Here is a 461,373-nt window from a genome sequence, read left to right as displayed (position 1 = left end):
AGGCCGTCCGCAGGTGCTCTACCGGCTGACGCCGGCTCCCTGAAGGCCCGGCCACGGCAGCCGGGTCGCGATCCGTGACGGAGGGAAGGCCCGTGGCGGCGTCGCCACGGGCCTCCCGTCCGTCACCGGGTCACGCGCGTCGCGTGGTGCCGCCCCGCCGTACGGACGCATCCGTGGCGGGCGGGCGTCCGGTCAGGACGGGTGGCGGGCGGTCCACTCGCGGAATGAGGCGGCGCAGCTCAGTTCGTCTTTGCGAACACGCTGCCGTCACCGAAGGAAACGATTCCGCCGTGGAAGGTGTTCGGGACCTGGAAGACGACCTCTCCGCTCGCGCTCTGGCCGGCACCGAGTGTGACGCTCGGCATCGACTTCGCGCCGGTGATGAACTCGGAGTCGTAAACGGAGCCGTCCGTGCCAGCAAGCGCGAGGTCGTAGGCGACAGATCCCGCTTCGACTCCCGCGGTCGTGGCCGTGACGTGCACGATCAGGAGCACGTACTTCATCCCGGCGTCCGGCTGCTCGAACTGGTTGGACGACGTGAAGTTGTCGTTGTAGCCGTCGACCCACTGCGTGTAGTCGGCGGACGACCCGTCGAGGCGGTTCGTGCTCGTCATCTCGAACTTGGTTCCGGCCGGAGCGGGGTTGGCGGCGCTCGAACCGTCATCGGCTGCCGGCGTCAAGAGGACGGTGGTACCCGGCTTTACGCTCGCTCCGGCGTCGGGTGCCTGTGAAGCGACCGTGTCGGCAGCTTCGCCGCCCCCACCGACGTTGAAACCAGCGGCCTTGAGCAGGTCGGTTGCCTCGTCGAAGGTCTTCCCGACGACGTCAGGCACCTCCACTGGCGCAACTTCCGCGACCTCGGCGGCCTCGGTCGCGGAGGTCAACGAAGCCGCCGTCTCGCTGGCAGCACCGAGCGACGCCACCCCGTAGATGGTCCCGAAGAGGAGGGAGACGACAACAGCAGCACCGCCCAGGATGACGCCAGCCAACGACTTCTGCAGGCGGTGACGCAGTGTGACGAGGCCGAAGACCAGGGCCAGAACCCCGAGGATGAACCCGAAGTGGAGCAGAACCGGGATGAAGGCGATGGCGAGGCCGATGATCCCGAGCACCAGGGACGCGGTTGCGAGCGGGACGGTCCGATTTCTCGGGTCTCCGGATTGCGGTGCGAAGGGCGGTTGCGGCGTACCCGGGGCGTACGGTGCGGACATTGGAGACTCCTGAATGAGTGATGGTCAGGATGACCGTAGCCGCTGCACTCCTGGTTCGGTAGTTCGCTCGGTCGCCAGGAACCGTCGGCGCGGTTCCCGGCTCGGAGACAGACGTCACCTCGGTCAGGACGGGTGGCGGGCGGTCCACTCGCGGAACGGGGCCGTCGGGTCGTCGACCCGGCCCTGCTCGCTCGGCAGGGCGCGCTCCGTGACGGGCTTCGCGTACTCGTCGTAGAAGGTGGCGAGCGTCATCAGGCGGTTGCCGTCCTCGTAGTGCTCGCCCTCCTGCTCCCGCGTCGCGGCGAAGACCACGCGGTCCGGCTGGGCGTAGTACAGCGCGCCGAGGCACATCGGGCACGGGTACGCGGTGACGAACACCTCGTGGCCGGTGAGGTCGGTGATGCCCTGCTCGGCGGCGGCGCGGATCGCGCGGATCTCGGCGTGCGCGGTCGGGTCGCCGGTCTGGGCGACGTGGTTGACGGCTTCGACCACGACCTCGCCGTCGCGGACGATCAGGCAGGCGAAGGGCTTGCCACCGTCGTGGACGTTGTCGAGGGCGCGAGAGACCGCGAGGGCGGTGAGTTCGTCGTCGTGCATGCCGGCCACGGTGCTCTCGGCCAGTGCTCGTCGGGTGTGCGTCCGGGGGACGGGGACGAGCGGATCGCGGTGCTGGTCAGCCGAGCCAGGACGGGTCGGCGAAGAGCGCCTCGACCTCGGTGACGAAGCGCGAGGCGTGGAAGCCGTCCACCGCCGCGTGGTTGATCCGGAGCGCCATCGGCATGCGGGTGCGTCCGTCCACCTGTCGGTAGCGCCCGAGCGTGATCACGGGCGCCAGGTGGTCCTCGGCGCCCGTCAGGTGCAGCGCGAAGCCGGTGAACGACGTGCGGGGGAGCGTCGAGACGTCGAAGAGGTCGGTGCGACCGGTGCCCTGCGGGAACATGCGGTGGTCGTCGCGGTACCGCTCGGTCGTGGCGACCACGGCGTCGTGGAACGCCCGTGCGTCGGGGTCGTACTCGGTGACGAGCACCGAGAAGGTCTCGGTGTCGCGGTGGAAGACGGTGAAGGTCGGGTGCACCACGTCCCACACCGCGGGCCGGCCCTCCTCGGTGAGCTGCATCCGGAACTCGTCGTGCCGGTTCACGACCGTCGCGAGCACCCAGATCTGGGACGGGTACGTCTTCGCGCCGGCGGCCCGGGCGGCGTCGACGAAGGCGGTGACGTCGACCTCCACGGTCATCTCCCACGCACAGGGCTCCCGCCGGTAGTGCGCGAAGTGCTCGGCGCGGGGCCACTGGTCGAGGTCGATCGGTCGGAGTCGGTCCACCCGGCCAGTCTCGTCCCCCGGACTCCCGACGCGCGTGCACCGGACGGCGGTTCAGTGGTGCATGCCCTCGACGCCGTTCTCACCAGCGCTCGCGACGTTCTTCCGCGGGCTCGCCGCGCACAACGAGAAGTCGTGGTTCGAGGAGCACCGCGACGACTGGGAACGGCACGTGCAGGAGCCGATGGAGGCGCTCCTGCACGAGGCCGAGCGCCGCTACGGTGCCGGACGGGTGCTCCGGCAGCACCGCGACCTGCGCTTCACGCCGGACGAGCGGCCCTACCGCGAGGACACCGGTCTCACCGCGGGCGGCACGTACCTCAGTGCCGGAGCGGACGGGTTGCAGGTCGGCGGTGGACTCTACGAACCGTCCCGCGCACAGCTGCGGGCAGCGCGCACCACCATCGACGAGCACCCGCAGGCCGCGGCCGCGCTGCAGCGTGAGCTCGACGAACTGACCGATGCCGGGTACGAGCTGGCCGGACCGCCGCTGAAGACCGCCCCGCGCGGGTACGACGTGGACCACCCGCGGATCGACCTGCTCCGGATGCAGCACTACGCGGCGCTCGTGCACCTGCCGCTGGAGAGCTCCCTCGACGACATCACCGCGGCGTGGGACCGCGTGCAGCCGCTGGTCCGGTGGACGGTGAAGTGGGCACGGGCGGACGACCCGGAGGCTTCGGACGACCCGGCGCCGCCCGTGCCGGGAGCCCGGTCGATCGACGAGCGCGCCTGACCGCCTGATCGCCCGTCCGTCGGCTGCTCCCTAGGCTCGGGGCATGCCGACGCTCGACCGTTCCCCTGCCCTCGTCGCCACCGGGTTCCTCGCGATCCCCGTCGCCCAGGCGCTCGTCGCACTGCCGAGCGACCTGCTGTCGACGATCCAGGCGGCGCCGATCGACCCGGCCCTTGCCGACACCGCAGCCTTCTCCGAGGCGTACGGCTACCCGCTCGAGGGCGGCGCGAACTGCATCGTCGTCGTGGGGAAGCGCGGCGACGAGGTCCGCCACGCGGCGTGCGTGGTGCTCGCGTCGACGAAGCTCGACGTGAACCGGGTCGTGAAGAAGCTGCTGGACGTCCGCAAGGCGAGCTTCGCGCCGATGGACCAGGCGGTCGAGCTGACCGGCATGGAGTACGGCGGGATCACCCCGATCGGGTTGCCAGCGGACTGGCCGGTGTACGTCGATGCCCGCGTGCTCGGTGCTCCGGAGGTCGTCGTGGGTGCCGGGCTCCGCGGGGCGAAGGTGTTCCTGCCCGGGCGGACCCTGGCGGCGCTGCCGAACGTCACCGTGGTCGAGGGGCTGGCCGTCGAGGGGCCCTCCGTCGAGGATCCGGCCACCGGAGCCGCCGACCTCGGCTGAGCCCCGTCAGCGGGCGGCGGCCAGGGTCTTCGTGATCCGCTGCAGCGAGACCGTCTCGGCGGTGCCGAGCTCCTGGGCGAACAGGCTCAGGCGGAACTCCTCGAGCATCCACCGTGCGTGCACGAGCTCGGGATGCGCACCGACCGACGGCGGGAACACGCCACCGGCGTCGGTGTAGCGGTCGGTGGCGACCGTGACCTCACGCATCCACGTGGCGTCACGTCCGGGGTTCTGCAGGAGCTTCTGCACGCGGGCCTCGACACCCCGCAGGTACACCCGGATCCGCCGGAGCCGGTCGAGCCCGGCGACGGCGACGAAGCCCGGGAAGACCAGGCGCTCCACCTGCTGGCGCATGTCGGTGAGCGCCGGCAGGAGCGCCATCGAGTTCGCCTGCTTCATCGCCTTGTCGGCCGCCCGCTGCGCGGTGAGCACGGCGGCGACCTCGGACACGGCGGTGAACATCGTGTCGACGACGGTGGCGGACACGGCATCGCGGACCGCCTCGAAGTCGGCCTTCGTGAAGACCAGGCCGTCGGGGTGGGTGCGTCGGATGCCCGCGTCCACGACGGCGGCCAGCACGTCGTCGAACAGCGCCGCGGTCGACGCGTACGGGCTCGCGGCCAGCGCGAGCTTCTCCTGCGCCGTGAGGTGCGACTGCACGTACGACACCGGCGAGGGCACGGCGTGCATGACGAGCCGACGGACGCCGGCGGGCATGCGCACAGCGCGGTCACCGGGCGTCGCCAGGAGGCGGACACCGACCGTCGCCTTCGGACCGTCGCCCTCCTCGACCAGCGACGGGTAGGCACGGATCACGCCACCGGCCTGCTTCGTGTCGAGGACCTGCGGCAGGTCGTCGGACGGCCAGGCGGTGAGGCCGGAGCGTTCCACCTGCGTGCCGGAGGAGGCCCCGGCGACGCGCGCCGCGCCTCCCGGCCGGGCCGCTGCCCTCGCCGTCGCGGAGGCGACGCTCTGCTGCGTCCGGTCCTTCAGCTTCGTCTGGAGGGCCGCGAGGTCCTTGCCGGACTCGACCCGACGGCCGCGCTCGTCGACGACCGCCCAGGTGGGCAGCAGGTGCGCCGGCACCCGGGACAGGTCGAAGTCGGCCTCGGTCACCGGCACGTACGTCATCCGTTGGATCGCCGCGGCGAGGGTCGCGCGGAAGGACTCCGTCGGCTCGGTCGGAGCGTCGTCGGGCAGTTCGGCGACGATCTTCTCGGCCCAGTCGGCAGCGGGGACGACGTTCTTCCGGATCTGCTTCGGCAGCGACTTGATGAGTGCGGTGACGAGTTCCTTCCGCAGGCCACGGACCTGCCAGTCGAAGCCCTCCTCGCGCATGCGGGGGAGCAGCGCGAGCGGCACCTGCACGCTGACGCCGTCGTCCTGCGCGCCCGGCTCGAAGCGGTACTTGATCGCCAGGCGCTGGTCACCGGAACGCCACTGCGTCGGGTACTCCTGCTCGTCCTGGGCGGCCTCGGCGGCGTCCTCGTCGAGCAGGTCCTGCCGCCGCATCGTGAGCAGGTCCGGCTGCTCGCGACGGGTCGTCCGCCACCACCCCTCGAAGTCGCGGGTGGTGGCGACGTCCGCAGGGATCCGTGCGTCGTAGAACTCGTACACACGCTCGTCGTCGAACAGGATGTCGCGACGGCGGGTGCGCTCCTCGAGCTGCTCGAGCTCGCGACGGAGCTTCCGGTTCGCGCGGTCGAAGGCCTGCTGCGCGTCCCACTCGCCCTCGACCAGGGCGTGGCGGATGAACAGCTCGCGCGAGTGCTCAGGGTCGACGCGCCCGTACTGCACGCGGCGACGCTGCACGATCGGGACACCGAACAGCGTCACGCGCTCGTACGCGACGACCGCACCCTGCTTCTTCTCCCAGTGCGGCTCGCCGTAGGTGCGCTTGAGCAGGTCACCGGCGAGCGGCTCGACCCACGCGGGGTCGATCCGGCCGACGGTCCGGGCGAACAGCCGACTCGTCTCGACGAGCTCGGCGGCCATCACGGCGTCGGGCTGCTTCTTCGCCAGGACGCTGCCCGGGAACACCACGAACCGGACGTTGCGCGCGCCGAGGTAGTCGCGCTTCTCCTTGTCCCGCAGCCCGATCTGGCTGAGGAGCCCGGCGAGCAGCGAACGGTGCACCGCGTCGCCGTCCTCGGAGCGCGACTGGCCCACCCGCACGTCGACCTGCTTCGCGGCGCGGGACAGCTGCCGGTACAGGTCCTGCCACTCGCGGATCCGCAAGTAGTTGAGGAACTCGGCCTTGCACAGGCGGCGGAACGCGCTCGACGACAGCTCCTCCTGCTTGTCCTCGATGTGGTTCCAGAGGTTGAGCAGGGTGAGGAAGTCGCTCGTCGGATCGGCGAACCGGGCGTGCAGCTGGTCGGCGTGGGCACGCTTCTCGAGCGGTCGTTCACGTGGGTCCTGGATGCTCAGGGCGCTGACGATCGCGATGACCTCGCGCCCGACGCCCTGGCGGCCGGCCTCGAGCACCATCCGGCCGAGCCGCGGGTCGATCGGCAACCGGGTGAGCTGTCGGCCCGACCTGGTGATCCGGCCGTCGCGGTCGACCGCGCGGAGCTCCCGCAGCAGGTCGAGGCCGTCCTTGACGCCCCGGGAGTCCGGCGGCTGCAGGAACGGGAAGCGTTCGATGTCGCCGAAGCCGAGGGAGATCATCTGCAGGATGACCGCCGCGAGGTTCGTGCGGAGGATCTCGGGGTCGGTGAACTCCGGACGGCGCGTGAAGTCGTCCTCGGAGTAGAGCCGGACCGCGATCCCCGCGCTGGTGCGACCCGCGCGTCCGGAGCGCTGGTTCGCGCTCGCCTGGCTGATCGCCTCGATCGGCAGCCGCTGCACCTTCGCCCGCGGGGAGTACCGGGAGATGCGGGCGGTGCCGGTGTCGATCACGTACTTGATGCCCGGCACCGTCAGGGAGGTCTCCGCCACGTTCGTGGCGAGGACGACGCGGCGACGGACACCCGGGGTGGTCCGGCGCTCGAACACGCGGTGCTGGTCGGCGGCGGAGAGTCGGCCGTAGAGCGGCAGGACCTCGGTGCCCGGGTAGCGCTTGCCCTCGATCGCCTCCTGCGCGTCGCGGATCTCGTTCTCGCCCGACAGGAACACGAGGACGTCGCCCGGGTCCTCGCGCGCGAGTTCGTCGAGCGCGTCGGTGATGCCCTGGAGCACGTCGCGGTCGTCCGCGCTCCCACCGCGGCCACCGCTGTCGTCGGTCCGCGGGTCGGTGTCGTCGCCCTCGTCCGCACCGGTGTCACCGTCCGCCGCGTCGTCGGCGACGAGCGGCCGGTAGCGGACCTCGACCGGGTACGTCCGGCCGGACACCTCGATGATCGGAGCGCCGCCGAAGTGCTGCGAGAACGATTCTGGGTCGATCGTCGCACTCGTGATGATGACCTTGAGGTCGGGGCGCCGGGGGAGCAGCCGCTTCAGGTACCCGAGCAGGAAGTCGATCGTCAGCGAGCGCTCGTGGGCCTCGTCGATGATGATCGTGTCGTAGCGCTCCAGGTCACGGTCGAAGTGGATCTCGTTGAGGAGGATCCCGTCGGTCATGAGCTTGATCCGGGTGTTCCCGCTCACCTTATCGGTGAACCGCACCTGGTAGCCGACCAGGTCGCCCAGCTCGCTGCCGAGTTCCTCGGACACGCGCTCGGCGATGGTGCGGGCGGCGATCCGGCGGGGCTGGGTGTGCCCGATCGACTCGCGGCCGAGCTCCAGGCAGATCTTCGGCAGCTGCGTCGTCTTGCCCGAGCCCGTGGCGCCGGCGACGATGACGACCTGGTGGTCACGGATCGCGGCGGCGATGTCGTCCCGCCGCTGCGACACCGGCAGTTCGGGCGGGTACGTGATGACGGGCGTGGCAGACATGAGCATTCCAGGATAGCGGTCCGTGCGGCGGCTGTCGTCAGCGGAGCTGCTCGGCGAGCGCGGCGTCGCTCCGGGCCGGCAACGCACAGACGTGGTCGTGGCAGACGTAGGCGGCTGGTGCTGCGCTGTCCCGCCCGGCGAACAGCGAGAACCCGGCGGCGGCCCACGCCCGTGCCTGGTCCGGGGTCACGGTCGCGACCACGGTGCCCGGCCGGCGGGCGGCGAGGCCGGTCCACCGCATCGGGTCGTCGCGGCCGGACACGACGACGACCTCACGCGAGGGACGCTGCAGGGCGAGCGCGACCCCGAGGGCGTCGGCGTGGCCGAGCGGCCGCTCGGTACCGGTGCGTGCACGGTCGGCGACGAGCCGCGTCGCGGCGTCCCGGAGTGCCCGGTCACCGGTGAGTGCGGCCAGTGTCGCCGCGGTCGCCGCCAGTGCGACGGTGCCGGACCGCAGTGCCGTCTGCGGCTGCTCACCCGTCGTCGTTCCGGCTGCCCGCAGGACCGGATCAGCCTCGAAGCGACCGGCGAGGCCGTCGTCGACGAGCGCGCGTGCCGTCTCGGCGTACCGGACCTCGCCGCTGAGCAGCGCGAGTTCGAGCAGCCCCTCGGCGAGCAGTCCGACGTCCTCGATCGTGGGAGGCGCCGCGGACGTGCCGTGGTCGGTGCTCGACCGGACCACCACGTGCCCGTCGCGCGCGTGGGCGGCCAGGACCGCGTCGGCGGCACCCTGCGCGAGGGCGGTGCACTCGTCGTCACCGCTCCGGGCCGCAGCACGCGCGAGCCCGCGGATCGCGAGGCCGTTCCACCCCGTCAGCACCTGGTCGTCGAGGGGCGGTGCGTCGAACCGCCCGCGCTCGTCGAGTGGCAGCCGGTACCAGTCGCCCTCGACGCGTCGCCCGTCGATGGTCGACTCGCTGTCCTGCGCCGCGACGAAGGCGCCGTCGGGCCGTCGCAGCGTGTCGCGCAGGAAGTCGGCGATGCCCCGTGCCTGCTCGGCCCCGGCGATCGCGAGCAGCCCCGCGTTGTCGTAGAGCATCCGTTCGTAGTGCGGCACGCTCCAGTCGCGCTTGGTCGCGTACCGGAACACGCCGCCGTCGGCGTCCGTCAGCTCGGACGTCCGGATCGCCCGGAGGCTCCGCTCGAGCAACCCGCGTGCGGCGGCGTCACCGTCGGCCGCGACGTCGGAGAGGAACTCGAGGAGCGGCGCGCTCGGGAACTTCGGTGCACCGCCGAAGCCGCCGTACGTGGTGTCCTCCGCCGAGACGAGCTGCGCGGTCACGGAGCGGATCGCGTCGACGGACGGGAGGCGCGGCGTGTCTGCGTCGGACCGCTCGCCACCCTGGGCGGTGGCGTCGGCCTGCGCCCCCTGCGCGATCGCCGCGGCGATCGCGCTCGCGTTCGCGTCCACCTCGTGCCGCCGCTCGGTCCAGGCATCGAGCACCGCCGTGAGGACCTGGCGGAACGACCCGACCTGGCCGACCGGGGTCGGCGGGTAGTAGGTCCCCGCGAAGAACACCCGCCCCTCGGGCGTCGCGAACGCGGTCAGCGGCCACCCGAGCTGCTGCGTGAAGGCGCTCGCGGAGGCCATGAGGCTGGCGTCCACGTCGGGCCGCTCTTCTCGGTCGACCTTGACGGCGACGAAGTCGCGACGGAGCAGCTCGCCGATCTCGGGGTCGGAGAAGCTCTCGCGCGCCATCACGTGACACCAGTGGCACGTGGCGTACCCGACCGAGACGAGCACCGGGACGTCGCGCTCCCGTGCCTCGGCGAACGCGTCGGGTCCCCACTCGCGCCAGTCCACCGGGTTGTCGGCGTGCAGACGGAGGTACGGGCTGACGGCGGTCCCGAGCCGGTTGTCGTTCATGCGTCCAGCCTGCCCCGCGGGCGCTGGACGGTGCTGACGATCCGGTGACCGGTGGACAGGTCGTGCTCGTCCACAGGCGCAGGCGGGGAGTCCGGGACACCGTGCCCGGGCCGGCGGTCAGCCGGGCAGCCAGCCCGTGAGCGACGCGAGCCGTCGCGCGATCTCGAGCGGGGACCTGCCGTCGGTGTCCACCCGGGCGACCGTGTCCGCGACGGCCGAGTCGAGCCTCCCGGCCGTCGCCGTGCTGTGGGCGACCTGCGCATGCGGGACCGTGCCGCCCGCCCGCCGGGCCAGACGACCTGCGGTGGTGGCGTCGGAGGCGCGGAGCAGGACCGCGGTGACGAGCGGGTCGTCGCCCATCGCGGCGGCGAGCCGCTCGTGCTCGAGCACGGACACGGTGTTCGTGAAGACGAGCCGGTGGTGCCCGAGCTCGCGGTACGCCGCCCACATCGCGCGCAGGTTCCGCTCGGCGAGCCGGACGGCGGGGTGCGCCACGTGCGGAGCCGGGTGCGCGAGGTCCAGGAGGTCACCCTCGATGACCGCGTGCGGGACGTCGGCAGCCACCAGCAGGTCGTGGAGCGCCTCGGCCGCGGTCGACTTGCCGACGCCCGAACGCCCGCCGACGAACAGGACCTCCGAGCGGGGCACCGGCTCAGCCCCTGCCGAGCGAGAGCAGCACGAGGGCGGCGTCCTCCGGGCCGTAGTCGAACATCCGCTCCCAGAACGGGTCCTCCGCCCAGGGGACGTCGCCGCCGGCCGGCACGGCGTGCGCGGTCTCGAGCAGCCAGTCCACCTCGGGCCGCACCGCCTCGGCGTACCGCGGGGGCTGCCAGCCGAGCGCCCGTGCCGCCGTCGTGTCGAGGACGAACGGCGACGGCGAGCTCCACGGGGTCGTCCCGACGAAGGCGGGGGCGTCCTCGTCGAGCAGGACCTCGTCGAAGCGGTGGTCGACGAGCCCGGCCACGGTCCGCACGATCTCCAGCACGTCGGGCGCGGTCTCGTCGGCCACGTTGAGGATCCGGCGGTCCGGAGCGTCGGCGACGAGGCGCACGAGTGACGCGATCCCACTCGCCGCCGTCGTGTGGTCGACGCCCCGTCCGTGGTCCGCGAGCAGGATCCGCTCCCGGCCGTCGAGCGCGCGACGCACCACGAACCACTCCCGGGGGCGGCCGATCCCGACGCCGTACACCTTCGAGGGGCGCAGCACGGTGACGGGAGCGCCGTGGTCGAGCAGGACCTGTTCGGCGGCGACCTTCGCGGCGCCGTAGCCCTCGCGCGAGGTCGGGTCGCCGTCGCCCGCGACGACGGTCGGCTGGAGCTCCGTGACCGCGCCGCCGAACACCGGCCGTCCGACCGAGTTCGCGTGCCGCCCTCGGTCGTCGACGTAGACCGCCTTCGAGGAAACGAACACCGTCGAGCCGACGTCGTCGAGGAACGGTCGCAGCTGCAGGGCGTCGTCGCGGGTCGCGCCCACGGTGTCGACGAGCAGGTCGGCGCCGGGGCGCAGGAGTTCGCGGAGCACGCTCGTGTCGCGGCGGTCACCGGCCACGAAGGAGGCGCCGGCTGCCGTCAGTGCATCGGCTGCGGGACCGCCGTGTCGTGCCACGACGTCGATCTGCCAGTCGTCGCCACCGCGGCCGGAGACGTCGAGGAGGTCTCGGACCACCGCCGACCCGATCCCGCCGGTACCGCCGAGGACGACCGCGCGTCTGGTGCTCATGCGCCAACGCTAGTGCCGCGGGGACGGCCCGGCCGCCCGGCCAGCCCGGCCAGCCCGGCCAGCCCGGTCAGCCCGGTCAGCCCGGTCGGCCCGGCCAGCGCGGCCAGCGCGGCCGACGTTGTGGCGTCAGGACGCGAGCAGCTCCGGCTCGAGGCGCCACCACTCGGCGAGCGAGCCGTCGTAGACCTTCACCTGGTCGTGCCCGAGCACCGTCAGGGCGAGCGCGTCGACGCAGGCCGCGCTGCCGACGCCGCAGTACGTCACGATCTCGTCGGCGTCGAGCACCGGCGCGAACACCTCGGCGAGTGCCGGGCCGCGGCGGAGGGTGTTGGTGTCGGGGTCGACCACGTCGTCCGTGGTGATCGCCGTGCTGCCGGGGACCACGCCGGGGTGGTCGGATCCCAGCGCCGACGGGGGAGCCGCCAGGACGACCGCCGCGGGCTCCTCACCGCGGACGGCACGCAGGACACGGTCGTGGTCGGCCCACACGGGACGTTCCTCGCCGGCCAGGAACGGCTCGGCGGACGGCGACGGGGTGCTGCCACGGAGCGGTCCGACGCGGACGGGTCGTCCCTCGTCCCGCCACTTGGTGAACCCACCGTCGAGCACCGCGACGTCGTCGAAGCCGAACGCGCGGAAGATCCACCAGAGCCGTGCCGCCCACTCACCGACGCTGTCGTCGTAGACCACCACGGTCGAGCCGTTGGTCACGCCCAGTCCACTCGCGGCGGACTCGAAACGCTCCGCTGTCGGGCGGGTGAAGGGCACGTCCGCGTCGGGCGTCGAGAAGTCGTCGACCAGGTCGGCGTGCCGGGCGCCCGGTACGTGCCCGTGCTGCTCGTACGCGTCGCGGGCGGCCTGCCAGTGCATCGCCGTGCCGACCCCGGTGGTGTGCACCGAGGCATCGAGGACGACGAGATCGTCGGCACCGATGTGGTCGGCGAGCCACTGCGTCGACACGAGCGGCGAGGTCAGGACGGGGGCCATGGCGCTCAGGGTAACCGGGGCCACTGATGTGCCGCAGGAGGACCGACACAGTGCGCAACGCCGCCGTCCCGACCACGGGGTGTGCCGAATCCGTGCGCACCGGAACGGCCGGGGTCGGTCGTTCCTTCGGCCAGCCCCGGGGACGCGACATCCCACGCGTCGATCGACGCGTGGGATGTCGCAGAGCGGGGGCAGAGCAGGGCAGGGCGGACCGGGGGCGGACCGGGCGCGGAGCGGAGCGGCTCGGGGAGCGGGGCGGCTAGTGCGCCGCTGCCGGGATGCTGCCCGTGGTCGCGGACGCCGCGCGCTCGAGCTTCGCGAGTCGCACCGACTGCCGGTTGATGAGCAGCCCGCCTGCGAGGGCGACGAGCACGAGCACCCCGGCCGAGATGCCGAAGGCGACGTGGTACCCGTCGATCACCGCCTGGGCCTGCTGCAGCTTCGTCGGTGCTGCCGAGAGGCCCGACAGGCTGTCCTTCACGACGTCGGCGAAGATCGTCGAGAGCAGGGCAGTGCCGATCGAGCCGCCGATCTGCTGCATCGTGTTGACCGTCGCCGAGGCCACGCCGGCGTCCGCCCGTGCGACACCGGTCGTCGCGGTGTTCATCGCGGACGAGAAGATCGTGCCCATGCCGAGACCGATGACGATCAGCGCCGGCAGGACGGTGCCCGCGTAGGTGCTGTCGACGTCGGTGCGGAGCAGCAGCAGGAGCCCGGTCGCCGCGACGAGACCGCCCGCGAAGATCAGGACCTTCGGGCCGACGCGGGGGAGCAGCCGCCCGCCGATCTGCGTCGCCGACACCATTATCGACAGCGGCATCGGCAGGAACGCCAGACCGGTCTGCAGCGAACTGAAGCCGAGGGTCTGCTCGAGGTAGTACGTCAGGAACAGGAAGATGCCGAACATGCCGATCGCCACGAGGCCGATCGCGATGAAGGCACCGCCGCGGTCGCGGTCGAGGACGACGCGCAGCGGCAGGAGCGGGTGCGCGACGCGGGTCTCGATGACCACGAACGCGGCGACGAGCAGGACGCCCGCGGCGAGCATGACGATGGTGAGCGGGGCGTCCCAACCGTTCGACTCGGCGTTCGAGAAGCCGTAGACGATGCCGACCAGGCCCGCGGTGATCGTCAGCACACCGGCCACGTCGATGCGCGGACGCTCGACCTTCGGCGGCTTCGCCATGAACACGAGCGCACCGATGACCCCGAGGACCGCGAACACGACGTTCACGTAGAGGCACCAGCGCCAGGACGCGTACTCGGTGAGCACGCCGCCGAGCAGCAGGCCGATCGCCGCACCCGAGCCGGCGATGGACCCGAAGATGCCGAACGCCCGGCCGCGTTCCTTCGGATCGCGGAAGGTCGTGGTGAGCATGCCGAGCGCCGAGGGGGCGAGCAGGGCACCGAAGACGCCCTGCAGTGCGCGGGCGGCGACGAGCAGGCCGAACGAGTCGGCGAGACCACCGAGCACCGAGGCCAGGGCGAACCCGACCAGGCCGACGATGAAGGTGGTCTTCCGGCCGAACAGGTCACCGAGGCGACCGCCGAGCAGGAGCAGGGAGCCGAACGCGAGCGAGTACGCGGTGACGATCCACTGCCGCTGGTCGGTGCCGAAGCCGAGATCGGCCTGCGCCGAGGGGAGGGCGATGTTCACGATGGTCGCGTCGAGCACGACCATGAGCTGGGCGAGGGCGATGACCGCCAGTGCGATCCAGCGGTGGTTCGGCCTGTCGGAGCCGGAGCCGGAGCCGGTCGTGGTGCCGGCAGCACGGCCGGTCGTCGTCGGTGCCGACCCGGTCGGGGTCGGCACGGTCTGTTCTGCCGTCACGGCAGCCTCCTTCGGAGAAGGGTGGAGGTGGCGGAGCACGCGCCGTCGAGCGCTTCGCGAGGAGGTGGAACCGGATGTGGTGCATCCGTTTGTGTCGAGTGTAGACCGAAACGGAGCCACCGCATCCGTTTGTTCCCAGAATCGTCAACTACCGTCGACGTCGTGAGCACCACCGACACCGCGCACGACCTCGAGCGCCCCCTGCGCGCCGACGCCGCGCGCAACCGCGAGCTGATCCTGCAGACCGCGCGCCGGTGCTTCGCCGAGCGGGGCCTGTCGGTCACGTTGAACGACATCGCGCACGAGGCCGGGGTCGGCGTCGGCACCGTCTACCGCCGGTTCGCCGACAAGGACGCCCTGATCGAGGCGTTGCTCGCCACCAAGTTCGAGGCGATGAACGCCGCCGCCGCCCGAGCCGCGCAGGAGACCGATCCGCGCGAGGCCCTCCGCGTCTACCTGACGGGCGTGTTCGAGTTCCGCGCGCGCGACCGTGCCCTGGCGGACGCCATCGTCCGCGCGGGGAAGGCGCGGCCGTCGATCGTGCACGAGCGGGACCGGCTCGAGCGCCAGGTCGCGACCATCATCGAGCGAGCGGCGGCGTCCGGGGTGGTGCGGGCCGGGTTCAGCTACGCCGACCTGCCGATGCTCACGACGATGGTCGGCGCCGTCGCGGACGCCACACGCGCCCACGACCCCGACGCCTGGCGCCGCTACGCCGAGGTCGTGCTCGAGGGCGTGCTGCCCGGCGGCACCACCGACCCCATGGTCGGTGCCCCGCTCGACCGCACCGCCATCGAGCGCGCCCTGCACGGCCAGCCCTGACGTTCGCCTGACGCGGTATGCGCCGGGCGGGAGGCTCGTGGCGGCCGGGCACCGCGCCTCCGTGCCGACAGCGGGTCGGCAGTCACCGGCGTCCCGCGCGGTCACGTCCCCAGGGCCGGACCGCTCCAGCCAGCTCGGCAGCACCGCTCCAGCCAGCTCGGCAGCACCGCTACAGCCAGCTCGGCAGCACCGCTACAGCCAGCTCGGCAACCAGTAGTGCGACCGGACGAAGTCCCACGGCATCTGCAAGCCGGTCCACATCGGGTACCAGTACGCCGACGCGAGCACGACGACACCGAGGTACACGCCGACCCAGACCAACGCCCGGGTCCGCCGCGGCCGCGGGTCGGTCCGGGACCCGGCGACGAGTCCGATCGCGGCAGCCAGGGCCATGACGAGGAACGGCTCGAACGCCACCGTGTAGAACTGGAACACCGTGCGGTCGGTGTACAGCAGCCAGGGCAGGTACCCGCCCGCGACACCGATGAGCACGAAGCCGTACTCCCACCGGCGCCGCAGCACGAAGAGCACGAGCAGCGCGACCGCCGCGATCACCGAGGCGTACCAGACGAACGGGTTCGCGATGCCGGTGATCGCCTCGCCGCAGCGGTCCGCCCAGCAGCCGTCCTGGCCGCGGTTCGTCCCGACGTAGTACATCGACGTGGGGCGCTGCATGACGAGCCACAGCAGCGGGTTCGCCTGGTACGAGTGCGGGGTGTGCAGGCCGATGTTGAAGCCGTAGATCTCCGACTGGTAGTGCCACCAGTTCTGGAACGGGTCCGGCACCCACGCGAGCAGTCCCGTCCACCGCTCGCCGCCGGAGGCGATCCAGTTCCGGTCCCACCCACCGGAGGTCCGGAACCACCCCGTCCACGACGCCAGGTAGGTCACGGCAGCGACCGGCACGGTGAGCAGGAACGTCACCGGCGCCTGCTGCAGGAAGGCGCTCGAGGACCAGAACGTCACGCCGGCCCGGCGGCGCATCACCATGTCGCTCAGCACGGAGTACAGGGCGAAGAACGCCAGGAAGTACAGGCCGGACCACTTCGTCGCGGACGCCAGACCGAGGGCGACGCCCATCGCGACGAGCCACGGCCGCCAGACCAGCACCGGCCCCCAGAGCGTGTCGCCGCCGCCGTCCGCCCGGCGTCGGACCCAGTCGTCGAGCCGCCGCTGTGTCCACCGCCGGTCGAGCAGCAGCGCACCCGCGCCGAGCACGACGAAGAAGGTCAGGATGCCGTCGAGCAGCGTCACGCGCGACAGCACGATCGCCTGGCCGTCGATCGCGAGCAGGAAGCCTGCGAGCGTCCCGATCGCGGTCGAGCGGAACAGCGAGCGGGCGATGACCGCGGTCAGGAACACGGTCGCGGTGCCGAGCACGGCGACCGTGAACCGCCACCCGAACGAGCTGTCGGCGCCGAACAGCAGCATCCCGAGGCCGATCAGGTACTTCCCGAGCGGCGGGTGCGCGATGAACTCCGCCGCCCTCGAGTACAGGTCGGTCTCGCCGTCCGCGAAGCGCTGGTCGGTCGTCGGGGCGCCGTCGTCGGAGGAGTTCGCCGGCCAGGTGCCCTCGTAGCCGAGGTGCACGATCGACCAGCCGTCCTTGACGTAGTACGTCTCGTCGAACACGAGCGAGTGCGGGTGTCCGAGTCCCACCAGACGGAGCACGGCCGCCAGCAGCGTCACCGCGATCGGACCCGTCCAGCGCCACACGGCGACCCGCCGCGACGTCGAGAGGACCCGACCCCACCAGTCGTCGAGGCGGGAGCCGGCCGGTCCGTCGACGAGGGCGGTGCGGTCGTCGGTCAGCTCGCTGGTCATCGCCTGCATCCTACGGATCGCCGCCACGGCGGACCTGGCACCAGAATGGGGAGGTGATCGTCCTCGCAGCAACGCCCATCGGCAACCTCGGCGACGCGTCTCGTCGTCTCGTCGAGACCCTCTCGAACGCGAGCGTGGTGGCCGCCGAGGACACCCGGACCGCGATCCACCTGATGCGTGCGCTCGGCATCGAGAACCGCCCGCGCCTGATCGCCCTCCACGAGCACAACGAGCGCGCGAAGGCCGCCGAGGTGGTCGAGCTCGCCCGCGACGAGGACGTGGTGGTCCTCACCGACGCGGGCATGCCCGCGATCAGCGACCCGGGCTTCCCCCTCGTGGAGGCCGCGGCGGCCGCCGGGGTGACCGTCACCGCCCTGCCCGGGCCGTCCGCGGTGCTCATGGCGCTCGCCGTGTCGGGCCTGCCGACCGACCGGTTCAGCTTCGAGGGCTTCCCGACCCGCAAGGCGGGGGAGCGCCGTCGTCTCTTCGCGTCCCTGGCCGGTGAGCAGCGGACGATGGTGTTCTTCGAGTCACCGCACCGGCTCCCCGACACGCTCGCCGACATGGCCGCGGGCTTCGGGGACGACCGCCGCGCGGTCGTGTGCCGCGAGCTCACGAAGCTGCACGAGGAGGTCCGCCGCGACTCGCTCGCCGCGCTCGCCGCCTGGGCAGCCGACGGGGTGCGTGGTGAGATCTGCGTGGTCGTCGAGGGCTCGACCGGCGCGCTCGACGTGACGAGCATCGAGGACGGTGTGCGGCTCGTGCTCGAGCGGGTCGCCGCCGGGTCGCGCATGAAGGAGGCCGCCGCGGCGGTCGCGGACGCGACCGGCCTGTCGAAGCGCGACCTGTACGAGGGCGCGCTCGCCGCGCGGTAGGGCCGACCACCGTCGGTCTGGAGGCGCGGGGCGGGCCCGCCACCCGCCTCCCGTCCGGTTCTCCACAGGCGGCGCGCGGGGCGCGTCACGCGGCTCCGGCCCGCCCGTAGGATGGTCCGCATGTCCGACGGGTCCTCGTTCAGCATCACCACGCCGATCTTCTACGTGAACGACGTGCCCCACATCGGGCACGCCTACACCGAGGTCGCCGCGGACTTCATGGCACGGTGGCACCGGCAGCGGGGCGACGACGCCTGGCTGCTCACCGGGACCGACGAGCACGGCCAGAAGATCCTCCGGACCGCCAGCGCGAACGACGTGTCCCCGAAGGAGTGGGCTGACCGGCTCGTCACCGACGCGTGGAAGCCCCTGCTCGACACGGTCGACGTTGCGAACGACGACTTCATCCGCACGACCGACGAACGGCACGAGCGCGGCGTGACCGCGTTCCTGCAGAAGCTGTACGACGACGGCTACATCTACGCCGGCGAGTTCGAGGGCTTCTACTGCGTCGGGTGCGAGGAGTACAAGCAGCCGAGCGACCTCGTGCCCGGCACCGGTCCCTACGAGGGCCAGCAGGTCTGCGCGATCCACTCGATCCCCGTCGAGGTCCTCGCCGAGCGCAACTACTTCTTCCGCATGAGTGACTTCGAGCAGCGCCTGCTCGACCTGTACGAGTCGAACCCGCAGTTCATCCAGCCCGAGAGCGTCCGCAACGAGATCGTCTCCTTCGTGAAGCAGGGCCTGCGCGACCTGTCGATCTCGCGCTCGAGCTTCGACTGGGGCATCACGATCCCCTGGGACCACGACCACGTGCTCTACGTGTGGTTCGACGCCCTGCTGAACTACGTCACCGCCCTCGGCTACGGGTCGGACGACGACGAGGCGTTCCAGCGCCTCTGGCCGAGCGTGCACATCGTGGGCAAGGACATCGCCCGCTTCCACGCGGTGATCTGGCCCGCGATGCTCATGGCGGCGGGTCTCCCGGTGCCGGAGCGCGTGTTCGGTCACGGCTGGCTGCTCGTCGGCGGCGAGAAGATGTCGAAGTCGAAGCTCACCGGCATCGCGCCGTCGGAGATCACCGACACCTTCGGCTCGGATGCCTTCCGCTACTACTTCCTCCGCGCGATCACCTTCGGGCAGGACGGCAACTTCAGCTGGGAGGACATCTCCGCCCGGTACTCGGCCGACCTCGCGAACGGCTTCGGCAACCTCGCCTCGCGTCTCGTCGCGATGCTGCAGAAGTACTTCGACGGTGCCGTGCCGTCGCGCGGCGAGCTGACCCCGTCGGACGAGGCGATCGACACGCTCGCGGTGTCCGTCACCGAGCGTGCCGACGCCGCGGTCGAGGGCTTCGCGCCGCACGAGGCGATCGCCGCCGTGTGGGAGCTCGTCGACGCCCTGAACGGGTACATCACCGAGCAGGAGCCCTGGGCGCTGGCGAAGGACGAGTCGGCGCGCGAGCGTCTCGGCACCGTCCTGGCGACGGCCCTCCGCGGCCTCGGCACCGTGAACGTCCTCGTGTCTCCGGTGATGCCGAAGGCGACGGAGAAGCTCTGGGCGTCGATCGGTGCCGGCGGATCGGTGACCGAGCAGCGCGTCGACCGCGCCTACGAGTGGCAGGGCGCCGCAACCGTCGTGCCGCTCGGGTCCGGCCTGTTCCCGCGCATCGAGCAGCAGCCCGAGCAGGGCGCAGCGTGACCGACGCGGCGGACGGCTCGCACGTGCGGGCGCGTGGCGAGGGGGCGTCCGGCGGCTCGAAGCGCGACCTGAGCTACCCACCGCTGCCGCAGGCGCTCGTGGTGCCGGTGTACGACAACCACACGCACATGGAGATCGCCGACGGCGTCGGCGAGGGCGGCGACGGTCCGCTCGACTACCGCGAGCACCTCGACCGTGCGTCGAGCGTCGGGGTCCGCGGCGTCGTGCAGGTCGGCACCGACCTGGCGACGTCGGAGTGGTCGGCGCAGATCGCCGCGCGTGAGCCCCGCGTGCTCGCCGCCGTCGCGCTGCACCCGAACGAGGCGCCCGTGCTCGACGAGCAGGGGCTGCTCGACGAGCACCTCGCCGGCATCGAGCGGCTCGCGGCGCTGCCCCGCGTCCGGGCGATCGGCGAGACCGGTCTCGACTTCTTCCGCACCGGCGAGGACGGCCGCGCGGCACAGGTCCGCTCGTTCGAGGAGCACATCCGCATCGCGAAGGAGCACGACCTCGCGCTGACGATCCACGACCGTGACGCGCACGAGGCCGTGGTCGAGGTGCTCGACCGCGTGGGCGCTCCCGAGAAGACCGTCTTCCACTGCTTCTCCGGCGGTCCCGACCTCGCCCGGCTCTGCGCCGAGCGCGGCTGGTACATGTCCTTCGCCGGCACCGTCACGTTCAAGAACGCCCAGTCGCTCCGAGACGCCCTGCAGGTCGCGCCGCGGCACCTGGTCATGATCGAGACGGACGCCCCGTTCCTCACGCCGACGCCGTACCGCGGCCGGCCGAACGCGCCGTACCTGATCCCGCTCACGCTCCGGTCGATGGCCGAGACCCTCGGTACCGACCCGTCGATGCTCGCGGCGCAGATCGCCTCGACGACCGAGCTCGTCTACGGTGCGTGGGACGCCGAGCCCGTCACGGTGGACCAGTAGTCGTGGGCGCACTGCTCGGCCCGGCGGAGATCCGGGACCTCGCCGCCAAGCTCGACGTCACCCCGACGAAGAAGCTCGGCCAGAACTTCGTGCACGACGCCAACACCGTGCGCCGCATCGTCTCGGCAGGCCGGGTCACGCCGGACTCCCGCGTGCTCGAGATCGGACCGGGGCTGGGCTCCCTGACACTCGGGCTGACCGAGACCGGCGCGTCCGTCACCGCGGTGGAGATCGACGGTCGGCTCGCAGCCCAGCTGCCCGCGACCGTCGCGGCGATGCAGCCGGACGCGCGCCTGCGGGTCGTGCACCAGGACGCGCTCGCGGTGACCGCGGACGAACTGCCCGAGGCCCCGACGCACGTCGTGGCGAACCTGCCGTACAACGTCTCCGTCCCCGTGCTGCTGCACCTGCTCGCGACCTTCCCGACCATCGAGCGGGTGCTCGTCATGGTGCAGGCCGAGGTCGGTCACCGCATCGCCGCCGGGCCGGGCAGCAAGGTCTACGGGGCGCCGAGCGTCAAGGCCGCCTGGTACGGGTCCTGGTCGACCGCCGGGCAGATCAGCCGCCAGGTCTTCTGGCCGGTGCCGAACGTCGACAGCGTGCTCGTCGGCTTCGACCGTCGTGAGCGCCCGGGGGACGAGACGCTGCGCGCGCAGGTCTTCGAGCTCGTCGACGGGGCGTTCCAGCAGCGCCGGAAGATGCTCCGGCAGAGCCTGTCCGGGGTCCTGGGTTCCAGCGCCCGTGCGTCGGAGCTGCTGACCGCGGCCGGTCTCGACCCGACCGCTCGGGGTGAGGCGCTGTCGCCGGACGACTTCGTGCGCCTCGGACGGACGGTCCTCGCCGCCGCCTGACGGCAGGCGGTCGTGTCACTGCTCCGGCCCGGTGGTCGTCGTGTCGGCGACGGAGCCCTAGGCTGACCGCGTGCACGCTCCGACCTCCCGTCTCGCCCTGGCGATCACGCTCTTCTTCCTCGCGGGCGGTGCACTCGTCGTGGTCGTCGCCGTCGTCGCCCTCGTCCGTGACGCCGGCGACGATGCTGCCTGGGCAGCCGCCCTGTTCGGAGCAGGCCTGGCGGCGTGGGGACTCTGGTTCAACCAGCTCGCGGACGAGGACGAGGACGGGGCGTCCACCGGGGCCGAGCCGCGGGCTGCGAGGAGCTCCATCGGCACCCTGGCGATGGTCGCCGTCCTGGCCGGGGGTGCCTTCTGGGTGCTCCGTGGGCCGCTGGACAGGACGCTGGCCGAGTCGCTCCTCGTCACCGCCATCGTGCTGGGGCTCTGGGCGTTGAACCGGGGTCTCGACGCGCGGATCCGGCGTCGGCGCGCCGCCGGCGAGGTCGACTGACGGAGCAGCGTGCTCCGGCCGGCACCGGTGCCCGCCCCGGCCCCGACCCCGACCCCGACCCCGGCCTGACGGTCGACGTGCACACGCCTCCTCGCCCGGGGCTGATCCGCCCGTGGTGCGTGGCTCAGTGACCGCGGCCGGCCATCGCCTCGAGGATCTGCTGGTGCGTCCCGTCGCGCTCGGCCCAGCGCAGCGGCTGGACGTCCTGCACGAGGATCTCCGGCGCGGCACCGGAGTCGAGCAGACCCATCACCTCGTCCGTGAAGGCGTCGAGGGGCATCCCGCCGAAGTCGGCGCCACCCATCAGGTCCGTCTGCACGGCCGGCGGGGCGAGCTCCAGCACCGCCACCGAGCTGCCGACGAGCTGCTGCCGGAGCGCCTGCGTGTACGAGTGCACCGCGGCCTTCGTGGCGCTGTAGGTCGGGGTCGCGGTCAGCGGGACGAAGGCCAGACCGGACGACACCGTGATCAGCGTCGCCGCCGGCCGGGAGAGCAGGTGCGGCAGGAAGGCGTCGATGAGCCGGATCGTCCCGACCAGGTTGGTCTGGACGGTCGCGAGTGCGTCGTCGATGTGTCCGGGGTCGCGCAGGTCCTCGTTGCGCATGATGCCCGACATCGTGACGACGGTGTCGAGCTCCGGCCAGCGGGTCGTCACGTCCGCTGCCGCGCTCGCGATGGAGTCCGCGTCGGCGACGTCGATCGCGACGGTACCGAAGCCGTGCTCGGCGGCGAGGGCGTCCAGGCGGTCCTGGCGGCGGCCGCCGATGACGACGGTGCTGCCGGCGGCCTGCAGGCGCTGCGCGAGGGCGAGCCCGAGGCCCGAGGTCGCGCCGGAGATGAAGACGGTGCTGTTCGTGGTGTCCATGCCGACCACGATGCTCCTGCGCGCGGGGCTCCTCCAGGGCGCGGGCATCGGGGGACCGGCGGTCCCTGGCTCCGCTCCGGCCGAGACGGGACGATGGGGGGCATGGACCGCCCCGCGCTCGCCGACTTCCTGCGCCGCCGCCGCGAGCTGCTGCGCCCCGAGGACGTCGGCCTCGGCAGCGGTCCCCGTCGGCGGACCCCCGGACTCCGTCGCGAGGAGGTCGCCGCACTCGCCGGGATGAGCGTCGACTACTACACGCGGCTCGAGCAGCAGCGGGGCCCGCAGCCGTCGGAGCAGATGGTCGCGGCGATCGCCCGGGCCCTCCGGTGCAGCCTCGACGAACGCGACCACCTGTTCCACCTCGCCGGGCACACGGCGCCGGTCCGGATGCACCGCGCGGACCACGTGGACCCCGCGATCCTGCGCGTGCTCGACCGGCTCGAGGACACCCCGGCGATCGTCGTGAGCCACCTCGGCGAGACGCTCGTCGAGAACCGGCTCGCTCGGGCACTGCTCGGCGGATCCGTCGACCTGCCGGGCAACGAGCGCTACCAGGCGTGGCGCTGGTTCGTCTCGGGGACGGAGCAGGCGAAGTACGCGCCCGAACAGCACGAACGGCTCGGTCGGGTCGTGGTCGCGTCGCTCCGCGCGGCCGTCGGGCTCGCGGGGCCGAGCGACCGTCGGGCGACGGAGCTCGTCGCCGAACTGCAGCGCCGCAGCCCGCAGTTCCGGGAGCTCTGGGAACGCCACGAGGTCGCGACCCGCTGGTCGGACGACAAGACCATCGTGCAGCCCGAGCTCGGCCGGATCACCGTCGACTGCCAGGTGCTCCACACGGACGACCAGGCGCAGGCGCTCCTGTTGTTCACCTCGCCCGCGGGGAGCGAGGACGCGCAGAAGCTCGAGCTCCTCGGCGTCGTCGGCACGCAGCAGTTCGGCGCCGACCGCGTCGCGCGCTGATCCTCAGTCCGCCGACGCACCCCGTGCCCGCAGGGCCTCGACGACGGCTTCGGGGTCGTTGCACCGGAACCGCAGCGACCGCGCCCCGCGGATCGCGACCTGCACGCCGGGTCCGCCGTCGAGCAGCACCGCCGTGCCGCCGGGGACGAGCCGGATGCCGAGCCCGCCGGAGTTGCCGCCCGTCATGTGCACGACCTCGGCCGACGTGATCTGCTCGGGAGCGACGCGCCGCCGGTACCACCAGGGGCGGACACGGACCTCGAGCACCTCGTCGACCCGCACCGTCATCCGCATGGTCATCATCCCGATGCCGAGCGCGACCGTGACGGCGAGGGTGACCACCAGCACGCCGACGTCCGACGCCGACGGCGGCTGGTCCTGCCACCCCGCCGGCACCGCGAGCACGAGCGTCGCGATCCCGACGGCGGTCGCGATCACGGCCCACCCCACGACGGTCATCACACGGCCTGGACGGACGGTCTCCTCGTACGCGGGGTAGGACATGCGTTCCACCCTCGCACACCCGGCGCTCCGGCACGAGGTGACCCCGCCGCGATGGCACGAGGCGACCGCGCGCGGACGCACGCCGCAATCCCGCGTCACACACCTGGCACCCCCAGGGGGAGCGTGCCTAGGGTGGCCCGGTGACAACTCCGCGCGTGTACGTCATCCACGAGAACCCCGAGTGGTTCCCGCCGTTCGCCGCTGCCTTCGCGGCAGAAGGGGTGCCGGTCGAGGAACTCCTGCTCACCGACGGCGGTGCCCTGGGCAGCATCGACCTGACCGCCGAGCCGGCTCCGGGCGTCTACTGGTCGCGGATGTCCGCGTCGAGCCACACCCGCGGCAACGAGCACAGCAAGGAGTACGCCCGCGCGCTGCTCGGCTGGCTCGAGCGCTCCGGTGCGACGGTCGTGAACGGCAGCCACGTGCTGGAGCTCGAGGTGTCGAAGGTCGCCCAGCACGGGCTCCTCCGGGACGCCGGCTTCGACGTGCCCCGCACGACCGCGGTCTTCGGGTCGGCCGCCCTGCAGGACGCCGCGCGGACCTTCACGGACGGGCAGGACGTCCCGTTCATCACGAAGCACAACCAGGGCGGCAAGGGCCTCGGCGTCCGCCGTTTCGACACCCTCGCCGAGTTCGACGCGTACGTCGACAGCCCCGAGTTCGAGGCCCCCGTCGACGGCATCACGCTGCTCCAGGAGCTCCTGACCGCCCGCGAGCCGTTCATCACCCGAGCCGAGTTCGTCGGCGGCGAGTTCGTCTACGCGGTCCGTGTCGACACGAGCGCCGGCAGCTTCGAGCTCTGCCCGGCCGACGCGTGCGAGGTGCCCCAGGCCATCGCCGGCGCCGTCTGCGACGTGCCCGGCGCCGAGACGACCGGCACCGGGGCACCGGCCGCCTTCAGCATCCGTGACGAGGTCACGGCCCACCACCCGCTCGTGCAGCAGCTCCGGACGTTCCTCGCCGACCAGCGCATCCAGGTCGCGGGTGTCGAGTTCATGGAGACCACGGACGGCCGCACGGTCGTCTACGACGTGAACACGAACACGAACTACAACCCCGCCGTCGAGGCGGTCGCGCCGGTCTCCGGTCCGCGCGCGATCGCGCGCTTCACCGGCGCGCTCCTCGAGCAGGCGTACGCCACGTCGGCGACCACGGCCTGAGACGACACCACCCACCGGCCTGGAGGCTCGTGGCGGGCCCGCCCCGCGCCTCCCGGCCGTCACGACACACCTGAGGAACCACTCGTGCGATTCGGATACTGGACCCCGCTCTTCGGCGGCTGGCTGCGCAACGTCGAGGACGAGGACATGCCCGTCACCTTCGACTACGTGAAGCGGCTGGCGCAGCGTGCCGAGCGGATCGGCTTCGACCTGACGCTCGTGCCGGAGCTCAACCTCAACGACATCAAGGGGACGGCCGCGCCGAGCCTCGAGGCGTGGGCGCTCGCGGCCGCGCTGGCCGCGACGACCGAGCGGCTCGAGATCATGGCCGCGATGCGTCCGGGCTACCACCTGCCGGCGGTGACGGCGAAGCAGGCCGCGACCATCGACGAGATCTCCTGTGGTCGCTTCACGTTCAACGTCGTGAGCGCCTGGTGGGCGGAGGAAGCCCGCCAGTACGGTGGCATCTTCTCCGAGCACGACGACCGGTACGCGCGGACCGAGGAGTTCGTCGCGATCCTCAAGGGCCTCTGGGCCGAGACGCCGTTCTCGTTCACGGGCGAGTACTACGAGGTGCAGAACACGCACCTCGAGCCGAAGCCGCGGGTCACCCCGCGCATCTACGCCGGCGGCGAGAGCGAGGCGGGCAAGAGCTCGATCACCCGCTTCGCCGACGCGTACCTGACACACGGCGGCACCGTCGACGAGCTCCGCACGAAGATCGACGAGATGAAGCGTCGCCGCGAGGACGCTGGCGCCGCGCCGTTCGAGGCGTTCGGCATGGCCGCGTACGTGATCGTCCGCGAGACCGAGGAGGAGGCGCAGGCCGAGCTCGCCCGCATCACCGACGTCCGCCACGGGAAGGCGTACGAGTCGTACCAGGACTTCATCTCGAAGTCGCAGCTCGAGCACGTCCCGTCGCTCGAGGACTACTCGGTGTCGAACCGCGGTCTGCGCCCCGGGTTCGTCGGTACGCCGCAGCAGGTCGCCGACCGGATCCGCGAGTTCGAGGACGCCGGGGTCGACACGCTCCTGCTGCAGTTCTCGCCGCAGGCCGAGGAGATGGAGCGCTTCGGCGAGCAGGTCATCCCGCTCGTCCGCGCCGCCGTCCCCGCCGAGCCGGTCGCCTGATGGCGGCCGAGGACGACTGGGCGTTCGACACGCGGCAGATCCGGGCCGGCTTCACGGCCGACCCGGGCTTCGGAGCGAACGTGCCCCCGATCGCGCAGAGCGCGGCCTTCGTGTACCCCTCGGGCGAGGACGCGGCGGCACGGTTCATGCTCGACGCACCTGGACACACCTACACACGCGTCAACAACCCGTCGGCGGCGGCCCTGGAGCGACGCGTCGCGGACCTCGAGGGCGGGGTCGGAGCACTGGCGCTGGCGTCCGGTCAGGCGGCGACCTCGCTGGCGGTGCTCGGCGTCGCGCGGGCGGGCGCCCACGTCGTCTCGTCGGCGTCGCTCTACGGTGCGACCTACACGCTCTTCCACTCGACGCTGAGCGACCTCGGCATCACGTTCACCTTCGTGCAGGACCCGACGGACCTCGACGAGTGGCGCGCCGCGGTCCGTCCGGAGACGCGGGCGTTCTTCGGCGAGAGCATCCCGAACCCGCGTGGCGACGTGCTCGACTTCGCGGGGGTCGCCGGTGTCGCGCACGACGCCGGGGTACCGCTCATCGTCGACAACACCATCGCGACGCCGTACCTCGTGCGACCGATCGAGCACGGCGCGGACATCGTCGTGCACTCGGCGACGAAGTACCTCGCCGGCCACGGCAGCGCCGTCGCCGGGATCATCGTCGACGGCGGGAACTTCGACTGGGCGGCGCAGGCGGAGAAGTACCCGCAGCTCACGACGGTCGAGCAGTCCGGGTTCGCCGGGACGGCCTTCGCCGAGAAGTTCGGCCGCCGCGCGTTCATCCAGCGCACCCGGTCGAAGCTGTCCGCCGACCTCGGCCCCGCGATCGCCCCGTTCAACGCCTTCCTCGTCCTGCAGGGCATCCAGACGCTGTCGCTGCGCATGGACCGGCACGTGGCGAACGCGGCCGCGGTCGCCTCGTGGTTGGACGGACACGCGCAGGTCGAGCACGTGCACTACGCCGGGCTGCCCTCGTCGCCGTGGCACCACCTGCAGCAGCGCTACGTGCCGAAGGGGCCGTCGGCCGTGCTGGCGTTCGACCTCGCCGGTGGGGTCGCTGCCGGTCGCCGGTTCGTCGCCGCGCTCGAGCTCTTCGACCACGTGTCGAACCTGGGCGACGTCCGGTCGCTCGTCGTGCACCCCGCGTCGACGACCCACGTGCAGATGACCCCGCAGCAACGCGCGGCCGCCGGCGTCGGGGAGGGCATGATCCGCCTGTCGATCGGTCTGGAGCACGTGGACGACATCCTGGCCGACCTGGCTCGCGGGTTCGCGGCGGCGGGGACCTCGGCGTAGTCCGCGGCCCGGCGCGGGGAGGATAGGTTGGACGCATGACCTCGCTGGCCGCACCGACCCGCGTGCGGGTGCGCGCTCCCGGCAAGATCAACGTGTTCCTGTCCGTCGGCGCGCTGCAGGACGACGGCTACCACGACGTGGCGACCGCGTACCAGGCGGTGTCGCTGTACGAGGACGTCACCGCGGAAGCGGCCGACGACTTCTCCGTGCGCTTCACGGGACCGATCGACACCAGTGCGGTCCCGACCGACGACTCGAACCTGGCGATCCGCGCCGCGCGTCTCGTGGCCGAGGCCGCCGGGCACCGGGGCGGCGTCCGGCTCACCATCGACAAGCAGGTCCCCGTCGCCGGCGGGATGGGCGGGGGATCGGCCGACGCCGCGGCGACCCTGCTCGCGTGCGACACCCTCTGGGGCACCGCCCTCGGGCGGGACGAGCTGCTGCGGCTCGCGGCCCGACTCGGCGCGGACGTCCCGTTCGCCTTCGCCGGCGGCACCGCCGTGGGGACGGGTCGCGGTGACGAGCTGAGCCCGGCGCTCGCCAAGGGGGAGTTCCACTGGGTCCTCGCGCTCAGCGAGGACGGTCTCTCCACCCCTGCTGTCTACCGGGCGCTCGACGAGCACCGGGAGCGCTACCGGGCCGACATCCGCCCGGCTCCCACGACCCCCGTCGTCGAGGCGAACGTGCTCCAGGCGCTCCGTGCCGGCGACGCGGACCTGCTCGCGGACTGCCTGCACAACGACCTGCAAGCACCCGCGATGCGGCTGCAGCCGGGGCTCGCGGCGACGATCGAGGTGGGGGAGAAGGCCGGCGCGCTCGCGGGCATCGTCTCGGGGAGCGGCCCGACGGTCGCGTTCCTGGTCGCCGACCGCGATGCTGCGCTCGAGGTGCAGGTCGAGCTCAGCGCCTCCGGGCTCGTCGCGCTCCGGGCGACCGGCCCGGTGCACGGTGCCCGCGTCGTGCACTGACCACCGGACCCGCGGTGCCGACTGACCACCGGACCTACGGTGCCGTCGGGGCTCAGTCGCGGACGAACTCCGTGATGACGACCCGACCGGTCCGCCACTTCTGCTCGACGTGGAAGCCGTGCTCGGCGAGCACCTCGGTCGTCTCCGGCTGGATGTTGCGGGCCTTCGGGGTGCCGCCGACGAACCACACGGTGTCGATGTCACCGAGGCGTGCCGGGATCGTCGACGCCAGGTCGCCGTTCTCGTTCCAGAGCACGCCCGTCTCGGCGCCGTTCTTCCGGATGCCCAGGTCGGTCATCCCGGTGAACGCCCAGGGGTAGGAGACGCGGATGATCTCCGCGGTGGACGTCGGGTGCCCGTAGACGCTGCCGAAGACGACGCCCTCGTTGGCGCCGGTGTTCGCCCCACGCTCGGCGGCGATGATCGACGCGGCGTTCGCCCAGGTCGACTCCTGCTTCGACCGGGGCGTCTTGACGTCGATCGCGCTCGGGACACTGATGACGAGGAAGACCGCGAGCAGCGCGGCGATCAGGGCCTTCCGCCGCAGGGCGGTGATCGCGAGCGCGATGAGGAGCGCGACGAACGGCATGCTCAGCGATGCGTACTTGGGGGAGTAGAGGTGCTTGCCGAGTGCCGTCGCGGCGAGCAGTGCCCCGGTCGGCAGCAGTGCCAGCGGCAGGGCGATCCGGACCGCCTGTGCCCGGAGGAGCGCGCGGACGGTGGGGACGCGGCGGTGCGCGGCGACCAGGGACACGACGACACCGATGACGAGGAGCGTCCACGCGACCGCGGCGTACGAGTCGATCCCGCCGAACCACGAGGTGGCGAACACCTGGCGCGGGGTGCGCTGCGTGATGCCCGAGATCCACGCGACCTGCTTGGACTGCTCCGTGACCTCGAGCACGAGCGGCGACGCGAGGAGCGCGGCAGCTGCGGCGGCGACGACCCAGCGGACGAGGACGACACGGCCCACGAGCGGGTCACCGGCGTCCGACCGCCGGGTCCACGTACGCGACCGGCGCTCGGCCAGCCACGTCCAGGCCAGGGCCGCCGCGTGTGCGACCACGGCGAGCGCGAGGTACACGTTGAAGCAGACGGCCAGGAGCGCGAGCAGCCCGTAGGCGACCCACCAGCGGATGCTCGACGCCCTCGTCGCCCCGGACCGGGTGCGTCGGACGGCCGTGATGCCGACGAGCGTCAGTGCGACGGCCAGGGTCGTGACGGTCGCGTAGGGGCGGCCCTCGGACCCGGCCCACTGCACGCGGGGGATCGCGAGGAACACGAGACCGGCGACGATGCCGAGCCGACGACCACCCAGGCGGCGTCCGAGTGCGACGACGAGCCCGGCGGTGACGCCGATGGCGAGTGCGCTCGGGAAGCGGAGGGTGAACGGCGTGTACCCCACGAGCCAGAACCAGGCGTGGATGAGTGCGTAGTACAGGCCGTGCACGGCGTCCACGTTGTGGAGTTCGGCCCAGAGCTGCGGCCAGCTGCGCGTGGCGCTGGTGACCGTCGCGGCCTCGTCGTACCAGAGCGAGGGGACCCAGGCGAAGAGCGCGCCCGTGACGACGCCGAGCGCACCCACGGTGAGTTCGGGGGTCCGGACTGCTGCGACACGCAGGGCCGTGGACGCGGACCGCAGGCGGGTACGGACCGGCGCGACCCCGGCGGAGGCGGGGACGTGGATGGTGCCGGTCTGTGGTGCAGTCACGCCCGCGACGGTAGCGCGCACGGCTGGGCGCGTGCCCCGTACCGCTGTCCCCTCCGTGAGAGTTCGCCATGCCGTAGGGTCACGGACACCATGACGACACTCCGCATCCGAGACGCCGCGCGGTACCTGGGCGTCAGCGACGACACCGTCCGGCGCCTGGTCGACGCCGGCACGCTGCCCCGTTCCGAGGACCCGTCCGGCCGCACGGTGGTCGAGGGGCGGGACCTCGCCGCGTACGTCCGCGGTCGTGACGCCGGGCTCGACGACCCGTCCGGTGTCCGCAGCTCGGCGCGGAACCGCTTCGTCGGCATCGTCACCGACCTGGTCGTCGAGGGGGTGGTCGCCCAGGTGGAGCTGCAGGCCGGCCCGAACCGAGTGGTGTCCCTGATGACCGCCGAGGCCGTCCGCGACCTCGGGCTCGAGGTCGGTTCCGTCGCGGTCGCGTCCGTCAAGGCCACGATGGTCACCGTCGAGGTGCCGGAGCAGCCGGAGCGCGCACGGTGACCACGCCCGACCCCGCCACGCCCGACCCCGCCGTGTCCGACCCAGCCACGCCCGACCCCGCAGCGCTCGCCGCCCGGCGGCGGAGCACCTCGCGCACGGCCGCGCTCGACGGTGCCGGGCAGGTGGCGCTCGACGCGCTCGCCGGCGCCCGGGTCCTCGTCGTCGGAGCGGGCGGGCTCGGCGCACCCGTCCTGACGTACCTGGCTGGCTCCGGGCTCGGCCGGATCACGATCGTCGACCACGACACGGTGGACACGTCGAACCTGGCGCGACAGACGCTGTTCGCTGCCGCCGACGTGGGGCGCTCGAAGGCGGCGTGCGCAGCCGACCGGGTGCGCGGCGTCGACGCCGTCGTCGAGGTCGTCGCCCTGACCGAGCGCTTCCGCCCCGAGCACGTCGCCGACCACGACGTGGTGGTCGACGCGGCGGACAGCGTCGAGGTCACCCGTGCCGTCTCCGACGCGTGCGCCGCGGCGGGCGTGCCCTTCGTCTGGGGCACCGCGCTCGGCTACGACGGACAGGTCTCGGTCTTCCACGACGCCGCCGCCGACCCGGTCGACTTCCACGACCTCCACCCCGAGGCGCTGCCGGACGAGGGCTCCTGCGCCGCGGACGGCGTGCTGCCCGCCCTGTGCGGCGCGGTGGGCGCGGTGATGGCGGCGCAGGTCACCGCCCTGGTCGCCGGGCTCGGCGAGCCGCTGCTCGGCCGGGTGCTCACGGTGGACGCCCGTCGGTGGCGCTGGACCGAGAGCGTCCTGCGTCGCGGCCCGGGATCGGTCCGTCCCGCGCCGTCGGCGGTCGCGGAGCCGCCGCGGATCGCCCCCGCCGAGCTGGCACGACGACTCGGTGACGACGGTGCGGCCGACGTCGCCGGCGACCGGATCGTCCTCGTCGACGTCCGGACCGAGGCGGAGCGCGCGACCGGGGTGATCCCGGGCTCGCGGACCCCGGACGACCTCGGCGGCTCCGGGGCGGTCGGCGAACTGGTCGTCGTGTGCGCGTCCGGGAAGCGCGCCACCGCCTGGGCACGACAGGCCATCGCGGACCGTCCGGCGGGGGCGTCGTCCGTCACGGTCCTCGACGGCGGGATCACCGCATGGGGTCAGGAGGGCCACCCGATCACCTCCTGACCGCAGGTGCGGCTAGGATCGCCCCGTGAAGACGCTCCTGCGAACCTCTGCCGCGATCGCGCTCGTGGTCGTCGTCGGGACGAGCCTCGCCGCGTGCACGGCCCGGCCCGCCTCCGGCGGCGCAACGGGGAGCAGGGCGACGGGCACCTCGGCGAGCGGCACCGCCACGGGCAGCACGGGCCCGACCGGGTCGATCACGGTCTTCGCGGCCGCCTCGCTCCAGCGCACCTTCACGGAGCTCGGGGAGCAGTACGAGCAGCAGCACCCGGGGACCACGGTCACGTTCTCGTTCGCCGGTTCGAGCGACCTCGTCTCGCAGATCCGCAACGGCGCCCCCGCCGACGTGTTCGCCTCCGCCGACGAGGCGACCATGGCGAAGCTCGCGACGACCGACCTGGCGACGGGGTGGCCCCGCGACTTCGCGACGAACACCCTCGAGATCGCCGTCGCGCCCGGGAACCCCGAGCGCGTCGCGGACCTCCGCGACCTCACCGCGTCCGACCTGCAGGTCGTCACCTGCGCCGCCCCCGTGCCGTGCGGTGCGGCGACGGCGGAGGTCGAGCGGGCCGCGGGCGTCGAGCTCCGACCGGTGAGCGAGGAGCAGTCGGTCACCGACGTCCTCGGCAAGGTCGAGTCCGGGCAGGCCGACGCCGGGCTCGTCTACGTCACCGACGTCGAGGGCTCCGGGGGGAAGGTCGAGGGCGTCAAGTTCGCGGAGTCGTCGGAGGCCGTGAACACGTACCCGATCGGTGTCCTCACGGAGTCCGCGAACCCGGAGACCGCCGCGTCGTTCGCCGCGTTCGTCCGCTCCGACGCCGGACGCAAGGTGCTCACGGACGCCGGCTTCGGCGCACCCTGACGACGACCGCGATGCACCGGACGACCAGGACGATGACGAGCAGGCCGCCCCAGCGCCACCAGCGGACCCCCGTGCCGTGGTGGCTCCCGGTCCCCGCGGTCCTCGGCGGACTGTTCGTCGTCGTGCCCGTGGCCGCGATGGTCGGTCGCGTCGACTGGTCGTCGTTCGTCGCCCTGGTCACGGCACCCGCGTCGACCACCGCGCTCGGGCTGAGCCTCGGCACCGCGGCCGCCGCCACCGGGGTCGCGTTCGTCCTCGGCTACCCGCTGGCGGTGCTGTTCGCCCGCTCGACCTCCCGCTGGGTCGGGGTCCTCCGTGCGCTCGTCCTCCTGCCGCTCGTGCTCCCGCCCGTGGTCGGCGGTCTCGCCCTGCTCGCTGCCTTCGGGCGGCTCGGCGTGCTCGGCGCGTACCTCGACGAGCACGGGCTCCGGATCGCCTTCACCACGACGGCGGTCGTGACGGCGCAGGTCTTCGTGTCGATGCCGTTCCTGGTGTCGTCGATCGAGGGCTCGCTCCGCACCGGCGGCGGTCGCGCCGAACGGGTCGCCGCCACGCTCGGCGCCGGACCGACCCGGACGTTCCTCACCGTCACGACGCCGCGCGTGCTCCCGGGCATCACCTCCGGCCTGGTGCTCTGCGGGGCGCGGGCGCTCGGCGAGTTCGGCGCCACCCTCACCTTCGCCGGCAGCCTGCAGGGGGTCACCCGGACGCTCCCGCTCGAGGTCTACCTGCAGCGCGAGATCGACCCGGACACCGCCGTCGCGCTCGCGCTCGTCCTCGTCGTGGTCGCCCTCGTCGTGATCGGGACGACGACGGTGCGCACCCGCCCGGTGACGACGTGACGGGCGGTGGAGCGGGGCTCGTCGCGCACGTGCTCGTGCCCGAGCGGGACGTCGACGTGCGCCTGACCATCGGCCCCGACGAGTGCGTCGCGCTGGTCGGGCCGAACGGCGCCGGCAAGTCGACCGTCGTCGAGGCCCTCGCCGGCCTCCTCCGCACGCGCGACGGCAGCGTCGTGCTCGCGGGCCGCGACCTGACGTCCGTGCCGACGCACCGCCGCCGGGTCGGCCTGGTCGCACAGCGCCCGGACCTCTTCGCCCACCGCACGGTCGTCGGCAACGTCGCGTTCGGTCCGCGTGCCACCGGGGCCGGCCGCCGGGAGGCACGGCACCGCGCCGCCAGGGCCCTCGCCGCCGTCGGTGCGTCGGGTCTCGCCGACCGGTCACCGACCACGCTGTCCGGCGGGCAGGCGCAGCGTGTCGCGGTCGCCCGTGCCCTCGCGACGGAGCCCGCGCTGCTGCTGCTCGACGAGCCGACCACGGCGCTCGACGTCGACGCCCGCACCGAGGTCCGCGCGGCCCTGCGCGCCGCCCTGCGCGGACGCCCGACCCTCCTCGTCACGCACGACCCGCTCGAGGCCGTCACGCTCGCCGACCGCGTCGTCGTGCTGCAGGACGGCCGCGTCGTCGAGGAGGGGCGCACCGAGGCCGTCCTCCGGCAACCGCGCACGCCGTTCTCGGCGTCCTTCTCCGGACTGGTGCTCGTCCCCGGGACGGCCACACCGACCGGGATCGCGCTCGACGGCGGCGGTGAGCTGGCGTCCGCGACGCACACCGTGCCTCCCGGCCGACCCGCGGTCGCGGCCCTGCACCCGACCGCGGCGCGCGTGCGCCGTGACGGGCCGGGGCTGGCACGGACGGTGACCGCGGTGGAACCGCGTGACGGGCTGGTGCGGGTGCACGCGGGTGACCTGGTGGCCGACGTGACCGTCGCGTCGGCCGCGGCCCTCGGTCTGGAGCCGGGCGTGGCCGTGCGGGTCGCTGTCGACCCGGACGAGGTCAGCGTCGCCGCGCCCGCGTGACGGTGGCCTAGCCGCCGGCGAACGGGGGCATCACGTCGACGTTCGCGACGCCGTCGAGCGACGTCGAGCGGTCGCGCGTCGTGACCCCGTCGACGAGGTACGAGCACCGCTCCTGCAACGCCGTCCACCGGTCCGGATCTGCCGCCGTGACACCTCGCAGTGCCGCATCGAGCGTCGTCGCGGCCACCGTGGTCTCGTCCTGGCCGACGGCCGCGCGGGCCGCGGCGAAGAACCGCATCGTCGTCACCGGTCAGCCTCCGATCGCACTCATGCCGCGGGACGGGTGCACGATCCCGTCCGCGTCGTCGCCGTGGTCCCGCGGCTTCGCCCACATCGCGCGTCGCCAGGTGTCGAGCAGGACGTCGTCGTCGGCGCCGGCGCGCAGGGGGCCGAGCAGGTCGACCTCGTCGTCCGAGAACAGGCAGGAGCGCACGTGTCCCTCGGCGGTCAGGCGCGTGCGGGTGCAGTCGGCGCAGAACGACTCGGTGATGCTCGCGATCACACCGACGGTGCCGAGCGCTTCGCCGTCGAGCGTCGACACGCGGTACCGCTCGGCGGGGGCGCCGTCACGCGGCGCCTCGTCGGGCTCGAGGCGGTAGTGCTCGCCGAGCAGGGCGCGGGTCTCCTCCGCCGTGACCATGGTGGCGCCGTCCCAGGCGTGCCCGGGGTCGAGCGGCATCTGCTCGATGAAGCGCAGCTCGTGCCCGCGCTCGAGGCACCAGGCGAGCAGGTCGACGGCGAGGTGGTCGTTCACCCCGCGGAGCAGCACGGCGTTGACCTTGACCCCGAGGCCTGCGTCCGCCGCGGCGGCGATGCCCTCGAGCACGCGGTCGAGGAACGGGCGCCGGGTGACCTCGGCGAAGACGTCCGGGTCGACGGTGTCGAGCGAGACGTTGACGCGGCGCAGTCCGGCGTCCGCCAGGGCCTGCGCGCGGTTCGCCAGGCCGATCGCGTTCGTGGTGATCGACAGTTCGACGTCGTGGGCCGAGCACCGACGGACGATGTCGACGAGGTCGGCGCGCAGGAGCGGCTCACCACCGGTGAAGCGGACCTTGCGCACGCCGAGGGTGCCGGCGGCGAGGCCGACCAGACGGTCGATCTCCGCCGCCGTCATGAGTGCGTCCGACGGGATCACGGGCAGCCCCTCCGCCGGCATGCAGTACGTGCAACGGAGGTTGCAGCGCTCGGTGAGCGAGACCCGCAGGTCGACGGAGCGCCGGGCGAACCGGTCGACGAGCCCGGGGTCGTCGACGGGTCGAGGAGGGATGGCCGGCGACTCGCTGCGCACCCGGCGCAGCAGGCCGGTCGAGGGCAGGATCCGCGCCGTCATCCCCGTGATGCTACCCCGCGTCGATGCGGTCGCGGGTGCGGGGGTCCACGGACCGCCACCAACGGGGGTCGAGTCGTCGTCCCCAGCGCACCCAGTCCTCGCGCCGGGTGCGGACGAGCGTGACGACCACGATCACGAGCACCGCGGCGAGGAGCCACCACCGGAACGCGGGCGCCGAGGGCCAGACCCCGCGCAGGGCGATGGCGAGGTTCAGGGCCATCCACTCCCACCGACCCGAGAGGACCACGAAGGGGATGAGGAGCAGCGCGTACCAGGGGTACCGCGGGGTCACGGCGAGGAAGGTCACACCGATCATGAACACCTCGGCGGACCACGGCCGTGCGGGGTCCGCGAGGCGCCAGGACACCACGGCGGCCAGGAGCACCACGAGCCCGACGACGATCGTCGCCGCATCGCCCTCGATCACGGACGAGACCAGGGCGAACCGGGAGCCGTCCTCGTAGCCCTCCTCGGACAGGTAGCCGGGCAGGTACCCGAGGACCTTCACGCCGGTCGTGAGCACGTAGGGCACGTAGAGCAGCGCGAACGTGGCGATGCCGACGGGGACCGCCCACCAGTACCGCCACCGGCCGAGCAGGGGCGGGTAGACGATCGCCGGGATGAGCTTGGTGGCCGTCGCCGCACCGAGGGCGATCCCGCCCCAGATCGGCCGACCGAAGGCGACGAGCACGACGCCCGCCGTGGCGAGGGCGGCACCGACGACGTCGACGTGCGAGTTCGTGACCGCCTCGGACGCGACGAGCGGCGACCAGGCCCACAGCGCGGCCCACCAGGTCGGGCGGCCGACGCGACGGAGCACCGCGACCAGACCGATCGTGACGCCGAGGGAGACGAGGAGTCCCGCGACCTGGAACGGCATGTACTGCGCGGTCGCGGGCACGAAGGCGCGCACACCGGCGAACCACAGCTGCGCCATCGGCGGGTAGATCGTGGTCACGTCCGGCCGGTTGATGGCGACGCAGTGCCCGTCGGCCCCGTCGCCGAGCCCGCGCATCCGCGGCTCGAGCGGCTTGCAGGTGCCGTCGATCTTGTCCGGGAACAGCCAGTCCGGGCGCAGGTCGGCCAGCGCGTTCGACTGCGGCGTGTGGGCGTACGGTGAAATGCCGGCGTGTTGCACGATGCCGTCCCAGGCGTACCGGGCAGAGTCGGTACTGGTGTTCGGCGGGCCGACGAGCGCCGCGATGCCGACCACGACCGCCCCACCGAGGACGATCCGGGTCGTCCACTCGCGGGGCACGAACCGCACGGCGACCACTGCTCCCGCGAAGACCGCCCAAGCGATGAGCGTCCAGGCAACGAATGGTGCACGATGACCGGCACGGAGGAACCCCAGATGCGTGATGCCGAAGGCGATGACACCCGCCAGCGCCAGCACGCCGACGACGGACAGGACGGTCGACACGACCGCGGTCGTCGGGACGGAGGCGGCGCGCGGTCGTCTGCTCATGGTTCCCCGAGGCTACCGATCGTGCGCCGGGTCCTGCTGGATGCACGCGCGACCATGGCGTCCCCGAACCGCAACGCCCGCTCGGCCGTCGTCTGGGGTCGCCTGCTCGGCATCGCGTTCGTCGTCTGCTTCGGGACCGGCGTCTACAGCCACCTGCTGCAGGACCCCCTGCCGTGGATGCGCTTCCCGACCCGGCCGACGCAGCTCTACCAGTTCACGCAGGGCCTGCACATCACCGCGGGCATCGCGATCATCCCGCTGCTGCTCGCCAAGCTGAACGTCGTCATGCCCGCGCTGGCCCAGGTCCCGCCGGTGCGCGGGGTCCTGCACCTGCTCGAGCGGCTGTCGATCGCGGTGCTCGTGTCGGCGTCGATCGTGCAGGTCGGCACCGGCCTGCTGAACACGTACCAGTGGTACCCGTGGCCGTTCCCGTTCCGCCAGGTCCACTACGCCATGTCGTACCTGATCATCGGTTCGCTCGTCGTGCACATCGCGTCGAAGCTGCCCGTGATCGTGCGCTACTGGCGGGCGCGGGACGCCTACGACGCCGAGGGTCGGTTCGTCGCGGACCCGACGGTGGGCAGCGAGCTGCTGCCGGACGGCCGGGAGGCCCGCCCCGCCGTGGGTGGACGCCCCGCGGCCGAGCAGACGGCCGGGGCTTACCCCCGTGGCCTGACCGGCCGCCTGCTGCGGTGGGTGGACGGCGCGGCTGCGCCGGCTGCGCCGGCGGGCGCTGCCGAGACTCGCCCTGGCGGACAGGTTCGCGGTCTCGGGACCGCGAACACGTCCGCGGAGCCGAGTCTCGGGGACGGTGCCGGCGGGGCGGAGGCGGGTCGCGCCTCCCGGCCGGAGCATGACGACGCGCTCCCCGGACCCCGTCAGCGGATCGCCCGCCGCGGGTTCGTGGCGGGTGTGACGGCGGCGACCGTCGGCGTCGTCGCGCTCACCGCGGGACAGTCGAACCGGCTCCTCGAACCGCTCAACGTCTTCGGTGCCCGCCAGCGGTACATCGGCCCGGACGACCTTCCCGTCAACCGCACCGCTCGCGCCGCCGGCGTGCTGGCGACCGCGACCGCGGCGGACTGGACGCTGACCGTCGTCGGTCCGGACGTCACGCGGACGTTCTCCCGCGCCGAGCTCGTCGCGCTCGGCACCGCCACCGCGGACCTGCCGATCTCGTGCGTCGAGGGGTGGAGCCAGGTGGCGTCGTGGCGGGGTGTCCGGATGCGGGACCTGCTCGCCTCCGTGCAGGCCGACCCGGTGTCGGCGCTGCGGATCACGAGCCTCGAGAAGAGCGGCGGGTACCGGGTCACCGAGATGGGCCCGGAGTACGCGTCCGACCCGACGACGCTCCTCGCGCTCGAGGTGAACGGGAAGACGCTCGACCTGGACCACGGGTTCCCCGCCCGGGTCATCGCGCCGGGACGACCCGGCGTGCTGCAGACGAAGTGGATCGGGAAGATCGAGGTGATCCGATGAGGGCCGCGAGGATCGTGCTCGTCGTCGTGGGCGTGCTCGTGATGGCGTTCGGTGCGTACGTGCTCGTCACGACCGTCCGACCGAACCGCATCTGGGGCCTGGCGACGTGGCTGCTCGGCGCGGTCGTGCTGCACGACGTCGTGCTGTCGCCGTTCGTGGTCGGAGCGGGACTCCTGCTCCGTCGGACCGGCAGGACGCTCGGCGCCGGGGTGCTCGTCGTCGTGCAGACCGCGGTGGTGCTCGGGAGCGTGCTCGCCCTGGTGGTGCTCCCGGAGATCGCCGCGAAGCAGCACGGACAGAAGAACCCGACCGTGCTGCCGTTCGACTACACCACGCGGTTGCTCGTCGTCGAGGGGCTGCTGCTCGCGGTCGTCGTGGTGGCACTCGTGGTGGGCGTCGTCCGTGCCCGACGATCCCCGCGACCACTGGTTGCATCGACAACCAATGGCTAGCATGAGTGCATGACGGACGAGACGCCCTGGCTCACGCGCGACCAGCTCCGCGCGTGGATGAAGCTGGTCGCCGTCATGGAACTCCTCCCGGCCGCGCTCGACCAGCAGCTCCAGCGGGACGCCGATCTGACCCACTTCGACTACATGGTCGTCGCGATGCTGTCGGAGACCGAGTCGCGCACGCTCCGGATGTCGGCGCTCGCCGCGGCGACGAACGCGTCCCTGCCGCGCCTGTCGCACGTGGTGTCGCGGCTCGAGAAGCGCGGGCTCGTCACCCGGTGCCCCTCGGTCGACGACCGCCGAGCCACCGACGTCCGACTGACCGACGACGGGTTCGCGGCCATCGTCGCGGCGGCGCCCGACCACGTCCGGACCGCCCGACGCTTCGTCATCGACGCGCTGAGCGACGAGCAGGTCCGGCAGCTCGACGGCATCACGCGGGCGCTGCTCGGGCGGCTCGACCCCGAGGGGCGGTTCGCGGCGCTGACCTACCCGCGGTCCGACGGCGAGGTGCTGTGCGAGGAGCGTCTGACGGGTGCGTCGCCTGCGGCACCGGCGGGCGTGCTCTTCCGGGACGCGACTGCGGACGACACCGGGCTGCTCCGGCACGCGACGCTCGCGGCGATGAACTGGAAGGCCCCGTCCTCCGTGGACGCCGACCTCGACCGCCCCGAGTTCGCGCACTACTTCGTCGGTTTCGACCCCGCCCGCGACCACGGCGTCGTGGCGGTGGACGGCGAGGGACCGGTCGGGGTGGCGTGGGCGCGGTTCCTGCCGGCGGACGACCCCGGGTACGGGTTCGTGGCCGAGGACGTCCCGGAACTCACGATGGCCGTCGAGGCGCGCGGGCGGGGTCGGGGGATCGGCACGGCGCTGCTCGCGCGGTTGCTCGACGCCGGCCGGGCCGCGGGCTGGCCGGGTGTCAGCCTGAGCGTCGAGGACGGCAACACCGGGGCGCGGATCGCGTACGAGCGGGCCGGGTTCCGGACGGTCGGGCGGAACGGGGACTCGGACACGATGCTCGTCCGGTCCTGACGTCCGGGCCGGCGCCCTGGTCGGCCTGGTCGGTTCGGTCGGCCTGGTCGGTTCGGTCGGTCTGGTCGGTCTGCTCGCGTCGCGGGTGACTGGTACACCAGTAGGATCTGGCGCATGACCGACCGTGCCACGCCGTCCGACACGTACTCCTACCTCGGACCCGCCGGCACGTTCACCGAGGCGGCACTCAAGCTCGTCGAGGCCGCCGCCGGCAAGCCCTGGCGCAGCGTGAACAACGTCGGCGAGGCGCTCGACGACGTCGTGACGGGACGGTCGGTCGGAGCGGTGATCGCGATCGAGAACAGCGTCGACGGCGGCGTCAGCGCCACGCAGGACGCCCTGGCGCGGATCCCCGGCGTGCGGATCGTGGGCGAGTACCTCGTGCCCGTCGACTTCGTGCTCGTGGCCCGGCACGGCACCGCCCTGTCGGACGTGCGGACCGTGAACGCGCACCCGGTCGCGTACGCGCAGACGCACCGCTGGCTCGAGACCAACCTGCGCGGCCACGGCCACATCCCGGCGTCGTCGAACGTCGCCGCCGCGACCGCGCTGCTCGACGAGCACCCCGTCGCGGACGCCGCCGTGGCCCCGCCGGGGATCACCGACCACCACGACCTGGCGGTGCTCGCGTCGTCCATCGGCGACAACGCCTCGGCGGTCACCCGCTTCGTGCTCGTGTCACGCACGCTCGCGATCCCGGAGCGCACGGGAGCGGACAAGACGAGCGTCATCGTCGAGCTGCCGAGCGAGCACCCCGGCGCCCTGGTCGACATGCTCGAGCAGTTCGCGACGCGGGGCATCAACATGGGGCTGCTGTCCTCGCGGCCGATCGGCGACGAGCTCGGGCGCTACCGGTTCGTGATCGACCTCGACGGACACGTGCACGACGAGCGGGTGGCCGACGCCCTGCTCGGCCTGCGCCGGTTCAGCCCCCGCGTGACGTTCCTCGGGTCGTACCCGCGCGCCGACGGCTTCCGCCCGGAGGTCTCCGCGCGCTACTCGGACGAGGCGTTCGTCGAGGCGCGGGACTGGCTCCGCGCGATCGTCTCCGGCGAGCCCGAGGTCGAGCCCGAGGCCGGCTGAGCCCGAGCCCGAGCCTGGCGGAGACCCGGCGGAGCGGCTGGTCCGGCAGTGGCGCGACGTGCCGCCGAACAACCGGAGGCACGTCGCACCACGCTCTTCGGTGGTTCGACGTGCCTCCGGTTGTGCGGGCCGCTCTCCGTCCCAGCAGGCGCACTCCCGCCGGAAGGGGGCCCGCGTCAGCTGTGGGCGTTCTCGACCCGGCGCGTGTTGCGGGTCTGGTCCTGCGGTCCGGCGACGCGCACCCGCAGCCCACCGGTGTCGATGCGCGCCTTGAACGCCACGACCTCGCCGACCGGGTCGCCGTCGATCTCGAACTCGTCCGGACGCTCGAGCCGCGCCACGAACTCCTGACCGCGGATGTAGCGCAGCGGTCGTTCGTCGCGGGCCGCGGTGGCGATGCGCTTGCCGACCTGGGTCTGCCCGATCTTCGAGCGGCGGAACGAGCGCAGGATCGCGTTCTCCCAGAACACCCGGGCGCCGATCCGGACCCACCCGAAGAACCCGCGGGGCCGCATCACGACGATGTCGAACACACCGTCGTCGATCTCGGCGTCCGGCAGGAGCGTCGCGCCGGCCTGCAGCATCCCGCAGTTCCCGACGATGAGCGAGTGCGCGCGCACGGACTGGTTGCCCTCGCCGTCGAGCCGGTACCGGAACTCGAAGGCGTCGGCGTCGCGGAGCGACCGGAAGAGCGAGTCGACGTAGGCGAGCCAGCCGACCTTCTTCTTCAGGTCGTCGTTCGTGTTGGCGAGCATCCGGGCGTCGAGCCCGAGCCCGGCCATGACGACGAAGCCGAACTGCTCGCGCTCACCGCCCTCGCGCTCGACCTCGAGCTCACCGAAGTCGATCGGGCGGTCCTCGCCGCGGAAGATCGTCCGGACGCTCGCACCGAGGTCGTCGATCGGCGCCGGGATGTTCCGGGCGAGCAGGTTGCCGGTGCCGCTCGGCAGCAGGGCGAGCACGGCGTCGGACCCGTGCACGATCTCGGCCACGGCACGGACGGTGCCGTCACCGCCGGCCGCTGCGACGACGTCGGCTCCGGCGTCGAGCGCGGCCTTCGCCATGCCGCCGCCCGGGTCCTCCTCCGAGGTCTCGAACCAGAGGGTCTCGGCCCAGCCGGCCTCCTGCTCGTGCTCCGCGACGGTGCGCTGCAGGGTCTCGAGGTCCACCTTCACCGGGTTGTAGACGACCGCGGCCGTCTTCTGCTCGGTGGGGAGGGCGTCCTGGCCCGCGGGCGCGGTCTCCGATGGTGTCGACATGCTGCCGACGTTACCGACGGACGCCTGCGAGCGACCGGCCGGGTCGGCGCGCGACCGCCCGGGTCGGCGACCCGACCGGCCGTACCGGCGCACGACCGCGCGCGTCGCCGACCGGCCCGTCCGGGTCGGCGCGACCGCCCGCGTCGGCGACCCGCCCGCGTCGGCGACCCGCCCGTCCGGCTCAGCGCCGGTCGTGCAGCGTGACCGGGTAGCCGTCCGGGTCCGCGAAGGTGAACGTCCGACCGAACGGGCCGTCGAACGGCGGGGTCACGATCGTGTGCCCGTCGGCGACGAGCGCGTCGTGGATCGCCTGGACGTCGGTCGCGTGGAACCACAGTGCGACGCCGAGCGCGGGCTGCCCGGCGGACAGGTCCGTCCCGGGTACGAGGTCGCGGAGCGCGAACGCGATCGGCTCGGTCTGGAAGACCACGGCGTGCGGCGGGCCGGCGGGGGAGCGGACGAGTCCGAGGTACCGCTCGTAGAACGCCTGCGAGGCGTCGAGGTCGCGGACCTGCAGCGAGGTGAAGTCGATCCCGGTGGCGGGCATGGTGTGCTCCTTCGTCTGTGTCAGATGCCTGACACGAGCAGTATGTGTCAGACTTCTGACATGCGTCAAGCGCGGATCGACCTCGACAGCTCGGTCGGCTACGTCCTGAAGGAGGCCGCCAGTGCCCTGCGTGCCGCCATGGAGGACGCCCTCCGTCCCCTCGGCATGACGGTCACGCACTACTCGTGCCTCGAACTGCTCGCCCAGCGCCCCGGCATGTCGAACTCCGACCTCGCGCGCGGCACCTTCGTCACCCGGCAGTCGATGAACACGCTCCTGCAGCAGCTCGAGCGCGACGGCATCGTCACCCGGCCGGCCACCCCGACCACGGGCAAGGTGCTCCCCACCACGCTCACCGCAGCCGGACGACGACAGCGCGAGGCGGCGAGTGCGGCGGTCCGGCAGGTCGAGCTCCGGATGACCCGGGACCTCGACGAGGCGGGCCGCGCAGCGGCCTTCCGCCTGCTGCGCGGGATGGTCGCCGCCCTGCGTGACGTCCCGTCGGGTGCCGCGACCGACTGACGGACGGGAGGCCCGTGGCGGGGCCGCCACGGGCCTCCCGTCCGGCGGTCACACGCTCCCTCTAGGATGATCCGGTGATCGATCTGCAGCTCCTGCGCGACAACCCTGACCTCATCAAGGCCTCGCAGGAGGCGCGCGGCGCCTCCGTCTCCGTCGTCGACGACGCGGTGTCCGCCGACACCGCCCGCCGCGCTGCGATCACGTCGTTCGAGGCGCTGCGCGCCGAGCAGAACGCGTTCGGCAAGACCGTCGCGAAGGCCCCGAAGGACGAGAAGCCCGCGCTCGTGCAGCAGGCGCAGGCGCTCGCCGCACGCGTGAAGGAGGCCCAGGCCGAGGTCACCGCAGCCGAGGAGACCTTCGACCGTGTGGTCGGTACGATCCCGAACGTCGTGCTGCCGGACGTGCCGAAGGGCGGCGAGGACGACTTCGTCACGCTGCGCACCGTCGGCACGAAGCCCGAGTTCGCCTTCGAGCCGAAGGACCACGCCGACCTCGGCGAGCACCTCGGCATCATCGACATCCCGCGCGGCGTGAAGGTCTCCGGATCGCGCTTCTACTTCCTCCGCGGCCTGGGCGCCCGGCTCGAGATCGCTCTCATGCACCTCGGGCTCGACCGCGCCGTGGAGCACGGGTTCGAGCCGCTCATCACGCCGACGCTCGTGCGTCCGGAGACGATGGCGGGCACCGGGTTCCTCGGCGAGCACGCGGCCGAGGTCTACCGGCTCGAGGCCGACGACCTCTACCTGACCGGCACGAGCGAGGTCGCCCTCGCCGGGTTCCACGCCGACGAGATCCTGTCGTTCCCGGAGTCGGGCGACCCGATCCGCTACGCCGGCTGGTCGACCTGCTACCGGCGCGAGGCCGGGTCCGCGGGCAAGGACAACCGGGGCATCCTCCGCGTGCACCAGTTCAACAAGCTCGAGATGTTCTCGTACGTGCTCCCGGAGCAGGCCGAGGCGGAGCACCAGCGCCTGGTCGCGATGCAGGAGTCGATGATGCAGGACCTCGGCCTGCACTACCGCGTGATCGACGTCGCCGGCGGTGACCTCGGCACGAGCGCCGCACGCAAGTACGACATCGAGGCGTGGGTCCCGACGCAGGGCACCTTCCGCGAGCTCACGTCGACCTCGAACTGCACGACGTTCCAGGCCCGTCGCCTCGACACCCGCTACCGCACGTCGACCGGGAAGACGGCGCCGGTCGCCACGCTGAACGGCACGCTCGCGACCACCCGCTGGATCGTCGCGATCCTCGAGACCCACCAGCAGGCCGACGGGTCGGTGGTCGTGCCCGAGGTGCTGCGGCCGTACCTGGGCGGCGTCGAGGTCATCGAGCCCCGATGAGCGCGCACGAGCGGTTCGTCGACGGGTCGGCGCAGGGCGGCGGCTCCGGCGCCGGTGCGTCCGGCTCGGGCTCGGTCGCTGCCGGCGGCGCTGTCGCTGGTGCCACCGGTGGTGCTGCCGGTGGTGCTGCCACTTCTCCGCGGACGAAGCGCTGGCTCGTCGCGCTCGACGTGGACGGCACGACGATGCGCGAGGACGGTGTCATCACGGACACGGTGATCGACGCCGTCCGCGACGCCGAGGCCGCCGGGCACGAGGTCATGCTCTCCACCGGACGCAGCGAGGGCATGACGATCCCGCTGCTCGAACGCCTGGGGCTCCGGTCGAAGTACGTCGTGTGCGCCAACGGTGCGCTGACCCTCGCCCGTCAGGACGACGGGTCCTACCGCCGGGTCCACGTCGAGCGGTTCGACCCGACCGAGGTCCTGCAGGTCATCCACGGTGCGCTCGCGAACGCGGCGTTCGGCGTCGAGGACGAGACCGGCCACTTCCTGCTCTCCGGCAACTTCCCGGACGACACGATGACCGTCGCCGGCGAGCACGTGCCGTTCGAGCAGTTGCTCGGGACCGAGGCCACCCGCGTCGTCGTCATCTCGCCGGGACACGACACCGAGGACTTCCTGCAGGTCGTCGAGCGCATGGGGCTGCAGAAGGTGTCGTACTCGGTCGGCTGGACGTCCTGGCTCGACATCGCTCCCGAGGGCGTGACGAAGGCCACCGCGATGGAGCGCGTCCGCGAGTGGCTCGACATCCCACGCTCCCGCGTCATGGCGGCGGGTGACGGGCGGAACGACATCGACATGCTGCGCTGGGCGTCGACCTCGGGCCGCGGAGTCGTCATGGGGCAGGCCCCGGACGACGTCGTCGACGCGGGCAACGAGCTGACCGGCGGGGTCACCGACGACGGGCTCGCCGCGGCACTCGACGCGCTGCCGCGCTGACGGACGGCAGGTTCGCTAGACTGCCCGGGACGCGATCACGTCTCGCCACGTGGTCGCGTCACGGAGGGTTGTCCGAGCGGCCGATGGAGCCTGTCTTGAAAACAGGTGGGCAGCAATGTCTCGTGGGTTCGAATCCCACACCCTCCGCACATGAGCACCGGGACCCGCCTCCGACTGATCGAGCTGTCCGATGCAGCCGAGCTCGCCGCGATCGTCCGCGCGAGCGCCGATCACCTGCGACCGTTCGAGCCGACGCGGCCGGACAGCTACTTCACCGAGGCCGGGCAGCGCGCGACCATCGGTGTCCTGCTCGCCGCCGCGCAGAACGGCTCGGTGCCCTTCGTGATCGTGGGAGATGACGACGAGTTGCTCGGACGGATCACCCTGAGCGGTGTGACCCGTGGCGCCCTGCAGTCGTGTGCGCTCGGGTACTGGATCCGTGCCGACCGAACGCGGCAGGGGCACGCGACCCGTGCGGTCGGGCTCGCGGTGGACCACGCGTTCCGGGAGCTCGGGCTGCACCGGGTCCAGGCAGAGACCCTCCCGGAGAACACCGGCTCGCAGCGGGCGCTCGAGCGGAACGGCTTCGAGCGGTACGGGTTCGCGCCGAAGTACATCCGGATCGCCGGCGAGTGGCGCGACCACGTCATGTTCCAGGTGCTCGCGCCGGACGCCTGACGCGCGGACGCCCGAGCCGAACGCGCGCGGTGCCCGCTGCCCGCTGCTCGCTGCTCGCTGCCCGCTGCCCGCTGCCCGCTGCCCGCTGCCCGCTGCACAACGCGGAGCACCTCGCGCCGTGGAACGACGTGGCGCGACGTGCTCCCCGTTGTGCGCGGGCGTGTCGAACCACGACCCCGACGTCGAGCCAGTGCGCGGTCGTCAGGGGGTGTACGGGGCGTCCGGCCACGGCACGACGAGCGCACCGCCGGTGAGTGCGAGCGAGCACGCGAGCCCGACCCCGGAGCCGATCACGAGCCCGAGGACCGCGAACCGCGCCGCCGACGCCCCGCCGTGGCGAGCGAGGCGCGCCACCATCAGCAGCAGGAGGAACCCCACCACGTGGCCGACGACGAGTCCGACGAGTCCGAGGGGGATGCCGGGGTTCGCTCCCAATCGGTCGGGGGTCGCGCCGCGGGTGGCCTCCTCCGATGCCAGGAACAGCCACAGCCACGAGCAGGCCCCGCCGAGGACGCCGAGCCCCACGGTCGCCCAGTAGAGCGCGACCCAGCCCGGTCGCGTCCACCCCGACCGTTCGTCCGTACCGACCGTCGCCCCCGCTGTCATCGGGGCAGCCTAGCGCGCCGCCTCGCGCCGCACGCTGCACGCTGCACGCCGCACGCCTCGCGCTGCACGCTGCACAACGGGGAGCACGTCGCGCCGTGGAACGACGTGGCGCGACGTGCTCCCGGTTGTGCGCGCGCACGTCGAACCACGATCCCGCCGTCGAACCACGATCCCGCCGTCGAACCACGATCCCGCCGTCGAACCACGATCCCGACGTCGAACCAGCCCGGGCAGCTGGTTCGATGTCGGGAACGTGGTTCGACACGGAGGCGCCCCACGCCCGCCGATCAGCGCTCAGGGGCGGGCGCCGAGCGCGGCGAGTTCCGCACGGGTGCGGGCACCGTGCTTCCGGAGCAGGTTCGCCACGTGGTACTTGACCGTGTTCGGACTGATCCCGAGCCCCTCGGCGATCTCCCGGTTCCCGACGCCGGTCACCACGAGCCGCAGCACGTCGCGCTCCCGCTCGGTCAGGTCGGTGTCCTCCGGCAGGTCGGCCGCGCCCGGCGCCGGGTCGAGGGGGAGCGAGATGTCCAGGGTCGAGCCCCAGCCCGGCGTGGAGTCGACGTGCATCGTGCCGTCGAGGGCGACGACCCGCTCGGCGATCGGGCGCACGGCATCGTCGTGGGTGTCGAGTGTGCCGGCTCCGTCGTCCCGGAGCTGCATGAGCAGGTTGCGCCCGTCGCAGTCCCACTGGATCCGGACGCGTCGGGCGACCCCGCCGTCGACCAGGGCGAGCACGGCCGTGCGGACGATCGCTCGTGCGCTGTGCGCGACGTCCCCGGGCAGGGCCCTGCCGGTCGTCGGCGGCTCGACGAACTGCACGTCGAGGTCACCGAACCGGACCAGCGGGCGGAGGTCGGCCCGCAGCCGTGAGAAGGCCCCGGTGACGGGTTCGAGCAGGGTGCTCCGCTGCCGGTCGGTCACGGTCCGGAGCTCGACGAGTGCGGCCGAGGCGATCTCGACGGCCTCGGCACGGGCGGCGGCGTCGGACAGGCGGTTCGCGCGCAGGGCGGCGAGCACCGACTCGAGGGTCAACGCGTGACGGTCGGCCTGCTCCGCCACCGTCCGGGCGTGCTCCGACGCCGCGATCCGGCTGGCTGGTGCGTCCGGTTCCGTCTCCACGAGGACCGAACGTACCCGTCCCACCCGGACGGACGGTCCCACCCGATCGGGTGGGTGGACCGCCTGCCCGGGCAGCGGCGCGATCGACCCCGCGCGAGGAGCATCGGAGTCATGGCCACCACGACGACCGCCGACGCCCTCGGAGTGATCGGCGACGAGCTCCAGGAGCTGATCGCGACCGTCCGCCGCGCCGACCAGGCACCGTTCGCGCGTGCCCTCGACCTGCTCGCCGACGCCGAGCGTGTCTTCGTGCACGGCGCCGGACGGTCCGGACTCGCGCTCCGGATGACCGCCATGCGCCTCATGCACCTCGGGCTCGACGTGCACGTCGTCGGCGAGGTCACGACGCCCGCGATCCGGCGGGGCGACCTGCTGCTCGTCGCGAGCGGCTCGGGCACCACCGGCGGCATCGTGCAGGCAGCACGCACCGCGACCGAGGTCGGGGCGCAGGTGCTCGCCGTCAGCACGACGGACGACTCCCCGCTGTCCGAGGTCGCCGACACCACGCTCGTCCTGCCCGCAGCCACGAAGACGGACCGCTCCGGCACGGCCTCGGCGCAGTACGCGGGCGGCCTGTTCGAGCAGGGCGTCGCGCTCCTCGGGGACGCCCTGTTCCACGCGCTCTGGCAGCGCAGCGGGCACTCCGCCGACGACCTGTGGCCGCGGCACGCGAACCTCGAGTGAAGCGACCGTGACGCCGCCGATGCGACCCGAGCGCGCCACCGAGACCCCCACGAACCACCACCGGAAGGACACCACCATGCAGCTCCAGTTCGCCATGGACACCCTGACCACCGAGGCCGCCCTCGACCTCGCCGGCAAGGCCGCGCCGTACGTCGACGTCATCGAGCTCGGCACGCCGCTGATCAAGAGCGCCGGCCTCTCCGCGATCACCGCGATCAAGGAGGCGCACCCGGACAAGGTCGTCTTCGCCGACCTCAAGACGATGGACGCCGGCGAGCTCGAGGCCGACATCGCCTTCACGGCCGGTGCCGACCTCGTCACCGTGCTCGGCGTCGCGGGTGACTCCACCATCGCCGGTGCCGTGAAGGCCGCGAAGGCGCACGGCAAGGGCATCGTCGTCGACCTGATCGGCGTGCCCGACAAGGCCGCCCGCGCGAAGGAGGTCGTCGCGCTCGGTGCCGAGTTCGTCGAGATGCACGCCGGCCTCGACGAGCAGGCCGAGGAGGGCTTCACCTTCGAGACGCTGCTGCGCGACGGCGAGGCCTCGGGCGTCCCGTTCTCGGTCGCCGGCGGCATCACCACCGACACGATCGAGGCCGTGCAGGCCTCGGGCGCCCGCATCGCGGTCGCCGGCAGCGCGATCTACAGCGCCGACGACGTGGCCGCCGCCGCGTCCGCGCTCCGCGACGCGATCTCGGAGCCCGCCTCCGCCTGATCCGGACCACCTGACGGACGGGAGGCCCGTGGCGACACCGCCACGGGCCTCCCGTCCGTCACCGGGCGCGGCGACGGAACGTCGTGACCAGTGCGTCGACCAGCAGGAACCCGAGCAGGGTGACCCCGACGACGGGCAGCAGCAGCGCGAGGCCGACGGCGGCGACGACGACCGCGGCGATGCCCCACCACGGAGCCCTGGCCAGCGCACCCGCGGCGGGCGCGCGACCCGCACGCGCGCCGGTGGGACGCCGCTGCCACCACATGAGGTAGCCGAACACGACCATCGCCGCGATCCCGAGCGCCGCGAGCAGCAGCACGACCTGGTTCGCCAGGCCGAACAGCGCGCCCATGTGCGTGTTGATGCCGAGCTTGGCGGCCTTCGCCATGAGCGGGTAGTCGGCCCAGGTGACCCGCGACACCGCCGTCATCGTGCCCGGGTCCACCGCGACCGCGTTCATCGCGACCGGCCAGCTGAGCTTGATCTCCTCGACGGTCCACGCCGTGTCGGCGGCCGCCGGCGGACGGATCCGGACCTCGGCCGCGCGGACACCGGAGTCGCGGGCGACCGCGAGCACCTCGTCGAACTGCTCGGGCGTCGTCGTCGGGGAGCCCATCGGCATCGAGCCACCGCCGTGGTGCCCGGCGTGCTCCCCGCCCGACGTCGCCGACGAGCCGTCGAGTGCGGTGTCGACCGTCGGCGCCTGCCAGCTGAGCGTCGAGCGGAGCGCGCTGACGTTGTCGCCCGCGAAGTGCGACCAGGTGATGCCGGTGGCCGACAGGAAGAGCGCGCCGAGGAGCACCCACGCGCCCGTCGCGGCGTGCCAGGAGAACGTCCTCCGGTACCCGGTCGCACGGTTGTCCGGCAGCACGAGGTCGCGCTTCCGCCGTGCGCGCCGGATGCGGAACGCCCAGAGGCCGATGCCGGCGAGCGACACGATGCCGAGCCACGACGCCGCGGTCTCGCTGTAGAGCCGCCCGACGTCGCCGAGGAACAGGCTGCGGTGCACGGTGCTGATCCAGGTGCGGAAGGGGAGCGACCCCGACGTGCCGTACACCGGCAGGTCCCCGCGCACCGCGGCGTCGCCCGGGTCGACGAACACCGCACGGGTCTGGGACTCGAGCAGGCCCTCCTCCGTGAACATCACGCGCGTGGTGGTGCCGGGCGTGGGGGCCGGGCGGACCTCGGCGACGGTGTCGTCCGGGTGGTGGCGGGCCACGTAGCGCTCGGCGGCCGCGACCTGGTCGGCGAGGGGGAGCGCAGGCGCGGACGACGGCGCCGTGAGCTCCTGCCGGTACACGCCCTGCTCGACGGTCGGTGCGACGGCGTACACGGCGCCGGAGAGCGCCGCCACCAGGACGAACGGGCCGACGAAGAGCCCGGCGGTGAAGTGCAGGCGGAGGAGGAGTTGGGCGAACCAGCCGCGGGACGGAGGCGGGGCGGTGACGGGCATCGGAGCGCAGGGTCCTGTCGGGCTGTCGGGCTGAGGTGCGGCACCGTGCCGCACGAGCGCTCACTCTACAAGACGTAGAACGTCAGCGTCGCACGTCACAGCCGCAGCTCGCCCCGAGCACGAGTTCCGCCGGCACCAGGTCGAGGTGGTGGTCGTCGGGGTCTTCCCGCGCGAGCACCCGGTCGACCGCGGCCGCGGCCATCGCCTCGACGGGTTGCCGGACGACGGTGAGCTGGGGGTTCGTGTAGTCGGCCTCCGCCACGCCGTCGAACGAGACCACGGCGACGTCGTCCGGGGAGCGGAGCCCGAGCTCGTACAGGGCGCGCAGGAGTCCGACGGCCTGCAGGTCGGAGCTGACGAAGACGGCGCGTGGTCCGGTGCCGCCGCCGAACATCCGGAGGCCCGCTTCGTACCCGCCGGCGCGGTCGAACGAGCAGCGCACGATCGGTCCGTCCGGCAGCCCGGCCGCGCGCAGGGCCTGCATCCACCCCTGCTCGCGGAGCTCCATCGACCCGGTGTGCCCCATGACGAGCCCGATCTCCCGGTAGCCGTGGTCGACGAGGTGCTGCGTGCCCTCGCGGGCGCCGCGCAGGGCGTCGACGCCGATGCTCGCGTACTCGGGTACCTCGAAGAAGGTGTTGAGCAGCACCATCGGGATGCCGGGGTCGGTCGTCGACGACAGGTCGGGGTGCGTCATGATGCTCGTCACGATGATCCCGTCGACCTGCCGGGCGGACAGCGTGCGGAGCCGCTCCCGCTCCTGCTGGGCGTCCCCGTCGCTGTTCGCGATGAGGAGGTCGTACCCCCGGGCCGCCGCGGCGTGCGTGACGGCCACCGCGAGCTCCGACCAGAACGGGTTGTCGAGCTCGGGCACGATCAGGCCGAGCATCTTCGAGGAGCCGGTGCGGAGTGCCTGGGCGCTCGCGTTCGGGCGGTAGCCGAGCACCCGGATGGCCTCGCGGACCCGCGCTGCCGTCTCCGCGGCGACCGGGCGCGGTCCGTCGTGCACGACGTAGCTGACGACCGACGTGCTCACCCCTGCGTACCGGGCGACGTCCGCACGGGTGACCGCCCTCGGGTTGGTCGGCACGGTCACGGGATCACCTTCGTCGGTCGGTCCGTCGGCCGCTCGGGCCGACGGGAGCGGCCCGGCGCCGTCACGGGACGGGGCCGGGCCGCACTGGTCGCACGGGATGCCCGCGCGGACTCCTCGACGTCGTCGGGTGACGGTCGTCGTCGGGCGCCGTCCGACGTCGGGTGACGACCGTGGTCGGGCGCCGTCCGTCGCCGAGCGGCGGGCTACTCGCTCGCGATCCTAGACGAGACGGTGCTGGTGGCGGGCTCGGGTGCGTCGCCGTGGTCGGGGACGGGCAGCCGCACGCCGCCCTGCAGGGCCGACCGGTGCGCGACGATGCCGGGCAGCGTGTACCGGGCGGCGACCCAGGCGTTCACCGGGGGGAGCGTCCCGTCGACGACCGCGCGGACGAAGTCGTCGACCAGGAAGTGGTGGCTGCCCTCGTGCCCGGTCGGCACCCCGTCGAACTCGGCGGGCAGGCGGTCGACGTCGTGCACGGGGGCGTAGCCGGACACGAACGCGTCCCGGAGGGCCGGGTCGACGTCGGCGAGACGCGGGTCGTCGAGCTCCATCGTCGGGCGGGTGTCGATCTGGTCGCTGACGTCGTGCACGGCCTCCTTGTCCTGCCACACGCTGACCGTCGCGAGCTGCTCGAAGCTGGCCTCGGTGCCGAAGTACCGGAAGCGGGACTCGCGGAGGTGCGACGGGTAGCCGACCCGTCGCATCTCGTTGATCCGGACGACACCGCCGTTGTCGAGCTCGAACAGGGCGGTCGCGTTCGAGAAGTCGTTGTCGAACTGGCTGACCTCCTTGTCGAAGACGCCGTCGTCGCGGTCGTCCTTGACGCCGATGCAGCTGACGCTGACCGCGTGTCCGGGGATCGCGCCGAGGACGCCACCGACCGAGTGCGTCGGGTAGAGCATGGGCGGGTAGCTCGCAGTGCGCTTCCACTGCTCGCCGCCGCTGTACTGGTAGGCGGCGTAGAAGCCGAGGTCCATGTCGTGGACGTAGTCGCCCTCGGCGTAGAACACCCGGCCGAAGGCGCCCTCGGCCACCTGCTTCCGCGCAAAGACCGTCGCCGGGTTGTAGTGGCTCGTCTCGCCCATCATGTAGGTGAGCCCCGTCTCGCGGACGGCTTCGATGATCGCGGCGATCTCGTCCTCGGTGACCGCCATCGGCACGGCGGAGTACACGTGCTTGCCGGCCCGGAGGGCGCGGACGACGAGCGGACCGTGCGTCCACCGCTGGGTGAAGATCGCGACGGCGTCGACGTCCGAGGCGAGCACGGCGTCGAAGTCCTCGAGCGTGCCGTCGAGGTGCTGGGCGGCGACGAGGTCCTCGGCGCGGCCCTCGACCACGTCGGTGACGAACACCCGGTCGACGTCCGGGTGGATCTTGAAGAGCTTGGCGAACTGGGGCGCGAACTGGCCGGCTCCGACCATTCCGATGCTGATCATCAGTGACCTTCCGAGGTGGGGGACGTGTCGCCGAGCAGGTCGCTCCGTCGCGATCGCCGCCAAGCATTGCACGGCGGTCTACACGTGACAACCCCTTGGAGCGCGCCACAAATCGGTCCTTGTGAGGCCGAGTCCCCACGTGTAGATTCCCCGCCACGGACTGCCGACGTCAGTCCGCCGCAGACGAAGGAGTCGCGATGGCAACCGAGAGCCCCTTGTCGTCACCCCTGGTGACGGCACCACCACGGACCGCGCGGAGTGCCGACACGGCACGTGCCCGGACCACCACACCACGCCGGCGACGACGGAACGACCTGTGGCTCGCGCTCGTGTTCATCGCCCCCGCGTCGGTCGGGTTCGCGGTGTTCCTGCTCTGGCCGACGATCCGGGGCATCTGGCTCAGCTTCACCACGTACAACCTGCTCACCCCGCCGGTGTTCACGGGCCTGCAGAACTACGAGCGCCTGGTGCAGGACTCGATCTTCTGGAACTCGATGCTCGTCACCGTCGAGTACGTCGTGCTGAACATCGGCTTCCAGACGGTCCTGGCGCTCTTCATCGCCGTCATGATGCACCGGCTCACGCAGTCGACCTTCGTCCGGGGCATCGTGCTCGCGCCCTACCTGGTGTCGAACGTCGTCGCGGCACTCATCTGGCTCTGGATCCTCGACACGCAGCTCGGCATCGGCAACGAGGTCCTGTCGGCGATCGGTGTCGGACGCATCCCGTTCCTGCAGAGCGACGTCTGGGGCATCCCCACGATCGCCTTCATCAACGTCTGGCGGAACGTCGGTTACACCGCACTGCTCATCTTCGCGGGCCTGCAGGCGCTGCCGGAGAGCGTCTACGAGGCCGGCCGCATCGACGGTGCGAGCGAGTGGAAGATGTTCTGGCGGATCACGGTCCCGCTGCTGCGCCCGATCCTGTCACTGGTGCTCATCATCACGATCATCGGCTCGTTCCAGGTGTTCGACACGGTCGCGATCACCACCCAGGGCGGCCCCGCCAACGCCACGAACGTCGTGCAGAACTACATCTACAACCTGGCCTTCGGCCGGTTCCAGTTCGGGTACGCGTCCGCCGTCTCGGTGGCACTCCTCGTCGTCCTGAGCATCATCACGATCGTCCAGTACCGACTCTCGCGCTCCGGCGAGAGCGACCTGGACTGACGGCCACCGAAGCAACCGGAAGCGAGTCGACGATGACCAGCACCCTGCCCCCGGTGGTCGAACCCACCACCACGCGCGCCCTCACCACCCGCGGCGCGAAGCCCCCGCGTCCGAAGCCGTCCGTCGGACGGGTCCTCGCCTGGACCGCGATGATCGCCGTGATCGTCGTGACCCTGTTCCCCTTCTACTGGATCCTCCGGACCGCGCTGTCGTCGAACGGCGCGATCTCCGCCGACCCCACCTCACTGCTGCCGACCGGCTTCAGCATGGGCGGGTTCGAGCGGGTGTTCGGCCTGCAGTCCACCGAGGAGGCCCTGGCGCAGGGCGGCTCCGGCGCGGCGATCAACTTCTGGCAGTACCTGCTCAACTCGGTCGTCACCGCGACGATGATCACGGTCGGGCAGGTGTTCTTCTCCGCCGGAGCCGCCTACGCCTTCGCCCGCCTGCGCTGGCCGGGACGCGACCGGGTGTTCGGGGTGTTCCTCGCCGGGCTCATGGTCCCCACGATCTTCACGCTCCTGCCGAACTTCACCCTGATCAAGTCGCTCGGCCTGGTCGACACCCTGCTCGGGATCGCCCTGCCCTCGATGCTGATGACCCCGTTCGCGGTGTTCTTCCTCCGGCAGTTCTTCCTCGGCATCTCCCGCGAGGTCGAGGAGGCCGCACTCATCGACGGCGCCGGGAAGGTCCGCGTGTTCTTCCGGCTCGTCCTGCCGATGGCATCGGCGCCGATCGCGACGCTGGCGGTCCTCACCTACATCACGGCGTGGAACGACTACTTCTGGCCGCTCATGGTGTCGTACACGGACAGCTCCCGCGTCCTCACGGTCGCGCTCGGGGTGTTCAAGTCGCAGACGCCGCAGTCCGGCACCGACTGGGCGGGCCTCATGGCGGCGACCCTCGTCGCCGCGCTCCCGATGATCGTGCTGTTCGGCGTCTTCGCCAAGCGCATCGTCAACTCCATCGGCTTCTCCGGGATCAAGTAGGGAACCCCGCACATGACGCACTCCATCTCCCGACGCGCACTGTTCGCGGGCGGTGCCTCGGCCCTGGCGCTCGGCGCCCTCGCCGCCTGCTCGTCCCCGAGCACGCCGGACCCCCGCAGCGGCGCGACCGGCACCGTGTCCTACTGGCTGTGGGACGCGAACCAGCTCCCGGCGTACCAGGCCGTCGCGAAGGCCTTCGAGCGTGAGAACCCCGACATCCGGATCCGCATCACCCAGCTCGGGTGGAGCGACTACTGGACGAAGCTCACCGCCGGGTTCATCGCCGGTACCGCGCCCGACGTGTTCACCGACCACCTGTCGAAGTTCCCGCAGTTCGCCGACCTCGACGTGCTCCACCGGCTCGACGAGCTCGAGGCGACGAGTGCGATCCGCGACGACGACTACCAGTCCGGCCTCGCGCAGCTCTGGAAGGGGCGCGACGGGCACCGCTACGGGTCGCCGAAGGACTGGGACACGGTCGCGATGTTCTACGACCGGAACGTGATCGCGAAGGCCGGCTACTCGACCGAGGACCTCGCCGCGCTCGAGTGGAACCCGGACGACGGTGGGACCTTCGAACGGGCGGTCGCGCACCTGACCATCGACGGCAAGGGGCGCCGCGGGGACGAGCCCGGCTTCGACAGGTCCGACGTGGCGGTCTACGGCATCAGCGCCAACGGCAGCGGTGGCGACGGGTTCGGGCAGACGCAGTGGTCGCCGTTCACCGGCTCGATCGACTGGTCCTACACGAACCGGAACCCGTGGGGGAACGCGTTCCGCTACGACGACCCCGCGTTCCAGAAGACGATCTCCTGGTACTTCGGGCTCGCCGAGAAGGGCTACATGCCGAAGTACGGAGTGTTCTCCACGACGACCGGTCCGGACGTGCAGCTCGGGTCGAAGAAGGTCGCGCTCTCGTTCAACGGGTCGTGGATGATCGGCGCCTACGCCGACCTGCAGGGCGTCGACGTCGCCATCGCCCCGACACCGAAGGGGCCGATCGGGCACCGCGCGTCGATGTTCAACGGCCTGGGTGACTCGATCACGAAGCAGGCACGGAACCCGGAGGCCGCGGCGAAGTGGGTCGCGTTCCTCGGCAGTGCCGCCGCGCAGGAGATCGTCGGCCGCGCGGGCATCGTCTTCCCCGCCCGCCGATCGGGCACGGACACCGCGGTCGCCGCCTTCCGGGAGCGCGGGCTCGACGTCTCCGCGTTCACCGAGCAGGTGGCGGACGGCACGACGTTCCTGTTCCCCGTCACCCGGAACCCCGCCGACGTCCAGGCGCTCGTGCAGCCGGCGTTCGACGGCATCTACGCGAACGGCAAGCCCGTGTCGACGCTCACCGGCGTGAACGAGCAGGTCAACACGCTCCTCGCGCTGACCTGAGCCCCGCTGGATCGAGCACGGCCACCCCCACCGGTCGTCCGCACACCGCACCCGACTGCGGTGTGCGGACGACCGCATTGACCCTCCACCGGAGCAGCACACAGACTGGCGCCGATGACGCAACTCACCTCCCTCGTGTACATGTCCGTCGCCGTCGACGAGATGACCGACGACCACCTGGTCGCCATGCTCCGTGAAGCCCGCCTGCGCAACGAGGCGCTCGGTGTTTCCGGACTCCTGCTCGCCAAGGGCGGCCGCTTCATGCAGGTGCTCGAGGGTCCCTCCTGGAGCGTCGAGGACCGCTTCGCCGCGATCGAGCGCGACACCCGCCACGAGGGCGTGAAGTCGCTCTCCCGCGAGGACATCGACACCCGCCGCTTCGACGGCTGGTCGATGGCGTTCGGCAACCCGTCGGACCTCGAGGTCCGCGACGAGCCCGGCTTCAACACCTTCCTCACCGAGCGCTCCGGCCTGCCGGCCGAGCTGGCCGGCTCGCCGGCCGACTGGCTGCTCCGCTGGTTCCGCGGACGCGACCTGCAGGACGTACCCGAGGAGCGCATGACCCTGGCCCGCCACGCCGCGTGACGACCTGACGGGACCCCCTCGGACTGGAGGCACGGTGCGGGCCCGCACCGTGCCTCCAGTTCGAGACACTGGTCACGTGGGGAAACGTGAGCAGATCTTGGTGGCCGCGGCGGAGGAGTTCGACCGGGTCGGCTTCGCCGCCACGTCGATCGCCGCCGTCGCGCGCCGCGCCGACGTGGCGCAGGGCACGCTGCACTTCCACTTCCCGACGAAGCTCGCGCTCGCCCTCGGCGTGATCGACGAGCAGAACGCGCGGACCTTCGCGGAGGTGAGCCACGACGCCGCGTCGCCGACGGCCGCCCTGATCGGGGCGTCGAAGCAGATCGCGGACCTGCTCCGCACCGACCCGATCGTGCGTGCCGGCATCCGGCTCTCGCTCGAACGCGGCGAGTTCTCCGGAGCGACGTCGTCGTTCTACGAGCAGTGGATCGGCGGCATCGTGGACGTGTTCTGCGTCGCGATCGGCAGCGGTGAGCTCGAGACCGACCTCACCCCGGAGGAGCTCGGCGGTTCGGTCGTGCCGTACTTCACCGGGGTGCAGCTGGTCGCCGAGGTGCGGAGCGGTCGCGCGGACCTCGACCCCGCGGTCGCGGTGATGTGGCGGGTGCTCCTGCAGGCGACGGCCGCGCCGGCGCACCGGGCACGTCTGCTCGGGGTGGTCGCCGACACCTTCCGCGCGGCAGGCTGACCTCGTGGACCGTCGACGGGCGGAGGTCCGCGTCAGCGGTCGGTGAGCTCCCGGTCGCGGAACCACTTGAGCAGCCACGCGGCGCTCGTGCCGTCGAACTCCGGCGCGAAGTCCATCGTGCCGGACAGGAACGGGCTGAAGCCGTCCTCGGTCGCCACGTCGGACTCGTCGAGCGACCGGTAGGCCATCGACCAGCCGTCGAACCGCCGGCGCTCGATGTCCTCGCGGATCAGCGACTTCACCCCGTCGTGCCGAGGATCGCGCGCGATGGCGCCGAAGCGGTCGTCGACGCTCCACGCCGGGCCCTCGAGCAGCTGCATGAACCGGCCGCCCTTCGCCACGAGCAGACCGGAGACCCCGAGTGCCTCGTTCCGGAGCCGTGACTCGCGCAGGAGCTCGGCGAGCGCGTCGTCGTCGAAGGGCACGGCCGAGCGGCTCATGTAGACGATGGAGACGAGCACCGCACCATCTTCGTGCATGGTGCGGCGCACGCCGACCACTGTCCGCGTGCCGCACGGACCCCCCGATGGGTCCCGGGGGTCACCGGAGGACACCCGCAGAGCGGGCCGCGGACACGGCCGCTGTCCGCGAGCTCACACCGAGCTTCGAGAACACGTGCACGAGGTGCGACTTGACCGTCGCCTCGCTGATGTGGAGTGCGCGGGCGACCTCACCGTTCGACGCCCCGTCCGCGACCAGTCGGAGCACCTCGATCTCGCGGGCGGAGAGGCTCACGCGCGGAGCCCGCATCCGCGCCATCAGCCGTCCGGCGATCGCCGGGGCGAGGGCGCTCTGCCCGGAGGCCGCGGCACGGACCGCCGCCACGAGCTCGTCCGGTGGGGCGTCCTTGAGCAGGTACCCGCTCGCCCCGGCCTCGACCGCGCCGAGGATGTCACCGTCCGAGTCGTAGTTCGTCAGGACGAGCACGTACGGTGCCGCCTCGAGTGCGCGGATCGACCGGGTGGCGTCGGCGCCGGTGGTGTCCTGGCCGAACTGCAGGTCCATGAGCACCAGCTCCGGGGCCAGCTCCTCGGCGAGGGCGGTCGCGGCGTCCGGAGTGGCTGCCTCGCCGACGACCTCGATGCCCTCCTCACCGTCGAGGAGCGCACGGAGACCGGCCCGGACGACGGGGTGGTCGTCGGCGATGACGATGCGGATCACGGGACCTCCAGGACGGCCGTGACCGTGGTGCCGCGGCCCGGTGCGCTGTCGACGTCGAGTCGTCCGCCGAACTGCTCTACGCGCTCGGCCATCGCGCGGAGGCCGAAGGAGTCGGACGCGGCGACGTCGTCGCCGGAGGTGACCGGGTCGAAGCCGACGCCGTCGTCGACGACCGTCAGCCGTGCCTCCCGACCGTCGACCGTGACCGTGACGTCGACCTGCGACGGCGCGGCGTGCTGCACCGCGTTCGCCACGGCGCCCTGCGCGATGCGGAGCAGCGCGGTCTCCACGTCCATCGGCAGCCCGTCGTCCGACACCGCGACCGACACCGCCAGTCCGTCCCGCGTCCACTGCTGGTCCGCGAGCCGACGGAGTGCTGCACCGAGGCCCTGGTCCAGCGTCGGCGGCGCGAGCTCGCGGATGAAGCGACGCGTGTCGGCGAGGCCGTCGGCCGCGGTCTCCCGGGCCAGACGGATGTGCTCGGTGCCGGGGCGGTCGCCGTCGGCGCGCTCGGCTGCGTGCAGGAGCATCTGGATGCTCGACAGCCCCTGCGCGACCGTGTCGTGGATCTCCCGCGCCAGTCGCGCACGCTCCGCGAGGACCCCCTGTTCCCGCTCGGTCGCCGCGAGTCGGTCCCGAGTGGCGATCAGTTCTGCCAGCAGTGCTTCGCGCTCGACGGCCTCCCGGGCGAGTGCGCGGTAGCCGAGCCCGATGAGCAGCGCCACCCCGGCGCCGACGAGCGGTCCGACGACCCCGCCGAGCGTGAAGCCCCCGTGCACTCCGAGCGCGACGACGGCCACGAGCGTCGCGACGACGACCGCCGTGGGACCGACGATCCGGGGCAGCACGTGCAGGTAGAGGAAGAAGAGCGGGAAGACCAGGTAGGCGGCTTCGGGGACGAGCACCATGAGCGCGACCCACACGACGGAGAGCCCGCCGACCCAGAGCGGGCCCGCGACCGCCCGGCGACCCGGGGCGCCGCGTGCCACCACCGCCCCGAGCAGGTACACGACTGCGAAGGCACCTGCCAGGACGCCGGCGAGGGGTGCCGTGGCGCCGCCCTCGACCACGATCCGGACGACGACGAGCGCGAGGAGCGCGGCGGACAGCACGTGCAGGCCGGTGCGGAGACCGACGAAGACGGGGGTGAGCGTGCCGTGGACCATGTCACCGGCCAGCGTACGGACGGCCCGGGCCCGCTGGATCAACCAGAAGTTCGATCGTGGGACCGTCCGTGCCGGCGATGACCGCTCGCCGTCGGCACACGACGCTGGTTCTGGAGGTCACGGAGGGTCCGTGACCGGGAAGGAACGGCCGTGTTCGTCGCCTGGCGCGATCTCCGGTTCGCTCGTGGACGCTTCGTGCTCATCGGTGCCGTCGTGGCGCTCATCACCCTCCTGGTCGGGTTCCTGGCGGGACTGACGGGCGGGTTGGCGTCGCAGAACGTCTCCGCTGTCCTCGACCTGCCCGGCGACCGGCTGGTGCTGCAACAGCCGTCCGCGGGGCAGCCGTCCTTCGCCACGTCCGCGATCGGACGGGAGGCACGACACGGCTGGCGGACGGCGGCCGGCGTCGACGACGTGGTGCCGGTGGGCATCGTCCAGGGACGCGCCAGCGCTGCTCCCGCGACGTCGGGTGCCGGTGCGTCCGCGGTCGGCGTCGCCCTGTTCGGGCTGCCGCGGGGCGGCGACGGTGTCGTGGCTGCGCTGGCGCCCGCGCAGGACGACTCGGTCGGCCTGTCGGCGGCGGCGGCGGAGCAGCTCGGCGTCGTGGTGGGCGACCGCATCTCGGTCTCCGGGACCGACCACCGCGTCGCGTCCGTCGGCGGGGACGCCTGGTACAGCCACACCCCGGTCGTCGTGATGACCCCCGGTGCGTGGGCCGCTGCCGACCGCCGGCTCGGCGGCGAGGGCGCACCGACGGTGCTCGCCGTGTCCGGTTCGCCGGACTGGGGAGCCGTCGCCGCGACCACGCACACGTCCGCCACCACACCGCTCGGATCGCTGACGGCGCTCGAGACCTTCCGGTCCGAGGTCGGGTCGCTCGGTCTCATGATCGCGATGCTGTTCGGCGTCTCCGCGCTGGTCGTCGGCGCCTTCTTCACCGTCTGGACCATGCAACGCGCCGGTGACGTCGCCGTGCTCAAGGCGCTCGGAGCGAGCACCGGGTCGCTCGTCCGCGACGCACTCGGTCAGGCGCTCGTGGTCCTCGTGGCGGGCATCGGCACCGGGACGGCGCTCGTCGCGGTGCTCGGTGCGCTCGCCGGGGGCACGCTGCCGTTCCTCCTCAGCCCCCTCACCACCCTGGTACCGGGTGTCGCGATGGCCGTGCTCGGTCTCGCGGGCGCCGCGGTCGCCCTCCGCACCGTCACCGCAGCCGACCCCCTCACCGCACTCGGGAGCAACCGATGATCACCCTCGACGACGTCACCCTCACCTTCCCCGACGGCGACCGTCGCGTCACCGCGGTCGACCACGTCTCCCTCGCCGCTCCGGCCGGCAGCGTCACCGGCATCACCGGCCCCTCCGGGTCCGGCAAGTCGTCGTTGCTCGCCGTCGCCGCGTCGCTCGTCCGCCCCGACTCCGGTCGGGTGCTCGTCGGCAGCGGATCGACGGCGGTCGACGCCGCGTCGCTGTCCCGCGACGCAGCGTCGGACCTCCGCCGGGACCGCATCGGGATCGTGTTCCAGCAGTCGAACCTGCTGCCGTCGCTGACCGCGCGCGAACAGCTGCTCGTGATGGGACACCTCGGCGCCCACGATCGTCGGGTCCCCGGCGCCCGGGTCGACGACCTGCTCGACGCGGTCGGGCTCTCGGGTCACGGCGATGCACGACCGGCGCAGCTCTCCGGGGGACAACGGCAGCGCGTCGCGATCGCCCGGGCGCTCGTGCACGACCCCGAGGTGCTGCTCGTCGACGAACCCACGAGTGCGCTCGACCAGGAGCGGGGCGGTGCCGTGATGGAGCTGATCGCCCGTCTGACGCACGAGCGCGGGACGGCGACCCTGCTCGTCACGCACGACCTCGTGCACCGGGACGCGTTGGACGACCTGGTGACCGTCGTCGACGGGCGGATCGTGACCGCGCCGGAGGGCGTGGCCGCCGCGGCCTAGGATCGACCGCATGGCGACCGTCCTCCTCGTCCGGCACGGACGCACCACCGCGAACGCGACCGGGGTCCTGGCGGGTCGCACCGCCGGGGTGGCACTCGACCGCGTCGGCCGCGAGCAGGCCGACCGGGCCGCCGAGCGCATCGCGCCGATCCCGCTCGTCGCGCTCGTCACGAGCCCGCTCGAGCGCTGCCGGCAGACCGCACGCGCCCTGCTCGCCCGCCAGCAGGGCAGCCCCGACGTGCGGGTCGAACGGGCGATCACCGAGGCCGACTACGGCGACTGGCAGGGCCGGAAGCTCGCGGACCTCGCGAAGGAACCACTGTGGCGCACGGTGCAGGCGAACCCCAGCGCCGTGGTGTTCCCCGGCGGCGAGTCCATGCAGACGATGCAGTCCCGTGCGGTCGCCGCGATCCGACGGATCGACGCCGAGGTCGAGGCGCAGCACGGCCCGACGGCGGTGTGGGTCGCCGTGAGCCACGGCGACATCGTGAAGTCCGTCCTCGCCGACGCGCTCGGCATGCACCTCGACCTGTTCCAACGCATCGCGGTCGGTCCGGCGTCCGTCTCGGTCGTCCGCTACGGGGAACACCGGCCCGAGGTCGTCGCCACCAACACCGACTCCGGCGACCTGTCGTGGCTCGCCGCGGCACCGGCCCCCTCGGGCGACGCCGCGGTCGGCGGCGGAGCAGGACACGACGGGACCGGCGGCGGAGGCGGAGCGGACGGGACCGGCGGCGGAGCAGGACACGACGGGACCGGCTCGGCGGACGGGGCGGTCGGCAGCAGTGAGCCGGGGACCGCTCGACCCTGAACGGACGGAGCCGCACGCTCCTACAATCGGGTCATGCCCACCATCGTGCACGGCTTCGACTGGCCGGAACGTCTCGTCGTCGGGACGGTCGGCCGCCCGGGTGAACGCGCCTTCTACCTGCAGGCACGCGACGGCAAGCGGGTGACCAGCGTCGCGCTCGAGAAGGAGCAGTCCGCGGTGCTCGCGGACAAGGTCGCCGAGCTCCTCGACGAGGTCGCGACCGTCGAGGACAACCGCTTCAGCGTCCCGCCGGCTGCACCGTCCGAGCTCCGGGACGCCGCGCCGCTCGACCAGCCGGTGGAGCCCGAGTTCCGCGCGGGTGCCCTGAGCCTGGGGTTCGACCCGGCGACGGCGCAGGTGGTCATCGAGGCGTACCCGATCGAGGACGAGCTCGAGATCGTCACCGAGACGGACGAGGACGGCGACGAGGTCGAGGCCGTCGTCGAGATGCCCGAGCCCGCCGAGGTCTTCCAGGTGAAGATCCCCGTCGGCAGCGCCCGGGCCTTCGTCGAACGCACGCGCGAGGTCGTCGCTGCCGGTCGGCGCCCCGGCGACGCATGAGCGACGACGCACCCCGGTACGACGGCCCGCTGACGATCCGGGCGCGCATCCGCGAGGCGTCGAACGCCACCTTCCTCGCCGACCTCGACGGCGAGTCCGTCGTGTACAAGCCCGTCGAGGGGGAGCGTCCGCTGTGGGACTTCCCGGACGGCACGCTCGCCGGCCGGGAGGTCGCGGCACACCTGGTCTCCGAGGCCTTCGGGTGGGGCATCGTGCCGCCCACCTGGCTCGGCGACGGCCCGTTCGGCCCCGGCATGGTCCAGCGCTGGCAGGACGTCGACCCGGAGCAGGACCCCGTCGACCTGGTGCCGACCGAGGAGGCCGACGCCGAGGGCACCCCGTGGTTGCCCGTGCTCGAGGCCATCGACGAGCACGACCAGCCCGTCACGCTCGTGCACGAGGACACCGCGGCACTCCGCCGGATGGCGGTGTTCGACGTGGTGGTGAACAACGCCGACCGCAAGGGCGGGCACGTGCTCGCCATGCCGGACGGGCACCGTTACGGCGTCGACCACGGCCTGACCTTCCACGTGGACCACAAGCTCCGCACGGTCCTCTGGGGCTGGATCGGGGAGCCGCTCGACCCCGACGAGCTCGAGGGGCTCGACCGGGTGTCCGAGGCGCTCCGCGGGGACCTGGGCGTCGCGCTCGCCGAGCACCTGACCCGCGGGGAGATCGACAACCTGCGGGCCCGGTGCGCCGCGCTGCGCGCGGTCGGGATGTTCCCGCCGCCGCCCGGACACGGACCCGCCGTCCCCTGGCCCCTCTTCTGACGGACGGGAGGCGCGGTGCCAGCCGGCACCGGGGCCCACGCCGGCCGGTTCCCGGCAGACGCGCCAGCGGCTGCCGGGCCGTGCCCGGTGGGGAGCCTCCCGTCCGTCGGCTGGCCCCGGTCAGCCTGCCCGGTCGTCGCCGAACAGGGACGCGCCTCCGCGACGGGAACCGAGGTACGACCCGACCACGGCGACACCGAGGTCGTCGTTCTCGGGCGCGACGACCGAGCCGTCCACCCGTCGGGCCATGGCATCGATGAACCGCGCCAGCCCGGGGTCGTCACCGAGCCGGAAGAACGTCGTCTGCGCCCCGAGCCGGCCGGCGTTCTCGAGCTCGCGGACCGTCAGCGCGATCGTCACGGGATCGGGCGGGTAGCCGAACCACACCTGGCCGTTCGGTTCGAGGTGCGACGTCGGCTCGCCGTCGGTCACGACCAGGAGCACGGGCTGCGCCGTCGGGTGCTTCCGGAAGTGCCGGTTGGCCAGCAGCAGTGCGTGGTGCAGGTTCGTGCCCTTGTCCCACTGGGCGTCGAGGCCGACGAGTCGTTCGACGTCCATGACCTCCGCCTCGCGCCCGAAGGCGATGAGCTGCAGGTCGTCGCCGCGGAACCTCATGCTGACGAGGGTGTGCAGCGCGAGGGCCGTCCGCTTCATCGGGACCCAGCGGTCCTCCATCGCCATCGAGAACGACGTGTCGACGAGGAGCGCCACGCACGCCTGGGTCCGCGCCTCGGTCTCCTGCACCTCGACGTCGTCGATCGTCAGGCGGACACCCGGTCCGGTGCGTCCGTCCGCCGCGGTCCGGACCAGGGCGTTCGTGATCGACCGGGGGAGGTCCCACGGCTCGGTGTCCCCGAACGCCCACGGTCGGGTCGCCCCGGAGGGCTCGCCCGACGCCCCGGCGCGACGGAGGTCACGCGCGCCCTGGCGCCCCGACATCCGCTCGGCCACGTCCCTGAGCAGGCTCTTGCCGAGCTGCCGCATCGCCTTCGGGGTCAGCCGGAGGTGTCCGTCCGTGCCGCGCTGCACCGCGCCCGCGTTCCGCAGGGCCTGCTCCAACCGCTGCAGGGTCCTGGCGTCGACGGTGGCCTCGTCGCCCAGCTGACGCTGCAGGGCGTCGAGGTCGAGGTCGGCGAGGTCGGACCCGGGCGCGGACTGCGCCAGCTGCTCGGCCAGGGCGTCGAGGTCGGCGATGTCCTGGAAGACCCCGGTCCCGTCGCCGAGTCCGAGGCCCTGCTCGCCGTCCATCCGCTCGGAGCTGCCCCAGTCCTCGCCGGGGCGGAGCGCGCGGAGGGTGTCGTCGAGCTGCCCGAGCTGACCCATCAGGTCCGGTGAGCCGAACGCCTGCTGCGCGAGCGCGTCGAGCTCGTCGCGCTGCTCCTGCGTCATCGAGTTCCGCATCCGCTGCGCGGCCGCGGCTCGTGCGGCGAGGTCGTCGAGCAGCTCCTCGACGTTCTGCGGGCGGGACGGGAAGTACTGCCCGTGCTGCGCCGTGAACGCGTCGAACTGCTCCTGCGTGTCCGTGCCTCGGCGGTGGTCGTCGAGCAGCTGGTTGAGGTCGCGCATCATCGCGGACACGGCTGCGCGGTCCTCGTCGCTCGCGTTCTCGAGCGCCTGCTTCATGCCGGCGAAGCGCTGGTCGAGCACCTCGCGCCCGAGCAGGTCCTTGATCTCGTCGTACTTCTGCCGGGCCGTCGGACTCGTCCAGTCGTAGCCGTTCAGCTCCTGCACGGCGCTCGCGGGCGACGGCGGCAGGCTGTCGAGCTGCAGCTCGGCCAGGGCGCGGTCGCCGTCGTCGAGGTCGACGTTCCGGGCGAGTTCACCGCGCTCGGCGAGCAGGGCCTGGTCCAGGAGCTCCTTGACCTGCTGCAGGGTGCCGTCGAGGTTGTTCCGGCTGGTGAGCTCGCGCCGACGTTCGGCGACCCGACGCATGAGGTCGTCGAGCCCGCGCTGGGTCTGGCCGCCGCGCCGGAGGAACTCGCGGAGGGCGCGCTCGGGGGAGGTGCCGCCCATGACGTCCTCGCCGATGGCGTCGAGCGCCTCGGCCAGGTCGACCGGGGGAGCGAGGGGATCCGGTCCGCCCTCGTACTTCCCGTAGCGGGCGTCGCGGGTCAGGCGGCGGTTCTGCCGGCTAGCCATAGACGGCCTCGCCGCCCCCCGACTCCTTGCTGATGCGCCGGGCGAGGAAGAGCCCCTCGAGCGCGAGCTCGATCGCGCCGGCCCGCTCGCCGTCGTCGGTCGCCCCGAGTCGCTCGCACACCTGGTCGTAGACGTCCGACTCGCCGATCGACGGGAGCCCTTCGAGGAAGGCCCGGGCGCTGACCTGCTCGCCCGTCGTCACCATCGTGCCGCCGTCGAGTGCCTCGACGAGGACGCCGAAGTCGATCCCGCGGAACCGCGAGCGGACGGTCTCGGCGGTGGCGGTGCGGAGCAGGTGCTCGAGGACCTCGTCGGCGCGGTCCTCCTCCCCGTTCTCGAACTCGATCTTGCCGCCGAGGACGTCGACCGCGGTCTCGAGGTCGATCGGCCGCGCGACCGGGTGCTCCTCGCCCTGCCGCGCGGCGCGGTGCACGGCGGCGGCGGAGATCGTCTCGGCGCCGGCGATGGCGAAGCGGGCGCTGACGCCGCTCCGCTGGTCGACGGCGCTGGACTGGCGCAGGGCACGTGTGAACCGGGCGAGGATCTCGACCAGGGCGTCGGGGACCTCGGCGGTGAGCTGGGCTTCCTGCCGGATGACGGCGACCTCGTCGGCGAGCTCGATGGGGTAGTGCGTCCGGATCTCGGCGCCGAAGCGGTCCTTCAGCGGCGTGATGATGCGGCCGCGGTTCGTGTAGTCCTCGGGGTTGGCGCTGGCGACGACGAGCACGTCGAGGGGGAGGCGCAGCACGTAGCCGCGGATCTGCACGTCGCGCTCCTCCATCACGTTGAGCATCGCGACCTGGATGCGCTCCGCGAGGTCGGGGAGCTCGTTGATCGCGACGATGCCGCGGTGCCCGCGGGGGATCAGACCGAAGTGGATGGTCTCGGGGTCGCCGAGACTGCGGCCCTCGGCCACCTTCATCGGGTCGACGTCACCGATCAGGTCCGCCACGCTGGTGTCGGGGGTCGCGAGCTTCTCGACGTAGCGCTCGTCGCGGTGCACCCACGAGATCGGCAGGGCGTCGCCGAGCTCCTCGACGCGGCGGGTGCTCGCGGTGGTGATCGGCTCGAACGGGTGCTCGCCGAGCTCGGACCCGGTGATCACCGGGGTCCACTCGTCGAGCAGCCCCTGCAGCGTGCGGAGCAGGCGGGTCTTGCCCTGCCCGCGCTCGCCGAGCAGCACGACGTCGTGTCCGGCGATGAGCGCACGCTCGAGCTGGGGGATGACGGTCGTCTCGAACCCGTGCAGGCCGGGCCAGGGGTCGCGGCCCTCGCGCAGGGCCTGGAGGAGGTTGTCGCGGATCTCGGCGCGGACCGACTTCTGGACGTGCCCAGCAGCGCGGAGCTCGCCGACCGTGTGGATGTCAGGTCGGGTCACGGTCCGCACGCTACGCCCGCGCACCGACATGCGGACGGGAGGCGCGTCTCGGCGCTCGGCTCCGGAAGACACAACCTCGGCGACACCTCGCAGCGCTGTACCGCTGCGAGGACCCGCCGACGTTGCGTCTTGCGGGAGCAGAGTGGCGGGAGCGTCAGCCGAACAGGCGGCGCGACGCGATCTCCGCACCCTCGACGAGTGCTCGGAGCTTCGCCCACGCGACGTCTGAGGCCACGAACTCGTAGCTCGCGAAGGTCGCCAGGCCGCAGTCGGTCCCGGCGACGATGCGGGTGGGGTCGCCGACGGCCTCGGCGGCCTCGACGATCCGGTTCGCCACGAGCTGCGGGTGCTCCAGGTAGTTGGTCGTGACGTCGATGACGCCCGGCACGAGCACCGCGTCGTCGGGGAGCGGCAGGTCGCGGAAGGCCGGGAACTCGTGCGCGTGCCGCGGGTTGCCGAACGGGATGCTGAAGGACCCGACCTCGGCGCGGTACAGGTGGGGGAGCAGCACGTCGACCGGGACGTCGTCCTGGTGCGGGCCCTGCCAGTTGCCGTAGCAGACGTGCAGCCGCGTCTGCTCCTTCGGGATGTTCCGCAACGCGTGGTTGAGCGCGTCGACGTGCAGGTCCACGGCGGCCAGGAACTCGTCGAGCGACGCGTCGCCGAAGTGGATGACGCGCTCCATGGCGAGGTCCGGGGCGTCGAGCTGCAGGACGTGCCCGCGGGCGACGATCTCCTCGTACTCGACGCGGAGCTGCTCGGCCAGCGCGAACACGTACTCCCGGTGGTCGCGGTAGTGCGGGTTCTCGTCGTCGAGCAGCAGGGTCGTGGCGACGATGCCCGGCGTCGCGGCGGAGATGAAGGTGCCGGCCGGGGTGCGGCCGGCGGCGGCGTTCCGGGCGAGCTCGCGTTCGAAGCCGTCGAGGTCCTCGCGGATGCCGGCGCGCTCCTGGTCGTACTCGAGCAGCCCCTGGGCGAGCGGGGTGTCCCACACCCGGGCGAACTCTGCGCCCTCGTCGATCTGCCGGGCCTGGAACGCCGCGTACTCCGGGAACTTCACGCTGTCGAGCGTCGGCTTGCGGTGACCGGAGCCCCCGAACCCCGACAGCCGATCGCGGATGTAGGTCGAGAAGCCGACGCGCGGGACCTCGCCGTCGTTGACGACGTCGAGGCCCGCGTCGAGCTGCGCGTCGACGGTGCGCGCGAGCACGGCGGCGATCTCCTCGCGGAGTGCCTGTTCGTCGTGGGGCTTCCCCTGGTCGCGGGCCACCAGGAGCGCGGTCAGCTCGGGCGATCGGGGGAGCGAGCCGGTGTGCGTGGTCAGGATGCGGTCGATCGAGTTCTGGGTGGGCACGTCGTCACGCTACCGACGCGGGCTGCGGCCGCGTGCGGTCGTGACGTCGCGCGTCACCGCGATCCGACGCGGACGGGAGGCACGGTGTGGGCCCGCCCCGCGCCTCCCGTCCGCCTCGCACGAGTTCCTGAATCTGTGAGGACGTAAAGCTGCGCTGGTACTGGGAACCAGCCTGGAATCTCCGGAGTACGGTCCGCTCTCGTGAGCAGCACGACGAACGGGGCGATCAAGAGCCTGGTCCCCGCCAGGATGGACAGACTGCCGTGGACGCGCTTCCACTGGAGCGTGGTGGTGGGTCTGGGGGTGTCCTGGATCCTCGACGGCCTCGAGATCCAGATCGTCTCGAACGCCGGCTTCCAGGCCGACCTCGACCTGTCGACGCAGCAGGTCACCCTGCTCGGCACCATCTACCTGGTGGGACAGGTCGTCGGGGCCCTGGTCTTCGGACGGATGTCCGACCGGCTCGGCCGCCGCAAGCTCTTCATCCTGACGCTCGCGATCTACCTCATCGGTTCGGGCATCGCCGGACTCGCCCAGGACTTCTGGTTCCTGGCGGCGTTCCGCTTCGTGGCGGGCCTCGGCATCGGCGGTGAGTACGCGGCGATCAACTCGGCGATCGACGAACTCATCCCGTCGAAGTACCGCGGCCACGTCGACATCGCCATCAACGGCACGTACTGGGGCGGTGCGGCGCTCGGCGCCTTCGCCAACATCTACCTGCTCGACACGTCGATCTTCGCCGAGAACATCGGGTGGCGCATCGGGTTCTTCCTCGGCCCGGTGCTCGGCATCGCGATCATCTTCCTGCGGCGGCACATCCCGGAGAGCCCGCGGTGGCTGATGACCCACGGACGCGAGGAGGAGGCCGAGCGCACGGTCTCCGAGATCGAGGCCTCCGTCGAGAAGTCCACCGGACACCGGCTGCCGGACGTCGACGAGTCGAAGGCCATGACCGTCACGCCGCTGGACAAGGTCGGGTTCCTGACGATCGCCAAGGTGCTGCTCAAGCAGTACCCGACCCGCACCCTGGTGGGCGCGACCATGATGATCACCCAGGCGTTCCTCTACAACGCGATCTTCTTCACCTACGCCCTGGTGCTCACGAACTTCTTCGGGCTGAAGACCGCCGAGACGGCCGTGTACTTCTTCCCGTTCGCGATCGGCAACCTGCTGGGGCCGATCGTGCTCGGCCGGTTCTTCGACACCTGGGGTCGTCGGCAGATGATCTTCCTGACCTACCTGGTGTCGGGTCTGGTGCTCGCCACCTCGGCGTTCCTGTTCCGAGCCGACGCCATCAGCGCCACCGTGCAGGTCGTGTTCTGGTGCGTCTCGTTCTTCTTCGCCTCGGCCGGTGCCTCGAGCGCCTACCTGACCGTGAGCGAGATCTTCCCGCTCGAGCTGCGGTCGCAGGCGATCTCGTACTTCTTCGCCCTCGCGCAGATCTTCGGTGCGGTCGCCCCGGCGATCTACGGTGCGTTCATCGGGGACGGGTCGTCACGTGAACCGCTCTTCTGGGGGTACCTGCTCGGGTCGGCGGTGATGATCGCCGGCGGGATCGTGGCGTTGGTGTTCGGGGTCGACGCGGCGCGCAAGGGTCTGGAGGACATCACCCAACCCTTGTCCGTCCTCACCGACGCGTCCAAGAAGTAGGATTTCGTATACGTGATGTTTAGCGCCGAGACCCTCTCGCTGGGAGGGTCTCGGCATGGCACTCCTCCACATCCCGACCCCGACCGGATCGTTCCCCTGGTCGCCCGCCCCCGGAGCACCGGGTGGTCGTCGTGCGTGACCCTGGGGCGATGGATCGGTCATCGTCCTCGGGGAACGACCGGGTCCCCGACCCGAACGGCATCCGCCGCAGCCTGCTGCGTGACGCCGTCTTCCTCAAGCTGCTCGAGAACGTCCTGCGCGGGGTCTACCGGCGAGGGCAACGGCTCCGGCTCGACGACATCGCCCGGGACATGCAGGTCTCGCGCACACCCGTCCGCGAAGCCCTCGTCCCGCTCGAGGCGCTGCGGCTCGTCAGCGTGCAGCGGTACGTCGGCGTCGTCGTCGCCCACTGGTCCGTCGGCCAGATGGTCGAGCGACTCCGGGTCGCCCGGGCGATGATCGCCGATCCCGCTCCCGGCTGCCAGGGGGCGGATGAGCAGTTCGACGCGCTCGTGCTCAGGTCCTGCCTGACCGAGGCCGGGGCGCTCGTCGAGCTCGGTGCCTGGTACCTCCGTCGGCGCGGTGCGATCGTCAGTGCCGACTGGCTCACGGCGCAGCGGGCCGTGCTCGACACCTTCTTCACGGACGACGTCGCCGTGGCGAACGGCATCGACGCCGTCGTCGGGCGGCGTGCTCGCGTGCAGCAGGTCGAACGGGCGGCTGCTGCGGCGGAGCGTGGACAGCTCGACGAGTGCGCCGCAGCGCTCGTGGGGTTGGCGGAGGACCTCATCGCGTTGCCCGACCGGTTCCGCTCCGCCGCGTGAGGCACGGTGGGGGCAGCGCCCACCGGAGAGCACCCAGAGCGGGGGCGCGGACCGGGTCCGCGCCCCCTGGTCGTCCCCGTCCGGGCCGCCGCGGTCGGGTGCGTCGGGCTCGGCAGAAGGGGGGGACGACGTCTGGTGCTGTGTCGCGGCGACGGGGGAGGTGATGCCCCCGGAACGTGATGTCCGCGTCCCGACGATGCTAGGCGTCGGGGTACGAGCGGACAAGCCCCACCTGTCCCCACTTCAGGGGACCCGGCGACCGACCCGAGGTGATCGTGTCGTGGCGGGAGGTCGAGAGGACGCTCGTCCTCCTGTATGGTGGGTCACGCGCTCGTGAGAGCGCACGGAGACGTCGCATAGTCCGGCCGAGTGCACCACCCTGCTAAGGTGGAGTCCCCTTTGAGGGGACCGAGGGTTCAAATCCCTCCGTCTCCGCAGTCGACGAAACCCCCGCCACCGGCGGGGGTTTCGTCGTTCCGGCAGGGTGCGCGCGGGAACACGACGGTGCGGCCGTGCTCGACGGTCGGGAGGCACGGGCCGGCCCGTCACGGGTGCCCTGGCCCCGCCCACTACCGTTGCCCCGTGCTCCGCTCATCCGCCCTCGCCGTCGCGCTCGTCGTGATCGTCACCACGGTCGCCGGCTGCGCCGACGCGTCCGCTGCCCGCGGCGTCGCCGTCGAGGCGTACGTCGAGCCGGGAGCCCCGACGGCGGTCGCCCGGGTACGAGCCGCCACCGAGCGGGCGGACACGATCGGCATCGACGGTGTCACGCTCTCCGCGGACGGCACGGGCCTCGCGCCGTTGCCCGACGGCGTCGACCGTCTGGCCCTCGCCGCGGCCCGCCAGGGCGCGCGACCGGAGCTCCTCGTCAGCAACTACTCCGAGACGCTCGGTGACTTCTCGCCGGAGACCGCCTCGGCGCTGCTGGCCGACCCGGTCGCCCGCGCACAGGTGGCTCGGGACCTGGCGGCCCTGGCGCACGACCACCACTGCACGGGCGTGCAGATCGACCTCGAATCACTGCGCGACCGCGACCGCGCGGGTCTCGTCGCCTTCGCAGCCGCGCTCGAGGACGCGGTGCACGACGAGCTCGGTGCCGACGCCCCGGTGTCGATGGCCGTGATGGCGTCCACCTCGGCCGCGGGCTTCCGGGACACCGGGTACGACCTCCGTCGTCTGGCGGAGCACGTCGACCGCTTCGTGCTGATGACCTACGACCAGCACGGCCCGTGGAGCGGACCGGGCACGATCGGTGCCCTGCCGTGGGCGCAGCGCGTCGTCGAGGTGGCCGAGCACGAGGGACTGCCGGCCGACCGCACCGACCTCGGCGTCGCCGGGTACGGGTACCGCTGGGGTGGACCGGACGCCGGGCAGGTGTCGCCGGCGCGGGCCCGTGCGCTGGCCGGCGGTGCCGCACGCTGGTCGGACCGCACGGGGGAGTGGTCGGCGACCCTCCGCGACGGACACGAGCTGCACTGGTCGGACGCCCGCTCCTACCGGGCACGTGTCGCGCTGGCGCAGCGACTCGGGCTGCACGGCGTCGCGCTCTGGTCGCTGACGACCGAGGCCCTGCCGCGCTGACGCCCGCACCGACCGGACCGTGACCAGGAGGCGGACGGGAGGCGCGTGGCGGCCCCGCACCGCGCCTCCCGTCCGTCGCGGGGCACGGCCCGTGTGTGCCTTCCGGATGATCGGTGACGCATCCTCCGGTGCCTGTCACCGCGCCGTTGTAGCATGCACGACACCTGTCCCGAGACGAGGAGGCCTGCGTGCCGGACCAGACCGACCAAGCCTTCCCGATCGAGCACGTGCGAGCGGTGGGCGACGACGTCGTCGCAGCCGTCTCCACCGTGGTGGACGGCAAGGTCGACGCCATCCGCACGGCCTTCACCGTGATGCTCGCCGAGGGGCACCTGCTCGTCGAGGACGTCCCCGGCGTCGGCAAGACCGTGCTCGCGAAGGCGCTCGGTGCCTCGGTCGGCGGGACGGTGAACCGCATCCAGTTCACCTCGGACATGCTGCCGTCCGACGTCACCGGTGTGAACATCTACGACCAGTCGTCGGGCACGTTCCGGTTCTCGCCGGGTCCGGTGTTCGCGAACGTCGTCATCGGTGACGAGATCAACCGCACGAGCCCGAAGACCCAGTCGGCCCTGCTCGAGGCGATGGCCGAGGCGCAGGTGACCGTCGACGGCGTGACCCGGCCGCTGGAGTCGCCGTTCATGATCGTCGCGACCCAGAACCCGATCGACATGGAGGGCACGTACCCGCTGCCCGAGGCCCAGCGCGACCGGTTCATGGCCCGCATCGCGATGGGGTACCCCAGCGCGGACGCCGAGCGCCAGATGCTCGCGGCGCGCGGGACCCGCGACCCGCTGTCCGCGCTCCGACCGATCGTCGACGTGCAGACGCTGCGGGCGATCGTGCACGCCGTGCGCGGGGTGCACCTTGCCCACGACGTCGAGGCCTACATCGTCGCGATCGTCCGTGCCACCCGCACGCACCCGGACCTCGTGCTGGGCGCGAGCCCTCGCGCCACCCTGCACCTGGCGCAGGCCGCTCGTGCCCACGCCGCGCTGCTCGGTCGCCCGTTCGTCACCCCCGACGACGTCGCCCACCTCGCACCGGTGATCCTGTCCCACCGTCTCGTCCCGGTCGCCCGCGGGCTCGGCGGGGCCGCCGAGGACACCGCGCGCGACGTGGTCGTCCGGATCGTGTCCGACACCGCCGTGCCGTTCGCCTCGGCCGCCGTCCGCTCCTGATGCCCGACGGCAGCGGGCCCTCGACGTCCGCGCTGCGCGCGGGCGCGGTGCGGTCGTGGGTGCTCCGCACCGGGCGACGCGGCGCGGCCATGCTCCGCCGGACCCCGTTCCCGCGGCCGACGGCCAGGGGGTGGACGGTGCTCGGGTCGGGGATCGCCCTCGTCGGCGGTGGTCTCGTCGCCACGACGAGCATCGCCGTCTCCGCCGGGCTCCTGCTGCTCGTGCTGCTCGTGCTCGGGATCGTCATGGCACTCGTCGTCGCGGCGCCGCTGCGTGCGACCCGGTCGACCGCCCGCTCGGTCGTGCAGGTCGGTGAGGTCCACCGCGAGCGGATCACCCTGCGGGGGACGTCGCTGCCGATCGGGCCGCGGACGACCCTGCTGGTGCGGGAGCAGCTCGAGGACGCCCTCGCGAGCGTGTCCGACGCGCAGACCTACGCCCTGGTCGGCCCGAACGAGCCCCCGGCGGTGCTCGACGTCGAGGCCCTCGCGATGCACCGGGGCCGCACGCTGGTCGGCCCCGTGACCATCCGCGTCGAGGACCCCTTCGGCCTGCTGCGCATCGACCGGCCGGTCGTCCCCGCCGAGGAGGTCGTGATCGTCCCCGCATCCACCACCCTCGGTGCCATCGACACCGGAGCGCTCGCGGGTGCCGTCTCGGCGGACGAGGGCCGTGTGGGTCAGGGCGGTTCCGCCGACGACAGCGAGCTCCGGCCGTACCGGCAGGGCGACCCGATCCGCCGCGTGCACTGGGCACAGAGCGCCCGACGCGGCGAACTCCACGTCCGCCAGACCACGCAGGCGCAGCCGCCGGAGGCCGTCATCGCCATCGACCTCCGCCGAGAGTCCTACCAGGCGCTCGGCCGCGACGACCTCGCGGAACTGAGCGACCTCGGTGGCGACGCCGCGTTCGAGCACGCCGTCGTCGTCGCCGCGAGCGTCGCCCGTGCCCTCAGCGCGCGGACGTCGCGCGTGGTGCTCGTGAGCGACGACGGCCCGGGCGCGGGACGGCACACCGGCGACGTCGGCAGCCTGACGGACCTGCTCGTCGGACTCGCCGACGTCCGGGTCCGTTCGGACGCCCGCCCGGTCACCGAGGTCCTGTCCGACGTGCACGGTCGCGACGTCCACGGCATGACCGCCGTCGTCACCGGCCGGTGCACCGCCGAGCAGGCCGCCGAACTCGTTGCCGCGACGAGCGGCTCCAGTCGCGGCATCCTCGCGACCATCGTCCCGCCCGACCCCGTGGTGCGCGGCATCCTCGACCGTGCCGGTTGGCGGACCCTGGTCGTGCCCGTCGCGGGCGCGCAGGCGCACGGGAGCACCCGGTGAGCGGGACCTCGACGGCCGACCGCGTCAGGACGCCCACGCGCAGCGGCCGCCCCGAGCGTCCGGCCGAACGCGACGACGCCCCGGGACCGTGGGTCGTCGCCCTGGCACCGCTGCCGGTCCTCATCGCGGCGCTCGCGATGCGTCCGCTCGTGCAGGGCACCGCCTGGTGGCTGTCCGGCGTCGTCTTCACGGCGGTGCTCGTCGCCGTCGTCCTCGCCGTCCGCCGTCGCGCTCCGGGCGTGCGCTTCATCGCCCTCGTCGCCACGCTGGTGGTCGGGTCGTGCGTCGCCGCGGTCGTCAACGACGTCCACCCCCTCGGCTGGCTCGACCGCGAGGGAGCCCTCGGCGAGGCGCTCGCCGCGATCCGGCTCAACCCCGCGCCGCTGCCGCAGAGCGACGCGATCCGCTTGATCGTCACCGTCGCGATCGCCTGGGTGGCCGGGGTGACCCTGTTCCTCGCCGCGATCGCGCCGACCGTCGCGCTCGCGGCCGTGCCCGCGCTGGTCGTGCTCATCGTCCCCGGTGTCGTCACGGGCGAGCCCGCCTCGCCGGTGCTCGTCGTCCTGGTGGGGGCGGCGTTCCTCGGGCTCCTCTGGCTGTCCGTCCGACCGGTGCAACGGGCGTTCCCGGCCGCCGTGGTGGGCGCGATCGGGCTCGTCGTCGCCGTGGGGCTCCCGGTGCTCGTCCCGATCAACGCCAGCTGGCTGTCCGGCGTGACGGGCGCGCTGCAGGCCCCGATCCAGCCCGGTCGTCCCGGCACGCTGCTCGAGCTCGGCCGCGACCTCCGCCAGCCGAACGAGCTCGAGGTGTTCCGCTACCGCACCGCCGACGGGCAGCCGGAGTACCTCAAGCTCGCCGACCTCGACGAGTTCGGCACCGGCGACTGGGTGCCGACCGTGACCGACGCCAGCACCGCGGAGACCGCGGACCAGCAGCAGTGGGCGGTCGGGATCAACCCCCGTCTGGCGAGCCGCGGCGACCTGACCGTGCGGATCACCGGGCTGTCGAGCAACTACCTGCCCGTGCCCGGCGGCGCGGTGTCGCTCGAGTCGCAGTCGACGAACCTCGACCTGTCGCAGTGGCGCTGGATGGGGGACTCGAGCACGGTCCGGTCGACCGGTCCCGTGACCCAGCGCGGTTCGACCTACCAGGTCTTCGGCGCCTCGACCTGGTCGGGGGAGTACCTCGACGCGATCGCCGCGAGCGGGATCCTCGGGCGCACCGACGGCCGCGGGTTCACGGCGCCGAGCGAGACGCAGCTCCGCACCGACCTGGCACTGCCCGAGGACCTGCCACGTGACATCCGGGCGGCGGCCCAGCGGGTGGCCGGCGGGCTGCCGAACGACTACGCCCGGGCGCGTGCCCTGGAGCAGTGGTTCCGCAGCGACCTCTTCACCTACTCCGAGACGGCCCCCGTCGAGCAGGGCTACGACGGCGACAGCATGGACGTGATCGACACGTTCCTGCGCGTGCGCCAGGGGTACTGCGTGCACTTCGCGTCGTCGATGGCCGTGATGGCGCGGACGCTCGGGATCCCGTCGCGCATCGCGGTCGGGTACCGGGCGAGCAGCGACCAGACGGAGGACGGCGAGTACACCGTCTCGAACCGACAGCTGCACTCGTGGCCCGAGCTGTACATCCGTGGCGCCGGTTGGGTGTCGTTCGAGCCGACCCCGAGCTCCGACGCCGCAGCGCAGGCGGGGACCGAGTCGTCGGCGACGCCGGCTCCGGCCCCGTCGGAGACGCCGCTGCCGGCGCCGGGGGAGACCGCTCCCGCCGAGGCCTCGCCCACCCCGACACCCTCCGCCTCGACCGGAGCGGGCGCGGCGGCCACGACGGGCGGCGGCGCCGGACCCGGTGCCGCCGGCCTGGTGGTCGGACTGCTGCTCCTGCTGGCGGTGCTCGTCGCACCCAGGGCCGTCCGTGTGGTGCGTCGGCGCCGACGGCTCGCCGCGGTGCAGGCGGGACGCTCGCCCGCACTGCAGGCCTGGCGCGAGGTGCTCGACGACGTCGCCGACCACGGGTACGCACCGGGGCTCGCGCCGCCGGGTGACGCCGCCGCAGCAGCGCGGACGGCGCGTGCGGTGCGCGGTCGGCTCGTCGGGACCGTCCCCGCGAGCGTGCTCCCGCACCTGACGAGCATCGTCGATGCGGTCGACCTGGAGCGCTTCGCCGCGGACGGTGCGGCGGGCGTGGACACTGCAGCACTCCGGCGGGCCGTCCTGGAGGCTCGTGTCGCCCTCGACGCGTCCGTCCCGCGGGCGCGCGTGGTCCGGGCGCGGCTGTTCCCGCCGAGCCTGCTGCCCTCGTCCGCGTGGTCCCACGAGGGCCGGCAGCGCCGGCGCACGGCCTAGCCGCCGCGCGGCGGCTACGCGCCGGCCGTGCCGGGCCGGGCGTGGTGTGGCGTGCTCGCGCACAACGGCGAGCACGTCGCGCCGCGGAATCGCGTGGCGCGACGTGCTTTCGGTTGTGCTCGCGCACAACGGGGAACACGTCGCGCCGCGGAATCGCGTGGCGCGACGTGCTTCCGGTTGTGCGGACGGCCGCGGCGGGACACGGCCGCGGCCGCCGCGGCCGCCGCGGCCGTGCCGGCCGTGCCGGCCGTGCCGGCCGTGCCGGCCGTGCCGGCCGTGCCGGCCGTGCCGGCCGTGCCGGCCGTGCCGGCCGTGCCGGCCCGGGCCTGGTGCGGCCGCGCCGGGCCGGGCGTGGTGTGGCGTGCTCGCGCACAACGGCGAGCACGTCGCGCCGCGGAATCGCGTGGCGCGACGTGCTTCCGGTTGTGCGGACGGCTGCTCGCGCCCCGCCGCGCCGGGCGCATGCGCCCTGCCGCGCCGGCGCGCAGGCGGCGGCGCCGCGGCCGCGGCCGCGTCAGCGCCGCGGGCGCACGACCGCGTCGACCAGGCTCGCGATGACGTCGCCGGGGTTCACCCCGGGCAGGGCGGGACCGTCGAACACGATCCCGGTGTTCGCGCCGATGAGCAGCGTGGCGAAGTCCTCGAGCGGCATGCCCGGCTCGACCTCGGGGTGCGCCCCGAACCACGACCGGACCAGGTCGAGCACGCCGTCCTGCAGCTCGCGCCGCTGCCGGACGAACTCGGGCATGAACTCCGGGTCGCGGAGTGCGTAGCCCCGGAGCTCCGAGACGAGGGCGAACTGCCGACCCTGGTCGTACCGCCCGAACGCCGCCCGGACGACCTCGGCGATGCTCGTGGCGGCGACGTCCTCGTGGACGACCTCCTGGAGCGCGGCGAGGATCCGGTTCGTCGATCGCTGCATGACCTGGGCGACGAGGTCCTGCTTCGACGTGAAGTTCGAGTAGACGGCGCCCTTGCTGAAGCCGGCGCGAGCGGCCACGTCGTCGAGCCGGGCGCCGTGCACGCCGGACTCGGCGAAGACGTCGGCTCCGGCGACGAGCAGTCGTTCGCGCACCTCGGCGCGGGGTGTCCGGGGGTTGGGGGAGGAAGCGTCGTCGCGCATGGGTCCTGGTCCGTGATCGTCGTCGTGGACGGTGGTGCGCCGTCCTGTCGATCCCCGCGCGTCGGTGGCGCACGGGCCGTGCCGCACCCGGTCCGGTGCGACCCTCGGAGACCTGCCGCGCCGCGCGTCGTGATCACGCGCGGCACCAGCGAAGCCCCCGGCCCCGTCGCTCAGTGGACCGCCACGTTCGGGTCGTGTCGGTGCGTCGAGGACGGTGGTCACCGGGTCGGTACCCGGCGGGAGCGATCGTACCGCGGCAGGCCGCTGCAGCGACGGGGTCGTGCGTCGTCCGGACGGTGCACCACCGGCGTGCCCGGGCACCGACCGGAGCCCGTGCCGAGGCGCTGACCGAGGCACCGACCGAGGCACCGGCCGGGGCGCTGACGGGGCGCTGACGGGGAGCCGACCGTGGCTCGTCAGACGCCGTCGGGCGTGTCCCGGTCGCTGCGGACGGCCCCGTCGCCGGTTCGGCGTCCGGGTCGACGGAGCAGCCGGATCGCGTCGGGGCGCAGCCGTCGCCCGCGCTGCAGCAGTGCGCCGAGCGTCGACTTCGGCTGCCACTCGCGACCGTTCGGCAGCCCCCAGCCGCGCTTGACGGCCCCGTACCGGAGCCCGAGCGACAGCACGATCGCGGCGATGATGCCGATCGACGGCGATCCGAGGTACGAGGCGACCACCATCACCGCGGACGCGGCGACGGCCACGGTGGCGTAGAGCGCGTTCCCGCCGAACACCGCGGGCACGCGACGGAGCAGCAGGTCGCGCATCGCCCCGCCGCCGACCGCGGTGATGGTGCCCATGATGATCGCGGCGGGCCAGCCGAGACCGGCGTCGAAGGTCCGCTGGACCCCGACCACGGACCAGAAGCCGATGACGGCGGCGTCCAGCACGGTGAACAGTCGGTCCCAGGTGAGCTCCGAGAACGACACGAAGAACGCGACCAGTGCGCCGGCGATCGCCACGGGCAGGTAGAGCGGGTCGACGAGCGCGACGGGCGGCCCGTTCTGCAGCAGGGTGTCGCGGAGCATGCCGCCGCCGAGGCCGGAGACGAAGCCGACGACGAGGAAGCCGAACAGGTCGAAGTCCATCGTGCGTGCGAGCGAGCCGCCCAGCAGTGCCGAGGCGAACACGCCGGCGAGGTCGAGCACGTTGGTGACCGACGCCAGGGCCTCCGGGGTCAGCACGTTCATGAGAACAATCAAACCCCACGTCGCCGGAGTGGCGGGCCGAACGCTGGTTAGGTTAGCCTCACCTTCGCCATGATCGCCACCCTCGTCATCGGCCTCCGCGAAGGCCTCGAAGCGACGCTCATCGTCGGCATCATCGCCGCGTTCCTCCGTCGCAACCGCGCGCCCCTCGCCCCGATGTGGGCCGGCGTCGGGCTCGCCGTCGCGCTGAGCATCGCCGTCGGCTTCGGTCTGCAGCTCGTCGAGCAGGCACTGCCCCAGGCCCAGCAGGAGGGCATGGAGACGGTCATCGGAGCCGTCGCCGTGGTCTTCGTCACCGGGATGATCGTCTGGATGCGCACGAACGCGCGCACGCTGTCGCGGGACCTGCAGGCCAGTGCGTCGGCGGCGCTCGGACGGGGGACCGCCTGGGCGCTGGTGGGCATGGCGTTCCTCGCGGTCCTCAAGGAAGGGTTCGAGACCTCGGTCTTCCTCCTCGCGACCTTCCAGGCGTCGTCGGACACCGGCACGGCAGCCGTCGGTGCCGTCATCGGCATCGCGGTCGCGGTGGCGGTCGGGTACGGCATCTACACCGGCGGGGTCCGCCTCGACCTCGGCCGGTTCTTCACCGGTACCGGCGTCTTCCTCGTCTTCGTCGCCGGCGGCCTCGTGCTCACCGCACTGCGGCACGCGCACGAGGCCGGGTGGCTCGTCATCGGCCAGCAGCGCACGGTCGACCTCAGGTGGCTCGCCCCCAACGGGTCGCTCCGCGGCGCCCTCGTCACCGGCGTCCTCGGGATCCCCGCCGATCCGCGCATGATCGAGGTGCTCGGCTGGTTCCTCTACGTCGTGCCCGTCCTCGCCGTCGCGGTCTGGCCGCGCCGCTGGCGTCCGTCGCCGGCCCGCGTCCCGGTGGTCCGCGCGGCGGTCGCCGCCGGGCTCGCGGCCACGGCCGTCGTCCTCGCCCTGGTCGTCCCGAGCACGGACGTCGACCTGCCGCGCACGACGGCGGTCACCGGTGACGCACGGTCCGTCACGGCGGACGTCGACGGTCCGGCAGCAGTCCTGCGCGTCTCCGGCACCGGCCGGGAGGCACGACGCACCCTCCCCGCGTCGGCCCACCGCCGCGTGACCCGCTCCGGCGTCGCCGCCGACCGCTGGCAGGTCACCGAGGACGTCCCGGTCGCCGGCCGCCCCACCTCGCTGACGCTCGACGACCTCGTCGGCCTCTTCGGCCGGGTCCCCGTCGGCATCTCGCCGAGCACGGACCCCGGGCCGTTCACGGCCCGCTGGTCCGTCCGCGAGACCGTCACCCTGACCACCGTCGGTGGGGGTGTCCTGGACGCGACCCGCTCGGAACGCGACGTGCTCACACTGCGCGGTGGGGGCCTCCCGGCCGCCCGGACCACCACGCTGGAACGCACGGTGTGGGCGGTGCCGACCGACCGCGTCGACCGCGCGGCCGCGGACCTGGCCGCGGCGCACACCCGCGCTGCCGAGCTGCGGCTCTGGAGCACCTGGCTGCCGATCGCGCTCGCCGTCGCCGCCGCCGCACAGGCGTTGCTCGCCCTCCGCGACCGTCGGCGCGCCGTCGCCCCACCGACCACCACCCCCGGAACCGACCCGTCGCGCGGACCGCCCGCCGACGTCCCTGCAAGGAGCCTCGACCATGCCGTTCGGTAGGACCGCCCGCCCCCGCGCCGCCCACCCCCTGGCCGCCCGCCCCCTGATCGTCCTCGGTGCTCTCGGCACCGTCACCGCCCTCGCCCTGACCGGCTGCTCGACGGGGTCGCCCGCCGACGACAGCTCGAGCAGCACCGGGAAGCTCTCGCGTGTCACCATCACCCTGACGAACGACGGCTCCGACGCCTGCGCCGTGTCGACCACGAAGGTCCCCGCGGGCCCCGTCACGTTCACGGTGCACAACGAGTCGTCCACCGCCATCACCGAGGTGGAGCTCCTGCAGGACCAGCGCATCCTCGGCGAGAAGGAGAACCTCGCCCCGGGGCTCGACGCCGTCCGCTTCACCGCCACGCTGAGCGGTGGGGAGTACCAGGTCTACTGCCCGGGTGCCGAGCACGAGCTCACCGACCTCACCGTCACCGGAAAGGCCGCGTCGACCGCGAACAGCAGCGCGGCCACCCTGCTCGCCGACGGCGCGAAGGGCTACGCGACCTACGTCGACGGCCAGGTCACCGACATGGTGGCGGCCGTGCAGCAGCTGCAGCACGACGTGGACGCCGGTGACCTCGACGCGGCGAAGCGCGACTACGCGGCGGCCCGTCCGTTCTACGAGCACGTCGAGAGCGACGTCGACGGTTTCGTCAAGAAGGGCTTCTCGGCCACCGACAACGCCGGCAACCTCGACTACCTGATCGACATGCGCGCGTCGAACCTCGACGACGCCGTCGGCTGGAGCGGCTTCCACGCCGTCGAGAAGGACCTGTTCCAGGCCGGCGCCATCACCGCGTCGACGAAGGAGACCGCGGCCGCACTGACCGCCGACGTCGAGCTCCTCGCGAAGCGCGTGCCGTCGATCGAGTACAAGCCCGAGGACCTGGCGAACGGCGCGGCCGGGCTGCTCGAGGAGGTCCAGTCGAACAAGATCACGGGCGAGGAGGAGGCGTACAGCCACATCGACCTCGTCGACCTCGCCGCGAACGTCGAGGGTGCCCGACAGGCCTTCGCGTACCTCAAGCCCGGCCTGACGAAGGTCGACCCGGCGCTGACGAAGCAGATCGCCACGCAGTTCGACACGACGAACACACTGATGGACGGCTTCCGCGACGCGGACTCGCTCGGCGGCTTCGCCACGTGGGACGACGCCGCGAAGGCGAAGGACGCCAACCGCATCTCGCAGCAGGTCCAGGCGCTGCAGGACCCGCTCTCGCGTCTGGCCGAGAAGGTCGCGACGGCGTGAACGACTCCCGGTTCTCCCGCCGCGGGCTGATCGGTGCCGGGCTCGCGGCCGCCGGTGCGGGCGTGGGCGCCGTCGCGGGTGTCGCCGGGTCGGCCGCCGCCACCGGGGTCGACCCCTTCACCGCGGCCGCGAACGGCGACGAGTCCGTCGACCTGTCGCAGTCGGTCCCGTTCTACGCGACCGCCGCCCGGCAGCCGCAGGGCGGGATCCGCACGACGCCGCAGCGGCACTGCGTCTTCATGGTGTTCGACCTGACGGCGTCCACCGCGACCGAGCTCCAGGTCCTGCTCGCCCGCTGGTCGGCCGCGATCGCGCAGCTGCAGGCCGGCCGGACGATCGGCAGCGTCGAACCCGTCCACGGCGACGGTGTGGGAGCGGACACGGGCGAGGCGCTCGACCTCGGCCCGGCGTCACTGACCGTCACCGTCGGGCTCGGGCCCGGCGTCTTCGACGAGCGCTTCGGCCTCGCCGCGAAGCGTCCGGCGCACCTGGCCGCGATCCCGCCGCTGCCGAGCGACGACCTGGACGCGCAGCTGACCGGCGGCGACCTGTCGCTGCAGGCCTGCGCCGACGACCCGCAGGTGGCGTACCACGCGGTCCGCGACCTGGCCCGGATGGCTCGCGGCACCGCGACCGTGCGGTGGACCGTGATCGGGTTCGGCCGCGCCTCGGCCGGTCCGACGCAGTCGACGCCGCGCAACCTGATGGGGTTCAAGGACGGGACGCGGAACGTCACGACGGACGACGAGTACGACCGGTTCGTGTGGCTCGGCCGCGGAGCCGACTGGATGGCCGGTGGCACGTACCAGGTGGTGCGGAAGATCCGCATGAACCTGGAGACCTGGGACGCCGACGTCGTCTCCGACCAGCAGCGGGTGTTCGGCCGGACGAAGGTCGAGGGCGCGCCGCTCTCCGGCGGGTCGGAGCACACGACGCCGGACTTCCACGCCCGGGCGCCGCACGGCACCGACGCGGACGGCGGGACCGCGATCGACCCGCGCTCCCACGTCGCCCTCGCGGCGCACGAGAACAACGGCGGCGTGAAGATCCTGCGCCGCGGGTACAACTACACCGACGGGCTGAACCAGTACGGGCAGCTCGACGCCGGCCTGCTCTTCGCGGCGTACGTGAACGACCCGGAGCACGTCACGCGGCTGCAGCGGAAGCTCGGTGCGTCCGACCGCCTGAACGAGTACGTGTCGCACATCGGGTCCGGGGTGTTCGCCGTGCCGCCGGCACCCCGCAAGGGCTCGTACATCGGGGAGCAGCTCTTCCACTGACCCCGGCGGGAGTCGAGGTGGGTGCCCTCCGTCGTTTCCCTGGAGACGGAGAGCACCCGCGCCGCGGAGTCCGGCGGACGGAACCACCGCCCGCCCCCTGGGGGGACGACCCGGCGCGACGCATCGCGATGCGACAGGGGGAGCGTACCTCGCGGGACTGCCCCTGAGCAGTCCCGTTCTGGGATCGGACAGCGGAACGGGCCGCCCCACCAGGTGGGACGGCCCGTCGCGTTGTCGGCCGGGAGGCGCGGTGTCAGTCCGTCAGGACCGGCCCGTCCTCGACGGCGCGCTTCCGGCGTGCGAGCACCAGCGCCACGGCGCCGGCGAGCAGCAGGACGCCGGCGGCGATGCCCGGGAACACCAGGTCGGCGCCGGTGAACGCCAGGTCGCCGCGAGCGGCGTCCGGTCGGTCGGCGTCCACGACACCGGTGCCCGCGCCGTCGGCACCGCCCGCGCTGCCGTCGCCGTCGGTGTCGCCGCTGCCCGGCTGGCCGGGACCGGGGGTACCCGGGTCGGTCGGCTCGCCGGTGCCCGGCTCCGGCTCGACGGCCGTCTCGACCGGGACCGTCACGGCGAGGGTCACGGTCTGCCCGTTCGGCAGGGTGAGGACGAGCGGCTGGTCGGTCGTCGCGGTCGGGGCGGCGGCGCGGGCAGCAGCGGTCGGAACGGCCGTCGGCTCCGTGTCCGCGGCAGGCGTGCCCGGCACGGTGAACGCGAGGGTCGCGCGACCCTGCTCGTCGGTGGTGTCGACGACCGTCGTGTCGACCTCGGCGGACGCGAGCTCCTGGCCACCGGCGCTGACCGAGACGGTGCCGCCCTGGTCGGCCGCGTTGCTGAAGGTCAGGGACGACAGGTCGATGCGGACGTCGTCGCCGGGGCCGAAGCCGCCGGCAGGTGCCTCGGAGACCCGGACGCCGACGGCCCGCTGGTCCTCCTGGACCGCGACGGTCGGGTGTGCTCGGAAGTACTGGACCTGCGCCTCGAGGTCGACCGTGCCGCTGTCCTGCTTCGCGGCGGCGTCCTTGAAGGCGGCGAAGTTGTCTCCGCCGGTCGCGAGGAACGAGTTCACCGTGACCTTGTAGGTGCGGTCGGACGCGATCGGGTCACCGTCGAGGGTCATGCCCGTGATGCGCTCGCCGGCCGTGGCCAGCGGGTCGTAGGTGTAGCTGAAGCCCTCGGAGACGCCGAGCTTGAGGAAGGGGCGGCTCGCGGTCGACGGCTGCCACTGCTGCTCGAGCGCCCGCCGGATCTGGTCGCCGGTCAGGTCGAGCACGACGAGCGTGTTCGCGAAGGGCTGGACGACCGCCGCTTCCTTGTACGTCACCGCGCCGGAGGCGATGTCCGCGCGGAGACCGCCCGGGTTCATGAAGGCGATCTGCGAGCCCTGGCGCTGCGTCTGGTCACGCTGCACCTCGGCGACGAAGTTGCCGAGGGTGGACTCGCCGCCGCGGTTCTCCGACCCGTTCGACTGCACGGCGCGCTGGAGGTCGCGGTCCACCGTGCCCAGCTCGACGGCGCCGAGGCGGTCGGCTTCCTGCACGGCGGCGTCGACCGTGGTCTGCACGGCGGGGTCGGGCGTGTACGTGCCGTCGACCAGGCGCAGGTTCTCGGGCGTCGCCGCGGTCACCGTGTCGTCCGCGGCGACCGTGAGCTCGACGTGACCGAGGTTGAAGCCGTACGAGCCGGTCTGGATCACGGGGCGGGCGACGGTACCGCCGGTCGGGACGACCGAGTAGGCGTACGTCTGGTGCGTGTGGGCGGACAGGATCGCCGAGACCTTCGGCGTGACGCCGTGGACCGCGCGCGCGAAGTCGGAGTCGTCGCCGGGCGCGACCTCGGCGGGGGACTCGGCGCCGTCGTGCACGAGGAGGACGAGCACGTCGGCCTCGTCGTTCGCCGTGTCACCGTCGGTGAGCTGCGCCGCGACCTTGTTCACCTCGGTCGTGATGTCGCCCATCTCCAGTCCGGCGATGCCGTCCGGAGCGACGAGTCCCTGGCCGACGAGGTCGACCGTCGCGCCGATGAACCCGACGCGCTTGCCGCTGATCTCCTGGATCGAGTACGGCTGGAACGCGGGTTCGCCCGTGGCCGAGTCGAGGATGTTCGCGGAGACGTAGTCCCACTGCGCCGCGCGGACGCCCTCGCCCTGGCCGCCGATCACGCGGTCGCGCAGGTCGTCCTGGCCCTTGTCGAGCTCGTGGTTGCCGATGGCGCTGACCGACAGGTCCATCTGGTTGAGGACGTCGATGGTGGGCTGGTCGTCCTGGATGAAGGACTCGAACGTCGAGCCGCCGATGTTGTCGCCGGAGCTGACGAAGGCGGACGTCGAGGGATCGGCACCCCGGAGCTGCTCGAGTGCACCGGCGAGGGTCGCGGCACCGGCGGCGTCGCCGTCCCGCGGGGCCGGAGCACCGGCGGAGTCCTTCGAGATCGACTGCGCGATGCGGCCGTGGAAGTCGTTGACGTTGTAGAGGTCGATCGTGGTGTCGCCCTCGGCGGCGAGGGCGGCGGACGGGACGGTCAGGGCGGTGAGGACGCCGGCGGCGACCAGGGCGGAGGCCCCGGCCAGGCGCCGGCGACGCGGGGGAGTGTGAGCGTTCATCACCGCAAGAACCTATGAACTCCCACAGCCGACGCGCCAGGGGTTGCCGCAACACGTCACGTGGTGTTCACACCACGGGGGACGTTCCTCCCGTTCGGGGGACAACCACGGCGGGATCGGCGTCAGTCCCGGCCCAGCGCGCCCTTCACCCGCTCGACGGCCTCGGCGGCCATGGCCTTCGCCGAGTCCTTGATGACGCCGATCTCCGCCGGGTCGCCCTTGAGCAGGCTCTTCGCGGTGTTCACCGCGTACTCGGCGGTGATGTGCGGCGGCAGCGGCGGCACGTTGCGGCTGACGTAGGCGTCGATGAGCGTGACCCCGGGGTTGGCGAACGCCCGCTCCACGGCTGCCTCGACCTCGTCGTCACCGTGCACCGCGATGCCCTCGAAGCCGAGCAGCCGGGCGTACCCGGCGTAGTCCATCGACTCGACGTCCTGCGACCCGGACCACATCGGGTTGCCGTCCTCGGTCCGCATCTCCCACGACACCTGGCCGAGGTCGTCGTTGTGCATGACCACGATCACGAGCTGCTGGTTCGGCCACTGGGCCATGTACTTCTTCACCGTGATGAGCTCGTTCATGCCGAGCATCTGGAAGGCTCCGTCGCCGATGGTGCACACCGCCGGGGCGTCCGGGAAGGCGAACTTCGCCGTGACGGCGTAGGGCATCGCCGCGAGCATCGTCGCGAGCCGTCCGGACATGTCGCCGTGCATACCGCGGCGCAGCCGGATGTGGTGGCCGTACCAGTCGGCGGTGGTCCCGGCGTCGCAGGTGACCGTGACGCCCTCGGGCAGGCGCTCGTTCACGGCGCGGATGACGCGTCGTGGGTTGACGCCGTCGTCGTACGCGACCTCGGCCTGGCGGTGCATCTCCGCCTCCCACTCACGCATCTCGCCGGCGAGCTTGTCCTGCCACGCGGTGTCCTGCTTGTCGCGCAGCAGCGGCATGACCGCCTGCAGCGTCGCACCGACGTCGCCCCACAGGTTGAGCTCGGTCGGGTACCGCAGGCCCATCTGCTCGGGCTTGATGTCGACCTGCACGCCGCGGGCCTGACCGGAGGCGGGCAGGTACTCGCCGTAGGGGTAGTTCGAGCCGAGGAGCACGATCGTGTCGCACTCCTTGATCTGGGTCAGGCTCGGGCGCGAGCCGAGGAGCCCGACCTGCTGCGTGTGGTACGGCACGTCGGAGGGCACGACGTCCTTGCCGCGCAGGGCGGTGATGATGCCGGCGCCGGTCTTCTCTGCGGCCTCGAGCACCAGGTCCGTGGCACCACGGGCGCCGGCTCCGACGAGGAACGTCACGCGCTCCCCGGCGTTCAGGATCTCGGCGAAGCGGGCGATCTGGTCCTGCGGCGGCACGATCCGGGTCGACGGGGCGACGTCGCTCGACCGGGACACCCAGTGCTCGGCGGCCGGGGCCTCGTACGCCATCGCCTGCACGTCGTGGGGGAGCACGACGACCGCCGGCTGCTTCCGGAGCATCGCCGTCCGGAACGCCGTGTCGACCACGACGCCGACCGCGTCCGGCGTGGCGACGGTCTCCACGTAGCAGGCGACGTCGGCGAACACGCGCTCGAGGTTCGACTCCTGCTGCGTGAACGACCCGATCGACGCCAGGCCCTGCTGCCCGACGATCGCGACGACCGGCTGGTTGTCCATCTGCGCGTCGTACAGCCCGTTGAGCAGGTGGAACGCGCCGGGGCTCGAGGTCGCGACGCAGACCCCGACCTCGCCGGTGAACTTGGCGTGCGCGGTCGCCATCAGCGCGGCGATCTCCTCGTGCGTCGGGCGGACGTACTCGAGCTCGCGCTCGCTGCCGTCGGCCTTGCCGAGCGCCCCGTCGAACGCACCGATCCCGTCCCCGGGGTAGCCGAAGACGCGCGAGACGCCCCATGCCTTGATGCGGTCGATGACGAAGTCGCTCACGGTCGTGCTCATGCACCCACCGTGCTCGGCGGTTCCTGTACACGCTCAGGTCGCCCGGGGGACGTCAGGCGACGGGACGCCACGTCCCGTCGGCCGCGCTGGCGACGACGGCCTCGATGACCGACGCCGCACGAGCACCGTCGGCGAACGTGGGGAGCCCCTCGGGCCACGCCGAACGGTCGCCCTCCGCCCGGACCGCCGCGTAGGTGTCGGCGACGAACGCCGCGAAGGCGTCGAGGTACCCCTGCGGGTGCCCGGCCGGCACGACCGCCAGCCGACGCTGGTCGGGGAACCCGAGCGAGGGGTCGCGCACCACGATCTGGGCGCCGCGCTCGTTGCCGAACCACGCCGCCTCGGGCTGCTCCTGGTCGAAGGCCGCCGACCCGAGGGTGCCGTCGACCTCGAACCACAGCCGGTTCTTCCGCCCGGCCGCGACCTGCGAGACGACGACGTTGCCGATGCGCCCGGTGCCGGTGCGGAAGGTCGCGACGGCCGTGTCCTCCGTGGTGACCTCGGCCCGCTGCCCGGCGTCCGCCACCGGGTCGGGGTCCGGCGAGCCGGAGAACGACGGCCCGGAGGCAGCCGGACGGGTCGGGTAGACGATGTCGGTCGCGGCGCTCACCGCGGCGAACGGGTCGCCGGTCACGAACTCGACCAGGTCGCACCAGTGCGAGCCGATGTCCGCGAAGGCCCGGGACACCCCGCCGGCACCGGCGTCCACCCGCCAGCTCGAGGCGTCCTCGTCGAGCATCCAGTCCTGCAGGTAGTGGCCGTGCACGGCGAGCAATCGGCCGAGCTCACCGGCGGCGATGCGGGCACGGATCTCCCGGACGACCGGGTGGTACCGGTAGACGAACGGCACGGTCGCGACGACGCCGGCCTCGTCGGCTGCGGCGACCAGCTCGGCGGCCTGCTCGGCGCTGATCGCGAGCGGCTTCTCGCACACGACGTTGATCCCGGCGCGGACGACCGCGAGCGACTGCGGGTGGTGCTGGTCGTTCGGCGTGCAGACGTGGACGACGTCGGGGGCGTCGGCGATCACCTCGTCGAGCGAGGCGTAGCCGCGGGGCACGTCGAGCTGTGCGGCGACCTGCTCCGACCGTGCCGGCGTCCGGCCGAGCACCCCGACGACCTCGGCGCCCGCGGCCCGTGCCGCACGGGCGTGCACCCCCGCGATCATCCCGGTGCCGACCACGGCGACGCGGATGCGTCGCCCTCCGTACCCACTGCTCATGGTGCTCCCTCGCGCCGGACTCGCCCCACCGTACCGACGCAACCCGGCCACGAGCCGGAACGCGTGAGTACGGTCGGGGGCATGTCGAGCCTCCAGACCAGCCTGCTCATCCTCGGAGCCAGCGGTGACCTGTCCAAGCGACTGCTGCTGCCCGGTCTCGCCACCCTCCTCGAGGTCAAGGACGACTGGGACGTCCAGCTCGTCGGGGCCGGCGTGGAGGACATCTCGGACGACGACTGGAAGGAGCAGGTGCGCACGTCCTTCGAGAACGCGCAGGCGTCGAAGAACGAGGAGGACGAGGGCGCGCACGACGGCGGCGAGAAGCTCAGCCGGCGGCTCGTCGAGGTCATCGAGGCCTCGACCTACCGCAAGGCCGACGTCACCGACGCCGACGACCTGGGGGCCCTGCTCGACGCGTGCCACCACGACCCGGCGATCTACTTCGCGCTGCCGCCGGCCGTGACCGAGAAGAGCTGCGCCGTCCTCAAGGACCTCGACCTGCCCGGTGGTACGCGGCTCGCGCTCGAGAAGCCGTTCGGCACCGACGCCGAGAGCGCCGAGCACCTCAACGACCTGCTGCACTCGTTCCTGCCCGAGGAGCGCATCCACCGCGTCGACCACTTCCTCGGCCGCTCCACGGTCCTCAACCTGCTCGGGCTGCGCTTCGCGAACCGCATCATCGAGCCGCTGCTGTCGTCGGCGCACGTCGACCGCGTCGACATCGTCTACGACGAGACCCTCGGGCTGGAGGGCCGCGCGCGCTACTACGACAAGGCCGGTGCCCTGGTCGACATGATCCAGAGCCACCTGCTGCAGGTGATGGCCGTCGTCGCGATGGAGGCCCCTGCATCCATCGACGCCGACGACCTCCGCACGCAGAAGGAGCTCGTCCTCCGCGCCGTCCGGCCGTGGGGCGAGGACGTCGTCGCCGCGGGCAAGCGTGCGCGCTACACCGCCGGGACGATCGGCGACCGTGAGCTGCCGTCCTACGTCGACGAGGACGGCGTCGACCCGTCGCTCGGCACCGAGACCCTCGCGCAGCTCACCCTCGAGGTCGCGAACTGGCGCTGGGCCGGCGTCCCCTTCACGCTGCGGTCCGGCAAGGCGCTGGAGCAGCAGCGTCGCGAGATCGTCATCACCTTCAAGGACTCGCCGCACGTGCCGAACGGGCTGAGCGGCGCCGAGCGACCGGACAAGCTGCGGATCTGGATCGCCCCGGACGAGATGCAGCTCGAGCTCAACGTCAACGGTCCCGGCGATCCGTACACGATCGACCACACGGCGCTGTCCGTGAACTTCAACCCCGGTCGGCTCAGCGCCTACGGCGAGGTCCTGGCCGGCGTGCTCGAGGGCGACGCGACGCTGTCGGTGCGCGGTGACAGCGCGGTGCAGGGGTGGAAGGTGGTCGAGCCGTTCCTGCGTGCGTGGCGCGACGGGAAGGCGCCGCTCGACGAGTACGCGGCCGGGTCGGCCGGTCCCGACAGCTGGGACAACATCGACTGCTGACGTCGCGTCGGCGGGAGGCGCGGTGCCGGACGGGAGGCGCGTGGCGGGGCCGCCACGCGCCTCCCGTCCGTCTGCCGGTCGCGCGGCGTAGCGTCCGGTGACGTGAAGACCACCGACGACGTCCTGTCCACCGTCCCCGTCCCCGCCGGCTCCGACGTCCGCGTCGAGCCCGTCCGCTACGACCACGAGGGCACCGCGCTCCTCGGTGTGCTGGCGAAGGACCACGCCGTGTCGGGGCCCCGCCCCGCCGTCCTCGTGATCCACGACTGGCACGGCGTCAACGAGCACGTCGAGGCCCGGGTGACGATGCTCGCCCGTCTCGGCTACGTCGCCTTCGGTGCGGACGTCTACGGCGAGGGCGTCCGTCCCGGCGACGACACCGCCGGCGAGGTCGCGGGCTCGTTCTACCAGGACCTGCCGCTGTTCCGCGCCCGGCTGACCGCGGGGCTCGACCGGCTGCGCGAGGACCCCGACGTCGACCACTCCCGCATCGTCGTGATGGGGTACTGCTTCGGCGGCTCCGGCGCGATCGAACTCGCGCGCACCGGTGCGGACCTCGCCGGCGCAGTGTCCTTCCACGGTGGCCTGATCGTGCACGAGCCCTCGGACGCGTCCGCGATCCGGGCGAAGCTCCTCGTGCTCACCGGGGGAGCGGACCCGATGGTGCCGGACACGACGGTCGCCGAGTGGCAGGACGAGATGCGCGCGGTGCCGTCGGTCGACTGGCAGGTCACCACCTACGCCGGCGCGATGCACGCGTTCGCGGTGCCGGGCACCGATGCGCCGGACCACGGGGCGCAGTACCAGGAGCGCGCCGACCGCCGCTCGTGGCAGGCGTTGCAGGTGTTCCTCGCCGAGGTGTTCGACGAGGAGCCGACCGTGGTCTGAACGGCGCGACACGCCGAGGGCTCGGTGCGGCGCGGCTCGATTGGCGTTCCGCGCCGCACCTGTTGTAGAGTCTTCCACGGCCGCAAGGCCAGCATCGGTCGCAAGACCGGATGCGCTCGTAGCTCAATGGATAGAGCATCTGACTACGGATCAGAAGGTTGGGGGTTCGAGTCCCTTCGAGCGCACATCTGAGAAGGCCCCGTCGCACTGCGACGGGGCCTTCGTCGTTCCCGGGCCTTCGTCGTTCCCGGGCCTTCGTCGTTCCCGGGCCCATGTCGTTCCCGGGGTCCTGTCGTTCCCGGGCCTCCGTCGTGTTCGGGGTTCGACGCCGGACAGCGCCACCCGACGCTCCCAGGGACGACGCTGTGCAGAGTGCACCGGTTCACCTGCCGGTAACGACATCGTGCACGTGTACCCGCTCCCGTCACGTCACTACGGTTGCCGCAACCCGGTCGCCCCGACCGGCTCCCCGTCCCCCAGGAGCACCCGATGGCCAGTGCAGCGTCAGCACCACCAGCCCCGTCCGTCGTCGTCGACGACCACTCCCTGTCCCGCGTCCCCGCCTCCGCCCGCTACGGCTGGTTCCAGGTCGCGGTGCAGCGGTTCGGCCAGATCTCCGCCCTGTCCCAGTTCCTGCTCGGTGCCACGCTCGGCTTCGGCATGGGCTTCTGGGAGGCGTTCTGGGCGATCACCCTCGGTGCCGTGATCCTGGAGATCGTGTCGGTCTTCGTCGGCATCATCGGCATGCGCGAGGGCCTCAACACCTCCGTGATCGCGCGGTGGACCGGGTTCGGCAAGGCCGGCTCCGCACTGGTGGGCCTGGCGATCGGCCTGAGCCTGATCGGGTGGTTCGGCATCCAGTCCGGCGTCTCCGCCGCCGGGCTCGTCGCGATCCTGCCGGTCCTGCCGGCGTGGGCGTGGTCACTCGTGTTCGGCCTGCTCGTCACCGCGATCGTGCTCCGCGGCTTCCACTCCATGCAGTGGCTCGCCAACATCACGGTGCCGCTGTTCCTGGTCCTGGTGGGCTGGGCGGTCGTCGTCGAGCTGAGCCAGCACTCGATCGCCGAGCTCGCCGCGAAGGCCCCGGCCGGCCCGGAGCTGAGCTTCGTCGCGGGCACCACCCTCGTCGCCGGAGGCTTCATCGTCGGCGCGGTCATCACGCCCGACATGACGCGCTTCAACCGCTCGGTCGGCGACGTCGTCAAGCAGACCGCGCTCGGCGTCACGCTGGGGGAGTACGTCATCGGGCTCGCGGGCGTCCTGCTCGCCCACGCCGTCGGGTCGTCCGACATCACCCGCGTCATCACGTCGAGCGTCGGCTGGGTCGGCATCCTCGTGATCCTGCTCGGCACGTTCAAGATCAACGACTGGAACATCTACAGCTCGAGCCTCGGCGTCACGAACTTCATCCACGTGGTGTTCGGCAGGAAGGTGAACCGTGGTGTCGTCACCCTCGTGCTCGGCATCGTCGGGTCGGTGCTGGCCGCCGTCGGGTTCCTCGACGCCTTCACCCCCTTCCTCATCGTGCTCGGTGTCGTGTTCCCGCCGATCGCGGGGATCATGATCGCCGAGTACTTCGTCGTGCAGCGCTGGCGCCGTGAACTCAGCGAGAGCGAGGGCCTGCCGGCCACGAGCCCGACGTGGGTCCCCGCGACACTCGTCATCTGGGCGGTCGCGGCACTGGTCGGCTACTTCGTCGCGATCGGCATCCCGTCGATCAACTCCGTCGTCATCGCCTTCGTGCTCTACGTGATCGCCGGCAAGGCCGGATGGGTCCGCGGGGTCGGCGTGAGCCGCACCGAGGACGCGCCGGCAGCGGTCGGCGACGGCACGACGAGCGACGCCGCGACGGCGGCACCCGCGCCGGCACCGGCGCCCTGAAGCCGGCGGTCGGCGCCCCCTGCCGACCGCCACCTCGTCGCCGGCCGTGCCGTGGCCCCCTGACCCGGACACGGCACGGTCGGCCCGACACTCCGTCAGCACCACCACCACGACAGCACCGCCGTCGTCAGCACCACCACCGGCACCACCACAGCACCACGACAGCACCACGACAGCACCACCACCGGCACTCCGTCAGCACCACGACAGCACCACCCCGAAGGGAACCCCATGCGCATCGGCATCGACGTCGGCGGCACGAACACGGACGCCGTCCTGATGGACGGCAGCACGGTCGCCGCGGCCGTGAAGCGGTCGACGACCCAGGACGTCACGTCCGGTATCGTCGCCGCCCTGGCCGGCCTGCGCGAGCAGCGCGACTTCACCTCGGCGGACATCGACGGCGTGATGATCGGTACGACGCACTTCATCAACGCGCTCGTCGAGGCCCGGGGGCTCGCCCCGACCGCGGCCGTCCGTCTCGGCCTGCCGGCGACCGCGTCCCTGCCGCCCTTCACCGACTGGCCCGCACACCTCGTCGGCGCCGTGCAGGGACGGGCGTTCCTGGCGCACGGCGGCCACGAGTTCGACGGCCGGGTCATCTCCGAGCTGGACCCGGACGAGCTGAAGCGGCACGCCGAGGCCATCGGTGCCGCCGGGATCCGCTCGATCGCGATCTCGTCGGTGTTCTCCCCGATCAACGACGAGTTCGAGCAGCGGGCGCAGGCGATCATGGCCGCCGAGCTCGGACCGGACGTCGCGTTCTCGCTGTCGAGCGAGATCGGACGCATCGGGCTGCTCGAGCGCGAGAACGCCACCATCATCAACGCGGCGCTCCGCGAGCTCGCCGACCGCATCGTCGACGGTCTGTCCGGCTCCGTCGCCGGCAGCGGGATCGACGCGCCCCTGTTCCTCAGCCAGAACGACGGCACGCTCATGGACGTCGAGTACGCCCGGCGCTACCCGGTCGCGACGTTCGCCTCGGGCCCGACGAACTCGATGCGCGGCGCCGCGGTGCTCTCCGGCTTCGACACCTGCGCGGTCGTCGACGTCGGCGGCACCACGAGCGACGTCGGCGTGCTGACCGGTGGCTTCCCGCGCGAGGCCACCGGTGAGGTCGCGGTCGCGGGCATCCGCACGAACTTCCGGATGCCCGACGTGCTGTCGATCGGCATCGGGGGCGGCTCCCGCATCCGCGAGGACGGCGCCCTGGTCGGCCCGGACTCGGTCGGCTACCGGCTCACCCAGGAGGGCCTGGTCTTCGGCGGCGACACCCTCACCGCGACCGATGTGGCCGTCCGCGGTGGCCGTGGCGCCATCGGGGACGTCTCCCGTGTCGCCGGGGTGCCGGCCGAGGTCGCCGAACGGGCCCTCGCGGTGATCGCCGAGCGCGTCGCGGACGTCGTGGAGCGCATGCGCACCTCGTCGGACCCGCTGCCCGTGGTCGCCGTGGGCGGCGGGTCCGTCCTGCTGCCCGACACCCTGCCCGGGCTCGGCACGGTGCACCGGCCGGAGCACCACTCGGTCGCCAACGCGATCGGCGCCGCCATCGCGCAGGTGTCCGGCGAGGTCGACAAGGTCTACGCGATCAGCGACGGCAGGCGTTCCGCCGTGGTCGACGAGGCCCGCCAGGAGGCCGTCGACCGCGCCGTCGCCGCCGGAGCCGATCCGTCCAGTGTCGCGATCGTCGACTTCGACGAGGTCCCGATCCCGTACCTGCCCGGCAACGCCACGCGCATCCGCGCCAAGGCCGTCGGCGACCTCGCACTCGGGGCGCTGGTCCGATGACGACGACGGCGACGGCACCCGGCGTGGACACGCGTCCGTCGGCGACCACCGTCCGTCCCCTCACCGAGATCGGCGAGGACTGCTCCGCGCTCGCCCGCGGCGCCGCCGTCCTCGGTACCGGCGGTGGTGGAGACCCCTACATCGGCCGACTGCTGGCCGAGGCCGCGGTCCGCGAGCACGGCCCCGTGCCGGTCGTGCAGGTCGAGGACCTGCCCGACGACGCCGTCGTGCTCAACGTCGCGATGATCGGCGCACCGACCGTCATGGTCGAGAAGCTGCCGTCCGGCGCGCAGTTCGCCGAGGCGATCCGCAGCCTGGCCACCCACCTCGGCGTCACCCCGACGCACGTCGCGTGCATCGAGGTCGGCGGCGTCAACTCGACCAGCCCGATCGTCGCCGCCGCCGAACTCGGCCTGCCGCTCGTCGACGGCGACGGCATGGGCCGCGCCTTCCCCGAGGTGCAGATGGTCCTGCCGACCCTGTCGGGGATCAGCGCCACGCCGATGGCACTCGCCGACGAGAAGGGCAACACCGCCGTCTTCGACACCGTCGACAACCGCTGGGCGGAACGGCTCGCCCGCACCGCGACGGTCGAGATGGGGTGCTCCGCGATCACCGCGCAGTACGCGATGTCCGGCGCCGAGCTCAAGCAGTCGTACGTCCGCGGCAGCCTCTCGCTCAGCGTCGCGATCGGCGAGGCACTCGTCGCCGCCCGCACCGCGAACGAGGACCCCGTGGACGCTGTCGCCGCGGTGCTCGGTGGGACCGCCGTGTTCGAGGGCAAGGTCGCCGACGTGGAGCGGAAGACCGTCACCGGCTTCGCCCGCGGGACCGCCCGCATCGCCGGCTCCGGCAGCGACACCGGCCTGGAGGCCGTGCTCCGGTTCCAGAACGAGCACCTGCTGGTCGAGGTGGCCGGGTCGGTCCGCACCACCACCCCCGACCTGATCGTCACCCTGGACGCCGAGACCGGTGAACCGATCACCACCGAGGGGCTGCGCTTCGGCGCTCGCGTCCGGATCGTCACCGCACCGGCCGATCCGCGCTGGCACACCCCGGCGGGCCTCGCGCTCGCCGGACCCCGGTACTTCGGCTACGACACCCCGGCGGTCCGCCACGACGGCACCGTCAGCGAGGGAGAACACGCATGAGCTGGACCATCGACGTCGACGACCTGCCCGACCTCGCGCGCGGCGCCGCACTGCTCGGCACCGGGGGCGGGGGCGACCCGCTCATCGGCATGCTGCTCGTCAAGGCGGCCATCGAGGAGCACGGACCGGTGACGGTCCTCGACCCGTCCGAGGTGCCGGACGACGCCCTCGTCATCCCCACCGCGCAGATGGGCGCCCCGACCGTGGTGCTCGAGCGGCTGCCCGCCGGCCCGGAGCCGCTCGGTGCCCTCCGCCGACTCGAGGCGCACCTCGGCCGGACCGCCACCGCCACGATGCCGATCGAGTGCGGCGGCATCAACTCGATGATCCCGCTGCTCGTCGGCGCGACCGGCGGCCTGCCCGTCGTCGACGCGGACGGCATGGGGCGCGCGTTCCCGGAGCTGCAGATGGAGACCTTCTCGGTGTACGGGGTGCCCGGGTCCCCGCTGGCGATCAGCGACGAGAACGGCCACGGCGTCGTCATCGACACCGGGCACGACAACCGGCAGATGGAGTGGCTCGCCCGCGGCGTCACGATCCGCCTCGGCGGGGTGGCGTACATCGCCGAGTACGCGATGAGCGGCCGCCAGGTCCGGGAGACCGCCGTCCCGCGGACACTCTCGCTCGCGCTGGCGGTCGGTCGGGCGATCCGACGGGCACGCGAGGAGCACCGCGACCCCGTCGAGGGGCTCGCCGAGGCGTTCGGGCAGACGATCTACACGCACCTGCGCGAGCTGTTCGACGGCAAGGTCGTCGACGTCGAGCGCCGGACGGTCGACGGGTTCGCGAAGGGCCGGGCCGTCGTCCAGGGCGCCGACGGGTCGGAGCTCGAGATCGCCTTCCAGAACGAGAACCTCGTCGCCCGACGGGACGGCCGCCTCGTCGCGGTGGTGCCGGACCTGATCTGCGTGCTCGACGCCGAGACGGCGGAACCGATCACCACGGAGCGCCTGCGCTACGGCCAGCGCGTCCGGGTGATCGGGGTGTCGACGCCCGACCTCATGCGCACACCGGAGGCCCTCGCGGTGTTCGGGCCGTCGTGCTTCGGCCTGGACGACGACTTCGTCCCGGTCGAGCAGCTGCACGATCCCGCGCCGGTGGGGGCGCGCTGAGCGGCGCCGATGCGCGAGGATCGCAGGTGTGCACCAGGGCGAGCAGCGTGACGGGGTCGTGACGGGCCTCCGGGCCGACGACGTCGACGACTTCGCACGCGGCACCGCGCTCCTCGGGTGCGGCGGTGGCGGCCAGGTGGACCACATGGCCCACGCCCTGCGGCGGGCGCTCGGCGACGCCCGGGTGCCGGTCGTGCCGGTCGGCGGCGGTGTCCGCGCGGTGATGGCGGTGGGGCTCGTCGGGTCGACCACCGTGCTCGAGGAGAAGACGCCGAGCGGGCGGGAGCTGCCCGACGCGCTCGCCGCGGTGGAACGCTGGACCGGCCGTCGGGCGGACGCCGTCGTCGCAGCGCAGATCGGCGGCGTCACCGGACCGGCCGCGGCGCTCACGGCGCACGCGGTCGGCCTGCCGCTCGTCGACGCCGACCTGGTCGGTCGGGCGACCCCACGCATCGACCAGCTCTCCCTGTTCGTCGGGTCGTCGCCCTCGGTCACCGCCGCTGCGGTGACGTCCAGCGGCCTGCGGATCGTGGTGGACTCGTCGGACCCACGGGACCTCGAGACGGTCTGGCGCGAGGCGGTCTCGCACAGCGGCGGGTGGGCGGCGTTCGCGGTCGGCCCCGTCGACGCCGAGGTGCTCGCCGGACGCTGCATCACGGGCAGTGTCGACCGGGCACTGCGCACCGGACGCGTCGCTGCGGCCGCGGCCGGCGTCGAGGACCTCGTGGTCGGGCTCGACGGCGCTCGTGCCGTCGCCCGCGGCCGCGTGCTCGACGTGCAGCGCGGCGGGGACGCGGTCGCGTTCGTGCACGGGTCGATGGCGATCCGCGACGCGGCCACCGGCGCCGTCGTCCGGGTCGAGGCGGGCAGCGAGTGGGTGCACTGCCTGGTGGACGGTGAACCGGTCGCGAGCACCCCGAGCTGCATCGTCGTCGTCGACGCCAGGTCCCTGCGGCCCGTCAGCACCGAGCGAGCCCGGGTCGGGGACGAGCTCGCGGTGCTCGTGCTGCCCGGTGCGCCGTGGTGGTGGGCGTCGCCGGAGCGCACGGCACGCGTGGCGCCCCGCGCGTTCGGGATCGACGCCGACGCCGTGCCGGAGGCCGCAGCGTGATCCCCGTCTCGGACTTCCTGCCCCTGCTGCCCGAGGGCACGACGTTGCTCGTCGGACCGGCGACGGGCACGGTCACCACCGTGCGCGGACTCGTCGGCCTGCCCGAGCATGTCGGTCGGCAGCTCGGGACGGACGACTCCGCGGTCGTCCTGCTCACCCCGGTCGAGCGCTTCGACGCCCGGTTCGACGTGCTGCTCCGCCGGGCGGCGACCGCCGGCGTCGCGGTGCTCGTCGTCGGGCTCGCCGACGGGGCACCGCTGCCCGGCGCCGGGACCGCCGCGCTCGCCGATCGACTCGGCGTCGCGGTGGTCGTGACCCCGGACCCGTGGGCCGCCTCCGTGCGGGTGCACGAGCTCATCGGGTCCGGGGACGCTCCCGCTGCCCGTGCCGCCGTCGTCGCGGCGCGCGTCGGACTCGACGCCGGACCCGCCCTGGACGAACTGTTCACCCGGCTCGAGCACGAGCTCGGACACGCGATCCGGTTCCTCGACGCGTCGGGACGTCCCCTGCGTGGTGCGGGGGTCGCGCCGGCGACCGCGGCACTGCTCGCGCGCACGGTCGGGACGAGCGAGCCGGTCTGGGCGACCGACGACCGGGAGACGGTCGTGGCCGTGCCCGTCCCGACCGGCATCGGACCGCGGGCCTGGCTCGCGGTCGGCACCACCACGCCCGTGCGTGCCGAGCGGGTCGTGCTCGCGACCGCACTGCGGGTCGCGGCGGTCGCGGCCGGACACCGGCTCGTGCTCACCCGGCTCGACGACGAGCGCGACGCCCGGTACCGGATGGCGATGCTCGACGACCTCCGGACCGCCGACGGGGCACCGGCGCCGCCCCTGGTGCAGCGGACCATCGCCGCCGGCTGGGAGCTCGACGCCTGGCACGTCGGCGTCCGGCTCGTCGCGCGGGAGCCGGTCGACGCGGTGGCCCTGCGACGCGAGGTCGAGACGGCGTTCGACGCGCACGGGCTCGACGTGGTGGTGGTCGAGCAGACCGACGGGTGGGCACTCTGGTGCTCGTCGTCCGACGAACCCGACCGTGCCGCGGTCGCCGCGCTCGCCGCCTCGGTGCGCGCCGCCCAGAACGCCCTGCGCTCCGCGGTCGACACGAACGCCGGCGTGGGCAGCGTGCACGCCGGTCCGGCGGGGCTCGTGCGGACGCTCGGCGAAGCGGGTGACGCCGTCCGGCTCGCCGCCGCGCGACCGGAGTCGGGCTTCTTCGTGCACGTCGACCGGCTCGGCCTCGCGCAGCTGCTGCTCGCGTGGACGCAGACCGACACGTTCCTGCCGGCGGCGGAGCAGCTCCTCGCGCCCCTGGAGCGCGGGGGCGGGGCGCTCCGCTCGACCCTGGCGGCGTACCTCGACGCGGAGTCCTCGGTGGCGGAGACGGCCGCGGTGCTCGGGGTGCACCGCAACACCGTGGCCGATCGCATCGACCGGGTGCAGCGGCTGCTCGGCGTGGACCTCGGCGACCCGGAGACCCGGCTCGCGCTGCACCTGGCGACGCGGGCGCTCGGCGGGGCGTAGCGCGGGGGCGACCGTGCGTCGTGCAGCGGATCGGTCGCCGCGTCGCGCGTTCCGGCGTCCCCGGGCTGTACGCGCCGCACGGCGTTCGGCACGATGGGTGCATGAGGACCCGCACCGTCGCGGCCACGGCCGTCGTGGTCGTCCTCGTCGCGCTCACCGGGTGCACGAAGCAGCAGACCTCCTTCGACGGGGTCGCGCGCGCGGCGTGCGAGACGAGGGTCGGGCCGGCGATCGTCGCCTGGTGGCGTGACCAGTACGGGACGACCCCGTGGAAGGTCGTCGACACCCGGTCGACGGGCGTCGAGCAGCGATCGTCCGGTCCGAGCGGGGTGACGGTGGCAGCCGTCACCGGGGAGTCGTCCGTGCGGCGCGAGGAGCACGGGACGGCGACGGAACCGGTCGAGTGGTCGTGCTCCGCGCAGACCACGGCCGACGATCCGTCGACGGTGTCGGCGACGATCCGGGAGATCACGCTCGGCTGAGCCCCACGGCCGATCGGTCGCACGTGCGCCGCTACGGACGCTCGGTGTCGTCGAGCGCGCCACCGGTGAGCGCCGACAGGCGCTCCAGCCCTGCCTCGGCGACGAGCTGGCGGGCGAGGGGGCGGGCGCGGTCCACCGCCTCGCGCACGTCGACCTTCGTGACGTCGCCGTTGGCGAGGCTCAGCTCGCCGTCGACCCAGACGTCGCGGACCTCACGGCTGCCCGCGACGAAGACGACCGCCTGGTAGGGGTCGTGCACGTTCGCCAGCGTGGGGGAGTCGCCGTCGAACACCACCAGGTCAGCGCGCTTGCCGGGCTCGAGCGACCCGATCTCCTGCTCCATCCGCAGGGCCCGGGCGCCGCCGATCGTGCCCATCTCGAGGGCTTCGCGTGCACTCATCGCGGTTGCCTGCAGGTCGCGGACGCGGGCGAGCAGGGCCGCGGTCTTCATCGCCTGCAGGAAGTCCTGCGAGTCGTTCGACGCCGGACCGTCGACCCCGATCCCGACAGGGACGCCGAGCGCTCGCAGTTCGGCGACCGGCGCGATGCCGCTCGCCAGGATGCCGTTCGCGACGGGGTTGTGCGCGACCCCGACGCCGTGCGTGGCGTAGCGCTCGCGGTCCTCGCGGTCGACCCAGACGCTGTGCGCGGCGATCACCGGGACCTGGAACATGCCCGTCGCCTCGGCGTGGCCGATCGCCGTCCGACCGGTGCGCTGCCGGGCGGCGGTGACCTCCTCGCGCACCTCGTGGAAGTGCACGTGCACCCCGTGGCCGCCCGCGACCGCGTAGTCGACGTGCTCCTGCCAGGTGTCGTCGGTGTACCGGCCGATCGACGAGACGCCCACGCGGAAGGTGCTGTAGCGGCTGGCGTCGGCGGCCTCGCGCAGGGCCTCGAACTCGTCGAGGATCGGGGTCGCGCCGAAGTCGCGGTCGACGTCGCCGGAGCCGAACGACACGACACCGCGGAGCCCGAGGTCCTCGAGTGCCTGCACGACACCCGGGGTCGCCGGCTCGTCGGGCACCGGGTCGGCGCAGAACATGTCGTTCGCGGTCGTCACACCGCTCCGGAGGAGCTGGATGCCCTGGAGCACCGTGCCGGCGTACGCCTTCTCGCGGGTCATCACCCGATTGACGCGGCCGATCAGTGCGGTGAGCCACTCCCACAGCGTGTACTGCGAGCCGATGCCCGTGATGAGCCCCTCGCTGAAGTGGCCGTGTGTGTTCACGAAGCCCGGGGTCACGATGTCGTACGCGCCGCCGCGGACGGGTGCGTCGGGATGCGCAGCGGACAGCTCGGCGAAGGTGCCGACGGCGGCGATGCGGTCCCCGTCGAGCAGGACGGCGCCGTCGCGGATCGCTGCGGGTGTGGAGGAGCCGTCCGGTGCGGCGGTGAGCACCCAGCCGGCGCGGATCAGGGTCTGCGTCATGGGGCGAACCTAGGGTGCCCGTGTTTCGCCGGTGTCACCGCGGAGTTTCCCCTCGGCGCCCGGAGGCGCAGTCGGAACCCGGAGTCGTCGTCGCCCGGTCGCGGCGGTGACGAGCGGTCGGTGCCGGTCGGTCCTCGTGCACTGGACCGCTCTGTGTGCGCTCGAATCGTCATACCGTTCAAGGCGCGTGGGAGCCCGTGCCCTTCGGGCTCCTCTCGCCCGGACGCTCGCGGCGCCGAGCGGGACGGCCGTGTCGAACCACGGATGCGACGTCGAACCACGGATGCGACGTCGAACCACGGATGCGAGGTCGAACCAGGCGCCGCCCCTGGTGCCGTCCCGGGAGCGTCGTTCGACGGGCACGACGCGCGCGCGTCAGGGGACCCGCGCGGGGACGCGGTGGATCGGGCCGGACCCGCCGGTCAGCGCCCCTCCCGAGGAGCCCGTCCGCACGGCGACGACCTCGGCCATGATCGCGACGGCCGTCTCGGCCGGGGTCCGCGCGCCGATGTCGAGACCGATCGGGGAGCGGAGCCGATCGAGGTCCGGCGTGCCGAGCGCGTGCAGTTCCGCGAGCCGCCGCTCGTGGGTCGATCGGGAGCCCATCGCGCCGACGTACCCGGCTCCGCGGCGGAGCGCCTGGTCGATCACCTCGGCGTCGAACCGGTCGTCGTGTGCGAGCACCACGACGGCGGTCGTCCGGTCCACGGGCAACCCCTCGAGCACGCGCGTCGGCCAGCCCACGATCCGCTCGTCCGCGGCCGGGAAGCGCTCGTCCGTCAGGAACACCGACCGCGGGTCGACCACGGTCACGGCGTAGCCGAGCACCGCGGCGGCGTTCGTCACGGCGACGGCGGTCTCGACGGCGCCGACGACGACGCAGCGGGGGCGGTGGTCACTGCGCTCGACGAAGACCCGGTCGCGGCACCCGTCCGGAGCGGTGACGACCACCCCGAGCGTCCCCGGCTCCAGCGAGACGGCGAGCGAGGTCGGCAGACCGGCCGCGGCGTCACGGAGCGCGCTCACGAGCAGGGCGTCGTCGGACGTGACCCGGTGGACGAGCACCTCCACGCGACCACCGCACCGCAGCGCGGGGGCCCACACGGCGTCGGGGTCGTCGTCGAAGCCGAACCGCTCGAACACCGCCTCGCCGGTCTCGAGCACCTGCTCGGCGGTGAGGAACAGCGAGCCCTCGACGCAGCCTCCGGAGATGGTGCCGACGACCTGTCCGCCCGGCAGCACCGCCATCGAGGTCCCGACGCCGCTCGGCGCGCTGCCGGTCATCGAGACCGCCGTCGCGACGACGACCGGTGCACCCGTGTCGAGGACGGCCAGGAGGCGCGGTGCCAGTTCGAACATCACGCACCTCCGGCGTCGGTCGCGTCGCCCTGCAGCAGTGCCCAGACACGGTCGCGCGTCATCGGGAGGCGGTACGGACGCACGCCGATCGCGTCGCGGACGGCGTTCGCCACCGCCGGGGCGACGGGGTTGTACGGGGCCTCGCTCATCGACTTCGCCCCGAGCGGTCCGAGCGGGTCGTGCGTGTCGGCGAAGCGGACCTCGGTGCGGGGCACGTCGGAGATCTTCGGCACCCGGTACGACCGGAAGGCGTCGGTGGTCACGCGACCGGTGTCGTCGAGCACGACCTCCTCGTACAGGGTCGATCCCATCGCCTGTGCTGCGCCGCCCTCGACCTGTCCGCGCAGCTGCTCGGGGTTCAGGACGGTCCCGGCATCGACGGCCTGCACGCTGTGGAGCACCCGGACCTCGCCGGTCGGTCGGTGCACCGCGACACGGGCACCGTGCACCGTGAACGCGAGCGACCGCGGGGTGCCGTCGTGGCTGCCGTGTGCGACCAGCGGTCCCTCGGCGAGGAGCTCGGCGTGTCCGACGACCTCGTCACCGACGCGGACGCCGCCGGGCAGGACCTCGACGGCGGGGCCGAGCGGCCCGGAGGCGGCACGGGGTGTGCGCGCGGCGACGATCCGGAGCGCGCGGGCGGTCAGCTGCTCGCGGAGGTCCTCGGCCGCCGCGAACAGCGCCTTGCCCGCCACGACCACCCCGGCGGAGCCGAACGCACCGGTGTCGTACTGCGCGGCGTCGGTGTCGGACTGGTGCACGTCGACCCGGTCCGGCGTGGTGCCGAGGGCGGTCGCGACGAGCTGGGTGTGCACGGTCGTCGTGCCGTTGCCGAACTCCGCCGTGCCGACCCCGATCCGGTAGCGGCCGTCCGTGGTGGCCTCGACGGTCGCGTGCGCGTGGTGCCCACGGGGCGGCATCGTCGCGATGGCGGCCAGCGCGATGCCGGTGCCGTACGCCCAGTCCCCGGAGCCGTCCGCCGTGGGCGGGTCGAGCGGTGGACCGTCCATCGCCGGGACCTCGGGCAGCGGCGCGCGCAGCGCGTCCTCCACCAGGTCGAGGCACTGGTCGAGGCCGTAGCTGCCCTCCCAGCGCAGGTCGTCCTCCTCGTCGGGATCGGTCACGACGAGGGGGTCGCCCGGCACGACGACGTTGCGCCGCCGGAGCTCGAACGGGTCGAGGTCGAGCCGACGCGCGAGCTCGTCCATCGCCGACTCGATCGCGAACACCACCTGGCCCAGGCCGTACCCGCGGAACGCCCCCGACGGCAGGTTGTTCGTGTAGACGGACTCGGCGTCGACCCGCTTCGCTGGGCAGCGGTAGACGGCGACCGACTCGCTGACCGAGTGGAACATGACGCCGACGCCGTGGTTCCCGTAGGCGCCCGTGTCCATCACCTGGTCGACGTGCATCGCGGTCAGGCGGCCGGACGCGTCCGCACCGAGCCGGACACGCACCCGCATCGGGTGCCGCGTGGGCGCGATCGTGAACTCGTCCCGGCGGCTGAACTCGTACTGCACGCTCCGACCCGTGCGCAGCACGGCGAGGGTGACGAGGTCCTCGGTGAGCATCTCCTGCTTCCCGCCGAACCCACCGCCGACGCGCTTGGCGACCACCCGCACACGCGACGGGTCGAGGCCGAAGACGTGCGCGATCTCGTCGCGGACCAGGAACGGGACCTGCGTGGCGGTCCGCAGCACGAGCCTCCCGTCCCGGTCCAGCGAACCGCGGGTCGCGTGCGTCTCGAGCGCCGCGTGGGAGACACGACCGGTGCTCCAGGTGCCGTCGACCGACGCGACGGCGGACGCCAGCGCGGCCTCGACGTCGCCGGTCTCGCCGTGCAGAGCCGCGACCACGTTGCGGCCGGGGTCGGCGATGCGGTGCTCGGCGGTCGTCTTGTCGCCGTGCAGCAGGGGAGCGCCCGGGCCGCGCGCGGCGTCGACGTCGTGCACGCTCGGCAGCAGCTCGTACTCGACCCGAAGCACGGCGCACGCCTGCTCCGCGATCCGGACGCTGTCGGCGACGACGGCCGCCACGCGCTGCCCACGGAACCGCAGCACCCGGTCGAACACGCGGGTGTCGTCGGGGTCGTCGAGCCGCGAGTCGTGCCGCCCGGTCGAGAAGAGCACGCCGGGGTCGTCGTGGTGGGTGAGCACGAGGTGCACACCGGGCAGGGCCTCGGCCGCGCTCGCGTCGATCGACACGACGCGGGCGTGCGGGTGGGGGCTGCCGAGGACCGCCACGTGCAGGAGCGCCTCGGTGGGGCGGACGTCGAGCGTGTACTCCTCGCCCCCGGTCACGATCCGCATCGCCGCCGGGGCCGCGACGGACGTGCCGACGGCGGCCCCGGCACCCGGGCACGCCGTGTTGCGCACGCCGTCGAGGGCGTCCTCGATCGCGCGGTACCCCGTGCACCGGCAGAGGTTGCCCTTGAGCGCCCGGTGTCGGTCGGCGAGCTGGTCGTCGTCGAGGGCGGACGCGGTGACGACGTACCCGGCGGTGCAGAACCCGCACTGGAACCCGGGGGCCTCGGCGAACGCCCGCTGCACGGGGTGGGGCTGCTCCGGCGTGCCGAGGCCCGCGGCCGTCGTCACCACGCGACCCTCGAGCCGGTGCGCCGGTGTGATGCAGGAGTGCACGGGCACCCCGTCGAGCAGGACCGAGCAGGCACCGCAGTCGCCGGCGTCACAGCCCTTCTTGACGCTGGTGACCCCGTGCTCGCGGAGCAGGGTGCGGAGGACCTGGCCCGGCTGCGGGGCGGCGTCCAGGGTCGTCCCGTCGACCTCGAACCTCATCGGGCGTCCCCCTCCGCAGCAGCGAGACCCGAGCCGCCGGCCTCGGCGACGAGTTCGGCGGCGAAGCGGCGGGACACCGCCCGACGCCAGTCGGGGGAGCCGTGCGGGTCGTCGTACCAGTCGTCGTGGGCGGCGAGCACCGTGTCGACCTCGGCCGCCGTGGGCACCGCGTCCCACCGCAGCACGACCGGTCGCCGGGTCCCGCCGGTGACGACGAGGACGAAGCCGTCGGCGTCCCAGCGCGCGGTCACGAGCGCGCCGGTCCGACCGTGGGGGCTGAGCGACACACGGCGGTACCCGGTGGTGCTCCTGAGCGCCGACTCCGGCACGTCGAACGCGCGGACCACCTCGCCGGACGCCAGTGCCGTGGCGCGGACCCCGGTGACGAGGTCGGCGACGGGCAGGCGGCGGTCCCCGCCGTCCGGCGTCCAGACGACCGCCGTCGCGTCCAGGGTCACCAGCAACGCCGTGATCGCTCCCGCGGGCAGCGCGGTCGCCACGTTCCCGCCGACCGTCGCCGCGTTCCACACCTTGAACGACGCGAGCAGGGCGTTCGCGCACCGCTCGACGAGGGGCCACGCACGCCACCCCGGCTCGGGGTCGAGCCGCAGCAGCGTCGCGATGGTGCACGTCGCACCGAGCCGCAGACCCTCCGGCGTGTGCTCGGCGTCCGGCCAGCCCAGGCCGGTCAGGTCGACGAGGCCGGTGGTTCCCGGTTGCTCCTCGGAGTACAGCCAGGTGCCGCCGGCGAGCGGCTGCTCACCGGGTGCGAGCGCGAGGTCGTCGCGGTGCGACGGTGTCCGCAGGGTGCGGACGGTGACGAGGTCCATGCAGGGGTCCGATCGGGGTGGCGGGACGGGTGACGACGGTGTCGCCCGGTCGTCGGCCGTGCGCGATCATCCCGCGGTTCCACGCCGAGGACGCTCGGGGTGCGGTGCTGCGCGCCACGGTGCCTCCTCGGTCGGATCGGTTCGTGGCGGCAACGCTAGGGAACGGGTGTTTCGGCACCGTTACGGGGGAACGACGGCCGCGTCACGACCGGGCCGGCTCGGCGGACGGAGCTCGTGACCTGATCGACGCACCACCGAAACACGCGGCTGTCATCGTCGCCGCATGGACACCACCGCCACCGCAGCCCCCGTCAGCACGTCCGTCCGCCTCGGTGCGAACCAGTACGGCAAGGCCGAGGTCCGCCTCGTCCGGGTCACCCGCGACACCGACCGCCACGAGATCGAGGACCTGACGGTCACGACCCAGCTGCGCGGTGCGGCGCTCGCCGAGTCCTACACCGAGGGCGACAACGCGAAGGTCGTCGCGACGGACACGCAGAAGAACACCGTCTACGCGTTCGCGAAGGAGCACGGTGTGGGCGCCCCGGAGGAGTTCCTCCTCCGCCTCGGCCGGCACTTCGCGACGGCGTTCGACTGGTACGACGGGTCGACGCTGTCCGCCGAGCAGCACGCCTGGGAGCGGATCGCGGTCGACGGTCGGGCGCACGACCACGCGTTCGTCCGGTCCGGCCGCGGCACCCGCACCGCCGTGGTGCAGGTCGACGGCGACGACGTCCACGTGCTCGCCGGCGTGACCGACCTGACGGTCCTGAAGTCGACGGGCAGCGAGTTCCACGGCTTCCCGCGTGACGCGTACACGACGCTCGCCGAGACCGACGACCGGATCCTCGCGACGTCGGTCACCGCGCGGTGGCGCTACACACCCGAGGCGGTCGCCGACGGCATCGACTACGACGGGGTGTGGACCGGCGTGCTCGACCGGATGCTCGCGACCTTCGCGGACCTGCACTCGCTCGCCCTGCAGCAGACCCTGTTCGCGATGGGGCGCGCGGCGATCGAGTCGTTCCCCGAGATCGCCGAAGTGCGCTTCTCGATGCCGAACAAGCACCACTTCCTGGTCGACCTGTCCCCGTTCGGGCTCGAGAACCCGGGCGAGGTGTTCTTCGCCGCCGACCGTCCCTACGGACTCATCTCGGGCACGGTCGTGCGTGACGGGGTCGAGGACGCCCCGGCAGCCTGGACGTCCGTCCCGGCGTTCGTCTGAGCGGCGGCCCGCGCGTGCCGCGACCGGACGACCCGCTGCCGGTCGCCCCGCACGTCCCGCTGCCGGTCGACCCGCACGGCCCGCTGCCGGTGACCGGGGTCCTGCTCGCCGCCGGTGCCGGGACGCGCATGGGCATGCCGAAGGCGCTGGTGCGGACGACGGACGGGACGCCGTGGCTCGGGTCCGTGAGCCGGGCACTGCTCGACGGCGGCTGCGCCTCGGTGGTCGTGGTCCTCGGCGCCGCGGCCGGGGACGCCCGAGTGCTCGTGCCGGACCTGCCGTCCGTCCGCACGGTGGTCGCCGAGCACTGGGCCGAGGGACCCGGTGCGTCGCTCGCGGCGGGGCTGCAGGTGCTCGACGACGGGGTCGTCGCGTGCGTCGCGCTCGTCGACCTGCCGACGATGCCACCGACGGTCGTGCGCCGCGTCATCGGGGCGTCTGCGGGTGCGGACGTCCTGCGGCGTGCCGCGTTCGACGGCCGACCGGGTCACCCGGTGCTGGTCGGTCCGGCGCACCGCGGGGCGCTCGTCGCGGCGGTCACGGCCGACCCGGGGGACCGGGTCGCCGGTGCCTGGCTCCGGCGGGCGGGGGTCTCCGCGGTCGACTGCGCGGACCTGTGGGACGGCGAGGACCAGGACCGCCCGACGCCCGGACCGCCCGTCGACCAGACCGCTGACGGCTCAGTCGCCCCAGTCGCCGAGTGCGAACCGGTACGACTGGTAGGTCGCGTCCACGATCCCGATGCCGAGCACCACCCAGAAGACCCACCGTGAGCGACGACGGCCGGCCAGCGTGGAGGCCACGAGCACCATGAGCGGGAACTGCACCGAGCTCTCGCGGGCCATCGAGGTCCACGCGTAGCTCGTCCCCATGGACACCACCATGAGGCCCGTGTACACCAGCTCGGGCCACCACCGCTTCGCGATGAGGAAGCCGACCGCGACCAGGTAGACCGCGACCATGACGATGTCCGACCACTCCTGGAACTGCCCCGACCCGGTCGTCCCGGTCGCGATCCGGAGCGTCGTGCGGAACGTCTCCCACGGCCACTGCGTCTCGCGGTGCCACCCGAGCTTCTGGACGAGGAACCAGTGCGTCGGGTTTCCGGTCTGGTGCCAGAGCCAGGCGAGGTAGTAGCCCAGGCCGAGCGACCCCACCGCACCGAAGGCGGCGGCTCGCCACAGGCGCGACCAGAACGGCCGGATCCGCGGGCCGAGCAGCTGCGCGACGACCAGGGCCGCCACGAGGTAGACCGTCTCCACACGGATCAGTCCCGCCGGGATGCAGAGCAGCGCCCCGGTGAGCCAGCGGCCGCGCTGGACGAGCAGCCAGGCGGCGATCGCGAAGGCCAGGTAGGGCGACCCGGCGTACGGCGCGACCATGAAGTGGGCGTAGGGCCCCGCGACCAGGAGCGCGACGGCGCCGGCCGCGACGCGCGCGTCGAAGCGGTCGCGGACGACCTTCCACAGCAGCACCGCGGCGACGGCGGCGGAGAGGCCGGTCACGAGCCACATGGCCGCGGCGACCTGGGTCGGGTTCGGGGTGACGGTGAAGAACACACCCTCGGCGACGAAGCGGGAGAGGAAGGGGTACCCGGGCAGGAACGCCTCGTCGAACGGCACGACGCCGAAGGTCGGGTAGCCGGCCAGGGCGACGTGCAGGTAGTTCTCCGCGTCCCAGTGGTTCAGGACGGTCGGCAGCGTCCGCAGGCCGAGCTGTCCCGGTCGCTCGACGAGCCAGGCGACGAGGGCGGCTCCCTCGAGCAGCACCCGGGCCGCCGCCCAGATCGCCAGCGCCGCGAGCGTCCCGCGAAGCGCCCGTCGACCGCGGTCGTGCAGCGCTCCGGAGGGGTCGTGCGTCGACTCGCCGACGAGGTGGTCGGGGCGGTCGAGGGGCGTCGGCGGCGCGGTCGCGGTGCTCACCGGAAGATCCTAGGTGGGCCGGGAGCCTCCGACCCGGCACCGGTGCGACACGGATGACGGACGGACGGACGGACGGGAGGCGCGGTGCCAGCCGGCACCGCGCCTCCCGTCCGTCCCTGGTCGCGTCGACTACGCGACGGGCTCGCGCACCTGGTCGAGCGTCGGGTAGTCGGTGTAGCCCTCGGCGCTCGCACCGTAGAAGAGCTCGGGACGCGGCTCGTTGAGCGGCGCGTCCTGCTCCCAGCGCTCGGCGAGGTCCGGGTTCGCGATGGCGGCCCGGCCCACCGCGACGGCGTCGGCGAGGTCACCGTCGAGCAGCGTGATCGCCTCGTCGCGGGTGGTCATCGAGGAGAAGCCCGAGTTCGCGATGAACGGGGCACCTGCGGTGCGGCGCACGTGCTGCACGAGCTCGCTGGCCGGCTCGGCGTGCAGGACGTCCACGAAGGCCAGCCCGAGCGGCGCGAGGCCCTCGGCGACGGCGGTGTAGGTCGCACGGACGTCGGCGTCGTCCTCCTCGAGCACGCCCTGGATGTTGTGCTGCGGCGACAGACGGATGCCCACGCGGTCGGCGCCGACGGCCTCCGCGATCGCCGTGGAGACCTCGACGGCGAAGCGCGCCCGGTTCTCGGGGGACCCGCCGTACTCGTCGGTGCGGGTGTTCGACACGGGGGAGAGGAACTCGTGCACGAGGTACCCGTTCGCACCGTGCACCTCGACGCCGTCGAGCCCGGCCGCGATCGCGTTGCGAGCGGCGCGGACGAAGCCCTGGACGGCCTCGCGGACCTCGTCGGTGGTGAGCTCGTGCGGCACGGGCATGTCGGCCTTCGAGCCGTCGGCCAGGTGCGTCTGCCCCGGAGCGGCGATCGCCGAGGGGCCCACGATGCGCGGGGTCTGCGAGATGTCGGTGTGCGAGACGCGACCGCCGTGCATGAGCTGCATGACGATCGTGCCGCCGCGCTCGTGCACGGCGTCCGTCACGCGGCGCCACCCGGCGACCTGCTCGTCGGTCTCGATGCCGGGCTGCCCGGGGTAGGAGCGGCCCTCCTGCACGGGCCAGGTGCCCTCGGTGATGATCATGCCGAGGCCGGCGCGCTGCGCGTAGTGCTCGACGAGGAGGTCGTTGGGGATGCCCTGCTCACCGGCGCGCGTCCGGGTGAGGGGTGCCATGACGATGCGGTTGCGGAGGTGGAGTGCGCCGAGGTCGGCGGCTTCGAAGAGCTTCACGTGTCCGTTCAACCACGTGTTGCGCGGGGCAATTCCCCCGGCACGGCGGATCCTCAGCGACCGGGGCACACCAGCGTGCTCGAGCGGAACTGGCCCTCGGGGCGGATCACGGTGTGCTGCGAGAGTGGCTGGTGGCAGATCGGGCAGGGGCGGTCGACGGTACGGTCGTCGACGCCCTCGACGCGTCCGGCACCGATCTGCGACGGACCCATCTTCTCGATGAGCGTGCGGTTCCAGCGGTCGTACCAGCTGCCGAAGCGACCCATGGTCCGTCCTTTCGTTCGTACACGAATCATTCTGCCACGAAGTACCTGCTCAGTCGAGTGCGTCGACGCGTCCGAGCAGCTCCGTCAGGTCGTCCTTCAGTCGCTCGAGCCGGTCGAGCGGCCAGCCGAGCCGGTCGGCCACCGCGACCGGGACGGTGCTCGCCCGCTCGCGGAGTGCCCGACCGGCGGTGGTGAGCGACACCTCGAGCTGGCGTTCGTCGGCCGCGCTGCGCTGGCGTCGGACGTAGCCGGATGCCTCGAGGCGCTTGAGCAGTGGGCTCAGCGTGGCGGAGTCGAGGCGGAGCTCCGCGGCGATCTCGCGCACCGATCGCGGGTCGTGCTCCCACAGGGCGAGCATGACGAGGTACTGCGGGTGCGTCAGGCCCAGCGGGTCGAGCAGGTCGCGGTACAGGCCGATGACGCTGCGGCTCGTGGCGGCCAGGGCGAAGCAGAGCTGCCGGTCGAGGGCGAGAGGGTCGACGTCGGTCGCGGTCATGCCTCCACGGTACTTCGTCCACGAACGGATCGGGCGCCCGGTGCTGCGGTCGTGCGCGTTCCACTGTGCCGTGCCGTGCCGTGCCGTGCCCGTGCCCGTGCCCGTGCCCGTGGCCGTGCCCGTTCCTTCCCATGACACCCGCGATGGGAGGCGGGAACGGGCGTACCTGGCCCTTCGGGACGACCAGGTACGCACGTTTCCACCCGATACGCCCGTTTCCACCGGGTACGCCCGGCCCCATCGGGTACGCCCGGGTACGCCCGGCACGCCCGTTTGCACCGGGTACGCCCGACCCCACCCGGTACGCCCGGGTCCGCCCGGTACGCCCGTTTCCACCCGGTACGCCCGGGTACGCCCGGCACGCGCGATCGCGCGCGGCACACGGACGGGAGGCCCGGTGCCGGTCTCGTGGACCGGCACCGGGCCTCCCGGCGGTGCAGTGGGGCTGGCGCCCCCGCGGACGCTCGACGCCTAGGCGCGGTGCGTCGGCGTGTGCCCCTCGTGCGGGTTCGCATCGGGCTCCACGTCGGCGGCGTGCGACCCGCGGTGTGCTCCGGCTCCGGCCCCGGCGGTGGCACCGGCGACGGCGGGCTCGGCGCCGTGGCCGCGGTCGTCACCGGGGTGCGAGCGCTCGAGCTTGGCGCCCTCGACGTCGACGTCCGGCAGGATCCGGTCGAGCCACTTCGGGATCCACCAGGCGCTCTTCCCGAGCAGGTGCATGACCGCCGGGATGAGCAGCATCCGGACGACGAAGGCGTCGACCAGCACGCCGAACGCCAGGCCGAAGCCGATCGGCTTGATGGTCGAGGACTCCGAGAAGATGAAGCCCGCGAACACCGAGATCATGATGATCGCAGCTGCCGTGACGACCGCGCGACCGGCGTGCAGACCGCGTTGCACCGCGACCTTGGCCGAGGCGCCGTGCGCGTACGCCTCACGCATGCCGGACACCAGGAAGAGCTGGTAGTCCATCGCGAGCCCGAACAGGATGCCGATCTCGATGATGGGCAGGAAGCTCAGGATCGGCGCAGGGTCGTGCACGCCGAACACGGAGCCCAGCCAGCCGAACTGGTAGATGGCCGTCAGACCACCGAAGGACGCGAGCACGGACAGGATGAACCCGGCCGTCGCGGTGATCGGCACGAGGAACGACCGGAACACGACGATGAGGATGATCAGCGACAGGCCGACGACCACGACGAGGTAGAGCGGCAGCACGTTCGCGAGCTTCTCCGACACGTCGATGTTCGCGCTGGCGTTGCCCGCGACCCCGAGCGTCACCGTGCCGTCGTCGGTCTGCACGGTCTGCTCGCGCAGGTCCTTGACCAGGGTCTCGGTCGAGACGCTGTCCGGGCCGCCCGCGGGCTTGACCTGGAAGGCGATGATGTCGCGGTCGGACGACGCGCCGATCGGCAGGACGGCCTCGACGTCGTCGTTCTTCGCGAGCGCCTGGCCGATGGTGACCTCGGTCGCGGTGACGTCGTCCTTCGCGATCGCCTCCGGCAGGTCGGCCACGACGAGCAGCGGACCGTTCTGGCCGGCGCCGAACTCGTCCTCGAGCGCCTTGTACGCCTTGTACTGCGACGAGTCGGTGGCCTCGGAGGCACCGGTCGGCAGGCCGAGGCGCATCTGCGTGGCGGGGAGGGCGATCGTGCCGAGCACCGCGACGCCGGCGACGAGCGTGACGACCGCGCGCCAGGTCGACATCGGCTTGTTCGGCACCCGGACGGACCCGGTGTGCCCGATCTGCTGCCGCTCCTTCTTCCGGAGGATGCGCATGCCGAGCAGGGACAGCAGCGCCGGGGTGAACGACGTCGCGATGAGGATCGCGAACAGCACGGCGACGGCGCCGACGGTGCCCATCAGGCCGAGGAACGGGATCCCGGTGATGTTGAGCGCGAGCAGGGCCACGATGACGGTCGTGCCCGCGAAGACCACCGCGTTGCCGGAGGTGCCGTTGGCGAGACCGATGGACTCGTGGACGCCCATGCCGGCCTTCAGCTGCGTCCGGTGTCGGTTGAGGATGAACAGCGAGTAGTCGATGCCGACCGCCAGGCCGAGCATCACCCCCAGCACCGGCGTGACCGAGATGAACTCGACCAGGCTCGAGAACGAGAGCGACGCGAGGGTGGCGACGCCGACGCCGAGCACGGCGGACAGCAGCGGGATGGCGGCGCCGATGACCGTGCGGAGCATCAGGAAGAGCACGAGCGCGGCGATGATGACACCGACGATCTCGCCGGGGCCGAGGATCGACGGGACACCCTGCGCGATGTCGTTCGAGACGTACACCTCGAGGCCGTCGATCTTCGCGCTCTCGGCCCGGTCGGAGATCTCCTGCTTGGTCTCCTGCGGCACCTCGAAGGTCGACTTCGTGAACTGCACGGTGCCGATCGAGGCAGCGCCGTTCGACGACACGAAGCGGATGTCCTTCGACAGGTCGAGCAGGTCGGACCCCTGCTCCAGCTCGCGCTCGTTGTCCTCGAGCTTCTTCGTGTTGTCGTCGATCTCCTGCTGGGCGTCGGCGATCTGCTGCTCGCCCGCGGTGATCTGCTGCTGCTGGGCGTCGATCTGCGCCTGGGCCTGCTCGAGCTGCTGCTGACCGGCCTGCGCGGCCGCACTGTTCGCGGCGGCGGCCCCGGCGGCCTGGGCCTGCGCCTCGGCCTGGGCCTTCTGCTGGTCGAGCTGCGCCTGCGCCTGCTCGATCTGCTGCTTGCCCGACTCCAGCTGGTCCTTCTGCTGGTCGAGCTGGGCCTGGCCGTCCTCGATCTGCTTGCGACCGTCCTCGATCTGCTGGCGCCCGTCGACGATCTTCTGCCGCTGCTCGTCGAGCTGGTCCTGCGTGGTGAAGCCGTCACGGACCTCCTTCACCCCGTCGAGGTCGGCGATCCCGTCCAGGAAGTCCTTGACGTCGGCCTGCTGCGTCGCGGTGAACGCCTTGCCGTCGGTCGTCTCGAAGACCAGCGTGCCGTTGCCACCGTTCGCCGACGGGAACTTGTCCGCCAGCTCGTCCTGCACCTGGCTCGTCTTGGTGTTCGGGATCGTGATGGACGAGGAGATCGTGCCCGCGAACAGGCTGTAGGTGAGCCCCGCGATGCCCATGATGACGATCCAGGCGATGATCACCAGCCAGTGGCGTCGTGCGGAGAACCGTCCGAGACGGTAGAGGAGACCGGCCATGCGGTTGCCCCGTCCTTTCGTGTCAGGTGCTGTGGTGGTGCGGGGTGCGCCGGTGGACCCCGGGGGGAGTGGTCAGGAGGCCGGCATGTAGCCGGAGCGGACGCTGTGCACGAGTCTGCTCAGCAGGGCGTCCCAGGCGGTCAGTGACGCCGGGGTGAGCTCGGGGCCGTCGTTGGTGAGCCAGTGGTCGGCGATGACGACGATCCCGCTCATGAGCGAGTCGACGAGCAGCGCGGTGTCGAGCGGGTCGGCACCCGGGTGTCGCCGGGCGACCTCGTCGCGCAGCCGGTCGGTGACCCGCGAGAACGCGGTCTGGGTGAGGACCGCGGCCTTCGGGTCCTCCTTCCCCGGTTCACCGATGATCCGGTACATCCCGGAGATCGCCGGCGCCAGGTCGGCCCCGCGTGCGGCCGACTCGAGCTCCTCGAACATCGACGCGCGGCTGCCGTCGCCGATCGGGGTCCGGGCCATGTCGGCCAGGAACCGGTCGATGATCACCGAGAGCTCCTGCTCGCAGACCGCGAGCAGGACCTCGTCGAGCGACGCGAAGTGGTTGAAGACGGTCCGTCGCGCGATGTCGGCACGCGACGCCAGGTCGTCGACGCCGAAACCGCGTCCGCCGCGTTCGTCGACCAGGTCCCGCGCTGCCTGCAGGATCGCGGCACGGTGCTTCGCCTTGAGCGCGGCACGACGGTCGGTGGTGGTCACGTGTGCCAACACTAGGTGCATCGATGCACTCGGTGCACCTTCTCCGAGCGCTCCCTCAGGTTCGTCCCCCGGGCACCGAGGGTCGCGGGTCGATCCGGGTGCGTCGGAGCAGAACACCGGTTCCGCACACCGGTTCCGGCTGCCAGACTGGGGGCTCGCGACCGCCGTACGAAGGAGTACCCATGACCGTCCGCCTGAGCCCGGAGACCCTGGACCGGATCGCCGCGAGCGGCGTCGCCGTGCCGAGCTACGACCGCGACGGGATCACCCCGGGGATCGTGCACTTCGGCGTCGGCGGCTTCCACCGTGCGCACCAGGCGATGGTGGTGGACCGGCTCCTGCAGCAGGGCGAGGCCCGCGAGTACGGCATCTGCGGTGTCGGTGTGCTCGAGCAGGACCGTCGCATGGCCGCCGCGATGGCGGAGCAGGGCGGCCTCTACACGCTCGTGCTCAAGCACCCGGACGGCACGCGGGAGTCGCGGGTCGTGGGCAGCATCGTCGAGTACCTGCTCGCGGTGGACGACCCGGACGCGGTCGTCGAGAAGATGGCGCACCCGGACACCAGGATCGTCAGCCTGACCATCACCGAGGGCGGCTACAACTTCGACCACGTCACGGGGGAGTTCGTCGCGGACGAACCGGGTGTCGCAGCGGACCTCCGCGGGGACGCCCCGCCGCGGACGGTCTTCGGCCTCGTGGTCGAGGCGCTCCGGCGTCGTCGCGACCGGGGTCTCGAGCCGTTCACGGTGATGTCGTGCGACAACATCCAGGGCAACGGACACGTCGCTCGGCAGATGTTCACCGCCTACGCCCGCCTGCAGGACCCGGCCTTCGCGGCGTGGATGGGCGAGCACGTGTCGTTCCCGAACTCGATGGTCGACCGGATCACCCCGGTCACGACCGACGAGGACCGGGCCTGGGTCCGTGACGAGCTCGGCATCGAGGACGCCTGGCCGGTCGTCGCCGAGCCGTTCTTCCAGTGGGTGCTCGAGGACGACCACCCCGCAGGCCGCCCCCGGTACGAGGACGCCGACGTGCAGCTCGTCGACGACGTCGAGCCGTACGAGCTGATGAAGCTCCGGCTCCTCAACGCCAGCCACCAGGGGCTCTGCTACTTCGGGTACCTGTCCGGGTACCGCTACGCCCACGAGGCCACGCAGGACGAGGCGATCGCGACCTTCCTCCGCCGCTACATGGCCGAGGAGGCGACCCCGACGCTCCACGCGGTCCCCGGGATCGACCTCGACGACTACACGGCGACGCTCATCGAGCGCTTCCGGAACCCCGAGGTCCGCGACACCCTCGCCCGGCTCTGCGCCGAGTCGAGCGACCGCATCCCGAAGTGGCTGCTCCCGGTGGTCCGCGAGAACCTCGCATCCGGAGGTCCCGTCGCGCTCTCGGCCGGCATCGTCGCCTCGTGGGCGCGCTACGCGGAGGGCACCGACGAGGACGGGCAGCCGATCCAGGTCGTGGACCGCCTCGCCGACCGGCTGACGGCGGCCGCGCGGCGGCAGGACGAGGACCGGCTCGCCTTCCTGCAGGACCGCCAGGTGTTCGGCGACCTGGTCGACGACGACCGGTTCGTCGCGGCGTACCGCGACGCGCTCGACGGGCTCCTGCAGGACGGCGCACACGCGACGGTCACGCGACTGTCGCGCTCCTGACACGTCGCCCGCCGGACGGGAGGCGCGTGCGGACCCCGACCACGCGTGTCGGGTCCGCCACCACCGGACGGGAGGCGCGTGGTGGCACCGCCACGTGCCTCCCGTCCGACCGTGGCCGCGTGGCTCGCACGGCGGGACGCGACGTGCAGGTGGATCGCGGGCGGGGTCGGCATGCTCGTCCGCGTGCGGACGACGAGGACGACCCTGGCCACGATCGCGGCGGTGGCCGCGCTGACGCTCGCCGGGTGCAGCGGCAGTGGTGGTGGCGACCGCTCGGGCACGGCGGGCGGTGCTCCGACGGCGACCACGAGGCCGGTACCGGTACCGTCACCGACCGCGACCGCGGACGCGGCGACGTCCCGCGCGTTCGCCGCGCTCGAGGAGCGGGACGACGCCCGGATCGGTGTCGTCGCGATCGACACGGCGGACGGCAGCAGCGTCGGGTACCGGGCCGACGAACGGTTCGCCTTCGCCTCGACGAACAAGGCGTTCATCGCCGCGGCGGTCCTCGACGCGTCGAGCGGCGAGGACCTCGACGAGGTCGTGCACTACGGACGGGGCGACCTGCTCGAGTACGCACCCGTCACGCGCCGGTACGTCGACGAGGGCATGACGCTCCGGGCGCTCGTCGACGCGGCGGTGCGCGAGAGCGACAACACGGCTGCGAACCTGCTCGTGGAGCGGCTCGGCGGGGTGGGCGGGGTGTCGCGGTGGCTGCGGGGGATCGGGGACGACGTGACCCGGGTGGACCGCGTCGAGCCCGACCTCAACACGGCGGTCCCGGGCGACCAGCGGGACACGACGACCCCGGCGCAGTCGGCGAGCGACCTGCGGGCGGTGCTCGTCGGCGACGCGCTCGACGCCGGGGACCGCGAGCTGCTGCGGTCGTCGATGGCGGGGACGACCACCGGTGACGGCACGATCCGGGCGGGCGTCCCCGGGGGCTGGTCGGTCGCGGACAAGACCGGGACCGCCTCGTACGGGGTGCGCAACGACATCGCCGTCGTCCGGCCGCCGGGCCGGGACCCCGTCGTGCTCGTCGTGTTCACGGCGCACGAGCGGGCGGACGCGGAGCCGTCCGACGCCCTGGTGGCCGCGGCGACCCGACTGGCGGTGCAGCGGATCGTCTGACGGGCACCCGCAGGGCGTTGCTCAGCGCGGGAGCGTCGTGGCCCAGCGCCCGAGCACGTCCCACACCTGGTCGCGGACCTCGGGCGCGGAGAGCACCACGTCGTGCAGGGCCCCGTGCAGGCGCCGGACGGTCACCTCGGCGCCGAGCGACAGGGCCCGGTGCGCGACCACGTCCACGTTGAGCGCGACGTCGGCGCGCGTCATCGCGTCGTCCCACCGCGGCTGCAGCATGCTCTTGTCGCTGAGCATCACGAGGGTCGGCACCGCGATGCCGAGCCCCTGCGCGACCCGTTCCTGCCCGGCGAACACCGCGGCGAGCCACCCGGGGTGCAGGGCGAAGCCCCGTTCGGGCCGCCAGCGCTGGTCGTAGGTCCACGACCCCTCGCCCGTGGCGGACACCGTCCGCGTCGCGAAGCCCGGGTCGACCGCGGGCATCGGCGCGAGCGGGTTCCGCTTCGCTCCGAGCTTGATCACCGGCGTGACGATCGCCCGGCCGAGTGCACTCGCCTGGAACTCGAGCCACGGGCTGTTCAGCACGAGGCCGTCGACGAGGTCGGGGTGCCGCGCGGCCCAGAGCGCCAGGGTCAGCCCGCCGGTGGAGTGCCCCATCGGGACGAGTCGTCGGCGCGGACCGCCGTGGTGCTCGGCGGCGATCGCGTCGAGGGCGGCACCGATGTCCTCGTCGTACACGGCCAGGTCGTCGACGAACCCGGGCGTCTGGTGTGGGCGGAGGCTCCGGCCGTACTTCCGCAGGTCGAGGGCGTGGAAGCGCGCTCCGAGCCGCTCGAGGTGCTCCGCCAGCTCCACCTGGAAGAAGTAGTCGGACCAGCCGTGCACGTACAGCACGTCCACGCCGTGCAGGGGGCCGCGGGCGTGCAGCAGCAGGTCGTTCGGTGACCGCCGGCGCCGCACCAGGGTCGCGACGACCGGTCCCTCACCGTCCTCGCCGAGCGGGAGCTCGAGGCGCTCGAAGGAGGCCCCCAGCACGTCCTCGTGCCACCGTCCGGTCCCCATCCCCCGAGCGTACCGACGAGCACACGGTCACGACGCGGTCACGGTCGGGTCACGGGACGGTGACGGCGGGAGCCCCTGCGGTAACGATCCGTACCGACTCGGTCCTTTCCCAGCGGTCGTGCCGGTTCTGCCCGGGGAACCCCGGGCAGACGTCCGAACAGCGTTGGGAGGGTCACCCGACGCCTCCGGACGACGGGGGCGGGACGACGAGGGGGACACATGACGATGCGACGTGCGACCGGGGCAGCCCTGGGCTTCGTCGGCGGCAGCGTGCTGGCGGGGCTGCTGGTCGGGGTCGGGGTGACACCGGTGCTCGCGGTGGCCGGCGTGGGGACGACCTCGGCGATCGACCTGTTCGACTCGATGCCGGAGTACATCGAGATCGGTGACCTGCCCGAGCGCAACGAGATCTGGGCGTACCAGGGCGGACAGCCCGTGCACCTGGTCGACGTGTGGGACCAGAACCGCCAGGAGCTGTCGCTCGACCAGATCAGCGACACCCTCGAGCACGCCGCGATCGACGGCGAGGACAAGCGCTTCCGCGAGACGGGCGGCGTCGACCCGACGAGCCTGGTGCGGTCGGTCGCGAGCGTCATCGCCTCCGGCGGGCAGGGCGGGTCCGGTGGCTCGACCATCACGATGCAGCTCGTGCGGAACATCAAGATCCAGCAGGCGAGCGAACTGCCGACCGCCGAGGAGCGCGAGGCCGGCTACCGCGACGCGACGAAGAAGAGCCCGGAGCGCAAGCTCGCCGAGGTGAAGCTGGCGATCGGACTCGCGAAGGAGTACTCGAAGGACGAGATCCTCGCCGCCTACTTGAACATCGCGTACTTCGGCGACCAGACCTACGGTGTGCAGGCAGCCGCGCAGCGGTACTACGGCAAGGACGCCTCCGACCTGACCCCGGCCGAGGCCGCGTCGCTGATCGCCATCGTGCAGTGGCCCGAGCGCCGCGACCTGTCGACGCCCGAGCACCACGCCGACAACCAGGCGCGGCGGGACGTCATCCTCCGCTCGATGCACGAGCAGGGGCACCTGAGCGACGCGGACCTCGCGACCGCGCTCGCGTCCCGTCCCGCCGACTACGTCCGCCTCACGGCGCCGCAGCAGGGGTGCGAGTCGGCGGTGCGCGGCGCGGAGTTCTTCTGCGCGTACGCCGAACAGGTGGCGAAGGAGCTGCCGCAGCTCGGCGCCGACCCCGGTGCCCGCGCCGCCGCGTGGCGCACGGGCGGGTACCGGGTGCAGACCACCCTCGACCTCGACCTCAACACCCAGCAGAAGGACCTGCTCGCCCTGCACGACCCGGCGACCGAGAGCCGGCTCGCCCTCGGTGCGACGCTCGACACCGTCGAGGCGGGCACCGGTCGCGTGCTGACGATGGCGCAGAACAAGGACTTCGACCGGTCGGCCGACGCACCGGCGACGGCGACCTCGCTCAACTACGCCACCGACGAGTCGAACGGCGGCTCGAAGGGGTTCCAGGTCGGCTCGACCTACAAGATGTTCACGCTGCTGCAGTGGCTCGAGTCCGGCCGGAGCCCCGACACGGTGGTGGACGGGACGCGGAAGGCTCGCGCCACGTGGACGCAGTGCGGGCAGCGGGTCACGCTGGACACCCCGTACGACCCGAAGAACGACTCGCCGGGGCAGACCGGGCCGTACTCGGTCCGCGCGGCGACGGCCCAGTCGGTGAACGCGGCCTACGCGGACATGGCGTCGCAGCTCGATCTCTGCGACATCCGCGACACCGCCGCGCGACTGGGTGTCCACCCGGCGACGGGTGGGGAGCTACCGGCGAACCCGGCGGCGATCCTCGGGACGACGAGCATCGCCCCGCTGACGATGGCGGCCGCCTACGCCGGGATCGCGAACGGCGGCGTGTACTGCGCCCCGGTCGTCGTCGACCAGGTCACCGGGCCGGACGGGACGGCCCTCGGTGGGCAGCCGCGGTCCTGCACGCAGGCGGTGTCGGCGTCGGTCGCGGCCGAGGCGTTCGCGGTGATGCAGGGTGCGTTCCGCGGCGGCACGGCGTCGGGTGGGCAGACCCTCGACGGGGCGACGCTGTTCGGCAAGACGGGCACGACCGACGCGGCGGACCAGATCTGGCTCGTCGGCGGGACCTCGCGGGCGGTGACCGCGTACTGGCAGGGCAACACCGACGGCGGGAAGACGAACCTGCGGTACGTGGGGAGCGGCCAGGGCGGCACCTACGCCGGGTCCCGGGCGGACGTGTGGCGGCAGGCACAGACGGCGGTGAACGCGGCGCTGCCCGCCGGCTGATCGTCCGCTGCGGAGCGACCCCGTGACGGACGGGAGGCGCGGTGCCAGCCGGCACCGCGCCTCCCGTCCGCACGTGGGTCGCTACGAGACCTTCTTGCTGTCCTCGAGCCAGCCCGCGAGCTTCGTCATGTAGTCGGCCTGCGACGCGTAGTCGAGCGCCGGGAAGGTCCAGCTGTGGACCTGGCCCGCCTCGAGCGCGGCGTTGTCGGCGAAGGTCGGCTGCTTCTCGAGGTCCGCGACCTGGTAGCCCTGCTGCGACAGCAGGAGCACGTCACCGGTGATCTGCCCCGCGTTCTCCCACGAGTAGACGCCCCAGTAGAAGCCCTTCGGCTTCGGGTCCACGAAGTCGACACCGAACGACGAGTACATCTGCAGGCTCGGTTCGTCGGTCGGGCGGGTGACGTACGCGCCGGAGCCGTCGGCGAACATCGACACGACGGAGACGTCGCTCGACTTCGCGGCCTGCTCGAGCTCGTCCTCGGCCGCGTCGAAGCGGTCCTCGGCGGCCTGGACCTTCGCCTCGGGGGCACCGAGCGACTCGGCCAGGTCGGCGATGGTCTCGATGACGTCCTCGCCCTTGCCGCCCCACTTCACCTGGACGACGGGTGCGATCGCCTCGACCTGCTGCTGCTGCTCCTTGTCCTTGAAGCCGTAGCCGGGCTGGGTCGTGTCGAGCGTGCCCTGCTCGTCCTTCGGGTACACCGACGTGACGACGAGGTCGGGCTTCAGGGCCGCGAGCTCCTCGAGGTCGATGTCGCCGTACGCCTCGCCGAGCTGGGTGATGCCGTCGGTGTCGAGGTCGGTGAACCGCTTGTCCTTCGCCATCGTCAGCTGGCCGAAGGTGCCGACCGGGCGCAGCCCGTACTCGATGAACGAGATGGCGACGTCGTTGAGGACGACGACGCGCTTCGGGGTGCTGTCGGTCTTCACGGTCGTGCCGGTGGCGTCCTCGTACGACCAGGGACCGGAGGCGGCCGTGCCCGTGCCCGCGGTGTCGCCGGAGCCGGCTTCGTCGTTCGCACCGGAGCAGCCGGTGAGGAGGAGGGCCGAGACGGCCACGGAGGTCACGAGGGCGGCGCGCAGGGAGCCGCGGCGGGGGATCTTCACGTTAGGAGAGCCTAACCTAACTCTGAGAGACCCGCCAGCATCGGACGAGAACACGGACCCGGATCGGCGGCGGTCAGGCGCGTGGAGCCTCGTGCTCGTCCGCCCCGTGCTCGTCCGCTTCGTGCTCGTCTGCTTCGGGCACGATCATCGGCGCGCCGGTGACCGGGTCCGGCACGACGCGGGCGTGCAGCCCGAAGGCGGTCTCCAGCACGGCGGGTGTCAGGACGTCCTGCGGCGTGCCGTCGGCGACGACACCGCCGTCGTGCAGCACGACGAGCCGGTCCGAGTACCGCGCCGCGAGCGTCAGGTCGTGCAGCACCATCACGACGGTCGACCCCTGCTCGCGGTTCAGGCGCCGCACGAGCCGGAGCACGTCGAGCTGGTGCGCGAGGTCGAGGTACGTCGTCGGTTCGTCGAGCAGCAGGGTCTCCGCCTGCTGCGCCACCACGAGGGCGATCCAGGCGCGCTGCCGCTGGCCGCCGGACAGGCTCGCGACGTCGCGGTGCGCGACGTCGGTCAGCCCGGTCGCCGCGATGGCCTGCTCGGCGACGTCGGCGTCGTCGGCCGTCCACGGCTTCGCCCACGACTGGTGCGGGTTCCGTCCGCGCATCACGAGGTCGAGGACACTCGTGCCGGCGGGAGCCAGCGGCGTCTGCGGCAGGATCGCGAGCCGCCGGGCGACGGCGCGGTTCGGCTCCCGGCGGATGGGGGAGCCGTCCAGCAGCACCTCGCCCGACTGTGGCTTCAGCACGCGGCCGAACGCCTTGAGGAGCGTCGACTTCCCGCACCCGTTCGCGCCGAGGAACGTCGTCACCGTCCCGCGCTCGATCCGCAGGTCCAGGTCGCGGAGGACGGGGTCGCGGTCGTAGCCGACGGACAGTCCGCGGGCCTCGAGGACGGGGGGCACGGTGCCGGTCGAGGCGCCGCCCGCGCTCCGGTCGGTGGTCGCGTCCGGTGCGCCCGCGGTCCTGCCGTCGGTCGTGGTGGCGGTCATCGGGACATCTCCTTGCGGTGGCGGACGAGGAGCCAGATCAGGTACGGGGCCCCGACGACGGTGGTCACGATGCCGACGGGCACCTGCCACGGGAAGGCGGAGCGCGCGAGCAGGTCGGCGCCGAGGACGAGGACCGTCCCGAGCGCCCCCGCGAGCAGCAGTGGCGGACGGTTCGTCCCGGCCAGCCGCAGGGCCACCTGGGGGACGACGAACGCGACGAAGCCGATCGGTCCGGCGGCGGCGACGGCGGCGGCGGTGAGGACGACCGCCAGGGCGAGGACGAGCAGCCGGTGGCGCTGCACGCCGAGTCCGACGCCGGTCGCGACCTCGTCACCGAGCTGCCCGATGCCGAGCGCGGCGCTGGTGGCGAGGGCGATCGGGACGCAGACCGCTGCGACGAGCAGGAGCGGCCAGACCGTCGTCCACGAGGTGCTCGACAGGCTGCCGACGAGCCACTGCGACGCCGCCGTGGCGACGGTGATCTTCGCGCGGACGAGCAGGTAGCTGGTCACGGCGTCGAGCGTCGCGCTCACCCCGATGCCGACGAGCACCAACCGGTAGCTCTGCACGCCGCCCCGCCAGCCGAGGCCGTACACGGCGGCCGCGGCGACGAGTGCGCCGATCGTCGCCGCCACCGGGATGCCGCCGCTCAGGACGACCGCCGACACCGAGTAGGTGCCACCACCGAGCACGATCGCGGCGACCGCGCCGACGCTCGCTCCCGAGGTCACGCCGATGATGTCCGGCGTGCCGAGCGGGTTCCGGGTCACCGTCTGGGTCAGCGCGCCGGCCGTCCCGAGCACCAGGCCGACCAGGGCGCCGGTGAGCACGCGGGGGAGCCGGAGCGTGGTGACGATGAAGCCCTCGGGGCCGTCCTCGGCGCCGAGCAGTGCGCGGACGACGGTGCCCGGCGCGATGAACGTGCTGCCGACCGCGACGCCGAGCACCACCAGGGCCAGGGCGACGGCGAGCGAACCGACCGTCCAGCCGAGCACCCGCGGACGCCAGGCGAGTCCGACCGGGCCGATCCGGACACCACGGCGACCGGCGGGCGGACGGCCCGTGCCGGACGGTACCGCGCGCTCGGCCTCGAGCCGTCCGTCCGTGGCGGCGCTCACAGGGACACCAGCGATCGGCGACGGGCGACGGCGACGAAGACTGGACCGCCGAGCACGGCGAGCACGATGCCGACCTCGACCTCGGAGAACCCGCCGACCAGTCGGCCCACCACGTCGGCGACGAGCACGAGTGCAGCGCCGACGAGTGCCGACACGGGGAGCGTCCAGCGGTGCCCCGTCCCGACCAGGGCGCGGGCGACGTGCGGCACCGTGAGGCCGACGAAGCCGATCGGTCCGGCGGCGGCGGTGGCACCGGCCGCCAGGAGCGTGATGCCGCCGAGCCCGACGAGCCGGGCGACGAGCACGTTCTCGCCGAGGCCCTTCGCCAGCTCGGCGCCGAGCCCCAGGGCGTCGAGGGCGCGGGTGTTCCAGACCGCGAGCACGGCGCCGACGAGCAGGAACGGTGCCGCGGCCACGAGCACGTCGAGCTGCCGGGAGGCGAGCGACCCGACCACCCACAGGCGGTAGGCGTCGAGGGAGTCCTGGTCGGTCAGGACGATGAACGACGTGATCGCCCCGAGCAGGGCGGAGACGGCGGCCCCGGCCAGGGCGAGGGGCACGGGGCTCGCGGTGCCGCTGCCGGCGACGGTCACCGAGAACACGACGACGCTCGCGACGACGGCCCCGACGAGGGCGAACCAGACGGTGGCCCCGGTGCTCGTCACCCCGAAGACGTACACGCCGAGCACGACCGCGAGCCCGGCGCCGGAGGAGACGCCGAACAGCCCGGGGTCGGCGAGCGGGTTCCGGGTGTGGCCCTGCATGAGGAGCCCGGCGATGCCGAGCGCTGCGCCGACGGCGGCCCCGATCAGGGTGCGCGGGATGCGGGAACCCCAGACGACGGCCTCGGCGGTGCTCGACCCGCTGCGCGTCAGCCCCGCGAGCACCTGGTCGACGCCGAGCCGGTTGCTCCCGAGGAGCATGCTCGCGACCGCGGCGACGACGAGCGCGACGACCAGGGCCACGACCACCAGCAGCCGACGACGGACGGCCCGGCGGTGCACGCCGTCGGCACGCGGCGGGGCCTCGCTCCGGGCAGCCCGGTCGGGCGTCAGGACGGTTTCGGGGGATGGCACGCAGGCCAGCTTAGGGTAGCCTTCCCTTCATGGCGAAGATCCCGCGGCTCATGCCCGAGGCACCCCGGCTCTTCCGTGCTCGGGTGCTCCGCTCCGTCCGGCACACCCCGTCGGTGCAGCGGGTCACCGTGACGGGCGACGACCTGCACGAGTTCCCGTTCCTCGGCTTCGACCACTGGTTCCGCCTGTTCGTGCCGCGCCCCGACCAGGACGCCTTCCGGATGCCCGACCTGGACGGTCGCCGCTGGTGGCCGTCGTTCCTCGCCATCCCCGAGGACGTCCGTCCCCACTGCGCGAACTACACGGTCGCGGCCTTCCGTCCCGAGGTCGGCGAGCTCGACGTCGACTTCGTCGTGCACTGCGACGCCGACGGCGAGCCCGAGGGCCGCGCGGCGATCTGGGCCTGCGGTGCCCGTCCCGGCGACGAGCTCGCGATGCTCGACCAGGGCTGCATCTTCGACTGCCCGGATGACGCCGGCGAGGTCGTCGTCGCCGCCGAGGAGACCGGCCTGCCCGCCGTCGTCGGCATCGCGGCGTCGCTGCCGCGCGACGCCGTCGGCCGCATCATCCAGGAGGTCCCGACCGCCGCCGACGTCCGCGTGCTCGACGCCCCGGTCGGTGTCACGGTGACGTGGATCGTCCGGGCGGACACCGAGCACGACGTCCCCGGACGCGCGGCGCTCGCCGAACTGCAGCGGTACGTGCCCGCCGACGACCGTGGGTACGCCTTCGTGGTCGGGGAGTCGCGGCTCGCGACCGAGGGCCGGCGACACCTGCACCGTGCCGGTCTGCCGAAGACCCGGATCACCTTCTCCGGGTTCTGGAAGCACGACGCGCGCCAGGTCGTCCCCGCCTGACCGTCCCCGCGTAGCGTGCGGGCATGAGCAGTCGACTGAGCGAACTCGTGCTGAACTGCCGCGACCCCGAGGCGTTGTCGCGCTTCTGGTGCGCGGTCCTGGACTACGTCGAACTCGGGAAGGACGACGACGGCATCGAGATCGGGCCCGCATCGGGCTTCGGCGGCGCGACCCCGACGATCATCCTCAACCGGGTCGAGCACGCGCCGACCCAGACCCTGCGGCTCCACCTCGACCTCTCGCCGGTCGATCGCGACCAGGAGGCCGAACTCGAGCGGCTGCTCGCGCTCGGTGCCCGACCCGCAGACGTCGGACAGACCGGCGAGGAGTCCTGGCACGTGCTGCAGGACCCCGAGGGGAACGAGTTCTGCCTGCTGCGGACGCGGCTCGACCCGCTCTGACCTGCTCTCGCGCCGCCCGTTCCTTCCCAAGACAGGCGCGATGCAATGCGATCTCGGGCGTACCTGGTCGTTCAGGAGCACCAGGCACGCCCGCTTCGACCAGGGACGCCCGCTTCGACCAGGCACGCCCGCGTCCACCAGGGACGCACGGTCCGACCACGCGCACGACGGACGGGAGGCACGGTGCCAGCTGGCACCGTGCCTCCCGTCCGTCGACGCGGAGCGTCTAGCCCTTGAGGCCCGAGCCCGTCACGCCCTCCACGATCTGCCGCTGGAAGACCAGGTAGAGGATGATCAGCGGCAGTGCCGCCAGGATCGCGCCGGCCTGGATGTCGGCGTAGCGCTGCCCGAAGCTGCCCTGCACCGTGGCGAGCCCGACCGGGATCGTCATGAGGTCCGGGTTGGACAGGACGAACAGCGGCAGGAGCAGGTTGTTCCACACCCCGACGAAGGTCAGGATCGCGACCGCGGCGATCACCGGACGGGACAGCGGCATGATCACCGACCAGTAGATCTTCCACATGCCCGCACCGTCGATGCGCGCCGCCTCCTCGAGCTCCTTCGGGATGCCGTCGAAGAACTGCTTGAAGATGAAGACCGCGATCACGGCCGGCACCTGCGGGAAGATCACCGACCAGTACGTGTTGAGCAGGTTGACCGCGTTGAGCTCCTGGAAGATCGGGATGATCAGGACCTGCGTCGGGATCATGATGCCCAGGATGATGAGCAGGAACGCGACGTTCCGGCCGCGGAACGCCAGACGGGACAGCGCGAAGGCCGCCATCGAGGCGAACAGCACCGTCAGTGCCGTGGTGACGAGGCTCGTCACGCCGCTGGCGAGGTACCAGTTCCAGATGTCGCCGGACCGGAACAGCGACGCGTAGGAGTGCAGCGTCGGGTTCCAGTTCGACAGGATCGCGTTCGCGCCCAGGGCCGCGACCCCGTTGTCGGACAGTGACGTCTTCAGGGCGAACAGGCTCGGGATGAGCCAGATGATCGCGAACACCGTCAGGATGATCGCGGCGGCGGTGTTGAAGCCCTTGCCGGAGACGCCGATCTTCGCCGCGTTGGCGGGAGCGGCTGCCGAGACGCCGGAGCGCAGCTTCCGCGGACGCGACGTGGTGATGCTCTCGGTGGCGGTCATGTCAGGCCCCGATCTCTCGCTTGGCGGCAGCGCGCTCGACGAGCTGCCGGATGACCGCGATCGCGACGATCACGATGAACAGGAGCACCGACGCGGCGGACGCGGCGCCGAGACGGTTGTCGGTGAAGCCGACGCCGGTGATGAGCTGCAGCGAGACCTGGGTCGAGATGCCCGGGCCGCCGTTCGTCATCAGGTACACCTGGTCGAAGATCTTCAGGCTCGCGATGATCTGCAGCAGGATGACCAGCGTCGTCGTGCGGCCGAGCAGCGGCAGCGTGATCGACTTGATCTGCTGCCAGCTGGACGCACCGTCGACCGCGGCGGCCTCGTACAGCTCGCGGGGGATCTCCTGCAGGCCGGCCAGGTACAGCACGAAGTTGAAGCCGAGGGTCCACCACACGGTGGCGATCGCGACGCCGATCATGGCCGTGTTCGGGCTCGCGAGCACACCCGCACCCGGGGTCAGGCCGATCGCCTGCTGGATCGAGGCGAAGAGGCCCGTCGCCGGGGTGAAGATGAACACCCAGATGAGCGAGATCGTCGCCGACGGCAGGATGAACGGCAGGAAGAACGCCAGGCGGAAGAACCACTGCCCGCGGTTCATCCGGTTCGTCAGCACGGCGAAGACGAAGGCCAGGATCACCAGCGGCGGCGTCGTGTAGAGCGTGAACTGCAGGGTGTGCCAGAGCGACGACCAGAAGTCGGCGCGACCGAGCATCTCGGCGTAGTTCGCGAAGCCCGCGAAGCTGCCGAGCCCGGTGCGGACGGTCGAGGTGTTGAAGAAGCTCGTGACGATCATCCAGACCGTCGGACCGAGCAGGAAGGCCAGGTAGAACAGGCCGAAGGGCGCGAGGAAGAGCCAGCCGGTGCGGCCCTGTCCCCGGTTGGTGGAGTTCACGCGGGGGCGCGTGCCACGGGTGACCGCGGCGGCGTCCGTGGGTCGGGTGAGAACTGGTGCAGCGGTCACGTCATCGTGCCTTTCGCGCGGTGTTCACGTCGGTCGTCGGGGAGGCGTGCCCGGTCACAGCGGGCTCGGGGTGTTGAGGTAGGTGGCGAGCTGGTCCTTGATGGCCGCGAGCGCCTGGGCGGGCGAGCTGCTGCCCTGCTGCACCAGTGCGAGCTGGGCGCCGACGGTGTTCTCGAAGGTCGAGCCCGATCCGCCGTACCAGGCGGGGTCGTCGAAGACGGCGGACTCGGCTGCCGAGGCGTAGTTGGACTGCGGCTTGAGGTCCTTGAACGCGGTGCTGTCGAACGTGGGCATGTACGCGGGGACGTGCCCGCCCTCGGCCCAGGTCAGGCTCTGCTCGAGCATCTGCTTGATGAAGAGCATGTGCGCCTTGCGCTGCTCGGGCGTCCGGTCCTTCCGCGGCAGGATGAACGTGTGCGAGTCGGCCTGCGTCGCCGGCTTGTCGAACAGCTGCGGGACGGGGACCATGCCGAACTTCAGCCCCTTGATGGACTGCGCGGTGCTGATCTCCCACTCGCCCTGCATGAAGAAGCCCGCCTTGCCGGTGAACATCAGCGTCTGGGCGGTGGCGTAGTCGAGCCCCTTGTTCAGCCAGCCCTCCTTCACCCACTTCTGGGTCATGTCGGTGACCTTCGTGTACGCGTCCTCGTTGACGGTGAGCTTCGCGCCCCCGTCGCTGATGAACGGCGTCGCGCCGTCGATCTGGTTGTACATCGACCAGAAGAAGCGCCACGGGGTCGCGACCTCGCTGACGTTCGCGACGTTGAGCGCGGTGCCGCCGGTGACCTTCGCGACGGCGGCCAGCGCGGCCTCGAAGTTCTCGAGCCCGTTGAGGTCCTTCAGGTTGCCGTCGGAGTCGATGAGCCCGGCCTCCTGGCACACGTCAACGTTGTAGAAGAGCACGAAGGGGTGCGTGTCGAGCGGCACGCAGATGTTCTTGCCGTCGGTCTTCTGCGCGGTCCAGGCCTTCTGGTTGAAGTCGCTGGCGCTCAGGCCGACGCTCGCCAGGTCGTCCTCGGTGATCGGGTCGAGCAGCCCGCCGTCCCAGAGCGGCTTCGCACGGGTCAGGTGGGCGATCGCGACGTCCGGCGGCTTGTTCCCGACGGTGGCCAGTGTGACCTTCGAGTAGTACGGGTTGCCCCAGGCGAACGTCGTCGCCTGCAGCGAGGACGGCCCGCCGTGCTGCTTCGCGTAGCCGGCCTCCATCGTCTGCATACGGACACCGTCGCCACCGCCGAAGAGGTTCCAGAAGACGAGGGTCTCGGGGTTCAGCGGGGCACCGGCGACGCCGGCGGCGAGCGGGCTCGAGCACGCGGCGAGGGGGAGGACCGCGGCGCCGGCGGCTGCACCGGCGAGCAGGGTCCTGCGGGTGAAGGCACCGCCGCGGGACTGCGGGGTGGGTACGGCTGGTCGGATCGGCATGGCATCACTCCATCGGGACGGGCCGAGCGGAGCGGTCGTTGCTCCGTGAGCGCTCACAGTAGCGGCAGGTCCGGGGGTGCGCCACCCCTTTCGTGAAGGTCACGACCGGGGCGCGTCCCCGCTTCCCCATCCGCCCGGAACCCGCTAGCGTTCATGGGGACGTGAGCGCTCACTTTCGTTCCGGGCCGATCACGTCGCACCACGAGCCCCCACGCTGATCAAAGGAGATCCATGCCTCGCACACACCTCGTCCTCGACGCCGCGTTCACCGTGGGGCCGGTGCGCCGTCGCCTGTTCGGTGGGTTCGTCGAGCACCTCGGGCGCCACGTCTACGACGGCATCCACGAGCCGGCACACGAGACCGCCGACGAGCACGGCTTCCGCAAGGACGTCATCGACCTCGTCAAGGAGCTGAACGTCTCCGCGATCCGCTACCCCGGTGGCAACTTCGTCTCCGGCTACAAGTGGGAGGACGGCGTCGGGCCCGTCGAGCAGCGCCCCCGTCGCCTCGACCTCGCCTGGCACTCGACCGAGACCAACGAGGTCGGCCTGCACGAGTTCCAGCACTGGCTCGACGCGGTCGACTCCGAGCTCATGCTCGCCGTGAACCTCGGCACCCGCGGCACGCAGGAGGCCATCGAGCTCCTCGAGTACGCGAACATCGACGCCGGCACCGCGCTCAGCGAGTACCGCCGCTCGAACGGCCGCCAGGAGCCCTTCGCCATCAAGATGTGGTGCCTCGGCAACGAGATGGACGGCCCGTGGCAGCTCGGCCACAAGAACGCCGAGGACTACGGCAAGCTCGCCGCCATGACCGCGAAGGCCATGCGACAGATCCAGCCCGACCTCGAGCTGGTCGCCTGCGGTTCGTCCGGCGCCTCGATGCCGACGTTCGGCGAGTGGGAGCGCACGGTCCTCGAGCACACCTACGACGACGTCGACTACATCTCGGCGCACGCCTACTACGAGGAGGACGGCGACATGTCGACGTTCCTCGCCTCGGGCGTCAACATGGACCACTTCATCGACACCGTCACCACCGCGGCGGACCACGTCAAGGCGCACAAGAAGTCGGACAAGCGCATCGACATCTCGTTCGACGAGTGGAACGTCTGGTCGATCAGCAAGTGGAACGAGCAGCAGAAGACCTTCGAGCTGCAGGACTGGCCGGTCGCGCCGCGCCTGCTCGAGGACGTCTACACCGTCGCGGACGCCGTCGTCGTCGGTGGGCTCCTCATCTCGCTGCTCCGGCACGCCGACCGCGTCGCGTCGGCGAGCCTCGCGCAGCTCGTCAACGTCATCGGCCCGATCATGACCGAGCCCGGCGGCCCGGCCTGGCGCCAGACGACGTTCTTCCCGTTCTCGCTCACCTCGAAGCTCGCGAACGGCACGTCGCTGCAGGTCAAGGCCTCGGGTGACACGGTCGACGGCGGCAAGTACGGCGAGGTCCCCGTGGTCGACTCCGCCGCGACGGTCGAGGACGGCAGGGCAGCGGTCTTCCTGGTGAACCGTCACCAGACCGAGTCGACGACCGTCACGATCGACCTGGCCGGCATCGGCGCCGACGGTGACGTCCGCGCGGAGGGCATCTGGGACGACGACGTGCACGCCGTCAACGACCTCGAGGGCCGCGAGCGCGTCGGACTCCGCACGAACGAGACCGTCCGTCGCGACGGCGACACGATCACGATCGAGCTGCCCCCTGTCTCCTGGACCGCGCTGTCGATCGGCTGACCCGACCGCCGACCACGGTCGGCGCACGAACGCCTCGGCGAGCGCTCCGGTGAGCGTCGAGTGAGCACGGAGGGCACCGGCCCGCGCGAGCGGACCGGTGCCCTTCGCTCGTGCCGGAGCATGCCGGAGCGGGCCGGAGCGGGCCGGAGCCTGCCGGCGCGGGCCGGACGGGAGGCGCGGTGCGGTACCGCCACGGACCTCCCGACCCGGGACGTGCCGGACGTCAGGCGCGGTGCGGTCCGGCCGTGAGCCTCCCGTCCGCCGCTCGGTCAGTCCGCGGACGGCCGCATGTCGTAGGTGACCCACGGGGTCGCCGCGGCGACGCGGTCGTAGACCGCCCGCGCGGTCGCGTTGTCCTCGGCGGTGATCCAGCGGACGACGCTCGCGCCCTCGGCAGCGGCGGTGGCCGCCGCCTCGTGCAGCAGTGCCGTCGCGACGCCGCACCCCCTGGCGTCGGGAGCCGTGAACAGGTCGTCGAGGTACAGGCCGGTCGTCGCCGACGACGGGCGGGCGAACCGTCGGAGGTCGGCGAACCCGAGCAGGTGGCCGTCGGCGTCCTCGGCGACCAGGCCGGTCAGCCCGTGTGCACCCGTCGACACCCACTGCCAGGTGGTCCGGACGGCCTCGGTGTCCTCCGGCAGCCGGTAGAACGCGCGGTAGCCGGCGTACAGGGCCTGCCACGCAGCGGCGTCCGTCGACCGCACCGGACGGATGCGCACGACCGCGGCGCGCGCTCGGGACCGGATGTCCGTGATCACGGCGGTCTTCGCGTCGGCGTAGGCGTTCGTGTCGTCCCACGACTGCTCCATCAGCGCACGCTTGGTGTCCTCGTACCGCTGCCGGTCGGTGTCGTCGCGGCGGAGCTGGTCGCGGAGCAGCAGGTAGTCGTCGAGCTCGGCAGCGCCGTGCTCGTACACGTGCACGTGCGCGTCGCGCTCGGGCGTGCGGACGAGGCGGTGCCCGGGCTCGCGTACCCGGAGCCCGTAGCCGGCGCCGAGCAGTGGGGTGAGGTACGCGGCCTCGTCGGTGACGTCCGGCACGGCGACCGCGACGTCGACGATCGGCTTCGCGGCGAGTCCCGGCACGGACGTCGAGCCGATGTGCTCGATCGTGACGTGCTGGCCGTCCAGGGCGTGGGCGATCCGTGCACGGTGCTCCTCGTAGCGGGCGGACCAGGCGGGATCGTGGTCCCGGAGCCCGACGGTCAGCGGTTCGGGGCCGCCGACGATGTCCACCTCGGTGACGTCGGGGTGCGCGTGCGCACCGGTGCGGATCCAGTGGTGGAGCAGGGTGTGCCCGTCCGGGTCGACCACGCTGCGCTCGTACCGGCCGCCGGCGTGCTCGATGACCCGGCGGGACGCGGGGTTCGTCGCGTCGCACGTCAGCATGACCTCGGGCAGCCCGCGCTCGGCAGCCGCGCGGACGACCTCGGCGAGCGCCGCGGACGCCAGGCCCCGGCCCCGGGCGGAGGGCCGGACGCCGTACCCGACGTGCCCGCCGTACGAGCGGAGGAAGTCGTTGAGCTCGTGCCGCAGCGCGATGCTGCCGAGGTACTCGTCACCCTGGACCATCCAGCGGTAGGTGCACGTCACGTGGTCGGGGCTGGCCGGGGTCGTCTCCTCGGCCAGGAGCTGGTCGACCCAGCGCTCGAAGCCCGCTCGGTCCTGCAGCGCCGCGGCGTCCCGGATCCCGGCGCCGTCCTGGTGGGCACCGTCCCACTCCTGCAGGGCGCGGCGGAAGGACGGGTAGTACTCGGGGGAGGGGGCGACGAGTTCCATCCCGAGATCCTAGGGGTGCTCACGTCCGGCGTGCGCAACGGCAGGCCTGCTCGCGTCAGGCCTGCTCGCGTCAGCGGTAGCGGTAGAACCCCTCACCCGACTCGACGCCGTACTTGCCCTGGTCCAGGTACTCCGACTGCAGGTACGCGGCCCAGGCCTGCGCGCCGGGCTCGGGGGACGCGCTCGCGACCGCGTGCGCGGTGCGGAGCCCGATGACGTCGTACATGCGGAACGGCCCGACCGGGCTGCCGGTCCCGATCTGCCAGGTGGTGTCGATCGTGGCGGGGTCGGCCACCCCGCGGAGCACCAGGCCCGCGGCGGCGTCGAGGAGCGGCACGAGCAGGGAGTTGAGCACGTAGCCCGGCTGCTCCTTGTGCAGGCGGATCGGGACCATGCCGATCTCCTCGGCGAACGTCGCGACGCGCTCGAACACCTCGGGGTCGGTCTGCTCGGTTCCCATCACCTCGGCGGTGTTCTGCCGCCAGACGTGGTTGGCGAAGTGCAGCGCGAGGAAGCGGTCCGGGCGGCCGGTCGCGTCCGCGATCGCGCTCGGCAGCAGGGTCGACGAGTTCGTCGCGAAGACGGTCTCCGCCGACGCCACCTCGGCGAGCCGGCCGTAGACCTCGCGCTTGGTCTCGAGTCGCTCGGGGACCGCCTCGACGACGAGCTCGGCCCCACCGACGGCCCGGGCGAGGTCGGTGTCGAAGGTGATCCGCGCGACGGCGGCGTCGGCGTCCGGTCGGGCGTCCTGCCCGACGTCGCCGAGGTACTGCTCGACGATGCCCGCGAGTCGCTCACGACCGGCGGCGACCGCGTCCTCGCTGATGTCGTACACGACGACGGGGATGCCGTGTCGGGCGGTCTGCAGGGCGATCTGGGTGCCGAGGACGCCGGCGCCGAGCACGGTGACGGAGCTGAAGGTGGTCATGCTGCCCAGTGTGCTCCCGACCCGTGGGAGTGCGCGGGCGAGCGCCTGACCCGACGCGGGCGCCTAGGCCCGCGGCGGCGGTGCCGTGCTCGCCCGTTCGACCAGGCGCACCGGCACGAGGTCGGTCGACGTGCGGACGGGGGTGCCCTCGATCTGCGCCAGCAGCGTCGCGACCGCCCGCCGCCCGACCTCGTCGAAGGACTGGTGCACGGTGGTCAACGGCGGCCAGAACGACTCCGACTCGGGGAAGTCGTCGAAGCCGACCACGCTGAGGCTCTCCGGCACCGACCGACCGGCCTCGTGCGCCGCCCGGAGGACCCCGAGCGCGGTCTGGTCGTTCACCGCGAAGACGGCGGTGATCTCGGGCCGCGCCGCGATCTCCTGCCCGGCGCGGTGCCCGTCGGCCGTCGACCACCCTGCGGGGAGGACCCGGGGGACCCTGCGGCCCGCGTGCTCGAGCGTCTCGCGCCACGCGACGAGGCGGCGTTCCGCGGAGTACGAGGCGGTGGGTCCGGCGACGTGCCAGACGGTCTCGTGCCCGAGGTCGAGCAGGTGCTGCGTGGCGAGCCGTGCGCCCTCGGCCTGGTCGATGTCGATGGAGGGCCGGTCGGTCGTGCCCGCGGAGTCGACGACCACGAGCGGGACACCGCTCGGCAGCACGACCTCGGCGGTGTCGATGATGTGCGACTCGATGACGATCACGACGCCGTCGACCGCCTGCTCGTGCAGCCGGGAGAGCGCGGTGCGGACGCCCTCGCCGGTGCGCGACGCCATGGGCAGCAGGGTGATGGTGAAGTCCGCGGCGGCCGCAGCGGCCGAGATGGCCTCGAGCGTGCGCATGTTGCCGAACGACGCGAGCGTGAACATGATCACGCCGATGGTCCGGAAGCGCCCGGACCGCAGCGCACGCGCCGCACGGTTCGGCCGGTAGCCGAGGTCGTCCATGGCGCGCTGGACCCGGTCCCGGGTGTCCGGGCTGACGTTGTCGAAGCCACGGGCGACGCGCGACACGGTCTGCATCGAGACGCCGGCGGCGTCGGCCACGGCGGCCAGCGACGGCGCACGGCGCGGTGCGGTCAGATCGGTCGACAACGCTGTTCCCTCCGTTCGACTTCCCCGAACGCTAGTGCATGTTGACGTTGCCATGCTACGGTGACGTTGTTCGATGTTGACGTCAACATCGACGTCCTCCGGATCCGTGCCAGCGCAGGCAGGGCACGACCCGTGGGCGCCGTCAGGTGCCCGGTCCGGAACCCGAACGCAGCAGACAAGGGAGTCACATGAGCACGCTCGCAGCGCGCCCGGCCGAGGCGGCACCGCCGGCGCGGCCGACCGCTCGCCGCCCGAAGGTCCGGGGGCGGTACACCGGCTGGCTGTTCGTCGGCCCCTTCGTCGTCGTCCTCGTGGCGATGCTCATCGTGCCGATCGGCTACGCGCTCTGGCTCAGCCTGTTCCGCGACCAGCTCATCGGCGGCAACCAGTTCGTGTGGTTCGCCAACTACGTGCAGCTGTTCCAGGACGCCCAGTTCTGGGAGGGCCTCGGTCGCGTGGCACTCTTCCTGGTCGTGCAGGTCCCGATCATGCTCGGCCTCGCGCTCGTGGCGGCCCTCGCGCTCGACAGCGCACGGCTCTGGGGCACCGGGTTCTTCCGCATCGCCGTGTTCCTGCCGTACGCCGTGCCCGGCGTGGTCGCCGCCCTCATCTGGGGCTTCATCTACGGCAACCAGTTCGGCCTCACGGGCGCCGCGAACAGCGCGCTCGGCATCGACCTGCTCCAGCCGTTCAGCCCGACCTGGGTCCTCACGTCGATCGGCAACGTGGTCACGTGGGAGTTCCTCGGCTACAACATGCTGATCTTCTACGCCGCCCTGCGCGTCGTGCCCGGTGAGCTCTACGAGGCTGCCGAGCTCGACGGCGCCGGCCCGCTGCGCACCGTCTTCTCGATCAAGCTGCCCGCCCTGCGCGGCCCGATGGTCATCGCGACGATCTTCTCGATCATCGGCAGCTTCCAGCTCTTCAACGAGCCGAACCTGCTGAAGACGCTCGCGCCGAACGTCATCGGCAGCGCCTTCACCCCGAACATGTACGCCTACTCGCTGTCCTTCAGCGGCCAGCAGTTCAACTACTCCGCCACCGTCGCCATCGTCATGGGTGTCATCACCGCCGTGATCGCCTACGTCGTCCAGGTCCGCGGAACCCGCCAGGAGAACCGATGAGCACCCTGCAGCAGCCCGCCGCCGGCGCGACCAGCCCGGCCACGGTCACCGAGGCGACCACCACCCAGCGCGACCCGGGGGACCGGGCGACCCGCGCCTCCCGGTCGCGCCGCGCCGGCAAGCCGGTCGACGGACGCAAGGTGAAGCGCTCCGGTCTCCTGACCGCCGTGATGGTCGTCTTCGTCGTCTACTCGTTCGCACCGCTGTTCTATCTGCTGGTGAACAGCACCAAGACCCAGGCGTCCCTGCTGTCGACGTTCGGCCTGTGGTTCGGCGGCGACTTCAACCTCTGGCAGAACATCGTCGACACCCTGACCTACAACGACGGCATCTTCCTGCAGTGGCTCGGCAACACGCTGCTGTACGTGGTCGTCGGTGCCGGTGGCGCGACCCTGCTCGCCACGGTCGCCGGCTACGGCATGGCGAAGTTCCAGTTCCCCGGCCGTCGCGCGGTCTTCGCCGTCGTCCTCGGGGCGATCGCCGTCCCGGGCACCGCCCTCGCCGTCCCGACCTTCCTGCTCTTCTCGCAGTTCGGCCTGACGAACACCCCCTGGGCGATCATCCTGCCGTCGCTCATCAGCCCGTTCGGCATGTACCTCATCTGGACCTACGCGATCGACGCGATCCCGACCGAGCTCATCGAGGCCGCCCGCATGGACGGCGCCGGCGAGTTCCGGATCTTCTTCACCATCGCGCTGAAGCTCCTCACGCCCGGTGTCGTCACCGTCCTGCTCTTCGCAGTCGTCGCCACCTGGAACAACTACTTCCTGCCGCTCATCATGCTGAGCGACCCGAAGTGGTACCCGCTCACGGTCGGCCTCAACCAGTGGAACGCCCAGGCCACCGGCTCCGGCGCGCAGCCGATCTACAACCTCGTCGTCACCGGATCGCTCCTCACGATCATCCCGATCGTGGTCGCGTTCCTCTTCCTCCAGCGCTTCTGGCAGTCCGGCCTCGCGGCCGGGTCCGTCAAGGCCTGACCCACCGGACGGGAGGCGCGCCGGCAGCCCGCCACGCGCCTCCCGACCGGGACACAGCAGCACCACCCCAGCCCCAGATCACGAAGAAGTGGAAGGCAACCCATGAACAAGCGTCTCCGGCGCGGGCTCAGCGCCCTCGCCATCGGCGTCACCGCCGCCATCGCGATGACCGCCTGCGCCTCCGGCAGCTCCGCCGGCGGCTCGGCGGACGACATCGACAAGGCTCTCAAGGACGGCGGCACGCTGACCTACTGGTCCTGGACCCCCTCGGCCAAGGACCAGGTCGCCGCGTTCGAGAAGCAGTACCCGAAGGTCAAGGTCAAGCTGGTCAACGCCGGCACCGGTGCCGACCAGTACACCAAGCTGCAGAACACGATCAAGGCCGGCTCGGGTGCTCCCGACGTCGCGCAGGTCGAGTACTACGCGCTGCCGCAGTTCGCCCTGTCCGACTCGCTCGTCGACCTGTCGTCGTACGGCTTCGGCGACCTCGAGAGCAAGTTCTCGAAGGGCACCTGGAGCAACGTCGCCATGGACGGCAAGGTCTACGGCCTGCCCCAGGACTCCGGCCCCATGGCGCTGTTCTACAACAAGAAGGTCTTCGACGAGTACGGCATCGAGGTGCCGAAGACGTGGGACGAGTACATCGCCGCGGGCAAGAAGCTGCACGAGGCGGACTCGTCGAAGTACATCGCGGCGGACTCCGGCGACGCCGGCTTCACCACGAGCATGATCGCCCAGGCCGGTGGCACCCCGTTCACGACCGACGGCGACAAGATCACCATCGACCTGCACGACGCCGGCACGCAGAAGTGGGCGAAGACCTGGGACCAGCTCGTCGAGCAGGGCCTGCTGTCGAAGACCACCGGCTGGACCGACGACTGGTACAAGCAGCTCGGCAACGGCCAGATCGCCACGATGGTGACCGGCGCCTGGATGCCCGGCAACCTGATGGCCAGCGTGCCGGACGCAAAGGGTGACTGGCGCGTCGCCCCGATGCCGACCTACGGTGGCGTCCAGGCCCAGACCGCCAGCAACGGCGGCAGCTCGCAGGTCGTCATGAAGCAGTCGAAGAACCCGGCCCTCGCCGCCGGCTTCCTGAAGTGGCTGAACTCGTCGGAGGAGTCCACGAAGGTCTTCATGCAGTCCGGCGGCTTCCCGTCGACGACCGCTGACCTGAACTCGAGCTCGTTCCTGGACGAGAAGCCGGAGTACTTCGGTGGCCAGGAGATCAACAAGGTCCTCGTCGACGCCTCGAAGTCCTCGGCGAACGACTTCACCTACCTGCCGTACCAGGTCTACGCGAACAGCGTCTACGCCGACACCGTCGGGCAGTCCTACCAGAACGGCACCTCGCTCGAGGGCGGTCTGGAGGCCTGGCAGAAGGCACTCGTGAAGTACGGCAAGGACCAGGGCTTCACGGTCGAGAGCAAGTAACACCCGCGTTCCCCACACCCCGGGGCCGTGCGGACACCACGTCCGCACGGCCCCGTCGTACGAGAGAGACACACCATGCGCTTCGCCATCGGCGACTCCGACTTCCTGCTCGACGGCGAGCCGCACCGGGTCCTGTCCGGCGCGATCCACTACTTCCGCGTGCACCCGGACCTCTGGCAGGACCGGATCCGCAAGGCGAAGCTGATGGGCCTCAACACCATCGAGACCTACGTCGCCTGGAACGCCCACGCGCCGCGTCCCGGTGTGTTCGACCTGACCGGCGGCCTCGACCTGGGCCGGTTCCTCGACCTGGTCGCCGCCGAGGGCATGCACGCCATCGTCCGTCCCGGGCCCTACATCTGCGCCGAGTGGTCGAACGGCGGCCTGCCCTACTGGCTCTTCGCCGACGGCACCGTCGGCGTCCGCCGGAACGAGCCGGGCTTCCTCGCCGCCGTGCAGGAGTACCTCGAGCACCTCGCGCCGGTGCTCGTTCCGCGCCAGATCGACCAGGGCGGCCCGATCGTGCTCGTGCAGGTCGAGAACGAGTACGGCGCCTACGGCTCGGACGCGTCCTACCTGCGGGCGCTCGAGGAGATGCACCGGGCCATCGGTCTGACCGTCCCGTTCACGAGCGTCGACCAGCCGATGGACTCGATGCTCGAGGACGGCTCGTTGCCCTCGCTGCACAAGACCGGCTCCTTCGGGTCCCGCTCCACGGAGCGTCTCGCGCGCCTCCGCCAGGCGCAGCCGACCGGCCCGCTCATGTGCTCGGAGTTCTGGGACGGCTGGTTCGACAGCTGGGGCGAGCACCACCACACCACCCCGGCGTCCGCGTCGGCGTCGGACCTCGACGACCTGCTCGCCGCCGGCGGCTCCGTCAACATCTACATGTTCCACGGCGGCTCGAACTTCGGCTTCACCAACGGCGCGAACGACAAGGGCGTGTACCGGCCGATCGCGACGTCGTACGACTACGACGCCCCGCTCGACGAGGCCGGTCGCCCGACGGCGAAGTTCCACGCGTTCCGCGCGGTCATCGAGCGCTACGCACCCGTCCCGCCGCTGCCCGAGTCGATGCGGGAGGGTGGGTCGGGTCGCCTTGAATCGTATGATCGTTCGAGCGGCCGGGAGGCGCGGGTCACCCCCGCCACGGACCTCGCGGTCCGCCTGGACCGCGTCGCGTCGCTCCGCTCCCTGCTGCCCACGCTCACCGACTGGTCGACGCACGACGAGCCGCCGACCTTCGACGCCCTCGGCGCCGCGAGCGGCTTCGTGCTGTACCGCACCGAGGTCGACCTGCCGGACGGCGGCGTCCTGACCGTCGGCACCGAGGTCCGCGACCGTGCGGTCGTCTCGGTGGACGGGGTCGTCGTCGGCGTCCTCGAGCGCGAGCACCACGACCGGGCGATCGCGCTCCCGCCGGTCACCGGCACGCTCGAGCTCCTCGTCGAGGACCAGGGGCGCGTCGACTACGGCCCCCGCATCGGCGAGCCGAAGGGCCTGATCGGCGGCGTGGCCGTCGACGGTGTGCCGCTCGCCCGGTGGTCGGCGTCACCGCTCGCGCTCGACCCGATCGCACCGGCGGCCGTCGACCAGCTCGCGGCGCTGGTACCCACCGACGGTGACGTGCTGGCCGGGCCCGTGCTCGCCGCCGGGTCGTTCGACCTGACGTCCACCGAGGACCGCTACCTGTCGCTCGACGGCTTCCGCAAGGGTGTCGCCTGGGTGAACGGGTTCTGCCTCGGGCGGTACTGGTCGCGCGGGCCGCAGCAGACGCTGGCCGTGCCGGGGCCGGTGCTCCGTGCCGGTCGGAACGAGGTCGTCGTGCTCGAGCTGCACGCCTCGGCGTCCCGCACGGTCTGCATGCTGCTCGAGCCCGACCTGGGACACACCGAGGCGTAGCGGGCAGGGTCAGGCGTCGAGGGCGTCGAGGGCGTCGAGGGCGTCGAGGGCGTCGAGGGCGGCCAGGGCGCGCTCGGCGTCGGCGATCCGGTCGGCTTCGGGTCGCGTCCACCACTCGGGGCCGCGCTCGCCGAGCCCGTGCTTCGCCAGGCCGTTCCGGTGCCGGGCGGCGGCGAGGGCGTCCTCGTCGCCGGCGCGCTTCGCCTGCTGCACGGCGTTGCGCCCGCGGCCGAGGTGCGAGCGCAGTGCCGCGGTGACCTCCTCGGGCAACGCGGGGTCGGTGCGACGCCACCGGCGGCCGTCCACGACGAAGAAGTGGTCGTCGGGCTCGGCGGTCATGCTCCCGAGTCTGCACCGTCGGTGGTCGGCGGTAGACAGGTGCCGATGACGGAACCACGCGTGCGACCCATGCTCGACGTCAAGCGGATCTACGCCGAGGACGCCGCCCTCGAGCTCCCGCGCGGGCAGGAGGTCCTCGGGCGCTGGCCGGACGCCGAGATCGTGCCGGTCGCCTCGCACTGGAACATCCCCGAGGTCCACGGCGACGAGCGCAACGTGCAGCGCTGGGTGCGGATCAAGACCGAGGCGCTCGTGCTCGGCGTGAAGAAGTCGCTCGTCACCCGGCCGAACGGGCGCTCCGCCGACTTCATCGCCCCGTCGACGGCGAACGGGTGCGCGATGGCGTGCGCCTACTGCTACGTGCCGCGGCGCAAGGGGTACTCGAACCCGGTGACGGTGTTCGCGAACATCGAGCAGATCACGAAGCACGTGGCGCGCAACATCGCGAAGCAGGGGCCGAAGACCGAGCCGAACCAGTGCGACCCGGACGCGTGGGTCTACGACATCGGCGAGAACAGCGACTGCTCGGTCGACGCGCTGATCAGCGACAACGTGCGCGACCTCTGCGACCTCTTCCGGATGACGCCCACCGCGAAGGCGTCCTTCGCGACGAAGTACGTCAACCGCGAGCTGCTCGACTGGGACCCGATGGGCCGCACGCGCATCCGGTTCTCGCTCATGCCGCACGAGACCGCGAAAGTCACCGACATCCGCACGAGCCCGATCGCCGAGCGGATCGCCGCGGTCAACGACTTCGTGGACGCCGGGTACGAGGTGCACCTCAACTTCTCGCCCGTGATCCTGACGCCGACGTGGGAGTCGGACTGGGCCGAGCTGCTGCGCCAGGTCGACGACGTGCTGTCTCCCGCGGCCAAGGCGCAGCTCGCGGCCGAGGTGATCTTCCTGACGCACAACCAGCCCCTGCACGAGGTCAACCTCGGCTGGCACCCGAAGGCCGAGGACCTGCTCTGGCGTCCCGACCTGCAGGAGCAGAAGGTGTCGCAGAACGGTGCGGTCAACGTGCGCTACCGGTCGGGCATGAAGGGGCAGCTCGTCGAGCGGTTCCGTGAGCTGGTGGCGGAACACCTGCCGTCCTGCCGCATCCGGTACGCCTTCTAGGCACCTCGCCCCGGAACGACGAACGCCCGCACCGCTCGAGCGGTACGGGCGTCAGAGCGCGAGGCTCACTTGCCGTCGAACGCGTCCTTGGCCTTCTCCTTGTCGAGGCGACCCTCGCCCATGACCTGGTCCTTCTGGCCCTGGTGCGTGAGCTCGGCGTCGTCGGTCTTGTGGCCGACGGCCTCCTCGACCTTGCCGGCGACCTTCTGGGTGACGTCCTTGGCCTTGTCTCCGAGCGACATGGTGTCTTCCTTCCTCCGGGAACCGCCGAGGGCTCCCGGCGTCTGTGGAACCGAGACAACCAGGGCGTCGGCGCCGACTCGCGGCCCGGTCGGAGGTTCGTGTACCCCGACCGGGTCGGCCGGGGTACGCCTACGGGACGAGCCGCTCGGCGCGGTAGCGGTCGAACAGGTCGGTGAAGGCCCGCTCGGTCCGGCGGAAGGCGGTGAAGCCCGCCTCGCGGCTCTTGCCCATGTCGGTCACGACCTCCATCGCCCGGCCGAGGTCGGCGTCGGTGTGCCACCACGAGGCCAGCCGGGTGATGTCCGACTCGACCAGTCCGTACCGCTCGGCGATGCCGGCCCACGCGCCCTCGTGCGGAGCCATCTGTTCCTCGAGCGGCCGAGGACGGTCCTGGTAGCCGACGACCCGAGCCGGGTCGACGCCGAGGTGTGCGGCGAGACGCGGCCACATCCACCGCCACCGGAACACGTCACCGTTCACGACGTTGAACGGCTCGTCCGCACCCTCGGGGCTGGTGGCTGCCCAGACCATGTGCTCGGCGAGGATGCCGGCGTCGGTCATGTCGGTCAGCCCGTTCCACTGCGCCTCGCTGCCCGGGAACACGAAGTCCAGGCCGAGCTCCTTCGCGAGGGTGGCCTGCACGGCGATGGTCAGGCCCATGTTCATGGCGTTGCCGACGGCGTACCCGATGACGGTGTGCGAGCGGTGCACCGACCACGTGAATCCCTGGCGCTCGGCTGCGGCGAAGAGCTCGTCCTCCTGCGCGTAGTAGAAGTTCGGGGTGTCGAGCCGCGGCTCCTCCTCGTGGAAGGGCGTGTCCGGCATCTCGCCCGCCGCGTACGCCTCGAACGGGCCGAGGTAGTGCTTCAGCCCGGTCACCAGGGCGACGTGGGCGAGCGGCGCGTGGGACAGCGCGGCGAGCAGGTCGCGGACCATGCCGCCGTTCACGCGGATGTTCTCGGCCTCGGTCTCCTGGCGCTGCCACGCGGTGAAGAACACGTGCGTGGGCCGCTCGTCGGCGAGGGCCGCCGTCAGCGAGTCCGGGTCGCGGAGGTCGGCGGCGACGGTCCGGACACCGTCGCGCGCGAGCGGGCGGCGGGACAGTGCGGTCACGTCCCACCCGAGACCGAGCAGGTGGTCGACGAGGGCGGAGCCGGTGATGCCGCTGGCACCCACGACGAGGGCTTCGGGGCGGGCGGGGGTCGGTTCTGTGGTGGTCGTCATCGTCGGGTGCAACGCGCGCCGACGACAGGTGTTCCCTACCGGGGGCGTCGGATCCGGATCGGACCCTTCGCCGTGGACGGGTCGACCACGCTGCCGTGCTGGGTGATCTCGACCTCACCCCGTGCGACCATGCGACGTGCTGCCCGTCGGGCGGGCTCCATCAGGGGTCGCCAGTCGTCGGGCTCGAGGGACCGCGCGACCTCGGACGGGCAGATGCTCGACGTCCGTGCACGGGCGGCGAGCAGCTCGTCGATCCGCTGCTCCAGGGCACGGTCGGTGGCGTCGACGCCGTGCTTCCGGCACGCAGCCGAGCACCACTTCGCGTCGGGGGAGGCGGACGACGGCATCCGCCGACCGCACGACGCGCAGGTCCGTTCCGCGTGCGCCTCCTGCGATGCCGAGGCGTCCGCAGCGGTCCTGATCGCTCGTCCCATGCGCACCATCCTGGTCCTGCGGTCCGACACGACCCACAGCACAGGCTCGGCTGGCACGATCGGACCGGTGGAGCCCGAACCGAACGACCCCCGCCCGCACGGACCCGCCTGGGTCGAACACGCGATGTGGTGGCACGTCTACCCGCTCGGCGCGGTCGGCGCCGAGGTCCGTCCGACGACGCCCGTCGACGACCGTCCGGTCGAGCACCGGCTCCAGCGGCTCGTGCCCTGGCTCGACCACGTCGTCGCCCTCGGGCTGAACGGCCTGCTGCTCGGGCCGGTCTTCGCGAGCTCGACGCACGGGTACGACACCGTCGACCACTTCCGGGTCGACCCCCGACTCGGCGACGAGGCCGACCTCGTCGCGCTGGTCGGGGCCGCCCACGAGCGCGGTGTCCGGGTCGTGCTCGACGGCGTGTTCAACCACGTCGGGCGCGAGCACCCCGCCTTCCGTGCGCTCGAGGAACAGGGCCCGGACGCCCCGACCGCGGAGCTCTTCGCGGTCGAACGGTCCGGTTGGCAGGCAGGGGATCCCGTGCCCGTCCGCGACTTCGAGGGGCACGACATCCTCGTCGCGCTCGACCACGAGGGCCGAGCCGCCGAGGACCTGGTGGTCGAGGTGATGACCTACTGGCTCGCCCGCGGGGTCGACGGTTGGCGGCTCGACGCCGCGTACGCCGTGCCGCCGTCGTTCTGGGCACGGGTGCTGCCGCGGGTGCGCGAGCAGTACCCCGACGCCTGGTTCAGCGGCGAGGTCATCCACGGTGACGCAGCTGCGATCGTCGCTGCGTCGACGATGGACTCCACCACGCAGTACGAGCTGTGGCAGGCGGTCTGGCACGGGATCGCCGACCGGAACTGCTTCGAGCTGGCACACGCCGTGGAGCGGCACGACGCCCTGCTCGCGACGTTCGTCCCCACCACGTTCGTCGGCAACCACGACGTGACGCGGATCGCGAGCGCGGTGGGGGAGCGGTTCGCCGGGCACGCCGCCGCGGTGCTGTTCACCGTGGCCGGCACCCCCGTGGTCTACGCGGGGGACGAGTACGGCTGGACCGGGGTCAAGGAGGAACGCGAGGGTGGCGACGACGCCGTCCGTCCGGAGCTGCCCGCGATGCCGCCCGAGCCGGACGACCTGACCCACGCGCACGAGGCCCTCGTCGCCCTGCGTCGGCGGAACCCCTGGCTGCACCGGGCGCACACCGACGTCGTCCACCTGACCAACACGGCCGTGGTCCTGCGCACCGCGACGGCCGACGCCGCGGTGGTGACCGCCCTGAACCTGGCCGACGACCCGGTGGAGGTGCCCGCGGCCGACGCGACACGGGTCGAGGCGGGCGGGGGCGACCTGCGGGACGGCACCCTGCGCCTCCCGGCCGCCGCCTGGGCCGTCCTGACCGCCTGACGCTTCCGCGTACAGAACGAGGCTCGGGCCGGCGGACGGTTCCGCGGTCCCACGACCACGGAACTGTCCGCCGACCCGAGCCTCGGCGAAGGGGGATCGACCGCTACTTGCGGGCGGACGCCGCCCGGCGCTTGTTGAACACGTCGAACGCGACGGCGGCGAGCAGCACCAGGCCCTTGATGAGGGACTGGAACTCGGTGCCGACACCGAGGATCGACATGCCGTTGTTCAGGATGCCGATGATGAGACCACCGACGATCGCACCCGGCACCGTGCCGATGCCGCCGGTGACGGCGGCGCCACCGATGAACACGGCCGCGATGGCGTCGAGCTCGAAGCCGTTGCCGGCACCCGGGGCGGCCAGGTTGAGCTGGCCCGTGAAGACCACGCCCGCCAGGGCCGCGATGACGCCCATGTTCACGAAGAGCAGGAACGTGACGCGCTTGGTCTTGACGCCGGACAGCTGCGCGGCGAGGGCGTTGCCACCGATCGCGTACACGTGGCGACCGAACACCGAGCTGCGCATGACGACCGAGTAGACGACCACGAGCAGACCGAGGACGACGAGCACGATCGGGGTGCCGTTGTAGCTGGCGAGGAGCAGCGCCACGTAGATCACGAGCGCGGCGCCGAAGGCCGTCTTCACGATGAACCAGGCGAACGGCTCGCTCTCGAGCTGGTACTTGCGACGCGTGATGCGGCCCCGGAAGGCCGAGATCACCATGACGGCGGCGGCCGCGATGCCGAGGATCATCGTGAGCGGCTCGTAGCCCGTGGTGCCGAACGACGGCAGGAAGCCGGAGCCGAGCGAGCGGAAGCCCTCCGGGAAGGGCGAGATCTGCTGGTTCTGCAGCACGATCTGGGTGGCGCCGCGGAACGCGAGCATGCCGGCGAGCGTCACGATGAACGCCGGGATGCCGAAGTACGCGATCCAGAAGCCCTGCCAGGCACCGACGAGGGCGCCGACGACCAGGCAGAGGAGCGCCGCGACCGGCCAGGGGAGGCCCCACTGGGTGATCATGACGCCCGCCATCGCACCGCTGAAGGCGACGACCGACCCGACGGACAGGTCGATGTGGCCGGCGATGATCACCATGACCATGCCGATCGCCAGGATCAGGATGTAGCTGTTCTGGACGATGATGTTCGAGACGTTGATCGGGGCCAGCGTGATGCCGTTCGTCGCCACCTGGAAGAAGATGACGATGACGATCAGCGCGATGAACAGGCCGATCTGTCGGAGCTGCCCGGTGAGGTAGCCGGCGGCGGACTTAAGCGCGTTCATTGACTGGGGTCTCCCGTTCCTGGGTCATGTACTGCATGAGGACCTCTGGCGTGGCCTCGGAGCGGGGCACGTCAGCGGTGATCGTGCCCTCGGAGAGTGTGTAGATGCGGTCGCAGATGCCGAGCAGCTCGGGCAGCTCGGACGAGATCACGATGACGCCCTTGCCCTGGTCGGCCAGGTCGTTGATGAGCGTGTAGATCTCGTACTTCGCGCCGACGTCGATGCCGCGGGTCGGTTCGTCGAGGATGAGCACGTCCGGGTCGGCGTACATCCACTTCGACAGGACGACCTTCTGCTGGTTGCCGCCGGAGAGCTTGCCCGTCACGGCGTCGACGTTCGGCGCCTTGATGTTCATGCTCTTCAGGAAGCCGCCGGCGACGGTGGTCTCCTTCGAGGCGTTCACGAAACCCCAGTCGGCGAGCTTGCCCAGTGCCGAGCCGGAGATGTTCCGCTTGATGTCATCGATGAGGTTGAGGCCGTACCGCTTGCGGTCCTCGGTGGCGTAGGCGATGCCGTTGTCGATCGCCCGGGTCACCGTGTTCGTCTTGATCGGCACCCCGCGCTTGTAGACGGTGCCGGAGATGCCGGTGCCGTACGAGTGCCCGAAGACGCTCATCGCGAGCTCGGTGCGGCCGGCGCCCATGAGGCCGGCGATGCCGACGACCTCGCCCGCGCGGACGTTCAGGTTCACCTGGTGGATGATCTCGCGGGAGCCGTCGAGCGGGTGGTGGACGGTCCAGTCCTCGATGCGCAGGAGCTCCTCGCCGATCTTCGGCTCGCGCTCCGGGTAGCGGCTGGACAGGTCGCGACCGACCATGCCGCGGATGATCCGGTCCTCGGAGACGTCGTCGGCGTGCATGTCGAGCGTCTCGATGGTCTTGCCGTCGCGGATGATCGTGACCTTGTCCGCGATCGCCTTGATCTCGTTGAGCTTGTGGCTGATGATGATCGCCGTCATGCCCTCGGCCTGCAGCGAGCGGATGAGCTCGAGCAGGTGCTCCGAGTCGTCGTCGTTCAGCGCGGCGGTCGGCTCGTCGAGGATGAGGAGCCGGACCTCCTTCGAGAGCGCCTTCGCGATCTCGACGAGCTGCTGCTTGCCGACACCGATGTCCGTGACCTTGGTGACCGGGTTGTCCCTGAGTCCGACGCGCTTGAGCAGCGCCGCCGCCTCGAGGTTCGTCTGGTTCCAGTCGATGAGCCCGCCCTTGACGCGCTCGTTGCCGAGGAAGATGTTCTCGGCGATCGACAGGAACGGGCTGAGGGCGAGCTCCTGGTGGATGATCACCACGCCCGCCTTCTCGGAGCCGTTGATGTCACCGAACTGCACCGGCTTGCCGTCGAGCAGGATCTCGCCGTCGAAGGAGCCGTGCGGGTAGACGCCCGACAGCACCTTCATCAGGGTCGACTTGCCGGCGCCGTTCTCGCCGCAGATCGCGTGGACCTGACCGCGCTCGACCTCGATCGAGACGCCCTGGAGCGCCTTCACACCGGGGAAGGTCTTGGTGATGTCCCGCATCTCGAGGATGGTGTCCGCCATGTGGACCGCCTTTCCGTCGTCCGCGCCTGGGCGCGGGTGGAGACGGACTGGAGGCGCGGTGCGGGGGTGCACCGCGCCTCCAGTCCTGTGGATGGTTGCGTCCTACTTGAGGTCGGCTTCGGTGTAGTACCCGCTGTCGACGAGGACCTCCTTGTAGTTGGCCTTCGTCACCACCGTGGGCTGGAACAGGTAGGTCGGGACGACCTTGACCTTGTTGTCGTAGCTCTTGGTGTCGTTGACCTCGGGGGTCTTGCCGGAGAGCAGGTCCTCGGCCATCGTCACGGACTGCTTCGCGAGCTTGCGGGTGTCCTTGTAGATGGTGGAGTACTGCTGACCCGCGATGATCGACTTGACCGAGGCGGCCTCGGCGTCCTGGCCGGTCACGATCGGCAGCGGACGGTCACCCGAGCCGTAGCCGGCGCCCTGCAGGGCCGAGATGATGCCGATCGACATGCCGTCGTAGGGCGAGAGCACGCCGTCGAGCTTCGTGCCGCCGGAGTACGTCGACGCGACGAGGTTCTGCATGCGGGCCTTGGCGGTCGCCGGGTCCCACTGCTGCGTGGCGGCCTGCGAGAGCTGGTCCTGGCCGGAGCCGATCTTCAGCGTGCCGTCCTCGAGGTACGGCTTGAGGGTGTCCATCGCGCCGTTGAAGAAGAACCCGGCGTTGTTGTCGTCGAGCGAGCCGGCGAAGACCTCGATGTTGAAGGGGCCCTTCTTGCCGGTCTTCTCGCCCTTGTCGTCCAGCACGCCGAGCCCCGTGAGGAGCGAGGTGGCCTGGTCGACGCCGACCTTGTAGTTGTCGAACGACACGTAGTAGTCGACGTTCTTGTTGCCGGTGAGCAGGCGGTCGTACGAGATGACCTTGATGCCGGCCTTGGCGGCGGCGTCGAGCTGGTCGGAGAGTGCACCACCGTCGATCGACGCGATGATCAGGACCTTCGCGCCCTTGGTGATCATGTTGCTGACCTGCTGGGCCTGCTGCTGGACCTTGTTGTCGCCGTACTCGAGGTCGACCTTGTAGCCGGCCTTCTCGAGGTCGCTCTTGACGGCGTTGCCGTCCTTGATCCACCGCTCGGAGACCTTGGTCGGCATCGCGACGCCGACGAGGGCGCCCTTGTTGCCGTCCGCGGTGTCGCCGCCGCCCTCGGTGGACGCACGGCCGCCGGCCGAGCATGCTGCCAGGGAGAACGCGATGCCGAGGGCCGCGACCCCCGCGATGATCCTGCGCTTCATCATCGAAGTACCTCTGTTCCTCTCGCGTCGTCCTCGACGCGCTCGGGTGCTGGGGCTGCTGTGCCCCGTGGGATGTGCTCGTGTGAGCGCTCACATACTGAGGGTTCCGTACCGGGGTGTCAACTCGTCGTGACCGTTCCGAGATGTTGTTGCGCCGAGCGGACCGGACGCTACGCTCGGCCACGTGACGACAACGACCGCGCTCGGGGGTCCCGGCGGCAGACGCCGGAAGGCCCCGACGATCTTCGACGTCGCCGAGCGCGCCGGGGTCTCCCACCAGACCGTCTCCCGCGTGATCAACGGCGATCCGACCGTCCGCGACGCCTACCGGTCGCAGGTCACCGACGCCGTCGCCGAGCTCGGCTACCGTCCGCGTGCCGCCGCCCGCGCCCTCGCCGGCGGACGCAGTCGCGCGCTCGGCATCATCACCGCGGGCGACGCGCTGTACGGACCGTCGAGCACCGCGGTGGGCTTCGAGCGGGCCGCGCGCTCGGCCGGGTACCACGTGCTGCTCTCGACGCTGCCGGACGACCCGCGCCCCGTGGACCTGTCCGGGGCGCTCACCACGCTGCTCGCGCAGGACGTCGCCGCGATCGTGCTGGTCGCTGCCGACAACCGCGTGCTCGACGCGCTCGCGTCGCTGACGATCCCGGTCACCGTGCCGGTCGTCGTCGCGAACGCCGTGCAGCGCGACGCCGTCCGGACCCCGGCGGCACGCAGTGTCGCCGCCGTCGCGATCGACCAGGCCGCGGGCACCACGCTCGTGATGGAGCACCTGTTCGCCCGAGGGCACCGCCGCGTCGTGCACATCGCCGGACCCGCGGTGTCCCAGGAGTCCGAGGTCCGCCGGGAGACCTACGGGCGGATCATGCGCGACGCCGGACTCGAACCGGTCGTGCTCGACGGCGACTGGACCCCGGCGAGCGGCTTCGCGGCGGCGCGGACGATCGACGTGCACGCGGTCGACGCGGTCTTCGCCGGCAACGACCAGATGGCGCTCGGGGTGCTGCACGCCTTCGCCGACGAGGGACTCCGCGTGCCGGACGACATCGCCGTGGTGGGGTTCGACGACATCCCCGAGGCCGCGCACTTCACCCCGCCGCTCACCACCGTGCGCCAGGACTTCATGGCGATGGGGCAGCGGGTGCTCGAGGCGGTCCGGGCCGTCGTCGAGGGGGAGCCCCTCGACGAGACGCTGCTGCTGCCCGAGCTCGTGGTGCGGCGCTCCGCCTGAGCGGCGGCGCCGGTCGTCCCGGTCGCACGACGTGCCGCCAGCGGTCGTCCCGGTCGCACGACGTGCCGTCCGTCGCGCGGACGGACGGCACGTCGTGCGACCTGGGCGGTGCCGCGCTCAGTGGGCGAGCGGCAGCCAGACGCGCATCGGTGCGGGGCCGCGGTTCGCCCAGGCGTAGTACGGCACGGCGGTCGCGGTGACGGCCTGGAGGCCGGTGGTCGCGTCGGCGGGACCGGCCGTGGTCGCGGAGCCGGCCGCGTCGGTGACGGGGGTCGCCCCGGCGGGACCGGCCGCGGTCGCGGAGCCGGCCGCTTCGGTCACGGGGGTGGCGTCGGCGGGGTGCGTCGCGCCTCCCGTCCGCTCCAGCCGTCGGTACGGCCACGCCGCCTGCTCGTGCCGCGCCGGAGCGTGCCCGGCGACGCGCAGCGTGACGACGCCGTCGAGCAGGTCGTCGCGGCGCTCCTCGGTTACCGGCGCGCTCGCGTCGACCGTCAGGTCGTCGACCGTGAAGCCCTGCTGGTCCGCCTGCTCGACGGCGTAGACGAGCGGCCCGCGCTCGATCGCCACCTGGCCCCGTGCCGCGTCGATGCGGGGATCCGCCACGTAGCGGTGCGGCGTCGTGTCGAAGGCGAGCTCGACGGTGTCACCGGCCGTCCACGCGCGCTCGACCACGTGCAGGGTGCCGGGCTCCGGGGTCGCGGTGCCGTCGGGGGTGGTCACGGTGGTGGTGTCCGACCACGCCGGGATGCGGAGTCCGAGCGCCAGGGGGCCGTCCTCGGTCACCGTGACGACCACGCGGCCGTCGTGCGGGTAGCCGGTCGCGACGCGGACGGGGCCGAGGTCGGCGTCCGCGTACTGGTGGACCTGCAGGCCGCCGTCGGTCGCCGTCGCCAGGTACCCGTCGAGGCTCGCGAACGTGCGCATGATGTTCGGCGGGCAGCAGGCGCAGTCGAACCAGCCGCGACGTCCGTGGGCGGGGGAGCGGTTCTCGTCCTGGTGCGCGCCGTCGCGGTGCTGCAGCGGGTTGACGTAGAAGTACTCGGTGCCGGCGAGGCTCACGCCGGGCAGGAACGCGTTGTAGAGCAGGCGCTCGATCGCATCGGCGTACACGGGCTTCCCCGTCGCGAGCAGCAGCCGCCACGCCCACTGGATGCCGCCGATGGCCGCGCACGTCTCGGCGTAGCCGCGGTCCGTCGGGAGCTCGTACGGGTCGCCGAACGCCTCCCAGTCCCAGCGGGCGCCGAGGCCGCCGGTGATGAACGCCTTCGTGGCCGTCATGTCCGCGAACTGGCGCTCGCTCGCCGTGAGGAGCTCGGTGTCGCCGGTCTCGATCGCGACGTCCACGGCACCGGCGGCCAGGTAGACGGCGCGGACGGCGTGGCCCTCGACGGTGGTGGCCTCGCGGACGGGGACCCGGTCGGAGAAGTACGTCGGCTCGCCGCCGGCGCGCTCGATGATGCCGCGCCCGCGGGCGTCGACGAACCAGTGCGCCAGGTCGAGGTAGGCGCGGGTGCCGGTCTCGCGGTACAGCTCGACGAGCCCCATCTCGACGACGGGGTGGCCGTCGACGTCCTGGGTGCGGTCGTCACCCGGGCCGAACGTCCGGACGAGGTGGTCGGCGTTCCGCACGGCCACCTCGAGCAGGCCGGTGTCACCCGTGGCGCGGTGCTGCGCGACCGCGGCCTGGTACAGGTGCCCGGCGCAGTACATCTCGTGGCTCCACTTCAGGTCGACGTACCGCTCGCCCCCGCCCCGGACCTGCTGCACCGAGTCGAGGTAGCCGTCCTCCGCCTGCGCCCTGGCGTAGAGCGCTGTCACCTCGCGCTGCAGCTCGAGCAGGTCGTCGGCCGGGGCCCGGCCGTACTCCCACGCAACGGCCTCGAGCCACTTCGTCACGTCGGAGTCCATGAAGATCGGCCCGACCGCCTCGCCCTGCTCGTCGCCCGCGGCGATGCGCAGGTTCCGGAAGTTCCCTGCGTCGCGGAGGCGCTCGTACCCGCTGCGGACGGCGTCGCGACCGTTGCGGTCCTGGCGCAGTGCCCAGAAGCCCCCGGTGATGCGCGCAGCGCCGGCGGGGAGCGGACGGGACACCAGGTGTGCACCCGCGGTCGGGAGGACCGGGGTCGCGGTCCGCGCCCCGCGTCCCGTCGCGGGGGTGGCCGTCGGGGTTCCGGTCGTGGTGGTCATGGCGCCTCCTTGCGTCTGACTGGCGGCCGTCCGTGCGGAAAGCGCTTTCCGGGACGACCGTACGACAGGTGGTGCGGCAGCACAAGAGCGCAGTCGCCTAGGATCGGCGCGGGCTCGGTCGGCCGGGCCCCTGCCGGAAAGGACGTTGCCGTGGCCACGGACCGCAGAGCCCGACTCGCTCGCATCAGCGACGTCGCAGCGCTCGCCGGGGTGTCCATCGGGACGGCGTCGAAGGCGCTGAACGACACCGGGCAGCTGCGCGACGAGACCCGGGCGCGGGTCAAGGACGCGGCGGAGAAGCTCGGGTTCGTCGGCGACGCACGTGCCCGTGCGCTGTCCTCCGGTCGGACGTGGACGGTCGGCATGGTGACGACCGACTCGTTCGGACGGTTCACGATGCCGGTGCTGCTCGGGGCCGAGGACGCCCTGTCCGCCGGCGAGGTGATGGTCCTGGTCGCCGACACCCGCGACGACCACGTGCGCGAGGCCCACTACCTCCGGTCGCTCGTCGCCCGCGGCGTCGACGGCATCATCGTCACCGGCCGCTCCGCCGATGCCCGGCCGCCGATCGAGGTGCCGGTCCCGGTGCCCGTCGTCTACGCGCTGACCCCGTCCACCGACCCCACGGACGTCTCGATCACGCTCGACGACCCCGCCGGCGCTGCTGCTGCAGCGGCGCACCTGGTCGGACTCGGGCGGCATCGGGTCGCCGTCGTCACGGGCCCGCAGGACGCACGGTCGGCGGTCGACCGGGCGCGCGGGGCTGCCCCGGTGCTCGGCGACCGGATGGTGGGCGCTCCGATGCACGGGGAGTGGTCCGAGCGCTGGGGGCGGCAGGCCGTCGACCTGCTCGACCGGGAGCCGTCCGCGGTGGATGCGGTGCTGTGCGGGAACGACCAGATCGCCCGTGGCGTGTGCGACCGACTGCGGGAGACCGGGCGGTCGGTGCCGGGGGACGTCGCCGTGACCGGGTACGACGACTGGGACGTGGTGGCGCTCGCGTCGCGGCCCCCGCTGACCACCGTCGACATGCGGCTCGACGAGCTCGGTCGCATCGCGGGCCGGGCGCTGCTCGAGCTCGTGGCCGGAGGGAGTCCGGTCTCGACGGCCGTCACCCCGTCGCTCGTCGTCCGCGAGAGCACCCTCGGCGCGTAGTCCGGCGGCAGGCGCGCGCGGTCGCCGGGCGGCGGGCGGGGGTGCCCGGCTGCGCGAGCGGGCACGACCTGCCGCGGGGTTGCCGCCGAGCGGGCACGACCTGCCGCGGGGTTGCCGCCGAGCGGGCGAGATGTGTCGGCGAGGGGGGCCAAGGGTGACAGATCGTGCCCGCTCGGTGGGGCTCGGCACGGCTCGGTGGGGCTCGGTACGGCTCGGTGGAGAGAGCAGCCTCGCTGCGCGAGCGGGCACGACCTGCCGCGGGGGTGCCGCCGAGCGGGCGAGTTGTGTCGGCGCGGGATGCCGAGCGTGACAGATCGTGCCCGTTCGGTGGGGCTCGGTGGGGCTCGGCACGGCTCGGTGGGGCTCGGTACGGCTCGGTGGAGAGAGCAGCCTGGCTGCGCGAGCGGGTACGACCTGCCGCGGGCGTTCCGCCGAGTGGGTGGGATGTGTCGGCGAGGGATGTCGAGCGTGACGGATCGTGCCCGCTCGGCGCTGGGAGCAGCGGGGGGAGCGGGCGGGAGCGGGCGGGAGCCCGGCGCGCGCGAGCAGGGCGGCGCGCCGACGCGTTGCAGGCGTGAGCGCTCACGTGCCAGGATGTGAGCGCTCACGCAGGACGACGAGGTCTCGGGAGGACACATGAGCGACGACCGCCGGCAGCAGGTCGAGGACGGCCGCACGACACTCGGCATCGAGCTCGGCTCCACCCGGATCAAGGCCGTGCTCGTCGACGAGCAGCTCCGACCGATCGCGAGCGGCTCCCACGAGTGGGAGAACGAGTACGTCGACGGGCGGTGGACCTACCCGCTGGTCGCCGTCGAGACCGGTGTCCGCGCGGCCTACGCCGACCTGGTCGCCGACGTCGAGCGGCAGTTCGGCGTCCGCCCGACGGCCTTCCGCGCGGCGGGCGTCTCGGCGATGATGCACGGCTACCTGGCGTTCGACGAGGACGGCGAGCTCCTCGTCCCGTTCCGCACCTGGCGCAACACCTCGACCGGCCCGGCCGCCGAGCAGCTGAGCGCCGCGCTCGACTTCAACGTCCCGCAGCGCTGGTCGGTCGCGCACCTGTACCAGGCCGTGCTCGACGACGAGTCGCACGTCGCCCAGCTGGCCGGCGTCACGACGCTCGCCGGGTACGTGCACCGCATGCTCACGGGCCGCGACGTCCTCGGCGTCGGCGACGCGAGCGGCATGTTCCCGATCGAGTCCGGCCCGGTCGAGAGCGCCCCGGGGGAGCCCGGTCGCCGCGACTACGACGCGTCGATGCTCGCCGCCACGCAGGACCTGCTCGGCGACCGCGTCCCGGACCTCCGCGCCCTGCTCCCCGAGGTGCTCGTCGCGGGTGAGGACGCGGGTGCGCTCACCCGCGAGGGAGCCACGTGGCTCGACCCCACCGGCACGCTGCAGCCCGGCGTCTCGTTCTGCCCGCCCGAGGGCGACGCCGGCACGGGCATGGTGGCCACGAACGCCGTCGCCCCGCGCACCGGCAACGTCAGCGTCGGCACGAGCATCTTCGCGATGGTCGTGCTCGAGCGGGCGCTCCGGACCCCGCACGAGGAGCTCGACGTCGTCACGACCCCGGCCGGTGACGCGGTCGCGATGGTGCACTGCAACAACGGTGCGAGCGAGATCGCCGCCTGGGCCCGTGTCTTCGGCCGGTTCGCCGAGGCCACGAGCGAACGGACCGGCAGCGCGTCGGTCCCCGTCGACGACGTCTACGCCACCCTGCTGGCCGAGGCCGCCGACGCGGACCCGGACGCCGGCGGGCTGCTCTCCTTCAACTACCTGGCCGGCGAGCCGGTCACGCACGTCGAGGACGGCCGACCGCTGCTGCTGCGCACCCCCGGTGCCCGCTTCACGCTCGGCAACCTCGTCCGCTCCGAGGTGCACGGTGCCTTCGCGACCCTCGCGATCGGCATGGACGTCCTGCACGGCGAGGAGGTCGCCGTCGACCGGATGACCGCGCACGGCGGCCTCTTCCGCACGCCGGGTGCCCCGCAGCGCCTGCTCGCCGCAGCGCTCCGCGTGCCGGTCGCCCTCGAGGAGACCGCGGGCGAGGGTGGCGCCTGGGGCATCGCGGTGCTCGCGGCGTACCTGGAGCACACCGACCGCCCGCTGGAGGACTTCCTCGCCGACACGGTGTTCCGCGGCGACGCGGTCCACGTCGCCGAGCCCGAGGACCGCGACGTCGCGGGCTTCCAGGACTACCTGGCCCGCTACCGCACGGCCCTCCCCGTGCAGGACGTCGCCGCCGCGGCGACCCGCACCAGCGTGGCGAGCGACCAGGCCGGACCGACGGACCAGGCCGCACCGACGGACCAGGCCGCACCGACGGGGCAGCCCGCACCGACCGACCAGGGCGAGCCGACCGACGTGGTCGAGGCGCGCCTCCAGACCGAGAAGGAGTCAGCCGCATGACCGGACCGATCACGGACGAGACGAGGGCGGCCGTCGCCGCGGCGCGGGAGCGCGTCGCGTCCCTGCACGGCGAGCTCGTCCGCTACGGCCTCGTCATCTGGACGGGCGGCAACGTCTCCGAGCGCGTGCCGGGCACCGACCTGTTCGTCATCAAGCCGAGCGGGGTCTCCAGCGACGACCTCACCCCGGAGAACCAGGTGGTCTGCACCCTCGACGGGCTGCCCGCCGACGGGTGGGGCAACGCGCACGGCCCGTCGTCCGACACCGCCGCGCACGCCTTCGTCTACCGGAACATGCCCGAGGTGGGCGGCGTCGTGCACACCCACTCGACGTACGCCACGGCATGGGCCGCCCGCGCCGAGGAGATCCCCTGTGTGATCACCGCGATGGCGGACGAGTTCGGCGGTCCGATCCCGGTCGGCCCGTTCGCGATCATCGGCGACGACTCCATCGGCCGCGGCATCGTCGACACCCTCGCCGGTCACCGGAGCCGCGCCGTGCTCATGCAGAACCACGGCGTCTTCACGATCGGCAAGGACGCGAAGGACGCCGTGAAGGCGGCGGTGATGTGCGAGGACGTCGCGCGCACCGTGCACATCGCGAAGCAGGGCGGGGAGCTCGTGCCGATCGCCCCCGACGACATCGATCGACTCTTCGATCGCTACCAGAACGTCTACGGACAGAACCCCGAAGGAGCCATGCGATGACGCAGGTGAACCCCCAGGCCACCCTCGACAGCTACGAGGTCTGGTTCCTCACCGGGTCGCAGGGCCTGTACGGCGAGGAGACCCTGCGCCAGGTCGAGGAGCAGAGCAAGGCCGTGCACGCGGAGCTCGCGGGTGCACTGCCCGTGAAGCTCGTGTGGAAGCCGGTGCTCAAGGACGCCGACGGCATCCGTCGCGCGCTCATCGAGGCGAGCGCCGACGACAAGGTCATCGGTGTGACGACGTGGATGCACACGTTCAGCCCGGCCAAGATGTGGATCGGTGGCCTGCAGGCGCTCACGAAGCCGCTGCTGCACCTGCACACCCAGGCGAACGTCGCGCTGCCGTGGGGCGACATCGACTTCGACTTCATGAACCTCAACCAGGCCGCGCACGGCGACCGCGAGTTCGGCTACGCGCTGGCCCGCCTCGGCGTCCGGCACGCGACCGCCGTCGGGCACGTGTCCGACCCGCGCGTGGTCTCGCGGGTGGAGAACTGGACGCGCGCCGCGGCCGGTGCGGCGGCCGTCCGCGAGCTGAAGCTGACGCGCTTCGGCGACAACATGCGCTACGTCGCCGTCACCGAGGGCGACAAGACCGAGGCGGAGATCGAGCTCGGCGTGCAGGTGAACACCTGGGCCGTGAACGAGCTGGCCGCAGCGGTGGCCGAGGCCGAGGCGGACACGGCAGCGATCGACGAGCTCGTCGCCGTCTACGAGCGCGACTACGACGTCGACGCGTCGCTGCGGCGCGACGGCGGTGACCGTCACCAGGCGCTCCGCGACGGCGCCGCGATCGAGCTCGGCCTCCGTGCACTCCTGGAGCAGAACGGCTCCGCTGCGTTCACGACGAACTTCGAGGACCTCGGCACGCTCAAGCAGCTGCCCGGCCTCGCGGTGCAGCGGCTCATGGCCGACGGCTACGGCTTCGGCGCCGAGGGCGACTGGAAGACCGCCGTCCTCGTCCGCGCGATGAACGTCGCCGGTGCGGGCCTGCCCGGCGGTGCCTCCCTCATGGAGGACTACACGTACGACCTCACCCCGGGTGCCGAGAAGATCCTCGGCGCGCACATGCTCGAGGTCTCGCCGACGCTCACCACCGCGACGCCGACGCTCGAGATCCACCCGCTCGGCATCGGTGGCAAGGACGACCCGGTGCGCCTGGTCTTCACCGCGGACGCGGGCGAAGCCGTCGTGGTCGCCCTGTCCGACACGCGCGACGGCTTCCGCCTCACCGCGAACGTCGTCGACGTCGTCCCGCCGACCGAGTCGCTGCCGAACCTGCCGGTCGGCCGTGCCGTCTGGGAGCCGCGTCCGTCGTTCCCGGTCGCCGCGGAGGCCTGGCTCACCGCCGGCGCCGCGCACCACACCGTCATGACGACGGCCGTCGGCCTGCAGGTCGTCGAGGACCTCGCGACCATGGTCGGCACCGAGTTCCTGGTCATCGACGAGCACACCACGGCTCGCGGGTTCCGCGACGAGCTCCGCCTGCAGCAGGCGTGGCACCGTCTCGACCGCGGGTTCTAGGACCGTGACCGTGGCCACGACGACGCGCACCAACTGGGCGGGGAACGTCACCTACCGCGCCTCCGCGCTCGAGCGCCCCACCTCGGTGGCGGCGCTCCGGCAGCTCGTCGCGGCCACGCCGCGCCTGACGGCGCTCGGCTCGACGCACTCGTTCAACGAGATCGCCGACACCGACGCCGTCCAGGTCACGCTCGCCGGCCTCCCGCCGGTGCTCGAGGTCGACGCCGACCGGCGCGTGGTGCGGGTCGCCGCCGGCATGACGCACGCACAGGTGGCGGCCGGCCTGGAGGCTCGTGGCTGGGCCCTCGCGAACCTCGCCTCCCTGCCGCACATCTCGGTCGCCGGCGCGGTCGCCACCGGCACGCACGGCTCCGGCGTCCGCAACCCGTCGCTCGCGCAGGCGGTGGTCGGGCTCGAGGTCGTCCGGGCCTCCGGCGACGTCGTCCGGGTCGACGCGTCGTCGCCGGACGGCGCCCTCGACGCGCACCGGGTGGCACTCGGTGCGCTCGGCGTCGTCACCGCGGTCGAGCTCGCGATCGAGCCGACGTTCCAGGTGGCCACGACCGTGCACCTCGACCTGCCGTGGGACGCCGTCCTCGAGCACTTCGACCGGGTGGTGTCGGACGCGTACTCGGTGTCCTTGTTCACCTCGTTCGACGACCGCGGTGCCCGACAGGTCTGGACGAAGCACCGCGTCGACGAACCTGCACCGTCGGTCGACCTCGTCGCGCTCGGTGCCCGTCGGGCGGGCGGGCCCGTGCACCCGGGGGAGAACGACGCCGCGAGCGTCACCGAGCAGGGCGGGGTCCCCGGGCCGTGGGCCGAGCGGTTGCCGCACTTCCGATCGACCTTCGAGCCGTCCACCGGTGCCGAGATCCAGGCGGAGTACCTGGTCCCCGCAGAGCACGCCGTCGCCGCGCTCGATGCGCTGCGCCCGCTCGAGCCGCTCTTCGCGCCGCTGCTCATCGCGGCCGAGGTCCGGACGATCGCCGCCGACACGGCATGGCTGGCGCCCTCGTCGGGACGGCAGTCGGTCGGGCTGCACTTCACCTTCCGACGGGACGCCGAGGCCGTGGCTGCCGCGGTCGAGCGGATCGAGGAGGTCCTCGCGCCCTTCGATCCCCGCCCGCACTGGGGGAAGGTCTCCGCCGCGAGCGTCGAACGCCTGCGCGAGGCGTACCCGCGCCTCGACGACTTCGCGGCGCTCGCGCGGGACCTCGACCCGACCGGGCGGTTCCGCAACGCGTTCCTGGCGCGCCTGCTGTCCTGACGCGCCTGCCGTCCTGACGCGCCTGCCGTCCTGACCGACGGGGTGCCCCTCGCCGCTGGTGGCGGCGAGGGGCACCCGCATCCTCAGCCCTTGCGGAGCAGGTCGACCAGCAGTCTGGTGGTGTTCACGAGCAAGCTCGCGATCCCCAGCCAGAGCGCGTGACGCCTGTTCCGGCCGTCGTCGTCTCGCGACATCGAGGACCTCCTGGTGTCGTCGCCGGCGGACACGAAGAGCTTCGAGCCAGGGATGCGAAGCCGAGCGGGCTCGGCTACCATCGGTCCGAGCGCTGAGCTCGGGGATGGGTTTGCATCCCTGGCTTTCCACTCGGAAGGCGAACTGAGGCCCGGATCTGTTCCTGCAGATCCGGGCCTCGCACGTCCACCTGGCCGCGCTCCGGCGGGTGCACGGCCGAGGACACCCTCCCGAACCGTCCGGTGATGTACCACCGGATCGGGGTCGCTCGCACCGCGCGCCGCAGTCTGCGCGCCGACCGCTCCGTCGCTCCCAGCGCTCTCGGACCTGATCGGCGGGTGGCGCACTGCTCGGTCGCTGAGTGCTCACATGTGTGATCACAAAGGTTGGGGCATGGCGAACCTCAACCGGATCCTCGGCATGGCCTCGAAGGTCATCGACAAGCAGATGCAGAAGCAGCGCGCGCAGGGGAACGCCGCAGCCGGCCACCAGCAGAACCCGCACGGCACCGGGGGCGGGACCGACTGGCGTGACATCGTCCGGACTGCTGCGGACAAGCTGACAGGCGACGACCGGTCGCGACAGCAGCAGCCGGGACAGCAGCAGCCGGGACAGCAGCAGTACGGGCAGCCGCAGCAGCAGTACGGTCGGACCGAGCAGCACCCGGAGCAGCCGCAGGCGCACGGCGGGCACGCCGACGCCGACAAGATCGCCCTGGCGAAGTACGACTACCTGCTGCGGACGGCGAGCCCGGACCAGATCGAGCAGGTGCACCACGACGCCTTCGCGCGGCTCACCCCGGCGCAGCGGCAGCAGGTTCGGGACCGGCTGAACTCGGAGCTCCCGCCGCACGAGCACCTGCGGGACGACTCGTCCGGCGGCATGGCACGGGCGATGACCCGCGGCGAGATGTCCCGACCCGGGCTCATCCGCCGCGTGCTCGGCGGCTCCGGGCGACCGGGCAGCGGCAGGGGTGGTGCCTTCGCCGGCGGTGCTGCCGTCGGTGCCGGTGCGGTGGCGCTCGGTGGTCTCGCGGTGGCGGTCGCCGGAGGAGCGGTGGTGAGCGCAGCGGCGGCACCCGTGCTGGCCGGCGCGGCCGACCTCGGTGTCGACTTCGAGGGCATCGCCTCGGGCATGGGTGACCTCGGTCTCGCGGACCTGGGCGGCGGCGTCGAGGGCTTCGCGGCCGAGGGCGAGCAGTTCCTGGGCGGACTGGGCGAGCAGGCGTCCGGCCTCGGCGAGCAGGCATCCGGCCTGGGCGAGCAGGCGTCGAACCTCGGCAACGACTTCTTCGGTGGGCTGTTCGATCGCTGACACGCCCGCCGGCGACGCGCTCACTCCCGTCGGACGAGCGCGTCGCCGACGGTGCTGCGGTAGTAGAGCACCGCGCGGCCGTACCGCGTCCGGTTGAGCAGCCCGCCCCGTTCCATCACCCGCAGGTGCTGGTTGACGGCCGAGGTGGAGACGCCGAACCGCATCGCGAGGTCGGTCGACGACGCAGGCTCGCCGAGCGCGTCGAGGAGCGCGGCCCGCGTGCCCCCGAGCAGGTCGCGGACGGCGCCGGCGTCGGGGTGCGACGCGGTCGACCACATCGCGCCCTGCCCCCGCGCCGGGTACATGACGGTCGGGGGCATGTCGTCGTCGATCGGCGTCGACGCGCGGACGACGAACACCGACGGGACGAGCGTCAGTCCCTCGCCCTGCACCGGGCGGTCGCGCGCGATCGGGCTGCTCAACCGGACGTCGACGTGTCGGCCGTCGAAGCGCACCGACTCGGACAGCCCACCGAGCACCGCACCGACGCCCTCGTGCGCGGCGATCCGGCCGCGGTGCGTCACGTCGGCCTGCAGCACGCGGCGCATCCGCGGCCAGTACGGTGCGAAGCAGAGCTCCCACGTCGTGGCGAGCGCCCGGACGAGCCGGTCGACGACGTCCTCGTGACGCCCGACGAACACGTCCGGCACGGTGGCGTGCACCCGCTCGAGGTCGGTCCGGAGCCGGGAGGGGGAGATCCGGCCGAGGGCACGGAGCTCGTCGTCGAACGACCCCAGCGGGGACTCCGGACGGGGGTTGACGAAGTCCGCGACCCACCGGCGCTCGTCGACCAGGCCGGCGAGGACGGGGCGGTCGAGGACGGGCAGCACGCCGGCGATGCGCTCGAGCCACGGCCGCTGCAAGGGGTACCGCTCCGGTGCTCGGAAGGCGCGCAGCCCGAGGCCGAGCTCCGACAGCGGCGAGATGCCGAACCGCACCGCCGAGACGTCGGAGGGCTCGAGTCGGTAGCGGATCATGAAGCCTGACGCTACATCTGTTCAGGTCGGCACCGCGCTGCTGCGAGAACAGGACCGTGAGCACCACGGCGCAACCGGTCCCGATCCGCACCCTGGTCCGACAGGACCCGACGCTCCGACGCCTGCTCACGGTCACGTTGGTGGACACCCTCGGGCGCGGTGCCTTCTTCACGCTCACCTCGCTGTACCTCATCACGATCGTCGGGCTCCCGGCCGTCGCGGTCGGTCTCGGCCTCACGGTCGCCGGCGCGGTCGGCGTCGCCGCGTCGCTCGTGTTCGGGCACCTCGCGGACCGGTTCAGCGCGCGACGGATGCTCGTGTGGCTGCACCTGGTGCAGGGGCTCGCGCTCATCAGCTACGTGCTCGTCCACGACCTGCCGACGCTCGTCGCGACGGCGTCCGTCGTGACCCTCGCGCAGCAGGGCGGCAGCGCCGTCCGGAGCGCTGCGGTCGGCCGGGCGTTCCCGGGCACCGAGCGGGTCCGCGTCCGGGCGACCATGCGCACGGTCACGAACGTCGGCATCGGCGTGGGCACCGCGCTCGCCGCGGTCCCGCTCGCGATCGGCACCGGCGAGGCCTACCGCGTGACGATGGCGCTCTCCGGCGCGCTGTTCCTGGCGTCGGCGGTCCTCGTCGCGGGTCTGTCGGCGGCGCGCGTCGACGCGGCTCCCGCGGACCGCACGGACACCGGCACGATCGTGCGCCGGGAACCCGCCGGCCGGAGCCCTTACCGCGACGTGCGCTTCCTCGCCGTCACCGCCCTGACGGGACTGTTCGGCATGCAGTTCGGCCTGTTCGAGGTCGGGGTGCCGATCTGGATCGTGCAGCACACCGTCGCCCCGGACGTGCTCGTCTCGCCGCTGCTGCTCGTGAACACCGTGATCGTCGTCCTGCTGCAGGTCCGGCTGAGCCGCGGGACGGACACCGTCGCGGGAGCGGCCCGGGTGATGCGGCACGCGGGGTGGGTCATGGCGGTGGCGTGCGGCCTGTGGGCCGCCGCCGGGTGGGTCCGCGGGGACGACTGGGTGCCGGCTGCGACTGCGACCGCCGTGCTCGTCCTCGCGGCCGTCGCGCACTCGCTCGCGGAGATCACGTCGAGTGCGGCGGGGTGGGCGCTGAGCTTCGAGCTCGCACCGGCGGACCGGATCGGTGCGTACCAGGGCGTGTACGGCGCCGGGTACGCGGTCGCTGCGATGATCGCGCCCACCGTGGTGACCCTCACCGCCGTCGACCTCGGGACCGCCGGCTGGGCGATCCTCGCCGTCGTGTTCCTCGGTTCGGCGCTCGGGGTCGGAGCGATCGCCGGACGCGCCGCGAGGACGACGGCCACGGCCTGACGGGGCCGCGCCGCGCCTCCCGACCGGTGTCCGTCGTCGCCGTCCGTCGCGCGTGACCGGACGCCCTGTGCGCCGCGGGAATACGCTCGAGCCGCAGGCGTTGTGCTGTTGCGTCGTGCAATGTTGCGTTGCATGTCGTCCGGACCACGCGAGCGTTCGGGTCCGCGCACCGACCGGTGCCACCATGGACCGCCCGGCCACCCGAACCGGGACGGACACCCCGTCCACCACGACGACGCGGGCCGCAGCAGACCGGACCCCCGGTCGGCGGCGCTCGACACCCCCACCCCCCCACGAGGAGCAGCACACCATGCACCGCCCCAAGCGCTTGACGATCACCGCGGCCGTCGCCGCCGCCGCAGCCCTCGTGCTGACCGGCTGCTCGGGTGGCGGCGCGTCGGACGACGCGTCCACCGGCACGAGCAAGGGCGGCACGCTCGACATCCTCACCGCGCAGACCGCGCTGCACTGGGACCCGGCGACGAGCCAGAGCCTCGGCATCACCTCGATGGGCCTGGTCGCCCGCCGCCTGACCACGTGGGACGTCCAGCCCGGGAAGACCGCGAAGGTCGTCCCCGACCTGGCGACCACCACGGGTGAGTCGAGCAACGGCGGCAGGACCTGGACCTACACGCTCAAGGACGGCCTGAAGTTCGAGGACGGCACGCCGATCACCACGAAGGACATCAAGTGGGGGATCGAGCGGTCCTTCGCGCCGAACCTCACCGGCGGCCTGAGCTACCACAAGTCCCTGCTGGTCGGCGGCTCCGACTACCAGGGCCCGTTCGAGGGGAAGACGCTCGACAGCATCGAGACCCCCGACGACAAGACCATCGTCTTCACGCTCGACGCCCCGTACGGCGACTGGCCGTGGCTCGCGTCGATGCCGGCGTTCGCGCCCGTGCCCGAGGGCGAGGGCAAGGACACCGGCGCGTACGACGCGAAGCCCGTGTCGAGCGGCCCGTACCAGATCGAGTCGAACACGCAGGGCTCGCAGGTGACGCTCGTCCGGAACAAGGAGTGGAGCGCGAAGACCGACGCGATCCGCACGGCCGGTCCGTCGAAGATCGTCTTCAAGGAGAGCCAGGACGCGTCGACCACGACGCAGAGCCTGATCGCCGACAACGGTGACGCGAAGAACGCGTTCGGTGCGCAGTTCCTCGGTGCCGCCGAGCTCAACCAGGTGCGCGCCAACCCCGCTGCGCAGGACCGCCTCGCGACGAGCAAGGCCGGCCCGATCACCTACATGGCGATCAACACGCAGCGCGGGGCGCTCAAGGACCTGAAGGTCCGCCAGGCGCTGCAGTACGCCGTCGACCGCAAGTCGTTCCGCATCGCTGCCGGCGGCGCGCTCGCCGGCGAGTACGCGTCGACGCTCGTGACGCCGGGCATCGCCGGACGCCAGGACTACGACCTGTACGAGACCGGCGCGACGGGCGACGTCGACAAGGCGAAGGCGCTGCTGCAGGACGCCGGTGCCGAGGACCTGAAGCTCACGCTGGTGACGCAGAACGACCCGACCTACCTGTCCCAGGCGCAGGCCCTGCAGGCGGGGCTGAAGCGCGCCGGCATCACGGTCACGCTCAAGCCGCTCGACTACGACTCGTTCACCCAGGCGACGACGAACGGCACCGACTTCGACCTCTCGCTGTCGAGCTGGCAGCCGGACTTCCCGAGCGCGAACGCCAACATCCAGCCGCTCTACGACTCGTCGGAGATCGGTGGGGGCGGGTACAACGTCTCGAAGTACAGCAACCCCGAGGTCGACGCCCTCATCGCGAAGGCGACCGGCACGGTCGACCAGTCCGAGGCGCAGGAGCTGTGGGCGCAGGCGGACCGGCGGATCATGGAGGACGCCCCCGTCGTCCCGCTGATCTACGCGAAGCAGTCCTTCCTGGCCGGGTCGAACGTCGAGAACTTCCGCATCGCGGACTTCCCGGCCTACCCGAACTACCTCAAGGTCTCGCTCTCGCAGTGAGTGCACCGCTGCTCGAGGTCGAGGGGCTCCGCGTCGCGTTCGGCGACGCGGAGCCCGTCGTCCGTGACGTCTCCTTCACCCTGACGCCCGGCCGGGTGCTCGCGCTCGTCGGCGAGTCCGGTTCGGGCAAGTCCGTCAGCGCGATGAGCGTGCTCGGACTCCTGCCACCCTCCGCCCGTGTGTCGGGCAGCGCCCGGTTCCGCGGGACCGAGCTCATCGGCGCCTCCGTGGACGAGCTGCGCGCCGTCCGTGGTGCGGGCATCGGGGTCGTGTTCCAGGAACCGATGAACTCGTTCACCCCCGTGCTGGCGATCGGCACGCAGATCGCCGAGGCCGTGCGGGCGCACCCGACCGACCTGGACCGAGCGGGCGTCTCCGCCCGCGTCGACGAGCTGCTCCGGGCTGCCGGGCTGCCGGACCCGGCCCGGATCCGGAAGGCCTACCCGCACGAGCTGTCCGGCGGGCAGCTCCAGCGGGCGATGATCGCGATGGCGCTCGCGGGAGACCCCGTCGCGTTGTTCGCCGACGAGCCGACGACCGCACTCGACGTGACGGTCCAGGCCGGGATCCTCGACCTGCTGCGTCGGCTCGGTCGCGAACGCGACCTCGCCGTCCTGCTCATCACCCACGACATGGGTGTGGTCGCGGACGTCGCCGACGAGGTGCTGGTGATGCGCCGCGGTGACCCCGTCGAGCACGGAGCGGTCGCCGACGTCTTCGCGCACCCGGAGGCCGACTACACGCGCGAGCTCCTCGCCGCGGTCCCCGCCCTGGAGGCACACCCCGCGTCCGCACCGTCGGCCGCGGCCGGATCGGGGGCCGGGTCTCGTGCCTCCCGGCCATCACCCGCGGTCGCGCGCCTGCGCGACGTCGCCGTGCGCTACGCACGCCGCGGCGACCCCACGGTGCGCGGGATCGACCTCGAACTCACGGCCGGCCGGACGCTCGGCCTGGTGGGGGAGTCGGGGTCCGGCAAGTCGACCATCGGCCGCGCGCTCGCCGGACTCGTCCCCGTCGTGGACGGCTCGGTCGAGGTCGACGGCAACGACCTGCGCACCGCACGCGGGAAGCGCCTGCGCGAGCTCCGCAGCCGCGTGGGCATCGTCTTCCAGGACCCGGCGTCGTCGCTGAACCCGCGACAGACCATCGGCTGGAGCATCGCCGAACCGCTGCTCGTGCACGGCGAGGGCACACCGGCCTCGCGCGCCGACCGCGCCCGCGAGCTCCTGTCCGCGGTGCAGCTCGACCCGTCGTGGACCGAACGGTTCCCGCACCAGCTGTCGGGCGGCCAGCGGCAGCGCGTCGCCGTCGCCCGGGCACTGGCGCTCCGACCGGCCCTGGTGATCGCCGACGAGCCGACCAGCGCCCTCGACGTCACCGTGCAGGCCGCCGTGCTCGACCTGCTCGCAGACCTGCAGGACGAGTTCGGCTTCGGCATGCTGCTCATCAGCCACGACCTGGCCGTCGTGCGCCAGCTCGCCGACGACGTCGTCGTGCTGCACGACGGCCGCATCGTCGAGCGCGGCGCGACCTCCGCCGTGCTCGACCACCCGCAGCAGGACTACACGCGCATGCTGCTCGCGGCGGCCCCGGTCGCCGATCCCGCGCGACAGGCCGCCCGCCGCGAGGCCTGGCGGGCCTGGGAAGGAGTGGTCTCGTGACCGCGAACGTCGTCGACCGGCCCGTCTCCGCCTCGGCCGGTCGGACCACCGGGTTCCGCGCCGTGGTGCGCCGGGTCCGTCAGGACCGCTGGGCCGTGGCCGCCGCGATCGTCATCGCGGTGTTCGTCGTCGTGGCGATCGCCGCACCGCTCATCGCCGCCGCCACCGGGCGGAACCCGTACAGCTACGACGTCGACGCACTGAACGACTTCGGGGCTCCCCGCGGTGCTGCCGGCGGCGTGAGCGGCGAGCACTGGTTCGGCGTCGAGCCGCTGACCGGGCGGGACCTGTTCGCCATCGTGACCTACGGCGCACGGACCTCGCTCGGCATCGGGCTCGCCGCGACCGCGATGTCGATCGTGATCGGGGTGCTCGTCGGTGTCACCACCGGGTTCCTCGGCGGCTGGTACGACCGGGTGCTCTCGCGCGTGGTCGACGTGATCTTCGGGTTCCCGTCCCTGGTCTTCATGATCGCGCTCACCGCGGTCGTGCCGACCTCGTTCCCGAAGCCGCTGCTCGTCGTGCTCGTGATCGGGTTCTTCGGGTGGCCCTCCGTCGCCCGCGTCGTGCGCGGGCAGACGCTCTCGCTCGTGAGCCGGAACTACGTCGTCGCCTCGACCGCGATGGGTGCGGGGCGCTGGCACGTCACCCGCAAGCAGCTCCTGCCGAACCTCGCCGCGACGATCACCGTCTACGCGACCATCTCGATCCCGTCGATGATCGGCGCCGAGGCCGCGCTGTCCTTCCTGGCCGTCGGGGTCAACCCGCCGACGCCGTCGTGGGGCCGCAGCATCGGCGACGCGATCGGCTGGGTGCAGACCGATCCGATGTACCTCGTCTTCCCCGGAGCCGCACTGTTCCTCATCACCCTGGCCTTCAACGTGCTCGGTGACGCCCTGCGCGACGCCCTCGACCCGCGCGGGGGCGACCGATGAGCACCGTCCGCTTCCTGGCCGTCCGGATCCTCGGCGCCGTCGTCGTGCTGTTCGTCGTCGCGGCGATCACCTACGCGCTGTTCATGCTGCTGCCCACGAACCCGGCCCGGGCGATCTGCGACAAGCCGTGCACGCCCGAGCGGCTCGCTGACGTGCAGGCGTTCCTCGGCACCGACAAGCCGTGGTTCGCGCAGTTCGGGGCGTACCTCGCCGGCATCTTCGCCGGCCGCACCTTCGGTTCCGGAGCCTCCACGATCACGTGCGCGGCACCGTGCTTCGGGTACTCGTTCCAGCTGCACGACAGCGTCACGAACCTCATCGCGTCGCGCCTGCCCGTGACCGCGTCGATCGCCGTCGGGGCGGCCGTGCTGTGGCTCGTCGCCGGTGTGGCGGGCGGCACGGTGTCCGCGCTCAAGCGGGGGACGCTGGCCGACCGCGCCGTCATGACGGTCGCCGTCGCCGGGGTGTCCTCGCCCGCGTACCTGATCGGGCTGCTCGCGATCCTGCTGTTCGGGTTCACCCTCGGCTGGCTGCCCACGAGCGGGTACGTGCCGTTCGTCGAGGACCCGGTCGGGTGGGTGACGCACCTGGTGCTGCCGTGGTGCGTGCTCGCCTTCATCAGCGCGGCCATCTACGCGCGGCTGACCCGCGGCGAGATGCTCGAGTCGATGTCGCAGGACTTCGTCCGGACCGCGCGTGCGAAGGGCCTGCGGGAGCGGCAGGTCGTCGTGCGGCACGGACTCCGGACCGCGATCCTGCCCGTGGTGACGCTGTTCGGGCTCGACCTCGGGTCGCTGCTCGGCGGCGCGGTCATCACCGAGAAGGTGTTCTCGATGCAGGGCCTCGGAGCGCTGCTCATCGACGCGGTGCACACCCTCGACCTGCAGGTGGTCGTCGGCTTCACGGTGTTCTCGGCGCTGCTCATCGTCACCGCGAACGTGATCGTGGACGTCGTCTACGCGTTCGTCGACCCACGGGTGCGTCGCCGGGCGTAGGTGCCGGTCCCCGCTCGGCCGGCAGCCCGGGCCCGCGACGCGCAACGTCGGCTCGCCATGTGTCGGCGCGCTTGGTGGTGCGGCGTGCTGCTGCACAACCGGAAGCACCTCGCGCCATGGGGTTCCGTGGCGCGAGGTGCTTCCGGTTGGTCGTGGTGCAGCGGGCGGCGCGCCCGGCGCACGCCTAGAAGTACGTGATCCCGTGCGGCGTGCGGGCCGGCGTGAGCATCGCCCGGAGCAGCGCGGGCGCCGTCGGGTCCGCCGCACGCACGAGTCCGGCCGCGGCGAGGGTGACCGGGGACACCGAGCCGATGAGCACCGCGCCGAGGTCAGCCACGTCGAGCCGCAGGTCGGCCTCGCCGTCGGCGCCGTCGGACAGGCGCGTCACCGTGCCCTGCCCGTCGGTGACGTCGAGCCGGTAGGTGCCCGACGCGAACCCCATCGCGTCGGAGACGGCGAGCGTCACCGAACCGTCGACCGCGTACGGCCGGCTGCTGAGCACCGCCGGCACGTCGAGCACCCGGAGCCAGACGTGGTCCTCCTCGTGCTCGACGTCGTAGGCGCGGTTGTCGCCGAGGGCCGCGACGATCGGGTCGTCGAGCCGCGAGCGGCTGTACTGCACCACGTCGTTCAGGTCGATCGAGAGCAGGAACTCCCAGAGCGACAGGTACGCGGCATCGTTCGCGTAGACCAGGTCGACGATCTCGAGGACGGTGTCGCCCTTGCCCTCCTTCACGCGCCAGGTCACGTAGCCGTCGACCTCGTCGGAGTCGTCGGGGCGGTGCACCGCGGCGCGGACGTCCTTCGCGGGCTGGCCCTCGCCGTCGCGGAGCCCGAACACGATCGGCCACGTGCCGGCGTTCCGGACCATCGAGCCCGGGGTGCGTGCGTCGAACCGGTCGAACACGGCGCGCCCGGTGCCCTCGGCGAGCCACTCCGGCGTGACGACCGCGACGGTGCCGGTGGTCGGCGCGAGCAGCGGCAGTGCCCGCTCGCGGCGGACGGTCACCGCCCGCTCACGGATCGCGCAGCCGAAGCCGAAGCGGCGGTAGATGGTGCCCTCGGACGCGGTGAGGGACGCGACGGCGTAGCCCTCGGCGACGCCGCGCTCGAGCGCGTGCGTCATCATGCGGCGGAGGATCCCGCGCCGACGCTCGGTCGGCCGGACCGTCACGGCCGAGATCGCCTGCGTGTCGATCGCGGCGCCCTCGGCCCACGTCAGGCGCTTGCGGAACCAGGTGAAGGTCCCGGCCGGCCACGTCTCGTCGACCGAGCCCGGGAACGGGTCGCGCAGGTACACGCCGAGGAACGTCTCCTGGTCCTCCAGGAAGTGCGACGCCATCCGCGCGGCACCCTCGGCGTCGGGGTGGGCTTCGTGGAACCCGAACCCGACGGCGCGCATCCACGCCTCGGTCTCCGGCGTCGGCGCCCCCTCGGCGTCGGTCGTCGGCGCGAACTCGCGCAGGTCGTAGCGGTCGTCGAATGCGTCGTTGCTGGCCACGAGCCGACCCTACCGGTGCGCTCCACGCGGGCGCCTCCCTCGCGCGGTGGAGCAGCAACCGTCGGGTGGGCGGTGGCGCCCCGACCGTTCCTGCCCACCGACGCAACCGGGCGACCGGGTGGCGGACGGGAGGCACGTGGCGCCGCCGCCACGTGCCTCCCGTCCGCCCCTGGGCACCTGGTACCGCGGGGCCGGTCAGGGCGTGCCGCGCCGCGCCTCCTGGTCCACCACCTCGTCGAGGTCCGCCAGCTTCCGCATCTGCTGCAGCGGCCGCGCCATCCGGTTGTTCTCCCGCAGCGCGGGCTCGGTGCGCGACAGGAACGCCCAGTAGCCGGCGGTGAAGGGACACGCGTCCTCGCCGAGCCGCTTCGTCGGGTCGTAGCGGCAGCCGCCGCAGTGGTCCGACATCCGGTCGATGTAGCGGCCACCGGAGGCGTACGGCTTCGTCGCGACCATCCCGCCGTCCGCGTGCTGCGACATCCCGATGATGTTCGCGGGCATCACCCAGTCGGTGCCGTCGACGAACACGTCGGTGAACCACTCCGTCAGGTGGACCGGGTCGTAGCCCCGCTGCAGGGCCCAGTTGCCGAGCACCATGAGCCGTTGGATGTGGTGCAGCCAGCCGTGGTCGTGCAGACCCTCCATCGCGGTGGACAGGCAGACCGCGTCGATCTCGGACGCGTCGAGCTCCTGCCACCAGCGGGGGAGCCGCTCGTGTGCGCCGAGGGCGTTCTCCTCGGCGCCGTAGTCGTCGCCGAACCACCAGTAGAGGTGCCAGACGTAGTCGCGCCAGCCCGCGACCTGGCGGACGAAGCCCTCGACGCTCGCGAGCGGGGCGTCGTGGTCGCGGTGCGCGGTGAGGGCTGCCTCGACGACCTCGAACGGGTCGAGCACGCCGAGGTTCATCGGCACGCTGAGCAGCGAGTGCGCCATGGTCCAGTCGTTCGTCAGCGTGGCGTCCTCGAACGGCCCGAAGTCCCCGAGCCGGACCTGCACGAAGTCGTCGAGGGCCTGCCGGGCCTCGTCGGCGGTCACGGCGAAGCGGCGGGTGTCGTCCCTGCCGACGAAGCGGACGAGGCCGTCGTGTTCCCAGCGGTCGAGGTCGTGGCGGACCTCGTCGTCGATCTCGTCCTCGGTCGGCCACCACGGATCGGGCAGCCCGAGCGTGGTCGCTCCCCTGGGCGGTGGTTCCCGGTTCTGGTCGTCCAGGCTGAACCTCCCGCCGATCGGCTCGTCCGAGTGCATGAGCCAGCCCTCGCGGCGGCGGACCCGCTCGTAGTGGGTCTCCATCCGGAAGCGGCCGGTGCGCTCGGCGGCCCACTCGGCGAACTCGGCCTCGTCGGTGATGAAGCCGCGGCTCGGCAGGATCTCGGTGCCACGGCCCCAGTGCCGGACCTGCGCGCGCAGGGTGCGGGAGGGCGGGTCGACCACGTCGAGGTCGTCCCGGCCGACCAGGGCGTCCTTGAGACCCTCGACCTGCACGTGCTCGGCCCGGTCGCCGAGCTCCCGCACCCGGTGGCGGAGGGCGCTCAACCAGAGGTGTGCCTTCGCCCGGTGCATCGGTCGGGCGGTGAAGAACTCGCGCGCCTCGACCACCAGCGCGGGGCCGCCGTCGTCGAACAGCGGTCCGTACTGCCCCGGGAGGACGAGCCGGGTGCGGTCGGTGCTGCCGGCGTCGGTGCTGCCGTGGTCGGGTGCCATGCCCGGACGCTACCGGCGGCGTGTGACGCCCGGCTGACGGCGCGTGTGCCCCGACGTCGGCGTCGGCGGCCGGGGCTGGCCCGGCGGCCGCGTTCCGGTCGCACGACGTGCCGCTCGTGTTCGGCGGGCGCGGCACGTCGTGCGACCGGAACGGCCGCCGACGGCCCGTCGTGCGACCGGAACGTCCGCCGACGGCACGCCGTGCGACCGAGGGCCGCCGACGACCGGTGTCGTCGACGGCCCCGTCGCGGCCGGCCGGCCCGGTCAGTTGTACGACGCGAGCCGGTTCGGCGCCGTGTTGCCCGCCGGCGTCGGTACCGCCCCACCGACCCCGTTGATGACGCTCGAGATCGTGCCCGTGTCACCGAGCGACACCGTCACGAGCCCGTGCGCCCGGATCCCCGCGCCCGTCGGCGTCTCGAACGCCCGGTCTGCGTGCACGGAGGGGTTCGTGTTGAAGAAGCAGTAGACACCACCGCCCCAGATCTCGTGGTTCGACACCCCCGACGCGACCTTGTACGCCGCGTACCCGGCTCCGGTCGGGCTCTGCCACGAGGCGTTGTCCGGCACGTCGTACGGCATCTCGTTCTGGAAGAAGATCGTCCGACCCCGGTTGCCGTTCCACAGCACCTCGTACCGCTGGTAGTGCTCGACGAACAACCCGGTCGCCAGGACGTCGTCCCCGTTCACCTCGACACCCGTGGCGCCGGTGTTGACGTTCCACCCAGTGGCCGCTCCGCCGTGGTCGGCCCGCCACGCCCAGATGTGGTCGACCAGCGTGTCGTCCGCGTTGACCTGCAGCGTCGTCGACGCCTTGCCCTGGATGCTCGACCCGACGCGGAAGAACACGTCCTGGATGCTCTGCGGGTTCGACGCGTGGTCGACGTGCGAGCCGCCGGTGCCGAGTCGGACGAGCTGCGCGCTGTTCGTCGTCCCCGCGTCGACCACGAGGTTCGAGACGTTCACACCCGAGACGTCCGAGCTGGTGAGGACCGCGTTGCCCTTCGTCGGCACGAGCGTCGGGAAGCCGATGCCCGTGACGACGGTGTCCGGACGCGTGACGTTCAGCGCGGCGTCCAGCTGGTACGTGCCCGGGGTGAAGAACAGGTTCAGCCCCTGCGCCAGCGCGCTGTTGATCGTCGTCGCGCTGTCACCGGGGTGTGCGACGTAGAAGTTCCGCATCGGGATGTCGGTCCCCGGCGTGTTCGGCCACGTCACCCCGGTGGAGTTCGTCCGCAGCGACGGCACGAACACGTGGTAGTTGTTCGACGAGTCGATGTACAGGTACGGCTTCTCACGCGTCACCGGCGTGGTCGACAGCGTGGTCCAGCTCTTCGAGAAGTCGTTCGCGGGAGCGCCCTGCACCCCCGAGAACACCATGTTCCAGTTCCCGCCCTGCCAGCTGCCGAGCGAGGAGTTCCGGGTGTACCACTGCTGCTGGGACCCGCTGGTGACGGTGCCGTCGACCTTCGAGTCGGCGATGTACCCACCGGACGAGTAGCCCTGACCGCCGTCCTGGTTCGACGGTCCCATCGTCAGGTTCCCCTTGACGTGGACCCGCCGCATCGGTGCGGCCTGCGACACCGCCCAGCGGTCGGTGCCGCCCTCGGGGACGACCGACAGGTTCTCCGCCGACCGCCAGAAGTTCTGCGTCGCGTTCTTCTCGTCACCGGCGTTCCACCCGGAGTCGACGTTGATCGCACCGGTGATCGTGACGTCGTCCGGGTTCTTGCCGAGGCCGGCCACGGACGTGTAGAAGCCGAGGTTCGCCCAGAGCCGACCGTAGCTGCCCGGCTTGAAGAGGAAGGCGTACCGCTGCGAGCCGAACTGCGCCCCGCTGCTGCGGAGCTGCGAGTCGAACGCCGCGTCCACGTCGGCCTGGATGGTCGAGGTCGTTGTCGACGGGCTGTAGACCTTGACGTTGCTGCCGAGGTCCGGGGTGTCGCTGGTCGGCACGGCTGCCTGTGCCTGCACGGCCGGCGCCAGGGCGCCGACCAGTCCGACCGCCGTGATCGTCGCGAGGAGCGTGCTCATCCGTCGTTGCATGATGCTCGATTCATCGTCGGACGGCCCCGTTGCCGCCCGCAACAGACGGTAGACCCGCCCGGACGCCGCGGCAGTCGGTGCTGCGGCGGACAAGTGCGTACCCCGTTCGGGGGTCGGACTGGAGGCCCGGATCGCCCCCGCCCCGCCACCCCCGTCCCGGCGCTCGGTACGCTCCGAGCATGTGGCCGACCGAGCAGGACTGGCGTGCGTCCGTCCCGCGTCTGCTCGCCCGCGCGGTCGAGCGCTGGGACCTGCGCCCCGGCGAGCCGTACGCGGGCGGCAGCGTCTCGCACGTCGTCCGAGTGCGGCTGCCCGACGGCGGCGATGCCGTCCTCAAGCTGTCCCTGCCGCACCGCGAGGCCGAGCACGAGGCAGCAGCGCTCGGGTGGTGGGACGGCGCCGGGGCGGTCCGCCTGCTCGCCGTGGACCCGGACGACCCCTTCGTGCTGCTGCTCGAGCGCTGCGAGCCCGGCACCCGCCTCGTGCAGCGTGACGACGTGCCGGCCGAGGAGCGCCTGCGCACCGCGGGTGGTCTGCTCACGCGGCTCTGGGCGACCGGGATCCCGGACGACCACCCGTTCGAGTCCGTCGCCGACGTCGCCGCGGAGTGGGCGGCGCTCGCCGAAGCCCGGATGCTCGAGCTCGCGCCACCCTTCGACCCCGGACTCGTGCGCCGCGGCACCGACCTGCTCCGCACCCTGCCCCGCGACGCCCCACGGTCGGTGGTCGTGCACGGGGACGCGAACCCCGGCAACGTGCTCGCGGCGGTCCGGGAGCCGTGGCTCGTCATCGACCCGAAGCCGATGGTCGGCGATCCGGCCTACGACCTGAGCCCGGTGCTCGTGCAGGTCGGCGACCCCTTCCGCACGGGCGACCCCCTGCGCGCCGTCCGGCACCGGGTCGCCGTGCTGTCGGACACGACCGGCCAGTCCCCGGACCGCATCGCCGCCTGGTGCACCGCGCGGCTGGTCGAGTCCGCCCTCTGGTCGGTGAGCAGGGGAGCGCTCGGCGACGGTGTCGACGCGATGGCCCGTGCTGCGGTGGTCGACGGGCTCGGCGCCTGACCACCGCGGGGTTCACCTCCGCGGGAGCCCGGCGACGTAGGCCGTGAGCACCGCGTTCGGATCGACGGCGGCGACCGCGCCGACCCGGTAGAGCAGCAGGGCGTCGACGATCCCGACGAGGTCCCGTGCGGAGCCGTCCGGGTCCACGACGCCGATGCCGTCGAGCAGGGTCCGTGCCGCTCGGACGAGGTCGTCACGCGCCGGGTCGGCGCCGGTCAGGGGAGCACGCAGTCCGGGGTCGTCGCGCAGTTCGACGAGGAGCGCGAGCCGGGCGGCCTGTGCATCGCCGCGAGCAGCGAGTGCGTCGAGGAACCCGGTGGCGACCGCGACGACCGAGGCGTCGTCCGGGTCCTCCGGCAGCTGGAGTCCGGCGACGTCGGACGCCAGCTGCTCGGTGATCCGCGCCGCCACCAGCGCGAGCAGTGCGTGCCGGGTCGACGCGTAGTACGTCGTCGACCCGGGCGGGACCCCTGCCTCGGTGTCGACGCCGCGGTGGGTGAGCGACCGCGCGCCGCCGCGCGCCACGAGGCGGACCGCCGCGTCGGCGAGGTCGTCGCGTCGTCCCAATGGCTTCCCCTCTCGGCCAGGACATCGTACTGTTCTCTACATCTGTAGAGGATCGATCGGGAGGGTGTCGTGCGCGCAGTCGTCGTCGGCGGGGGAACATCGGGTCGAGCGATCGGAGCGGCGATCGCCGCGCGGGGCTGGGCGGTGCAGGTGTCGTCGCGGCGGACGGGGTTCGACGTCCTGCGCGACGACGTCGCGGCTGTGCTCCGGGGTGCCGACGTGGTGGTCGAGGCCACCGGTCGCTTCACGACGAGCCGCCGACGAGCCACCGACTTCTTCGTCCGGTCGACCACCGCGGTCGGTTCGGCTGCCGCAGCGGTCGGGGCGCGGCACGTCCTGCTCTCGGTCCTCGGGTGCGAGCGTCCGGAGGTGCAGGGGTACGGCTACTTCGCCGGCAAGGCAGCGCAGGAACGGGCCGCCGCGACGACCGGTGCCGAACTGTCGGTGGTGCGCTCGACGCAGTGGCACGAGTTCGCGGAGCAGAACGCCGAGCGTTTCGGTGTCGGTCGCGTCGCGCTGGTCCCGGCGATGACGATCGCTCCCGTGGCGCTGACCGCGGTGGCCGCCGTCGTGGCGGAGGTCGTCTCGGGTGAGCGCAGGGAGCGACGCGTCGAGGTCGCCGGGCCGCGGCGGACGACACTGCTGGCGATGACGGAGTCGCTGCCCGCTCCCGGCATCCGTGCGCTGCCGCTCCGCATCCCCGGTCGGCTGGGGCGCGCGTTCCGCGACGGTGCGCTCCTGCCGGACGTGGGTACGGAGGTGGTCGGACCGTCCTTCGACGAGTGGCTCACCGCGCGGTCGCGCCACTGATGCCGGTCGGCCGGTCGGCCGGGGCGTCGCGCTCGCGGCAGGCCGACCGGCACGACGGCGTCCGCTCAGCGCGTGCCGGCGACGACGGCGTCGAGTGCGTCGTCCGCAGACCTCGGCTCGCGGCCGAGCAGCGTCCGGAGCGTCGGGTCCGTCCCCGCGAACCACCCTCCGGCCGCTGCCTCGTACATGCCGAGCAGGAACCGGACCATGCGTTCGTCCTGCCCCGCCGCGACGGCGCCGCCGACCCACTGTTCCGCGTCGACGAGCCGGAAGCCGACGTCGCGACCGACGCGCTCGGCCAGCCGGTCCGTGAGCTCCCCGAAGGTCGGTGCCGCGGTCGCGGTGACGGTCACCGGTCCCTCGGCCGGCGTCTCCTGCAGCAGCAGGGCGGCGGCCGCCTCGGCTGCGTCCTCACGGGCGGTCCAGGACACCGGTCCGTCTGCCGGCAGGGCGACCGTCCCCGTCTCCGGCCACGGCCCCAGCAGCCACTGCAGGCTGTGGGCGTAGAAGCCGTTCCGGAGCGAGGTCCACCGGAGGCCCGACTCGGCGAGCAGGTCCTCGGTGGCGGCGTGGTGCTGTGCCGGCACGAACGGGGACGCCGCTCCCGCGCCCTGGTGGCTCGTGTAGAAGACGTGTCCGACGCCGGCGCTCGCCGCGGCCTGCACGGCGTTCCGGTGCTGCCGGACGGTGTCCCCTCCCGGGTCGTTCGACGAGACGAGCAGCAGGCGGTCCGAGCCGGCGAAGGCCTCGACCAGGCCCGCCGGGTCGTCGTAGTCGCCGTGACGCACCGTCACGCCGCGCTCGGCGAACCGCGCGGTGCGTGCGGGGTCCCGTGTCACCACCGTGAGCCGGGATGCCGGGAGGTGGTCGAGGAGGTGGTCGGCGGTGGCGCCGTTGAGTGCGCCGGTCGCTCCGGTGATCGTGATCATGGTGGCCTCGTTCGTGTTAGCGGTGGAAACACGAGAACCGTAGCGCTGGTTTTCGGTGGAAGCAAGCACCTGTTAGCGTTGATCCGTGACCAGTACCGCACCGGCGATCGACTCCCGTCGCGACGTCCGCGAGCGCATCGTGGTCGGCGCTGCGGAGCTCCTCCACGACGGCGGTGTCGACGCGGTGACGACGCGAGCGGTCGCCGCACGGGCAGGAGTGCAGGCGCCCACGATCTACCGGCTCTTCGGGGACAAGGACGGACTGCTCGACGCGGTCGCCGAGCACGTCATGACGGTGTTCAGCGCCGAGAAGGCCGCGATGGTCGACGCCGCCGGAGCGGACGGGACGGACCCGGTCGAGGCGCTCCGCGCGGGATGGGACGCGACCATCGCCTTCGGGCTCGCCAACCCCGACCTGTTCGTCATCATGAGCGACCCGCGTCGCGGGCGAGGGTCACCCGCCGTGGCGGCCGGGCTGCGTGTGCTCGAGGAACGGTTGCGACGGGTCGCGGTGGCCGGACGTCTCCTCGTCGGGGCGTCGGAGGCGGTCCGGCTGGTGCACGCGGCCGGTACCGGTGCCGTGCTCGCGATCCTGGGGGAACCGGAGGGCCGACGCGACCCTGCCCTGGCCGAGACGGTCTGGGCCGCGGTCGAGGCGCAGGTCGTCGTCCCCGAGCGCGACGTCGTCGCCGGTCCCGACCGGGCGCTCCGCACCGCGGCGTCGACCCTGCGCGCCGGCGTCGAGGAACTCGACCGACTGACGGCAGCCGAGCGCGCTGTCCTGGCGGAGTGGCTCGACCGCGTGGCGGCGGGGCGTCGGGAGTCCGACTCCGGAGGAGCCTGACCCTCCGACCCGCGTCGGACGCAGCTCAGTCGGTCGCGCCGATCGGCGGGTCCACGAGCAGCGCGACCCGGTCCCGCAGGTAGTCCTCGAGCGGCACGGCGGTCCCGGAGGTGGGGGACCAGCGGACGACCGGTTCGCCGTCGACCACGGCGAGCACACCGTCGGCCCCGACGAGCGAGTCGTCGAGCGGGATCGGCACCGCGCCGTGGTTGACCGTGTCGCCCGCGGCGAAGTGCCCCTTCGCCGCGGCCGCCCGGTAGGCGCGGCGCACCTCGGCGGAGACCGAGACGAACTGCTGGCGTCCGGGGTCGGTCACGCGGGTGATCTGCCCGGTCGCCCAGACCCCGCCGGCGGTCTCGGAGGACGATCCGAGCAGCAGGGCTCCGACGCGCCAGACCCGGCCGAGCGAGCGGATCGTCGGCTCCCGACGGATCCCGAGGACCGCGCGGGGCTCGACGTACTCGCCGAGGGCCTCGTCGCGGACGCCGGCTGCCCGCAGGCGCGCGGCCGCGTGGTCGAGCAGGGTCTGCGCTCGCCGCACCGCGTCCTCCACGAGCCCGTCCGTCACGCTGCCCGAGCCTAGACCGGCACGTCACACGGGGTCGCGCGGCCGGAGGAATGCGCCCGCTGCCCGTACGGTTGCACGGTCTCGGAACGAGGAGGGCCCATGGGCATCGTGCGGTGGTTGTTCGACGCGCAGCTCGTCATCGGCGACCAGACCGTGCTCTGGCGCGAGGTGATCGGCAACGTGTTCGGGCTGCTCAGTGCGCTCGGCGGGATGCGTCGCAGGGTCTGGGCGTGGCCGGTGGGGATCCTCGGGAACGCCCTGCTCTTCACGGTGTTCATGGGTGCGCTCTTCGACACTCCGAACCCGGTGAACCTGCTCGGCCAGGCCGGCCGACAGGTCATGTTCATCGTCGTCAGCGTCTACGGGTGGTACCGGTGGACGCACCGCGCGGACGAGGCGACGACCGTCGTCGAGCCGCGGTGGGCCTCCTGGTCGACCCGGGGGCTGCTGGTGCTGGCGCTGGTGGGCGGCACCGCCGTCCTGACACCCGTGTTCCGGGCCCTCGGCTCGTACGAGCCGGTCTGGAGCGACGCCTGGATCTTCGTCGGGTCCGTGCTGGCGACGTACGGCATGGCGAAGGGCTGGGTCGAGTTCTGGCTGATCTGGGTCGCGGTCGACCTGGTCGGGGTGCCGCTGCTCTTCTCGGCCGGCTACTACGCGTCCGGGCTGATGTACGTCTTCTACGGCGCCTTCACCCTGACCGGGTTCTTCGTCTGGGTACAGCAGGGGCGCAAGCCGTCGGCGGCGCCGGTGACGGTGGGCTGACGCGCTCGACAGGTGTTGCCTGACCCCCGCACTGGGTGGAGACACGCCGGGGCCGGGTGCGGTGGACTGTCGGGATGGCAGACATGCACGGCGGGTCCGTCGAGGGCGACGCGTCGCTGGCCGAGCGGATCGTGCGCGGGGCGATCCGGGCCTACCGGCTGCACCCGTTCCACGAGGTCGACGCCGGTACGGTCGCCGAGACCTGCGGCGTGGACCGCACGGTCGTCGACCGGCTCTTCCCGACCTGGGACGGACTGCTCCTGGTGGTCTACGACCGCTGGCTGCAGCTCCGCGGATCCCGCCGGTCGTCGGTGCCGCGGTGCACGCTCGAGCACGTGCGGATGACCCTGGCCGAGGACGTCGCCGACCCCGGTCTCGTCCGGGTGCTCGCGGGCGTCGTGACCCTCGCCGCGTCCGAACGGGACTTCGCCGGCTTCTTCCGCAAGCGCTTCGAGGAGTACGTCGAGGAGCTCACCGTCGGGCTGCAGCGCGACGTCGACGCCGGTCTGGAGACCATCGGCATCCCCGCCCACCAGGCCGCGACGCAGTTGCTCGCGGTCTACGAGGGACTCCAGCTGCAGATGCTCGTCCGGCCGTACCTCGACGTCCTGGTCGAGTACGACCGTGCCGTGCACACGCTCCGGCACGGCTGGCGTGAGCCCGAAGCCGTGGCCTGGGACGTGGACGAGGCGCTCGTCCGCGGCTGACCCACGAGCGGTGCCGCCGTCGACACCCGTCGGCCCGTCGACGACCCGCGTCCGTCGGACCGCGTCAGCGTGCCCGGGCTCGGCCCCGGCGCCAGCCGGCGATCTGCCGCACCGTGACCTTCGACCCGTACTGCGCCACCGAGTGGCGGAACAGGTACTCGGCGAACCAGAGCAGCACCGCGGCCACGGCGAACACCTCGACGATGCAGACGACGGACTCGACGACGGACAGCGATCCGACGGCGTTCCGGACCATGGCGGTGATCGGCGTGAAGGTGGGGAAGTACGTGAAGAACGCCGCCACCGGCGACGACGGCGTCGTCATCACGAAGAACGCCGCGTAGAGCGGGATGATCAGGGCGAAGATCGCGGCGGACTGCAGCGTCGAGGCGTCCTTGATCGAGGGCACCGCAGCGCCGACGGCGACGAAGAGCCCGCAGGCGAGCAGCACCCCGCCGACGAGCAGCAGCGCACCGACGACCATCCGCCACGGGTCCACCGTCAGGCCGCCGAGCCGCGACGCGACGAGGGGCAGTGCGACCAGGGCGACCGCGAGCCCCGGCAGCACGACGACCCCGACCTGCACGAGCCCGACGAGCAACATGGCGAGGACCTTGCCCCGGATCAGGTCACCGGCCGTCACCGCGGTCAGGATCATCTCGGAGATGCGGTTCTCCTTCTCCTCGACGACCACCGTCACCATGCGGGTCGCGAGCAGGATCACGATGCCGAAGAACGCGAGGGCGTAGAGCAGCGGCGGGACGATCGACAGCCAGCCCGGTGCGACGCGGCCGTCGGCGTACGTGGTCAGGTCGGTCGACGGCGGGGCGCGGAGGAGCGCGACGGCCTCGTCGTCACCGACCGAGGCCGCGACGCTGCGTTCCAGCACCCGCTCGGCGAGCGAGGAGTAGCCACCGTTCTCGAACAGTCCGCGGTCGGCGGCATCCAGCCGGATCGCCTGCGCCGACGGCTTCTCCGGGTACTCGACGAAGAGCTCGAGCGTGCCCGCCCGGACGGCCGCGCGGTCGGCGGCCGGGTCGTCGGACGGCGACCCGCCCCACTCGGCCGCGACCCGCGCCGACACCAGGCCCGAGTGGTCGACGTACCGGAACGAGGTCTTCGCCGCCGAGGCGCTCGACGAGATCGAGTCGGAGCCGGCCGCCTGTCCGACGCCGACGAGCACCGAGACCAGGACGACGACGATCGGGAGCGCGAGGGTGCCGATCCAGAACGCGGGCTTCTTGACGGCGCGGACGAACTCGAAGCGCACGACCGTCCCGAGCCGACTCACGCCGCCGCCCCGCTCGCGGTGGTGTGCTGCGTCGACGCCCGGCCGGCCGGGGCCTGGTCGGCCCCGGCGTCGTGGCCGTAGACCTGGACGAAGATCTCGTCGAGCGGGATGCGGCGCATCTCGAACGCGGTCACGTGCACACCTGCGCCGACGAGCGCGGCGAGGATGTCCGACCCGTCCACCGCGGCTGCCTCGGTGGGCACCAGGTGGGCGACGTGACCCTCGTGCCGGGCGAGGCGGTACAGGGGAGAACGGGGGACCGTGCCGGTGAGCTGCACCCGGGCGACGGCGCCGCCGAAGGCGTCCTGCACGTCGGGGATGCTGCCGTACGCGGCTGCCCGGCCGTCCTTGAGCAGCAGGATGCGGTCGCAGAGGCGCTCGACCTCGTCCATGTGGTGCGTGACGAGGACCACGGTCGCGCCGTCCGCCTTCCGCTCGTCGACCAGGTCGAGGAGCAGCCGACGGTTGACCGGGTCGAGCCCCTTCGTCGGTTCGTCGAGGATGAGCAGGCGCGGTCGGTCCATGATCGTGATGCCGAGCTGCACCTTCTGCTGCTGCCCGCCGGACAGCTTGTCGACACGGAGCTTCGCGCGGTCGGCGAGCCCGACGCGCTCGAGGTACTCGGTGCTCCACGCCGCGGCCTCGGTGCGGCGGAGGCCCCGCAGCGTGCCGAAGTAGGTCATGACGTCGAGCACGGACTCCTTGCGGTACAGCCCGCGCTCCTCGGGCAGGTACCCGATGCCGCCGGTCGCGGGTCGGTACGGTGCGCCGTCGACGAGCAGGGTGCCGGAGGTCGGCGTCGTGATGCCGAGCAGCGCCCGGATCGTGGTGGTCTTGCCCGATCCGTTGCTGCCGAGCAGCCCGAAGGTCTCGCCGGGGGCCACGTCGAACGACAGCCCGTCGACGACGTCCCGGTCCCCGAAGCGCATGACGAGGTCCCGCACGCTGATGCTCGCGCCGCTCATGCTGCCGACCCTACCGGCGGCCGCCGCGAGTTCCGCCGCCCGTTCCTTCCCATCGCACGTGCGGTGGGAAGCGAGAACGGGCGTACCTGGTCGAACGGTTCGACCCGGTACGCCCGTTCCCACCTGGTACGCCCGGTCCTGCCCGACGGGCGACGACCGAGGTGACCACACGACGGACGGGAGGCGCGGTGCCTGCCTGCACCGCGCCTCCCGTCCGCCACCGGGTTCCGTCAGGAACGCAACCAGGCGGTCCCCACACCCGACAGTGCGCCGTCTGCCACCGGCGCGGAGGCGAGCAGTAGCTCGCCGGCGGGGAGTGCGTACGGCTCGTCGCCGAACACCGTCACGCTCGTCCAGCCGTTCGGCCGGCGGAACGCGAGCACGTCGTCGCGACCGGTCTCGAGCCACTCGAGGTGCTCCTCGGACTGCAGCTGGCCGCGCAGGCCCAGGGCCTTCCGGTACAGGTTCAGCGTCGAGTCGGGGTCGGCGTCTTCCGCCTCGACCGAGACCTGCGCGAACCACGCCGGCTGCGGCAGGTGCGAGCCGCCGTCGCCGAACCCGAACGACGAACCCTGCCGCGTCCACGGGATCGGCACGCGGCAGCCGTCACGGCCCACGTCGACGCCCGGGTTCCGGAAGAACGCCGGGTCCTGGCGCTCGGCGTCGGGGATGTCGCCGACCTCGTGCAGGCCGAGTTCCTCGCCCTGGTACAGGTACGCGGAGCCGGGCAGTGCGAGCTCGAGGAGCGTCGCCGCCTGGGCCCGACGGAGTCCGAGCGATCGGTCGAGCGCCGCCTGGTCACCGCCCGCGAGCAGCCACGCGGACCCCTGCTTCTGCTCGTCGCCGTTGCGGGCGGGCAGTGCGTAGCGGGTGGCGTGCCGGACGACGTCGTGGTTCGAGAACACCCACGTCGTCGACGAGCCGGACTGCTCGGCGAGCCCGAGGTTGAACTCGATGATCGTGCGGAACTGCTGTGCGTCGAAGTCCGCCTCGAGCAGGTCGAAGTTGAACGCCTGCCCGAGTCCCTCGGCGCTGGCGTACCGGGCACGGCGGTCGGCTGCGACCCAGGCCTCGGCGACGGCGGTCCGTGCCGGGGGGTACTCGTCGAACACCGTGCGCCACTCGGCGTAGATCTCGTGCACGTCGTCGCGGTCCCACAGGATGTGCGAGCCGTCCTTCGGGGCGGCGAGCACCTCGGCCCACGTGGGCAGCTCGCCTGCGGGCAGGTCCTTCGCCAGGCCGTGCGCCACGTCGATGCGGAAGCCGTCGACCCCGCGGTCCGACCAGAAGCGCAGCGTGTGCAGGAAGTCGTCGCGCACCTCGCGGTTCGCCCAGTTCAGGTCGGGCTGCTCCGTCGCGAAGTTGTGCAGGTACCACTGGCCGTCGCCCACGGCGGTCCACGCCGGGCCGCCGAAGATCGACACCCAGTCGGCCGGCGCCTCGGACCCGTCGGGACCGGTGCCGTCGCGGAAGACGTAGCGGTCCCGGGCCGGGCTGCCCTTCGGCGACGCCAGTGCCTCGCGGAACCACGCGTGCCGGTCGCTCGTGTGGTTCGGCACGATGTCGACGATGACCCGGATGCCGGCGCCGTGCAAAGCCTCGACCATGTCGTCGAAGTCGGCGAGGGTGCCCAGACGCGGGTCGACGTCGCGGTAGTCGTCGACGTCGTAGCCGCCGTCGGCCAGCGCCGACGGGTAGAACGGGCTGAGCCAGACGGCCTCGATGCCGAGGGAGGACAGGTACGGCACCCGCGAGGTCACCCCGCGGAGGTCGCCGATGCCGTCGCCGTCCGCGTCGGCGAACGAGCGGGGGTACACCTGGTAGACGCTCGCCTGGCGCCACCAGGTCTCGGCGTCGGTGGCGGCTGCGGGCTGGACGAGCGTGTCGGTCACGTCGGGCCTTTCGTTGTTCGTGCGGGTGGTGGTCGTGGTCGTTGCGGCTGCGTTCGTGTCCGCGGTCGCGGACGGCGACGTCGGCGTCACTTGATCGCGCCCTGGGTCACGCCGGCCATCACCCATCGCTGGGTGACGAGGTAGACGATGATCGCCGGGGCCATCGCCATCAGGTACGAGGCGAACGACACGTTGTAGTTGTTGCTGAACTGCGTCTGGAACATCTGCTGCAGCACCGGCAGGGTCTGCAGCGCCGGGTCCGAGGTGATCAGCGACGGCATCACGAAGTCGTTCCAGGACGCCAGGAACGCGAAGATGCCGACGGTGGCGCTCATCGGCGCGAGGAGCGGGAACACCAGTCGCCAGAACACCTGCCCCGTGCTCGCACCGTCGATGCGGGCACTCTCCTCCAGCTCGGCCGGGATCGAGCGCAGGAACGCGGTGAACAGCAGCACGCTGAACGACAGCTGGAACATGACGTGCAGGATCGCGACGCCGAACGGGTTGTCCAGCCCGGCGAGGCCCGTGAGCTTCACCTGCGACAGTGCGAGCACCGGGAACGGCAGGAACATCGCGGCGAGCAGGTAGAAGAACGACCAGCGGAAGAAGCGGCGCTCCCAGTTCCGGGCGATGGCGTACGCCGTGAACGACGCGAGCAGGATCGTCCCGACGACGGTGATCGCCGCGATGAGCACCGAGACGCCGAACGCCCGCGGGAAGTCCGTGAGCTCCCAGGCCTGCACGAAGCCGTCGACGCTGAACGGCGCCGGCAGCGAGAACGCGTTGCCGTCCACGGCCTGCGTCGTGGTCTTGAACGCCATCGTCACGGTGACGTAGAGCGGGACGAGGACGGACAGGGTGCACAGCGCGAGGACGATCGTGACCGGCCAGTTGAACCGTTCACCGCGGCGTCCGGCGGTGCGGTCGGCGTCGACCGACCGGATGCTGCCGGTCGCCGTCGTGCCCGGACGGAGGGGTGCTTGCATGGTCATCAGAGCGCTGCCTTCCCGCGGGTCGCCCGCAGCTGGATCACGGCGATGACGACGGCGATCACGAAGAAGATCGTCGCGTTCGCCATCTGGTACGCGTAGTCGCCGCCGCTGAAGCCCTTGAAGATCGACATCGCGACCGTCGTGGTCGAGGTGCCCGGGCCGCCGTCGGTCAGGCCGACGACGATGTCGTACGAGTTCAGGAAGTTCTTGAACCCGATCACGAGGTTGATGAGGATGTAGCCCGCCGTCAGGGGTGCGGTGATCGAGACCAGCTGCCGCCAGGCGCTGGCACCGTCGAGCGCCGCGGCCTCGTACACCTCGCCGGGGATCGACAGGACGCCGGCGATGTAGATGAGGAGCGTCGACGGGATCGCCTGCCAGGCGGTCACGACGACGATCGCGACCCACGCCAGGTCGGGGTTCGCCAGGATGCTCTGCTCGAGCGGGGCGATGCCGAGCGTGGTCGCGAGCGCCGGCAGGCTGTTCGCGAAGAGGAACGAGAACACGTAGGCGATGACGATGCCGGAGATCACCATCGGCAGGACGAAGACGCCGCGGAGCGCGATCTTGCCGCGGATCTTCGACGTCAGCGCGATCGCGAGCAGGAACGCCACGGCGTTCACCAGGAGCACGGTGACGAGCGAGAACCCGATGGTGAACAGGTACGCCTGCAGGATCGCGGGGTCGGAGAACACCGCGACGTAGTTCGTCAGGCCGGTGAACCGGAACTCGCCGAAGCCGACGGAGTTCGTGAAGCTCAGCACGATGCCCATCGCTGCGGGGAGCGTGATGGCGAGGGTGAAGAGCACGAGCGTGGGGACGAGGAACAGGAGGAAGAGCGGATCGACGCGCTTGGCGCGTCCGCGGACGCCGGCCTGGAGGCGCGGTGCGGCTCCGCCCCGGCGGCGGCGGTCCGCCGTCGTGATCGATTCGGTGGTCGTGGTGGCCAAGGTCGTCTCCTTACGCGGCCGACCGGAGCGCGAGCCGCGCCCAGTCGCCGTCGAGGGTGCGGAGTTGCGGGTCGGGCGCACCGCCGAAGGCGATGGACTGCAGGTAGTTCGCCACCGGGATCTCGGCGGGGATGAGCTGCGAGGCGCCGAGGTAGAACGCGGCCTGGTCGTACGAGTCCTGCATGCCGCGGAGCGCGGGGTTCGAGACCGGAGGGGAGTCCTTCCGCACACCGAAGCCGTTGTTGTCGGCGTTGTACCGGTCGCTGATCTCCGGGCTCATCAGGAAGGACAGGAACTCGCGGGCGGCCTCCTGCTTCCGTGAGGCCTCGGGGATCCAGAGCCCGAGGTCGACGTTGACGCGCACCTTGTTGTCGGCGGGGTCGTCGGTCGCCGGGAACGGGAAGGTGCCGAGGTCCATGTCGGGGTTCGTCTTCGCGATCTCGCCGAGCGCCCAGGGGCCCTGCAGGTACATCGCCGCCTTCCCCTGCGCGAACGCGAGGTTGCCGTCGCCGTAGCCCCGGCTGGCGGCGCCCTGCTGGTGCCACTGCAGCAGGTCCACCATGCGGCCGACGGGAGCGGCGAAGTCCTTCTCGAACGACACCGCCGACCCCCTGCCGACCGAGGTGCCCTCGCGGTCGAGCGCCGCGAAGGTCGACGGCACGTCGAGCATGCCGCCCACCGAGTAGTCGAACATGCCCTGGGCGATCGTCCAGTTGTCCTTGTACGTGCCGTACATCGGGGTGATCCCGGCCTTCACGAGACGCTCGCACACGTCGGTGAACGCGCTCCAGGTCGTCGGCACCTCGAGACCCTGCTGCGCGAACAGCTGCTTGTCGTAGATCACCGACGCGGCGGTCACCGAGTAGGGCAGGACGCTCGTCCGGCCCGGGTAGTCGGCGGTCTGGCGCATCAGGGGCCAGAGGTCGGGGTTGATCGTGTCCTTCTCGGGCAGGTCGGACAGGTCGGTCAGGGCCCCGTGCTCGACGAACGACACCATCGCGTAGTTGTAGTTCAGGCACCCGAGGTCCGGCGGTCGGTTCCGGACGAAGTTCGCGGACATGTTCGACGTCGAGTCGCGGACCACGCGGATCGTCGACTGGCTGTCGTGGAACTTCGCGATGACGTCGTCGAAGTACCCGATGACCTCGGGCTTCGACACGTAGAAGGTGATCGTCTCGGGTCGGCTGCTCGATCCTCCGAGCGGGGCGCACCCGGCGAGTGCCAGGCCCGCGCCGATGCCGCCCGCACCGAGCAGGAACCCGCGGCGGGTGACCCCGGCCGTGCTCCTGGTGGTGGCGTGTGCTTGCACGTCGTCTCCGTCCGTCCGGACCCGGCGTCCCTGCCGTTCCGACTCGCGTGCCGGCGTCGGTGTCGGCTCGCGCGACTAAATGTACCCAGAAAATCTAATCGCGCAAGCAAGTCGCGTCGCGGTAGGGTCGGCGCATGCCACAACGCCGTGTGACCCCCCGCGCGACCAGCGCCGAGACGGTCCTGGCGTACGCCCTCGAGCCGTCGTCCGGTGCCTTCACGGCGACCGAGGCGATCGACGCCACGGGGCTGACCCGCTCGACCGTCCTCGCCGCGTGCGCGGAGCTCGTCCGGCTCGGTTGGCTCCGCGACCTCGACGACGCCCGCACGGCAGGGGAGTACCGGAAGGGCCGGCCCGCCCGGCGCTGGGAACTCGTCGCGGACGCCGGGGTCGTCGTCGGCGTCGACGCGGGGCAGCACCGCGTCACCGCGCTCGTCGCCGACCTGCGCGGCGCCGTCCTCGCCCGCACCGAGGGGGCGCTCGGCGAATTCGGGCTCGAGGTGCCCGTCCGGCTCAGTGTGACGACCGACACCGTCGCGGCGGCACTCACCGCGGCCGACGTGGACGCCGCCCGCGTGCTCGTGACGGTCGTCGGCATCCCGGCTCCGGTCGACGCGCTCGGTGCGTCACCCCGCGACGGCGGCTTCTGGGACAGCATGAACCCGGGCTTCTCGGACGTCGTGCCCCACGGTGTCGTCGTGGTCGAGAACGACGCGAACGCCGCCGCGCTGGCCGAACGGCCCTCCTCGGGGGACGCCTCGTTCGCGGCGCTGCTCTCGGGCGAGCGGTTCGGCGCCGGCCTGGTCGTCGACGGCGTGCTGCTCCGCGGTGCCCGGGGCGGTGCCGGTGAGCTCCGGGTGCTCGACCTGGTCGACGGGGTGGCCTCGTCGAACGGCATCGGGCGCACCGCCCGCGAGCTCGTCCGCGCGGCGCGGGCCGACGGGCGCATCGGTCCGGCCTCCCTGCTCGGCGGCGTCGAGGAGCCGGGCGCCGAGGCGGTGTTCGCCGCCGCCGCGCTGCTCGACCCGGTGGCGCTCGAGGTCGTCGACCGCCTGGGGGACCGCCTCGCCCGGGTCTGCGTCCTGCTCGCGAGCCTGCTCGACATCGACCGCGTGGTGGTCGCCGGTGCGATCGCCGACGCCGCCGCTCCCGTGATCGAGCGGGCGCGCGAGCACCTGGCTGTCTGGGAGTACGACCCGACGCCCGAGGTCGTGCCGTCGCGGCTCGGCGGCGACGTCGTGGTCCTCGGCGCCGTCGCGCGTGCGCTCGACCTCGTGCACGCCGACCCGCTGGCCTTCCCGCTGCCCGCCGAGACCCCCGCCGTCGCGACCTGACCGCCGATCCGCTCCCACCGAGCCCTTCCCGACCGGACGTACGAGTCGTACGATCGGTACATGTACAACCTGCCCGCGAGTGAAGCACGCCAGCGATGGTCCGACCTCATCGACCATGCGCACCGCGAACCGGTCGCCATCACGGTCCGCGGCCGCGAGCAGGTCGTCGTGCTCGAGGCGGAACTGGCTCGCCGGGCACTGCAGGCGCTCGAGGACGCGATGGACCGGGCCGCTGTCGATCGCGCTCGGCGGGAACTCGCGGAGGACCCGGAGACGCTGCCCCTCGAGCAGGTCGCCCGCGAGCTGGGCATCACGCTTGGGTGAAGCCTCGCCCGTCGAGTACCGGGTCGAGCTGACCAAGCGTGCCGCGAAGGCGCTGACGAAGCTCGACCGGGTCGTGCAGCGGCGGTTGCTCGCCGCCCTGGTCCTGCTCCGCACGACGCCGCGTCCGCCAGGGTCGACCGCGCTGGTCGGCCGGCCGGGCGAGTTCCGGGTCCGTGTGGGCGACCACCGGATCGTCTACGAGATCGTCGACGATCGTCTGGTGGTCCTCGTGCTGGTCATCGGCCACCGCCGTGACGTGTACCGCTGAACCCGACCGACCGACCGACCGCCGACCCCCCTGGGCCGATCAGTGACACCGCGGCTCGGTCCGCGGCAGACTGGGCCCGTGACGATCCGACCCGTCCTCGTTCCCACGGTCCTCGGTTTGCTCGCGGTGTTGTGCACCGGGTGCGTCGCCGTCGGTCCGGAGGAGGGTGTCCTCACCCTGACGGGCAGCGACGCGGCCCCGCTCCCGGTGTGCAACGGCGCAGCACCCGTCTCGGTCTCCGCCCTGGCGTCCGACGACCCGCCAGCGTGCGAGCCGACCGGTCAGGTGCTCGTCTTCCCCGACGGAGGCCAGCTGTAGTTGCCGGGGGGATCGCTCGGCACCGGTTCGCAGGCTGCCGCGTCGGGCGTCCGGTACGCGTACAGCGGTGTCGGGCGGTTCGGCGTCGTCGCGGCGCAGGCCGGTCCTGGTTGCGTCGATGTCCAGGAGTGGGGGACCCCGGACGCGTTGCGTCGGGTCCACGACGCCTTCGGCTCGCGCTGGATGTGCGACTGACCGGGCGCGGGACGCGAGCGCCCGGCGGCCGCTCGCGGCCCCTCAGCGGAGGAGCGCCGCCAGGACCTCGGCGGCACGGGCGGCCTGCTCGGCGCTGACGTCGAGGTGCGTCACGAGCCGGACGTGCCTCGGGCCGAGCTGCATCACCCGCACGTCCCGCTCGGCGGCCGCGGCCACGAAGGCTGCCGGATCGGTCACCTCGGCGAAGACGATGTTCGTGTCGACGGTCGCGGGGTCGACGTCGAGCGCGGACGCGAGCACCCGGGCGTTGGTGTGGTCCTCGGCGAGACGGTCGACGTGGTGCCGGAGCGCGTACCGGCCCGCCGCGGCCAGGAAGCCCGTCTGCCGCATGCCCCCGCCGTAGCGCTTCCGCCAGGTGCGGGCCGCGGCGACGTGCTCCCGGGAGCCGACGAGCACCGAGCCGACCGGCGCGCCGAGCCCCTTCGACAGGCAGACCGACACGGTGTCGAACCCCGCGGCGAGGTCGCGCAGCGCGATCCCCGACGCGACGTGGGCGTTCCACAACCGGGCACCGTCGAGGTGCACCGCGATGCCGTGCTCCCGCGCGAACGCCTGCACGGCGTGCACCTCGTCGACGGGCTGCACGGTCCCGCCACCGAAGTTGTGCGTGTTCTCGATCGCGATCGCCGTCGTGGACACGCTGTAGGCGCCGGCGTTCGGCTCAGCCACCTCCGCGACCGCCGCCGCGACGAGGCGTCCGCGCTCCGAGGGCCACGTGCGCGTCGTGATGCCGGAGAACACCGCCGCGGCACCGAGTTCGGCGCGGACGACGTGGGCCCGGACGTCCGCCAGGAGTTCCTCGCCCGGCGCGACGTGCAGCCGCAGCCCGAGCTGGTTCGCCATCGAGCCGGTCGGGGTGAAGAGCCCGGCTTCGTGGCCGAGCAGGTCGGCGACCTCGCGCTCGAGGGCGTTCGTCTCCGGGTCCTCGCCGAAGACGTCGTCACCGACCTCGGCGTCGGCCATCGCTCGGCGCATCGCAGGCGTCGGGCGGGTCACGGTGTCGGAGCGCAGGTCGATCGGAGCGTCGGTCACCGGGCAACGCTAACCCGCCGTCCGGTCCGTCGATCACCAGGCAACACCGACCCGCCGTCCAGTCCGTCGATCACCGGCGTCGCTACGGTGAGGCCCATGCAGCCGCCAGCAGCCGGGACCCTCCGCATCCTCCACCTCTCCGACACGCACCTGACCGGTGACGGTGCCCTGCACCAGGGGTCGGTCGACACGACGGCGGCGTTGGACGCGGTGCTCGCGCACGTCGACGGGGTCCCGGGCGTCGGCCTGGTCGTGGTCTCGGGGGACGTGTCCGAGGACGGGAGTCCCGCGTCCTACCGCACCGCTCGCGAGCGGATCGGCGCCTGGGCGCAGCGGCACGGCGCCGCACTCGTCCTGGTCCCCGGCAACCACGACCTCCGCGAGGGCTTCCGCCAGGTCCTCGCGAACGGCCACGTCCTCGGGGAGGGCGGCACGCCGCTCGCGCACACGATGGAGTACGTCCCGCCGTCCGTGCCGGTCTCCGGGCAGTCGGTCGTCGCCGGCTTCCGCGTGGTGACGGTCGACACGAGCGTCCCCGGTGCCGGCTACGGCGCGCTCAGCGACACCGCGCTCGAGCGACTCCGCGCGGCGCTCACCGGCGAGCCCGTCCCGCACGGCACGGTCGTCGTGCTCCACCACCCGCCGGTGCCCTCGCCGACCTTGCTGCACGAGGCCCTCCGCCTGCAGGACCCCGAGGACCTCGCCGAGCTCCTCGACGGCTCGGACGTCCGGGTGGTGCTCGGCGGGCACCAGCACCACCACAGCGCCGGGTCGCTCGCCGGCGTCCCGGTGCTCGTCGCGCCCGGGGTCGCGAACGACACGGACGTCGTCGGACCGTACGCCGAGGAGTCCGCCCACGTCGCCCACGGCGCACTGGTCGTCGACGTCGCCACCGACGGCTCCGTCTGGTCGACACCGGTCCGCGTCCCCGACCCGGACCGCGACGTGCTCGCCTTCGCGCTCGACGCCGAGACGGTGGCACGGATCGCGGAGCAGGCGGGGCCCGCCGCGCGCTGACGGCGCCTGGTACCCCTCGCTCACGGACACCGTTCCGGCGTCGCGAGTACACCGGAGCCATGCCCACGGAAGGAGTCCCCCATGCGCATCGGTAGTGCAGTGCAGTACGACCGGTACGGCGGGTTCGACGTCGTCGACCTCGTCCCGCAGGAACGTCCCGAGCCCGGACCCGGCGACGTCGTCGTCGAGGTCGTCGCCGCCGGCCTGAACCACGTCGAGCGGTTCCTCCGCGAGGGGAAGCTGCGCGACCACATCGACCTCGAGTTCCCTGCCCACCAGGGCGTCGACTTCGCCGGCATCGTCCGGGCCCGCGGCGCCGAGGTCCGTGACCTCAAGGTCGGCGACGAGGTGATGGGCCACGCGCCCGAGGGCGGTGCCCACGCCACCTGGATCCGCGTGCCCCGCGGTGCGGTCGTGAAGAAGCCCGAGCACGTCGGGTGGGAGGTCGCCGGCGGCCTCTACCTGGCCGGCGCCACCGCCGCGACGATCGTCCGCGGACTCCGTCTCGGGCCCGACGACACCGTCGTGATCTCCGCCGCTGCCGGCGGTGTCGGGCACATCGAGTGCCAGCTGGCGCACGATGCCGGCGCGACCGTCATCGCCCTCGGCAGCCCGCGGAACCACGACTACCTGCGGCAGATCGGTACGCTGCCGGTCGCGTACGGCGAAGGCGAGGAGGACCGCATCCGGCAGATGGCGGCCGGCCGGCCGATCACCGCGTTCATCGACAACCACGGCGGTGGCGGTGCAGCGGACCTCGCATCGCGGCTCGGCGTGCCGTCGGAGCGGCTGGTGACCTCCGAGCACCGCCGCGACGTCGAGATCCGGTTCCTGCGGGCACCGGCCGACGACGAGGAGGCCCGTGACCTGCTCACCCTGCTCGGCAAGGCCGTGCAGGACCGCCGCGTGCAGGTGCTCATCTCGGGCTTCTACCCGTTCGAGTACATCGTCGACGCCTACGAGGACCTGGCCGAGATGCGCTCCCGCGGCAAGGTCGTGATCGGCATGCAGACGGTGGAGACCGGTGCGCGACTCGACTGGTACCGCTCGGAGAAGGCGCGTGACCTGCGCGACCGCTACGCCGATGCACGAGGCGCGGACACCGAGACGATGGCCGGCGGGTCGGCGAGCCCGGAGGCCTGAACCACACGCGCGACGATCGGGCCCGGTCTCCGGCAGGAGGCCGGGCCCGATGCGTGCGCGGGAGAGCGTGCGTCGGCTAGCTGAGGACGTCCTTCGTCGCGAACCGTCCGTACGCCAGCGCCCCGAACACGGCCACCCAGCCGAGCTGCAGCAGCGCGTTCGCCCCGAAGGAGTCGAACGCGATCGGGTCGCGGAGCAGGTCGCCGAAGCCGAGCCACAGGTGCGAGAACAGGAACGGGTGCAGCCAGTCGAGCTGCGGGAGCTGGTCGAGCACCTGCGACACCCCGGCGAGCACGACCGTCGCGGCCATCGCCCCGACCGGCACCGTCGTCAGCGTCGAGGCGAAGAGCCCGATCGCGGCCAGCCCGAGCATCGACAGGGCCACGTACAGCGCGAGGAGCAGTGCGCGGCCGGCGTACGACCAGCCGCCGACCTGCGTCCCCGACAGCAGGGTCACCGGGCCGATCGGGAAGAGCAGTGCGCCGATCGCCGCGCCGACGAGCACGACGAGGAGCGTCGCGGCCAGGCAGAACGCGACCGTGGCGGCGTACTTGACCAGGATGAACCGCAGGCGGCCGGTCGGGGCCACCAGCAGGTAGCGGATCGTGCCGTGCGACGCCTCGCCCGCGACCGTGTCCCCCGACACGACCCCCACGGTCAGGGGCAGGAACAGCGGGATCGACACGGTGAGCGCGGTGAACGCGACGAAGAGGCCGTTGTTCGTGATGTCCCCGAGGAACGCGGGACCACCGGAGTCACCGTCGGTGGTCAGGCGCACCGCGATCGCGATGAGCACCGGGACCAGGGCGAGGGCACCGAGCATCGCCCAGGTCCGGCGGCGCCGGAACAGCAGCGCGAGCTCCGACCCGAGCAGGGCGAAGGGGCGGACGGGACGGCGGACGGGCTCAGGCTGCGACATCGAACCCCTCTCCGGTGAGCGCGACGAACAGGTCCTCGAGGGTGCCGCCGCCCACCGCGACGCCCCGGACCCGGACGTCGGCACGGACGAGGTCGGCCGTGACGGTCTCGGGCAGGACGTCGTCGGGCAGGTCGGCGACCAGGACGTCCGCACCGGTGTCCCGACGCGGGGAGAGCCCCAACCGCACGAGCACCGCCGAGGCCTCGCCCACGTCGGGGGTCCGGACGGTCAGGGTCCGTCCGCCCGTCGCCCGGAGCTCGTCGAGGGACCCCTGCGCCACGAGGCGCCCGCTCCGCATCACCGCGGCGTGCGTGCAGACCTGCTCGATCTCGGCGAGCAGGTGGCTCGACACGAAGACCGTGGTGCCGTCGTCGGCCAGCGAGCGGATGAGGTTGCGGACCTCGCGGGTCCCCTGCGGGTCGAGGCCGTTCGTCGGCTCGTCGAGCACGAGGAGGTCACGCGGCGCGAGCAGTGCGCCCGCCAGGCCGAGGCGTTGCTTCATGCCGAGCGAGTAGGCGTGTGCCTTCTTGTCGGCGGCGTGGCCGAGCCCGACGCGGTCGAGCGCCGTCGCGACACGGTCGTGGCGGGTGCGCGGGTCGGAGGTCGGGTCCGCCGCGTCGAACCGCTGCAGGTTCGCCCGACCGGACAGGTACGGGTAGGCGGCCGGACCCTCGACCAGCGCGCCGACGCGGGGGAGGACCTCCTGCAACGCGCCCGGTACCGCACGACCGAGCACCTCGATCGTGCCGCTCGTCGCCGCCGACAGGCCGAGGAGCATCCGGATGGTGGTGGTCTTGCCGGAGCCGTTGGGTCCGAGGAACCCGAAGACCGATCCGCGCGGGACGGCCAGGTCGATGCCGTCCACGGCGCGCTGCCGGCGGAACACCTTGACGAGCGACTGCGTCCGGATCGCGAGGTCGGGAACGGACCGGCCGGGCTCCGTCGCTGCCCGGTCCGGCTGCGGGGCTGTCGTCACTTGGCGGCGGTGACCAGCGCGGACACCGGGACGGCGCCGGCGAACACCCGGCCGTCGTCCGCCAGGTAGACCGACACGAGCGACGTCTGCAGTGCGCGGCCGCCGTCGACGGGCTTCGTCACCTGGTCGAGGAGCGCCGAGGCGTCGGAGTCCCGACCCGGTCCGGCGGTGTCGCCGGCGGGCAGCTCCACGACGCTGTCCCACCCGGAGCCGGTCACCGTCGGTCCGACGCCGCTCCGGTCGTCGCCGTGCGCCCGACCGCCCTGCCCGTGCCGGTGGGCGTCCGAGAGGTCCTTCGTCGTGACCTCGGCGCCGGACGGCGGGGTGAAGTCGAACAGTCGAGCGTCGGGCGCGCCGTAGTCGAGGCTCGTGAACCCGACCTGGAACGCCGGGTCCTGCTGCCCGGCTGCGGTCACGGTGACGCGCAGGGGCAGCCCGGTCTGCTGGTCGACGGCGAGCCGGACCGAACCGACCAGGGTGTCGTCGGACCTCGGCGTCAGGGTGACCTGCCATGCGTCGTGTCCGGCGACGCGGACCGTCGTCGGGTCGGACACCCGGGTGCTCGGGGTGATCGCGTCGACCGCACGCTCGGCCGCCTGCGCCGGCGTGGTCGCGCCGGCGGTGGGGGCGTCGGCGTCCGCGGGGAGCGTCAGGTGCACCGCAGTGCGCTCCTTCGAGTCCCAGGTCCACACGTCGGACCCGTTCCGGACCACGTCCTGTTCCGCGAGCTGCTGGGTCAGCTGGAAGCGCTGTTCGTCCTCGCCACCGACGTACACCCGCGCGGTGTGCGCGGCGGTGAGCAGTCCGAGCACGTCGGACGCGTCGCCCTCGAGCGAGGAGCCGCCGCTGCCCGAGGGGAGCTCCGGCAGCCCGAGGTCGCTCGTCTGCGCGAGCGTGCCGGAGTACTGGGCGTCCCGGGACCCCGCGATGCTCGCGAGGACCTCGGCCGCGGTGGGGTCCGAGCCCGCCACCGGTTCGGCAGCGGCGTTCGCGATCACCGGCGCGGCGATGACGCCGGCGACGACGACCGGCGCGATCGCGGCGGGCAGCCAGGCTGACTTCTGCATCGTGTCCCCTTCGGTGGAGCGGTGGGTCGCGAGCACCGTACGTCGGGCTGCCGACAGTCGGCTGGGCGTCCGCGGCTGTCGTCCCGGTGCCCGGCACTCGTAGGATCGGTCCGCCCGGCGACGGGACGACACGGCGGCGAAGGAGACGGCATGCGCGCGGTCCTCGGACTGGACATCGGTACCTCGAGCACGAAGGCGCTGCTGGCCGGGTTCGACGGCAGGGTGCTCGCCGAGGGCTGCCGGGAGCACAGCGTCGACCGCCCCGTCGAGGGGCGGGTCGAGATGGACGGCGACGCCTGGTGGGCCGAGTTCGTGGACCTGACGACCGAGCTGCTCGCGCGGGTCCCGCACGCGCGGGTCGAGGCGGTCGGGGTCAGCGGCATCGGTCCGTGCGTCCTGCTGTCGGACCAGGACGGACGGCCGCTGCGGCCCGCGATCCTCTACGGGGTCGACACCCGCACGGCGGACATGCTCGACGAGGTCGCGGCGGAGCTCGGCGGTGACGACGCCGTCCGTGCCCGGTGCGGCAGCGGGCTCAGCACACAGGCCGCCGGGGTGAAGCTCGCGTGGCTCGCCCGGAACGAACCCGACACGTGGCGTCGTGCCGGACGGTTCACGATGCCCTCGTCGCGGATCGTCGAGCAGCTCACCGGCGAGTACGTCCTCGACCACCACTCGGCCAGCCAGACGACCCCGCTGTACGACGTCCACGCCGAGCGCTGGATCGACGACTGGTGCGCGCGGCTCGCGCCCGGTCTGCGGATGCCGCGGCTGCTCTGGCCCGGCGAGCGGGCCGGTGACGTGACGGCCGCCGCGGCCGCAGCCACGGGCCTCCCGGCCGGGATCCCGGTGATCGCGGGGACCATCGACGCGTGGGCCGAGGGGGTCAGCTCCGGCGTCCCCGCGCCGGGGCGGGTGTTCCTGCAGTACGGCTCGACGATGTTCCTCATCGCGCCCACCGACCGACCGACGTCGGTCCCGGGTCTGTGGACCACGGTCGGGACCCGCCCTGGGCAGCCCTGCGTCGCGGGGGGCACCGCGACCTCCGGCGCCGTCACCGACTGGCTCCGGCGGCTCGTCGACGGCGACCGTGCAGCACTCCTCGCCGAGGCGCGGGCCGCCGGTCCGGGCGCCGGGGGACTGCTCGTCCTGCCCTACTTCGCCGGGGAGCGGACCCCGATCGCGGACCCGGACGCCCGCGGAGTGGTCGCCGGGCTGACGGTCCGGCACACGCGTGGTGACCTCTACCGCGCGACGCTCGAGGGGACGGCCTACGCGGTCCGCCACAACCTCGAGGTGCTGGGCGGGGCCGGCATCGACGTGCACGAACTCGTCGGCGCCGGCGGCGGGGTGCTCGGACGACTGTGGCCGGAGATCGTGTCGGACGTCACGGGGCTCCCGCAGACCATCCCGTCCGTCACCACGGGGGCGTGCTTCGGCACGGCGTACCTGGCCGCGCTGCTCGTCGACGGCGCGGACCGCGTCGACATCCGCGCCTGGAACCCGCCGGCGGTCGTCATCGAACCGGATCCGGTGGCCTCCGAGCGGTACGACCTCGGGTACCGGGACTACCGGGAGCTCTACGAGGCGACCGTGCCGGTCGTGCACCGGTTGGCGCGCCGCCAGCGCGACGACGGGACCGCCACCGCACCAGCCGGTCCGGCGGGTGCGCTGGCGGTCCCGAGGGGGCGACCGGCGTCAGGTCACGCGGTGGCGGTGACCCCGGCGTCGGTGCCGGCTGCGCCTCCGGCGTCGGTGCCGGCTGCGCCTCCGGCGTCGGTGCCGGCTGCGCCTCCGGCGTCGGTGCCGACGGGCGCTGAGCCGTCGTAGCCGCAGATCGCGGCGACCTTCTCCGCGCTCGCGCTCGACGGGTCGAACGTGTACCCGAGCCACTCCTTCGCCATCCGCCGGGCGACCTCGATGCCGACGACCCGCTGGCCCATGCAGAGCACCTGGGCGTCGTTCGACAGCACCGACCGCTCGACGCTGAACGAGTCGTGCGCCGTGACGGCCCGGATGCCGGGGACCTTGTTCGCGCTGATCGCGACGCCGAGCCCGGTGCCGCAGACCAGGATCGCCCGGTCGGCCTCGCCGTCCGCGATCATCCGGGCGGCGTCGACGGCGACGTGCGGGTACGCCGTGTGGCCGTCCGCGTCCACGCCCACGTCGACCACGCTGGCCACGCGGTCGTCGGCCTCGAGGTCCCGCTTGATGACCTCCTTGTAGTCGAAGCCCGCGTCGTCCGAGCCCACCACCAGTCGTAGCGTCATGCGTCCACTCCTTCGCGTCGTGCGCGGTCGGCGAGCACCTCGCCGATCCGTGTGAGGACCATCCCCATCGAGGTGGCGCCCGCATCGGGCGTCCCCACGCTCTTCTCGGCCAGGGGTCGGGCCCGCCCGACCTTCGGCCGCAGGTCCGCCGTGGCCTCCGCCTGCTCGACGGCGACCCGCGCTGCCGTCCGCCAGGCCGCCGGCAGGTCGGCGCCGTCGTCGACCGAGGACCGCAGCTGGTCGACGAAGGGCAGCAGTGCATCGAGCAGCGTCTTGTCGCCGCGGGCCGCGCCGCCCAGGTGGACGATCGAGTCCGCGAACGCCTGCGCGGCAGCCACGACGTCGGCCGGACCGTACGTCTCCCGGTCGTCGCCGAGGGCACGACCGAAGGCCTCGAGGGCCGCGCCCCAGAGCACACCGGACGTCCCGCCGGCGGACGCCGCCCAGGCGTCACCCGCCCGACCGAGCACGAAGGCGACACCCGCGGCCGGGTCGGTCTGCTCGACGGACCGGCGAGCCGCCGAGACACCCTTGACCATGCCGCGCCCGTGGTCGCCGTCGCCGGCGACCGCGTCGATGCGCCCGAGGGTCTCCTCGTGCTCGCGGAGCAGCGCGTCCATCGCCACCACGGCTGCGCGGGCGGTCTCGGCTGCCCGCCGGGAGGCCTCGGTCGCGTCCGGCACGACGGTCGCCTCCGCCTCGGCCTCGGCCACCGCGTCAGCCGGCACGAGCGCCGCGACCGGAGCGGCGACCTTGCGGTACGCCGGCGTGTAGGCGTCCGCGCGCCAGTACTGTTCGAGCTCGTCGTCGAGGAACTGCAGCGTGAGCGAGCAGCCGCCCATGTCGAGGCTGGTGACGAGCTCGCCGACCTCGGGCTCGACGACCTCGAGCCCGGCGTCCTCGAGGAGCGGCAGCACGCGGCCCCAGAGCAGGAAGAGCTCCTCGTACTTGGTGTCGCCCAGGCCGTTGAGGATCGGTGCGACCCGCGGCCCGGCGCCCTCGGGGCGTTCTGCGACCAGCCGCTCGACGAGCAGTGCGGCGAGCTCCCGCGCGGGCAGCACCGGGACGTCCTGGATGCCCGGCTCACCATGGATGCCGAGGCCGAGGCCGAGGTGTCCGTCCGGGACGGAGAAGAGCGGTTCGGTGGCGCCGGGCATGGTGCAGCCCGAGAACGCGACGCCGATCGTCCTGGTGGCGGCGTTCGCCGCGGTGCCGACGCGCTCCACCTCGTCCAGGTCGAGTCCCGCCGCCGCGGCGGCACCCATCGCCTTGAACACCGAGAAGTCGCCGGCGATGCCCCGCCGCTGCGCGACCTCGTCGGCGCTCGCGACGTCGTCGGTGACCACGACGATGCGCGTGTCGATGCCCTCGGCGCGCAGGCGCTCGGCGGCGAGGCCGAAGTTCATCGTGTCACCGGCGTAGTTGCCGAACGACAGCACGACGCCGCGGCCCTGGTCGGCGGCCTTGGCCACCGAGTACACCTGGGCCGCGGACGGCGAGGTGAAGACGTTGCCGACGACGGCGCCGGTGGCGAAGCCGGGGCCGACGACGCCGCAGAACGCGGGGTAGTGCCCGGATCCGCCGCCGACCACGACGGCGACCTGCCGGTCGGCGCCCTCGGTCGGGAGGGCGACCACCCCGCCGTGCACGCCGCGTACCCGGTCGGCGTACAGGGCGAGCCAGCCGGCCAGCTGGTCGTCGGCGAAGTCCTCGGGGTCGTCGTGGATCGTGGTCATGGAGTGCGTTCCTGTCGTGCGGTGGACCGGGGTCCGGTGGATGGGGTCAGGATCGGGTCGGACGACCGGGTGCGTCGGTCGGGACGGAGGGGACGGGTCGGGGGGCCGGGCGGCGGTGGGACGGCCACCGCCGCCCGGGGTCGGCTCGGCGGGCCTCAGCGGGTGCCGCGGTGCGGGCGTCCCTGGGGCACGTCGAGGAAGTGGATCATCACGAAGGCGCAGGCGTAGAGGCCGACGAAGGTCCAGGTCACCGCCTGGCCGCCGCCGCCTAGCGCGAAGACCGCGGCGACGACGCCGGTGCCGAGGAACGCCGCGCCACCGGCAGCGGTGGTGTACATCGCCATCGCGGCACCCTTGTGCTCCGGGGCGAGCGCGGGCATGATCGCGCCCATCGGGACGAAGCCGGCGAGCAGGCAGCCGAACACGCAGCCGGCGACGACCGAGAGCACGTAGCCCCAGTCGGAGCCCGCGGGCACGAGCTGCGGCACGTACCACCAGGCGACGAGCCCGGTCGCCGAGCCCACGATGCCGAACCACTTCACCGTGCGCTGCCAACCGATCCGGTCGCCGACCCATCCGAACAGGGCGTTGACCAGGATGTTCGTCGCGTAGACGCAGACGGTCATGAGCAGCCAGCGGCTCTGGCCCCACCCGCGGTCGTTCGCGATGATCGCGGGCAGCACGACGAACATGCCGAACTCGGGCGCGGTGTTGATGAGGCGGACGAGGAAGCCCATCAGGATCTTCGGCCGGGTGGCGGTGAGGCGGATCCCGCTCGTCATCACGCGCCAGGCGCTCTCACCGGCGGGTGCGATCCGCGTGAAGCCGTTGGGCAGGCGGACGCCGAACAGCATGATCAGGAAGCCCACGACCACGAGGCCGATCGATGCGACCATCGCGCCCGCCTCGCCGACCGTGCCGCCGCCGAACACCGGGATCGCCCCGATGGCGAACAGCGAGCCGAGGGTCGGCAGCCCACCGGTGAAGGCGACGTAGAACCAGCCGACGGCCGAGCCGTTGCGCTCCACCGGCGTCGTGATGTTCACCCACACCAGGAAGGCGAACGCGAACAGCGGGTAGCCGAAGCCGCGCAGGGCGTACGCGACGGCGGCGAACGGCACGCTCTGCACCTCCAGGGCCAGCAGGAACAGCACCTCGAAGACGACCCAGACGGCGAAGCCGAGGATCATCACCCGGCGCGGACCGACCAGGTCGGACAGGGCGCCGGAGACGTAGCTGCCGATCAGGGCGGCGAGGCTGTAGAACGTCACGATCGTCGCCACGGTGGCCTCGGGGCTGCCGAGCACCGCGACCATGTGCGGGGTGATGAAGTTCGACTCGACGCCGTTGCCGGTCATGAAGACCAGCACGGCGACGAAGCCGAGGGCGAGCGGACGGGGGATCCCCATCCGGTCCAGCCGGCCCTCGGACCGGCCGGCGGTGGGCGTGGAGGCGGTGGTGCGCGCGGTCGTCGTCGACATCGCGGGGGCTCCTCGGGTGTCAGGCCCGCGCGACGGACGTGGTCGGCGCGGACGTGGTCGGTGCGGACAGCGACGGGATGATGGACACCTTGACGGACGCACCGGCGGAGTCGCCGACCAGGTCCAGTGCCTGCTGGAAGTCCTCGAGCGGGAACTGGTGCGTGCAGATCTCGTCCATCGGCAGCATGCCGGACTCGAGCAGCTTGATCGCCGCCGGCCAGGTGTGCGGACCGAGGTGTGCCCCGCGGACGTCGAGCTCCTTGTCGTCGGAGATGATCGACCAGTCGACGGATACGGCGTCCTTGAAGACCGAGTACTCGACGAACGTGCCGAGCTTGCGGAGCAGGTTCAGGCCCTGCGGTACCGCGGACGGGTGGCCGGTGGCCTCGATGTAGACGTCGGCACCGTAGCCGTCGGTGAGCTCCTTCACCCGGGCGACGGCGTCCTCGTGTGCGATGTTGATCGTCAGGTCGGCGCCGACCTTGCGGGCGAGCGCGAGCTTCTCGTCGACGACGTCGAGCGCGATGATCCGCAGCGGGTTCTTCTGGCGGGCGCCGGCGATCGCGGAGAGACCGATCGGACCGGCGCCGGCGATGACGACCGTGTCGCCGAACCGGATGTCGCCGCGCTCGACGGCGTGGAAGGCGCAGGAGAGGGGCTCCGCGAAGGCGGCGACCTGGCCCGGCAGCGCGCGGTCCACCGGGTGCGTCAGGGCCCCGCTCGGCACGAGCACGTACTCGGCCATCGCGCCGTCGAAGCCCTTGAAGCCGAACATGTCGTGGACGTTGCACATCCAGTAGGCGCCCTCGAGGCAGTAGCGGCACTCCCAGCACGGCACGATCTGCTCGCAGGCGATGCGGTCGCCGAGTGCCACACCGCGCTTCGCGAGCGCGTCGTCGGCGCCGGCGACGATCGTCCCGACGAACTCGTGGCCGGGGATCCGGTCGGCTTCCGCCCATGCCGGGCGGTTCTCGTCGCCCCAGAACTTCGCCGCGCCGTGGTAGCACTTCAGGTCGCTCGCGCAGATGCCGACGGCGTCGGTGCGGAGCAGGAGCTCACCCGGTCCGGGCTGCGGGACCGGACGGTCCTCGAGTCGGTAATCGCCCGGACCGTGGACCACCACGGCACGCATCGTGGTCGGGATCTCGCGGTGCGCGTCGCCCTGCGCCGGGGTCTCGGTCGTCGTCGTCGACATGAGCTGGTCCTCCGTTGGTCAGCCGGGCGGTGTGCCCGTTCCGATGGTTCGGCGACGACTGTACACGGTCGGGAACAGATGTCCAGAACACAATTTCTGCTATCGTTCCGACACCACGACCGCGCATCGCAAGGGAGCGACCATGACCACCGCCACCGAGACCGACCTCGCCGCCGCACTCCGACCGGGCCCCGACTCCGTCGACCTGACGAACGACCTGACGGGCCGCACGGCGGTCGTCACGGGTGGGGCGTCCGGCATCGGCAACGCGATCGCCCACGCGTTCGCGTCGCGCGGGGCCCGGGTCGCGATCGTCGACGTCCGGACGGACGCCTCGGCCGCTGCAGCCGCCGGGCTGCCCGACGTCCCCACCGGTGCGCACCTCGGGCTCGCCTGCGACGTCACGGACGACGCCTCCGTCTCGGCGACGGTCCAGCAGGTCGTCGACGCCGCCGGGTCGATCGAGGTGCTCGTGAACTGCGCCGGCATCGTCGCGCTCGACGCAGCGGAGGACCTGGACGGCGGCGCGTGGGCGCGCACGCTCGACGTCAACCTGACCGGGACCTTCCGGCTGGCGCAGGCGGTCGGGCGGCACATGCTCGCGGCGGGCAGCGGTCGGATCGTGAACATCGCATCGCAGGCGGCACACGTCGGCCTCGACCGGCACGCGGCGTACTGCGCGTCGAAGGCCGGCGTCCTCGGGCTGACCCGGGTGCTCGCACTCGAGTGGGGCGGACGCGGGGTCACGGTCAACACCGTCTCGCCGACCGTCGTGCTCACCGACCTCGGCCGGGCGGCCTGGGCGAACGAGGCGGGGCTCCGCCACCAGGACGAGATCCCGACCGGTCGCTTCGCCACCCCCGCCGAGATCGCCGCCGCGGTGCTGTTCCTGGCGAGCGACGGTGCCGCGATGGTGAACGGCGCCGACCTGCGCGTGGACGGCGGGTTCACGATCCGGTGACCCCCGGTCGGACTACGATCCGAGTGTCCGACCGATCCGAAGGGTCCGCAGCATGTCCTCCGAGAGCACCACCGGCGCCGAGGGGGCCCGGGCCCGCTTCCCGCTCGACACCGTGTACCAGGCGGCGCGGATGTACTACCTCGAGGACGCCACCCAGGTCGAGATCGCGTCGCGCCTGGGGGTCTCCCGTCCCACGGTCAGCCGTCTCGTCGCCGAGGCCCGCCGCGCCGGACTCGTCCGGATCGACGTCGTGGACCCCTTCCAGGACGAGACCGTCGCACTGGCCGAGCGCCTGCAGGTCGTGCTCGGACTCCGAGCCGTGCACCTGGCCGCCGTGACGCACCAGGCGACGCTCGGCGCCGACCTGGCCGCCCCCATCGCGACCGCGGTCGAGGGCATGGGGCTCACGCCCGGCGACGCCGTGCTGATGTCCTCCGGTCGCACCGTGTACGACGTCGCACACGCCGGGATGCCGCCGCTGGCCGGGGTCCAGATCGTCCCGACGGTGGGCGGCCAGGCGGACCCGATGCCCTGGTTCCAGACGAACGAGATCACGCGGACCGCTGCCGAGCACTCCGGTGCGATCCCGGCGTTCCTCTTCGCGCAGGCCCTGCCGTCCGCCGCGATGCGCGCCACCCTCGACGAGGACCCCGCCTTCCAGCACGTGGTCGGGCTGTGGGGGCGGGCCAAGGGTGCGATCCTCGGCGTCGGCGCACCGACCCCGACCCGCGACGCGCTGGCACGGGGGATCCCGGTCGAGGACGCCGTGTTCGACCAGGCCGCCGGTGACGTCTGCCTCAACTTCTTCGCCGCGGACGGCTCGCCGATCGAGTTCCCCGGCAGCGAGCGCATGGTCCGGACCTCGCGCGACGTCCTGGCCGGCGTCCCGCACGCGGTCGGTGTGGCCGTGGGGGCGGCGAAGGTGCCGAGCATCGTCGGCGCGGTCCGCGCCGGCATGGTCAACGAGCTGGTGACCGACGCCGCGACCGCGCGCGCCCTGCTCGACGCGCTCGCCTGACCCGGCCGCGCACAGCGGCACCCTCGGCCGCGTCGCCCGTGCGCGTGCCGCCCGCCGTCGGGACGGCACCGTCGACGGACGGGAGGCGCGGTGCGGGCCGGTGCCGCGCCTCCCGTCCGTCCCGTGTCCCGACCGTCAGTCGGTCGTGCGGGCGGTCCTGCGGACGTCCCACAGGTGGTGCACCGGGTCGTGCGCGTAGTAGGTCGCGAGGGTCGCGACCGTGAAGACGCTGCCGTCCGACCGCCGGCCCGTCCGCCCGAGGGCGTCGTCCGGTACCGCGGCGAACGCGGCCGCGGCGTCGCGAGCCGCCTCGGTCAGGTCGCGGGAGACGACCGCCGGGTCCTGCTCGCCGTACCGCTCCTCGACGGCGGTGGCGTCCTGGTCCCAGTTCGCGAAGGCCGGGCCGTCCTCGGAGAGCACGAGGCGGAGGCGTTCGGTCATCTTCCGGTGGACGTCGCGGACGTGTGCGCCGTACTCGAGCGGCGACCACGTGTGGTCGTCCGGGCGCTGCCGGACGTCCGGACGGGCGAGCTGCTCCGGCCAGGCCGCCGTGTTCTCCGTGATCACGGCAGGGACGTCGCGGAAGGCGAGGGCTGCGCCGTCGAAGCCGCACTCGGGGCACGCCGCGCCGATCACCCAGGTCCAGTTCTTCGTGTCCGGTCGGATCGCCATGGGGCAGACGTTACCGGCTCGTGACCTCGCGCCCCATCGGCACGGGCATGCGGATCGGGCGGGACCCCCGTCCGGGTGACACGCCGTTCCCTGTGAATCCCGTGGCAGTGCCCGGCCCCGTGCTCCCTAGCGTTGCTGGCTGTCCCGGGCCGGTACCGACCGGCCCGCCCCACCACGAGGAGATCGCGAATGGGTTCCGACCCCAGCAGTACCAGCACCCGACTACCCCGACGTCTGCGCGTCAGTGACGTCACGGTGGTCGACCGGAGCATGATGCGCCGGGCCGTCAGCGGCATGGTCGTCGGCAACACGATGGAGTGGTACGACGTCGGGGTCTACGGCTACCTGGCGGTCACGATGGGCCGGGTGTTCCTGCCCACGGCCGAACCGTCGGTGCAGATCCTGTTCAGTCTCGGGGTGTTCGCGGCGACCTACGTCGCGCGGCCCCTCGGCGGGATCGTGTTCGGGCGGCTGGGGGACCGGCTCGGACGTCAGAAGGTGCTCGCCACGACGCTGATCCTGATGGCGTCGTCGACCTTCCTCATCGGGGTCCTGCCGGCGTGGTCGACCATCGGTGCGGTCGCTCCGGTGGTGCTCGTCGTGCTGAAGCTCGCGCAGGGGTTCTCGACCGGTGGTGAGTACGCCGGGGCCACCACGTTCGTGACCGAGTACGCCCCGGACCGTCGGCGCGGCTTCTTCGCGAGCATCCTCGACTTCGGCAGCTACATGGGCTTCGCGCTCGGTGCGACCGTGGTGACCGTGCTGCAGGTGACGCTGGGCGAGGAGACGATGACCGCCTGGGGCTGGCGCCTGCCGTTCCTGCTCGCCGGCGTGATCGGCGTCGTCGCGATCTGGTTCCGCCTGCGCATCGAGGAGTCGCCGGTGTTCCAGGCGACCCAGGCCGCGCAGGAGGCCGCCGCGTCGGACCGCGAGGCCGCAGCGGGCGGCCGACCGGCGAACGTGCTCGTCATGGTGCGCGACCACTGGCGCCCCATCGTCATCGCGATCATGCTCGTCGGCGCATCGAACACGGTCGGCTACGCGCTGACCTCGTACATGCCGACGTACCTCACCGACTCGCTCGGCTACTCCGCGATCGACGGCACGCTGCTCACCATCCCCGTGCTCGTGCTGCTCGCCGTGATGCTGCCGGTCGCCGGACGGCTGTCCGACCGGATCGGTCGCCGCACCGTGATGTGGATCGGCGCCGGGACGACCGTCGTGCTCGCCGTCCCCGCCTTCCTGCTCATCGGGCACGGCGCGCAGTGGTCGACCCTCGCCGGGCTCGGGCTGCTGGCGCTGATGACCGCGCTGTGGGTGTCGAACCAGGCAGCGTCGCTGCCGGCGCTCTTCCCGACGTCGACGCGGTACGGCGGCATGGGCTTCGCCTACAACATCGCCATCGCGGTGTTCGGCGGGACGACGCCGCTCATCGTGCAGGCGCTCCTGACGGCCACGGGGGACCAGCTGGCGCCCGCGTACTTCCTCGTCGCGATGAGCGTCGTCGGAGCGGTCGGTGTGTTCTGCATGCGGGAGTCGTCGCAGCGCCCGTTGCCGGGGTCGATGCCCGCGGTGGAGTCCGAGGACGAGGCCCGCGAGCTCGTGCTCACGCAGGACACGAACCCGAACCTCGACCTGGGGGACCTGCCGTTCGCGGCGCAGGACCGGGCGGAAGCAGCCGCCGAGCGCTGACGGTGTGCGGCTGACCGGCGCCGGGTGACCGGGGCCCGGGGCGGCGCGCGGCGCCCGACGCGCGGTTCCAGGTGCCAGGTTCGCGACGTTGCACGTGTCGATCGACGCGTGCAACGTCGCGGTTCGCGCGTCACCCGCGTCTCCGGGCGTTCCCACGTCCCTGGCGAGCAGTGCCCCGCCGTCGGTGCCGCCGCCGGTGCCCGCGCCGGCGGCCGTCCGCGGTGCTCAGTCGTGCCGGTGCTCGTGCGACGGGTCGAGCGCCGGCCACACCGGGAACGGGTCCGGCCACCGACGCCACACGTCGGGCCCGGCGAGCAGTTCCGCCGGGGTGAGGAGCGCACCGTCCAGCGCGCGTTCGACGGCGTGCACGTCGAGGCGCTCGCCGACGAACCAGATCGCCTGACCGACCGGTGCGTCCTCGTCCCACGACGGGTTCGCGGTCGGGTCGAGCGCCAGCATCGCGCCGAAGCTCGACCACGAGCCGACGTGGTCCGGCCGGGACGCCAGTCGGAAGAAGCCCTTCGAGCGCAGCACCCGGCCGTTCGCCCCCGCCGCGAGGTCGTCGGCGATGACGTCGGCGAGCCGCCCCGGGTGGAACGGCAGGGGCTCCCGGTACCGCACGGTCACCAGGTCGTCCCGCGGACCGCGCCCGGTGTCGGTCCGGCCGGAGTCGGACGACAGGGCGCGCATCCACCCGGCCCCCGAGGCCAGCAGCCGTGCTGCGCCGCCGTTGGACGCCGGCAGGTCGAGGGCGCTGCGCACGGCGGGCGCGGCGACGATCACCGCGTGCGGTGCCATGCGGTGGAGGAGGGACACGAGGGCGCGACGTCGTCGCCCGGACAGCGGCTCGACCCGGTCGAGCGCGATCACCGTGGCGTACTCGACGACGGAGACCACCCGCTCGGCCGCGACGAAGGCGTCGTCCACGTCGGACCAGAGCAGGTGGGCCACGTCGTCCGCGCGGAGCACGGCGACCACGTGGCGCAGGATCCGGTCGTCCCCGGTCTCCGAGCGCGCGGCGTTCGCGAGCATCATGCCGACCGCGCGGACGTCGACCTCGGGCGCCAGCGTCACGACGAGGTCGTGGTCGGCGTCGGGTCCGCACACGCGGTCGAGCTGGTCGCGCCGCGCGGCGATGCCCCGGGCCGCGGCGAGGGCGTTGCCGGCGACGTGCATGCGGTGGCCGCTGCTGATCCTGCCGGCGACACGGACGGCGTCGGCATCGTGCAGGGCGGTGACGAGGGTGGTTGCTGCGGGGCGCATGTCGAGTACCCTACATGACAACCGTTCTCAACAAGGAGCCGGTGCAGGAAGGAGACCCCCGTGAAGGTCCGCAACTCGCTCAAGGCGCTCAAGAAGATCCCCGGCTCGCAGATCGTGCGTCGCCGCGGTCGCGTGTACGTCATCAACAAGCGCGACCCACGCTGGAAGGCCCGCCAGGGGTAGGTCACCGGCCGTCCGTAGGGTGGGGTCATGCGACTCCTGCTCATCCGGCACGGCCAGACCCCCGCGAACGTGAACGGTGTCCTCGACGCCGAGGTGCCCGGGCCCGGGCTCACCGAGCTCGGGCAGCAGCAGGCGGACGCGCTGCCCGCGGCCCTGGCCGACCGCGGGATCGAGCGGCTCTTCGTCTCGTCCATGGTCCGGACGCAGCACACCGCCGCGCCCCTCGCTGCGGCGCTCGGGCTCGAACCCGTCGTGCTGCCGGGGCTCCGTGAGATCGAGGCGGGCGACCTGCAGGGCAAGCACGACCGGACCTCGGTGCAGCTCTACATCTCGACCGTGCACGGCTGGTCGGCGGGGGACCGCGCGGGCCGGATGCCCGGTGCCGAGAGCGGCGATGACTTCTTCGCGCGCTACGACGACGCCGTGCGGCAGATCCTCGCGACCGGGGTCGAGGTCGCGGCTGCGTTCAGCCACGGCGCGGCGATCCGCACCTGGGCCAGCGCGGTCGCGCAGAACACCCCGGACGAGTTCGGCACGAAGCGGCACCTCGAGAACACCGGGATCGTCGAGGTCGAGGGGTCCTTCGAGGACGGCTGGCGCCTGGTCGACTGGGAGGGCGAGCCAGTCGGTGGCGAGGACCTCATCGACCGGACGGCGCAGGACCCCACCGGCGACGCGTTCTGACGGCCGAGCCGCGCCCGAGACGCCGGCGTCGACTCGAGACGCCCGCAGTCGAGCGAGACGCCGCCCGATCCGGCGGCGTCTCGGCGGGACGGCGGCGTCTGGTGATCCGAGCGGTGCGCGGGTGCGTGACCACGCGACGGACGGGAGGCGCGGTGCCAGCCGGCACCGCGCCTCCCGTCCGTCTGCGCTCGCGTGGACTACGCGGGCTGCGCCGTCGTGTGCAGCGGCACGATCACGCCGTGCGACTCGCGCAGGACGTCGAGCGTGCGCTGGACCTCGTCCGCGCGCTCCTCGGTGTCCCAGCCCAGGGTGTCGGCGAGCACGTCCGCCAGCTCGTCGAGCAGGTCGATGGTGACGCCGCCGACGAAGGCGAGGTTCGTGCGTCGGAGCACCACGTCGACCAGGTGGACCGCCTGCTCGTGCTGCGCGAAGTACGCGACCTCGGCCCGCGTGAGCGACGGGTCGGACTCGAGGGGCACGACCGGGCCGTCGGTGAGGACGTCCACGACCTCGGCCGCACGGGTGCCGTAGCGCTCGAGCAGCCCCTCGACGACGGACTCGTCGAGGCCGTCACGGTGCGACTTGATCCACAGCGCCCGCTGCGCGTCGGTCGTCGGGAAGTCCTTGCCACCGCCGATCGCCATGCCGGTCGTGTCGACCTTCCGGGCGGTGCCGAGCTTCGTGGTGACGTCGCTCGACAGGTGCGCGGCCAGGGCGCGGAACGTGGTCCACTTGCCACCGACCAGGCTCAGCACCGTGGTGTCGGGGAGGCCGGCGATCGGAGTGTCGACGATCCGGTAGTCGCGGGACACGAAGCCGGGGGCGGTGTCCTCGTGGCGGGGGAGCGGGCGGATGCCCGAGTAGCTGTAGACGATGTGGTCGCGGGTGACCTCGATCTGCGGGAAGACGTGCTTCACCAGGCCGAAGAAGTAGTCGATCTCCTCCTCCGTCGTGGTCACCGGCTTCGACGGGTCCGCGTCGATGTCCGTCGTCCCGATGAGCACCCGGCCCTTGAGCGGGTAGATGAGGACGATGCGGCCGTCGTTGTTCTCGAAGAACAGCTCGCGGCCCTTGGTCGCCTCGAGCAGCTCGTCGTTCTTGACGACGATGTGGGAACCCTTCGTCCCGCCCATGAACTTCGTCTCGCCGCCGAAGGCCTGGTTCGTCAGGTCGGTCCAGGGGCCGGACGCGTTCACGACGACGTCGGCGGTGAACACGAAGTCCTCGCCGGTCTCCAGATCACGCAGGACGACGCCACCGTCACGGGTGCCGGCTGCCTCGACGTAGTTGACGGCGCGGGCGGTCGCGGCGCTGCCGGTGCCCTGCGCGGCGGCGAGGCCGTCCTTGAGCACGTCGAGCGCCAGGCGCTCCGGCTCGTGCACCGAGGCGTCGTAGTAGGTGCCCGTGTACTTGAGGTCCTTGTTGAGTGCCGGCATGTCGGCCAGCGCGGCCTTCTTGGTGAGGAAGCGGTGCTTCGGCACCGAGCCGCCGTCACGCGAGAAGGAGTCGTAGATCGTCATGCCGATCTTGATGAGCGCGGCACCGCGCTCCTTGGTCGAGCGCTGCTTGTGGGTGAGCATGCGCAGCGGAGCGTTCATGATGCCGGAGAACGTCGAGAAGATCGGCATCGTGGTCTGCAGCGGCTTCACGTAGTGCGGCGCGATGCGGATCAGGCCGTTGCGCTCCTGCACGCTCTCGCGCACGAGACGGAACTCGCCGTTCTCGAGGTACCGGATGCCACCGTGGATCATGTGGCTCGACGCGGCCGAGGCCCCGCCGGCGTAGTCGCCGCGCTCGACGAGCACGACGTCGACCCCCTGCAGGGCGAGGTCGCGGAAGGTGGCGATGCCGTTGATGCCGCCACCGACGATGAGGACCTGTGCGTTCGGGCGCTCGGTGAGCGCGCTGACCGTCTTCCGGGGCTGCGTCTTCTTCGACATGGTGCGTCGCTTCCTTGGTCGGTTCCGTGGGACTCCTCCGATGGTGCGCCTGTGTGGGAGGGCGGGCAACTTGCGTGCACGAACGTGCAGCACACGTGTCGACCGGGTCGGCGGGGCGGCTCGCGACGCCGCTGCGGGTGCGGGGGCGACGGCCGGGAGGCGCGACAGGGGTTGCAGAGGCCCTGCACGTCCGTGCATGCTCGGTTCCGTGAGTGACGCAGCGCAGCCGATGCGAACGCAGCAGGCGCTGCGCGCCGCGCACCTGTACTACCTGCAGGACCTGACGATGGACGCCATCGCCGACGAGCTGGGGACCTCGCGCTCGTCGGTGTCGCGCCTCCTGAAGTACGCCAGGGACACCGGGCTGGTGGACATCCAGATCCGCTCGCCCCTCGACCAGGCCGCCGCGCTCAGTCGCAACATCCGCGCGCGGTTCGGCGTTCACGCGCACGTCGTGCCGGTGCCGGACCACACGAGCGACGTGGACCGGCTGGAGCGGGTGGCGCTGTCCGCGGCGCGCATCCTGACGCAGTACGTCGAGTCGAACATGGTGATCGGCATCTCGTGGGGATCGACCGTCAGCGCGGTGAGCCGCTACCTGGTGCCGAAGACGACGCACGGGTCCACCGTGGTGCAGATCAACGGCGCCGCGAACACCCGCACCACGGGCATCGTCTACGCGTCGGAGATCCTGCGCCGGTTCGGCGAGGCGTACGGCGCGTTCGTGCAGCAGTTCCCGGTGCCGGCGTTCTTCGACGACCCGGCGACGAAGGAGGCGCTGTTCCGCGAGCGCTCGATCCGCCGCGTCCTCGACCTGCACGAGCGGATGGACCTCGTCGTGTTCGGCGTCGGTGCCCCGCAGGCGCCGGTGCCGTCGCACGTGTACTCGGGCGGGTACCTCGACCCGTCCGACCGCGACGAGCTCACCGAGGCCGGCGTCGTCGGGGACGTCTCGACCGTGTTCTACCGCGCCGACGGCTCGTGGAAGGACATCGGCGTGAACACCCGGGCCGGTGCGCCGGACCTCGACACGATCAAGCGGGCGCCGCGTCGGGTCTGCGTGGTGGCCGGGCGCTCGAAGGCGGCGTCGCTCAAGGGTGCGCTCGCGGCCGGGCTGGTCACCGACCTCATCCTGGACGAGAGCGTCGGGCAGGCGATCCTGCAGCCCTGACCGCTCCGCTTGGGTCAGGTGCCGACCTACTTTGTCGGTGGTGCCCCGTAGGTTCTGGTCCATGGTGCCTTCTCACGAGAACCCCGATCGGGTGGAGTCCGACGGCGCCGTCCCGGCGGCACCTGCGACCGCGACGGACGGCCGCTCCTTCCGCCGCATCGCCGGCACCGACGTGGATGAAGCCCTGTCGTTCTTCACCGGCGACTACGACTTCCGGGCGCCCCGGGTCCGACGGACCCGACAGCGCCCACAGTGGGACTTCGCGGGGGTGAGCGACGGGCTGCTGTCCCTGCGGACGGCCCGGTTCCTCGTCGACCTCCGGACCGAGAGCGTCGTGGACGACCAGGTCCTCGTCGCGTGGTTGCGGTCCGGGTCCAGTACCCTCACCTTCGGCGGCCGGAGCATCGACCTCGAGCCCGGCGTGCCCGTGGTCCTGCCCGATGCGTACGAACTGCACCACCGCGACATCGGGCTGAACCTGGTGCAGCTCGACAAGGCGCACGTCAGGTCGCTCGTGGGCGATGCCGACTTCACGTTCGACGCGATGCACCGTCCGACCGCCGACGGCGTGCGCACCTGGCAGTCGGTCGTGCGCGCGCACTCGTCGACCTGGTTGCACAGCGACAACGACCTCAGCCCGGCGGCACGGCGCAGCATCGTCGACGCCTTCGTGACCGCGGCGGTCGACGCCTTCCCGCACCGCGAGCGCTGGCAGTCGACGGTCACCGGCAACGGTCCGGAGCACGCCCGACTGCGGCTGGCGCTCGAGTACGTGCACGCCCACGCGCGGGACGCCATCGGGACCGCCGAGATCGCTGCGGCGGCCGGGCTCAGTCCGCGTGGGCTCCAGCAGTCGCTCCGGCGGCACCTCGACCAGACGCCGGGTGACCTGCTGCGCAGCGTGCGGCTCGACGGCGCCCGGGGGGACCTGCTCCGCGGTGACCGCGACGACACCAGCGTGGCGGACATCGCTCGCGCCTGGGGGTTCGGGCACCTCGGCCGGTTCTCGGCGACCTACCGCGCCCGCTTCGGCGAGCTGCCGAGCGAGTCGCTCCGCGCGCACTGACCACCCGGGGCGTGCGCGGGCCGAGCCGAATCTCGTGCGACCGTATCGGTGGAGACCGTGCAGATGTTCGGCGGAAACCCATCCGAGACGAACTCCGGCGCATCGTGGAAGTGTCCTGCACCGCCCACGAAGGAGTCCGTGATGCTGATCGGCGTCCCCACCGAAGTCAAGAACAACGAGTACCGCGTCGCGGCCACGCCGGCGGGTGTGGGTGAGCTCGCGCTGCACGGTCACCGCGTGCTCGTGCAGGCCGGTGCCGGAGCCGGATCGTCCTTCTCGGACGACGAGTACCGGGCTGCGGGAGCCACCGTCGTCGGCACGGCCGCCGAGGTCTGGGAGCAGGCGGAGCTCGTCCTCAAGGTGAAGGAGCCCGTCGCCTCCGAGTACCCGTCGATCCGTCCGGGACAGGTGCTCTTCACCTACCTGCACCTGGCTGCCGACCGGCCGCTCACCGACGCGCTCGTCGCCTCTGGTGCGACCGCGATCGCCTACGAGACCGTGCAGCTGCCGGACCGGTCGCTGCCGCTGCTCTCGCCGATGTCCGAGATCGCCGGGCGACTCTCCGTGCAGGTCGGCGCCGACCAGCTCATGCGCACGAAGGGCGGCCGCGGGCTGCTCCTCGGCGGGGTCCCCGGGACGCCGCGCGGCCGGGTCGTCGTCATCGGCGGCGGGGTCGCGGGGGAGCACGCCGCGACCATGGCCCTCGGGCTCGGCGCCGAGGTCACGGTGTTCGACATCAGCCTGCCGCGGCTGCGTGCGCTCGACGCCCGGTTCGACGGTCGGATCACGACGCTGCGGTCGTCGTCGCACGCGATCGCCGATGCGCTGCGCGAGGCGGACCTCGTCGTGGGGTCGGTGCTCATCCCCGGTGCCTCGGCGCCCAAGCTCGTGACCGACGCCATGGTCGCGGACATGCGGCAGGGGTCGGTGCTCGTCGACATCGCGATCGACCAGGGCGGCTGCTTCGAGGGCTCGCGGCCGACCACGCACGACGACCCGACCTTCCGTGTGCACGACGCCGTCTACTACTGCGTCGCGAACATGCCGGGTGCCGTCCCGCGCACCAGCACGATCTCGTTGACGAACGCGACGCTGCCCTACGCCCTCGCGATCGCCGACCAGGGGTGGGAGCGGGCCACCGAGGTCGACCCGGCCCTCGCGAAGGGTGTGAACGTGCACGCCGGCCAGGTCGTGAACGAGGCCGTCGCGGCCGCGCACGGCCTGGCGGCCGCCGCGCGCTGACGCGCCGGCGCGAGGCAGCGAGACTCGGCCTGGCGGACACTTTCGCGGCTGGAACGCCACGAAAGTGTCCGCCCAGCCGAGTCTCGCGGCTGCGCCGCGCGGGCGCGCGGGCGCCGCGGCTACGCCGCGCGGGCCGCGGCCGCGGCGCCGGCCGCGGCGCGCGCCCCGCGCGAGCGCGCGGCCCAGCCGACCCGGGCGCGCACCACGAGGGTGACGACGACCGCAACGGCGATCGCCACGACGGCCGTGACCGCCGTCGGCACGGACACGAGCGGCCCGTCGAGCCGCCCGACCGCGACCCACGCGAGACCCCAGGACAGCGCCGCGGTCGGTGCGAGTCGTCCGCCGCCCCAGATCGCCAGGAGCACCCCGACGAGCCCGGCGACCGCGGCGACGAGCACGCCCCAGGCGTCCTGCCCGAGTCCGAAGCCCCGGAAGCCCGCGGCCGTCAGCACCGCTGCGGTGTTGGCCGCGGTCGCGACGCAGACCCACCCGAGGTAGAGCCCGAACGTCCCGTCGGTCACGATCGCCTCGACGGCACCCGAGGGACGCGTCCGCCGCAGCACCGCGAACGCCCAGACCAGGACGCCGAGCAGCGCGACGATGATCGGCTCGCTCGCCCACAGGAACCCGAACTGCACGGACAGGATCCACGCCGCGTTGAGCAGCAGCGACAGCACCGCGGGGACGAACAGGCGCTCGTGGCGCTCGTCGTCGGCGGTGCGGAAGAACTGCCGCACCGTGTAGGCGATCAACCCGACGTAGACGACGCTCCAGATCGAGAACGCGGGGCCGGCCGGTGCGATCGCGGTCGACGACGCCGAGAGTGCACCGCCGGCCGCTTCGGCGATGGGGGTCCCGCCCGCTGCGCCCGAGCCGACGAAGGCGCCGACCACTGCCACCACAGCGCTCACGGCGACCGCGATGCGCTTCCAGATCTTCTTCATGTCCGCTCCGTTCGTCAGCATGCTGATGACCCGTACGGTAGGCCCGTGCCGTCGCGTCGGACGCAGCCGACGTCCAGGTGGCCGGGGGACGGGCCGACGGGCGGTGCGTACGGTGGCATCGTGACCGTCGAGCTCAACACCGTCTACGTCGACCGCATCGCCCCGATCGCCTGCCCGTCGCTCGACGACACCTTCCGGATGATCGGCGAGCAGGGCGCCAGCGCGTGCATCGTGCTGCACCGCCCCGACGCCGAGGAGCTCGGGGACGTCGCGGTCGCCCTCGGGCTGCACGAGCTCGCGGTCGAGGACGCCGCCGAGGGGCACCAGCGCCCGAAGCTCGAACGCTACGGCTCGACGCTCTTCACGGTGCTGAAGCCGGCGGTCTACCACGACGGCCCGGAGGAGGTGGAGTTCGGCGAGGTGCATGCCTTCGTCGGGCAGGACTTCTTCCTGGCGGTCGTCCCGGCGGACCCACGTGGCGCGCAAGCCGTCCCGCACGCGCTCCGACGGCTCAGCGGCAAACCGGCCCTCGTGACGGCGGGACCGCAGGCGCAGCTCTGGGCGCTCATGGACTCGATCGTCGACGGCTACGCGCCGGTGATCGACGGCCTGGAGGAGGACATCAACCAGATCGAGGACCAGCTGTTCTCCGGGGTGGCGGGGGTGTCGAGGCGCATCTACGAGCTGTTCGGCGAGGTCGTCGACTTCCAACGCGCGGCCCGTCCGCTCATCGGCATCATCGAGAACCTGCACCGCGGCGCGGAGAAGTACCACCTGCCGGTGGAGCTGCAGCGCCGCTTCCGCGACGTCCTGGACCACGTCATCCGCACGGTCGAGCGACTCGACACCTTCCGACAGCTGCTGCAGAACGCGCTGACGGTCGACTCGACCCTCGCCGCGCAGAAGCAGAACGACGACACGAAGCGCATCTCGGGCTGGGCGGCGATCCTGTTCGCGCCGACGCTCATCGCGGCGATCTACGGGATGAACTTCACGCACATGCCCGAACTGTCGTGGACGTGGGGGTACCCGCTGTCGATCGTCGCGATGATCGCCTTCGCCGCGATCCTGTTCGTCGTCTTCAAGGTGAAGCGCTGGTTCTGACGACCCACCGTCCCGGACGGCCCGGCCCCGCCGGTTCCGCGGACCCTCGCGCGTCGTGTTGCGCAGCACGCGCCGCGCCAGCCAGGCTCGTCGTGCCCACGACGCACAGGCGTCGACGACGCCGACCGGAGCAACGATGCCCACCACCACGAACGACCTCGTCCACCTGACCGCCGGTGGGGTGTCCGTCGTGCTCGACTGCCGCGACGGCGCGCTGCCCGCCGTCGTGCACTGGGGCGCTGCCCTCGGGCCGCTCGCCCTCGACGAGCTCGTCGCCCTCGCGGACGCCGACGTGGCCCCGGTCGCGAACAACGAGGCCGACGTGCCCGTCCGCCTCGCACTGCTGCCGGAGCCCCACCGCGGGTGGACCGGTCGCCCCGGGCTCTCCGGCCACCGTGGTGGTCGCGACTGGTCACCGGCCTTCACCGTCACGGCGATCGACGTCGACGACACCCACGTGACCGCCGAGGCCGAGGACACCACCGCGGGCCTCGCCGTCCGCGTGACGCTCGAGCTGCTCGTGTCCGGCCTGGTGCGCGCCCGCGCCGCCGTCACGAACACCGCCGTCGGCACCTACACGGTGGACGACCTGACCGTGGCGCTGCCCGTGCCCTCCCGCGCCCGCGAGGTCCTCGACTTCGCCGGCCGCTGGGGCAAGGAGCGCACCCCGCAGCGTCGCGAGCTCGTCGTCGGCACGCACGAGCGCGACAGCCGCAAGGGTCGCACCGGAGCGGACGCCGCGACCGTGCTCAGCGTGGGGGAGCCCGGGTTCGGGTTCGCCCGCGGTGAGGTCTGGGGCGTGCACACCGCGTGGAGCGGGAACCACCGTCACTTCGCCGAGCGGCTCGCGACCGGGCGCCAGGTGGCCGGTGGTGGCGAGCTCGTGCTCCCCGGCGAGGTCCGCTTGGACACCGGCGAGACCTACGAGGGCCCCTGGGTGTACGGCGCGTGGGGTGACGGCCTCGACGACCAGGCCCGCCGGTTCCACCACTGGCTCCGCAGCCGCCCGCAGCACCCGTCGACCCCGCGGCCGGTGACGATCAACGTCTGGGAGGCGGTCTACTTCGACCACGACCTCGCCCGCCTCACCGACCTCGCCGAGCGGGCCGCCCGGCTCGGCGTCGAGCGGTACGTGCTCGACGACGGCTGGTTCCGCGGTCGCCGTGACGACCACGCCGGTCTCGGTGACTGGTACGTCGACGAGGACGTCTGGCCGGACGGCCTCGGTCCGATCGTCGACCGTGTCCGTGCCCTCGGCATGGAGTTCGGGCTGTGGTTCGAGCCCGAGATGGTGAACGAGGACAGCGACCTCGCCCGGGCGCACCCGGAGTGGATCATGCAGGCGGACGGCCGGTTGCCCGTCCGCTCGCGCGACCAGCAGGTGCTCAACCTCGCGATCCCGGACGCGTACGCGTACGTGCTCGAGCGGATGACCGCGATCATCGGCGAGTACGGCGTCGACTACGTCAAGTGGGACCACAACCGCGACCTGGTCGAGGCCGGGCACCCGGGCGGCGGGGCAGCCGTGCACGAGCAGACCCTCGCCACCTACCGCCTGATGGCGACGCTCAAGGAACGCTTCCCGGGGCTCGAGATCGAGTCGTGCTCGTCCGGCGGTGCGCGTGTCGACCTCGCGGTGATCGAGCACACCGACCGCGTGTGGGTGTCCGACGACATCGACCCCTTCGAGCGTCAGCAGATGCACCGCTGGACGCAGCAGCTGCTGCCGCCGGAGCTCCTCGGCGCGCACGTCGCCAGCGGGGTGAACCACACGACGGGCCGCTTCCACGACGTGTCCTTCCGTGCGGGCACCGCGCTGATCGGGCACTTCGGCATCGAGTGGGACCTCGCGCAGGCCACCGCGGACGAGGAGCGCACCCTCGCGTCGTGGATCGCGCTGCACAAGGAGTGGCGCGCACTCCTGCACGGCGGCCTGCTCGTCCGCGTCGACGAGGTCGACCCCACGCGCCTGGTCTACGGCGTGGTCGCCGAGGACCGCCGCCAGGCCGTGTTCTTCGTCGCGAGCACGGGCCGGTCCGAGGTGTCGGGCATCGGGCGCGTGGTCCTCCGTGACCTCGACCCGGACACGCGGTACCGCGTCGACCCGGTCCTGGTCGGCGAGGACCACGAGGTCCGGGCGCCCGACTGGTGGGCCGGCGACCGCGTCTTCAGCGGCCGCGTGCTCGAGCAGGTCGGCCTCCAGCCCCCGCTCCTGCCGGCCGACCAGGTGGTCCCCTTCCGCGTGACGGCCGTCTGACCGCGACGCGACCAGCAGCCGGACGGGAGGCCCGTGGCGGCCCCGCCACGGGCCTCCCGTCCGTCCACGGGTGCCGTCGGCCGTCCGTGGGCCGGTCCCGATCGCCGCTAGGCTTCCGGTCATGCCGCAGACCGGGAACGCGACACGCACGACCACGCCGGTCTGGGCCCTCAAGCTCGCCGTGATCACCGGGCTCGTCGGCATCGCCGGCGGCGTCGCGGGCATCTCGGTGTGGCTCGCCCTGCAGGCCATCCAGTTCGTCGCCTTCGGGTACCCGTTCGGCGGGCACCGCGAGGCGGCCGATGCGCCCTCCGGGCTCAACCGCTTCCTCGCGCTCGCCGCGGCCGGCGTGCTCACGGGCGTCGCGTGGTGGGCGCTCCGGCGGTGGGCGAAGCCCGTGGTGTCGGTGACCGGCGCGGTCGACGGCAAGCGGATGCCGGCGCTCGCCACGGTCGCGAACGCCGCGGTGCAGATCCTGGCCGTCGGGCTCGGCGCCTCCATCGGCAAGGAGGTCGCGCCCCGCGAGATCGGTGCCTGGCTGTCCCAGCTCGTCACCGCTCGTGCCGGCCTGACGGGGCGCGAGACGCGCATCCTCGTCGCCTGCGGTGCTGCTGCCGGCCTGGCGGCGGTGTACGACGTGCCGCTCGGAGGCGCGCTCTTCGCGGTCGAGGTGCTGCTCGGTGAACTCACGTTCGCGACCGCACTGCCGGCCTTCGCGACGAGTGCGATCGCCGCGTTCACCGCACGGCTCGTGATCCCGGACGAGGTGCTCTACGACGTGCCCGCGATGCACCTGTCGCCGTCGCTGCTGGTCTGGGCGGTCGTCGTCGGGCCGCTGCTCGGGTTCGCGGGCGTCGGCTTCGTGAAGCTCACGAACCGGCTGCAGGGCATGGCGCCGAAGGGGTGGCACCTGCTCGTCGTGCTGCCCGTCGTCTTCGCGATGGTCGGGCTCATCGCCGTGCCGTTCCCGGAGATCCTCGGCAACGGGCGCGCGCTCGGCCTCGTCGCGATGAACGCCACGACCGAGGCGCCGACGTTCGCCGGGCTGTCGCCGATCGTGTTCCTGCTCCTCCTCGGCATCATCCGCACGATCACGACCTCGGCGACCATCGGAGCCGGTGCGGTCGGTGGCACGCTGACGCCCTCGATCGCCATCGGCTCCGCGGTGGGCGCCGCGCTCGGCGGCCTGTGGGTGCTGCTCTGGCCCGCTGACGGGTCGAGCCTGGCGGCGTTCGCGTTCGTCGGAGCGGCGGCCTTGCTGGCGACCACGATGCGGGCGCCGTTCACCGCGCTCGTGCTCGTCGTCGAGTTCACGCAGGAGGGCACGGACATCCTCATCCCGTCGCTCCTGGCGATCACGGGCTCGGTCGCGGTCTCCTACCTGCTCGCGCGGCGACGCAGCGCGCAGATGGTCTGAGCCGTCCGTCCGGACCGGGTCGGGCCGGCCGCGACACCGGACAGGCGCCGGAGCCGCGACACCGGGCCGGCACACCCGGACAGGCGCCGGGGCCGCGCCTACCATCGGCGGCAGGTCGGGGCGACGGGCCCCGCACGAGGTGAGGAGCCGTCCATGGCGGGGTTCGACGACATCACGAAGAAGGCACAGGAGCTCCTGAAGGACGGCAAGGTCCAGGACGCCCTGAAGAGCGAGAAGGCCGAGGACGTCAGCGACAAGGTCCTGGGCGGTGTGGCCGACGCGGTGAAGAAGGCCACGGGCGGCAAGTACGACGACAAGATCGACGCCGCACGCGAGCAGGCCGACAAGCGCATCGGCAACGAGTAGCGGCCGGCCTGCCTGCGTCCCGCCGCCGTTCCGGCTCCTTGTCCGCTGCAGGCGATTGGACGCACGGGGCGGGACCGACCACGATTGACCGCGTGACCGTGCTCGCCCCGAACCAGCCGCTGACCGAGTCCGAGGTCGCCGCGATCAAGCGGGACTTCCCGATCCTCCAGCAGGAGGTGAACGGGCAGCCGCTCGCGTACCTCGACTCCGGCGCGACGGCCGAGCGGCCGCGGCAGGTGCTCGACGCCGAGCGACGGTTCCTGGAGCACGACAACGCGGCCGTCCACCGCGGTGCGCACACGCTCGCGGCCCTGAGCACCGACGCCTACGAGGACGCACGGGCCACGGTCGCCGGCTTCGTCGGGGCGTCGTCGCCGTCCGAGGTCGTCTGGACGGCGAACGCCACCGACGCGCTGAACCTCGTGGCGTACGGCATCGCCAACGCCAGCCGCGGACGCGGGGGAGCGGCGGCGGAGCGCTTCCGCATCGGTCCCGGCGACGAGGTCCTGGTCACCGAGGCCGAGCACCACGCGAACCTCGTGCCGTGGCAGGAGCTCGCCGCGCTCACCGGTGCGACCCTGCGCTGGGTCCCGGTGGCCGACGACGGCACCTGGACCGCCGAGGACGCGGTCTCCCGGATCACCGAGCACACGAGGATCGTGGCGTTCGCGCACGTCTCGAACGTCACCGGCATGGTCGCGCCCGTCGCCGCGGTGGTGGCAGCGGCCCGCGCGCACGGCGCCCTCGTCGTCCTCGACGCGTGCCAGTCCGCGCCGCACCGGCCCCTCGACGTGCAGGAGCTCGGCGTCGACTTCGCCGCGTTCTCCGGGCACAAGATGCTCGGGCCGAACGGCATCGGCGTCCTGTGGGGTCGCGGGGAACTCCTCGACGCCCTGCCGCCGTTCCGCACCGGTGGATCGATGATCACGACCGTGACGATGGAGTCGTCGGAGTACATGCCGGCGCCCGAGCGCTTCGAGGCCGGGACGCAGCCGGTGTCCCAGGCCGTCGCACTCGCCGAGGCGGTCCGCTACCTGCAGGCCATCGGCATGGAACGCGTCCGCGCCCACGAGGAGCACCTCGCCCGCCGGATGCTCGACGGTCTGGCGGCGGTGCCGGGCATCCGCGTCGTCGGCCCGCCCGCCGGGGTGCCGCGCTCCGGACTCGTGTCCTTCGACGTCGACGGGGTGCACGCCCACGACGTCTCGCAGTACCTCGACGCGCAGGGCATCGCGGTCCGGTCCGGGCACCACTGTGCCCAGCCGCTGCACCGTCGGCTCGGACTCGTCGCGACCAGCCGGGCGAGCACCTACGTGTACACGACCGAGCAGGACGTCGATCGCTTCCTGACCGCCGTCGGCGAGGTCCGCGGGTACTTCGGAGCGGCCTCGTGAACGGCCTCGACTCCCTCTACCAGCAGGTCATCCTCGACCACGCGAAGGCGCGGCACGGCGACGGCGTGCTCGACGGCGCCGACGCGTCGCACTTCGAACGGAACCCCACCTGCGGCGACGAGATCACCGTCAGCGTGCGGCTCGAGCCCGGGTCGGACCGCATCGCGGCCATCGGCTGGCAGGGCGACGGGTGCTCGATCTCGATGGCCTCGGCGTCGGTGCTGACCGACATGGCCGTCGGCCGGACCGTCCCGGAGCTGCTCGAGCTCACCGAGTCCTTCCGCACGATGATGCGGTCGCGCGGGGCCGGGGAGCCCGACGAGGACGTCCTCGAGGACCTCGTCGCCTTCCACGGCGTCTCGAAGTTCGTCATGCGGGTGAAGTGCGGGATGCTCGCCTGGGTGGCTGCCGAGGCTGCCGTCCGCGAGGCCACCGCGGTCTGAACCGGTCCGGTCAGCTCCCAGGAGCGGCACCGACGTGTGCGAGCACGACCGGGTCGCTGCACCCCCGGGCGAACCCGGCGATCCGTCGGTCGATGTCGCGTTGCAGGACGAACGCGCCGATGCGCTCGGCCAGCGGTGCGAGCCAGGCGGGTCGGCACGTGAAGTTGTAGCGCCACACCGCCAGCGTGCGGCCCGGCTCGCCCTCCACCGGCGTGAAGCGCCACCCACCGCCCATCTTCTCGAAGAACCACGAGCCCTTCGTCATCTTCATGCCGACGTTCGAGGGCGGGTTGTACGAGACGTACTCGCTCTCCATCCGCAGGCCCGAGCGCTGCACCGTGAAGGTCCGGACGCCCTTCGCCGGCGCGTCGGCGCCGATGAGGTGCTGTCGACGGATGAAGGGGTCCCAGCGCTTCCGGACCGGTCCCTGCACCTGCGACACGGCGAAGGCGACCGCGACGGGGACGGGGACGACGCAGCGGGACTCGACGACGGGCACGCCGCCATGCTGCCACGCGAGATCGACTCAGGTCCGAGGCGCCGTGCGTCGGGCGGGCGTCACACGGCGTCACCTCACGTGACGCGTCGGGCTGCTGGACGTAGCTTCGCCGCGTGACCTCGACGAACGAGACCCGGCAGATCCGTTTCAACGCGTTCGACATGAACTGCGTCGCGCACCAGTCCTCGGGGCTGTGGCGCCACCCCCGCGACCGTTCGCGGCACTACAACGACCTGTCGTACTGGACGGACCTGGCGCAGCTGCTCGAGCGCGGGCGCTTCGACGGCATCTTCATCGCCGACGTCCTCGGCACCTACGACGTGTACGGCGGGACGAACGAGGCCGCGCTCCGCACCGGTTCGCAGGTGCCGGTGAACGACCCGATCCTGCTCGTCTCCGCGATGGCCGCCGTGACGGAGCACCTCGGCTTCGGCATCACCGCGGGCACCGCCTACGAGCACCCGTACCCGTTCGCCCGGCGCATCTCGACGCTCGACCACCTGACGAAGGGCCGCATCGGCTGGAACGTCGTCACCGGGTACCTGCCGAGCGCCGCGCGCAACATGGGGCAGACCGACCAGCTCTCCCACGACGACCGCTACGACGTCGCCGACGAGTACCTCGAGGTGCTCTACAAGCTGTGGGAGGGCTCGTGGGAGGACGACGCCGTCGTCGAGGACCGCGAGACCGGTGTCTTCACCGACCCGTCGAAGGTGCACCCGATCGAGCACCACGGCACGCACTTCGACGTCCCCGGCATCCACCTGACCGAGCCCTCGGTCCAGCGGAGCCCCGTGGTCTACCAGGCGGGCGCCTCGCCCCGCGGCATCCGCTTCGCCGCCGAGAACGCCGAGGCGGTCTTCGTCGGCGCGCCGACCATCCCGCAGCTCGCCGCGACCGTCGGCAGGATCCGTGACGCCCTGGAGGCCGCTGGTCGCGACCGCTACGCCGCCCGCGTCTACACGCTGCTCACCGTCATCACCGACGAGACCGACGAGGCAGCCCAGGCCAAGTACCGCGACTACCGGTCGTACGCGTCGGCCGAGGGCGCGCTCGTGCTCAACTCCGGCTGGATGGGCGTCGACCTGTCGCAGTACGACCTGGACGAGCCGCTCGGCAACATCGAGTCGAACGCGATCCAGTCGGCGGCGGCGAACCTGTCCGCGGCGACGGGGGAGGACGGGTCGAACTGGACGGTCCGGGACATCGCGGAGCACACGGCGATCGGCGGCCTCGGTCCGGTGGCCGTCGGTTCCGGGGCGACGATCGCCCAGCAGCTGATCGACATCCAGGAGCAGACCGACGTGGACGGGTTCAACCTGGCGTACGCGGTGACCCCCGGCACGTGGGAGGACGTCATCGAGTTCGTCGTGCCCGAGCTCCGCGCGCGCGGTGCCTACCCGGACGAGTACGTCGAGGGGTCGCTCCGTCACAAGCTGCACGGCCGCGGCGACCGGCTGCCGGAGGAGCACCGCGGCGCCCGGTACCGGGTCGGCTCGCGGGCGACCGTCTGACCGATCGCGCGGCGGGCTCCGACCTGACCGCCCGTCGGGGCGTGCGACGTATGGTGGTCGGGTGATCGGGTCGTCCTTCGTCGTGCGCACCGCGGACGACGAAGCGACCGCGGCCGCGTGCATCGCGCTCTGGGTCGCCGCCGTCGCGGACCGGGACGGGGTGCCGGCCTCCGACGCCGTGCGCGCACGTGCGCACGAGAAGTTCGCCGCAGAGCGGGTGGCCCTGGTGGTCGCCGACGACGGCGGCGCCCCGCTCGGGTTCGCCCTCGTCACCGCACCCGGCACCGGCGGCGCGCCGAGCGACGGCGCGTACCTCAGCCTCCTCGCGGTCGCGCCGGCGGCACAGGGGCACGGACTCGGCCGTCGACTGCTCACCGCCGCGGTGGACGCCGCCGCAGCCGCCGGGCACGACCGGTGCGAGCTGCACGCGCTGGACGACAACGCACCCGCCCTCGCGCTCTACACGAGCGCGGGCTTCCGACCGGTCGGTGACCCGTTCCCGCACGCGCTGAACGGCCGTCCGACCCGGGTCTGGCAGGCGGCCTCCGTTCGGTGAGGTGAGGCTCACCTCACCACGAAAGCCCTGATCAGGCTTGCCTCACCTTGCTGGCGCGAACCGCTCGGGAGTGGTTCGATGGCCGTCATGTCGACCGCTTCGGACCTCTCGCTCCCCACCTCCGAGCACGACGACGCCACCAGCGCCGCGCGGCTCAACTGGCTCCGGGCCGGGCTGCTCGGCGCGAACGACGGCATCGTGTCCGTCGCGGCCGTGCTCGTCGGGGTCGCCGGAGCCGGCGCGGGCACGGGACCGATCGTCGCCGCCGGCACCGCGGCGCTCGTCGGCGGGGCGATCTCGATGGCCCTCGGCGAGTACATCTCGGTGAGCGGTGCCCGCGACGCGCAGCGCACCGGGCAGGCCGCCGAGCAGGCGAAGCTCGAGGCCGACGCCGAGGACGCCCCGGCGCTCGCGGCGCACTACCGGTCGCTCGGGGTCGAGGGGGACGTCGCGGATGCCGTCGCGCGGGAGCTGACGCGGCCAGAGGTCCGTCGTCGCCGCGCGGAAGCGGCCCTGCACGACGCCGAGGACGAGATCGTCAGCCCCTGGCGTGCCGCCTGGGTGTCGGCGGCGACCTTCACGGTCGGCGCACTGCTGCCGTTCCTCGCGATGCTGCTCGCGCCGGAACCCCTCCGCGTGCCGGTCACCGTGACCGCGTCGCTCGTCGCGCTCGCCCTGACCGGCACGACCGGTGCGGTGCTCGGCGGTGCCCGTCGGGGTCGCGCGGCGCTGCGGGTGGTCGTCGGCGGGGCGCTCGCGCTCGCGGCGACCTACGTGGCCGGGGCGCTGCTCGGGACGCACGCGCTCTGACCGGACGGGCACGGTCGAGTCTGCGATCGCGATCATCGACCACTCGCGTCAGGGCGATGCGCTCCGGGGAGCGATCCGAAACCGTCCCCGCTCGTGGCGTCAGGGAAGCTGCGGTGGGGCGATCAGTTCGAGGAAGCCGCCGAGCGCCCCCTCGAGGTAGATGATCCGTGTGCCGGTCCGGGCGCCACTGGTCATCTCGTGCGGTTCCCCGACGGGCCGCCAGCCGTGTGCTGCGCAGAGGTCGAGCACGCGGTCGAGGTCCGAGACGGTCAGCGCGATGTGGACCGTGCCGGTGTGCGCGGGGGAGTCGGATGCTCGACCCGAGCGGGGAGGGTCGTACTGCAGCAGTTCGATCCGTTGGTCCCCGAGCGTGACCGTGGCTGCACGGATGGTGGATCCCTGGACACCGGTGGTCGCAGTCGTGGTCCGCGTGTCGAGCGTGAAGGTCCGTCCGAGCGCGAAGCCGAGACCGGAGCACCACAGCACCAGCGCGTCGTCGAGGTCGTCCACGGTGAGCCCGGCGTGAGCGACGTCCGAGACGAGTGGTGCTGTCATCCGATCAGTATCGCGCTCCACCGGACAGCTCGGCCCACGGGCACTGTCGTCGCGATCACGACGTGCGAGCAACCGGAGCCGAGGGGCACGGAACGACGACCTTCGTCGCACCGGGAGTACGTGGTCGAGGAGAGGGCGGGATGCTCCTCGCTGCCGTGGTCGAGGACCTCGGACCGCCCGGCCTGGAGCGCACGCTCCCGTCGACCGAGATGCACACGGTCTCTCCGCGCAGTTCGGCTTCGCACCGTCGGCTGACCCGTCCGAGCTCATGGTGCGCGTCCGGTGATCGATGGTCCAGGGCCACGGGTGTGAGGTGGACGCATGCAGATCGAAGAAGCCCTGTTGCCCACACGGTCCGCGTCGGTCGTTGCCGGGTTCTTCGACCGACTCGGGTGTGAGGTCGAGCGGGACGGTCCGAGCGTGACCGTGGCCATCGGCCTGAGCCGGCTGCGCTTCGTGGAGAGCGACTTCGAGGGCGCGCACCACCTCGCGTTCACCATCCCGACCGGGTCGTTCGACCTGGCCCGCCGGTGGCTCGGACAGCGCGTGCTGCTCCTGTCGGTCGACGATCGGACGGAGTTCGGAGGACCCCCGTCGTGGGACTCGCGGTCGATGTACTTCGACGGCCCTGATGACCAGGTACTGGAACTCATCGAACGTCGAGCCCTGCCTCCCCGAGAGGTGGATTCCTTCGCCGCTGACGATCTCGTCTGCGTGAGCGAGATCGGCGTGGCAGTCCCGGACGTCCTCGCCGCGGTCGCGACCCTGCGAGCAGCAGACCTCCAGCCCTACGGGAACGAGCCCACCAGCGAGTTCGCTGCCGTCGGAGACGTCGACGGTCTCCTCATCCTGGTCACCCCCGGCCGCGCGTGGTTCCCGACCAGCACGCGTCACGTCGCGGACACCGCCGTCACGGTGCGCACCTCCGTGCAGCAGGAGGTGACGCTCGGTGCTGGGAAACGCCTCCGGCCCGTGACTGCTGGTCTCGGCGGACGTCCGGTGACCGACTGAACAGCTGGAAGGATGCGAGCATGCCGTGGCCGCGCGCCGTCCCGCTCAGCGCAGACCGTCTCTGCCTCGAACCCCTGACCGTCGAACACGCCGACGTGATGGTGGACGTGCTCGCGCCGGTGGAGCTGTACCACTTCACCGGCGGCGGACCGCCGAGCCTGGAGGAACTCCGTGCGCGCTACACCCGTCAGGTCCGGGGTCGGTCCCAGGACGGCACCGCAGGGTGGCTGAACTGGATCATCCGCCCCCGCCAGGGCCGCGCGCCGATCGGGTTCGTGCAGGCGACCCTGCACCGGACCGCCCAGGTCACGACGGCGGACCTCGCCTGGCTCGTCACGCCGAGCGGGCAAGGGCACGGGTTCGCGACCGAATCCGCGGAGCGCGCAGCGACGTGGCTGCGCTCGGTCGACGTGCGGGAGCTCAGGGCGCGGATCCACCCGGAGCACGGAGCCTCAGCACGTGTCGCCCTGCGGATCGGGATGCACCCGACGAGCACCCGTTGCGACGACGAGGTCCTCTGGCGGGAGCGACCACCAGCAAGCGACGAGCGCTGACGCGGGACTCGGTACCCGATCGGCTACTCGGACAGCAACGACCGGCGGCGTTCCGCTTCGTCGAGTCGCCAGCGGCCGATGGCAGCCGCGATCCCTGCGGGGACCGAGACGGCCAGTGGGTACTGCCAAGTGAGGTGGTCGTCCTCGAAGGCCAGCAGGAGCACCTGCATGCCGATCGCGGCGAGTGTTCCGCCGAGGACGGCATGTGCGCTCACACGGACGGCACGGCTCCGAGTGCGTCGGAGCGCGCGGCCGAGGAGCTGGGTGAACGGCAGCGCCACGGCAGCGCCGACGGCGGCGATCACGGCGAAGACGACGATGAAGACGACGACGAACAGGAGGGCGCTGGCGGCTCCGTCGAGCGAGACACCGCCCCGGATGGCGATGACGATGCAGGTGATGACCGCACCGGTCGGAGCGACAGCTCCAGCGAGCCAGATGTAGCTCGTCAGGACGAGCTTGTAGGTCGTCGCCCAGGTCCACGGTTCCACAGCAGCAACCATGCCGCATCGTACGATCTCAGGCGACGTGTTCTTCCCTCGGTGCCGGGTGCCAGCGGAAGACGTCGAGGAGACGGGACAGGCCCGGCGTCCGTGACGCCAGGACGAAGACCGCGTAGCCGAGGACCCCACCGACGGTGTTCCAGATGAAGTCGTTGACGTCGGCGACGTGGCCACCGGAGAAGAGCCGCTGCGCAGCAAGCTGCAGCAGTTCGATCGCCAGGCTCACCGCCGCGGCGGCGAGGAGGACCTTCCACCAGGACGGGCGGCGCATCAGGAGCGGGATCAGGACGCCCAGCGGGGCGAACACGACCACGTTGGTCACCGCGTCCGCAGCTTCGTAGTCGGAGAACGGGATCAGCGCCAGCGCTGGCGTCCACGGCTCAGCGTCGGGGAGTGGATCGAGGAACACGGGGAAGACGGTGTTCGCGAGGATGCCCGCGGCGTAGACAGCGATCACCCCAGCGACGGTCGCGCGCTGCCAGGTGAACCGTCCGGACCGGAGCAGGAACACCAGGTGCACGACGAAGACGATGATGCCGAAGACGGATGCAACGGGCAGGGCGGGGACTTCGCCGTACGGAATGTCTGACATCAGCACGACACTACGGGGCAGCCGGAGGACGGGGGACTGTCGTGCGTTCCCGTCGAGTCCTACCCTGGTGCGATGAAGGGTCCACGGTTCACCCGCCTCGCGGCCGCCGCTGGCCTGGTCGCGGTCCTCACCGGTTGCGCGACCCAGGCGCCGCCTGCTGACGGTCCGGCGATGAAGTCGCTGCAGCTCCGAGCCGTCGTGTCGGAGGTCGAGGAGGCGTGCACTGCGCCGCCGGTCACCACTGACGTCGCAGCGTCGGCGTGTGACCAGGACGGCGCGACCACCTACCGGTTGGCGAAGTCGCTCGGGTCGATCACGCCGACCTCCGCGCACCTCTCCGACGGCGAAGGCGCGGGCGGGTCGATCGTGTTGCAGTTGGACAGGACCGACAGCGATGTCCTGGCCTCGGCCACCCGCGAGACGATCGACGAGCGCATGGCGATCCTCCTCGACGGCAGGGTGATCTCGGCGCCCCAGGTCATGGAACCCCTCACCGGCGGTGAGGTCACCCTCGCGTTCGGGTCGTCCGCCGAAGCTCGCGAGGTCGACGACCGCCTCCGCGCGACGACGTCCGAGGACTCCCGGTAGCCGGTCCCTCCCGGAACCGCCCGGTGAGAGGATCGGGCATGCCCACCGCCACTGCGCTGCTCGTCATCGACCTCCGACCAGGTGCAGTTCCGTCCCGGTCGGTGAGTGGAGGCGCACCGGGTCGACGTCGGGAGTGACCGCTCCTCGTACACTCGCCGGATGGACCAGGACACCGTCCTCGAGCACATCGCCGAGCGATCGCGGGTCGTGGGGCACCCGCTGGTCGTCGGCATCTCCGGCTTCTGCGGCTCCGGCAAGTCGACGCTCGCACGCGGCCTCGTCGCAGCACTGCCCGATGCCGTGCGGCTCCGCGGCGACGACTTCCTGGACCCCGCTCGATCGCACCGCCGTTCCTCGGACTGGGACGGAGTGGAGCGCGACCGCCTGGTCTCGACGGTACTGGAACCGTTCCGAGGAGGACGGCCCGGGCACTTCCAGCGGTACGACTGGGCACGGCGGGCCCTCGGTCCCGAGGAACCGCTCCCGCAGGCGAGGATCCTCGTCCTGGACCTCATCGGACTCTTCCACCCCGAGGCGTTGCCCGCGATCGACGCGACCGTCTGGTGCGACGTCGACCTCGACACCGCAGCTCGCCGCGGTACGGCCCGCGACCGGGCACTCGGCCGCAGTCACGACGCGCTCTGGCGCGACGTCTGGATCCCGAACGACCGGGACTTCGCGCAGCGCTTCGCGCCCCGCGACGCTGCCGACCTGCTCGTCGAGCCGTCCCGCTGACCCGTCCGCCTCTCGACGTGGACGCGACCCGGCGCCCGCCGTGACCGGCGGGGCGGCCGCGAGCCGTGCCTCCAGACCGGTCACGAGCCGGATGCGGTCAGGCCCGGTCCAGTTGCCGGAGCTGGGCGACGTCCGGCCACGGCGCCCACTTCGCCCGCGGCGCGTGCAGCAGGTACGGCTGCGGCGTCGGGTAGGTGACCATCTCGAGCGTCGACCCCCACGGGGTGCGCGTGTAGACGAACCGGTTGCCCTCCCCGGCCTCCTCGCCGCGCAGCGGCCGCGGGTCCGAGTTGCGGACGGCACCGGCGGACTCCGCGCGGGCGAGGGCTGCGTCGAGGTCGTCGACGTACAGCGCCAGGTGCTGCCACCCGAGGTCCGACGGGTGCGCGGCGGCGCGCTGGTCGGGCCCGCGGTACTCGAAGAGCTCGAGTCCGGGTCCCTCGGGCAGCGCGAGCATGCGGATCGCGCCCTGCGCCATCGACGACGGGATGCCGAGGTAGCGGTGGGCCTCCGGTGTGCCGTTCGGCTCGTCGGTGGTCCGGCGCACGTCGTACAGCACGACGGCGTCGAAGGCGTTCGCGAAGAACGCCGTGGCGGCCTCCACGTCCGGCACGGTGACGCCGACGTGGTCGATCCGGATGCCCGTGGTCATCCCTCGATGATGGAGCCGGTCGGGCGGCCTGGACGGGCTTGGGGCAGGACCTGCGGCGTTCCCTGCGGCATCCCGCAGCTGCCGCCCGGAACGAGCGTTCCAGCGGCTGTCCGTGTCACACGACCGTTACACGAGGGAAACGGGCGACGCGAAGTGCCTTCGTAGCGTCGTCCTCGAGCGGGGACCCCCGCCGCACACTCCCACGGAGGACGCCTTGGTCACAGAGATCGCGACCCCGGTCGCCGCGCCCCACGCCCCCCGGACGACGTCGTCGGCAGCCGCCGGCGCCGGCATCGTCAAGCCCGGGTACGACCCGGCGCTCACCAACGAGGACCTCGCCCCGCTGCGCGAGCAGCGATGGACGAGCTACAACATCTTCGCCTTCTGGATGTCCGACGTGCACTCGGTCGGCGGGTACGTCACCGCCGGGTCGCTCTTCGCGCTCGGCATCGCGAGCTGGCAGGTGCTCGTCGCCCTGGTCGTCGGCATCCTCATCGTGCAGGTGTTCGCGAACCTCGTCGCGAAGCCGTCCCAGCGCACCGGGGTGCCGTACCCGGTCATCAACCGCGCGGTGTTCGGCGTCATCGGGGCGAACGTCCCCGCCGTCATCCGCGGCCTGATCGCGACGGCCTGGTACGGCGTGCAGACCTTCCTCGCCGCGCAGTCGCTCAACATCGTGTTCCTGAAGTTCGTCCCGGGCACAGCGGCGCTGCTCGACCACTCGTTCCTCGGGCTCTCCGCGCTGGGGTGGATCTCGTACGGCATCCTCTGGGTCGCGCAGGCCGCGCTCTTCTCGATGGGCATGGAGGCGATCCGCCGCTTCATCGACTTCGCCGGTCCGGCCGTCTACGTCGTGATGATCGCGCTCGCCGTCTACCTCGTCGCCCGGGCCGGCATCGGCAACATCTCGCTGACGCTGCACACGGGCGCGCCCATGTCGTTCGGTGCCTCGATCCCGGTCATGCTCTCGGCCGTGGCGATCGTCGTCAGCTACTTCTCCGGTCCGATGCTGAACTTCGGTGACTTCTCGCGCTACGGTCGCTCGTTCCGAGCCGTCAAGCGCGGCAACCTCTGGGGCCTGCCGATCAACTTCCTGTTCTTCTCGGTGCTCACCGTGCTCTGCGCGAGCGCGACGGTCCCGGTGTTCGGCAAGCTCATCACCGACCCGATCGAGACGGTCCAAGCGATCGACGCACCGTTCGCGATCCTGCTCGGCGGCCTGACGTTCGTCACCGCGACGGTCGGCATCAACATCGTCGCGAACTTCATCAGCCCCGCGTTCGACTTCTCGAACGTCGCCCCGCGGAGGATCAGCTGGCGGACGGGCGGCATGATCGCCGCGGTCGGCTCCGTGCTGCTGACGCCGTGGAACTGGTACGGCAACGACCAGGCGATCCTCTACACGCTCGGCATCCTCGGCGCGCTGATCGGCCCGCTGTTCGGGATCCTGATCGCCGGCTACTACCTGGTCGCGAAGCAGCGGGTGGCGGTCGACGACATGTACACGAAGGAGCCCACCGCCCGGTACTGGTACCGCGCGGGCTGGAACCCGAACGCGATGTGGACCCTGCTGCTCGCCGGCGCGGTGTCGGTCGCCAGCGCGGTGCTGCCGCCCGCGACGGGTGTCCTGCCGTGGTTGAGCAACTACAGCTGGTTCATCGGCTGCGGGCTCGGGCTGGTCGTCTTCTGGGCGCTCGAGCGTCGGTCGCCGCGGATGCCGGTGCTGGCATCGGAGGATCCGACGGTCGACGACGGCGCGGCTGCAGGACGCGACTGACCGTCCGCCACACCCCTGCACCGACCCCGGCCGGGAGGCGCGACACGCCTCCCGGCCGGACCGTCGCCGCCCGGGTCCACCACCTCCTCCTCGTCCCCACCCCCGCCTGAGAGGCCCCGCTTGCGCATCCGCGTCGTCAACCCCAACACCACCCCGTCGATGACGGCCTCGATCGGCCGCGCCGCGGCCGCGGTCGCCGGAACCGGCACCGTCGTCGAGGCGGTGACGCCCATCACCGGACCCGCCTCGATCGAGAGTCACTACGAGGAGGCCCTGGCGGTCCCCGGGCTCCTGGAGCAGATCGCGCTCGGCGAGCAGGAGGGTGTCGACGCGTACGTCGTCGCGTGCTTCGGCGACCCGGGTCTCGACGCCGCGCGCGAGCTGGCCGTCGGGCCGGTGCTCGGGATCGCCGAGGCCGGCTTCCACGCCGCTGCGATGCTGGGGCGCCGGTTCGGGGTCGTCACGACGCTGGCGCGCACGACCGGACGGGCGTGGGAGCTCGCGGAGCGCTACGGGTTCGCGTCCCTGGTGACCGAGGTCCGTGCGTGCGAGGTGCCGGTGCTGCAGCTCGACGATCCGACGTCGGGCGCCCGGGAGCTCGTCGTCGAGGAGTGCCGCGCCGTGCTCGCCGGCGGCGCCGATGCGGTGGTGCTCGGCTGCGCGGGCATGGCCGCGTTCTGTGCCGAGGTCTCGCGCGAGATCGGTGCGCCGGTGGTCGACGGGGTGGCTGCGGCGACGGTGCTCGCGGAGTCGCTCGTCCGGCTCGGGCTGCGCACGGGCAAGACCGGCGAGTACGCGCCTCCGCCACCGAAGCCGGTGACCGGGCTCCTGTCCGGGTTCACGCTGCAGAGGTCCGACGTCTCCGCGCCGATCGTGCTCGCGGGGGCCTCGGCATGAGCGCCGCGGTGGGCGCCGACCTGGTGCTCCGCGCTCGGCGGGCGTGGGTCGACGGCGTCCTCCGCCCGGCCGCGGTGGTGGTCCGCGACGGCGTGGTCGACGCGGTCCTGCCGTTCGGTGCCGCGGTCGCGGCCTCGCTCGACCGCACCGTGCCCGACGAGCACGTGCTCCTGCCCGGGCTCGTCGACACGCACGTGCACGTCAACGAACCCGGTCGCACCGAATGGGAGGGCTTCGCCTCGGCCACGCGGGCGGCGGCCCTCGGCGGCGTGACCACGATCATCGACATGCCGCTCAACTCGATCCCGGCCACGGTCGACGTCGACGCCCTCGCGGTGAAGCGGGCGAGCGCCGCGGGCCGGGTCGCGGTGGACGTCGGGTTCTGGGGCGGCGCGGTCCCCGCGAACGCCGGAGCACGCGGTCCGCTGCACGACGCCGGGGTCTTCGGCTTCAAGTGCTTCACCGCGCCGAGCGGTGTGGACGAGTTCCCGCACCTCGACCCGGTACAGCTCCGAGCGGCGATCGAGGAGGTCGCCGAGCTCGACGCCCTGCTCATCGTGCACGCCGAGGACCCGGACCACCTCGTGCCGCACGAGACGCTCGGCGGACGGTACGCCGACTTCCTCGCCACCCGTCCGAGCAGCGCCGAGCAGTCCGCGGTCGCGCGGGTCCTCGACGGCGCGCGGTCGACGGGTGCCCGCGTGCACGTGCTGCACCTGTCCGACGCCGGGGTCCTCCCGATGATCCGCGCCGCGAAGGCCGACGGGGTCCGGGTGACCGTCGAGACGTGTCCGCACTACCTGGCGTTCGAGGCCGGGTCGATCCCGGACGGCGCGACCGAGTTCAAGTGCTGCCCGCCGATCCGCGACGACGCGAACCGCGACGCGCTCTGGGCGGGGCTGCTCGACGGCACGATCGACTGCGTCGTGTCGGACCACTCGCCGTCCACAGCCGACCTGAAGACCGACGACTGGGGGTCGGCGTGGGGCGGCATCGCCGGACTCCAGGTGGGCTTCCGGGCGGTCTGGACCGAGGCCGTGCGCCGGGGGCTCCCGCTCGACGCCGTCCTGCCCTGGTTCACGACCGGCCCCGCGGCGATCGTCGGCTTCCACGACCGCGGTCGGATCGCGCCGGGTGCGGTCGCGCACCTCGCCGTCCTCGACCCGGCGGCCGAGGGCGTCGTCGAGGTGTCGGCCCTGGCCCACCGCAACCCGGTGTCCGCGTACGCCGGCCTGCACACGCTCGGGGTCGTCACCGAGACCTGGCTCCGCGGGCGGCTCGTGGCGACGGCCGGCCACGGGGTCACCGCCGTCGAGGGGGTCCTGCTCGACCGCCCCGCGGCGCCGCAACACGCACGAAACGGACGTTTCGCTACGCTCGTTCCCGGAACGGAGGCATCATGACGCAGCCAGTCAACCCACCCGCCCGACTCCTGATGGGACCGGGGCCGATCGACGCCGACCCCCGCGTGCTCCGCGCGCTGTCGACCCCGCTCGTCGGGCAGTACGACCCGTGGATGACGACGACGATGACCGCGACGCAGGAGCTCTACCGCCAGGTCTTCGGGACACGGAACGACGCCACCGTGCTCGTCGACGGCACGTCCCGCGCGGGCATCGAAGCGGCCCTGGTGTCACTGCTCGCCCCGGGGGACCGGGTGCTCGTGCCGGTCTTCGGACGCTTCGGGCACCTGCTCGCCGAGATCGCGACCCGTGCCGGTGCCGAGGTGCACACCATCGAGACCGCGTGGGGGCAGATCTTCCCGCCGTCCGTGATCGAGGACGCGGTGCGCCGGGTCCGACCGAAGGTCCTGGCGATCGTGCAGGGCGACACCTCGACGACGATGAACCAGCCGCTCGACGAGCTCGGGGCGATCTGCGACCGGCACGGCGCCCTCCTCTACACCGACGCGACGGCGAGCATCGGCGGCAACCCGCTCGAGACCGACGCTTGGGGCATCGACGTCGTGAGCGCCGGCCTGCAGAAGTGCCTGGGCGGCCCCTCCGGCACTGCACCGATCACCCTGTCGCCGCGTGCCGTGGCCGTGCTCGACGGTCGCCGCAGCATCGAGGCCGGCATCCGCGAGGCCGACGACGTCGTGTCCGACGACCCGATCCGCTCGAACTACCTCGACCTCGCGATGATCCTCGACTACTGGGGCCCGCGGCGCCTCAACCACCACACCGAGGCCGCGTCGATGCTCTACGCCGCGAACGAGTGCGCCCGCATCCTGCTCGAGGAGGGGCGGGACGCCGTGGTCGAGCGCCACGCGATCGCCGGTCGCGCGATGCTCGCCGGGGTCGAGGCGCTCGGACTGCAGGTGTTCGGTGACGTCGCGCACAAGATGCACAACGTGGTCGCCGTGGAGATCCCGGACGGCGTCGTCGGCGACGAGGTCCGCGGCGCGATGCTCGAGGACCACGGCATCGAGATCGGGACCTCGTTCGGGCCGCTGCACGGACGGGTCTGGCGCATCGGCACGATGGGCTACAACGCCCGCAAGGACACCGTCGTGCGCACGCTGGCCGCCCTCGAACACTGCCTGCGCCGGGCCGGGCACGCCGTCCCGCAGGGCGCCGGGGTCGACGCCGCGCTCGACGTCCACGCCGGCCGCGTCGCGCCGGTCGGGGCAGCCCTGTGACGACGACGACCGGACCCGCGACGGCCGAGGCCCCCGCGGCGCCGACCGCGAGCACCCGGGCGATCGCCGACGCCGCGACGATCGTCCGGTGGTGCGACGCGCTCGCCGGGATCTCGCAGGACGACGGACGCACCACCCGCGTCTACCTGTCGCCGGAGCACGCCCGGGTGAACGCCGTGGTCGCGGAGTGGATGCGCGACGCCGGACTCCGCACCTGGCAGGACGCCGCGGGCAACCTGCACGGCATCGTCGACGGTGCGACGCCGGACGCACCCGTGCTGCTGCTCGGCTCACACCTCGACACCGTGGTGGACGCCGGCCGGTACGACGGAGTGGTCGGCGTGCTCATGGCGATCCGCACGGTCGCGCGGCTCACGGCCTCCGGCCCGCTGCCCTTCGCGCTGCAGGTGATCGCGTTCTCCGACGAGGAAGGGACGCGCTTCGGCAAGGCACTGTTGGGCTCGTCGGCCGTGGCGGGGGTCTGGGACGACGCGTGGTGGGACCTCGAGGACGGCGACGGTGTCACGCTCCGCCGGGCCTTCACCGACTTCGGGCTCGATCCGGAACGCGTCGGCGAGGCGGCACTGCCCCCGGAGCGGCTCGTCGGCTACCTCGAGGCGCACATCGAGCAGGGCCCCCACCTCGAGCAGGCGGGGCAGGCGCTCGGTGTCGTCACGAGCATCGCGAGCGCCCGGCGGTTCACCGTCGAGGCCGTCGGCGAGGCACGGCACGCCGGCGGCACCCCGTACGAGCGGCGTCACGACGCGCTGCTCGCCGCGGCCGAGGCGGCGCTCGCCGTCGAGCGGATCTGTCGCGCCGAGCAGCACGTCGGCACCGTCGGCACGATGTCCGTCGAGCCCGGGGCGGTCAACGTCGTCCCCGGCCTGGCCCGGTTCAGCGTCGACCTGCGGGGGGAGTTCGACGAGGGACGTGACCGCGTCTGGGAGTCGATCACGGCGGTCTTCGACGAGATCGGAGCCCGTCGTGGCGTGACCGTGTCGCCGACCGAGGTGCACCGTGCCCCGGCGGTGTTCTGTGCCCCGGCGTTGATGGACGCCGTCCGTGCGGGGATCGCCGCGACCGGGGAGGCCACACCAGCGGAGCTCTTCTCGCGCGCCGGGCACGACGCGATGTCCCTCGGGCTGGTCACCGACGTCGCGATGCTGTTCCTGCGCAACCCCGACGGCATCAGCCATCACCCGGACGAGTTCGTCTCCGAGGACGACGTCGCGCTCGGCCTCGACGCGCTGGCCGTCGCCGTCGAGCGCATCGCCGACGACCGTGCGGAGACCCGGTGAGCGCCGCGCCGGACGTCCGTGCCCGGGTGGACGCCGTCTGGGACCGCCTGTCGCCCGCGGAACGCCGGGTCGCCGCGATGGTCCGGCACGATCCGGAGCTGCTGCTCGTCGGCACCTCCGCCGAGCTCGCGGCCGAGTCGGGCACGTCGAAGGCCACCGTCTCGCGGCTCGTCCGGTCCCTGGGGTTCCAGGACGCCGCCGAGGTCCGCCAGGAGCTCATGTCCGCGCGGGGGAGCGGCCTGCCGTGGGCCGCCGAGGACGCCGCGCACGTCGACCAGCGGGCCGTCGAGGCACGCAACCTCGACGCCGCGTTCGCCTCGCTCGCCCGGGCCGACCGCGTCCGGCTCGCCCGCCGGATCGTCCGTGCCCGGCGGGTGCTCGTCTTCGGGGAACGCGGCGCGCACCCCGTCGCCATGCAGCTCCGGTCGCAGCTGGCCCAGGTGCGACCGGACGTCCGGATCGGTCCGGCACCGGGGCAGCGCCTGGGCGAGGAGGTCGCCGACCTCGACCGCCGCGACCTCGTCGTGCTCGTCACGGTCAGGCGGCACGCGGCGGGTGCCGAACGGCTCGTGCGGCACTGCGTCGCGACCGGCGCCGACGTGGTCGTGCTCGGCGACCCGACCGCAGCCGTGATCGCGGCGCCCGCGGCGACCGCGGTGCTCTGCCCGGTGGACTCGCCGTCGGCGTTCGACTCGATGGCGGCGCTCTTCGCGGTCGTCGCAGCGATCGCGAACGACGTGTACGAGGCCTCCGGGCCGGCAGGGCGTGCCCGGGTGGACGCCGTGGCGGCGGCCTACGACGCACTCGGGGAGCTCGCCCCCCGCTGACCGTCCCCGTCCCGCTCGAGCTCGTCGCGCAGCGATGCGTTGCGCGCGGCGATCAACCGCGGCAGGTAGCGGGCGAGCGCTACCCGCTCGGCCAGCCAGCCGAGCGGGCCGAGGGGCGCCCGGAAGACGACCTCGTCGACCATCCGCGTCCCGTCGGCCGACGGCTCGAACCGGTGCTCGTGCCGGAACCGGGCGAACGGACCACGCACCTGCTCGTCGACGAAGCGACCCGGAGCCTCCAGGGCGGTGACCCTGCTCGTCATCGACCAGACGATCCCGAAGTGCCGCGCGCGCCACGTGACGCTCTCGCCGAGCCCGATCGTGCCGGACGTCGTCCCGGCCACGGCGCGTTCGTCGGTATCGGCCATCGAGCGTTCGTGCGCGCCGATGTCGAGCGACAGCGCGAAGACGCGCTCCACCGGAGCGGCGATCTCGGTGACCACCCGGAAGGCGACGGTCACGCGTCCGGCCAGACCTGCGGCACCGTGCGGTCGTCGTCGCGCAGCACCGCGGCGAGCAGCTGGTCGTGGCGGGCGCCCCGGTGCACGACGGCTGATCGGGACCGACCCTCGAAGCGCATGCCGATCCGCCGGGCCGTCGCGGACGACGCGGCGTTCGTCCCGAGTGCGCGCCACTGCACCCGCACCAGGCCGAGCCCGTCCGGCGGTGCGGCGAACGCCCACGCCAGCACACGATCGGCGGCCTCGGCCATCAGGCCCTGCCCGCGGCCGTCGGGGTGCAGCGCCCAGCCGATCTCGCCGGCGCCGTCCACGAAGCCGAAGACGCCGACGGTACCGAGCAGCCGGGGGTCCTCCGCACGGCGGATCCCGAAGTCGTACCGGGTGTCGTCACGCCACCCGACCTCGACCAGGTCGAGCCACTGACGGGCCTCGGCGTGCCCGTACGGCACGGGGACCGGGGTGAACGCGATGACGTCCGGGTCGTTCGCGTACGCGATGACGGCCTCCGCATCGGCTGGACCCGGCGCGGAGAGCACGAGCCGGTCGGTCCGGAGCGTCACGGGGAGCACACCGCGAGCCTAGCGACGGCGCGACCACGCGGTAGCGTCGGCGACATGACGTCTGACACCCTCGCCTTCCCGGTCATCGACGGACACAACGACCTCCCGTGGGAGCGCCGCGAGTCGCACGACTCCGGCGTCGAGGGCATCGACCGCGGACAGGGCACGCTGCACACCGACCTGCCGAAGCTCCGGGCCGGCGGTGTCGTGGGCCAGTTCTGGTCGGTGTTCGTGCCGTCGGACGACCCGGACCCGGTGCGCACCACCCTGCAGCAGATCGACACCGCGCACCGGATCATCGCGCGGTACCCCGACGACCTGACCTTCGTCCGCACCGCTGCCGAACTGCGCACCGCCGTCGACGCCGGACGGATCGCGTCGCTGCTCGGCGCCGAGGGCGGGCACTCCATCGGCGACGACCTCGCGGTGCTCCGGTCCTTCGCCCGGCTCGGCGTCCGCTACATGACGCTGACGCACAACGACGACACGACCTGGGCCGACTCGGCCACCGGCGCCCGGGCACACGGCGGCCTGACCGACCGCGGACGCGAGGTCGTCGCCGAGATGGAGCGGATCGGCATGCTCGTCGACCTGTCGCACACCGCGCCGGCGACGATGCGCGACACCCTCGACGTCGCGACGCAACCGGTCGTGTTCAGCCACTCGTCCACCGTCGCCGTCGACGACCACCCGCGGAACGTGCCCGACGACGTGCTTGCCCGGCTCGCCGACAACGGGGGCGTCGTGATGATCACCTTCGTGCCGAAGTTCGTCTCCCGCGCGTGGGCCGACTGGGAGGAAGCGGGGTCCGAGGGGGAACCGCCGCTCGTCACGGTGGGGGACGTCGCCGACCACGTCGACCACGCCCGTGAGGTCGCGGGCGCGGCCCACCTGGGCCTCGGTGGCGACTACGACGGCACGCCCGTGCTGCCGTCGGACCTGCGGGACGTGTCGCGGTACCCGGTGCTCGCGGAGGAGCTGCGCCGACGCGGCTGGGGTGACGACGACCTGCGGGCGCTCGCCGGGGGGAACGTGCTGCGGGTCCTCGAGGCGACGGACGAGCGGTTCGCGCGGAGCGCGCTGCGCTGAGCCGCGCGGGCGCGGGCGCGGTGGGGCAGGGGTGGCCGGGAGGCGCGGTGTGCGCCCGCCGTGTCAAGGGGCGTCATCGACAGGGGAACACCGGGCGCCGTCGCTAGGATCGCGAGCGGACCGCAGCGCCGCCACCGACGGCGTGAGAACTCGACCCGGAGGACGACAACGGATGACCGGCACCATCTACGACAACATCTCGCAGGCGTTCGGCAACACCCCGCTCGTCCGGCTCAACCGCCTGCCGAAGGCCGACGGCGCCGAGGTCCTCGCGAAGCTCGAGTTCTACAACCCGGGCTCGAGCGTCAAGGACCGCCTCGGTGTCGCGATCATCGACGCGGCCGAGGAGTCCGGCGAGCTGCGCCCCGGCGGCACCGTCGTCGAGGGCTCGTCCGGCAACACCGGCATCGCCCTGGCGCTGGTCGGCGCCGCCCGCGGCTACCGCGTCGTCATCACGATGCCCGAGACGATGAGCGTCGAGCGGCGTGCCCTGATCCGTGCCTTCGGCGCCGAGATCGTCCTGACCCCGGGTTCCGAGGGCATGAAGGGCGCCGTGGCGCGCGCGGGCCAGATCGTCGACGAGACCCCCGGCGCGATCCTGGCCCACCAGTTCGAGACGGCCGCGAACGCCGCGATCCACCGCAGGACCACGGCGGAGGAGATCCTCCGCGACACCGAGGGCCACGTCGACGTCTTCGTCGCCGGTGTCGGGACCGGCGGGACGATCACGGGTGTCGGTCAGGTGCTCAAGGAGCGCGTGCCGGGCGTGCAGATCGTCGCCGTCGAGCCAAAGGACTCCCCGCTGCTGACGGAGGGCAAGGCGGGGCCGCACAAGATCCAGGGGATCGGCGCCAACTTCGTCCCCGAGGTCCTCGACCGTGAGGTCATCGACGAGGTGTTCGACGTCGAGCTCGACGACGCACTCCGGGTCGCCCGCGCGCTCGGGACCGAGGAGGGCATCCTGGCCGGCATCTCGTCGGGCGCGATCATCCACGCCGCCGTCGAGATCGCCGCCCGTCCGGAGAACGCCGGCAAGCGCGTGGTCGCGATCGTGTGCGACACCGGCGAGCGCTACCTGTCCACGCCGCTGTTCGAGGGACTCACTGCGTGACGCGTGCCGTCCGACGCGGCGTGCTGTGGCGGGTCCGCGAGGACCTCGCTGCGGCACGCCGCGGTGACCCCGCTGCCCGGGGTGACCTGGAGAACGCGGTGGTCTACTCGGGGCTGCACGCGATCTGGACCTACCGGTTCACGCACCGGTTGTGGCTCGCGCGTGGTCTCCCTGGATCCCGGTTCGCGGCCCGGGTGGTCGCGCAGGTCGCTCGATCGATCACGGGCATCGAGATCCACCCCGGCGCCCGCATCGGCCGGCGCTTCTTCATCGACCACGGCCTCGGCGTCGTGATCGGGGAGACGGCGGTCATCGGTGACGACGTGCTGGTGTTCCACGGCGTCACGCTCGGCGGGCGCGGGGGCGAGCACGGTCCGGGGCGGCGGCGGCACCCGACCGTGGGTGACCGCGTGGTGCTCGGTGCCGGGTCGTCGCTGATCGGCGCGATCACGATCGGCGCGGACTCCGTGGTCGGCGCGAACACGGTCGTGACGAAGGACGTCCCCGCGGGCTCCGTCGTCACCGGCGTCGCCGGTACGGCCCGGCCGAGGTCGGGGCACGAGGGCGTCCCGACGCTCTGACCGCGGGCGGCCGCGGGCGGCCGCGAGCGCCGGGCGATCGAGCGCCCCGGTCGACCGAGCGGTCCGTCGCCGGGCTGGCCGGCCGCTCGGTCCGTCGGACGTCAGCTCTTCTCGCAGGCGATCCCGTCGCCGTCGCGGTCCATCTTCTTGTTGGCCCCGTAGAGCGCGTCGTCCTTCTTGACGGTGCCCTTGAGTGCGCGGTAGGTGGTCTTCCCGCCGGAGGTCACCCGGTTCTTCGTCACCGACTTCTTCGCGATGCCACCGGAGTACACCTTGTGGACGGCGGTGCAGTTCGCGTAGGTCTTCGGCGCGGCGGAGGCGGTGGTCGCGCCGCCGAGCACGACGGACGCGGCGAGAGCGGTGGTGACGGCGGCGACGCCGAGGCTGTGGATGATGCGCACGGGTTCTTCCCCTGGGACGGGTCGTGACCGCTCGCGCGGCCGCCGCGTCGGGTGCACGGCGGACCGAGCGTACCCGAGCAGCACTCATTCCTTGATCCCCCCGAACGAGGCGTGTGCGGCATGCTGGTGCGATGGACGGCGCAGCACTGCACGAGGTGACCTTCCGGACGGCACTGGCCCTGCCCGCGGTCGAGGAGACGCAGCCCTTCGGCGAGCAGTCCGTCGTCCACAAGGTGGTCGGCCGGATGTTCGTGCTCGCCACGACGTTGCGCGGGGTGCCCATCGTCAACCTGAAGTGCGCGCCGCCGCACGGGGCGGCACTCGTCCGCGACCACGCCGAGATCAGCCCGGGGTGGCACATGGACAAGCGTCACTGGATCACGCTGTCACCGGGGGACGGTCTCGACGAGACCATGGTCGAGGACCTCGTGGCGAACTCGTACGACCTGGTCGTCGCCGGTCTCCCGCGGAACCGGCGCCCCCTCGACCCGGCAGCGCGCCGTCGGGCGGAAGGGTCAGACCCGGCCGCGCGCGAGGACCTTCGCGAGGTCACGGACGACCGTCGGGGCGAGTCGGTCGCCGGAGTCCAGCACCGCGCGGGCCCGCTCGGCTGACGGGCCGGCCGAGATCTCGCCGATCGTGACGCCGTGCTCCGGGCGGTGTGTGACGACCACCGGGTCGCCGGCTGCCACCGGTCCGCTGTGCAGGACCCGGAGGTAGGCACCCGGCCGGTTCTCCGCGGCGAACCGCTTCACCCAGCCGGGGATCCCCATCCGGCGGGCGAAGGTCCCGCACGGCACCCGTGGGATGGTCACCTCGAGTTCGAGCGTCTCGCCGATGCGCCACCGCTCGCCCGTGACGGCACCCGTGACGTCGACCCCGCTCGTGCGGAGATTCTCGCCGAACAGCCCGGGTGGGACGTCGCGCTCCAGGGCCTCGGCGAAGTACGCGGCGTCCTCGTCGGCGTAGGCGTACACCGCCTGGTCCTCGCCGCCGTGGTGCTTGCGGTCCGCCTGCACGTCGGCGTGGAGCCCGAGCGGGCGGACACGGACGGGCCCCACGACCGGGCGCTTGTCGATGGCGGTGATGCCGATCGTGCCTGCGTCGCGGAGCAGCTGGTCGACGCGGCAGACGGCGGTGACGTGGCTCATGCCCACATCCTGGCGCACCGGGGTCACGGAGCCGAGCCCACCGTCGTGCGCGGCCACCCGCCCAGACTTCCTCCACCACTGACCGGTAGAAGGGTGGTGTGCCGTACCAGCCCCTCGCCGACCTCGACGACGCCGTCCTCGCGGGCCGCTCGTCCGACGGCGACGTCCGGGCGTTCGAGGTCCTGATCCGGCGGTACACACCCCTGCTCCGGGCCTACGCCCGGCGGACCCTCGGATCGACCGACGAGCTCGACGACGTCGTGCAGGAGACCTTCATCACCGCGTGGAACCGGCTCGACGCGCTCGACGACGGCGCCAAGGTCAAGTCGTGGCTCATGCGGATCCTCAGTCGCAAGTGCATCGACCGCATCCGGGCGCGGCGCGAGCACCTCGACGTCACCGAGCTCGAGGTCGCGGCACCGCGGGACGACGCTCCCGAGCGGGTCGCCGAGGCCCGGTCCCGCGAGGAGGCGGTCGAGACCGCCCTCGCCGAGCTCCCCGAGGCGCAGCGGCGGTGCTGGGTGATGAAGGAGATGCTCGAGTACCGCTACGAGGACATCGCCGAGGAGCTCGACCTGCCGGTGTCGACCGTGCGTGGCCTGCTCTCGCGTGCGAGGAAGAACATGATCCGTCTCATGGAGGCATGGCGATGACCGGACCCGACCGCACGCGCCCCGACGACGTACCGCTCGACGCGCTCGAACCCGAGGACCTCGACGGCCACACCATCGACGAGCTCGCGGACTACCTGGACGCCGGGATGCAACCGGCCGACCCGAGCATCGACGACTCCGCGGCGTGCCAGAACGCGCTCGCCGCACTCGTCCGGCTCCGACAGTCGTCCCTCGGCTCGCTCGACACCGCCGCTGCTCAGGAGGCACCCGCGGACGAGTCGTGGATCGGCGGTGTCCTGGCGAACATCTCGCTCGAGGCCCGCGCCGGTCGCGACGTCCCGCTGCGCCCGTCCGTCCCGACCGAGCGTCCCGTGATGACCGAGGGAGCCATCCGGTCCCTGGTCCGGACGGCCGGGGACGTCGTCCCCGGTGTCGTGATCGCCCGCTGCGCGCTGCAGGGCGACGTCACGCTGCTCGATGCACCCGTCCGGGTCCTGGTCGAGCTGGCGATCCGGTCCGGGGCACCGATCCACGCCACCGCCGAGCACGTCCGCCAGGCCGTCGCCGAGATCCTCGCCGAGCAGACCGACCTCCGTGTCGCGGCGGTCGACGTGCACGTCCGTGACCTCCTGCCCCCGCTCCCGCCCGCGCACGACGGGGACCAGGCAGCGCCAGGAGCGACCGACGAGGAGGGCCGCGCATGAGCATCGACGACGAGACGGCCGCGGCGATCGAGGCCGCGGTCCTCGCGGCGCCCGGCGTCGCCGACCTGTACCGTGCGCGGCCGACCCTCGGCAGCGCGGTCGAGTCCGCCCGGCGGCTCGCCTCGCGTGCGCCGGTGTCCCGGGTGGTGCTCGACGACGACGTCCTCCGCGTCGTCATCGGCACCGACGGATCGGCTCCCGCGCGGGCTGCGGCGCGTGCGGCGCACGACGCCGCGCTCCGCGTCGCGAGCGAGCGCGGGCTCGCGCTCGGCCGCGTGGACGTGCGCATCGCGCGCGTCGGCTGACCGGACGGGCTCGCTCGCACGGCGGCAGGGCGACGACGACGGACCACGGGACGGACGGGAGGCACGGCGCCCGCCGGCACCGTGCCTCCCGTCCGTCATCCGGTGACGCCCGTCACCCGCTCGCGGCTCAGTAGAAGTTGTTCGCCTGCGAGTGGGCCCACGCGGCACAGGGCGTGCCGTAGGCCGCGCTGATGTACCGCAGCCCCCAGGTGATCTGGGTGGTGGCGTTGGTCTGCCAGTCGGCCGCGACCGTGGCCATCTTCGAGCCGGGGAGCGCCTGCGGGATGCCCGTCGCGCCACCGTTCGGGTTGACGGCCCGGTAGTTCCAGCCGGACTCCTTGGTCCACAGGTTGTCGAGGCACTGGAACTGCGCGGAGCCCCAGCCGTACTGCGACGACGCCATCGAGGACGCCGTGGCCTTGGCGCCGGCGACGGTGTTCGCAGCGGCGAGGCGCTCGGCTGCTGCCGCGGCCTCCGCTGCCGCACGCTCGGCTGCGGCCTTCGCCTCGGCGTCGGCCTTCGCCTGCGCTGCTGCCGCTGCCGCCGCGTCGGCGTCCGCCTTGTCCTGGGACGCGCTCTCGTCGGCGACCTGCGTCGTGGCGTCGACGGTCGAGGCGATGCGGGTGGTGATCGCGGAGCCGGACATGCCGCGGTAGTCCGACAGGGCTGCGACCTGGCGTTCGAGGGCGCGCGTGTCGGTCTTGTCGTTCGCGTCGGCGAGCACCGTGCGGGCGGTCGCGATGGTCGCGGCGGCCTGGGCGCGGTCGAGGTCCGCGCCGTGCAGCGCGGGGGTGGCCGAGGCGCTCGCGGAGGGGACGCCGATGGCCTCGCCGATGGCCGGCTGTGTGCCGACGGTGGCGAGTCCGCCGACGAGGGCGACGGCGGCAACGCCCCCGACGACGAGGGCGGAGCGACTGCGGAGCGCACGGCGGACACGGCGGCTCGGGGAGTCGAGCGCCTGGCGTCGGGTGGTCGCGGTGAAGGGGGCTTCGGGGGTGGTTCGCGTCATCGGTTCCGGTGGTCGGCCGGCTGGAGGGCGACTCCCGGGCACGCCGGATCGGGCACGCGGGTGTGGGGGAGCGTGCACGACCGTCGGGACGGCCGTCGTGGGGGAGCCGCGAGCCGGGGGAGGACCGGACGGTGGTGTGGGGCCCGTCCGTCCGCCGCTGGGCGACCGGGTGGCCGCCTGCTCGGGCGAAGCCGTCACGATGACGTGTCAGCCTGGACAGCCCGTCCGGAAGCCCTGGCAGAACCGTCCGTCCACCCCTTGGTAACGGTTCGGTAACGGTGCTGACGCCGCCGGATCAGCGCCCGGAGGTGTGTGCTTCCTGGGAGCGCTCGCCCTGGCCGATCCGTTCGAGGGCGGCAAGGGCGGCGGCGATGGAGTCGACGTCGTCGTCGGGCAGGTCCGCGATGAGCCCGGCGACGATGCCGGTGCGGTCGGAGCGGGCCCGTTCGACGGCAGCGATGCCAGCGGGGGTGGCCGACACCATGAACGCCCGGCCGTCCCGCGGGTCGGCCTCGCGTTCGATGAAGCCGCGCTGCTCGAGCTCGGTGAGGATGCGCGTCATCGTGGGCTTCGTGACGACCTCGATCCGCGACAGGTCGCCGGGGCGCAGGGGTCCCTCGGCCTGGATCGTCGCGAGTGCGGAGACGAGCCCGTAGCCCAGCGCGGCCGAGTCGGTGCGCGCACGGCGGTTGATGCGTCCGACGGCGGCGGCGAGGCGCGCGGCGATCTCGGTGCGGTCCGGCTGGCGGTGGCTCATGCGGTGCTCCCGGGTCGTCGGGTCGAGGCTGTTCGAGCGGGTCGGAGCGATGCTACCGGTCCCCACGGGCGTGTGACCGAGTGCCGTGCGGGGTGCTGACGCCGGGTGCAGGAACGCCCGTCCCGAGGTCCGGGACGGGCGTTCCTGTACGACGTGACAGGTGCGCTCAGCTGGAGCGGTGCCGCTTCTCGCCCGGGAGCAGGTGGATCGCCTCGGTCGCGAGCTCGGCGGCGATGTTGTCACCGCTCTCGGTCGCGTCGCGCAGCCGGCGGAAGTCCGCGGTCAGCTGGTCCCAGTCGATGAGCTCGTCGAGGTTCGGCAGGCGCAGGCGGAACGCGAGACCGTCGGTCGTGTCGCGGCACACCCGCTGCAGGTTCTCGTTGCCGCAGGCGTCGACGTACAGCCCGAAGACCGAGAGCGCGTCGTGGTTGACGGCGGGGACGTCGTGCGCGTCGAGCTCGGTGATCGTGCGGTCGAGCTGCGCCAGGATCTTCTTCCGCGTCGGCGCGGTGAGCCGGGGGACGGCCAGCCGGACGACCCCGCCGAACAGCACGCCGAGGGTCTGCATCGCCTCGACGACCTCCTCGGCCTTCGGGGTGGTGACCCGGGTGTACCGGTTCGGTGCCATCTCGATGAGACCGGCGCGGGCGAGCTGGCTGAGGGCCTCGCGGATCGGGGTGCGGGAGACGCCGAGCCAGGCGATGAGCTCGTCGTCGTTGAGGCGTTCACCGGGCTCGAGCGTGCCGTCCATGATCGCGGCGTGGATCTTGTGGCGGACGGTGTCGCGGAGCAGCTGGTGCTCGGTGGGGGCGCTGCTGGGGACCGGCATGCGGGTGTCCTCGTTCTCGGTGGACGGTCGGGAGCGCCGGACCGGTCGGTGTCGACGCCTGATCACCGTACCTGATATGTGAACGGTCGTCCGTCGGCCGCCGTGCCTCAGGTGGCGTCGAGCAGCCGGACCGTCACCGGGTCCTCGGTCCCGTCGAACCACCGGTCCAGCAGGGCACGGAACGGAGCCGGGTCCTCGGCGGCCCTGGCGAACAGGGTCGCCGACGACCGCGCCTTCAGCGCGTCGATCCCACCGAACAGGTCGTCCGCGCTCCGGGCCGGTGCGTCGACGACGGTGCGGGCAGCCTCGAGCAGGCGCGGACCGAGCACGGGGTGTGCCAGGAACGCCCGCGCCTCGGCGAGCCCCTCGATCGCGTACCGCTGCGCCGTCGCACTGCGCCCGAGGCCGGCGAGCTGCGGGAACACGAACCACATCCAGTGCGACCGCTTCCGGCCGGCCGCCAGCTCCGCGAGTGCCTGCTCGTGGACGCCCTCCTGCGCACGCACGAACCGGTCGAGGTCGAACGGGTCGTCGCTCACCGGACCACCTCGCCCCACGCGTAGCGCACGGTCGTCGCGTCCACGACGAGCAGTGAGTCGGGGTCGCGGTCGAGGAGCCCGGGCAGCCCGACGGCGTCCGGTAGGTCGCCCTCGAGCCGCTCGAGCCGGGCGCTGCGGACGGTCAGCGGCGCGTGCTGCCGCTGCCAGAAGAGCGTCTGCGCCAGGTGCCGCGCGTGGATGCCGGCGCGCGTGGTGAGCGCGGCGGCGAGCGGCGTGTCCACGACGTCGCCCGCGGTGACCCGGACGAGGACGTCGTGCCGCGGGCGGGGTCGCGGCGGGCGTGCGTTCCCCGCGTGCACGAGCGCCCGCGCCCAGCGGACAGGGTGCGTCGCCCGGGCCGGGTGCCGGACCGACCGGTGGTCGAGGGTGTCCCCGCGACGCGTCGCCCGGACGTGGGAGAACGTGTACGGCACGCCGAGCAGCGTGTTCGCGGCGACGATGGCGGGGACGTGGCCGGTGTCGACGGTGCGGTAGACGATGCCGTGGCGACCCCTGGTGTCGACGGTCGCGATCTCGATCGTGACCTCGGTCATCGAACCGAGTCGTCGTGAGGGCGGGAGCGGCGGGAGGGCCGTCTCGCGGAACACGTAGGCGGTCAGACCCACCCACGCGCTGCCGTCGACCACGTCGGGCCGGGTGCCGCGTGGCACGAGCCGGGCGAGCGAGGCCGGGTCCCGCCGCCAGTGCGCGAACACGATGTCCTCCCACGCGTGCACGGCGACGGGCCGGTGCACGAGCGGGACCGCCGCCCGCTGGCGGACCGCGTCGGTCACCGTCGTGGCGCGTGTCGTCCGACGCGCACGGCCCAGGCCACGAGCGGCGCCTGCAGGGGGAGCCGCGCGACGCCGACCAGCCGTGCGGCGCGCCCTGCGCGTGGGCTGTCGAGGAGGTCGGCGGCCATCTTGACGTTCGCGGGGAAGACCGCCAGGAACAGTGCCGCTGCCGCCCAGCCGGACGCGCGACGGGTGGCCGGCACGGCGAGTCCGGCGGCGATGCCGAGCTCGGCCACGCCGGAGGCGACCGTGGTCAGGCGCGGGGGGAGGCCCTCCGGCACGATCCGGTCGTAGCCCCGCGGGCGCAGGAAGTGGGTGACGCCGGCTCCGCCGAGGAGCACGGCGAGCATGGTGGCGGTCCGGGTGGCACGTCGGGCGCGCTCGCGTCGTCGCATGCGCCCATCGTGCACGCCCTCGCCCGAGCGGGTGTCGGGCGTCGCTCAGGTCAGGGCGGTCGCGACGAGGTCGAGCACCGCCGTGGCGACGTCCGCCTTGCTGCCGGAGGTCTCCCGGACGACGTCGCCGCCGGGCACGAGCACCTCGATCGCGTTCTCCTCGCGTTCGAAGCCCGCGTCCCACCCGACGTGGTTCACGACGAGCAGGTCGGCCGGCTTCCGGGCGATCTTGGCGCGTCCGAGGGCGATCCGGGCCTCTCTGTCGGGCTCGGTCTCCGCGGCGAACCCGACGATGACCTGACCCGTGCGGCGTGCTCGGACGAGGTCGGCCAGCACGTCGGGGTTGCGGACGAGCTCGAGGGTCATGGTGTCGCCCTGGTCGTCCTTCTTCAGCTTGTCGGGGCGGACCTCGGCCGGTCGGTAGTCCGCGACCGCGGCGGTCATCACCACCACGTCGGCGTCGACCGCCGCGGCGTGCACCGCGTCGGCGAGTTCCTGGGCGGACCCGACGGGCACCACGGTCGCACCGAGCTCCGCGGTGAGCCCGGCGTCCACGTTCGCGGCGACGAGCGTCACGGTCGCGCCGCGTCGGACGGCGTCCGCGGCGATCGCCACGCCCTGGCGTCCGCTCGACCGGTTGCCGACGAAGCGCACCGGGTCGAACGGCTCGCGCGTCCCTCCCGCGCTCACGACGACACGCACCCCGGCGAGGTCGCCCTGGTCGCCCCGCGCCCCCGTCCCCGACCCCGCTGCGGCACCGGCCGGGAGGCCCGCCCCGCCCGGGTCCCGTCGGCCCGCCTCGGTCGGTCGGTCGAGCACCGCCAGCGCCGCGGCCGCGATGTCCTCGGGTTCCGCCATCCGGCCGATCCCGGCGTCGTCACCCGTCAGCGCGCCGACCACCGGCCCGACGAAGTGCACCCCGCGGTCGCGCAGGGTCCGGACGTTCGCCCGGGTCGCGGGGTGCTCCCACATCTGCGGGTGCATCGCGGGGGCGACGACCACGGGCGCCTCGGTCGCGAGCAGCGTCGTCCCGAGCAGGTCCCCGGCGAGTCCGTGGGCCATCCGCGCCAGGGAGTCGGCGGTCGCGGGCGCGACGACGACCAGGTCCGCCCGGCGTCCGAGCGCCACGTGCCGCACCTCGGCCACGTCGTCCCAGACGCTCGTCGTGACCGGGTTCCGGCTCAGCGCCTCGAGCGTCGGCAGTCCGACGAAGCGGAGTGCACCCTCGGTCGGGACGACGTGCACGTCGTGGCCGCGCTTGACGAGGTCGCGGACGACCCCCACGGCCTTGTAGGCGGCGATGCCCCCGGTGATCCCGACGACGACGGACAGACGGCGACCTGCTGCAGCATCCACGTCGGTCACGCTACCCGGACGGCCGTGCGAGGATCGAGCCCATGTGCACCGTCGTCGTCCGCGTCGACCCCGGCGCCGCGTGGCCCGTCACCGTGCTGGCGCTCCGTGACGAGTCGCCCGACCGTCCCTGGGACCCGCCCGCCGCCTGGTGGCCCGAGCTCGACCCCGCCGTCCGGGGTGTGCGCGACCGGTCGGCCGGCGGAGCGTGGCTCGCCGCGTCCGACGCCGCGGGGCTCGCCGTCGTGCTGAACCGTGCCGAACCGGTGCCGAGCGACGACGGCACCTGGACCACCCGCGGCGTGCTGCCGCTCGACGCGCTGACCGGCGCGGCGCCGGGCGCGGGCGGCTCGCTCCCGACCACGCGTGCGTTCAACCTGGTGCGGGCCACGGCCGAGGGCGCCGCCGTCGACACCTGGGACGGCAGGGCGGTGCGGACGACCCTGCTCGAGCCCGGCGTGCACATGGTGACCCACGGGGCCCCGGACGACCCCGCCGCGCCGCGGGTCGGCCGGTGGCTCGAGGCCTTCCGCGCGGCCCCGGCGCCGGCCGGGCCGCCGGCGCTCGGCCCGTTCGACGAACTCCGCACCGCCGACCTCGGCGACGAGGCGGGCGGCGGCTGGAGCGGCTGGTTCGGCGTGCTCGCCGACTCCGCGGCCCTGCCCCCGGACCACCCGGACGCGATCCTGCGCGACGCGGTCGAGCCGGACGGCCACGTCGCGACGCTGTCCGTCGTCGCCGCTGCGGTCGGGCCCGGTCGGACGGTGCTGCAGCACGCGCGGCTCGCCCACCCGGGACGCCTCGACGGCTCGGTGGAGCTGCACCGGGCGTGATCGTCCCGCCCGGACGTCCCCGATGCTGTGAGGAGCAGCAGCGCACCGGCCGGTCCCGCCGTGGTCCGGCGGCGTACGGTCCCCGTCGTGACCCCGACCACACGGCCGTCCCCGCGCACCGTCGCGGGCATCGGTGACCCCGCTCCGCGGCGCCGTCCCCGCGGTCGAGCCGTCCTCGCGACGACGCTCGCCGCCCTCACCGCGCTCGCCCTCGTCGGCTGCAGCGAGGACTCCTCGGTGGCCGCGGCCTCCTCGCCGAGCCCGACCGGCCGCGCCTGGGACCACGCCCCGGGGGAGCGGATCGTCGTCATCGGCGACTCGGTGAGCGGCGGCCACGGCCTGACGCCGGAGCAGGCCTGGCCCGCGCTCCTCGCCCGGACCGAACGGTGGCAGCTGACGAACCTGTCCTGCGACGGGGCCGGCGTCGTCGCCACGGGGGACCCGGACGCGTGCGCCAGTGCCTACCCGGGGCTCGTCAAGCGTGCGGTCGACCTGCGCCCCCGGGTCGTCTTCGTGCAGGCGAGCTCGAACGACCTGGGCGAGGACGACGCACAGGTGACGAGCGCCACCGACCAGCTCGTGGCCCTCGTCCACCGCGACCTGCCCGGAGCCCGGGTGGTGGGGCTGAGCGCCGTGTGGAACGAGCAGGCCCCGCCGGCGCAGCTGGCGACGATCTCGCACGCCCTGCAGCGGGCGACCCGGCGCGACGGCGGCACCTACGTCGACATCGGGCAGCCGCTGTCCGGCCACCCGGAGTGGATGCAGTCCGACGACGTGCACCCGACCGCCCGCGGACAGCGTGCCCTCGAGGCGGGGGTGATCGACGCGTTCGCACGCGACCACCTGCGGTTCTGACGCCGACGGGACGCGGTCGGGTCGTGCCTCCCGGCCGGTGCGGGTGCCGAGCCAGCGGTCAGGCGGGCGCGTGCGTGTCGGTGAGGTCCTCGGCGACCGCCCAGAGCGACCGGGCGAGGTCCGCACTGCGCGCCGAGCGCGGCACCGAGACCGTCGTGGTCGGTCCGGTCAGGCCCCCGAACCCGGACGGCCCGTAGTAGGCCCCGCCGACCGCGGCCGGACCGACGGCGGCGTACAGGAGCGGCTCCGCGCCCTGCTCCACCGCCTGCGTGAAGGGGAGCGCGCGGTCGCTCGCGCGGACCGGACGCGACCGGCCGAGCGAGCGGCCGGTGGACTGCAGGTTCGTGCGCGTGTAGCCGGGGTGGGCCGCCGTGCTGACGAGTGGCCAGTCCCGCTCGACGGACAGCCGGTGCAGGTGCAGCGCGAGGAGCAGGTCGGCCAGCTTGGACTGCGAGTAGGCCCGCCAGCCGTTGTAGCCGCGCTCCCACTGCGGGTCGGTGAAGCGGATGCTGCCGGGGATGGCGGCGAGGCTCGACATCGTCGCGACGCGCGGGGGCCGGGCGTCGTCGCTGCCCGCGGCCGTGCCGAGCAACGTCGGCAGCAGCAGGTTCGTGAGCGCCAGGTGTCCCAGGAAGTTCGTGCCGAACTGCAGCTCGAAGCCGTCCGCGGTCTCGAAGCGCTCGGGCGGGGCCATCACGCCGGCGTTGTTCACCAGGACGTGGAGGGGACGGCCGTCGTCGGCGATGCCCGCGGCGAACCGGCGGACGCTGGCGAGGTCGGCGAGGTCGAGCTCGCGCACCTCGAGGTCGGCGCCCGGGTGCTCCCGGCGGATCTCGGTCGCGGCGTCCTCGCCCTTCGCGGTGGTGCGGACGGCGAGCACGACGCTCGCGCCGGCACCGGCGAGCCGCTTCGCGGTCTCCTTGCCCGTGCCGCTGTTCGCGCCGGTCACGACGATGCGACGGCCGGTCTGGTCGGGGATGTTCGCCATGCGCGGCACGGTACGCCGGCGGTCTGGTGACCCGCCGGGCGCGCGCCGTCGGGGCTGTACGTCCGGCTCCCGCGGTGCTACAGTTCATGCAAACGCATCGATCAGGAGGCGCACATGAGCAACGCATTCGGCACCGACCGCCCGTCGGACGTCCCGCCGCCCGCACCCGAGCGCATCGGGCCGGTCCAGCTCGGCCTCGACACCTTCGGAGACGTCACCGAGCGTGCCGACGGGTCGCTCCGCTCGGACGCGCAGAGCATCCGCGACGTCGTCGACCAAGCCGTCCTCGCGGACCAGGTCGGGATCGACTTCATCGGCGTCGGGGAGCACCACCGCGAGGACTTCGTGGTCAGCGCCCCCGAGGTCGTCCTCGCCGCCATCGCCGCCCGCACCTCGTCGATCCGCATGGGCTCCGCCGTCACCGTCCTGTCCTCGGACGACCCGGTGCGCGTGTACGAGCGCTTCGCCACCGTGGACGCCCTGTCGGACGGGCGCGCCGAGGTGATCCTCGGCCGCGGCTCGTTCACGGAGTCCTTCCCGCTGTTCGGCTACGACCTGGCCGACTACGAGGTCCTGTTCGAGGAGAAGCTGCAGCTCTGGAACGCCCTGCGCGGTGGGGACGCGGTGACGTGGTCCGGCACGAAGCGCGCGGCGCTCGTCGACCAGGACGTCTTCCCCAAGCTCGAGCACGGCCCGATCCCGACCTGGATCGGCGTCGGCGGCTCGCCGCAGTCCGTCATCCGTGCGGCGTCCTACGGCCTGCCGCTGTTCCTCGCGATCATCGGCGGGCAGCCGGCGCAGTTCGCCCCGTTCTCGCGGCTGTACCGCCAGGCGCTCACGCAGCTCGAGCTCCCGCAGCAGCCCATCGCGATGCACTCGCCGGGCTTCGTCGCCGAGACCGACGCCGAGGCAGCCGAGCGCTACTGGCCGTACCACAAGGCCGTCACCGACCGGCTGGGCCGCGAGCGCGGCTGGCCGCCCCTCGACGCCGCGCAGTACCAGGCGGGACTGTCCGCCGGCGGGTCGCTGTACGTCGGGTCGCCGGAGACGGTGGCGCGGAAGATCGCCCGGAACATGCGGATCCTCGGCGTCTCGCGCTTCGACATGCGGTACGCGACGGGTCGCCTGCCGCACGAGGACATGATGCGGTCGATCGAGCTCTACGGCACGCGGGTCGCACCGCGGGTGCGCGAGCTGCTCGCCGAGCCGGTGCCGGTGCCGTAGGCGGACGCCTCCTCGGGGTGGGCCGGCGGGCCGGTGCGGCTCGGGGCGGCTCGGTGCTGCTCGGGGCGGGCCGGTGCTGCTCGGGGCGGGCCGGTGCGGCCTGCTCGTGCACAACGAGAAGCACCCCGCACCACGGGATCCCGTGGCGCGGGGTGCTTCCCGTTGTGCCGGGTCCGGCAGCGTCCCGTCGGCCGGGAGGCGCGCCCCACCGCCGCCACGCTGACTCACGGCAGCGCCGGGTACCGTCCACCGCATGTCGCCCCGCCCCAACATCGTCGAGCGTCGGTTCCGTGGTCGCATCATGGGCGTCGGCACGACGTCCGGTGTGCGGTTCGTCGTCGGCATGTGGGACCGGTCGCCGTTCGGAGCCTTCACGGACGTCTTCCTGGAGCAGCCGGACGGGTCGAGCGTGCTCCTCGCGCCGGACGAGATCGTCGCCGCGTACGTCTCCGGGACCTACCGCTTCGACACGGTGTCGGTGGTCGACATCGACGCCCGCCGCACCGCTCGTGGTCTCGAGCTCGACGCCGGCCCGCTCCGCGCCTCGATCGACGTCGGATCCATCTCACCGCTCGGGCGGGTGCTCCGCATCGTGCCGAAGCCGATCGCGCGTGATCCCCGGTGGCTCAGCGTGATCGACCCGGTCGCACGACTGGTCGCTCCCGGCGCGGGCACGGCCGGGACCGCAGGAGGTGGCCGCCGCGAGTACTACGGCGTGACCGGCGCGCACGACGTCACCGGCGTCTCGGGGTCCTGGGCGGGGGAACCGCTCGGGTCCCTGGCCCCGCTCGACCCGCCCGTGGCGTTCGGCTTCGCCTCGATGCCGCGCGTCCCGCAGGTCGTCGACGTCGAGACGACGATCCGCGAGCCCGCCGCCTGACGCGTCACCCTCGGCCCCGGGGGCGGCGCGGTGTGGGGCCGCTGGGTCGGAGCGTGTGGGTGTCCGTCCGTGCCCGTTCCTTCCCATGACGACCGCGATACCTGATCGTTCCGGGCGTACCTCCCGTTCTCGGACGGCCAGGTACGCCCGTTCCCGCAAAGTGCGCCCGTCCTCGCCAAGTGCGCCCGTCCTCGCCAAGTGCGCCAGTCCTCGCCAGGTACGCCAGTCCTCGCCAGGGACGTCCGTTCTCGCCAGGGACGTCCGTTCTCGCCAGGGACGCGCGTTCTCGCCAGGTGCGCCGTTCTCGCCAGGTGCGCCGTTCTCGCCAGGTGCGCCCGTTCCCGCCCTGCACGCCCGGTCCCGCGCGGCACGCGTCCGCGCCGCAGCCACTCGTGCGGGGGCCGGAACCCGGGCGGGCAGGTCCCAGCGACGAGGGGCACACTGGCGGGAACGGAACGCGCCCGGGCAGTGCCCGGCCGGACGTCGAGCACAACGGGGCGCACGACGAACAGGAGCATCATGACCGACACGCAGGCAGACCACCGCGCAGCCATCTCGGACATCGTCCACGGCGCTCGAACCGCCCTGCTCACCACCGTCAGCGACGACGGCCAGCTGCACGCCCGTCCGCTGGCCGTGCAGGACAAGGCGTTCAACGGGACCCTCCGCTTCCTGGTGCAGGACGGCAGCGAGAAGGTGGAGGACATCGCGCGCAACCCGCACGTCAACGTCGCCATCGAGTCGCAGGGCGGGTACCTGTCGATCGCGGGCACGGCGACGGTCACCCGCGACGAGTCCGTCATCGACGAACTCTGGTCCCCGTTCGCCGAGGCGTGGTTCCCGGACGGCCGAGAGGACCCGACCATCCGACTCCTCACCGTCGAGGGCGACTCGGTCGAGTACTGGACGCAGGACACCGGCCCGGTCGGCAGCCTCGTGCAGACCCTGAAGGCCGCGATCGGCAAGCAGAGCCAGCCCGACACCGGCCACCACGGCACCGTCGAGCTCTAGCCCGTCCCCCTTCCGCACCACGCAACGTCGGCGGTCCCTCGCAGCGGTACAGCCCTGCGAGGAACCGCCGACGTTGCGTTTCGCGAGCGTGCCGCGAGCCTTCCGTCGAGCGTACCGCTGGGGTCAGGGCGGGCCGAGCAGCCAGAGCACCGCGACGAGCACCGGCTGCCCGAGGAGCGCACAGCTCACGAACGTCCAGCGCATCCAGGGCCGGGCGACGAGCTCGGGGGAGCCGAACAACGGCGCGAGCGGCATGAGGAGCCGCGGGGTGGACGCCATCGGCAGGGACACCGCGAAGATGTAGAGCGCGTAGGCGGCCGAGTACAGCACGGTCGTCGAGCCAAGCGCCCGGGTCGAGCGCCGCAGCAGCCAGACGGGGTACGCCACGAGCAGGACGACCACGATCAGGACCCCACCGACCCCGAGCCACCGCCCGGCGATCAGGAACCAGGGCGTCATCGGTGTGAAGTCGACCCGCCCGATGAAGTTCACCCACCAGGACATCTCGGTCTCCAGGTAGGCGTCCGACCGCCCGGTGACGTGCGCCGCGATGACCGGCCACGCCAGACCCGCCGCAGCCATCACCACGCCGGCGGCGACGACCCGGACGCGTTCCGCCACCGGGAAGGCCTCGAGGGACCGCACACCGGTGCCCGCGGCGGCTCGTCGTGCACGCACCCAGCGGACGAGTGCGACGACCCCGAGCAGGAGCGGCAGCGCGAGCGCCCCGGGACGGGTGAACGCCGCGACCACGCCGAGCACCGTCAGCAGGCCGTAGCGCCGTCGTTCGAGCGCCAGCAGGGCGCCGAACGTCAGTGCCAGGAACGTGCTCTCCGCGTAGCCGACCTGCAGCAGGAACGACAGCGGACCGCACGTGAAGAAGAAGACCGCCCACATGCCCGCGGCGTTGCCGGCACGGTCGCTCACCAGCCGGTGCAGCAGGAACGTCGCCACGAGCCCGGCGGCCAGCGCGACGAGGGGCGCCCCCACGGCGAACGGCACCCCGGTCGAGGCCGTCAGCATGCGGATGGCGAAGGGGAACGCCGGGAGGAAGGCCCACGCGTTCTGGGCGACGTGCCCGGCGGCGTCGAGCGGCAACGTCGTCGGGTAGCCGTGCACCGAGATCTGCTCGTAGTACTGGCCGTCCCACGCGGTGAGGAACGACCCGAACCCGTGCTCGTTGCCCCAGATGGCGTTGTCCGGCATCTGCCGGGCCATCAGCGGGTAGGCGAGCGCCAGCCAGACCGTGGAGACGAGACGGCCGCCGCCCCACACCAGCAGCACCGCGGCCCAGACGGGCAGGCTCGTCGCCAGGTCGACGATGCGACGTCGACCGTTCGCGAGCGTCCCGGTGACGGCGCCGTCGGTGCGGCTCACCGGCCCGCTCCGGCGGGCGCAGGGCTCTCGGTGGGCACGGACCGAGCGTACCGACCGTCGCCTGGCACCCTCCGGCACGCCGGTGGCCGGTCGCGGACGGGTCGGTCGTCGGTGGTCGGCCGGGAGGCCCGTCCCGCGTTCTGCACACCGCAACGGCTCCGGCGGGTGGTCGGTCCGCGCAGTGGGGCCGGCCCTAGCCTGGAGGCCCACCCGGACGGACCGCGTCCGACGACCAGAGGAGTCCCCGTGCCGAAGACCGCCATCGTCACCGCGAACGCCCCGGCACCCGCCGGCCCGTACAGCCAGGGCATCGTGGCCGGCGGGTTCCTCTACACCGCGGGCTTCGGGCCGCAGGACCCGGCGACGGGGGCGATGGCCGACGACGTCGCCGGACAGACCGCCCAGGTGCTGGCCAACGTCGCCGCCGTCCTCGCCGAGCACGGCGCGACCCTCGACGACGTCGTGAAGTCGACCGTCCACCTCGAGCACTCGGACCGGGACTTCGCCGCCTTCAACGAGGAGTACGCGAAGCACTTCTCGGAGCCGTACCCGGTCCGCACGACCGTGCAGTCGCACCTGGCCGGGATCCTCGTGGAGATCGACGTCGTCGCGGTGCTGCCCAGCGCCTCCTGATCGTCACCCGCCGTCCCGCTCCCTGAGCGGAACCTCACCGACCTCCGGTGCCCCTCGGTGCCGTCGCGCCCGCACGCCGGATCCCGGCGCCCGGGGTGGTGCCCGTCAGACGTCCGGCAGCGAGCACCGGCACGCCCGCCACCAGGACGTCGTCCGTCCCCACAGCCGTGGCCGTCGGGTCGTCGTAGGTCGACCGCGCCGCCACCCGCTCGGGGTCGACCACCGCGAGGTCGGCGACCGCCCCCGCACGCACGACCCCGCGGTCGCCCAGCCGCAGGTGCTCGACGGCGGTGGTCGACAGGTGCCGCTGGGCGTCCGGCCACGACAGCAGCCCGGCACGCACGAAGTCGCCGAGGTACCGCGCCACGGTGCCGGTGGCCCGCGGGTGCGGGTGCGTGCCGACGTGGATGCCGTCCGACCCCGCGGTGTGCCCGGGGTGCCGGACGAGCGGCGCGAGGTCGGCGGGGGAGCGCGGGTGCGGGACGCGCATGATCGCGGTCACCTGCAGGTCGGAGGCGACGAGCAGGTCGATCGCCAGGTCCACGGGTTCGGTGCGTCGCACCGTCGCGGCGTCGGTCAGGGTGCGGCCCTGCAGGTCGTGGTGCGCCGGTGAGGGCACGTGGGAGAGCGTGACCTGGTCCGCCCAGCCCGGTCCGAGGTCCGGGCGCGCGGTGACCCGGTCGAGCACGGCGGTGCGGACCCGGCGGCGTCCGGCGTCGTCGGCGACCGCGCGGGCGAGGTCGTCGGTGCCGGGGCGCGCGAGTGCGGCGGGGAGCAGCAGCATCGACAGGATCGTGCACCCGCGGGAGTACGGGTACGCGTCGAAGGTCAGCCGTACCCCCGCGGCCGCCAGGTCCTCGAGCACGCCGAGGGCCGTGTCGACCGGAGCGTGCAGGTGCGACACGTGCGCACGGACCCCGCTCGACCGGACGATCTCGGCGACCTCCTCGAGCCCGACGCGGAGGTTCGCCTCGTACCCGCCGCGGACGTGCGACACGTAGACGCCGTCGACGGCGGCGACCTCCGCGCAGAGCGCCGCGAGCTCGGCGGTGTCGGCGTACAGCCCCGGCACGTAGTCGAGCCCGGTGGCGAGCCCGAGCGCTCCCTCGGCGAGCCCGCGGCGGACGAGCGCGCCCATCGCCGTGGTCTCCTCGGCGGTCGCGGGTCGGTCCTCGTCGCCCAGCACCTCGTGCCGGATCGTCCCGGCGGGCACCAGGGTCGCGACGTTCAGCGGCGTGGTGCCGTCGTACGTCGCCAGCAGGCCGGCGGTGCCGCCGCCGCGGTACCGGGGGTGCGGGCCGTCGATCGCCGCGAAGTACCGGCCCGCCCACCTGCCGTCGCCGGGGGCCGGGCCGACGCCGTCCTGGCCGGTGACGATCGACGTGACGCCCTGACGGAGCAGCGCGAGCTGGACGTCCTCGTCGAAGACCCGGGACCCGGCGTGCGAGTGCGCGTCGACGGCCCCGGGGAGGACCGTGCGGCCACCGCAGTCGATCGTGCTGGCGTCGTCCGGCACGGGAACCGTCGCACCGACCGCCGTGATCCGACCGCATTCCACGAGCACGTCCGCGCGGGTGGGGCCGTCCCGGTCGACGACGGACCCGCCGCGGAGCACGAGCGGCGCACCGGTCTCCGCGGTGGTGGTCACCGGGCGAGCCCCGCGACGAGCCGCTCCGCGCGGGACCGCAGCGCGACCGTGTCCCCGGTGCCCAGGGCGTCACCGACCAGGGGGGAGCCGAGTCCGACCGCCACCGCACCGGCTGCCAGGTAGTCGGCGGCATCGTCGATCCCGATGCCGCCGGTCGGGACCACGTCGACGAAGTCGAGCGGGGCGAGCACCTGCCGCAGGTACGCGGGGCCGCCGAGCTGTGCCGCCGGGAACACCTTCACCGCCCGGGCGCCGAGCCGCCACGCCCGCACGATCTCGGTCGGCGTCGCTGCCCCCGGGTACCAGCCGAGGCCCCGCTCGTGGGCACGCTCGCCGATCGCGGGGTCGAGGTGCGGGCTGACGACGAAGGACGCCCCCAGGTCGGCAGCGTCGTCGACCTGTTCCGGGTCGAGGACCGTGCCCACCCCGACGGAGACGCCGTCGCCGAACCGTCGCGCGGTCCAGGCGGTGCCCTCGCGCCAGCGCGGGGTGTTCGTGGTGAGCTCGACCGCGCGGACGCCGGCGCCCACCAGGGTGTCGACGACCGCCTCGACGTGCTCGCCCGTGCCGCCGCGGAGGATCGCGACGGCCGGACCCGCGCCGTGCCGGGTGCCGTGGTGCGGCACCGACGGGCTGTCGCCGGTGGACGTGTGGTGGGTGCTCACGGTGGGGCTCCTCGGATCGGTCGGGCGGGTTCGTGCCGGACGGGTGGTGGTCGCGGTCAGCGGTCGACGCGGTCGTGCACCGCGGTGTCGATCGCGGCTGCTCGGGGGCCGGCCGGGTCTGACGGGTCCGACGGGTCTGACGGGTCGGACGGATCGGACGGGTCCGACGCGTCAGCGGTGAGCGTGTCGGGGCTCGCGCCGGGGACCGGCAACCGCCAGTCGCCCGGGACGGTGCAGGCGAGCGCTCCGGCGTCGGCGGCCCGGTCGAGCGCGCTGTCCGCGTCGGCCCCCGTGAGCGTCGCCGCGAGCCAGGCCGCCACGAACGCGTCACCGGCACCGACCGGGTCGACGACCCGGACCGGTGTCGCCGCGCGGCGGGTCGTCCGCCCGTCCACGACCGAGACGGCGCCGCGGGAGCCGAGCTTCACCACGGCACGACCACGGGCCAGGTCGGCGAGCCCACGGGCGAGGTCCTCGTCGGACTGCAGCGGGCTCGCCCCGTCGTCCCCGGCACCGTCCGGGGCACCGAGCAGGATGCGGGCCTCGTCGTCGCCGGCGAAGACCACCGCGGCACGGGCGGCGACGGCGCGGTAGTGCTCCCGGGCGACCGCGGCGTCGAGCAGCTTCTGCCGGTGGTTCACGTCGAAGGACACCGGGACCCCGGCGGCCTCGGCGCGGTCGAGCACCGTGGTGACGGTCCGCCGGGCGGACTCCGAGAGCGCGAGCGTGATGCCGCTGACGTGGACGAGCGCCGACCGCTCGACGAGCCCGGCGGGGACGTCCTCCGGTGCGAGCGCCGAGCCCGCGGAGTGTCGACGGTGGTAGGTCACGCGGGTCCGGCCGTCCCGCAGTCGTTCCTTCATCATGAGCCCGGTCGAACGCTCGGGGTCGACGACCGCGGCGACCTCGACGCCGGCCTGCCCGACGTCCCGCAGGACCCGGTCACCGGCGGGGTCCGCCCCCACGCGTCCGACCCACGTGGCCGGGACACCCGCGCGGACCAGCCCGATCGCGACGTTGCTCTCCGCCCCGCCGGTGTCGACGCGCATGTGGTCGAGGTCGCACACCTCGCCGACACCGGGGCCGGCCAGCAGGAGCATCGTCTCGCCGAGGGTGAGGACCCCCGTGTGCGCGCTCACCGGGTCACCCCACCCGGTGCCGTGCGACGCAGGGCGAGCTGTGCCGACGAGGACCCGAGCGCGACCGAGATCTCGAGCGCGGTCCGCACGACACCGTCGCCGAGCTCGCGGACCGCCGCCGCCGGGAAGCGGGACGCCAGCCCCGAGATGCTCATCGCGCCGACGACCTGGTTCGCGTGGTCGAGCACGGGTGCGGCCACGCAGCGGATGCCCGGCTCGTTCTCGCGGTCGTCGATCCCGTACCCGCGCGCCCGGGTGCGGTCGACCTCCTGCCGCCAGCGTCCGTCGTCGGTGATCGACTGGTCGGTCATCGCGGTCGCGGGCACGGCGAGCACCGCGCCGAGGAGCCCGGGGTCGCCGAACGCCACGATCGCCTTGCCGGAGGCGGTGTTCCGCATCGGCAGGCGGTGGCCGATGCGTGACCCCATCCGGACCGTTCCGCGGGTCTCGACCTTGTCGACGTAGACGATGTCCGTGCCGTCCGGCACCACCAGGTGACAGGTCAGGCCGGTCGACTCCGCGGTGCGCCGCATGAACGGCGCCGCTGCGGCGCGCAGGTCGATGCCCTCGAGGTAGCTCTGGCCGAGCAGCAGTGCGCCGAGCCCGAGGGTGAAGCCGGCGTCCGGGGTGCGGCGGAGCAGGTCGGTCTCGACCATCGGCGCGGTCAGGCGCAGCACGGTCGACTTCGCGGTGCCCAGGGTCGTCGCGAGCTCGCCGAGCGACACCGAGGCGGCGCCGTTCCGGGTGCGGTCGGCCACGTGGTCGAGGACCGTCAGGCCCCGGCGGAGCGACAGTGCGGCGTTCCGCGCGGGCACGGGCGACGGCGGCGACTGCTCGTCGTCGGGCATCAGAACCACGTCGCGATCGTCTCGGTGACCGTGTCGTCGTCCGCGAGCACCTGCACCTGCCGCCACTTGTCGAAGACCGTGCACGGGTGGGAGACCCCGAGCACGACGACGTCGCCGGGCGTCAGCCCGGGCGCCCCGTCACCCAGGGCGAGGTAGCAGTGCTGGTCGTCGAGGCGGGTGACGGTGACCGCCCCGGGTGGGACGACCTGCGGGTCGTGTGCCGTGCCTCCCGGCCGGACGCCGCGCACCACCGGCAGGCCCTCGTCGAACGAGACGTCGCGCTTGCCGACCGCGACCAGCGCGCGGCCCGGCTCCGGGCAGGACGTGACGCGGCCCCACACCTCGATCGCCGGGCGGAGCGAGCCCTCCTCCGGGCGGCGGCCGAACGGCGTGCGCTCGGCGTAGAAGCCGTCGTCGTGCGTGAGGTAGGCGCCCGAGCGCAGGAGCACGTCGACGTCGTCCGGACGGCCCTCCACGGCGTCGACCACCCCGTCGAACCAGGCGCTGCCGCCCATGCTGAGCAGGGTGCGGCCGGCGACGAGACGACGCACGTCGCTGGCGATCGCGAGGACCTCGGCGACCCAGGCGCGTGCGGTGTCGACGTCGGGCAGGCCCCCCTCGTACCCGGTCACCCCGCGGAGGACGAGACCCGCGTCGTGCGCCGCGACGGCGACCTCGCGCGCCTGCTCGGCCGAGCGCACGCCCGTCCGGCCGCCGGGGAACCCGACCTCGACCAGCACGTGGACGGTGCCGCCGACGGAGCGGGCGGCGCTCGCCGCCGCGGTGACACCGGCGACGGAGTCGACGTTGCAGAGCACGTCGGCGTCGGGGTCGACGCTCCGGCGGGAGGCGAGCCAGGCGAGGCCGGCGGGGTCGAGGACCTCGTTGGCGACGAGGATCCGGTGCACGCCGTGTGCCCACGCGACCATGGCCTGCTGGACGGAGGCGACCGTGACGCCCCAGGCGCCGGCACGGACCTGGCGGTCGGCGAGGGCCGGGGCCATGTGCGTCTTCATGTGCGGGGCGAGCAGCAGCCCGTGGCGGTCGACGTACGACTGCATGACGGCGGTGTTGTGGGCGAGGGCGGACTCGCGGAGCGTCATCACCGGGAGGTGCGCGTGGTCGAGGACGTGCCGGCCGAGGACGGGGGCGGCGGGGTCGGCTGCGCCCTTCGTCGTGACGGTGCCGGGCGGGCGGACGGGGTGCCCTGCTGCTGCGGGGGTGGTCGTCATCGGTCCTCCTGCGTCGTGCGGTGTGCTCCTGGGGCAACGATCCCGGTGCCGGGTCCACCGGGCAACGTCCTCGTCCCGCCCATTCTGCGGTGCAGAACGGTGGTACGCCCCGGCGCCTGCCGGCTGCGTCGGGCAGAAACCGAGCGGGCATAGCATTCGACGTGATGACGACGATGACGACGACACGACGACGGGGGAGCACGGCGGTGGCCGTGCTCGTCGCGGGCACCTTCTTCATGGAGCTCCTGGACGGCACGATCCTCGCGACCGCAGCCCCGGCGATGGGCCGCGACCTCGGCGTCGACTCCGCCGCGATCGGTGTCGCGATCACCGCCTACCTCGTCACGCTCGCGGTGTTCATCCCGGTCAGCGGCTGGCTCACCGACCGGGTCGGCTCCCGCACGGTCTTCACCGGCGCGATCGCGCTCTTCACGGTGGCCTCCGCCCTGTGCGCGGCGTCGGAGGGGCTCGTCGAGCTGACGCTCTGGCGGATCCTGCAGGGGCTCGGCGGAGCACTCATGGTGCCCGTCGGACGGCTCGTCGTCCTGCGGAGTGCCGGACGCGAACAGCTCGTCACCGCCATCGCGATCCTCACCTGGCCCGCACTCGCGGCACCGATCATCGCCCCGTTCGTCGGCGGCGTGCTCGTCGACACCCTCAGCTGGCACTGGATCTTCCTCGTCAACATCCCGCTCGGGGTGATCGCCTTCGTCGCCGCACTGGTCCTCGTGCCGCAGGAGCGCGCTCCGGAACGCGTCCCGTTCGACTGGCGTGGGTCGCTGCTCGCCTGCCTCGGACTCGGCTCGCTCGTGGTGATGGCGTCCCTGCTCGCACTCGACGAGATCCCCCTGGTCGCGGTCGTCGTGTCGGGCGTGGTCGGGGGCGTCTGCTGCTGGCTCGCCGTGCGGCACTTCCGTCGGGCCCCGCACCCGATCATGGGCCTCGGGTCGTTCCGGCTCGAGACCTTCCGCGTCTCGCACGCCGGGGGCAGCCTGTTCCGGCTCGCCGTGTCGGCCGTGCCGTTCGTGCTGCCGCTGCTCTTCCAGGACGCCTGGGGCTGGAGCGCGGTGCTCGCCGGGTCCGCGGTGCTGTGGGTCTTCGTCGGCAACCTCGGGATCAAGCCGATGACCACGCCGTTCCTCCGCTGGTTCGGCTACCGGCCGGTGATCGTCGTGTCGAGCGCGATCGCAGCGCTGAGCGTCGTCGCGATGGTGTTCCTGACCGAGGACACCCCGTTCTGGCTGCTCGCCGTGCTGCTCGTGGTGAGCGGCGCCGCGCGGTCGGTCGGCTTCACGGCGTACAACACGATCGCCTTCGCCGACGTCGAGCAGGCGGACATGACGCCGGCGAACACGCTCTCGTCGACGCTGCAGCAGGTCGCAGCGGGCTTCGGGGTCGCCGTCGCCGCCGTGGCCATCCGGGCTGCGGCCGGGCTCGGCGGGACCGGGCCCTACGACGTGGCCTTCTGGGTGATCGCCGTGCTCCTCGTGGTGGCCTGTGTCGAGGGTGTCCTGATGAGCCGGACCGCGGGGGACACGGTGCGACCGGCGCGACGGGTGCGGGCCGCGGCGCGCTGACCGGCGCCGTCCCGCTGTCCGGCGGGGCTGTCAGCCGTCGGCTGTCCGGGGGCTGTCGGCTGTCCGCTGTCCGTTCGCGACACGGTCACACGATCGGGACCCCGGGTGCGCTACGGTCACAGCAACTGCCCGCGACAGCCGAGTACGGTTGCCGCGGCAGGGTGACCGAGACACCCAGGACGGAAGGCAGCATGGCCGGGCCACAGCAGCAGGGGACGATCACCGACGACACCGCCGTGCAGCCGACCGAGCTGCGCGTCGTCAGCTACAACCTCCGCGAGCACACCGCCAACAGCGAGCTCGCCGCCCTGGCGGAAGCGTCGCAGGCGGACGTGATCTGCGTGCAGGAGTGCGACAGCAACGACCTCGCGCCGGAGGTCGCCGGGCTGTCGCTCGCCGCCTCCACGAAGGCCAACCGACTCGGTCTCGCGATCTACAAGCGCGACGACCGCTTCGAGGTGCAGGACTTCAGCATCCACTCGCTGCAGAAGTCGCTGCACGACCGGGTGCTCGCCCCCGCGCACGAACGGCTCATCGCGATGCGGCTCCGCGACACCGAGGCCGAGACGGAGGTCATCGTGGCCTCGTTCCACGCCTCGCCGCTGACGGCCACGAACTCCCTGCGACGCAAGCAGATCGAGGCGGCCCACCAGTTCGTCCGTGAGCTGTCCGACGAGGCTCCGGCGATCATGGTCGGCGACTTCAACTACCCGTGGTTCCAGACGAACCTGCGCCGGAAGATCGAGGAGCACGGCTTCGCGCTGTCGCTGTCCGACCAGCCGACCTACCTGCGCTACCGCAAGTTCACCGGCCACTTCGACTTCGCGACGAGTGTCGGGCTGCACATCGCCGGCGTCGAGACCCTGCCCGCGGGCATCTCCGACCACCGGCCGATCCTGGTCCGCGCGCACTACGAGCACCCCGGCGTCGCGACCGCCGCCGTCGAGGTCCCGGAGACCCCCGCCGCCTGAGGCCGCCACGGCCGGGTGCTCGCTGTCCCTCGCCCGCGTTCCGGCACCGTCCCGCCGAACGGGCGTGACATGCCGTGTCCGTCCGTCGAGCGGGCACGTTCGGCTGCCAGCACCGCCTGGCGTGACGGATCGTGCCCGCTCGACCCCACCCGCGGCGGGACGGTACTGCACGACGGACGGGAGGCACGGTGCCAGCTGGCACCGTGCCTCCCGTCCGTCGTCGGTCGCCGGGGCGACCGATTCGCACCTCAGCGACGCAGCGTCGCCCGCGCGAGCCGGTTGCCGATGAACTGCCCGAGCTGGACGATCACCACGATCGCCGCCACGGACACGTAGACGATCCACCAGTCGTACCGCTGCGAGCCGTACACGATCGCGTACTCGCCCAGGCCACCGCCACCGATCAGGGCTCCCTGCGCGGTCATGTCGACGATGCCCACGAAGATGAACGTGTAGCCGAGGATGAGCGGTCCGACGCCCTCGGGGATGAGCACCGTCAGCAGGATCGACACGGGGTGCGCGCCGGATGCCCGTGCGGCCTCGACCACGCCCGGGTCGACGGCGAGCAGGTTCTGCTCGACGATCCGGGACACCGCGAAGGACGCCGCGAGCGAGATCGCGAACGTCACCGCGGGGACGCCGATCGTGGTCTGCACGGCGACGCGCGACAGCGGTGCGATCGCGGCCAGGAAGATCACGAACGGGATCGGGCGCACGATGTTCACGAGCACGTTGACGACCGTGTACACCGCCCGGTTGCCGAGCAGGTTGCCCGGACGGGTGGCGTAGAGGACCAGTCCGAGCGCGAGGCCGATCACGCCCGCGAAGACGAGGGAGACCAGCGTCATCACGAGGGTGTCGCGGATCGCGGCGAGGAACACGTCGGACGTGTCGATCACGCTCTGGAAGCCGTTGCCGTTCATGCTGCGACCTCCTCGTCGACGGTGACGTGTCCGTCGCGCAGTGCCCCGATCGCGCGGTCGATGGCGGCGGGGTCGTCCGCGGTCAACTCGTAGGTCAGCGACCCGATGCGGCGTTCGCGGATCTCGCCGACGCCGCCGAACACGAGCTCGGCCGACACCCCGGCGGTGCGGAAGGCCGCGTCGATCCGGTTCTGCAGGCCGACCTCGTCGGTGATCTGCACCGTGACCAGGCGGCCGCGGTGGTGTTCCCGCAGCCGCGCCAGCTGCTCCGCCGAGGGGCGGTCGTGCAGGGCGGTGCGCACGAAGCGCTGCGCCGCACCGGTCTGCGGCGAGGCGAACACGTCGTAGACGTCGCCGACCTCGACCACGCGGCCGTTCTCCATCACGGCGACCCGGTCGGCGATCCGGCGGACCGCGTCCATCTCGTGCGTGATGACGACGATGGTGACACCGAGCTCGCGGTTCACGCGACGGAGGAGCGCGAGCACCTCGGAGGTGGTGTCCGGGTCGAGGGCGCTCGTGGCCTCGTCGGCGAGGAGCAGCTCGGGGTTCGAGGCGAGCGCGCGGGCGATGCCGACGCGCTGCTTCTGCCCGCCGGACAGCTGCTCGGGGTACGCGTGCGCGCGCTCGAGCAGCCCGACGAAGTCGAGGAGTTCGGCCACACGGCGGTCCCGCTCGGCCTTCGCGACACCCGCGACCTTGAGCGGGTACGCGACGTTGCCGGCGATGGTCCGCGAGCGGAACAGGTTGAACTGCTGGAAGATCATGCCGATCTTCCGGCGGGCCAGGCGGCGTTCCTTCTCCGGGATCGCGGTGAGCTCCCTGCCGCCGACGGTGACCGTGCCGGACGAGGGGAGCTCGAGGGCGTTCACGAGGCGGACGAGGGTGGACTTGCCGGCACCGGAGTACCCGATGACGCCGAGGACCTCTCCCTGGTGCACGTCCAGGGAGACGTCCTCGACGGCCACCACGGTCTCGCCGGTGTCGGCGCGGCGGTAGTGCTTCGAGACGCCGCGGAGTTCGACGAGGGCGGGCACTACTGCTTGGCCGCCTTCGCGTCCTGCTCGACCGTCGCGAGCTCGGCCTGGAGCTTCGTGGCGCTCTCGTCGCGGGCGACGGCCTCGGGCAGGTCCTTGGCGAAGGCCTTCTGCACCGCCGGGTCCTGGAACAGCTTCGCCAGGTCGAGGTAGGTCTTGTTGTCCTTGTCGGCGTCGCGCACCGCGAAGACGTTCACGTACGGGGCGGCGCTCGCACTGGCCGGGTCGTCCTGGAAGACGATGTCGCTGGTCGGGAGCTTCGCGGCGGTGGCGAAGTTGTTGTTCACGACCGCGGCGGCGACGGAGCCCTGCTGGAGCGCGTTCGCGGTCTGCGAGGCGTCGAGGGGCTGGACGTCGACCTTCGACGACTCGATGTCGGTCGTGGTCGAGAAGGCCGAGCCGCCGTCCTTGAGCTCGAGGAGCTTCGCGGACTGCAGGATGAGGAGCGCGCGCGCCTGGTTGATCGAGTCGTTCGGGATCGCGACCTTCGCACCCTCGGGCAGCTCGCTCGGCTTCGAGTACTGCGTGGCGTACAGCGGCAGCGGGTACACGGCGGTGGAGCCGATCGGCTGCAGGTCGTCGTCCGAGGTGACGTTGTAGTCCGCCAGGTACTGGATGTGCTGGAACTGGTTGATGTCCAGCTGGCCGTCCTTGAGCGCGGGGTTCGGCAGCGAGTAGTCCGAGAAGTTGGTGAGCTCCACCGTCACGCCGAGCTCGTCCTTCGCGAGCTTCGTGTACGTGCTCCAGTAGCCGAGCGACTTGTCGGCGACGCCGATCGTCACGGTCTTCCCGGCGCCGTCACCGGAGGCAGCGCCCTCGGACCCGCCGGAGCGGACGGCCGCCACGACGACGGCGGCGACGATCGCGACCACGACGACCGCGGCGGCGATGATCCAGCCGACGGGGCGCCTGCCCTTCGGCTTCTGGGGCAGGACGGGTGCTGCGGACATGGGTGCTCCTCGTGGGGGACGTGCCCGGACGGGTGGGGCGGGGCCGGGCGGGGCGAGCCCGGACGGCGGCGTGCACGGGCGGTGCGTGGGGAGCCGCGGGATGCCGCGGCCAGGTTCCGAGTGTGGCTGCCCGCGGCGCGACACGCACGATCCGTTCCGCCGTGTTACATCCGTGCCGTTCTCCACAGGTGCCGCACGGCGAGCACCGGGCGCTGCGGGGCTTGGTTGACTCGGAGCGTGCGCAGCCTCGAACTCGTCCTCGACCCCGACTCCGACGCCGCCGTGCGCGCCGCGTGGGACGCCCTGACGGCAGCCGACCTGCCGAGCCTCGGCCGGTCGGGGACGAACGACCCGCACGTCACCCTCGCGGCCGGCGACGCGCTGCCGGTCCCGGAGGGGTTCGACGCCGCGGTGCCGACGACGCTCCGGCTCGGTGGCCTCCTGCTGTTCCCCGCCGGCGCCGGGCGGTCCGTGCTCGTCCGTGCCGTCGTCGTGGACCCGGTCCTCGCGGCCTTCCACGCGGCGGTGCACCGGCGGGCACCCGGCGCCGTGGAGACCTCGCTGCCCGGCGGCTGGTCGCCGCACGTCACCTTCGCCCGTCGGGTGCGCGACGAGGACCTGCCCGCCGCGGTCGCGGCGCTCCGGGCGACCCCGCTGCCGGAGACCCTGACCGTCGGCGGGGTCCGCCACTGGGACGGCGAGACGAAGACGGTCACCCCCGTCGCGTGAGGGGTGGCCCCGGTCGGGAGGCGCGGCTCAGGTCCGCAGCACCCGCTCACCGAACACGGACGCGAACCGCCGCTCCGGATCGGCCGCCGCCACCAGCCTGCGGAAGTCCGGCAGGCGCGGCCAGAGGGCCTCGACCGCGTCGGCGTCGAGCGAGCTCGTCTTGCCCCAGTGCGGCCGGCCGTCGAACGGCGCGAGCCGTGCTTCGAGGTCCGGCAGCAGCGCCGCGACCGCCTCGGGGTGCTTCCGCCAGGTGAACGCGATGCAGAGGACGTCCTCGCCCTGCGTCGGGCTGAGCCAGGACGGGTCGGCGGCCATCGTGCGGAGCTCGCAGACGTGCAGGTGTGGCTGGATCCGGTCGGCGAGCCCGCGGAGGGCCTCCAGTGCGGCGGCAGCGTGCCGCAGCGGGACGAAGTGCTCGCTCTGCACCTCGGACCCGACGCTCGGCACCGCGTCGATCGGGAAGTGCGGCAGCCGGTCCCACCACGGGCCCACGGTGCCGTCGCGAGCGGTGACGTGACCGTCGGCCGGGCGTCCCGGCAGCCGCGGTGCGCCGAGCAGGGCCTCCAGGACGTCGACGTCGTCGGCGCCGTCCGGCACGCGGGACTTCAGCAGCACCTCGCCGACCTCGTCCCCGAACACCGTGTAGGAGCACACCGAGTAGGCCGCGGCGTGCACGTCGGCCACGTGCGCGACGAACCGGTCCCACGGGACGGGCCCGTACGCGTCCTGGCGCATCCGGTAGGACGGTTCGACGTCCACCTCGACGCGCGTCACGATGCCGAGCAGCCCGAGGTGCAGCACGGCCCCGTCGAAGTCGTCCTCGCCGCGACGGACCGTCCGCACGGCACCGTCCGGTCCGAGGAGCTCGAACGACCGGACGGCGGTGCTCAGCGACCCGAGCGTCGTGCCCGACCCGTGCGTCCCGGTGGCGATCGCGCCGCCGATCGAGATGTGCGGCAGCGAGCCGGTGTTGTGCAGGGCGACCCCCGCGGCGTCGAGTTCCGGCGCCACCACCCCGTAGCGGGTACCGGCACCCATCGAGGCCGTGCCGGCGGCGGCGTCGACGACGAGGTCCGTGGGGAGCCCCGTCAGGTCGAGCAGCACCCCGTGGGCGTCTGCCACGTCGTTGAACGAGTGGCGGGTGCCGAGCCCGTGCACCCGCTGCGACCGGGCGACGACCTCGGCGGCCTCCTCCAGGGTGCGCGGCCGTTCGACCCGTTCGGCCGAGTAGGTGACCGTACCGGACCAGTTGACCTCGCGCGCCGTCGACCGCATGCCGCCCACGATGCCACGCCGTCGTCGACGTGGCACCGGGGACCGCCGGCCCGGTCCGGTGGTGTTCCGGGTCAGTGCATCGCGGGGGCGCCGGCGGGTGCGCCCTCGGGCGTCGCCGGGCGGCGGACGAACGCCGAGGTGAGGATGCCGACGAGGGAGATGACGCCGCCCACCAGGAACGCGGTCTGCACGCCCGAGGCGGTCGCGGCGGCGACCCCGGCGGCGTCCGCGTCGGCCCCCGCCGAGGCCGCACCGATCGTCAGGAGCGTGACGAAGAGCGCTGTCCCCGCGGCACCTGCGAGCTGCTGCGTCGTCCCGAGCACCGCGCTGCCGTGCGAGTACAGCTTCGGCGGCAGGCCACCGAGCGCGGCGGTGAAGAGCGGGGTGAAGGTGAGCGCGAGGCCGATGCTCAGCACGACGTGGGCGCCGAGGACGAACCACACGCTGGTGTCGACCCCGACCGTGGAGAGCGCCCAGAGCACGGCACTGATGATGATCGACCCGGGCACGAGGAGCACGCGGGGGCCGCGGCGGTCGTAGATGCGGCCGACGAGGGGCGAGAGCAGCCCCATGATCAGGCCGCCGGGCAGGAGCAGGAGCCCGACGGTCAGCACCTCGAGCCCGAGGACGCGCTCGAGGTAGATCGGCAGCAGGATCAGCGTGCCGAACATCGCCATGAAGCTGATGCCCATCGCGACGATCGGGACCGTGAAGCCCTTCGTGCGGAAGGTCCGGAGATCGAGCAGGGCGCTGTCGGTGCGCTGCAGGCGGGTCTGCCGGACGACGAAGAACGCCAGTGCCGCGAAGCCGACGACCAGGGCGAGGACGGGGACGAGCGGCCCGGTCGACCCGGCCTCGCCGAAGCTGGACAGCCCGAAGACGATCCCGCCGAACGCCACGGCGGAGACCACGACCGACAGGACGTCGAGCGGCGCGCGGCGGGGCGTGGTCACGTTGCGGACCTTGAGCACGCCGAGCACGAGCGCGGCGACGGCGATCGGCAGCACGAACCCGAAGAGCCAGCGCCACGAGAACGCGTTGAGGATCAGGCCCGAGATGGTCGGGCCGACGGCGGGCGCCACCGAGATGACGATCGAGATGTTGCCCATGATGCGGCCGCGGTGCGCGGGCTCGACCAGGTTGAGGACGGTCGTCATGAGCAGCGGCATCATGATCGCGGTGCCGCTGGCCTGCACGATGCGGCCGACGAGCAGCACGGGGAAGCCGGGTGCCGCGAGGGCGACGAGCGTACCGAGGCTGAACAGCGCCATCGCCGCGATGAAGACCTGGCGCGTGCTGAAGCGCTGGAGCAGGAACCCGGTGATCGGGATCACCACCGCCATGGTGAGCAGGAAGCCCGTGGTGAGCCACTGCCCGGTGGCCGCCGAGATGTCGAGGTCCTCCATGAGCCGGGGGAGCGCGACACCCATGATCGTCTCGTTGAGGATGACGACGAACGCGGAGACGAGCAACAGCCCGATCACGAGTCTGGTCTCGCCGGCGGAGGGCTGCGAGACGCTCCCGGTGCGCGGGGCGGAATCGACTGCCTGGGTCATGCGGGGCTCCTGGGGAGTGACGGGGGAGTACGGCGGAGAGGACGAGGGCGCGCGGACCGCGCAGACAGGGCAACCGCCTGAACGGATCCGAGTATTCCGCTTCCGTGTGTCGTCCTCGTGAACAGGTCCACCCCGAGCGCGGTCAGCGCAGGATCGCGAACCCGTCGCCGTCGCCGTGCGGGACCACGCTGCGTCGGGCGACGTCGGTGACCGTGGCGGTCGGCGGACCGGTGCGGAGGAACGCCATGAGCGCCTCGACCGCCTCGGACGGCCCCTCGGCCTCGACCTCGACGGTCCCGTCGAACAGGTTCCTGGCGTACCCGTCGAGTTCGAGCCCGTCTGCCTTGCGTGCGGTCCAGTACCGGAAGCCGACCCCCTGCACCGAGCCGGACACCACGGCGTGCACCCTCGTCACCGTCGTCATGGCGCCAATGTAGGCACGTCGGGGACCCTGCACGTTACGGCGCTGTTCCGGTTCCGTGAACCGACTGATAGTGTCATCACAACCCGAACACTTCGAGTCATCATGACACAAACACATCCCACCAGCATCCGCGTCGCGGTCTCCACCGTGATCGTCGCCCTGCGCCCGCACCCCGACACCGGTGCCCCGGCGCTGTGGATGCCGCTCGTGCGCCGTGTCGCCGATCCGTTCGAGGGGTCGTGGGCGCTGCCCGGTGGCTGGGTCGGCCCGGACGAGGGGCTCGAGGACTCCGCCGCGGCGCGCCTGCGCGAGACGACGAACGTGCAGCCGCGGTACCTCGAGCAGCTGTACGCGTTCGGCGACGTCGACCGTTCGCCGAGCCGCGTGGTGTCGATCGTCTACTGGGCGCTCGTCCACCCCGACGAGGCCGAGTCCGTCCCCGACGACTGGAACGTCCGCTGGTTCCTGGCCGACGAGCACCCCGCACTCGCGTTCGACCACGACCACATCGTCGCCTACGCCCTCTGGCGGCTCCGCAACAAGGTGTCGTACTCGCGGATCGCGCAGGCGTTCCTCGGGGACCGGTTCACCCTCGCCGAGCTGCGCGGGGTGTACGAGGCCGTGCTCGGGCGGACGCTCGACCCCGCGAACTTCCGTCGACAGGTCGCGCAGTCCGACGCCGTCATCGCGACGGACGAGACCACGAGCGGTGACCGGCACCGCCCGGCTCGGCTGTACCGCTCGAACCCCGACCTGGCCTACGCGGACAACGGCCCGCTGCAGCCCGCCCACCCCCGGCAGCACCACCCGCAGAACCGATAGGAACCACAGTGTCCATCGCCACCACGATCGAGCTCATCTCCAACGGCAAGGCCGACGGCAGCACCTGCACCCCCGACCTCGCCGCGCCGACCTGGGACTTCGACAGCCGCCCGGGCTACGGCCCCGGCTCGTCGATGTCCGACGTCATCCCGACCTCCGCACCGCGGCAGGGGCAGCTCCCCGACGAGTACCGGACCGCGAGCGACGCGGAACTCCACGAGCGCATCGAGCGGGCGAAGGCGACGCTGGGGGACCGGGTCGTCGTGCTCGGCCACTTCTACCAGCGCGACGAGGTCGTCCGGCACGCGGACTTCCTCGGCGACTCGTTCCAGCTCGCGAACGCCGCCCTGACCCGGCCCGACGCCGAGGCCATCGTGTTCTGCGGCGTCCACTTCATGGCGGAGACGGCGGACATCCTCGCCCGTGACGACCAGCGTGTGGTCCTGCCGAACCTCGCCGCCGGGTGCTCGATGGCGGACATGGCCGACATCGACAGCGTCGAGGCGGCCTGGGCCGAGCTCGCCGCCGTGTACGGCACCGAGCCCGACGCCGACGGCCGCGTGCCGGTGATCCCCGTCACGTACATGAACTCCGCCGCCGACCTCAAGGCGTTCTGCGGCCGGAACGGTGGGATCGTCTGCACGTCGTCGAACGCGGCGACCGTGCTCGAGTGGGCGTTCGAGCGGGGGCAGCGCGTGCTGTTCTTCCCCGACCAGCACCTCGGTCGGAACACCGCGAAGGCCATGGGGATCAGCACCGACCGCATGCCCATGTGGAACCCGCGGAAGGCGCTCGGCGGCAACGACGCACAGACCCTGCTCGACGCGCAGGTGGTCCTCTGGCACGGGTTCTGCTCGGTGCACCGCCGGTTCACGGTCGAGCAGATCGACCAGGCCCGCCGGGAGGACCCCGGTGTGCAGGTCATCGTGCACCCCGAGTGTCCGATGGCCGTCGTGGACGCTGCGGACGCTGCGGGCAGCACCGACCTCATCCGCCGGACCGTCGCCGCCGCCACCGAACCGACCTCGTTCGCGATCGGGACCGAGATCAACATGGTGAACCGGCTCGCGGCCGAGTACCCGCAGCACCGGATCACCTGCCTCGACCCCGTCGTCTGCCCCTGCTCGACGATGTACCGGATCCACCCGGGCTACCTCGCCTGGGTGCTCGAGGCACTCGTCCGCGGCGAGGTCCTCAACGAGATCACGGTGCCCGCCGACGTGCAGGCCGACGCCCGGGTCGCGCTCGAGCGCATGCTCGCCGCGAAGCCCCGCGGCTGACGGCCCCGCGCGAGGACACCGGGGACCGCACCGTGCACGTCGTCATCGTCGGGTCCGGCATCGCCGGGCTCACCGCCGCGATCCGCGCCAGCGCCCGCCACGACGTCACCCTGGTGACGAAGGGCGGGCTCGCCGACGGCGCCACCGCCGCTGCCCAGGGCGGGATCGCCGTCGCGCTCGGCGCCGACGACACCGTCGCGCTGCACGAGCACGACACCCACGTCGCGGCCGTCGGTGGGGCCGATGCGCGCGCCGTCGCGCTGCTCTGCGCCGACGGGCCCGCCCGGGTGCGGGACCTGCTCGCGCTGGGCGTCCCGTTCGACCGGACGTCGGACCCCGCGTCCCTCGACCGCCACGGCGACGACCTGGCGCGCGGGCGCGAGGCCGCGCACGGTCGCTGGCGCGTCCTGCACGCCGACGGCGACGCCACGGGCGCAGCGGTCGAGCGCACGCTCGTCGCCGCCCTGCACCGGCAGCACGTCACGGTCCTGGAGCGCACCTGCCTCACCGACCTGGTCGTCCGGGACGGAGCGGTGGTCGGTGTGGACGTGCTCGACCTGCTCGGCGAGCCCCGACGCATCGAGGCGGACACGGTCGTGCTCGCCTCCGGGGGCGCCGGCCACCTGTACCGCGAGACGACCAACCCGCTGGTCGCGACCGGCGACGGCGTCGCAGCGGCCTGGCGGGCGGGGGCCGTCCTCGCCGACCTGGAGTTCGTCCAGTTCCACCCGACCCGGCTGGCCGTACCCGACGGTGGGCTCGTCTCCGAGGCGGTCCGCGGCGAGGGTGCCGTCCTGCGCGACGCCGCCGGACGACGCTTCATGAGCGCCGTGCACCCGGACGCCGAGCTGGCGCCGCGCGACGTGGTCGCCCGCGGCATCGCGGCCGCCGTCCGCGACCAGGGCGGCGCCCCCGTGCTCCTCGACGCCACGGGGCTCGGCGCGGACCGGCTCGTCGCACGCTTCCCCGGCCTCACCCGCGCGACCCGCGCGGCCGGCTTCGACTGGACGCGGGAGGGCGTGCCGGTCGCCCCGGCGGCGCACTACGCGATGGGCGGGATCGCCACCGACAGCGAGGGGCGCACCAGCCTCCCCGGACTGCTCGCCGTCGGCGAGGCCGCCTGCACCGGCGTCCACGGCGCGAACCGACTCGCGTCGAACTCCCTGCTCGAGGGGCTCGTCTTCGGCGTGCGGACCGCCGACGCGATCGGTGCCCCACGACCCGCGCAGCTGCGCCTGCGCGGCGACGCGGCCCTGCCCGTGCGCACCGTCCCCGACGACCAGGTGGGCACGGAGGCGGAGCCGCACCGTGCCTCCCGGCCGGACGGAGGGGTGCCGGGATCGACGCCGCACGGGACGGACCGCAGCGGACGGCCCGGAGGCGCCGCCCACCCGGACCGTGCCACCGACCTCCGGCAGGCGGTCCAGACCGAGATGACGGAGCGGGTCGGCCTGCTCCGGGACGCGGACGGACTCGCCGCCGCACGTCGCGCGCTCGCTGCGCTCCGGTCGCCGGTGGCGCGCACCGTGCGGGACCACGAGGACCGCGCCCTGCTCGACCTGGCGCGGGTCACCGCACTCGCGGCGGCTTCCCGGACCGAGTCGCGCGGGGCGCACGCGCGCACCGATCACCCGGAGACCGATCCCTCCGCGCCGGTGTCGACCGGGTGGGTCCGCGCCGTCCGGCGCGGCAGCGCCCCGGCCTCCGTCCAGTCCAGCAGCACAGCGCAGTCCAGCAGCACCGCGAAGTCCAGCAGCACCGCGCCCGTCCAGCAGGGAGTCCCCGCATGACCACCACCACCGCAGTCGACCCCGGGACGATCCCGCCGCACGCCCTGCGTCGCGTGATCGAGACGGCGCTCGAGGAGGACGCTCCGTGGGGTGACGTCACGAGCGAGACGCTCATCCCCGTCGACGCCCGCGCGACCGCGACCATGGCCGCCCGCGAACCCGGCGTGCTGTCCGGCGGCGCGGTGTTCGCCGCCGTGATGCACGCCGTCGACCCCACGGTGCGCACGGAGCTGCACCTGGCCGACGGCGAGCTCTTCGACGCCGGACAGGTCCTCGCCACGGTGCACGGCCCTGCGCGCTCGGTCCTGCGCGCCGAGCGGGTCGGGCTCAACCTGGTGCAGCGGATGTCCGGCATCGCGACCGTCACCGCGCGGTACGTCGCGGCCGTCTCGGGGACGGGCGCACGGGTCGTCGACACCCGCAAGACCACTCCGGGCCTCCGGGCCGTCGAGCGGTACGCCGTGCGCTGCGGCGGTGGCCACAACCACCGGAACTCGCTGTCCGACGCCGTCCTCGCCAAGGACAACCACCTGGCCGTGCTGCTCGCCGGCGGCACCGCGATCGGCGACGCCGTCCGCGGAGCCCGTGGTCGGCTCGGGCACACGGTCCACCTGGAGGTCGAGGTCGACCGGCTCGACCAGGTCGAACCCGTGGTCGCGGCCGGTGTCGACACGATCATGCTCGACAACTTCACGCCGGAGCAGCTCGTCGAGGGCGTGCGGCTGGTCGCGGGCCGTGCGCTCGTCGAGGCCTCCGGCGGGGTCTCGCTCGACACGGTGGGCGCCATCGCGCGCACCGGGGTCGACGTCGTCTCCGTCGGCGCACTCACCCACTCGGCGCGGGCGCTCGACCTCGGGCTCGACGTCGACGTGACCGGCGGCTGACCCGGTGTTCTACCTCGACCGCGCCGCGACCACCCCGGTCCGCCGCGAGGTGCTCGAGGCGATGTGGCCGTACCTCACCGGCGTCTTCGGCAACCCGTCGTCCACGCACGGGGTGGGCGAGGCGGCCGCCCGGGGACTCGCCGACGCCCGGGCGACGATCGCCCGGTTCCTCGGGTGCCGTCCGGGCGAGGTCGTCCTCACCACCGGCGGCACCGAGGGTGCGAACACCGCGGTCAAGGGCATCGCGCTCGCGGCACCCCGCGGCCGGCACGTCGTCACGAGCGCGATCGAGCACGAGGCGGTGCTCGAGAGCTGCCGGTACCTGGAGCGCCACCACGGGTTCACCGTCACGCTCGTGCCGGTCGAACGCGACGGGACCGTGACGCCCGAGGCGCTCGCGCGGGTCGTCCGTCCGGACACCACGCTCGTCTCGGTGGCACACGCCGACAACGAGGTCGGCACCGTGCAGGACCTCCCGGCCCTCGCGGCGGTCGCGCACCGCGTCGGGGCCCGGTTCCACACCGACGCCGTGCAGAGCGCTCCGTGGCTGCCCCTCGGGCTCGACCGGCTCGGCGTCGACGCGCTGTCGTTCTCCGGGCACAAGCTCGGCGCCCCGAAGGGCACCGGCGCACTCGCGGTCCGGGGTGGGGTACCGCTCGAGCCGCTGCTGCACGGCGGGGGACAGGAGCGGGGGAGACGGTCGGGGACCGAGGACGTCGCCGGAGCGGTCGCCCTCGCCACCGCGGTGTCGCTCGTCGAGGGGGCCCGGGGCGCCGCTGCCGCCCGTGCGACCGTGACCCGGGACGCCGTGGTCGAGGGCGTGCTGGCGTCGGTGCCCGGTGCCGTGCTGACCGGGGCGGCGCCGGTCGGGTCGGCGCTGGGCGGGGCGGGTCGGCTCCCGGGGCACGCGTCGTTCTGCTTCCCGGCGGTGCCGGGTGGTCCGCCGGCGGTCAACGGCGAGACCGTGCTGCTCGAACTCGAGGAGCGCGACGTCGTGACCTCCTCCGGGAGCGCCTGTGCCGCGGGGAGCACCGAGGCCTCACACGTCCTCACCGCCCTCGGACTGTCGGAGGACACCGCGCGCACGGCCCTGCGACTGACGTTCGACGACGGGCTCACGGATGAGGACGTGGCCGTCGTGGTGCGGGCGGTCGCCGAGTCGGTCGCCGCGGTTCGGCGCCTGAGCTGAGTGTACTAGACGTTCTACTCCATAGTTGGGGGTGATGTCCCCCCTTCTGCGGACAGCGATCGTCCGTCACGATGGAGCCATGGCGAACGCGATCACCACCCGGGACCGACAGGAGGTCCCCTTCCGTGCGGTCCAGCTCCTGCCGGCACCCGCGACCGTGGTCGCCATCGCACTCGCCGCGCAGCACGACCTCGGCACCGCCCCGCTCGGCGCCATCGCGACCGTGGGGGCACTCGCCACCGTCGTGAGTGCCCTGCTCCCGACGGTCGGCACCGCGGCACTCCGTCGGGCCATGCCCGCCCCCAGCGAGACGGACCGGTACCGAGGAGACACCGAACACCTCTGAGGAACCCACCACCCGAGGCCAGCACCGCGCGGTCCCGTCACCCCGGGGCCCGCGGTGCTCATGACCGGACGCAGCACCCCTGACCGCGTCCGGCGCCGGACACGACATCCCCTGTCGTCGTGCTCGAGCGGCCGCCGCGCCCGTCGTGGACGCGGCGCCGGACCCTGACCGGCGCCGCACCCCCTGTCAGTCCACGACGGGTCGCGGTGGCGTCGAACGGCCGCGCAGCTGCCGTCCCGCCGTCGAGCGGCGGCCGCCCGGTCGTCGTGCCCGGGGGTGAGCGTGTCAGCGTGCCGCCGGCGCGGGGACGCCCGGCCAGACGTAGTCCAGGTCGTCGGGCACGTCGGGGAACAACGGTCGGTAGTGCTCCGGCGCCTTCTGCACGAGCTTCGACCGGTGCGACGCGTGCACCGCCGGGTCGGCGTTCCACGCGGGCACCGCGAAGTCGCCGCGCTCGTACGCGACCAGGTCCTCGGGGACCAGCCCGAGGTCGGCCAGGGTCTTCTCCAGGCAGGTGTCGGCATGCCCGCGCTCGAGCCACACCCGGCACGTCGCGTCCTGGTAGGCCATCAGCGCCGGGCGGTACCCGCGCCACATGGCGACGACGGGGTGGTGCTGCCAGCCGTAGTCCGGCAGGGTCAACGCCCGCATCACCTGCAGGGTCTCGACGCGCTGCTTGCCGAGTCGCTTGTCGTCGAGGACCTCGGCCGAGGCGCGGAAGTCGGCGTACGGCAGGAACGTCTGCATCACCCGGACGGTACCCGTGCGTGCTGGTGGGCGACACAAGTCGTCACACCCGGACGGGCCGTCGGACGACGTGTGAGCATCGACCGCATGGACGGAGCACTCGTCGTCGGCGTCAGCGGCAGCCCATCGGACCCCTCGCGCACCTCGACCCTGGTCGGGGCGACCGTGGCGCGCATGGCGAAGGACCTGCCGGACGCCCGGACCGCACAGGTCGAGATCGGACCCCTGCTCGCGGACCTCGGTGCCGCGCCCTCCCGCGAGGCGATGTCGGACCGCACCCGGCGCGCGCTCGAGACCGTCGAGGCAGCGGACGTGCTCGTCGTCGGCAGCCCGGCGTTCCGGGCCGCCTACTCCGGTGCCTTCAAGCTCTTCTTCGACTGGGTGGGGCAGTACGACCTCGTCGACACCCCGGTGCTCCTGACCGCCACGGGCGGCAGTGACCGGCACGCACTGCTCGTCGAGCACCAGATGCGCCCGCTGTTCGGCTTCTTCCAGTCGACGACCCTGCCGCTCGGCGTGTTCGGGAACGAGCGCGACTTCACCAAGCGCGAGGGCGGGTACGACATCGCCAGCGTCGACCTCGAGCTGCGCATCGACCAGGCGGTCCGGCGCGCGCTGCCGATCGTCCGCGGAGGCTTCGCCGCCGTCGGCGCCGACGACGTCCGCCGTCCCGCCGACTTCTAGTCGCCGCCCGCCCGCCGCTCGCGGTCGCACGACGCGCCGCCGGTCGCGCCGCCGAGCGGGCACGACACGCCGCGCGTCGTCCGCCGAGGGGGCGATGTACGTCACGGTCGATCGCGACCGTGACGTACATCGCCCGTTCGGAACCTCACCGGGACGGGACGGGACGGGGCGGACGGGACGGGACGGACGGCACGTCTGGACGCGGGGCGGACGGGAGGCGCGTGGCGGGCAGGTGCCGCGCCTCCAGGCCGTCAGTCGGTCGGGTCGGCCACCAGCGACGCGACGTGGGCGACCGCCAGGCGGTAGCCGTCGGCGCCCGCGCCGGCGATGACCGCGGTCGCCGCGGTCGCGACGTGGTCGACGTGCCGGAACGGCTCGCGCTTCCACGTGTTCGAGAGGTGCACCTCGACGACCGGGACGCTCAGCGCCTCGACCGCGTCGTGCAGCGCGATCGAGGTGTGCGCGTAGGCGGCGGGGTTGATGACCACCGCGACGAAGTCGTCGAGCGCCTCGTGCAGCCACTCGACGAGCTCGCCCTCGCGGTTGGTCTGCCGGAAGTCCGCCTCGAGCTCGTGGACCGCCGCCTCGGTGTGCACGATCGCCTCGAGCTCGGCGAGCGTCACGGTGCCGTACTGTGCCGGGTCGCGACGCCCGAGGATGTCGAGGTTCGGCCCGTTCAGGACGAGGATCCGCCGGGGGCGTGTCGTGGTGTCGGTGACCGGCTCGCTCATGGGGAGAGCCTACCGAGCGGCGGGGCTGCAGCGACGGCGACGGATGCGCGAGCTATGTGAACGGTCACATCGCGGTGTAACGTTCCCGCTCGGGTCGGCGCAGTTGCCGACTGCAACACACTGATGTGGAGATCGCATGGTTCTCGCTGCGGCGACCAACGGGATCCGGCTCGAACTGGGCTGGGTCGACTACTTGATGATCATCGTGTACTTCGCGGTGGTCATCGGCATCGGGTTCACCGCCCGCAAGCAGGTGCGGACGAGCATGGACTTCTTCCTGTCCGGCCGCTCGATGCCGGCCTGGATCACGGGCCTGGCGTTCGTGTCCGCGAACCTCGGCGCGACCGAGATCCTCGGCATGGCCGCGAACGGCGCGCAGATCGGCATGGCGACGCTGCACTACTACCTCATCGGTGCCGTGCCCGCGATGGTGTTCCTCGGGCTCGTGATGATGCCCTTCTACTACGGGTCCAAGGTCCGGTCGGTGCCGGAGTTCATGCTCCGCCGCTTCGGCAAGGCGCCGCACCTGGTGAACTCGATCGCGTTCGCGGTGTCGAACGTGCTCATCGCCGGCATCAACCTCTACGCCATGGCGATCGTCATCGAGGCGATGCTCGGCTGGCCGGAGTGGCTCGCGATCCTGGTGTCCGCCGCGTTCGTGCTCGCCTACATCACCCTCGGTGGCCTGAGCAGCGCGATCTACAACGAGGTCATGCAGTTCTTCGTGATCATCGCGGGCCTCGTGCCGCTGACGATCGTCGGCCTGCACCGTGTCGGCGGGTGGGGCGGTCTCACCGAGGCCATCAAGCAGACCCAGGGCGTGCAGCACCTGCAGGCCTGGACGGGCACCGGCATCGGCGACGTCACGAACCCGATCGGGGCGAACTGGCTCGCCATCGTGCTCGGCCTCGGCTTCGTGCTCTCCTTCGGCTACTGGACGACGAACTTCACCGAGGTGCAGCGCGCGTTCTCGGCGAAGAACATGTCGGCAGCCCGCCGGACCCCGCTCATCGCGGCGATCCCGAAGCTCTTCATCCCGTTCATCGTCGTCGTGCCGGGGCTCATCGCCGCGGCCGTCGTGGGCAACCAGTTCGCCTCGGGGGAGCTGACCTACAACGACGCGATCCCGAAGCTCATCCAGATGTACCTGCCGACCGGCGTGCTCGGCATCGCGGTGACGGGTCTGCTCGCCTCGTTCATGGCGGGCATGGCGGCGAACGTCTCCTCGTTCAACACCGTCTTCACGTACGACATCTGGCAGCGGTACATCAAGCCGAACATGCCCGACCTGCACTACCTGAAGACCGGTCGCTGGGTCACGGTCGTCGGCGTGGTCGTCGGCATCGGCACGGCGTTCCTCGCCGCGCAGGCCGGCAACATCATGACCTACATGCAGACGCTGTTCTCGTTCTTCAACGCACCGCTCTTCGGCGTCTTCATCCTCGGACTCCTGTGGAAGCGGATGACCACCCAGGGCGCGCTCTGGGGCTACGTGCTCGGCATCGTGACGCCGACGATCACCTGGATCGCGTACCTCGTGAACCCGTCGCTGTTCTCGACGGCGACCGCCGAGACGATGTACGGCGCGATCATCTCGTTCGTCACGGTGCTCGTCGTCGGCGTGCTCGTCTCGCTCGCCACGAAGCCGAAGGACGTGTCGGAGCTCGGCGGCCTGGTGTACGGCGTCGGCAAGATCGACATGACCGCCGGAGCCGTCGCGACGGACACCGCCTGGTACCGCTCGCCCGCGCTGCTCGGCACCGTCGCGCTCGTGCTGTGCGTCGCCCTCTACCTGCCGTTCCTCTAGGCCCGGACCCGAAGGAGTACTCCCATGCGTGAGGACACCACGAAGCTCACCGAGGAGCAGGCGGCGCTCGTCCGCTCCACCCGCCGACTCGACCTGCGCCGCATCCTCGGCGGCCTGTTCGTGCTCTACGGCGTGATCACCACCATCGTCGGCATCGTCCACTGGGACACCGACCCCGAGAAGACCGGCGGCATCCACATCAACCTGTGGGTCGGGCTGTCGCTGCTCGTCGGCGGGCTGCTCTTCTTCCTGTGGGACCGGCTGAACCCGGTGCCTGCCGAGGACATCGTCGGGCAGGCCGAGGCCGAGGCCGACCAGCGCGCCGCAGGCGAGGGGCGCGAGCGGGTCTGACCCCGCTGCGCCGCTGCGCCCGCTCGGCGAGAACGGGCGTACCTGGTGAGAACGGGCGTACCGGGTCGGATCATCCGACCAGGTACGCCCGTTCTCACATTCCATCTCGGGCGTTCTGGGAAGGAACGGGCGGCCGGGACGCGGTCGGCCCCGGGACGGGACGGTTGCGCTCGACGGGCGGCTGGGCCAGGTTGGTGCTCGACGAAGGGAACCACCGTGGAGCAGATGGTGTTCATCAACCTGCCGGTCACCGACCTGGACCGGGCAGTCGGCTTCTACGAGGCGCTCGGCTACACGGTGAACCCGGAGTTCACCGACGAGACCGCCGCGTGCATCGTCGTGAGCAGCACCGTGTACGTGATGCTCCTCACGCATGCGAAGTTCCAGGAGTTCACCGACGGGACGATCGCCGCCCCCGGGACGGTCGAGGTGATCAACTCGCTGAGCGCAGCTTCGAAGGACGAGGTGCACCGCATCGTCGACGCCGCCGTCATGAGCGGCGGGAACGAGGACCGCCCGGAGACCGACCTCGGCTTCATGTACCAGCGCAGCTTCACCGACCCGGACGGCCACCGGTGGGAGTACGTCTGGATGGACCAGGCCGCGATGACGGGCGACGGCACCGATCGGTGACCCCGGGGTCGTCGGTGCGGTCGGCCAGGATGGACGCGTGAGCGACGACCCGACGATGATCCCCGACGGCCTGGTGACCGGAGAGGACGGCCTCGCGCGCCCGGTCTGGGCCGCGACCGACCCGATGCTCCGCGAGTACTACGACACCGAGTGGGGCATGCCGGTCCGCGACGAGCGCGGGGTGTTCGAGCGGTTGTCGCTCGAGGCGTTCCAGTCCGGGCTGTCCTGGCGCACGATCCTGGCCAAGCGCCCCGCGTTCCGCGCGGCCTTCGCGGACTTCGACCCGGACGTGGTCGCGGTCTTCGGGGACGACGACGTCGAGCGCCTGATGGCGGACGCCGGCATCGTCCGGAACCGGGCGAAGATCCGCGCGACGATCACGAACGCGAACGCGACGATCGCCCTGCGCGCCGACGGTGGGCTCGCCGACCTCGTGTGGTCCTTCCGGCCGGACGCGACACCGGCGCCGCGGACGATCGCCGAGGTCCCGACGACGAGCGAGGCGTCCGTGGCGCTGTCGACGGCCCTGCGGAAGCGCGGGTTCGCGTTCGTCGGGCCCACGACGATGCACGCCCTGATGGAGGCACTCGGCATCGTCGACACCCACCTGGTCGGCAGTCACCGACGCGGCACGTCCGGCGTCTGGGCCTGACAGGCCGCGATCAGTCGAGCGGGAGCTGCATCTGCGTCGCGGTGACGCGGTAGCCGAGCGCGGCGTACAGGTCCTGCGCGCCCGTGTTGTACCCGAACACGTTGAGCCCGATGCTCGTGGCGCCGTGCTCACGGGCGACCCGCTGCCCGGCCTCGAGCGCCCGTCGGGCGTGACCGCGGCGACGGAACGGCTCGTCGACCTCGACGTCGAACACCCACCACTCGGTGCTGCCCGACGAGAACGGTCCGATCCAGAGGTACCCCACGACGGCGTCGGCGTCGTCGACCAGGTCCCAGACGAAGTGGTCGGGCAGGGGTGCCCCGTCCGGGAACCACTGGTCGAGCGACCGCTGCTTGTTCGCCTCGGCCTGCTCGCGGGTCTCACCGGCCCGCATGCGCGATCCGACGTACTCCGCCATCGTGCGGTCCAGCCAGGCCGGGAGGCGCGTGGCCGGCATCGGGACGAGCCGCGTGTCCGTCACCGGTTGCCCTTGGACCCGCGTTTCGGCTTGCCGTTCCCGAGCCGCTGGGTGCCCGGTCGTCCGGTCCCGCGCGGCTTGCGCGCGCCCTTGCCGCCCGCCTTGCCGCCGGCGGCCTGCTTCGCGGTGGCCTTGCCGCCACCGGCGCGGGCGGTGCTGCCGCGACCGGCTCCGGAGCCGTCCCGCGTTCCGCGCGAGCCGGCGTCGTCGGCGTTCGTCGTGCCTCCCGGTCGGTCGGCGGCGTTCCGCGAGCTGTTGGCGGTGCGACCGCGCACGACACCGATGAACTCCTCGGTGGTGTCGGAGGCGTCCGCGTCGCGCCAGACGAGGGCGATCCGGGTGCCCGCTGCGCCGTCGAGGGGCTTCGCCACCAGGTCCTTGCGGCTGGCCGCGCGGAAGAGGGACTGGGGGAGCACGACGACCCCGACGTTCGCCTCGACCAGGTCGAGGGCGGCGGACACGTCCTCCGGCACGGGCCCGGCGTCGACGACGTGCACGTCGGCCAGGTCGGCCTCGGTCACCACGTCGGAGGAGGCGAGGGACGCGTCCTTCGGCATCGCGACGACGGCCGTCTCGGTCCAGAGCGGGATGGCGTTGAGGTGGGCGCCGACGGGCATCCGGGCGAAGGCCATGTCGGCCTCGCCGGTGAGCGCGTCGTCGACCTCGGTCGGTCCGACCGGCAGCAGGCCGAGCTCGGCGTCCGGGAAGCGTTCCCGCCAGACCCGGACCCACTTCGCGGGGGAGACCCCCGGGACGAAGGCGATGGTGAGGGCCGCGGTCATGCAACCGAGTGTAGGGGCCGTACCCTGGTACGCATGGCGCAGGAACAGACGATGAAGCCCGAGACGGCTGCGAAGAAGCTCGGCATCCTGCTGGCGGCAGCCCCGGAGTCGTTCCGCGCGGAGCCGGTCACCCGGACCGCCTTCGACGAGCTCCGCACGCAGCCGCCGGCGTGGCTCGAGGAACTCCGTCGCGAAGGGCCGCACCCGCGTCCGGTCGTCGCGCAGAAGCTCGGCGTGTCGATCTCCGGCCTGGTGCGTGCCGGGGTCGAGGAGCCCCTGACCACCGCCGAGGTCAAGGCCCTCCTGCAGGAGATGCCCGAGTGGCTCGTGCGTGAGCGTGCGACGCAGGCCGAGGTGCACGCCGAGAACGCCCGCGTGAAGCAGGAGCGTGCCGACAAGGCCGCTGCGCGCGCCCAGGACTGACCGACCGGACCGACCCGGACGCCGCTCGCCGTGACCGCCGTGCACGAGACCGTCGCCGACGCGATGCTCGTCGTGCCGCAGTTCGCATCGGTCTGCTGCATCGTGGGGGACCGCTACCGGCCCCGACCGGGTGTGATCGTCCCCGCCGCGGTGATGCTCGTGGCGATGGTGCTCCCCGTCGTGCAGGCGGGCGCCTCGTGGACGCTGCTGGCCGCGGCGACGCTGCTGCTCCTCGCGCCGCTGCCCGTGCTGCGGCGCCGTCGGCCGGACGGGCGTCGGGCGGAGCCGATGGACGTGCACCGGGCACTGTCGTCGGTCGTGATGGCCGGCATGCTCCTGATGGGGCACGCGACCGGGCTGTCCGACGGGCACGCCGGACACGGGATCGCGCTCTCCGCGGTCCTCGGAGCCGGTGTGATCGGCTACTGCGCGTTCAGCGGGTGGCTGCTCCGGTACGAGTGGGCGCGCGAGGACCGTCGAGCCGTCCGCAGCGGTGAGGTCTTCGCGATGACGGTCGCCGTGGTCGGGATGACGCTGGCGATGTAGCGCTGGGGTCGACCAGCGGTAACGTCGGGGCGTGTCCGACCGAACCGTCCGTCGCCCCGATCCCGCACCGCGCCTCGACGAGGTCGACGAGCGCATCCTCTGGACCCTCGCCGGCGACGCCCGGATGCCGAACAACCGGCTGGCCGCCGCGGTCGGGGTCGCGCCGTCCACGTGCCTGACGCGGGTGCGCGCGCTCGAGGACGCCGGGGTGATCCGCGGCTACCGGGCCGACGTCGACGTCGCGAAGCTCGGGTTCGCGATCGAGGCGATGGTGTCCGTCCGGGTGCACGCCGCGGCCCGGCACGAACTGCGCGACTTCGCGAAGCGCCTGCTCCGGGTGCCCGTCGTGCAGGACGTGGCGTTCCTCGCCGGCGACAAGGACTTCCTCGTGCACATCGCCTGCACGTCGACGGAGCAGCTGCGGGACTTCGTCGCCGACGAGCTGAGCGGGGACCCCGCCGTCGCGACGACGCAGACGAACATCGTGTTCGAGCGGCTCGTCGCGGACCGCGCGCACCAGGGGCGGTCGTTCGACGAGCTCCGCCGCTGGCGCGCCTGACCCGGGCGACGAGCTGCGGCGCCGGCGAGCCTGACCCGGGCCGACGTCGCACCGACCCGGGACGCGGACGACAGTGCGCTCAGCGGGTGCGCGTCATCGGGACGTGCGGGATGGCGTCCTCGAGGAAGTCGTTGCCGGACCGCACGAAGCCGAACCGGCCGTACCACTGCTCGAGGTGCGCCTGCGCGTTGATCGCGATCGACGACGAGCGGGACTCGGCGATCGCCGCCTCCATGAGCTGCGCCCCGAGCCCCTGCGACCGCGCGTGCCGGGCGGTGGCGACGCGGCCGATGCGCTCGGTGCCGTCGTCCTCGCGGAGCAGCCGGAGCGTGGCGTCCACCGAGCCCTGCCCTGCCCAGAACTGCACCGTGCCCGGCTCGAGGTCACGGCCGTCGATGTCCGGGTAGGCGCACTCCTGCTCGACGACGAACACGTCCTGTCGGAGCCGCAGGATCTCGTGCAGCGTCACGATGTCGAGGTTGCGCGTCGGGGCGGAGAAGATCGAGACCACGTGCGGCCTTTCCTGAGAATTTCTTCCGTGACCGGTTCCGGTCCGGGATCGATCGGCGTACAGTGCCGGTCAACCACTCTACGTGCGCAGCCGAGATCAGGAGGTGAGCGCATGGACCAGCCGTTGCGCGACCCCTGGCGCGCGCTGCTCCGGACCGCCCTCGTGGGCGTCGGGGTCGCCGCTGCGCTCGTGCTGCTCTCGCTGCTCCTCGGTGCCCGTCCGGCCGCAGCAGCCGAGGGGGATCCGCAGCAGCGCGGGCTGGTCAGCGGGCTGGTCCAGGACGTCGGCGACACCGTGCAGGGAGCGACGCAGGCCGTCGACAGTGCGGTCGCCCCCGTGCGGCAGGCCGTCGCACCGCCCGCCGCTGCCCCGGTGCCAGCGGCTCCGGCTCCCGCCCCCGCTGCTCCGGCTCCCGTCGCTGCCGCTCCGGCTCCTGCCGCCGCGGCTCCCGCCCCGGCGCGTCCCGCACCGCCGGCACCGCCGGTCGTGCAGCACGCCGTACCGGCCGTCCCAGCGACCAGCCCGCAGACGCCGGCGGCCCAGCAGACGACGACCGCACAGCAGACGCCGGCGGCCCAGCAGGCCCCGTCCACGCCGCAGGCGTCGCCGACTCCGCCGACCGGCACCGCCGCGATCCCGGCCACGCCGACGACCGCCGGTGGTGAGGACGTGGCGAGCAGTGCCTCCCGGCCGCTCACCGACACCCTCACCGGCGCCCTCCGCCCCGTCACCGAGACGGTGCAGACGGTCACGGGAGCACGGCCCGTCACGGGCGTCGTCGACACGGTCGACAGCGTGGTCGGCGCCCTCCCGGTGACCCGCGACCTGCTCGGTGACGACACCGTCGGCACCGTCACCGCGCCGGTCACCGGAGCGGTCGACGACGTGGTCGACGCTGTCGGGACGACCGTCGGATCGCTGCCCGGCACGGTCGAGCAGGTCCTCCCGCCCGTCGAGGACGCGCTCCCGGTCCTGCCGCTCCCGGTGACGCCGGTCCTGCCGCTCCCCGTCACGCCGGCCCCGCTGCCGCCCCTCCTGCCGGGAGGCACGGCGCCCGTCCCCGGGACCGCGCCGACCCCGGTGGGCGGCACGGACGAGCAGCCGGTGCGCGTCCGGCACGACGCGCCCACCCCAGCCTCCGCCGTCGCCGTGGACGGCGCCAGCGGCCCACCGACGGTGGCCGGTGTCCCGGCACCACCGGGTGACGTCGCACGCGACGGCGCTCCGGCCACCGAGCACGTGGCGGTCGCCACCGTCGTCGGTGCTGCCGCCCCGGCCGCTCCGGTGCCGGCCGCGGCGACCGTCGGCGGGGCGGCGCTGCTCGTCCCGGCGGACGGCGACGGCCACGACGGCCTCCCGTCCGGCCCGGGCGTCTCCGGTGCCGCGGGCGGTGCCACCTCCGGCTCCGCGGGCGCCGCGCCCGTCGGGCTCGACGGCACCTCCGGTGTCCGGTTCTCCCTCGCCGTGGGGTCACGCGGCAGCCTCGCCGACGACGTGGTCCCCGCGTCCGTCGTCGGCGACCACGACGTCGCTCCTGACTGAGATCGGTGCGCCTGTCCAGCACGGCAGGCACGCACCACCCGACCGCGATCGCGGTCGGAGGACAGATCTCGATCAGTGAGGAACGAACGACCATGAACAAGTACGTCTCGAGAGGGCTCTGGTTCACCCTCTTCGTCGGCGGCCTGACGCTCGGGGGGACCGCGGTGGCGAACGCCGCCACGACCTCCGGTGACGACGGCCTGCTGTCCGGCACCCAGGTGGCACCGTCGATCAGTGCCCCGGTGTCCGTCTCCGGGAACGCCCTCGGGCTGCTCGGCGACGCCGTGTCCACGACCGGCTCGGCTCCGGCTGCTCCGGCTCCCGCTCCGGCTGCTCCGGCCCCGGCTCCTGCCCCTGCCCCGGCCACCTCGGGTGACGACGGCATCGCGTCCGGTACCCAGGTCGCGCCCGTCGTGACGGCACCGGTGCAGGCGACCGGCAACGCGGTCGCCGTGGCGGGCGACGCCGTGGCGACCGCTCCGGCGCCCGCTTCGGCTCCGGCGCCCGCCCCGGCTCCTGCTCCTGCTCCGACGACGACCGGCTCGGACGCTGTCGCGTCGGGGACGCAGGTCGTCGGTGACGTCACCGCTCCGGTGTCGGTCACCGGCAACGCCGTCGGTGTCGCGGATGACGCGGAAGCCGCTCCGGCGTCCGCTCCGGCCGCGGCGACGAGCAGCCCGGCGGTCCCGGAACCGGCAGCCGAGCCGGTGACGTCCGGTTCGGACGGCATCGCGTCCGGGACGCAGGTCGCCCCGGTCGTGTCCGTCCCCGTGACCGTCGGCGGCAACGGCATCGGGGTGCTCGGTGACGGCTCCGCGACGGGGACGGCGCCGACCGCTGCCCCGGGTTCGGGTTCGGGTTCGGGTTCGACCCCGACCGCGGGTGGCACGACGTCCGGTGACGACGCTGTGCTCAGTGGCACGCAGGTGTCACCGATCGTCGACCTGCCGATCACGATCGGCGGGAACGGCATCGGCGTCGTCGGAGACGGCACCAGCACCGGCACCGGCACGACCGGCACCGGCGGGGGTTCGGGTTCGACCCCGGTCGTGGGTGGCACGACGTCGGGTGACGACGGCGTGGGCTCCGGGACGCAGGTCGCCCCGGTGGTCGCGATCCCGGTGACCGTCGGTGGGAACGGCATCGGCGTCGTCGGTGACGGCACCAGCACCGGCACCGGCACGACCGGCACCGGCTCGGGTTCGGGTTCGACCCCGGTCGCGGGTGGCACGACCTCCGGTGACGGCGGTCTGCTCGGCGGGACGCAGGTGATCCCCGTGATCAGCGTGCCGATCACCGTCGGCGGGAACGGCATCGGCATCGTCGGTGACGGCACCAGCACCACGACCCCGGGCACCGACCCGGGTACGGACCCGGGCACCGACCCCGGTACGGACCCGGGGACCGACCCCGGTACGGACCCGGGCGCTGACCCCGGTACGGACCCGGGCACCGACCCCGGTACGGACCCGGGAACCGACCCCGGTACGGACCCGGGGACCGACCCCGGTACGGACCCGGGCGTGACGCCCGGTGACACGACGGGCGGGACGACCCCCGGCACCTCGGTGCCGGAGGCGACCACCGTCCCGGTCGCGAGCACGGAGGTCACCGCGGCCGGCGCGGTCACGGCGACCAGCGCCTCCCGGTCGACCGTGGCGTCCTCGACGGGGACGACCGCCGCTGCTGCGCCGGCGGCGCAGCCGGAGCTCGCGTACACCGGAGCCGGCTCGCAGACGGTCCCGGCGGGCATCGCGTTCCTGCTCCTGCTCCTCGGAGCCGGCGTGCTCGTGCTCCGCAGGCGCACCGCCTGACACCAGGGAGTCGGAGGGGCGTCGTCCGCGGCGCCCCTCCGACCCGTTTCCGCGAACCGGATGCCGCTGTGGAGCGCCTGGAGCATCCCTGGGAGCGATCAGTGCCCAACCTGTGCGCAGTGGAAGCGCTTCCGAGGCTGTGCGGCAGCGGTGCGGGGCCACGATGAACCCGTGCTCCACGAACTCCTCCGCGTCCCGATCACCGGCAGCCGCCTGCTCGTCCCGGTGTACGTCCTCGCAGCCCTCCTCGCCGGGTGGGTCCTGGTCGGTCCGGTGCACGAGCGGCACCGGCTGCGTCGTGCCGCGGTCCGGGTCGGGGGAGCGGCGGTCGGAGCGGCGATCGGCCTCGTCGCCGTGTGGTGGACCGGCGACGTGCAGGACGACTTCGGCGTGCAGTTCACCCCGGTCACCCGGATGTGGGTGGCGTTCGCGTTCGCGGGCGTGGCGCTCCTGCTCGTCGTGGCGGTGCAGGGCGGGTGGCTCGCACGGGTCCTCGCCGTCGCCGCTGCCGGTGCGCTCCTGCTGTCGGCGGGCCTCGGCGTCAACGTGGACTTCGGGTTCTACAAGAACATCGAGCAGGCCGTCGCGACCAACCCCTACCGGAGCCGGGACCTGCCGCCGCTGTCGGACCCGGGGTCGCACCTCGAGGTCGACGCGGCGGACTGGCACGCGCCGGCGGGCATGCCGTCGAAGGGCGAGACCATCAGCGTGACGATCCCGGGGACGGTGTCGCACTTCCGGGCGCGCAAGGCGGTGGTCTGGCTCCCGCCGGCCGCACAGGTGGCCCACCCGCCGCGGCTGCCCGTCCTCGTCGCGCTCTCCGGGCAGCCCGGGCAACCGGCCGACATGTTCCAGACCGGCGACCTCGGCAGCTTCCTCGACCGCTACGCCGCCGCACACCACGGCCTCGCCCCGATCGTCGTGTCGCCGGACCAGCTCGCGGCGCCGAACCGGAACCCGATGTGCGTGGACTCCCGGCGCCTCGGCAGGAGCGCCACCTACGTGATGACCGACACGGTGCACTGGATCGAGCGGCACCTGCCGGTCGCCAGCGGAGCAGGAGCCTGGGGCATCCTCGGGTTCTCGCAGGGCGCGACGTGCACGATGCAGTTCTCCACCGAGCACCCCGACGTCTTCGGTGCGGCCCTGGCGATCTCGAGCGAGCTCGCCCCGGTGACCGGCGACGCGCAGCGGAGCACCGCGCTGGCGTTCGGTGGTTCGGCTGCCGCCTACCGTGCCGCGGCGCCCGTCGCGATCATGGCGGCGCACGGGCCGTACCACGACCACCTCACCGTCTTCGGCTACGGTCAGGACGACGCCCCCTACCGGGCGTCGACCGAGACCCTGCACGCCGCAGCGGTCCGTGCGGGCATGCAGACGCAGGTCATCGTGTCGCCGGGTTCGGCGCACGACTGGAACACCGTGCGGTACGTGCTGGCCCACGGACTGCCGGTCGTCCTGGCACACCTCGGTCTCCCGCAGGAGGACGGTGCGCTGTGAGCAGGACCACGTCAGGAGCGGCCGCCCTCGGGTCGCGGATCGTCAGGTCGACCCGGCGGCACCCGGTCACGGCGGTCGTCGTCGTCCTCGTGCTCCTCACCTCGATCGCGGGCCTCGTCGTCCGCGTCGTCGGGCACACCGGCTCCCTGGACACCGTGCACTTCGGACCCTTCCGGGTCTTCGCCGTCACCACCGGGGCGCTGGCGCTCGCCCTCACCCTCGTTGGTGTGGTGGCGCTCGTCGGGGCGTCGGAGCGACTGATGGGCAGCAGGCGGACGGCCCTCGCGTTCGTCCTGACCACCGTCGTCGGCACGGGGCTCGGCGCCCTCACGGCCCTCGTCGACCAGGACGGCCGCGCGGCCGGCGCGCTGCTGCTCGGACGCGCGACGAGCTTCGACCCGTGGACGGCCATCGTCGGGACGATCGTCACCGCGAGCGCGTTCGCCGGTCCGCTGTGGCGCCGACGGATCCGGGTCAACGTCGTCGCCGTCGTCGCCGCGCTGCTGCTGTACGCCGGACACGCCTCGGACCTCTACGCATCGCTCGCGGCGGCGGCCGGGTGGCTGCTCGGCGACCTGCTCCGCCGAGGCCCCGCCCGGATCGGCTGGACCAGGAGCTCGCACCGCGAGACCCGGGTCCTGCTCGGCACCGTGGTCCTCGTGTCGGCCGTGGGTCCGGTCATCGCGCTCCTCTCCCGTGCCCGCGTCGGGCTCCTGGCCCCGCTCGCGGCCGTCGTCGGCACCGGGCCGGTCACCCCCGTCCACGGCTGCCACGCGGACAGCGCGTCGGGCGAGTGCCTGCGGGGGCTGCTGGCGTACCGGGCCACCGACCCGTGGACGCTCGTGCTCGCGGTCGCACCACTCCTCGTGCTCCTCGTCGCCGGCCTCGGGCTGTTCCGGGGGAGTCGCTTCGCGGTCTGGCTCGCCGTGGTCGTCGACGTCGTGCTCGCCGTCGCTGCCGCCGTGACCTACGGGCTCCTGCCCGCCGGGGCGGCGGAGCTGCACGGGGCCGAGAACCGCTTCGTGGTCACCGTCTCGGTGACCGCCTCCGTCGTCGTGCCGCTCGCCACCGCGCTCGTGCTCGTGCTGCTCCGCCGTTCGTTCACGGTGCTGCCCGCACGGCGACGCGTCGTGACCTTCGCCGTGGTCGTCCTCGTCGCACTCGGCGTGGTGACGACCGTCGTGCTCGTCACCGCGGCGTCCACGCGCGAGACGGTCGCGGACCCGCTGCGGCTCGTCGTCGCGGCGCTCGGCCCGCTGTCGCCCGTGGTGTTCTGGGACCGGCTGGCGTCCCTCGACCCGGCGCTCCGCTTCGTGCTCGGCGCCGCTGGCCCGGTGCTCTGGCTGGTCGTGGCCGGTGCCGCCGTCCGTCCCACGGGCGCTGTCGAGCCGGACGCCGACGTCGACGGACTCCGCGAGAGCCGACTCCGCGCCCGCACGCTGCTCGAGGCCGCCGGCGGCGACACCTTCGGGTGGATGACCACCTGGCAGGGCAACGCGTACTGGTTCAGCGAGGACGGCCGCGCCGGTGTCGCGTTCCGCCGCAACGGGCGGGTCGCAGTGACGGTCGGCGGTCCCTTCGGGTGGCCGGACGCCCGCGACGCAGCGATGGTCGCGTTCGCGCGGTGGTGTGACGACAACGGCTGGACCGCCGTCTTCTACGGCATCGGAACCGAGGCCGCCGGGACCCTCACCGCGCAGGGGTGGGAGACGCTGCCGGTCGCGGAGGACGCCGACCTCGACCCCCGCACGTGGACCACGAGCGGCAAGAAGAAGCAGGACGTCCGCACCGCCGTGAACAAGGCGGACCGCGAGGGCATCACCGCCCTGTGGTCCTCGTGGCAGGACCTGCCCCCGGCGACGGTCCGGCAGATCGAGGCGATCTCCGAGGAGTGGGTCTCGGAGCGCGAGCTGCCCGAGATGGGCTTCACGCTCGGTGGCGTCGACGAGATGCGGGACCCGGCGGTGCGCACGCTCGTCGCGCTCGACCCCGAGGGCACCGTCCTCGCCGTCACGAGCTGGCTGCCGAGCCACCGGGCCGGCAGGGTCGTGGGGTGGACGCTCGACGTGATGCGGCGCACGGGTGCGGCCCCGAACGGGGTGATGGAGTTCCTCGTCGCGAGTGCGGCGCAGCGGATGCGCGAGGACGACGTCGAGCGGCTCAGCCTGTCCGCCGCACCGCTCGCGCAGTCCGCGGAGGGTGCCCCCGCGGGCGAGGGCGTGCAGGACCTGCTCGACCTGGTGGGCGGCGTGCTCGAACCGGTCTACGGGTTCCGCTCGCTGCTGCGCTTCAAGGCGAAGTTCGGGCCGGAGCTGCACCCGCTGGTGCTCGCCTACCCGGACCCGGTGGCACTCCCGGCGATCGGTGTCGCCGTCGTGCGGGCCTACCTGCCGGACCTGTCCCTGCGGCAGGCGGTGGCGCTGGTCCGCGGGCGGAGCTGAGACCGGTCCGGCCGTGCCGGACCGACGTCGGCGTCCCGCACGCACCACGCGACGGACGGGAGGCCCGTGGCGGCGCCGCCCCGCGCCTCCCGTCCGTCCCGTGCCCGGCAGGCGTCTCCACGTCACACGGGGCAACGGCCCCGGACGGGCGCCCGGTGTGTGGGGTATCATTTCAGTCACGCAAGCGCTCCGGGGTCGGTGCAATTCCGAACCGGTGGTGACAGTCCACGAGCTGACGCAGGGTGCGAACCCCGCCGATGTTGACCCGGCGGAACTCCGGGACCGACGGTGAGAGTCCGGACGGGAGGAAGCGCAGGCGGACAGGACGTGCCCTCGTACCCGGGGTGCCACGACCCGTCCGTCCATGCCGACGATCGTCGAGCACCCCCGGAGTCCCGTTGAGAGGACACCAGTGTTCACCGGCATCATCGAGGAACTCGGCACCGTCACCGCCGTCGAGCAGCACGGCGACTCCGTCGCGCTCACCGTCCGCGGCCCGAAGGTCGTCGCCGACGCGCGGCACGGCGACTCCATCGCCACGAGCGGCGTCTGCCTGACCGTGGTCGAGCAGACGGACGAGACCTTCACCGCCTTCGTCATGAAGCAGACGCTCGACATGAGCGCGCACGGCGCGCTCGACGTGGGTGATCGACTCAACCTGGAGCGAGCGGCCTCGGTCGGCGACCGACTGGGCGGCCACATCGTGCAGGGGCACGTCGACGGCACCGCCACGGTGCTCGAGACCGCCGACGGTGACGGCTGGCGGCGCGTCCGCTTCTCGCTCGCCCCCGACCTCAGCCCGCTCGTCGTCGACAAGGGGTCGGTCGCGATCGACGGCGTCTCGCTCACGGTCAGCGCCGTCTCCGCCGAGGACGTCCCGCCGACCGATGCCTGGTTCGAGGTCAGCCTCATCCCGGAGACACTCGAAGCCACGACGCTCGGTACCCGCGTGCCCGGTGACCGGGTCAACATCGAGACCGACGTCCTCGCGCGACACGTCCGCCGCATGCTCCGGCTCGACGCCGCCACGGCTCCCGTCCCGGAGGCACGGTGAGCGCCGTCGACGCCCCGCGCGCCGAGCAGGCGGCCGGGCCGCACCTGTCGAGCATCGCCGACGCGGTCGCGGCGATCGCCGCCGGGCGTCCGGTGATCGTGGCCGACGACGAGCACCGTGAGAACGAGGGCGACGTGATCCTCGCCGCCGAGACGGCCTCGCCGGAGTGGATCGCGTGGACGGTCGCGCACTCGTCGGGCTTCATCTGCGCCCCGGTCAGCGCCGAGATCGCCGATGCGCTCGACCTGCCCCCGATGGTCGCGCACAACGAGGACGTCCGCGGCACCGCGTACACGGTGACGGTCGACGCTGCGGTCGGTGTGACGACCGGCATCAGCGCGCACGACCGGGCACGGACGCTGCGGGTGCTCGCCGACCCGACCTCGGTCCGGGACGACCTGCACCGCCCGGGACACGTCGTCCCACTGCGGGCCCGACCCGGCGGCGTCCGTGAACGCGCCGGGCACACCGAAGCCGCGATCGAACTGGTCACCGCAGCCGGGCTCCGGCCCGCGGCGGCGATCTGCGAGATCGTCGGCGAGGACGGCGAGATGATGCGTCTGCCGGGCCTCGTCGAACTCGGGGCGCGCGAGGGCGTGCCCGTCATCACCATCGCCGCACTCGTCGAGTGGCTCGAGGCGGCAGACCGGGCGGCGGCGGAGTCCGCACCCCAGGAGGGAACGACACCATGAGCGGAGCAGGAGCGGCGGAGCGCGACCACGTCGACGGGACGGGCGTCCGGGTGGCGATCGTGACCGGGCAGTGGCACGAGACGATCGCCGGGGGCCTCCTCGCCGGAGCCCAGCGGGAGGTGCAGCGCCTCGGCGCCACCGCACAGGTCGTCCCGGTGCCGGGGAGCTTCGAGCTGCCGGTCGTCGCGAAGGCGGCGCTCGAGAGCGGGTTCGACGCGGTCGTCGCCCTCGGGGTGATCATCCGCGGGGGCACCCCGCACTTCGAGTACGTGTCGAGTGCGGCGACGGACGGTCTGACGAGCGTCGCGCTGCAGACCGGCAAGCCCGTCGGCTTCGGCGTGCTGACGCTGGACGACGAGCAGCAGGGCATCGACCGCGCCGGTCTGCCCGGGTCGAAGGAGGACAAGGGCGCCGAGGCCGCGCACGCGGCGATCGCCACGGCCCTCTCGTTGCGGAGCCTGCGCCAGATGGCCTGACCCGCGACGAGGAGCGGCCGAGCGGGCACGAGCCCTGCGGGGCGTCAGGGTCACCTCCTCGCGCCCACCGCGCAACGGGAAGCACCTCGCGCCACGCAGTTGCGTGGCGCGAGGTGCTTCCCGTTGTGCTGGATCAGTTGCAACCACGACGTGCTCGTGCCCGTCCGACCGCCCGTCCGTCCGCCGTCCCGACCGCCCGTCCGTCCGCCACGGCGCCCGCACGGACGACGACGGCCCCGCACCCTCCGGAGAGGTGCGGGGCCGTCGCGGTACGGCTGTGGTTACTTCTTGCCGAAGACGTGGATCGGCAGGAAGAACGAGAGGCTCATGAGGACGAGGCCGCCCATGAAGACGAACGCCTGGCCCGACTGCACCTGGAACGCGAACCCGAACAGGTACATCGACACCAGCAGCAGCAGGATCGAGAAGAAAGCGGCGATGACGCGGCCCACGGTGGTACCTCCGGTTCGAGCGGGTGGATCGGGACCAGTCTATCCCCAGGAAGGAGCGGACCGGTTCACGGACGTCCGGGAGACGCCGACGTCAGGCTGCCGGCCGGGTCGCGATGAGCCGGTCGACGACCGCGAGCAGGGCGTCCATGTCGACGGTGCCGCGGTTCGGGCGGACGTCGGTCGCGATCGCGGCGCCGAGGGACGCCTGGTGGTAGAGCCCGTCGCCGAGCAACTTGACCGCCTGCGCCGTGGGGACGTCCCCGAGCGCGTCGACCAGCGTCTCCAGCCACGCGTTCTCGGTCTCGTCGAGGGTGCGCCCGGCCTCCTCGTACCCGGCCTGCTGCAGCCGGCTGGCCGCGAGCAGGGCGAGGTCGAGCTCGCTGCCCACGAAGAGGCAGTTGCGCACGAAGTACCGCGCAGCGCCGTCCTCGGCGTCGCGCATGCGGTCGACGTCGATGGCGGACAGGTCGGACAGGCGCTCGCACAGCCCCTCGACCAGCGCTGCCTTCGACCCGAAGTGGTAGAGCAGCCCGCCCTTCGAGACACCGGCCCGCGCGGCGACGGCGTCGAGGGTCGCCGGACGCTCGCCCTCCTCGCACACGATGGCGACGAAGCTGTCCAGGACACGGTCTCGGGCACTTGCCATGCGGACGAGTCTAGGGAACCGTCCGGACCGTGACGACCGCCGGGTTCCGTGAACGTTCACGAACGGGTTGTCCCGCAGCATCTGCGCGGCTAGCGTCGCCGTGACCGTGAAGGTTCACGACACGAACAGGATCCGCATGTCAGCGCAGACCGCGACCCCCTCCAGCACGCCCGCCGACGGCCCCGGGACGGACGGCTCGGCGACCCCGGCCCCGACCAGAGCGGGCTGGGCCGTCCTCGGTCCGGGTGGCATCGCCCGCCGCTTCCTCTCCCAGCTGCCCGCGAGCACCGGTACCCTCGTGGCCGCCGGCAGCTCCTCGACCGACCGGGCGCAGGCGTTCACGGACGAGGCGGCCGACCACGGCTTCACCGACGTCCGAGCGGGGGAGTACGACGCCGTGCTCGCCGACATCGCCGTGGACGCGGTGTACGTCTCGACCGTGCACACCGGCCACGCCGACCTGGTGCTCCGCGCCCTCGACGCCGGCAAGGCCGTGCTCTGCGAGAAGCCCCTCGCCCCGAACCACGGCACGGCGATGGCCCTGGCCGACGCTGCCCGCCAGGCCGGACTGCCGCTGGTCGAGGCGTACATGTACCGCTTCCACCCGCAGACCGCCGCACTGCTCGACCTCGTGCGCGAGGGCGTCGTGGGTGACGTCGTGCGCGTCGACGCGTCCTTCGCGTTCCGCAGCGAGGAGCGCACCGGTCGGCTGTTCGACGTCGCCACGGCCGGCGGCGGGATCCTCGACGTCGGCGGGTACCCGGTGACCATGGCCGCCGCGGTCGTGCAGGCCGCCACGGGCGTCGCTGTCGCCGAGCCCGTCGAGCTGACCGCCACCGGCACCCTCGGGCCGACCGGCGTCGACGAGTGGACGGTCGCGCACCTGACCTACCGCGACGGCACCACCGCCAGCGTCCGCACCGGCGTCCGCGTGCAGGACGAGAACGCCGTCACGGTGCACGGCTCGCGCGGTCGCATCGTGCTGACCGACCCGTGGACGCTCTCCGCCGACCCGACGATCACCGTCCACACGGTCGACGAGGAGCCCCGCACGCTCTCCTTCGCCGGTGCGCAGCCCTACGCGCTCGAGGCCGACGCGACCACGGCGGCGCTGGCGTCGAACGCGGTCGAGGCGGCGCAGATGACCCTGGACGAGAGCCTCGCCACCGCCCGCACGCTCGACCGCTGGCGCGCCGCGATCGGCCTGCGCTACCCGTTCGAGGCCGAGACCGCCGACGTCCCGACGGTGAGCGGCCGTCCGCTGCGCGTCCGCGACGACGCCCCGATGCGCTACGGCGAGGTCCCCGGCGTCGGCAAGCGCATGTCCCGCCTGGTGATGGGTGTCGACAACCAGCCCGACCTCGCCCACGCGAGCGCGATCTTCGACATGTTCGTCGAGCAGGGCGGCAACGTCTTCGACACCGGCTACGTCTACGGCGGCGGGGTGCTCGAGGGACGACTCGGCCAGTGGATCCAGAACCGCGGCATCCGCGACGACGTCGTGGTCATCACGAAGGGTGCGCACACGCCGTACTGCGACCCGGAGTCGTTGACCCGGCAGCTGCTGGAGAGCCTGGAGCGTCAGGGCACCGACCACGCGGACATCTACATGATGCACCGCGACAACCCGGACGTGCCGGTGGGGGAGTTCGTCGACGTCCTCGACGAGCACCGTCGCGCCGGCCGGATCCGCGTCTTCGGCGGATCGAACTGGACGCCGGCGCGCTTCGACGAGGCGAACGCCTACGCGGCGGCGAACGGGAAGCACGGCTTCGAGGTCCTCAGCAACCACTTCGGCCTGGCCGAGGCGTACGACGTGCCGTGGGACGGCTGCGAGCACGCCACGGACCCGGCGTCGAAGCGCTGGCTCGAGGAGCGCCAGGTGCCGCTGCTGCCGTGGTCGTCGCAGGCCCGCGGGTTCTTCACCGGCCGCGCCGCCCCGGACGACACGAGCGACGCCGAACTGGTGCGCTGCTACTACTCGGACGACAACTTCGAGCGGCTGCGTCGCGCCCGTGAGCTCGGCGAGCAGTACGGCGTGCCGGCGACGGCGATCGCCCTGGCGTACGTACTGCACCAGCCGTTCCCGACGTTCCCGCTGTTCGGGCCGCGCACGATCGCCGAGGCCCGCTCGTCGATGACGGGGCTGTCGGTCGAGCTCAGCGCGGAGCAGGTCGCGTGGCTGGACCTGCGCGCCTGAGCCGCACCGTCGGCCGGACCCCGGCGCGCGCCACGATCCACGACGTCGCGGCCGCGGCCGGGGTCTCGCGCCAGACGGTCACCCGCGCGGTGAACGGCCTGTACGGCATCAGCCCGGCGACGAAGGAGCGCGTGCTCGCGGCGGCGGCGGCGCTCGACTACCGCCCGTCGCGCTTCGGCCGTGGGCTCGTCACGGGTGGCGACCGGCAGCTCGGTCTCGTCGTCGACGACCTGCGGAACCCGTACTCGCCGGAGCTCGCGGCGGCGGTGCTCCGGCTCGCGGCGGGTCGTGGGTGGGACGTCATGCTGGCCGACGCGGGGCTCGCGGGCGACTCGGACCGCGCGGTCCAGGCGCTCGGGGTCCAGACGGACGTGGTGCTCGGCTACCTCGGTGCCCGGGCGCCCGAGCTCATCGAGCGTCTGGGCACCGTCCCCGTGGTGGAGCTCGACCCTGCCGGCGAGGTCCTCCGCGGTGCCGTCCGCATCGACCCCGCCGCGGCGGTCGAGGACCTCGCCGACCACCTCGTGCACACGGGGGTCCGGCACCCGGTGATCGTCGATGCGTCGGACACCGGCCGTCCGAGCGGTCGTGGCCGGCTCATGCTCGACGCCCTCCGGCGCCGTGGGTACCTGCCCGAGATCGCGATCGCCGACGCCCCGACCTCGGAGCTGGGCGCGGCGATGACGACCAGGGCGCTCGAGCGCTTCCGTCGCGTCGACGCGGTGCTGGCCTTCAACGACCTCATGGCGCTCGGGGTCCTGGGTGCCTGCCGCCGTTCCGGGGTGGACGTGCCGGGCGACGTGCGGGTGGTCGGGGTCGACGGCCTGGCGATCGGCACGCTCGTCGCGCCGACCCTCACGACGCTCGCGGTCGACCTCGACGCGGTCGCGCGCGAGGCCCTCGACCTCGCCATCGGCATGCTGGCCGGTGACCTGCCGCGCTCCGGCGCGGCGGTGCAGCGCACGGTCCGCCACCGGCTGCTGGTGCGCGAGTCCGCCTGAGCGCGCACGGTCGCCGACGGGAGCGGAGGGCGGACGGGAGGCTCGTGGCGGTCCGGCCACGGGCCTCCCGTCCGCCCGTTGGTTGCACTTGCAACCACAACCGTCCAGACGGTACACTCATGGAGTCCTGACGGGGCGCGTGACCACTTCCGCGTCCCGTCTCGTCTGCCCCACCGAAAGTGTCCGCCGTCGACCTGGTCCGGCTCGTTCCCCAGGGAGTCACCGTGTCCACTCTGCTCACCAGCCCCGTCGCCACCGCCGTCACCGGCAGCCGCGCCCGACGGTTCGCGGCGCTCGCCGTCCTGATGCTGCCGGTGCTGCTCATCTCCGTCGACAACACCGTGCTGAGCTTCGCGCTGCCGACCATCGCGCGCGCCCTCGACCCGAGCGCGACGACCCAGCTCTGGATCGTCGACGCCTACCCCCTCGTGCTCGCCGGCCTGCTCGTCGTGATGGGCAGCATCGGCGACCGCATCGGGCGACGCCGGATCCTCGTGATCGGCGCGACCGGGTTCGCACTGCTGTCCGTCGCGGCGGCCTTCGCGACCGAGGCCTGGATGCTCGTCGCAGCCCGCGCCGTCATGGGGGTCTTCGGTGCGATGCTCATGCCGGCGACGCTCTCCATCATCCGCAACGTCTTCGTCGACGCCGGGGAACGGCGGATGGCGCTCGCCGTCTGGTCGACGATGTTCGCGGCCGGCAACGCACTCGGTCCGCTCGTCGGCGGCGTCCTGCTCGCGCACTTCCACTGGGGTGCGGTGTTCCTCGTCGCGGTGCCGATCCTCGTCGTCATGCTCGTCGCGGTGCCGTTCACCGTGCCGGAGTCGCGCGACCCGCAGCCCGGCCCCGTCGACGTCCCGAGCATGCTCCTGTCGCTCGGCGCCCTCGCCCCGACCGCCTGGGCGATCAAGTCGGTCGTGCACCCCGAGGAGCGCGGGTTCGCGATCGCGCTGCTCGCCGTCGGCGTGCTCTGCGGGATCGCCTTCGTCCGCCGCCAGCTCCGCTCCCGCGCGCCCATGCTCGACCTGCGGTTGTTCCGCAGCACCGCGTTCACGGGCAGCGTGCTCATGAACATGGCCGCGATGTTCTCGCTCACCGGCTTCCTGTTCTTCATCGCGCAGCACCTGCAGCTCGTCGCCGGGCTCGACCCCTTCGCGTCCGGTCTGGTGCTCGTGCCCGGTTCGGTGCTCACCATCGTCGCCGGACTCGTCGTCGTGCCGATCGTCGCGCGGGTGGCCCCCCGCTGGGTCGTGGCCGTCTCCCTGACGTTCTCGGCCGCCGCGTACGCGATGGTGTCGGTCCTCGGACACCACGCGTCGATCGTCGCGCTGGCGTTCGCCTTCGTGCTGCTCGGCATCGGCATCGGGGCGTCCGAGACCGTCACGAACGACCTCATCATCTCGACGGCCCCCGCGGACAAGGCCGGTGCCGCGTCGGCGGTGTCCGAGACCGCGTACGAGATCGGCGCGGTGCTCGGCACGGCGGTGCTCGGGACGATCCTCGCGACCGCGTACCGGTCGCACGTGGTGGTGCCGGACGCCCTCGCCGGCTCGGCCCGGACAGCGGCGCAGGAGACCCTCGGCGGTGCCGTGTCGGCCGCCGCCGACCTCGGAGGCTCGGCCGGTCAGGCGCTGCTCGAGAGCGCTCGTGCGGCGTTCGACTCCGGTGTGACGATCACCGGCGCCGTGGCGGCGGTGCTCATGCTCGTTGCCGCGGCGGCCTCCGTGGTCATGCTCAAGCGCGACTGAGCCGGGTCGTCCGGCGCGCCCGGGATCGGACGAAGTTGGGAATCGTTGACCGGAAACCCGGTCGAGGTCCTACGTTGGGAGGTGGCCGCGCAGCCGCGGCCGATCCCACCCGGAGGAACACCACGACTGCCATGCCCGACGAAGCCCCGGCCACGACCGCCGACGCGTACAAGGCCGCCTTCCGCGGACACCCCGCCGGTGTCGCGGTCATCACCGCCGAGGGGCCGGACGGTCCCACGGGCCTGACCGCCTCCAGCGTCGCGAGCGTCGCGGTCGACCCACCCGTGCTCGTCTTCTCGCTGTCGACCAAGTCCGGCTCGGCCGGCGTCGTGCTCGGCGCAGACGTCTTCGTCGTGCACCTCGTGGACTCGCTCAGCGTGGGCCTCGCCAAGCGGTTCGCCGCGACCGGCAGCCCCGCAGCGGACGACCCGATGTGGGGCACGTTGCCGACCGGGGACCGGTACCTGCCCGCCGCCGCGACGGCGCTGCGGTGCCGACCGCGATCGACGACCGAGATCGGCTCGTCCACCGTCGTCGTCGCCGAGGTGCTCGACATCGTGGTGGGTCAGGCGCACGGTGAGCCGCTCGTCTACCACAACCGGGAGTTCCACTCCCTCTCCGAACGTTCCCGGCTCTCCTGAGCCGCGGAGCCCGCTCCACCAACCCCAGATCGAAAGGACCTCGAATGGCCGAGTACACCCTGCCCGAGCTGCCGTACGACTACGCCGCCCTCGAGCCGCACATCAGCGGCAAGATCATGCAGCTGCACCACGACAAGCACCACCAGGCCTACGTGACCGGTGCGAACACCGCGCTGCAGCAGCTCGGCGAGGCGCGCGAGTCCGGCAACTTCGGTGCGATCAACAAGCTCGAGAAGGACCTCGCGTTCCACCTCGGCGGCCACGTCAACCACTCGATCTTCTGGACCAACCTCGGCCCCGACACGAAGGTCCCGGAGGGCGAGCTCGCCGCCGCCATCGACGAGTTCTTCGGCTCGTTCGAGCAGTTCCAGGCGCAGTTCGCCGCCGTCGCCAACGGCATCCAGGGCTCCGGCTGGTCGGTGCTCGCGTGGGACCAGGTCGGTCAGAAGCTCGTGACCTTCCAGCTCTTCGACCAGCAGGCCAACGTGCCGCTGGGCGTCGTGCCGATCTTCATGCTCGACATGTGGGAGCACGCCTTCTACCTCGACTACCTCAACGTCAAGGCCGACTACGTCAAGGCCGTGTGGAACATCGTCGACTGGGAGAACGTCGCGGCTCGCTTCGCGAACGCCAAGTCGCAGTCGTTCGTCACCCTGTGACGCGGCTGCCGGTCACGTGCTGACCGGCTGACGGACGGGAGGCGCGGTGCCGGCTGGCACCGCGCCTCCCGTCCGTCTGTCGGTGCCGATCCGTCCGACGGTGCCGGTCGGTCCGTCGGTGCCGGTCCGTCCGACGGTGCCGGTCCGTCCGACGGTGCCGCTCGATCCGACGGTGCCGGTCCGTGCGTCGTGCCGTGCGGCGGTCAGGCGGCCGCCAGGCGGACGGACGACGCGAGCTCCTCGGCGATCGCCCGCAGCGCCCCGTCCACGTCCGAGCGGTCGGGGTCGACGAGTGCGCTCCACTGGGCACCGCGTGCCGCAGCGACCACCGCCCGGGCGGTCCGCTCGGCGTCCGTGCCGCACCGGCCGTGCGCACGGCACCAGGCCGCGAGCTCGTCGACCCGTCGTCGGTGGAGTCGCTGCTGGCGGTCACGGCCGTCGAGGCCCTCGACGCAGCCGAGCTCGAACGTCAGACGGGCTGCGAGTCGCCGCTCCGGGGTGTCGAGCCCGCCGAAGACGGCGAGCAGGTGGTCGGTGAGCGCGCACGGCTCGGCGGCGGGGTCGAGCGCCCGGTCCTGGTCGACGGACAGGTGGTCGACCACGGCGTCGATCAGGGACTCCCGCGAACCGAAGTGGTACACGATCGGGTACGCGCTCGTGCCGAGCACCCGGCCGAGGCTGCGGACGGAGGCGTCCTCGAGCTTGGTGTCCTGCAGGTGCCGGGCGACCTTCGCGACGATCGCGGGCTTCAGGGTCGGGTCGGGTCTCCTGGGCATGGCGTCTCCCGCGAGGTCGAGTGATCGGTCGGCGACCGTGCGCACACGATCACCTGAAATGTTAGCCGATCACCGGCCGGTCCGCGTGGTTCAGTCCTCGGCACGCTCCGGCGTCACCGTCAGGCTCTGCACCCGACCCGCCGCGAGGGGGGCGAGCCGGATCTCGATCCGCAGACGGCCGGCGTTGCCGGGCAGCCACCAGCGCAGGTGCGACGGCACCGAGGACTGCTCGTCGACCGGTGCGGCGGCGAGGTCTGCACCGACGGCGTGCGCGGACTCGAGCAGGGCGCGCCGTCGAGCGGTCCACGGGCGGTCGAGGGGGACGTTCGGCGTGCAGACGGCGGCGCCCAGGTCTGCCGCGCTGTCGTCGTCGACGGCCGGGTCGGCCCAGGCCTGCAGCAGCGTGGTGACGGCCCGACGCGCGGTGTGCGTGGCCTCCGTGGTCTGACGGACGCCCGGCGCGGCTGCTGATCCGCTCGTGGTGGTGGCGGCCGCCGGCGCCGCCGAATCGGCGTCGAGCGCCGCGGCGAGCAGCAGGTCGAGCGCCCGCTCGGCCGGCGCTGAGACCTTCGCCTGCGTGGCGTTCTCGAACGCGACCACGCCGAGGCCGTGCTCCACCGACCACCGGACGTGCGCGGAGAAGCCGGGGTAGCCGCCGGAGTGCGACACGATCTCACCCGCGCGGTCGTCCTGCTCCACGAACAGTCCGAACCCGTACGCCGTCGGTCGCTTCGCCGCGGGCACCACCGAGGACGGCACGATCCGCATCGCCTGCTGCATCGCGCGACGGTCCGCGGGGGAGACCGGCCCGTCCTCCGGCGCTGCGGTGGACGCCGACGCGAGGTACCGGGCCCACCGCGCCAGGTCGCGGACGGTCGAGAAGAGTCCGCCGATGGGCGAGAACGCGCCCGGCCCGGTCATCGGCTGCGGGGTCCACGACCCGTCGTCGTCGCGCTGGCCGACGACGACGAAACCGCGCGCCTCGGCGGCGCTGAACACGGTGTCGGTCAGTCCGAGCGGCCGGAGCACGCGGTCCGTCACCGCCCGGGCGTAGGGCGTGCCGGCTGCTCGGGCGATCGCGCGCCCGAGCAGGGCGTAACCGGTGTTCGAGTACGCGAACCGGGTGCCCGGGACGGAGTCGAACAGCAGCCCTGCCCGGAGGACGGCATCGAGGGCGTCGTCGTCGATCGACTCCTGCCGGTCCGCCCACGGGTCGTCGGTCGGCAGCCCGCCGGACATCGTCAGGAGCATCCGGAGCGTCGGCACCGGGGCGTCCGGCGACGGGAGGGCGACCTCGGCGAACGCGGGTACGGCGGTGGTGATCGGGTCGTCGAGGGCGACGGACCCCTCGGCGACCAGGGTGAGCAGCGTCGCCGCGGTCACGCTCTTGGTGCACGACGCGATCCGGTAGACGGTGTCGGCGTCGGGCGCGCTCCCGTCGCCTCGGTCACCGTGTCCTCCGGACGCGACCAGGCCCTCCCGGTCGAACACGCCCCAGACGCTGCTCGGCGCGACCCGGTCGGCGACCCGCGCGGCGAACAGGGCGTCGACCTCGGCGAGCACGTCGCGCGGGACCGTCATGCGCGACGCATCTGGTCGTAGGCGTCCAGTGCACGTTGCCGGGAGGCCTTGAGGTCCACCATCGGCTCGGGGCGTTCCTCGTCCGCGGGGACCCAGCGCCGCACGTACTCCTTGTGCGGGTCGAAGCGTTCCATCTGCCGGTCGGGGTTGAACACGCGGAAGTACGGCGCGGCGTCGAAGCCCGAGCCCGCGACCCACTGCCAGTTGCCCGCGTTGTTCGCCGGGTCGGCGTCGACCAGGGTGTCCCAGAACCACTGCTCGCCGATGCGCCAGTCGACGAGCAGGTTCTTCACGAGGAAGCTCGCCGCGGCCAGCCGGACGCGGTTGTGCATCGCCCCCGAGTGCCAGAGTTCCCGCATGCCGGCGTCGACGAGGTCGAAGCCCGTCCGCCCGTACCGCCAGCGGTCGAGCTCGTCGTCGTCGACGTCACGCCACGGGAACGCGTCGAACTCGCGGCGGACGTTCACGGTCGCGATGTCGTCGCAGTGGAAGTACTCGTTCCAGTTGAACTCCCGCCACGCGAGCTGGCGGAGGAACGCCGGGGCCTGGCGGCGCTGCTCGGGCTCGAGCTCGCCGTGCAGGCGGTGCCACACCTGGTACGGGCTGACCTCGCCCCAGCGCAGGTGCGGCGACAGGTCGCTGGTCGCCGCCATCGCGGGCTCGTCACGCTGGTCGTAGTCCTCGAGCGCGTCGTGAACGAACTGCTCGAGCTTGCGGTGCGCCCCCGCCTCGCCGGGCTCCCACGCGTCGCGGAGGCCGCCGGCCCAGTCCGGCTCCGTCGGCAGCAGGGCCCAGTCGTCGAGGTCGTCGGAGTCCACGTCCGCAGGAGCGGGCAGGTCGCGCGGCTTCGGCAGCGGGTGCCGCGGTTCGGGCATGGCCTGTGCCGCTCGCCAGAACGGGGTGAACACCTTGAACGGCTCGCCCTGACCGGTGAGCACCGTCCACGGCTCCCAGAGCAGGTTCGCCGCGAAGCTGTGGGCCTCCGTGCCGTCGTCCGTCAGGGCGCTCTTGATCCCCGCATCGAGATCGCGCTCGACCCTGCCGTACCGACGGTTCCAGTAGACGGCGTCCGCCCCGGCCTGCGCGACCACCTCGGGGATCACCCGCGCGGCACTGCCACGGCGCAGGACGAGCCGCGAGTGCCGGGACCGCAGTTCGGCGTCGAGGGCGGCGAGGGAGTGGTGGAGCCACCAGCGGCTCGCGGCGCCGACGGGACGGATGCCCGCGGACTCCTCGTCGAGCACGACCACGACGGTGACCGGGCCGCCGTGGTCGATCGCGGCACGGAGCGCCGGGTTGTCGCCGAGCCGGAGATCCTCGCGCAGCCAGACGACCGCGCCGCTCACGCGGACACCGCCTCGGACGGACGGGGACCGGTACCGCCGGCTGCGGTGCGCAGCTTCGTGCACAGCTCCGTGAGGGTGCGGAGTTCGTCGTCGTCGAGTCCGGCTCCGACCTGGTCGGCGATGGTCTGCGCGTGCTGCACCGCCACCGAGCGGTAGACGTCGAAGCCGTGTGCCGTGAGGGCGACGATCACGCCGCGCGCATCCGACGGGTCGGGTTGCTTCTCGACGATGCCGCGCGAGGCGAGGCGGTCGACCAGGCGGCTCACGCTCGGCTGTGTCAGGAGCAGGTGACCGGTCAGGTCGCGCATCCGGCAGCGTCGTCCGGGCTGCGTCGACAGGTTGAAGCAGACGTCGTACTCGTTGAAGGAGATCTCACCGCCCGGGAAGTCGGTGTTGAGTGCGCGCATCACGGTCACCTGTGCCCGGAACAGGGCTTCCCAGGCCGCGACGGCGGTCGCCTTGTCGCTGCGGCGTACGTCGTCCACGGTCGTCGTCCCTCCGGTCGTACGGTCGGTCCACACTACCGAGGGGCGTGTGACACCGGTCGGGTCGCGGGGGACAGCGGACCGGGCCGGGATGTGACGAGGGCCGGGATGTGACGAGGGCCGGGACGTGACGAGGGCCGGTCGCCTTCTGAGCGACCGGCCCTCTCCCTTGCACCAAGAGTGTCCTGCAATCACATTCCGCAGGCGGTGCCACAGCAAACACTGCCTGCGACTCCGACTGTATAACGGCGAGGTAACGGCGCGCCAGCGTGTCCGGGCTCCGTTCGCTGCGAGTTCGCCGAACGTCGTCGGAGCAGATCAGAAGAGGTCGGGCGACGGCGTCGAGGCGTAGCGCACCGCGACGTCGGCGTGCCGGTCGAAGCGGTAGCCGACGCCGCGCACGGTCCGCACGATCTCCTCGAACGCACCGAGCTTCGAGCGCAGCCGACGCACGTGCACGTCGATGGTGCGCTCGTTCGGGGTCTCGTCCTCGTCGTCGGACCACAGGCCCTCGATGATCGCGGCACGGTCGACGGTCTGGCCCTCGCGCAGCACGAGGAACTGCAGGAGCTCGAACTCCTTGTAGGTCAGGGGAGCGGCTTCGCCGTCGAGCGTCACGCGCTTCCGGGAGATGTCGATGACGACACCGGTCTCCTCGGGCTCGGGCTTCTCGGCCTGCTTGCGGGCGGCCACGGCGGAGCGGTCCTGCAGCGCGAGACGGACCACGTCCACGTCGCGGCCCCCGGACCCCTCGGCGGCGACGGCGACGGCGGCGTAGGTCTCCGACGACGGGACGAGCTGGGCGGTGAGGGCCTTGAGCTGCTCGACCACGGCCGCGAGGCTCGTCCCGGCGGCAGCGGCCGCGGCCTCGTCGATGCCGACGTAGAGCGCGAAGCCACGCGCCTCGGTGCCCTCGGGGAGCGCCCGGTTCCGCTGCGGTGCGACGACCGGGCTCGTCGGGATCCCGCTCGGTACCGGCGGGGCGACGGGCGTGCGACGCGGACGGATCGGCGTGACCGTGCCGAGGTCGGTCGGCACCGTGGTGGCGGGACGGAGGGCGGTGCGGGGCTGGGGGATCGTGAGCGACATGGCGGTTCTCCGGGCGGGGCTGCGGTGCGGTGCACCGTGCGGTGTCGAGTGCGTCGGTCCGGGTACGGCTGATCGCCGTGTCGCCCAGCGGTCCTGCGGTGGACCGGGGCCTCCCGGGAGGTACGGGTGGTCTGCGCTCCGACGGGACGCGGTGTGGGGGCGTCGCCGAGGTGCTGTCACCCGGGGATCACACGCGCGCGACCGGGGTGGTGTCGCGGGGGATCCGGCTGGAACGGGTACCGATCAGGCACACATTCGACAACGCATGACCGCCGACGCCGGCATCATGGTGCCGGCGTTCCCCAGGGCCTCGGAGAGGACTCGGGAGGACACGGTTGCAGTCATGGGACGAGTATCCGCGGTATACCAAGGCGCTGTCAACCGTCCGCACGGACGGTGACGAGAGCGGACAGGCGGTGGTCGGGCGGACCCCGCTGCCGGACGGGAGGCGCGCTGCCGGCCCGCCACGGGCCTCCCGTCCGCCGTCGCGTGGGCGGGGCGCGGTGCGCGTGACGCGGTCTGCGCGCGAGACGCCGCTTCTCGCGCGAGACGCCGCCCTTCGCGCGAGACGCACCCGGAAGCGGCGGTGTCTCGTCGAGTCGGCGGCGTCTCGCGACGACGACACCGTCCCGCGCGAGCGCCGAAGACGCGAGACGCCCCCGTCGACACGGCCGGAGCCGGGTCGACGGGGGCGTCGGGGGAGCGGGTGCTACTCGGCCAGGCCGTACAGGCGGTCGCCCGCGTCGCCGAGACCCGGGACGATGTAGCCGTTCTCGTCGAGCTTCTCGTCGAGGGCGCCGAGGACGATGCTCACGTTGCGGTCACCGACGGCCTGCTCGACGGCGGCCAGGCCCTCGGGTGCGCCGAGGATGCAGACGCACGTGACCTCCTCCGCGCCGCGGTCGAAGAGGAAGTCGATGGCGGCGGCCAGCGTGCCACCGGTCGCCAGCATCGGGTCGAGCACGAAGCACTGCCGACCGGACAGGTCGTCGGGCAGGCGCTCCGCGTAGGTCTGCGGCTCGAGCGTGTCCTCGTTGCGGGCCATGCCGAGGAAGCCGACCTCGGCGGTGGGGACGAGCTTGACCATGCCCTCGAGCATGCCGAGCCCGGCGCGCAGGATCGGCACGACGAGCGGACGGGGCTTCGCGATCGCGACACCCATCGTGTGCGCGACGGGGGTGTCGATCGGCGTGGCGGTGACCCGGACGCTGCGCGTGGCCTCGTAGGCGAGCAGCGTCACGAGCTCCTCCGTCAACGCACGGAAGGTCGGGGAGGGTGTGGTCCGGTCGCGGAGCACCGAGAGCTTGTGGGTGATGAGCGGGTGGTCGGCGACGTGGACTCGCATGGTGTCGAGCGTACCGTGCCGATGGGGCAGGATCGACGCGTGGAGCACCCAGCCGGACGACCGTTCACCGCGGCGATGGACCGAGCGCTCGACGAGGCGCGTGCCTGCCTGTCGACCGGGGACGTGCCGGTCGGTGCCGTCGTCCTCGACGCTGCGGGCGAGGTCGTCGCGGTCGGCCGGAACGAACGCGAGGCCCGGCAGGACCCGACCGCCCACGCCGAGGTGCTCGCGCTGCGGGCGGCGGCCGAGGCGACGGGGGACTGGCACCTCGCCGAGCACACCCTGGTCGTCACGCTCGAGCCGTGCCCGATGTGCGCGGGAGCCGCACTCGCCGCACGGGTGCCGCGGATCGTGTTCGGGGCCTGGGACCCGAAGGCCGGGGCGAGCGGCAGCGTCTACGACATCGCGCGGGACCGGCGGTTGCCGCACCGCGCCGAGGTGGTCGCGGGGGTGCGCGAGCAGGCCTGTGGCGACCTGCTCGACGCGTTCTTCCGCGAGCGCCGCTGACGGCCCTGCGCTCAGTCGGCGGCGCGGATGACGATCGCTTCGGTGGGCGGCCGCGGCCCGGTCCGGAGGACGTCCGGCTCGACGTAGATCACGCGGGCGACCGGCACCGCGGCGCGGATGCGCTGCTCGACGGTGTCGATGCCCGCGGCCACGTCGCCGAGCCGACGGTCCCCGTCGACCGCGACCTTCATGCCGACCATGAGCTCGTCCGGCCCGAGGTACAGCGTCTTGAGGTGCACGATCGACTCGACCTCGGGACCGTCGAGCACGGCGGCCCTGATGCGCTCCACGTCGGCGACGCTCGCGCCCTCGCCGACGAGCAGGCTCTTCGTCTCGATGCCGAGCACGACGGCGACCGCGATGAGGAGCAGGGCGATGAGGACCGTGCCGATCGCGTCGAACACCCCGTTGCCGGTGAGCACGGTGAGCCCGACGCCGAGCAGTGCGAACACGAGACCGGTCAGCGCCGCGGTGTCCTCCAGCATGACCACGGGGAGCTCCGGGGCCTTCGCCCGACGCACGAACTGCACCCACGACTGCGAGCCCTTGTGCGGACGGGCCTCGCGCAGGGCGGTGCGGAGCGAGAAGCCCTCGAGGCCGATCGCGACGACGAGCACGGCGACGGGGAGCCACCAGTTCGTGATCGGGTGCGGGTCGGCGAGCTTCTCGATGCCCTCGTACAACGAGAACACGCCGCCGATGGTGAACAGGATGATCGAGACGACGAACGCGTACACGTACCGTTCGCGGCCGTGGCCGAACGGGTGCTCCTGGTCGGCTGCGCGGCGGGCACGGCGGCCGCCGAGCAGGAGCAGGAGCTGGTTCGCGGAGTCGGCGAGGGAGTGCACGCCCTCGGCGAGCATCGCGGCGGACCCGCTGATCGCGGCCGCGACGAACTTCACGATCGCGATGCCGACGTTCGCGGCGAGTGCGGCGACGATCGCCCTCGTGCCTCCCGAAGCGCTCACGGGTGTCCCTTCTCCCTGCCGTGCACCGGGCCCGCACCGCAGGCGGCCCCCTGACGGACCGATCCTAGGCGTGGGCGCTGGGTAGGGTCGGGACCATGACGATCGAACTGCCCCGCACCGCCATGCTCGGCGTCGGCTCCATGTCCGGCAGCGTCCTCGAGGGACTGCTCGCCGCCGGCCTCGACCCCGCGACCGTGACGCTCACCACCCGGTCCGGAGCGTCGGCGGCGGCATGGCGCGAGCGTGGGCTCGAGGCGTCGGCGACGGAGACCGACCCGGACGCGAACCGGCAGGCCGTCCGCGGGGCCGGGCTCGTCGTCCTCGGGGTCAAGCCCTACATGATCGGCGAGGTCCTCGACGAGGTCGCCGCGTCGCTCCACCCCGGTGCGGTGGTCGTGAGCGTCGCGGTCGGCACCACGCTCGCCTCGATGGAGGCGCGTGTCCCGGCGGGCGTCCGTGTGGTCCGGGCGCTGCCGAACACCCCGATCGGCGTCGGCCACGGGGTCACCGGCATCAGCGCCGGGTCCACGGCCGACGACGAGGCGGTCGGGCTCGCCTCGAGCGTGTTCGCCGCGTCCGGACAGGTCATCGAGGTGCCGGAGTCGCAGCTCGACGCCCTGTCCGCCGTCTCCGGATCGGGGCCCGCGTACGTGTTCCTGCTCGTCGAGCAGTGGCAGCAGGCCGCCGAGTCGCTCGGGTTCACCCCGGAGCAGGCCGCGACGATGGTGCAGGGGACCGTGCGGGGAGCCGTCGAACTCCTCGCCGCGTCCGGGCGGGAGCCCGCCGACCTGCGCCGCGCCGTCACCAGTCCGAAGGGCACCACCGAGCGTGCGGTCGCCGTCCTGCAGGAGGCCGACCTCGCCGGCACCTTCACCCGCGCGTCGCGCGCTGCGATCGCCCGGGCCGAGGAGATCGCCGCGTCCTGACCGCGGGCGCCGGTCGGTCCGTCCGGCGTGACCACGGGACGGACGGGAGGCCCGTGGCCGTGTCCGCCACGGGCCTCCCGTCCGACGTCGGGTCGCTACTCGAGCGCGGCGAAGCGCTCCAGGTCGGTCTCGGTCCCCGAGACGATGATGACGTCGTCCTCGCCGATGACGCTGTCCGGGGTTGCCGGCACGAACGCCCTGCCCGGCGACTTGATGCCGAGCACCGTGAGGCCGTGCCGCGTCCGGATGACGGTCGTGGCGAGGTCCTTGCCGCGCACGGCGCGCGGCGGGAACATCTTGACGACCGCGAAGTCGTCGTCGAACTCGATGAAGTCGAGCATCCGACCGGACACCAGGTGCGCGGTCCGTTCGCCGGCCTCGCGCTCCGGGTACACGACGTGGTTCGCCCCGATGCGGGACAGGATCGTGCCGTGCGAGCGGCTGACGGCCTTCGCCCAGATCTGCGGGATGCCGAGGTCGACGAGGTTCGAGGTGATGAGCACGCTCGACTCGAGGTGCGAACCGACGGCCACGACCGCGATCGCGAAGTCCTGCGCGCCGATCTGCCGCAGGGCGTCGATGTCCGTCGCGTCCGCCTGCACGGCGTGGGTGACGCGGTCCGACCACTTCTGGACGAGGCCGGCGTCGGTGTCGACGACCAGGACCTCGCGGTGCTGGCGCTCGAGCTGACCGGCGGTGGCGGCGCCGAAGCGGCCGAGGCCGAGGACGAGCACGGGGGCGTCGTGGCTGACGGCTCCGGTGACGGGGTGGGGTGCGCGACGGTCGGCGCGGGGACGGCGGTCAGCCAACGATCGGCCTCTCCTCGGGGCGGCGGAACAACTGCCGGCTCTGGCTTGCGGCCAGCGCGGCGGCGATGGTCACTGTACCGACCCGGCCCAGGAACATCGTGGCGGCGAGGACGTACTTGCCCGCCTCCGGGAGCTCGGCGGAGATGCCGGAGCTCAGGCCGCAGGTCGCGAAGGCGGAGATGACCTCGAAGAGCACGCGGTCGAGCGAGTCGCCGGTGATCTGCAGCAGGACCACGGTCATGACGGCGACGATCGTCGCCCCCCAGAGCACGACCGCGACGGCGACGCGCAGGACGTCACCGGGGATGCGGCGCCCGAACGCCTCCATGCCCTGGCGCCCGCGGGCCTCGGCGACCGCGGCCAGGAAGAGCACCGCCAGCGTCGTCACCTTGATGCCGCCGGCCGTCGACGCCGAACCGCCACCGATGAACATGAGCATGTCGGTGACGAGCAGGCTGGCGCCGTGCATCTGCTCGACGTCGATCGTGGCGAAGCCGCCGGACCGCGTCATCGTCGAGAAGAACAGCGCCTGGAACGCGGTGTGTCCGGCGCCGGCGTCCCCGAGCGTGCGGGGGTTCGAGGCCTCGAGCGCCGTGTAGACGACCGCGCCGAGGACGAGCAGCACCGCGCTGGTGGCCAGCGTGAGCTTCACGTGGATGGGCCACCGCCGCGGCGTGCGGAACTGCTTGGTGACGGCCCGGATCACCGGGAACCCGATCGAGCCCGCCACGACCGCGACCATGAGGAGCGACAGGAACCAGTAGTCGTTCGCGAAGGGGGTGAGCCCCTCGGCGTTCGGCGAGAAGCCCGTGTTCGTGAAGGCCATCGCCGAGTAGTAGAAGGCGTCCCCGACGGCGGTCCAGAACGGGTAGCCGGCGGCGAGCGTGGACGGCAGCAGGAGCACGCCGATCGCGATCTCGATCGTCAGGGTGCTCACCGCCACGGTGAGCAGGAGCGTGCCGACCTCCCCGAGCCGCACGGCCTGCCCCTCGGGGACGGCGCCGGAGTGCGTGCGGAGCGGGTTCGAGTCGCCGGCGGCGATGAGCTTGGCACGGAGCCCCAGCCGCCGTGTCACGACCAGGCCGAGGATCGAGGCGAAGGTGAGGACGCCGACGGCGCCGATCTGGGTCCCGACGACGATGAGCACCTTGCCGAAGACCGACCAGTGCGTGGCCATGTCGACCGTCGCCAACCCGGTCACGCAGACGACCGACGCCGCCGTGAACAGTGCGTCCGCGAAGTGCGTCGGGGTCCGGTCCGCAGCCGCCCAGGGCGTCATGAACAGGGTCGTGAAGATGAGGATCAGCGCGACGAACACCAGGATCGCGAGCCGCGACGGCGACGACCGGAGGACGCCGAGGGCACCGTCCAGACGCCGTCTCACCCCGCTCGTCGGCGTGTGCCGGTTGAGCGGCTCGGTGCGGTCGAGCATCCTGTGCCTCCGGAGCCGTGGGCAGGTCAGCGGTCATGGTACATGCGAACGGGTCCGGCTAGCCTTGCCGCATGGCCGACATCTTCACCGTCGTGGCGGACCCGACCCGGCGCGAGCTGCTCGGGGCGCTGCTGACGGCGTACGGCTCGGACGCGACCGGCGGCGAACTCAGCGTCGGGCAGCTCGTCGAGAAGATCGGCGTCAGCCAGCCGACCGTGTCGAAGCACCTCCGCGTCCTGCGCGACCACGGTCTCGTCTCCAGCCGTGAGGAGGGCCAGCACCGCTTCTACCGGCTCGACCCGGAGCCGCTCGTCCGGCTCGAGGAGTGGGTCGTCCCCTTCACGGGAGCGGTCGACGCAGACGGTACCCCGGCGACGACCTCGTGGACGCTGGACGGGCAGCCGGTCTCGTTCCGTCGGACCGGCACCGCAGCGCGGTCCACCGTCGAGGTCGGCACCGAGCTGGGTCGCGTCATGGCGGAGGCCTCGCACCGAGCGACCGCCGCGTTCTCGGGTGCGCAGCAGGGCTGGGAGCGTGTCGTCGACCGCAGCCGGAAGCGCTTCACGCGCCGCGGTGAGGACGACTGACCGACGGGTGGGAGACCCTCGCGCAGCGCGGTCGAGCGTCCGCTCGGAGTCTCCTGGACACGTGGTCCCACGCGCCCCTACACTCGCCCTTGACCACACTGGTCACACCGACCCCGCGCGATCCGCGGGAACCCGAAGGCGGACCATGACCGGCAGTTTCGACGACGTGCGCTTCCTCACCGTCGCTGAGGTGGCCGAGATGATGCGCGTCTCGAAGATGACGGTGTACCGCATGGTGCACGCGGGGGAGCTCCCCGCGATCCGGTTCGGCCGGTCCTTCCGCGTCCCGGAGTCGGCGGTCGCCGAACTCCTGCGCGGCGGCATCGCCGACGTCGGCTGAGGTCGGCCCGGCGCGCGCCCGTTCGACAGGACCGCTGCGCTCCGCTAGACTCGGCCGGGTTGATTTTCCGCGGTCTCTTCGGGCCCGGTGTCCACACATCTGCATCGTTCCGAGCGAGGTCCACTATGGGTTCTGTCATCAAGAAGCGTCGCAAGCGCATGGCGAAGAAGAAGCACCGCAAGCTCCTTCGCAAGACGCGTCACCAGCGTCGCAACAAGAAGTAAGTCCAGTACTTGCACCCGAAGCCCCGGTCCGCCGGGGCTTTCGTGTTCCCGGGCGCGTTATCGTGGGGACATGCCCGCCGTGACGTTCCTGACGAAGCCCGGCTGCCACCTCTGCGACGACGCCCGTCCGGTCGTGGAGCAGGTCGTGGCCGCCCACCCCGGTGTCACCCTCGAGGAGCGGTCGATCCTCGACGACGACGCGCTGCGCGAGGAGTACGCCGAGGACATCCCGGTCGTCCTCGTCGACGGCCGGGTCCACAGCAACTGGCACGTGGACGCCGACCGGCTGCACGGTGCCCTCGAGAAGGCAGAGAAGGCCGAGGCCAGCGCATGATCCACCACGTCGTCTCCTGGACCGTCCGCGAGGACCTCGACCGCACCGCGACGATCGAGCACGTCCGCGAGCTCCTGACCGGGCTCGTCGGCACGATCGGCTCGATCCGGTCGCTCGAGGTCGTCGACAACGTGGCCTACCCGGGGAAGAACCAGGACCTGGCCGTCGTGGCGACCTTCGACGACCTCGCCGGTCTCGACGAGTACCAGTTCCACCCGGACCACCAGGCGGCGGCAGCGGAGATCCGCGAGCTCGTCACGGGGCGGGCGGCCATCGACTGGGAGAGCTGACCCGCGCCTCCCGGCCCGCACGTGACGACGGCCACCCTCCTGTCGGAGGGTGGCCGTCGTCGTCGGTGGTGACTACGGGGTCAGGCGCGTCGGTCCGCGGAACAGGTAGGTGACCTCGCGGATGGACGGCTCGTGCAGGGCGAGCATGAGCACGCGGGCGAGGCCCATGCCGAAGCCGCCGTGCGGCGGGACGCCGTAGCGGAAGAAGTCGAGGTACCAGCCGAGCTCCTCGGGGTCGAGGCCCTTCTCGACGGCCTGCGCCTCGAGCACGTCGACGCGGTGCTCACGCTGGGCACCCGTGGAGATCTCGGCGCCGTTGAACAGCAGGTCGTAGCTGTTCGTGAGCGTCGGGTCGTCGGCGTGACGCATGTGGTAGTACGGGCGGATCGAGGCGTCGTAGTCCGTGACGAACACGAACTCCGAGCCGTGCGTCTCCTTCGCCCAGGCGCTGACGCGACGCTCGCCCTCGGGGTCCAGGTCGCCGTCCGCCCGCACGACGTCGTGTCCGCTGTCGGCGACGATCTTCCGGGCCTCGGCCAGGGTGACGCGGGGGAACGGAGCGGTCGGGACGACGAACTCGAAGCCGAAGACCTCCTCGATCTCCTTGCCGTACTTGTCCTTGACGGCGGTGAAGCCCGCGACGAGGAGCTCCTCGTGCATCGCCATGACGTCGGCGTGCGACTCGACCCACGAGATCTCGGCGTCGACGCTCGTGAACTCGGTGGCGTGACGGCTCGTGAAGGACGGGTCCGCACGGAACGCGTCCGCGATCTCGAACACCGCGCCGAATCCGGCGGGCTGCGCCATCTGCTTGAAGTTCTGCGGGGACTGCGCCAGGTAGGCGGTGGTCTCGAAGTACTCGAGCTGGAAGAGCTCGGCGCGCGACTCGGACGCCGACGCCATCAGCTTCGGGGTGTGGATCTCGATGTAGTCGCGCTCGACCCAGTACGTGCGGAACGCGTGCTCCAGCGTCGTCTGGATGCGGAAGATCAGGTTCTGCTTGCGGTTGCGCAGGTCGAGGAAGCGCCAGTCGAGACGCTTGTCGAGCGAGGAGTCGTCCGCGATGGGCGTCTCCGGCTTCGCGGCGCTGACCACCTCGAGCGAGCCGACCTTGACCTCGAGCCCGCCGAGCTTCACGCGCTCGTCGTGCTTCAGGGTGCCGCGGACGTGCACGAAGGTGCCGTGCGCGAGCCCGGAGACCTCGTTCGTGACGGCGAGCCGGGCCTGGGCGTCGTCGTCGCCGTCCTCGGCCTCGCGCGTGGCGGGGTTCACCAGCTGCGCGGCGCCGGTCTCGTCGCGGAGGACGACGAACTGGACCTTCTTCTGGTCGCGGACGGTCTCCACCCAGCCGGCGACGGCAACGGGGCCGTCGGGGAGGGCGGCGAGGTCGGCGATGCGGGTGCGTTCGATCACGGTCGTCGAGTCTACGGCCTCCTCCACAGGTGGGGTCCCGGTCCGTTCTCTCCACAGCGTCGGCCGGGAGGCGCGGTTCGGCCCCGGCACGTCCGTAGCGTCGTCCGTGTGGTCGGGTCGCGAGTCGAGAGGGGATCCCGGATGACGGCAACGGGAGCGGGGCTCGCGGCCTGGCCGCCCGTCGCGGTGGCGGCGGTGGTCGCGGCTGCGGTCGGGTCGGTGCTGACGTTGGTCGGCGCGGCCGTGGGAGGCGTCTGGGCGCTGGTGCGGTGGCGGCGGGACGTCGGGCGCGAGGAACGCGACCGGGCCTGGGCGCGGTTCGTGTGGACGGTCGACCAGGTGTGCGACGGCGACGTCGGCCGGTCGGAGGTCGGTGACGTCGGGGCGAACGCGATGTACGACATGCAGATCCTTCGCGGGGACGACGCCGTCTTCGGAACGCTGGTACTCGGACTCATCACCGGAAGGGGAGGCATGACGATTGAGGACCCGGTCCTGGCGCTGGTCGGACGACGTCGGGAGGAGTGGCGGCAGCGGGTGCGCCGTCGGTACCGGTTCCGTCCGTGGAAGGCGCGGCGTCTCATCTGGGAGCACGACGAGTTGCTGCGTCGTCAGGAGGAGTGGCGAGTGGCTCGGCGTGAGCGGGCACGGCTGATCGAGGCCGGGGAGCTGCAGGTCGACCGGTGACCGAGCGGTGTCTCCGGCTTGCCGGGTGTCGTCCGGGGCTCAGGGGAGCGTGGCGCGCAGCGTGCTGAGCGTGCCGATGAACTCCTCGGCCATGCCGGCCCGTTCGACGAGCTTCGCGTGCCGGGCGCGGGCGTCCTCGAGCGACGCGTCGAGGCGGGCGGCGAGTGCCGGCTGGTCCTCGGGTCCGGCGTCGGCGAGGGCGTCGACGACGCGCAGGAGCTCCGCCATCTCGTCCAGCGAGAACCCGAGCGGCTTCATCCGACGGATGACGAGCAGTCGCTCGAGGTCCTGCGCCGTGTAGACCCGGAACCCTCCGGTGGTCCGTCCGCTCGGCACGAGCAGCCCGACCTCGTCGTAGTGCCGGATCGTCCGCAGGGACATCCCGGCGCGCTCGGCGAGCTCACCGATGTGCATGGTGTCGCCCGGCGTCGGGGCGGGGGAGTCGATCGCGTGCACGGGAGCCATGGTGGCAGACCGCCGCGCGAGATCGCTCGGAGTGCTCGTCTGCCCGGCGCAACCCTCCCCTCACGTCAGGGTATGGTCGCTGGCGATGTCCCTCGCACCGCTCGCCCCCGCGGCACCCACCGTCCTCACCGCGCTCCGGTCGCCCCGGCTCCTCACCCGTGAGGTCCTGGCCGGCGTGGTCACGGCGCTCGCCCTCATCCCCGAAGCCATCTCCTTCTCGGTCGTCGCCGGGGTCGACCCGGCCGTCGGCCTCTTCTCGAGCGTCGTCATCGCGGTGGTCATCTCGATCGTCGGCGGGCGACCCGCGATGATCTCGGCCGCCGCCGGATCGGTCGCGCTCGTGATCGCTCCGCTCGTACGCGACCACGGCGTCGCCTACCTCGTCCCCGCGGTGGTGCTCGGCGGTGTGGTGCAGCTGGTGCTCGGCTTCCTCGGGGTGGCCCGACTGATGCGCTTCATCCCGCGCAGCGTCAACGTGGCCTTCGTCAACGCGCTGGCGATCCTGATCTTCACGGCGCAGCTGCCCAACCTCCTCGGCGACGACGTCCCGTTCGTGGTCTGGCCGCTGACGGCGCTCGGCATCGGCATCATCGTCGCGTTCCCCTTCCTGACCAAGGCCGTCCCCGCGCCGTTGATCGCGGTCGTCGTGGTCACGGCGATCACGATCGTGTTCGGGGTCGCGGTGCCGACGGTCGGCGACGAGGGCTCCCTGCCGACCGCGCTGCCCGGGTTCGGCGGCATCACGGTCCCGCTGTCGCTCGAGACCCTGCAGATCATCGCGCCGTACGCGTTCGGGGTCGCGATCGTCGGCCTCATCGAGACGCTCCTGACCGCGCAGCTCGTCGACTCCCTGACCGAGACCCGATCCAGCGGCTGGCGCGAGTCGTGGGGCCAGGGCATCGCCAACATCGCCTCGGCGTTCTTCGGCGGGACGGGTGGCTGCGCGATGATCGGCCAGACCGTGATCAACGTGAAGACCGCCGGCGCCCGGACCCGGGTGTCGACCTTCACGGCGGGCGCGGCGGTGCTCGTCCTGACCATCGTGCTGCACGACCTCGTCGCGCAGATCCCGATGGCGGCCCTGACGGCCGTGATGCTCATGGTCTGCGTCGCGACCTTCGACTGGCACAGCGTCCGGCCCCGCACGCTCGGGCGGATGCCGCTCGGCGAGACGGCGGTCATGGTCGTGACCGTCGTGGTGGTCGTCGTCACCCAGAACCTCGCGACGGGTGTGCTGGTGGGCGTGGTCGTCGCGGCCCTCGTCTTCGCCCGTCGCGCGGCGCACGTCGTGTCCGTGGTGCGCGAGCCGGTCGACGAGCGCACCGTGCGGTACCGCGTGCACGGTGCCCTGTTCTTCGCGTCGTCCAACGACCTGGTGACGCGGTTCTCCTACGCCGAGGACCCGGAGCGGGTGATCGTGGACATGTCGGGCGCGCACGTGTTCGACGCCAGCACCGTCGCGGCACTCGACGGCGTGGAGCAGCGGTACGCGCGGCACGGCTCGACCGTCGAGGTCGTGAACCTGAACACCGGGTCGGTGGCACTGCACGGCCGACTGACCGGACGGCTGGGCTGACGGCAGCGACCGGGCAGAGCCGAACGGTCGCAGGGGCTGAACGGTCGCACATCCGGTGAATCCGCTGTGGGGCGGGTGATGACGGTGGAGCGACCTAGACTGGAACCCATGCCCGCGACACGGATCCACCTCGTCCGGCACGGCGAGGTCCACAACCCGGGGCGCGTGCTCTACGGCCGGTTGCCCGGCTTCGGGCTCAGCGAACTCGGCGCCCGGATGGCCGGTGCGTCGGCGACCGCCTGGCACGACGCCGGGGTCGACGTCCGACGGATCGTCGCGTCGCCCTTGCAGCGCACGCAGGAGTCCGCGGCGCCCTGGGCCGCCGCCTACGGGCTCGAGGTCTCGCTCGACGAGCGCCTGATCGAGCCCACGAACCGCTACGAGGGCCAGCGCCCCGGCTTCACGAAGCGCTCCATCGGACGCCCTGCGGAGTGGCCCTGGATCGCGAACCCGTTCCGGCCGAGCTGGGGCGAGGCCTACGAGTCCATCGCGAACCGCATGCTCGCCGCGGTCGCCTCCGCCTGGGAGAGCGTCGACGGCGGCGACGTCGTCCTCGTCAGCCACCAGCTCCCCATCTGGACCGTGCACCGCAAGCTCGCGGGGGAGCCGCTCTGGCACGACCCGCGCAAGCGTCGGTGCGACCTGTCCAGCATCACGACCCTCGAGCGTGTGCCCGCCACCTCGTCCGGTCGCTTCACCGAGGTCGGGTACGCGGACCCCGCGCAGTCCCTGCGTGCGTCCGCGGTCGACGAAGGAGCAGTCTGATGTCCGCACGCAGCCGGATCGCCGCCGTCGCGGCCTCGGCGGTGATCGCAGCCCTGGCGCTCGCCGGGTGCTCGTCGTCGAACGACGACCTGTCCCGCCAGTACGGCAGCGGCACCACCCAGAACTACATCTCCGGCACCGGTGCGGTGACCGAGGTCGCGACGGACGAGCGGAGCGCCCCGGTCGACTTCACGACGAAGGACACCGACGGCGACACCGTCTCGGCGGAGGAGCTCCGCGGCAAGGTCGTCGTGCTCAACTTCTGGTACGCCGGCTGCCCGCCGTGCCGGGCCGAGGCGAAGTACCTCAACCAGGTGCACGACCAGTACGCCGACGACGACGTGGTCTTCGTGGGCGTCAACGTGCGTGACGAGGAGGGCACGGCGGCGGCGTTCGAGCGCACCTTCGGCGTCGACTACCCGACCGTCCTCGACGCCCGCGACGGCACCGTGCAGCTCGCGCTGTCCGGGCAGATCGCTCCGAACGCCGTGCCCGCCACGATCGTCCTCGACAAGCAGGGCCGCGTCGCCGCCCGCGTCCTCGGCGCGATCGACGGCAAGAGCATCCTGCAGACCCTGGTCAGCGACGAGCTCGACGGCAAGGCGTCCTGACCCGTGCCCGGCAACCCCTTCGCGGACGCGATCCTGAGCGGCCAGATGCTGGTCGCGTTGCCCGTGGCAGCACTGGCCGGGCTCGTGTCGTTCCTCTCCCCGTGCGTGCTCCCGCTCGTACCGGGCTACCTCGGGTACGTCGGCGGGATCGCCGAGGGTGGGCAGCGCCGCGGTCGGGTCGTGCTCGGCGTCGTGCTCTTCGTGCTCGGCTTCACCGCGGTGTTCGTCGCCTACACGACGGTCTTCGGTGCGCTCGGCTTCTGGCTCGTCCGGTGGCGTGACCTCATCACGCAGGTCCTCGGTGTCGTCGTGATCACGATGGGCCTGGTGTTCATCGGACGCTTCACCTTCCTGCAGCGCTCGATCAAGCCGTCGTGGACCCCCGCGACTGGCCTGGTCGGGGCGCCGCTGCTCGGCATCGTGTTCGGCCTCGGCTGGACCCCGTGCCTCGGGCCGACGCTCGCAGCGATCAACCTGCTCAGCGTGCAGTCCGGCAGCGCGTGGCAGGGCATGTGGCTCGGCGTCGCGTACTGCCTCGGGCTCGGCATCCCGTTCGTCCTCGTCGCGCTCGGCGCCGGGTGGGCGACCGGCGCGATCCGCATCGTGAAGCGTCACATGCGCACCGTCAACATCATCGGAGGAGCGATCCTGATCGTCATCGGTCTGCTCATGGTCACCGGCATCTGGTCGGCCGTCATGTCGAGCCTCGGGGCGGTGATCCAGAGCTTTGTCCCCGCGGTCTGAGCGCGACACCACCCCCGAGCAGTCGGGTAGCGGACCGGGGTCCGCGGACGACGTGTCCGCGGGCGCCGACCCGATGCGGCCGTCCGACCACGTCGACAGTGCCGCACCGGCCCCCGGAGCGGACGACGGCCCGACGCAGCCGAAGCTCGGGTTCGTCGGCTACGTCCGCTTCTTCTGGCGGCAGCTGACGAGCATGCGCACGGCGCTCTTCCTGCTCATGCTCCTGGCGCTCGCGGCGATCCCGGGATCCCTCGTGCCGCAGCGCACCGCCGACCCGAACGGCGTCGTGCAGTACAAGGCGGACCACCCGCAGCTCTTCCCCGTGCTCGACACACTGCAGGTCTTCGACACCTACACCTCGGTGTGGTTCTCGGCGATCTACCTGCTGCTGTTCGTCTCGCTCATCGGGTGCATCGTCCCGCGCACGAAGCACCACTGGCAGGCGCTCCGGACGCGACCGCCGAGGACGCCGGTGCGTCTCGGCCGACTCGCCGGCTACCGGTCCGTCCCGGTCGAGGCGGACGCGACCACGAGCCTCCCGTCCGTCGACGAGGCCGTGACGCGCGCGGCGGCACTGCTCAAGCGGTCCGGCTACCGGGTCGAGCGGTTCGGCGACTCCGTGAGCGCGGAGCGCGGGTACCTGCGCGAGACCGGCAACCTCGTCTTCCACGCGGCGCTCGTCGGCGTGCTCGTGGCGGTCGGCCTCGGCGGTGGCTTCAGCTACACCGGGCAGCGACTCCTGGTCGAGGGGCAGACGTTCTCGAACGTCCTCGGCTCCTACGACTCGTTCAACCCCGGCCGCTGGTTCCGGCAGACCGACCTGCAGGGCTACAACCTGACGCTCGACAAGTTCACCACGACGTACGAGGAGAAGAACCTCGACGCCCTCGGCCAGGCACTGGACTACTCGGCGACGGTGACGAGCCGCGAGAAGGGCCAGGAGCCGAAGACCGGTCGCATCGGCGTGAACGACCCGCTGTCGGTCGGTGGCACGAACGTCTACCTGCTCGGCAACGGCTACGCGATGCAGGTCACGATCCGCGACGGCAAGGGGAACGTGGCGTTCCAGGACGTCGTGCCGTTCCTGCCCGAGGACGCGAACTACACGTCCACCGGCGTCATCAAGGTGCCCGACGCCTCGCCGTCGCAGCTCGGGCTCGTCGGGTTCTTCTACCCGACGGCGTCGAAGCTGTCGACCGGCGCGTTCGCCAGTGCCTACCCGGACGCGCAGAACCCGCTCCTGACCCTGCAGGTGTACCGCGGCGACCTCGGTCTCGACAGCGGCGTCCCGCAGAGCGTGTACTCGCTCGACACCAGCGGTCTCGAGCAGATCGCCGGGCGGCAGTCGACGACCCCGAGCATCGAGCTGAAGCCCGGTCAGACGAAGACCCTGCCGGACGGTACCGGCTCGATCACCTTCGACGGCGTGAAGCGCTACGTCTCGCTCGACGTGCACCACGACCCCTCGCAGGCGTTCGTCGCCGGGTTCGCGGTGCTCGCGGTGCTCGGCCTGCTCACCTCGCTGTTCGTGCCCCGCCGCCGCGTGTGGGTGAAGGCGGTCCCGCGCCGGGGAGCCGAGCACGGCGAGTACGACCTCGAGTACGCCGGTCTGGCGCGCGGCGAGGACCCCAACCTCGAGCGCGCCGTCGACGACATCGCCAAGAGGCACCTGTCGGACCTCGGAGTTAGGATCCCTGCGTGAACCCGGACATGACGACCAACCTCGCGACCTACTCGGTCGTCCTGACGTACTCCGCGATGGCGGTCTACGTCATCGCGTTCATCTCGTTCGCGCTCGACATGGCGAAGCGGTCGGGTCAGGTGGCGTCCGCCTCGGCTGCTGCGCCGACAGCGCCCGCCGCGCGCACCGTCGCGACGGTGCAGGGCGGGACGGTCGTGCTCGAGAAGGTCGAGGCCGACCGGGGTCGCCCCGGCGGCGGCGGGACGAAGTTCGAGCGGGTCGGCATGGCGATGACGATCCTCGCGCTCGTGCTGCACGTCGGTGCCACGGTCCTGCGCGGCATCGCGGCCGACCGTGTCCCGTGGGGCAACATGTTCGAGTTCTCGCTCACGGGCACGGCGCTCATCACGCTGATCTTCCTGCTCGTGCAGCTCTGGCAGAACCTGAAGTTCCTCGGTGTGTTCATCACCGGTCTGACGATCATCCTGCTCGGCATCGCGACCGTGAACTACTGGGTGCCCGTCGTGCCGCTCCAGCCCGCGCTGCAGTCGTACTGGCTGGTCATCCACGTCTTCGTCGCGATCGCCGGGACGGGCTTCTTCGCCCTCGGCGCCGGGCTCGCCGTGGCGCAGCTCGTGCAGACGTACCGCCAGGGTCGTCCCGCGTCGAAGCAGCTCCGCTTCATGGAGACGCTCCCCGACGCCGAACGGCTCGAGGTCCTGACCTACCGCGTGCTGCTCGTCGGCTTCGTGCTGTGGACCTTCACGCTCATCGCGGGTGCGGTCTGGGCCGAGCGCGCCTGGGGCCGGTACTGGGGGTGGGACACCAAGGAGGTCTGGACCTTCATCATCTGGGTGGTCTACGCCGGGTACATCCACGCGCGTGCGACCCGCGGGTGGCGCGGTGCGCGGTCGTCGTGGCTGGCGCTCATCGGGTTCGCCGCGGTGATGTTCAACTTCTCGGTCGTCAACGTCTTCTTCAAGGGCCTGCACAGCTACTCCGGCCTGTGAGGCAGACCGGGCGTCGCTGCGGCGGCGACCCCGGGACGGACGGGAGGCGCGGTGCCATCGGGCACCGCGCCTCCCGTCCGTCGTGTCCGGGCGTTCCTGCCTCGCGAGAGCGGGCACGATCTGTCACGCTCGGCGGTCGAGGCCGACGAGTCTCGCCCGTCCGGCGGACGTGAGCGGCACGTCCTGCGCGCTCGTCGCCGCCCGGACACCGTTCGGTCGGTTGCTCCCTCGTCGTCGCCCGCGGCAGCCCGGTCTACGCGGCGGCGAGCAGGGCGTGGACGCGCTCCAGCCGCGCGAGCCACCACGCCGTCCGCTCCGGCGATGCCGCGTTCCGCTCCAGCAGCTCCCGCGACACCTCCGCACGGCGGACCGGCACCCGACCGTCGACCGGCAGCAGGGGCGTGTCGGTGACGTCCGTCTCGAACATGGCCGCCGTCCCGAGCCCGGCGGCGTAGCCGGGGCTCATCGCCGCCGCCGCGAGGAACGCCCCGGTCCCGAGCCCCACGGACGTGTCGAGCGCACTCGACACGACGCACGGCAGCCCCGCCTCGGCCACGATCGCCCGTGCCGCGGTGACCCCGCCGAGGGGCTGGGCCTTCACGACGAGCACGTCCGCCGCCCCCGCACGGGCGACGGCGAGCGGGTCCGATGCCCGGCGCACGCTCTCGTCCGCGGCCACGGGCACGTCGAGTCCCGCGATCCGGCGTCGGAGCTCGGCGAGTTCCGGCACCGACCGGCACGGCTGTTCGGCGTACTGGAGTCCGTACGGCGCGAGTCGTTCGAGGGCCTCGACGGCCTGGTCGACGGACCAGAGCCCGTTGGCGTCCACCCGGACGGCCGCTCCCGGCCCCATCACCCGACGGACCTCGGCGACGCGGGCGACGTCGTCGTCGGTGCTCGTGCCGGGCTCGGCGACCTTGACCTTCGCGGTCGTGCAGCCGGGGTAGCGGGCCAGGAGGTCGGCGACCGCGTCCGGTCCGACGGCGGGCACCGTGGCGTTGACGGGCACGGCGTCGGCGGCGGGGTCGTGCTCGGTCCACCCGAAGTCGATCGTGCTCCGGAGCCACGCGGTCGCCTCCCGGTCGTCGTACTCGACGAAGGGCGAGAACTCGGTCCACCCGGTGGGTCCGCGGAGCACCAGGGCCTCGCGGACGGTGATGCCGCGGAAGCGGACGCGCATCGGGAGTGCGACGACGTGGGCGTCGGCGGTCAGGTCGGCGAGGTCGGGGAGCACACCCCATCCTCGCGCACGGGCAGGTGCGGTGCCCGGACGCGGTGGGCGGCAGGGGCTGGTCGCGCGTCCAGCGCTCCCGCCGGTTCCTCGGAGCCGACCGCCAGGGCCGGGCACTAGCATGCACCGGTCGGCCCAGCGCCGGCGTCGTCACGGACCACCGTGGCGCGTCCGTGAGGGGACCGAGGAGAGGGAGGGCCGGTGGCGTCGGATCCGCAGCAGCGCGCAGCCGCGCAGCGTGCAGCAGCGCAGCGTGCGGCCGCGCAGCCGACCGCGGCCCAGCGCGCGGCGGCCCAACGTGCCGCAGCCCAGCGCTCGGCAGTGCAGCGCTCCGGTGCCGCGCGACCGGCGGCGCCGCAGCGCGCCGCCGCCCCCGGGACGACACGGCCGACAGCGAGCGCCGGGAGCCGGTCCGGTGACACCGGCGACTTCGAGCGGCTGATGCAGCGGAACACCGTCGACGCCCGGGCCCTCGAACGGTCCGCCCGGCGGCGTCGGAACCCGATCGTCGGCAAGATCGCCCTCGGGCTCGCCGTCGTCTCCGCCGCGGTCGACGCGAGTGCGTTCGCGGTCTTCATGGGCGGCGACACCACCTTCGCGTTCGGCATCTGCTTCGTGGTGGTCTTCCTCACCCTCATCGCTGCGGTGCTCGGCTTCATCGCCGCGGTCGGGTCGTTCGGCCGTTGGTACGGCGCGATCGGGGTCGTGCTCGCCTTCTTCGCGAACCCGGTCATCCTCATCGTGCTGCTCGTCGTCCTCGTGCCCGAGGCCCTCTCGGGCACCTAGCGCGGGACGGCACCGCACCACGGCCCGCCTCGGGCGCGGGCCGGCGCCGGGCGCCGGGCGCCGGCGATACGGTGGGCACATGGCTGCTCCCGTCTCCGACCTGTTCGACCCCGACGTCTGGACCGCCGCACCGGTCGCTGAGCACTTCACCGACATCACGTACCACAAGCACGTCTCGCAGGGCATCGTCCGCGTCGCGTTCGACCGGCCCGAGGTCCGCAACGCCTTCCGCCCCCGCACCGTCGACGAGCTGTACCGCGCCCTCGACGACGCGCGACAGGACCCCCGCGTCGGTGTCGTCCTGCTCACGGGCAACGGCCCGAGCCCGAAGGACGGGGGCTGGGCCTTCTGCTCCGGCGGTGACCAGCGCATCCGCGGCCGCAGCGGCTACCAGTACGTCGGCGACGAAGGCGCCCCGCCGGAGGGCGTCGACCCCGCTGCCGCCCAGGCGTCGATGGGGCGGCTCCACATCCTCGAGGTCCAGCGCCTCATCCGCATGATGCCGAAGGTCGTCATCGCCGTCGTGCCCGGGTGGGCCGCCGGCGGCGGGCACTCGCTGCACGCCGTCGCGGACCTGACGATCGCGAGCGCGGAGCACGGCCGGTTCAAGCAGACCGACGCCGACGTGGGGTCCTTCGACGGCGGGTACGGCAGCGCCTACTACGCCCGCCAGATCGGCCAGAAGCTCGCGCGCGAGGTCTTCTTCCTCGCTGAGGAGTACTCGGCGCAGCGCGCGTACGAGATGGGCGCGGTGAACAGGGTGGTCCGGCACGAGGACCTCGAACGCGAGGCGATCCGGTGGGGCGAGACGATCCTCGGCAAGTCCCCGACAGCCATCCGCATGCTCAAGTACGCGTTCAACGCCGTGGACGACGGCATGGTCGGCCAGCAGGTCTTCGCGGGCGAGGCGACGCGCCTCGCCTACGCCTCCGACGAGGCGGTCGAGGGCCGGGATGCCTTCCTCGAGAAGCGCCCGCCGGAGTGGACGTCCTTCCCGTGGCACTACTGACCCCGCGGGCCCACCGGTGAACCGCGCGCTGGTCGCCGTCGGCGCGTCCGACCCGTCGGCGGTGCTGCGCGGCCTGGAGGCTGCCCTCGCCGGCGGACCCGCGCTGCTCCCCGTCGCCGAGGACGGCCCGGCGCTGCCCACGCGCCCGCCGTCGCACGTCGCCCGCCGGGTCGCCCTGGTGGTCGAGACGAGCGGTTCCACCGGGACCGGCAAGCGCGTGGCACTGTCGTCGGAGGCGCTGCTCGCGGGCGCCGCGTCCGCCGACGCGACGCTCGGCGGGCCCGGCCGGTGGCTGCTCGCGCTGCCGACGCACTACATCGCCGGGCTCAACGTGCTGACCCGATCGGTCACGGCGGGCACGACGCCCGTCGTCCTCCCGCCGGGACACTTCGACGGCCGGGCGTTCGCCGACGCGGTGGACCGGCTCGACGTCGGTCCCGAGGCGCCGCGGCGCTACACCTCGCTCGTCCCGGTGCAGCTCGCCCGCGTGCTCGACGACCCCCGCGCCACCGCCGCCGCGACCCGCTTCGCCGCCGTGCTCGTCGGGGGCCAGGCCACGCCCGCACCGCTCCGGCAGCGTGCCCTCGACGCCGGTGTCCGGGTCGTCACGACGTACGGCGCGAGCGAGACGAGCGGTGGCTGCGTGTACGACGGCACGCCGTTCGGGACGGTCCGCGCGGAACTCGTCGACGGCGCCCTCGAACTGGCCGGCCCGATGCTCGCCGAGGGGTACCTCGACGACCCCGAGCGCACGGCCCGGACCTTCGCCGAGCGCGACGGCCACCGCTGGTACCGGACCGGCGACGCTGCGACCACCGACGACGACGGACGGCTGCGGGTGCTCGGGCGGCTCGACGACGTCATCGTGTCCGGTGGCGAGAAGGTCCCGCTCGGGGCGGTGGAACGGCGCGTGCGCGAGCTCGCGGGCCAGGACGCCGCGGTCGTCACGCGGCGCGCGTCCGGGGAGTGGGGCGAGGTGCCCGTCGTCGTCACGGAACGTCCGCTCGACCTCGACGAGGTCCGCGCCCACGTCGCGGAGACCCTGGGCCGTGCGGCCCGTCCCGCGGAGGTCCTGGTCGTCGACGCGGTGCCGATGCTCGCGTCCGGCAAGCCCGACCGCCGGGCCGTCCGGGCACTCGCGGACCGCGGGGGCGCACCGACCCCCTAGCGGTCACGGATACGATGGTCGGCCGTGGCACGTACGAAGAACAGGACCCCGGTCAAGGGCCGCAGCGGCAACCCGGCGAAGGCCGCGGCACCGCAGCGCACGAAGCAGCGGGCGACCGCGAGCGACTGGATCGGCGGCGCCCGGCTCCGGACCCTCACGCTCGGCGTCGTGCCGGTCGTGCTCGGCACCGGCGTCGCGTTCGTCGACTCCGGTGAACCGGGCGACTTCGGGTCGTACCTCGGCCGCGACCACCACCTGGCGGTCGCCCTGCTCGCGCTCGCGGTCGCGCTGTTCCTGCAGATCGGCGTGAACTACAGCAACGACTACTCGGACGGCGTCCGGGGCACCGACGAGTTCCGCGTCGGCCCGGCCCGGCTCACGGGTGCGGGGCTGGCGAAGCCGCGCACCGTGCTCACGGTCGCGCTCACGTTCTTCGGACTGGCGGCGGTCGCCGGACTGGTGATCGTGCTGCTCACCGGCACGTGGTGGCTGCTCCTCGTCGGGGCGGCGGCGATCGTCGCGGCCTGGTACTACACGGGCGGGAAGAAGCCCTACGGCTACAACGCCCTCGGCGAGGTCTTCGTCTTCGTGTTCTTCGGGTTGGTCGCCGTGCTCGGCACCCAGTACGTGCAGATCCAGGCGGTCACCACGAGCGGCTGGGCGGCTGCGGTCGCCGCCGGGTTCTTCGCCTGCGCCGTGCTCATGGTCAACAACATCCGCGACGTGGACGAGGACCGACAGGCCGGCAAGCGCACGCTCGCCGTCGTCGTCGGCCGCCCCGTCGCACGGGTCCTGTTCGGCCTGTTCCTGATGCTGCCGTACGTGGTGCTGCTCTGGTTCGTGCTGCTGTACTTCCGCACCGGCTTCGCGTACTTCTCGCTCCTGCTCGCGCTCCCCGCGCTCGCGATCGGCGTCTCGTCCCGCAAGCCCCGCGAGCTCATCACGGCGCTGCAGCTGTCGTCGTTCGCGTCGCTCGCCTACGGCGTGGTGCTCGGCCTGACCCTGGTCCTCCTGCCGTAGCAGCGTCGGACGCGGGGACCGAGGTCGAGCCGCCGCTCGACCTCGGTCGCTCGACCGCCCGCCCGAACGACGAGGACCGGGACTAGTCCTCGTCGTGCTCGCGACGCGCGCGGTGCCGGTCGGCGTCCGAGACCGCTCGGTCGGCGGCGGGCGCACCGGTGTCGGCCGCGTCGGTGTCGGCGGCGTCGACGAAGTCGTCCTCGAAGTCCGAGTCGGCGTCCCGCTCCGGTCGACCCCGGCGAGCGGCGATGTCCGAGGTCACCCGACCGCGGAGCCCGGGCAGCGCGATGTACGACACGAGCAGGCCGATCAGCGCGGCGCCGATCGCCGCCCAGTACCACCGCAGGCCGATGACGAACAGGACCGCCAGCGCCGCGGCGAAGATGCCGAGTCGGGCAAGGGTGTAGACGAGCCACGCTTTCACCCGATGATCCTACGTGGCGTCGTTCGTGCACCGGCTGACGGGCAGCCCGGTCCCAGGCGCGCTGCCTAGAGTCGTCGCATGGTCCGTCTGTGGTTGATCATCGCCGTCGCCGCCGTGGCCTTCACGGTCTACGCGGTCATCGACTGCGCGACCATGCCGCGGCAGCGCATCCGCTCCCTGCGGCGTGGGTGGTGGATCCTCCTCGTGCTCGTCCTCCCGGTGCTCGGTGGCCTGCTGTGGTTCGTGCTCGGCCGGGCGCCCGCCACCCCGGGGCCGGCGCCCCGGTACCGTGGACCCGAAGACGACCCCGACTTCCTCGGCGGCCCGCGCGGCCCCGGGACACTCCGCACCGGAACGGACCAGGACGACGAAACCCTCCGAGACCTCGAGGACCAGTTCCGCGATGAACGACGCGACCGCGACGAACGAGACGACGACCGCCCCGCCGATCGCTGACGGGTCCGCGGGGTCCGGCAGCGCTGCCACCGACTTCGCCCTGGCACTCCTGCGGGAACTCGCCCGTGCCGGGGTGACCGACGTCGTCGTCAGCCCGGGCTCCCGGTCGCAGGCGCTCGCCCTCGCGGCGGTCGCGCTCGAGCGCGCGGGCGGCACGACGGTGCACGTCCGGCTCGACGAGCGGACCGCCGGGTTCTTCGCCCTCGGGCTCGCCGTCGAGTCCGGCCGTCCGGCCGCGGTCGTCACGACCTCGGGCACCGCCGTCGCCAACCTGCACCCGGCCGTGCTCGAGGCGCACCACTCCGGCGTGCCGATGGTCGTCCTCTCCGCCGACCGGCCGGACGAGCTGCGGGGCATCGGCAGCAACCAGACCACGGTCCAGCCGGGCATGTTCGGCCCTGCCGTGTCCTTCGTGCGCGACGTGCAGGCGCCCACCGCGGACGGCGCTGTCGACGCGGACGCCGTCCGGACGCTCGCCCGGGAGGCCGTCGCCGTCGCCGCCGGGCACACCGGGCAGCCCGGTCCCGTCCAGCTGAACGTCGCGTTCCGCGAACCGCTCTCCGCCGGGCTGCGTGCCGAGGACGTCGCCGCCGTGCCCCACGACGAGGTCGACACCGACCACGCCCGTCGTCGGGTGCACGCCGGACTGCCGGTCGTCGAACTCGCGCCGGACGACGCACCCGCGACGGTCGTCATCGCCGGACACGACGCCGGCGAGGACGCCGAACGGATCGCCTGGGAGCTCGGTGCGCCGCTGCTGGCCGAGGTGTCGAGCGGCGCGCGGTTCGGGCGCAACCTGGTCGTCGCCTACCGCGAGCTGCTGCGCGACCCCGAGCTCGGCGGAGCGGTCCGTCGAGCCGTCGTCCTCGGACACCCGACGCTCAGTCGCGAGGTCCCGGCCCTGCTGCAGCGGGCCGACGTCGAGACGATCGTGGTCCGCGGACCCGGGGCCGACCCGTTCGACCCGGCCCGTGCCTCCCGGCCGGACGCCGCGACCACCTTCGTGTCCGACGTGCGCGTGACGGGCCGCACCACCCCGGGACACCGCGCGTGGGTCGGGCGGTGGGTGACGACCAGTCGCGCGCTCCTCGGGGACGGTGACGCCGGTCCGGACCTCGACGCGAAGCGGTCGGGGGACCGCGCCGAGCGCAACCGGTACCTGCGCGACGAGGTCGCCCTGCGTCGCAGGCCCGTCGACCGCACCATGCTGGTCGACGCCGTCTGGGGCGCCACCTGGCCGCACGACCGGCTCGTCCTCGGTGCCTCGCAGCTCATCCGTGTCGCCGACGCGCACGTCCCGGGCAAGAAGGTCCGGGTGCACGCCAACCGCGGTCTCGCCGGTATCGACGGCACGGTCTCGACCGCACTCGGCATCGCGGCCGCGCTCGAACGGACGCCCGACTCCGTCGGCACCACGCGGGTGCTCGTCGGCGACCTGACCTTCCTGCACGACCTCGGGGCGTTCGTCACCGGGACCGAGGAGCCGACGCACCGCGTCCAGGTCGTCGTCGGCAACGACGGTGGCGGTGCGATCTTCCGCGGGCTGGAGGTCGCCGCGACCACCCCGGAGCAGGACATGCGCCGCATGATGACGACACCGCAGCACGTCGACGTCGAGCGTGTCGTGACCGGTCTCGGCTGGTCCTACCGACGGGCCGGGACGTGGGGCGACCTCGAGGGTGCACTCACCGATCCGGCCCAGCGCCTGGTGGTCGAGGTGCCGCTGACCGACTGACCACGGGGGCCAGGGACCGAAGGCCAGGGGTCAGGGGTCAGGGGTCAGGCGAGCGCGTCGCGGATCGGACGGAACTTCAGGGCGGTCTCGGCGACCTCGCGCGCCGGGTCCGACCCCGCGACGATCCCCGCGCCGGCCCACGCGCGCACGGTCCCGTCGTCGTCGATCCGGGCGCTGCGGAGCGCGAGCATCCACTCGCCGTCGCCGTTCGCGCCGAGCCAGCCGACCGGCCCCGCGTAGCGACCGCGGTCGACGCCCTCGAGCTCGGCGACCAGTCGGACGGCGACGTCGGTGGGGGTGCCCGCCACGGCCGCGGTCGGGTGCAGGGCGTCGGCGACGTCGAGCGAGGTGGTGCCGACCGGCAGGGTCGCGCGGACGTCGGTGGCCAGGTGCCACAGGTTCGGCAGCTGGAGCCGGAACGGCTCGGGGTCCGCGCGGACGTCGGTGGCGACGGTCCGGAGCGCCTGCAGCAGGCTGGTGATCGCGAAGCCGTGCTCCTCGACGTCCTTCGCGCTCGACGCCAGGGCCTCGGCCGCGGCCCGGTCGGACACCGGGTCGTCGCCGCGCGCGGCGCTCCCGGCGAGCACCCGCGCCGACAGCTCCGTGCCGTCGGTCCGGGCGAGGGTCTCCGGGGTCGCTCCGACGAGTCCGTCGACGGCGAAGGTGACGCACTGCGGGTAGGCCGCCGCCAGGTCGAGCAGGACCGCCCGTCGGTCGGCACCGGCGGGCAGCGTGCCGACCAGGTCGCGCGCCAGGACGACCTTCTCGGCCTCGCCTGCGGTGATCCGACGGACGGCGTCCGCGACGGACGCGGCGTAGGCGTCCTCGTCGACCCGGCCGGGGCCGAAGGCGACCGAGACGTGCCCGCCGACGGCCGGCACCGGCACCGAGGTCCGCGAGAACGCGAGGGGCTGCGGGTCCGGTGTCGTGTCGACGGCGGTGAGCCAGGCCTTGCCGCGGCGCTTGCCGATCACCACGCGCGGCACGACGAGCACGCTCTGCTCGGCGGAGTCGTCGGCGAACGCGAAGGACCCGAACGCGACCAGCCCGGTGCCGCGCAGCTGCACGGGGTCGTCCACCGTGGCGCCCTGCACCAGGTCACGCCACACCGCCGACGCCTGCCGCATGCGGTCGGCTCCGGAGAACGTGAACCGGAGCGCTTCGCCGATCCCGACGATGCCGTCACCGCTCCGGACGAACGCCAGCGGCGCGTCCCGCAGGGTGTGGCGCAGGACGTCCCCCGGGTCGTCGAGTATCCGGGTCGAGACCGTGAGCGAGGGGGCCGCCGTGGTGGTTCGGGTCACGGACCGATCGTACGCGCGCAGCGACCCGCCGGACCCCGGCCGGGCGTCCGGGCAGCCCGGGGCCGCGACCTCTAGGATGGTGCGGTGAGCAGAGCGGACCTGAGCAAGCGGCCGGACGAGGTGGCGGCCATGTTCGACGACGTCGCCGCGAAGTACGACCTCACGAACGACATCCTCTCGGCGGGCAACGCCCCGCTGTGGCGCGTCGCGACGGTCCGTGCGGTCGACCCCCAGCCGGGCGAGCGGGTGCTCGACATCGCGGCCGGGACGGGCACGAGCGCAGCGGCGTTCGCGAAGAAGGGCGCCGACGTCACGGCGCTCGACCTGTCGGCGGGCATGATCGCGGTCGGGCGCGAGCGGCACCCAGAGATCACGTTCGTCGAGGGTGACGCGGAGCACCTGCCGTTCGACGACGACTCGTTCGACGCGGTGACGATCTCCTTCGGCCTGCGCAACGTCAACGACCCGATGCAGGCGATCACCGAGATGCTCCGGGTGCTCAAGCCCGGGGGCCGACTGGTCATCTGCGAGTTCTCCACGCCGCCCGTGGCGCTCCTGCGCTTCGGCTACGGCGCGTACCTCAAGCGCGTGCTCCCGGGCATCGCGCGGCTGTCGAGCAGCAACCCGGCGGCCTACCGCTACCTGGCCGAGTCGATCGAGGCGTGGCCCGACCAGCAGGTCCTCAGCCAGTGGCTGCGCGGCGTCGGCTTCACGATGGTCGCCCACCGCAACCTGACCGCGGGCATCGTGGCGCTGCACCGCGGCCGCAAGCCCGTCGCGGGCACGGTCCGCGAGTCCGTCGCCCGCCGGGCGAAGGCCCGTCGCGAGCACCAGCACACCGGCGAGCAGCCGAGCGTCGAACCCGGCGACGCCTGACCGGTCACCCGACCCCGAACACGGAGCAGCACTTGAACCCGAGCGTCCCGGTCGCACGCCGCGCACCGAGCCTCCGCGCCTCGCTGGGCATCGGCGAGCGGTTGTTCGCGACCCCGTCCGAGCGCCGCTTCATCAGCGCGGTCGACGACGGGCTCGAGCTCGTCGAGCAGGGCCTCGAGGAGGCCATGCGCTCGACTGACACCCTGGCGGACACCACGAGCCGCTACCTGCTCTCGGCGGGCGGCAAGCGCATCCGGCCGACGCTGACGCTGCTCATCGCGCAGCTGGGCAACGGGGTGACCGACGCGGTGGTCAAGGCCGCGGTGAGCATCGAGACCACCCACCTGGCGTCGCTGTACCACGACGACGTCATGGACGAGGCCCCGGTCCGCCGGGGGGTCCCGGCGGCGCACGTGACCTACGGCAACAACGTCGCGATCCTGACCGGCGACCTGCTCTTCGCACGTGCCAGCCTGATCACCGCCGACCTCGGGACCGAGGGCATCCGGATGCAGGCGGAGACCTTCCAGCGCCTCTGCATGGGGCAGCTGCACGAGACGACGGGCCCGCAGCCCGGGGACGACCCGGTCGAGCACTACATCCAGGTGCTCAGCGACAAGACGGGCTCGCTGATCGCCACGGCGGCCCGCGCCGGCGTGATGTTCTCCGGAGCCGACCGCGCCTACCTGCACGCCGTCGGGACCTTCGGCGAGAAGGTCGGCGTCGCCTTCCAGCTCGTCGACGACGTCATCGACCTCGCCCCGGCGAAGGACCGCACCGGCAAGATCGCCGGCAACGACCTGCGCGCCGGCGTGGACACCCTGCCGCTGCTGCAGCTGCGTCGCCTGGCCGCCGCCGACGACGGCGCGGCCGACCTGCTCGCCCGGATCGAGCACGACGTGAAGGACGCCCCCGACGACGCCGTGGACTCCGCGCCGTACCGGTCGGCCGTCGCCGCGCTGCGCGAGCACGAAGCCACCACCGCCACCCGCGCCGTCGCCGTCCGTTGGGCGGAGGAGGCGGTCGAGGCCCTGGAACCGCTGCCCGACGGCACCGTGAAGCGCGCGCTGACCCGCTTCGCCGAGTCCGTCGTCGAACGCAGCCGCTGACACGAGGGCCCGCCGAGGCCCACCGGGAGCACCCGCCCGAACGAACTGGAGACATCAGTGCCCACCCTGCGAATCGCCATCGTCGGCGCCGGTCCCGCCGGCATCTACGCCGCGGACATCCTGCTGCGCGAGGCGCACGGCACCGACGTGTCGATCGACCTCTTCGAGCAGCTCCCCGCGCCCTACGGCCTGGTCCGCTACGGCGTCGCACCGGACCACCCGCGCATCAAGGGCATCGTCAACGCCCTGCGGGACGTCCTCGACCGCGGAGTCGTCCGACTCTTCGGCAACGTGCGCTTCGGGGAGGACATCACCCTCGACGACCTCAAGCAGCACTACAACGCCGTGCTGTTCTCGACCGGCGCGATCAAGGACGCCGAGCTCGACGTCCCCGGGGTCGACCTCGACGGCTCCCACGGTGCCGCGGACTTCGTCAGCTGGTTCGACGGGCACCCGGACGTGCCGCGCACGTGGCCGCTCACGGCGTCGAGTGTCGCGGTGATCGGCAACGGCAACGTCGCGCTCGACGTGTCCCGCATCCTCGCGAAGCACGCCGACGACCTGCTGCCCACCGAGATCCCGGCGAACGTGTACGAGGGGCTGCAGGCGAGCCCGGTCACCGACGTGCACGTGTTCGGACGACGCGGTCCGGCGCAGGTGAAGTTCACGCCGCTGGAGCTCCGCGAGCTCGGTGAGCTCCGCGACGTCGACATGGTCGTGTACGACGAGGACTTCGACCACGACGAGGCATCGCTCACCGCGATCCAGACCAACAAGCAGGTCATGGTGATGAACCGTGTCCTCGAGCAGTGGCGCACGCGTGAGGTCGGGCAGGCCAGTCGCCGGCTCCACCTGCACTTCTGGGCGAAGCCCGTCGAGATCGTCGGCGAGGACGGCCACGTCACGGCACTGCGGTACGAGCGCACCCGGCCGAACGGCGAGGGCGGCGTCGAGGGCACCGGCGAGGTCCGCGAGCTCCCCGTGCAGGCCGTGTACCGAGCGGTGGGCTACTTCGGCTCCCCGCTGCCCGGTGTGCCCTTCGACGAGAAGACCGGCGTCATCCCGAACCGCGAGGGCCAGGTGCTCGACGAGGACGGCTCGCCGCTCCCGGGCGTCTACGCGACCGGGTGGATCAAGCGAGGCCCGGTCGGCCTGATCGGGCACACCAAGTCCGACGCGATGGAGACCGTCCAGCACATCGTCAACGACCAGGCCTCGTGGTGGACGCCGGCCGACCCGTCGCCCGAGGCGGTCCCGGCACTGCTCCGCGAGCGCGGCGTGGACTACACCGACCTCGACGGCTGGCACGCCCTCGACGAGCACGAGCAGGCCCTGGGCGCCGCGGAGGGTCGCGAGCGCATCAAGGTCGTCCCGCGCGACGAGATGGTCGACGTCTCGCTCCGACGCACGCCCTCGCCCACGAGCTGACCGCAGCACGATGACCGCGTCACGCCCCGCACCGCCCGCCGCGATGCGGGGCGTGCTCGTCGCGCCCGGTCGTCTGCAGGGCGTCGACGTGGCGCGGGCGCTCGCGCTCCTCGGCATGATGGCGGCCCACGTCGGCGGCATCGCCGAGGCCGTGGACTGGGGTGACCCCGGCACGTGGTCCGCCGTGGCGCACGGACGGCCCTCCACCCTGTTCGCGGTGCTCGCGGGCGTCTCGATCGGTCTGACGAGCGGACGGACGGATCCGCCAGGACCACCGGCCATCGGGCGGATCCGGGCACGGCTGGCGATCCGGGCCGTGGCGGTGGTCGCGGTCGGGCTCCTGCTCATGGCGCTCGGCACACCCGTCTACGTCATCCTGCCCACGTACGGCGCGCTCTTCCTGCTGGTGCTGCCGGCGCTCCGGTGGCGACCGGGCTGGTTGCTCGTCGCCGCGGCGGTGTGCGCGCTGCTGTCGCCCGTGGTTGCGCTCGCGTCGGCACCGTCCTACGCCGGCGCCGGCATGTGGGAGGTGCAACTCGGGCTGGTCTACCCGGTGGTCACCTTCCTGGCCTACGTCCTGGTCGGTCTCGCGGTCGCCAGGGTCGGACCGGAGGCGCGGCGTGCGCAGGTCGCGCTCCTCGCGTCCGGGCTGCTGGTCGCCGTCGCGGCCTACGCGGTCGGCAACGTCCTGGCGCCGGTCCCGGTCGACGCCGGGGTCGAGGCGTTCCCCGGGGTCCCGTGGGCGCCGGACGGCAGCGGGGGAGCCGTGGCGCTCGCGCAGCTGCTGCTGTCCCCGCGCGACCACTCGTCGTCGGTCGTCGACGTCGTCGGGACCGCCGGGGTCGCGGTGGCGGTGCTCGCCCTGTGCACCCTGGTGTTCGACGGCCGCGGCCGGACGGTCTCGCGGATCGCGTTCCCGCTCGCCGCGGTGGGGTCGATGCCGCTGACGGTCTACGCCGGGCACCTCGTCGTGATCGCGCTGCTGCCGGAGTACCCGGAGTCGGGCACGGTGTGGGCGGGGTTCGCGATCGGGTCGGTGCTGTTCGCGATGCTGTGGCGCACGTTCCTCGGGAGTGGACCGCTCGAGCGCCTGGTCGCTCGCCTCACCCGTCTGGTGCCGGCCGCGCCCTGACCGGGGAGGCGGGCGGTCGCCGATCCTCCCGGCCGTGGGTCCCTACTGCAGGGCGGCGGTGAGCCGCGCGACGTTGTCGAGGACCTGCGACCGGCGCGGGCGCTCGAGCCACGCGTCCAGGGTGAGCTCGAACGACGCGTCCTTGTACGCGGCCTGCACACCGCGGAGCGCGTCGACGAACCGGCTGCCGCGCACCATCACCGAGACCTCGAGGTTGAGGCTGAACGACCGCATGTCCATGTTGCTCGACCCGATGACGGAGACGTCGTCGTCGATGGTGAAGTGCTTCGCGTGCAGGATCGTCGGCGCCCGGTAGAGCCAGATCCGGACACCGGCGCGCAGGAGCTCCTCGTAGTAGGAGCGCTGTGCGTGCCACGTCATCGCGTGGTCACCGATCTCGCCGACGAAGAGCTCGACCTCGACCCCGCGCTGGGCGGTCGTGGTGATCGCGTAGAGCATCGAGTCGTCGGGGACGAAGTAGGGCGAGGTGATGGACACCTTCTCCTGTGCGGAGTACAGCAGCGCGTTGAACAGGCGCAGGTTGTTCTCACCGTCGAAGCCGGGCCCGGACGGTACGACCTGGCAGTCGAGCGCGTCGCCGCGGTCGGCGCGCTGGACGGGGTCGCTCTCGCGGAGCAGGAGCTCGTCGGTCTCGCTGTACCAGTCCGTCACGAACAGGGCGTTGAGTCCCGCGACGACGGGACCCTCGAACCGGGCGAACAGGTCCTTGTAGACCATGCCCTTCTCGATGTGCGACTGCAGGTCGTACGACGGGTCGATGAGGTTCTGCGAGCCCGTGAAGGCCACCGAGCCGTCGATGACCATGATCTTCCGGTGGTTGCGCAGGTCGGGCCGCTGGAACTTCCCCTGCAGCGGCTGCAGCGGCAGCATGAGGTGCCACTCGATGTTCGCCCGGTCGAGGAACGCGAGCGTGTCCTTGTAGCCCGGGTACCCGCGGCTCGCCCAGTGGTCGAGCAGGAACCGCACGGTGACACCGCGTGCCTGGGCACGGGCCAGCGCCTCGAAGTACGGCCGGGTGGTGTCGTCGATCGTCGCGATGTAGAACTCGACGTGCACGAAGCGCCGGGACTGGTCGATCGCCCGCGTCATCTCCTGCACCGACTCGTACGAGTCGGGGTAGAGCTCGGCGGAGTTGCCGCCGACCAGGGGCATGGCGCCCAGCTCGCGGTTCAGCTTCGTCACGGACTCGAGCCACAGCGGCCACGGGTGGTCGCGGCGCACACGCTCGATGCCCTCGGTCTGCTCGAGGATGTACGCGTTGATCTCGGTCTGCTTCTCGCGCCGTGCCTTCGGCAGCTTCGTCGACCCGATGACCATGAAGACGATGAACCCGATGTAGGGGATCAGGAAGATCGCGAGCAACCAGGCCGTCGCGGTCTGCGGCTTCCGGTTGTAGGGGACGTAGATGATCGAGAAGACGCGGATCGCCAGGTCCAGCAGGACCAGGAGGACGGTGACCGCGACGCCGAGCCAGTGCTCCACGGGCGCGGCGCTAGCGGAAGTTGATGAACTGCAGCGGCACGTCGAACTCTTCACCCTTGAGGAGCTGGATCGTGTTCTGCAGGTCGTCGCGGCTCTTGGAGGAGACGCGGAGCTCGTCGCCCTGGATCTGGCTCTTGACGCTCTTCGGGGCGTTCGCGCGGAGGAACGCGCCGATCTTCTTGGCGACGTCCTGCTCGATGCCGTTCTTGAACTTCACCTCGATGCGGTACTCCTTGCCCGAGGGGTAGGGGTCTCCGGCGTCCAGGCTCTTCAACGAGATGTTCCGCTTGATCGCCTTGGTCTGCAGCACGTCGAGGACGGCCTTGGCGCGCTCCTCGGAGTTCGCCTTGATGAGGACGTCCTCGCCGCTGAACGCGATCGAGGCGTCGGCGCCCTTGAAGTCGTACCGCTGCTCGATCTCCTTGGCGGCCTGGTTGAGGGCGTTCTCCGCCTCCATCTTGTCGACCTTGCTGACCACGTCGAAGGAACTGTCTGCCATGCGGGACAGCCTAACGGCGCGACGGGATCCCGGTTCGGTGGTCACGAGCACCCTCCGACGTCCGGTATGCTCTTCAGCGCGCCTTCGGTTGGTGACCACACCGGTCGGGTGCGCACACGGCAAGTTACCCAAGCGGCCAAAGGGATCTGACTGTAAATCAGCCGGCGTAGCCTTCGGGGGTTCGAATCCCTCACTTGCCACAGCGAACAGCCCCGTCCGATCCGGACGGGGCTGTTGCCGTTCCCGGCCTGGCGTCCTTCCGGGGCCTGATCCGGCAGGCTGGTGCCATGCCCGACAGCCTCGCTCCCGCCCAGTTCGCCGACCTCGCCGAGTCGATCGCCCGTGAGGCAGCAGCGCTCGCGGCCCGCCGACGAGCGGAGGGGGTCGAGGTCGCCGACCGGAAGTCGAGCATCGTCGACGTCGTCACGGCTGCCGACCGGGAGGTCGAGGACCTCGTCCGCACGCGGATCGCCGAGGCGCGTCCCGACGACGCCTTCCACGGCGAGGAGTCCGGCTCCGGTGCCGGGTCCACGGGGATCACCTGGGTGGTCGACCCGATCGACGGCACGGTCAACTACCTCTACGGCAGTGAGCAGTACGGGGTGAGCATCGGCGTCGTGCGGGGGAGCGCGGACCCGACGCAGTGGGAGGCGCTCGCGGGGATCGTCGTGGCGCCGGCGACCGGCACCGTGTTCCGGGCGGTGTCCGGCGAGGGCGCGACACGCGACGGCGTCCCGCTCCGCGTGTCGACCCCGTCGTCCCTCGCGGAGACGCTCGTCGCGACGGGCTTCGGCTACACCGCCGACCGTCGGCGTGAGCAGGTCGCGGTGCTGGCCGGCCTGATCGGCGAGGTGCGGGACGTCCGTCGCGCGGGAGCGGCGTCGCTCGACTGCTGCGCGGTCGGGGCCGGCACCGTCGACGCGTACTACGAGCGCGGCATCAACCCGTGGGACATGGCGGCGGGGTCGCTCGTCGCCGCCGAGGCCGGAGCGAGCGTCCGGATCTGGGAGGCCGGCGGCACGCGCTCCTTCCTGTTCGCGGCCCCCGCCGTCGCCGACCAGCTGGAGTCCCTGGTCCGTCGGCTCGAGTCCGAGGTGCTCGCCGACTGACGGCCCGGAGGCGCACTCGCCGGGCGCCGGCAGGGTCCGGTGGGGCACCGCTCGCGGACGGTGCACGGTCGTGCAGACGACTGGCGGTGCGCGACGGCCCCTGCTAGCGTGCTCCAGTCCCGTTATCTGCTCGTTACACACGAGCGCCCCGTGCCCCGATCAGGATCAGCCTCGAACACATGCCCCACGCCTCCACGACTGCGCAGACGCCCACCCGCACCGAGACCGAGCCGGCCGTGCACCTGACGCGACGCGCACGCATCGAGGCCGAGCGTCGAGCGGCTGCGACCAGCACCCCGCGCTCCGCAGCGGCTCCGCAGTCCCCGGTCGACGTGCCGTCGTTCGACGAGCTCGTCGCCCCGACGACGCCCGCAGCCCCGGTCTCACCGATCGACCTCGCGCCGGCCTCACCGGTCCGGCCGGCACCGTCCGCCGGAGCGGTCACGCCGCCCGCGCCGGTCTCGCCCGACGTCGCGCCGGCGGCGGACGCCTCGCGCGCCCCGACCCCGGTCGTCGATGCGGTCCGTCCGTCGGGAGCGCGACGTCCCGCGACCGCCCCGACGTCCGGCGGCAGGGCTCCGGAGGCCGGCCGCGGCCGTGCACGGCGCACCGCCGCGGCCGTCCGCGTCGACCGTGCGACCCGACACATCAGCAGCGCCTCGGCGTCGTCGGTGTCCACGGGCAGCACGCGCGGTGACGCCTTCCGCCGGAACGCCTCGCGGGTCACCGCCGTCGGCGCACTGCTGTTCGCCGCCGGGCTGGTCGTGTCGACGTCGCTGCCGGCGCAGGCGCTCTGGGTGCCGCCGGCGGACACCACCGCGGCTCGCGCCACCGCCGCCGGCGGAGCACAGTCCCTCAGCGTGGGCAACGGTGCCGTGGAGGCCGAGACCACCCGCGACCAGTACTCGGTGACGTCCGCCACGCAGTACAAGAACGTCGACGCGTCGTCCTTCTCGAACGACCCGAACGGCTCGATCCAGTGGCCGTTCCTGACCGGGGTGCCGATCACGTCGGGCTTCGGCGGTCGTCAGGTCGAGGGCTGCTCGTTCTGCTCGACGAACCACATGGGCGTCGACTTCGCCCCGGGCGAGGGGACCCCGATCCGCTCCGTCGCCGCGGGCACGGTCATCAAGGTGCAGGCGCACGACGGCGGCTTCGGCAACGACGTGTGGGTGCAGCACGACGTCGACGGCAAGCAGTTCGTCAGCGTGTACGGCCACATGAAGGACGGCACGTTCAAGGTCGTCACCGGGCAGGAGGTCGCCGTCGGCGACGAACTCGGCGAGGTCGGGTCGACCGGCAACTCGACCGGCCCGCACCTACACCTGGAGATCCACGTCGGTGGCGTCCCGGTGGACCCGCTGACCTGGCTCCGCGCCAACGCGAACTAGCGGAGGAGCGGCGGCACGCCCGGGCGACACGTCCGGTTCCCGACCACCGTCGCACGTCTGCTACGCTCGTCTGGTGCCGCCGAGCGGCACTCGCCCCGATAGCTCAGTGGTAGAGCACTTCCATGGTAAGGAAGGGGTCGTCAGTTCAATCCTGACTCGGGGCTCCGACCCGGAGCTGTTGTCGCTCCGGATCTCCGGCGGGGTAGCTCAGTTGGTTAGAGCACACGACTCATAATCGTGGGGTCACGGGTTCAAGTCCCGTCCTCGCTACCACAGGCCCGGCGGCCAGATCGCCGGGCTTTCGTCGTTCCCGGGGCGCGTCGTTCCCGGGCTGCGTCGGTCTCGAGGCACGTCGGCTCGGGGCGTCATCGGTCTGATCCGAGGCCCGTCGCTCCGCCCGATCCTTCCCATCGCGGGCGCTGTACCGAGTGGGATCGAGCATGCCGAGGGTTCCTGGCAGACCAGGTACGCCCGTTCTCGCCAGGTACGCCCGTTCTCGCCAGGTACGACTGTCCTCATCAGGCGCGCCCGTTCTCGCCGGGTGTGCCTGCCCCTGCCGCGCTGTGACGCTCCGCGGTCGCGCCTCAGCGCGGGGGAGTGGTCAGCACTCCCGCCGCCCGGAGGGCCCGTTCGAGCGTCGCCTCCACCTGCTGCCGGGCGCTCCGCCGACGCCCGGAGCCGATGCCGCCCCCGGACACCGCCGTGGCGTGCTGGGCGTGCCGGAGCGTGATCGTGGTCGACGTCCCCGTGACGGTCGTCGAGAGCTCGTACCGCCGGAACTCCCGCGCCGGGTGCACGAGGGCGCCGAGCAGGATCGTCAGCAGCCGGTTGCCGATCGTCGCGGTGATCGTGCCCCCGGTCGACTCGACCCGGTGCCCGGTCTGTCGGAGTGCCGCGCCGGCGACCTCCATGGCGGTGCACCGGTCGCCCGTGTGGACCGCGTACTGCGTCGTGTGCTCCATGAGTCCCTCCCCGTCCCCGGAGTCGTACCCGGCGTCCCCCCGGACACCGTGCGGCGAGCATAGCCGATGCATGCTCAGGGAGAGGGCGTGTGTCGAGCGTGCTCGGTAGACTCCCACGCGTGTCAGTGAACCCCGAGCTCGTCGGCAGGACGTTCCCGCCGGCCCAGCCCTACCTGGTCGGTCGTGAGAAGGTGCGCGAGTTCTCGCGCGCCGTGTTCGCGACGAACCCGATCCACCACGAGCCCGACGCCGCCCGCGCCGCCGGCTACACCGACGTGGTCGCCCCGCCGACCTTCGCCGTCGTCGTGCAGGAGGCGACGCTCGCCCAGCTCCTGGCCGAGCCGGACGCCGGCATCGACTTCTCCCGCGTCGTGCACGGTGAGCAGTCCTTCACCTACGACCGGCCGATCGTCGCGGGCGACGAGCTGACCGCCACGCTCACCGTCACCAGCGTGAAGACCCTCGGCGGCAACGCCATGGTGACCGCCGAGAGCACGATGCAGGACGCCTCGGGGGAGCACGTCGTCACCGCGACCTCCACCCTCGTGGTCCGAGGAGACGACGCATGACCACCGCACCCGCCACCGCGCTCGAGGTCGGCACCGTCGTCGCCGAGCGCGAGGTCCACCTCACCCGCGACGCGCTCGTCCGCTACGCCGGTGCCTCGGGCGACTTCAACCCGATCCACTACCGCGACGACGTCGCCGCCTCCGTCGGGCTCCCCGGCGTGCTCGCGCACGGCATGCTGACGATGGGGCTCGCCGTCCAGCCCGTCGCCGAGTGGCTCGGCGACCGCGGCTGGGTCCAGCGCTACGGCGTCCGATTCACCCGCCCCGTCGTCGTCGACCCCGAGCAGGGCGCGACCGTCGGCGTCGTCGCGAAGGTCGGCACCGTCGACGACCAGGGGCGTCCGCAGCGCATCGACCTCACCGTGACCGCCGCCGGGCAGACCGTGCTCGGCAAGGCGCAGGTCACGGTGGTGTTCCGCTGACCGTGTCGACGCGACTCGCCGACCTCACCACGTTCCGCGTCGGAGGTCCTGCGGCGACGCTCCTGGTCGCGGACACGACCGACGAGCTCGTCGCGCACGCGCACACCGCGTGGCAGGACGACGAGTGGCTCGTCGTCGGTGGCGGCAGCAACCTGCTCGTCGCCGACGACGGCTTCGCCGGCACCGTCGTGCTCGTCCGGACGCGCGGTGTCGACGCCGAGCCCGACGAGGACGGCGTCACCGTCCGCGTCGCGGCCGGTGAACCGTGGGACCGGTTCGTCGCGACGACCGTCGAGAACGGTTGGACCGGCCTGGAGGCCCTCAGCGGCATCCCGGGCACGGTCGGTGCCGCCCCCGTGCAGAACATCGGCGCCTACGGGGTCGAGCTCTCCGACGTGCTCTCCCGCATCGAGTTCCTCGACGCGTCGACGGGGGAACGCGCGTGGGTGGACGCGGCCGAGCTGGCGCTCGGCTACCGCACCTCGACGCTCAAGCACGGGCGACGAGGCGTGGTGCTGACGGTCGAGTTCCGGCTCGGCGCCACCGTGGTCGAGGGCGTGCCCGTCCGCTACGCCCAGCTGGCCGGCTCGCTCGGCGTCGAGCTCGGCACCCCGGTCGACCCGATGACCATCCGGACGACGGTGCTGCGCCTGCGGTCGTCCAAGGGGATGGTGCTCGACGACGCCGACCCGGACACGTGGAGCGCCGGCTCGTTCTTCACGAACCCGATCGTGTCGGCCGGGTTCGCCGAGACGCTGCCGCCGGAGGCCCCTCGTTGGCCGGCCGGCGACGACGTGAAGCTCAGCGCCGCGTGGCTCATCGAGCACGCGGGGGTGCACCGCGGGTACACGGTCCCCGGGTCGCACGCCGCGATCTCGTCGAAGCACACCCTGGCGCTGACCAACCGCGGGGGTGCCACCGCAGCCCAGGTCGCCGAGCTCGCGCGGTACGTCCAGGTGACCGTCCTGAACCGCTTCGGCGTCTCGCTGGTCCCGGAGCCGGTCGTGGTGGGGGACCTGCTCGGCGCGAGCTGACCACCGGACGGTCGCCGCGCCTCCCGGCCGTCGCAGTCTCGCGAGACGCAACGTGGGCGGCTCCGCGCAGCGGTCAAGCGCTGCGCGGAACCGCCCACGTTGCGTGCTGCGGAGGGGGCTACGCGGAGAAGAACGCCGCCAGCCGCCGGACGCCCTCGGCGATGTCGTCGTCGCCGAGCGCGTAGGACATCCGGATGTAGCCGGAGGGGCCGAAGGCCTCGCCCGGGACGACCGCGACCTCGGCGTGCTCGAGGATCAGGTCCGCGAGCTCGAGCGTGGTCGTCGGGGTCGACCCCGCCCACTCGCGGCCGAGGAGCGCCGTGACGTCGGGGTAGACGTAGAAGGCGCCCTTCGGGGTCGGGGTGACGAAGCCCGGGATCGCGTTGAGCCCCTCGACGATGGCGCGACGGCGGCGGTCGAACGCCTCGCGCATCGCCGCGACGGGCTCCTGCGGGCCGGTGAGGGCTGCGATCGCGGCACGCTGCGACACGTTCGCCACGTTCGACGACAGGTGCGACTGCAGGTTGGACGCGGCCTTCACGGCGTCGGCCGGGCCGATGGACCACCCGACGCGCCACCCGGTCATGGCGTACGTCTTCGCGACGCCGTTGACGAGGATCGTGGTGTCGGCGAGGGCCGGCACCGCGTCGAGGATGCCCGTGAAGGCGACGTCGTCGTAGACCAGGTCCTGGTAGATCTCGTCGCTGACCACCCAGATGCCGTGCTCGAGCGCCCACTCGCCGATGGCCTTCGTCTGCTCGGCCGAGTACACCGAGCCGGTGGGGTTCGACGGCGAGCAGAACAGCAGCGCCTTGGTCCTCGGCGTGCGCGCTGCCTCGAGCTGCTCGACCGTGACGAGGTAGTCCTGGTCGCTGCCCGCGAAGACCTCGACCGGGACGCCGCCGGCCAGGCGGATCGCCTCGGGGTAGGTGGTCCAGTAGGGAGCGGGCAGCAGGACCTCGTCGCCCTCGTCCACGATGGTCTGGAAGGCCTGGTAGACGGCCTGCTTCCCGCCGTTGGTGACGATGACCTGCGACGGGTCGACGGTGACGCCGGACTCGCGAGCGGTCTTCTCGGCGATCGCCCGCTTGAGCTCGGGCAGGCCCGTCGCCGGCGTGTAGCGGTGGTTCGCGGGGTCCTGGACGGCCAGGACGGCGGCGTCGACCACGTGCTGCGGCGTCGCGAAGTCCGGCTCGCCCGCCGCGAACGAGATCACCGGACGACCGGCGGCCTTGAGCGCCTTGGCCTTCGCATCGACCTTGAGCGTCGCGGACTCGGCGATCGCGGCGATGCGCGACGCGATGCGCGGACGGGCGGAGGTCGCGGCGACGGAGTCCGTCGCGGTCTCGGGGGCGGTGGACTCGGGGCCGGGGGCTGCGGTGCTCACGGCCGCCAGCCTACCGGCGCGGCACGCCGGGGGGAGCGGCCGAGTGGACAGCGTGTGACGGACTCCCGTACACTCGACCACCGGCGCACGGAACGGTGACGGGACGTGCCCCAGGGGGTTCCGACCCCTACAGGGCGGTGGCTCAATTGGTAGAGCAGCGGTCTCCAAAACCGCAGGTTGCAGGTTCGAGTCCTGTCCGCCCTGCAAGTCTGGAAGGTGTGAAGGTGGCGAGCAAGGACATGGAGACGACGGCGGACGACGTCGTCGCGAAGGCCAAGGCCGACCGTGCTCAGCGTGGTGGCCCGATCGCTGCCGTCGTCCTCTTCATCCGCCAGGTCATCGGCGAACTCCGCAAGGTCGTCACGCCGACCCGCAAGGAGCTCTTCAGCTACACCGGCGTCGTGCTCGTCTTCGTCGTCGTGATGATGATCCTGGTGTCGATCCTCGACTTCGTCTTCGGTCTCGGCGTCGGTTACGTCTTCGGCAACGGTCCCACGGCCTGACCCGTCGCCGACCGGCCTGACGGCTGGTCTGCTGCGTCCGTTCACCTGGCCGGACCCCGACAGGAGTACGGTCGCCCGAGACGGCGACGGACGCGAACCGCTCCGGCCACTCACCCGATCCGCACCACCGAACGGAAAGAACCGCAGTGTCTGACTACTCCCGCGACGACATCGACCTCGCCACGGCTGCCGAGCAGTCCTCCGAGGTCGAGGAGAACCAGGAAGGCGACGTCGAGACCGCCGAGGGCCGTTCGGTCGAGTCCGCCGAGGAGCGTGCGATCTCCGTCGAGGACGAGGACGCCGAGTCCCTCGGGACGAGCGACGAGCCGGACGACGGCACGGTGGACACCTCCATCGACGAGGCGCTCACGGCGCTGGCCGAGTCCCGCGACCCCGAGGCCGACGCCGTCGTCGACGACGCGCTCGACATCGACTCCGCCGACGAGGCCGAGGCCGCCGTCGAGGCGGTCGAGGACGAGGAGGAGACCGAGCTCGAGGACGCCTCCGCAGCCGACGCGAACGAGACGCTCGCCGCGGACGAGGCCCTCGACGCCGACGAGGTCGACGACGAGCCCGCCGAGGTCGACCCGTACGACGCCTTCAAGGCCGAACTGCGGATGAAGCCGGGCAAGTGGTACGTCATCCACTCCTACGCGGGCTTCGAGCGCCGCGTGAAGTCGAACATCGAGAACCGCATGATCTCGATGTCGATGGAGGACTCGATCTACCAGGTCGAGGTCCCGATGGAGGACGTCGTCGAGATCAAGAACGGGCAGCGCAAGCTGGTCACCCGCGTCCGGATCCCCTCGTACGTGCTCGTCCGCATGGACCTCAACGAGGACTCGTGGTCGGTCGTCCGCCACACCCCCGGTGTCACCGGCTTCGTCGGCAACGCCCACAACCCGACGCCGCTCCGCTTCGACGAGGCGTTCGGCATGCTGAAGTCGCTCGTGCAGGTCGCCGAGGCCGCACCGACCAAGGGTGGCGCGAAGTCCGGCGGTGCCGCACAGGCGCAGCCGCAGGCCGAGGTCGACTTCGAGATCGGCGAGACGATCACCATCAAGGAAGGCTCGTTCGCGGGCCTGCCGGGTTCGATCTCCGAGATCAAGCCGGAGAGCGGCAAGCTCACCGTCCTCGTCTCGCTGTTCGAGCGCGAGACCCCGGTCGAGCTCAGCTTCGACCAGGTCACCAAGCTGTAGTAAGCTACTGAGGTTTGGCCCCGCGTGCTGTGGCATGCGGGGCTTCACCGCGGTCCGGATCCGCCGGGCCAGCGGGAGAGTGCACGGATCCCCGTGCGTTCGATTCCAGGAGGAAGCACAACATGGCACCGAAGAAGAAGGTCACGGGCCTCATCAAGCTGCAGATCAACGCGGGCGCCGCCAACCCGGCCCCGCCGATCGGTCCTGCGCTCGGTCAGCACGGCGTGAACATCATGGAGTTCTGCAAGGCGTACAACGCCGCGACCGAGTCGCAGCGCGGGAACGTCGTGCCGGTCGAGATCACCGTCTACGAGGACCGTTCGTTCACGTTCGTCCTCAAGACCCCGCCGGCCGCAGAGCTGATCAAGAAGGCCGCGGGTGTGCAGAAGGGGTCCTCGACCCCGCACACGGTCAAGGTCGCGAAGATCTCGATGGACCAGGTCCGTCAGATCGCCGAGACCAAGCAGGCCGACCTGAACGCCAACGACATCGAGCAGGCCGCGAAGATCATCGCCGGCACCGCTCGTTCGATGGGCATCACGGTCGAGGCGTAAGCCTCAGCGCCCCACACACCCCGACCCCTTTCCGTGGGAGAGCCTCGCCGGCTCGTCAACCACGTAGCTCCTGAGGAGAACACCATGGCGAAGAAGTCCAAGGCCTACCAGGCCGCGGCCGCGAAGATCGAGGCCGACAAGTTCTACACCCCGACCGAGGCAGTCGCCCTCGCGAAGGAGACCGGCTCGGCGAAGACCGACTCCACGGTCGAGGTTGCGCTGAAGCTCGGCGTCGACCCGCGCAAGGCCGACCAGATGGTCCGCGGCACGGTCATCCTGCCGCACGGCACGGGCAAGACCGCCCGCGTCATCGTATTCGCCGTGGGCGCTGCGGCCGAGGCCGCCATCGCCGCCGGTGCCGACGAGGTCGGTGGCGACGAGCTCATCGCGAAGGTGGCCGAGGGCTACACCGCGTTCGACTCCGCCGTCGCGACGCCGGAGCTCATGGGCAAGGTCGGTCGTCTCGGCAAGGTGCTCGGCCCGCGTGGCCTCATGCCCAACCCGAAGACCGGCACCGTGACCCCGAACGTGGCGCAGGCCGTCAACGACATCAAGGGCGGCAAGATCGAGTTCCGCGTCGACAAGCACGCCAACGTGCACTTCGTCGTCGGCAAGGCCTCGTTCACGCCGGAGCAGCTCGACGAGAACATCTCGGCCGCGCTCGAGGAGATCGTCCGCCTCAAGCCGTCCGCGTCGAAGGGCCGCTACATCATGAAGGGCGCCGTCTCGACGACGTTCGGACCGGGCATCCCGCTCGACGTCAACGCCATCTGATCGACTGATCAGGCCAAGAGGACCCGCACCGATCGGTGCGGGTCCTCCTGCGTTCCCGGGGGTCCGACCGGATACCGTGGCCTCGTGCGGACCCTCGTGAACTCCCTCCGGCTCGTCGCCGTGATCGCGGTCGTCGCTGCGGTCCTCGCGCAGTGGCTCGTGACCTCCCGGACGCCGGACTACCTGTTCTGGAACTTTTTTGGCTACTTCACGATCCAGTCGAACCTCATCGTCGCGGTGGCTTTCGCGCTGACCCTGGTGGCAGCAGCGCGACGGCAGCGCAGCAACCTGCTGCTCACCGGGTTCCGGGGTGCGGCGACGGTGTACATCGCCACGACGGGCGTCGTCTACAACACGCTGCTCGTCGGGGCCTCGGTGTCGAACACGGTGCCGTGGTCGAACGACGTGCTGCACAAGGTGATCCCGCTGTACGCCGTGCTCGACTGGCTGGTGTTCTCCGACCGGGCGCGGCTGCTCCTCCGGCACGTCTGGTGGTTCCTGGTCTACCCGGCGGTCTGGCTCGTCGTGGTGCTCGTCCGCGGCGCGACCGACGGGTGGGTCCCGTACCCGTTCCTGGACCCTGCGCAGGGCTACGGCGTCGTGGCGCTGTACTGCCTCGGCGTCGCGGTGTTCATCGGGCTCATGGGGATCCTCGTGGTGGGGATGAGCCGGCTGCGTCTGCTGCGGGTCTAGACCCGGAACGTCCGGAGCTTGTCGAGCACGAGGTCCGCGAGCTGGACGAGCCCGCGGATCTGGTCGTCGTCGCGGTCGACCCACCGGCACTCGGGTTCGTCGGCGACGGGCACGAAGTCGTCGTGGCGCTCCCACACGAACAGGGTGCGGTCGGCCCCCAGGACGTACTGCTGCCACCAGACCTGGCGCAGGTAGTGCCGGGGGATGCTCCGCCAGCCCTTGCCCGTGGTCTTGATCTCGGCGAGCACGAGTCGGTCCGACGCGTCGTGGCCGACGCCGTCCGGGGTCGCCAGGTGCGCGCGGTTCGTGCTCGCGTGGAAGAGGTGGGCCGACGGCTCGATGCCGTGCGTGGCCGCGACCCAGGCGGCGATCACGGGCTCACGGTCCTTGCCGTGCTCGGTCCAGGCGTTGCCCGAGAACCGGGAGCCGTACCGCTTCTCGGCGACGACGGTCTCGACCGCGCGCAGCGACGCGAGCCGTGCGACGTCGGTCGCGGTGATGCCCATCGCGCGGGCGCGGAGCCACGCCACCCGGTCGGACGAGTGCGCGACGATCCGCTCGGTGTGCCCGCGGAGCGCGGTGAACGCGTCGTGGCCACCGGGCGCGGACCGCGGGCCCGCGGCAGGACGACCGACGGGAGCAGCGTCGCGTGCAGCCGACCGCACGGCGGACGTGGCCGGCGCGGCGGAGGCGGGGAGGGCCTCCAGACCGGGGTCCAGGTCGCCCCACAGGGTGGGCTGCACGATCGTCACCGGACGATTGTCACCCCGCGGGCCGACACGGCGCGAACCGACGCGCGCGGCGTCCGCCCTCAGGAGACGAGCTGACGGCCCTCGGCGGGGGCGACGAGCTCGTCGACGCCGGCGGGGGAGAGCGCGTAGTCGAGGGCGAGCACGGCTGCGCCCTGCAGGGCGGCGACGGAGCCCGCACGGGACTGCGCGATCACGAGGTGCTCGGTGGCGAGGGGCATCGAGCGGGCGTAGACGACCTCGCGGACACCGGCGAGCAGGTGCTCCCCGGCACGGGTGATGGAGCCGCCGAGCGTGATCACGGACGGGTTGACGAGCGAGACACAGGTCGCGAGGACCTCGCCGATGTCCCGGCCGGCCTGTCGGACGGCCCCGATCGCGTCGAGTTCCGACCGGTTCACCAGGTCGATGACGTCGCCGCTGGTGTGCACGTCGTGGCCCTTCGCCCGCAGGGCGCGGGCGATTGCCGGGCCGGAGGCGACGGCCTCGAGGCAGCCGGTGTTGCCGCAGTGGCACGGCACGTCGCCCGCGCGGGACACGCGCACGTGACCGATGTCGCCCGCCGTGCCCTGCGCGCCCCGGCGGAGCTGCCCGTCGGAGACGATGCCCGAGCCGATGCCGGTCGCGACCTTCACGAACAACAGGTGGTCCAGGTCCGGCCAGCCGTACGCCCGTTCGCCGAGCGCGGCGATGTTCACGTCGTTGTCGACCAGCACGTGCGCGGCGACGTGGCCGCGCAACCAGCCGGGGACGTCGAAGCCGTCCCAGCCTGGCATGATCGGCGGGTTCGCCGGGCGCCCGGTGGAGAACTCGACCGGGCCGGGGACGCCGATGCCGATCGCGACGACGTCGTCGCGCCGCCGACCGACCTCGTCGAGCAGTTCGTCGACGGTCTCGACCAGCCACGTGAGGGTGGGGACCGGGCCGGCGGCGATGTCGATCGCGGCCTCCCGCGTCGCGAGCGGGGCCCCGACGAGGTCGGTCACGGCGACCCGCCCGTGCGAGGCACCGAGGTCGGCGGCCACGACGAGGCGTGCGCGCGGGACGAGGGCGACCTGGGCGGGGGGACGGCCGCCGGTCGACGCGGCGGTCTCGACGGGGCCCACGAGCCCCACGTCGACGAGGGCGTCCAGGCGCACGGCGATCGTCGAGCGTGCGAGTCCCGTCAGGGCGGCGAGCTCCGCCCGGGTCCGCGGCACACCGTCGCGGAGGATCTGGAAGAGTTCGCTCGCTCCGACCGGCGGCGACGCTGCCGTCCGGGTGAAGTCGATCATGTCGGGAGTGAAGCACACATCGAACGCGCCACGCAACGAAGACTGTCGAGGACTTCGCAACTTCTGCTTGACCGCCGACAGAAGCGGCCATAGTGTGACGCTCGATCACTGACGATCCACCATCTCGACGAGGAGAACCCCTGGTGACACAACCCCTGTCGGTCCAGCTCTACACGGTGCGGGACGCCCTCTCGGCGGACCTGCCGGGCACGCTCCAGCGCATCGCGTCGATCGGCTACACGAACGTCGAGGCCTTCGGCTTCGTCGACCGCGCCGAGGAACTGCGCGACGCCCTGGCGGCCGCTGGCCTGCAGGCACCGAGCGGCCACGCCCGTCTGCTGGACGCCGGGGAGCAGGACCTCGAGCGCATCCTCCACGCCAGCGTCACGGTCGGGCTGGGGACGCTCATCGACCCGCACATCGACGAGGCCCGCTGGACGACCCGCGAGGACGTCGAGGCCGTCGCCCGCGAACTCAGCGCACTGGCTCCCCGCGCCGCCGACCACGGACTCGTGCTCGGCTACCACAACCACGCGTTCGAGTTCTCGAACCGCATCGACGGCGTGAGCGCCTACGAGGTCTTCGCCGACGCGCTGTCCGACGACGTCGTCCTCGAGCTCGACACCTACTGGGTGACGGTCGGTGGCGACGACCCGGTCGCGATCCTCGGCAAGTACGGCGACAAGGTGCAGTTCCTGCACGTCAAGGACGGCGACGGCTCGCACGACGACGAGAAGCAGGTCGCGGTGGGCAACGGCGTCATGCCGATCCGCGACATCGTCGCCGCGGCGCCGGACGCCCAGCACGTCGTCGAGCTCGACGGCCACGAGGGCGACGTGTTCCAGGCCGTCGCCGACTCGTACACGTTCCTGCAGGGGGTCCGCGCATGACCGACACGACGACCGCGGCGGGCGCGCAGCAGTCCGACGACGCCGCGCGCCGCACCGGCCCGGTCGGGGTCGGCGTCATCGGGGCCGGGGTCATCTCCGACCAGTACCTGTCGAACCTCACGGTCTTCCCCGACGTCGAGGTCCGGTTCATCGCCGACATCGACGAGGCACGTGCCGCCGCCCAGGCCGAGAAGTGGGGCGTCGCCGGATCGGGATCGGTGGAGGAGCTCCTCGCCGACGACGACGTCGAGATCGTCGTGAACCTGACCATCCCGGCCGCGCACGTCGAGGTCGCCCTCCGCGCCCTCGCCGCGGGCAAGCACGTCTGGGGCGAGAAGCCCTACGCGCTCGACCGTTCCAGCGCGGCCGAGCTCCGGGACGCGGCGCGCGCCGCCGGCAGGACCGTCAGCGTCGCGCCGGACACGTTCCTCGGCGCCGGACTGCAGACCGCCCTCCGGACGATCCGCGACGGTCGGATCGGCACGCCGCTGAACGGTCTGACGCTCTTCCAGAGCCCCGGCCCGGAGTCGTGGCACCCGAGCCCCGAGTTCCTGTTCGCGGACGGCGCCGGCCCGCTGTTCGACATCGGCCCGTACTACATCACCACCCTGGTGCAGGCGTTCGGACCCGTCGCGAAGGTCACCGCCACCGCCTCGAAGTCCCGTGCCACCCGCACGATCGGCTCGGGTCCGAAGGCCGGGACGGAGTTCCCCGTCGACGTGCCGACGAACCACTCGGCGCTGATCCAGTTCGAGGACGGCGGGAGCGCGCAGAGCGTGTTCTCGTTCGAGTCCGACCGTGGCCGCACCGGCTTCGTCGAGATCGCGGGGGAGACGGGGACCGTCGTGTTCCCGGACCCGAACGACTTCGACGGCGACACCGAGCTGTACGTGCTCGGCGCCGACGAGCCCGAGACGATCCCCGCCGTCGGGTCCACCTACTCGCGGGGGACGGGCGTGGTCGACCTGGCCCGCTCCCTCCGTGCGGGTGAGGAGAACCGGGTCCCCGGCGACCTCGCCTTCCACGTCCTCGACGTGATGGTCTCCATCGCCGAGGCGGCAGAACGTGGTGAGACGGTGCTCGTGGAGAGCACCGTCGCACCCTCCCCGACCCTCCCCGAGGGCTGGGACCCCGCGGAGTCGACCCTGTCCTGACCGGACGCGCCGGCGTCCGTCCGCGGACGACGGCACACCCGGGCAGGGCATCGGGACGACCCCGCACGCCGGTGACGGCGACGTCGACCGGCACGCACACAGCAGCACCCGACACGTACACCCCTTCGCACCATCTCAACGACGAGAAAGTAGAGAGTCATGCGCACTGCCATCCGCGCACTGGCCATCACCGCGGCCGCGGCACTCACCGTGACCGGCCTGGCGGCCTGCTCCTCCGGGTCGTCCGGTTCCTCCGGCGACTCGAAGACGCTCACGTACTGGGCGTCCAACCAGGGCACGTCCCTGCAGAACGACAAGGAGGTGCTCACCCCCGTCCTCGAGAAGTTCACCAAGGAGACCGGGATCAAGGTGGACCTCCAGGTCATCGGCTGGAACGACCTGCAGACGAAGATCACCACCGCCGTCACCTCGGGCCAGGGCCCGGACGTGGTCAACATCGGCAACACCTGGGCGACGTCGCTCCAGGCCACCGGCGCCTTCCAGGAGTTCGGTGACTCGGAGATGGAGGCGATCGGCGGTGCCGACAAGTTCGGCAAGGTCGCGCTGTCCACCGGTGGTGCTCCGGGCAAGACCGTCACGAGCGTCCCGCTCTACGGCCTCGCCTACGGCCTGTACTACAACAAGCAGATGTTCAAGGACGCCGGCCTCGAGGCACCCACCACGTGGGAGGAGCTGACCGCCGACGCGAAGAAGCTCACCACCGACGGCAAGTACGGCTTCACCATCGCCGGTGGCTCGTACACCGAGAACGCGCACTTCGCCTTCATCAACTCGGCGCAGAACGGCGGCGAGTGGTTCGACGAGGACGGCAACCCGACCTTCACCCAGAAGGCGAACGTCGACGGCATCAAGCGCTACCTCGACCTGATGCAGTCCGACAAGGCGGTCAACACCTCGAACGCGCAGTACGACAACGGCACGCAGGCGGTGTCGGACTTCGCGAACAAGAAGGCCGCGATGATGCTGACGCAGAACAACGCCAACGCCACGATCACGTCGAACGGCATGTCCGCCGACGACTTCGGCGTGGTGCCCTTCCCGGCACCCGAGGGCGCGAAGGACATCGCCTCCTTCCCCGCCGGCATCAACCTGTCGGTCTTCAAGAACACGAAGAACAAGGACGGTGCGCTGAAGTTCGTCAAGTACATGACGAGCGAGGACACCCAGACGACGCTCGACAAGCCGTACTCGGCCCTGCCGGTGCTCGCCTCGGCTGCCGACTCGGTCTCCGACGAGCAGACGAAGACGTTCCTCGACATCTACAACAACAAGGCGAAGCCGCTCCCGCTGGTGCCCGCCGAGGACCAGTTCGAGTCGACGGTCGGCAAGGCGATGAACGACATGTTCGCCAAGATCGCCACCGGCGGCACGGTGTCCGACAGCGACATCAAGACGGCCCTGCAGACCGCGCAGGACCAGGTCTCGCAGTCGGTCGGCTAGTCGGCCGGGAGGCCCGGGGTGCGTCCGCAGGACGCGCCCCGGGCCTCGCCCCTCCACACCCGGCCCCGCGCCGGGGGTGAGCGCATCGGCTCACGCACGCCGCGCCTCCCGTCCGCTGCCACGGACCCGCGCGAAGCACCGATCCCCCTCCTGCCGGAAGGCCCCCACCCATGACCACCTCGGTCCTGCCCGACTCCGAGCGCATCGACCTGACCCACACGAAGGCACCGACCCTGTCGGGGCCGCAGCCGGGTCGGAAGCCGAAGCGCCACTGGCTGCCGTACGCGCTCGTCGCGCCGGCGGTCCTCTTCGAGCTGCTCATCCACATCGTGCCGATGCTCACCGGCATCTGGATCTCGTTCGTGCAGCTCACCAAGTACTTCATCGCGAACTGGGGAGCCGCGCCCTTCGCCGGGCTGCGGAACTACTCGGTCGCCATCGACTTCGACCAGGCCATCGGCAAGGGCGTCCTCAACTCGTTCCTCATCACCTGCGGCTACACGGTCATCGTCGTCGCGCTGGCGTGGACCTTCGGCATGGCTGCGGCGGTCGCGCTGCAGAAGCCCTTCAAGGGCCGCGGGCTCTTCCGCACGCTCTTCCTCGTGCCGTACGCGCTGCCGATGTACGCCGGCATCATCACCTGGAAGTTCATGTTCCAGCGGGACTCGGGTGCCGTGAACCACGTCCTCGTCGACCAGCTCGGACTCTTCGGTGGGCAGGGACCGTTCTGGCTGATCGGCTCGAACGCGTTCGTCTCGGTCGTCGTCGTCGCGATCTGGAAGACCTGGCCGTTCGCGTTCCTCATGCTCATGGCGGGCCTGCAGTCGGTGCCGAACGACGTGTACGAGGCCGCGTCGGTGGACGGTGCGAAGCCCTTCCGCCAGTGGCGCTCCATCACGCTGCCGATGGTCCGTCCGGTCAACGTGACGCTCGTGCTCGTGATGTTCCTCTGGACGTTCAACGACTTCAACACGCCGTACGTGCTGTTCGGCTCGACCGCGCAACCGCCGGCCGCCGACCTGCTCAGCTTCCACATCTACAACGCGTCGTTCATCACCTGGAACTTCGGTTCCGGCGCCGCGATGAGCGTGCTGCTCCTCATCTTCCTGCTCATCGTCACGGGCATCTACCTGGCCGTGACCAACCGGAGGTCCGTCCGTGCGTGAAACAATGGGCGCCAAGTCCTTCAAGGTCGTCACGATCGTCCTGTTGACGTTGTTCACGGTCGTCCCGCTCTACGTGATGATCACCACGGCGATGAAGCCGCTCGGCGACGTGCAGGACAACTTCACGTGGATCCCGACCAACATCACCCTCCAGCCGTTCATCGACATGTGGTCGACGGTGCCGCTGGCGAAGTACTTCGTGAACTCGCTCGTGGTCTGCACGATCGCGACGCTGTTCTCGCTGATCATCGCCACGTTCGCCGCGTACGGTGTCTCGCGCTGGAACTTCAAGGGCAAGAGCACCTTCACCACGGCGGTGCTCTCCACCCAGATGTTCCCGGGCGTGCTGTTCCTGCTGCCGCTGTTCCTCATCTTCACGAACCTCGGCAACGCGCTCGGCATCCAGCTCGTCGGGTCGTGGCTCGGCCTGATCATCACCTACCTGACGTTCACGCTGCCGTTCTCGATCTGGATGCTGTCCGGGTACTTCGAGACGATCCCGCGGGAGCTCGACGAGGCCGCGATGGTCGACGGCTCCGGACCGATGGGCGCGCTGTTCCGGGTCATCCTGCCCTCGGCGCGACCCGGTCTCGTCGCGGTCGGCATCTACTCGTTCATGACCGCGTGGGGCGAGGTCCTCTTCGCCTCGGTGATGACGAACGGCGACGGGCAGCTGCTCGCGAACGGTCTGCAGCAGTACTCCACGCAGACGAACGTGTACTGGAACCAGATCATGGCGGCGTCGCTCGTCGTCTCGATCCCGGTCGTGGTGGCGTTCCTCATCGTGCAGCGCCAGTTCGTGGCCGGTCTGACCGCGGGTGCGGTGAAGTAGGCGCTCCCGGCTGGCCCGGCCGGGCTCGGCTGGCGGGCCCGGCCGGCCTACCCGAGACTCGGCTCGGCGGACAGTTTCGCGGGACTTCGCCCGTGGAACTGTCCGCCGGGCCGAGTCTCGTCGGTGCGTGGTCCGATGCGACAGGATGGACAGATGACGGGGGCGCGAGGACGGCAGCTGCTGCCGGGGCAGAGCAGCCGGGTGCACGTGTACGACGTCGAGACCCGGACGTCGAGGCTCGTGTTCTCGTCGGACCGGGTGCTCGCCGAGGCGCCGAACGTGCGCGACGACGGCACGCTCGTGCTGAACGGGGACGGGGACCTCTGGCTCCTGACCCCGCCGGCGACGGGCAGCGACACGGTGCTCGACGAGACCGCTCTCGTCCGCGTGCCGATGCCGGGCGTCGACGAGATCAACAACGACCACGTGCTCGACCCCGGCGGCGACTCCGTGGTGGTGAGCGCCCGCGACGGCGAGCTGTACCGGGTCCCGTTGCCCGAGGGCGGGTCGGCGGTCCGCATCACCGACACCGCCGCGGTGCTGCCGGTGGTCCGGAAGTACTACCTGCACGGCATCGCGCCCGACGGTTCGACCCTCGCGGCGATCGTGGGGGAGCGCACGCCGGAGGGGGTCTGGACGACCGACGTCGCCCTCGTCGACGCAGCGTCCGGCGACACGACCTTCCTCACGCGGGACCCCCACCCGGACGACGGGTGCGCGATCACGCCGGACGGCGCCACCGTCCTGTTCAACACCGAGCGCTTCACACCGGGCACCGCGCAGCTCGCGTCGCTCCGGCTCGAGTCCGACGGCGCTGCGGGCGACGGCGCTGCGGACGACCCCGGTGTGGGCGGTCCCGTGCAGATCACCGCCGACGACCGCGTGAACTGGTTCCCGCACCTGTCCCCGGACGGCGCGCACATGCTCTACCTGTCGTACGGCCCCGGCGTGCAGGGGCACCCCGCCGACCACCGGGTCGAGCTGCGGCTGCTGCCCGGGGTCCTGGCCCGGGGCGCGCGGATCGCCGTCGTGCCCGAGACCCTCGTCGCGCTCGACGGCGGCCAGGGGACCGTCAACGTGCCGCCGTGGTCGCCCGACTCGCGCTGGTTCGCGTACTGCGACTACCCCGTCACCTGAGCGCGTCGGGCCGCTCCGCGGGAGTGTCCGCGCAGACCCGCACCGCACGACGCAACGTCGGCGACTGCTCGCAGCGGTGTCGCCGTGCGGGCAGCCGCCGACGTTGCGTTCCGCGGAAGGGGCGGGCGGGGGCCGGAGGGGCGGGTCAGCCGGCGTCGCCGTAGGTGCGACGGAGGTGCTCCGCGTACCCACCGGGGGTCCGGCCGGCGAAGCGTCCGCTCGTGACCACCGGGAGCTCGGTCGTCGCCCGGACGTCGAGCCCGAGTGCCCGTGCCCGGTCCACCAGTCGGACGTCCTCGTGCTCGGGCACGGGGTCGAAGCCGCCCAACGCGGTGTCGGCGTCCGCCCGCACGCCGAGGTTCGCGCCGTGCACGTGCCCGAGGGTCGCCCCGGGCGGGTGTGCCGCCCGCCAGCGGTCGAGCACCGCGGGGTCGAGGTCGTCCGGGTCGGGGACGACCGCGCCGACGAGCAGGTGCGCTCCGGCGAGCAGGGCGTCCACCTGCTGCACGAGCCAGTCCGGGTGGACGCGCGAGTCGGCGTCGGTGTGCGCGAACCAGTGCCGGCCGGGCGGGGTCGCCCGGGCGAGGGTCCTCGCGTGCGCGGTGCCGAGTGCCCGCGCGCGACCCACGCCGACGCGCGACGAGGTCCTGACGTACAGGCGACCCGTCCGCCACACGGGGTCCGCCTGCCGCGCCGTCCCGACGATGCCGGCCGTACCGTCCGTGCAGCCGTCGAGGACGAGCGTCACGGCGGCCCGGGTCGACGGGTGCGCGTCGTGGAGTGACGTGACGGCGGTCGCCAGTGCGTCGAGGGCGGCGCGGACGGAGGTCTCCTCGTCGTGCACCGGGACGACGACGTCGATGCGGGTGGCGCTCACCGGACGAGCCCCTCGGCCCGGGCGACCGAGGCGACGGCGGGTCCCGGCAGCACACTGAGCACGAAGTCCTCCTCGACGTGCCGGACGAGTGCGGGCCGCGGCCAGCGGGCGGCCAGCCGCGCGTCCACCGTGTCGCCGTCGGTCACCGCGTCGTCGTCCGGGTGGCGCCAGTGGCAGGCGACGAGCACGCCGTCGTCGTCGAGCGTCTCGAGCACCCGGTCGACGGTGCGGTCGAGGTCGTCCGGCGACAGGTAGTAGCCGACCTCCGAGAGCACCACCAGGTCCCACCGGCCGTCCGGCCACTCGGCGGGGAACGCGGCGGTCTCGAACCGGGCGCCCGGTGCCCGTCGCTCCGCCCGCTCGATCGCGGCGGCAGCGACGTCCGTGCCGAGGACCGCGTCCGCGCGCTCGGTGAGGGCCGCGGTGAGCACGCCGGTCGCGCAGCCGAGCTCGAGCGCCGACCGGAAGCGGGGGCGGGGGAGTGCGGCCAGGGTGACGGCGCGCTTCCGTTGCTCGTACCAGGAGCCGTCGAAGTCCCACCCCTCGGGCTTCCGCGCGTAGTGCGCGTCGAAGGAGTCCCCGGAGCGCGACCGCACCGGCGCGAACAGCCACTCCTCGACCCGCAGGTGGTGCGCCGCGTGACGGTCGTCGACGATCGCCTCGTCCCCGGGTGCTGCCGACAACGGCAGCGTCTGCGACGGGTAGGCGGCCAGCGCCCGGGCCTTCCGGTCACGGACGTCCGCGTCGAGGGTGAGCGTGCGGGCCCGGTCCCAGGGTGCGGTCGGAGCAGCCGGGTCGTCCCAGTGCCAGGCCCACACCGGGTACGCGAGCAGGTCGGTGCCCGGCGTCGCGTCGACCACCTGCTCCGCGACCTCGCCGGCGATCCGGTGGTCGCGGTGTCCGTCCCCGCGCCAGGGCGCGACGACGAGCGTCGGACGCGGCGCCCCGGCGAGACGGTGCTCGAGTGCGGCGCGGAGCACGTCGACGTGTTCCCGCACCGCGCCGTCGGGCACGTCGAGCTCGGTCGCGCCGGCCGTCGGGTGCAGCACCCGCAGCGCGGCCCGGAACTCGGCGGCCCGACGGGGCGCGAGCTCGGCGGGTGTCACCGTGGGGGAGTCCGGGTGCGAGCGCTCGCCGCGGGTGACGAGCAGCACGTGGACGGGGATGCCGGCGTCCGCGGCCGTCGCGATCAGGCCACCGGCGCCGAGGGTCTCGTCGTCGGGGTGCGGCGCGACGACGACCACCGAGCCGACACCGTGCAGGTCGACCGGCACCGCGGGCACCGAGCGGAGGAACGCCGTCCACGCCGCGGGATCGGTCCCGGGTTCGCGGTGGTCGAAGCTCACCACGCGACACCGCCGCGTTCGGTGACGATGCGTCCGACCCGGGCGAGGTCGCGCTCCCCGTGGTCCTGCAGCACGTAGAGCCCGAGGTCGGCGACCCGTGCGGCGACCGCGGGGTCGCTCGTCAGCGGGGCGGGGCCGAGCGTCGCGACGACGCGCTGCGACACGGCGTCGACCGCGCGACGGACCCGCGACCGCGTGACCTGCGCCACGAGCGACCAGTCGGTGTCGTCGTCCGACCCGGCCGCGTCGATCCGGGCGGCGGCGGTCGCCAGGGCGTCCTCGGCATCGGCGAGGTCGAGGACCGTCGCGCCGAGCGCTGCCCGGAGCAGTTCGGCGTCGGGTCGGGCCGCCGCCGCGGACCGCAGCAGCCGGGCGAGCCCGACGGCTCCGCCCCACCAGCAGGCCGCGACGCCGATGCCGCCCCAGGCGAAGCCCGGGCGGGTGAGGTACCAGCCGGGTGCGCCGACCGCGGTCGCCCGGACGCCGGTGCAGTCGACCGGGCCGCTCGGGACGTCGGGCATCCCGCGCGCGACCCAGGCCTCGTCGTGCGCCGTGACACCGTCCTGTCGCAGGTCGACCGCGAACAGCTGCCGGTCGTCACCGACGTGCGCGGTGACGAGCGCGTGCGAGAGCGTCGACGCGAGCGAGCACCAGGGCTTCGTCCCGTCGAGTCGGACGGCGTCGGGACCGGCGGCGGGGTCAGGGGTCGCGGTGAGCGTCGTCCCCGGCGCCTCGGCCGCGAAGACGCCCCAGGTCGAGCCCTCCGGGGCGGCCGAACCGGCCTGGGCGAGGATGCCGAGCGCGTCGAGGTGCGGTTCGACGGTGCGGGCGAGCGCGACGTCGGCGGCGGCGGCCGCGGCGAGGGCGGCGAACGCGCCGCCGGCGGATCCTGCGGACAGGGGCGGAGCGGTGTCGGCCAGCCACCGTGCGAAGGCGAGCCGGTCCTGCGGAGACGAGCCGGTCCTCCCGGCCGCCGCCTCGACGTCCGCGGTGTCGACGTCCGTCACGGACGGGGGCCAGGCCGGGGATCGCAGCATGGTGCCGACGCTACGGGCGACCGCCCGGGCGGCTGCTCGGGAAGCGTCGACGAGCCTCGGGACCGGTCGGACGATCCACAGGACGAGGAGGGCTGGGCCACAGACGGCTCATAGGAACCACACCGATCCTCGATGACGTGACGATCTCCCAGCCCGCAGCAGCCCCCCGCCTCACCCGCGCCGACGGCACGCCGTTGCGCATCCTCGTCGTGGACGACGAGGCCAGCCTCACCGACCTGCTGTCGATGGCGCTGCGCTACGAGGGCTGGGACGTCAGGAGCGCGAACGGCGGTCAGCAGGCCCTCGCCACCGCCCGTGAGTGGCAGCCCGACGCGATGGTGCTCGACGTGATGATGCCCGACCTCGACGGGTTGCAGGTGCTCGGTCGGCTCCGGCAGAACAACGACGACACCCCGGTGCTGTTCCTCACCGCGAAGGACTCCGTCGAGGACCGGGTCACCGGGTTGACTGCCGGCGGCGACGACTACGTGACCAAGCCGTTCTCCCTCGAGGAGGTCGTGGCGCGCCTCCGTGGGCTCATCCGTCGCTCGCAGATCTCGGTGTCCGAGGCCGGTGACTCCCGCATCGTCGTCGGCGACCTGGTGCTCGACGAGGAGTCGTACGAGGTGTCCCGCGCCGGTCGCTCCATCGAGCTCACGGCGACCGAGTTCGAGCTGCTCCGCTTCCTCATGCGCAACCCTCGGCGGGTGCTCTCCAAGGCGCAGATCCTGGACCGGGTGTGGTCGTACGACTTCGGCGGCAAGAGCTCCGTCGTGGAGATCTACATCTCCTACCTGCGCAAGAAGATCGACGCCGGCGAGACCCCGATGATCCACACGGTGCGCGGCGTCGGGTACGTCATCAAGCCGACCTCGTGACGCTCCGACGACGACTCGTCCTGAGCATCGTCGCGATCGTCGTCGCGCTCAGCACGGTGATCGGGGCGGGCAGCATCATCGCGCTGTTCTCGATCCAGCGTGCGGCGATCGACGAGCAGCTCTCGTTCGCGACGACGCGCGCCCAGCGGTCGGTCGAGCAGCAGGGACCGGGCGGCCCCGGGCTCGAGATCGGTCGACCGAGCGGGCAGTCGGCCGGCACGTTGACGGCCTACTTCCTGAACGGCAACGCCGTCGTCGGCAGCGTGCTCGACAACGCCGGCGACGTCGACCGGCTGGCGTCCTCCGCCGTGCGGCCGCTCGGGGACGTCACCGTCGACGGCTCGGCCCAGACCGTCGACCTGGGCACCGACCTCGGCCGCTACCGGGTCACCGCGGTGTCGCTCGGGTCCGCGGTCCTCGTCGTCGGCCTGCCGATGGCGCCCGTGTACGAGAGCGTCTGGAAGCTCTTCGGCGTGGTGCTCGTGGTCACCGCCCTCGCCCTGCTCGCAGCGACCGGGGTCGCCGCGGTCGTGGTGCGCCGCTCGCTCCGCCCGCTCGAGCGCGTGGCCGAGACTGCGTCGTCCGTCGCCCGGATGCCGCTCGAACGGAGCGACGCACTCGACGGCGTCCGCGTCCCCGACACCGACCCACGGACGGAGGTCGGCCGGGTCGGGACCGCCTTCAACCGCATGCTCGGACACATCGCGGGCGCCATGCAGGCCCGGGAGCGCTCGGAGCAGAAGGTCCGGCAGTTCGTCGCCGACGCGTCGCACGAGCTCCGCACCCCGCTCGCGTCGGTCCGCGGGTACGCCGAGCTGACCCGACGGATGGGCGCCGACCTGCCGCCGGACGTCGTGTACGCCATGAGCCGGATCGAGTCGGAGTCGGAGCGCATGACGAGCATGGTCGAGGACCTGCTCCTGCTCGCCCGCCTCGACGAGGGCCGCGAGGTCCAGTTCGCCGACGTCGACCTGACCGGTCTGGTGCTCGACGCGGTGAACGACGCCCACGCCGCGTCGCCGGACCACGTCATCGCGGTGGACGTGCCGGACGAACCCGTGGTCGTGCCCGGTGACGCCGCCCGGCTCCACCAGGTGGTCGTCAACCTCGTCACGAACGCCCGGACGCACACCCCGGAGGGCACCCGCATCACGGTCGGACTCGCACCCGGCGCCGACGGCGTCGACCTGACCGTGCGCGACGACGGGCAGGGCATCGACCCGGAGTTCCTGCCGAAGCTGTTCGAACGGTTCGCCCGGGCCGACAGCTCACGGTCGCGGAGCGCCGGGTCGACGGGCCTCGGCCTGGCCATCGTCGACGCGGTCGTGCAGGCGCACGGCGGCAGCGTGGCGGTCACGAGCCGACCCGGCGACACGGTGTTCACGGTGCACCTGCCGGCCACGCGGCCGGCGGTCGCGTCCGGCACGGTGACGCCGACCGCCTGACGGTCTGGAGGAACGTGGCGGCGCCGCCCCGCGCCTCCCGTCCGGCGCTTGGTCACCGTCGGATCCTGTGGTACCTTCGTCGAAGCCAAAGACCGCCGGTCGTCTGTGCGCTCGCGCACAGACCGAAGGTCCTCACTCGTGGGGCAGCCAGCGCAGGTGTTCAGATCCACTCCTCCCGTTCGCGGGGGAGCAGCTCCGAGCCTCTGCGCCGGAGCTTTTTTCGTGTGGTGACCAGGGGCTAGCCGGCAAGAACCCCAAGGAGAACCATGGCGAACAAGGAAGCTGCGGTCGCCGAGCTCACGGAAGCATTCCAGAGCTCGAACGCCGTTCTGCTCACCGAGTACCGCGGTCTCACGGTGGCGCAGCTCAAGGAGCTCCGCAACTCGATCCGTGAGCACGCCACGTACGCCGTGGTGAAGAACACGCTGACCAAGATCGCGGCGAACAACTCCGGCATCACCTCGTTCGACGACGAGCTCGCCGGTCCGTCCGCTCTCGCCTTCGTCCACGGTGACACCGTCGCCGTCGCGAAGTCGCTGCGTGCATTCGCCAAGGCGAACCCTCAGCTCGTGGTCAAGGGCGGTTACTTCGACGGTAACCCGCTCACCGCGACCGAGGTGGACAAGCTCGCTGACCTCGAGTCCCGCGAAGTGCTGCTCGGCAAGCTCGCCGGCGCCTTCAAGGCCTCGCTGTTCGGTGCTGCGTACCTGTTCCAGGCACCCCTCTCGCAGGCCGTCCGCACCGTGGACGCCCTCCGCGAGAAGCAGGAGTCCGCGGCCTGACCAGGCACGCGTTCATCAACCACACGTACTAGCTAGTAGTAGGAGAAAATCATGGCGAAGCTTTCGCAGGACGAGCTCATCGAGGCCTTCAAGGAGCTCACGCTCATCGAGCTCTCGGACTTCGTGAAGAAGTTCGAGGAGGTCTTCGAGGTCACCGCTGCTGCCCCCGTCGCGGTCGCCGCGGCCGGTGGCGCTGCTGCCCCCGCCGAGGAGGTCGAGGAGAAGACCGAGTTCGACGTCGTGCTCAAGTCGGCCGGTGACAAGAAGATCCAGGTCATCAAGGAGGTCCGTGGCCTCACGTCGCTCGGCCTGGGCGAGGCCAAGGCGCTCGTCGAGACCGCCGACGCCAAGATCCTCGAGGGTGTCAACAAGGAGACGGCCGACAAGGCGAAGGAGGCCCTCGAGGCCGCCGGCGCCACGATCGAGCTCGCGTAAGTACTGCGTACTGCGTACTGCTCTTCGCGAAGGCCGCTGCCCCTCGGGGCGGCGGCCTTCGTCGTGCGCGGGGCGCGCTGCCGGCCCGGCGGTCCGGCGGTCCGGCGGTCCGGCGGTCCGCTTCGCGAGACTCGGCCTCGCGGACACATTCGTGGTTCACCTGCCGCGAAGTTGTCCGCGGGACCGAGTCTCGTCTCACAGCACCAGCCCGTGCGCCCGGAGGAGGCCCTGGAAACGATCCAGTCGTTCCAGGTGCCACCACGTCACGCGGATGACGGTCCGCACCTCGCTCCGCTGCCGGAGTCGGTCCTCCCGGCGCTTCTCCGCCCAGGCGACCTCACCCGGGTCCCTGCCCGCGAGCATCGTCGGGTCGGTGTACTTGACCTTGCCGTCGAACTCGATGACCGTGCCGCTGTCCGGGAGCCAGAAGTCGACGCGGTCGACGTCGTGGTCGTGGCGGAACTCGTGCTGCGGTACCACCCGGTCGATGCCGCTCTCGACCAGCCGGACGGCCGTGTAGGACTCACCGGCGGTCTCGTGCCGAGCGTCGAGTGCCCGCAGCACGGTCTGCGCTCGTCGAGATCCGCGCGCAGGGCCGGCCGGGAGTGCCGTGGCGAGCTCGGACGGCGTCAGCGCACCGGCGCGCACCGCCCCGTCGATCGCCACGGCAGCCACGTGCACGGGCAGCGAGGTCGCGACCGTCGATGCCGTGGTCACCAGGTCCGTGACCGGGACGCCGTCGAGGCGAGCCGGGGCCAGGCGCACCCGCGTGCCACCGGACGCGTGCAGGACGAGGCCGGCGCGGTGGAGGGTGCGCTCGGCCCCCGGTACCGTCACGTGGACGCGCTCGGGTGCCGGGCCGACCAGGGGCCAGCCGTGCACGAGTGCGGCGGACACGTGCGAGAACGCAGCTCCGGTGGGTACGGCCGGCGCGACCGCCCAGATGCGGACGAGGTGCCGGTCGGCTTCATCGAGCTCGACCCAGGACGTGCGAGGCAGGTACGTGCCGGCGCGGAGCCGGACGAGGAGGCCAGCGCGGTGCTGCCGGCGGAGGGTCCGCGCGCGTGAGTCGTCACCGTCGGCGCGCAGCAGGGTGGGTCGTTCTCGGTGGTGTCGCACACCTCCACTGTCGGGCTCCCACTGCGGAACAAGCGGCTCGGGAGGCGATCTGTGGGTCCTGCTGTGTTCGTGGGGACGTGTGGATGGAGCGGGAGACTCGCTCCTGCGGACACGTTCGTGGGTGATCGGGTGCGAAAGTGTCCGCGGGGCCGAGTCTCGGGGCGCGGGCGCGGTCGCAGGCGCGGCGCGGCGCGGCCGGGCGCGGGCGCGTCAGCGCAGGGTGCTGCGGCTGCGGCCGTAGGCCAGGTAGAGCACCGCGCCGGCGAGCATCCACAGGCCGAACGCGATCCAGGTGCCGGCGCCGAGGAAGACCGCGAGGAGCACGCAGCAGAGCGTGCCGAGGACCGGGACGACCGGGAACAGCGGGACCCGGTACGACCGCTCGAGCTCCGGGCGGGTGCGTCGGAGAACGATCACGGAGACGTTGACGAGGGCGAAGGCCACCAGGGTGCCGATGCTCGTCGCGTCGGCCAGCTCGCCGAGGGGGACGAGCGCTGCGCCGACGGCGACGACCACACCCACGATGAGCGTGTTCGGCACGGGGGTGCCCGTCCGGTGCGAGACCCGACCGAACACCGGCGGTACCATGCCGTCGCGCGCCATGGTCAGCAGGATGCGGGTCTGGCCGTAGAGCACCGTGAGCACCACGCTCGCGATGGCGATCACCGCACCGATCGAGAAGACGAGCGCGACGACCGGCTGCCCGGTGACGTCGACCACGATGCGGACGAGCGAGGCCTCGTCGGACGAGAACGACGTCCACGGGCGGGCACCGATCGCGGCGATCGCGACCAGGATGTACAGCGTCGTGACGATCACGATGGACCCGATGATCGCGCGGGGCAGGTCGCGGCGGGGGTCCTTCGCCTCCTCGCCGGCGGTCGATGCGGCGTCGAAGCCGATGTAGGAGAAGAACAACCGCGACGCGGCGGCGGTCACACCGGCGGCCCCCATCGGCGCGAGGGGCGCGAAGTTCTGGGACGAGAAGGCCGTGAACGCGACGACCACGAAGAACACGAGCAGGGCGATCTTCACCACGACCATGAGCGTGTTCACCCAGGCGCTCTCGCGGGCACCGGGCAGCAGCACGGCCATCGCGAGGAGGACGAGCACCGCCGCCGGCAGGTTCACCACACCACCGTCGCCGGGGGGAGCGGCGATCGCGGCCGGCAGGTGCAGCCCGAAGACGCGCAGGGTCTCGTCGACGTACTCGCTGGCGCCGACCGCGACCGCGGCGACCGAGACCGCGTACTCGAGCACGAGGCACCAGCCGCAGACCCAGGCGATGCCCTCGCCCATCGTGGCGTAGGTGTACGAGTAGCTCGACCCCGAGGTCGGCACGGCGCCGGCCATCTCGGCGTACGACAGCGCGGAGAGCAGTGCGGCCACGCCCGCGAGCACGAACGAGATCCAGACGGCCGGACCGGCGAGCGGCACGGCCGTCCCGAGCACGACGAGGATGCCGGTGCCGAGCGTCGCCCCGACGCTGATCATCGTCAGGTGCCAGACGCCGAGCGAGCGGCGGAGCGGCTCGCCGTCGACGCCCGCCGCGGCCTCGGCCTGCAGCTGCTCGATCGGCTTCCGGCGAGCGAGCTGGTGACGGAGGGACGTGGGGCGGGAGGGCGCGGACGTCATGGGACCTCGTGATCGGCGCGGGGAAGGGGACGGACGATGGTCGCACGGCCCCTGAACGGGGTCAAATACGCCCACGGCGGAGCCCGCCGCCCGTGTCCGCCGCCGGGGATACGTTGGTGCCATGAGCATGGGCCACGGGATGCGCGGGGGTGGGCCCCGCGGTGGCGGGCGGATCTCGAGCGGCGACGCCGCCGCGCAGCGGGCCGCCAACGCCGAGGCGCCACGGATCCCGCACCTGCTCCGGCGCATCGCGGGGCTGTTCGTGCCGCACCGCCGCGCGATCGTGGTGACCGTCGTGCTCGTGCTCGTCGGTGCGGCACTCTCGGTGATCCCGCCGCTCCTCACCCAGCAGGCGTTCGACCGGGGGCTCTTCCCGCCCTCGGGTCGCCCGGACCTGCCCGTGCTCCTCGAGCTCGTCGGCGCGATGATCGCGCTCTGGATCGCGAGCGCCGGCGTCGGGATCTGGCAGACGTACCTGACGGCGACGGTGGGCAACGAGGTCATGGGCGCCATGCGCATGCGGTTGTTCGCGCACCTGCAGCGGATGGAGCTCGCGTTCTTCACGAGGACGAAGACGGGCGTGATCCAGTCGCGCCTGCAGAACGACGTCGGCGGCGTCGCGAGCGTGCTCAACAACACGATCTCGTCGGTGCTCGGCAACACCGTCACGGTCATCGCGGCGGTCGTGGCGATGCTGCTGCTCAGCTGGCAGATGACCCTGGTGGCGGTCGTGCTCCTGCCGCTGCTCGTCATCGCCCAGCGCCGGGTCGGCCAGGTCCGCGCCCGGATCGCCGCGCAGACGCAGGAGTCGCTGTCGGACATGACCGCGATCACCCAGGAGGCCCTGAGCGTCTCCGGCATCCTGCTCGCCAAGAGCTTCACCCAGCAGCGCAGCGAGACCCGGCGCTACGGGGACGAGAACCGCAACCAGATCCAGCTGCAGGTCCGGCAGCAGATGTCCGGGCAGTGGTTCTTCGCCATCGTCCAGGTCTTCCTGTCGATCATCCCCGCGGTCATCTACGTGGTCGCGGCCCTCCTGATCGTCGGCGACGTCCCGATCACGGCCGGCACGATCGTCGCGTTCACCACGGTGCAGTCGCGCCTGCTCTTCCCGACCGTCGGACTGCTCCGCGTCGTGCTCGACCTGCAGACGTCCGGCGCGCTGTTCGCGCGGATCTTCGAGTACTTCGACCTGCGCCCGGCGATCACCGACGCCCCCGACGCGCAGCGTGTCGACGCGTCGCGCGTGGGGCACGTCGCGTTCGAGGACGTCTCCTTCACCTACCCGGACGGCGAACCGGACAAGCCGACGCTCCGCGGGGTCTCGTTCGAGCTCGAGCCCGGGCAGTTCGCCGCGTTCGTCGGGCCGTCGGGTGCGGGGAAGACGACCATCTCGTACCTGGTGCCGCGCCTGTACGAGGCGTCCTCGGGCACCGTGCGCTTCGCCGGAGCCGACGTGCGCGACCTGGAGCACGAGGACCTGATGCGCCACGTCGGCATCGTGAGCCAGGAGACGTACCTGTTCCACGCCTCCATCGGCGACAACCTGCGGTACGCGAAGCCGGACGCGACCGACGAGGAGCTCGAGCGCGCCGCACGCGCGGCGAACATCCACGAGACCATCGCCTCGTTCCCGGACGGGTACGACACCGTCGTGGGGGAGCGGGGCTACCGACTGTCCGGCGGCGAGAAGCAGCGCATCGCCATCGCCCGCGTGCTGCTGAAGGACCCACCCGTCCTGGTGCTCGACGAGGCCACGAGCGCGCTCGACTCGATCTCCGAGCACGTCGTGCAGACCGCGCTCGACACCGCGGCAGCCGGGCGCACCACCATCGCCATCGCGCACCGGTTGTCCACGATCCGCGAGGCCGACGTCATCTTCGTGCTCGACCACGGGCGGATCGTCGAGCGGGGCGACCACGACGAACTGCTCGCGCGCGGCGGTGTCTACGCCTCGCTGTTCCACCAGCAGGACCAGACGTCGACATCGTTCGTCGCAACCCAGCCGACGGCCGAGCCGGCCACCTAGACTCGGCCGCGTGCGTTACGCGAACTCCGTCGTCGACCTGGTCGGTGACACCCCGCTCGTCCGACTGAACCGTGTCACCGAGGGGATCCGGGCGACCGTCCTGGTGAAGGTGGAGTACCTCAACCCGGGCGGCTCGTCGAAGGACCGCATCGCCACGCGGATCATCGACGCGGCCGAGGCCTCCGGCGAGCTGGGACCCGGCGGCACCATCGTCGAGCCGACCTCCGGCAACACCGGTGTCGGCCTCGCGCTCGTCGCCCAGCAGCGCGGGTACCGCTGTGTATTCGTGCTGCCGGACAAGGTCGGCGAGGACAAGCGCAACGTGCTCACGGCCTACGGCGCCGAGATCGTCGTGACGCCGACGGCGGTCCCGCCGGAGCACCCCGAGTCCTACTACTCGGTGTCCGACCGCCTGGTGCGGGAGATCCCCGGCGCCTACAAGCCGAACCAGTACGCGAACCCGAACGGTCCCCGGAGCCACTACGAGACGACCGGTCCGGAGATCTGGCGCGACACCGACGGTCGGCTCACGCACTTCGTCGCCGGCGTCGGCACCGGTGGCACCATCTCGGGCACCGGCCGCTTCCTGAAGGAGGCCTCCGACGGACGCGTCCGGATCGTCGGCGCCGACCCCGAGGGCTCCGTCTACTCGGGCGGCACCGGTCGGCCGTACCTGGTCGAGGGCGTCGGCGAGGACTTCTGGCCCGGCGCGTACGACGCCGGCGTCCCCGACGAGATCCTCGCCGTCACCGACGCCGAGTCCTTCGCGATGACCCGACGGCTGGCGCGCGAGGAAGGGCTGCTCGTCGGCGGGTCGAGCGGCATGGCCGTCGTCGCGGCGCTGCGGGCCGCACGCGACCTGACCGAGGACGACGTGGTCGTGGTGCTGCTGCCCGACGGCGGCCGTGGCTACCTCGGCAAGATCTTCAACGACCGGTGGATGCGCTCCTACGGCTTCGCCGAGACCGACGACGCCCGCACGGTCGGCTCCGTCGTCGCCGGCAAGGACGGCCGACTGCCCGACCTCGTGCACGCACACCCGTCCGACACCGTGCGCGACGTGGTGGAGATCATGTCCACGTACGGCGTCTCGCAGATGCCCGTGCTGAGCGCCGAACCGCCCGTCGTGATCGGCGAGGTCGTCGGTGCGGTCGCCGAGAAGGACCTGCTCGAGCAGGTCTTCACGGGCACCGCCGCGATGACCGACGCGGTGAGCGGCTTCGTCGGTGACCCACTGCCCCTCATCGGCATCGGTGAATCGCTGTCCGCAGCCCGCCGGGCGCTCGAGACGGTCGACGCGCTGCTCGTCGTCGACGACGGCAAGCCCGTCACCGTCCTGACCCGGCACGACCTGCTCACGTCGCTCTCCGAGTGACCCCGGGCGCTCGCCCACACCGAGCGCCCGCCAGCACCGACACCGAGCGCCCGCCCGCACCGACCCCACCCCGACCCCACGAGGAACCCCAGCGCATGACCGAGTTCGCCACCCGCGCCGTCCACGCCGGCCAGGACCCCGACGCCACGACCGGTGCCGTCATCCCGCCCATCCACGTCACGAGCACCTACGTGCAGGACGGCGTCGGGAACATGCGGAACGGCTACGAGTACTCCCGCGGCGGCAACCCCACGCGCGACGCGCTGCAGACCCTGCTCGCCGACCTCGACGGCGGCGTCGCGGCGTACTCGTTCGCATCGGGCCTGGCGGCCGAGGACGCCCTGCTCCGCGCGTACCTCGAGCCCGGCGCCCGCGTCGTGATGGGCAACGACGTGTACGGCGGGACGCACCGTCTGGTCAACCGCCTGCACGTGCCGTGGGGCGTGGAGCTCGTGGTCGTCGACATGAGCGACGTCGACCGGGTCCGTGCAGCGCTCGAGGGCGCCCCGGCGAAGACGGTGCTGTGGGTGGAGACCCCGACGAACCCGCTCATGAAGATCGCGGACATCGCGCTCCTCTCCGAGGTCGGTCACGCCGCAGGCGCCCTGGTCGTCGTCGACAACACGTTCGCGTCGCCGTACCTGCAGCAGCCGCTGTCGCTCGGCGCCGACGCCGTGTCGTACTCGACCACGAAGTACCTCGGCGGGCACTCCGACGTCGTCGGCGGCGCGGTCGTCCTGCGGGACCGCGAGTTCGCGGACCAGGTCGGTTTCCTGCAGTTCGGCGCGGGCGCGATCGCGTCGCCGTTCGACGCCTTCCTGACGACCCGGGGGATCAAGACGCTGCCGGTCCGGATGGAGCGGCACTCGTCGAACGCGCAGGCCGTGGCGGAGGCGCTCGTCTCGGCGCCCGGCGTCGAGCGGGTGTACTACCCCGGTCTCGCCGACCACCCCGGACACGAGGTCGCCGCGAAGCAGATGCGCGGCTTCGGCGGCATGCTCTCGGTCGCCCTGTCCGGCGGACCCGAGGCGGCGAAGCGCTTCGTCGAGTCCACCGAGGTCTTCACGCTCGCGGAGTCCCTGGGCGGCGTCGAGTCGCTCATCGGGTACCCGAGCGAGATGACGCACGCGTCGGTCAAGGGCACCGAGCTCGCCGTCCCGGAGAACGTCGTCCGCCTGTCGGTCGGCATCGAGGACCAGGGCGACCTGGTCGCGGACGTGCTGCAGGCACTGTCCCGGTGACCGCGGCCGGGTGACCGCGGCCTGCTGACGCAGACGTGACGGACGGGAGGCTCCCCACCGGACCGGTGGGGAGCCTCCCGTCCGTCATCAGGACCTGACGGATCGTCGGTGCGCGCCCCTAGGCTGGCCCGGTGAGCAGTGTGGCGACGAGGTCGGGGATCCTCAGCGGGCGCTACGCGCTCGCGACCCTGGGGATGGTCGCCATCGTCGGGGTGGCCGCGTTCCAGAACCTCGCGATGACGACGGTGATGCCGGAGATCAGCCGCGACCTCGACGGGCAGACGCTCTACGCGCTCGCGTTCGCGGCCCCGCTCGCCGCCGGCGTGCCCGGGATGGTGCTCGCGGGGACCTGGACGGACCGCTCGGGCGGCCGCGTCGTCGCCTGGGTGTCGGCGCTCTTCTTCGCCGTCGGGACGGCCGTCGTGATGACCGCGCCGACGATGGAGGTCTTCCTGGCCGGTCGCCTGGTCGAGGGCTTCGGAGCCGGTGCGATCGACGTCGTGCTCTACGTGCTCGTCGCCCGCATCTTCCCCGCCGAGCTGCACGGTCCGGTCTTCGCCGGGTTCGCCGCGGCCTGGGTCGTCCCGGCACTCGTCGGCCCGGCGCTCGCCGGGGTCGTGACGGAGGTGTGGGGGTGGCACTGGGTCTTCGCCGGCGCCCTCGTCATCGCGGTCGTCGCGTTCGCCCTCCTCGTCCCGACGCTGGCACGCCTGCACGCGCCGCCGGTCGAGCGCCGACCCCCGTGGCAGGCGGGGCGCATCGCGTGGTCGGTCGCGGCGGCGCTCGCGATCCTGCTGCTCAACGTCGCGCCGGACCTCGGTCCGTGGTCACGGGTCGTGGCCGTCGTCATCGGCGTCGTCGGCGCCTGGGCGGCGCTGCGGCCCCTCCTGCCGGCCGGGACCTTCCGGGCGGCCGCGGGCCTGCCGTCCGTGGTGCTGTTGCGCGGCCTGGTCGCGGCGGCGTTCTTCGGCAGCGAGGCCTACGTGCCCTTCCTGCTGCAGGCACGGCACGGCCTCAGCGCCTCGGCGGCGGGGCTCGCGCTCACCGTGGCCGCCCTGAGCTGGGCCGGGGCGAGCTGGCTGCACGGTCGGCTCGGGGAGCAGCGGCTCACCGCGGCGCGGACCTTCGGCGCCGGACTCACGCTCGTCCTCGTCAGCCTGCTCGTCGCGCTCGCCGTCGCGGTGTGGGGGTTGCCGTGGTGGCTGCTCGTGGCCGGGTGGTTCGTCGGCGGCGCGGGCATGGGCGCGATGTACCCGCGGCTGTCGATGCTGACGCTCCGCTTCTCGGGCGAGGGCGACGACGGGTTCGCGAGCTCGGCCCTGACGATCGCCGACGCCTCGGGCAGCGTGGTCGGCCTCGCCGTCACGGGCCTGCTCTTCGTCGGCAGCGGGGGAGCCGACGGCGACTGGTCGTTCCCGCTCGTCTTCGTCGCGATGACCGCGATCGCACTCGTCGGGATCGTCGCGGTCCGGCGCCTCGGTCCCGTGCCCGCACCGCCGACCCCCGGCGCCGAGTGACCCGACCCGCGGTAGCGTGGGGCACCGGATCGAGCGGAGGTCACCGGGTGCGCACCGTCGTCGTCGCCGTCCTCGTGGCGGCGTCCCTCGCCCTGACCGGGTGCCAGGGACCGACGACCGCTGCGCCGACCCCGGTCCGCAGCACCGACCTCACCAGCTCCGACGGCGGGTTCGCCGACGACGCCGTGGTCGGCGCGGTGCTCGCGCCCGGGGACGACGCGCTCGCCGCGGACCTCGAGCGCGGGCTCGACCGTGCCGGGTTCTCGCCGGACGTCCGGGTGGTGCCGTCCTCCGGTGCCGCGGCCGAGCAGGCCCGTGCCGTCGACGCGCTCGTCCGCGGTGGAGCGAAGGCGCTGCTCGTGCACGCCGTGGACGCCGACGCGCTCGCGGAGGCGGTGCAGACGGCGCACGACGCCGGTGTGGTCGTGGTGTCGGTCGGCGCGTCGGTCCCGGCGAGCGGGACCGGCGGTGACGGTGTCTCCGCCGACCACCGCGTGCCGGCGGCAGCGGATGCCGGGACGACCGCCCGGGCGGCGGTCGAGGTCGTCCGGTCGCTGCAGCGCGGCGAGCAGCCGGACACGGGGGACCGCCGCGGGCGCAGCGGCGCCGGGGACTGACGTCGGGACCCAGGCCGGCGAACCGTCGCGATCAGTGCGACCGGGCGCGGGGCCGGGGCCTGGATCGGTGCCGCGTGCCGGCTCGGCTCAGTGCCACCAGGCTGGGAACGACAGGGTGATCGTCTCGACCAGGGACCTCCGGGAGCGTCGGGGTCCGGCCAGCCACGCCTCGATCGCGCCGACGAAGCCCTGCGCCACGAACCCGGCTGCGACGTCGTCGAGCAGGGGCGGGCGTGACGCGGGGTCGAGCTCGCGGATGTGCTGCGCGCTCGACACCGTGAAGTGCTGGACGAGCAGGCGGTGGAGGGATGCGTCCTCGGTGTCCGGCAACCCGCGGGCGTAGATGTCGCGGTGGGCCACGACGTGCTCGACGACGGCGTCGATGCCCCGGCGCGTGATGGCGGCGAGCTCGTCCTCGCCGGCCCCGCGGGCGGAGGCGGTCCGGCGGGCCTCGACGTCCTCCTCGCGGATGCGGTCGAGCTCGGGCGTCAGCACGTCGGCCAGGAGCGATCCGGGGGAGACGGCGTGCGAGTAGAACGTGGCGCGGTTGATGCCGGCTGCGCGCGTGACGTCGGCGACCGTGATGGCGGAGACCGGGCGGTCGGCTGCGAGTCGGAGGACCGCCTCGCGCAGTGCTGCCGTGGTGTGCACGATCCGGGCGTCGACCACGACACCACCCCCTCTTCGTTCCGTCCGCACGAGGCGGCTGTCGAGCAGTCCGACGTTACCGCACGGCGACCGCGCGGACTGGACGAGGAGCGCAGTGTGACGGGCGCGTTGCGGTCGGGGCGTCGCGAGAGCGCTCACGCAGCCCGTAGGATGGTTCCGGGGCCGAATCGATTCGAGTCGATCCGCCCCGGTCCTGCTCGGTCGGTCCTGACGTCCACCACGTCGACGGAGACCGGCCCCGATCCCGTCTCTCCTGCACCCGACCCCCCTGTGAAGGACCGCTCGTGACCGCGCCCGCCACCACCGGCTCGCTCCGCGTCGTGCTGCACCCCGGTGACTCGCTCACCCGGCGGCAGCGCCTCGTCTACGTCTTCGTGCTCGGCGCGCTCACCGCGCTCGGGCCGTTCACCATCGACCTGTACCTGCCGGCGTTCCCGTCGCTCGAGCGCGAGTTCGGCATCAGCGAGGGTGCGGTGCAGCTCACGCTCACCGCGACCACGCTCGGGTTCGCGGTCGGGCAGCTGCTCGTCGGGCCCTGGAGCGACAAGGTCGGCCGGCGTCTGCCGCTCATCATCGCCACCTCGGTGCACGTCGCGGCGTCGGTCGGCGCAGCGCTCGCGCCGAACGTCGAGGTGCTCGCGCTCTTCCGCGTCCTGCAGGGCATGGGGGCCGCGGCCGGCGGTGTCGTCGCGATGGCCACCGTGCGCGACCTGTTCGGCGGCAAGCCCCTCGTCCGGATGCTCTCGCGCCTGGCGATGGTGAACGGCCTCGCACCGATCCTCGCGCCGCTGATCGGCTCGCAGATGCTGCAGTTCGTCAGCTGGCGCGGCGTCTTCGTGTTCCTCGCGTGCTACGGCGCAGCCGTCGTCATCGCGTCGTCCCTGCTCATCGTCGAGACCCTGCCGCCGGCTCGGCGGAAGGAGGCCGGCCACTCGACGATCGGGCAGCGCTACAAGGCCCTGCTCTCCGACCGGATCTTCGTCGGCGTCGCGCTCATCGGGGCGATGGTCTTCAGCGGGCTCTTCTCGTACCTGTCGGCGTCGCCGTTCCTGTTCCAGACGGTCTACGGCCTCGACGCGCAGCAGTACGGCCTGCTCTTCGCCGTGAACTCGATCGGCGTCGTCGTCGGCGTGCAGGTGTCCTCGCGCCTGGCGCAGCGGGTCGGCCCGCAGTGGATCCTCGCCTGCTCGACGGCGACGCTGTTCGTGTCCGCCGTCGCGATCGTCGTGCTCGACCAGCTCGGTGCGGGCCTGGTCGGGGTCCTCGTACCGCTGTGGTTCTTCATCGCGGCCTGCGGGTTCACGTTCCCGCTCGTCCAGGTGATCGGTCTCGCCGCGCACGGGAAGGAGGCCGGCACCGCCGCGTCGCTCCTCGGCGCACTGAACTTCGGGGTCGCCGGGCTCGTCTCGCCGATCGTCGGGTGGCTCGGCATCACCGCGGCAACGCCCATGGCGAGCGTGATGGCCTGCACGGCGGCGGTCGCCGTCGTCGTCCTCTGGGTGGTCGTCCGGCCGCGGACGGTGCCGGCGCTCTCGCACTGACGCGTCGCACAGCCGGACGTTGGCCCACGAGCGGACCGGAGGGTCGACGCGTCCGTATGCTGCGGACATGACCGACGCGGTGGAGCAGGCACGGGCAGCGGCAGCAGCGGCGCAGGCGGCGGCCGAGGAGGCACGTCGGCTTGCGGACGAGGCGGCTCGGCGGGCCGAGGAGCTCGCGGCGGCGCTCAGCCGGGCGGCCGACGCGAGCGCGGCACCGGAGGCGACCGGGGCGCCCGACGCGAGCACGGCCGCAGGCGGGACGACACCGGGGACAGCCACCGAGCCTCCGGGCCGCGCGCCGCTCGACGCGACCACCACGCCGGAGGCGACGACCGCGTCGACCACACCGCCGAGCGCACCGCAGTCCGGCCCCCTCGGGCCGGAGGCCGTCGACGCGATCCGCACCGGGTACGCCGTCGAGGGAACCGCCCTGGAGCTCGGTGCCCTCGTCAACGGCCGCCCGCTGCCCGACGTCCAGGTCCGGATCCCGCTCGGCATGCTCAACCGGCACGGCCTCGTGGCCGGTGCCACCGGCACGGGCAAGACCCGCACGCTCCAGTTGCTCGCGGAGCAGATCGCCGCGAACGGCGTCCCGGTGTTCGCGGCCGACGTCAAGGGCGACCTGTCCGGACTCGCCGTGGCCGGGCAGCCGGACGAGAAGCTCCTCGCCCGCACCGAGGCGATCGGCCAGGACTGGCGGGGCGTCGCGAGTGCGGTGGAGTTCTACTCCCTCGGCGGGCAGGGCACCGGTGTGCCGATCCGGGCGACCGTCTCCGGGTTCGGCCCGCTCCTGCTGGCCAAGGTGCTCGGCCTCAACGCGACGCAGGAGTCCTCGCTCGGGTTGGTGTTCCACCACGCCGAACGCGCCGGACTGCCGCTCGTCGACCTGTCGGACCTGCGCGCCGTGCTGACCTACCTGGTGAGCGACCAGGGCAAGGCGGAGCTCGCGGAGCTGGGCGGGTTGTCGAAGCAGACCGCCGGTGTGATCCTGCGCGAGCTGGTGACCTTCGCCGACCAGGGTGCGGACCGCTTCTTCGGGGCACCCGAGATCGACACCCGTGCGTTCCTGCGCACCGCCCCGGACGGCCGCGGGATCGTGAGCCTGCTCGAGGTGCCGGGCGTGCAGGACCGGCCCGAGGTGTTCTCGACGTTCCTGATGTGGCTGCTCGCCGACCTGTTCAACGAACTCCCCGAGGTCGGCGACACCGACCGGCCGGCGCTCGTGTTCTTCTTCGACGAGGCACACCTGCTCTTCTCGGGGTCGTCGAAGGACTTCCGCGAGCAGGTCGTCCGCACCGTGCGGCTCATCCGTTCGAAGGGTGTCGGCATCGTGTTCGTCACGCAGACGCCGAAGGACCTGCCCGACGACGTGCTCGCACAGCTCGGCTCGCGGGTGCAGCACCAGCTCCGTGCCCACACGCCGGACGACGCGAAGGCACTGCGGGCGACCGTGTCGACGTACCCGACGAGTGACTACGACCTGGGGGAGGTCCTGACCTCGCTGGCGACCGGCGAGGCGGTCGTGACGGTGATGAACGAGGACGGCGCACCCACGCCGGTGGCGTGGACCCGTCTGCGCGCGCCGCAGGGATCGATGGACGCGCTGCCGTCGGACGTCCTGGAGGCGCTGGTCGCCTCGTCCCCGCTCCTCGCCCGGTACGGCACCACCGTCGACCCCGAGTCGGCGCGTGAGCTCCTGGCCGCCCGCATGGAGTCCGCCGCCGCGGACGCCGCCGCAGCGCAGGCGCAGGCGGACGCCGAGCAGGAGGCTGCGCGCGCCGCCACGGCGGCGGCGAAGGAGGCGGCCGCGCAGGCTGCGCGGGACGAGCGCGAGCGGAAGGCCGCACAGGCGGAGTACGAGCGGACGCAGCGCGAGTTCGAACGCGCGGAGCGGGCAGCGGCGGGTCGCCGGTCGCGATCGACGTCGACACGGACGTCGCGCTCGGCCGGGCGCACTGCGGACGACCCGCTCGGCGGACTGCTCGGGAACGGCCTCGGGCAGACCATCGCGAAGGAGGTCGTCCGGGGCATCTTCTCGACGCTCCGCCGCCGCCGCTGAGCTGCTGCCGGCGCGGTGCCGCGCGTCGCCCCGGCCGGTCTCAGCGGGTCAGGAGGCCGACGGTCTCGACGGCGAGCAGGCCGGCGACGATGCACGCGGTCGCCGCGCCCACCGCGAGCACGCCCCCGCGGCGCTCGTACCAGGTGCGGCTCGTGGGCCAGCGGCGGGTGGCCTCGCGGACGTGGACCGGTCGGCGCTCGTGCTCGACCGGCACGCCCAGCACCTCGACCACGCGGTCGAGGGCGTCGTCGCCCCAGACGTCGCCGCGCAGCCGGAAGAGGTGCGTGCCGTCGGCGTCGAACGCGAGGAGCTCACGCGTGGTGCGGTCGGGCGACGCGCCGTACGTCGGGGTGACGACCAGCCGGTCGATCCGCTCGCGGGCGATGCGACGGTTCGGGGTGAGGACCGCGTTCAGGGCGACGACGTCGGCGTCGATGCCGAGGAAGGCCTGACCGAGTCGGACGAAGAGGACCACGACCAGCACGGCGACGGCGACGACGAGCCCGGCGACGAGGACCCACCAGCGCTCCGGCAGCGAGGCCCAGACGAGCGCGACGGCGAGGGGGACGGCGGAGCAGACCACGCTGAGGACGGTCGACCGGACGAGGGAGCGCCGCGGGCGGAGGACCACGTCGTGGACCGGCGTCCGCAGACGCCCGGCAGCTGACACCGTCGCTTCCCCCACCTGGGTCTCCTCACCCCTCGGGCGCACGGGCAGGCCGATCTGCCACCCCGCGGGCGACGCCCCTGCCGCCCGCTGCACCGTGTCCGACCCGTCCCGGGGTCGTCCGTCTGCACAGGATAGGGCGAAGCGGGGGCGGAGGACAGCCCGTTCCACCCCCGTTGGGCGTTTCCCGGCCAGGACGGGCCGAGCGGGGTGCGATCGTGTCCCGCGAGTGGGGGACTCCACGGGCCGCAGCCGGGGCCGCGCCGGTCGGGAGCCGTGCCGGTCGGGAGCCGTGCCGACGGGGACGTGCGCCACCCGGGAACGACGAAGGGCGCGTCCTGCTGGACGCGCCCTTCGGTACTGCTGGCGGAGAATGGGGGATTCGAACCCCCGAGGGCTTGCACCCAACACGCTTTCCAAGCGTGCGCCATAGGCCACTAGGCGAATTCTCCTCGTGCCACCTCGCGGTGACGACACCCCATGGTACAGGTTCGCGGGGGTGGTCACGACCACGTCCGTCCACGGCCCCGTCGACTCCCAGAGCGCACGGTGTGCCCGCGACTAGCCTGGAGGGGTGTCGACCCGCATCTACATCACGTCAGCAGAAGGACACACGGGCAAGAGCACGGTCGCGCTCGGTGTCCTCGAGACCCTCGCACGCTCCGTCGGACGCGTCGGCGTGTTCCGACCGGTCGCACGGTCGGTGGCCGAGCCGGACTACGTGCTCGAGCTCCTGCTGCAGCACAGCGCGGTGGGGCTCTCCTACGACGAGGCCGTCGGCGTGACCTACGACGACGTGCACGCCGACCCGGATGCCGCCCTCGGCACGATCCTGAACCGGTTCGCCCAGGTCGAGCGGCAGTGCGACGCCGTCGTGGTGCTCGGGTCCGACTACACCGACGTCGGCAGCCCGACCGAGCTGTCGTTCAACGCCAAGGTCGCGGCGAACCTCGGCGCGCCCGTGCTGCTCGTGCTCGGCGGTCGGGACTCCTCGGAGCGTGGCGTCCGCACGCCCGAGGCGATGGCGCAGGTCGCGGACGTCACCACGAGCGAACTCCGGGCAGCGCACGCCCAGCTGCTCGGCGTCGTCGTGAACCGTGCGGACCCGGACGCCCTGGCCGCGATCGTCCGGAGCGTGGAGCACGCCGTGCGCGACGACCACCCGGACACCCCCGTGTGGGCCATCCCGGAGGACCGGGTGCTCGTGGCGCCGACGGTGCGCGCCCTGCTCGAGGCGACGGGCGCCACGCTCGTCCGCGGTGACGAGGCGCTGCTCGACCGGGAGGCCCTCGGCACGGTGGTCGCCGGCATGAGCATGGAGAACGTGCTGCCGCGGCTCATCGAGGGCGGGATCGTCGTCGTGCCGGGGGACCGCAGTGACGTGCTCCTCGCGACCGTGCTCGCGAACCAGTCCGAGACCTTCCCGAGCCTGGCGGGCGTGATCCTCAACGGCGGGTTCGAGACCTCGCCGCAGATCACCCGGCTGCTCGAGGGCCTGTCGAGCTCGCTGCCGATCGCCCGGAACGACCTCGGCACGTACGACACCGCGCTCCGCATCACCCACACCCGGGGGCGCCTCGCCGCGGACTCACCCCGCAAGGCCGACCTGGCACTGGCGCTCTTCGAGCAGCACGTCGACGCCGACGCACTGCGCGACCGCCTGCAGCTCACCCCGTCCGGGGTCGTCACGCCGCTCATGTTCGAGCACGGGCTGCTCGACCGCGCGCGTGGGTACGGCAAGCGGATCGTGCTGCCCGAGGGCGACGACGACCGCATCCTGCACGCGGCGTCGACGCTGCTCGCGCGACAGGTGTGCGAGCTCACGATCCTCGGCGAGCCGACGTCGATCCGGGCACGCGCCACCGAGCTCGGCCTCGACCTCGACGGTGCGCAGCTCGTCAGCCCGTTCGACCCCGAGCTGCGCGAGCGCTTCGCCGAGGAGTACACGCGGCTCCGAGCGCACAAGGGCATGTCGATGGAGCTCGCGCGCGACACCGTCACCGACGTGTCCTACTTCGGCACGCTCATGGTGCAGCTCGGACTCGCCGACGGCATGGTGTCCGGGGCGAAGCACACCACCGCGCACACCATCCGACCGTCCTTCGAGATCATCAAGACCCGGCCGGACACCTCGATCGTCTCGAGCGTGTTCCTCATGGCGCTCGCCGACCGCGTGCTCGTCTACGGTGACTGCGCGGTCATCCCCGACCCGAGCAGCGAGCAGCTCGCCGACATCGCGATCTCGTCGGCGGAGACGGCCACGCAGTTCGGCATCGACCCGCGCGTCGCGATGCTGAGCTACTCGACCGGCGACAGCGGCACCGGTGCGGACGTCGACAAGGTGCGTGCCGGGACGGCCTTCGTCCGGGAGCGCCGCCCGGACCTGCTCGTCGAGGGACCCATCCAGTACGACGCCGCCGCCGATCCGACGGTCGCCCGCACGAAGATGCCGGACTCGCCCGTGGCGGGCCGGGCGACGGTGTTCATCTTCCCCGACCTCAACACCGGCAACAACACGTACAAGGCCGTGCAGCGCTCGGCTGGTGCGGTCGCGATCGGACCCGTCCTCCAGGGCCTGCGCAAGCCGATCAACGACCTGTCCCGCGGTGCGCTCGTCAGCGACATCGTGAACACGGTCGCCATCACGGCCATCCAGGCCGGCACCGCGACCGACGCGGCCTGACCGACCATCGCCGACCGCGACCAGCCCACCCGCCCGCACCGCGCCTCCAGACCGTCCCGAGAAAGGCACCCCACCGTGACCGCAGCCCTCGTCGTCAACTCCGGATCGAGTTCGTTCAAGTACCAGCTCATCGAACTCGAGGGCGAGCGCACGCTCGCCTCCGGGCTCGTCGAGCGCATCGGGGAGTCGTCGGGGGCGTGGAAGCACACCAACGCGCTGACGGGGGAGTCGTCGTCGAACGACGCGGCGTCCGTGCCCGACCACGCGGCCGGCTTCCAGGCGATGATCGACGCCTTCGCCAAGGTCGGGCCGCCGTTCGACGAGCACCCGCCGGCGGTCGTCGGACACCGCGTCGTGCACGGGGGGACCACCTTCGACGCGGCCACCGTCGTCACCGACGAGGTCGAGCAGCAGATCGAGGACCTGAACAGCCTCGCGCCGCTGCACAACCCCGCGAACCTCGAGGGCATCCGCGCGGCGAAGCAGGTGTTCTCGGACGTGCCGCACGTGGCCGTCTTCGACACTGCGTTCCACCAGACCATGCCGCCGCACGCCTACACGTACGCGATCCCGGCCGACCTCGCCGAGCGGTACCGGATCCGCCGGTACGGCATGCACGGGACGAGCCACAAGTACGTGTCCGAGCAGACCGCGGAGTTCCTCGGCCGACCGCTGTCCGAGCTGAAGACGATCGTGCTGCACCTCGGCAACGGGGCGTCGGTCGCGGCGATCGACGGCGGGCGGTCGATCGAGACGTCGATGGGGCTCACGCCGCTCGAGGGCCTCGTGATGGGCACACGCTCCGGCGACCTCGACCCGGCGGTGCTCATCCACCTGCACCGCGAGGCCGGCATGTCCTTCGACGACCTCGACACGATGCTCAACAAGCAGTCCGGTCTGCTCGGCCTCACGGGCAACGGCGACATGCGCGACGTGCAGGACGCGGCGCTCGGTGGCGACGACGAGGCCGAGGCGGCGCTCGCCGTGTACCGGCACCGGATCCGCCGCTACGTCGGGGCCTACACGGCGCAGCTCGGCGGGCTGGACGCCGTCGTGTTCACCGCCGGGGTGGGGGAGAACAACGCGCTGCTGCGGCGGCGCGTGCTCGCCGGGCTCGAGCACCTGGGCATCGAGGTCGACGCCGACCGGAACGAGCTGCACTCGAAGGAGGCCCGGCTGATCTCGACCGACGCGTCGCGGGTCGCGGTGCTCGTCGTGCCGACGAACGAGGAGCTCGAGATCGCCCGGCAGTCGGCAGCGGTCGCGCTGTAGGGCCGTCGGGCCGGTGGCGCGGCGCCTGGTGCTGCGTGGCGCGGTGCCTGGGCGTGCGCCTGGTGCTGCGCCGTCGCCGAGACGCTGCCAGCTCGTCGAGACGCCGCCAGCTCGCCGAGACGCCGCCACTTCGTCGAGACGCCGCCACTTCCGACGGCGTCTCGCTCGGTGGACGGCGTCTCGCGCTGACGCCGGCGTCTCGCGCTGACGCCAGCGTCCCGCCCGCGTCAGCTCAGGGCGTGCAGGGCGGCCGGGATCGGGGTGTTGCCGCTCGTCACCTCGAACTGCACCCCGACGGCGGTGTCGTCGAGCAGTGCGTGCAGGACGAGGGCGGCGACGTCCGCACGGGGGATCGACCCGCGGGGGACCGTCCGGCCGACGTGCACCGTGCCCTGCGGCGGGGTGTCGAGCAGTGCTCCCGGCCGGATGATCGTCCAGGCCAGGTTCCGCATCCGGATGTTCGCATCGGCCTCCGACTTCGCGCGGAGGTACACCTGGAAGACGTCCGCCTCCGTCCGGGCAGGGACCACGGCACGCTCGCGGTCGTAGGCGTCGGCACCCATCGCCGACACCATCACGTACCGCTGGATCCCGATCCGCTCCGCCGCGTCCGCCAGGGTGATCGCCGCGTCGCGGTCGACGGACTCCTTGCGGTCGGCGCCGCTGTTCGGTCCGGCACCCGCGGCGAAGACGACGGCGTCGACGCCACGGAGGCGCAGCGCCAGCTCGTCGTCGTCCACCTGCTCCAGGTCGACGACCAGGGCGGTCGCGCCCTGCTGCTCGACATCGGTCACGTGGGCCGGGTTGCGGATGATCGCGACGGCGTCGTGGCCCGCGTCGGTGATCAGGCGGGCGAGGAGCAGTGCGATCTGGCCGTGTCCTCCGGCGATGGCGATCTTCATGTGTCCGATACTGCCCGGAGCATCCGGTAGACTTCCGGAGGCTCCTCACGTGACGCCATCCAGGCCAACTCCCCCAGGGCGGAAACGCAGCAAGGGTAACCGGGCTCTGGCGGGTGCGTGAGGAGTCTTCTTCGTTCCGGGGCGAGGACGCAGCCGGAGCGACCGGGGCTGTGTCGTCCTGTGCGTGCGGAGTCTTCTTCGTTCCGGGGCGAGGACGCAGCCGGAGCGACCGGGGCTGTGTCGTCCTGTGCGTGCGGAGTCTTCTTCGTTCCGGGGCTGTGTCGTCCTGTGCATGGGAAGTCTTCGCCGTTCTCCGGCAGATCCGCGATGGTTCCGGTACGCCGAGCGGACTCGCCGACGAAATCTCGTGCAACCTCGTGCGCGGTTCCTGTTCATGTGTAAAGATCACCCCCAGGAACCCCCAACCAGGGTTCCGACCCTCTCCCGTCTCACCAGCGGGGGAGTCCGAGGATCAGGTGGCAGGCGAGCCTGCCAGGAAACGGGACACGCATGCGCAGGCACGTGTCGCTCCGGGGTACCCCTGTGCCCGCAGGAGCGGTCAACTGGACACGATGGATCACCGGCGACGGGAACCGGGCTCGACGACGAGCTCCCGATGACCGGAGCCTCCTCCTGCGCGGCGGTGTCGTCGCCACGGTGACGGCATTGCTCGCCGCCACCGTGGCGATCCAACCGGCTGCAGCGGCGCAGACGGACGTCGCCGAGGCCGAGGGCTTCCTGCTCAGCGGTGCCGGCATCGTCGACGTCGACGCGCTCGCCCAGCTCCGCGGTGCCTACTCCGCGAGCAGCGCGAGCACGGTCGGCGGGACGACGAACCAGCCGCTCGACCTCACCGCGCTGAACAGCTTGGGCGTCCGACTGTCGAACAACGTCGACCTGCTCGGCGCGAACGGCATCCTGACGCTCGGTGTCGACGGGCAGTTCGCGACGACCTCGCAGACGGGCGCCCGCGGTTCCTCCGGCCTCGTCGGCAACGACGGGGCGATCGGCGTCGGGAGCGGCACCGGGGCCGGTGCGTCGACGCTGAACCTGAACCCGCTGCTGACCCGGGTCCGCGCGGACTCGACCGTGCTGTCGAACGCGCAGCTGCAGGTGGGCGCGCTCGCCTCGACGATCAGCGCCACACGTGGTGCGACGGTGAGCACCGCGAGCGACTACCGCATCGCCGGCGCGAACCTGCAGCTCACCAGCCCCGCGGTGTCCCGACTCGCGACGACCCTGCGGGCGAACGTCGCGCCGCTGTCCGCCTCGGTGAACACCGCGCTGAGCGGAGCGGTGACGACCGACGCGGTCACGGGGGCGTTGGGATCGCTGCTCTCGCCGCTGGTGTCCGTTCGGAACACGAGCGTCCAGACGACCGCGAACCTCGATCTCGGGCCGACCATCGACGGGGTCCTCGCGCAGCCGATCACGGACGGTGCGGTGACCATCACCCCGTCGACCGGTTCGATCACCGTCGACCTCGACACGTTGACGCGGCTCAACGACCAGCCGGCGAACACCCCCGTGCTCACCGATGCTGCGGTCGCCGCGATCAACAGCAGCATCACGAACATCCTCGGGACACAGCTCCCTGCCACCCTGAGCACCGCCGTCACGAACGCGGTCGACGCCGCACGGGTGCGCGTCCAGGTCAGTGCCACGCTCAGCGCGGCCGGGGCGGTCAACCTGCCGATCAACGTGACCGTCGACTCGACCATCGGTGCGCTCGCCGTGTCGGGCGCGGCCACGCCGCAGGTCTCCGTGTCGACGGGAACGATCCTCGGGATCAACGTCGCCCCCGTGCTCGGGACGCTCGTCAGCGGCACCGTCGTCCCGGCCCTCCAGACCGCGGTGCGGCCGCTGGCGAACTCCGCCGCCCTCACCCAGCTCAGCACCACGCTCACCACCACCACGACCGCGGTCGCGACGGCGCTCTCGCCCGTCGTGCTCCTCCTCCGTCAGGTGGTCGACCTGACGGTGAACGCGCAGGACGACCCCCGCTTCCGCGACCCTCGCGGGTACGACCCAGGGGCGCAGAGCGTGACCGCCCTGCGCCTCACGGTGCTGCCGGGACTGAACGCCGCGACGGTCGACCTCGCCACCTCCACGGTGCGCGCCACGGCGTTCCTGGCCCCGACGATCACCGCACCCACGGCAGGGCAGCAGTTCAGCGTCCCGACCGACACCTCCACCCGCTCGGTGACGGTGCGCGGGACCGGTGAACCCGGTGCCGGCATCGCGCTCGCCGCGGGCGGTGGCCTGACCGCCCCCGCGACGGTCGCCCCCGACGGCACCTGGACCGCCACACTCGCGGACGTCCCGGTCGGGGACCGGACCGTCACCGCGACGCAGACGGTCGGCGGCGCCGCCGCGGGCACCGCGACGCAGGCCTTCTCGGTCGTCGCGCAGCGTCCGCTGGTCATCGACACGCCCACTGCCGGGCAGCAGTTCACCACGACCGGGACCACGACCCCGGTGACCCTCACCGGCACGTCCACCGCGAACGCGCGGATCGACGTGACGATCGGCGACGACGTCACGGCGAGCGGCACGGCGGACGGCAACGGCGTCTGGAGCGTCCCCGTCGACGCGGTCCCGGTCGGGCTGCAGACGGCCAGCGTGACGCAGACCGTCGGCGACACCACCTCGGCCGCGGTGACGCGGGACTTCGAGGTCGTCGCCGCTCGGACGCTGACCATAGAGACTCCGGCCCCCGATGCGGTCCTGCCGCTCGTCGGGGACACCCGCGCCGTCGTGCTCACCGGTGCTGCCGAGGGCGGTGCCCGCGTCGACGTGACGCTCGGCGACGGTCTGACCGCCACCACCACGGCGAACACGAACGGCACCTGGACCGCCACGGTCGAGGACGTCCCCGCGGGCGACTACACGGCCACGGCGACCCAGACCGTCGACGGCACGACGAGCGCTCCGGTGACCCGTGACTTCTCGGTCACCGCCGTTCCCGGCATCACCATCGAGGAGCCGACCGACGGAGCCGTCCTGACGGTCGCCGACGCCACGTCGACCACCCCGGTCACGGTGACCGGCACCGCTGCGCCGAACGCGTCCGTCGCGGTCGACCTCGGCGGCTCCTTCACGGCGATCACCGAGGCGGACGACGACGGCGACTGGACCGCCACCTTCCCGGGGGTCCCGGTCGGTGAGCGCACGATCACCGCGACGCAGACGGTCGCCGGCACCACCTCGGCGCCCGTCACCTCGGCCTTCGAGATCGCCGTCGGTGCCCCGCTGACGATCGCGACCCCTGCGGACGGCGCCACCGTGCCCGTCCTCGACGCCGACTCGACCGCCGACCTCGACGTCACCGGGACCGCCGAGCCCCGGGCCCGGGTGTCGGTGTCGCTCGGCGGCGGCCTCACGGCCACGACGACGGCCGACGGAGACGGTGACTGGAGGACGACGGTCGAGGACGTGCCCGTCGGTCGGCACACCCTGACCGCGACGCAGACCGTGAACGGCACGACGTCGCCGGCCCAGCAGCGGATCGTCTCGGTCGTCCCCGCGGCAGCGCTGCAGGTGACCGCACCGGTGCAGGGCGCGACGACCGTGGTCGCGAACGACGACGACACGGTCGACGTCGACGTGACCGGGACGGCGCAGCCCGGTGCCGAGATCGACGTCGTGCTCGACGAGCGAGCACCCGTCACGACGACGGTGGACGACGACGGCACCTGGTCGGTGGCCCTGCCGGACGTCGGGACCGGCGGTCACACCGTGACGGTCACCCAGACCGTCGGTGGACAGACCTCGCCGGCGATCGAGCGGGACATCTCGATCGAGGTCGGCGACGACCTCGAGATCACCGCTCCCACCGAGGGGCAGGAGATCCCCGCCACGAGCACCGGCGACGCGTCGGTCGTGGTCCGCGGGACCGCGGAGCCGGGTGCGACCGTCTCCGTCAGCATCGACGGGGCAGCACCCGTCGCCGTCGTGACCGGCCCCGCGGGCAACTGGGTCCTCGACCCGGTGCAGCTCGGGACCGGCCAGCACACCGTCGAGGCCGTGCAGACCGTGAACGGCACGACCGGTCCCACCGAGACGCGGGACTTCACCGTCGTCCCGGGCACCGCCGTCACCATCGACAGCCCGGCCGCCGGCTCGCGCTTCGTCGTGGTCGACGGGGACGCCACCGCCACGGTGACGATCAGCGGTGTCGCCGAACCCGGCGCAGCCGTGACGGTGACGGTCGGTGACCTCGAGCTCTCGACCACCGCAGCCGACGACGACGGCACCTGGTCGGTCGACGCAGCCGGGCTCGCCCCCGGTGACTACACGATCGACGCGGCACAGTCGCTGAACGGCGCGAGCACGGACGCCCTGCCCGTGGGCTTCCTGGTCGACGCTGCGGCGCCCCTCACCATCACGGCTCCAGGCACGGCGGCGATGACGGTCGCCGGCGACGACGTGACCCGTGACGTGACGGTCACCGGCACCGGGCAGCCCGGCGCGACGATCGTCGCGACGATCGACGGCGAGGAGCCCGGAGCGACGACCACGGTCGCCGCCGACGGGAGCTGGTCCGTCACCTTCGAGGACGTCGGCGTCGGGACGCACCCGGTGTCGGTCACGCAGACGCTGCCCGGCGGGGTCTCCAGCCCGGCGACGTCCGACCCCGTGACCCGCGACGTCACGCTCGTCGCCGCGGACGACGTGCTCATCACGTCTCCCGAGGACGGCGCGGTCCTGCTCGTCCCGGACGAGGACACCACACGCGACGTGACGGTGTCCGGCACGGCAGAGCCGAACGCACCGGTGACGGTCCGTGTCGGCGACGCCGAGGCCGCCACGACCGCGGACGACGACGGCGACTGGACGGTCACCGTCGGCGGCGTCGGCGTGGGCGAGCAGACGGTCACGGCGACGCAGACGGTCGGCGGCACCACCGCCTCCAGTGCGGAGCAGACGCTCACGGTGCGCGCAGGCCGACCGCTCGCGCTCACCAGCCCCGACGACGGTGACGTCATCACGGTCGCCGACGCGACCGGTACGGCCGACGTCGTGGCGGCCGGTACGGCCGAGCCGGGCGCTCCGGTGACCGTCACGCTCTCCACCGGGGAACAGGCGACCGTCGAGGCGGACGACGACGGACGGTGGACCCACACGTTCACCGACGTGCCGACCGGTGACCACACCGTCCGGGCGACGCAGGTCGTCGGCGGGATCACCTCGGCACCCGTCAGCGCCGGAGTGTCGGTGCGCGCCGGGGCGCCGCTGACCGTCACCACGCCGGCCGGCGCCACGGCCGTCACGGTCGCGGACGACGACGCCACCACCGACGTGGACTTCGCCGGCACCGGCGCGCCGGGGGCGACGGTCACCGTCGACCTCGGTGACGGCGGCACCGCCGAGACGGTCGTCGGCGACGACGGCACCTGGGCGACCACCGTCGAGGACGTCCCGGTGGGGTCCTGGACGGCGGCGGTCACGCAGTCGGTGAACGGCACCACGAGCGCCCCCGTCACGCGACCGGTCTCGGTCGTCGCCGCGGCGGAGCTCGTCGTCCGGCAGCCGGAGGACACCGTCACCGTCGCGGACGTCGCCGCCACGACGACCGTCACGGTCGCCGGTGACGCCGAGCCCGGCGCCACCGTGACGGTGACCGTCGACGACCGAGACCCGGTCGACGTGACGGTGGGCGACGACGGCACGTGGAGCGTCGACGTCGACGACGTCGCGGTCGGTGAGCACGTCGTGTCGGCGACGCAGACCGTCGCCGGCTCGACCTCGACCACGCCGGTCGAGCGTCCCTTCGAGGTCGTCGCGGCAGCGCCGGTCGTCATCACCGCCCCCGCGGACGGGGACGAGGTGCGGGTCGCCGACGAGGACGCCACGACGACGGTCACGGTGCGCGGCACCGCGGAGCCCGGCGCCACCGTGGTGCTCGACCTCGGCGGCGGGCGTGATGCCACGACCGAGGCCGACGAGGACGGCGACTGGGCGGTCGACGTCCCCGGTGTCCCCGCGGGCACCACGACCGTCAGCGTCACCCAGCAGGTCGGCGGCACCACGTCGCAGCCGGTCACGGTCGCCATCGAGGTCGTGGTCGCGGCACCGCTGACGATCGCCACCCCGGCCGACGGGTCCACCGTCACGGTCGCACAGGACGACTCCCTCGCGACGATCGTCGCGAACGGGGCGGCCGAGCCCGGTGCCGAGGTCCGCGTGACCCTGGACGACGGCGACGAGCAGACCGTGACGGCGACCGACGCCGGCACCTGGAGCGTCCGGTTCGACGGCGTCGCGACGGGTGAGCACACCGTCCGGGCGACGCAGACGGTCGACGGGTCCACATCGGGTCCGGTCGTCAACACGTTCACGGTCGAGGCCGGTGCGCCCCTGACGGTCAGCACGCCGACCGACGACCAGGTCGTCACGGTGCCGGCGTCCGACCCGACGGTCGACCTGCCCGTGGCGGGCACCGGCGAGCCCGGTGGCACGGTCACCGTGGTGGTCGACGACGGCGACCCGATCGAGGTGCCCGTCCGTGACGACGGCACCTGGGACACGGTCGTACCGGGCGTCGGTCCCGGCGACCACACGGTGACCGTCGGCCAGGAGGTCGGTGGCACCACCTCCGACCCCGTCGTGGTGGACGTGACCGTGGACGTCGCCGACGAGGACGCCGTCGTCATCACGACGCCGGCGGCCGGCAGCACCGTCCGGATCGTCGGTGACACCACGCCGGTCCGGGTCGTGGGCACGGCAGCGCCCGGCGCAACGGTGTCGGTCACGATCGACGACGGCACCGCCGTCGCGACCACGGCCGACGACGAGGGCGACTGGACGGTCACCGTGCCGGACGTCGCGCTCGGCGGCCACACCGCCTCCGCCACGCAGACCGTGGGCGGCCGGACCACTGCAGCACCCGACGTCGCCTTCACCGTCGCCGCCGTGGCCCCGCTGCAGGTGACCGCCCCCGTGGACGGCCAGGTGTTCCCGACGGACCAGGACACGGTCTCCGTGCCGGTCAGCGGGACCGCCGAGCCGGGCGCCACCGTGACGGTCGACATCGACGGCACCACGGTGTCGACGACGGCCGGTGCCGACGGCTCCTGGACGGTGACCGTGCCGGACGTCCCGGTCGGCGACCACACCGTGTCGGCGACGCAGACGGTCGGCGGGGCCACCTCGGCCCCGGTGACCAGCGGCATCAGCGTGGTCGCCGCGCAGGAGGACGACGTCGTCATCACGGACCCGACCCCGGGTCGCCTCTTCGAGGCCCCCGGGCTCGACAGCACGACCACCGTGCCCGTCTCCGGGACTGCCGCAGCCGACGCCGCGGTCGAGGTCCGGCTCTCGACCGGGCAGGTCCGGACGACGACGGCCGGCGGCGACGGTCGCTGGAGCGTCACCTTCGAGGAGGTCCCGGCCGGTGACTGGACGCTGCAGGCGACGCAGACCGTGGACGGGGGCACCTCCGACTCGCAGGTCGTGCCGATCGTCGTCCGGGTCGCGGACCCCCTGACGGTCACCTCGCCCCTGCCCGGGGCCCGGCAGACGGCCGGTGCCGACGGCACCGCCACCTGGCAGGTCACCGGGACGGCGGACCCGGGTGCGACCGTCACGGTCCGCAGCGACGCGGGAGACCCCGTCGTGACGACTGCGGCTGCCGACGGCTCCTGGTCGGTGTCCGTGGAGCTCGGGGTCGGCTCGCACACCTTCACGGTGACCCAGACCGTCGAGGGTGCCACGTCCGCCGCCCAGACCGTGCCCGTGGTGGTGGTCGCCGCCCAGCCGGGTGAGCCGGGGCAGCCGGGTGAGCCGGGGCAGCCCGGTGAGCCCGGTGAGCCCGGGCAGCCGGGGGAGCCTGGGGAGCCGGGGCAGCCCGGTGAGCCTGGAGAGCCGGGGCAGCCCGGTGAGCCTGGAGAGCCGGGTCAGCCTGGTCAGCCTGGTCAGCCTGGTCAGCCTGGTGAGCCTGGAGAGCCTGGGGAGCCGGGTCAGCCCGGTGAGCCGGGTGAGCCTGGGCAGCCCGGTGAACCTGGTGAGCCCGGAGAGCCTGGAGAGCCTGGTCAGCCTGGTCAGCCTGGTCAGCCTGGTGAGCCTGGTGAGCCCGGTGAGCCCGGTGAGCCCGGTGAGCCTGGTCAGCCTGGTCAGCCCGGGGAGCCCGGTGAGCCCGGGGAGCCTGGTCAGCCTGGTCAGCCCGGGGAGCCTGGAGAGCCTGGTCAGCCTGGTCAGCCCGGGGAGCCTGGAGAGCCGGGTCAGCCCGGTGAACCGGGCCAGCCGGGCCTGCCGGGTGGCTCCGGGAACGGAGCCGGCACCGGTACCGGAGTGATCGGTACCGGCAACGGATCGGGTCTCGCTGCCGGCAACGGATCGGGTCTCGCTGCCGGCAACGGTTCCCTCGGCAACGGATCCGGCAACGGCAACGGCAACGGCAACGGCAACGGCACCGGCACCGGCACCGGCACCGGCACGGGATCCGGATCCGGCAACGGTTCCGGTCGCGACCTCGCCTTCACCGGCGCGGACGTCGCCCCGCTCGCGGGTGCCGCCGGCGGCCTGGTGGTCCTCGGGTTCCTGCTGCTCGGTCTCTCCCGACTGGCACGCCGCATCCGCCGCGGGCGCGCCTGACCGTACGCCCACACCGACCGCACCGCGCCTCTCGTCCGTCGTCACGACGGCCGGGAGGCGCGGTGTCGTCCCGCCTCTCCTCGCCCCCTCCACAGGTGGTCGCCGAGGGCGTCGCGGTGTCGGCCGTCCCGGCTACCCTTGGTCCGTGGTCACCGCCCTGTATCGCCGTTACCGGCCCGAGAACTTCGCCGAGCTGATCGGTCAGTCGCAGGTCACCGACCCGCTGCGGACCGCCCTGCGGACGAACCGCGTGAACCACGCCTACCTGTTCAGCGGGCCGCGCGGGTGCGGCAAGACGACCTCGGCGCGCATCCTCGCCCGGTGCCTGAACTGCGAGCAGGGCCCGACGGACACGCCGTGCGGCGTCTGCCCGAGCTGCGTGGAGCTCGCCCGGGGTGGCGGGGGATCGCTCGACGTCATCGAGATCGACGCAGCGAGCCACAACGGCGTCGACGACGCGCGCGACCTGCGCGACCGCGCCGTGTTCGCACCGGCGCGCGACCGCTACAAGATCTTCATCCTCGACGAAGCGCACATGGTGACGCCGCAGGGCTTCAACGCCCTGCTCAAGCTGGTCGAGGAACCGCCGGAGCACGTGAAGTTCATCTTCGCGACCACCGAGCCGGAGAAGGTCATCGGCACCATCCGCTCCCGGACCCACCACTACCCGTTCCGGCTCGTCCCGCCGGCCACGATGCTCGAGTACGTCGAGCAGCTGTGCGAGCAGGAGTCGGTCTCCGTCGCGCCGGGTGTCCTCCCGCTCGTCGTCCGTGCCGGTGGGGGGTCGGTGCGAGACACGCTGTCGCTGCTCGACCAGCTCATGGCCGGCAGCGAGGACGGCGCGATCGCCTACGAACGCGCGGTCGCCCTGCTCGGCTACACCGACGCTGCGTTGCTCGACGACGTCGTGGACGCACTGGCGGTGGCCGACCCCGCCTCGGCCTTCGCCGCGGTCGACCGCGTGGTGCAGACCGGGCAGGACCCGCGTCGCTTCGTCGAGGACCTGCTCGAGCGGCTCCGTGACCTGATCGTCGTCGCGGCGACGAACGAGAGCGCCGCAGCCGTGCTGCGCGGGATCTCTCCCGAGGAACTCGACACCATGACCCGGCAGGCCGGCGTCTTCGGCGCGACGGCGCTGTCGCGGTCCGCCGACATCGCCAACCGCGCGCTCACCGAGATGACCGGTGCGACGTCGCCCCGACTGCACCTCGAGCTGATGACGGCGCGCATGCTCGTGCCCGAGGTCGACGACACCCAGCGCGGTGCACTCGCCCGCGTCGAGCGGCTCGAGCGTCGCGTCGGTGTCGGCGACGCCGGCGGGCACCAGGCTCCCGCCGCGGTCGAACGACCGCAGGCTGCACAGCAGTCCTCCGCGGGCGCTTCGGTTCCGCGCACGGGAGCGGGCGGCGCCGCGGCGCAGGCCGGCTCCTCGCAGGCGACCCCGGCTGCGCAGCTCGCTGCGTCGACCGCGACCGCGACCGCGACCCGAGCAGCGGCGCCGACCCGACCGGACCAGGAGCCCGCCGATCAGGCTCCGACGACCGCGCGTGACGCCGAGCCGCGGGACCCCGGCGCGACCGTGCGCGATGCCGCTGCCTCCTGGGCAGCCGTGGCGACGCCACCGAGCCAGGGTCCGGCCGACGGCCCGACCGATCGGTCTTCGGGCCGACCGGCGGAGCAGAGCGCGTCGAGTGCGATGACGACGGCACACCCGATCGAGCAGCACCAGCACGATCCGTCGGGCACCGCGAACGCGTCGTCCACCGGGCAGGGGACGGCCGTCGGCGACGAGGCGGTCGTCCGACCGGTCGCCGCCGTCGGCTTCCAGCAGCTCCGCGACGCCTGGCCCCAGGTCGTCGAGCACGTCCAGCGCGCTCGGCGTTCGGCCTGGTCCGTGGTGGTCACGGCTCAGGTGACGGCCCTGCGCGAGGACGTGCTGACGCTCACCTTCCCCAGCCAGCAGGACGTGGCGTCGTTCAAGGAGATGTCCGACCCCGCGACGAGCGTCAGCGAACTGCTCCGGTCGGCGATCATCGACGTCCTCGGCCTGCGGGTGAAGTTCGTCGCCCGTGGGCCGGGACAACAGCGCTCGGCCGGTGCTCCCGCGTCGGAGCCGGGTCGGCAGACGTCGCAGCAGCAGCCGACGCGACCGCAGGTGACGTCGGAGGACACCAGCCGGCAGCAGGCCGCGCGCCAGCAGTCCGCACCGCCGCAGCCGGAGACTGCCGAAGGGCCGACGCAGCAGCAGACCGCACCGCAGCACCAGCATTCGACTGCACCGCAGCAGCCGACCGCACCGCAGCAGCCGAGCCAGCAGCAGCAGCCGAGCCAGCAGCAGCAGCCGAGCCAGCCGCAGCAGCAGCAGGCGAGCCAGCAGCAGCAGGCGAACCAACAGCAGGCGAGCCAGCAGCAGCCGACCACACGGCAGCAGCCGGCCGCGCCCAGCGCTCCGGTGACCGACTGGGCCGTCGCCACGATCCCGGCGACCGACCCGACCGCCGGTGCCGTGCCCGAGCACCTCGAGCCGGGGTGGTCGGCACCGTTCGGGACGACCGACACCGGGGAGCCGGTCGTGCCCGTCGCACCGGTCTCCGACCCCGCCGCCGACGCGGCCCTCGCTGCACAGCTCCGTCCGGCCTCCGCGCTCGGCGGTGCCGGAACGGCGCCGGCCCGTGCTGCTGCGCCGAGCGACCCGACACCCGACGCACCGGGAGCGCCGGCACCGGCCGCAGCCGCAGCGCCCGCATCGGCAGCGCCCGCATCGGCAGCGCCCGCCGCGCCGGGTACCGCGGCCGCCGTACCCTCCGGCGGGCCGGACGTCCCGGTCGACGACTACCCGCTCGACGACGAGCCCTACGACGACGGCGCTCCCTTCCCCGACCCGGGAGCGCACGCGTCCTCGGGTGCACCGAGCCAGCGACCGACGCGGGCACCAGCACCGCAGGCAGCACCGGCGCCGACCGGCCCGGCACAGGCCGCACCCGCACCGGCAGCGCCCGAGCAGGCAGCACCTGCGCAGACAGCACCGACCCAGGAGGCGGCTGCGCAGCCAGCTCCGGCACGGACCGCTGCACCCCAGGTCCGTCGGACGCCGGTCGCTGGTCGGTACGGCGAGGCGGTCGTCCGTGAGATCCTCGGCGCGCAGTTCATCGAGGAGACCGCCCTGCACGAGGAAGGCGCCTGATGTACGACGGGATCGTCCAGGACCTGATCGACGAGTTCGGTCGGCTGCCGGGCATCGGCCCGAAGTCGGCACAGCGCATCGCGTTCCACATCCTGCAGACCGAGTCGTTCGACCCGGCGCGACTGTCCGAGCTCCTGGCCGAGGTCAAGGAGAAGGTGCGCTTCTGCGAGGTCTGCGGCAACGTCACCGAGAACGTGCGGTGCAGCATCTGCCGTGACCCCCGTCGGTCGCCGTCGGTGATCTGCGTCGTGGAGGAGGCGAAGGACGTCGCCGCCATCGAGCGCACCCGCGAGTTCCGTGGGCTCTACCACGTGCTCGGCGGAGCGATCAGCCCGATCGACGGTGTCGGTCCGGACGACCTGCGGATCCAGCAGCTGATGACGCGGCTGGCCGACGGCACCGTGGACGAGGTCATCATCGCCACCGACCCGAACCTCGAGGGCGAGGCGACGGCGACCTACCTCAGCCGACTGCTCGTCCCGATGGGCATCCGCACCACGCGACTCGCGTCCGGGCTGCCGGTGGGTGGTGACCTCGAGTACGCCGACGAGGTGACCCTCGGCCGCGCCTTCGAGGGCCGACGCGTGGTCGGTCACTGACGGACGTGCGCGCAGGATCGTTGCGTCGAGCCCGCCTCGCACGCAACATCCGCGGAACACCCTCTACGATTGACAGACCGCGCGACCGTCGCGGAACCGTCGTCCCCGGGAGTACCAGCCAGTGGCCCTGATCGTGCAGAAGTTCGGTGGATCGTCCGTCGCGGACGCCGAGAGCATCAAGCGCGTGGCGAAGCGGATCGTCCAGACGAAGAAGGCGGGCAACGACGTCGTCGTGGCCGTCTCGGCGATGGGCGACACCACCGACGAGCTCGTCGACCTCGCGCACTCCGTGACGCCGATCCCCGCCGGTCGTGAGCTCGACATGCTGCTCACCGCGGGGGAGCGCATCTCGATGGCGCTGCTCGCGATGGCGATCAAGAGCCTCGGGGTCGAGGCATCGTCGTACACGGGCAGCCAGGCCGGCATGCTCACGGACGCCCAGCACGGCAAGGCCCGCATCGTCGACGTCACCCCGAAGCGCGTGCGCGAGGCGCTCGACGCCGGGCACGTCGCGATCGTGGCCGGGTTCCAGGGGTTCAACCGCACGACGGGCGAGATCACCACGCTCGGGCGCGGTGGGTCGGACACCACCGCCGTCGCGCTCGCCGCCGCGCTCGACGCCGACGTCTGCGAGATCTACACCGACGTCGACGGCATCTTCACCGCGGACCCCCGCGTGGTGCCGAAGGCCAAGAAGGTCGACCGGATCACGAGCGAGGAGATGCTCGAGCTCGCCGCCTCCGGCGCCAAGGTCCTGTACATCCGTGCCGTCGAGTACGCCCGTCGGCACGGCGTCACCCTGCACGTCCGCTCCTCGTTCAGCAACGCCGAGGGCACCATCGTCTACAACCCTGCAGAGGGGGAAACCGTGGAAGAACCGATCATCACCGGCATCGCCGGAGACCTCTCCGAGGGGAAGATCACCGTCGTCGGCGTGCCCGACACCCCCGGCAAGGCCGCCGAGATCTTCACGATCGTGGCCCGCGCCGGCGCCAACATCGACATGATCGTGCAGAACGTGTCCGAGGCGGTCACGGGCCGCACGGACATCTCGTTCACGCTGCCGAAGGACCAGGGCCAGGGCGTCCTGACCGCGCTCGAGGTCGCCAAGGCCGACATCGGCTACTCGGGCATCCAGTACGACGACCAGATCGGCAAGCTCGCCCTGGTCGGTGCCGGCATGCGGACCAACGCCGGTGTCTCGGCGGCGCTCTTCCGCGCCCTGCACGAGGCGTCCATCAACATCGAGATGATCTCCACCTCGGAGATCCGCATCTCGGTCGTCACGCGCGCCGACACCCTGAACGAGGCCATGCGCGTCGTGCACCAGGCCTTCGGGCTGGACGCCGACCAGGAAGCCGTCGTCTACGCCGGCACCGGGCGCTGAGCCCCGCGTCGACACGACCCACGAGCAGGAGCACCACATGAGCACCACCGTCGCCGTCGTCGGCGCCACCGGCCAGGTCGGCGCCGTGATGCGTCGCCTCCTCGAGGAGCGCGCGTTCCCGGCCGACCACGTCCGGTTCTTCGCGAGTGCCCGGTCCGCCGGTTCGACGCTGTCGTTCCGCGGCGAGGAGATCGTCGTCGAGGACTCCGAGACCGCCGATCCGTCGGGCATCGACATCGCGCTGTTCTCGGCCGGTGCCACGGCGTCACGCGCCCTCGCGCCGAAGTTCGCGGCGGCGGGTGCGGTGGTCGTCGACAACTCGAGCGCCTGGCGGATGGACCCGGAGGTGCCGCTGGTCGTGAGCGAGGTCAACCCGCACGCGATCGACGACGCCCCGAAGGGCATCGTCGCCAACCCGAACTGCACGACGATGGCGATCATGCCGGTCCTCAAGGTGCTGGACACCGAAGCCGGGCTGCGCCGTCTCGTCGCGACCACCTACCAGGCCGTGTCCGGGTCGGGCCTCGCCGGAGTCGAGGAGCTCCTCGGCCAGGCGCGTGCGGCGCTCGAGCAGGACACCGCGGCGCTCACCCACGACGGTTCGGCCGTGTCCTTCCCGGAGCCGGTCAAGTACGTCCGACCGATCGCCTTCGACGTGGTCCCGCTCGCGGGCAGCATCGTCGAGGACGGCACGGGGGAGACCGACGAAGAGCAGAAGCTCCGCAACGAGAGCCGCAAGATCCTCGAGCTGCCCGACCTGCTCGTCGCCGGGACCTGCGTGCGCGTCCCCGTGTTCACCGGGCACTCGATCTCCGTGCACGCCGAGTTCGCGCAGCCGCTCTCGCCCGAGCGGGCGACGGAGCTCCTCGCCACGGCCCCGGGCGTCGAGCTCGCGGACGTCCCGACTCCGCTGCAGGCAGCCGGTCAGGACCCGTCGTTCGTCGGCCGCATCCGCGCGGACCAGTCCGCGCCCGACGGCCACGGCCTCGTCCTCTTCGTCAGCAACGACAACCTGCGGAAGGGCGCTGCGCTCAACGCGGTGCAGATCGCCGAGACGATCCTCGAACGGCGCGCGGTCGCCGCGTAGCGAGCACCGTCGCCGACGCGACACGTGACGGACGGGAGGCCCGTGGCGACACCGCCACGGGCCTCCCGTCCGTCGTCCCGACCGTCAGGAACGGGACCGAGTGCGACGTCGTCGGTGCAGCAGCACGCCGGTCCCGGCGGTGAGGAGCGCGAGCGCGACGGCGAGGGGTCCGGTCACCTCGGTGCCGGTCCAGGCGAGGCGCCCCTGCGGCGCGGCGTCGACGGTCCGGGCGGTCGTCGCCGGTCCTGGCGACGGTCCGTCCGCGCCGGGCTCGCCGGTCTGGTCGGCCTCACCGGGGGTCCCGGTGCCGCCCGTGCCTCCGGCACCGTCTCCCGGAGACGGTGCGTCACCCGGATCGGTGCCCTCGCCGTCACCGGGGTCGGGGTCCGGACCGTCGCCGGCGCCGGTCCCGGCGGACACGACGACCTCGACGGGGACGGGCGGCGCGAGCTGCCCGGCGGGGGTCGAGGCGAACAGTTCGAGGGTGTACGTGCCCTCGGTGAGCGCATCGATCGGCGAGCAGGACCAGTGTCCGGCGTCGTCCGCACCTCGATCGGCGGCATCGGCCTCGCAGACCACCGTCCCGTCACGGACGACGACGACGTGCGCGCCGGGCGTGGCGGTGCCCGAGAGGGCGGAACCGGGTGCCAGGTCGGTGTGGTCGAGCGTCGGTGCGACGACGGGGCCCTCGGTGACGAGTTCGATGTCGGACCCCGCGGTGCCGAGCGCCAGGAGCGCGCCGTTCGCCTGCAGGCCGAGCTCGAGGCCGTTCGCCGGTGAGGACGGGTCGTCGGCGGTGAACCGGACGACGTGGGGCGCGGGGCTCGTGGTGCGGACCTGGAGGCAGCCGGAGGGGACGGCGGCGTCGGCCAGCACGGCGAAGGGCAGCCCGGGGCCGTTGAGGGCGGACAGGCACATCGACCCGACGACGAGCGGACCGGTGGTGCCGGGCGCGGGGTAGTGCGCGGTGTCGGCGGCGACCGGGCGGGTGTCGAGCACGGGCTGGCCGTCGTGGTCGGCAACGGCGACGAAGCCGGTGGTGCCGACGACGTGGAAGGTGCCCTCCAGCGTCGCAGCGGGCGCAGCCCGTGGCTCGGGCTGCGGCGAGGGGAGCGTGTCGGCCATGGCGGCAGGGCCGAGCAGGAGCGGGGCGATCGCGGCCGCGGGCAGGAGCGGGAGGGCGAGACGGGCGCGCCGGCGGTGGTTCACGGTGGGGCCTCCGGGAGGGGACGGTCGATCGGGACCGTGAAATGGTGCCACATCCGGAATGTCGTACTTCACTAGCATGTGCGATGGGTACGGCCGGCACCCCGCACCCGGACGATGCCCCCGGGCGACCCAGCGGCAGTGGGTAGGATCGTCGTGTGGCAGTGAAGCAGGTGGACCCGATCGACGTCGTCCTGATCGGGGGAGGGATCATGAGCGCCACGCTCGGCGCCATCATCCACCGCCTCGAACCCACGTGGAAGATCCGCGTGTACGAGCGGCTCGGCTCGGTCGCGCAGGAGTCGTCGAACCCGTGGAACAACGCCGGGACCGGTCACTCCGCGCTGTGCGAGCTGAACTACACGCCGGAGATGCCCGACGGGCACGTCGACATCGCCAAGGCCGTGACCGTCAACGAGCAGTTCCAGGTCTCGCGGCAGTTCTGGGCGCACCTGGTCGAGACCGGCGCGCTCCCGCAGCCGTCCAACTTCATCAACCCGACCCCGCACATCTCCTTCGTGTGGGGCGAGGACAACGTCGAGTACATGCGCAAGCGGTACGAGGCGCTCAAGGGCCACCCGCTCTTCGCGGGCATCGAGTACTCGGACGACCCGGCGCAGATCCGCAGGTGGGCGCCCGCGCTCATCCCGGGGCGCAAGAAGGACCAGCCGGTCGCTGCGACGTACTCGGCCGCCGGCTCGGACGTCGACTTCGGTTCGTTGACGCAGCAGCTTTTCGACGAGCTCGAGATCGCCGGTGTCGAGTTCGAGCCGTCGCACCAGGTGCAGAAGATCACGCGGTCGAAGGTCTCCGAGGGGTGGGCGCTCGACGTCCGCAACGAGATCGGTCGGTCGACGCAGCGCATCGCGGCGAAGTTCGTCTTCGTCGGCGCCGGCGGCGGGGCCCTGCGCCTGCTGCAGAAGTCGGGCATCCCGGAGATCCGCGGGTACGGCGGGTTCCCCGTGTCCGGCGAGTTCCTGCGCACCGACGACCCCGAGGTCGTGCAGAAGCACGCGGCGAAGGTGTACGGCAAGGCGAGCGTCGGCGCTCCGCCGATGTCGGTGCCGCACCTCGACACCCGGATCGTCGAGGGCAGGGCGTCGCTGATGTTCGGCCCCTACGCCGGGTTCAGCCCGAAGTTCCTCAAGCAGGGCTCGCTGCTCGACCTGTTCCGGTCGATCCGACCGCACAACCTGCGACCGATGCTGAGCGTGGCGTTCTCGAACTTCGACCTGGTCCGCTACCTGGTCGGGCAGCTGCTGGCATCGAAGCAGACGAAGTTCGACGCCCTCCGCGACTTCATGCCGACCGCCGAACCGGAGAACTGGCACCGCATCACCGCCGGGCAGCGCGTGCAGGTCATCAAGCCGGACCCGGACAAGGGCGGGGTGCTGCAGTTCGGCACCGAGGTCATCACCTCGGCCGACGGCTCGATCGCCGGCCTGCTCGGCGCGAGCCCCGGTGCGTCCACCGCGGTGCCGATCATGCTGACGATGCTGCAGCGGTGCTTCCCGGACCGGTGGGACGCCTGGGCCCCGATGGTGCGGACGATGGTGCCCACCTACGGCAGGGACCTCGGCGCCGACCCGCAGCTCGCCGACGAGACCCTCGAGCACACCGCGAAGGTCCTCGGTCTGCACCACTGAGCCCCGCCGCTCGGGCGACTTGCCCCTGGTTCGAACGTGTGTTCGAATGAGGGCATGCGGTGGAGCGGGCAGTCGATCGGAGCGGAGCGCGGTGACGCCCTGCCGGGGCTCGAGTCGAACAGCGGGTTGGTGCGCAGCGTCACCACGCCGGAGTTCGCCGGGGTCACCTTCCACGAGGTCCTGGCGAAGAGTGCCCTGAACCGTGTGCCGGCTGCCGACGGCAGCGGCACCTACGGGTGGACGATCAACCCGTACCGCGGCTGCAGTCACGCGTGCGTCTACTGCTTCGCGCGGCCCACGCACACGTACCTGGAGTTCGACGGGGGTGCCGACTTCGACCAGCAGATCGTCGTGAAGACCAACGTCGCGGACGTCCTGCGCCGTGAGCTCCGGAAGCCGTCGTGGGACCGGCACCCCGTCGCGCTCGGCACCAACACCGACCCGTACCAGCGTGCCGAGGGGCGCTACCGGTTGATGCCCGGGGTCATCCGCGCGCTGGCCGAGTCGGGCACCCCGTTCAGCATCCTGACGAAGGGGACGCTGCTGCGGCGTGACCTGCCCACGTTGGTCGAGGCGGCACGGAGCGTCCCGGTCGACCTGGCGATGTCGATCGCCGTGTACGACGACGAGCTGCAGCAGCAGGTCGAGCCCGGGACCCCGACGACCGCCGCCCGGCTGGCGACCGTCCGGGCGATCCGCGACGCGGGGCTCGAGTGCTCGGTGTTCCTCATGCCGGTGCTCCCGTTCATCACGGACACGCGCGCGCACCTCGACGAAGCGATCGGTCGCGCGGCCGAGGCCGGCGCCTCGAGCGTCATGTACTCCGCACTGCACCTGCGTCCTGGCGTGAAGCCGTGGTGGGCGGCCTGGCTGCAGCGCACCCGTCCCGACCTCGTCGCGCGCTACCGCTCGATGTACCTCGACAACACCTACGCGCCCGCGGACTACCGCCGGTGGCTCGCGGACCGGGTGCGTCCGATCCTGGCCGCATACGGTCTCGGACTCGGCAGAATGGACCCGGCGACCGGTTCGATGGGGTTCAGCGACCGGCAGGCGCACCTCGTACCCGGCGAGCGGGCCGCGGCGGCGACCGCTCCGCGTGCACCGCGTCCGGGGTCGGGCGACATCGGACCGCGCGCCCTGGTCGGGTCGGTCATCACGAACGGGGGCATCACGAACGGGTACCGCGTCCCGGTGTCGCTCGACGAGCAGTCCCGCCCGACCTCGTCGCCGCTCAAGCGTGCCGACCCCGACTTCGACCGTCGCGGTGCCGGGACGACCGTGATCGGAGGCCCGTCCGGACCGACCCTGTTCTGAGGAGCGTCCACCTTCCGCGTTCGGGGGACACCCTGTGTCGGTGATCGGCGGTAGCATCGAGCGGGTCGCCGGATCGTGCTCGTTTCGGGGTACACGACCGGCCCCCGGACGGTCGCGTCACACGGCGACCGGACGACTCTCGGAAGGACCATCGACCCGTGCTCGGCATCCCCACGCACCTCGCTCCGCGAGTGAACGCGTGGTCGACCGTGCGCGCCTTCCACGCAGCGGCGATCGGATCGGTCGTCGCCGCCGCCGTGACCCTGCTGCTGTACCGACTGGCCGAGCCCGACGTGCGGGTCGCCGGGGCCGTGCTCGCGCTCCTCCCCATGCTCGCGATGATCGGCGTGCACGTGCAGTTCGGCACCTGGCGCTCGGCCGTGGCCTTCCTCGTCACCGGCGGGGTCTGCACGTGGTGGTTCACCACGATCGTGCAGCGCGAGGTGCCCGCCGGCTGGGTGACGAGCTACCTGGTGTCGCTCGCGGTGATCCCGCTCGTGCTCGTGGGCGGGGCCGGTGCGGTCGCGAGTCGCGTCGTCGTCTGGTCGTTCGGCGGGTTCCTGGTCGGTCGGCTCGCGACCGGGATCGCGGTGCTGCAGGCGGACGGGCCGCCCCGACCGCTCCTCCTCGCCTGGGTCACCCTGGGCTTCGTGGTCGCCCTCGTGCTCTTCACCAGCCGGAACACCGCGCGGTCCGAGCGCGTCCAGCCCGAGCTGCTCCGGTCCGCTCGCGAGGAGCACGTGTCCGCCTACCGGGCCGGGGTCGAGGCCGAGGCCGCGGCGATCCTGCACGACACGGTGCTCAACCACCTCGGTGCCATCGCGCTCGCTCCCGACGGCCCCATGGATCCGCAGCTCGCGCGCACGGTCGAAGCCGACGTCGCGATGCTGACCGGGAAGCAGTGGCTCGCGTCGTCCGACCCGACGTCCGAGCCGGACCCGGCCCTCGCCGGTGCCGCGTTCGACGCGATGGTGGACGAGCACCGGGCGGAGGGGCTCGCGGTCGCGGTCACCGGTGATCCGGCTGCCCTGGCGCGGCTCGACCCGTCGGCGGCGACGGCACTGCTCCGGGCCGTCGGGCAGTGCCTGGCGAACGTCCGCAAGCACGCGGGGACGGACGAGGCCGAGGTCAGCGTCTTCGACGACGGCTCGTCGTGCACGGTGATGGTGGTCGACGACGGCCGCGGGTTCGACGAGCAGGAGACCGGCAGCGACCGGATGGGGCTGCGCGGCTCGGTCCGGGAACGCATCGGCCGGGTCGGCGGTGACGTCCAGGTGTGGTCGTCGCCGGGATCCGGGACGAGCGTCATGATGACCGTGCCCTACACGAGCGAGGACGCGGCCCGCGTCGACGGAGCACACACCGGCGGCGCGCACACCGGCGGAGCGCACACCGGCGGCGCGCACACCGGTGGCGCACGGACCGGCGGCGCGGCGTCGTACGCCGTCACGGGTGAGTCCGACCGCGGAGCCGCCCGGTGAGTCGCGTCGACGCGGTGCGGGCCGCCGTCCGGGGCGCTCGGACCGCACAGCAGTGGGACCCGCTCGGCGCGATGGGTTCCCGCCCCCTCGCCGTCCTGCTCGGTGCGGCCGGCGTGCTGTGGGCGCTGCTCGTGTCGGTGTTCGACCGCGACGTGGTCGGCAGCCCGACGCTCAGCGCCCTCACGGTGCTGCTCCTGGGCGCGTCGGGCGCGGTCGTGATCGCGTCGTCGTCGCCCTTCCGGGCGCCGTTCCCGCGCTGGGCGTACGTGCTCCACGTCGTGCTGCTCGGCGCAGCGTCGGCCGCGAGCGTCGCGGCGCAGTGGGGGCCGGACCGCAACGCGCTCAACGACTTCATGTGCCTGCTCACCGCCACCGGGATCGTGACGGTCGCGCCCTACCGGCCGTGGCGGGACCTGGCGGTCGGCGGGCTCGTCCTGGCGGCGGTCGACGCAGCTGCCTGGGGTGCCGCCGCCGCGGTGTTCCCGCACCAGGTGCCGGTGACCGTCGCCGCCTTCCTCGCCGCCGCGCCGACGCTGGTCCTCACCGCGGCGTCCGTCGTGTTCGCGTGGACCTTCGGCGGCCTGGCGGAGCGCGTGCAGATCCGTGCGGGCTCGTACTCGGTGGCGCGCGCCGAGCGGGACGGCATCGCCGCGCGCGTGCAGCAGGACCGCTCCGTCATCCTCGGGCGCGACGTCGCCCCGTTCTTCGCCGAACTCCGGACGCGTGAGGTGATCACCGACGCCGACCGCGCACGCGCCCGTTCCATCGCGGACGGCATCCGGCAGGCCATGGTCGCGGACGCCGACCGGACGTGGCTCGAGTACGCGGTCGCCGTCGAGGGCGGGTCCGCCGAGTCGGTGGACGACCCGGACGGCCTCATCGCGACGCTCGACACCGACCAGCGGACCGTCGTCCGGACGTTCCTCCGTGCGGCGCTCGGCGCAGCGACGGTGGACCCCGCGCGGTTCCGTGCCACGGTCCGCCGTTCGCGCGAGCCCGGTGCGCCACCCGACCGCGTCGAGGTCCGCACGGAGCTCGCGGTCGACGACTCGGACGTCGGCATCCACCGCACGTTCGACCCCTACTTCGCGGTGCTCCGCGTGACCTTCCCCGACCTCGACGTCGCCGTCCGACCATCGTCCCTCGCACTAAGGTTCTCCTATGACCAGCACTGACCCGAACCGGACCACGGAGGGCGTGCCACCGCTCCCGCAGCCCGGAACCCGACGCGTGCGGCTGGCGATCCTCGACGACCACGAGGTGCTGCTCGACAGCCTGTCGAGCTGGATCGCCGTGAACGCCTTCGACTTCGACCTCGCCCTCACCGCCCACACGTGGCTCGAGATGGTGCACAGCGAGAACTTCCCGACGGACCTCGTCTTCCTCGACTTCCAGCTCAAGGAGCCGGTGTCGATCGAGGCCCGCGTGCGCACCTGCCGTGCTGCCGGGGCGAAGGTCATCGTGCTCTCGAGCGTCGACAGCCGCGAGTCCCGCGACCGTGCCCTGGCTGCCGGTGCGGCCGCGTTCCTGTCGAAGTCGCTGCCGATGCGCGAGGTCATGGACGTCGCGCGCGAGGTCATGGGTGTCTCGCGGGAGACCCCGGCGCAGCGCGACTGGCGCCCGCTGCCGACCGGCGCGAGCGCGCACCAGCGCCCGAAGCTCAGTGCGGGCGAGGAAGAGGCACTGCGCCTGTACGTGTCCGGCTACTCGACGAACGAGGTCGCCGCGCAGATGAACGTGCAGTACGAGACCGCCAAGACCTACCTCCGCCGCGTCCGCGAGAAGTACAGCAAGGTCGGCCGTCCCGCGTCGAAGAAGTCGGACCTCATCCGTCGTGCCGCCGAGGACGGGTTCCTCGCGTAGTGGCGAAGCTCTACTTCCGGTACGGCGCGATGAACAGCGGCAAGAGCACCGGGCTGCTGCAGGCCGCGTACAACTACGAGGAACGCGGGCAACGCGTGCTGCTGGCGAAGCCGTCGGTGGACACCAAGGGCGACCGTGAGATCGTCTCCCGACTCGGCGTCACACGCTCCGTGGACGTCGTCTTCGCGCCCCACGACGACGTCCGGCACGCGGTCGCCGACGCCGGTGCCACCGACCCCGAGTCGGATCGGCTCGACGGCATGGTGCGTCCGGTGAGCTGCGTGCTCGTCGACGAGGCGCAGTTCCTCACCCCGCGCCAGGTCGACGACCTGCTCCGCGTCGCCGTGCTCGACGAGGTCCCCGTGCTCGCCTACGGCATCCGCACGGACTTCCGCACCGAGGCGTTCCCCGGCAGCGCGCGACTGCTCGAGGTCGCGCACTCGCTCGAGGAGCTCAAGACCATCTGCCGGTGCGGCCGCAAGGCCGTGTTCAACGCGCGCAAGGTCGACGGCCGCTTCGTCTTCGACGGGTCCCAGGTCGCGATCGACGGGGTCGACGTCACCTACGAGTCGCTCTGCGCGAACTGCTACCTCAGCGAGTCGGGTGGCCGGCTCGACGGCGAGCTCGCCCACTGATCCGACCCACGTCCGCCAGGTGGGCCACCGCCGGACGGGAGGCACGCTGCGGCGCCGCCGCGCGCCTCCAGGCCGGCCCGTGGCGCGGAATGCGCGCACGCCGGCGACGGTTGTCGTCCCCATGAGCGACGCCACCGTGCACCTGTCCGTCCTCGACCTGGCCACCCGCGAGTACGGCCAGTCGAACACCGAGGCCCTGCAGGGGTCGATCGACATGGCCGTGCACGCCGAGCAGCTCGGCTACGAGCGTGTCTGGGTCGCCGAGCACCATGGCATGCCGGGCATCACCTCGTCCGCGCCCGCCGTGCTGCTCAGTGCCGTCGGCGCCGCGACGTCACGCATCCGGATCGGTTCCGGCGGGGTGATGCTCCCGAACCACGCACCGCTCGTGATCGCCGAGCAGTTCGGCACGTTGCGCGCACTGTACGGCGACCGCGTCGACCTCGGCATCGGGCGCGCCCCGGGGACCGACGGCGCGACGGCGATGGCGCTGCGCCGCACCGACCGGCTCGACGTCGACGACTTCCCCCAGCAGCTCGCCGACCTGATCGGGTTCTTCACCGGCATGGACGCGTCGAACCCGCTGTCGCGGATCCGCGCGGTCCCGGGCTACGGCGACGTGCCGGAGTTCTGGCTGCTCGGCTCCTCGGGCTACAGCGCCCAGGTCGCCGGCGCGCTCGGGGTGTCGTTCGCCTTCGCGCACCACTTCGCGTCGGACAACACGGAGGCGGCGCTCGCGCTGTACCGCGACTCGTTCCGCCCGTCGCGCTTCCGGCAGACCCCGAACGCCCTCATCGGTGTGCAGGTCGTCACCGACGAGGACCCTGCGATCGTCGAGGAGCAGAGCGCTCCGGGGATGATCTCGTTCATCCGCATGCGACAGGGTGCCAAGCCCGAGCCGGTGTCCATGGACGAGGCCCGCGCGTACGAGTTCTCGGACCTCGAGCGCCGGTTCATCGCCGCGCGGACGGAGCGGCAGGCCTACGGCGACCGCGAGCACGTCGCCACGAAGATCAACGAGCTCGTCGCGTCCACCGGTGCCGACGGGGTGATCGTCGCGCCCGGTGCTGCCCAGGCGCGCTACCGGCACCAGGCGCTCGACGTGGTGGCGTCCCTGCAGGCCGAGGGCCGCCTGGTGCCGGCGGGGGCGACGGTCTAGCGGACGGACACGCCCGCTGCGGCCGTCCGGCCGTGGGAGCCGTCAGGCCAGGAGCCCGAGGCGCGTCGCGGCGGTGATCGCGGCGACACGCGTCCCGACGTCGAGCTTCCGGTAGACGTTGTAGACGTGCCGCTTCACCGTGCCGACGGCGAGCCCGAGTTCGGTGGCGATCTCGGCGTTCGACCGCGCATCTGCGACGAGACGGAGCACCTCGAGCTCGCGGTCGCTGAGCGGTGACCCGGCGCGGGCGTCGGTGACCAGGTCGACCGGGAACGTCACGGGACCCGCACCCCTGCGGGTCGCTCGGACGATCCGGTCGACGAGCTCCCGGCTCGGGGTGTCCTTCGTCACGAAGTCCACGGCTCCGGCGTCGAGCAGCGCGCGGCGAAGGACGGCGTCACGGTGCATCGTCAGGACGACGACGCTGATGTGCGGGTGTCGGCGGCGGACGGTGGCGATGGTGGTCCGCGCCGGCGGCCCGTCGAGCTCGACGTCGAGCAGGAGCACGTCGATCGCGGCCGCCTCGGGGGAGTCGAGCACGTCGGACGGGCGCTCCCCGTGCGCGACGACCCGGATCGTCGGGACCGCCGCCAGGATCGTGGCGAGCCCCTCGCGGAAGAGCCGGTGGTCGTCGACGATCGCGACGTGGGTGACGGCGGTCACATGGCTCCCCTCGGGACGGTCAGCCGGACGACGGTGCCCGAGCCCGGGGCGCTCTCGACGTCCAGTCGGGCGCCGAGCACACCGGCCCGCTCACGCATGGTGCGCTGCCCGAGGCGGCCCTCGGCGACGGCGTCGGGAGCGAACCCGGGGCCGTCGTCCCGCACCGTCACGACCACCGTCCCCGGCGACCACGCGAACTCGACGGACGCCGCGGAACCGGGCGCGTGCTTCCGCCGGTTGGTCAGCGCTTCGAGGAGGATCGTCAGCGCCTCCTCGGCCTTCCAGTTCGGCAGGGTGCCGGCGACGCCCGTCGTCGTGATCACCAGGCGGTCGTCCCCCGGGAACAGGTCGTCCACGTGCCGCCGCAGGGCGTCGTCCAGCCGGTCCTGGCCGACCCTGGCGTGCAGGGAGAGCGCGAGGTCCTGCACGTCGGTCAGTGCTCCTCGGAGCAGCCGCGCCGCGGACTCGAGCTGCGCGGTCCGCTCTGCCTCCGCGGGGTCGGTGAGCAGCACCAGGTCGAGGCGCTGCAGTCCCGCGAGCACCCCGTGTGCGACACGGTCGTGCAGGTCGCGGGCGATCTGCTCCCGCGAGTCGAGGTTCGTCGAGGTCACCCGTTGCCGGAGTGCCTCCGTGTACGCGATCGCCCCTGCGGGGAACCGACTCCAGACGCCCGCGTGCAGTGCCCGGGTGGCGCGGAGGACCTCGTCCGTGGTGCGCGCTCCGACCTCGTCGACGAAGACCGGCAGGTAGGCGTCGAACAGCATCTCGGCCGCCAGCATGGCCCCGGCGGGGTGCTGCGCACGTTCGGCGTGCAGGACGCCGGTCGCGAGGTGCTCGGGGTCGAGGTACCGGTCGCTCACGACGCTCGCGGTCCCGTCGCCGGTCGCGTAACGCTCGTGGGCTTCGCTGATCATGGACGTCACGTTGTCCAGGAGGCTCTGCGCGAGGACCGGGTCGTCGGCGAGCTCGGGGAAGTGCGCGCCGATCTCCGCGAGGACGGTGGGGAGCGGGGCGGGGATCGTCATGACGGTTGCGAGCGTAGCGGCCTCCGTCTCGTCGACGTGCTCGACGACCGGGCGTTGTGTCGCCGGACACAGACGCAGAGGAGCGTGCCGGGAAAGCAGCAGGGCCCCGATCCGAGTGGATCAGGGCCCTGCTGTTCTACTGTCTCAACACAGTGTCGGGGTGACAGGATTTGAACCTGCGACCTCCTCGTCCCGAACGAGGCGCGCTACCAAGCTGCGCCACACCCCGCGGTGTGGTTGCTCCGAATCGGAGCGACCAGGAAAGTCTACCGGACGTTCGAGGGTGCTCACGACCATTCGCGGTACACCCGGGCGCGTCGCGGCGGCTCGGGTCAGGAGGTCTTCGCGGTGAGTGTCACGACCACGGCCTCGGGGCGGCAGGAGAACCGCACCGGAGCGTAGATCGACGTGCCGATGCCCGCCGAGACCTCGAGCCACGACCAGTGTCCACGGTGCTGCCAACGGTGCAGACCGCTGACGTACTGCCGGGGCAGGTCGGAGTTCGTGACGAGTGCGCCGACCCCGGGCACCTGCACCTGACCACCGTGCGTGTGCCCGGCGAAGACGATGTCCGCACCCTGGTCGACGAAGGCGTCGAGGACGCGCCGGTACGGGGCGTGGGTGATGCCGATCGCGACGGGGGAGGGGCCGTCCTCGTCCTCGGTCCACGGCACGGCGCTGCGCATCTCGTCGACGTTGGTCGGCAGCAGGTCGAGACGGTCCCAGTCGCGGTGGGCGTCCGAGGTGCCGAACAGTTCGAAGCGCGATCCGCGGAGCTCGATCGCGTGGGCCTGGTCGTTGACGTCGAGCCACCCGAGCGACTCGAAGAACGCGGTCTGCCGGTCGATGTCGAGCTCGACCGGACGGCGGCCGGTGGGGTGGCTGCTCGGGCCGGTGAAGTACTTGAACGGGTTCCGCGGGGAGGGGCCGTAGAAGTCGTTCGAACCGTGCGCGAAGGCGCCCGGGACGCCGCGGAACGGCTCGAGTGCGTACTCGACCGCGGTGTTGGCCGTGGGGTGCCCGAGGTTGTCGCCCGTGTTCACGACGAAGTCGGGCTCGACCAGGCTCAGGTCGCGGAGCCACTGCTGCTTGTCGGCCTGCCAGGGCGCCATGTGGATGTCGGAGAGGTGCAGGACGGTGACGTCCCGGGACCCCGGCGGCAGCACCGGGACGGTCTCCCAGCGGATGCCGAAGCGGCGACGTTCGACGAGGGAACCCCACGCCGCCGTCGCCGCTCCGACGGTCGCGCCCGCTGCGATCACTCCCAGCGCGGCGCGACCACGGTTCACCGGCATTCCTTCGGGGCCTTGCCGTTCTTGTTGCCGAACAGCTGCAGCGTGATGGTCGCGTCCTTGCCGACCGCGGTGCCCTCACCGGGGTCGACCGCGGCGACGCTGCACTTGTTGTCGCCGTCGCCCTTCGCGTAGCCGTCCGAGAGCGCGATCTTCGTGAAGCCGGCATCCTGCAGGGCGCCGCGCGCATCGCTGACGCTCTTCCCGGTGACCTGGGGGACCGTCGTCTGACTGCCGTCGGTCGTGTACACGGTCACGCTGGACCCCGTCGACAGGAGCGATCCCGGGCCCGGGGAGGTCGACGAGACCGTCCCCGGGGTGCCGCCGCCGGGCTGGGCTCCGCCGTCGACGTACGTGAAGCCGGCACCGGCGAGCGTCGCACGGGCCGCGTCCGCGGTCTTCCCACGGACGTCCGGAACGTTGACGCTGTTGCCGCGCAGCGCGGTCTGCGACGGCGTCGGGAACGGGTCGGCCGGGTGCAGCTGGTTGATCGGGATCATCGCCTGCTGCCACACGTGCGCACGCTGCGACGCGTAGGAGCCGTACCCCGCGGTGTTGTAGTAGTGGCGCAGGTTGTTCTTCGCCCCGTCGGTGTTGCCCTGCCAGTAGGCGGTCGCGACCTTCGAGCTCGCACCCACGAGCCAGATCTGGTCGGCGTCGTCCGTCGTGCCGGTCTTGGCGAACAGCTGCGTGCCGTCCGGGGTCTGGGCGCCCTGCGCGGTGCCGTACTGGATCGTGCCGCGCATCGCGAACGCAGCGGTGGCTGCGACGCTCGGGTCGAGCACCTGCTTGCACTGCTTCGGCTGGCCGCCGAGCTCCTTGCCGGAGGCGTCGGTGACCTGGTCGATCGCGATCGGGGCGCAGTAGGTCCCGCCGTTGGCGATGGTCGCGTACGCCGACGCCATGGTCAGCGGCGCGATGTTGTTGGTCCCGAGGATCGACGACGGGTAGGCGTTCAGCTCCGTCTTCTCGTCGGCGGAGTGCACGCCGAGGTCGACTGCGGTCTGCCGGATGTCGCACAGGTCGAGCTTCGCGGCCATCGACGCGAACGCGGCGTTCACGGAGAGGGCTGTGGCACGGGCGACTGTGAACTGGCCGTTCTCACCCGCGGAGTCGTTCTTCGGAGCCCACGGCGAGGTGATCGTGGAGCCGCACTGGGTCCACTGGGACGTGTTGTGCGGGGTGCCGTTCACGCTCTCGTTCAGGCCGTGCCCGGCCTTGAGCCAGTCGAGCAGCGTGAAGACCTTGTAGGTCGAGCCGACCTGGAAGCCGATCGAGCCGCCGTACTCCTTGTCGACGCTGTAGTTGATGGACGTCGCCGTCGGCGGGGACTGCAGGGACTGGTCGTAGTCCTTGTTCTGGGCCATCGTCAGGATGCGCCCCGTCGACGCCTCGACCGAGTTGAGCGCGCCGCCGAGCTGCAGCCGCGACTCGGTGTTCGGGTCGTAGGTGTTCAGCAGGTCCTTCTGCTGCCCGTTCAGGTTGATGTCCAGCGTCGTCTGGATCTTGTAGCCGCCGTTGCGCCACGCCTGGTCGCGCTCCTTCTGGGTCCCGCCCAGCTGTGACATCTGCTTGACGACCTTGACCGCGTAGTCGCAGAAGAACTGCGCGCCGTTGCCGGCCGCCGACTGGCAGCCCTGGTTCGGCTCGGTCAGGTGCACGTAGTCCTTGGGCTCCGACGCGATCGCCTTGTCGAACTCGTCCTTGGTCAGGTGCTTCTGCGCGTACATCGACTTGAGGATGACGTCGCGGCGAGCCTTGTTCGCCTCGTAGTTCTTCTCGTTCGCCAGGTTGCGCGTGTTCGGGGACTGCACGATCGCGAGGATCGAGGCCGCCTCGGCCGGCGTGAGGTCGGTCGCCGACTTGTTGAAGTAGTGCTGTGCGGCGGCCTGCACGCCGTACGTCTGGTCGCCGAAGTAGGCGATGTTGAGGTACCCGGTCAGGATCTCCTTGTGCGAGTACTTCTTCGCCAGGCCGATGGCGAGCTTCATCTCCTCGAGCTTGCGGGGGATGGTCTGCTCGACGGCGTCGTTGTACGCCTTCTGGCGCTCTTCCTCGGACGGGAGCTCGAGGGCCTGCTGCATCTTGATGTTGCGGACGAGCTGCATCGTCAGGGTCGAGCCACCGCCGGACTCGCCGAGGCCGCCGGCGATGCTGCCGACGCCGGCGCGGACGAGCGAGGTCATGTCGACGCCACCGTGGTCCCAGAAGCGCTTGTCCTCGCCGTCGATCGCGGCGTTCTTCAGCTGGTCGCTGATCTGGTCGTACTTGAGCTCCTCGCGGTTCTGGTCGTAGACCGTCGCGAGCTTGACCGGTTGCCCGTTCGCGTAGGCGTAGATCTCGTTGCGCTGCGGGAGGTCACCGATCTCGATGTACTCCGGCAGGGACTCGAACACGCCGATGGTCGAGGTCGTCGTGACGCCGGCGACGGCGATCGCCGGGGTGACCCCGATCGTGACCAGCAGACCAGCGAGCGCACTGAAACCGACGAAACCGACGAAGGCGCCGATCGCGGAGACGGGCTTGGTCCGCGAGGCAGACTTCTGGGCAGACATAGGATGCAGCCTAAACGACGCCCACGACTGAAAGGCTGGCAAGGAACCGCATGACTCAGTGGGAGTACTTCACCGCTCCGTTGTTCATCCACAACACGGCCGCGATCCTGAACAACTTCGGTTCCGAGGGGTGGGAGCTGGTCCAGGTCGTCAGCGGCCCCGAGGGCGGGCTCGTCGCCTACCTGAAGCGCCCGAAGGCCGACGCGTGAGCACCGCCGACCGCCTCGCGGAGCTCGGCCTGACGATCCCGGAGGTGGCTGCGCCCGTCGCCGCCTACGTGCCGGCCGTCCTCACCGGGCAGTACGTGTACACGGCCGGGCAGCTGCCCTTCGTCGACGGGGCGCTGTCGGTCACGGGCAAGGTCGGTGCCGCGGTCGACGCGGACACCGCCACCGCCCAGGCGCGCGTGGCCGCGCTCAACGCCCTCGCCGCGGTGCAGTCGGTCGCGGGGTCGCTGGACCGGGTCGCCCGGGTCGTCAAGGTGACGGTGTTCGTCGCGTCGGACCCGTCCTTCACCGGGCAGCCCGCGGTCGCCAACGGCGCGTCGACGCTCGTCGGCGAGGTGTTCGGGGACGCCGGCGTCCACGCGCGCAGCGCGGTGGGCGTGGCCGTGCTCCCGCTGGACGCACCGGTCGAGGTCGAGCTGGTGGTGGAGCTCACCGACTGACCGACCGTCGGCGACGCAGCCGACGCGAGCCGCGCCTCCAGACCGGTCGGGAGGCGCGGCTCGCGTCGTTCCGGCTACATGAGCTCTGCGATGGTCGCCATGATCGTCGGGTCGGCGAGCGTCGTCGTGTCGCCGATGCGACGGCCCTCGGCCGCGTCGCGCAGCAGGCGACGCATGATCTTGCCCGAGCGGGTCTTCGGCAGCTCCGGGACCACGACGACCTGCCGGGGCTTCGCGATCGCACCGATGCGCTTGCCGACCCAGTCGCGGAGCTCCTTTGCGACCGCGTCGCGGTCGGCGCCCTCGGACGCCTCGGCGGTCAGGATGACGAACGCGACGACGGCCTGGCCGGTCGTCTCGTCCGCGGCACCGACGACGGCGGCCTCGGCGACGCCCTCGTGCCCCACCAGCGCCGACTCGATCTCGGCGGTGGAGAGCCGGTGGCCGGAGACGTTCATGACGTCGTCGACGCGACCCTGCACCCAGATGTCGCCCTGCCCGTCCAGCCGCGCGCCGTCCCCGGCGAAGTAGCGGCCGGGGAAGCGGCTCCAGTAGGTCTCGACGAAGCGGTCGGGATCGTTCCAGATGCCACGGGCCATCGACGGCCACGGCTCCGTGATCGTCAGGTAGCCGCTCTCGCCGGGGTCGGCGCGGTGGCCCTCCTCGTCGACGATCTCGGCGACGATGCCCGGCAGCGGGGTCTGTGCGGCTCCGGGCTTCAGCTTCGTCACGCCGGGCAGTGCCGAGATCATGATCGCGCCGGTCTCGGTCTGCCACCACGTGTCGACGATCGGCGTCCGGTCGTGGCCGATGACCTGCCGGTACCACTGCCACGCCTCGGGGTTGATCGGCTCCCCGACGCTGCCGAGCAGGCGGAGGGACTCGAGGCTCCGCGCCTCGGGGATCTGCCGGCCGGCCTTCATCGCGGCGCGGACGGCGGTCGGCGCGGTGTAGAGGACGGTGACGCCGTAGCTGTCGACGATGTCCCACCAGCGGCCGGGCTGCGGCTCGTCCGGGGTGCCCTCGTAGAGCACCTGCGTGACGCCGTTCGCGAGCGGGCCGTAGACGACGTAGGAGTGCCCGGTGATCCAGCCGATGTCGGCGGTGCACCAGTAGACGTCCTTCTCCGGGTGCATGTCGAAGACGTTCCGGTGCGTGTAGGCGGCCTGTGTCAGGTAGCCGCCGGAGGTGTGCACGATCCCCTTCGGCTTCCCGGTGGTGCCCGAGGTGTAGAGGACGAACAGGGGCGTCTCGGCGGGGAACGCCTCCGCCTCGTGCTCGGGGGCTGCCTTCGCGAGCTCGTCGTGCCACCACAGGTCGCGGTCGTTCCAGGCGATGTCGTTGCCGCCGCGCCTGACCACGAGCACGTGCTCGACGGAGTCGGTGCCCTCGCCGGCCAGTGCCTCGTCCACCGCGGGCTTCAGCGGGGAGACCGCGCCGCGCCGCCAGCCGCCGTCGGCGGTGACGACGAGCTTCGCGCCGGCGTCCTCGATGCGGGCGCGCAGGCTCTCGGCGCTGAAGCCGCCGAAGACGACCGAGTGGACGGCGCCGATCCGGGCGACGGCGAGCATCGTGACGACGGCCTCCGGGATCAGCGGCATGTAGACGACCACGCGGTCGCCCTGCGCGACGCCGAGGTCGGTGAGCATGTTCGCGGCGCGTTGCACCTCGGCAGTGAGTTCCGCGTAGGTGATCCGACGCGTGTCGCCCGGCGCACCCTCGAAGTGGATCGCGACCCGGTCGCCGTTGCCCGCGCGGACGTGCCGGTCGAGACAGTTCTCGGCCACGTTGAGGGTGCCGTCGTCGAACCACTTCGCGAACGGCGCGCCCGACCAGTCGAGTGTCCGGGTGAACGGTGTGCGCCAGTCGAGCAGGGTCCGGGCCTGGTCCGCCCAGAACGCCTCGCGGTCGGCGGCGGCCGCCTCGTGCAGGTCCTCCCGTGCGACGGCGTCCGCGACGAAGTCCGCCGGGGGAGCGAAGGTCGGGCCGTCCTCGTGGCGTTCGTCGGCCTGGGTCGGTGTGGACATCGGTGTCCTCTCGCATCGTTGCGGCTGGGGTGCAGTCGGAGACTACCCCCGGTGCGGGACCGTGCTGCGGGGCCCCGCGGACATTCCGGCCGAGGGGTTGCCGAGCACGGGTCGTCTTGGGGTACAGTGGTTCCTGCCGGACTCGTTTCCGGTGGCACCGGGCCGGATTCCCCCCAATCCACCGATGTCAAGGCGGCACCGGTTCCCCCCAACAGGTGCCGCCTCTTCTTTTTCCCCGACGCCTGTCGCGCAGTGTGCTCGCGTGGCACGGCTCGATCGGCGTCCTGATGCCGAAGAGTGGACAGACTTGTCCACGTCCTCGTTGCAGGGCCGCTCGCGACGGCGTCCGCTCGGAGGGTGCCCGGGCGACCGGCCGCCCGGCCCGGTGCCGTCGGTTCCGTGCGGTCGCGTGCGGACACCGAACGGGGTACGGCTTTGCGTAACGGGGTACAACACGGCACTCCGAGGGTGTCGAGCGGGTGGCGTCCACACGACATACCGATTCCTGCCGCGGCCGCCACAGACCGACCTAGCGTCGACCGCATGCACCGCCACCGAGCCGACGCCCCCGGGGCCGATCACGACGCCGCCGGTCCCGGCGCCCCTGCTGAGCCGGGCGGCGTGCCGTTCCTGCCGGGCGCCGCGCGTGCTCGGCGGCGCAGGGCCCTCGATCCGTCGGTGTTCGAGGAGCTCGCGGCCCTGGTCGCGGACGCGGAGACGACCGACGTGCTCGTCGTCGGCGGGCAGGGCACCTGGATCGACCGGGGTCGCGGCCTCGAACGCGTCCGCCCCGAGCTCCCGGAGCGGCGTGCGCGAGCGCTCGCCGCCGAGCTCGTCGCCCTCGGCGGCCGCCACGTCGACGAGACCACGCCGTGCGCCGACGTGCGGCACGGCGACGGGGTGCGCGTGCACGTCGTCCTCGCGCCGGTGTCCGTCGGCGGCACCGCGCTGTCCGTCCGGCTGCCGCGACCGGAGCGCCCGACGCTCGCCGGCCTGGAACGCCTCGGTGCCTTCCGGGTCGTGCCCCGGGCCGTGCTCGAGGACGCGGTCGCCCGGAGGCGCAACGTCCTGGTCACGGGCGCCACCGGCAGCGGGAAGACGACCGTGCTCGCGGCGATGCTCGGCGCGGTGCCGCACGACGAGCGGATCGTCACGGTCGAGGACACCGCGGAGCTCCGGGTCGAGCACCCGCACGTCGTCACGCTCGAGGCGAGACAGGCGACCGCCGAGGGCACCGGTGCGCTCGGGCTCGACCGGCTCGTGCGCGAGGCACTCCGGATGCGCCCGGACCGGTTGGTGGTGGGGGAGTGCCGGGGTGCCGAGGTCCGTGAGCTCCTCGGGGCCCTGAACACCGGGCACGACGGCGGGGCCGGCACCCTGCACGCGAACGGTCTCGCCGACGTCGGAGCGCGGCTCGAGGCCCTCGGGGCACTGGCCGGTCTCGTCCCGCAGGCGCTCGCGCGACAGGTCGTCAGCGCGGTCGACCTCGTCGTGCACGTCGAGCGGCGGTCGTCGTGGCGGGGGATCACGGCGGTCGGGACGTGCGGGATCGACCGCGACGGGCGGCTCGAGGTCCGCCCGGTCGGACGCGCCGGCCCGTGAGTCGCCGCCGCGGTCGGGTCGGTCCGGACGCTGCCGGAGCCGCGCGCGTGCTGGACCGGGTCGCGGTGCTCGTCGGTGCGGGGGTGCCACCACCTCGGGCCTGGGCCCTCGTGGGTGGCGTGCCCGAGGCCGACGCTCCCGCCTGGCAGGACGTCCGCCTCGTCCTGCAGGTGGCGGAACGGACCGGGGCGCCCTCTGCCGGTGCCCTGCGCGCCCTGGCCGCGGCGATGCGCCGGACGGCCGCGTCCGACCGTGCCGTCCGGGTCGCCCTCTCCGGACCGCGCACGAGTGCTCGGGTCGTGCTGGCGCTGCCGCTCCTCGGGCTCGGACTCGGTTCGGTGTGGGGTGCGGACGCGTTCGTCGTGCTCCTCACCCGGCCGGTCGGCTGGATCTGCTGCGCAGCGGCGGCCGGACTCGTGCTCGTCGGGCAGCGCTGGACCCGACGGCTGGTCGACGCCGTGACGCCGGACGGGCACGTGCCGGGCATCCTGCTCGACGCGTGGGCGGTGGCGCTGACCGGCGGCGGGTCGTGGCAGTCGGCGGAAGCAGCCGTGCGCGGAGCCCTCGGAGCAACCACCGGTGACGGGGTCGCGGCGGCGCGGCTGCACGAGGTGCTTGTCCTGAGTCGTCGCGCCGGGGTGCCCGCCGCGGAGCTGCTGCGCGCCGCTGCCGAGGACGCCCGGGACGACGCCGCTGCGGCGGGCCTCGCTGCGGCGGAGCGACTGGCCGTCCGGCTCGTGCTGCCGCTCGGCGTGTGCGTCCTGCCGGCGTTCGTCCTGGTGGGCGTCGTGCCGGTCGTGGTCGGGGTCCTCTCCTCCACCGTCGGTGGTCTCCGCTGAACCGTCCACAGACCGACCCGCCGAGCGTCAGACGGTGCCCCCGGTGGGCGAACGTGGGACCACCACAGAGAGAGGGGAACACCATGACCGACTCGACACCTCCGCAGCCGACACGGGTCCCGGCGCCGGTGCCGTCACCGGGAGACACGGCGGGCGTCGCCCGAGGGTGGGCCGCGAGCGTGCACGTCCCCGCTCGTCCCGGTGCCGGACGTCGTCGGTGCCGCCCCGGGGACGACCGCGGGTCGGCCACCGCCGAGTACGCCGTCGTCATCCTTGCCGCGGTGGCGTTCGCCGGTGTGCTCGTCGCCGTGATGCGCTCGGGCGAGGTACAGCAGATCCTGACCGACCTCGTCCGCGGGGCACTGGTCCCGTGACCGGGCTCCGTCCGTCCGCGTCCGACCGCGGCAGTGTGACCGTGGAGTTCGCCGTCGGGCTCCCGGTCGTCGCCCTCGTCCTGGTCTCCCTGGTCGCCGGCGTGGTCCTGGTCGACCGTGCCGGGCGGCTCGGGTCGGTCGCCGGCACGGCGGCACGGGCGCTCGGGCGCGACGACGAGCGGACGGCCGCCGCGGCACTCGCCACCGTGCCCGGTTCCACCTCACGGGTCCGCCACGAGGACGGTCTGGTGTGCGTGGACGTGCAGGGGACCCCGGCCGGTCCCTTCGCGGTCCTGCCGCTCCGCGCGACCGGCTGCGCGGCAGGAGGGGGCGGATGACGCGGCCGTCGGGACCCGACCGGCGCGTGCGGCCGACCGGGACCGTCGCGGTCCGCAGGGCACCGGACCGCGGTTCGGTGACCGTCGCCCTCGTCGCCGTGCTGGCGCTCGCGCTGCTCGTCGGCTCCGCGGCGCTCGCCGGTGCTCGGACGCGCGTGCTGCTCGAACGGACGCGCACCGCCGCCGACGCCGCAGTGCTCGCCGCCGCTGCGGTGCTCGTGCACCGTCTTCCCGGCGCCCCCTGCGCCGTCGCCGGACGCGTGGCACGCGCCAACGGTGCCGCACTCGACGCCTGCGCCACCGCGGGCTCCGCCGCCCGGGTCCGGACGGTGGCGGGCTCCGGACCGTTCGCCGTGAGCGCAGTGGCCGTCGCCGGGCCGCCACGCGGGCTGCCCGACCAGTGTGTGTATGGTGTGCACGTCGGCCCCCGGTCACCGTTGTCCCGGTCGACCCGGACACCGTTGCGGTCCTGGGCCGGCGCGCACCATCGATCAAGGAGTCACGTGCCAGGCACGAAGAAGCTCGTGATCGTCGAGAGCCCTGCGAAGGCGAAGACGATCGCGCAATACCTCGGCGACGGATACGAGGTCCAGGCGTCCGTCGGACACATCCGCGACCTCGTCGAGCCCAAGAACCTGCCGGCTGAGCTCAAGAAGGGCTCCCTCGGGAAGTTCTCGGTCGACGTCGACAACGGCTTCGAGCCCTACTACGTCGTCTCCGACGCGAAGAAGAAGACCGTCACCGAGTTGAAGCGCGCCCTGAAGGACGCCGACGAGCTCTTCCTCGCAACAGATGAGGACCGCGAGGGCGAGGCGATCGCGTGGCACCTCCTGCAGGTGCTCAAGCCGAAGGTGCCGGTCAAGCGCATGGTGTTCCACGAGATCACCAAGGAGGCCATCCAGCGTGCGAAGGAGGCCACCCGTGAGCTCGACACCGCCCTGGTCGACGCGCAGGAGACCCGCCGCATCCTCGACCGTCTCTACGGGTACGAGGTCTCGCCGGTGCTGTGGCGCAAGGTCGGCCCCGGGCTGTCCGCCGGTCGTGTGCAGTCGGCGGCGACGCGACTCGTCGTCGACCGGGAGCGCGAGCGCCTGGCGTTCGTGTCGGCGAACTACTGGGACCTGACGGCTCGGTTCGAGAAGGTCGGCGACACCGCCTTCACGGCGCGCCTCGCCCGACTGCAGGGCACCCGTGTCGCCTCGGGTCGCGACTTCGACGACCGCGGCTCGCTCAAGGGCGAGGCCGTCCGCCTGGACGAGGCCTCGGCCGCGGCGCTCACCACCGTGCTCGAGCGGGCCGGCGACGCCGTCGTCCGCAGCGTCGAGTCGAAGCCGTACACCCGTCGGCCCGCCGCACCGTTCACGACGTCGACCCTGCAGCAGGAGGCGGCTCGCAAGCTCCGCTTCTCCGCTCGGCAGACGATGAGCGTCGCGCAGTCGCTGTACGAGAACGGCCACATCACCTACATGCGTACGGACTCCTCGTCGCTGTCGCAGCAGGCGATCACCGCCGCGCGCAAGCAGGCCTCGGCGCTGTACGGGCCGGAGACGATCCCCGACAAGCCACGCAGCTACGCCGGCAAGAGCAAGAACGCGCAGGAGGCCCACGAGGCCATCCGCCCCGCCGGCGACACGTTCCGCACCCCGTCCGAGATGAACGGCGTGCTGCGGGGCAACGACTGGAAGCTCTACGACCTCATCTGGAAGCGGACGGTCGCCTCGCAGATGGCCGACGCCAAGGGTTCGACCGCGTCGGTCGTCCTCGGCATCACGTCGACCGACAGCGTCGCAGGGGTCGCCTCGACGGCGAACGGGACGGACGCCGAGTTCACCGCGTCGGGCACCGTGATCACCTTCCGCGGCTTCCTCAACGCCTACGAGGAAGGCCGCGACGAGGAGCGCCACGGCGGGGGCGAGAACGGCGATGCCAAGCTCCCGCAGATGGCCGAGGGCGACCACCTCGGCGTCACCGAGGTCGAGGCCAAGGGCCACGACACGTCGGCTCCGCCGCGTTACACCGAGGCGAGCCTGGTGAAGACGCTCGAGGAACTCGGCATCGGTCGTCCGTCGACCTACGCCGCCATCATCTCGACGATCATGGACCGCGGGTACGTCACGCAGCGCGGGAGTGCCCTCGTCCCGAACTGGATCGCGTTCAGCGTGGTCCGGCTCCTCGAGGACCACTTCGGCGACCTCGTGCAGTACGACTTCACCGCCGGCATGGAAGAGGACCTCGACCGCATCGCGAGCGGCGACGCCGACCGCACCGACTGGCTCAAGGGCTTCTACTTCGGCGGCGACGACCACCGCGGGCTCCGGACCGTCATCGACAACCTGGGCGAGATCGACGCGCGCGACATCAACTCCGTCGAGCTCGCGCCGGGTCTGACCCTGCGGATCGGGCGGTACGGCCCCTACATCGAGGTGCCGAGCGACGACCCCGAGAAGCCCCGTCGCGTCAACGTGCCCGAGGACCTGGCGCCCGACGAGCTGACGACCGACAAGGCCCGCGAGCTCGTCGAGGCACCCGTCGTGGGCGACCGCGTGGTGGGCATCAACCCCGAGACGGGCAAGGAGGTCCTGGCGAAGGACGGTCGCTTCGGGCCGTACGTCACCGAGCGCACCCCCGAGCCCGAACCGACCGTCGACCCGTCGACGGGCGAGGTCACCGAGCCGGCCGCCGATGCAGCACCCGCAGCCGCGGACCAGGCGACCACCACCGCGAAGGGCGCGAAGGCCCCCGCGAAGAAGACGACGAAGAAGGCCGCGGCGCCGAAGGAACGCACCGCGTCGCTCTTCAAGTCGATGGACCCGCAGACCGTGGACCTCGAGACCGCGCTCAAGCTCCTCGACCTGCCCCGCGTCGTCGGCAAGGACCCGGAGTCCGGCGACGACATCACGGCGCAGAACGGTCGTTACGGCCCGTACATCAAGAAGGGCACGGACACCCGCACGCTGCCGAGCGAGGACGCGATCTTCGAGATCGACCTGCCCGGTGCGGTGGAGCTCTTCGCGCAGCCCAAGTACGGCGGCCGACGCGCTGCCACGGCCGCGCTCAAGGAGTTCGAGGCGGACCCCGTGTCCGGGAAGCCCATCAAGGTGAAGGACGGCCGCTTCGGTCCGTACGTCACCGACGGTGAGACGAACGCGACGATCCCGCGCGGCGAGGACGTCGAGACCGTCGACCACGCCCGTGCCGTGCAGCTGCTCGCGGACAAGCGTGCCAAGGGGCCGGTGAAGAAGAAGGCGCCGGCGCGGAAGACCGCGGCCAAGAAGAAGTGACCGGGCGCTTCATCACGCTCGAGGGCGGCGACGGCGCGGGCAAGACCACCCAGGCCGAGCTCCTCAGCAGATGGCTCGAGGAGCACGGTCGGACGGTCGTCCGCACGCGTGAACCCGGCGGCACGGAGCTCGGGCAGCGCATCCGCGAGATGGTGCTGCACGAGCGCGGGCACGTCTCGGCGCGCGCCGAGGCCCTCCTCTACGCCGCGGACCGGGCGCACCACGTCGAGACGGTCGTCCGCCCCGCGCTCGCCCGGGGGGAGGTCGTCCTGCAGGACCGGTACATCGACTCGTCGGTGGCGTACCAGGGCGTTGCACGGGGTCTGGGTGCCGAGCGCATCCGCTCGGTGTCCGACTGGGCGGCCGACGGCCTGCTCCCGGACCTGACGGTGCTGCTCGACCTCGACGTCACGGTCGGGCGGAGCCGGGTCGCGGCAGCTCGGGGCGACGTCTTCGACCGCCTGGAGTCCGAGGCGGCGTCGTTCCACGAGACCGTCCGACGGGCCTTCCTGGACGCTGCCGATGCGGAGCCGGAACGCTTCCTCGTCGTGGACGCCGGGCAGCCTGCCGACACGGTCCACCGCGCGGTCCGCGCCGCGGTCGGTGCCGTCGTCGGGATCGCGGACGAGGACGGTCCGGCGTGACGGTGGCTGCTGACAGGATGTCCTCGTGAGCGTGTGGGACGGCCTGACCGGACAGGACGACGCCGTCGCGGCCCTGCGCAGTGCGGCCGAGGCTCCCGACGGGACCGGTGGCATGACCCACTCGTGGTTGATCACCGGGCCGCCCGGGTCCGGCCGGTCGAACGTCGCCACCGCCTTCGCTGCCGCCCTGGTCGGTGCCGGAGCGGACGACGACCACGCCCTGCGGCAGATCACCGCGCGCACGCACCCCGACGTGTCGGTGCTCACCACACAACGCGTCATCATCACGATCGACGAGATCCGTCAGCTGGTGACGTCGTCGTACTACTCGCCCTCGGTCGGTCGGTACCGCGTGGTGATCATCGAGGACGCCGACCGCATGACGGAGCGCACCTCCAACCTGCTGCTCAAGGCACTCGAGGAGCCGCCGGAGCGGACGGTGTGGATCCTGTGCGCGCCGAGCGAGGCGGACCTGCTACCGACGATCCGGTCCCGCGTGCGCTCGGTGCGGCTCCGGGTGCCCGACGTCGCGTCCGTCGCGGAGCTCATCGTGGCCCGGACCGGGGTCGACCGGGCCCTCGCGACCGATGCCGCGCGGCAGGCGCAGAGCCACATCGGGATGGCGCAGCGACTGGCGACGAGCGAGGACGCCCGCGCACGCCGACGCCGGACACTCGAGACCGTGCTCGGGGTGCGCTCGGTCGGCGACGCCGTGATGGCCGCCGCCGAGCTCCTGGCGGTCGCCGACGAGGACGCCAAGGCGATCACGCAGCAGCGGGACGGCGAGGAGCGGGACGCAGCCCTGCGGTCACTCGGCGTGGAGCCGGGCGGCACGGTGCCACCGGCGCTGCGGTCGCAGCTGCGGGCGCTGGAGGAGGACCAGAAGCGCCGGGCGACCCGCAGCCTGCGCGACGGACTCGACCGGATCCTCGTCGACGTCTCGTCGCTGTACCGCGACCTGCTCCTGCTCGGCCTCGGTGCGCCGGCAGAGCCGGTGAACCTGTCGATGCGCGACCAGCTGGACCGGGCGCTCGAGGTGGTGCCGCCGTCCGCGGCGCTCGAGGTGCTCGACGCGGTGTCGCTCGCCCGCTCGCGGATCGCGGCGAACGTCGCGGCACTGCTCGCGCTCGAGGCGCTGCTCGTGACCGTGGCCCGCGCGACCCGCTGACCCGCGTGGCCCGCTGACCCGCGCGACCCGCTGGCCCGCGCCACCCTGACCCGTGCGGCCCGCGCCACCCTGACCCGCGCGGCCCGGACCGCCGTGACACCGGACCCCTGGCGACCAGGGTCGCGGGGCGGGCGTGCGCCGAGCCTCCCGGCCGGTCAGCCTCCACCCACCGGACCCTGCGCGACCCCGCAGCCGATCGCCCCGACCACCGTGAGAAGATCGCGACATGCCCGAAGCCGCACCCGGACTGCGTGAGCGCAAGCGCCGCGCCACCCGTCTCGCGATCCAGCAGGCCGCCCTGCGGATCGCACTCGACTCCGGCTGGCCCGCCGTCACCGTCGACGAGATCGCCCGACGAGCGGACGTGTCCCCGCGGACGTTCTTCAACTACTTCCCGAGCAAGGAACAGGCGCTCCTCGGGGACGACCCGACGCTGCCGACGGGACCGGCGCTCGACACCTTCCGCGCCGGGGGACCGAGCGGCGAGCTCCTGTCCGACCTCGGCACCCTGCTCGTGCACGCGACGGGCGAGCTGGTGGAGGAACGCGGGCTGCTCGCGGAACGGCAGCAGGTGCTCCGCGCCGCTCCGGAGCTGTTCACGCGGCGGATGGCCTCGATGAAGGAGTTCCAGGCCGAGATCGAGGAGGCCGTGGCGGGGCGGCTCGCGGACACGGAGCCGGACCTGGCGTCGGACCCGGACGCGCTGCGGCGCCGCGCCCGGCTGGCGTCGGTGGTGGCGCTGGCAGCGCTCCGACACGCCTGGTGGGAGTGGTCCGACGGGGCCACCGAGACGCAGCTGACCGAGGAGCTCCAGCGGTCGTTCGACGAGCTCGGCGCGCTCGTTTCGCGTTCGCTCGTCTGAACCTGTATAGTCATTGCTCGTGCCGCTCCGGGAACGGAGCGTCCGCCGCCTTAGCTCAGTCGGCAGAGCGATTCACTCGTAATGAATAGGTCGTCGGTTCGATTCCGACAGGCGGCTCGACACCGGAACCCCCGGTCGGACAGTGTCCGACCGGGGGTTCCGTCGTTGCCGAGCGGTCCGGCTAGGGCAGGTAGTAGGCCGGCTTCGGCAGCTTGATGCTCCGGTCCGACGATCCGCCGAGCAGGTCGCTGTACTGGTCGCCGAGGTTCGCGACCACGTCGTACCCGCCGCCGGCGGGGGACTCGATGTGCGCCCGGGTCTGCGCCTTGTACTCGACGGTCGTGCACTTCGCGGCGGCGCAGGTCACGTACGACGGCTGCTGGGAGCTGCCGGTGCCGGTCCACTTCGTGTAGTAGGTCCGGTTCCCGTCGGTGGTCGCGGCGAACTGCGGGTAGCCGACGGCGTGCAGGTTCGCGATGGTGGCGTCCTGCTGCGCCTCGTTCCGACCGGTCACGCCGATGACGGTGCAGCCCGCCTGCTGCGCGGCGGCGACGAGCGTCGGCATGCCCGGCGTCGCGGGGAAGCGCTGGTCCTGCACCCACTCGTCCTGCAGTGCGGGGTCGAACACGAAGTGCATCGCGGCGACCTCCATGTCGTAGGTCCACAGCGTCGTGTCGTCGGCGTCCAGGACGATCGCCGGGTTGCGGTGCTGCTGCCGGGCGACGGCGCACTGCCGGGCGATCGCGGGGGCCTGCCGTGCCACGAGCCGGGCCGTCTCGCGGACGTAGGGGGAGTCGGTGCGGTTCGCGAGTCCGGTGCCGGGGTCGCCGTAGTAGGTGGCGATGGTCTTCTTGACGGAGTCGATGTTCGGGATGCCCTCGCCGCCCTGCGTGGCGCCGGAGGAGCCGTCGGCGGCCATCGTGAAGTGGGTCCTCGGGGCGAGGCGGGGTTCGCGGACGCCGGGCAGGTCCGCCGAGGGCAGGGAGTACGTGGGGTTCGGCAGCTTCAGCGTCCGGTCGGCGTACCCGCCCTGCAGGTCGCTCCACTGGTCACCGACGTTCAGTGCGATGTCGTAGCCGAGGTCCTGCTCGATGTGCTTCCGGGTTAGTGCCTTGTACTCGACGGTGGTGCACTTCGCGGCTGCGCAGGTGATCCAGGACGGCTGCTGGGACGCGCCGGTCCCCGTCCACTTCGTGAAGAAGTGGTCCTCGGAGAAGGCCGTGTAGCCGACCTTCGCCAGGTTCTGCACGGTCGCCGTCTTCTGGTCGTCGGTGCGGCCGGTCAGGCCGAACACGGTGAAGCCCATCGCCTGCGCGCGGTTCACGAAGCCGACCATGGACGGGGTCGCGGGGAAGCGCTGGTCCTGCACCCACTCGTCCTGGCGCGCGGGGTCGAAGACGAAGTGCATGTCCGCGACCTCCATGTCGTAGGTCCACAGCGTGGTGTCGTCGGCGTCGAGGACGATCGCCGGGCGCTGCCCGTGCCGGACGGCGCGGTCGTGGATGCGGCGGAGCTGGCGCGTCTCGCGGTCGACGATCGACCGCACCTCGCGGACGTAGGGGGAGTCGGTTCGGTTCGCGAGTCCGGTGCCGGGGTCGCCGTAGTAGGTGGCGATGGTCTTCTTGACGGAGTCGATGTTCGGGATGCCCTCGCCGCCCTCGGTGGCGCCGGAGGAGCCGTCCGCGGCCATCGTGAAGTGCGTCCTCGGGGCGAGCGAGGAGTCGGGGCCGTGAGCGGGCGGCGTCCAGCCGTGCGCGTCGGCCGGCGCCGCGGTGAGGACGGTGGACACGACGAGGAGTGCCGCGCTCGTGGCGACGGCGGTGCGGAGGGATCGGCGCATGGAGACCTGGTGACCTTCGAGTCGGGGACCGCCCCCGATCGGGGGACAGCAGCACGCTAGTTGTCGGTCAGCCGAGTGGTCCATGTGGGTCCGTACAGGTGCCCGCCGCGTCGTCGCCCGGCGACCGGCTGGTAGACAGGTGGCATGACGGTTCGCTGGGGAGTCATCGGTACGGGCGGCATCGCCCACTCGTTCGTGGCGGACTGCACCGCCGCGGGGATCGACTTCGTCGCGGTGGGGAGCCGCACGCGTGAGTCCGCCGAGGCCTTCGCCGCCGAGCACGGCATCGCCCGCGCGCACGGCTCCTACGCGGACCTGGTCGCCGACCCGGACGTCGACGCCGTCTACGTCGCCACACCGCACTCGCGTCACGCCGAGGACGCCCTGCTCGCGATAGCCGCAGGCAAGCACGTCCTGGTCGAGAAGGCGTTCACCATCACCGCGGCCGAGGCGCGTCGGGTGGTCGACGCCGCCCGCCGCGCCGACGTCGCCGTGACCGAGGCGATGTGGACCCGCTTCCTGCCGCAGATGCGGATGATCCGCGAGCTCGTGGCCGAGGGGCGCATCGGACGCCCGCGCCTGGTCGAGGCCACCCACCACCAGGCCCTGCCCAGCGATCCCCGCCACCGGCTGAACGACCCGGCGCTCGGCGGCGGCGCGATCCTCGACCTCGGCGTGTACCCGATCTCGTTCGCGGTGGACGTGCTCGGCGTGCCGACCGCGGTCACCGCCGCGGGCACGCTGAGCGACCAGGGCGTCGACACCCAGATGGGCCTGGTGCTCACCCACGAGGGCGGTGCCCAGTCGATGATCCACTTCAGCCTGGACCTGCGGAGCCCGAACACCGCGTCGATCATCGGCGAGGACGGGCGCATCGACCTCGACGACACCTGGTACACGCCCACCACGTGGCGGCTCCGTGACCGCGACGGCACGGTCCTCGAGGAGTTCGACTCGCGCGAGGAGCTCGCCGGCTACGCCCACGAGGCGCGTGCGTTCGAGGCGATGGTCACCTCCGGGACGCACGAGGGTGGCCCGATGGACCCCGAGGAGACGATCGCGATCACGGCCGTCATGGACGAGGCCCGTCGGCAGGTGGGCGTCCGCTACGCGGCCGACGACGACGGATCTGACGCACCCGTCGGCCGACTGACGTGCGCCGGCGGGTGCGCCGGCGACCGATCCGGTCTGGAGGCTCCTCCCGCGGTTCCGTAGGATCGGTCGCGATGTCCGACCAGCAGCCCACGTCGAAGTCCGTCCCGGCACGCCTCCGCGGCGCCGTCGGGTCCCTGCGCCGCTCCGCGGCTCGCCGACCGGTCCCGTGGATCGCCGGTGGTCTCGTCGGTGTCCTCCTGCTGGGCTCGGGCGCCTCGGTCGCCGTGGCTGCCGCGACGATGCCGTCCCGCCCGTCCGCGGCGACGCGGTCGGCCGCCGCGACGCCCGCGCCGTCGGACACGCCCCGGAGCTCCGCGACACCGAGTGCGACGCCGACGGACGAGTCCCGCTCGGTGCCGGACGACGCCGCCGGCCCGTCGGCCCTGCGGACCTGCACGATCGACGCCGCGGCCTCGGCAGCCGGCCTCGGGTCCTTCGAGGGCTTCGTCATGGACGCGGAGTCCGGGGAGACGCTGTTCTCACGGAACGGGGAGGAGGCGGCACAGACCGGCAGCGTGATGAAGACGCTGACGAGCGCCACGGCCCTCGCGGTCCTCGGCGGCGACCACCGCATCCCGACCACGGTGACGAAGGAGGCCGACGGCACCGTCGCGCTCGTCGGTCACGGCGATGCGACGCTCTCGGCCGGCAACGGCACGGTGTACCCGGGCGCGCCGACCCTCGCGCAGCTCGCACAGCAGGTGAAGGCGGCCCTCGGTGACGCCCCGGTGACGACGATCGTCGCCGACGACAGCTACTGGGACGACGCCGACGCGTGGGACCCGACCTGGCCGGAGAGCGAGCGCACCATCGGGTACCAGCCCCGGGTCACCGCGCTCATGGTCGACGGCGACCGGGCGAACCCGGCCGCTGCGACCTCGCCCCGCTCCACCGACCCGGTCGGTCGCGCCGGAGCAGCCTTCCGCACGGCACTGGCGAACGCGGGCGTCGCAGGAGCCGGGAACGCGCAGGTGGTGCAGCGCGCGACCACGAGCACGGACCAGATCGCCTCGGTCTCCTCGCAGCCGGTGTCGACGTTGATCGGGCAGATGATCCCGAACTCCGACAACACCCTGGCCGAGATGCTGGCGCGCGTCTCGTCGAAGGAGTCCGGTGCAGGCGGGTCGGCGGCGTCGCTGACCGGCGTCTACCAGGAGGCACTCGCCGGCTACGGCGTCGATCCCGCGGGCATCACGATCAAGGACGGCTCGGGGGAGAGCGCGGCGAACGCGGTGTCGCCGTCCTTCGTCGCCCACCTCATGGTCGCGGTCGCCGCGGGCGAGAAGGGCCTCGGCGTGCTGTCCGGGGCGCTGCCGGTCGCCGGGGTGTCCGGCACCCTGTCGAGCCGGTTCACGGGGGAGAACGCGGTGGCGCGCGGCAAGGTGCACGCGAAGACCGGGTGGATCGACAGCGCGAACACGCTCGGCGGGTACATCGACGCGGCGGACGGCCGACGTCTCACCTTCGCGTTCTACGCGATCGGGTCCCCGCGTGCCGCGGCACTGCCGGCGCTCGACGCCGTCACCGCGGCGACGTACCGGTGCGGTGGGAGCCTGACCTCGTCCTGACGTCCACGAAGCCGCAGGGTGCCGGGTGCAGGATGGATGCATGGCCAGGGCACTGCTCGTCGTCGACGTCCAGAACGACTTCACGGAGGGCGGCGCGCTCGGTGTGACCGGGGGCGCGGCCGTCGCGGAGCGCATCAGCGCGTTCCTCCGTCGGCACGCGGACGAGTACGACCTCATCGTCGGCTCCCGTGACTGGCACCACGGCGACGACGACAACGGCGGACACTTCGCCGGACCCGAGGGGCCGGACTTCGTGGACACGTGGCCGGTGCACTGCGTCGGCGGCACGCCCGGTGCGGCGTACCACCCGGACCTCGACACGAGCGTCATCGACGTCGACGTGTTCAAGGGGCGGGGCCGGCCGGACTACTCGGCGTTCCAGGCGAGCACGGACGACGGCACCGCGCTGCCGGACCTCCTCGCCGACCGTCGGGTGACGACGGTGGACATCGTCGGCATCGCCACCGACCACTGCGTGCGCGCCACGGCGCTCGACGCGCGGGCCGCCGGGTACGACGTCGCCGTCTACGACGACCTCGTGGCCGGGGTGGACCCGGACCGCAGCGCACGGGCCCTGGACGAGATCAGCGCGGTCGGCGGGCACGTCGACCACAGCGACATGGACGAGGGGCTCGCGAACCCCGGAGGAGCAGTACTGTGACCGCACCCACCACCACGGCCAGCGGACCCACCCCGGCCGGCCCGACCACCACCGTCTCGGACGACCACGTCACCGTCGCCGACGTCCCCACCGGACTCTTCATCGGCGGCTCTTGGCGCGCCGCGAGCGGCGGCGCGACCTTCCCCGTCCGCGACCCCAGCACGGGCGAGGTCCTCGCCGAGGTCGCCGACGCGACGCCCGAGGACGGCATCGCCGCCCTCGACGCCGCCGTGGCCGCGCAGGAGGCCTGGGCCTCGACCGCGCCGCGGCGACGGTCGGACATCCTGCGCCGGGCGTTCGACCTGGCCCACGAGCACGAGGACGACCTCGCCGCCCTGATGACGCTCGAGATGGGCAAGCCCCTCGCCGAGTCCCGGGGCGAGGTCGCCTACGGCAGCGAGTTCCTCCGGTGGTTCTCGGAGGAGGCCGTCCGCATCTCGGGTGACTACCGCACCAACCCGGAGGGCACCGGACGCGGCATCGTGCTCCGACGCCCCGTCGGTCCCGTCTACGCGATCACGCCGTGGAACTTCCCCCTCGCGATGGCGACGCGCAAGATCGGCCCGGCACTCGCGGCCGGCTGCACGGTCGTGCTGAAGCCGGCGGACCTCACGCCGCTCACGACGCTCTTCCTGGTCGAGTTGTTCCGCCGCGCCGGGCTGCCCGACGGTGTGCTCAACGTGGTGCCCTCGCGCGATGCGAAGGCGCTGTCGGAGCCGATCATCGCCGACCGCCGACTGCGCAAGCTCACCTTCACCGGTTCGACGCCGGTCGGATCGGCACTCCTCAAGCAGGCCGCCGACAACGTCCTCAAGACGAGCATGGAGCTCGGCGGCAACGCTCCGCTCCTCGTCTTCGACGACGCCGACCTCGACGAGGCGGTCACGGCGGCCATGCAGGCGAAGTTCCGCAACGTCGGCGAGGCCTGCACGGCGGCGAACCGCTTCTTCGTGCAGGAGGGCATCGCCGAGGCCTTCACCGCGGCGCTCACCGCGAAGGTCGACGGACTGCGGATCGGCCGGGGCACCGAGGACGGGACCACCATCGGTCCGCTGATCGACGACCGCGCCGTGGACAAGGCCGCCGGGCTCGTCGACGACGCCGTGCAGCGGGGTGCCCGGCTCGTGACCGGCGGGGAGCGGGTCGACCGTCCGGGCACGTTCTACGCACCGACGGTGCTCGACGAGGTCCCGCCGGGGTCGGACATCCTCACCACCGAGATCTTCGGGCCGGTCGTGTCGATCACGCGGTTCGCCACCGAGGAGGAGGGCATCCGCCTCGCGAACGACACCGAGTACGGGCTCGTCGCGTACGCGTTCACGACCGACCTCCGGCGCGGTCAGCGGCTCGCCGAGCGTCTCGAGACGGGCATGCTCGGGCTGAACACGGGCGTCGTGTCGAACGCGGCGTTCCCGTTCGGCGGGGTCAAGTCCTCGGGGCTCGGCCGCGAGGGTTCGCACGAGGGCCTCGAGGAGTACCTGGAGTCGGTCTACGTCCTCACGCCGGACCCCTTCGCCGCCTGACCCCCCTCCGCACGACGCAACGTCGGCGGTTCCTCGCAGCGGTACAGCCCTGCGAGGAACCGCCGACGTTGCGTTCCGCGGGATCGACGTCAGACGAGCAGCTGGTGCTTCGCGAGGTCGCGGTAGAGCGGGGTGGACTGCACGAGCTCCGAGTGCGTGCCCGTGCCGACGACACGACCGTGCTCGAGCACGACGATGACGTCGGAGTCGACGACGGTCGACAGCCGGTGGGCGATGACGAGCAGCGTCCGGTCGGCCGCGACGGCGTCGATCGCGAGCCGCATCTTCTGCTCGTTCACCCCGTCGAGCGAGGACGTCGACTCGTCGAGCAGCAGGATCGGGGGAGCGGCGAGCAGCGCTCGGGCGATCGCGAGCCGTTGCCGCTCACCGCCGGACAGCATGACGCCGTCCTCACCGACCTGGGCGTCGAGCCCGCGGGGGTCGCGGTGCAGCACGTCGCCGAGGTTGACGGCCTCGAGCACCCGGACGCACTCGGCCTCGGACGCGTCGGGGGAGCCGAGCAGCAGGTTCGCCCGGATGGTGCCGGCGAGCACGGGGGCGTCCTGCTCGACGTACCCGATCTGCGCGCGGAGCTCGGCGCGGTCGAGCCCGCGGACGTCGACGCCGCCGAGCCGGATCACGCCCGAGGTCGGGTCGTAGAAGCGCTCGATGAGCGCGAGCGTCGTGGACTTGCCGGCCCCGGAGGGGCCGACCAGCGCCACCCGCGCGCCGCGGGGCACGCGGAACGACACGTCGTCCAGCACCACGTCCTCGGCGGAGGGTGCGGCGTCGACGGCACCCGAGCCTCCCGACCGGTCCGTCGCGCTGCCCGCGCCCGTCGCGCCGTCCGCGCCCGTCGCGCCGTCCGCGCCCGACGCTCCGTCCGCGCCCGTCGCATCCGCAGCCCGCGCGTACCGGAACGTCACGTGCTCGAACGCGATCGCGTCGTCGGTCTCCGTCGCCGCGGCGACCCGGACGGCACCGTCGTCCTGGTCCTCCGTCGGCAGGTGCAGGATCTCCTCGATGCGGCCGAGGGCGCCGAGTGCCTGCGCGACCGCGACGGCTGCGCCGAGGGCCTGCCCGAGCGGCATGACCATCATGAAGAGCAGCAGGATGAAGGTGATCAGCGTGGCGATGGTGATCTGCCCCGCGGCGACCTGTGCACCCCCGACCCCGAGCACGGCGATGAACGCGACCTGCATCACGATGCTCGCGACCGGCACCACGAACGCCGACATCTTCGCGATGTCCAGGCCGCGGCGGTAGGCCTCGGTGGCGTGTCCGTCGACCTCGGCGACCTCGCGGCCGGTGGCCCCGGCGGCACGGATCGTGCGGACGGCACCGATGCCCCGCTCGACCGCCGCGGTCAGGTCGCCGACCTTCTCCTGGGCACGCTTCGACGCGACGCGGATGCGTCGGCTGAGCCCGCCGACGACGACGATCGCGACGAGGACGATGACGACGGTGATGCCGAGGAGCAGGGGGTCGATGACCGCCATGGCGATGATCGCGCCGACGAACGTCAGGGCGCCACCGATCGACTCGATGAGTCCCTGCGTGAGCACGGCGCGCAGGAGCGTCGTGTCGCTGCCGACGCGGGACACGAGGTCGCCGGTGCGGCGGGTGTCGAACTCCGAGATCGGCAGGTTGAGGATCCGCGCGATGAGCTTGCGGCGGGTGGAGAGCACCACGCCCTCACCGGCGCGCTGGAGCAGGAAGTGCTGCACGCCGTTCAGCACGCCCGAGACGAGCACGAGGGCGACGAGCGCCCAGACCAGGATCGAGAGCGTCTCGCCGTGCTGCACGGCGGTGACGACCTGGTTGACGAGCAACGGCTGCGCGAGCGAGGCGCCGGCTCCGAGGACGCTCAGCACGATGATCAGGGCCATCGCGGGCTTGTTCTCGAACAGGTAGGTCAGCAGGCGGCCGAAGCTCGCCCGTGGGCCCTCGGACGGCTTGCGGCGTGCGGAGAAGAGGCTCATCGTTCCTGGTTCCTGCCGCCCGTGCGGGGTGTGCTGGCGGCCGTCGTCCATCTTCGCACCGTCCCGTGGGAGCGTGGTGCGCGGCGTCGTGTTGGTCGTCTCGCCGTTGAACGACATCCCCGCTGTCGGACGACGTCGGGGGTGTCGTCCCACAGCGGCAGCACGCGCAGGCGACATCGCGCGCGCGACCCTGGACGCGACGGACGGGAGGCGCGGTGCCGGACCGGCACCGCGCCTCCCGTCCGTCGGGTGGTCGCGTCAGGACGCGCCGGTCATGCCCGCACGTCTGCCGGAGCAGCGTCCGGCGAGCCGGCTGCGTCGGCCTCGTCGAGCCCCGCACCCTTCGTCTCACGGACGAAGAAGAGCGCGACCACGGTCACCACGGCGGCGAGCGTCAGGTAGAGCCCGACCCAGACGATCGTGCCGTCCGGCTGCCACAGCGCCAGGGCGATCGTCGGTGCGAGCGACGCCCCGAGGATCGACGCCACGTTGTAGGCGATCGCCGACCCGGTGTAGCGGACGTTCGTCGGGAAGAGCTCCGGCAGCAGGGCCCCCATCGGACCGAACGTCAGGCCCATGAGCGAGAGCCCCACGACCAGGAACGTGACGACGGTGATCGGCCCGGTCGACGCGGCGAACCAGAACTGGAACGTCAGGCCGAACAGGGCGATGCCGATCGTGGTGGGGATGAGCGTGCGTCGGCGGCCGTACCTGTCGGCGAGCCACCCGGCGATCGGGGTGAAGACGCCGAAGAACACGACGCCGATCATGAGCAGCGTGAGGAACTCGCCCCGGCTGTACCCGAGGCCGACCTTCGGCACCAGCGGGCCGGCCTCGGCGGCGGTGGTGCCGTAGGACAGCGTGAACGTCGTCATGAAGTAGAAGAGCACGTAGGTCGCGACCATGCCGAAGGTGCCCACGATCAGGGCCTTCCACGAGGTGCGGAACACCCGTCCGAGCGGCACCTTGGCGACCGAGCCGGACTCCTGCACGCCGCGGAACACCGTGGACTCGACGAGCTTGAACCGGACGTAGAGGCCGACGATCACGAGAACGGCCGAGAGCAGGAACGGGATGCGCCAGCCCCACGCCTGGAAGTCGGCGTTCGGGGTGCCGTCCGCACCGGCGGGCATCGCGGCGTTGATGGCGATGAACAGGCCGTTCGCGAGCAGGAAGCCGATCGGGGCGCCGAGCTGCGGCATCGACCCGAACACGCCGCGCTTGCCCTTCGGCGCGTTCTCGGTCGCGAGCAGCGCCGCGCCGGACCACTCGCCGCCGAGCCCGACGCCCTGGGCGAAGCGCATCACGGCGAGCAGGACCGGTGCCCAGATGCCGATCGACGCGAAGGTCGGCAGGCAGCCGATCAGGAACGTCGCCGTCCCCATCACGAGCAACGACGCGACGAGGGTGGCCTTGCGACCGACACGGTCGCCGAAGTGGCCGAAGACGATCGACCCCACCGGGCGGGCGAAGAACGCCAGGGCGAACGTGACGAAGGACGACAGCTGCGAGGCCGTCGGGTCCTCGTTGGGGAAGAACAGCGTGGGGAAGACGAGGACGGCGGCGGTCGCGTAGACGTAGAAGTCGTAGAACTCGATGGAGGTTCCGACGAGGCTGGCGATGATCACGCGGGAGCGCGGGTTGCCGGTGGCCTTCGTGTCGGTCGTGGCGGCGGGTGCCGGGGCGGCGGTCATGTACGGGGACTCCGAGGGGAGCACTCACGAGGAGCGCGGCGGTGTACCGAGGCTGCGGACACCGGTCGGTCGCGCGGGGTGGCGCGGACTCGGACCGGGTGCGTTCGGTGGGTGGTGGACCGCTCGTGACGGAACCCTCACCTTACGACACCCGTCGCGCAGCTGGAAATCGGCCGGGAGGCCCGAGGCAGCGTCCGCGCGCCGCGGAGCGTCCGTCAGCCGGCCACCGCCGTCAGCCGGCCACCGCCGTCAGCCGGCCACCGCCGTCAGCCGGCCATCCCCGTCAGCTGGTCGCGCCGGTCTCCAGGTGCGCGGGCAGCTGGTGGCCCATGCGGTCGCGCTTGGTGTCGAGGTACCCGGCGTTCTGCGCGACGACGCCGACCACGAGCGGGACCAGCGACGACACCGCGATGCCGTGCTCCTCGAGCTGCCGACGCTTCTCGGGGTTGTTCGAGAGCAGTCGGACGCGGGCGATGCCGAGGTCGGTGAGGATGCCCGCCGCGCCGCCGTACTCGCGGGAGTCGGCCGGCAGTCCGAGCGCGAGGTTCGCGTCGAGCGTGTCGAGACCGTCCTCCTGCAGGCGGTAGGCCTTGAGCTTGTTGATCAGCCCGATGCCGCGTCCCTCCTGCCCGCGCAGGTAGATCACGACCCCGCCCTCGGTGGCGATGGTGTCGAGCGCGGCGTCGAGCTGCGGCCCGCACTCGCACTTCAGCGACCCGAACGCCTCGCCGGTCAGGCACTCCGAGTGCACGCGGACCAGGGCGTCGTCCCCGGGGGCCGATCCGTCGGGCAGCGCGGCGATGATCGCGACGTGCTCGGCGCTCGTGACGAGGTCGCGGTAGGCCCGCATCTCGAACGTGCCGTGGGTGGTCGGGACGGTGGTCGCGACCTCGAACTGCACCGGGCTGCCCGGGGTGGGGGAGGTGAGGGCGTCGGTCATGGGGTGCTCCGGTCGTTCTGTGCCTGGTCGGCGGTCCTGGTCGTCGCGGCCGTCGACGTCGCGTCGTCGGCACGGGCGGTCCGGGCGCGGTGGGGTCGAGCGCGGACCAGGAGGTCGGGTCCCAGGCTGGTGGTCGATGTGATGTCCAACGGGTGGCGGTCGCCGATGCTTCCCACGCCGACGTCACCGATCGCGACGCGCGGGCCACCGAGCAGCACGGGCGCGAGGTACACGAGCAGCTCGTCGACGAGGCCCGCGGCGACGAGCGCCGAGGCCACGGTGGGACCGCCCTCGACGAGGACGCTGTGCACGCCGTGGTCACGCAGGGTGCGCAGCGCGGCGGCGAGGTCGTGCCCCGGCAGGGCGAGCAGGCCGCGTGGGTGGCGTCGGACGGCCGCGTCGTCGGGTACCGGGCGGTCGCCGACGACGACGGGGAGCGGCTGGTCGGCGAGCAGTTCGCCGGCGTCGCCGCGTGCGGTGAGGCTCGGGTCGTCGGCGAGCACGGTGCCGGTGCCGACCAGGATCGCGTCGTGGGCGGCACGCTGCTCGTGCACGTGCTGTCGGGCTGCCGCGCCGGTGATCCACTTGCTCGTGCCGTCGGCGGCGGCCGCGCGACCGTCGAGGCTCGACGCCCACTTCACGGTCACCCACGGGCGCCCGGTGCGGACGGACAGCAGCCAGCGCTCGAGGAACGCCTCGGCCTCGTCGGCGAGGACGCCGCTGACGACCTCGACGCCGGACGTCCGCAGCCGCTCGGCCCCGCCGCTCGCCTGCTCACCCGGGTCGTCGACGGCGTAGACGACGCGGCCGACGCCGGCCTCGATCAGGGCGAGCGCGCAGGGGCCGGTGCGACCGACGTGGTTGCACGGCTCGAGCGTCACGACGGCGGTGGCGCCCCGCAGCTGTTCAGCGGGCACCTTCGCCATCGCGTCGACCTCGGCGTGCGGGGTCCCCGCGCCCTTGTGCCAGCCCTCGGCGAGGACGTCCCCGGCGGGGGAGAGCAGCACGGCACCGACGCGGGCGTGGTCACCGACGACCGGTCCGAGCGCGGCGAGCTCGAGGGCGCGGCGCATCGCCCGGAGTTCCTCGGGGCGGGCGCGCGGGTCGGACGGCGACATCACGCTCCGACACTACCGACGAGGCGTCGATGACGCGTCACCTTGCTGTCCCCTGTCAGCGAACGACGCCGCGGGCCAGGGCAGGTCGGACGCAGGGACGCCGTCGGCGCGACGGAGGCCGGTCCACGCGGTCGTCGGCCCGCCGTCCCGGTCGGGGATCCGGGCGGTCCCGGTGCCCGTGAACGCGAAGCCGCCGGCGCGGGCCACCGAGGCGGAGCCGACGTTGCCCTCGTAGCACTCCCAGTACACGTCGGGCGCCCCCTGGGAGAACGCCCACGCGACGACGAGCTCCACCGCCGCGTGCATCAGCCCCTCGCCACGGGCCGTCGGTGCGAGCCAGAAGCCGAGGTCGCGGTGCTCGGTGCGGAACGACACCACACCCTCGAGCCACGTCGACCCCGGGCGCCGGATGCCCCAGGTGTACTCGCGGTCGGACGCCCACCCCGGACCGACCAGCGCGTCGACGAAGGTCTGCGCGTCGCGGTCCGTGTACGGCGTCGGGACGGTCGTCCACCGCACGACCGACGGGTCCTGGCAGCCCCGCGTGATGGCCGCGGTGTCGTACCGGGTCGGCACCGTGAGGTGCACCCGGTCCGACGACAGCGTCACGGGGAGCATCGTCAGCCGCGCGAGCGGGGCACGAAGCCGATGCGGTCGTACACGCGGGCGAGCGTGGCCTGCGCGATGGACTCGGCACGCTCGGCGCCGACGGCGAGCAGCCGGTCGAGCTCCGCAGGGTCGTCGAGCAGTTCGAGCGTCCGGGCGCGCACGGGCTCGAGCTCGGCGACGACGGCGTCGGCCACGGCACCCTTGAGGTCGCCGTAGCCCTTGCCGACGAACTGTTCCTCGAGCGACGCGACCGGGGTCCGCGTGAACGCCGACAGGATCGCGAGCAGGTTGGTCACGCCGGGCTTCTCCTGGCGGTCGGCCCGGATCTCGCGCTCGGTGTCGGTGACGGCGGAGCGGATCTTCTTCGCGGTGCGCTTCGGGTCGTCGAGCAGGCGGATGAGGCCGTTGTCCGACGCGGCGGACTTGCTCATCTTGCTCGTCGGGTCCTGCAGGTCGTAGATGCGTGCGGTCTCGGTGCCGATCTGCGCCTTCGGGACGACGAAGGTGTCGCCGAAGCGGGAGTTGAACCGGGTCGCCAGGTCCCGCGTCAGCTCGACGTGCTGTCGCTGGTCGTCGCCGACCGGCACCACGGCGGTGTCGTAGAGCAGGATGTCCGCCGCCATGAGGACCGGGTACGTGAAGAGCCCGACCGAGGCCGCCTCGGCGCCCTGCCGTGCCGACTTGTCCTTGAACTGGGTCATGCGGCTCGCCTCGCCGAACCCCGTCAGGGTGTTCAGCACCCAGGCGAGTTCGGCGTGCGCCGGCACGTGCGACTGCACGAACAGGGTCGACTTCGTCGGGTCGATGCCGGAGGCGATGTACTGCGCCGCGGTCGCCCGGGTGCTCGCGCGGAGCTCCGCGGGGTCCTGCGGGGACGTGATCGCGTGCATGTCGACCACGCAGTAGATGGCGTCGTGGTCGTCCTGCAGGTCGCGCCACTGCATGAGCGCCCCGACGTAGTTGCCGAGGTGGAGGGATCCGGCCGACGGCTGGATGCCCGAGAAGATGCGCGTCTTGGTCATGAGGGTGTTCCTGTACTGCGTGGAGGGGAGGGGGTCAGAGCTCGTAGTCGACGACCACGGGGGCGTGGTCGGACCATCGCTGGTCGTACGCCGCAGCGCGGTCGACCGTGCAGCTCGTGACCTTCGCGGCGAGGTCGGGGGTGGCCACCTGGTAGTCGATGCGCCATCCGGAGTCGTTGTCGAACGCCTGCCCGCGCCACGACCACCACGTGTAGGGACCGTCGACGTCGCCGGCCTGCTCACGGCCGACGTCGACCCAGCCGAGACCCGGCGCGGTGGACCCGTCGGCGCCCTCGACCTGCTCGCCCTCGGCGCCGAAGAACCGCGAGAAGTAGGCGCGCTCCCGCGGCAGGAAACCGGCGCGCTTGACGTTGCCCTTCCAGTTCTTGATGTCGCGCTGGTCGTGCCCGACGTTGAGGTCGCCGACGACGACCGCGAGCGGGTTGTGCTCGCGCAGCGCGGGGAGCCGCTCGGTCATCCCGTCGAGGAACTTCCACTTCTCGTCCTGCTTGGGGGTGTCGACCTCGCCCGAGTGGACGTAGCAGGACACCACCGTGACCGTGGTGCCGTCGAGCTCGTAGTCGGCCTCGATCCAGCGCCCGGCGGAGTCGAAGTCGGACGGGCCGAGCTCCACACGGTGGACGTGCGCGCGGTGCCGCGAGGCGATCGCCACCCCCGCGCGGCCCTTCGCCGTCGCGGGGTCGTGCACGATGTCCCACTCGTCGCCGAGCAGCCCCGCCAGGTCGTCGGTCGAGGCGCGGACCTCCTGCAGGGCGAGCACGTCGACGTCGCGGGTGGCGAGCCAGTCGCCCATGCCCTTCCGGAACGCGGCGCGGACGCCGTTCACGTTGACGGATGCGAGGCGCAGGCGTGTCATGCCGACCACCCTACCGACGCGCGCCGACGGCTCCGGCCCAGCCCGTCGCCGTGGGTCGCGACAGACGGACGGGAGGCACGGTGCCAGCTGGCACCGTGCCTCCCGTCCGTCGTGTGGTCGCGTGCGCGACCGACCTGCTCAGGCCGCGTCGTGGTCCGTCTGCAGGAACTCGACCAGGCTGTCGGCCGTCGTCTCGGCGTCGTCGCCGGTCACCGTGAGGGTGACCTCGTCGCCGTTCTCGATGCCCAGGCCGAGGAGCGCGAGGATGCTGCCCGCGTTGCCGGACTTGTCGCCCTTGGCGATCGTCACCTGGTGACCGGACGCGGTGACGGTCTGGACGAAGAGGGACGCGGGGCGGGCGTGCAGGCCGGACGCGCTGGCGACGGTGACGGTGCGGGTGGCTTCGGACATCGATGGACTCCTGTCGACGGGTGGTGCGCTCATGCTAGCGAGCGCGTGGTGGGCGGTCCCGGGGACCGGCGCCGGTCAGTCGCGACCGGGCCAGAGGACCTCGGTGCCGGCGGCCTCGACCTCGCGCACGAGGTCGGCGTTCACGCCGGGGTCGGTGATGATCGTGTCGATCGCGGCGAGCGGCGCGACGCGGCCGAACTCCTCGCGGCCGAACTTGGTGTGGTCCGCGAGCAGGATGCTCCTGCGGGCGGACTTGATCATCGCGCTCTTCACGGCGGCCTCGGCCATGTTGTGGGTCGTCAGCCCGCGCTCGGGCGTGATGCCGTTGATGCTGATGAAGGCGACGTCGACGCTGACCATGCCGATGAGCTGGTGCGTCCAGGTGCCGACGCCGGCGAGCGAGTCGCTCCGGATGTTGCCGCCGAGCAGGTGCAGGTCGATGCCGGACCGGTTCGCGACGGCCATGGCGACCGGCAGCGAGTGGGTCACGACGGTGAGCCCGCGGTCGGTGGGGAGCATCTCGGCCAGGCAGATCGTCGAGGTCCCGGCGTCGATCATCACCGAGCCGTTCTCCGGCAGCTCGGCGAGGGCCGCCTCGGCGATGACCATCTTCTCGGCCTGGTTGATGCCGCCGCGGTCGCCGACGCCCGGGTGCAGGGTGATCCGCTCGACGGGGATCGCGCCACCGTGTGCACGACGGACGAGCCCACGCCGCTCCAGGCTGGTGAGGTCACGACGGATGGTCTCGGGCGTGACCTCGAGCAGCTCGGCGAGGTCCTTCACGTCGACCCGTCCCTGCGACCTCGCGCGTTCGACGATGCGCTGGTGGCGCTCTGGTGCGTACATGGACCTCGTCGTCTCGGTCGATCGGCCTGCTCGGAACAGAACGGGCATGCTCGGGCAGATCGGCGCCGGATCCGTCCGGATCGCTTCGTCCGCCAGACGCAAACGGGCATCTGTTTCTGCATTTTTATCCCCGGATGTGTTTGTTTGTCAACGCGGATCGGGGTAGTGTGCTGCCAAGCCGCACGGGCGTGGTCCGTTCGTGTCGCTGCGCACCGAACGAACCACCCCCACCGTGAGCGCGTGGAGATGAAGGAGTCTCGAATGTCCGAACTGCTCGGCACCGGCGTCGGCCGTGGCGTGGCCCACGGCCCCGTGCTCCGCATGGCGGACCCGCTCGGCGAACCCTCGAAGGACGCGCTGGCCGGCACGGCGGACGACGCGAAGCACGCCGTCGCCGAGGCGCTCGCGGCCGTGGCCGAGGACCTCAACAAGCGCGGACAGCTCGCCGGCGGCGACGCCCAGGCCGTGCTCGAGGCGCAGGCGCTCATGGCGCAGGACCCGACGCTCCTCGACGACGTGCACGCCCGCATCGACGGCGGCACCAACGCCGAGCGTGCGGTGTTCGAGGCGTTCGGCCAGTTCCGTGACCTCCTCGTCGGCATGGGCGGCTACATGGGGGAGCGCGCGGCCGACCTCGACGACGTGGCGCAGCGCATCATCGCGAAGCTCCGCGGTGTCCCCGCCCCGGGCGTCCCCGAGTCGGACACCCCCTTCGTCCTCGTCGCCCGTGACCTGGCGCCGGCCGACACCGCGCTGCTCGACCTCGACAAGGTGCTCGCCCTCGTCACCCGTGACGGCGGCCCGACCTCCCACACCGCGATCCTCGCCCGTGCCAAGGGCATCACCGCGATCGTCGGCGTCACCGGCGCCGATGACCTGTCCGACGGCACCCACGTCGTCGTGGACGCCGCGGCCGACACCGTCGTCACCGACCCGTCCACCGAGCTCGTGGCCGACGTCGACCAGCGCATCGCGGACCGCCTCGCCGCTGCCGCCGCACCGCTGACCGCCGGTGCACTCGCCGACGGCCACACCGTCCCGCTGCTCGCGAACCTCGGCAGCCCCGCCGACGCCGCCGGCGCCGTTGCTCTCGGTGCGGAGGGCGTGGGGCTCTTCCGCACCGAGTTCCTCTTCCTCGACTCGCCGAAGGCGCCGACCGTCGAGCAACAGACCGAGTCCTACCGCCAGCTGCTCGAGGCGTTCCCCGGCAAGAAGGTCGTCGTCCGCGCGCTCGACGCCGGCGCCGACAAGCCGCTGCCCTTCCTCACCGACAAGGACGAGGAGAACCCGGCGCTCGGCCGTCGCGGACTGCGCGCGCTGCGGAACCACGAGGAGGTCCTCCGCGACCAGCTCACCGCGCTCGCCCAGGCCGACGCGGCGACCGAGGCCGACCTCTGGGTGATGGCACCGATGGTCGCCGACGCCGAGGAGACCGAGTACTTCGTCGACCTGGCCCGCGAGCTCGGCATCCGCACCGCCGGTGTCATGGCCGAGGTGCCCTCGCTCGCACTCATGGCCGAGCAGGTCTTCACGAACGCCGACTTCGTGTCGATCGGCACGAACGACCTGACCCAGTACACGATGGCCGCCGACCGCATGCTCGGCACCGTCGCGTCCTACCAGGACCCGTGGCACCCCGCCGTGCTGCGCCTCGTCGCACAGCTCGGTGCGGCCGGCGCCGACGCGGGCAAGGCCGTGGGCATCTGCGGCGAGGCCGCGGCCGACCCGCTGCTCGCCGTCGTGCTCGTCGGCCTCGGCGCCACCACCCTGTCCATGACCCCCGCGGCCCTGGCCGACGTGCGCGCCGAACTCGGCAAGCACTCGCTCGAGCAGGCCCGCGAGATGGCGAAGGCGGCACTCGCCGCGAGCACCGCGGCGGCGGCCAAGTCCGCCGCGGCTGCCGCGCACGCCGTCTGACCCGACCAGCTCCACCCCACGCAGCACCCGCACCACCGCAGCACCAGCACCACCGCAGCACCCCTTCACACCGCAGCAGCACCCATCACAGAAAGCCAGGCACATGACAACGTCGTCCGTTGCAGCGCCCGACGCACCCGCGAAGTCGCGGGGCGGCGCACGCGTCGCCGTCCAGAAGTTCGGCACGTTCCTCTCCGGCATGGTGATGCCGAACATCGCGATCTTCATCGCGTGGGGCCTCATCACCGCGTTCTTCATCGAGACCGGGTGGACCCCCGTGGGCGTCCTCGGCGGTTTCGGTGAGACCGACGGCGTGGCCAACATCGGTCTCGTCGGCCCGATCCTGACCTACCTCATCCCGCTCGCGATCGCCTTCCAGGGCGGCCGGATGATCTACGAGACCCGCGGCGCCGTCGTCGGCTCGATCATGGCGATGGGTGTCATCATCGGCGCCAACGGCACGATCATGATCCTCGGCGCGATGATCTGCGGCCCGCTCGGCGCGTGGCTCATCAAGCAGATCGACAAGATCTGGGACGGCAAGATCAAGCCCGGCTTCGAGATGCTCGTGAACAACTACGCGGCCGGCATCCTCGGCTTCGTGCTCGCGCTCGTCGGCTTCTTCTGGCTCGCGCCGCTGTTCAAGCTCATCGCCGAGGGCCTCGGTGCCGCGGTGAAGTTCCTGGTCGACAGCTCGCTCCTGCCGCTCGCCAGCGTCATCATCGAGCCCGCCAAGGTCTTCTTCCTGAACAACGCGATCAACCACGGCGTGCTCGACCAGCTCGGTGCGCAGCAGGTCCAGGAGTCGGGCAAGAGCATCCTGTTCCTGCTCGAGGCGAACCCCGGCCCGGGTCTCGGCATCCTGCTCGCCTTCACCTTCTTCGGTGTCGGCATCGCCCGCTCGACCGCTCCCGGTGCGATCCTCATCCAGTTCTTCGGCGGCATCCACGAGATCTACTTCCCGTACGTGCTGCAGAAGCCGGTCCTGTTCCTCGCCGTCATCCTCGGCGGTGCGACCGGTGTCGCGACCAACGTCGCGTTCCAGTCCGGCCTGGTCGCCCCGGCTTCGCCCGGTTCGATCATCGCCGTCCTCACCGCCACGGCGAAGGACAGCTACGTCGGCGTCATCCTCTCGGTGATCCTGTCCGCGGCGGTCTCGTTCGCGGTGGCCTCGTTCTTCCTGCTCGCCAGCCGCAAGCGTGACCTGGCGAACAACGGTGGCGACATGAGTGCCGCGATGGCGAAGCTCCAGGCCAACAAGGGCCGCGACGTCAACGCCGCGACCTCGGGCCTGCTCGGCAACAACGCGCCGGCCAACGACGAGGAGGCCGAGGCCGCGCTCGGTGGCGTCGGTTCGGCGTCCACCGCGACGGCGACCCGGGTCGAGAGCGTCGTGTTCGCCTGCGATGCGGGCATGGGCTCGAGCGCCATGGGCGCCAGCGTCCTGCGCAACAAGGTCAAGAAGGCGGGCATCGAGGGCGTCACGGTCGTCAACAAGGCGATCGCCAACCTCGACGGCACCGAGGACCTGATCATCACGCAGGAGGAACTGACCGACCGTGCGAAGCAGAAGAACCCGAACGCACAGCACGTGTCGGTCGGCAACTTCATGAACGCGCCGCAGTACGACCAGGTCGTCGACCAGCTCAAGAACCAGTAACGAAGTGCAGTATCGGAGGGGACGGGTGCGAACCCGTCCCCTCCACCACGTCCGTCGAGAACAAGGAGAACCCCGATGCCCGTCCTGCAGGAGAGCCAGATCCGCATCCACACCGAGGACACCGCCCCGACCAAGTCGGAGGCGATGAAGGAGGCGGCCGAGATCCTCGAGGCTGCGGGCGCGGTCACGGCGGACTACTACCCGGCGATGCTCGAGCGTGAGAAGAGCGTCTCGACGTACATGGGGAACTTCCTCGCCATCCCGCACGGCACGAACGACGCCAAGGACGCCATCAAGTCCTCGGCCCTGTCGTTCATCCGCTACGCCACCCCGATCGACTGGGACGGCAACCCCGTGCGCTTCGTCGTCGGCATCGCCGGCGTGAACAACGAGCACCTCGACATCCTGTCGAAGATCGCGATCGTGTTCTCGGACGAGGACGAGGTCCAGAAGCTCACCGACGCGCCGGACACCGCCGCGATCCTGTCGATCCTCGGCGAGGTCAACGAGTGACCGCGACCGCCGTCCACTTCGGCGCCGGCAACATCGGGCGCGGCTTCGTCGGGCTCCTGCTCCACGAAGCCGGCTACGAGGTCGTCTTCGCGGACGTCGCCGCGCCGCTCATCGACGCCCTCGCCGCCGCCGACTCGTACACCGTGCACGAGGTCGGCCAGGGCGCACAGGACCACGAGGTCACCGGCTTCCGTGCCGTGAACAGCGCGCAGGACGAGGCCGGCGTGGTCGCCGAGGTCGCCGCCGCCGACATCGTGACCTGCGCCGTCGGGCCGACCGTCCTGAAGTTCATCGCCCCGGTCATCGCGAAGGCGCTCCAGCAGCGCGACGCGGGTGCCGCGCCCCTCGCCGTCATGGCGTGCGAGAACGCGATCAACGCGACCGACCGCCTGCGCGAGTTCATCGTCGAGGCGCTCCCGGCCGAGTCGCGCGACGAGGCCCTGGCCAAGGCCGTGTTCGCGAACACCGCCGTCGACCGGATCGTCCCGGCCCAGCCCGAGGGCGCCGGCCTCGACGTCACGGTCGAGACGTACTTCGAGTGGGCCATCGACCGCACGCCCTTCGGCGGGCACGAGCCGGAGATTCCCGGTGCGCACTACGTCGACGGGCTCGCCGCGTCGATCGAGCGCAAGCTCTTCACGGTGAACACCGGACACGCCACGGTCGCGTACCACGGCTTCCTCGCCGGCGCCGACAAGATCTCGGACGCGATCGCGATCCCGGCCGTGCGGTCGGAGCTCGAGTCGGTGCTCGCCGAGACGAGCGACCTGCTGGTGCGTCGTCACGAGCTGGACCCCGAGGTGCACCGCTCGTACGTGCAGGCGATCATCGGCCGCTTCGAGAACCCGCACCTGCCCGACACGGTCACCCGCGTCGGTCGGCAGCCGCTCCGCAAGCTGTCGCGTGACGAGCGCTTCGTCTCGCCCGCGGCCGCCCTCGCCGAGGACGGCACCGAGCCGACCGCGCTGCTCGACGCGATGGGCGCCGCGCTGCGCTTCGACGTCGCCGACGACGAGCAGAGCGTCGAGCTGCAGCAGCTGCTGCGTTCGGACCGCTCGGACGCCGACGTGGCGACGGAGATCACCGGGCTCGACGCGCAGCACCCGCTGCACGCGGCGTTCACCGACCGGGTGCGGTCGGCGCGCGGCTGACGCGACGACACGACGCTCTGGAGGCGCGGTGCCGGCCGGCACCGCGCCTCCCGTGCGTCCGGGTACCGCGCCGCCCGCGAGACGCCGCGCTGCCCGCCAGACGCCGCCGGATCCGACCGTGTCTCGCCGACCCGGCGGCGTCTCGACGAGACGCCGCCGTCACGCTGCGGCGCCGCCCGGACCTGAGGGCAGGCCGGTCCCGGAGCGTAGCGTCCACCCCATGACGAAGCACTGGGTCGCCCCCGAGTTCGGCGGCAGCGAGGTCCTCGAGTACGTCGACGTCGAGGTGCCCGCCCCCGGCACCGGCGAGGTCACGATCGACGTCCGTGCCGCCGGCATGAACCCCGCCGACACGAAGCACACCCGGCAGGGCGACCGGTCCGACCTGCCGATCGCGGTCGGGTACGAGGTGTCCGGCGTGATCAGCGCGGTCGGCCCCGGCACCGAGATCGCCTCGGGCGGGGGAGCGGTCGGCGACGAGGTCCTCGCCTTCCGGGTCGAGGGCGGCTGGGCCGAGCGCATCACCGTCCCGGCCGCGGACGTCTTCGCCAAGCCCGCGTCGCTCGACCACCCGCAGGCCGCGAACCTGCTGCTCGCCGGGACCACCGCCGCCGACATGATCCGCGTCACCCGTGCCGAGGGGCGCGACACGGTCCTGGTGCACGGCGCCTCCGGTGCGGTCGGGGTCGCCGTCCTGCAGCTCCTCCGCCAGCTCGGCACACGCGTCATCGGCACCGCCTCGGAACGCAACGCCGAGACCGTCCGCCGCTTCGGGGGCGAGTGGGTCGCGTACGGTGACGGCCTGGAGGCGCGCGTCCGGGACCTCGCACCCTCCGGTGTCGACGTGGCGCTGGACTGCGTCGGGACGGACGAGGCGGTCGACGTGTCGCTGGCACTCGTCGCCGACCGCTCCCGTATCGTGACCATCGCGGCCTTCGGCCGCGCGCAGCAGGACGGCTTCCCCGCGGTGGGCGGTGCGCAGCCGGAGAGCCAGGCCTTCCGGGACTCCGTGCGGCAGCGGCTGGTCGACCTCGCCGCGGCGGGGGAGCTCGAGGTACCGGTGGCCCGGACGTTCCCGCTGGCCGAGGCGAAGGCCGCGGCGGAGCTGCTCGAGTCGCAGCACCCGGGCGGCAAGCTCGCACTGATCCCGTGAGCGCACTCGGTTCTGGTTGACTCGACGGGTACGTCGCACGACCGAACACCACGAGGGGGATCACGTGAGCGACCAACGACCGTCCGATCGACCGGGACCGACGGGCCCACCGTCGGCACCGCAGTACCAGCAGACGCAGTACGACCAGCCGCCGCAGTTCCGACCGCAGGGCCAGGCGCTGTTCGAGCGTTCGGCGCCGGTGGGACCGGACGGGCGCCCTCCGCTCTGGGCACCCTGGTACGGCATCGGCTTCGTCCAGGCGTACGCGCGCTACTGGAGGAAGTACGTCCGCTTCGACGGGCGCGCGAGCCGCAGCGAGTTCTGGTGGGTGTACCTCTGGAACGTCGCGATCTCCGTCGTGCTGGGCGCGATCTGGGGCATCGGCTTCGCGCAGTCCGGCCGTGAGACGTACGTGACGCCGTCCGGGGTCGAGACGGTCGTCAGCGAGCCGTCCGCGCTGTTCTTCATCATGGGGTACGTGGGGTCCCTGTGGATGCTCGTGATCGTCCTGCCCTCGATCGCCCTGGCGTGGCGACGCCTGCACGACGCGAACCTGGCGGGCCCGTTCTTCTTCCTCGGCCTGGTCCCGTTCTTCGGCGGGATCGCGCTCCTCGTCTTCACCCTGCTCGACTCCAAGCCCGCAGGCGCCCGCTTCGACCGACCGGAGGGATCGCGGTGACGAACGGCGAGCAGTACGACCGGAACCCTGAGCAGCCGCAGCCGCAGCCGCAGCCGCAGCTGCAGCCGCAGCCGCAGCAGCCGCAGCAGCCGCAGCAGCCGTACGGCCAGCAGCAGCCGTACGGCCAGCCCTACCCCCAGCAGCAGCAGCCGTACGGCCAGCCGTACCCGCAGTACCAGCAGCAGGCGCCGATCCCGACGGACGCCAGCGGCGCCCCGCCGCTCTGGGCGCCCTGGTACGGCGCCGGGTTCCTCGACGCCTTCGTCCGGTTCTGGAAGAAGTACGCCCGGTTCGACGGGCGCGCGAGCCGCAGTGAGTTCTGGTGGTGGTACCTGGCGAACGCGATCGTGGTGACGGTCCTGTTCAGCGCGTACATCGCCTCGATCCTCGTCTGGGCGGCCGGGGCCACCACGACGGACGAGTACGGCACCACGACCTCGACCGGCGGCTTCCCGGCGGTCGCGCTCCTGTTCGCCGGGCTGCTCGGGCTGTGGGGACTCGCGACGTTCGTCCCGTCCCTCGCGCTCGGCTGGCGCCGCGTGCACGACGCCGGTCTCGCCGGCCCCTTCTGGCTGGTCTCCTTCGCGGCTGGGGTCGCCGGCATCGTCTTCGGGTGCCTGGAGTCGAGCCCCGCCGGGGCGCAGTACGACCGACCGGAGGCACCCGGCCCGCAGGTCTGAGCACCCGGACACGACGAAGCGGCCCCCCCGGCAGGGGTGGGCCGCTTCGTCACGTCAGGGAGATGGGCGGCGGCTCAGACCACCCGGAGACGGACCAGCGAACCGTCCACGACGAGGTCGCGCACCGTGACGGACGGGTCGGCCGTCGCGAACCGGAGCGCGCCTCCCGGCTGGTCGAACCAGGGTTGCACGAACGTGACCGTGACCATGAAGGGCCGGTCGACGACGTAGCGGTGCACCTCGGGTGCCGCCGCGACGTGCGGCGGCAGTGACCGCTGGGGGAGCGGGGTGTCGAGCGGGTGCAGCAGGTAGCCGTCGGGGCCGCCGACCCGGTCGACGGGGACGCCGGCCGGGATCTGGATGGTGAGCCCCTGCGGACCGGCCTGGCCGACCTGCTGTGCGAGCTGCGGGTACGTCGACGCAGCACGGTCACGCAGCCCGTCGAGCTCGTGCCGGGGGATGTCCCGCGGTGCCGGGAAGGCGCGGTTCAGGAAGCGGCGGAGCATCTCGACGGCGTCGTCCTCACCACGCGCGGTGGCGAGTCGGCGAGCGGTGCCGTAGTCGACGACCTCGAGCGCGAAGTCGCCGTGCGCCTCGGCCGGGACGACCCGGAGTGCACCCTCGACCGGGGGCTCGCCGAGCGTCTCACCGGGGAGCTGCACGTAGCGGATCGTGTAGCCGAGCTGGTCCAGGATGGGGCGGGTCTCCGCGAACGTCATGGGCGCGAGCCTACCGGCCGCTTCCATGCCGTTCGCCGAGACACCGCCGTGGCCCCGGTGGGTCGACGTCTCACACGCCGCCGCGCATGATCGCCTGCTTGACCTCGGAGATCGCCTTCGTCACCTGGATGCCGCGCGGGCAGGCGTCGGTGCAGTTGAAGGTGGTGCGGCACCGCCACACGCCCTCCTTGTCGTTGAGGATGTCGAGGCGCACGTTCGCCGAGTCGTCGCGCGAGTCGAAGATGAAGCGGTGTGCGTTGACGATCGCCGCCGGGCCGAAGTACTGCCCGTCGGTCCAGAACACGGGGCACGACGAGGTGCACGCGGCGCAGAGGATGCACTTCGTGGTGTCGTCGAACCGGGCGCGGTCGGCGACGGACTGCACGCGCTCCTTGCCCTTTTCCGGCTTGCTCGAGGCCTGCAGGAACGGCTGGACCTCGCGGTAGGACTGGAAGAACGGCTCCATGTCCACGACCAGGTCCTTCTCGAGCGGCAGGCCCTTGATCGCCTCGACGTAGATCGGCTTCGACACGTCGAGGTCCTTGATCAGGGTCTTGCACGCGAGCCGGTTGCGCCCGTTGATGCGCATCGCGTCCGAGCCGCACACGCCGTGCGCGCAGGACCGCCGGAACGTGAGCGAGCCGTCCTGCTCCCACTTGATCTGGTGCAGGGCGTCGAGGATGCGGTCCGTCGGCAGCATCATCACGTCGAAGTCCTGCCAGCGCGGCTCGTCGTCGACGTCCGGGTCGAACCGGCGGACGATGATCGTGACGGGGAACGATCCGGGAGGAGCGCTCTGCACGGTGTCGGTGCGCGGGCTGTCGGAGACCAGGGTGTCGGTCATCAGTACTTCCTCTCCATCGGCTCGTACCGCGTCACGACGACGGGCTTCCAGTCGAGTGTGATGTGGTCGTCGGCGAGTGACGAGTGCGGGTCGCCCGTCAGGTACGCCATGGTGTGCTGCATGTAGTTCTCGTCGTCGCGCTTCGGGTAGTCGTCGCGCATGTGGCCGCCTCGACTCTCCTTGCGGTTCCGCGCGGAGAACACGACCACCTCGGCCAGGTCGAGCAGGAACCCGAGTTCGACGGCCTCGAGCAGGTCGGTGTTGAAGCGCTTGCCCTTGTCCTGCACGGCGATGTTCAGGTACCGCTCGCGGAGCTGGTGGATCGTCTCGGTCATCTTGCCGAGCGACTCGTCGGTGCGGAACACCTGCGCGTTCTTGTCCATCTCGTCCTGCAGCTCCTTGCGGAGGACGGCGATGCGCTCGGTCCCGGTCGAGGCGCGGAGCTGGTCGAGCATCCCGCGGACGCCGGCGGCCGGGTCCTCGGGCAGGGGGAGGAACTCGGCGGTCTGCACCCACTCGGCCGCGTTGTTGCCCGAGCGCTTGCCGAAGACGTTGATGTCGAGCAGCGAGTTGGTGCCGAGGCGGTTCGAGCCGTGCACGGACACGCAGGCGCACTCGCCGGCGGCGTACAGGCCGGGCACGACCGTGGTGTTGTCGTAGAGCACCTCGGCGTTGGTGTTCGTCGGGATGCCGCCCATCGCGTAGTGCGCGGTCGGCATGACCGGCACCGGCTCGACGACCGGGTCGACACCGAGGTAGGTGCGGGCGAACTCGGTGATGTCCGGCAGCTTCGTCTCGAGCACCTCGGCACCGAGGTGGGTGCAGTCGAGGAGGACGTAGTCC

General features: G+C 72.6%; 418 protein-coding genes, 10 tRNA genes, 1 other RNA gene, 3 pseudogenes and 1 riboswitch (2 of these 433 cut by a window edge). Of the genes and pseudogenes, 259 read left to right on the top strand and 173 right to left on the bottom strand.

Features of this window, described 5'->3' with window-relative positions:
• Positions 1–43 carry the 3' portion of a response regulator gene (locus NI26_RS12680; protein WP_235426364.1) on the top strand. The gene continues 683 nt to the left of window position 1, outside the view, so the window shows 43 of its 726 coding nt (coding positions 684–726); its start codon lies off the left edge, out of view; its stop codon occupies positions 41–43.
• A 196-nt stretch (positions 44–239) separates the two neighbouring features.
• Here NI26_RS12680 and NI26_RS12675 read toward each other — a convergent pair whose 3' ends face one another.
• The 3 genes from NI26_RS12675 to NI26_RS12665 all read right to left on the bottom strand — a co-directional run bounded on the left by NI26_RS12675 (position 240) and on the right by NI26_RS12665 (position 2,535).
• The gene (locus NI26_RS12675; protein ID WP_066655942.1) at positions 240–1,112 is read right to left on the bottom strand and encodes a PASTA domain-containing protein; all 873 of its coding nucleotides are present in this window, start codon (positions 1,110–1,112) and stop codon (positions 240–242) included.
• A 222-nt stretch (positions 1,113–1,334) separates the two neighbouring features.
• Positions 1,335–1,808 (bottom strand): nucleoside deaminase, encoded by a 474-nt coding sequence (locus NI26_RS12670; RefSeq protein ID WP_066658599.1) that lies wholly within the window; start codon positions 1,806–1,808, stop codon positions 1,335–1,337.
• A 76-nt stretch (positions 1,809–1,884) separates the two neighbouring features.
• The gene (locus NI26_RS12665; protein WP_066655940.1) at positions 1,885–2,535 is read right to left on the bottom strand and encodes a CatA-like O-acetyltransferase; all 651 of its coding nucleotides are present in this window, start codon (positions 2,533–2,535) and stop codon (positions 1,885–1,887) included.
• Positions 2,536–2,596: 61 nt separating this feature from the next.
• Here NI26_RS12665 and NI26_RS12660 point away from each other — a divergent pair, with 61 nt between their 5' ends.
• Together NI26_RS12660 and NI26_RS12655 are read left to right on the top strand one after the other, a co-directional pair.
• Positions 2,597–3,268 (top strand): DUF2461 domain-containing protein, encoded by a 672-nt coding sequence (locus NI26_RS12660; RefSeq protein ID WP_066655937.1) that lies wholly within the window; start codon positions 2,597–2,599, stop codon positions 3,266–3,268.
• 43 nt (positions 3,269–3,311) lie between these two features.
• On the top strand, positions 3,312–3,893 hold the full coding sequence (locus NI26_RS12655; RefSeq protein ID WP_066655935.1) for a YbaK/EbsC family protein: 582 nt from the start codon (positions 3,312–3,314) through the stop codon (positions 3,891–3,893).
• A gap of 6 nt (positions 3,894–3,899) precedes the next feature.
• Here NI26_RS12655 and hrpA read toward each other — a convergent pair whose 3' ends face one another.
• From hrpA to NI26_RS12625, 6 genes are all read right to left on the bottom strand, one after another.
• Positions 3,900–7,769 carry an ATP-dependent RNA helicase HrpA gene (hrpA, locus tag NI26_RS12650; RefSeq protein ID WP_066658597.1) on the bottom strand — a complete coding sequence of 1,290 codons (3,870 nt, stop codon included), beginning with the start codon at positions 7,767–7,769 and terminating at the stop codon, positions 3,900–3,902.
• 37 nt (positions 7,770–7,806) lie between these two features.
• Positions 7,807–9,636 carry a thioredoxin domain-containing protein gene (locus tag NI26_RS12645; RefSeq protein WP_066655933.1) on the bottom strand — a complete coding sequence of 610 codons (1,830 nt, stop codon included), beginning with the start codon at positions 9,634–9,636 and terminating at the stop codon, positions 7,807–7,809.
• Positions 9,637–9,753: 117 nt separating this feature from the next.
• The gene (locus tag NI26_RS12640) at positions 9,754–10,284 is read right to left on the bottom strand and encodes an ATPase (RefSeq protein ID WP_066655931.1); all 531 of its coding nucleotides are present in this window, start codon (positions 10,282–10,284) and stop codon (positions 9,754–9,756) included.
• A gap of 4 nt (positions 10,285–10,288) precedes the next feature.
• Entirely contained in the window at positions 10,289–11,356 is a 1,068-nt protein-coding gene (locus NI26_RS12635; RefSeq protein ID WP_066655929.1) for an NAD-dependent epimerase/dehydratase family protein, read from the bottom strand.
• Positions 11,357–11,482: 126 nt separating this feature from the next.
• Positions 11,483–12,343, bottom strand: a complete 861-nt coding sequence (locus NI26_RS12630; protein WP_066655927.1) for a sulfurtransferase — start codon at positions 12,341–12,343, stop codon at positions 11,483–11,485.
• A 259-nt stretch (positions 12,344–12,602) separates the two neighbouring features.
• A complete protein-coding gene (locus tag NI26_RS12625; protein ID WP_066655925.1) occupies positions 12,603–14,174 on the bottom strand; it encodes an MFS transporter in 1,572 nt (523 codons plus the stop codon).
• A gap of 162 nt (positions 14,175–14,336) precedes the next feature.
• Here NI26_RS12625 and NI26_RS16635 point away from each other — a divergent pair, with 162 nt between their 5' ends.
• Complete coding sequence (locus NI26_RS16635) at positions 14,337–14,996, top strand: TetR/AcrR family transcriptional regulator (protein WP_066655923.1); 660 nt, start codon at positions 14,337–14,339, stop codon at positions 14,994–14,996.
• Positions 14,997–15,188: 192 nt separating this feature from the next.
• Here NI26_RS16635 and NI26_RS12615 read toward each other — a convergent pair whose 3' ends face one another.
• The gene (locus NI26_RS12615; protein WP_066658591.1) at positions 15,189–16,820 is read right to left on the bottom strand and encodes a dolichyl-phosphate-mannose--protein mannosyltransferase; all 1,632 of its coding nucleotides are present in this window, start codon (positions 16,818–16,820) and stop codon (positions 15,189–15,191) included.
• Positions 16,821–16,873: 53 nt separating this feature from the next.
• Between NI26_RS12615 and rsmI the strand changes: the two genes are divergently transcribed.
• The 5 genes from rsmI to NI26_RS12590 all read left to right on the top strand — a co-directional run bounded on the left by rsmI (position 16,874) and on the right by NI26_RS12590 (position 21,675).
• On the top strand, positions 16,874–17,695 hold the full coding sequence (gene rsmI, locus NI26_RS12610; RefSeq protein WP_066655921.1) for a 16S rRNA (cytidine(1402)-2'-O)-methyltransferase: 822 nt from the start codon (positions 16,874–16,876) through the stop codon (positions 17,693–17,695).
• Positions 17,696–17,815: 120 nt separating this feature from the next.
• Positions 17,816–19,396: a methionine--tRNA ligase gene (gene metG / locus NI26_RS12605; RefSeq protein WP_066658589.1), complete on the top strand. Its 1,581-nt coding sequence runs from the start codon at positions 17,816–17,818 to the stop codon at positions 19,394–19,396.
• Positions 19,393–20,331: a TatD family hydrolase gene (locus tag NI26_RS12600; protein ID WP_066655919.1), complete on the top strand. Its 939-nt coding sequence runs from the start codon at positions 19,393–19,395 to the stop codon at positions 20,329–20,331. Before metG ends, NI26_RS12600 begins: the two co-directional genes overlap by 4 nt.
• Before the next feature lie 2 nt (positions 20,332–20,333).
• Positions 20,334–21,182 (top strand): 16S rRNA (adenine(1518)-N(6)/adenine(1519)-N(6))-dimethyltransferase RsmA, encoded by an 849-nt coding sequence (gene rsmA / locus NI26_RS12595; RefSeq protein WP_066655916.1) that lies wholly within the window; start codon positions 20,334–20,336, stop codon positions 21,180–21,182.
• A 70-nt stretch (positions 21,183–21,252) separates the two neighbouring features.
• Positions 21,253–21,675 carry a hypothetical protein gene (locus NI26_RS12590; RefSeq protein WP_066655914.1) on the top strand — a complete coding sequence of 141 codons (423 nt, stop codon included), beginning with the start codon at positions 21,253–21,255 and terminating at the stop codon, positions 21,673–21,675.
• A gap of 124 nt (positions 21,676–21,799) precedes the next feature.
• Here the strand turns inward: NI26_RS12590 and NI26_RS12585 are convergent, their stop codons facing one another.
• Complete coding sequence (locus tag NI26_RS12585) at positions 21,800–22,540, bottom strand: SDR family oxidoreductase (RefSeq protein WP_066655912.1); 741 nt, start codon at positions 22,538–22,540, stop codon at positions 21,800–21,802.
• A 102-nt stretch (positions 22,541–22,642) separates the two neighbouring features.
• On the opposite strand from NI26_RS12585, the gene NI26_RS12580 reads away from it, so the two are divergent.
• Positions 22,643–23,500: a helix-turn-helix transcriptional regulator gene (locus NI26_RS12580; RefSeq protein ID WP_066655910.1), complete on the top strand. Its 858-nt coding sequence runs from the start codon at positions 22,643–22,645 to the stop codon at positions 23,498–23,500.
• A 3-nt stretch (positions 23,501–23,503) separates the two neighbouring features.
• Here the strand turns inward: NI26_RS12580 and NI26_RS12575 are convergent, their stop codons facing one another.
• Positions 23,504–24,004, bottom strand: a complete 501-nt coding sequence (locus NI26_RS12575) for a hypothetical protein (protein WP_066655907.1) — start codon at positions 24,002–24,004, stop codon at positions 23,504–23,506.
• 140 nt (positions 24,005–24,144) lie between these two features.
• Here NI26_RS12575 and NI26_RS12570 point away from each other — a divergent pair, with 140 nt between their 5' ends.
• The 4 genes from NI26_RS12570 (at position 24,145) to NI26_RS12555 (ending at position 28,570) form a co-directional block, all read left to right on the top strand.
• Positions 24,145–25,164 (top strand): ATP-grasp domain-containing protein, encoded by a 1,020-nt coding sequence (locus NI26_RS12570; protein WP_066655905.1) that lies wholly within the window; start codon positions 24,145–24,147, stop codon positions 25,162–25,164.
• Between the two features lie 84 nt (positions 25,165–25,248).
• Positions 25,249–26,295: an LLM class flavin-dependent oxidoreductase gene (locus tag NI26_RS12565; RefSeq protein ID WP_066655903.1), complete on the top strand. Its 1,047-nt coding sequence runs from the start codon at positions 25,249–25,251 to the stop codon at positions 26,293–26,295.
• Positions 26,295–27,602 carry an O-acetylhomoserine aminocarboxypropyltransferase/cysteine synthase family protein gene (locus NI26_RS12560; protein ID WP_066655901.1) on the top strand — a complete coding sequence of 436 codons (1,308 nt, stop codon included), beginning with the start codon at positions 26,295–26,297 and terminating at the stop codon, positions 27,600–27,602. Before NI26_RS12565 ends, NI26_RS12560 begins: the two co-directional genes overlap by 1 nt.
• A gap of 35 nt (positions 27,603–27,637) precedes the next feature.
• Positions 27,638–28,570, top strand: coding sequence for a 4-(cytidine 5'-diphospho)-2-C-methyl-D-erythritol kinase (locus NI26_RS12555; RefSeq protein ID WP_066655898.1), 933 nt, complete (start codon positions 27,638–27,640; stop codon positions 28,568–28,570).
• Positions 28,571–28,622: 52 nt separating this feature from the next.
• Here the strand turns inward: NI26_RS12555 and NI26_RS12550 are convergent, their stop codons facing one another.
• Positions 28,623–30,281: a glycosyltransferase family 39 protein gene (locus NI26_RS12550; RefSeq protein ID WP_066655896.1), complete on the bottom strand. Its 1,659-nt coding sequence runs from the start codon at positions 30,279–30,281 to the stop codon at positions 28,623–28,625.
• A 90-nt stretch (positions 30,282–30,371) separates the two neighbouring features.
• On the opposite strand from NI26_RS12550, the gene NI26_RS12545 reads away from it, so the two are divergent.
• From NI26_RS12545 to NI26_RS12525, 5 genes are read left to right on the top strand one after another with little or no spacing between them, the layout of a single operon-like run.
• Positions 30,372–30,785 (top strand): TOBE domain-containing protein, encoded by a 414-nt coding sequence (locus NI26_RS12545; protein WP_066655894.1) that lies wholly within the window; start codon positions 30,372–30,374, stop codon positions 30,783–30,785.
• The gene (locus NI26_RS12540; RefSeq protein WP_066655892.1) at positions 30,782–31,915 is read left to right on the top strand and encodes a HesA/MoeB/ThiF family protein; all 1,134 of its coding nucleotides are present in this window, start codon (positions 30,782–30,784) and stop codon (positions 31,913–31,915) included. Before NI26_RS12545 ends, NI26_RS12540 begins: the two co-directional genes overlap by 4 nt.
• Positions 31,916–31,940: 25 nt before the next feature.
• Entirely contained in the window at positions 31,941–32,774 is an 834-nt protein-coding gene (gene modA, locus NI26_RS12535; RefSeq protein WP_200884108.1) for a molybdate ABC transporter substrate-binding protein, read from the top strand.
• Between the two features lie 32 nt (positions 32,775–32,806).
• A complete protein-coding gene (locus NI26_RS12530) occupies positions 32,807–33,616 on the top strand; it encodes an ABC transporter permease (RefSeq protein WP_066658583.1) in 810 nt (269 codons plus the stop codon).
• Positions 33,613–34,635, top strand: coding sequence for an ABC transporter ATP-binding protein (locus NI26_RS12525; RefSeq protein WP_200884107.1), 1,023 nt, complete (start codon positions 33,613–33,615; stop codon positions 34,633–34,635). Before NI26_RS12530 ends, NI26_RS12525 begins: the two co-directional genes overlap by 4 nt.
• 7 nt (positions 34,636–34,642) lie before the next feature.
• On the opposite strand, the gene NI26_RS12520 is transcribed toward NI26_RS12525, so the two are convergent.
• The 3 genes from NI26_RS12520 to NI26_RS12510 are packed head-to-tail and all read right to left on the bottom strand — an operon-like array spanning position 34,643 to position 37,433.
• On the bottom strand, positions 34,643–34,873 hold the full coding sequence (locus NI26_RS12520) for a MoaD/ThiS family protein (protein WP_144411462.1): 231 nt from the start codon (positions 34,871–34,873) through the stop codon (positions 34,643–34,645).
• Positions 34,874–34,885: 12 nt separating this feature from the next.
• Entirely contained in the window at positions 34,886–35,965 is a 1,080-nt protein-coding gene (gene moaA / locus NI26_RS12515; RefSeq protein ID WP_066655888.1) for a GTP 3',8-cyclase MoaA, read from the bottom strand.
• Positions 35,966–35,975: 10 nt separating this feature from the next.
• Positions 35,976–37,433 carry a glycosyltransferase family 87 protein gene (locus NI26_RS12510; RefSeq protein WP_066655885.1) on the bottom strand — a complete coding sequence of 486 codons (1,458 nt, stop codon included), beginning with the start codon at positions 37,431–37,433 and terminating at the stop codon, positions 35,976–35,978.
• 21 nt (positions 37,434–37,454) lie between these two features.
• Here NI26_RS12510 and NI26_RS12505 point away from each other — a divergent pair, with 21 nt between their 5' ends.
• The 4 genes from NI26_RS12505 to pheA all read left to right on the top strand — a co-directional run bounded on the left by NI26_RS12505 (position 37,455) and on the right by pheA (position 41,482).
• On the top strand, positions 37,455–38,912 hold the full coding sequence (locus tag NI26_RS12505; RefSeq protein WP_235426363.1) for a molybdopterin-dependent oxidoreductase: 1,458 nt from the start codon (positions 37,455–37,457) through the stop codon (positions 38,910–38,912).
• Positions 38,909–39,364 (top strand): hypothetical protein, encoded by a 456-nt coding sequence (locus NI26_RS12500; protein WP_144411360.1) that lies wholly within the window; start codon positions 38,909–38,911, stop codon positions 39,362–39,364. Before NI26_RS12505 ends, NI26_RS12500 begins: the two co-directional genes overlap by 4 nt.
• A 9-nt stretch (positions 39,365–39,373) precedes the next feature.
• Complete coding sequence (locus NI26_RS17320; protein ID WP_081985029.1) at positions 39,374–40,399, top strand: GNAT family N-acetyltransferase; 1,026 nt, start codon at positions 39,374–39,376, stop codon at positions 40,397–40,399.
• 114 nt (positions 40,400–40,513) lie between these two features.
• Positions 40,514–41,482, top strand: a complete 969-nt coding sequence (gene pheA / locus NI26_RS12490; RefSeq protein WP_066655878.1) for a prephenate dehydratase — start codon at positions 40,514–40,516, stop codon at positions 41,480–41,482.
• Positions 41,483–41,658: 176 nt separating this feature from the next.
• On the opposite strand, the gene NI26_RS12485 is transcribed toward pheA, so the two are convergent.
• A complete protein-coding gene (locus NI26_RS12485) occupies positions 41,659–42,741 on the bottom strand; it encodes a diacylglycerol/lipid kinase family protein (protein WP_066658581.1) in 1,083 nt (360 codons plus the stop codon).
• 181 nt (positions 42,742–42,922) lie between these two features.
• A complete protein-coding gene (locus NI26_RS12480; protein ID WP_066655875.1) occupies positions 42,923–43,288 on the bottom strand; it encodes a VOC family protein in 366 nt (121 codons plus the stop codon).
• A gap of 60 nt (positions 43,289–43,348) precedes the next feature.
• Here NI26_RS12480 and NI26_RS12475 point away from each other — a divergent pair, with 60 nt between their 5' ends.
• From NI26_RS12475 to NI26_RS12455, 5 genes are all read left to right on the top strand, one after another.
• The gene (locus NI26_RS12475; protein ID WP_144411359.1) at positions 43,349–43,810 is read left to right on the top strand and encodes a MarR family winged helix-turn-helix transcriptional regulator; all 462 of its coding nucleotides are present in this window, start codon (positions 43,349–43,351) and stop codon (positions 43,808–43,810) included.
• 74 nt (positions 43,811–43,884) lie between these two features.
• The gene (serS, locus tag NI26_RS12470) at positions 43,885–45,153 is read left to right on the top strand and encodes a serine--tRNA ligase (RefSeq protein ID WP_066655869.1); all 1,269 of its coding nucleotides are present in this window, start codon (positions 43,885–43,887) and stop codon (positions 45,151–45,153) included.
• Positions 45,150–46,094, top strand: a complete 945-nt coding sequence (locus NI26_RS12465) for an HAD family hydrolase (protein WP_081985027.1) — start codon at positions 45,150–45,152, stop codon at positions 46,092–46,094. Before serS ends, NI26_RS12465 begins: the two co-directional genes overlap by 4 nt.
• Positions 46,095–46,156: 62 nt before the next feature.
• Positions 46,157–46,241, top strand: a tRNA-Ser gene (locus NI26_RS12460).
• Between the two features lie 3 nt (positions 46,242–46,244).
• The gene (locus tag NI26_RS12455; protein ID WP_066655866.1) at positions 46,245–46,772 is read left to right on the top strand and encodes a GNAT family N-acetyltransferase; all 528 of its coding nucleotides are present in this window, start codon (positions 46,245–46,247) and stop codon (positions 46,770–46,772) included.
• A 201-nt stretch (positions 46,773–46,973) separates the two neighbouring features.
• Here NI26_RS12455 and NI26_RS12450 read toward each other — a convergent pair whose 3' ends face one another.
• Positions 46,974–47,378, bottom strand: a complete 405-nt coding sequence (locus NI26_RS12450) for a hypothetical protein (protein ID WP_066655858.1) — start codon at positions 47,376–47,378, stop codon at positions 46,974–46,976.
• A 294-nt stretch (positions 47,379–47,672) separates the two neighbouring features.
• Complete coding sequence (locus NI26_RS12445; protein ID WP_066655856.1) at positions 47,673–48,500, bottom strand: helix-turn-helix transcriptional regulator; 828 nt, start codon at positions 48,498–48,500, stop codon at positions 47,673–47,675.
• Between the two features lie 111 nt (positions 48,501–48,611).
• On the opposite strand from NI26_RS12445, the gene hxlB reads away from it, so the two are divergent.
• Together hxlB and hxlA are read left to right on the top strand one after the other, a co-directional pair.
• Positions 48,612–49,184, top strand: a complete 573-nt coding sequence (gene hxlB / locus NI26_RS12440) for a 6-phospho-3-hexuloisomerase (protein WP_066655854.1) — start codon at positions 48,612–48,614, stop codon at positions 49,182–49,184.
• A gap of 76 nt (positions 49,185–49,260) precedes the next feature.
• A complete protein-coding gene (hxlA, locus tag NI26_RS12435; protein WP_066658574.1) occupies positions 49,261–49,899 on the top strand; it encodes a 3-hexulose-6-phosphate synthase in 639 nt (212 codons plus the stop codon).
• Between the two features lie 58 nt (positions 49,900–49,957).
• Here the strand turns inward: hxlA and NI26_RS12430 are convergent, their stop codons facing one another.
• The 3 genes from NI26_RS12430 to NI26_RS12420 form a co-directional block, all read right to left on the bottom strand.
• Positions 49,958–51,352: a PepSY-associated TM helix domain-containing protein gene (locus NI26_RS12430; protein WP_066655851.1), complete on the bottom strand. Its 1,395-nt coding sequence runs from the start codon at positions 51,350–51,352 to the stop codon at positions 49,958–49,960.
• A gap of 82 nt (positions 51,353–51,434) precedes the next feature.
• Positions 51,435–52,448, bottom strand: a complete 1,014-nt coding sequence (locus NI26_RS12425; protein WP_066655849.1) for a LacI family DNA-binding transcriptional regulator — start codon at positions 52,446–52,448, stop codon at positions 51,435–51,437.
• Between the two features lie 203 nt (positions 52,449–52,651).
• On the bottom strand, positions 52,652–53,887 hold the full coding sequence (locus tag NI26_RS12420; protein WP_144411460.1) for a Gfo/Idh/MocA family protein: 1,236 nt from the start codon (positions 53,885–53,887) through the stop codon (positions 52,652–52,654).
• A 194-nt stretch (positions 53,888–54,081) separates the two neighbouring features.
• Between NI26_RS12420 and NI26_RS12415 the strand changes: the two genes are divergently transcribed.
• The 5 genes from NI26_RS12415 (at position 54,082) to NI26_RS12395 (ending at position 58,698) form a co-directional block, all read left to right on the top strand.
• On the top strand, positions 54,082–55,053 hold the full coding sequence (locus tag NI26_RS12415; protein ID WP_081985026.1) for a carbohydrate ABC transporter permease: 972 nt from the start codon (positions 54,082–54,084) through the stop codon (positions 55,051–55,053).
• 32 nt (positions 55,054–55,085) lie between these two features.
• Complete coding sequence (locus NI26_RS12410; protein WP_081985024.1) at positions 55,086–56,039, top strand: carbohydrate ABC transporter permease; 954 nt, start codon at positions 55,086–55,088, stop codon at positions 56,037–56,039.
• A gap of 12 nt (positions 56,040–56,051) precedes the next feature.
• Positions 56,052–57,425: an ABC transporter substrate-binding protein gene (locus NI26_RS12405; RefSeq protein ID WP_066655846.1), complete on the top strand. Its 1,374-nt coding sequence runs from the start codon at positions 56,052–56,054 to the stop codon at positions 57,423–57,425.
• A 114-nt stretch (positions 57,426–57,539) separates the two neighbouring features.
• Positions 57,540–58,010, top strand: coding sequence for a BLUF domain-containing protein (locus NI26_RS12400; RefSeq protein ID WP_066655844.1), 471 nt, complete (start codon positions 57,540–57,542; stop codon positions 58,008–58,010).
• Between the two features lie 76 nt (positions 58,011–58,086).
• Positions 58,087–58,698, top strand: coding sequence for a ScbR family autoregulator-binding transcription factor (locus NI26_RS12395; protein ID WP_158407764.1), 612 nt, complete (start codon positions 58,087–58,089; stop codon positions 58,696–58,698).
• A gap of 32 nt (positions 58,699–58,730) precedes the next feature.
• On the opposite strand, the gene NI26_RS12390 is transcribed toward NI26_RS12395, so the two are convergent.
• The 3 genes from NI26_RS12390 to NI26_RS12380 are packed head-to-tail and all read right to left on the bottom strand — an operon-like array spanning position 58,731 to position 61,025.
• Positions 58,731–59,189 carry a BLUF domain-containing protein gene (locus NI26_RS12390; protein WP_144411358.1) on the bottom strand — a complete coding sequence of 153 codons (459 nt, stop codon included), beginning with the start codon at positions 59,187–59,189 and terminating at the stop codon, positions 58,731–58,733.
• Between the two features lie 49 nt (positions 59,190–59,238).
• Positions 59,239–59,859 (bottom strand): response regulator, encoded by a 621-nt coding sequence (locus tag NI26_RS12385; RefSeq protein ID WP_066655832.1) that lies wholly within the window; start codon positions 59,857–59,859, stop codon positions 59,239–59,241.
• Entirely contained in the window at positions 59,856–61,025 is a 1,170-nt protein-coding gene (locus tag NI26_RS12380; RefSeq protein ID WP_066658567.1) for a sensor histidine kinase, read from the bottom strand. The genes NI26_RS12385 and NI26_RS12380 overlap by 4 nt, the downstream gene beginning before the upstream one ends.
• Before the next feature lie 150 nt (positions 61,026–61,175).
• Here NI26_RS12380 and NI26_RS12375 point away from each other — a divergent pair, with 150 nt between their 5' ends.
• From NI26_RS12375 to NI26_RS12355, 5 genes are read left to right on the top strand one after another with little or no spacing between them, the layout of a single operon-like run.
• A complete protein-coding gene (locus NI26_RS12375; RefSeq protein ID WP_066655831.1) occupies positions 61,176–62,270 on the top strand; it encodes an ABC transporter permease in 1,095 nt (364 codons plus the stop codon).
• Positions 62,267–62,971 (top strand): ABC transporter ATP-binding protein, encoded by a 705-nt coding sequence (locus tag NI26_RS12370; RefSeq protein ID WP_066655830.1) that lies wholly within the window; start codon positions 62,267–62,269, stop codon positions 62,969–62,971. Before NI26_RS12375 ends, NI26_RS12370 begins: the two co-directional genes overlap by 4 nt.
• Positions 62,972–62,981: 10 nt before the next feature.
• Positions 62,982–63,782, top strand: a complete 801-nt coding sequence (locus tag NI26_RS12365; RefSeq protein ID WP_081985021.1) for an MSMEG_4193 family putative phosphomutase — start codon at positions 62,982–62,984, stop codon at positions 63,780–63,782.
• Positions 63,783–63,815: 33 nt separating this feature from the next.
• A complete protein-coding gene (locus NI26_RS12360) occupies positions 63,816–64,343 on the top strand; it encodes a DUF3090 domain-containing protein (protein WP_066655829.1) in 528 nt (175 codons plus the stop codon).
• Entirely contained in the window at positions 64,340–65,116 is a 777-nt protein-coding gene (locus NI26_RS12355; protein ID WP_066655828.1) for an SCO1664 family protein, read from the top strand. Before NI26_RS12360 ends, NI26_RS12355 begins: the two co-directional genes overlap by 4 nt.
• Positions 65,117–65,236: 120 nt before the next feature.
• Here NI26_RS12355 and NI26_RS12350 read toward each other — a convergent pair whose 3' ends face one another.
• The 3 genes from NI26_RS12350 to NI26_RS12340 all read right to left on the bottom strand — a co-directional run bounded on the left by NI26_RS12350 (position 65,237) and on the right by NI26_RS12340 (position 69,987).
• Positions 65,237–67,255: a vWA domain-containing protein gene (locus NI26_RS12350; RefSeq protein ID WP_066655826.1), complete on the bottom strand. Its 2,019-nt coding sequence runs from the start codon at positions 67,253–67,255 to the stop codon at positions 65,237–65,239.
• Positions 67,248–68,663, bottom strand: a complete 1,416-nt coding sequence (locus NI26_RS12345) for an AAA family ATPase (RefSeq protein WP_144411357.1) — start codon at positions 68,661–68,663, stop codon at positions 67,248–67,250. Before NI26_RS12345 ends, NI26_RS12350 begins: the two co-directional genes overlap by 8 nt.
• 124 nt (positions 68,664–68,787) lie before the next feature.
• Complete coding sequence (locus NI26_RS12340; protein ID WP_066655822.1) at positions 68,788–69,987, bottom strand: cobalamin-independent methionine synthase II family protein; 1,200 nt, start codon at positions 69,985–69,987, stop codon at positions 68,788–68,790.
• A 249-nt stretch (positions 69,988–70,236) separates the two neighbouring features.
• Here NI26_RS12340 and NI26_RS12335 point away from each other — a divergent pair, with 249 nt between their 5' ends.
• The 7 genes from NI26_RS12335 (at position 70,237) to NI26_RS12305 (ending at position 78,908) form a co-directional block, all read left to right on the top strand.
• Positions 70,237–71,637, top strand: coding sequence for an MFS transporter (locus NI26_RS12335; RefSeq protein ID WP_066658565.1), 1,401 nt, complete (start codon positions 70,237–70,239; stop codon positions 71,635–71,637).
• Between the two features lie 149 nt (positions 71,638–71,786).
• A complete protein-coding gene (locus NI26_RS12330) occupies positions 71,787–72,461 on the top strand; it encodes a GntR family transcriptional regulator (protein WP_144411356.1) in 675 nt (224 codons plus the stop codon).
• A 345-nt stretch (positions 72,462–72,806) separates the two neighbouring features.
• Positions 72,807–72,896 (top strand) — tRNA-Ser (locus NI26_RS12325).
• 147 nt (positions 72,897–73,043) lie between these two features.
• Entirely contained in the window at positions 73,044–74,042 is a 999-nt protein-coding gene (locus NI26_RS12320; protein ID WP_066655816.1) for a glycosyl hydrolase family 18 protein, read from the top strand.
• A gap of 188 nt (positions 74,043–74,230) precedes the next feature.
• Positions 74,231–75,223 carry an AAA family ATPase gene (locus NI26_RS12315; RefSeq protein WP_235426362.1) on the top strand — a complete coding sequence of 331 codons (993 nt, stop codon included), beginning with the start codon at positions 74,231–74,233 and terminating at the stop codon, positions 75,221–75,223.
• A complete protein-coding gene (locus NI26_RS12310) occupies positions 75,223–76,554 on the top strand; it encodes a DUF58 domain-containing protein (RefSeq protein ID WP_066655815.1) in 1,332 nt (443 codons plus the stop codon). Before NI26_RS12315 ends, NI26_RS12310 begins: the two co-directional genes overlap by 1 nt.
• Positions 76,551–78,908, top strand: coding sequence for a DUF3488 and transglutaminase-like domain-containing protein (locus tag NI26_RS12305; protein ID WP_144411354.1), 2,358 nt, complete (start codon positions 76,551–76,553; stop codon positions 78,906–78,908). The genes NI26_RS12310 and NI26_RS12305 overlap by 4 nt, the downstream gene beginning before the upstream one ends.
• Before the next feature lie 514 nt (positions 78,909–79,422).
• Here the strand turns inward: NI26_RS12305 and NI26_RS12300 are convergent.
• Positions 79,423–80,031 carry a TetR/AcrR family transcriptional regulator gene (locus NI26_RS12300; protein WP_066655808.1) on the bottom strand — a complete coding sequence of 203 codons (609 nt, stop codon included), beginning with the start codon at positions 80,029–80,031 and terminating at the stop codon, positions 79,423–79,425.
• A gap of 416 nt (positions 80,032–80,447) precedes the next feature.
• A complete protein-coding gene (locus tag NI26_RS12290; RefSeq protein WP_066655795.1) occupies positions 80,448–81,221 on the bottom strand; it encodes a trimeric intracellular cation channel family protein in 774 nt (257 codons plus the stop codon).
• Positions 81,222–81,290: 69 nt separating this feature from the next.
• Here NI26_RS12290 and efeU point away from each other — a divergent pair, with 69 nt between their 5' ends.
• Genes efeU through NI26_RS12275 form a run of 3 tightly spaced genes read left to right on the top strand, consistent with a single transcriptional unit; the run spans position 81,291 to position 85,397 of the window.
• Complete coding sequence (gene efeU / locus NI26_RS12285) at positions 81,291–82,880, top strand: iron uptake transporter permease EfeU (protein WP_066655793.1); 1,590 nt, start codon at positions 81,291–81,293, stop codon at positions 82,878–82,880.
• The gene (gene efeO / locus NI26_RS12280) at positions 82,867–84,117 is read left to right on the top strand and encodes an iron uptake system protein EfeO (protein ID WP_066655791.1); all 1,251 of its coding nucleotides are present in this window, start codon (positions 82,867–82,869) and stop codon (positions 84,115–84,117) included. Before efeU ends, efeO begins: the two co-directional genes overlap by 14 nt.
• Positions 84,114–85,397, top strand: a complete 1,284-nt coding sequence (locus NI26_RS12275; RefSeq protein ID WP_066655789.1) for a Dyp-type peroxidase — start codon at positions 84,114–84,116, stop codon at positions 85,395–85,397. The genes efeO and NI26_RS12275 overlap by 4 nt, the downstream gene beginning before the upstream one ends.
• A gap of 253 nt (positions 85,398–85,650) precedes the next feature.
• Here the strand turns inward: NI26_RS12275 and NI26_RS12270 are convergent, their stop codons facing one another.
• The 3 genes from NI26_RS12270 to NI26_RS12260 form a co-directional block, all read right to left on the bottom strand.
• Entirely contained in the window at positions 85,651–87,999 is a 2,349-nt protein-coding gene (locus tag NI26_RS12270; protein WP_144411352.1) for a bifunctional metallophosphatase/5'-nucleotidase, read from the bottom strand.
• Between the two features lie 122 nt (positions 88,000–88,121).
• Positions 88,122–89,936: a thiamine pyrophosphate-requiring protein gene (locus NI26_RS12265; protein WP_066655785.1), complete on the bottom strand. Its 1,815-nt coding sequence runs from the start codon at positions 89,934–89,936 to the stop codon at positions 88,122–88,124.
• A gap of 52 nt (positions 89,937–89,988) precedes the next feature.
• Positions 89,989–91,158: a Gfo/Idh/MocA family protein gene (locus NI26_RS12260; protein ID WP_066655782.1), complete on the bottom strand. Its 1,170-nt coding sequence runs from the start codon at positions 91,156–91,158 to the stop codon at positions 89,989–89,991.
• Positions 91,159–91,239: 81 nt separating this feature from the next.
• Here NI26_RS12260 and NI26_RS12255 point away from each other — a divergent pair, with 81 nt between their 5' ends.
• The 10 genes from NI26_RS12255 (at position 91,240) to NI26_RS12210 (ending at position 102,600) form a co-directional block, all read left to right on the top strand.
• On the top strand, positions 91,240–92,664 hold the full coding sequence (locus NI26_RS12255; protein WP_066655780.1) for a glucose-6-phosphate dehydrogenase: 1,425 nt from the start codon (positions 91,240–91,242) through the stop codon (positions 92,662–92,664).
• A gap of 102 nt (positions 92,665–92,766) precedes the next feature.
• Entirely contained in the window at positions 92,767–93,552 is a 786-nt protein-coding gene (locus NI26_RS12250; protein WP_066655775.1) for a dienelactone hydrolase family protein, read from the top strand.
• Between the two features lie 112 nt (positions 93,553–93,664).
• A tRNA-Arg gene (locus NI26_RS12245) sits at positions 93,665–93,737 on the top strand.
• A 304-nt stretch (positions 93,738–94,041) separates the two neighbouring features.
• Entirely contained in the window at positions 94,042–95,433 is a 1,392-nt protein-coding gene (locus tag NI26_RS12240; protein WP_081985016.1) for a purine-cytosine permease family protein, read from the top strand.
• Positions 95,434–95,664: 231 nt separating this feature from the next.
• Positions 95,665–97,221 (top strand): hydantoinase/oxoprolinase N-terminal domain-containing protein, encoded by a 1,557-nt coding sequence (locus tag NI26_RS12235; RefSeq protein ID WP_066655771.1) that lies wholly within the window; start codon positions 95,665–95,667, stop codon positions 97,219–97,221.
• Positions 97,218–98,372 carry a DUF917 domain-containing protein gene (locus NI26_RS12230; RefSeq protein ID WP_066655769.1) on the top strand — a complete coding sequence of 385 codons (1,155 nt, stop codon included), beginning with the start codon at positions 97,218–97,220 and terminating at the stop codon, positions 98,370–98,372. Before NI26_RS12235 ends, NI26_RS12230 begins: the two co-directional genes overlap by 4 nt.
• Positions 98,369–99,484 carry a DUF917 domain-containing protein gene (locus NI26_RS12225; protein ID WP_066655766.1) on the top strand — a complete coding sequence of 372 codons (1,116 nt, stop codon included), beginning with the start codon at positions 98,369–98,371 and terminating at the stop codon, positions 99,482–99,484. The genes NI26_RS12230 and NI26_RS12225 overlap by 4 nt, the downstream gene beginning before the upstream one ends.
• A 28-nt stretch (positions 99,485–99,512) precedes the next feature.
• A complete protein-coding gene (locus NI26_RS12220; protein ID WP_158407763.1) occupies positions 99,513–100,595 on the top strand; it encodes a DUF917 domain-containing protein in 1,083 nt (360 codons plus the stop codon).
• Complete coding sequence (locus NI26_RS12215) at positions 100,592–102,118, top strand: PucR family transcriptional regulator (protein ID WP_066655764.1); 1,527 nt, start codon at positions 100,592–100,594, stop codon at positions 102,116–102,118. Before NI26_RS12220 ends, NI26_RS12215 begins: the two co-directional genes overlap by 4 nt.
• A 101-nt stretch (positions 102,119–102,219) precedes the next feature.
• A complete protein-coding gene (locus tag NI26_RS12210; protein WP_066655762.1) occupies positions 102,220–102,600 on the top strand; it encodes a hypothetical protein in 381 nt (126 codons plus the stop codon).
• Between the two features lie 31 nt (positions 102,601–102,631).
• Here NI26_RS12210 and NI26_RS12205 read toward each other — a convergent pair whose 3' ends face one another.
• The 4 genes from NI26_RS12205 to NI26_RS12190 all read right to left on the bottom strand — a co-directional run bounded on the left by NI26_RS12205 (position 102,632) and on the right by NI26_RS12190 (position 109,013).
• A complete protein-coding gene (locus tag NI26_RS12205) occupies positions 102,632–104,029 on the bottom strand; it encodes an amidohydrolase family protein (RefSeq protein ID WP_066655760.1) in 1,398 nt (465 codons plus the stop codon).
• Positions 104,030–104,404: 375 nt separating this feature from the next.
• Entirely contained in the window at positions 104,405–105,388 is a 984-nt protein-coding gene (locus tag NI26_RS12200) for an XdhC family protein (protein WP_066655757.1), read from the bottom strand.
• Positions 105,388–108,183, bottom strand: a complete 2,796-nt coding sequence (locus NI26_RS12195; RefSeq protein WP_066655751.1) for a molybdopterin-dependent oxidoreductase — start codon at positions 108,181–108,183, stop codon at positions 105,388–105,390. Before NI26_RS12195 ends, NI26_RS12200 begins: the two co-directional genes overlap by 1 nt.
• Positions 108,180–109,013 (bottom strand): FAD binding domain-containing protein, encoded by an 834-nt coding sequence (locus tag NI26_RS12190; protein ID WP_066655746.1) that lies wholly within the window; start codon positions 109,011–109,013, stop codon positions 108,180–108,182. Before NI26_RS12190 ends, NI26_RS12195 begins: the two co-directional genes overlap by 4 nt.
• 283 nt (positions 109,014–109,296) lie before the next feature.
• Here NI26_RS12190 and pucL point away from each other — a divergent pair, with 283 nt between their 5' ends.
• Both pucL and NI26_RS12180 read left to right on the top strand, forming a co-directional pair.
• Positions 109,297–110,238, top strand: coding sequence for a factor-independent urate hydroxylase (pucL, locus tag NI26_RS12185; RefSeq protein ID WP_066655738.1), 942 nt, complete (start codon positions 109,297–109,299; stop codon positions 110,236–110,238).
• A gap of 14 nt (positions 110,239–110,252) precedes the next feature.
• A complete protein-coding gene (locus NI26_RS12180) occupies positions 110,253–111,011 on the top strand; it encodes a nucleotidyltransferase family protein (RefSeq protein ID WP_235426360.1) in 759 nt (252 codons plus the stop codon).
• On the opposite strand, the gene NI26_RS12175 is transcribed toward NI26_RS12180, so the two are convergent.
• The 6 genes from NI26_RS12175 to NI26_RS12150 form a co-directional block, all read right to left on the bottom strand.
• Positions 110,919–112,160, bottom strand: coding sequence for a mannosyltransferase family protein (locus NI26_RS12175; RefSeq protein WP_066655735.1), 1,242 nt, complete (start codon positions 112,158–112,160; stop codon positions 110,919–110,921). The genes NI26_RS12180 and NI26_RS12175 overlap by 93 nt on opposite strands.
• Before the next feature lie 129 nt (positions 112,161–112,289).
• Entirely contained in the window at positions 112,290–113,384 is a 1,095-nt protein-coding gene (locus tag NI26_RS12170) for an alkene reductase (protein ID WP_066655731.1), read from the bottom strand.
• A 53-nt stretch (positions 113,385–113,437) separates the two neighbouring features.
• Positions 113,438–113,650: a hypothetical protein gene (locus NI26_RS12165; protein WP_066655725.1), complete on the bottom strand. Its 213-nt coding sequence runs from the start codon at positions 113,648–113,650 to the stop codon at positions 113,438–113,440.
• 49 nt (positions 113,651–113,699) lie between these two features.
• Positions 113,700–114,146 carry a MarR family winged helix-turn-helix transcriptional regulator gene (locus NI26_RS12160; protein WP_066658556.1) on the bottom strand — a complete coding sequence of 149 codons (447 nt, stop codon included), beginning with the start codon at positions 114,144–114,146 and terminating at the stop codon, positions 113,700–113,702.
• Between the two features lie 471 nt (positions 114,147–114,617).
• Positions 114,618–117,326 carry an MMPL family transporter gene (locus NI26_RS12155; RefSeq protein ID WP_066655724.1) on the bottom strand — a complete coding sequence of 903 codons (2,709 nt, stop codon included), beginning with the start codon at positions 117,324–117,326 and terminating at the stop codon, positions 114,618–114,620.
• Between the two features lie 72 nt (positions 117,327–117,398).
• On the bottom strand, positions 117,399–118,034 hold the full coding sequence (locus NI26_RS12150; protein ID WP_158407762.1) for a TetR/AcrR family transcriptional regulator: 636 nt from the start codon (positions 118,032–118,034) through the stop codon (positions 117,399–117,401).
• Between the two features lie 182 nt (positions 118,035–118,216).
• On the opposite strand from NI26_RS12150, the gene NI26_RS12145 reads away from it, so the two are divergent.
• Positions 118,217–119,698, top strand: coding sequence for a mannitol dehydrogenase family protein (locus NI26_RS12145; protein WP_066655718.1), 1,482 nt, complete (start codon positions 118,217–118,219; stop codon positions 119,696–119,698).
• A gap of 171 nt (positions 119,699–119,869) precedes the next feature.
• Positions 119,870–120,829, top strand: a complete 960-nt coding sequence (bla, locus tag NI26_RS12140; protein WP_081985324.1) for a class A beta-lactamase — start codon at positions 119,870–119,872, stop codon at positions 120,827–120,829.
• 21 nt (positions 120,830–120,850) lie between these two features.
• Here the strand turns inward: bla and NI26_RS12135 are convergent, their stop codons facing one another.
• Positions 120,851–121,843, bottom strand: a complete 993-nt coding sequence (locus NI26_RS12135; protein ID WP_066655713.1) for an alpha/beta hydrolase — start codon at positions 121,841–121,843, stop codon at positions 120,851–120,853.
• 219 nt (positions 121,844–122,062) lie between these two features.
• Here NI26_RS12135 and NI26_RS12130 point away from each other — a divergent pair, with 219 nt between their 5' ends.
• Positions 122,063–124,123, top strand: a complete 2,061-nt coding sequence (locus tag NI26_RS12130; protein WP_066655709.1) for a transglycosylase domain-containing protein — start codon at positions 122,063–122,065, stop codon at positions 124,121–124,123.
• 81 nt (positions 124,124–124,204) lie between these two features.
• Here the strand turns inward: NI26_RS12130 and NI26_RS12125 are convergent, their stop codons facing one another.
• The 4 genes from NI26_RS12125 to NI26_RS12110 all read right to left on the bottom strand — a co-directional run bounded on the left by NI26_RS12125 (position 124,205) and on the right by NI26_RS12110 (position 128,418).
• Positions 124,205–125,230 (bottom strand): ABC transporter substrate-binding protein, encoded by a 1,026-nt coding sequence (locus NI26_RS12125; RefSeq protein WP_066655704.1) that lies wholly within the window; start codon positions 125,228–125,230, stop codon positions 124,205–124,207.
• A gap of 73 nt (positions 125,231–125,303) precedes the next feature.
• On the bottom strand, positions 125,304–126,224 hold the full coding sequence (locus NI26_RS12120) for an ABC transporter ATP-binding protein (RefSeq protein ID WP_235426358.1): 921 nt from the start codon (positions 126,222–126,224) through the stop codon (positions 125,304–125,306).
• Complete coding sequence (locus tag NI26_RS12115; protein ID WP_081985013.1) at positions 126,221–127,342, bottom strand: FecCD family ABC transporter permease; 1,122 nt, start codon at positions 127,340–127,342, stop codon at positions 126,221–126,223. The genes NI26_RS12120 and NI26_RS12115 overlap by 4 nt, the downstream gene beginning before the upstream one ends.
• Positions 127,339–128,418: a FecCD family ABC transporter permease gene (locus NI26_RS12110; protein ID WP_235426357.1), complete on the bottom strand. Its 1,080-nt coding sequence runs from the start codon at positions 128,416–128,418 to the stop codon at positions 127,339–127,341. The genes NI26_RS12115 and NI26_RS12110 overlap by 4 nt, the downstream gene beginning before the upstream one ends.
• A gap of 29 nt (positions 128,419–128,447) precedes the next feature.
• On the opposite strand from NI26_RS12110, the gene NI26_RS12105 reads away from it, so the two are divergent.
• Positions 128,448–129,275, top strand: a complete 828-nt coding sequence (locus NI26_RS12105) for a siderophore-interacting protein (RefSeq protein ID WP_066655700.1) — start codon at positions 128,448–128,450, stop codon at positions 129,273–129,275.
• 23 nt (positions 129,276–129,298) lie between these two features.
• Positions 129,299–129,676, top strand: coding sequence for a VOC family protein (locus NI26_RS12100; RefSeq protein ID WP_066655697.1), 378 nt, complete (start codon positions 129,299–129,301; stop codon positions 129,674–129,676).
• 226 nt (positions 129,677–129,902) lie between these two features.
• Here the strand turns inward: NI26_RS12100 and NI26_RS12095 are convergent, their stop codons facing one another.
• From NI26_RS12095 to NI26_RS12085, 3 genes are all read right to left on the bottom strand, one after another.
• Complete coding sequence (locus NI26_RS12095; protein WP_066655694.1) at positions 129,903–130,820, bottom strand: carbohydrate ABC transporter permease; 918 nt, start codon at positions 130,818–130,820, stop codon at positions 129,903–129,905.
• 1 nt (position 130,821) lies between these two features.
• The gene (locus NI26_RS12090; protein ID WP_066655692.1) at positions 130,822–131,718 is read right to left on the bottom strand and encodes a carbohydrate ABC transporter permease; all 897 of its coding nucleotides are present in this window, start codon (positions 131,716–131,718) and stop codon (positions 130,822–130,824) included.
• Positions 131,719–131,841: 123 nt separating this feature from the next.
• The gene (locus NI26_RS12085; RefSeq protein WP_066655690.1) at positions 131,842–133,209 is read right to left on the bottom strand and encodes an extracellular solute-binding protein; all 1,368 of its coding nucleotides are present in this window, start codon (positions 133,207–133,209) and stop codon (positions 131,842–131,844) included.
• Between the two features lie 231 nt (positions 133,210–133,440).
• On the opposite strand from NI26_RS12085, the gene arfA reads away from it, so the two are divergent.
• A complete protein-coding gene (gene arfA, locus NI26_RS12080) occupies positions 133,441–134,943 on the top strand; it encodes an arabinosylfuranosidase ArfA (protein WP_066655688.1) in 1,503 nt (500 codons plus the stop codon).
• Between the two features lie 269 nt (positions 134,944–135,212).
• Here the strand turns inward: arfA and NI26_RS16230 are convergent, their stop codons facing one another.
• The 3 genes from NI26_RS16230 to NI26_RS12065 all read right to left on the bottom strand — a co-directional run bounded on the left by NI26_RS16230 (position 135,213) and on the right by NI26_RS12065 (position 138,741).
• Positions 135,213–136,721 (bottom strand): GNAT family N-acetyltransferase, encoded by a 1,509-nt coding sequence (locus NI26_RS16230; protein ID WP_081985010.1) that lies wholly within the window; start codon positions 136,719–136,721, stop codon positions 135,213–135,215.
• A gap of 70 nt (positions 136,722–136,791) precedes the next feature.
• A complete protein-coding gene (locus NI26_RS12070) occupies positions 136,792–137,649 on the bottom strand; it encodes a 3-hydroxyacyl-CoA dehydrogenase (RefSeq protein ID WP_066655686.1) in 858 nt (285 codons plus the stop codon).
• Between the two features lie 63 nt (positions 137,650–137,712).
• Positions 137,713–138,741, bottom strand: a complete 1,029-nt coding sequence (locus NI26_RS12065; RefSeq protein WP_066655683.1) for a LacI family DNA-binding transcriptional regulator — start codon at positions 138,739–138,741, stop codon at positions 137,713–137,715.
• Between the two features lie 188 nt (positions 138,742–138,929).
• Here NI26_RS12065 and NI26_RS12060 point away from each other — a divergent pair, with 188 nt between their 5' ends.
• The 4 genes from NI26_RS12060 to NI26_RS12045 all read left to right on the top strand — a co-directional run bounded on the left by NI26_RS12060 (position 138,930) and on the right by NI26_RS12045 (position 144,181).
• Positions 138,930–139,865, top strand: coding sequence for a carbohydrate ABC transporter permease (locus tag NI26_RS12060; RefSeq protein WP_066655681.1), 936 nt, complete (start codon positions 138,930–138,932; stop codon positions 139,863–139,865).
• Complete coding sequence (locus tag NI26_RS12055) at positions 139,862–140,845, top strand: carbohydrate ABC transporter permease (protein ID WP_066655680.1); 984 nt, start codon at positions 139,862–139,864, stop codon at positions 140,843–140,845. Before NI26_RS12060 ends, NI26_RS12055 begins: the two co-directional genes overlap by 4 nt.
• 102 nt (positions 140,846–140,947) lie before the next feature.
• Positions 140,948–142,279: an ABC transporter substrate-binding protein gene (locus NI26_RS12050; protein ID WP_066655678.1), complete on the top strand. Its 1,332-nt coding sequence runs from the start codon at positions 140,948–140,950 to the stop codon at positions 142,277–142,279.
• A 75-nt stretch (positions 142,280–142,354) separates the two neighbouring features.
• A complete protein-coding gene (locus NI26_RS12045) occupies positions 142,355–144,181 on the top strand; it encodes a glycoside hydrolase family 35 protein (RefSeq protein WP_066655675.1) in 1,827 nt (608 codons plus the stop codon).
• 9 nt (positions 144,182–144,190) lie between these two features.
• On the opposite strand, the gene NI26_RS12040 is transcribed toward NI26_RS12045, so the two are convergent.
• Positions 144,191–144,520 (bottom strand): biopolymer transporter Tol, encoded by a 330-nt coding sequence (locus NI26_RS12040; protein ID WP_066655672.1) that lies wholly within the window; start codon positions 144,518–144,520, stop codon positions 144,191–144,193.
• Between the two features lie 45 nt (positions 144,521–144,565).
• On the opposite strand from NI26_RS12040, the gene NI26_RS12035 reads away from it, so the two are divergent.
• Positions 144,566–145,639: a spore photoproduct lyase family protein gene (locus tag NI26_RS12035; RefSeq protein ID WP_066655668.1), complete on the top strand. Its 1,074-nt coding sequence runs from the start codon at positions 144,566–144,568 to the stop codon at positions 145,637–145,639.
• Between the two features lie 65 nt (positions 145,640–145,704).
• Here NI26_RS12035 and NI26_RS16620 read toward each other — a convergent pair whose 3' ends face one another.
• The 3 genes from NI26_RS16620 to NI26_RS12025 all read right to left on the bottom strand — a co-directional run bounded on the left by NI26_RS16620 (position 145,705) and on the right by NI26_RS12025 (position 147,540).
• Positions 145,705–145,881 (bottom strand): CsbD family protein, encoded by a 177-nt coding sequence (locus NI26_RS16620; protein ID WP_144411351.1) that lies wholly within the window; start codon positions 145,879–145,881, stop codon positions 145,705–145,707.
• A gap of 130 nt (positions 145,882–146,011) precedes the next feature.
• Positions 146,012–147,106: an SDR family oxidoreductase gene (locus NI26_RS12030; RefSeq protein WP_066655664.1), complete on the bottom strand. Its 1,095-nt coding sequence runs from the start codon at positions 147,104–147,106 to the stop codon at positions 146,012–146,014.
• A gap of 35 nt (positions 147,107–147,141) precedes the next feature.
• Positions 147,142–147,540: a DUF3253 domain-containing protein gene (locus tag NI26_RS12025; RefSeq protein ID WP_066658549.1), complete on the bottom strand. Its 399-nt coding sequence runs from the start codon at positions 147,538–147,540 to the stop codon at positions 147,142–147,144.
• Between the two features lie 124 nt (positions 147,541–147,664).
• Between NI26_RS12025 and NI26_RS12020 the strand changes: the two genes are divergently transcribed.
• A complete protein-coding gene (locus tag NI26_RS12020) occupies positions 147,665–148,945 on the top strand; it encodes an alpha-amylase family glycosyl hydrolase (protein WP_066658547.1) in 1,281 nt (426 codons plus the stop codon).
• A 103-nt stretch (positions 148,946–149,048) separates the two neighbouring features.
• Here NI26_RS12020 and mmsB read toward each other — a convergent pair whose 3' ends face one another.
• The 3 genes from mmsB to chvE form a co-directional block, all read right to left on the bottom strand.
• Positions 149,049–150,230 (bottom strand): multiple monosaccharide ABC transporter permease, encoded by a 1,182-nt coding sequence (mmsB, locus tag NI26_RS12015; RefSeq protein ID WP_066655663.1) that lies wholly within the window; start codon positions 150,228–150,230, stop codon positions 149,049–149,051.
• The gene (mmsA, locus tag NI26_RS12010; RefSeq protein ID WP_066655660.1) at positions 150,217–151,767 is read right to left on the bottom strand and encodes a multiple monosaccharide ABC transporter ATP-binding protein; all 1,551 of its coding nucleotides are present in this window, start codon (positions 151,765–151,767) and stop codon (positions 150,217–150,219) included. Before mmsA ends, mmsB begins: the two co-directional genes overlap by 14 nt.
• A 102-nt stretch (positions 151,768–151,869) precedes the next feature.
• Positions 151,870–153,003 carry a multiple monosaccharide ABC transporter substrate-binding protein gene (gene chvE, locus NI26_RS12005; RefSeq protein ID WP_066655659.1) on the bottom strand — a complete coding sequence of 378 codons (1,134 nt, stop codon included), beginning with the start codon at positions 153,001–153,003 and terminating at the stop codon, positions 151,870–151,872.
• 181 nt (positions 153,004–153,184) lie between these two features.
• Between chvE and NI26_RS12000 the strand changes: the two genes are divergently transcribed.
• The gene (locus NI26_RS12000; RefSeq protein WP_066655657.1) at positions 153,185–154,234 is read left to right on the top strand and encodes a LacI family DNA-binding transcriptional regulator; all 1,050 of its coding nucleotides are present in this window, start codon (positions 153,185–153,187) and stop codon (positions 154,232–154,234) included.
• Between the two features lie 117 nt (positions 154,235–154,351).
• Here the strand turns inward: NI26_RS12000 and NI26_RS11995 are convergent, their stop codons facing one another.
• On the bottom strand, positions 154,352–156,421 hold the full coding sequence (locus NI26_RS11995) for a glycoside hydrolase family 127 protein (protein ID WP_066655652.1): 2,070 nt from the start codon (positions 156,419–156,421) through the stop codon (positions 154,352–154,354).
• 150 nt (positions 156,422–156,571) lie between these two features.
• Here NI26_RS11995 and NI26_RS11990 point away from each other — a divergent pair, with 150 nt between their 5' ends.
• From NI26_RS11990 to NI26_RS11960, 6 genes are all read left to right on the top strand, one after another.
• Positions 156,572–157,576 carry a LacI family DNA-binding transcriptional regulator gene (locus NI26_RS11990; RefSeq protein ID WP_066655648.1) on the top strand — a complete coding sequence of 335 codons (1,005 nt, stop codon included), beginning with the start codon at positions 156,572–156,574 and terminating at the stop codon, positions 157,574–157,576.
• 636 nt (positions 157,577–158,212) lie between these two features.
• Positions 158,213–159,991 carry a xylulokinase gene (locus tag NI26_RS11985; RefSeq protein WP_081985006.1) on the top strand — a complete coding sequence of 593 codons (1,779 nt, stop codon included), beginning with the start codon at positions 158,213–158,215 and terminating at the stop codon, positions 159,989–159,991.
• On the top strand, positions 159,988–160,698 hold the full coding sequence (locus NI26_RS11980) for an L-ribulose-5-phosphate 4-epimerase (RefSeq protein ID WP_066655643.1): 711 nt from the start codon (positions 159,988–159,990) through the stop codon (positions 160,696–160,698). The genes NI26_RS11985 and NI26_RS11980 overlap by 4 nt, the downstream gene beginning before the upstream one ends.
• A complete protein-coding gene (gene araA / locus NI26_RS11975) occupies positions 160,695–162,221 on the top strand; it encodes an L-arabinose isomerase (RefSeq protein WP_066655640.1) in 1,527 nt (508 codons plus the stop codon). Before NI26_RS11980 ends, araA begins: the two co-directional genes overlap by 4 nt.
• A gap of 10 nt (positions 162,222–162,231) precedes the next feature.
• Positions 162,232–163,491, top strand: coding sequence for a D-arabinono-1,4-lactone oxidase (locus NI26_RS11970; RefSeq protein ID WP_066658544.1), 1,260 nt, complete (start codon positions 162,232–162,234; stop codon positions 163,489–163,491).
• A gap of 585 nt (positions 163,492–164,076) precedes the next feature.
• Positions 164,077–164,997, top strand: a complete 921-nt coding sequence (locus tag NI26_RS11960; RefSeq protein WP_066655636.1) for a hypothetical protein — start codon at positions 164,077–164,079, stop codon at positions 164,995–164,997.
• A 20-nt stretch (positions 164,998–165,017) separates the two neighbouring features.
• Here the strand turns inward: NI26_RS11960 and NI26_RS11955 are convergent, their stop codons facing one another.
• Positions 165,018–165,974 (bottom strand): ArsR/SmtB family transcription factor, encoded by a 957-nt coding sequence (locus tag NI26_RS11955; protein WP_066655635.1) that lies wholly within the window; start codon positions 165,972–165,974, stop codon positions 165,018–165,020.
• A gap of 56 nt (positions 165,975–166,030) precedes the next feature.
• Between NI26_RS11955 and NI26_RS11950 the strand changes: the two genes are divergently transcribed.
• The 5 genes from NI26_RS11950 (at position 166,031) to NI26_RS11930 (ending at position 172,880) form a co-directional block, all read left to right on the top strand.
• Positions 166,031–167,311: an MFS transporter gene (locus NI26_RS11950; RefSeq protein WP_066655633.1), complete on the top strand. Its 1,281-nt coding sequence runs from the start codon at positions 166,031–166,033 to the stop codon at positions 167,309–167,311.
• A gap of 310 nt (positions 167,312–167,621) precedes the next feature.
• A complete protein-coding gene (locus tag NI26_RS11945) occupies positions 167,622–169,289 on the top strand; it encodes an ABC transporter substrate-binding protein (RefSeq protein ID WP_066655617.1) in 1,668 nt (555 codons plus the stop codon).
• Positions 169,286–170,950, top strand: coding sequence for a dipeptide ABC transporter ATP-binding protein (locus tag NI26_RS11940; protein WP_066655614.1), 1,665 nt, complete (start codon positions 169,286–169,288; stop codon positions 170,948–170,950). Before NI26_RS11945 ends, NI26_RS11940 begins: the two co-directional genes overlap by 4 nt.
• Entirely contained in the window at positions 170,947–171,885 is a 939-nt protein-coding gene (locus NI26_RS11935; protein WP_066655613.1) for an ABC transporter permease, read from the top strand. Before NI26_RS11940 ends, NI26_RS11935 begins: the two co-directional genes overlap by 4 nt.
• A complete protein-coding gene (locus NI26_RS11930) occupies positions 171,882–172,880 on the top strand; it encodes an ABC transporter permease (RefSeq protein WP_066655611.1) in 999 nt (332 codons plus the stop codon). The genes NI26_RS11935 and NI26_RS11930 overlap by 4 nt, the downstream gene beginning before the upstream one ends.
• Positions 172,881–173,064: 184 nt before the next feature.
• Here NI26_RS11930 and NI26_RS11925 read toward each other — a convergent pair whose 3' ends face one another.
• The 3 genes from NI26_RS11925 to NI26_RS11915 form a co-directional block, all read right to left on the bottom strand.
• Positions 173,065–174,381, bottom strand: coding sequence for a GNAT family N-acetyltransferase (locus tag NI26_RS11925; RefSeq protein WP_066655609.1), 1,317 nt, complete (start codon positions 174,379–174,381; stop codon positions 173,065–173,067).
• Between the two features lie 195 nt (positions 174,382–174,576).
• Complete coding sequence (locus NI26_RS11920; RefSeq protein WP_066655606.1) at positions 174,577–176,082, bottom strand: cryptochrome/photolyase family protein; 1,506 nt, start codon at positions 176,080–176,082, stop codon at positions 174,577–174,579.
• Between the two features lie 264 nt (positions 176,083–176,346).
• A complete protein-coding gene (locus tag NI26_RS11915; protein ID WP_066655595.1) occupies positions 176,347–178,116 on the bottom strand; it encodes a hypothetical protein in 1,770 nt (589 codons plus the stop codon).
• 191 nt (positions 178,117–178,307) lie between these two features.
• On the opposite strand from NI26_RS11915, the gene NI26_RS11910 reads away from it, so the two are divergent.
• The gene (locus NI26_RS11910) at positions 178,308–179,192 is read left to right on the top strand and encodes an aminoglycoside phosphotransferase family protein (RefSeq protein WP_066655587.1); all 885 of its coding nucleotides are present in this window, start codon (positions 178,308–178,310) and stop codon (positions 179,190–179,192) included.
• 12 nt (positions 179,193–179,204) lie between these two features.
• Here NI26_RS11910 and NI26_RS11905 read toward each other — a convergent pair whose 3' ends face one another.
• Positions 179,205–179,759: a TetR/AcrR family transcriptional regulator gene (locus NI26_RS11905; protein WP_066655585.1), complete on the bottom strand. Its 555-nt coding sequence runs from the start codon at positions 179,757–179,759 to the stop codon at positions 179,205–179,207.
• Positions 179,760–179,828: 69 nt separating this feature from the next.
• Here NI26_RS11905 and NI26_RS11900 point away from each other — a divergent pair, with 69 nt between their 5' ends.
• On the top strand, positions 179,829–180,569 hold the full coding sequence (locus NI26_RS11900; RefSeq protein WP_200884106.1) for a hypothetical protein: 741 nt from the start codon (positions 179,829–179,831) through the stop codon (positions 180,567–180,569).
• 65 nt (positions 180,570–180,634) lie between these two features.
• On the opposite strand, the gene NI26_RS11895 is transcribed toward NI26_RS11900, so the two are convergent.
• The gene (locus NI26_RS11895; protein WP_066655578.1) at positions 180,635–181,498 is read right to left on the bottom strand and encodes an NmrA family NAD(P)-binding protein; all 864 of its coding nucleotides are present in this window, start codon (positions 181,496–181,498) and stop codon (positions 180,635–180,637) included.
• An 85-nt stretch (positions 181,499–181,583) separates the two neighbouring features.
• Between NI26_RS11895 and NI26_RS11890 the strand changes: the two genes are divergently transcribed.
• Entirely contained in the window at positions 181,584–182,342 is a 759-nt protein-coding gene (locus NI26_RS11890; protein ID WP_066655576.1) for a TetR/AcrR family transcriptional regulator, read from the top strand.
• A gap of 25 nt (positions 182,343–182,367) precedes the next feature.
• On the opposite strand, the gene NI26_RS11885 is transcribed toward NI26_RS11890, so the two are convergent.
• Positions 182,368–182,910: a hypothetical protein gene (locus NI26_RS11885; protein WP_081985001.1), complete on the bottom strand. Its 543-nt coding sequence runs from the start codon at positions 182,908–182,910 to the stop codon at positions 182,368–182,370.
• 99 nt (positions 182,911–183,009) lie between these two features.
• Here NI26_RS11885 and pnuC point away from each other — a divergent pair, with 99 nt between their 5' ends.
• Both pnuC and NI26_RS11875 read left to right on the top strand, forming a co-directional pair.
• Positions 183,010–183,675 carry a nicotinamide riboside transporter PnuC gene (gene pnuC, locus NI26_RS11880; RefSeq protein WP_066655568.1) on the top strand — a complete coding sequence of 222 codons (666 nt, stop codon included), beginning with the start codon at positions 183,010–183,012 and terminating at the stop codon, positions 183,673–183,675.
• Between the two features lie 74 nt (positions 183,676–183,749).
• On the top strand, positions 183,750–184,382 hold the full coding sequence (locus tag NI26_RS11875; protein WP_066655565.1) for a TetR/AcrR family transcriptional regulator: 633 nt from the start codon (positions 183,750–183,752) through the stop codon (positions 184,380–184,382).
• A 64-nt stretch (positions 184,383–184,446) separates the two neighbouring features.
• On the opposite strand, the gene NI26_RS11870 is transcribed toward NI26_RS11875, so the two are convergent.
• From NI26_RS11870 to NI26_RS11845, 6 genes are all read right to left on the bottom strand, one after another.
• On the bottom strand, positions 184,447–185,673 hold the full coding sequence (locus NI26_RS11870) for an ABC transporter permease (RefSeq protein ID WP_066655562.1): 1,227 nt from the start codon (positions 185,671–185,673) through the stop codon (positions 184,447–184,449).
• A complete protein-coding gene (locus NI26_RS11865; RefSeq protein ID WP_066655558.1) occupies positions 185,670–186,638 on the bottom strand; it encodes an ABC transporter ATP-binding protein in 969 nt (322 codons plus the stop codon). The genes NI26_RS11870 and NI26_RS11865 overlap by 4 nt, the downstream gene beginning before the upstream one ends.
• 230 nt (positions 186,639–186,868) lie before the next feature.
• The gene (locus NI26_RS11860; RefSeq protein WP_066655556.1) at positions 186,869–188,530 is read right to left on the bottom strand and encodes a glycoside hydrolase family 13 protein; all 1,662 of its coding nucleotides are present in this window, start codon (positions 188,528–188,530) and stop codon (positions 186,869–186,871) included.
• 86 nt (positions 188,531–188,616) lie between these two features.
• The gene (locus NI26_RS11855) at positions 188,617–189,522 is read right to left on the bottom strand and encodes a carbohydrate ABC transporter permease (protein WP_066655554.1); all 906 of its coding nucleotides are present in this window, start codon (positions 189,520–189,522) and stop codon (positions 188,617–188,619) included.
• Positions 189,522–190,472, bottom strand: a complete 951-nt coding sequence (locus tag NI26_RS11850) for a carbohydrate ABC transporter permease (RefSeq protein WP_066655553.1) — start codon at positions 190,470–190,472, stop codon at positions 189,522–189,524. The genes NI26_RS11855 and NI26_RS11850 overlap by 1 nt, the downstream gene beginning before the upstream one ends.
• Positions 190,473–190,482: 10 nt before the next feature.
• Positions 190,483–191,781: an ABC transporter substrate-binding protein gene (locus NI26_RS11845; RefSeq protein WP_066655551.1), complete on the bottom strand. Its 1,299-nt coding sequence runs from the start codon at positions 191,779–191,781 to the stop codon at positions 190,483–190,485.
• A 134-nt stretch (positions 191,782–191,915) separates the two neighbouring features.
• On the opposite strand from NI26_RS11845, the gene NI26_RS11840 reads away from it, so the two are divergent.
• The 4 genes from NI26_RS11840 to NI26_RS11825 all read left to right on the top strand — a co-directional run bounded on the left by NI26_RS11840 (position 191,916) and on the right by NI26_RS11825 (position 194,025).
• Positions 191,916–193,115 (top strand): ROK family protein, encoded by a 1,200-nt coding sequence (locus tag NI26_RS11840; protein ID WP_081984996.1) that lies wholly within the window; start codon positions 191,916–191,918, stop codon positions 193,113–193,115.
• Positions 193,116–193,175: 60 nt separating this feature from the next.
• Positions 193,176–193,439: a type II toxin-antitoxin system prevent-host-death family antitoxin gene (locus tag NI26_RS11835; protein WP_066655545.1), complete on the top strand. Its 264-nt coding sequence runs from the start codon at positions 193,176–193,178 to the stop codon at positions 193,437–193,439.
• Positions 193,432–193,707 (top strand): type II toxin-antitoxin system RelE family toxin, encoded by a 276-nt coding sequence (locus tag NI26_RS11830; protein ID WP_066655542.1) that lies wholly within the window; start codon positions 193,432–193,434, stop codon positions 193,705–193,707. Before NI26_RS11835 ends, NI26_RS11830 begins: the two co-directional genes overlap by 8 nt.
• Before the next feature lie 78 nt (positions 193,708–193,785).
• A complete protein-coding gene (locus tag NI26_RS11825; protein ID WP_066655531.1) occupies positions 193,786–194,025 on the top strand; it encodes a hypothetical protein in 240 nt (79 codons plus the stop codon).
• Between the two features lie 237 nt (positions 194,026–194,262).
• On the opposite strand, the gene NI26_RS11815 is transcribed toward NI26_RS11825, so the two are convergent.
• Positions 194,263–195,273 carry a threonine aldolase family protein gene (locus tag NI26_RS11815; RefSeq protein WP_081984994.1) on the bottom strand — a complete coding sequence of 337 codons (1,011 nt, stop codon included), beginning with the start codon at positions 195,271–195,273 and terminating at the stop codon, positions 194,263–194,265.
• A gap of 96 nt (positions 195,274–195,369) precedes the next feature.
• Between NI26_RS11815 and NI26_RS11810 the strand changes: the two genes are divergently transcribed.
• Both NI26_RS11810 and NI26_RS11805 read left to right on the top strand, forming a co-directional pair.
• On the top strand, positions 195,370–196,290 hold the full coding sequence (locus NI26_RS11810; protein ID WP_066655527.1) for a metallophosphoesterase: 921 nt from the start codon (positions 195,370–195,372) through the stop codon (positions 196,288–196,290).
• An 81-nt stretch (positions 196,291–196,371) separates the two neighbouring features.
• Positions 196,372–197,433 carry an NADP-dependent oxidoreductase gene (locus NI26_RS11805; protein ID WP_081984992.1) on the top strand — a complete coding sequence of 354 codons (1,062 nt, stop codon included), beginning with the start codon at positions 196,372–196,374 and terminating at the stop codon, positions 197,431–197,433.
• 76 nt (positions 197,434–197,509) lie between these two features.
• Here the strand turns inward: NI26_RS11805 and NI26_RS11800 are convergent, their stop codons facing one another.
• From NI26_RS11800 to NI26_RS11790, 3 genes are read right to left on the bottom strand one after another with little or no spacing between them, the layout of a single operon-like run.
• Positions 197,510–198,352 (bottom strand): ABC transporter permease, encoded by an 843-nt coding sequence (locus NI26_RS11800; protein ID WP_066655521.1) that lies wholly within the window; start codon positions 198,350–198,352, stop codon positions 197,510–197,512.
• The gene (locus NI26_RS11795; protein WP_066655518.1) at positions 198,339–199,328 is read right to left on the bottom strand and encodes an ABC transporter ATP-binding protein; all 990 of its coding nucleotides are present in this window, start codon (positions 199,326–199,328) and stop codon (positions 198,339–198,341) included. The genes NI26_RS11800 and NI26_RS11795 overlap by 14 nt, the downstream gene beginning before the upstream one ends.
• Positions 199,325–200,395 (bottom strand): LolA family protein, encoded by a 1,071-nt coding sequence (locus tag NI26_RS11790; RefSeq protein ID WP_081985322.1) that lies wholly within the window; start codon positions 200,393–200,395, stop codon positions 199,325–199,327. Before NI26_RS11790 ends, NI26_RS11795 begins: the two co-directional genes overlap by 4 nt.
• Before the next feature lie 150 nt (positions 200,396–200,545).
• Here NI26_RS11790 and NI26_RS11785 point away from each other — a divergent pair.
• Positions 200,546–201,844: pseudogene (locus NI26_RS11785) on the top strand (FGGY family carbohydrate kinase); the annotation flags it as partial.
• A gap of 254 nt (positions 201,845–202,098) precedes the next feature.
• On the opposite strand, the gene NI26_RS17205 reads toward NI26_RS11785, so the two are convergent.
• The 4 genes from NI26_RS17205 to NI26_RS11765 all read right to left on the bottom strand — a co-directional run bounded on the left by NI26_RS17205 (position 202,099) and on the right by NI26_RS11765 (position 207,077).
• Positions 202,099–202,665 (bottom strand): ribose-5-phosphate isomerase, encoded by a 567-nt coding sequence (locus NI26_RS17205; protein ID WP_081984988.1) that lies wholly within the window; start codon positions 202,663–202,665, stop codon positions 202,099–202,101.
• Positions 202,662–204,401 (bottom strand): dihydroxyacetone kinase family protein, encoded by a 1,740-nt coding sequence (locus NI26_RS11775; RefSeq protein WP_066655508.1) that lies wholly within the window; start codon positions 204,399–204,401, stop codon positions 202,662–202,664. Before NI26_RS11775 ends, NI26_RS17205 begins: the two co-directional genes overlap by 4 nt.
• Before the next feature lie 155 nt (positions 204,402–204,556).
• Complete coding sequence (locus NI26_RS11770) at positions 204,557–205,882, bottom strand: MFS transporter (protein WP_066655506.1); 1,326 nt, start codon at positions 205,880–205,882, stop codon at positions 204,557–204,559.
• Positions 205,883–205,901: 19 nt separating this feature from the next.
• A complete protein-coding gene (locus NI26_RS11765; RefSeq protein WP_066655504.1) occupies positions 205,902–207,077 on the bottom strand; it encodes a zinc-binding dehydrogenase in 1,176 nt (391 codons plus the stop codon).
• 142 nt (positions 207,078–207,219) lie between these two features.
• On the opposite strand from NI26_RS11765, the gene NI26_RS11760 reads away from it, so the two are divergent.
• Entirely contained in the window at positions 207,220–208,038 is an 819-nt protein-coding gene (locus tag NI26_RS11760; RefSeq protein ID WP_066655502.1) for a GolD/DthD family dehydrogenase, read from the top strand.
• A gap of 52 nt (positions 208,039–208,090) precedes the next feature.
• Positions 208,091–209,056 (top strand): sugar-binding transcriptional regulator, encoded by a 966-nt coding sequence (locus tag NI26_RS11755; RefSeq protein WP_066655499.1) that lies wholly within the window; start codon positions 208,091–208,093, stop codon positions 209,054–209,056.
• 135 nt (positions 209,057–209,191) lie between these two features.
• Here the strand turns inward: NI26_RS11755 and NI26_RS11750 are convergent, their stop codons facing one another.
• A complete protein-coding gene (locus NI26_RS11750) occupies positions 209,192–209,728 on the bottom strand; it encodes a DinB family protein (protein WP_066655496.1) in 537 nt (178 codons plus the stop codon).
• A 189-nt stretch (positions 209,729–209,917) separates the two neighbouring features.
• On the opposite strand from NI26_RS11750, the gene NI26_RS11745 reads away from it, so the two are divergent.
• Entirely contained in the window at positions 209,918–211,420 is a 1,503-nt protein-coding gene (locus NI26_RS11745) for an MFS transporter (RefSeq protein WP_066655492.1), read from the top strand.
• A 225-nt stretch (positions 211,421–211,645) separates the two neighbouring features.
• Here the strand turns inward: NI26_RS11745 and NI26_RS11740 are convergent, their stop codons facing one another.
• Positions 211,646–212,683 carry a GTP-binding protein gene (locus NI26_RS11740; RefSeq protein WP_066655485.1) on the bottom strand — a complete coding sequence of 346 codons (1,038 nt, stop codon included), beginning with the start codon at positions 212,681–212,683 and terminating at the stop codon, positions 211,646–211,648.
• Positions 212,684–212,743: 60 nt separating this feature from the next.
• On the opposite strand from NI26_RS11740, the gene ykgO reads away from it, so the two are divergent.
• The gene (gene ykgO, locus NI26_RS11735; RefSeq protein ID WP_058743312.1) at positions 212,744–212,866 is read left to right on the top strand and encodes a type B 50S ribosomal protein L36; all 123 of its coding nucleotides are present in this window, start codon (positions 212,744–212,746) and stop codon (positions 212,864–212,866) included.
• Positions 212,867–212,893: 27 nt separating this feature from the next.
• A complete protein-coding gene (locus NI26_RS11730; RefSeq protein WP_066655482.1) occupies positions 212,894–213,550 on the top strand; it encodes a histidine phosphatase family protein in 657 nt (218 codons plus the stop codon).
• Between the two features lie 197 nt (positions 213,551–213,747).
• On the opposite strand, the gene NI26_RS11725 is transcribed toward NI26_RS11730, so the two are convergent.
• On the bottom strand, positions 213,748–215,490 hold the full coding sequence (locus NI26_RS11725; RefSeq protein WP_066655480.1) for a glycerol-3-phosphate dehydrogenase/oxidase: 1,743 nt from the start codon (positions 215,488–215,490) through the stop codon (positions 213,748–213,750).
• A 229-nt stretch (positions 215,491–215,719) separates the two neighbouring features.
• Here NI26_RS11725 and NI26_RS11720 point away from each other — a divergent pair, with 229 nt between their 5' ends.
• The 3 genes from NI26_RS11720 to ald all read left to right on the top strand — a co-directional run bounded on the left by NI26_RS11720 (position 215,720) and on the right by ald (position 218,969).
• Positions 215,720–216,661, top strand: a complete 942-nt coding sequence (locus NI26_RS11720; protein WP_066658541.1) for a sugar-binding transcriptional regulator — start codon at positions 215,720–215,722, stop codon at positions 216,659–216,661.
• Positions 216,662–216,722: 61 nt separating this feature from the next.
• A complete protein-coding gene (locus NI26_RS11715) occupies positions 216,723–217,727 on the top strand; it encodes an AraC family transcriptional regulator (protein ID WP_081984986.1) in 1,005 nt (334 codons plus the stop codon).
• Between the two features lie 141 nt (positions 217,728–217,868).
• On the top strand, positions 217,869–218,969 hold the full coding sequence (gene ald, locus NI26_RS11710; protein ID WP_066655475.1) for an alanine dehydrogenase: 1,101 nt from the start codon (positions 217,869–217,871) through the stop codon (positions 218,967–218,969).
• Positions 218,970–219,088: 119 nt separating this feature from the next.
• On the opposite strand, the gene NI26_RS11705 is transcribed toward ald, so the two are convergent.
• Positions 219,089–219,937 (bottom strand): tryptophan-rich sensory protein, encoded by an 849-nt coding sequence (locus NI26_RS11705; RefSeq protein WP_235426356.1) that lies wholly within the window; start codon positions 219,935–219,937, stop codon positions 219,089–219,091.
• A 99-nt stretch (positions 219,938–220,036) separates the two neighbouring features.
• Here NI26_RS11705 and NI26_RS11700 point away from each other — a divergent pair, with 99 nt between their 5' ends.
• From NI26_RS11700 to sufU, 6 genes are all read left to right on the top strand, one after another.
• A complete protein-coding gene (locus NI26_RS11700) occupies positions 220,037–221,020 on the top strand; it encodes a magnesium and cobalt transport protein CorA (RefSeq protein WP_066658536.1) in 984 nt (327 codons plus the stop codon).
• 136 nt (positions 221,021–221,156) lie between these two features.
• The gene (locus NI26_RS11695) at positions 221,157–223,277 is read left to right on the top strand and encodes an alpha-galactosidase (protein ID WP_066655473.1); all 2,121 of its coding nucleotides are present in this window, start codon (positions 221,157–221,159) and stop codon (positions 223,275–223,277) included.
• A 121-nt stretch (positions 223,278–223,398) separates the two neighbouring features.
• On the top strand, positions 223,399–224,694 hold the full coding sequence (locus tag NI26_RS11690) for a chloride channel protein (RefSeq protein WP_066655471.1): 1,296 nt from the start codon (positions 223,399–223,401) through the stop codon (positions 224,692–224,694).
• Positions 224,695–224,847: 153 nt separating this feature from the next.
• A complete protein-coding gene (locus NI26_RS11685; protein ID WP_066655469.1) occupies positions 224,848–225,060 on the top strand; it encodes an antitoxin in 213 nt (70 codons plus the stop codon).
• A 98-nt stretch (positions 225,061–225,158) separates the two neighbouring features.
• A complete protein-coding gene (locus NI26_RS11680) occupies positions 225,159–226,454 on the top strand; it encodes an aminotransferase class V-fold PLP-dependent enzyme (protein ID WP_066658533.1) in 1,296 nt (431 codons plus the stop codon).
• Positions 226,451–226,897, top strand: a complete 447-nt coding sequence (gene sufU, locus NI26_RS11675) for a Fe-S cluster assembly sulfur transfer protein SufU (protein WP_066655467.1) — start codon at positions 226,451–226,453, stop codon at positions 226,895–226,897. Before NI26_RS11680 ends, sufU begins: the two co-directional genes overlap by 4 nt.
• 10 nt (positions 226,898–226,907) lie before the next feature.
• Here sufU and NI26_RS11670 read toward each other — a convergent pair whose 3' ends face one another.
• Positions 226,908–227,396, bottom strand: a complete 489-nt coding sequence (locus NI26_RS11670; protein ID WP_066655465.1) for an SRPBCC family protein — start codon at positions 227,394–227,396, stop codon at positions 226,908–226,910.
• A gap of 113 nt (positions 227,397–227,509) precedes the next feature.
• Between NI26_RS11670 and NI26_RS11665 the strand changes: the two genes are divergently transcribed.
• The 3 genes from NI26_RS11665 to NI26_RS11655 all read left to right on the top strand — a co-directional run bounded on the left by NI26_RS11665 (position 227,510) and on the right by NI26_RS11655 (position 230,276).
• Positions 227,510–228,910, top strand: a complete 1,401-nt coding sequence (locus tag NI26_RS11665; RefSeq protein WP_268746752.1) for an LLM class flavin-dependent oxidoreductase — start codon at positions 227,510–227,512, stop codon at positions 228,908–228,910.
• Between the two features lie 61 nt (positions 228,911–228,971).
• Entirely contained in the window at positions 228,972–229,466 is a 495-nt protein-coding gene (locus tag NI26_RS11660; protein ID WP_066655463.1) for a GNAT family N-acetyltransferase, read from the top strand.
• Between the two features lie 87 nt (positions 229,467–229,553).
• A complete protein-coding gene (locus NI26_RS11655; protein ID WP_066658527.1) occupies positions 229,554–230,276 on the top strand; it encodes a VIT1/CCC1 transporter family protein in 723 nt (240 codons plus the stop codon).
• 99 nt (positions 230,277–230,375) lie between these two features.
• Here the strand turns inward: NI26_RS11655 and NI26_RS16940 are convergent, their stop codons facing one another.
• Positions 230,376–230,831 carry a VOC family protein gene (locus tag NI26_RS16940; RefSeq protein WP_066655461.1) on the bottom strand — a complete coding sequence of 152 codons (456 nt, stop codon included), beginning with the start codon at positions 230,829–230,831 and terminating at the stop codon, positions 230,376–230,378.
• A gap of 420 nt (positions 230,832–231,251) precedes the next feature.
• Here NI26_RS16940 and NI26_RS11645 point away from each other — a divergent pair, with 420 nt between their 5' ends.
• Both NI26_RS11645 and NI26_RS11640 read left to right on the top strand, forming a co-directional pair.
• Complete coding sequence (locus NI26_RS11645) at positions 231,252–231,842, top strand: VOC family protein (RefSeq protein WP_144411347.1); 591 nt, start codon at positions 231,252–231,254, stop codon at positions 231,840–231,842.
• A 20-nt stretch (positions 231,843–231,862) separates the two neighbouring features.
• Positions 231,863–232,396: a GNAT family N-acetyltransferase gene (locus tag NI26_RS11640; protein ID WP_066655455.1), complete on the top strand. Its 534-nt coding sequence runs from the start codon at positions 231,863–231,865 to the stop codon at positions 232,394–232,396.
• A 23-nt stretch (positions 232,397–232,419) separates the two neighbouring features.
• On the opposite strand, the gene NI26_RS11635 is transcribed toward NI26_RS11640, so the two are convergent.
• Entirely contained in the window at positions 232,420–232,899 is a 480-nt protein-coding gene (locus NI26_RS11635) for a hypothetical protein (protein WP_144411346.1), read from the bottom strand.
• Positions 232,900–232,915: 16 nt separating this feature from the next.
• Positions 232,916–233,491, bottom strand: coding sequence for a VanZ family protein (locus tag NI26_RS11630; protein WP_066658524.1), 576 nt, complete (start codon positions 233,489–233,491; stop codon positions 232,916–232,918).
• A 72-nt stretch (positions 233,492–233,563) separates the two neighbouring features.
• On the opposite strand from NI26_RS11630, the gene NI26_RS11625 reads away from it, so the two are divergent.
• Both NI26_RS11625 and NI26_RS11620 read left to right on the top strand, forming a co-directional pair.
• A complete protein-coding gene (locus tag NI26_RS11625; protein ID WP_066655450.1) occupies positions 233,564–234,079 on the top strand; it encodes a SecDF P1 head subdomain-containing protein in 516 nt (171 codons plus the stop codon).
• Between the two features lie 159 nt (positions 234,080–234,238).
• Positions 234,239–234,814, top strand: coding sequence for a uridine kinase family protein (locus NI26_RS11620; protein ID WP_066658521.1), 576 nt, complete (start codon positions 234,239–234,241; stop codon positions 234,812–234,814).
• 97 nt (positions 234,815–234,911) lie between these two features.
• Here the strand turns inward: NI26_RS11620 and NI26_RS11615 are convergent, their stop codons facing one another.
• Positions 234,912–235,466, bottom strand: coding sequence for a VOC family protein (locus tag NI26_RS11615; RefSeq protein WP_066655448.1), 555 nt, complete (start codon positions 235,464–235,466; stop codon positions 234,912–234,914).
• 214 nt (positions 235,467–235,680) lie between these two features.
• Between NI26_RS11615 and NI26_RS11610 the strand changes: the two genes are divergently transcribed.
• The 6 genes from NI26_RS11610 to NI26_RS11585 all read left to right on the top strand — a co-directional run bounded on the left by NI26_RS11610 (position 235,681) and on the right by NI26_RS11585 (position 242,906).
• Positions 235,681–237,243 carry an NCS1 family nucleobase:cation symporter-1 gene (locus tag NI26_RS11610; RefSeq protein WP_081984981.1) on the top strand — a complete coding sequence of 521 codons (1,563 nt, stop codon included), beginning with the start codon at positions 235,681–235,683 and terminating at the stop codon, positions 237,241–237,243.
• Between the two features lie 120 nt (positions 237,244–237,363).
• The gene (locus NI26_RS11605) at positions 237,364–238,140 is read left to right on the top strand and encodes an aspartate/glutamate racemase family protein (RefSeq protein ID WP_066655446.1); all 777 of its coding nucleotides are present in this window, start codon (positions 237,364–237,366) and stop codon (positions 238,138–238,140) included.
• Positions 238,137–239,543 (top strand): allantoinase AllB, encoded by a 1,407-nt coding sequence (gene allB, locus NI26_RS11600; protein WP_066655443.1) that lies wholly within the window; start codon positions 238,137–238,139, stop codon positions 239,541–239,543. Before NI26_RS11605 ends, allB begins: the two co-directional genes overlap by 4 nt.
• A complete protein-coding gene (locus tag NI26_RS11595; RefSeq protein WP_066655441.1) occupies positions 239,540–240,781 on the top strand; it encodes a pyridoxal-phosphate-dependent aminotransferase family protein in 1,242 nt (413 codons plus the stop codon). The genes allB and NI26_RS11595 overlap by 4 nt, the downstream gene beginning before the upstream one ends.
• Positions 240,778–242,079: an allantoate amidohydrolase gene (locus tag NI26_RS11590; RefSeq protein ID WP_066655438.1), complete on the top strand. Its 1,302-nt coding sequence runs from the start codon at positions 240,778–240,780 to the stop codon at positions 242,077–242,079. The genes NI26_RS11595 and NI26_RS11590 overlap by 4 nt, the downstream gene beginning before the upstream one ends.
• On the top strand, positions 242,076–242,906 hold the full coding sequence (locus tag NI26_RS11585) for a MurR/RpiR family transcriptional regulator (RefSeq protein WP_066655435.1): 831 nt from the start codon (positions 242,076–242,078) through the stop codon (positions 242,904–242,906). Before NI26_RS11590 ends, NI26_RS11585 begins: the two co-directional genes overlap by 4 nt.
• Here NI26_RS11585 and NI26_RS11580 read toward each other — a convergent pair.
• On the bottom strand, positions 242,873–243,367 hold the full coding sequence (locus tag NI26_RS11580) for an SRPBCC family protein (protein WP_066655433.1): 495 nt from the start codon (positions 243,365–243,367) through the stop codon (positions 242,873–242,875). The two genes, NI26_RS11585 and NI26_RS11580, sit on opposite strands and share 34 nt — an antisense overlap.
• Complete coding sequence (locus tag NI26_RS11575) at positions 243,364–243,936, bottom strand: GNAT family N-acetyltransferase (protein ID WP_066655430.1); 573 nt, start codon at positions 243,934–243,936, stop codon at positions 243,364–243,366. The genes NI26_RS11580 and NI26_RS11575 overlap by 4 nt, the downstream gene beginning before the upstream one ends.
• Before the next feature lie 45 nt (positions 243,937–243,981).
• On the opposite strand from NI26_RS11575, the gene NI26_RS11570 reads away from it, so the two are divergent.
• The 3 genes from NI26_RS11570 (at position 243,982) to epsC (ending at position 246,708) form a co-directional block, all read left to right on the top strand.
• Positions 243,982–245,016, top strand: coding sequence for a dipeptidase (locus NI26_RS11570; RefSeq protein ID WP_066655427.1), 1,035 nt, complete (start codon positions 243,982–243,984; stop codon positions 245,014–245,016).
• Positions 245,017–245,188: 172 nt separating this feature from the next.
• Positions 245,189–246,127, top strand: a complete 939-nt coding sequence (gene cysK, locus NI26_RS11565) for a cysteine synthase A (RefSeq protein WP_066655424.1) — start codon at positions 245,189–245,191, stop codon at positions 246,125–246,127.
• Positions 246,124–246,708 carry a serine O-acetyltransferase EpsC gene (epsC, locus tag NI26_RS11560; protein WP_235426355.1) on the top strand — a complete coding sequence of 195 codons (585 nt, stop codon included), beginning with the start codon at positions 246,124–246,126 and terminating at the stop codon, positions 246,706–246,708. Before cysK ends, epsC begins: the two co-directional genes overlap by 4 nt.
• A 101-nt stretch (positions 246,709–246,809) precedes the next feature.
• Here the strand turns inward: epsC and NI26_RS11555 are convergent, their stop codons facing one another.
• Positions 246,810–247,109 (bottom strand): excalibur calcium-binding domain-containing protein, encoded by a 300-nt coding sequence (locus tag NI26_RS11555; protein WP_200884105.1) that lies wholly within the window; start codon positions 247,107–247,109, stop codon positions 246,810–246,812.
• A 131-nt stretch (positions 247,110–247,240) separates the two neighbouring features.
• Between NI26_RS11555 and NI26_RS11550 the strand changes: the two genes are divergently transcribed.
• Positions 247,241–247,723, top strand: coding sequence for an MmcQ/YjbR family DNA-binding protein (locus NI26_RS11550; protein WP_081984979.1), 483 nt, complete (start codon positions 247,241–247,243; stop codon positions 247,721–247,723).
• Here the strand turns inward: NI26_RS11550 and NI26_RS11545 are convergent.
• Entirely contained in the window at positions 247,625–248,260 is a 636-nt protein-coding gene (locus NI26_RS11545) for an MOSC domain-containing protein (RefSeq protein ID WP_066658512.1), read from the bottom strand. The two genes, NI26_RS11550 and NI26_RS11545, sit on opposite strands and share 99 nt — an antisense overlap.
• Positions 248,261–248,358: 98 nt before the next feature.
• Here NI26_RS11545 and NI26_RS11540 point away from each other — a divergent pair, with 98 nt between their 5' ends.
• The 3 genes from NI26_RS11540 to NI26_RS11530 are packed head-to-tail and all read left to right on the top strand — an operon-like array spanning position 248,359 to position 249,883.
• Positions 248,359–248,913, top strand: a complete 555-nt coding sequence (locus NI26_RS11540; protein ID WP_066655417.1) for an RNA polymerase sigma factor — start codon at positions 248,359–248,361, stop codon at positions 248,911–248,913.
• On the top strand, positions 248,910–249,578 hold the full coding sequence (locus tag NI26_RS11535) for an Asp23/Gls24 family envelope stress response protein (protein WP_235426354.1): 669 nt from the start codon (positions 248,910–248,912) through the stop codon (positions 249,576–249,578). The genes NI26_RS11540 and NI26_RS11535 overlap by 4 nt, the downstream gene beginning before the upstream one ends.
• Complete coding sequence (locus NI26_RS11530) at positions 249,575–249,883, top strand: hypothetical protein (RefSeq protein ID WP_066655412.1); 309 nt, start codon at positions 249,575–249,577, stop codon at positions 249,881–249,883. The genes NI26_RS11535 and NI26_RS11530 overlap by 4 nt, the downstream gene beginning before the upstream one ends.
• 127 nt (positions 249,884–250,010) lie before the next feature.
• On the opposite strand, the gene NI26_RS11525 is transcribed toward NI26_RS11530, so the two are convergent.
• The 7 genes from NI26_RS11525 to NI26_RS11495 all read right to left on the bottom strand — a co-directional run bounded on the left by NI26_RS11525 (position 250,011) and on the right by NI26_RS11495 (position 255,538).
• On the bottom strand, positions 250,011–250,892 hold the full coding sequence (locus tag NI26_RS11525) for a hypothetical protein (RefSeq protein WP_066655409.1): 882 nt from the start codon (positions 250,890–250,892) through the stop codon (positions 250,011–250,013).
• A 295-nt stretch (positions 250,893–251,187) separates the two neighbouring features.
• On the bottom strand, positions 251,188–251,649 hold the full coding sequence (locus NI26_RS11520) for a MarR family winged helix-turn-helix transcriptional regulator (RefSeq protein WP_066658510.1): 462 nt from the start codon (positions 251,647–251,649) through the stop codon (positions 251,188–251,190).
• Between the two features lie 166 nt (positions 251,650–251,815).
• Entirely contained in the window at positions 251,816–252,478 is a 663-nt protein-coding gene (locus tag NI26_RS11515; protein WP_081985319.1) for a GntR family transcriptional regulator, read from the bottom strand.
• A gap of 107 nt (positions 252,479–252,585) precedes the next feature.
• Entirely contained in the window at positions 252,586–253,017 is a 432-nt protein-coding gene (locus NI26_RS11510) for a DUF1810 domain-containing protein (protein ID WP_066655400.1), read from the bottom strand.
• On the bottom strand, positions 253,014–253,811 hold the full coding sequence (locus tag NI26_RS11505; protein WP_066655398.1) for a DUF2071 domain-containing protein: 798 nt from the start codon (positions 253,809–253,811) through the stop codon (positions 253,014–253,016). Before NI26_RS11505 ends, NI26_RS11510 begins: the two co-directional genes overlap by 4 nt.
• Positions 253,808–254,206: a DoxX family protein gene (locus tag NI26_RS11500; RefSeq protein ID WP_066655395.1), complete on the bottom strand. Its 399-nt coding sequence runs from the start codon at positions 254,204–254,206 to the stop codon at positions 253,808–253,810. The genes NI26_RS11505 and NI26_RS11500 overlap by 4 nt, the downstream gene beginning before the upstream one ends.
• A 45-nt stretch (positions 254,207–254,251) precedes the next feature.
• Positions 254,252–255,538: a bifunctional phosphopantothenoylcysteine decarboxylase/phosphopantothenate synthase gene (locus NI26_RS11495; RefSeq protein WP_066658508.1), complete on the bottom strand. Its 1,287-nt coding sequence runs from the start codon at positions 255,536–255,538 to the stop codon at positions 254,252–254,254.
• Between the two features lie 65 nt (positions 255,539–255,603).
• Between NI26_RS11495 and NI26_RS11490 the strand changes: the two genes are divergently transcribed.
• Positions 255,604–256,392, top strand: a complete 789-nt coding sequence (locus NI26_RS11490; protein WP_066655393.1) for an NRDE family protein — start codon at positions 255,604–255,606, stop codon at positions 256,390–256,392.
• Positions 256,393–256,479: 87 nt separating this feature from the next.
• A complete protein-coding gene (locus NI26_RS11485; protein WP_158407761.1) occupies positions 256,480–257,247 on the top strand; it encodes an SGNH/GDSL hydrolase family protein in 768 nt (255 codons plus the stop codon).
• 58 nt (positions 257,248–257,305) lie between these two features.
• Here NI26_RS11485 and NI26_RS11480 read toward each other — a convergent pair whose 3' ends face one another.
• The gene (locus NI26_RS11480) at positions 257,306–258,235 is read right to left on the bottom strand and encodes an SDR family oxidoreductase (RefSeq protein ID WP_066655390.1); all 930 of its coding nucleotides are present in this window, start codon (positions 258,233–258,235) and stop codon (positions 257,306–257,308) included.
• Between the two features lie 114 nt (positions 258,236–258,349).
• On the opposite strand from NI26_RS11480, the gene NI26_RS11475 reads away from it, so the two are divergent.
• From NI26_RS11475 to NI26_RS11465, 3 genes are all read left to right on the top strand, one after another.
• Complete coding sequence (locus tag NI26_RS11475; RefSeq protein WP_235426353.1) at positions 258,350–259,459, top strand: LLM class flavin-dependent oxidoreductase; 1,110 nt, start codon at positions 258,350–258,352, stop codon at positions 259,457–259,459.
• 253 nt (positions 259,460–259,712) lie between these two features.
• Complete coding sequence (locus tag NI26_RS11470) at positions 259,713–260,339, top strand: hypothetical protein (protein WP_066655388.1); 627 nt, start codon at positions 259,713–259,715, stop codon at positions 260,337–260,339.
• A gap of 519 nt (positions 260,340–260,858) precedes the next feature.
• Positions 260,859–261,350, top strand: coding sequence for a pyridoxamine 5'-phosphate oxidase family protein (locus NI26_RS11465; protein WP_066655386.1), 492 nt, complete (start codon positions 260,859–260,861; stop codon positions 261,348–261,350).
• Positions 261,351–261,473: 123 nt separating this feature from the next.
• On the opposite strand, the gene NI26_RS11460 is transcribed toward NI26_RS11465, so the two are convergent.
• Positions 261,474–262,727: a hypothetical protein gene (locus NI26_RS11460; RefSeq protein ID WP_066655384.1), complete on the bottom strand. Its 1,254-nt coding sequence runs from the start codon at positions 262,725–262,727 to the stop codon at positions 261,474–261,476.
• A 246-nt stretch (positions 262,728–262,973) separates the two neighbouring features.
• Here NI26_RS11460 and NI26_RS11455 point away from each other — a divergent pair, with 246 nt between their 5' ends.
• Positions 262,974–263,360 carry a RidA family protein gene (locus NI26_RS11455; protein ID WP_066655379.1) on the top strand — a complete coding sequence of 129 codons (387 nt, stop codon included), beginning with the start codon at positions 262,974–262,976 and terminating at the stop codon, positions 263,358–263,360.
• Between the two features lie 34 nt (positions 263,361–263,394).
• Here NI26_RS11455 and NI26_RS11450 read toward each other — a convergent pair whose 3' ends face one another.
• The 5 genes from NI26_RS11450 to NI26_RS11430 are packed head-to-tail and all read right to left on the bottom strand — an operon-like array spanning position 263,395 to position 268,892.
• Positions 263,395–265,008: an N-acyl-D-amino-acid deacylase family protein gene (locus tag NI26_RS11450; protein ID WP_235426352.1), complete on the bottom strand. Its 1,614-nt coding sequence runs from the start codon at positions 265,006–265,008 to the stop codon at positions 263,395–263,397.
• Positions 265,005–265,673, bottom strand: coding sequence for a bifunctional 4-hydroxy-2-oxoglutarate aldolase/2-dehydro-3-deoxy-phosphogluconate aldolase (locus NI26_RS11445; RefSeq protein ID WP_200884104.1), 669 nt, complete (start codon positions 265,671–265,673; stop codon positions 265,005–265,007). Before NI26_RS11445 ends, NI26_RS11450 begins: the two co-directional genes overlap by 4 nt.
• Before the next feature lie 56 nt (positions 265,674–265,729).
• Positions 265,730–266,812, bottom strand: a complete 1,083-nt coding sequence (locus NI26_RS11440; RefSeq protein WP_066655378.1) for a sugar kinase — start codon at positions 266,810–266,812, stop codon at positions 265,730–265,732.
• Positions 266,809–267,660: an IclR family transcriptional regulator gene (locus NI26_RS11435; RefSeq protein ID WP_066655376.1), complete on the bottom strand. Its 852-nt coding sequence runs from the start codon at positions 267,658–267,660 to the stop codon at positions 266,809–266,811. The genes NI26_RS11440 and NI26_RS11435 overlap by 4 nt, the downstream gene beginning before the upstream one ends.
• Positions 267,660–268,892 (bottom strand): alanine racemase, encoded by a 1,233-nt coding sequence (locus NI26_RS11430; RefSeq protein WP_066655374.1) that lies wholly within the window; start codon positions 268,890–268,892, stop codon positions 267,660–267,662. The genes NI26_RS11435 and NI26_RS11430 overlap by 1 nt, the downstream gene beginning before the upstream one ends.
• Before the next feature lie 164 nt (positions 268,893–269,056).
• Here NI26_RS11430 and NI26_RS11425 point away from each other — a divergent pair, with 164 nt between their 5' ends.
• Positions 269,057–270,469 carry an MFS transporter gene (locus NI26_RS11425; protein ID WP_235426351.1) on the top strand — a complete coding sequence of 471 codons (1,413 nt, stop codon included), beginning with the start codon at positions 269,057–269,059 and terminating at the stop codon, positions 270,467–270,469.
• Positions 270,470–270,660: 191 nt separating this feature from the next.
• Positions 270,661–271,440 carry an endonuclease/exonuclease/phosphatase family protein gene (locus tag NI26_RS11420; protein ID WP_081984974.1) on the top strand — a complete coding sequence of 260 codons (780 nt, stop codon included), beginning with the start codon at positions 270,661–270,663 and terminating at the stop codon, positions 271,438–271,440.
• Positions 271,441–271,688: 248 nt separating this feature from the next.
• Here the strand turns inward: NI26_RS11420 and NI26_RS11415 are convergent, their stop codons facing one another.
• The 3 genes from NI26_RS11415 to NI26_RS11405 are packed head-to-tail and all read right to left on the bottom strand — an operon-like array spanning position 271,689 to position 274,350.
• Positions 271,689–272,363 (bottom strand): methionine ABC transporter permease, encoded by a 675-nt coding sequence (locus NI26_RS11415; protein WP_066655373.1) that lies wholly within the window; start codon positions 272,361–272,363, stop codon positions 271,689–271,691.
• The gene (locus tag NI26_RS11410; RefSeq protein ID WP_066655372.1) at positions 272,360–273,400 is read right to left on the bottom strand and encodes a methionine ABC transporter ATP-binding protein; all 1,041 of its coding nucleotides are present in this window, start codon (positions 273,398–273,400) and stop codon (positions 272,360–272,362) included. The genes NI26_RS11415 and NI26_RS11410 overlap by 4 nt, the downstream gene beginning before the upstream one ends.
• Positions 273,400–274,350: a MetQ/NlpA family ABC transporter substrate-binding protein gene (locus NI26_RS11405; protein ID WP_066655371.1), complete on the bottom strand. Its 951-nt coding sequence runs from the start codon at positions 274,348–274,350 to the stop codon at positions 273,400–273,402. The genes NI26_RS11410 and NI26_RS11405 overlap by 1 nt, the downstream gene beginning before the upstream one ends.
• A gap of 237 nt (positions 274,351–274,587) precedes the next feature.
• On the opposite strand from NI26_RS11405, the gene NI26_RS11400 reads away from it, so the two are divergent.
• On the top strand, positions 274,588–275,079 hold the full coding sequence (locus NI26_RS11400) for a 2'-5' RNA ligase family protein (protein ID WP_066655370.1): 492 nt from the start codon (positions 274,588–274,590) through the stop codon (positions 275,077–275,079).
• A gap of 27 nt (positions 275,080–275,106) precedes the next feature.
• Here the strand turns inward: NI26_RS11400 and NI26_RS11395 are convergent, their stop codons facing one another.
• From NI26_RS11395 to NI26_RS11385, 3 genes are all read right to left on the bottom strand, one after another.
• A complete protein-coding gene (locus NI26_RS11395) occupies positions 275,107–276,354 on the bottom strand; it encodes a D-arabinono-1,4-lactone oxidase (RefSeq protein ID WP_066655369.1) in 1,248 nt (415 codons plus the stop codon).
• A 71-nt stretch (positions 276,355–276,425) separates the two neighbouring features.
• Positions 276,426–277,910, bottom strand: coding sequence for an MDR family MFS transporter (locus tag NI26_RS11390; protein WP_066655368.1), 1,485 nt, complete (start codon positions 277,908–277,910; stop codon positions 276,426–276,428).
• 142 nt (positions 277,911–278,052) lie between these two features.
• Positions 278,053–278,334: an acylphosphatase gene (locus tag NI26_RS11385; RefSeq protein ID WP_066655367.1), complete on the bottom strand. Its 282-nt coding sequence runs from the start codon at positions 278,332–278,334 to the stop codon at positions 278,053–278,055.
• Between the two features lie 102 nt (positions 278,335–278,436).
• Here NI26_RS11385 and NI26_RS11380 point away from each other — a divergent pair, with 102 nt between their 5' ends.
• From NI26_RS11380 to NI26_RS11355, 6 genes are all read left to right on the top strand, one after another.
• On the top strand, positions 278,437–279,156 hold the full coding sequence (locus NI26_RS11380) for an NUDIX hydrolase (protein ID WP_066655366.1): 720 nt from the start codon (positions 278,437–278,439) through the stop codon (positions 279,154–279,156).
• 8 nt (positions 279,157–279,164) lie between these two features.
• Positions 279,165–280,436, top strand: a complete 1,272-nt coding sequence (gene nadA / locus NI26_RS11375) for a quinolinate synthase NadA (protein ID WP_066655365.1) — start codon at positions 279,165–279,167, stop codon at positions 280,434–280,436.
• A gap of 32 nt (positions 280,437–280,468) precedes the next feature.
• The gene (locus tag NI26_RS11370; RefSeq protein ID WP_081984972.1) at positions 280,469–282,226 is read left to right on the top strand and encodes an L-aspartate oxidase; all 1,758 of its coding nucleotides are present in this window, start codon (positions 280,469–280,471) and stop codon (positions 282,224–282,226) included.
• The gene (nadC, locus tag NI26_RS11365; RefSeq protein WP_066655364.1) at positions 282,223–283,110 is read left to right on the top strand and encodes a carboxylating nicotinate-nucleotide diphosphorylase; all 888 of its coding nucleotides are present in this window, start codon (positions 282,223–282,225) and stop codon (positions 283,108–283,110) included. Before NI26_RS11370 ends, nadC begins: the two co-directional genes overlap by 4 nt.
• Positions 283,111–283,114: 4 nt before the next feature.
• Complete coding sequence (locus NI26_RS11360; RefSeq protein WP_066655362.1) at positions 283,115–284,299, top strand: cysteine desulfurase family protein; 1,185 nt, start codon at positions 283,115–283,117, stop codon at positions 284,297–284,299.
• Between the two features lie 79 nt (positions 284,300–284,378).
• Positions 284,379–284,645: a hypothetical protein gene (locus tag NI26_RS11355; RefSeq protein ID WP_066655361.1), complete on the top strand. Its 267-nt coding sequence runs from the start codon at positions 284,379–284,381 to the stop codon at positions 284,643–284,645.
• Between the two features lie 285 nt (positions 284,646–284,930).
• Here NI26_RS11355 and NI26_RS11350 read toward each other — a convergent pair whose 3' ends face one another.
• Positions 284,931–285,392: an MSMEG_6728 family protein gene (locus NI26_RS11350; protein ID WP_066655360.1), complete on the bottom strand. Its 462-nt coding sequence runs from the start codon at positions 285,390–285,392 to the stop codon at positions 284,931–284,933.
• A gap of 87 nt (positions 285,393–285,479) precedes the next feature.
• Here NI26_RS11350 and NI26_RS11345 point away from each other — a divergent pair, with 87 nt between their 5' ends.
• Positions 285,480–286,076 carry an NAD(P)H-dependent oxidoreductase gene (locus NI26_RS11345; RefSeq protein WP_066658492.1) on the top strand — a complete coding sequence of 199 codons (597 nt, stop codon included), beginning with the start codon at positions 285,480–285,482 and terminating at the stop codon, positions 286,074–286,076.
• A 251-nt stretch (positions 286,077–286,327) separates the two neighbouring features.
• On the opposite strand, the gene aroQ is transcribed toward NI26_RS11345, so the two are convergent.
• A complete protein-coding gene (aroQ, locus tag NI26_RS11340; RefSeq protein WP_066655356.1) occupies positions 286,328–286,807 on the bottom strand; it encodes a type II 3-dehydroquinate dehydratase in 480 nt (159 codons plus the stop codon).
• A 136-nt stretch (positions 286,808–286,943) separates the two neighbouring features.
• Here aroQ and NI26_RS11335 point away from each other — a divergent pair, with 136 nt between their 5' ends.
• The 4 genes from NI26_RS11335 (at position 286,944) to NI26_RS11320 (ending at position 290,250) form a co-directional block, all read left to right on the top strand.
• Positions 286,944–288,614 carry a sodium:solute symporter family protein gene (locus tag NI26_RS11335; protein ID WP_066655354.1) on the top strand — a complete coding sequence of 557 codons (1,671 nt, stop codon included), beginning with the start codon at positions 286,944–286,946 and terminating at the stop codon, positions 288,612–288,614.
• Positions 288,615–288,638: 24 nt separating this feature from the next.
• The gene (locus NI26_RS11330) at positions 288,639–288,965 is read left to right on the top strand and encodes a hypothetical protein (RefSeq protein WP_194074877.1); all 327 of its coding nucleotides are present in this window, start codon (positions 288,639–288,641) and stop codon (positions 288,963–288,965) included.
• A 225-nt stretch (positions 288,966–289,190) separates the two neighbouring features.
• Positions 289,191–289,598 carry a VOC family protein gene (locus tag NI26_RS11325; protein WP_245172227.1) on the top strand — a complete coding sequence of 136 codons (408 nt, stop codon included), beginning with the start codon at positions 289,191–289,193 and terminating at the stop codon, positions 289,596–289,598.
• Positions 289,599–289,653: 55 nt separating this feature from the next.
• On the top strand, positions 289,654–290,250 hold the full coding sequence (locus tag NI26_RS11320; RefSeq protein ID WP_066658490.1) for a DNA-3-methyladenine glycosylase I: 597 nt from the start codon (positions 289,654–289,656) through the stop codon (positions 290,248–290,250).
• Between the two features lie 10 nt (positions 290,251–290,260).
• On the opposite strand, the gene NI26_RS11315 is transcribed toward NI26_RS11320, so the two are convergent.
• Both NI26_RS11315 and NI26_RS11310 read right to left on the bottom strand, forming a co-directional pair.
• Positions 290,261–290,731 carry a GNAT family N-acetyltransferase gene (locus NI26_RS11315; RefSeq protein ID WP_066655347.1) on the bottom strand — a complete coding sequence of 157 codons (471 nt, stop codon included), beginning with the start codon at positions 290,729–290,731 and terminating at the stop codon, positions 290,261–290,263.
• The gene (locus NI26_RS11310) at positions 290,728–291,510 is read right to left on the bottom strand and encodes a LysR family transcriptional regulator substrate-binding protein (protein ID WP_066655344.1); all 783 of its coding nucleotides are present in this window, start codon (positions 291,508–291,510) and stop codon (positions 290,728–290,730) included. The genes NI26_RS11315 and NI26_RS11310 overlap by 4 nt, the downstream gene beginning before the upstream one ends.
• A 33-nt stretch (positions 291,511–291,543) precedes the next feature.
• Here NI26_RS11310 and NI26_RS11305 point away from each other — a divergent pair, with 33 nt between their 5' ends.
• From NI26_RS11305 to NI26_RS11295, 3 genes are read left to right on the top strand one after another with little or no spacing between them, the layout of a single operon-like run.
• Entirely contained in the window at positions 291,544–291,933 is a 390-nt protein-coding gene (locus tag NI26_RS11305) for a DUF5997 family protein (RefSeq protein ID WP_066655342.1), read from the top strand.
• 30 nt (positions 291,934–291,963) lie between these two features.
• Complete coding sequence (locus NI26_RS11300) at positions 291,964–292,479, top strand: hypothetical protein (RefSeq protein ID WP_066655339.1); 516 nt, start codon at positions 291,964–291,966, stop codon at positions 292,477–292,479.
• A gap of 31 nt (positions 292,480–292,510) precedes the next feature.
• On the top strand, positions 292,511–293,038 hold the full coding sequence (locus NI26_RS11295; RefSeq protein WP_066655337.1) for an Lrp/AsnC family transcriptional regulator: 528 nt from the start codon (positions 292,511–292,513) through the stop codon (positions 293,036–293,038).
• A gap of 79 nt (positions 293,039–293,117) precedes the next feature.
• Here NI26_RS11295 and NI26_RS11290 read toward each other — a convergent pair whose 3' ends face one another.
• Positions 293,118–293,549: a GNAT family N-acetyltransferase gene (locus NI26_RS11290; RefSeq protein ID WP_066655335.1), complete on the bottom strand. Its 432-nt coding sequence runs from the start codon at positions 293,547–293,549 to the stop codon at positions 293,118–293,120.
• 111 nt (positions 293,550–293,660) lie between these two features.
• Between NI26_RS11290 and NI26_RS17080 the strand changes: the two genes are divergently transcribed.
• From NI26_RS17080 to ribH, 7 genes and pseudogenes are all read left to right on the top strand, one after another.
• Positions 293,661–295,091 carry a hypothetical protein gene (locus NI26_RS17080; RefSeq protein ID WP_066655333.1) on the top strand — a complete coding sequence of 477 codons (1,431 nt, stop codon included), beginning with the start codon at positions 293,661–293,663 and terminating at the stop codon, positions 295,089–295,091.
• Positions 295,092–295,183: 92 nt separating this feature from the next.
• On the top strand, positions 295,184–296,905 hold the full coding sequence (locus NI26_RS16610; RefSeq protein ID WP_144411344.1) for a hypothetical protein: 1,722 nt from the start codon (positions 295,184–295,186) through the stop codon (positions 296,903–296,905).
• Positions 296,906–297,076: 171 nt separating this feature from the next.
• A complete protein-coding gene (locus NI26_RS11275; RefSeq protein WP_235426350.1) occupies positions 297,077–298,405 on the top strand; it encodes an alpha/beta hydrolase in 1,329 nt (442 codons plus the stop codon).
• Entirely contained in the window at positions 298,402–300,846 is a 2,445-nt protein-coding gene (locus tag NI26_RS11270) for a bifunctional lysylphosphatidylglycerol flippase/synthetase MprF (protein ID WP_066655328.1), read from the top strand. The genes NI26_RS11275 and NI26_RS11270 overlap by 4 nt, the downstream gene beginning before the upstream one ends.
• A 182-nt stretch (positions 300,847–301,028) precedes the next feature.
• Positions 301,029–301,162: riboswitch (FMN riboswitch) on the top strand.
• 96 nt (positions 301,163–301,258) lie between these two features.
• Positions 301,259–301,900 carry a riboflavin synthase gene (locus tag NI26_RS11265; RefSeq protein WP_066655327.1) on the top strand — a complete coding sequence of 214 codons (642 nt, stop codon included), beginning with the start codon at positions 301,259–301,261 and terminating at the stop codon, positions 301,898–301,900.
• A gap of 44 nt (positions 301,901–301,944) precedes the next feature.
• Positions 301,945–302,568, top strand: a pseudogene (gene ribB, locus NI26_RS11260) (3,4-dihydroxy-2-butanone-4-phosphate synthase); the annotation flags it as partial.
• A 20-nt stretch (positions 302,569–302,588) separates the two neighbouring features.
• Positions 302,589–303,068 carry a 6,7-dimethyl-8-ribityllumazine synthase gene (gene ribH, locus NI26_RS11255; protein ID WP_066655326.1) on the top strand — a complete coding sequence of 160 codons (480 nt, stop codon included), beginning with the start codon at positions 302,589–302,591 and terminating at the stop codon, positions 303,066–303,068.
• A 281-nt stretch (positions 303,069–303,349) separates the two neighbouring features.
• Here ribH and NI26_RS16935 read toward each other — a convergent pair whose 3' ends face one another.
• Both NI26_RS16935 and NI26_RS11250 read right to left on the bottom strand, forming a co-directional pair.
• Positions 303,350–303,520: a hypothetical protein gene (locus NI26_RS16935; protein ID WP_153257430.1), complete on the bottom strand. Its 171-nt coding sequence runs from the start codon at positions 303,518–303,520 to the stop codon at positions 303,350–303,352.
• A 91-nt stretch (positions 303,521–303,611) separates the two neighbouring features.
• Positions 303,612–304,166: a TetR/AcrR family transcriptional regulator gene (locus tag NI26_RS11250; protein ID WP_066655324.1), complete on the bottom strand. Its 555-nt coding sequence runs from the start codon at positions 304,164–304,166 to the stop codon at positions 303,612–303,614.
• A gap of 136 nt (positions 304,167–304,302) precedes the next feature.
• Between NI26_RS11250 and NI26_RS11245 the strand changes: the two genes are divergently transcribed.
• From NI26_RS11245 to NI26_RS11225, 5 genes are all read left to right on the top strand, one after another.
• Complete coding sequence (locus NI26_RS11245; RefSeq protein ID WP_066655322.1) at positions 304,303–306,366, top strand: aldo/keto reductase; 2,064 nt, start codon at positions 304,303–304,305, stop codon at positions 306,364–306,366.
• The gene (locus tag NI26_RS11240) at positions 306,345–307,367 is read left to right on the top strand and encodes a LacI family DNA-binding transcriptional regulator (protein ID WP_081984967.1); all 1,023 of its coding nucleotides are present in this window, start codon (positions 306,345–306,347) and stop codon (positions 307,365–307,367) included. The genes NI26_RS11245 and NI26_RS11240 overlap by 22 nt, the downstream gene beginning before the upstream one ends.
• 224 nt (positions 307,368–307,591) lie before the next feature.
• Complete coding sequence (locus tag NI26_RS11235) at positions 307,592–309,115, top strand: MFS transporter (RefSeq protein ID WP_066658484.1); 1,524 nt, start codon at positions 307,592–307,594, stop codon at positions 309,113–309,115.
• Between the two features lie 131 nt (positions 309,116–309,246).
• A complete protein-coding gene (locus NI26_RS11230; RefSeq protein ID WP_066655321.1) occupies positions 309,247–309,756 on the top strand; it encodes a flavin reductase family protein in 510 nt (169 codons plus the stop codon).
• Between the two features lie 44 nt (positions 309,757–309,800).
• Positions 309,801–310,415 (top strand): superoxide dismutase, encoded by a 615-nt coding sequence (locus NI26_RS11225; protein WP_065960721.1) that lies wholly within the window; start codon positions 309,801–309,803, stop codon positions 310,413–310,415.
• 203 nt (positions 310,416–310,618) lie between these two features.
• Here NI26_RS11225 and NI26_RS11220 read toward each other — a convergent pair whose 3' ends face one another.
• From NI26_RS11220 to upp, 6 genes are all read right to left on the bottom strand, one after another.
• Positions 310,619–311,191 (bottom strand): TetR/AcrR family transcriptional regulator, encoded by a 573-nt coding sequence (locus tag NI26_RS11220; RefSeq protein WP_144411343.1) that lies wholly within the window; start codon positions 311,189–311,191, stop codon positions 310,619–310,621.
• A gap of 90 nt (positions 311,192–311,281) precedes the next feature.
• On the bottom strand, positions 311,282–312,772 hold the full coding sequence (locus NI26_RS11215; RefSeq protein ID WP_066655312.1) for a serine hydrolase domain-containing protein: 1,491 nt from the start codon (positions 312,770–312,772) through the stop codon (positions 311,282–311,284).
• Complete coding sequence (locus tag NI26_RS11210) at positions 312,769–314,118, bottom strand: cryptochrome/photolyase family protein (protein WP_066655310.1); 1,350 nt, start codon at positions 314,116–314,118, stop codon at positions 312,769–312,771. The genes NI26_RS11215 and NI26_RS11210 overlap by 4 nt, the downstream gene beginning before the upstream one ends.
• Positions 314,115–314,603, bottom strand: a complete 489-nt coding sequence (locus tag NI26_RS11205; RefSeq protein WP_066658477.1) for a MarR family winged helix-turn-helix transcriptional regulator — start codon at positions 314,601–314,603, stop codon at positions 314,115–314,117. The genes NI26_RS11210 and NI26_RS11205 overlap by 4 nt, the downstream gene beginning before the upstream one ends.
• 318 nt (positions 314,604–314,921) lie before the next feature.
• Positions 314,922–315,692: a winged helix-turn-helix domain-containing protein gene (locus tag NI26_RS11200; RefSeq protein ID WP_144411342.1), complete on the bottom strand. Its 771-nt coding sequence runs from the start codon at positions 315,690–315,692 to the stop codon at positions 314,922–314,924.
• Between the two features lie 709 nt (positions 315,693–316,401).
• A complete protein-coding gene (upp, locus tag NI26_RS11195) occupies positions 316,402–317,037 on the bottom strand; it encodes a uracil phosphoribosyltransferase (RefSeq protein WP_066655308.1) in 636 nt (211 codons plus the stop codon).
• A gap of 75 nt (positions 317,038–317,112) precedes the next feature.
• Here upp and NI26_RS11190 point away from each other — a divergent pair, with 75 nt between their 5' ends.
• Positions 317,113–317,544, top strand: coding sequence for a nucleoside deaminase (locus NI26_RS11190; protein ID WP_066658465.1), 432 nt, complete (start codon positions 317,113–317,115; stop codon positions 317,542–317,544).
• An 11-nt stretch (positions 317,545–317,555) separates the two neighbouring features.
• Here the strand turns inward: NI26_RS11190 and NI26_RS11185 are convergent, their stop codons facing one another.
• Positions 317,556–318,512 carry a cation diffusion facilitator family transporter gene (locus NI26_RS11185; protein WP_066655306.1) on the bottom strand — a complete coding sequence of 319 codons (957 nt, stop codon included), beginning with the start codon at positions 318,510–318,512 and terminating at the stop codon, positions 317,556–317,558.
• Positions 318,513–318,607: 95 nt separating this feature from the next.
• On the opposite strand from NI26_RS11185, the gene proC reads away from it, so the two are divergent.
• Positions 318,608–319,438 (top strand): pyrroline-5-carboxylate reductase, encoded by an 831-nt coding sequence (gene proC, locus NI26_RS11180; RefSeq protein WP_066655305.1) that lies wholly within the window; start codon positions 318,608–318,610, stop codon positions 319,436–319,438.
• A gap of 95 nt (positions 319,439–319,533) precedes the next feature.
• Here the strand turns inward: proC and NI26_RS11175 are convergent, their stop codons facing one another.
• Together NI26_RS11175 and NI26_RS11170 are read right to left on the bottom strand one after the other, a co-directional pair.
• Positions 319,534–320,172, bottom strand: coding sequence for a potassium channel family protein (locus NI26_RS11175; protein ID WP_066655303.1), 639 nt, complete (start codon positions 320,170–320,172; stop codon positions 319,534–319,536).
• A gap of 67 nt (positions 320,173–320,239) precedes the next feature.
• A complete protein-coding gene (locus NI26_RS11170) occupies positions 320,240–321,679 on the bottom strand; it encodes a TrkH family potassium uptake protein (protein WP_066655299.1) in 1,440 nt (479 codons plus the stop codon).
• 71 nt (positions 321,680–321,750) lie between these two features.
• On the opposite strand from NI26_RS11170, the gene NI26_RS11165 reads away from it, so the two are divergent.
• From NI26_RS11165 to NI26_RS11150, 5 genes are all read left to right on the top strand, one after another.
• Positions 321,751–322,266, top strand: a complete 516-nt coding sequence (locus tag NI26_RS11165; RefSeq protein ID WP_066655298.1) for an ArsR/SmtB family transcription factor — start codon at positions 321,751–321,753, stop codon at positions 322,264–322,266.
• Positions 322,267–322,411: 145 nt separating this feature from the next.
• A complete protein-coding gene (locus NI26_RS11160) occupies positions 322,412–322,606 on the top strand; it encodes a helix-turn-helix domain-containing protein (protein ID WP_058729786.1) in 195 nt (64 codons plus the stop codon).
• A gap of 125 nt (positions 322,607–322,731) precedes the next feature.
• On the top strand, positions 322,732–322,830 hold the full coding sequence (locus NI26_RS16215) for a 30S ribosomal protein bS22 (RefSeq protein ID WP_003792170.1): 99 nt from the start codon (positions 322,732–322,734) through the stop codon (positions 322,828–322,830).
• Between the two features lie 70 nt (positions 322,831–322,900).
• Positions 322,901–323,164 (top strand): glutaredoxin family protein, encoded by a 264-nt coding sequence (locus tag NI26_RS11155; protein WP_066655297.1) that lies wholly within the window; start codon positions 322,901–322,903, stop codon positions 323,162–323,164.
• Positions 323,161–323,454: a Dabb family protein gene (locus NI26_RS11150; protein ID WP_066655295.1), complete on the top strand. Its 294-nt coding sequence runs from the start codon at positions 323,161–323,163 to the stop codon at positions 323,452–323,454. Before NI26_RS11155 ends, NI26_RS11150 begins: the two co-directional genes overlap by 4 nt.
• Before the next feature lie 72 nt (positions 323,455–323,526).
• Here NI26_RS11150 and aspS read toward each other — a convergent pair whose 3' ends face one another.
• Positions 323,527–324,867 carry an aspartate--tRNA(Asn) ligase gene (gene aspS, locus NI26_RS11145; protein ID WP_066658463.1) on the bottom strand — a complete coding sequence of 447 codons (1,341 nt, stop codon included), beginning with the start codon at positions 324,865–324,867 and terminating at the stop codon, positions 323,527–323,529.
• 141 nt (positions 324,868–325,008) lie between these two features.
• Here aspS and NI26_RS11140 point away from each other — a divergent pair, with 141 nt between their 5' ends.
• A complete protein-coding gene (locus NI26_RS11140; RefSeq protein ID WP_066655293.1) occupies positions 325,009–325,554 on the top strand; it encodes a hypothetical protein in 546 nt (181 codons plus the stop codon).
• A gap of 39 nt (positions 325,555–325,593) precedes the next feature.
• Here NI26_RS11140 and NI26_RS11135 read toward each other — a convergent pair whose 3' ends face one another.
• Entirely contained in the window at positions 325,594–325,968 is a 375-nt protein-coding gene (locus tag NI26_RS11135; protein WP_235426653.1) for a MerR family transcriptional regulator, read from the bottom strand.
• Positions 325,969–326,104: 136 nt separating this feature from the next.
• On the opposite strand from NI26_RS11135, the gene NI26_RS11130 reads away from it, so the two are divergent.
• The 6 genes from NI26_RS11130 to ccsB all read left to right on the top strand — a co-directional run bounded on the left by NI26_RS11130 (position 326,105) and on the right by ccsB (position 332,406).
• The gene (locus NI26_RS11130; RefSeq protein ID WP_066655289.1) at positions 326,105–327,595 is read left to right on the top strand and encodes a SulP family inorganic anion transporter; all 1,491 of its coding nucleotides are present in this window, start codon (positions 326,105–326,107) and stop codon (positions 327,593–327,595) included.
• A gap of 108 nt (positions 327,596–327,703) precedes the next feature.
• A complete protein-coding gene (locus NI26_RS11125) occupies positions 327,704–328,360 on the top strand; it encodes a histidine phosphatase family protein (protein ID WP_066655287.1) in 657 nt (218 codons plus the stop codon).
• Entirely contained in the window at positions 328,360–328,971 is a 612-nt protein-coding gene (locus NI26_RS11120; protein ID WP_066655286.1) for a TlpA family protein disulfide reductase, read from the top strand. The genes NI26_RS11125 and NI26_RS11120 overlap by 1 nt, the downstream gene beginning before the upstream one ends.
• Positions 328,972–329,016: 45 nt before the next feature.
• Positions 329,017–329,715, top strand: coding sequence for a cytochrome c biogenesis CcdA family protein (locus NI26_RS11115; protein WP_066658457.1), 699 nt, complete (start codon positions 329,017–329,019; stop codon positions 329,713–329,715).
• A gap of 73 nt (positions 329,716–329,788) precedes the next feature.
• Positions 329,789–331,417, top strand: a complete 1,629-nt coding sequence (resB, locus tag NI26_RS11110) for a cytochrome c biogenesis protein ResB (protein ID WP_066658460.1) — start codon at positions 329,789–329,791, stop codon at positions 331,415–331,417.
• Positions 331,418–331,425: 8 nt separating this feature from the next.
• On the top strand, positions 331,426–332,406 hold the full coding sequence (gene ccsB, locus NI26_RS11105; RefSeq protein WP_144411449.1) for a c-type cytochrome biogenesis protein CcsB: 981 nt from the start codon (positions 331,426–331,428) through the stop codon (positions 332,404–332,406).
• Between the two features lie 253 nt (positions 332,407–332,659).
• Here ccsB and NI26_RS11100 read toward each other — a convergent pair whose 3' ends face one another.
• The gene (locus NI26_RS11100) at positions 332,660–333,640 is read right to left on the bottom strand and encodes an o-succinylbenzoate synthase (protein ID WP_066655283.1); all 981 of its coding nucleotides are present in this window, start codon (positions 333,638–333,640) and stop codon (positions 332,660–332,662) included.
• Between the two features lie 198 nt (positions 333,641–333,838).
• Between NI26_RS11100 and NI26_RS11095 the strand changes: the two genes are divergently transcribed.
• The 4 genes from NI26_RS11095 (at position 333,839) to NI26_RS11080 (ending at position 337,620) form a co-directional block, all read left to right on the top strand.
• The gene (locus NI26_RS11095; protein ID WP_066655281.1) at positions 333,839–334,423 is read left to right on the top strand and encodes a hypothetical protein; all 585 of its coding nucleotides are present in this window, start codon (positions 333,839–333,841) and stop codon (positions 334,421–334,423) included.
• Positions 334,424–334,502: 79 nt separating this feature from the next.
• Positions 334,503–335,432 carry a 1,4-dihydroxy-2-naphthoyl-CoA synthase gene (locus NI26_RS11090; protein WP_066655279.1) on the top strand — a complete coding sequence of 310 codons (930 nt, stop codon included), beginning with the start codon at positions 334,503–334,505 and terminating at the stop codon, positions 335,430–335,432.
• Positions 335,433–335,448: 16 nt separating this feature from the next.
• Positions 335,449–336,600 carry an AMP-binding protein gene (locus NI26_RS11085; protein ID WP_066655277.1) on the top strand — a complete coding sequence of 384 codons (1,152 nt, stop codon included), beginning with the start codon at positions 335,449–335,451 and terminating at the stop codon, positions 336,598–336,600.
• A gap of 24 nt (positions 336,601–336,624) precedes the next feature.
• On the top strand, positions 336,625–337,620 hold the full coding sequence (locus NI26_RS11080; RefSeq protein WP_235426349.1) for a 1,4-dihydroxy-2-naphthoate polyprenyltransferase: 996 nt from the start codon (positions 336,625–336,627) through the stop codon (positions 337,618–337,620).
• An 82-nt stretch (positions 337,621–337,702) separates the two neighbouring features.
• Here the strand turns inward: NI26_RS11080 and NI26_RS11075 are convergent, their stop codons facing one another.
• Entirely contained in the window at positions 337,703–338,044 is a 342-nt protein-coding gene (locus tag NI26_RS11075) for a DUF4229 domain-containing protein (RefSeq protein WP_066655275.1), read from the bottom strand.
• A gap of 78 nt (positions 338,045–338,122) precedes the next feature.
• On the opposite strand from NI26_RS11075, the gene NI26_RS11070 reads away from it, so the two are divergent.
• Positions 338,123–338,500, top strand: coding sequence for a PLDc N-terminal domain-containing protein (locus NI26_RS11070; RefSeq protein ID WP_066655273.1), 378 nt, complete (start codon positions 338,123–338,125; stop codon positions 338,498–338,500).
• Positions 338,448–340,235, top strand: coding sequence for a 2-succinyl-5-enolpyruvyl-6-hydroxy-3-cyclohexene-1-carboxylic-acid synthase (gene menD, locus NI26_RS11065; protein ID WP_066655271.1), 1,788 nt, complete (start codon positions 338,448–338,450; stop codon positions 340,233–340,235). The genes NI26_RS11070 and menD overlap by 53 nt, the downstream gene beginning before the upstream one ends.
• Positions 340,236–340,279: 44 nt before the next feature.
• Here the strand turns inward: menD and NI26_RS11060 are convergent, their stop codons facing one another.
• Positions 340,280–341,539 (bottom strand): isochorismate synthase, encoded by a 1,260-nt coding sequence (locus tag NI26_RS11060; protein WP_066655269.1) that lies wholly within the window; start codon positions 341,537–341,539, stop codon positions 340,280–340,282.
• 84 nt (positions 341,540–341,623) lie between these two features.
• On the opposite strand from NI26_RS11060, the gene NI26_RS11055 reads away from it, so the two are divergent.
• From NI26_RS11055 to NI26_RS11040, 4 genes are read left to right on the top strand one after another with little or no spacing between them, the layout of a single operon-like run.
• Positions 341,624–342,415, top strand: a complete 792-nt coding sequence (locus NI26_RS11055) for a demethylmenaquinone methyltransferase (RefSeq protein ID WP_066655267.1) — start codon at positions 341,624–341,626, stop codon at positions 342,413–342,415.
• Positions 342,416–342,447: 32 nt separating this feature from the next.
• Entirely contained in the window at positions 342,448–343,524 is a 1,077-nt protein-coding gene (locus tag NI26_RS11050; protein WP_066655261.1) for a polyprenyl synthetase family protein, read from the top strand.
• 57 nt (positions 343,525–343,581) lie between these two features.
• Positions 343,582–344,952, top strand: a complete 1,371-nt coding sequence (locus NI26_RS11045) for an FAD-dependent oxidoreductase (RefSeq protein ID WP_066655254.1) — start codon at positions 343,582–343,584, stop codon at positions 344,950–344,952.
• A gap of 10 nt (positions 344,953–344,962) precedes the next feature.
• Positions 344,963–346,084 carry a heparan-alpha-glucosaminide N-acetyltransferase domain-containing protein gene (locus NI26_RS11040; protein ID WP_081984963.1) on the top strand — a complete coding sequence of 374 codons (1,122 nt, stop codon included), beginning with the start codon at positions 344,963–344,965 and terminating at the stop codon, positions 346,082–346,084.
• A gap of 42 nt (positions 346,085–346,126) precedes the next feature.
• On the opposite strand, the gene cls is transcribed toward NI26_RS11040, so the two are convergent.
• A complete protein-coding gene (gene cls, locus NI26_RS11035) occupies positions 346,127–347,587 on the bottom strand; it encodes a cardiolipin synthase (protein WP_066655251.1) in 1,461 nt (486 codons plus the stop codon).
• 10 nt (positions 347,588–347,597) lie between these two features.
• Positions 347,598–348,086 (bottom strand): YajQ family cyclic di-GMP-binding protein, encoded by a 489-nt coding sequence (locus NI26_RS11030; protein WP_066655250.1) that lies wholly within the window; start codon positions 348,084–348,086, stop codon positions 347,598–347,600.
• A gap of 118 nt (positions 348,087–348,204) precedes the next feature.
• Between NI26_RS11030 and NI26_RS11025 the strand changes: the two genes are divergently transcribed.
• From NI26_RS11025 to NI26_RS11005, 5 genes are all read left to right on the top strand, one after another.
• Positions 348,205–348,286 (top strand) — tRNA-Tyr (locus tag NI26_RS11025).
• Positions 348,287–348,373: 87 nt separating this feature from the next.
• Positions 348,374–349,195 carry an inositol monophosphatase family protein gene (locus NI26_RS11020; RefSeq protein WP_066655248.1) on the top strand — a complete coding sequence of 274 codons (822 nt, stop codon included), beginning with the start codon at positions 348,374–348,376 and terminating at the stop codon, positions 349,193–349,195.
• Between the two features lie 179 nt (positions 349,196–349,374).
• On the top strand, positions 349,375–350,586 hold the full coding sequence (locus tag NI26_RS11015) for a M23 family metallopeptidase (RefSeq protein WP_066655244.1): 1,212 nt from the start codon (positions 349,375–349,377) through the stop codon (positions 350,584–350,586).
• Between the two features lie 92 nt (positions 350,587–350,678).
• Positions 350,679–350,750, top strand: a tRNA-Thr gene (locus tag NI26_RS11010).
• Between the two features lie 32 nt (positions 350,751–350,782).
• Positions 350,783–350,859 (top strand) — tRNA-Met (locus tag NI26_RS11005).
• 311 nt (positions 350,860–351,170) lie between these two features.
• On the opposite strand, the gene NI26_RS11000 is transcribed toward NI26_RS11005, so the two are convergent.
• Complete coding sequence (locus NI26_RS11000) at positions 351,171–351,548, bottom strand: hypothetical protein (RefSeq protein ID WP_066655242.1); 378 nt, start codon at positions 351,546–351,548, stop codon at positions 351,171–351,173.
• A gap of 119 nt (positions 351,549–351,667) precedes the next feature.
• Between NI26_RS11000 and NI26_RS10995 the strand changes: the two genes are divergently transcribed.
• Genes NI26_RS10995 through NI26_RS10985 form a run of 3 tightly spaced genes read left to right on the top strand, consistent with a single transcriptional unit; the run spans position 351,668 to position 353,573 of the window.
• Positions 351,668–352,117 carry a MaoC family dehydratase N-terminal domain-containing protein gene (locus NI26_RS10995; RefSeq protein ID WP_081984962.1) on the top strand — a complete coding sequence of 150 codons (450 nt, stop codon included), beginning with the start codon at positions 351,668–351,670 and terminating at the stop codon, positions 352,115–352,117.
• Positions 352,114–352,539 (top strand): MaoC/PaaZ C-terminal domain-containing protein, encoded by a 426-nt coding sequence (locus NI26_RS10990; RefSeq protein WP_066655238.1) that lies wholly within the window; start codon positions 352,114–352,116, stop codon positions 352,537–352,539. The genes NI26_RS10995 and NI26_RS10990 overlap by 4 nt, the downstream gene beginning before the upstream one ends.
• Entirely contained in the window at positions 352,536–353,573 is a 1,038-nt protein-coding gene (locus NI26_RS10985) for a UDP-N-acetylmuramate dehydrogenase (protein ID WP_066658454.1), read from the top strand. Before NI26_RS10990 ends, NI26_RS10985 begins: the two co-directional genes overlap by 4 nt.
• Positions 353,574–353,691: 118 nt before the next feature.
• Here the strand turns inward: NI26_RS10985 and NI26_RS10980 are convergent, their stop codons facing one another.
• Positions 353,692–354,876, bottom strand: a complete 1,185-nt coding sequence (locus tag NI26_RS10980; protein WP_066658451.1) for a pyridoxal phosphate-dependent aminotransferase — start codon at positions 354,874–354,876, stop codon at positions 353,692–353,694.
• Between the two features lie 215 nt (positions 354,877–355,091).
• On the opposite strand from NI26_RS10980, the gene NI26_RS10975 reads away from it, so the two are divergent.
• The 6 genes from NI26_RS10975 (at position 355,092) to NI26_RS10950 (ending at position 358,683) form a co-directional block, all read left to right on the top strand.
• A tRNA-Trp gene (locus NI26_RS10975) sits at positions 355,092–355,164 on the top strand.
• Between the two features lie 20 nt (positions 355,165–355,184).
• A complete protein-coding gene (secE, locus tag NI26_RS10970) occupies positions 355,185–355,463 on the top strand; it encodes a preprotein translocase subunit SecE (protein WP_066658449.1) in 279 nt (92 codons plus the stop codon).
• Positions 355,464–355,609: 146 nt separating this feature from the next.
• Positions 355,610–356,662, top strand: coding sequence for a transcription termination/antitermination protein NusG (gene nusG / locus NI26_RS10965; protein ID WP_066655237.1), 1,053 nt, complete (start codon positions 355,610–355,612; stop codon positions 356,660–356,662).
• 122 nt (positions 356,663–356,784) lie between these two features.
• On the top strand, positions 356,785–357,216 hold the full coding sequence (gene rplK / locus NI26_RS10960; protein WP_017888638.1) for a 50S ribosomal protein L11: 432 nt from the start codon (positions 356,785–356,787) through the stop codon (positions 357,214–357,216).
• An 84-nt stretch (positions 357,217–357,300) separates the two neighbouring features.
• Positions 357,301–357,990 (top strand): 50S ribosomal protein L1, encoded by a 690-nt coding sequence (gene rplA / locus NI26_RS10955; protein WP_066655236.1) that lies wholly within the window; start codon positions 357,301–357,303, stop codon positions 357,988–357,990.
• A gap of 84 nt (positions 357,991–358,074) precedes the next feature.
• Positions 358,075–358,683 carry a Pr6Pr family membrane protein gene (locus NI26_RS10950; RefSeq protein WP_066655235.1) on the top strand — a complete coding sequence of 203 codons (609 nt, stop codon included), beginning with the start codon at positions 358,075–358,077 and terminating at the stop codon, positions 358,681–358,683.
• Here NI26_RS10950 and NI26_RS10945 read toward each other — a convergent pair.
• Complete coding sequence (locus NI26_RS10945) at positions 358,680–359,435, bottom strand: YqaJ viral recombinase family protein (protein WP_066655232.1); 756 nt, start codon at positions 359,433–359,435, stop codon at positions 358,680–358,682. The two genes, NI26_RS10950 and NI26_RS10945, sit on opposite strands and share 4 nt — an antisense overlap.
• Before the next feature lie 59 nt (positions 359,436–359,494).
• Positions 359,495–360,706: an ROK family transcriptional regulator gene (locus NI26_RS10940; RefSeq protein WP_066655230.1), complete on the bottom strand. Its 1,212-nt coding sequence runs from the start codon at positions 360,704–360,706 to the stop codon at positions 359,495–359,497.
• Between the two features lie 143 nt (positions 360,707–360,849).
• Here NI26_RS10940 and NI26_RS10935 point away from each other — a divergent pair, with 143 nt between their 5' ends.
• The 6 genes from NI26_RS10935 (at position 360,850) to NI26_RS10910 (ending at position 367,346) form a co-directional block, all read left to right on the top strand.
• A complete protein-coding gene (locus NI26_RS10935) occupies positions 360,850–361,596 on the top strand; it encodes a sugar phosphate isomerase/epimerase family protein (protein ID WP_066655229.1) in 747 nt (248 codons plus the stop codon).
• Positions 361,593–362,750, top strand: coding sequence for a Gfo/Idh/MocA family protein (locus tag NI26_RS10930; RefSeq protein ID WP_066655228.1), 1,158 nt, complete (start codon positions 361,593–361,595; stop codon positions 362,748–362,750). The genes NI26_RS10935 and NI26_RS10930 overlap by 4 nt, the downstream gene beginning before the upstream one ends.
• A 159-nt stretch (positions 362,751–362,909) precedes the next feature.
• Positions 362,910–364,211 carry an ABC transporter substrate-binding protein gene (locus NI26_RS10925; protein ID WP_066655227.1) on the top strand — a complete coding sequence of 434 codons (1,302 nt, stop codon included), beginning with the start codon at positions 362,910–362,912 and terminating at the stop codon, positions 364,209–364,211.
• Positions 364,212–364,381: 170 nt separating this feature from the next.
• Entirely contained in the window at positions 364,382–365,377 is a 996-nt protein-coding gene (locus NI26_RS10920; protein ID WP_200884102.1) for a carbohydrate ABC transporter permease, read from the top strand.
• 4 nt (positions 365,378–365,381) lie between these two features.
• Positions 365,382–366,209, top strand: coding sequence for a carbohydrate ABC transporter permease (locus NI26_RS10915; protein ID WP_235426348.1), 828 nt, complete (start codon positions 365,382–365,384; stop codon positions 366,207–366,209).
• Positions 366,210–366,362: 153 nt separating this feature from the next.
• Positions 366,363–367,346: a TolB family protein gene (locus NI26_RS10910; protein ID WP_066655216.1), complete on the top strand. Its 984-nt coding sequence runs from the start codon at positions 366,363–366,365 to the stop codon at positions 367,344–367,346.
• Between the two features lie 145 nt (positions 367,347–367,491).
• Here NI26_RS10910 and NI26_RS10905 read toward each other — a convergent pair whose 3' ends face one another.
• From NI26_RS10905 to NI26_RS16930, 3 genes are read right to left on the bottom strand one after another with little or no spacing between them, the layout of a single operon-like run.
• Positions 367,492–368,223, bottom strand: coding sequence for a glycosyltransferase (locus NI26_RS10905; protein ID WP_066655212.1), 732 nt, complete (start codon positions 368,221–368,223; stop codon positions 367,492–367,494).
• A complete protein-coding gene (locus NI26_RS10900; RefSeq protein ID WP_235426347.1) occupies positions 368,220–369,569 on the bottom strand; it encodes a bifunctional PIG-L family deacetylase/class I SAM-dependent methyltransferase in 1,350 nt (449 codons plus the stop codon). Before NI26_RS10900 ends, NI26_RS10905 begins: the two co-directional genes overlap by 4 nt.
• Positions 369,566–370,606, bottom strand: a complete 1,041-nt coding sequence (locus tag NI26_RS16930; RefSeq protein WP_158407760.1) for an acyl-CoA dehydrogenase — start codon at positions 370,604–370,606, stop codon at positions 369,566–369,568. Before NI26_RS16930 ends, NI26_RS10900 begins: the two co-directional genes overlap by 4 nt.
• 137 nt (positions 370,607–370,743) lie before the next feature.
• Between NI26_RS16930 and NI26_RS10890 the strand changes: the two genes are divergently transcribed.
• From NI26_RS10890 to rplL, 4 genes are all read left to right on the top strand, one after another.
• Complete coding sequence (locus tag NI26_RS10890) at positions 370,744–371,484, top strand: response regulator transcription factor (protein WP_144411339.1); 741 nt, start codon at positions 370,744–370,746, stop codon at positions 371,482–371,484.
• Positions 371,481–372,929, top strand: a complete 1,449-nt coding sequence (locus NI26_RS10885; RefSeq protein ID WP_066655205.1) for a sensor histidine kinase — start codon at positions 371,481–371,483, stop codon at positions 372,927–372,929. Before NI26_RS10890 ends, NI26_RS10885 begins: the two co-directional genes overlap by 4 nt.
• 266 nt (positions 372,930–373,195) lie before the next feature.
• Positions 373,196–373,711 (top strand): 50S ribosomal protein L10, encoded by a 516-nt coding sequence (rplJ, locus tag NI26_RS10880; protein ID WP_058727460.1) that lies wholly within the window; start codon positions 373,196–373,198, stop codon positions 373,709–373,711.
• A gap of 51 nt (positions 373,712–373,762) precedes the next feature.
• Complete coding sequence (gene rplL / locus NI26_RS10875) at positions 373,763–374,146, top strand: 50S ribosomal protein L7/L12 (protein WP_066655204.1); 384 nt, start codon at positions 373,763–373,765, stop codon at positions 374,144–374,146.
• 195 nt (positions 374,147–374,341) lie between these two features.
• Here the strand turns inward: rplL and NI26_RS10870 are convergent, their stop codons facing one another.
• Positions 374,342–375,265 (bottom strand): hypothetical protein, encoded by a 924-nt coding sequence (locus NI26_RS10870; RefSeq protein ID WP_066655203.1) that lies wholly within the window; start codon positions 375,263–375,265, stop codon positions 374,342–374,344.
• A 210-nt stretch (positions 375,266–375,475) separates the two neighbouring features.
• A complete protein-coding gene (locus NI26_RS10865) occupies positions 375,476–376,900 on the bottom strand; it encodes an APC family permease (RefSeq protein WP_066655202.1) in 1,425 nt (474 codons plus the stop codon).
• A 127-nt stretch (positions 376,901–377,027) separates the two neighbouring features.
• Between NI26_RS10865 and NI26_RS10860 the strand changes: the two genes are divergently transcribed.
• From NI26_RS10860 to NI26_RS16925, 5 genes are all read left to right on the top strand, one after another.
• A complete protein-coding gene (locus tag NI26_RS10860; RefSeq protein ID WP_066658440.1) occupies positions 377,028–378,929 on the top strand; it encodes an ABC transporter ATP-binding protein in 1,902 nt (633 codons plus the stop codon).
• A 10-nt stretch (positions 378,930–378,939) separates the two neighbouring features.
• Entirely contained in the window at positions 378,940–380,304 is a 1,365-nt protein-coding gene (locus NI26_RS10855) for a cystathionine beta-synthase (protein ID WP_066655200.1), read from the top strand.
• A gap of 95 nt (positions 380,305–380,399) precedes the next feature.
• Entirely contained in the window at positions 380,400–381,545 is a 1,146-nt protein-coding gene (locus tag NI26_RS10850; protein ID WP_066655198.1) for a cystathionine gamma-synthase, read from the top strand.
• A 131-nt stretch (positions 381,546–381,676) separates the two neighbouring features.
• The gene (locus NI26_RS10845; RefSeq protein ID WP_144411338.1) at positions 381,677–383,062 is read left to right on the top strand and encodes an MFS transporter; all 1,386 of its coding nucleotides are present in this window, start codon (positions 381,677–381,679) and stop codon (positions 383,060–383,062) included.
• A 47-nt stretch (positions 383,063–383,109) separates the two neighbouring features.
• A complete protein-coding gene (locus NI26_RS16925; protein ID WP_066655196.1) occupies positions 383,110–383,679 on the top strand; it encodes a substrate-binding domain-containing protein in 570 nt (189 codons plus the stop codon).
• A gap of 87 nt (positions 383,680–383,766) precedes the next feature.
• On the opposite strand, the gene NI26_RS10835 is transcribed toward NI26_RS16925, so the two are convergent.
• The gene (locus NI26_RS10835) at positions 383,767–384,348 is read right to left on the bottom strand and encodes a TetR/AcrR family transcriptional regulator (RefSeq protein ID WP_066655190.1); all 582 of its coding nucleotides are present in this window, start codon (positions 384,346–384,348) and stop codon (positions 383,767–383,769) included.
• A gap of 284 nt (positions 384,349–384,632) precedes the next feature.
• Between NI26_RS10835 and NI26_RS10830 the strand changes: the two genes are divergently transcribed.
• Positions 384,633–385,889: a multidrug effflux MFS transporter gene (locus tag NI26_RS10830; RefSeq protein ID WP_200884101.1), complete on the top strand. Its 1,257-nt coding sequence runs from the start codon at positions 384,633–384,635 to the stop codon at positions 385,887–385,889.
• Positions 385,890–385,956: 67 nt separating this feature from the next.
• Entirely contained in the window at positions 385,957–387,948 is a 1,992-nt protein-coding gene (locus tag NI26_RS10825) for a helicase HerA-like domain-containing protein (protein ID WP_066655188.1), read from the top strand.
• Positions 387,949–387,988: 40 nt separating this feature from the next.
• On the opposite strand, the gene NI26_RS10820 is transcribed toward NI26_RS10825, so the two are convergent.
• Positions 387,989–388,633 carry a hypothetical protein gene (locus NI26_RS10820; RefSeq protein ID WP_066655187.1) on the bottom strand — a complete coding sequence of 215 codons (645 nt, stop codon included), beginning with the start codon at positions 388,631–388,633 and terminating at the stop codon, positions 387,989–387,991.
• Positions 388,634–388,979: 346 nt separating this feature from the next.
• Positions 388,980–389,067 (bottom strand) — tRNA-Ser (locus tag NI26_RS10815).
• Positions 389,068–389,189: 122 nt separating this feature from the next.
• On the opposite strand from NI26_RS10815, the gene pta reads away from it, so the two are divergent.
• Positions 389,190–391,298, top strand: coding sequence for a phosphate acetyltransferase (pta, locus tag NI26_RS10810; RefSeq protein ID WP_066655183.1), 2,109 nt, complete (start codon positions 389,190–389,192; stop codon positions 391,296–391,298).
• Positions 391,299–391,373: 75 nt separating this feature from the next.
• Entirely contained in the window at positions 391,374–392,570 is a 1,197-nt protein-coding gene (locus NI26_RS10805; RefSeq protein ID WP_066655182.1) for an acetate/propionate family kinase, read from the top strand.
• A gap of 227 nt (positions 392,571–392,797) precedes the next feature.
• Here the strand turns inward: NI26_RS10805 and NI26_RS10800 are convergent, their stop codons facing one another.
• Positions 392,798–393,472 carry an SDR family oxidoreductase gene (locus tag NI26_RS10800; RefSeq protein ID WP_066655180.1) on the bottom strand — a complete coding sequence of 225 codons (675 nt, stop codon included), beginning with the start codon at positions 393,470–393,472 and terminating at the stop codon, positions 392,798–392,800.
• 36 nt (positions 393,473–393,508) lie between these two features.
• On the opposite strand from NI26_RS10800, the gene ffs reads away from it, so the two are divergent.
• The 6 genes from ffs to NI26_RS10770 all read left to right on the top strand — a co-directional run bounded on the left by ffs (position 393,509) and on the right by NI26_RS10770 (position 408,324).
• Positions 393,509–393,605: signal recognition particle sRNA small type (gene ffs / locus NI26_RS10795), an RNA gene on the top strand.
• Positions 393,606–394,138: 533 nt separating this feature from the next.
• Positions 394,139–402,067, top strand: coding sequence for a choice-of-anchor G family protein (locus NI26_RS10790; protein WP_066655179.1), 7,929 nt, complete (start codon positions 394,139–394,141; stop codon positions 402,065–402,067).
• 145 nt (positions 402,068–402,212) lie between these two features.
• Positions 402,213–405,251 carry a DNA polymerase III subunit gamma and tau gene (locus NI26_RS17200; protein ID WP_066655177.1) on the top strand — a complete coding sequence of 1,013 codons (3,039 nt, stop codon included), beginning with the start codon at positions 402,213–402,215 and terminating at the stop codon, positions 405,249–405,251.
• Positions 405,251–405,850 (top strand): recombination mediator RecR, encoded by a 600-nt coding sequence (recR, locus tag NI26_RS10780; RefSeq protein ID WP_066655176.1) that lies wholly within the window; start codon positions 405,251–405,253, stop codon positions 405,848–405,850. Before NI26_RS17200 ends, recR begins: the two co-directional genes overlap by 1 nt.
• Positions 405,851–405,971: 121 nt before the next feature.
• Positions 405,972–407,237, top strand: a complete 1,266-nt coding sequence (locus tag NI26_RS10775; protein WP_066655175.1) for an aspartate kinase — start codon at positions 405,972–405,974, stop codon at positions 407,235–407,237.
• A 37-nt stretch (positions 407,238–407,274) separates the two neighbouring features.
• On the top strand, positions 407,275–408,324 hold the full coding sequence (locus tag NI26_RS10770; RefSeq protein WP_066655174.1) for an aspartate-semialdehyde dehydrogenase: 1,050 nt from the start codon (positions 407,275–407,277) through the stop codon (positions 408,322–408,324).
• Positions 408,325–408,408: 84 nt separating this feature from the next.
• Here the strand turns inward: NI26_RS10770 and NI26_RS10765 are convergent, their stop codons facing one another.
• On the bottom strand, positions 408,409–409,533 hold the full coding sequence (locus tag NI26_RS10765; protein ID WP_066655171.1) for a hypothetical protein: 1,125 nt from the start codon (positions 409,531–409,533) through the stop codon (positions 408,409–408,411).
• 155 nt (positions 409,534–409,688) lie between these two features.
• On the opposite strand from NI26_RS10765, the gene NI26_RS10760 reads away from it, so the two are divergent.
• From NI26_RS10760 to NI26_RS10730, 7 genes are all read left to right on the top strand, one after another.
• On the top strand, positions 409,689–411,176 hold the full coding sequence (locus NI26_RS10760; RefSeq protein ID WP_081984956.1) for a malate:quinone oxidoreductase: 1,488 nt from the start codon (positions 409,689–409,691) through the stop codon (positions 411,174–411,176).
• Between the two features lie 54 nt (positions 411,177–411,230).
• Positions 411,231–412,493 carry an Rv2578c family radical SAM protein gene (locus tag NI26_RS10755; protein WP_066655170.1) on the top strand — a complete coding sequence of 421 codons (1,263 nt, stop codon included), beginning with the start codon at positions 411,231–411,233 and terminating at the stop codon, positions 412,491–412,493.
• Positions 412,494–412,651: 158 nt separating this feature from the next.
• Positions 412,652–413,974 (top strand): sensor histidine kinase, encoded by a 1,323-nt coding sequence (locus NI26_RS10750; RefSeq protein WP_066655168.1) that lies wholly within the window; start codon positions 412,652–412,654, stop codon positions 413,972–413,974.
• On the top strand, positions 413,971–415,149 hold the full coding sequence (locus NI26_RS10745) for a hypothetical protein (RefSeq protein ID WP_066655167.1): 1,179 nt from the start codon (positions 413,971–413,973) through the stop codon (positions 415,147–415,149). Before NI26_RS10750 ends, NI26_RS10745 begins: the two co-directional genes overlap by 4 nt.
• Positions 415,136–415,837 carry a response regulator transcription factor gene (locus NI26_RS10740; RefSeq protein WP_235426346.1) on the top strand — a complete coding sequence of 234 codons (702 nt, stop codon included), beginning with the start codon at positions 415,136–415,138 and terminating at the stop codon, positions 415,835–415,837. Before NI26_RS10745 ends, NI26_RS10740 begins: the two co-directional genes overlap by 14 nt.
• Positions 415,837–416,472, top strand: coding sequence for a thymidine kinase (locus NI26_RS10735; protein ID WP_066655166.1), 636 nt, complete (start codon positions 415,837–415,839; stop codon positions 416,470–416,472). Before NI26_RS10740 ends, NI26_RS10735 begins: the two co-directional genes overlap by 1 nt.
• Positions 416,473–416,593: 121 nt before the next feature.
• Positions 416,594–417,631 (top strand): LLM class flavin-dependent oxidoreductase, encoded by a 1,038-nt coding sequence (locus NI26_RS10730; protein ID WP_066655165.1) that lies wholly within the window; start codon positions 416,594–416,596, stop codon positions 417,629–417,631.
• A gap of 42 nt (positions 417,632–417,673) precedes the next feature.
• Here NI26_RS10730 and NI26_RS10725 read toward each other — a convergent pair whose 3' ends face one another.
• The 5 genes from NI26_RS10725 to NI26_RS10705 all read right to left on the bottom strand — a co-directional run bounded on the left by NI26_RS10725 (position 417,674) and on the right by NI26_RS10705 (position 423,166).
• Positions 417,674–418,294: a response regulator transcription factor gene (locus NI26_RS10725; RefSeq protein WP_066655161.1), complete on the bottom strand. Its 621-nt coding sequence runs from the start codon at positions 418,292–418,294 to the stop codon at positions 417,674–417,676.
• Entirely contained in the window at positions 418,291–419,319 is a 1,029-nt protein-coding gene (locus tag NI26_RS10720) for a sensor histidine kinase (RefSeq protein ID WP_066655160.1), read from the bottom strand. Before NI26_RS10720 ends, NI26_RS10725 begins: the two co-directional genes overlap by 4 nt.
• Before the next feature lie 155 nt (positions 419,320–419,474).
• A tRNA-Pro gene (locus NI26_RS10715) sits at positions 419,475–419,548 on the bottom strand.
• A 103-nt stretch (positions 419,549–419,651) separates the two neighbouring features.
• Complete coding sequence (locus NI26_RS10710) at positions 419,652–420,614, bottom strand: metallophosphoesterase (RefSeq protein ID WP_066655158.1); 963 nt, start codon at positions 420,612–420,614, stop codon at positions 419,652–419,654.
• A complete protein-coding gene (locus tag NI26_RS10705; protein WP_066655156.1) occupies positions 420,605–423,166 on the bottom strand; it encodes a transglycosylase domain-containing protein in 2,562 nt (853 codons plus the stop codon). Before NI26_RS10705 ends, NI26_RS10710 begins: the two co-directional genes overlap by 10 nt.
• A 50-nt stretch (positions 423,167–423,216) precedes the next feature.
• Between NI26_RS10705 and NI26_RS17075 the strand changes: the two genes are divergently transcribed.
• Both NI26_RS17075 and NI26_RS10700 read left to right on the top strand, forming a co-directional pair.
• Entirely contained in the window at positions 423,217–423,375 is a 159-nt protein-coding gene (locus NI26_RS17075; RefSeq protein ID WP_182046010.1) for a hypothetical protein, read from the top strand.
• The gene (locus NI26_RS10700) at positions 423,372–423,833 is read left to right on the top strand and encodes a RidA family protein (RefSeq protein ID WP_066655154.1); all 462 of its coding nucleotides are present in this window, start codon (positions 423,372–423,374) and stop codon (positions 423,831–423,833) included. The genes NI26_RS17075 and NI26_RS10700 overlap by 4 nt, the downstream gene beginning before the upstream one ends.
• A gap of 74 nt (positions 423,834–423,907) precedes the next feature.
• Here NI26_RS10700 and acs read toward each other — a convergent pair whose 3' ends face one another.
• Complete coding sequence (acs, locus tag NI26_RS10695; RefSeq protein WP_066655152.1) at positions 423,908–425,860, bottom strand: acetate--CoA ligase; 1,953 nt, start codon at positions 425,858–425,860, stop codon at positions 423,908–423,910.
• A 543-nt stretch (positions 425,861–426,403) separates the two neighbouring features.
• On the opposite strand from acs, the gene NI26_RS10690 reads away from it, so the two are divergent.
• From NI26_RS10690 to NI26_RS10650, 9 genes are all read left to right on the top strand, one after another.
• Positions 426,404–427,462: a CpaF family protein gene (locus tag NI26_RS10690; RefSeq protein ID WP_081984954.1), complete on the top strand. Its 1,059-nt coding sequence runs from the start codon at positions 426,404–426,406 to the stop codon at positions 427,460–427,462.
• The gene (locus NI26_RS10685) at positions 427,459–428,301 is read left to right on the top strand and encodes a hypothetical protein (protein WP_066655144.1); all 843 of its coding nucleotides are present in this window, start codon (positions 427,459–427,461) and stop codon (positions 428,299–428,301) included. The genes NI26_RS10690 and NI26_RS10685 overlap by 4 nt, the downstream gene beginning before the upstream one ends.
• Before the next feature lie 179 nt (positions 428,302–428,480).
• Positions 428,481–428,675, top strand: coding sequence for a DUF4244 domain-containing protein (locus tag NI26_RS10680; protein ID WP_066658434.1), 195 nt, complete (start codon positions 428,481–428,483; stop codon positions 428,673–428,675).
• A complete protein-coding gene (locus NI26_RS10675; RefSeq protein ID WP_066655141.1) occupies positions 428,672–429,013 on the top strand; it encodes a hypothetical protein in 342 nt (113 codons plus the stop codon). The genes NI26_RS10680 and NI26_RS10675 overlap by 4 nt, the downstream gene beginning before the upstream one ends.
• 503 nt (positions 429,014–429,516) lie before the next feature.
• On the top strand, positions 429,517–432,294 hold the full coding sequence (gene topA, locus NI26_RS10670; RefSeq protein WP_066658432.1) for a type I DNA topoisomerase: 2,778 nt from the start codon (positions 429,517–429,519) through the stop codon (positions 432,292–432,294).
• Positions 432,291–432,938, top strand: coding sequence for a dTMP kinase (gene tmk, locus NI26_RS10665; protein WP_066655139.1), 648 nt, complete (start codon positions 432,291–432,293; stop codon positions 432,936–432,938). Before topA ends, tmk begins: the two co-directional genes overlap by 4 nt.
• A 25-nt stretch (positions 432,939–432,963) precedes the next feature.
• Positions 432,964–434,106, top strand: a complete 1,143-nt coding sequence (locus NI26_RS10660) for a DNA polymerase III subunit delta' (protein ID WP_066655138.1) — start codon at positions 432,964–432,966, stop codon at positions 434,104–434,106.
• A gap of 226 nt (positions 434,107–434,332) precedes the next feature.
• Positions 434,333–434,968: a TetR/AcrR family transcriptional regulator gene (locus NI26_RS10655; protein ID WP_066655137.1), complete on the top strand. Its 636-nt coding sequence runs from the start codon at positions 434,333–434,335 to the stop codon at positions 434,966–434,968.
• A gap of 44 nt (positions 434,969–435,012) precedes the next feature.
• Positions 435,013–435,085 (top strand) — tRNA-Thr (locus tag NI26_RS10650).
• Positions 435,086–435,149: 64 nt separating this feature from the next.
• Here NI26_RS10650 and NI26_RS10645 read toward each other — a convergent pair.
• Positions 435,150–436,808, bottom strand: coding sequence for an HAD family acid phosphatase (locus tag NI26_RS10645; RefSeq protein ID WP_066655135.1), 1,659 nt, complete (start codon positions 436,806–436,808; stop codon positions 435,150–435,152).
• Between the two features lie 144 nt (positions 436,809–436,952).
• Here NI26_RS10645 and NI26_RS10640 point away from each other — a divergent pair, with 144 nt between their 5' ends.
• From NI26_RS10640 to NI26_RS10625, 4 genes are all read left to right on the top strand, one after another.
• On the top strand, positions 436,953–438,023 hold the full coding sequence (locus NI26_RS10640) for a Gfo/Idh/MocA family protein (RefSeq protein ID WP_081984952.1): 1,071 nt from the start codon (positions 436,953–436,955) through the stop codon (positions 438,021–438,023).
• An 11-nt stretch (positions 438,024–438,034) separates the two neighbouring features.
• On the top strand, positions 438,035–439,531 hold the full coding sequence (gene dacB / locus NI26_RS10635; protein ID WP_066655133.1) for a D-alanyl-D-alanine carboxypeptidase/D-alanyl-D-alanine endopeptidase: 1,497 nt from the start codon (positions 438,035–438,037) through the stop codon (positions 439,529–439,531).
• 40 nt (positions 439,532–439,571) lie between these two features.
• Positions 439,572–440,192, top strand: a complete 621-nt coding sequence (locus tag NI26_RS10630; protein WP_066655131.1) for an isochorismatase family protein — start codon at positions 439,572–439,574, stop codon at positions 440,190–440,192.
• A gap of 101 nt (positions 440,193–440,293) precedes the next feature.
• Positions 440,294–441,715, top strand: a complete 1,422-nt coding sequence (locus NI26_RS10625) for an NAD-dependent succinate-semialdehyde dehydrogenase (RefSeq protein WP_066658430.1) — start codon at positions 440,294–440,296, stop codon at positions 441,713–441,715.
• An 89-nt stretch (positions 441,716–441,804) separates the two neighbouring features.
• Here NI26_RS10625 and NI26_RS10620 read toward each other — a convergent pair whose 3' ends face one another.
• The 9 genes and pseudogenes from NI26_RS10620 to NI26_RS10580 all read right to left on the bottom strand — a co-directional run bounded on the left by NI26_RS10620 (position 441,805) and on the right by NI26_RS10580 (position 451,214).
• Positions 441,805–443,697, bottom strand: a complete 1,893-nt coding sequence (locus NI26_RS10620; protein WP_066658427.1) for an ABC transporter ATP-binding protein — start codon at positions 443,695–443,697, stop codon at positions 441,805–441,807.
• A 272-nt stretch (positions 443,698–443,969) separates the two neighbouring features.
• Positions 443,970–445,391 (bottom strand): MFS transporter, encoded by a 1,422-nt coding sequence (locus NI26_RS10615; RefSeq protein WP_066655129.1) that lies wholly within the window; start codon positions 445,389–445,391, stop codon positions 443,970–443,972.
• 283 nt (positions 445,392–445,674) lie between these two features.
• Positions 445,675–446,298 (bottom strand): annotated as a pseudogene (ribA, locus tag NI26_RS10610) (GTP cyclohydrolase II); the annotation flags it as partial.
• A gap of 29 nt (positions 446,299–446,327) precedes the next feature.
• Complete coding sequence (gene ribD, locus NI26_RS10605; protein WP_081984948.1) at positions 446,328–447,449, bottom strand: bifunctional diaminohydroxyphosphoribosylaminopyrimidine deaminase/5-amino-6-(5-phosphoribosylamino)uracil reductase RibD; 1,122 nt, start codon at positions 447,447–447,449, stop codon at positions 446,328–446,330.
• A 12-nt stretch (positions 447,450–447,461) separates the two neighbouring features.
• Positions 447,462–448,058: a GNAT family N-acetyltransferase gene (locus NI26_RS10600; protein WP_158407759.1), complete on the bottom strand. Its 597-nt coding sequence runs from the start codon at positions 448,056–448,058 to the stop codon at positions 447,462–447,464.
• A gap of 11 nt (positions 448,059–448,069) precedes the next feature.
• Positions 448,070–449,080, bottom strand: a complete 1,011-nt coding sequence (trpS, locus tag NI26_RS10595; protein WP_066655123.1) for a tryptophan--tRNA ligase — start codon at positions 449,078–449,080, stop codon at positions 448,070–448,072.
• A gap of 34 nt (positions 449,081–449,114) precedes the next feature.
• The gene (locus NI26_RS10590) at positions 449,115–449,957 is read right to left on the bottom strand and encodes an exodeoxyribonuclease III (protein WP_066658424.1); all 843 of its coding nucleotides are present in this window, start codon (positions 449,955–449,957) and stop codon (positions 449,115–449,117) included.
• Between the two features lie 138 nt (positions 449,958–450,095).
• The gene (locus NI26_RS10585) at positions 450,096–450,368 is read right to left on the bottom strand and encodes an HPr family phosphocarrier protein (protein WP_066655121.1); all 273 of its coding nucleotides are present in this window, start codon (positions 450,366–450,368) and stop codon (positions 450,096–450,098) included.
• 75 nt (positions 450,369–450,443) lie between these two features.
• On the bottom strand, positions 450,444–451,214 hold the full coding sequence (locus NI26_RS10580; RefSeq protein WP_058728882.1) for a DeoR/GlpR family DNA-binding transcription regulator: 771 nt from the start codon (positions 451,212–451,214) through the stop codon (positions 450,444–450,446).
• Between the two features lie 261 nt (positions 451,215–451,475).
• On the opposite strand from NI26_RS10580, the gene ptsP reads away from it, so the two are divergent.
• The 7 genes from ptsP (at position 451,476) to NI26_RS10545 (ending at position 458,967) form a co-directional block, all read left to right on the top strand.
• Complete coding sequence (gene ptsP / locus NI26_RS10575; protein WP_081984946.1) at positions 451,476–453,131, top strand: phosphoenolpyruvate--protein phosphotransferase; 1,656 nt, start codon at positions 451,476–451,478, stop codon at positions 453,129–453,131.
• 103 nt (positions 453,132–453,234) lie between these two features.
• Entirely contained in the window at positions 453,235–454,791 is a 1,557-nt protein-coding gene (locus NI26_RS10570; RefSeq protein WP_066655119.1) for a PTS mannitol transporter subunit IICB, read from the top strand.
• A 75-nt stretch (positions 454,792–454,866) separates the two neighbouring features.
• Positions 454,867–455,304 carry a PTS sugar transporter subunit IIA gene (locus NI26_RS17195; RefSeq protein WP_022907882.1) on the top strand — a complete coding sequence of 146 codons (438 nt, stop codon included), beginning with the start codon at positions 454,867–454,869 and terminating at the stop codon, positions 455,302–455,304.
• Entirely contained in the window at positions 455,301–456,455 is a 1,155-nt protein-coding gene (locus NI26_RS10560) for a mannitol-1-phosphate 5-dehydrogenase (RefSeq protein ID WP_066655117.1), read from the top strand. Before NI26_RS17195 ends, NI26_RS10560 begins: the two co-directional genes overlap by 4 nt.
• Before the next feature lie 220 nt (positions 456,456–456,675).
• Positions 456,676–457,608: an NADP-dependent oxidoreductase gene (locus tag NI26_RS10555; protein WP_066655116.1), complete on the top strand. Its 933-nt coding sequence runs from the start codon at positions 456,676–456,678 to the stop codon at positions 457,606–457,608.
• Between the two features lie 64 nt (positions 457,609–457,672).
• Positions 457,673–458,287, top strand: coding sequence for a DUF805 domain-containing protein (locus NI26_RS10550; protein ID WP_081984944.1), 615 nt, complete (start codon positions 457,673–457,675; stop codon positions 458,285–458,287).
• The gene (locus tag NI26_RS10545) at positions 458,284–458,967 is read left to right on the top strand and encodes a DUF805 domain-containing protein (RefSeq protein WP_066655115.1); all 684 of its coding nucleotides are present in this window, start codon (positions 458,284–458,286) and stop codon (positions 458,965–458,967) included. The genes NI26_RS10550 and NI26_RS10545 overlap by 4 nt, the downstream gene beginning before the upstream one ends.
• Positions 458,968–459,041: 74 nt before the next feature.
• Here NI26_RS10545 and NI26_RS10540 read toward each other — a convergent pair whose 3' ends face one another.
• The 3 genes from NI26_RS10540 to sdhA form a co-directional block, all read right to left on the bottom strand.
• Positions 459,042–459,686: a glycohydrolase toxin TNT-related protein gene (locus tag NI26_RS10540; RefSeq protein WP_066655114.1), complete on the bottom strand. Its 645-nt coding sequence runs from the start codon at positions 459,684–459,686 to the stop codon at positions 459,042–459,044.
• 70 nt (positions 459,687–459,756) lie between these two features.
• A complete protein-coding gene (locus NI26_RS10535; RefSeq protein ID WP_066655113.1) occupies positions 459,757–460,530 on the bottom strand; it encodes a succinate dehydrogenase iron-sulfur subunit in 774 nt (257 codons plus the stop codon).
• Positions 460,530–461,373, bottom strand: partial view of a succinate dehydrogenase flavoprotein subunit gene (gene sdhA / locus NI26_RS10530; protein WP_066655109.1) — the end only. It continues 950 nt past the right edge of the window; only the last 844 of its 1,794 coding nucleotides appear in the window; the start codon falls outside the window, past its right edge; the stop codon is at positions 460,530–460,532. Before sdhA ends, NI26_RS10535 begins: the two co-directional genes overlap by 1 nt.

The organism is Curtobacterium sp. MR_MD2014, assembly GCF_000772085.1.
Taxonomy (GTDB): Bacteria; Actinomycetota; Actinomycetes; order Actinomycetales; family Microbacteriaceae; genus Curtobacterium.
Note: the sequence above shows the minus strand (reverse complement) of the source record. Positions and strands in the feature narration are given on the sequence as shown.

Coding starts and splice junctions, on each gene's coding strand:
- NI26_RS11955 (WP_066655635.1), bottom strand. CDS start 165,974: ATGATCCGCTACCGACTCGAGCCCTCCGACGTCTCGGCGGTGCGGTTC.
- NI26_RS11200 (WP_144411342.1), bottom strand. CDS start 315,692: ATGTCGCTCACGATCCCCCAGCCCCGCACCGCCCTCCGTCCCGCCACC.
- NI26_RS11725 (WP_066655480.1), bottom strand. CDS start 215,490: ATGTCGAAGAAGACGCAGCCCCGGAAGACGGTCAGCGCGCTCACCGAG.
- NI26_RS11480 (WP_066655390.1), bottom strand. CDS start 258,235: ATGGCGAACATCCCCGACCAGACCGGCCGTCGCATCGTCGTGACCGGC.
- NI26_RS11865 (WP_066655558.1), bottom strand. CDS start 186,638: ATGAGCGGCGCGAGCATCAGCGTGCGGGACCTCGTCATGCGCTTCGGG.
- recR (WP_066655176.1), top strand. CDS start 405,251: ATGTACGACGGGATCGTCCAGGACCTGATCGACGAGTTCGGTCGGCTG.
- NI26_RS17195 (WP_022907882.1), top strand. CDS start 454,867: ATGCCCGTCCTGCAGGAGAGCCAGATCCGCATCCACACCGAGGACACC.
- NI26_RS12200 (WP_066655757.1), bottom strand. CDS start 105,388: ATGTTCGAACTGGCACCGCGCCTCCTGGCCGTCCTCGACACGGGTGCA.
- efeU (WP_066655793.1), top strand. CDS start 81,291: ATGATCGCCACCCTCGTCATCGGCCTCCGCGAAGGCCTCGAAGCGACG.
- NI26_RS12400 (WP_066655844.1), top strand. CDS start 57,540: ATGACGCAACTCACCTCCCTCGTGTACATGTCCGTCGCCGTCGACGAG.
- NI26_RS11470 (WP_066655388.1), top strand. CDS start 259,713: ATGTCGCCCCGCCCCAACATCGTCGAGCGTCGGTTCCGTGGTCGCATC.
- NI26_RS11420 (WP_081984974.1), top strand. CDS start 270,661: ATGGCCGGGCCACAGCAGCAGGGGACGATCACCGACGACACCGCCGTG.
- NI26_RS10770 (WP_066655174.1), top strand. CDS start 407,275: ATGAGCACCACCGTCGCCGTCGTCGGCGCCACCGGCCAGGTCGGCGCC.
- NI26_RS11215 (WP_066655312.1), bottom strand. CDS start 312,772: ATGACGGTCCCGCGCGACGTGCTCGCCGAGGTCGACGCCCTGTTCGCC.
- NI26_RS11335 (WP_066655354.1), top strand. CDS start 286,944: ATGGTTCTCGCTGCGGCGACCAACGGGATCCGGCTCGAACTGGGCTGG.
- NI26_RS11160 (WP_058729786.1), top strand. CDS start 322,412: ATGACCGGCAGTTTCGACGACGTGCGCTTCCTCACCGTCGCTGAGGTG.
- NI26_RS10720 (WP_066655160.1), bottom strand. CDS start 419,319: ATGACGATCCCCGCCCCGCTCCCCACCGTCCTCGCGGAGATCGGCGCG.
- NI26_RS12360 (WP_066655829.1), top strand. CDS start 63,816: ATGCCCACCATCGTGCACGGCTTCGACTGGCCGGAACGTCTCGTCGTC.
- NI26_RS12230 (WP_066655769.1), top strand. CDS start 97,218: ATGACGACGACGGCGACGGCACCCGGCGTGGACACGCGTCCGTCGGCG.
- NI26_RS11915 (WP_066655595.1), bottom strand. CDS start 178,116: ATGAGCACGCTCCTCGCGACGATCACGGCGGTCGGACTGGTCGGCGCC.
- ribD (WP_081984948.1), bottom strand. CDS start 447,449: ATGTCGCCGTCCGACCCGCGCGCCCGCCCCGAGGAACTCCGGGCGATG.
- pheA (WP_066655878.1), top strand. CDS start 40,514: ATGACCGACCGTGCCACGCCGTCCGACACGTACTCCTACCTCGGACCC.
- NI26_RS12260 (WP_066655782.1), bottom strand. CDS start 91,158: ATGAGCAGTGGGTACGGAGGGCGACGCATCCGCGTCGCCGTGGTCGGC.
- NI26_RS10710 (WP_066655158.1), bottom strand. CDS start 420,614: ATGCCGGTGAACCGTGGTCGCGCCGCGCTGGGAGTGATCGCAGCGGGC.
- NI26_RS12585 (WP_066655912.1), bottom strand. CDS start 22,540: ATGGACACCACGAACAGCACCGTCTTCATCTCCGGCGCGACCTCGGGC.
- NI26_RS10555 (WP_066655116.1), top strand. CDS start 456,676: ATGACGAAGCACTGGGTCGCCCCCGAGTTCGGCGGCAGCGAGGTCCTC.
- rplJ (WP_058727460.1), top strand. CDS start 373,196: ATGGCGAACAAGGAAGCTGCGGTCGCCGAGCTCACGGAAGCATTCCAG.
- NI26_RS12630 (WP_066655927.1), bottom strand. CDS start 12,343: ATGGCCCCCGTCCTGACCTCGCCGCTCGTGTCGACGCAGTGGCTCGCC.
- pnuC (WP_066655568.1), top strand. CDS start 183,010: ATGGGCATCGTGCGGTGGTTGTTCGACGCGCAGCTCGTCATCGGCGAC.
- NI26_RS11835 (WP_066655545.1), top strand. CDS start 193,176: ATGTACAACCTGCCCGCGAGTGAAGCACGCCAGCGATGGTCCGACCTC.
- NI26_RS12235 (WP_066655771.1), top strand. CDS start 95,665: ATGCGCATCGGCATCGACGTCGGCGGCACGAACACGGACGCCGTCCTG.
- NI26_RS16930 (WP_158407760.1), bottom strand. CDS start 370,606: ATGCTGCGATCCCCGGCCTGGCCCCCGTCCGTGACGGACGTCGACACC.
- NI26_RS11000 (WP_066655242.1), bottom strand. CDS start 351,548: ATGGAGCACACGACGCAGTACGCGGTCCACACGGGCGACCGGTGCACC.
- NI26_RS10930 (WP_066655228.1), top strand. CDS start 361,593: ATGACCGACACGACGACCGCGGCGGGCGCGCAGCAGTCCGACGACGCC.
- NI26_RS12145 (WP_066655718.1), top strand. CDS start 118,217: ATGACCGTCCGCCTGAGCCCGGAGACCCTGGACCGGATCGCCGCGAGC.
- NI26_RS11765 (WP_066655504.1), bottom strand. CDS start 207,077: ATGTCGACGACGACGACCGAGACCCCGGCGCAGGGCGACGCGCACCGC.
- NI26_RS10925 (WP_066655227.1), top strand. CDS start 362,910: ATGCGCACTGCCATCCGCGCACTGGCCATCACCGCGGCCGCGGCACTC.
- NI26_RS11345 (WP_066658492.1), top strand. CDS start 285,480: ATGGACGGAGCACTCGTCGTCGGCGTCAGCGGCAGCCCATCGGACCCC.
- NI26_RS11535 (WP_235426354.1), top strand. CDS start 248,910: ATGACCGGACCCGACCGCACGCGCCCCGACGACGTACCGCTCGACGCG.
- NI26_RS11640 (WP_066655455.1), top strand. CDS start 231,863: ATGCCGTGGCCGCGCGCCGTCCCGCTCAGCGCAGACCGTCTCTGCCTC.
- NI26_RS10540 (WP_066655114.1), bottom strand. CDS start 459,686: ATGACGTTCGCGGAGACCCGCCCCATCCTGGACCAGCTCGGCTACACG.
- NI26_RS12370 (WP_066655830.1), top strand. CDS start 62,267: ATGATCACCCTCGACGACGTCACCCTCACCTTCCCCGACGGCGACCGT.
- NI26_RS12310 (WP_066655815.1), top strand. CDS start 75,223: ATGCCCGACGGCAGCGGGCCCTCGACGTCCGCGCTGCGCGCGGGCGCG.
- NI26_RS10620 (WP_066658427.1), bottom strand. CDS start 443,697: ATGAGCCTCTTCTCCGCACGCCGCAAGCCGTCCGAGGGCCCACGGGCG.
- moaA (WP_066655888.1), bottom strand. CDS start 35,965: ATGACGGCGCGGATCCTGCCCTCGACCGGCCTGCTGCGCCGGGTGCGC.
- NI26_RS10910 (WP_066655216.1), top strand. CDS start 366,363: ATGACGGGGGCGCGAGGACGGCAGCTGCTGCCGGGGCAGAGCAGCCGG.
- NI26_RS11960 (WP_066655636.1), top strand. CDS start 164,077: ATGGCGAACCTCAACCGGATCCTCGGCATGGCCTCGAAGGTCATCGAC.
- ptsP (WP_081984946.1), top strand. CDS start 451,476: ATGTCCGAACTGCTCGGCACCGGCGTCGGCCGTGGCGTGGCCCACGGC.
- rplL (WP_066655204.1), top strand. CDS start 373,763: ATGGCGAAGCTTTCGCAGGACGAGCTCATCGAGGCCTTCAAGGAGCTC.
- rplA (WP_066655236.1), top strand. CDS start 357,301: ATGGCGAAGAAGTCCAAGGCCTACCAGGCCGCGGCCGCGAAGATCGAG.
- NI26_RS11910 (WP_066655587.1), top strand. CDS start 178,308: ATGTGGCCGACCGAGCAGGACTGGCGTGCGTCCGTCCCGCGTCTGCTC.
- allB (WP_066655443.1), top strand. CDS start 238,137: ATGAGCGCCGCGGTGGGCGCCGACCTGGTGCTCCGCGCTCGGCGGGCG.
- NI26_RS11390 (WP_066655368.1), bottom strand. CDS start 277,910: ATGACCCAGGCAGTCGATTCCGCCCCGCGCACCGGGAGCGTCTCGCAG.
- NI26_RS11395 (WP_066655369.1), bottom strand. CDS start 276,354: ATGCGGTCGACGGCGCGCGAGGTCAACTGGTCCGGTACGGTCACCTAC.
- NI26_RS11320 (WP_066658490.1), top strand. CDS start 289,654: ATGATCCCCGACGGCCTGGTGACCGGAGAGGACGGCCTCGCGCGCCCG.
- NI26_RS11140 (WP_066655293.1), top strand. CDS start 325,009: ATGACGGCAACGGGAGCGGGGCTCGCGGCCTGGCCGCCCGTCGCGGTG.
- NI26_RS11150 (WP_066655295.1), top strand. CDS start 323,161: ATGATCCACCACGTCGTCTCCTGGACCGTCCGCGAGGACCTCGACCGC.
- NI26_RS11090 (WP_066655279.1), top strand. CDS start 334,503: ATGGCTGCTCCCGTCTCCGACCTGTTCGACCCCGACGTCTGGACCGCC.
- NI26_RS12335 (WP_066658565.1), top strand. CDS start 70,237: ATGGACAGACTGCCGTGGACGCGCTTCCACTGGAGCGTGGTGGTGGGT.
- NI26_RS12155 (WP_066655724.1), bottom strand. CDS start 117,326: ATGGCCGGTCTCCTCTACCGTCTCGGACGGTTCTCCGCACGACGCCAC.
- NI26_RS11875 (WP_066655565.1), top strand. CDS start 183,750: ATGGCAGACATGCACGGCGGGTCCGTCGAGGGCGACGCGTCGCTGGCC.
- NI26_RS12300 (WP_066655808.1), bottom strand. CDS start 80,031: ATGCGCGACGACGCTTCCTCCCCCAACCCCCGGACACCCCGCGCCGAG.
- NI26_RS12205 (WP_066655760.1), bottom strand. CDS start 104,029: ATGACGCAGACCCTGATCCGCGCCGGCTGGGTGCTCACCGCCGCACCG.
- NI26_RS12545 (WP_066655894.1), top strand. CDS start 30,372: ATGACGACACTCCGCATCCGAGACGCCGCGCGGTACCTGGGCGTCAGC.
- NI26_RS11745 (WP_066655492.1), top strand. CDS start 209,918: ATGGGTTCCGACCCCAGCAGTACCAGCACCCGACTACCCCGACGTCTG.
- NI26_RS12520 (WP_144411462.1), bottom strand. CDS start 34,873: ATGCGGTTCTTCGCCGCGGCCCGCGCGGCCGTCGGCCAGGACGAGACC.
- NI26_RS10825 (WP_066655188.1), top strand. CDS start 385,957: ATGACCGACGCGGTGGAGCAGGCACGGGCAGCGGCAGCAGCGGCGCAG.
- NI26_RS11330 (WP_194074877.1), top strand. CDS start 288,639: ATGCGTGAGGACACCACGAAGCTCACCGAGGAGCAGGCGGCGCTCGTC.
- NI26_RS10705 (WP_066655156.1), bottom strand. CDS start 423,166: ATGTCTGCCCAGAAGTCTGCCTCGCGGACCAAGCCCGTCTCCGCGATC.
- NI26_RS12120 (WP_235426358.1), bottom strand. CDS start 126,224: ATGACCGCCACCACGACCGACGGCAGGACCGCGGGCGCACCGGACGCG.
- NI26_RS12405 (WP_066655846.1), top strand. CDS start 56,052: ATGACGCACTCCATCTCCCGACGCGCACTGTTCGCGGGCGGTGCCTCG.
- NI26_RS11415 (WP_066655373.1), bottom strand. CDS start 272,363: ATGAACGGCAACGGCTTCCAGAGCGTGATCGACACGTCCGACGTGTTC.
- arfA (WP_066655688.1), top strand. CDS start 133,441: ATGCCTCGCACACACCTCGTCCTCGACGCCGCGTTCACCGTGGGGCCG.
- NI26_RS12330 (WP_144411356.1), top strand. CDS start 71,787: ATGGATCGGTCATCGTCCTCGGGGAACGACCGGGTCCCCGACCCGAAC.
- NI26_RS11685 (WP_066655469.1), top strand. CDS start 224,848: ATGGCGGGGTTCGACGACATCACGAAGAAGGCACAGGAGCTCCTGAAG.
- NI26_RS11120 (WP_066655286.1), top strand. CDS start 328,360: ATGTCCGCACGCAGCCGGATCGCCGCCGTCGCGGCCTCGGCGGTGATC.
- trpS (WP_066655123.1), bottom strand. CDS start 449,080: ATGACCAAGACGCGCATCTTCTCGGGCATCCAGCCGTCGGCCGGATCC.
- NI26_RS11620 (WP_066658521.1), top strand. CDS start 234,239: ATGGACCAGGACACCGTCCTCGAGCACATCGCCGAGCGATCGCGGGTC.
- NI26_RS17075 (WP_182046010.1), top strand. CDS start 423,217: ATGACTCAGTGGGAGTACTTCACCGCTCCGTTGTTCATCCACAACACG.
- NI26_RS12085 (WP_066655690.1), bottom strand. CDS start 133,209: ATGCCGATCCGACCAGCCGTACCCACCCCGCAGTCCCGCGGCGGTGCC.
- NI26_RS11630 (WP_066658524.1), bottom strand. CDS start 233,491: ATGTCAGACATTCCGTACGGCGAAGTCCCCGCCCTGCCCGTTGCATCC.
- nadC (WP_066655364.1), top strand. CDS start 282,223: ATGACCACCACCACCGCAGTCGACCCCGGGACGATCCCGCCGCACGCC.
- NI26_RS12060 (WP_066655681.1), top strand. CDS start 138,930: ATGAGCACGCTCGCAGCGCGCCCGGCCGAGGCGGCACCGCCGGCGCGG.
- NI26_RS10570 (WP_066655119.1), top strand. CDS start 453,235: ATGACAACGTCGTCCGTTGCAGCGCCCGACGCACCCGCGAAGTCGCGG.
- NI26_RS12345 (WP_144411357.1), bottom strand. CDS start 68,663: ATGTCGGTGCGCGGGCGTAGCGTGCGGACCGTGACCCGACCTGACATC.
- NI26_RS12255 (WP_066655780.1), top strand. CDS start 91,240: ATGTCGAGCCTCCAGACCAGCCTGCTCATCCTCGGAGCCAGCGGTGAC.
- NI26_RS11475 (WP_235426353.1), top strand. CDS start 258,350: ATGAGCAACGCATTCGGCACCGACCGCCCGTCGGACGTCCCGCCGCCC.
- NI26_RS12670 (WP_066658599.1), bottom strand. CDS start 1,808: ATGCACGACGACGAACTCACCGCCCTCGCGGTCTCTCGCGCCCTCGAC.
- NI26_RS16940 (WP_066655461.1), bottom strand. CDS start 230,831: ATGACAGCACCACTCGTCTCGGACGTCGCTCACGCCGGGCTCACCGTG.
- proC (WP_066655305.1), top strand. CDS start 318,608: ATGACGATCGAACTGCCCCGCACCGCCATGCTCGGCGTCGGCTCCATG.
- NI26_RS10865 (WP_066655202.1), bottom strand. CDS start 376,900: ATGACGTCCGCGCCCTCCCGCCCCACGTCCCTCCGTCACCAGCTCGCT.
- mmsA (WP_066655660.1), bottom strand. CDS start 151,767: ATGGCGGACACCATCCTCGAGATGCGGGACATCACCAAGACCTTCCCC.
- NI26_RS11615 (WP_066655448.1), bottom strand. CDS start 235,466: ATGACCACGGGCATCCGGATCGACCACGTCGGCGTCACCGTGCCGGAC.
- NI26_RS12040 (WP_066655672.1), bottom strand. CDS start 144,520: ATGACCGCCGAGCCCGACGACCACTTCTTCGTCGTGGACGGCCGCCGG.
- NI26_RS10740 (WP_235426346.1), top strand. CDS start 415,136: ATGACCAGCACTGACCCGAACCGGACCACGGAGGGCGTGCCACCGCTC.
- NI26_RS10730 (WP_066655165.1), top strand. CDS start 416,594: ATGAGCGACGCCACCGTGCACCTGTCCGTCCTCGACCTGGCCACCCGC.
- NI26_RS16620 (WP_144411351.1), bottom strand. CDS start 145,881: ATGTCGCTCGGAGACAAGGCCAAGGACGTCACCCAGAAGGTCGCCGGC.
- NI26_RS10940 (WP_066655230.1), bottom strand. CDS start 360,706: ATGATCGACTTCACCCGGACGGCAGCGTCGCCGCCGGTCGGAGCGAGC.
- NI26_RS10585 (WP_066655121.1), bottom strand. CDS start 450,368: ATGTCCGAAGCCACCCGCACCGTCACCGTCGCCAGCGCGTCCGGCCTG.
- NI26_RS12135 (WP_066655713.1), bottom strand. CDS start 121,843: ATGGGGACCGGACGGTGGCACGAGGACGTGCTGGGGGCCTCCTTCGAG.
- NI26_RS11985 (WP_081985006.1), top strand. CDS start 158,213: ATGAGCGACGACCGCCGGCAGCAGGTCGAGGACGGCCGCACGACACTC.
- NI26_RS11425 (WP_235426351.1), top strand. CDS start 269,057: ATGACGACGATGACGACGACACGACGACGGGGGAGCACGGCGGTGGCC.
- NI26_RS11015 (WP_066655244.1), top strand. CDS start 349,375: ATGCCCCACGCCTCCACGACTGCGCAGACGCCCACCCGCACCGAGACC.
- NI26_RS11305 (WP_066655342.1), top strand. CDS start 291,544: ATGGCGCAGGAACAGACGATGAAGCCCGAGACGGCTGCGAAGAAGCTC.
- NI26_RS12380 (WP_066658567.1), bottom strand. CDS start 61,025: ATGGTCCACGGCACGCTCACCCCCGTCTTCGTCGGTCTCCGCACCGGC.
- NI26_RS11220 (WP_144411343.1), bottom strand. CDS start 311,191: ATGCCCAGGAGACCCGACCCGACCCTGAAGCCCGCGATCGTCGCGAAG.
- NI26_RS11525 (WP_066655409.1), bottom strand. CDS start 250,892: ATGACGCGAACCACCCCCGAAGCCCCCTTCACCGCGACCACCCGACGC.
- NI26_RS12510 (WP_066655885.1), bottom strand. CDS start 37,433: ATGAGCAGACGACCGCGCGCCGCCTCCGTCCCGACGACCGCGGTCGTG.
- chvE (WP_066655659.1), bottom strand. CDS start 153,003: ATGATGAAGCGCAGGATCATCGCGGGGGTCGCGGCCCTCGGCATCGCG.
- NI26_RS10850 (WP_066655198.1), top strand. CDS start 380,400: ATGACCGAGTTCGCCACCCGCGCCGTCCACGCCGGCCAGGACCCCGAC.
- NI26_RS11350 (WP_066655360.1), bottom strand. CDS start 285,392: ATGCAGACGTTCCTGCCGTACGCCGACTTCCGCGCCTCGGCCGAGGTC.
- ccsB (WP_144411449.1), top strand. CDS start 331,426: ATGACGACCAACCTCGCGACCTACTCGGTCGTCCTGACGTACTCCGCG.
- NI26_RS10915 (WP_235426348.1), top strand. CDS start 365,382: ATGGGCGCCAAGTCCTTCAAGGTCGTCACGATCGTCCTGTTGACGTTG.
- NI26_RS11770 (WP_066655506.1), bottom strand. CDS start 205,882: ATGTCGACGACGACCGCGCGCACCACCGCCTCCACGCCCACCGCCGGC.
- NI26_RS11760 (WP_066655502.1), top strand. CDS start 207,220: ATGACCACCGCCACCGAGACCGACCTCGCCGCCGCACTCCGACCGGGC.
- NI26_RS12165 (WP_066655725.1), bottom strand. CDS start 113,650: ATGGGTCGCTTCGGCAGCTGGTACGACCGCTGGAACCGCACGCTCATC.
- NI26_RS10655 (WP_066655137.1), top strand. CDS start 434,333: ATGCCCGAAGCCGCACCCGGACTGCGTGAGCGCAAGCGCCGCGCCACC.
- NI26_RS11490 (WP_066655393.1), top strand. CDS start 255,604: ATGTGCACCGTCGTCGTCCGCGTCGACCCCGGCGCCGCGTGGCCCGTC.
- pucL (WP_066655738.1), top strand. CDS start 109,297: ATGGACACCACCGCCACCGCAGCCCCCGTCAGCACGTCCGTCCGCCTC.
- ribH (WP_066655326.1), top strand. CDS start 302,589: ATGAGCGGAGCAGGAGCGGCGGAGCGCGACCACGTCGACGGGACGGGC.
- NI26_RS12160 (WP_066658556.1), bottom strand. CDS start 114,146: ATGACCGCGACCGACGTCGACCCTCTCGCCCTCGACCGGCAGCTCTGC.
- NI26_RS12365 (WP_081985021.1), top strand. CDS start 62,982: ATGGCGACCGTCCTCCTCGTCCGGCACGGACGCACCACCGCGAACGCG.
- cysK (WP_066655424.1), top strand. CDS start 245,189: ATGACCGGCACCATCTACGACAACATCTCGCAGGCGTTCGGCAACACC.
- NI26_RS12500 (WP_144411360.1), top strand. CDS start 38,909: ATGAGGGCCGCGAGGATCGTGCTCGTCGTCGTGGGCGTGCTCGTGATG.
- dacB (WP_066655133.1), top strand. CDS start 438,035: ATGTCCGACCAGCAGCCCACGTCGAAGTCCGTCCCGGCACGCCTCCGC.
- hrpA (WP_066658597.1), bottom strand. CDS start 7,769: ATGTCTGCCACGCCCGTCATCACGTACCCGCCCGAACTGCCGGTGTCG.
- NI26_RS11750 (WP_066655496.1), bottom strand. CDS start 209,728: ATGGCGATCCGACCGGACACGAAGAACTGGACCTGGGTGATCGGCGCG.
- NI26_RS11980 (WP_066655643.1), top strand. CDS start 159,988: ATGACCGGACCGATCACGGACGAGACGAGGGCGGCCGTCGCCGCGGCG.
- NI26_RS11130 (WP_066655289.1), top strand. CDS start 326,105: ATGTCCCTCGCACCGCTCGCCCCCGCGGCACCCACCGTCCTCACCGCG.
- NI26_RS12575 (WP_066655907.1), bottom strand. CDS start 24,004: ATGTCCTACCCCGCGTACGAGGAGACCGTCCGTCCAGGCCGTGTGATG.
- NI26_RS11895 (WP_066655578.1), bottom strand. CDS start 181,498: ATGATCACGATCACCGGAGCGACCGGCGCACTCAACGGCGCCACCGCC.
- NI26_RS11020 (WP_066655248.1), top strand. CDS start 348,374: ATGCCCGACAGCCTCGCTCCCGCCCAGTTCGCCGACCTCGCCGAGTCG.
- NI26_RS12465 (WP_081985027.1), top strand. CDS start 45,150: ATGAGCGCGCACGAGCGGTTCGTCGACGGGTCGGCGCAGGGCGGCGGC.
- NI26_RS11430 (WP_066655374.1), bottom strand. CDS start 268,892: ATGACGACCACCCCCGCAGCAGCAGGGCACCCCGTCCGCCCGCCCGGC.
- NI26_RS10755 (WP_066655170.1), top strand. CDS start 411,231: ATGCGGTGGAGCGGGCAGTCGATCGGAGCGGAGCGCGGTGACGCCCTG.
- NI26_RS10590 (WP_066658424.1), bottom strand. CDS start 449,957: ATGACACGCCTGCGCCTCGCATCCGTCAACGTGAACGGCGTCCGCGCC.
- NI26_RS11225 (WP_065960721.1), top strand. CDS start 309,801: ATGGCCGAGTACACCCTGCCCGAGCTGCCGTACGACTACGCCGCCCTC.
- NI26_RS11655 (WP_066658527.1), top strand. CDS start 229,554: ATGTCGACCGCTTCGGACCTCTCGCTCCCCACCTCCGAGCACGACGAC.
- mmsB (WP_066655663.1), bottom strand. CDS start 150,230: ATGAACGCGCTTAAGTCCGCCGCCGGCTACCTCACCGGGCAGCTCCGA.
- NI26_RS12225 (WP_066655766.1), top strand. CDS start 98,369: ATGAGCTGGACCATCGACGTCGACGACCTGCCCGACCTCGCGCGCGGC.
- NI26_RS11690 (WP_066655471.1), top strand. CDS start 223,399: ATGCCGCAGACCGGGAACGCGACACGCACGACCACGCCGGTCTGGGCC.
- NI26_RS12430 (WP_066655851.1), bottom strand. CDS start 51,352: ATGCCCGTCACCGCCCCGCCTCCGTCCCGCGGCTGGTTCGCCCAACTC.
- NI26_RS12655 (WP_066655935.1), top strand. CDS start 3,312: ATGCCGACGCTCGACCGTTCCCCTGCCCTCGTCGCCACCGGGTTCCTC.
- NI26_RS12645 (WP_066655933.1), bottom strand. CDS start 9,636: ATGAACGACAACCGGCTCGGGACCGCCGTCAGCCCGTACCTCCGTCTG.
- NI26_RS12290 (WP_066655795.1), bottom strand. CDS start 81,221: ATGAACGTGCTGACCCCGGAGGCCCTGGCGTCGGTCACCAACGTGCTC.
- ald (WP_066655475.1), top strand. CDS start 217,869: ATGCTGATCGGCGTCCCCACCGAAGTCAAGAACAACGAGTACCGCGTC.
- metG (WP_066658589.1), top strand. CDS start 17,816: ATGTCCGACGGGTCCTCGTTCAGCATCACCACGCCGATCTTCTACGTG.
- NI26_RS12050 (WP_066655678.1), top strand. CDS start 140,948: ATGAACAAGCGTCTCCGGCGCGGGCTCAGCGCCCTCGCCATCGGCGTC.
- NI26_RS12555 (WP_066655898.1), top strand. CDS start 27,638: ATGACCTCGCTGGCCGCACCGACCCGCGTGCGGGTGCGCGCTCCCGGC.
- NI26_RS12270 (WP_144411352.1), bottom strand. CDS start 87,999: ATGAACGCTCACACTCCCCCGCGTCGCCGGCGCCTGGCCGGGGCCTCC.
- NI26_RS10580 (WP_058728882.1), bottom strand. CDS start 451,214: ATGTACGCACCAGAGCGCCACCAGCGCATCGTCGAACGCGCGAGGTCG.
- NI26_RS17205 (WP_081984988.1), bottom strand. CDS start 202,665: ATGACGCTACGACTGGTGGTGGGCTCGGACGACGCGGGCTTCGACTAC.
- NI26_RS11550 (WP_081984979.1), top strand. CDS start 247,241: ATGGACGGCGCAGCACTGCACGAGGTGACCTTCCGGACGGCACTGGCC.
- NI26_RS17080 (WP_066655333.1), top strand. CDS start 293,661: ATGGACCAGCCGTTGCGCGACCCCTGGCGCGCGCTGCTCCGGACCGCC.
- NI26_RS11125 (WP_066655287.1), top strand. CDS start 327,704: ATGCCCGCGACACGGATCCACCTCGTCCGGCACGGCGAGGTCCACAAC.
- NI26_RS11695 (WP_066655473.1), top strand. CDS start 221,157: ATGCCCACCACCACGAACGACCTCGTCCACCTGACCGCCGGTGGGGTG.
- NI26_RS12580 (WP_066655910.1), top strand. CDS start 22,643: ATGGACCGCCCCGCGCTCGCCGACTTCCTGCGCCGCCGCCGCGAGCTG.
- NI26_RS11595 (WP_066655441.1), top strand. CDS start 239,540: ATGACGCAGCCAGTCAACCCACCCGCCCGACTCCTGATGGGACCGGGG.
- hxlA (WP_066658574.1), top strand. CDS start 49,261: ATGCAGCTCCAGTTCGCCATGGACACCCTGACCACCGAGGCCGCCCTC.
- NI26_RS11520 (WP_066658510.1), bottom strand. CDS start 251,649: ATGAGCCACCGCCAGCCGGACCGCACCGAGATCGCCGCGCGCCTCGCC.
- NI26_RS11855 (WP_066655554.1), bottom strand. CDS start 189,522: ATGACCATGCAAGCACCCCTCCGTCCGGGCACGACGGCGACCGGCAGC.
- NI26_RS12410 (WP_081985024.1), top strand. CDS start 55,086: ATGACCAGCACCCTGCCCCCGGTGGTCGAACCCACCACCACGCGCGCC.
- NI26_RS12485 (WP_066658581.1), bottom strand. CDS start 42,741: ATGTCGACACCATCGGAGACCGCGCCCGCGGGCCAGGACGCCCTCCCC.
- NI26_RS11995 (WP_066655652.1), bottom strand. CDS start 156,421: ATGACCACCACGACCGGAACCCCGACGGCCACCCCCGCGACGGGACGC.
- NI26_RS12475 (WP_144411359.1), top strand. CDS start 43,349: ATGCGTCAAGCGCGGATCGACCTCGACAGCTCGGTCGGCTACGTCCTG.
- NI26_RS10615 (WP_066655129.1), bottom strand. CDS start 445,391: ATGACCGCCGCCCCGGCACCCGCCGCCACGACCGACACGAAGGCCACC.
- NI26_RS11800 (WP_066655521.1), bottom strand. CDS start 198,352: ATGTCGCAGCCTGAGCCCGTCCGCCGTCCCGTCCGCCCCTTCGCCCTG.
- NI26_RS11070 (WP_066655273.1), top strand. CDS start 338,123: ATGGTCCGTCTGTGGTTGATCATCGCCGTCGCCGCCGTGGCCTTCACG.
- NI26_RS11530 (WP_066655412.1), top strand. CDS start 249,575: ATGAGCATCGACGACGAGACGGCCGCGGCGATCGAGGCCGCGGTCCTC.
- NI26_RS11625 (WP_066655450.1), top strand. CDS start 233,564: ATGAAGGGTCCACGGTTCACCCGCCTCGCGGCCGCCGCTGGCCTGGTC.
- NI26_RS12355 (WP_066655828.1), top strand. CDS start 64,340: ATGAGCGACGACGCACCCCGGTACGACGGCCCGCTGACGATCCGGGCG.
- NI26_RS11135 (WP_235426653.1), bottom strand. CDS start 325,968: ATGCACATCGGTGAGCTCGCCGAGCGCGCCGGGATGTCCCTGCGGACG.
- NI26_RS12195 (WP_066655751.1), bottom strand. CDS start 108,183: ATGAGGTTCGAGGTCGACGGGACGACCCTGGACGCCGCCCCGCAGCCG.
- NI26_RS12055 (WP_066655680.1), top strand. CDS start 139,862: ATGAGCACCCTGCAGCAGCCCGCCGCCGGCGCGACCAGCCCGGCCACG.
- NI26_RS16215 (WP_003792170.1), top strand. CDS start 322,732: ATGGGTTCTGTCATCAAGAAGCGTCGCAAGCGCATGGCGAAGAAGAAG.
- NI26_RS10630 (WP_066655131.1), top strand. CDS start 439,572: ATGGCCAGGGCACTGCTCGTCGTCGACGTCCAGAACGACTTCACGGAG.
- NI26_RS11325 (WP_245172227.1), top strand. CDS start 289,191: ATGGTGTTCATCAACCTGCCGGTCACCGACCTGGACCGGGCAGTCGGC.
- NI26_RS12350 (WP_066655826.1), bottom strand. CDS start 67,255: ATGGCTAGCCGGCAGAACCGCCGCCTGACCCGCGACGCCCGCTACGGG.
- NI26_RS12265 (WP_066655785.1), bottom strand. CDS start 89,936: ATGAGCACGACCGTGAGCGACTTCGTCATCGACCGCATCAAGGCATGG.
- NI26_RS12480 (WP_066655875.1), bottom strand. CDS start 43,288: ATGCCCGCCACCGGGATCGACTTCACCTCGCTGCAGGTCCGCGACCTC.
- NI26_RS12130 (WP_066655709.1), top strand. CDS start 122,063: ATGACGATGCGACGTGCGACCGGGGCAGCCCTGGGCTTCGTCGGCGGC.
- NI26_RS11405 (WP_066655371.1), bottom strand. CDS start 274,350: ATGTCCGCAGCACCCGTCCTGCCCCAGAAGCCGAAGGGCAGGCGCCCC.
- NI26_RS11635 (WP_144411346.1), bottom strand. CDS start 232,899: ATGGTTGCTGCTGTGGAACCGTGGACCTGGGCGACGACCTACAAGCTC.
- NI26_RS10800 (WP_066655180.1), bottom strand. CDS start 393,472: ATGAAGATCGCCATCGCCGGAGGACACGGCCAGATCGCACTGCTCCTC.
- NI26_RS12100 (WP_066655697.1), top strand. CDS start 129,299: ATGAGCAGTCGACTGAGCGAACTCGTGCTGAACTGCCGCGACCCCGAG.
- NI26_RS10860 (WP_066658440.1), top strand. CDS start 377,028: ATGGGCCACGGGATGCGCGGGGGTGGGCCCCGCGGTGGCGGGCGGATC.
- NI26_RS11545 (WP_066658512.1), bottom strand. CDS start 248,260: ATGAGCCACGTCACCGCCGTCTGCCGCGTCGACCAGCTGCTCCGCGAC.
- NI26_RS16610 (WP_144411344.1), top strand. CDS start 295,184: ATGAACAAGTACGTCTCGAGAGGGCTCTGGTTCACCCTCTTCGTCGGC.
- NI26_RS11840 (WP_081984996.1), top strand. CDS start 191,916: ATGCCACAACGCCGTGTGACCCCCCGCGCGACCAGCGCCGAGACGGTC.
- NI26_RS11040 (WP_081984963.1), top strand. CDS start 344,963: ATGACCGCGTCACGCCCCGCACCGCCCGCCGCGATGCGGGGCGTGCTC.
- NI26_RS11755 (WP_066655499.1), top strand. CDS start 208,091: ATGTCCTCCGAGAGCACCACCGGCGCCGAGGGGGCCCGGGCCCGCTTC.
- NI26_RS11945 (WP_066655617.1), top strand. CDS start 167,622: ATGCACCGCCCCAAGCGCTTGACGATCACCGCGGCCGTCGCCGCCGCC.
- NI26_RS12095 (WP_066655694.1), bottom strand. CDS start 130,820: ATGACCGCCACCGAGAGCATCACCACGTCGCGTCCGCGGAAGCTGCGC.
- NI26_RS11805 (WP_081984992.1), top strand. CDS start 196,372: ATGCGCATCGGTAGTGCAGTGCAGTACGACCGGTACGGCGGGTTCGAC.
- NI26_RS10690 (WP_081984954.1), top strand. CDS start 426,404: ATGCACCGCCACCGAGCCGACGCCCCCGGGGCCGATCACGACGCCGCC.
- NI26_RS11920 (WP_066655606.1), bottom strand. CDS start 176,082: ATGGCACCCGACCACGGCAGCACCGACGCCGGCAGCACCGACCGCACC.
- NI26_RS12660 (WP_066655937.1), top strand. CDS start 2,597: ATGCCCTCGACGCCGTTCTCACCAGCGCTCGCGACGTTCTTCCGCGGG.
- NI26_RS12020 (WP_066658547.1), top strand. CDS start 147,665: ATGTGGTGGCACGTCTACCCGCTCGGCGCGGTCGGCGCCGAGGTCCGT.
- NI26_RS11115 (WP_066658457.1), top strand. CDS start 329,017: ATGCTGGTCGCGTTGCCCGTGGCAGCACTGGCCGGGCTCGTGTCGTTC.
- NI26_RS12530 (WP_066658583.1), top strand. CDS start 32,807: ATGACGAGCAGGCCGCCCCAGCGCCACCAGCGGACCCCCGTGCCGTGG.
- NI26_RS10640 (WP_081984952.1), top strand. CDS start 436,953: ATGACGGTTCGCTGGGGAGTCATCGGTACGGGCGGCATCGCCCACTCG.
- NI26_RS11930 (WP_066655611.1), top strand. CDS start 171,882: ATGAGCACCGTCCGCTTCCTGGCCGTCCGGATCCTCGGCGCCGTCGTC.
- NI26_RS12560 (WP_066655901.1), top strand. CDS start 26,295: ATGGCGGCCGAGGACGACTGGGCGTTCGACACGCGGCAGATCCGGGCC.
- NI26_RS12415 (WP_081985026.1), top strand. CDS start 54,082: ATGGCAACCGAGAGCCCCTTGTCGTCACCCCTGGTGACGGCACCACCA.
- NI26_RS11435 (WP_066655376.1), bottom strand. CDS start 267,660: ATGCCCGACGACGAGCAGTCGCCGCCGTCGCCCGTGCCCGCGCGGAAC.
- NI26_RS10535 (WP_066655113.1), bottom strand. CDS start 460,530: ATGACCGACACCCTGGTCTCCGACAGCCCGCGCACCGACACCGTGCAG.
- NI26_RS12190 (WP_066655746.1), bottom strand. CDS start 109,013: ATGGACCTCGTCACCGTCCGCACCCTGCGGACACCGTCGCACCGCGAC.
- bla (WP_081985324.1), top strand. CDS start 119,870: ATGCTCGTCCGCGTGCGGACGACGAGGACGACCCTGGCCACGATCGCG.
- NI26_RS12635 (WP_066655929.1), bottom strand. CDS start 11,356: ATGAGCACCAGACGCGCGGTCGTCCTCGGCGGTACCGGCGGGATCGGG.
- NI26_RS11310 (WP_066655344.1), bottom strand. CDS start 291,510: ATGACCGCGGCCCTCACCATCGCCTTCGTCCCGGGGGTCTCCCCCGCG.
- acs (WP_066655152.1), bottom strand. CDS start 425,860: ATGTCCACACCGACCCAGGCCGACGAACGCCACGAGGACGGCCCGACC.
- NI26_RS12615 (WP_066658591.1), bottom strand. CDS start 16,820: ATGACCAGCGAGCTGACCGACGACCGCACCGCCCTCGTCGACGGACCG.
- NI26_RS12240 (WP_081985016.1), top strand. CDS start 94,042: ATGGCCAGTGCAGCGTCAGCACCACCAGCCCCGTCCGTCGTCGTCGAC.
- NI26_RS12035 (WP_066655668.1), top strand. CDS start 144,566: ATGACGGAACCACGCGTGCGACCCATGCTCGACGTCAAGCGGATCTAC.
- NI26_RS11190 (WP_066658465.1), top strand. CDS start 317,113: ATGGACCGAGCGCTCGACGAGGCGCGTGCCTGCCTGTCGACCGGGGAC.
- NI26_RS12025 (WP_066658549.1), bottom strand. CDS start 147,540: ATGGGACGAGCGATCAGGACCGCTGCGGACGCCTCGGCATCGCAGGAG.
- NI26_RS11720 (WP_066658541.1), top strand. CDS start 215,720: ATGCGAACGCAGCAGGCGCTGCGCGCCGCGCACCTGTACTACCTGCAG.
- NI26_RS11165 (WP_066655298.1), top strand. CDS start 321,751: ATGGCCGACATCTTCACCGTCGTGGCGGACCCGACCCGGCGCGAGCTG.
- NI26_RS11155 (WP_066655297.1), top strand. CDS start 322,901: ATGCCCGCCGTGACGTTCCTGACGAAGCCCGGCTGCCACCTCTGCGAC.
- NI26_RS12105 (WP_066655700.1), top strand. CDS start 128,448: ATGGCGAAGATCCCGCGGCTCATGCCCGAGGCACCCCGGCTCTTCCGT.
- hxlB (WP_066655854.1), top strand. CDS start 48,612: ATGGCCACCACGACGACCGCCGACGCCCTCGGAGTGATCGGCGACGAG.
- NI26_RS10920 (WP_200884102.1), top strand. CDS start 364,382: ATGACCACCTCGGTCCTGCCCGACTCCGAGCGCATCGACCTGACCCAC.
- NI26_RS11570 (WP_066655427.1), top strand. CDS start 243,982: ATGACGTCTGACACCCTCGCCTTCCCGGTCATCGACGGACACAACGAC.
- upp (WP_066655308.1), bottom strand. CDS start 317,037: ATGCGAGTCCACGTCGCCGACCACCCGCTCATCACCCACAAGCTCTCG.
- NI26_RS12030 (WP_066655664.1), bottom strand. CDS start 147,106: ATGACGACCACCACAGAACCGACCCCCGCCCGCCCCGAAGCCCTCGTC.
- NI26_RS11790 (WP_081985322.1), bottom strand. CDS start 200,395: ATGCAGAAGTCAGCCTGGCTGCCCGCCGCGATCGCGCCGGTCGTCGTC.
- NI26_RS17320 (WP_081985029.1), top strand. CDS start 39,374: ATGACGGACGAGACGCCCTGGCTCACGCGCGACCAGCTCCGCGCGTGG.
- NI26_RS11740 (WP_066655485.1), bottom strand. CDS start 212,683: ATGCGCCCCGCAGCAACCACCCTCGTCACCGCCCTGCACGATGCCGAC.
- NI26_RS11775 (WP_066655508.1), bottom strand. CDS start 204,401: ATGACCACGATCCACGACGACCCCGAGGACTTCGCCGACGACCAGCTG.
- NI26_RS11730 (WP_066655482.1), top strand. CDS start 212,894: ATGCGACTCCTGCTCATCCGGCACGGCCAGACCCCCGCGAACGTGAAC.
- efeO (WP_066655791.1), top strand. CDS start 82,867: ATGCCGTTCGGTAGGACCGCCCGCCCCCGCGCCGCCCACCCCCTGGCC.
- NI26_RS11030 (WP_066655250.1), bottom strand. CDS start 348,086: ATGGCAGACAGTTCCTTCGACGTGGTCAGCAAGGTCGACAAGATGGAG.
- NI26_RS11500 (WP_066655395.1), bottom strand. CDS start 254,206: ATGCGACGACGCGAGCGCGCCCGACGTGCCACCCGGACCGCCACCATG.
- NI26_RS11245 (WP_066655322.1), top strand. CDS start 304,303: ATGTCAGCGCAGACCGCGACCCCCTCCAGCACGCCCGCCGACGGCCCC.
- NI26_RS11230 (WP_066655321.1), top strand. CDS start 309,247: ATGCCCGACGAAGCCCCGGCCACGACCGCCGACGCGTACAAGGCCGCC.
- NI26_RS11705 (WP_235426356.1), bottom strand. CDS start 219,937: ATGCTGACGAACGGAGCGGACATGAAGAAGATCTGGAAGCGCATCGCG.
- NI26_RS11250 (WP_066655324.1), bottom strand. CDS start 304,166: ATGGCAAGTGCCCGAGACCGTGTCCTGGACAGCTTCGTCGCCATCGTG.
- NI26_RS12045 (WP_066655675.1), top strand. CDS start 142,355: ATGCGCTTCGCCATCGGCGACTCCGACTTCCTGCTCGACGGCGAGCCG.
- NI26_RS12070 (WP_066655686.1), bottom strand. CDS start 137,649: ATGACCACCTTCAGCTCCGTCACCGTGCTCGGCGCCGGCGTCCTCGGC.
- NI26_RS12450 (WP_066655858.1), bottom strand. CDS start 47,378: ATGACAGCGGGGGCGACGGTCGGTACGGACGAACGGTCGGGGTGGACG.
- menD (WP_066655271.1), top strand. CDS start 338,448: ATGAACGACGCGACCGCGACGAACGAGACGACGACCGCCCCGCCGATC.
- NI26_RS12455 (WP_066655866.1), top strand. CDS start 46,245: ATGAGCACCGGGACCCGCCTCCGACTGATCGAGCTGTCCGATGCAGCC.
- NI26_RS11170 (WP_066655299.1), bottom strand. CDS start 321,679: ATGCTCGACCGCACCGAGCCGCTCAACCGGCACACGCCGACGAGCGGG.
- NI26_RS11385 (WP_066655367.1), bottom strand. CDS start 278,334: ATGACGACGGTGACGAGGGTGCACGCCGTGGTGTCCGGCTCGGTGCAG.
- NI26_RS11465 (WP_066655386.1), top strand. CDS start 260,859: ATGACCGACACGCAGGCAGACCACCGCGCAGCCATCTCGGACATCGTC.
- rplK (WP_017888638.1), top strand. CDS start 356,785: ATGGCACCGAAGAAGAAGGTCACGGGCCTCATCAAGCTGCAGATCAAC.
- NI26_RS11810 (WP_066655527.1), top strand. CDS start 195,370: ATGCAGCCGCCAGCAGCCGGGACCCTCCGCATCCTCCACCTCTCCGAC.
- NI26_RS10990 (WP_066655238.1), top strand. CDS start 352,114: ATGACCACCGCACCCGCCACCGCGCTCGAGGTCGGCACCGTCGTCGCC.
- NI26_RS11380 (WP_066655366.1), top strand. CDS start 278,437: ATGACACAAACACATCCCACCAGCATCCGCGTCGCGGTCTCCACCGTG.
- NI26_RS10645 (WP_066655135.1), bottom strand. CDS start 436,808: ATGCGCCGATCCCTCCGCACCGCCGTCGCCACGAGCGCGGCACTCCTC.
- NI26_RS11715 (WP_081984986.1), top strand. CDS start 216,723: ATGGTGCCTTCTCACGAGAACCCCGATCGGGTGGAGTCCGACGGCGCC.
- resB (WP_066658460.1), top strand. CDS start 329,789: ATGCGGCCGTCCGACCACGTCGACAGTGCCGCACCGGCCCCCGGAGCG.
- NI26_RS11355 (WP_066655361.1), top strand. CDS start 284,379: ATGGCGAACGCGATCACCACCCGGGACCGACAGGAGGTCCCCTTCCGT.
- NI26_RS16230 (WP_081985010.1), bottom strand. CDS start 136,721: ATGGAACTCGTCGCCCCCTCCCCCGAGTACTACCCGTCCTTCCGCCGC.
- NI26_RS12210 (WP_066655762.1), top strand. CDS start 102,220: ATGAGGACCCGCACCGTCGCGGCCACGGCCGTCGTGGTCGTCCTCGTC.
- NI26_RS11515 (WP_081985319.1), bottom strand. CDS start 252,478: ATGCCGGTCCCCAGCAGCGCCCCCACCGAGCACCAGCTGCTCCGCGAC.
- araA (WP_066655640.1), top strand. CDS start 160,695: ATGACGCAGGTGAACCCCCAGGCCACCCTCGACAGCTACGAGGTCTGG.
- aroQ (WP_066655356.1), bottom strand. CDS start 286,807: ATGAGCGAGCCGGTCACCGACACCACGACACGCCCCCGGCGGATCCTC.